At 62.9% G+C, this 458,919-nt stretch carries 439 protein-coding genes, 1 tRNA gene, 2 pseudogenes and 2 riboswitches (2 of these 444 only partly in view); of the genes and pseudogenes, 242 read left to right on the top strand and 200 right to left on the bottom strand.

From position 1 onward, the window contains the following. Positions 1-969, bottom strand: the 5' portion of a protein-coding gene (locus ACSMXN_RS15520; RefSeq protein ID WP_455407599.1) for an ABC transporter substrate-binding protein. The gene continues 270 nt to the left of window position 1, outside the view; the window shows 969 of its 1,239 coding nt (coding positions 1-969); its start codon is at positions 967-969; the stop codon falls past the left edge of the window. A 510-nt stretch (positions 970-1,479) separates the two neighbouring features. Beyond that, positions 1,480-2,391 (bottom strand): LysR family transcriptional regulator, encoded by a 912-nt coding sequence (locus ACSMXN_RS15515; RefSeq protein WP_022912878.1) that lies wholly within the window; start codon positions 2,389-2,391, stop codon positions 1,480-1,482. Positions 2,392-2,499: 108 nt separating this feature from the next. Here ACSMXN_RS15515 and ACSMXN_RS15510 point away from each other — a divergent pair, with 108 nt between their 5' ends. Next, positions 2,500-3,219: an SDR family oxidoreductase gene (locus tag ACSMXN_RS15510; RefSeq protein ID WP_022912879.1), complete on the top strand. Its 720-nt coding sequence runs from the start codon at positions 2,500-2,502 to the stop codon at positions 3,217-3,219. A gap of 39 nt (positions 3,220-3,258) precedes the next feature. Here the strand turns inward: ACSMXN_RS15510 and ACSMXN_RS15505 are convergent, their stop codons facing one another. Then, positions 3,259-3,768, bottom strand: a complete 510-nt coding sequence (locus ACSMXN_RS15505; protein ID WP_022912880.1) for a nuclear transport factor 2 family protein — start codon at positions 3,766-3,768, stop codon at positions 3,259-3,261. 69 nt (positions 3,769-3,837) lie between these two features. On the opposite strand from ACSMXN_RS15505, the gene ACSMXN_RS15500 reads away from it, so the two are divergent. Further along, complete coding sequence (locus ACSMXN_RS15500; RefSeq protein WP_027139343.1) at positions 3,838-4,413, top strand: TetR/AcrR family transcriptional regulator; 576 nt, start codon at positions 3,838-3,840, stop codon at positions 4,411-4,413. A gap of 62 nt (positions 4,414-4,475) precedes the next feature. After that, positions 4,476-5,273, top strand: a complete 798-nt coding sequence (locus ACSMXN_RS15495) for an SDR family NAD(P)-dependent oxidoreductase (RefSeq protein WP_022912882.1) — start codon at positions 4,476-4,478, stop codon at positions 5,271-5,273. A gap of 12 nt (positions 5,274-5,285) precedes the next feature. On the opposite strand, the gene ACSMXN_RS15490 is transcribed toward ACSMXN_RS15495, so the two are convergent. Further along, a complete protein-coding gene (locus tag ACSMXN_RS15490) occupies positions 5,286-5,948 on the bottom strand; it encodes a hypothetical protein (protein ID WP_027139344.1) in 663 nt (220 codons plus the stop codon). Between the two features lie 130 nt (positions 5,949-6,078). On the opposite strand from ACSMXN_RS15490, the gene ACSMXN_RS15485 reads away from it, so the two are divergent. Further along, a complete protein-coding gene (locus ACSMXN_RS15485) occupies positions 6,079-6,288 on the top strand; it encodes a hypothetical protein (RefSeq protein ID WP_155958326.1) in 210 nt (69 codons plus the stop codon). Positions 6,289-6,333: 45 nt separating this feature from the next. Here the strand turns inward: ACSMXN_RS15485 and ACSMXN_RS15480 are convergent, their stop codons facing one another. From ACSMXN_RS15480 to ACSMXN_RS15460, 5 genes are all read right to left on the bottom strand, one after another. After that, complete coding sequence (locus ACSMXN_RS15480) at positions 6,334-6,957, bottom strand: PaaI family thioesterase (RefSeq protein ID WP_455407598.1); 624 nt, start codon at positions 6,955-6,957, stop codon at positions 6,334-6,336. A 277-nt stretch (positions 6,958-7,234) separates the two neighbouring features. Then, positions 7,235-8,056: an SRPBCC family protein gene (locus tag ACSMXN_RS15475; protein WP_196811237.1), complete on the bottom strand. Its 822-nt coding sequence runs from the start codon at positions 8,054-8,056 to the stop codon at positions 7,235-7,237. Beyond that, entirely contained in the window at positions 8,053-8,367 is a 315-nt protein-coding gene (locus tag ACSMXN_RS15470) for a metalloregulator ArsR/SmtB family transcription factor (RefSeq protein ID WP_035943516.1), read from the bottom strand. The genes ACSMXN_RS15475 and ACSMXN_RS15470 overlap by 4 nt, the downstream gene beginning before the upstream one ends. Before the next feature lie 69 nt (positions 8,368-8,436). Next, the gene (locus tag ACSMXN_RS15465) at positions 8,437-9,180 is read right to left on the bottom strand and encodes an ABC transporter permease (protein ID WP_035943670.1); all 744 of its coding nucleotides are present in this window, start codon (positions 9,178-9,180) and stop codon (positions 8,437-8,439) included. An 87-nt stretch (positions 9,181-9,267) separates the two neighbouring features. Continuing rightward, positions 9,268-10,206: a daunorubicin resistance protein DrrA family ABC transporter ATP-binding protein gene (locus ACSMXN_RS15460; RefSeq protein ID WP_022912888.1), complete on the bottom strand. Its 939-nt coding sequence runs from the start codon at positions 10,204-10,206 to the stop codon at positions 9,268-9,270. Positions 10,207-10,245: 39 nt separating this feature from the next. On the opposite strand from ACSMXN_RS15460, the gene ACSMXN_RS15455 reads away from it, so the two are divergent. From ACSMXN_RS15455 to ACSMXN_RS15440, 4 genes are all read left to right on the top strand, one after another. Beyond that, positions 10,246-11,070 carry a TetR/AcrR family transcriptional regulator C-terminal domain-containing protein gene (locus tag ACSMXN_RS15455; RefSeq protein ID WP_022912889.1) on the top strand — a complete coding sequence of 275 codons (825 nt, stop codon included), beginning with the start codon at positions 10,246-10,248 and terminating at the stop codon, positions 11,068-11,070. A 160-nt stretch (positions 11,071-11,230) separates the two neighbouring features. After that, entirely contained in the window at positions 11,231-11,875 is a 645-nt protein-coding gene (locus ACSMXN_RS15450) for a glyoxalase (RefSeq protein ID WP_022912890.1), read from the top strand. Positions 11,876-11,974: 99 nt separating this feature from the next. Beyond that, positions 11,975-12,754 (top strand): SDR family NAD(P)-dependent oxidoreductase, encoded by a 780-nt coding sequence (locus tag ACSMXN_RS15445; RefSeq protein ID WP_022912891.1) that lies wholly within the window; start codon positions 11,975-11,977, stop codon positions 12,752-12,754. Between the two features lie 227 nt (positions 12,755-12,981). Further along, the gene (locus tag ACSMXN_RS15440; protein ID WP_022912892.1) at positions 12,982-14,574 is read left to right on the top strand and encodes an MFS transporter; all 1,593 of its coding nucleotides are present in this window, start codon (positions 12,982-12,984) and stop codon (positions 14,572-14,574) included. A 28-nt stretch (positions 14,575-14,602) separates the two neighbouring features. On the opposite strand, the gene ACSMXN_RS15435 is transcribed toward ACSMXN_RS15440, so the two are convergent. Beyond that, entirely contained in the window at positions 14,603-16,123 is a 1,521-nt protein-coding gene (locus tag ACSMXN_RS15435; RefSeq protein ID WP_022912893.1) for a DHA2 family efflux MFS transporter permease subunit, read from the bottom strand. Positions 16,124-16,354: 231 nt separating this feature from the next. On the opposite strand from ACSMXN_RS15435, the gene ACSMXN_RS15430 reads away from it, so the two are divergent. Continuing rightward, positions 16,355-16,951: a hypothetical protein gene (locus tag ACSMXN_RS15430; protein WP_027139347.1), complete on the top strand. Its 597-nt coding sequence runs from the start codon at positions 16,355-16,357 to the stop codon at positions 16,949-16,951. A gap of 53 nt (positions 16,952-17,004) precedes the next feature. On the opposite strand, the gene ACSMXN_RS15425 is transcribed toward ACSMXN_RS15430, so the two are convergent. The 8 genes from ACSMXN_RS15425 to ACSMXN_RS15390 all read right to left on the bottom strand — a co-directional run bounded on the left by ACSMXN_RS15425 (position 17,005) and on the right by ACSMXN_RS15390 (position 24,633). Then, positions 17,005-19,743 carry a helix-turn-helix transcriptional regulator gene (locus tag ACSMXN_RS15425; protein ID WP_022912895.1) on the bottom strand — a complete coding sequence of 913 codons (2,739 nt, stop codon included), beginning with the start codon at positions 19,741-19,743 and terminating at the stop codon, positions 17,005-17,007. 91 nt (positions 19,744-19,834) lie between these two features. After that, entirely contained in the window at positions 19,835-20,260 is a 426-nt protein-coding gene (locus tag ACSMXN_RS15420) for a PPOX class F420-dependent oxidoreductase (protein WP_022912896.1), read from the bottom strand. Next, positions 20,253-21,161 carry an SDR family oxidoreductase gene (locus ACSMXN_RS15415; protein WP_022912897.1) on the bottom strand — a complete coding sequence of 303 codons (909 nt, stop codon included), beginning with the start codon at positions 21,159-21,161 and terminating at the stop codon, positions 20,253-20,255. The genes ACSMXN_RS15420 and ACSMXN_RS15415 overlap by 8 nt, the downstream gene beginning before the upstream one ends. Then, the gene (locus ACSMXN_RS15410; protein WP_022912898.1) at positions 21,161-21,904 is read right to left on the bottom strand and encodes an SDR family oxidoreductase; all 744 of its coding nucleotides are present in this window, start codon (positions 21,902-21,904) and stop codon (positions 21,161-21,163) included. The genes ACSMXN_RS15415 and ACSMXN_RS15410 overlap by 1 nt, the downstream gene beginning before the upstream one ends. Before the next feature lie 78 nt (positions 21,905-21,982). Continuing rightward, entirely contained in the window at positions 21,983-22,993 is a 1,011-nt protein-coding gene (locus ACSMXN_RS15405; protein WP_022912899.1) for an aldo/keto reductase, read from the bottom strand. Positions 22,994-23,025: 32 nt separating this feature from the next. Then, the gene (locus ACSMXN_RS15400) at positions 23,026-23,502 is read right to left on the bottom strand and encodes an organic hydroperoxide resistance protein (RefSeq protein ID WP_022912900.1); all 477 of its coding nucleotides are present in this window, start codon (positions 23,500-23,502) and stop codon (positions 23,026-23,028) included. A gap of 40 nt (positions 23,503-23,542) precedes the next feature. Further along, the gene (locus ACSMXN_RS15395; RefSeq protein ID WP_022912901.1) at positions 23,543-24,019 is read right to left on the bottom strand and encodes a hypothetical protein; all 477 of its coding nucleotides are present in this window, start codon (positions 24,017-24,019) and stop codon (positions 23,543-23,545) included. 161 nt (positions 24,020-24,180) lie between these two features. Continuing rightward, positions 24,181-24,633 (bottom strand): hypothetical protein, encoded by a 453-nt coding sequence (locus ACSMXN_RS15390; protein WP_022912902.1) that lies wholly within the window; start codon positions 24,631-24,633, stop codon positions 24,181-24,183. A gap of 230 nt (positions 24,634-24,863) precedes the next feature. On the opposite strand from ACSMXN_RS15390, the gene ACSMXN_RS15385 reads away from it, so the two are divergent. After that, positions 24,864-25,964: a CaiB/BaiF CoA transferase family protein gene (locus tag ACSMXN_RS15385; RefSeq protein WP_022912903.1), complete on the top strand. Its 1,101-nt coding sequence runs from the start codon at positions 24,864-24,866 to the stop codon at positions 25,962-25,964. Between the two features lie 157 nt (positions 25,965-26,121). Here ACSMXN_RS15385 and ACSMXN_RS15380 read toward each other — a convergent pair whose 3' ends face one another. Together ACSMXN_RS15380 and ACSMXN_RS15375 are read right to left on the bottom strand one after the other, a co-directional pair. Continuing rightward, positions 26,122-26,442 (bottom strand): nuclear transport factor 2 family protein, encoded by a 321-nt coding sequence (locus tag ACSMXN_RS15380; RefSeq protein WP_081649055.1) that lies wholly within the window; start codon positions 26,440-26,442, stop codon positions 26,122-26,124. Between the two features lie 104 nt (positions 26,443-26,546). Beyond that, on the bottom strand, positions 26,547-27,533 hold the full coding sequence (locus ACSMXN_RS15375) for a redoxin domain-containing protein (RefSeq protein ID WP_022912905.1): 987 nt from the start codon (positions 27,531-27,533) through the stop codon (positions 26,547-26,549). A 223-nt stretch (positions 27,534-27,756) separates the two neighbouring features. On the opposite strand from ACSMXN_RS15375, the gene ACSMXN_RS15370 reads away from it, so the two are divergent. Further along, the gene (locus tag ACSMXN_RS15370) at positions 27,757-28,308 is read left to right on the top strand and encodes a hypothetical protein (RefSeq protein ID WP_022912906.1); all 552 of its coding nucleotides are present in this window, start codon (positions 27,757-27,759) and stop codon (positions 28,306-28,308) included. Positions 28,309-28,374: 66 nt separating this feature from the next. Here ACSMXN_RS15370 and ACSMXN_RS15365 read toward each other — a convergent pair whose 3' ends face one another. The 3 genes from ACSMXN_RS15365 to ACSMXN_RS15355 all read right to left on the bottom strand — a co-directional run bounded on the left by ACSMXN_RS15365 (position 28,375) and on the right by ACSMXN_RS15355 (position 34,793). Further along, on the bottom strand, positions 28,375-29,886 hold the full coding sequence (locus tag ACSMXN_RS15365) for a glycosyltransferase family 39 protein (RefSeq protein WP_155958327.1): 1,512 nt from the start codon (positions 29,884-29,886) through the stop codon (positions 28,375-28,377). A 100-nt stretch (positions 29,887-29,986) separates the two neighbouring features. Beyond that, positions 29,987-31,618: a hypothetical protein gene (locus ACSMXN_RS15360; protein WP_022912908.1), complete on the bottom strand. Its 1,632-nt coding sequence runs from the start codon at positions 31,616-31,618 to the stop codon at positions 29,987-29,989. Positions 31,619-31,805: 187 nt separating this feature from the next. Next, complete coding sequence (locus ACSMXN_RS15355; protein WP_022912910.1) at positions 31,806-34,793, bottom strand: S8 family serine peptidase; 2,988 nt, start codon at positions 34,791-34,793, stop codon at positions 31,806-31,808. Positions 34,794-35,069: 276 nt separating this feature from the next. Here ACSMXN_RS15355 and ACSMXN_RS15350 point away from each other — a divergent pair, with 276 nt between their 5' ends. The 6 genes from ACSMXN_RS15350 (at position 35,070) to ACSMXN_RS15325 (ending at position 40,655) form a co-directional block, all read left to right on the top strand. Then, positions 35,070-36,185, top strand: coding sequence for a glycosyltransferase family protein (locus ACSMXN_RS15350; RefSeq protein WP_022912911.1), 1,116 nt, complete (start codon positions 35,070-35,072; stop codon positions 36,183-36,185). Further along, on the top strand, positions 36,182-36,943 hold the full coding sequence (locus ACSMXN_RS15345; RefSeq protein ID WP_022912912.1) for a class I SAM-dependent methyltransferase: 762 nt from the start codon (positions 36,182-36,184) through the stop codon (positions 36,941-36,943). Before ACSMXN_RS15350 ends, ACSMXN_RS15345 begins: the two co-directional genes overlap by 4 nt. 76 nt (positions 36,944-37,019) lie before the next feature. Beyond that, complete coding sequence (locus ACSMXN_RS15340) at positions 37,020-37,736, top strand: glycosyltransferase family 2 protein (RefSeq protein WP_027139349.1); 717 nt, start codon at positions 37,020-37,022, stop codon at positions 37,734-37,736. Positions 37,737-37,804: 68 nt separating this feature from the next. Continuing rightward, positions 37,805-38,548, top strand: coding sequence for a class I SAM-dependent methyltransferase (locus ACSMXN_RS15335; protein ID WP_022912914.1), 744 nt, complete (start codon positions 37,805-37,807; stop codon positions 38,546-38,548). 25 nt (positions 38,549-38,573) lie between these two features. Further along, on the top strand, positions 38,574-39,563 hold the full coding sequence (locus ACSMXN_RS15330; protein WP_022912915.1) for a UDP-glucuronic acid decarboxylase family protein: 990 nt from the start codon (positions 38,574-38,576) through the stop codon (positions 39,561-39,563). An 87-nt stretch (positions 39,564-39,650) separates the two neighbouring features. After that, a complete protein-coding gene (locus tag ACSMXN_RS15325) occupies positions 39,651-40,655 on the top strand; it encodes an aldo/keto reductase (protein ID WP_022912916.1) in 1,005 nt (334 codons plus the stop codon). 86 nt (positions 40,656-40,741) lie between these two features. Here ACSMXN_RS15325 and ACSMXN_RS15320 read toward each other — a convergent pair whose 3' ends face one another. The 4 genes from ACSMXN_RS15320 to ACSMXN_RS15305 form a co-directional block, all read right to left on the bottom strand. Beyond that, positions 40,742-40,996 (bottom strand): cupin domain-containing protein, encoded by a 255-nt coding sequence (locus tag ACSMXN_RS15320; RefSeq protein WP_196811239.1) that lies wholly within the window; start codon positions 40,994-40,996, stop codon positions 40,742-40,744. A gap of 106 nt (positions 40,997-41,102) precedes the next feature. Continuing rightward, positions 41,103-41,834 (bottom strand): alpha/beta fold hydrolase, encoded by a 732-nt coding sequence (locus tag ACSMXN_RS15315; RefSeq protein ID WP_022912918.1) that lies wholly within the window; start codon positions 41,832-41,834, stop codon positions 41,103-41,105. A 26-nt stretch (positions 41,835-41,860) separates the two neighbouring features. Continuing rightward, a complete protein-coding gene (locus tag ACSMXN_RS15310; protein ID WP_022912919.1) occupies positions 41,861-42,682 on the bottom strand; it encodes an alpha/beta fold hydrolase in 822 nt (273 codons plus the stop codon). A 166-nt stretch (positions 42,683-42,848) separates the two neighbouring features. Further along, positions 42,849-43,307 (bottom strand): SRPBCC domain-containing protein, encoded by a 459-nt coding sequence (locus tag ACSMXN_RS15305; RefSeq protein ID WP_022912920.1) that lies wholly within the window; start codon positions 43,305-43,307, stop codon positions 42,849-42,851. A gap of 107 nt (positions 43,308-43,414) precedes the next feature. Here ACSMXN_RS15305 and ACSMXN_RS15300 point away from each other — a divergent pair, with 107 nt between their 5' ends. Continuing rightward, a complete protein-coding gene (locus tag ACSMXN_RS15300; RefSeq protein ID WP_022912921.1) occupies positions 43,415-44,452 on the top strand; it encodes a nitronate monooxygenase in 1,038 nt (345 codons plus the stop codon). A gap of 16 nt (positions 44,453-44,468) precedes the next feature. Here the strand turns inward: ACSMXN_RS15300 and ACSMXN_RS15295 are convergent, their stop codons facing one another. Beyond that, complete coding sequence (locus tag ACSMXN_RS15295) at positions 44,469-45,677, bottom strand: TDT family transporter (protein ID WP_022912922.1); 1,209 nt, start codon at positions 45,675-45,677, stop codon at positions 44,469-44,471. Between the two features lie 72 nt (positions 45,678-45,749). Here ACSMXN_RS15295 and ACSMXN_RS15290 point away from each other — a divergent pair, with 72 nt between their 5' ends. The 5 genes from ACSMXN_RS15290 to ACSMXN_RS15270 are packed head-to-tail and all read left to right on the top strand — an operon-like array spanning position 45,750 to position 49,511. After that, entirely contained in the window at positions 45,750-46,724 is a 975-nt protein-coding gene (locus ACSMXN_RS15290) for a LysR family transcriptional regulator (protein ID WP_022912923.1), read from the top strand. A 53-nt stretch (positions 46,725-46,777) separates the two neighbouring features. Then, positions 46,778-47,479, top strand: coding sequence for a hypothetical protein (locus tag ACSMXN_RS15285; RefSeq protein WP_022912924.1), 702 nt, complete (start codon positions 46,778-46,780; stop codon positions 47,477-47,479). A 5-nt stretch (positions 47,480-47,484) separates the two neighbouring features. Next, positions 47,485-48,456: a hypothetical protein gene (locus tag ACSMXN_RS15280; protein WP_022912925.1), complete on the top strand. Its 972-nt coding sequence runs from the start codon at positions 47,485-47,487 to the stop codon at positions 48,454-48,456. A 57-nt stretch (positions 48,457-48,513) separates the two neighbouring features. Then, on the top strand, positions 48,514-48,819 hold the full coding sequence (locus ACSMXN_RS15275; protein WP_022912926.1) for a hypothetical protein: 306 nt from the start codon (positions 48,514-48,516) through the stop codon (positions 48,817-48,819). A 41-nt stretch (positions 48,820-48,860) separates the two neighbouring features. Then, entirely contained in the window at positions 48,861-49,511 is a 651-nt protein-coding gene (locus ACSMXN_RS15270; protein WP_051148834.1) for a class I SAM-dependent methyltransferase, read from the top strand. 34 nt (positions 49,512-49,545) lie between these two features. On the opposite strand, the gene ACSMXN_RS15265 is transcribed toward ACSMXN_RS15270, so the two are convergent. The 5 genes from ACSMXN_RS15265 to ACSMXN_RS15245 form a co-directional block, all read right to left on the bottom strand. Beyond that, the gene (locus tag ACSMXN_RS15265) at positions 49,546-50,808 is read right to left on the bottom strand and encodes a cytochrome P450 (RefSeq protein ID WP_196811240.1); all 1,263 of its coding nucleotides are present in this window, start codon (positions 50,806-50,808) and stop codon (positions 49,546-49,548) included. 279 nt (positions 50,809-51,087) lie between these two features. Continuing rightward, a complete protein-coding gene (locus ACSMXN_RS15260; protein ID WP_022912929.1) occupies positions 51,088-52,137 on the bottom strand; it encodes a TIGR03118 family protein in 1,050 nt (349 codons plus the stop codon). 112 nt (positions 52,138-52,249) lie between these two features. Next, a complete protein-coding gene (locus ACSMXN_RS15255) occupies positions 52,250-53,101 on the bottom strand; it encodes an alpha/beta fold hydrolase (RefSeq protein ID WP_022912930.1) in 852 nt (283 codons plus the stop codon). A gap of 53 nt (positions 53,102-53,154) precedes the next feature. Continuing rightward, positions 53,155-53,658, bottom strand: coding sequence for a GNAT family N-acetyltransferase (locus ACSMXN_RS15250; protein ID WP_022912931.1), 504 nt, complete (start codon positions 53,656-53,658; stop codon positions 53,155-53,157). A 15-nt stretch (positions 53,659-53,673) separates the two neighbouring features. Beyond that, positions 53,674-54,138, bottom strand: a complete 465-nt coding sequence (locus tag ACSMXN_RS15245) for a polyketide cyclase (protein ID WP_022912932.1) — start codon at positions 54,136-54,138, stop codon at positions 53,674-53,676. A gap of 160 nt (positions 54,139-54,298) precedes the next feature. Here ACSMXN_RS15245 and ACSMXN_RS15240 point away from each other — a divergent pair, with 160 nt between their 5' ends. After that, the gene (locus ACSMXN_RS15240) at positions 54,299-54,454 is read left to right on the top strand and encodes a DUF1059 domain-containing protein (RefSeq protein WP_155958328.1); all 156 of its coding nucleotides are present in this window, start codon (positions 54,299-54,301) and stop codon (positions 54,452-54,454) included. 21 nt (positions 54,455-54,475) lie between these two features. Here ACSMXN_RS15240 and ACSMXN_RS15235 read toward each other — a convergent pair whose 3' ends face one another. Then, positions 54,476-54,850 (bottom strand): hypothetical protein, encoded by a 375-nt coding sequence (locus tag ACSMXN_RS15235; RefSeq protein ID WP_035943521.1) that lies wholly within the window; start codon positions 54,848-54,850, stop codon positions 54,476-54,478. A gap of 143 nt (positions 54,851-54,993) precedes the next feature. On the opposite strand from ACSMXN_RS15235, the gene ACSMXN_RS15230 reads away from it, so the two are divergent. The 3 genes from ACSMXN_RS15230 (at position 54,994) to ACSMXN_RS15220 (ending at position 57,728) form a co-directional block, all read left to right on the top strand. Beyond that, positions 54,994-55,842 carry a phosphatase PAP2 family protein gene (locus ACSMXN_RS15230; RefSeq protein WP_022912933.1) on the top strand — a complete coding sequence of 283 codons (849 nt, stop codon included), beginning with the start codon at positions 54,994-54,996 and terminating at the stop codon, positions 55,840-55,842. 203 nt (positions 55,843-56,045) lie between these two features. Next, positions 56,046-56,867: an SDR family oxidoreductase gene (locus ACSMXN_RS15225; protein ID WP_022912934.1), complete on the top strand. Its 822-nt coding sequence runs from the start codon at positions 56,046-56,048 to the stop codon at positions 56,865-56,867. 48 nt (positions 56,868-56,915) lie between these two features. Beyond that, positions 56,916-57,728, top strand: coding sequence for an SDR family NAD(P)-dependent oxidoreductase (locus ACSMXN_RS15220; RefSeq protein ID WP_022912935.1), 813 nt, complete (start codon positions 56,916-56,918; stop codon positions 57,726-57,728). A gap of 37 nt (positions 57,729-57,765) precedes the next feature. On the opposite strand, the gene ACSMXN_RS15215 is transcribed toward ACSMXN_RS15220, so the two are convergent. Both ACSMXN_RS15215 and ACSMXN_RS15210 read right to left on the bottom strand, forming a co-directional pair. After that, positions 57,766-57,948 (bottom strand): hypothetical protein, encoded by a 183-nt coding sequence (locus tag ACSMXN_RS15215; RefSeq protein WP_022912936.1) that lies wholly within the window; start codon positions 57,946-57,948, stop codon positions 57,766-57,768. 41 nt (positions 57,949-57,989) lie between these two features. After that, a complete protein-coding gene (locus ACSMXN_RS15210; RefSeq protein ID WP_022912937.1) occupies positions 57,990-58,187 on the bottom strand; it encodes a hypothetical protein in 198 nt (65 codons plus the stop codon). A gap of 129 nt (positions 58,188-58,316) precedes the next feature. Here ACSMXN_RS15210 and ACSMXN_RS15205 point away from each other — a divergent pair, with 129 nt between their 5' ends. From ACSMXN_RS15205 to ACSMXN_RS15185, 5 genes are all read left to right on the top strand, one after another. After that, on the top strand, positions 58,317-58,946 hold the full coding sequence (locus ACSMXN_RS15205; protein WP_022912938.1) for an isochorismatase family protein: 630 nt from the start codon (positions 58,317-58,319) through the stop codon (positions 58,944-58,946). A 199-nt stretch (positions 58,947-59,145) separates the two neighbouring features. Continuing rightward, positions 59,146-60,885, top strand: a complete 1,740-nt coding sequence (locus ACSMXN_RS15200; protein ID WP_155958329.1) for an ANL family adenylate-forming protein — start codon at positions 59,146-59,148, stop codon at positions 60,883-60,885. Next, entirely contained in the window at positions 60,864-61,610 is a 747-nt protein-coding gene (locus ACSMXN_RS15195) for a (Fe-S)-binding protein (RefSeq protein WP_022912940.1), read from the top strand. Before ACSMXN_RS15200 ends, ACSMXN_RS15195 begins: the two co-directional genes overlap by 22 nt. Next, on the top strand, positions 61,607-63,049 hold the full coding sequence (locus ACSMXN_RS15190) for a LutB/LldF family L-lactate oxidation iron-sulfur protein (protein WP_022912941.1): 1,443 nt from the start codon (positions 61,607-61,609) through the stop codon (positions 63,047-63,049). The genes ACSMXN_RS15195 and ACSMXN_RS15190 overlap by 4 nt, the downstream gene beginning before the upstream one ends. Continuing rightward, positions 63,046-63,753: an LUD domain-containing protein gene (locus ACSMXN_RS15185; RefSeq protein ID WP_022912942.1), complete on the top strand. Its 708-nt coding sequence runs from the start codon at positions 63,046-63,048 to the stop codon at positions 63,751-63,753. The genes ACSMXN_RS15190 and ACSMXN_RS15185 overlap by 4 nt, the downstream gene beginning before the upstream one ends. On the opposite strand, the gene ACSMXN_RS15180 is transcribed toward ACSMXN_RS15185, so the two are convergent. Genes ACSMXN_RS15180 through ACSMXN_RS15170 form a run of 3 tightly spaced genes read right to left on the bottom strand, consistent with a single transcriptional unit; the run spans position 63,739 to position 66,125 of the window. After that, a complete protein-coding gene (locus ACSMXN_RS15180; RefSeq protein ID WP_035943524.1) occupies positions 63,739-64,566 on the bottom strand; it encodes an SDR family oxidoreductase in 828 nt (275 codons plus the stop codon). The two genes, ACSMXN_RS15185 and ACSMXN_RS15180, sit on opposite strands and share 15 nt — an antisense overlap. Beyond that, complete coding sequence (locus ACSMXN_RS15175) at positions 64,566-65,120, bottom strand: hypothetical protein (RefSeq protein ID WP_022912945.1); 555 nt, start codon at positions 65,118-65,120, stop codon at positions 64,566-64,568. The genes ACSMXN_RS15180 and ACSMXN_RS15175 overlap by 1 nt, the downstream gene beginning before the upstream one ends. Before the next feature lie 24 nt (positions 65,121-65,144). After that, on the bottom strand, positions 65,145-66,125 hold the full coding sequence (locus ACSMXN_RS15170; protein ID WP_022912946.1) for an NAD(P)H-dependent flavin oxidoreductase: 981 nt from the start codon (positions 66,123-66,125) through the stop codon (positions 65,145-65,147). A 254-nt stretch (positions 66,126-66,379) separates the two neighbouring features. Here ACSMXN_RS15170 and ACSMXN_RS15165 point away from each other — a divergent pair, with 254 nt between their 5' ends. Further along, positions 66,380-67,153, top strand: a complete 774-nt coding sequence (locus tag ACSMXN_RS15165; protein WP_022912947.1) for an enoyl-CoA hydratase/isomerase family protein — start codon at positions 66,380-66,382, stop codon at positions 67,151-67,153. An 8-nt stretch (positions 67,154-67,161) separates the two neighbouring features. Here the strand turns inward: ACSMXN_RS15165 and ACSMXN_RS15160 are convergent, their stop codons facing one another. The 3 genes from ACSMXN_RS15160 to ACSMXN_RS15150 all read right to left on the bottom strand — a co-directional run bounded on the left by ACSMXN_RS15160 (position 67,162) and on the right by ACSMXN_RS15150 (position 71,387). Then, positions 67,162-67,968 carry an SDR family oxidoreductase gene (locus tag ACSMXN_RS15160; protein WP_022912948.1) on the bottom strand — a complete coding sequence of 269 codons (807 nt, stop codon included), beginning with the start codon at positions 67,966-67,968 and terminating at the stop codon, positions 67,162-67,164. Between the two features lie 33 nt (positions 67,969-68,001). Beyond that, entirely contained in the window at positions 68,002-70,368 is a 2,367-nt protein-coding gene (locus ACSMXN_RS15155) for a molybdopterin cofactor-binding domain-containing protein (RefSeq protein ID WP_022912949.1), read from the bottom strand. Between the two features lie 89 nt (positions 70,369-70,457). Beyond that, entirely contained in the window at positions 70,458-71,387 is a 930-nt protein-coding gene (locus tag ACSMXN_RS15150; RefSeq protein WP_022912950.1) for a DMT family transporter, read from the bottom strand. 65 nt (positions 71,388-71,452) lie between these two features. Between ACSMXN_RS15150 and pdxR the strand changes: the two genes are divergently transcribed. After that, positions 71,453-72,883, top strand: coding sequence for a MocR-like pyridoxine biosynthesis transcription factor PdxR (gene pdxR, locus ACSMXN_RS15145; protein ID WP_022912951.1), 1,431 nt, complete (start codon positions 71,453-71,455; stop codon positions 72,881-72,883). 18 nt (positions 72,884-72,901) lie between these two features. Here pdxR and ACSMXN_RS15140 read toward each other — a convergent pair whose 3' ends face one another. Then, positions 72,902-73,612, bottom strand: coding sequence for an anti-sigma factor (locus tag ACSMXN_RS15140; RefSeq protein WP_022912952.1), 711 nt, complete (start codon positions 73,610-73,612; stop codon positions 72,902-72,904). Then, on the bottom strand, positions 73,605-74,249 hold the full coding sequence (locus ACSMXN_RS15135; RefSeq protein WP_155958338.1) for a sigma-70 family RNA polymerase sigma factor: 645 nt from the start codon (positions 74,247-74,249) through the stop codon (positions 73,605-73,607). Before ACSMXN_RS15135 ends, ACSMXN_RS15140 begins: the two co-directional genes overlap by 8 nt. Positions 74,250-74,495: 246 nt before the next feature. Between ACSMXN_RS15135 and ACSMXN_RS15130 the strand changes: the two genes are divergently transcribed. The 5 genes from ACSMXN_RS15130 to ACSMXN_RS15110 all read left to right on the top strand — a co-directional run bounded on the left by ACSMXN_RS15130 (position 74,496) and on the right by ACSMXN_RS15110 (position 79,682). Continuing rightward, positions 74,496-76,070, top strand: a complete 1,575-nt coding sequence (locus tag ACSMXN_RS15130) for an aminotransferase class I/II-fold pyridoxal phosphate-dependent enzyme (protein WP_022912955.1) — start codon at positions 74,496-74,498, stop codon at positions 76,068-76,070. A gap of 90 nt (positions 76,071-76,160) precedes the next feature. Next, positions 76,161-77,258: a Gfo/Idh/MocA family protein gene (locus tag ACSMXN_RS15125; RefSeq protein ID WP_027139359.1), complete on the top strand. Its 1,098-nt coding sequence runs from the start codon at positions 76,161-76,163 to the stop codon at positions 77,256-77,258. Between the two features lie 39 nt (positions 77,259-77,297). Then, positions 77,298-78,389: an alpha/beta fold hydrolase gene (locus ACSMXN_RS15120; RefSeq protein WP_022912957.1), complete on the top strand. Its 1,092-nt coding sequence runs from the start codon at positions 77,298-77,300 to the stop codon at positions 78,387-78,389. Next, entirely contained in the window at positions 78,386-79,006 is a 621-nt protein-coding gene (locus ACSMXN_RS15115) for a flavin reductase family protein (RefSeq protein WP_022912958.1), read from the top strand. The genes ACSMXN_RS15120 and ACSMXN_RS15115 overlap by 4 nt, the downstream gene beginning before the upstream one ends. Then, entirely contained in the window at positions 78,948-79,682 is a 735-nt protein-coding gene (locus tag ACSMXN_RS15110) for an NAD(P)-binding domain-containing protein (protein ID WP_081649058.1), read from the top strand. Before ACSMXN_RS15115 ends, ACSMXN_RS15110 begins: the two co-directional genes overlap by 59 nt. A 6-nt stretch (positions 79,683-79,688) precedes the next feature. Here the strand turns inward: ACSMXN_RS15110 and ACSMXN_RS15105 are convergent, their stop codons facing one another. The 6 genes from ACSMXN_RS15105 to sigE all read right to left on the bottom strand — a co-directional run bounded on the left by ACSMXN_RS15105 (position 79,689) and on the right by sigE (position 84,712). Continuing rightward, positions 79,689-80,297: a hypothetical protein gene (locus ACSMXN_RS15105; RefSeq protein ID WP_022912960.1), complete on the bottom strand. Its 609-nt coding sequence runs from the start codon at positions 80,295-80,297 to the stop codon at positions 79,689-79,691. A gap of 95 nt (positions 80,298-80,392) precedes the next feature. After that, positions 80,393-80,812, bottom strand: a complete 420-nt coding sequence (locus ACSMXN_RS15100; protein WP_155958330.1) for a hypothetical protein — start codon at positions 80,810-80,812, stop codon at positions 80,393-80,395. A gap of 112 nt (positions 80,813-80,924) precedes the next feature. Next, the gene (locus ACSMXN_RS15095; RefSeq protein WP_022912962.1) at positions 80,925-81,899 is read right to left on the bottom strand and encodes a sterol desaturase family protein; all 975 of its coding nucleotides are present in this window, start codon (positions 81,897-81,899) and stop codon (positions 80,925-80,927) included. A gap of 36 nt (positions 81,900-81,935) precedes the next feature. Continuing rightward, a complete protein-coding gene (locus ACSMXN_RS15090) occupies positions 81,936-83,234 on the bottom strand; it encodes a YncE family protein (protein ID WP_022912963.1) in 1,299 nt (432 codons plus the stop codon). Beyond that, positions 83,231-84,058, bottom strand: coding sequence for a polysaccharide deacetylase family protein (locus ACSMXN_RS15085; protein ID WP_196811242.1), 828 nt, complete (start codon positions 84,056-84,058; stop codon positions 83,231-83,233). Before ACSMXN_RS15085 ends, ACSMXN_RS15090 begins: the two co-directional genes overlap by 4 nt. A gap of 63 nt (positions 84,059-84,121) precedes the next feature. Next, positions 84,122-84,712, bottom strand: a complete 591-nt coding sequence (sigE, locus tag ACSMXN_RS15080) for an RNA polymerase sigma factor SigE (protein WP_022912965.1) — start codon at positions 84,710-84,712, stop codon at positions 84,122-84,124. Positions 84,713-84,951: 239 nt separating this feature from the next. Here sigE and mftR point away from each other — a divergent pair, with 239 nt between their 5' ends. From mftR to mftE, 4 genes are read left to right on the top strand one after another with little or no spacing between them, the layout of a single operon-like run. Then, positions 84,952-85,569: a mycofactocin system transcriptional regulator gene (gene mftR, locus ACSMXN_RS15075; RefSeq protein ID WP_027139360.1), complete on the top strand. Its 618-nt coding sequence runs from the start codon at positions 84,952-84,954 to the stop codon at positions 85,567-85,569. Continuing rightward, a complete protein-coding gene (locus tag ACSMXN_RS15070) occupies positions 85,566-86,363 on the top strand; it encodes an SDR family oxidoreductase (RefSeq protein ID WP_022912967.1) in 798 nt (265 codons plus the stop codon). Before mftR ends, ACSMXN_RS15070 begins: the two co-directional genes overlap by 4 nt. Then, positions 86,360-87,709, top strand: a complete 1,350-nt coding sequence (locus tag ACSMXN_RS15065; protein WP_022912968.1) for a glycosyltransferase — start codon at positions 86,360-86,362, stop codon at positions 87,707-87,709. The genes ACSMXN_RS15070 and ACSMXN_RS15065 overlap by 4 nt, the downstream gene beginning before the upstream one ends. After that, positions 87,673-88,398 carry a mycofactocin biosynthesis peptidyl-dipeptidase MftE gene (gene mftE / locus ACSMXN_RS15060; RefSeq protein WP_022912969.1) on the top strand — a complete coding sequence of 242 codons (726 nt, stop codon included), beginning with the start codon at positions 87,673-87,675 and terminating at the stop codon, positions 88,396-88,398. The genes ACSMXN_RS15065 and mftE overlap by 37 nt, the downstream gene beginning before the upstream one ends. A gap of 20 nt (positions 88,399-88,418) precedes the next feature. Here the strand turns inward: mftE and ACSMXN_RS15055 are convergent, their stop codons facing one another. Both ACSMXN_RS15055 and ACSMXN_RS15050 read right to left on the bottom strand, forming a co-directional pair. Further along, entirely contained in the window at positions 88,419-89,264 is an 846-nt protein-coding gene (locus ACSMXN_RS15055; RefSeq protein WP_022912970.1) for an alpha/beta fold hydrolase, read from the bottom strand. A gap of 28 nt (positions 89,265-89,292) precedes the next feature. Then, on the bottom strand, positions 89,293-90,198 hold the full coding sequence (locus ACSMXN_RS15050) for a carbamate kinase (RefSeq protein ID WP_022912971.1): 906 nt from the start codon (positions 90,196-90,198) through the stop codon (positions 89,293-89,295). 206 nt (positions 90,199-90,404) lie between these two features. Here ACSMXN_RS15050 and ACSMXN_RS15045 point away from each other — a divergent pair, with 206 nt between their 5' ends. After that, positions 90,405-91,223 carry a hypothetical protein gene (locus ACSMXN_RS15045; RefSeq protein WP_022912972.1) on the top strand — a complete coding sequence of 273 codons (819 nt, stop codon included), beginning with the start codon at positions 90,405-90,407 and terminating at the stop codon, positions 91,221-91,223. 77 nt (positions 91,224-91,300) lie between these two features. Continuing rightward, a complete protein-coding gene (locus ACSMXN_RS15040) occupies positions 91,301-91,609 on the top strand; it encodes an EthD family reductase (RefSeq protein WP_022912973.1) in 309 nt (102 codons plus the stop codon). A gap of 50 nt (positions 91,610-91,659) precedes the next feature. Here the strand turns inward: ACSMXN_RS15040 and ACSMXN_RS15035 are convergent, their stop codons facing one another. The 4 genes from ACSMXN_RS15035 to ACSMXN_RS15020 all read right to left on the bottom strand — a co-directional run bounded on the left by ACSMXN_RS15035 (position 91,660) and on the right by ACSMXN_RS15020 (position 95,865). After that, positions 91,660-92,649: an NADPH:quinone oxidoreductase family protein gene (locus ACSMXN_RS15035; RefSeq protein ID WP_022912974.1), complete on the bottom strand. Its 990-nt coding sequence runs from the start codon at positions 92,647-92,649 to the stop codon at positions 91,660-91,662. After that, the gene (locus ACSMXN_RS15030) at positions 92,649-93,713 is read right to left on the bottom strand and encodes a phosphotransferase family protein (RefSeq protein ID WP_022912975.1); all 1,065 of its coding nucleotides are present in this window, start codon (positions 93,711-93,713) and stop codon (positions 92,649-92,651) included. The genes ACSMXN_RS15035 and ACSMXN_RS15030 overlap by 1 nt, the downstream gene beginning before the upstream one ends. Continuing rightward, a complete protein-coding gene (locus ACSMXN_RS15025; RefSeq protein WP_022912976.1) occupies positions 93,710-95,008 on the bottom strand; it encodes an acyl-CoA dehydrogenase family protein in 1,299 nt (432 codons plus the stop codon). The genes ACSMXN_RS15030 and ACSMXN_RS15025 overlap by 4 nt, the downstream gene beginning before the upstream one ends. A gap of 95 nt (positions 95,009-95,103) precedes the next feature. Further along, a complete protein-coding gene (locus tag ACSMXN_RS15020; protein ID WP_022912977.1) occupies positions 95,104-95,865 on the bottom strand; it encodes a glucose 1-dehydrogenase in 762 nt (253 codons plus the stop codon). Positions 95,866-96,008: 143 nt separating this feature from the next. Between ACSMXN_RS15020 and ACSMXN_RS15015 the strand changes: the two genes are divergently transcribed. Next, the gene (locus tag ACSMXN_RS15015; protein WP_035943702.1) at positions 96,009-96,626 is read left to right on the top strand and encodes a TetR/AcrR family transcriptional regulator; all 618 of its coding nucleotides are present in this window, start codon (positions 96,009-96,011) and stop codon (positions 96,624-96,626) included. Between the two features lie 30 nt (positions 96,627-96,656). After that, complete coding sequence (locus tag ACSMXN_RS15010; RefSeq protein ID WP_022912979.1) at positions 96,657-97,511, top strand: tyrosine-protein phosphatase; 855 nt, start codon at positions 96,657-96,659, stop codon at positions 97,509-97,511. On the opposite strand, the gene ACSMXN_RS15005 is transcribed toward ACSMXN_RS15010, so the two are convergent. Together ACSMXN_RS15005 and ACSMXN_RS15000 are read right to left on the bottom strand one after the other, a co-directional pair. Then, entirely contained in the window at positions 97,504-97,986 is a 483-nt protein-coding gene (locus ACSMXN_RS15005) for a polyketide cyclase (RefSeq protein ID WP_022912980.1), read from the bottom strand. The two genes, ACSMXN_RS15010 and ACSMXN_RS15005, sit on opposite strands and share 8 nt — an antisense overlap. 125 nt (positions 97,987-98,111) lie before the next feature. Further along, a complete protein-coding gene (locus ACSMXN_RS15000; protein ID WP_022912981.1) occupies positions 98,112-99,251 on the bottom strand; it encodes an amidohydrolase family protein in 1,140 nt (379 codons plus the stop codon). 181 nt (positions 99,252-99,432) lie between these two features. Between ACSMXN_RS15000 and ACSMXN_RS14995 the strand changes: the two genes are divergently transcribed. From ACSMXN_RS14995 to ACSMXN_RS14965, 7 genes are all read left to right on the top strand, one after another. Next, positions 99,433-100,650 carry a thiolase C-terminal domain-containing protein gene (locus ACSMXN_RS14995; RefSeq protein WP_022912982.1) on the top strand — a complete coding sequence of 406 codons (1,218 nt, stop codon included), beginning with the start codon at positions 99,433-99,435 and terminating at the stop codon, positions 100,648-100,650. 2 nt (positions 100,651-100,652) lie between these two features. Then, complete coding sequence (locus ACSMXN_RS14990; protein WP_155958332.1) at positions 100,653-101,138, top strand: OB-fold domain-containing protein; 486 nt, start codon at positions 100,653-100,655, stop codon at positions 101,136-101,138. 110 nt (positions 101,139-101,248) lie between these two features. Beyond that, positions 101,249-102,142, top strand: a complete 894-nt coding sequence (locus tag ACSMXN_RS14985) for an alpha/beta fold hydrolase (protein ID WP_027139364.1) — start codon at positions 101,249-101,251, stop codon at positions 102,140-102,142. 238 nt (positions 102,143-102,380) lie between these two features. Further along, positions 102,381-103,520 carry an amidohydrolase family protein gene (locus tag ACSMXN_RS14980; protein ID WP_022912985.1) on the top strand — a complete coding sequence of 380 codons (1,140 nt, stop codon included), beginning with the start codon at positions 102,381-102,383 and terminating at the stop codon, positions 103,518-103,520. A gap of 158 nt (positions 103,521-103,678) precedes the next feature. After that, a complete protein-coding gene (locus ACSMXN_RS14975; RefSeq protein ID WP_022912986.1) occupies positions 103,679-104,665 on the top strand; it encodes an aldo/keto reductase in 987 nt (328 codons plus the stop codon). Between the two features lie 29 nt (positions 104,666-104,694). Then, on the top strand, positions 104,695-105,672 hold the full coding sequence (locus ACSMXN_RS14970) for an aldo/keto reductase (RefSeq protein WP_022912987.1): 978 nt from the start codon (positions 104,695-104,697) through the stop codon (positions 105,670-105,672). A gap of 79 nt (positions 105,673-105,751) precedes the next feature. Beyond that, positions 105,752-106,546 (top strand): SDR family oxidoreductase, encoded by a 795-nt coding sequence (locus tag ACSMXN_RS14965; protein ID WP_022912988.1) that lies wholly within the window; start codon positions 105,752-105,754, stop codon positions 106,544-106,546. A 33-nt stretch (positions 106,547-106,579) separates the two neighbouring features. Here the strand turns inward: ACSMXN_RS14965 and ACSMXN_RS14960 are convergent, their stop codons facing one another. Further along, a complete protein-coding gene (locus ACSMXN_RS14960) occupies positions 106,580-107,617 on the bottom strand; it encodes a DUF2889 domain-containing protein (protein ID WP_022912989.1) in 1,038 nt (345 codons plus the stop codon). A 204-nt stretch (positions 107,618-107,821) separates the two neighbouring features. Between ACSMXN_RS14960 and ACSMXN_RS14955 the strand changes: the two genes are divergently transcribed. Further along, entirely contained in the window at positions 107,822-110,011 is a 2,190-nt protein-coding gene (locus tag ACSMXN_RS14955) for an acyl-CoA dehydrogenase (protein WP_022912990.1), read from the top strand. Positions 110,012-110,025: 14 nt separating this feature from the next. Here the strand turns inward: ACSMXN_RS14955 and ACSMXN_RS14950 are convergent, their stop codons facing one another. After that, positions 110,026-110,820, bottom strand: a complete 795-nt coding sequence (locus tag ACSMXN_RS14950) for an enoyl-CoA hydratase-related protein (RefSeq protein WP_022912991.1) — start codon at positions 110,818-110,820, stop codon at positions 110,026-110,028. A gap of 168 nt (positions 110,821-110,988) precedes the next feature. Between ACSMXN_RS14950 and ACSMXN_RS14945 the strand changes: the two genes are divergently transcribed. The 6 genes from ACSMXN_RS14945 to ACSMXN_RS14920 all read left to right on the top strand — a co-directional run bounded on the left by ACSMXN_RS14945 (position 110,989) and on the right by ACSMXN_RS14920 (position 115,568). Next, positions 110,989-112,161: a thiolase C-terminal domain-containing protein gene (locus tag ACSMXN_RS14945; protein ID WP_022912992.1), complete on the top strand. Its 1,173-nt coding sequence runs from the start codon at positions 110,989-110,991 to the stop codon at positions 112,159-112,161. A gap of 1 nt (position 112,162) precedes the next feature. Then, positions 112,163-112,639 carry an OB-fold domain-containing protein gene (locus tag ACSMXN_RS14940; RefSeq protein WP_022912993.1) on the top strand — a complete coding sequence of 159 codons (477 nt, stop codon included), beginning with the start codon at positions 112,163-112,165 and terminating at the stop codon, positions 112,637-112,639. Between the two features lie 16 nt (positions 112,640-112,655). After that, positions 112,656-113,387 (top strand): SDR family oxidoreductase, encoded by a 732-nt coding sequence (locus ACSMXN_RS14935; protein WP_022912994.1) that lies wholly within the window; start codon positions 112,656-112,658, stop codon positions 113,385-113,387. Positions 113,388-113,459: 72 nt separating this feature from the next. Beyond that, complete coding sequence (locus ACSMXN_RS14930; protein WP_022912995.1) at positions 113,460-113,951, top strand: pyridoxamine 5'-phosphate oxidase family protein; 492 nt, start codon at positions 113,460-113,462, stop codon at positions 113,949-113,951. Continuing rightward, complete coding sequence (locus ACSMXN_RS14925) at positions 113,948-114,697, top strand: enoyl-CoA hydratase-related protein (RefSeq protein WP_022912996.1); 750 nt, start codon at positions 113,948-113,950, stop codon at positions 114,695-114,697. The genes ACSMXN_RS14930 and ACSMXN_RS14925 overlap by 4 nt, the downstream gene beginning before the upstream one ends. A 13-nt stretch (positions 114,698-114,710) precedes the next feature. Beyond that, a complete protein-coding gene (locus ACSMXN_RS14920; RefSeq protein WP_022912997.1) occupies positions 114,711-115,568 on the top strand; it encodes a VOC family protein in 858 nt (285 codons plus the stop codon). Here ACSMXN_RS14920 and ACSMXN_RS14915 read toward each other — a convergent pair. Further along, on the bottom strand, positions 115,528-116,514 hold the full coding sequence (locus ACSMXN_RS14915) for a VOC family protein (protein WP_022912998.1): 987 nt from the start codon (positions 116,512-116,514) through the stop codon (positions 115,528-115,530). The genes ACSMXN_RS14920 and ACSMXN_RS14915 overlap by 41 nt on opposite strands. 388 nt (positions 116,515-116,902) lie before the next feature. Between ACSMXN_RS14915 and ACSMXN_RS14910 the strand changes: the two genes are divergently transcribed. The 7 genes from ACSMXN_RS14910 (at position 116,903) to ACSMXN_RS14880 (ending at position 125,318) form a co-directional block, all read left to right on the top strand. Continuing rightward, the gene (locus tag ACSMXN_RS14910; RefSeq protein ID WP_022912999.1) at positions 116,903-118,018 is read left to right on the top strand and encodes an acyl-CoA dehydrogenase family protein; all 1,116 of its coding nucleotides are present in this window, start codon (positions 116,903-116,905) and stop codon (positions 118,016-118,018) included. Between the two features lie 114 nt (positions 118,019-118,132). Beyond that, positions 118,133-119,254 carry an acyl-CoA dehydrogenase family protein gene (locus ACSMXN_RS14905; RefSeq protein WP_022913000.1) on the top strand — a complete coding sequence of 374 codons (1,122 nt, stop codon included), beginning with the start codon at positions 118,133-118,135 and terminating at the stop codon, positions 119,252-119,254. A gap of 65 nt (positions 119,255-119,319) precedes the next feature. Then, complete coding sequence (locus ACSMXN_RS14900; RefSeq protein ID WP_022913001.1) at positions 119,320-120,252, top strand: SDR family oxidoreductase; 933 nt, start codon at positions 119,320-119,322, stop codon at positions 120,250-120,252. A 4-nt stretch (positions 120,253-120,256) separates the two neighbouring features. Beyond that, positions 120,257-121,105, top strand: a complete 849-nt coding sequence (locus tag ACSMXN_RS14895; RefSeq protein WP_022913002.1) for a MaoC family dehydratase — start codon at positions 120,257-120,259, stop codon at positions 121,103-121,105. Continuing rightward, positions 121,105-121,545 carry an OB-fold domain-containing protein gene (locus ACSMXN_RS14890; RefSeq protein ID WP_022913003.1) on the top strand — a complete coding sequence of 147 codons (441 nt, stop codon included), beginning with the start codon at positions 121,105-121,107 and terminating at the stop codon, positions 121,543-121,545. Before ACSMXN_RS14895 ends, ACSMXN_RS14890 begins: the two co-directional genes overlap by 1 nt. After that, the gene (locus ACSMXN_RS14885) at positions 121,542-122,678 is read left to right on the top strand and encodes a thiolase C-terminal domain-containing protein (RefSeq protein ID WP_022913004.1); all 1,137 of its coding nucleotides are present in this window, start codon (positions 121,542-121,544) and stop codon (positions 122,676-122,678) included. Before ACSMXN_RS14890 ends, ACSMXN_RS14885 begins: the two co-directional genes overlap by 4 nt. A 213-nt stretch (positions 122,679-122,891) precedes the next feature. Continuing rightward, entirely contained in the window at positions 122,892-125,318 is a 2,427-nt protein-coding gene (locus tag ACSMXN_RS14880) for a CoA transferase (RefSeq protein WP_022913005.1), read from the top strand. A gap of 59 nt (positions 125,319-125,377) precedes the next feature. Here the strand turns inward: ACSMXN_RS14880 and ACSMXN_RS14875 are convergent, their stop codons facing one another. From ACSMXN_RS14875 to ACSMXN_RS14865, 3 genes are all read right to left on the bottom strand, one after another. Next, complete coding sequence (locus ACSMXN_RS14875) at positions 125,378-127,843, bottom strand: CoA transferase (RefSeq protein WP_022913006.1); 2,466 nt, start codon at positions 127,841-127,843, stop codon at positions 125,378-125,380. Between the two features lie 112 nt (positions 127,844-127,955). After that, positions 127,956-128,393, bottom strand: a complete 438-nt coding sequence (locus tag ACSMXN_RS14870) for an OB-fold domain-containing protein (RefSeq protein ID WP_022913007.1) — start codon at positions 128,391-128,393, stop codon at positions 127,956-127,958. Between the two features lie 2 nt (positions 128,394-128,395). Continuing rightward, complete coding sequence (locus ACSMXN_RS14865) at positions 128,396-129,586, bottom strand: thiolase C-terminal domain-containing protein (protein WP_027139368.1); 1,191 nt, start codon at positions 129,584-129,586, stop codon at positions 128,396-128,398. A 333-nt stretch (positions 129,587-129,919) separates the two neighbouring features. On the opposite strand from ACSMXN_RS14865, the gene ACSMXN_RS14860 reads away from it, so the two are divergent. From ACSMXN_RS14860 to ACSMXN_RS14850, 3 genes are read left to right on the top strand one after another with little or no spacing between them, the layout of a single operon-like run. Next, positions 129,920-130,822 carry an alpha/beta fold hydrolase gene (locus ACSMXN_RS14860; protein WP_022913009.1) on the top strand — a complete coding sequence of 301 codons (903 nt, stop codon included), beginning with the start codon at positions 129,920-129,922 and terminating at the stop codon, positions 130,820-130,822. 57 nt (positions 130,823-130,879) lie between these two features. After that, the gene (locus ACSMXN_RS14855) at positions 130,880-131,671 is read left to right on the top strand and encodes a TetR family transcriptional regulator (protein WP_455407597.1); all 792 of its coding nucleotides are present in this window, start codon (positions 130,880-130,882) and stop codon (positions 131,669-131,671) included. After that, positions 131,668-132,267 carry a YfcE family phosphodiesterase gene (locus ACSMXN_RS14850; protein WP_022913011.1) on the top strand — a complete coding sequence of 200 codons (600 nt, stop codon included), beginning with the start codon at positions 131,668-131,670 and terminating at the stop codon, positions 132,265-132,267. Before ACSMXN_RS14855 ends, ACSMXN_RS14850 begins: the two co-directional genes overlap by 4 nt. 99 nt (positions 132,268-132,366) lie before the next feature. On the opposite strand, the gene ACSMXN_RS14845 is transcribed toward ACSMXN_RS14850, so the two are convergent. The 4 genes from ACSMXN_RS14845 to ACSMXN_RS14830 form a co-directional block, all read right to left on the bottom strand. Further along, entirely contained in the window at positions 132,367-133,134 is a 768-nt protein-coding gene (locus ACSMXN_RS14845; RefSeq protein ID WP_022913012.1) for an SDR family NAD(P)-dependent oxidoreductase, read from the bottom strand. Between the two features lie 224 nt (positions 133,135-133,358). Continuing rightward, entirely contained in the window at positions 133,359-133,949 is a 591-nt protein-coding gene (locus ACSMXN_RS14840; RefSeq protein WP_022913013.1) for a PaaI family thioesterase, read from the bottom strand. A gap of 118 nt (positions 133,950-134,067) precedes the next feature. Continuing rightward, a complete protein-coding gene (locus ACSMXN_RS14835; RefSeq protein ID WP_022913014.1) occupies positions 134,068-134,313 on the bottom strand; it encodes a hypothetical protein in 246 nt (81 codons plus the stop codon). Positions 134,314-134,383: 70 nt separating this feature from the next. After that, the gene (locus tag ACSMXN_RS14830; RefSeq protein WP_022913015.1) at positions 134,384-135,235 is read right to left on the bottom strand and encodes a 3-hydroxyacyl-CoA dehydrogenase family protein; all 852 of its coding nucleotides are present in this window, start codon (positions 135,233-135,235) and stop codon (positions 134,384-134,386) included. Between the two features lie 225 nt (positions 135,236-135,460). Between ACSMXN_RS14830 and ACSMXN_RS14825 the strand changes: the two genes are divergently transcribed. Together ACSMXN_RS14825 and ACSMXN_RS14820 are read left to right on the top strand one after the other, a co-directional pair. Then, entirely contained in the window at positions 135,461-136,117 is a 657-nt protein-coding gene (locus tag ACSMXN_RS14825) for a TetR/AcrR family transcriptional regulator (RefSeq protein WP_155958334.1), read from the top strand. Positions 136,118-136,322: 205 nt separating this feature from the next. After that, entirely contained in the window at positions 136,323-137,498 is a 1,176-nt protein-coding gene (locus ACSMXN_RS14820; RefSeq protein ID WP_022913017.1) for a thiolase family protein, read from the top strand. 82 nt (positions 137,499-137,580) lie between these two features. On the opposite strand, the gene ACSMXN_RS14815 is transcribed toward ACSMXN_RS14820, so the two are convergent. The 4 genes from ACSMXN_RS14815 to ACSMXN_RS14800 all read right to left on the bottom strand — a co-directional run bounded on the left by ACSMXN_RS14815 (position 137,581) and on the right by ACSMXN_RS14800 (position 142,360). Further along, positions 137,581-139,083, bottom strand: coding sequence for a class I adenylate-forming enzyme family protein (locus tag ACSMXN_RS14815; RefSeq protein WP_022913018.1), 1,503 nt, complete (start codon positions 139,081-139,083; stop codon positions 137,581-137,583). A 15-nt stretch (positions 139,084-139,098) separates the two neighbouring features. Further along, on the bottom strand, positions 139,099-139,398 hold the full coding sequence (locus tag ACSMXN_RS14810) for a hypothetical protein (protein WP_022913019.1): 300 nt from the start codon (positions 139,396-139,398) through the stop codon (positions 139,099-139,101). A 186-nt stretch (positions 139,399-139,584) separates the two neighbouring features. Continuing rightward, on the bottom strand, positions 139,585-140,865 hold the full coding sequence (locus ACSMXN_RS14805) for an MBL fold metallo-hydrolase (RefSeq protein ID WP_022913020.1): 1,281 nt from the start codon (positions 140,863-140,865) through the stop codon (positions 139,585-139,587). 31 nt (positions 140,866-140,896) lie between these two features. After that, a complete protein-coding gene (locus ACSMXN_RS14800; RefSeq protein WP_022913021.1) occupies positions 140,897-142,360 on the bottom strand; it encodes an NAD-dependent succinate-semialdehyde dehydrogenase in 1,464 nt (487 codons plus the stop codon). Positions 142,361-142,879: 519 nt separating this feature from the next. Between ACSMXN_RS14800 and ACSMXN_RS14795 the strand changes: the two genes are divergently transcribed. The 4 genes from ACSMXN_RS14795 (at position 142,880) to ACSMXN_RS14780 (ending at position 147,772) form a co-directional block, all read left to right on the top strand. Beyond that, positions 142,880-144,316, top strand: coding sequence for a carboxyl transferase domain-containing protein (locus ACSMXN_RS14795; protein ID WP_022913023.1), 1,437 nt, complete (start codon positions 142,880-142,882; stop codon positions 144,314-144,316). Between the two features lie 12 nt (positions 144,317-144,328). After that, positions 144,329-144,655, top strand: a complete 327-nt coding sequence (locus tag ACSMXN_RS14790; RefSeq protein WP_022913024.1) for a hypothetical protein — start codon at positions 144,329-144,331, stop codon at positions 144,653-144,655. 98 nt (positions 144,656-144,753) lie between these two features. Further along, positions 144,754-146,940, top strand: a complete 2,187-nt coding sequence (locus ACSMXN_RS14785; protein WP_455407596.1) for a heterodisulfide reductase-related iron-sulfur binding cluster — start codon at positions 144,754-144,756, stop codon at positions 146,938-146,940. A 31-nt stretch (positions 146,941-146,971) separates the two neighbouring features. Then, entirely contained in the window at positions 146,972-147,772 is an 801-nt protein-coding gene (locus tag ACSMXN_RS14780; RefSeq protein ID WP_022912240.1) for an enoyl-CoA hydratase-related protein, read from the top strand. On the opposite strand, the gene ACSMXN_RS14775 is transcribed toward ACSMXN_RS14780, so the two are convergent. The 10 genes from ACSMXN_RS14775 to ACSMXN_RS14730 all read right to left on the bottom strand — a co-directional run bounded on the left by ACSMXN_RS14775 (position 147,773) and on the right by ACSMXN_RS14730 (position 158,358). Continuing rightward, on the bottom strand, positions 147,773-148,657 hold the full coding sequence (locus tag ACSMXN_RS14775; RefSeq protein WP_196811161.1) for an acyl-CoA thioesterase domain-containing protein: 885 nt from the start codon (positions 148,655-148,657) through the stop codon (positions 147,773-147,775). Positions 148,658-148,759: 102 nt separating this feature from the next. Then, on the bottom strand, positions 148,760-149,695 hold the full coding sequence (locus ACSMXN_RS14770; protein WP_196811160.1) for a VOC family protein: 936 nt from the start codon (positions 149,693-149,695) through the stop codon (positions 148,760-148,762). A 34-nt stretch (positions 149,696-149,729) separates the two neighbouring features. Next, entirely contained in the window at positions 149,730-150,887 is a 1,158-nt protein-coding gene (locus tag ACSMXN_RS14765; RefSeq protein ID WP_022912237.1) for an acyl-CoA dehydrogenase family protein, read from the bottom strand. Between the two features lie 11 nt (positions 150,888-150,898). After that, positions 150,899-152,077, bottom strand: a complete 1,179-nt coding sequence (locus ACSMXN_RS14760; protein WP_022912236.1) for an acyl-CoA dehydrogenase family protein — start codon at positions 152,075-152,077, stop codon at positions 150,899-150,901. A gap of 9 nt (positions 152,078-152,086) precedes the next feature. Further along, the gene (locus ACSMXN_RS14755; protein ID WP_022912235.1) at positions 152,087-153,154 is read right to left on the bottom strand and encodes a D-2-hydroxyacid dehydrogenase; all 1,068 of its coding nucleotides are present in this window, start codon (positions 153,152-153,154) and stop codon (positions 152,087-152,089) included. Between the two features lie 13 nt (positions 153,155-153,167). After that, positions 153,168-153,593, bottom strand: a complete 426-nt coding sequence (locus ACSMXN_RS14750) for a MaoC/PaaZ C-terminal domain-containing protein (protein ID WP_022912234.1) — start codon at positions 153,591-153,593, stop codon at positions 153,168-153,170. A gap of 28 nt (positions 153,594-153,621) precedes the next feature. Continuing rightward, complete coding sequence (locus tag ACSMXN_RS14745) at positions 153,622-154,140, bottom strand: FAS1-like dehydratase domain-containing protein (protein WP_022912233.1); 519 nt, start codon at positions 154,138-154,140, stop codon at positions 153,622-153,624. Positions 154,141-154,271: 131 nt separating this feature from the next. Beyond that, positions 154,272-155,522, bottom strand: coding sequence for an acyl-CoA dehydrogenase family protein (locus ACSMXN_RS14740; RefSeq protein ID WP_022912232.1), 1,251 nt, complete (start codon positions 155,520-155,522; stop codon positions 154,272-154,274). Between the two features lie 66 nt (positions 155,523-155,588). Continuing rightward, positions 155,589-156,665 (bottom strand): acyl-CoA dehydrogenase family protein, encoded by a 1,077-nt coding sequence (locus ACSMXN_RS14735; protein WP_035943171.1) that lies wholly within the window; start codon positions 156,663-156,665, stop codon positions 155,589-155,591. 235 nt (positions 156,666-156,900) lie between these two features. Further along, on the bottom strand, positions 156,901-158,358 hold the full coding sequence (locus ACSMXN_RS14730; protein WP_022912230.1) for a VWA domain-containing protein: 1,458 nt from the start codon (positions 158,356-158,358) through the stop codon (positions 156,901-156,903). A gap of 68 nt (positions 158,359-158,426) precedes the next feature. Here ACSMXN_RS14730 and ACSMXN_RS14725 point away from each other — a divergent pair, with 68 nt between their 5' ends. Beyond that, positions 158,427-159,134, top strand: a complete 708-nt coding sequence (locus ACSMXN_RS14725; protein WP_022912229.1) for an alpha/beta fold hydrolase — start codon at positions 158,427-158,429, stop codon at positions 159,132-159,134. 10 nt (positions 159,135-159,144) lie between these two features. Here the strand turns inward: ACSMXN_RS14725 and ACSMXN_RS14720 are convergent, their stop codons facing one another. After that, positions 159,145-160,023 (bottom strand): AAA family ATPase, encoded by an 879-nt coding sequence (locus ACSMXN_RS14720; protein WP_027139168.1) that lies wholly within the window; start codon positions 160,021-160,023, stop codon positions 159,145-159,147. A 409-nt stretch (positions 160,024-160,432) separates the two neighbouring features. On the opposite strand from ACSMXN_RS14720, the gene ACSMXN_RS14715 reads away from it, so the two are divergent. The 5 genes from ACSMXN_RS14715 to ACSMXN_RS14695 all read left to right on the top strand — a co-directional run bounded on the left by ACSMXN_RS14715 (position 160,433) and on the right by ACSMXN_RS14695 (position 165,750). Continuing rightward, complete coding sequence (locus tag ACSMXN_RS14715; RefSeq protein ID WP_022912227.1) at positions 160,433-161,368, top strand: enoyl-CoA hydratase; 936 nt, start codon at positions 160,433-160,435, stop codon at positions 161,366-161,368. 106 nt (positions 161,369-161,474) lie between these two features. After that, the gene (locus ACSMXN_RS14710) at positions 161,475-162,236 is read left to right on the top strand and encodes an electron transfer flavoprotein subunit beta/FixA family protein (RefSeq protein WP_027139167.1); all 762 of its coding nucleotides are present in this window, start codon (positions 161,475-161,477) and stop codon (positions 162,234-162,236) included. A gap of 13 nt (positions 162,237-162,249) precedes the next feature. Continuing rightward, positions 162,250-163,227, top strand: coding sequence for an electron transfer flavoprotein subunit alpha/FixB family protein (locus ACSMXN_RS14705; protein ID WP_027139166.1), 978 nt, complete (start codon positions 162,250-162,252; stop codon positions 163,225-163,227). A 101-nt stretch (positions 163,228-163,328) separates the two neighbouring features. Further along, positions 163,329-164,456, top strand: a complete 1,128-nt coding sequence (locus tag ACSMXN_RS14700; protein WP_022912224.1) for an acyl-CoA dehydrogenase family protein — start codon at positions 163,329-163,331, stop codon at positions 164,454-164,456. A 10-nt stretch (positions 164,457-164,466) separates the two neighbouring features. Next, on the top strand, positions 164,467-165,750 hold the full coding sequence (locus ACSMXN_RS14695; RefSeq protein ID WP_022912223.1) for an acyl-CoA dehydrogenase family protein: 1,284 nt from the start codon (positions 164,467-164,469) through the stop codon (positions 165,748-165,750). Positions 165,751-165,856: 106 nt separating this feature from the next. Here ACSMXN_RS14695 and ACSMXN_RS14690 read toward each other — a convergent pair whose 3' ends face one another. Beyond that, a complete protein-coding gene (locus ACSMXN_RS14690; protein ID WP_022912222.1) occupies positions 165,857-166,369 on the bottom strand; it encodes a VOC family protein in 513 nt (170 codons plus the stop codon). Positions 166,370-166,670: 301 nt separating this feature from the next. On the opposite strand from ACSMXN_RS14690, the gene ACSMXN_RS14685 reads away from it, so the two are divergent. From ACSMXN_RS14685 to ACSMXN_RS14665, 5 genes are all read left to right on the top strand, one after another. After that, positions 166,671-167,114, top strand: a complete 444-nt coding sequence (locus ACSMXN_RS14685; protein ID WP_455407595.1) for a hypothetical protein — start codon at positions 166,671-166,673, stop codon at positions 167,112-167,114. Further along, positions 167,114-167,614 carry a hypothetical protein gene (locus tag ACSMXN_RS14680; RefSeq protein WP_455407594.1) on the top strand — a complete coding sequence of 167 codons (501 nt, stop codon included), beginning with the start codon at positions 167,114-167,116 and terminating at the stop codon, positions 167,612-167,614. Before ACSMXN_RS14685 ends, ACSMXN_RS14680 begins: the two co-directional genes overlap by 1 nt. 217 nt (positions 167,615-167,831) lie before the next feature. Beyond that, positions 167,832-168,446, top strand: coding sequence for an NUDIX hydrolase (locus ACSMXN_RS14675; protein WP_027139165.1), 615 nt, complete (start codon positions 167,832-167,834; stop codon positions 168,444-168,446). A gap of 77 nt (positions 168,447-168,523) precedes the next feature. Continuing rightward, complete coding sequence (locus tag ACSMXN_RS14670; protein WP_022912219.1) at positions 168,524-169,321, top strand: enoyl-CoA hydratase/isomerase family protein; 798 nt, start codon at positions 168,524-168,526, stop codon at positions 169,319-169,321. 88 nt (positions 169,322-169,409) lie between these two features. After that, positions 169,410-169,892, top strand: coding sequence for a metalloregulator ArsR/SmtB family transcription factor (locus tag ACSMXN_RS14665; RefSeq protein ID WP_081648950.1), 483 nt, complete (start codon positions 169,410-169,412; stop codon positions 169,890-169,892). A 34-nt stretch (positions 169,893-169,926) separates the two neighbouring features. Here ACSMXN_RS14665 and ACSMXN_RS14660 read toward each other — a convergent pair whose 3' ends face one another. From ACSMXN_RS14660 to ACSMXN_RS14640, 5 genes are all read right to left on the bottom strand, one after another. Next, on the bottom strand, positions 169,927-170,397 hold the full coding sequence (locus tag ACSMXN_RS14660; protein WP_022912217.1) for an NAD(P)H-dependent oxidoreductase: 471 nt from the start codon (positions 170,395-170,397) through the stop codon (positions 169,927-169,929). Between the two features lie 27 nt (positions 170,398-170,424). Then, complete coding sequence (locus ACSMXN_RS14655; protein ID WP_022912216.1) at positions 170,425-172,782, bottom strand: xanthine dehydrogenase family protein molybdopterin-binding subunit; 2,358 nt, start codon at positions 172,780-172,782, stop codon at positions 170,425-170,427. Continuing rightward, entirely contained in the window at positions 172,779-173,303 is a 525-nt protein-coding gene (locus ACSMXN_RS14650) for a (2Fe-2S)-binding protein (RefSeq protein ID WP_022912215.1), read from the bottom strand. Before ACSMXN_RS14650 ends, ACSMXN_RS14655 begins: the two co-directional genes overlap by 4 nt. Beyond that, a complete protein-coding gene (locus ACSMXN_RS14645; protein ID WP_027139163.1) occupies positions 173,300-174,199 on the bottom strand; it encodes an FAD binding domain-containing protein in 900 nt (299 codons plus the stop codon). The genes ACSMXN_RS14650 and ACSMXN_RS14645 overlap by 4 nt, the downstream gene beginning before the upstream one ends. A gap of 236 nt (positions 174,200-174,435) precedes the next feature. After that, positions 174,436-175,938 (bottom strand): MFS transporter, encoded by a 1,503-nt coding sequence (locus ACSMXN_RS14640; RefSeq protein ID WP_051148791.1) that lies wholly within the window; start codon positions 175,936-175,938, stop codon positions 174,436-174,438. 202 nt (positions 175,939-176,140) lie between these two features. On the opposite strand from ACSMXN_RS14640, the gene ACSMXN_RS14635 reads away from it, so the two are divergent. From ACSMXN_RS14635 to ACSMXN_RS14625, 3 genes are read left to right on the top strand one after another with little or no spacing between them, the layout of a single operon-like run. Next, positions 176,141-177,205: an NAD(P)-dependent alcohol dehydrogenase gene (locus ACSMXN_RS14635; RefSeq protein WP_022912212.1), complete on the top strand. Its 1,065-nt coding sequence runs from the start codon at positions 176,141-176,143 to the stop codon at positions 177,203-177,205. A gap of 33 nt (positions 177,206-177,238) precedes the next feature. After that, on the top strand, positions 177,239-178,264 hold the full coding sequence (locus ACSMXN_RS14630) for an enoyl-CoA hydratase/isomerase family protein (RefSeq protein ID WP_196811158.1): 1,026 nt from the start codon (positions 177,239-177,241) through the stop codon (positions 178,262-178,264). Beyond that, positions 178,251-179,627, top strand: coding sequence for an amidohydrolase family protein (locus ACSMXN_RS14625; RefSeq protein ID WP_022912210.1), 1,377 nt, complete (start codon positions 178,251-178,253; stop codon positions 179,625-179,627). The genes ACSMXN_RS14630 and ACSMXN_RS14625 overlap by 14 nt, the downstream gene beginning before the upstream one ends. 17 nt (positions 179,628-179,644) lie before the next feature. On the opposite strand, the gene ACSMXN_RS14620 is transcribed toward ACSMXN_RS14625, so the two are convergent. From ACSMXN_RS14620 to ACSMXN_RS14560, 13 genes are all read right to left on the bottom strand, one after another. Then, positions 179,645-180,154, bottom strand: a complete 510-nt coding sequence (locus ACSMXN_RS14620; protein ID WP_022912209.1) for a DoxX family protein — start codon at positions 180,152-180,154, stop codon at positions 179,645-179,647. Between the two features lie 9 nt (positions 180,155-180,163). Next, the gene (locus tag ACSMXN_RS14615) at positions 180,164-182,506 is read right to left on the bottom strand and encodes an FdhF/YdeP family oxidoreductase (protein WP_051148790.1); all 2,343 of its coding nucleotides are present in this window, start codon (positions 182,504-182,506) and stop codon (positions 180,164-180,166) included. A gap of 171 nt (positions 182,507-182,677) precedes the next feature. Next, entirely contained in the window at positions 182,678-183,880 is a 1,203-nt protein-coding gene (locus tag ACSMXN_RS14610) for an MFS transporter (RefSeq protein WP_022912207.1), read from the bottom strand. 176 nt (positions 183,881-184,056) lie between these two features. Then, positions 184,057-184,569 (bottom strand): HU family DNA-binding protein, encoded by a 513-nt coding sequence (locus ACSMXN_RS14605; RefSeq protein WP_022912206.1) that lies wholly within the window; start codon positions 184,567-184,569, stop codon positions 184,057-184,059. A gap of 437 nt (positions 184,570-185,006) precedes the next feature. Further along, entirely contained in the window at positions 185,007-185,405 is a 399-nt protein-coding gene (locus ACSMXN_RS14600; protein ID WP_155958275.1) for a hypothetical protein, read from the bottom strand. A 46-nt stretch (positions 185,406-185,451) separates the two neighbouring features. Beyond that, entirely contained in the window at positions 185,452-186,273 is an 822-nt protein-coding gene (locus ACSMXN_RS14595; protein WP_455407593.1) for a (2Fe-2S)-binding protein, read from the bottom strand. 55 nt (positions 186,274-186,328) lie between these two features. Beyond that, on the bottom strand, positions 186,329-187,144 hold the full coding sequence (gene cobS / locus ACSMXN_RS14590; RefSeq protein ID WP_022912203.1) for an adenosylcobinamide-GDP ribazoletransferase: 816 nt from the start codon (positions 187,142-187,144) through the stop codon (positions 186,329-186,331). Then, a complete protein-coding gene (cobA, locus tag ACSMXN_RS14585) occupies positions 187,141-188,442 on the bottom strand; it encodes a uroporphyrinogen-III C-methyltransferase (RefSeq protein ID WP_022912202.1) in 1,302 nt (433 codons plus the stop codon). Before cobA ends, cobS begins: the two co-directional genes overlap by 4 nt. After that, positions 188,439-189,539 (bottom strand): nicotinate-nucleotide--dimethylbenzimidazole phosphoribosyltransferase, encoded by a 1,101-nt coding sequence (gene cobT / locus ACSMXN_RS14580; RefSeq protein WP_022912201.1) that lies wholly within the window; start codon positions 189,537-189,539, stop codon positions 188,439-188,441. The genes cobA and cobT overlap by 4 nt, the downstream gene beginning before the upstream one ends. After that, the gene (gene cobC / locus ACSMXN_RS14575; protein ID WP_022912200.1) at positions 189,536-190,579 is read right to left on the bottom strand and encodes an Rv2231c family pyridoxal phosphate-dependent protein CobC; all 1,044 of its coding nucleotides are present in this window, start codon (positions 190,577-190,579) and stop codon (positions 189,536-189,538) included. The genes cobT and cobC overlap by 4 nt, the downstream gene beginning before the upstream one ends. Further along, positions 190,576-191,997 (bottom strand): cobyrinate a,c-diamide synthase, encoded by a 1,422-nt coding sequence (locus ACSMXN_RS14570; RefSeq protein ID WP_081648989.1) that lies wholly within the window; start codon positions 191,995-191,997, stop codon positions 190,576-190,578. The genes cobC and ACSMXN_RS14570 overlap by 4 nt, the downstream gene beginning before the upstream one ends. Positions 191,998-192,019: 22 nt before the next feature. Further along, positions 192,020-192,631, bottom strand: a complete 612-nt coding sequence (gene cobO / locus ACSMXN_RS14565; RefSeq protein WP_022912198.1) for a cob(I)yrinic acid a,c-diamide adenosyltransferase — start codon at positions 192,629-192,631, stop codon at positions 192,020-192,022. A gap of 31 nt (positions 192,632-192,662) precedes the next feature. Then, entirely contained in the window at positions 192,663-194,603 is a 1,941-nt protein-coding gene (locus tag ACSMXN_RS14560; RefSeq protein WP_051148789.1) for a putative cobaltochelatase, read from the bottom strand. 202 nt (positions 194,604-194,805) lie between these two features. Beyond that, positions 194,806-194,931: riboswitch (cobalamin riboswitch) on the bottom strand. Between the two features lie 63 nt (positions 194,932-194,994). On the opposite strand from ACSMXN_RS14560, the gene cbiE reads away from it, so the two are divergent. Genes cbiE through ACSMXN_RS14545 form a run of 3 tightly spaced genes read left to right on the top strand, consistent with a single transcriptional unit; the run spans position 194,995 to position 197,814 of the window. Continuing rightward, positions 194,995-196,278, top strand: coding sequence for a precorrin-6y C5,15-methyltransferase (decarboxylating) subunit CbiE (gene cbiE / locus ACSMXN_RS14555; RefSeq protein WP_455407592.1), 1,284 nt, complete (start codon positions 194,995-194,997; stop codon positions 196,276-196,278). Then, the gene (gene cobM, locus ACSMXN_RS14550) at positions 196,275-197,024 is read left to right on the top strand and encodes a precorrin-4 C(11)-methyltransferase (RefSeq protein ID WP_027139156.1); all 750 of its coding nucleotides are present in this window, start codon (positions 196,275-196,277) and stop codon (positions 197,022-197,024) included. Before cbiE ends, cobM begins: the two co-directional genes overlap by 4 nt. 1 nt (position 197,025) lies before the next feature. Further along, positions 197,026-197,814 (top strand): cobalt-precorrin-6A reductase, encoded by a 789-nt coding sequence (locus ACSMXN_RS14545; RefSeq protein ID WP_022912193.1) that lies wholly within the window; start codon positions 197,026-197,028, stop codon positions 197,812-197,814. Here ACSMXN_RS14545 and cobJ read toward each other — a convergent pair. From cobJ to ACSMXN_RS14530, 3 genes are read right to left on the bottom strand one after another with little or no spacing between them, the layout of a single operon-like run. After that, positions 197,800-199,434: a precorrin-3B C(17)-methyltransferase gene (gene cobJ / locus ACSMXN_RS14540; RefSeq protein WP_022912192.1), complete on the bottom strand. Its 1,635-nt coding sequence runs from the start codon at positions 199,432-199,434 to the stop codon at positions 197,800-197,802. The two genes, ACSMXN_RS14545 and cobJ, sit on opposite strands and share 15 nt — an antisense overlap. A gap of 43 nt (positions 199,435-199,477) precedes the next feature. After that, positions 199,478-200,104, bottom strand: coding sequence for a precorrin-8X methylmutase (locus ACSMXN_RS14535; protein WP_022912191.1), 627 nt, complete (start codon positions 200,102-200,104; stop codon positions 199,478-199,480). Further along, positions 200,101-201,306 (bottom strand): nitrite/sulfite reductase, encoded by a 1,206-nt coding sequence (locus tag ACSMXN_RS14530; protein WP_022912190.1) that lies wholly within the window; start codon positions 201,304-201,306, stop codon positions 200,101-200,103. Before ACSMXN_RS14530 ends, ACSMXN_RS14535 begins: the two co-directional genes overlap by 4 nt. Before the next feature lie 45 nt (positions 201,307-201,351). Further along, positions 201,352-201,517: riboswitch (cobalamin riboswitch) on the top strand. Positions 201,518-201,555: 38 nt separating this feature from the next. Here ACSMXN_RS14530 and cobN point away from each other — a divergent pair. Continuing rightward, a complete protein-coding gene (cobN, locus tag ACSMXN_RS14525) occupies positions 201,556-205,167 on the top strand; it encodes a cobaltochelatase subunit CobN (protein WP_022912189.1) in 3,612 nt (1,203 codons plus the stop codon). After that, positions 205,167-205,925 carry a precorrin-6A synthase (deacetylating) gene (gene cobF / locus ACSMXN_RS14520; protein ID WP_022912188.1) on the top strand — a complete coding sequence of 253 codons (759 nt, stop codon included), beginning with the start codon at positions 205,167-205,169 and terminating at the stop codon, positions 205,923-205,925. Before cobN ends, cobF begins: the two co-directional genes overlap by 1 nt. Positions 205,926-205,962: 37 nt before the next feature. Here cobF and ACSMXN_RS14515 read toward each other — a convergent pair whose 3' ends face one another. After that, positions 205,963-207,459 (bottom strand): cobyric acid synthase, encoded by a 1,497-nt coding sequence (locus ACSMXN_RS14515; RefSeq protein ID WP_022912187.1) that lies wholly within the window; start codon positions 207,457-207,459, stop codon positions 205,963-205,965. Then, the gene (locus tag ACSMXN_RS14510) at positions 207,456-208,439 is read right to left on the bottom strand and encodes a cobalamin biosynthesis protein (protein ID WP_022912186.1); all 984 of its coding nucleotides are present in this window, start codon (positions 208,437-208,439) and stop codon (positions 207,456-207,458) included. Before ACSMXN_RS14510 ends, ACSMXN_RS14515 begins: the two co-directional genes overlap by 4 nt. A gap of 229 nt (positions 208,440-208,668) precedes the next feature. On the opposite strand from ACSMXN_RS14510, the gene ACSMXN_RS14505 reads away from it, so the two are divergent. The 5 genes from ACSMXN_RS14505 to ACSMXN_RS14485 all read left to right on the top strand — a co-directional run bounded on the left by ACSMXN_RS14505 (position 208,669) and on the right by ACSMXN_RS14485 (position 211,654). Beyond that, positions 208,669-210,267 (top strand): NlpC/P60 family protein, encoded by a 1,599-nt coding sequence (locus ACSMXN_RS14505; RefSeq protein ID WP_022912185.1) that lies wholly within the window; start codon positions 208,669-208,671, stop codon positions 210,265-210,267. Between the two features lie 114 nt (positions 210,268-210,381). After that, positions 210,382-210,786 carry a TIGR02611 family protein gene (locus ACSMXN_RS14500; RefSeq protein ID WP_022912184.1) on the top strand — a complete coding sequence of 135 codons (405 nt, stop codon included), beginning with the start codon at positions 210,382-210,384 and terminating at the stop codon, positions 210,784-210,786. 55 nt (positions 210,787-210,841) lie between these two features. Further along, positions 210,842-210,913 (top strand) — tRNA-Val (locus tag ACSMXN_RS14495). Positions 210,914-211,055: 142 nt separating this feature from the next. Next, positions 211,056-211,250: a helix-turn-helix domain-containing protein gene (locus tag ACSMXN_RS14490; protein ID WP_022912183.1), complete on the top strand. Its 195-nt coding sequence runs from the start codon at positions 211,056-211,058 to the stop codon at positions 211,248-211,250. Next, positions 211,247-211,654 (top strand): N-terminal phage integrase SAM-like domain-containing protein, encoded by a 408-nt coding sequence (locus ACSMXN_RS14485; protein ID WP_022912182.1) that lies wholly within the window; start codon positions 211,247-211,249, stop codon positions 211,652-211,654. Before ACSMXN_RS14490 ends, ACSMXN_RS14485 begins: the two co-directional genes overlap by 4 nt. 68 nt (positions 211,655-211,722) lie before the next feature. Here ACSMXN_RS14485 and ACSMXN_RS14480 read toward each other — a convergent pair whose 3' ends face one another. Both ACSMXN_RS14480 and ACSMXN_RS14475 read right to left on the bottom strand, forming a co-directional pair. Continuing rightward, positions 211,723-212,055: a hypothetical protein gene (locus tag ACSMXN_RS14480; protein ID WP_155958274.1), complete on the bottom strand. Its 333-nt coding sequence runs from the start codon at positions 212,053-212,055 to the stop codon at positions 211,723-211,725. A 33-nt stretch (positions 212,056-212,088) separates the two neighbouring features. Then, complete coding sequence (locus ACSMXN_RS14475) at positions 212,089-212,256, bottom strand: hypothetical protein (RefSeq protein ID WP_022912180.1); 168 nt, start codon at positions 212,254-212,256, stop codon at positions 212,089-212,091. Between the two features lie 9 nt (positions 212,257-212,265). On the opposite strand from ACSMXN_RS14475, the gene ACSMXN_RS14470 reads away from it, so the two are divergent. Continuing rightward, complete coding sequence (locus ACSMXN_RS14470; RefSeq protein ID WP_022912179.1) at positions 212,266-212,793, top strand: hypothetical protein; 528 nt, start codon at positions 212,266-212,268, stop codon at positions 212,791-212,793. 754 nt (positions 212,794-213,547) lie between these two features. Continuing rightward, positions 213,548-214,234 (top strand): L,D-transpeptidase, encoded by a 687-nt coding sequence (locus tag ACSMXN_RS14465; RefSeq protein ID WP_051148740.1) that lies wholly within the window; start codon positions 213,548-213,550, stop codon positions 214,232-214,234. Between the two features lie 252 nt (positions 214,235-214,486). Here ACSMXN_RS14465 and ACSMXN_RS14460 read toward each other — a convergent pair whose 3' ends face one another. Together ACSMXN_RS14460 and ACSMXN_RS14455 are read right to left on the bottom strand one after the other, a co-directional pair. Continuing rightward, positions 214,487-215,176: a GAF and ANTAR domain-containing protein gene (locus tag ACSMXN_RS14460; protein ID WP_035942565.1), complete on the bottom strand. Its 690-nt coding sequence runs from the start codon at positions 215,174-215,176 to the stop codon at positions 214,487-214,489. A 162-nt stretch (positions 215,177-215,338) separates the two neighbouring features. Beyond that, complete coding sequence (locus ACSMXN_RS14455) at positions 215,339-215,758, bottom strand: VOC family protein (protein ID WP_022912176.1); 420 nt, start codon at positions 215,756-215,758, stop codon at positions 215,339-215,341. 168 nt (positions 215,759-215,926) lie between these two features. Here ACSMXN_RS14455 and ACSMXN_RS14450 point away from each other — a divergent pair, with 168 nt between their 5' ends. The 4 genes from ACSMXN_RS14450 to ACSMXN_RS14435 all read left to right on the top strand — a co-directional run bounded on the left by ACSMXN_RS14450 (position 215,927) and on the right by ACSMXN_RS14435 (position 220,860). After that, entirely contained in the window at positions 215,927-217,345 is a 1,419-nt protein-coding gene (locus ACSMXN_RS14450; protein WP_022912175.1) for a 3' terminal RNA ribose 2'-O-methyltransferase Hen1, read from the top strand. Beyond that, positions 217,342-219,906, top strand: a complete 2,565-nt coding sequence (locus tag ACSMXN_RS14445; protein ID WP_022912174.1) for a polynucleotide kinase-phosphatase — start codon at positions 217,342-217,344, stop codon at positions 219,904-219,906. Before ACSMXN_RS14450 ends, ACSMXN_RS14445 begins: the two co-directional genes overlap by 4 nt. A gap of 167 nt (positions 219,907-220,073) precedes the next feature. Further along, on the top strand, positions 220,074-220,448 hold the full coding sequence (locus tag ACSMXN_RS14440) for a helix-turn-helix transcriptional regulator (protein ID WP_051148785.1): 375 nt from the start codon (positions 220,074-220,076) through the stop codon (positions 220,446-220,448). 10 nt (positions 220,449-220,458) lie between these two features. Beyond that, the gene (locus tag ACSMXN_RS14435) at positions 220,459-220,860 is read left to right on the top strand and encodes a VOC family protein (RefSeq protein ID WP_022912172.1); all 402 of its coding nucleotides are present in this window, start codon (positions 220,459-220,461) and stop codon (positions 220,858-220,860) included. 244 nt (positions 220,861-221,104) lie between these two features. Here the strand turns inward: ACSMXN_RS14435 and ACSMXN_RS14430 are convergent, their stop codons facing one another. The 3 genes from ACSMXN_RS14430 to ACSMXN_RS14420 all read right to left on the bottom strand — a co-directional run bounded on the left by ACSMXN_RS14430 (position 221,105) and on the right by ACSMXN_RS14420 (position 222,251). Further along, positions 221,105-221,314 carry a hypothetical protein gene (locus ACSMXN_RS14430; protein WP_022912171.1) on the bottom strand — a complete coding sequence of 70 codons (210 nt, stop codon included), beginning with the start codon at positions 221,312-221,314 and terminating at the stop codon, positions 221,105-221,107. 39 nt (positions 221,315-221,353) lie between these two features. Continuing rightward, a complete protein-coding gene (locus tag ACSMXN_RS14425) occupies positions 221,354-222,004 on the bottom strand; it encodes a TMEM175 family protein (RefSeq protein ID WP_022912170.1) in 651 nt (216 codons plus the stop codon). 91 nt (positions 222,005-222,095) lie between these two features. Beyond that, complete coding sequence (locus ACSMXN_RS14420; protein WP_022912169.1) at positions 222,096-222,251, bottom strand: hypothetical protein; 156 nt, start codon at positions 222,249-222,251, stop codon at positions 222,096-222,098. Positions 222,252-222,387: 136 nt separating this feature from the next. Here ACSMXN_RS14420 and ACSMXN_RS14415 point away from each other — a divergent pair, with 136 nt between their 5' ends. Continuing rightward, positions 222,388-222,714, top strand: a complete 327-nt coding sequence (locus ACSMXN_RS14415) for a hypothetical protein (RefSeq protein WP_022912168.1) — start codon at positions 222,388-222,390, stop codon at positions 222,712-222,714. A gap of 146 nt (positions 222,715-222,860) precedes the next feature. Here ACSMXN_RS14415 and ACSMXN_RS14410 read toward each other — a convergent pair whose 3' ends face one another. The 3 genes from ACSMXN_RS14410 to ACSMXN_RS14400 form a co-directional block, all read right to left on the bottom strand. Further along, positions 222,861-223,130: a hypothetical protein gene (locus ACSMXN_RS14410; protein WP_022912167.1), complete on the bottom strand. Its 270-nt coding sequence runs from the start codon at positions 223,128-223,130 to the stop codon at positions 222,861-222,863. A 166-nt stretch (positions 223,131-223,296) separates the two neighbouring features. Further along, positions 223,297-223,461 carry a hypothetical protein gene (locus ACSMXN_RS14405; RefSeq protein WP_022912166.1) on the bottom strand — a complete coding sequence of 55 codons (165 nt, stop codon included), beginning with the start codon at positions 223,459-223,461 and terminating at the stop codon, positions 223,297-223,299. A gap of 201 nt (positions 223,462-223,662) precedes the next feature. Then, positions 223,663-223,809, bottom strand: a complete 147-nt coding sequence (locus tag ACSMXN_RS14400; protein ID WP_022912165.1) for a hypothetical protein — start codon at positions 223,807-223,809, stop codon at positions 223,663-223,665. 145 nt (positions 223,810-223,954) lie between these two features. Here ACSMXN_RS14400 and ACSMXN_RS14395 point away from each other — a divergent pair, with 145 nt between their 5' ends. The 3 genes from ACSMXN_RS14395 (at position 223,955) to ACSMXN_RS14385 (ending at position 226,277) form a co-directional block, all read left to right on the top strand. Then, positions 223,955-224,986, top strand: coding sequence for a glycosyltransferase (locus ACSMXN_RS14395; RefSeq protein ID WP_022912164.1), 1,032 nt, complete (start codon positions 223,955-223,957; stop codon positions 224,984-224,986). Between the two features lie 89 nt (positions 224,987-225,075). Then, positions 225,076-225,327 (top strand): hypothetical protein, encoded by a 252-nt coding sequence (locus ACSMXN_RS14390; protein WP_022912163.1) that lies wholly within the window; start codon positions 225,076-225,078, stop codon positions 225,325-225,327. Positions 225,328-225,506: 179 nt separating this feature from the next. Continuing rightward, a complete protein-coding gene (locus ACSMXN_RS14385; RefSeq protein WP_022912162.1) occupies positions 225,507-226,277 on the top strand; it encodes an SDR family oxidoreductase in 771 nt (256 codons plus the stop codon). Between the two features lie 341 nt (positions 226,278-226,618). Here ACSMXN_RS14385 and ACSMXN_RS14380 read toward each other — a convergent pair whose 3' ends face one another. Beyond that, positions 226,619-228,016 carry an FAD-dependent oxidoreductase gene (locus ACSMXN_RS14380; protein ID WP_022912160.1) on the bottom strand — a complete coding sequence of 466 codons (1,398 nt, stop codon included), beginning with the start codon at positions 228,014-228,016 and terminating at the stop codon, positions 226,619-226,621. Positions 228,017-228,130: 114 nt separating this feature from the next. On the opposite strand from ACSMXN_RS14380, the gene ACSMXN_RS14375 reads away from it, so the two are divergent. Continuing rightward, on the top strand, positions 228,131-228,559 hold the full coding sequence (locus ACSMXN_RS14375) for a PPOX class F420-dependent oxidoreductase (protein ID WP_022912159.1): 429 nt from the start codon (positions 228,131-228,133) through the stop codon (positions 228,557-228,559). A gap of 11 nt (positions 228,560-228,570) precedes the next feature. Here ACSMXN_RS14375 and ACSMXN_RS14370 read toward each other — a convergent pair whose 3' ends face one another. The 4 genes from ACSMXN_RS14370 to ACSMXN_RS14355 form a co-directional block, all read right to left on the bottom strand. Continuing rightward, positions 228,571-230,676, bottom strand: a complete 2,106-nt coding sequence (locus ACSMXN_RS14370; RefSeq protein WP_022912158.1) for a bifunctional diguanylate cyclase/phosphodiesterase — start codon at positions 230,674-230,676, stop codon at positions 228,571-228,573. Between the two features lie 137 nt (positions 230,677-230,813). Then, positions 230,814-232,097 carry a hemolysin family protein gene (locus ACSMXN_RS14365; protein WP_022912157.1) on the bottom strand — a complete coding sequence of 428 codons (1,284 nt, stop codon included), beginning with the start codon at positions 232,095-232,097 and terminating at the stop codon, positions 230,814-230,816. 135 nt (positions 232,098-232,232) lie between these two features. Further along, positions 232,233-233,573 carry a hypothetical protein gene (locus ACSMXN_RS14360; protein WP_022912156.1) on the bottom strand — a complete coding sequence of 447 codons (1,341 nt, stop codon included), beginning with the start codon at positions 233,571-233,573 and terminating at the stop codon, positions 232,233-232,235. Between the two features lie 97 nt (positions 233,574-233,670). Next, positions 233,671-235,398 (bottom strand): LCP family protein, encoded by a 1,728-nt coding sequence (locus tag ACSMXN_RS14355; protein ID WP_022912155.1) that lies wholly within the window; start codon positions 235,396-235,398, stop codon positions 233,671-233,673. A gap of 240 nt (positions 235,399-235,638) precedes the next feature. Between ACSMXN_RS14355 and ACSMXN_RS14350 the strand changes: the two genes are divergently transcribed. Next, positions 235,639-237,045 (top strand): pyridoxal-dependent decarboxylase, encoded by a 1,407-nt coding sequence (locus ACSMXN_RS14350; protein ID WP_022912154.1) that lies wholly within the window; start codon positions 235,639-235,641, stop codon positions 237,043-237,045. Positions 237,046-237,073: 28 nt separating this feature from the next. Here ACSMXN_RS14350 and ACSMXN_RS14345 read toward each other — a convergent pair whose 3' ends face one another. Together ACSMXN_RS14345 and ACSMXN_RS14340 are read right to left on the bottom strand one after the other, a co-directional pair. Then, positions 237,074-237,289, bottom strand: a complete 216-nt coding sequence (locus tag ACSMXN_RS14345) for a DUF6582 domain-containing protein (RefSeq protein ID WP_022912153.1) — start codon at positions 237,287-237,289, stop codon at positions 237,074-237,076. Between the two features lie 84 nt (positions 237,290-237,373). After that, entirely contained in the window at positions 237,374-237,742 is a 369-nt protein-coding gene (locus tag ACSMXN_RS14340; protein ID WP_022912152.1) for a VOC family protein, read from the bottom strand. Between the two features lie 328 nt (positions 237,743-238,070). Between ACSMXN_RS14340 and ACSMXN_RS14335 the strand changes: the two genes are divergently transcribed. Continuing rightward, positions 238,071-239,951: a S53 family peptidase gene (locus tag ACSMXN_RS14335; RefSeq protein ID WP_196811156.1), complete on the top strand. Its 1,881-nt coding sequence runs from the start codon at positions 238,071-238,073 to the stop codon at positions 239,949-239,951. 115 nt (positions 239,952-240,066) lie between these two features. On the opposite strand, the gene ACSMXN_RS14330 is transcribed toward ACSMXN_RS14335, so the two are convergent. Together ACSMXN_RS14330 and ACSMXN_RS14325 are read right to left on the bottom strand one after the other, a co-directional pair. Continuing rightward, the gene (locus ACSMXN_RS14330; protein ID WP_022912150.1) at positions 240,067-241,347 is read right to left on the bottom strand and encodes a competence/damage-inducible protein A; all 1,281 of its coding nucleotides are present in this window, start codon (positions 241,345-241,347) and stop codon (positions 240,067-240,069) included. A gap of 56 nt (positions 241,348-241,403) precedes the next feature. Further along, on the bottom strand, positions 241,404-242,255 hold the full coding sequence (locus ACSMXN_RS14325) for an AraC family transcriptional regulator (RefSeq protein ID WP_035942560.1): 852 nt from the start codon (positions 242,253-242,255) through the stop codon (positions 241,404-241,406). Between the two features lie 118 nt (positions 242,256-242,373). Between ACSMXN_RS14325 and ACSMXN_RS14320 the strand changes: the two genes are divergently transcribed. Beyond that, complete coding sequence (locus ACSMXN_RS14320; protein ID WP_022912148.1) at positions 242,374-243,498, top strand: amidohydrolase family protein; 1,125 nt, start codon at positions 242,374-242,376, stop codon at positions 243,496-243,498. A 63-nt stretch (positions 243,499-243,561) separates the two neighbouring features. Here ACSMXN_RS14320 and ACSMXN_RS14315 read toward each other — a convergent pair whose 3' ends face one another. Together ACSMXN_RS14315 and ACSMXN_RS14310 are read right to left on the bottom strand one after the other, a co-directional pair. Further along, entirely contained in the window at positions 243,562-244,641 is a 1,080-nt protein-coding gene (locus ACSMXN_RS14315; protein ID WP_022912147.1) for a hypothetical protein, read from the bottom strand. Between the two features lie 34 nt (positions 244,642-244,675). Next, positions 244,676-245,773: a hypothetical protein gene (locus ACSMXN_RS14310; RefSeq protein WP_022912146.1), complete on the bottom strand. Its 1,098-nt coding sequence runs from the start codon at positions 245,771-245,773 to the stop codon at positions 244,676-244,678. 240 nt (positions 245,774-246,013) lie between these two features. Between ACSMXN_RS14310 and ACSMXN_RS14305 the strand changes: the two genes are divergently transcribed. From ACSMXN_RS14305 to ACSMXN_RS14245, 13 genes are all read left to right on the top strand, one after another. Beyond that, on the top strand, positions 246,014-247,258 hold the full coding sequence (locus ACSMXN_RS14305; protein ID WP_027139150.1) for a cytochrome P450: 1,245 nt from the start codon (positions 246,014-246,016) through the stop codon (positions 247,256-247,258). Between the two features lie 147 nt (positions 247,259-247,405). After that, entirely contained in the window at positions 247,406-248,614 is a 1,209-nt protein-coding gene (locus ACSMXN_RS14300; protein WP_027139149.1) for an amidohydrolase family protein, read from the top strand. A gap of 2 nt (positions 248,615-248,616) precedes the next feature. Then, a complete protein-coding gene (locus ACSMXN_RS14295; RefSeq protein WP_022912143.1) occupies positions 248,617-248,886 on the top strand; it encodes a hypothetical protein in 270 nt (89 codons plus the stop codon). A 177-nt stretch (positions 248,887-249,063) separates the two neighbouring features. Next, the gene (locus tag ACSMXN_RS14290; RefSeq protein WP_022912142.1) at positions 249,064-249,900 is read left to right on the top strand and encodes an SDR family oxidoreductase; all 837 of its coding nucleotides are present in this window, start codon (positions 249,064-249,066) and stop codon (positions 249,898-249,900) included. A gap of 293 nt (positions 249,901-250,193) precedes the next feature. Next, entirely contained in the window at positions 250,194-251,276 is a 1,083-nt protein-coding gene (locus tag ACSMXN_RS14285) for an ABC transporter substrate-binding protein (RefSeq protein ID WP_022912141.1), read from the top strand. Between the two features lie 135 nt (positions 251,277-251,411). After that, positions 251,412-252,554 (top strand): amidohydrolase family protein, encoded by a 1,143-nt coding sequence (locus tag ACSMXN_RS14280; RefSeq protein ID WP_022912140.1) that lies wholly within the window; start codon positions 251,412-251,414, stop codon positions 252,552-252,554. A gap of 250 nt (positions 252,555-252,804) precedes the next feature. Then, positions 252,805-252,951 (top strand): mycofactocin precursor MftA, encoded by a 147-nt coding sequence (gene mftA, locus ACSMXN_RS14275; protein ID WP_022912139.1) that lies wholly within the window; start codon positions 252,805-252,807, stop codon positions 252,949-252,951. 28 nt (positions 252,952-252,979) lie between these two features. Continuing rightward, positions 252,980-253,306: a mycofactocin biosynthesis chaperone MftB gene (gene mftB / locus ACSMXN_RS14270; protein WP_022912138.1), complete on the top strand. Its 327-nt coding sequence runs from the start codon at positions 252,980-252,982 to the stop codon at positions 253,304-253,306. Next, positions 253,303-254,541 carry a mycofactocin radical SAM maturase gene (mftC, locus tag ACSMXN_RS14265; protein ID WP_022912137.1) on the top strand — a complete coding sequence of 413 codons (1,239 nt, stop codon included), beginning with the start codon at positions 253,303-253,305 and terminating at the stop codon, positions 254,539-254,541. The genes mftB and mftC overlap by 4 nt, the downstream gene beginning before the upstream one ends. Before the next feature lie 66 nt (positions 254,542-254,607). After that, positions 254,608-256,209, top strand: a complete 1,602-nt coding sequence (gene mftF / locus ACSMXN_RS14260) for a mycofactocin biosynthesis glycosyltransferase MftF (protein WP_196811155.1) — start codon at positions 254,608-254,610, stop codon at positions 256,207-256,209. A gap of 487 nt (positions 256,210-256,696) precedes the next feature. Beyond that, the gene (locus tag ACSMXN_RS14255) at positions 256,697-258,724 is read left to right on the top strand and encodes an ABC transporter permease (RefSeq protein WP_022912135.1); all 2,028 of its coding nucleotides are present in this window, start codon (positions 256,697-256,699) and stop codon (positions 258,722-258,724) included. Further along, on the top strand, positions 258,721-259,593 hold the full coding sequence (locus ACSMXN_RS14250) for an ABC transporter ATP-binding protein (RefSeq protein ID WP_027139147.1): 873 nt from the start codon (positions 258,721-258,723) through the stop codon (positions 259,591-259,593). The genes ACSMXN_RS14255 and ACSMXN_RS14250 overlap by 4 nt, the downstream gene beginning before the upstream one ends. Next, entirely contained in the window at positions 259,590-260,321 is a 732-nt protein-coding gene (locus ACSMXN_RS14245) for a branched-chain amino acid ABC transporter ATP-binding protein (protein WP_027139146.1), read from the top strand. The genes ACSMXN_RS14250 and ACSMXN_RS14245 overlap by 4 nt, the downstream gene beginning before the upstream one ends. 143 nt (positions 260,322-260,464) lie before the next feature. On the opposite strand, the gene ACSMXN_RS14240 is transcribed toward ACSMXN_RS14245, so the two are convergent. Next, positions 260,465-260,638 carry a hypothetical protein gene (locus ACSMXN_RS14240; protein ID WP_196811154.1) on the bottom strand — a complete coding sequence of 58 codons (174 nt, stop codon included), beginning with the start codon at positions 260,636-260,638 and terminating at the stop codon, positions 260,465-260,467. On the opposite strand from ACSMXN_RS14240, the gene ACSMXN_RS14235 reads away from it, so the two are divergent. Then, a complete protein-coding gene (locus ACSMXN_RS14235; RefSeq protein WP_196811153.1) occupies positions 260,637-261,737 on the top strand; it encodes an ABC transporter substrate-binding protein in 1,101 nt (366 codons plus the stop codon). The genes ACSMXN_RS14240 and ACSMXN_RS14235 overlap by 2 nt on opposite strands. 77 nt (positions 261,738-261,814) lie before the next feature. Here ACSMXN_RS14235 and ACSMXN_RS14230 read toward each other — a convergent pair whose 3' ends face one another. From ACSMXN_RS14230 to ACSMXN_RS14220, 3 genes are all read right to left on the bottom strand, one after another. After that, positions 261,815-262,651, bottom strand: a complete 837-nt coding sequence (locus ACSMXN_RS14230) for a mycofactocin-coupled SDR family oxidoreductase (RefSeq protein WP_022912134.1) — start codon at positions 262,649-262,651, stop codon at positions 261,815-261,817. A 117-nt stretch (positions 262,652-262,768) separates the two neighbouring features. After that, positions 262,769-263,977 carry a cytochrome P450 gene (locus tag ACSMXN_RS14225; protein ID WP_022912133.1) on the bottom strand — a complete coding sequence of 403 codons (1,209 nt, stop codon included), beginning with the start codon at positions 263,975-263,977 and terminating at the stop codon, positions 262,769-262,771. A 141-nt stretch (positions 263,978-264,118) separates the two neighbouring features. Next, on the bottom strand, positions 264,119-265,087 hold the full coding sequence (locus ACSMXN_RS14220) for a DUF2889 domain-containing protein (RefSeq protein ID WP_022912132.1): 969 nt from the start codon (positions 265,085-265,087) through the stop codon (positions 264,119-264,121). 145 nt (positions 265,088-265,232) lie between these two features. Between ACSMXN_RS14220 and ACSMXN_RS14215 the strand changes: the two genes are divergently transcribed. Then, complete coding sequence (locus ACSMXN_RS14215) at positions 265,233-266,054, top strand: NAD(P)-dependent oxidoreductase (RefSeq protein WP_022912131.1); 822 nt, start codon at positions 265,233-265,235, stop codon at positions 266,052-266,054. 84 nt (positions 266,055-266,138) lie between these two features. Here ACSMXN_RS14215 and ACSMXN_RS14210 read toward each other — a convergent pair whose 3' ends face one another. Both ACSMXN_RS14210 and ACSMXN_RS14205 read right to left on the bottom strand, forming a co-directional pair. Beyond that, a complete protein-coding gene (locus ACSMXN_RS14210) occupies positions 266,139-267,482 on the bottom strand; it encodes an FAD-dependent oxidoreductase (RefSeq protein WP_022912130.1) in 1,344 nt (447 codons plus the stop codon). A 144-nt stretch (positions 267,483-267,626) separates the two neighbouring features. Further along, positions 267,627-267,752, bottom strand: a complete 126-nt coding sequence (locus tag ACSMXN_RS14205; RefSeq protein ID WP_022912129.1) for a hypothetical protein — start codon at positions 267,750-267,752, stop codon at positions 267,627-267,629. Here ACSMXN_RS14205 and ACSMXN_RS14200 point away from each other — a divergent pair. From ACSMXN_RS14200 to ACSMXN_RS14165, 8 genes are all read left to right on the top strand, one after another. Beyond that, positions 267,751-268,566, top strand: coding sequence for a mycofactocin-coupled SDR family oxidoreductase (locus ACSMXN_RS14200; protein WP_022912128.1), 816 nt, complete (start codon positions 267,751-267,753; stop codon positions 268,564-268,566). The two genes, ACSMXN_RS14205 and ACSMXN_RS14200, sit on opposite strands and share 2 nt — an antisense overlap. An 82-nt stretch (positions 268,567-268,648) precedes the next feature. Then, the gene (locus ACSMXN_RS14195) at positions 268,649-269,506 is read left to right on the top strand and encodes an AAA family ATPase (protein ID WP_081648987.1); all 858 of its coding nucleotides are present in this window, start codon (positions 268,649-268,651) and stop codon (positions 269,504-269,506) included. 69 nt (positions 269,507-269,575) lie between these two features. Next, entirely contained in the window at positions 269,576-270,493 is a 918-nt protein-coding gene (locus ACSMXN_RS14190) for a vWA domain-containing protein (protein WP_022912126.1), read from the top strand. Positions 270,494-270,597: 104 nt separating this feature from the next. Next, positions 270,598-271,770: a pre-mycofactocin synthase MftD gene (gene mftD, locus ACSMXN_RS14185; RefSeq protein ID WP_022912125.1), complete on the top strand. Its 1,173-nt coding sequence runs from the start codon at positions 270,598-270,600 to the stop codon at positions 271,768-271,770. Between the two features lie 291 nt (positions 271,771-272,061). Then, positions 272,062-273,294, top strand: a complete 1,233-nt coding sequence (locus ACSMXN_RS14180; protein WP_027139141.1) for a CoA transferase — start codon at positions 272,062-272,064, stop codon at positions 273,292-273,294. 182 nt (positions 273,295-273,476) lie between these two features. Beyond that, positions 273,477-275,135: a thiolase C-terminal domain-containing protein gene (locus ACSMXN_RS14175; RefSeq protein ID WP_022912123.1), complete on the top strand. Its 1,659-nt coding sequence runs from the start codon at positions 273,477-273,479 to the stop codon at positions 275,133-275,135. 37 nt (positions 275,136-275,172) lie between these two features. Beyond that, positions 275,173-275,547, top strand: a complete 375-nt coding sequence (locus tag ACSMXN_RS14170) for an NAD(P)-binding domain-containing protein (protein ID WP_022912122.1) — start codon at positions 275,173-275,175, stop codon at positions 275,545-275,547. Positions 275,548-275,685: 138 nt separating this feature from the next. Next, positions 275,686-275,877, top strand: coding sequence for a ferredoxin (locus ACSMXN_RS14165; protein WP_022912121.1), 192 nt, complete (start codon positions 275,686-275,688; stop codon positions 275,875-275,877). A gap of 149 nt (positions 275,878-276,026) precedes the next feature. Here the strand turns inward: ACSMXN_RS14165 and ACSMXN_RS14160 are convergent, their stop codons facing one another. After that, the gene (locus tag ACSMXN_RS14160) at positions 276,027-277,277 is read right to left on the bottom strand and encodes a cytochrome P450 (protein ID WP_022912120.1); all 1,251 of its coding nucleotides are present in this window, start codon (positions 277,275-277,277) and stop codon (positions 276,027-276,029) included. Between the two features lie 481 nt (positions 277,278-277,758). On the opposite strand from ACSMXN_RS14160, the gene ACSMXN_RS14155 reads away from it, so the two are divergent. Beyond that, complete coding sequence (locus ACSMXN_RS14155; protein WP_022912119.1) at positions 277,759-277,950, top strand: ferredoxin; 192 nt, start codon at positions 277,759-277,761, stop codon at positions 277,948-277,950. 69 nt (positions 277,951-278,019) lie between these two features. Here the strand turns inward: ACSMXN_RS14155 and ACSMXN_RS14150 are convergent, their stop codons facing one another. The 3 genes from ACSMXN_RS14150 to ACSMXN_RS14140 are packed head-to-tail and all read right to left on the bottom strand — an operon-like array spanning position 278,020 to position 280,940. Continuing rightward, the gene (locus tag ACSMXN_RS14150; RefSeq protein WP_027139139.1) at positions 278,020-278,211 is read right to left on the bottom strand and encodes a ferredoxin; all 192 of its coding nucleotides are present in this window, start codon (positions 278,209-278,211) and stop codon (positions 278,020-278,022) included. Beyond that, the gene (locus tag ACSMXN_RS14145) at positions 278,208-279,446 is read right to left on the bottom strand and encodes a cytochrome P450 (protein WP_022912117.1); all 1,239 of its coding nucleotides are present in this window, start codon (positions 279,444-279,446) and stop codon (positions 278,208-278,210) included. Before ACSMXN_RS14145 ends, ACSMXN_RS14150 begins: the two co-directional genes overlap by 4 nt. A gap of 12 nt (positions 279,447-279,458) precedes the next feature. Continuing rightward, a complete protein-coding gene (locus ACSMXN_RS14140) occupies positions 279,459-280,940 on the bottom strand; it encodes an aldehyde dehydrogenase family protein (protein WP_455407591.1) in 1,482 nt (493 codons plus the stop codon). A 466-nt stretch (positions 280,941-281,406) separates the two neighbouring features. Between ACSMXN_RS14140 and fdxA the strand changes: the two genes are divergently transcribed. Both fdxA and ACSMXN_RS14130 read left to right on the top strand, forming a co-directional pair. After that, positions 281,407-281,760, top strand: a complete 354-nt coding sequence (gene fdxA / locus ACSMXN_RS14135; RefSeq protein ID WP_022912115.1) for a ferredoxin — start codon at positions 281,407-281,409, stop codon at positions 281,758-281,760. Between the two features lie 237 nt (positions 281,761-281,997). Beyond that, positions 281,998-283,239 (top strand): FAD-dependent oxidoreductase, encoded by a 1,242-nt coding sequence (locus tag ACSMXN_RS14130; protein WP_022912114.1) that lies wholly within the window; start codon positions 281,998-282,000, stop codon positions 283,237-283,239. Positions 283,240-283,364: 125 nt separating this feature from the next. Here ACSMXN_RS14130 and ACSMXN_RS14125 read toward each other — a convergent pair whose 3' ends face one another. After that, the gene (locus ACSMXN_RS14125) at positions 283,365-284,777 is read right to left on the bottom strand and encodes an MFS transporter (RefSeq protein ID WP_455407590.1); all 1,413 of its coding nucleotides are present in this window, start codon (positions 284,775-284,777) and stop codon (positions 283,365-283,367) included. Between the two features lie 414 nt (positions 284,778-285,191). Here ACSMXN_RS14125 and ACSMXN_RS14120 point away from each other — a divergent pair, with 414 nt between their 5' ends. Then, a complete protein-coding gene (locus ACSMXN_RS14120) occupies positions 285,192-285,869 on the top strand; it encodes a TetR family transcriptional regulator (protein ID WP_022912112.1) in 678 nt (225 codons plus the stop codon). Beyond that, the gene (locus tag ACSMXN_RS14115) at positions 285,866-286,537 is read left to right on the top strand and encodes a TetR/AcrR family transcriptional regulator (protein ID WP_022912111.1); all 672 of its coding nucleotides are present in this window, start codon (positions 285,866-285,868) and stop codon (positions 286,535-286,537) included. The genes ACSMXN_RS14120 and ACSMXN_RS14115 overlap by 4 nt, the downstream gene beginning before the upstream one ends. A 15-nt stretch (positions 286,538-286,552) precedes the next feature. On the opposite strand, the gene ACSMXN_RS14110 is transcribed toward ACSMXN_RS14115, so the two are convergent. After that, the gene (locus tag ACSMXN_RS14110; protein WP_022912110.1) at positions 286,553-287,713 is read right to left on the bottom strand and encodes a thiolase family protein; all 1,161 of its coding nucleotides are present in this window, start codon (positions 287,711-287,713) and stop codon (positions 286,553-286,555) included. Between the two features lie 24 nt (positions 287,714-287,737). Beyond that, the gene (locus ACSMXN_RS14105; protein ID WP_027139136.1) at positions 287,738-288,169 is read right to left on the bottom strand and encodes an OB-fold domain-containing protein; all 432 of its coding nucleotides are present in this window, start codon (positions 288,167-288,169) and stop codon (positions 287,738-287,740) included. A 424-nt stretch (positions 288,170-288,593) separates the two neighbouring features. Between ACSMXN_RS14105 and ACSMXN_RS14100 the strand changes: the two genes are divergently transcribed. Then, a complete protein-coding gene (locus ACSMXN_RS14100; RefSeq protein WP_022912107.1) occupies positions 288,594-288,842 on the top strand; it encodes a hypothetical protein in 249 nt (82 codons plus the stop codon). A 208-nt stretch (positions 288,843-289,050) separates the two neighbouring features. Here the strand turns inward: ACSMXN_RS14100 and ACSMXN_RS14095 are convergent, their stop codons facing one another. Together ACSMXN_RS14095 and ACSMXN_RS14090 are read right to left on the bottom strand one after the other, a co-directional pair. Beyond that, entirely contained in the window at positions 289,051-289,839 is a 789-nt protein-coding gene (locus ACSMXN_RS14095; protein ID WP_022912106.1) for an acyl-CoA thioesterase domain-containing protein, read from the bottom strand. 178 nt (positions 289,840-290,017) lie between these two features. After that, positions 290,018-290,464 (bottom strand): hypothetical protein, encoded by a 447-nt coding sequence (locus tag ACSMXN_RS14090; RefSeq protein ID WP_022912105.1) that lies wholly within the window; start codon positions 290,462-290,464, stop codon positions 290,018-290,020. Between the two features lie 206 nt (positions 290,465-290,670). On the opposite strand from ACSMXN_RS14090, the gene ACSMXN_RS14085 reads away from it, so the two are divergent. Continuing rightward, positions 290,671-290,913 (top strand): hypothetical protein, encoded by a 243-nt coding sequence (locus tag ACSMXN_RS14085; RefSeq protein WP_022912104.1) that lies wholly within the window; start codon positions 290,671-290,673, stop codon positions 290,911-290,913. Between the two features lie 4 nt (positions 290,914-290,917). Here the strand turns inward: ACSMXN_RS14085 and ACSMXN_RS14080 are convergent, their stop codons facing one another. The 3 genes from ACSMXN_RS14080 to ACSMXN_RS14070 all read right to left on the bottom strand — a co-directional run bounded on the left by ACSMXN_RS14080 (position 290,918) and on the right by ACSMXN_RS14070 (position 293,758). Continuing rightward, positions 290,918-291,706 carry a class I SAM-dependent methyltransferase gene (locus ACSMXN_RS14080; RefSeq protein WP_027139135.1) on the bottom strand — a complete coding sequence of 263 codons (789 nt, stop codon included), beginning with the start codon at positions 291,704-291,706 and terminating at the stop codon, positions 290,918-290,920. Then, positions 291,703-292,746: a methylenetetrahydrofolate reductase gene (locus tag ACSMXN_RS14075; RefSeq protein WP_022912102.1), complete on the bottom strand. Its 1,044-nt coding sequence runs from the start codon at positions 292,744-292,746 to the stop codon at positions 291,703-291,705. The genes ACSMXN_RS14080 and ACSMXN_RS14075 overlap by 4 nt, the downstream gene beginning before the upstream one ends. 151 nt (positions 292,747-292,897) lie before the next feature. Further along, the gene (locus ACSMXN_RS14070; protein ID WP_051148738.1) at positions 292,898-293,758 is read right to left on the bottom strand and encodes an acyl-CoA thioesterase domain-containing protein; all 861 of its coding nucleotides are present in this window, start codon (positions 293,756-293,758) and stop codon (positions 292,898-292,900) included. Positions 293,759-294,704: 946 nt separating this feature from the next. Here ACSMXN_RS14070 and ACSMXN_RS14065 point away from each other — a divergent pair. Together ACSMXN_RS14065 and ligD are read left to right on the top strand one after the other, a co-directional pair. Further along, on the top strand, positions 294,705-295,538 hold the full coding sequence (locus ACSMXN_RS14065) for a DUF72 domain-containing protein (protein ID WP_022912100.1): 834 nt from the start codon (positions 294,705-294,707) through the stop codon (positions 295,536-295,538). Then, entirely contained in the window at positions 295,522-297,051 is a 1,530-nt protein-coding gene (ligD, locus tag ACSMXN_RS14060; protein ID WP_022912099.1) for a non-homologous end-joining DNA ligase, read from the top strand. Before ACSMXN_RS14065 ends, ligD begins: the two co-directional genes overlap by 17 nt. A gap of 61 nt (positions 297,052-297,112) precedes the next feature. Here the strand turns inward: ligD and ACSMXN_RS14055 are convergent, their stop codons facing one another. Beyond that, positions 297,113-297,631: a mycothiol transferase gene (locus ACSMXN_RS14055; RefSeq protein WP_022912098.1), complete on the bottom strand. Its 519-nt coding sequence runs from the start codon at positions 297,629-297,631 to the stop codon at positions 297,113-297,115. Positions 297,632-297,712: 81 nt separating this feature from the next. On the opposite strand from ACSMXN_RS14055, the gene ACSMXN_RS14050 reads away from it, so the two are divergent. Further along, complete coding sequence (locus tag ACSMXN_RS14050; RefSeq protein ID WP_022912097.1) at positions 297,713-298,279, top strand: thioredoxin domain-containing protein; 567 nt, start codon at positions 297,713-297,715, stop codon at positions 298,277-298,279. Here ACSMXN_RS14050 and nhaA read toward each other — a convergent pair. The 5 genes from nhaA to ACSMXN_RS14025 all read right to left on the bottom strand — a co-directional run bounded on the left by nhaA (position 298,223) and on the right by ACSMXN_RS14025 (position 303,068). Continuing rightward, positions 298,223-299,620 carry a Na+/H+ antiporter NhaA gene (gene nhaA, locus ACSMXN_RS14045; RefSeq protein WP_027139131.1) on the bottom strand — a complete coding sequence of 466 codons (1,398 nt, stop codon included), beginning with the start codon at positions 299,618-299,620 and terminating at the stop codon, positions 298,223-298,225. The two genes, ACSMXN_RS14050 and nhaA, sit on opposite strands and share 57 nt — an antisense overlap. Next, entirely contained in the window at positions 299,617-300,642 is a 1,026-nt protein-coding gene (locus ACSMXN_RS14040) for an NAD(+)/NADH kinase (protein ID WP_022912095.1), read from the bottom strand. The genes nhaA and ACSMXN_RS14040 overlap by 4 nt, the downstream gene beginning before the upstream one ends. Positions 300,643-300,727: 85 nt before the next feature. Then, entirely contained in the window at positions 300,728-301,627 is a 900-nt protein-coding gene (locus tag ACSMXN_RS14035) for an SIP domain-containing protein (RefSeq protein WP_022912094.1), read from the bottom strand. Positions 301,628-301,804: 177 nt separating this feature from the next. Then, positions 301,805-302,221, bottom strand: a complete 417-nt coding sequence (locus ACSMXN_RS14030) for a helix-turn-helix transcriptional regulator (protein ID WP_022912093.1) — start codon at positions 302,219-302,221, stop codon at positions 301,805-301,807. 52 nt (positions 302,222-302,273) lie between these two features. Beyond that, positions 302,274-303,068, bottom strand: coding sequence for an IclR family transcriptional regulator (locus ACSMXN_RS14025; RefSeq protein ID WP_022912092.1), 795 nt, complete (start codon positions 303,066-303,068; stop codon positions 302,274-302,276). A 93-nt stretch (positions 303,069-303,161) separates the two neighbouring features. Here ACSMXN_RS14025 and hutH point away from each other — a divergent pair, with 93 nt between their 5' ends. From hutH to ACSMXN_RS13995, 6 genes are read left to right on the top strand one after another with little or no spacing between them, the layout of a single operon-like run. After that, the gene (gene hutH, locus ACSMXN_RS14020) at positions 303,162-304,721 is read left to right on the top strand and encodes a histidine ammonia-lyase (RefSeq protein ID WP_022912091.1); all 1,560 of its coding nucleotides are present in this window, start codon (positions 303,162-303,164) and stop codon (positions 304,719-304,721) included. 58 nt (positions 304,722-304,779) lie between these two features. Then, complete coding sequence (hutU, locus tag ACSMXN_RS14015; RefSeq protein WP_022912090.1) at positions 304,780-306,453, top strand: urocanate hydratase; 1,674 nt, start codon at positions 304,780-304,782, stop codon at positions 306,451-306,453. 4 nt (positions 306,454-306,457) lie between these two features. Beyond that, positions 306,458-307,690, top strand: a complete 1,233-nt coding sequence (locus tag ACSMXN_RS14010) for an allantoate amidohydrolase (RefSeq protein WP_022912089.1) — start codon at positions 306,458-306,460, stop codon at positions 307,688-307,690. Then, positions 307,687-309,063, top strand: coding sequence for a formimidoylglutamate deiminase (locus ACSMXN_RS14005; RefSeq protein ID WP_022912088.1), 1,377 nt, complete (start codon positions 307,687-307,689; stop codon positions 309,061-309,063). Before ACSMXN_RS14010 ends, ACSMXN_RS14005 begins: the two co-directional genes overlap by 4 nt. Then, complete coding sequence (gene hutI, locus ACSMXN_RS14000) at positions 309,060-310,229, top strand: imidazolonepropionase (protein WP_022912087.1); 1,170 nt, start codon at positions 309,060-309,062, stop codon at positions 310,227-310,229. The genes ACSMXN_RS14005 and hutI overlap by 4 nt, the downstream gene beginning before the upstream one ends. Continuing rightward, entirely contained in the window at positions 310,210-311,340 is a 1,131-nt protein-coding gene (locus ACSMXN_RS13995; RefSeq protein ID WP_022912086.1) for a serine hydrolase domain-containing protein, read from the top strand. Before hutI ends, ACSMXN_RS13995 begins: the two co-directional genes overlap by 20 nt. On the opposite strand, the gene ACSMXN_RS13990 is transcribed toward ACSMXN_RS13995, so the two are convergent. Together ACSMXN_RS13990 and ACSMXN_RS13985 are read right to left on the bottom strand one after the other, a co-directional pair. Further along, positions 311,337-312,845 (bottom strand): SDR family oxidoreductase, encoded by a 1,509-nt coding sequence (locus tag ACSMXN_RS13990; RefSeq protein ID WP_022912085.1) that lies wholly within the window; start codon positions 312,843-312,845, stop codon positions 311,337-311,339. The genes ACSMXN_RS13995 and ACSMXN_RS13990 overlap by 4 nt on opposite strands. Positions 312,846-312,883: 38 nt before the next feature. Further along, positions 312,884-314,077, bottom strand: a complete 1,194-nt coding sequence (locus ACSMXN_RS13985; RefSeq protein WP_022912084.1) for a CapA family protein — start codon at positions 314,075-314,077, stop codon at positions 312,884-312,886. A 114-nt stretch (positions 314,078-314,191) separates the two neighbouring features. On the opposite strand from ACSMXN_RS13985, the gene thrS reads away from it, so the two are divergent. Both thrS and ACSMXN_RS13975 read left to right on the top strand, forming a co-directional pair. Then, complete coding sequence (thrS, locus tag ACSMXN_RS13980) at positions 314,192-316,252, top strand: threonine--tRNA ligase (RefSeq protein ID WP_027139129.1); 2,061 nt, start codon at positions 314,192-314,194, stop codon at positions 316,250-316,252. Next, positions 316,249-316,800, top strand: coding sequence for an HIT family protein (locus tag ACSMXN_RS13975; protein ID WP_022912082.1), 552 nt, complete (start codon positions 316,249-316,251; stop codon positions 316,798-316,800). Before thrS ends, ACSMXN_RS13975 begins: the two co-directional genes overlap by 4 nt. A gap of 26 nt (positions 316,801-316,826) precedes the next feature. Here ACSMXN_RS13975 and ACSMXN_RS13970 read toward each other — a convergent pair whose 3' ends face one another. Then, positions 316,827-317,273 carry a peroxiredoxin gene (locus ACSMXN_RS13970; protein ID WP_027139128.1) on the bottom strand — a complete coding sequence of 149 codons (447 nt, stop codon included), beginning with the start codon at positions 317,271-317,273 and terminating at the stop codon, positions 316,827-316,829. A gap of 119 nt (positions 317,274-317,392) precedes the next feature. Here ACSMXN_RS13970 and ACSMXN_RS13965 point away from each other — a divergent pair, with 119 nt between their 5' ends. Beyond that, positions 317,393-318,244 carry a helix-turn-helix domain-containing protein gene (locus tag ACSMXN_RS13965; protein WP_022912080.1) on the top strand — a complete coding sequence of 284 codons (852 nt, stop codon included), beginning with the start codon at positions 317,393-317,395 and terminating at the stop codon, positions 318,242-318,244. A 19-nt stretch (positions 318,245-318,263) separates the two neighbouring features. Continuing rightward, the gene (locus tag ACSMXN_RS13960) at positions 318,264-318,719 is read left to right on the top strand and encodes a VOC family protein (protein ID WP_022912079.1); all 456 of its coding nucleotides are present in this window, start codon (positions 318,264-318,266) and stop codon (positions 318,717-318,719) included. Positions 318,720-318,726: 7 nt separating this feature from the next. Here ACSMXN_RS13960 and ACSMXN_RS13955 read toward each other — a convergent pair whose 3' ends face one another. Next, complete coding sequence (locus ACSMXN_RS13955) at positions 318,727-320,820, bottom strand: elongation factor G-like protein EF-G2 (protein ID WP_027139125.1); 2,094 nt, start codon at positions 320,818-320,820, stop codon at positions 318,727-318,729. A 181-nt stretch (positions 320,821-321,001) separates the two neighbouring features. Between ACSMXN_RS13955 and pgsA (ACSMXN_RS13950) the strand changes: the two genes are divergently transcribed. The 8 genes from pgsA (ACSMXN_RS13950) to ACSMXN_RS13915 all read left to right on the top strand — a co-directional run bounded on the left by pgsA (ACSMXN_RS13950) (position 321,002) and on the right by ACSMXN_RS13915 (position 328,241). Beyond that, entirely contained in the window at positions 321,002-321,646 is a 645-nt protein-coding gene (gene pgsA / locus ACSMXN_RS13950; protein ID WP_022912077.1) for a phosphatidylinositol phosphate synthase, read from the top strand. A 14-nt stretch (positions 321,647-321,660) separates the two neighbouring features. Beyond that, a complete protein-coding gene (locus ACSMXN_RS13945; RefSeq protein WP_027139124.1) occupies positions 321,661-322,608 on the top strand; it encodes a phosphatidylinositol mannoside acyltransferase in 948 nt (315 codons plus the stop codon). Positions 322,609-322,610: 2 nt separating this feature from the next. Further along, the gene (locus ACSMXN_RS13940; protein ID WP_022912075.1) at positions 322,611-323,735 is read left to right on the top strand and encodes a glycosyltransferase family 4 protein; all 1,125 of its coding nucleotides are present in this window, start codon (positions 322,611-322,613) and stop codon (positions 323,733-323,735) included. Between the two features lie 94 nt (positions 323,736-323,829). Next, positions 323,830-324,462, top strand: a complete 633-nt coding sequence (locus tag ACSMXN_RS13935) for a hypothetical protein (RefSeq protein ID WP_022912074.1) — start codon at positions 323,830-323,832, stop codon at positions 324,460-324,462. After that, complete coding sequence (locus ACSMXN_RS13930; RefSeq protein ID WP_022912073.1) at positions 324,459-325,532, top strand: DUF3048 domain-containing protein; 1,074 nt, start codon at positions 324,459-324,461, stop codon at positions 325,530-325,532. The genes ACSMXN_RS13935 and ACSMXN_RS13930 overlap by 4 nt, the downstream gene beginning before the upstream one ends. A gap of 54 nt (positions 325,533-325,586) precedes the next feature. Further along, positions 325,587-326,537, top strand: a complete 951-nt coding sequence (pdxS, locus tag ACSMXN_RS13925; RefSeq protein WP_022912072.1) for a pyridoxal 5'-phosphate synthase lyase subunit PdxS — start codon at positions 325,587-325,589, stop codon at positions 326,535-326,537. 185 nt (positions 326,538-326,722) lie between these two features. After that, positions 326,723-327,457, top strand: a complete 735-nt coding sequence (pdxT, locus tag ACSMXN_RS13920; protein WP_027139123.1) for a pyridoxal 5'-phosphate synthase glutaminase subunit PdxT — start codon at positions 326,723-326,725, stop codon at positions 327,455-327,457. A gap of 34 nt (positions 327,458-327,491) precedes the next feature. Further along, the gene (locus ACSMXN_RS13915) at positions 327,492-328,241 is read left to right on the top strand and encodes a YebC/PmpR family DNA-binding transcriptional regulator (protein ID WP_022912070.1); all 750 of its coding nucleotides are present in this window, start codon (positions 327,492-327,494) and stop codon (positions 328,239-328,241) included. Positions 328,242-328,247: 6 nt separating this feature from the next. On the opposite strand, the gene ACSMXN_RS13910 is transcribed toward ACSMXN_RS13915, so the two are convergent. Then, on the bottom strand, positions 328,248-329,033 hold the full coding sequence (locus ACSMXN_RS13910; protein ID WP_022912069.1) for a site-2 protease family protein: 786 nt from the start codon (positions 329,031-329,033) through the stop codon (positions 328,248-328,250). 267 nt (positions 329,034-329,300) lie between these two features. Here ACSMXN_RS13910 and ACSMXN_RS13905 point away from each other — a divergent pair, with 267 nt between their 5' ends. The 9 genes from ACSMXN_RS13905 (at position 329,301) to ACSMXN_RS13865 (ending at position 339,996) form a co-directional block, all read left to right on the top strand. After that, positions 329,301-330,623 carry an MFS transporter gene (locus ACSMXN_RS13905; protein ID WP_196811150.1) on the top strand — a complete coding sequence of 441 codons (1,323 nt, stop codon included), beginning with the start codon at positions 329,301-329,303 and terminating at the stop codon, positions 330,621-330,623. A 67-nt stretch (positions 330,624-330,690) separates the two neighbouring features. After that, the gene (gene ruvC / locus ACSMXN_RS13900) at positions 330,691-331,245 is read left to right on the top strand and encodes a crossover junction endodeoxyribonuclease RuvC (RefSeq protein ID WP_022912067.1); all 555 of its coding nucleotides are present in this window, start codon (positions 330,691-330,693) and stop codon (positions 331,243-331,245) included. Further along, a complete protein-coding gene (gene ruvA / locus ACSMXN_RS13895) occupies positions 331,242-331,856 on the top strand; it encodes a Holliday junction branch migration protein RuvA (RefSeq protein WP_022912066.1) in 615 nt (204 codons plus the stop codon). The genes ruvC and ruvA overlap by 4 nt, the downstream gene beginning before the upstream one ends. After that, positions 331,856-332,932 carry a Holliday junction branch migration DNA helicase RuvB gene (gene ruvB / locus ACSMXN_RS13890; protein ID WP_022912065.1) on the top strand — a complete coding sequence of 359 codons (1,077 nt, stop codon included), beginning with the start codon at positions 331,856-331,858 and terminating at the stop codon, positions 332,930-332,932. The genes ruvA and ruvB overlap by 1 nt, the downstream gene beginning before the upstream one ends. Before the next feature lie 77 nt (positions 332,933-333,009). Beyond that, complete coding sequence (locus ACSMXN_RS13885) at positions 333,010-333,408, top strand: preprotein translocase subunit YajC (protein WP_022912064.1); 399 nt, start codon at positions 333,010-333,012, stop codon at positions 333,406-333,408. A gap of 147 nt (positions 333,409-333,555) precedes the next feature. Further along, the gene (gene secD / locus ACSMXN_RS13880) at positions 333,556-335,700 is read left to right on the top strand and encodes a protein translocase subunit SecD (RefSeq protein WP_022912063.1); all 2,145 of its coding nucleotides are present in this window, start codon (positions 333,556-333,558) and stop codon (positions 335,698-335,700) included. Next, positions 335,700-336,797, top strand: a complete 1,098-nt coding sequence (secF, locus tag ACSMXN_RS13875) for a protein translocase subunit SecF (protein WP_027139122.1) — start codon at positions 335,700-335,702, stop codon at positions 336,795-336,797. Before secD ends, secF begins: the two co-directional genes overlap by 1 nt. Next, the gene (locus ACSMXN_RS13870) at positions 336,794-337,357 is read left to right on the top strand and encodes an adenine phosphoribosyltransferase (RefSeq protein ID WP_051148736.1); all 564 of its coding nucleotides are present in this window, start codon (positions 336,794-336,796) and stop codon (positions 337,355-337,357) included. The genes secF and ACSMXN_RS13870 overlap by 4 nt, the downstream gene beginning before the upstream one ends. A 326-nt stretch (positions 337,358-337,683) precedes the next feature. Continuing rightward, positions 337,684-339,996, top strand: a complete 2,313-nt coding sequence (locus ACSMXN_RS13865; protein WP_022912061.1) for a RelA/SpoT family protein — start codon at positions 337,684-337,686, stop codon at positions 339,994-339,996. A gap of 5 nt (positions 339,997-340,001) precedes the next feature. On the opposite strand, the gene ACSMXN_RS13860 is transcribed toward ACSMXN_RS13865, so the two are convergent. Further along, positions 340,002-340,892, bottom strand: a complete 891-nt coding sequence (locus ACSMXN_RS13860) for a peptidylprolyl isomerase (RefSeq protein WP_022912060.1) — start codon at positions 340,890-340,892, stop codon at positions 340,002-340,004. 313 nt (positions 340,893-341,205) lie between these two features. On the opposite strand from ACSMXN_RS13860, the gene ACSMXN_RS13855 reads away from it, so the two are divergent. The 8 genes from ACSMXN_RS13855 (at position 341,206) to bsaP (ending at position 349,818) form a co-directional block, all read left to right on the top strand. Continuing rightward, a complete protein-coding gene (locus ACSMXN_RS13855) occupies positions 341,206-341,892 on the top strand; it encodes an MBL fold metallo-hydrolase (RefSeq protein WP_022912059.1) in 687 nt (228 codons plus the stop codon). Then, positions 341,889-343,400 carry a histidine--tRNA ligase gene (gene hisS, locus ACSMXN_RS13850; RefSeq protein WP_022912058.1) on the top strand — a complete coding sequence of 504 codons (1,512 nt, stop codon included), beginning with the start codon at positions 341,889-341,891 and terminating at the stop codon, positions 343,398-343,400. The genes ACSMXN_RS13855 and hisS overlap by 4 nt, the downstream gene beginning before the upstream one ends. 75 nt (positions 343,401-343,475) lie before the next feature. Next, entirely contained in the window at positions 343,476-345,281 is a 1,806-nt protein-coding gene (gene aspS / locus ACSMXN_RS13845; protein WP_022912057.1) for an aspartate--tRNA ligase, read from the top strand. Beyond that, entirely contained in the window at positions 345,278-346,606 is a 1,329-nt protein-coding gene (locus ACSMXN_RS13840) for an adenosylmethionine--8-amino-7-oxononanoate transaminase (protein WP_022912056.1), read from the top strand. The genes aspS and ACSMXN_RS13840 overlap by 4 nt, the downstream gene beginning before the upstream one ends. 96 nt (positions 346,607-346,702) lie before the next feature. Continuing rightward, on the top strand, positions 346,703-347,812 hold the full coding sequence (locus tag ACSMXN_RS13835) for an 8-amino-7-oxononanoate synthase (protein ID WP_027139120.1): 1,110 nt from the start codon (positions 346,703-346,705) through the stop codon (positions 347,810-347,812). Further along, entirely contained in the window at positions 347,809-348,561 is a 753-nt protein-coding gene (gene bioD / locus ACSMXN_RS13830; RefSeq protein WP_022912054.1) for a dethiobiotin synthase, read from the top strand. Before ACSMXN_RS13835 ends, bioD begins: the two co-directional genes overlap by 4 nt. Beyond that, positions 348,558-349,604 (top strand): biotin synthase BioB, encoded by a 1,047-nt coding sequence (bioB, locus tag ACSMXN_RS13825; RefSeq protein ID WP_022912053.1) that lies wholly within the window; start codon positions 348,558-348,560, stop codon positions 349,602-349,604. The genes bioD and bioB overlap by 4 nt, the downstream gene beginning before the upstream one ends. 10 nt (positions 349,605-349,614) lie before the next feature. Beyond that, positions 349,615-349,818 (top strand): biotin synthase auxiliary protein BsaP, encoded by a 204-nt coding sequence (bsaP, locus tag ACSMXN_RS13820; protein WP_081648939.1) that lies wholly within the window; start codon positions 349,615-349,617, stop codon positions 349,816-349,818. A 9-nt stretch (positions 349,819-349,827) separates the two neighbouring features. Here the strand turns inward: bsaP and ACSMXN_RS13815 are convergent, their stop codons facing one another. Beyond that, a complete protein-coding gene (locus ACSMXN_RS13815; RefSeq protein WP_081648985.1) occupies positions 349,828-350,709 on the bottom strand; it encodes a formate dehydrogenase accessory sulfurtransferase FdhD in 882 nt (293 codons plus the stop codon). A 181-nt stretch (positions 350,710-350,890) separates the two neighbouring features. On the opposite strand from ACSMXN_RS13815, the gene ACSMXN_RS13810 reads away from it, so the two are divergent. The 7 genes from ACSMXN_RS13810 to ACSMXN_RS13780 all read left to right on the top strand — a co-directional run bounded on the left by ACSMXN_RS13810 (position 350,891) and on the right by ACSMXN_RS13780 (position 358,510). Continuing rightward, positions 350,891-352,315, top strand: a complete 1,425-nt coding sequence (locus ACSMXN_RS13810; protein ID WP_022912051.1) for a replication-associated recombination protein A — start codon at positions 350,891-350,893, stop codon at positions 352,313-352,315. Between the two features lie 60 nt (positions 352,316-352,375). Next, entirely contained in the window at positions 352,376-352,780 is a 405-nt protein-coding gene (locus ACSMXN_RS13805) for a DUF948 domain-containing protein (protein WP_022912050.1), read from the top strand. Position 352,781: 1 nt separating this feature from the next. Then, the gene (locus ACSMXN_RS13800; protein WP_022912049.1) at positions 352,782-353,027 is read left to right on the top strand and encodes a hypothetical protein; all 246 of its coding nucleotides are present in this window, start codon (positions 352,782-352,784) and stop codon (positions 353,025-353,027) included. A 127-nt stretch (positions 353,028-353,154) separates the two neighbouring features. Further along, positions 353,155-355,857, top strand: coding sequence for an alanine--tRNA ligase (gene alaS / locus ACSMXN_RS13795; protein WP_022912048.1), 2,703 nt, complete (start codon positions 353,155-353,157; stop codon positions 355,855-355,857). Positions 355,858-355,870: 13 nt separating this feature from the next. Next, on the top strand, positions 355,871-356,314 hold the full coding sequence (gene ruvX / locus ACSMXN_RS13790) for a Holliday junction resolvase RuvX (protein ID WP_022912047.1): 444 nt from the start codon (positions 355,871-355,873) through the stop codon (positions 356,312-356,314). Between the two features lie 85 nt (positions 356,315-356,399). After that, positions 356,400-357,581, top strand: a complete 1,182-nt coding sequence (gene mltG, locus ACSMXN_RS13785; RefSeq protein WP_022912046.1) for an endolytic transglycosylase MltG — start codon at positions 356,400-356,402, stop codon at positions 357,579-357,581. Further along, complete coding sequence (locus ACSMXN_RS13780; protein ID WP_022912045.1) at positions 357,581-358,510, top strand: shikimate dehydrogenase; 930 nt, start codon at positions 357,581-357,583, stop codon at positions 358,508-358,510. The genes mltG and ACSMXN_RS13780 overlap by 1 nt, the downstream gene beginning before the upstream one ends. Positions 358,511-358,697: 187 nt before the next feature. Here ACSMXN_RS13780 and mobA read toward each other — a convergent pair. Next, positions 358,698-359,192: pseudogene (gene mobA, locus ACSMXN_RS13775) on the bottom strand (molybdenum cofactor guanylyltransferase); the annotation flags it as partial. Positions 359,193-359,557: 365 nt separating this feature from the next. On the opposite strand from mobA, the gene aroC reads away from it, so the two are divergent. The 16 genes from aroC to ACSMXN_RS13695 all read left to right on the top strand — a co-directional run bounded on the left by aroC (position 359,558) and on the right by ACSMXN_RS13695 (position 375,096). After that, the gene (gene aroC / locus ACSMXN_RS13770; RefSeq protein WP_022912043.1) at positions 359,558-360,748 is read left to right on the top strand and encodes a chorismate synthase; all 1,191 of its coding nucleotides are present in this window, start codon (positions 359,558-359,560) and stop codon (positions 360,746-360,748) included. 16 nt (positions 360,749-360,764) lie between these two features. Then, positions 360,765-361,283, top strand: coding sequence for a shikimate kinase (locus tag ACSMXN_RS13765; protein ID WP_022912042.1), 519 nt, complete (start codon positions 360,765-360,767; stop codon positions 361,281-361,283). Beyond that, positions 361,280-362,365: a 3-dehydroquinate synthase gene (gene aroB, locus ACSMXN_RS13760; protein ID WP_022912041.1), complete on the top strand. Its 1,086-nt coding sequence runs from the start codon at positions 361,280-361,282 to the stop codon at positions 362,363-362,365. Before ACSMXN_RS13765 ends, aroB begins: the two co-directional genes overlap by 4 nt. Before the next feature lie 16 nt (positions 362,366-362,381). Then, on the top strand, positions 362,382-362,861 hold the full coding sequence (gene aroQ / locus ACSMXN_RS13755; RefSeq protein ID WP_022912040.1) for a type II 3-dehydroquinate dehydratase: 480 nt from the start codon (positions 362,382-362,384) through the stop codon (positions 362,859-362,861). A gap of 2 nt (positions 362,862-362,863) precedes the next feature. Continuing rightward, positions 362,864-363,817 (top strand): bifunctional riboflavin kinase/FAD synthetase, encoded by a 954-nt coding sequence (locus tag ACSMXN_RS13750; RefSeq protein ID WP_022912039.1) that lies wholly within the window; start codon positions 362,864-362,866, stop codon positions 363,815-363,817. A 171-nt stretch (positions 363,818-363,988) separates the two neighbouring features. Beyond that, positions 363,989-364,258 (top strand): 30S ribosomal protein S15, encoded by a 270-nt coding sequence (gene rpsO, locus ACSMXN_RS13745; protein ID WP_027139114.1) that lies wholly within the window; start codon positions 363,989-363,991, stop codon positions 364,256-364,258. Between the two features lie 450 nt (positions 364,259-364,708). After that, positions 364,709-366,943 carry a polyribonucleotide nucleotidyltransferase gene (locus tag ACSMXN_RS13740; protein ID WP_022912037.1) on the top strand — a complete coding sequence of 745 codons (2,235 nt, stop codon included), beginning with the start codon at positions 364,709-364,711 and terminating at the stop codon, positions 366,941-366,943. A gap of 98 nt (positions 366,944-367,041) precedes the next feature. Continuing rightward, complete coding sequence (locus tag ACSMXN_RS13735) at positions 367,042-367,896, top strand: MOSC N-terminal beta barrel domain-containing protein (protein ID WP_022912036.1); 855 nt, start codon at positions 367,042-367,044, stop codon at positions 367,894-367,896. 191 nt (positions 367,897-368,087) lie between these two features. Continuing rightward, complete coding sequence (locus tag ACSMXN_RS13730) at positions 368,088-369,164, top strand: extracellular solute-binding protein (RefSeq protein WP_022912035.1); 1,077 nt, start codon at positions 368,088-368,090, stop codon at positions 369,162-369,164. Then, positions 369,161-370,009, top strand: a complete 849-nt coding sequence (gene cysT, locus ACSMXN_RS13725; protein WP_027139112.1) for a sulfate ABC transporter permease subunit CysT — start codon at positions 369,161-369,163, stop codon at positions 370,007-370,009. Before ACSMXN_RS13730 ends, cysT begins: the two co-directional genes overlap by 4 nt. Further along, positions 370,002-370,817: a sulfate ABC transporter permease subunit gene (locus tag ACSMXN_RS13720; protein ID WP_022912033.1), complete on the top strand. Its 816-nt coding sequence runs from the start codon at positions 370,002-370,004 to the stop codon at positions 370,815-370,817. Before cysT ends, ACSMXN_RS13720 begins: the two co-directional genes overlap by 8 nt. A 1-nt stretch (position 370,818) precedes the next feature. Further along, positions 370,819-371,784 carry a sulfate ABC transporter ATP-binding protein gene (locus ACSMXN_RS13715; RefSeq protein WP_022912032.1) on the top strand — a complete coding sequence of 322 codons (966 nt, stop codon included), beginning with the start codon at positions 370,819-370,821 and terminating at the stop codon, positions 371,782-371,784. Positions 371,785-371,890: 106 nt separating this feature from the next. Then, a complete protein-coding gene (locus tag ACSMXN_RS13710; protein ID WP_022912031.1) occupies positions 371,891-372,352 on the top strand; it encodes an Rrf2 family transcriptional regulator in 462 nt (153 codons plus the stop codon). 62 nt (positions 372,353-372,414) lie between these two features. Beyond that, on the top strand, positions 372,415-373,767 hold the full coding sequence (locus ACSMXN_RS13705) for a M16 family metallopeptidase (protein ID WP_455407589.1): 1,353 nt from the start codon (positions 372,415-372,417) through the stop codon (positions 373,765-373,767). Between the two features lie 35 nt (positions 373,768-373,802). Beyond that, positions 373,803-374,564, top strand: coding sequence for a 4-hydroxy-tetrahydrodipicolinate reductase (gene dapB, locus ACSMXN_RS13700; RefSeq protein ID WP_081648984.1), 762 nt, complete (start codon positions 373,803-373,805; stop codon positions 374,562-374,564). 109 nt (positions 374,565-374,673) lie between these two features. Next, entirely contained in the window at positions 374,674-375,096 is a 423-nt protein-coding gene (locus ACSMXN_RS13695; protein WP_455407588.1) for a hypothetical protein, read from the top strand. A gap of 67 nt (positions 375,097-375,163) precedes the next feature. On the opposite strand, the gene ACSMXN_RS13690 is transcribed toward ACSMXN_RS13695, so the two are convergent. The 8 genes from ACSMXN_RS13690 to ACSMXN_RS13655 form a co-directional block, all read right to left on the bottom strand. Continuing rightward, positions 375,164-375,970 carry a dienelactone hydrolase family protein gene (locus ACSMXN_RS13690; protein ID WP_022912027.1) on the bottom strand — a complete coding sequence of 269 codons (807 nt, stop codon included), beginning with the start codon at positions 375,968-375,970 and terminating at the stop codon, positions 375,164-375,166. Positions 375,971-376,034: 64 nt separating this feature from the next. Beyond that, entirely contained in the window at positions 376,035-376,667 is a 633-nt protein-coding gene (locus ACSMXN_RS13685; RefSeq protein WP_081648983.1) for a maleylpyruvate isomerase family mycothiol-dependent enzyme, read from the bottom strand. 42 nt (positions 376,668-376,709) lie between these two features. Further along, entirely contained in the window at positions 376,710-378,173 is a 1,464-nt protein-coding gene (locus tag ACSMXN_RS13680) for a DHA2 family efflux MFS transporter permease subunit (protein WP_022912025.1), read from the bottom strand. A 90-nt stretch (positions 378,174-378,263) separates the two neighbouring features. Next, a complete protein-coding gene (locus ACSMXN_RS13675) occupies positions 378,264-380,579 on the bottom strand; it encodes a CoA transferase (RefSeq protein WP_022912024.1) in 2,316 nt (771 codons plus the stop codon). Positions 380,580-380,832: 253 nt separating this feature from the next. After that, complete coding sequence (locus ACSMXN_RS13670; RefSeq protein WP_022912023.1) at positions 380,833-381,483, bottom strand: DUF2461 domain-containing protein; 651 nt, start codon at positions 381,481-381,483, stop codon at positions 380,833-380,835. 56 nt (positions 381,484-381,539) lie between these two features. Beyond that, positions 381,540-382,079 carry a GNAT family N-acetyltransferase gene (locus ACSMXN_RS13665; protein WP_027139108.1) on the bottom strand — a complete coding sequence of 180 codons (540 nt, stop codon included), beginning with the start codon at positions 382,077-382,079 and terminating at the stop codon, positions 381,540-381,542. Positions 382,080-382,140: 61 nt separating this feature from the next. Further along, positions 382,141-382,962 carry a DNA-formamidopyrimidine glycosylase family protein gene (locus ACSMXN_RS13660; protein ID WP_027139107.1) on the bottom strand — a complete coding sequence of 274 codons (822 nt, stop codon included), beginning with the start codon at positions 382,960-382,962 and terminating at the stop codon, positions 382,141-382,143. Between the two features lie 80 nt (positions 382,963-383,042). After that, positions 383,043-383,657, bottom strand: coding sequence for a DedA family protein (locus tag ACSMXN_RS13655; protein ID WP_022912020.1), 615 nt, complete (start codon positions 383,655-383,657; stop codon positions 383,043-383,045). Between the two features lie 114 nt (positions 383,658-383,771). Between ACSMXN_RS13655 and ACSMXN_RS13650 the strand changes: the two genes are divergently transcribed. Beyond that, the gene (locus tag ACSMXN_RS13650) at positions 383,772-384,977 is read left to right on the top strand and encodes a winged helix-turn-helix domain-containing protein (protein ID WP_035943093.1); all 1,206 of its coding nucleotides are present in this window, start codon (positions 383,772-383,774) and stop codon (positions 384,975-384,977) included. Here the strand turns inward: ACSMXN_RS13650 and ACSMXN_RS13645 are convergent. Both ACSMXN_RS13645 and ACSMXN_RS13640 read right to left on the bottom strand, forming a co-directional pair. Continuing rightward, positions 384,970-385,824 carry a hypothetical protein gene (locus tag ACSMXN_RS13645; RefSeq protein WP_022912018.1) on the bottom strand — a complete coding sequence of 285 codons (855 nt, stop codon included), beginning with the start codon at positions 385,822-385,824 and terminating at the stop codon, positions 384,970-384,972. The two genes, ACSMXN_RS13650 and ACSMXN_RS13645, sit on opposite strands and share 8 nt — an antisense overlap. Positions 385,825-385,882: 58 nt before the next feature. Beyond that, entirely contained in the window at positions 385,883-386,446 is a 564-nt protein-coding gene (locus ACSMXN_RS13640) for a hypothetical protein (protein ID WP_022912017.1), read from the bottom strand. A gap of 239 nt (positions 386,447-386,685) precedes the next feature. Between ACSMXN_RS13640 and thyX the strand changes: the two genes are divergently transcribed. Next, positions 386,686-387,438 carry an FAD-dependent thymidylate synthase gene (gene thyX / locus ACSMXN_RS13635; protein ID WP_022912016.1) on the top strand — a complete coding sequence of 251 codons (753 nt, stop codon included), beginning with the start codon at positions 386,686-386,688 and terminating at the stop codon, positions 387,436-387,438. A gap of 63 nt (positions 387,439-387,501) precedes the next feature. Here the strand turns inward: thyX and ACSMXN_RS13630 are convergent, their stop codons facing one another. Then, on the bottom strand, positions 387,502-388,029 hold the full coding sequence (locus ACSMXN_RS13630) for a GNAT family N-acetyltransferase (protein ID WP_155958271.1): 528 nt from the start codon (positions 388,027-388,029) through the stop codon (positions 387,502-387,504). 140 nt (positions 388,030-388,169) lie between these two features. Here ACSMXN_RS13630 and dapA point away from each other — a divergent pair, with 140 nt between their 5' ends. Together dapA and ACSMXN_RS13620 are read left to right on the top strand one after the other, a co-directional pair. After that, positions 388,170-389,066 (top strand): 4-hydroxy-tetrahydrodipicolinate synthase, encoded by an 897-nt coding sequence (gene dapA, locus ACSMXN_RS13625; RefSeq protein WP_022912014.1) that lies wholly within the window; start codon positions 388,170-388,172, stop codon positions 389,064-389,066. A gap of 102 nt (positions 389,067-389,168) precedes the next feature. Next, entirely contained in the window at positions 389,169-391,763 is a 2,595-nt protein-coding gene (locus tag ACSMXN_RS13620) for a DNA translocase FtsK (protein WP_081648982.1), read from the top strand. A 339-nt stretch (positions 391,764-392,102) separates the two neighbouring features. Here ACSMXN_RS13620 and ACSMXN_RS13615 read toward each other — a convergent pair whose 3' ends face one another. Next, positions 392,103-392,630: an amino-acid N-acetyltransferase gene (locus tag ACSMXN_RS13615; protein ID WP_022912011.1), complete on the bottom strand. Its 528-nt coding sequence runs from the start codon at positions 392,628-392,630 to the stop codon at positions 392,103-392,105. A gap of 190 nt (positions 392,631-392,820) precedes the next feature. Between ACSMXN_RS13615 and rimO the strand changes: the two genes are divergently transcribed. From rimO to ACSMXN_RS13590, 5 genes are all read left to right on the top strand, one after another. Continuing rightward, complete coding sequence (gene rimO, locus ACSMXN_RS13610) at positions 392,821-394,245, top strand: 30S ribosomal protein S12 methylthiotransferase RimO (protein ID WP_027139104.1); 1,425 nt, start codon at positions 392,821-392,823, stop codon at positions 394,243-394,245. After that, entirely contained in the window at positions 394,242-394,847 is a 606-nt protein-coding gene (gene pgsA / locus ACSMXN_RS13605) for a CDP-diacylglycerol--glycerol-3-phosphate 3-phosphatidyltransferase (RefSeq protein WP_022912009.1), read from the top strand. The genes rimO and pgsA (ACSMXN_RS13605) overlap by 4 nt, the downstream gene beginning before the upstream one ends. Positions 394,848-395,168: 321 nt before the next feature. Then, a complete protein-coding gene (locus ACSMXN_RS13600) occupies positions 395,169-395,522 on the top strand; it encodes a helix-turn-helix domain-containing protein (protein ID WP_027139102.1) in 354 nt (117 codons plus the stop codon). A gap of 119 nt (positions 395,523-395,641) precedes the next feature. Then, the gene (locus tag ACSMXN_RS13595) at positions 395,642-396,301 is read left to right on the top strand and encodes a TetR/AcrR family transcriptional regulator (protein ID WP_022912007.1); all 660 of its coding nucleotides are present in this window, start codon (positions 395,642-395,644) and stop codon (positions 396,299-396,301) included. A 227-nt stretch (positions 396,302-396,528) separates the two neighbouring features. Then, positions 396,529-397,374 (top strand): PspA/IM30 family protein, encoded by an 846-nt coding sequence (locus ACSMXN_RS13590; protein ID WP_022912006.1) that lies wholly within the window; start codon positions 396,529-396,531, stop codon positions 397,372-397,374. Positions 397,375-397,407: 33 nt separating this feature from the next. Here the strand turns inward: ACSMXN_RS13590 and ACSMXN_RS13585 are convergent, their stop codons facing one another. The 3 genes from ACSMXN_RS13585 to ACSMXN_RS13575 all read right to left on the bottom strand — a co-directional run bounded on the left by ACSMXN_RS13585 (position 397,408) and on the right by ACSMXN_RS13575 (position 403,588). Beyond that, positions 397,408-398,208: a DNA-formamidopyrimidine glycosylase family protein gene (locus ACSMXN_RS13585; protein ID WP_022912005.1), complete on the bottom strand. Its 801-nt coding sequence runs from the start codon at positions 398,206-398,208 to the stop codon at positions 397,408-397,410. A 4-nt stretch (positions 398,209-398,212) separates the two neighbouring features. Next, a complete protein-coding gene (locus tag ACSMXN_RS13580; protein WP_022912004.1) occupies positions 398,213-402,709 on the bottom strand; it encodes a DNA glycosylase AlkZ-like family protein in 4,497 nt (1,498 codons plus the stop codon). Positions 402,710-402,835: 126 nt separating this feature from the next. Continuing rightward, positions 402,836-403,588: a GNAT family N-acetyltransferase gene (locus ACSMXN_RS13575; RefSeq protein ID WP_022912003.1), complete on the bottom strand. Its 753-nt coding sequence runs from the start codon at positions 403,586-403,588 to the stop codon at positions 402,836-402,838. A 79-nt stretch (positions 403,589-403,667) separates the two neighbouring features. Between ACSMXN_RS13575 and ACSMXN_RS13570 the strand changes: the two genes are divergently transcribed. The 7 genes from ACSMXN_RS13570 to miaB all read left to right on the top strand — a co-directional run bounded on the left by ACSMXN_RS13570 (position 403,668) and on the right by miaB (position 411,743). Then, positions 403,668-403,859, top strand: coding sequence for a DUF3046 domain-containing protein (locus ACSMXN_RS13570; protein WP_022912002.1), 192 nt, complete (start codon positions 403,668-403,670; stop codon positions 403,857-403,859). A gap of 419 nt (positions 403,860-404,278) precedes the next feature. After that, positions 404,279-405,319: a recombinase RecA gene (gene recA, locus ACSMXN_RS13565; RefSeq protein ID WP_022912001.1), complete on the top strand. Its 1,041-nt coding sequence runs from the start codon at positions 404,279-404,281 to the stop codon at positions 405,317-405,319. 12 nt (positions 405,320-405,331) lie between these two features. Further along, the gene (locus ACSMXN_RS13560) at positions 405,332-405,937 is read left to right on the top strand and encodes a regulatory protein RecX (protein WP_022912000.1); all 606 of its coding nucleotides are present in this window, start codon (positions 405,332-405,334) and stop codon (positions 405,935-405,937) included. Between the two features lie 270 nt (positions 405,938-406,207). Continuing rightward, on the top strand, positions 406,208-407,968 hold the full coding sequence (gene rny, locus ACSMXN_RS13555) for a ribonuclease Y (RefSeq protein WP_022911999.1): 1,761 nt from the start codon (positions 406,208-406,210) through the stop codon (positions 407,966-407,968). Positions 407,969-408,105: 137 nt separating this feature from the next. Then, on the top strand, positions 408,106-408,795 hold the full coding sequence (locus tag ACSMXN_RS13550) for a response regulator transcription factor (protein ID WP_022911998.1): 690 nt from the start codon (positions 408,106-408,108) through the stop codon (positions 408,793-408,795). 6 nt (positions 408,796-408,801) lie between these two features. After that, the gene (locus ACSMXN_RS13545) at positions 408,802-410,214 is read left to right on the top strand and encodes a sensor histidine kinase (protein ID WP_022911997.1); all 1,413 of its coding nucleotides are present in this window, start codon (positions 408,802-408,804) and stop codon (positions 410,212-410,214) included. Between the two features lie 56 nt (positions 410,215-410,270). Beyond that, a complete protein-coding gene (miaB, locus tag ACSMXN_RS13540) occupies positions 410,271-411,743 on the top strand; it encodes a tRNA (N6-isopentenyl adenosine(37)-C2)-methylthiotransferase MiaB (RefSeq protein ID WP_022911996.1) in 1,473 nt (490 codons plus the stop codon). Between the two features lie 50 nt (positions 411,744-411,793). Here the strand turns inward: miaB and ACSMXN_RS13535 are convergent, their stop codons facing one another. Then, positions 411,794-412,978 carry a DUF349 domain-containing protein gene (locus tag ACSMXN_RS13535; protein WP_022911995.1) on the bottom strand — a complete coding sequence of 395 codons (1,185 nt, stop codon included), beginning with the start codon at positions 412,976-412,978 and terminating at the stop codon, positions 411,794-411,796. Positions 412,979-413,034: 56 nt separating this feature from the next. On the opposite strand from ACSMXN_RS13535, the gene miaA reads away from it, so the two are divergent. The 4 genes from miaA (at position 413,035) to tatA (ending at position 416,987) form a co-directional block, all read left to right on the top strand. Further along, positions 413,035-413,979, top strand: a complete 945-nt coding sequence (miaA, locus tag ACSMXN_RS13530) for a tRNA (adenosine(37)-N6)-dimethylallyltransferase MiaA (protein WP_022911994.1) — start codon at positions 413,035-413,037, stop codon at positions 413,977-413,979. Further along, on the top strand, positions 413,976-414,881 hold the full coding sequence (dapF, locus tag ACSMXN_RS13525) for a diaminopimelate epimerase (RefSeq protein ID WP_022911993.1): 906 nt from the start codon (positions 413,976-413,978) through the stop codon (positions 414,879-414,881). The genes miaA and dapF overlap by 4 nt, the downstream gene beginning before the upstream one ends. Positions 414,882-414,938: 57 nt before the next feature. After that, entirely contained in the window at positions 414,939-416,453 is a 1,515-nt protein-coding gene (gene hflX, locus ACSMXN_RS13520) for a GTPase HflX (RefSeq protein ID WP_022911992.1), read from the top strand. Between the two features lie 180 nt (positions 416,454-416,633). Continuing rightward, positions 416,634-416,987 (top strand): Sec-independent protein translocase subunit TatA, encoded by a 354-nt coding sequence (tatA, locus tag ACSMXN_RS13515; RefSeq protein ID WP_455407587.1) that lies wholly within the window; start codon positions 416,634-416,636, stop codon positions 416,985-416,987. A 127-nt stretch (positions 416,988-417,114) separates the two neighbouring features. Here tatA and lexA read toward each other — a convergent pair whose 3' ends face one another. After that, a complete protein-coding gene (lexA, locus tag ACSMXN_RS13510) occupies positions 417,115-417,900 on the bottom strand; it encodes a transcriptional repressor LexA (RefSeq protein ID WP_022911990.1) in 786 nt (261 codons plus the stop codon). 312 nt (positions 417,901-418,212) lie between these two features. On the opposite strand from lexA, the gene ACSMXN_RS13505 reads away from it, so the two are divergent. From ACSMXN_RS13505 to ACSMXN_RS13485, 5 genes are all read left to right on the top strand, one after another. Further along, a complete protein-coding gene (locus ACSMXN_RS13505; protein ID WP_081648980.1) occupies positions 418,213-418,713 on the top strand; it encodes a LysM peptidoglycan-binding domain-containing protein in 501 nt (166 codons plus the stop codon). 303 nt (positions 418,714-419,016) lie between these two features. After that, a complete protein-coding gene (gene nrdR / locus ACSMXN_RS13500; protein ID WP_027139099.1) occupies positions 419,017-419,508 on the top strand; it encodes a transcriptional regulator NrdR in 492 nt (163 codons plus the stop codon). A gap of 85 nt (positions 419,509-419,593) precedes the next feature. Next, the gene (locus tag ACSMXN_RS13495; protein WP_022911987.1) at positions 419,594-422,527 is read left to right on the top strand and encodes a vitamin B12-dependent ribonucleotide reductase; all 2,934 of its coding nucleotides are present in this window, start codon (positions 419,594-419,596) and stop codon (positions 422,525-422,527) included. A 328-nt stretch (positions 422,528-422,855) separates the two neighbouring features. Further along, positions 422,856-424,337: a DUF4157 domain-containing protein gene (locus ACSMXN_RS13490; protein WP_196811148.1), complete on the top strand. Its 1,482-nt coding sequence runs from the start codon at positions 422,856-422,858 to the stop codon at positions 424,335-424,337. A gap of 133 nt (positions 424,338-424,470) precedes the next feature. Then, the gene (locus ACSMXN_RS13485) at positions 424,471-424,749 is read left to right on the top strand and encodes a GlsB/YeaQ/YmgE family stress response membrane protein (protein ID WP_027139098.1); all 279 of its coding nucleotides are present in this window, start codon (positions 424,471-424,473) and stop codon (positions 424,747-424,749) included. 22 nt (positions 424,750-424,771) lie between these two features. Here ACSMXN_RS13485 and ACSMXN_RS13480 read toward each other — a convergent pair whose 3' ends face one another. Beyond that, positions 424,772-425,488: a YoaK family protein gene (locus tag ACSMXN_RS13480; RefSeq protein WP_022911984.1), complete on the bottom strand. Its 717-nt coding sequence runs from the start codon at positions 425,486-425,488 to the stop codon at positions 424,772-424,774. 50 nt (positions 425,489-425,538) lie between these two features. Then, positions 425,539-426,084 (bottom strand): cysteine hydrolase family protein, encoded by a 546-nt coding sequence (locus tag ACSMXN_RS13475; protein WP_022911983.1) that lies wholly within the window; start codon positions 426,082-426,084, stop codon positions 425,539-425,541. Between the two features lie 142 nt (positions 426,085-426,226). Between ACSMXN_RS13475 and ACSMXN_RS13470 the strand changes: the two genes are divergently transcribed. Then, positions 426,227-427,276: an alcohol dehydrogenase catalytic domain-containing protein gene (locus ACSMXN_RS13470; protein ID WP_081648936.1), complete on the top strand. Its 1,050-nt coding sequence runs from the start codon at positions 426,227-426,229 to the stop codon at positions 427,274-427,276. A gap of 33 nt (positions 427,277-427,309) precedes the next feature. Here ACSMXN_RS13470 and ACSMXN_RS13465 read toward each other — a convergent pair. Together ACSMXN_RS13465 and ACSMXN_RS13460 are read right to left on the bottom strand one after the other, a co-directional pair. Continuing rightward, positions 427,310-428,041: pseudogene (locus tag ACSMXN_RS13465) on the bottom strand (phosphatase PAP2 family protein); the annotation flags it as partial. 91 nt (positions 428,042-428,132) lie between these two features. Then, positions 428,133-430,031 carry a glycoside hydrolase family 15 protein gene (locus tag ACSMXN_RS13460; RefSeq protein WP_022911980.1) on the bottom strand — a complete coding sequence of 633 codons (1,899 nt, stop codon included), beginning with the start codon at positions 430,029-430,031 and terminating at the stop codon, positions 428,133-428,135. Between the two features lie 223 nt (positions 430,032-430,254). Here ACSMXN_RS13460 and ACSMXN_RS13455 point away from each other — a divergent pair, with 223 nt between their 5' ends. Next, positions 430,255-431,160, top strand: coding sequence for a DMT family transporter (locus ACSMXN_RS13455; RefSeq protein ID WP_022911979.1), 906 nt, complete (start codon positions 430,255-430,257; stop codon positions 431,158-431,160). Here ACSMXN_RS13455 and ACSMXN_RS13450 read toward each other — a convergent pair. The 8 genes from ACSMXN_RS13450 to ACSMXN_RS13415 all read right to left on the bottom strand — a co-directional run bounded on the left by ACSMXN_RS13450 (position 431,147) and on the right by ACSMXN_RS13415 (position 438,507). Then, the gene (locus ACSMXN_RS13450; RefSeq protein ID WP_022911978.1) at positions 431,147-431,794 is read right to left on the bottom strand and encodes a VOC family protein; all 648 of its coding nucleotides are present in this window, start codon (positions 431,792-431,794) and stop codon (positions 431,147-431,149) included. The genes ACSMXN_RS13455 and ACSMXN_RS13450 overlap by 14 nt on opposite strands. A 96-nt stretch (positions 431,795-431,890) precedes the next feature. Next, on the bottom strand, positions 431,891-432,709 hold the full coding sequence (gene yaaA / locus ACSMXN_RS13445) for a peroxide stress protein YaaA (RefSeq protein WP_022911977.1): 819 nt from the start codon (positions 432,707-432,709) through the stop codon (positions 431,891-431,893). 87 nt (positions 432,710-432,796) lie between these two features. Beyond that, complete coding sequence (locus ACSMXN_RS13440; protein ID WP_022911976.1) at positions 432,797-433,285, bottom strand: hypothetical protein; 489 nt, start codon at positions 433,283-433,285, stop codon at positions 432,797-432,799. Between the two features lie 79 nt (positions 433,286-433,364). After that, the gene (locus ACSMXN_RS13435) at positions 433,365-434,090 is read right to left on the bottom strand and encodes a DUF5666 domain-containing protein (RefSeq protein ID WP_022911975.1); all 726 of its coding nucleotides are present in this window, start codon (positions 434,088-434,090) and stop codon (positions 433,365-433,367) included. Positions 434,091-434,096: 6 nt separating this feature from the next. Beyond that, complete coding sequence (locus tag ACSMXN_RS13430) at positions 434,097-435,398, bottom strand: ABC transporter permease (protein WP_051148778.1); 1,302 nt, start codon at positions 435,396-435,398, stop codon at positions 434,097-434,099. A 50-nt stretch (positions 435,399-435,448) separates the two neighbouring features. Continuing rightward, positions 435,449-436,207, bottom strand: coding sequence for an ABC transporter ATP-binding protein (locus ACSMXN_RS13425; RefSeq protein WP_022911973.1), 759 nt, complete (start codon positions 436,205-436,207; stop codon positions 435,449-435,451). After that, positions 436,204-437,736 (bottom strand): HlyD family efflux transporter periplasmic adaptor subunit, encoded by a 1,533-nt coding sequence (locus tag ACSMXN_RS13420; RefSeq protein WP_196811147.1) that lies wholly within the window; start codon positions 437,734-437,736, stop codon positions 436,204-436,206. The genes ACSMXN_RS13425 and ACSMXN_RS13420 overlap by 4 nt, the downstream gene beginning before the upstream one ends. Positions 437,737-437,823: 87 nt before the next feature. After that, a complete protein-coding gene (locus tag ACSMXN_RS13415) occupies positions 437,824-438,507 on the bottom strand; it encodes an NUDIX hydrolase (RefSeq protein ID WP_081648934.1) in 684 nt (227 codons plus the stop codon). A 266-nt stretch (positions 438,508-438,773) separates the two neighbouring features. Here ACSMXN_RS13415 and ACSMXN_RS13410 point away from each other — a divergent pair, with 266 nt between their 5' ends. Together ACSMXN_RS13410 and ACSMXN_RS13405 are read left to right on the top strand one after the other, a co-directional pair. Beyond that, positions 438,774-439,379, top strand: a complete 606-nt coding sequence (locus ACSMXN_RS13410) for a hypothetical protein (RefSeq protein WP_155958270.1) — start codon at positions 438,774-438,776, stop codon at positions 439,377-439,379. A 198-nt stretch (positions 439,380-439,577) separates the two neighbouring features. Beyond that, positions 439,578-440,624: a DUF4192 domain-containing protein gene (locus ACSMXN_RS13405; protein WP_081648933.1), complete on the top strand. Its 1,047-nt coding sequence runs from the start codon at positions 439,578-439,580 to the stop codon at positions 440,622-440,624. Here the strand turns inward: ACSMXN_RS13405 and ACSMXN_RS13400 are convergent, their stop codons facing one another. Next, entirely contained in the window at positions 440,625-441,356 is a 732-nt protein-coding gene (locus ACSMXN_RS13400) for a metal-dependent transcriptional regulator (RefSeq protein ID WP_022911967.1), read from the bottom strand. A gap of 70 nt (positions 441,357-441,426) precedes the next feature. Here ACSMXN_RS13400 and ACSMXN_RS13395 point away from each other — a divergent pair, with 70 nt between their 5' ends. Beyond that, positions 441,427-442,281: a rhodanese-like domain-containing protein gene (locus ACSMXN_RS13395; protein WP_035943050.1), complete on the top strand. Its 855-nt coding sequence runs from the start codon at positions 441,427-441,429 to the stop codon at positions 442,279-442,281. Between the two features lie 18 nt (positions 442,282-442,299). Here ACSMXN_RS13395 and ACSMXN_RS13390 read toward each other — a convergent pair whose 3' ends face one another. Both ACSMXN_RS13390 and sigB read right to left on the bottom strand, forming a co-directional pair. Then, positions 442,300-443,322 carry a PHP domain-containing protein gene (locus ACSMXN_RS13390; protein WP_022911965.1) on the bottom strand — a complete coding sequence of 341 codons (1,023 nt, stop codon included), beginning with the start codon at positions 443,320-443,322 and terminating at the stop codon, positions 442,300-442,302. Positions 443,323-443,398: 76 nt separating this feature from the next. Next, positions 443,399-444,361, bottom strand: a complete 963-nt coding sequence (sigB, locus tag ACSMXN_RS13385) for an RNA polymerase sigma factor SigB (RefSeq protein WP_027139095.1) — start codon at positions 444,359-444,361, stop codon at positions 443,399-443,401. A gap of 73 nt (positions 444,362-444,434) precedes the next feature. On the opposite strand from sigB, the gene ACSMXN_RS13380 reads away from it, so the two are divergent. Further along, a complete protein-coding gene (locus tag ACSMXN_RS13380) occupies positions 444,435-444,590 on the top strand; it encodes a hypothetical protein (protein WP_022911963.1) in 156 nt (51 codons plus the stop codon). 207 nt (positions 444,591-444,797) lie between these two features. Here ACSMXN_RS13380 and ACSMXN_RS13375 read toward each other — a convergent pair whose 3' ends face one another. After that, entirely contained in the window at positions 444,798-446,363 is a 1,566-nt protein-coding gene (locus ACSMXN_RS13375) for a DUF7782 domain-containing protein (protein WP_196811146.1), read from the bottom strand. A 17-nt stretch (positions 446,364-446,380) separates the two neighbouring features. Next, positions 446,381-447,160: an alpha/beta fold hydrolase gene (locus ACSMXN_RS13370; protein ID WP_196811145.1), complete on the bottom strand. Its 780-nt coding sequence runs from the start codon at positions 447,158-447,160 to the stop codon at positions 446,381-446,383. An 89-nt stretch (positions 447,161-447,249) separates the two neighbouring features. On the opposite strand from ACSMXN_RS13370, the gene ACSMXN_RS13365 reads away from it, so the two are divergent. Together ACSMXN_RS13365 and ACSMXN_RS13360 are read left to right on the top strand one after the other, a co-directional pair. After that, positions 447,250-447,681, top strand: coding sequence for a DUF3099 domain-containing protein (locus tag ACSMXN_RS13365; RefSeq protein ID WP_022911960.1), 432 nt, complete (start codon positions 447,250-447,252; stop codon positions 447,679-447,681). A 65-nt stretch (positions 447,682-447,746) separates the two neighbouring features. Continuing rightward, positions 447,747-447,971 (top strand): DUF3039 domain-containing protein, encoded by a 225-nt coding sequence (locus ACSMXN_RS13360; protein WP_196811144.1) that lies wholly within the window; start codon positions 447,747-447,749, stop codon positions 447,969-447,971. On the opposite strand, the gene ACSMXN_RS13355 is transcribed toward ACSMXN_RS13360, so the two are convergent. Next, complete coding sequence (locus tag ACSMXN_RS13355) at positions 447,968-448,894, bottom strand: YihY/virulence factor BrkB family protein (RefSeq protein ID WP_196811143.1); 927 nt, start codon at positions 448,892-448,894, stop codon at positions 447,968-447,970. The genes ACSMXN_RS13360 and ACSMXN_RS13355 overlap by 4 nt on opposite strands. A 108-nt stretch (positions 448,895-449,002) precedes the next feature. Here ACSMXN_RS13355 and ACSMXN_RS13350 point away from each other — a divergent pair, with 108 nt between their 5' ends. The 3 genes from ACSMXN_RS13350 (at position 449,003) to ACSMXN_RS13340 (ending at position 452,090) form a co-directional block, all read left to right on the top strand. Beyond that, entirely contained in the window at positions 449,003-449,638 is a 636-nt protein-coding gene (locus ACSMXN_RS13350; RefSeq protein ID WP_022911957.1) for a trimeric intracellular cation channel family protein, read from the top strand. 211 nt (positions 449,639-449,849) lie between these two features. Continuing rightward, positions 449,850-451,616, top strand: coding sequence for a DEAD/DEAH box helicase family protein (locus ACSMXN_RS13345; RefSeq protein ID WP_027139092.1), 1,767 nt, complete (start codon positions 449,850-449,852; stop codon positions 451,614-451,616). Positions 451,617-451,850: 234 nt separating this feature from the next. After that, on the top strand, positions 451,851-452,090 hold the full coding sequence (locus ACSMXN_RS13340; RefSeq protein WP_022911955.1) for a DUF7455 domain-containing protein: 240 nt from the start codon (positions 451,851-451,853) through the stop codon (positions 452,088-452,090). A gap of 121 nt (positions 452,091-452,211) precedes the next feature. On the opposite strand, the gene efeB is transcribed toward ACSMXN_RS13340, so the two are convergent. The 5 genes from efeB to ACSMXN_RS13315 all read right to left on the bottom strand — a co-directional run. Beyond that, on the bottom strand, positions 452,212-453,495 hold the full coding sequence (gene efeB / locus ACSMXN_RS13335) for an iron uptake transporter deferrochelatase/peroxidase subunit (protein WP_022911954.1): 1,284 nt from the start codon (positions 453,493-453,495) through the stop codon (positions 452,212-452,214). Beyond that, positions 453,492-454,661 carry an iron uptake system protein EfeO gene (gene efeO / locus ACSMXN_RS13330; protein ID WP_022911953.1) on the bottom strand — a complete coding sequence of 390 codons (1,170 nt, stop codon included), beginning with the start codon at positions 454,659-454,661 and terminating at the stop codon, positions 453,492-453,494. The genes efeB and efeO overlap by 4 nt, the downstream gene beginning before the upstream one ends. A gap of 43 nt (positions 454,662-454,704) precedes the next feature. Further along, on the bottom strand, positions 454,705-456,282 hold the full coding sequence (gene efeU / locus ACSMXN_RS13325) for an iron uptake transporter permease EfeU (RefSeq protein WP_022911952.1): 1,578 nt from the start codon (positions 456,280-456,282) through the stop codon (positions 454,705-454,707). A gap of 136 nt (positions 456,283-456,418) precedes the next feature. Beyond that, positions 456,419-458,056 carry an alpha/beta hydrolase gene (locus ACSMXN_RS13320; protein WP_022911951.1) on the bottom strand — a complete coding sequence of 546 codons (1,638 nt, stop codon included), beginning with the start codon at positions 458,054-458,056 and terminating at the stop codon, positions 456,419-456,421. Positions 458,057-458,279: 223 nt separating this feature from the next. Further along, positions 458,280-458,919, bottom strand: partial view of an RNA polymerase sigma factor gene (locus tag ACSMXN_RS13315; protein ID WP_081648930.1) — the final stretch only. Its footprint extends 704 nt past the window's final position; only the last 640 of its 1,344 coding nucleotides appear in the window; its start codon lies off the right edge, out of view — the gene reads right to left on this strand; its stop codon occupies positions 458,280-458,282.

Genomic DNA, 458,919 nt, shown 5'->3' with positions numbered 1-458,919 from the left:
GGTCGGCGGTCCCGTTACCCCGACCGCGGCGAAGTCGGCGGCCCGCTTCTGGGTGGCCGGCGTGTTCGCCTCGGCGGGTAGGCCGACGGTGCTGAAGAAGTCACCCTGGGCGGCCTGCACTGCCGGCGCTGAGGACAACAGGTCACCTCCGTAGCCGGTGGGCAACGATGCGACTTTCAGGTTCACACCAAGCTGGCGCAACGATGCGTTCAACGCGAAGGCAGTGTTCGGCACCGTCGAGTAGAACAGCCCGTCCGCTCCCGAATCCTTGACCTTGATCGCCACAGCACCCATATCGGTGCTGCCGAACGGCACGCCCTGGGTAAAGGGCACCGTCAGACCGGCCACCTCGCAGGACTTGTTGAACGCCTTGACGCTGTCAGATGAGCTCTTCGAATCGGCGTAACCCAGCGACGCACACTTGGTCACCCCTTGTGACTTGAAGAACTGCCCTTCAGCGACCGGGTAATCGAGGTAGTTCGTGATCGGAACGCTATCGAAGAGATTGGTGTTCTTCGGGTCGGTCCACATCGGACCGTCGAACCCGCCGCCGACCATCGGAATGCCCTGCTTCAGCAGGAATGTCTCGGCCCCGAAGGAGAACGCTGACACCTCCACGATGGCGAACACCTTGTCCGTCTGGACCATCTTCTGCGCCGCAGTCAACGCACCGGCAGCGGTCGATGTCGTATCGCCCATGACGTATTGGATTTGCTGGCCGTTGATCCCGCCGGCTTTGTTCACCGCGTCGGTGTAGGCCTTGATGCCTTTTTCCGTGGTGATGAAACCGGACGCACTCGCACCGGTCAGATCAGAAAGCACGCCGATCTTGAGCGCTCCGGTGGCCTGAGACGTCGAGCCACCGGCCGCGTTCGACCCGCTCGAAGAGTTCTTTGACGAGCTACAGGCCACGAGAGCGATCGTTGATGCCGCGAGCGCGGCACACGCAATCAGCTTTTTCGCACGCATACACAAGGCCTTCCTGTTTGGGAGTTCGCCGACGGAAAACGCCGGACGTCCTACACACCAGTTCACGGGCGCGCTTCAGCGAAGGAAGAGGCCCGGATCGATGCTTCGAAACTTCACTAACCATTGCCGAACCGGACGCTATGGGTAGGTCCGCTCGGTGTCAATGTCGTGTAGCGAAGTCGCAATCATCTTGAGACACAACGGCCTCCTGCCGTAGGTGATCGTGCCTTCGACGTCACCGTTACGGATAACCACTGCAAATGTCAATCGTTTCGACGACTCAGCGGTGCTCAACCATCAGATTTACCGCATGCTCTACCGTATTGCTGATTCGGATAGCTACCAAGATCCGTCCAAATCTGGGTGTCAAGCCGCCTCCGGCTGCGTGCCGTAGCACAAGCCGACCGCAGCTGTCTAGGTTCGAACCTGCTGATCAGCGAATGACACGCGTTGATTGTGTACGCAAGCAAGAGAACCGAGAGGAACGGGATCGGGCAAGAAGGTGGCGCGTCAGGCCGACGCCGAAGGCGACAGGTCGTTGTCGCGTGGTGGCCCCGTGACCGCGGCCTGGGCGATCTGCACGAAGTCCCCGATGTCCTCGCGGTCGCGGCCCTTGACCCAGACGAGCACGACCCGGCTCGGAGCAATGTCGGGCACGGGTACGTAGGCCACGTCCGCGCGGACGTAATAATGCGCGGTCGAGCGCGGGATGATCGCGATGCCTTGCTCCGCTGCGACGTGTTCGAGTTTCTCCTCCATACTTCGTATCGGTCGTCGCTGACTGGAGGTACCGGTGCGGAATTCGGTCGCGATCGCCCGCCACTCCGGTACGAGGTCCGGTGATTCCAGCAGATAGAGGTCGGCCAGGTCGGCGACGGGAATCGAATCCCGTTTCGCCAGCGGATGATTGGCGGGCAGTGCGACGACACGGCCCTCGGTGAACAACGGCAACTGTTTGAGGTTGCGCTCGTCGAACGGTGCGCGTACGAAGCTCACGTCGACGCGGCCGTCGTGCACGACCTCGGTCTGATCGGCCCACGAGGTGCGCAGGACGTCAACGTCCAGGCCGGGGTGCCGCGCGCGGAACTGCCTGGCCGCCGCGGTCACGACCAGCCCCGGCATGAAGCCGATGGTGAACCGGGATGACCCGCGCTCTGCAGTGCGTACCCGTCGCTGCAGGGCCACGGACGACTGCAGAAGCGGGCGGGCGTCCTCCAACAGTTGGCGGCCGGCAGGCGTTAGGTCCGTGCCTCGGGCCGACCGGCTGAACAGGGTGGCATGCAGTTCGGCCTCGAGCGCCCGAATCTGCCGGGTGAGCACCGGCTGGGCGATATGTAGCTGCTCGGCGGCGCGTGTGAGATTACCTGTCTCGGCAACAGCAGCGAAGTACCGCAACTTGCGCAGGTCGAGGTCCATCGGCATCGGTCAACCATACCTTCCAGGTATCGGATCCGACGGTTCAGGTCTTGGACGCAGCTCGCCGGCACACCGAGAGTGGTTAGTGACAATCTCGATCGAAAGGGCTGCACTATGACCATTTCCGGATCCCGCGTCCTCATCGTTGGCGGCACTTCCGGCATCGGGCTCGCCGTCGCTGGAGCGGTCGCCGAGCGAGGTGCCACCCCGATCGTCGCATCGCGCCGCCGGACCAGCGTCGACACTGCACTCGCGGCGCTGCCCGCTGGCGCCGAAGGAGCGACGGTCGACCTCGCCGATGACGCGTCCATTGCAACACTGCTACAACAGCACGGCCCGTTCGATCATCTCGCCTATACCGCTGGCGAAGCGCTCGAAATGGTGCCGCTCGCCAACCTGACCTCTGACACCGCCCGTTCCTTCTTCGAGACCAGGTTGCTCGGCGCGATCGCCGTCGTGCGGGCGGCAGCACCGCTACTGCCAGCTCTCGGTTCAGTTACGTTGACCAGCGGCACCGCTGCGGTTCGCCCCGGAGCCGGCTGGGCCCTCGCCGCAAGCGTGTGCGGGGCGATGAACGCCCTGACTCGCGCTCTCGCCATCGAGCTGGCTCCGCTGCGCGTGAACGCGGTCGCACCCGGAGTGGTGCGCAGCCCGTTGTGGTCCAGCATGTCAGACCAGGACCGGAACGCGATGTATGACAGTGTCGCTGATGCCGTGCCGCTGGGACGCGTAGCCGAGGTCGAGGATGTCGCGCTCGCCTATGTCTACGCGATGGAGCAGCTACACGGCACTGGTGTAGTGATCACCGTCGACGGCGGGACGGTTCTGGCCTAAGCATCGCCGCCCGCCCACATTGAGTAGGAAAACCCTTAGTCAGTAATCCAATTCAGCGCTGCCGCGAAAGGTGCCGCGCGCCTCGTCGGATCCTTCCATGTTGCGGTTGACGCGCTCAACGACCCGCCAGGTGTCGTCAACCCGGCGGAAGGTCCACTCGTTCGCCGAGAGACGGCGGACGTGGAACTGGTCCGCCTCGGCGTCCCAGCGGATGTTCATGGCGTAGTTCCATCCACGGGCGGTGTCACCGTCCACGACGATGCGAGGGTAGGTCAGGACGTGGGCCATGCCGGCTCTGATGCCTTGCTGGTGACCGCCGTTGATCATGTCCGCGATTTCGCTCCTGCCGGCCCATCGGCCGTGCGGCGGTGCGTCGTAGACGCCGTCCTCGACCCATAGATCGGCGACTGCGTCCGCATCGCCGTAGTCTGCGGCTGGACCGTAACGGGCTGCGAGCTGGCCGAGCGCGACCTGATCTTCCAACGCTTGCACCCGCTCGAGTACACGATCGAGCTGAACCCGTAGTTCGTGTACCTCTTCGTCACTCATGTCTATTCCTCCAGGTGGTCTAGTTAAGTTACAGTGCAGCGTGATTCGTATGTGGTCAAGGACGTGAACATGGGCGAGTCAACGATCGGACGGCCACGCGATCCCCGAATCGACGAGGCGGTCCTCAAGGCCACTCGCGAACTCCTGGCCGACGAGGGCTTTGCCGCGACAACGGTGCAGGCCGTGGCTCGTCGTGCCGGCGTCGGGGCTTCGGCGATTTATCGACGGTGGCCTTCGCGCCTGGAGCTGATCCTCACTGCGACGAATCCCAGCTTGGACGAGCTTGAACTCGAACCGACCGGCGATCTGAAAACCGACCTTCGTCGATTCGTCGATACCTACCTCGAGCTGTTCGACACGCCGATGTCGCGAGCCGCCTTCCCGGGCATCCTGGCGGTGCGCGGCACTGAAAACCCTGAATACCGTCGCCTGATGCAGGACATGGGCCAGGGCGTGCGGCCGGCATTCCGAGCCGTCCTGGCGGCCGCACCGCACGATTCAGTTGATCCTTCGGTCGACCCCGACACGGTCCTCGACGTCATCATCGGCGCCGCCCTCTACCGGGTGTTCATCCATCCATTCACCGAACGGCGACACCCGACTGATGACGTTGCGGACCTGTTGGTGCGAGCGCTGCGGCCCTGACCAGCGACGGCGTAACCACGTTCCAGGCGAGCGCGCCGAACCCAACCGCATTGGAGACCGCAATGACATTCAGCGAAAAATACGGGCCGTGGGCGCTGGTATCGGGCGCGTCGGAGGGCACCGGTCGAGAGCTCGCACGCCAGATCGCGGCCAGAGGGCTGCCGTGTGTCTTGATTGCGCGCAGGCAAGGCCCGCTGCGAGAAGTCGCCGACCAGATCCGGACCGAAACCGGCCTTGAGTGTGTCATCGCGACGGCCGACCTGTCTGCCGCCGATGCCGATCAACAGGTGCTGGCGGCGGTTGATGATCGGGAGATCGGACTGTACGTCGCCAACGCCGGTGCCGATCCGCATGGCGCCCGATTCCTCGACCTTGACCTGACAGCTTGGGAACGTCTGGTCCAGCGAAATGTGGTTACGACGATGCGGATGTGTCACCACCTCGGCCGGGCTATGCGCGACCGGGGGAGGGGCGGCATCCTCCTGGTCAACTCAGGAGCCTGCTACGGCGGCGGCAGTCACCTTGCGATCTATACCGCAACGAAGGCCTTCGAACTGAACTTCGGCGAGTCACTCTGGGCGGAACTACGCCCCTACGGGGTCGACGTCCTCGATTTGGTGCTAGGCATGACCGACACGCCCGCCTTCCGTGAGCTGCTCACCAAGAAGGGCATCAACGACGTTCCGCCGGGTACCGCATCTCCCGCTAACGTCGCGAGGGTTGCCCTGGACTGCTTGGGTGAAGTCCCGCTGCACAACTGGGGACTGGCGGACGACGACGCCGGATATCTGCCAATGTCGGCCGCGGCCCGCCAGCAACGGATTGCACTCGGTGCCTGGTGGGAGGGCGCTTCGCTGTAACGAGGGTGCGAATCACGATGTGCTGGATCGTTTGAGCAACGACCGTGGCAGCAGCACGGCTTTATGCTCGGGAAACTGTCGGGTGGTCCACACGACGCTGTGCTCGGCATGGAACTCAGTCCCCGCTGCCCAGCGAGCCAGTCCGCAATAAAGCTGGCTTTGCCGCAACCAAGCCGAGTACTCAGCGTCCCGATCGAATCCGTAACCGGTCATGACGTGTCCGACGATGTCATGGACGGCTCGTAATCGGTCGTAAGCACCGCCGATTCCACAATCCAGCGCTGGGTGAAGGCGGTTGCGCTCGACGCGTGCTGCTGTCACTTCAAGGACGCCGGTCGCGCGTACCGCGCCGATCAACTCGGTCGCTGTCGAGTAGGGCGTCGGATGTTTCGTCCACGAGACGGTGTAGCCGAAGGGCCCATCCGGGTCGGTGAGTTGTGCGAACTGGCGATCTGTCTGTAGCTGGAGATCTCGGTATGCCGCGCTCACCAAGCTGTCGTTGCCCAGTGCTGGCGCCGCGAGGAACCACTGCGCGATATCACGGGCCACGTCGGGCTTTACCCGCCGCATCGATAAGGCCAGGTGAGCGCCGGCCCCCGGACCGCGCGCTCGCTGGCCGTGCCGCCCGGTGGTCAGCGGCTGCGCGGCTGGGATGCCGTTCAAGGCCGTACTCATCGCTCCTTACGGTATGAGCAGGGCGGGAACCGCCGCAACCGGCGACGACCTCATTCTGTTTTAGCTTGCGCCCGTGGTGCGCAGACGCAGCAAGCACCCGTGACGTGTTTTGGGGCGTAGCGTCATGGTCATGAGTCAGTACATGGCCTGGCCGACTGCGGACGGCGCCTGGCACATCGGGACCTGGTTGACGCTGCCGTCTGGCGCCAGCCTCGCAGACCTGGACGAGTTACTCACGCTTCGCCATATCGATCGGGCACAAATCGGCTTCCACAGGCCCAACGATGAAGTTCGGTTCGAGGAGCAGTTTGCTGTTGCGATCGGTTCGGCCGAGCACTGACCGCTCAAGCGAACCTAGCTGAGGCACACACGTCGCGCAGGTGGTTCAGGCAGCACCCGGTCGAAGAGCGACGAAGAGCGATGTGGCCTCGGCGGTGACGTCGTCGCCGTGGTAGAGGGCGCCATTGACGAACCGCTTGCGGCCCTCGACCCGATCCAGCCACGCCTCGACTCGCAACTCCTTGCCGATCGGGGTGACCTTGCGGTAGTCGACCTTGAGGAATGCGGTACGCGTAAGGCCGCCGATGTTTGCCAGTTGGGCAAGCGCCTCATCGAAGAACATCGGCAACGCGCCTCCGTGCACAGCTCCATTCGCGCCGGCGTAGAACTGGGTGAACGTCACCCGGCCGTGTAGGCGCCCGTTCTCCACCGAGTCCTTGATCAACACGGGATTCAGGATGCGGGTGTTCGCTGTGCGGGCGAGGTCGTCCCAGCTCGGTTCCCGATCCGGGTCAACGCGGTACGGCTCGATCTCGACCGCCAGGCGCTCAAGTGCGCTGGCCGTGTCGACGACAACATCCGTGGGCGCCTCCAAGCCGACTACCCGATCTTGTATCGCACGAACAGCCCGGGTCAAACGCCGCAGGGCTAGTTGGTTCGAGTCGAGCTGGCCGGGTTCGGGCACCACCGGAAGGCTGGCGTCACCCGAAAGTGTGTTGTCGGGCAACACTGTTCCTCCTCGATCGAGAAGCGGCCCACCTCGATCGGTAGACGCCGACACACCACCGCGGCGCGCCACTCGCTCTTTGAATGAAACGACAGCGGTGGCCTGAACCGAAGGGTTTGTGACCGGTTCCCTAAACCTGAGATGCGCCAGCCCGACGAGCAATACACCAAGGTTCGGCAGGTGCTATTGGGTCGATCGGGGACCTCTAGGCAGGGTCGTCCGGGGGCAGGGTCGTCCGGGGCAGGGTCGTCCGGGGCAGGGTCGTCTAGGGCGGGGCGGTCTAGGGTAGGGACGCTCCAGGAAATCCACGAACCGGATGGACTTCGTAGCTGAAGATGCCCGCGCGTACGCCGGGGTCGTCGTCCATGATCACGCGCATTTCCTCAATGGTTGCAGCAAAGACGCCGATGCCGGCGAGGTCGCTGTCATCGGTGACCGGGAGGACGACCGGTAGCAGACCTGCCTCGGCGAGCGACATGTTCCGTCGGCCGTGCTCCCACACGATCGAGTCAACGGCCGGACGGATGAACGCGTCGGTCGCGCGCAAAAGTACCGCCGTGTAAGTCGACGTCCGCCCCAGACGGGCCTGCATCGTGTCATCGCTGATGATCGGTAGTCGCCTTCCGGCGACGCGGCTTGCCGAGACGATCCGATCGGCGAAGGGTGTCAGGCGCCAGCCACTGCCAACGGCATCGCGCATACCCTCCCAACCCTCACCGTGCCGATCCAGGTATCGGTGAGTCAGGACGACCCTGGTGCGCTCGGGCGTCAGTTCGGTAAACGTGATCTCAACCTCGCTGGCTCGTTCGGGATCGGTCTCGATTTGCCATTGGATGTTGATGTCCCAGCTGAAAGAGACCCGGCTGGGTGGTTCGTATGCCAGTACGCGGGCCCAACGGCATTCGCTGCCATCGGTGCCGCGGTCGATGATGTTGCCGCCGACGAAGGGCTCGAACACCATCTCGGCCAAGGGTGCCTCGAGAATGTGCTTGTCCTTGTCCCACCAGGTGTCGATCTCGGCGGTGAAGACGTGGAACGCGCGTGCGATCGGGGCGTCGACCTCGACCGACGTGCTGACGGTGGTGGCATCGGTTGTCGTCATGTCGTTCCTTCGGATCGTTGAGCGGCGTGTTGGAAGGACATGAGTGATCTCTTCCAGAACGCCTCGAAATAGGAGTGGATGATCGCAAGGGCGTCCGGTTCGACCCGGTAGACGCGTCGCGTGCCTTCGGCGTGATCGGTGACCAGACCAACGGACTTCAGGATCTGCAAGTGCTGCGACACCGCAGATCGTGAGATCGGCATCTCGCGAGCGATGTCGGTCACCGCAGACGGTTGTGCGACGAGGCGCTCGAGGATGGCGCGCCGGGTCGGTTCGGCCAGAGCGTCGAGCAAGACAGATGCGTTAGTCATGACTAACGCAAGTTACGGCTAACGGTCAGTGGCTGTCAACGTCGCGGACTCGCGATCGCCGCGGCAGGATCAGGTTGCAGTCCGATGCCGGAACAACCAGGAAGAACCAACGGTCGACACGAGGAGGATGGCCAGGCAATATGCGATCGCGATCCAGGCCTCGTGCCCGACGCTTGCACCGGTCGAGGTGCGTCCCATCCACAGGCCGCGCATGGTCTCGACGATCGGGGTGAACGGCTGGTGATCGGCGAAGCCGCGCAGCACCGCGGGCATCGTGTGAGCGGGCACGAATGCTGTGCTGACGTAGGGAATGAACATCAACACGATCGTGAATGAGTTCGCGGCCTCGGGACTGCGAGCCAGCAACCCCACCGCGGCCGCAAGCCAAGACAGCGCGAGCACGAAGAGCACGATCATGCCGACCGCTCCGAGCCAAGCCAGAGGCGTCCCAGAGGGTCTCCAGCCGACGGCTAGACCGACTCCGATGACGAGCGCGGTTGCGATCAGGTTACGGGCCAGGCTGGCCACGACGTGACCAAGCAGAATCGAGGAGCCGTAGATCGGCATCGATCGGAAGCGATCAATGATGCCGTTGGTCATGTCGGTCGCCACCGCCACCGCAGTCGTGCCGGCGCCGAACCCGGCACACAACACGATCAGTCCGGGCACCACGTAGTCGACGTAGGAGCCGCCCGTGTTCAGCGCGCCGCCAAACACATAGACGAACAGCAGCATCAGGACGATCGGCAGCATGAGGGCAGTGAAGAATGCTTCCGGATCCCGCGATGAACGGCGTATCGAACGCCGAACCATCACGCGGGCGTCTGCCAGGTGGTGAGAGAGCTTCAAGGTCTCAATGGTTGTCACGATGGTAAAGCTCCTTCGTTTCGAACGAGAAAGTCAGCTTGCTTCGCCGGTGCCAGCACCGCCGGTGAGAGACAGAAACACGTCATCGAGACTCGGACGGTGCGTCGACACCTTGAGCGCCGGCGCTCCCTCGGCTTGGAGCCGTTCGAGTAGGGCGAGTACTTCGGCCGCCGAGCCGCCGGTGGCAACATCGATGATGTGTAGCCGATCGTCAGCATCGGCTGCTTCCAGACCGGCCAAAGCCTTTTCGTAACCGACGGCATCGCCAAAGTGAAGCCGGACAAGTTCCGATCCAAGACTTGCTTTCAATGCGTCGGCACTACCTTGTGCCACAACTCGCCCGCCGTCGAGCATGACGATCGTGTCGGCGAGCTGGTCAGCCTCTTCGAGATATTGGGTGGTCAGTACAACGGTGACTCCCTCATCCACGAAGCGCCGAACCGTGCCCCAAAGCTGTTCGCGACTACGTGGGTCCAGGCCGGTCGTCGGCTCATCGAGGAACACCAACCGTGGTCGCTCGATCATGCTGATGGCGAGGTCCAGGCGGCGGCGCATACCCCCCGAATACGTGCCGACCCGTCGATCTCGCGCATCGAGCAGGCCAAACTCGACCAGCAGTTCATCAGTGCGGGCGCGAACGGTGCGACGCGGAAGGTGCAGTAGCTGCGCCATCATCTCCAGGTTCTCTCGCCCAGTCAGCACGTCATCCACCGCAGCGCTCTGGCCGGTGAGGCTGATCGAGCGCTTGACGCCGATTGGGTCGGCGAGGATGTCATGGCCAGCAATCGTGGCCGAGCCGGCGTCAGGTCGCACGAGAGTGGCCAGGATGCGCACCATCGTGGTCTTCCCGGCGCCGTTCGGCCCGAGCAGTGCTAGGACGGATCCGGTCTCGACACTTAGGTCCACCTGGTCGAGGACGACTCTTGAGCCAAACGATTTGCAGATTCCATGGGCAAGAACTGTGTACAGCATATACAGACGGTATATCCGGTACACAGTTATAGTCAACCCATGCCGAAACGCAGTGATAAGCCGTTGCTTCACGAGCAGGAGCCACCGCTTCCGCCCGGGCTTGACCTGCTCTGGGGCCGACGCGGACGAGGCCTGCGTGGACCAAAGCCTGGACTTTCGATCGATGCCATCGTCGAGGTAGCGATCAGACTCGCCGATGCTGAGGGCCTGGATGGGGTCTCGATGGCCCGGGTGGCCAGAGAACTCAACTTCACGACGATGTCGCTCTACCGCTACGTCACGAGCAAGGACGAGCTACTGCAGCTGATGTGGAATGCGAGTGCGCAGGGTGCCGAGACGCTCGTACTGAGGGGGGATGGCTGGCGGGCGAGACTGCGCGATTGGGCTTTGGTGCAACGCGAAATGATCGATCAGCACCCATGGATCACCCAGATGCCGATGGCCGCTCCACCGCTCGCCCCGAACTCTCTGACCTTTGTCGAGCGTGGCTTGGAGACGCTCGACGGGACAGGGCTTACTGACGCGGACAAGTTGCGGGTGATCGGGTTGCTCAGCTCGTACACCCTTAGCGAGGCCCGGATGGCTCACGACGCGGCTCGCGCGGCGGCGCGTGCGAACGAAGCCGGAGCTCCAACGAGCGGTGCGCAAAGTTTCGAGGCACTGCTTCGACAACTGGTCGATCAAGAGACTTATCCCTTATTGTATAAGCTCGCCTGGTCGAAGGAGCTCGGTGACGATCCATCCGGCTTCAACGAGCAGGAGGAATTTCTCTTCGGCGTCGATCGCATTCTCGACGGAGCCGAGGCCCTTATCAATGCGAGCGGACCCAAACCGGTTCGTCGGCGGGGAGCAACGAAGACTTGACCGCACGAGGGGCGGCGCCGCGGTGGCTGGATCGCCGCCATACCGAGCAGGAATCGAGAAGCGTCCTACGACGCATCCCGCATAGCGTGAGCGCCATGGACATAACCACTTACTCGAGCGCTCTTCCGCAGGCCGACCACGATCCGATCCAGGAGGGGTCATGAACTCCATCGATTCCGTCACCCTCGAAGTACCTGACCCAGTGGCCGCAGAGGCCTTTTACAGCGCAGCGTTCGGCCTCGGTGACAAGGTCCGCGTCCGCGCCTCGGTAGCACCGACCAGCGGCTTCCGTGCGTTTACGCTGTCGCTCGTCGTGTCGCAGCCGAGCATCGTCGACAGTCTCATCGGCACCGCGATCGAGGCGGGAGCGACCGCGCTCAAGCCTGCTACGAAGGGTTTTTGGGGTTACGGCGGTGTGGTTCGAGCGCCGGACGGGTCGATCTGGAAGGTCGCAACGTCGGCGAAGAAGAACTCGGGCCCGGCGACCCGGCAGGTCGATGACGTCGTGCTATTGCTCGGAGTCGAAGACGTGAAAGCGAGCAAGCGGTTCTACCTCGATCGCGGGCTGGCCGTGGCGAAGAGCTTCGGAAGCAAGTACGTCGAGTTCGACCTTCCGTCTACTCAGATCAAGCTGGCGCTGTATGGGCGACGTGCCCTGGCGAAGGACGCGGGTGTCCACGCGGAGGGCACCGGGTCCCACCGCCTCGTCATCGGCAGCGAATCTGGCTCGTTCACTGATCCAGACGGGTTCCTTTGGGGTGGCGTGCCGGTTAGCAACCGGTCCGATGGGCTGCTTCGTGAGTGAATTGTTCGGCTCGCGTCGATAGTGTGGTCGCTACGCTCGAACGATGACGTCGACGCCGACCACGGCGACCGACGACTTCCCTGCTGAGGAACCGAAATCATGTCCGCACTCGCGCTCGTTACAGGTGCTTCCTCCGGTATCGGCAAAGCTTTCGCTCAGCGACTTGCCGCCGACGGCTATGACCTGATCGTCGTCGCACGCCGGGGGGACCGGCTCGAGGAGCTCGCCGCATCGCTGCCCGATGTTCACATTCAGGTCGTCGTTGCTGACTTGTCCGACGACGATGGCATCGACACCGTGGCTGACCTGTGCGCAGGCCAACCCCTCACGATGCTCGTCAACAACGCCGGGCTCGCGCATTACATGCCGCTCGCGGATCTATCTGCCGAACAGGCCCGCGAGCTCGTGCACGTCAAGGTCGTCGCGCCGACCATGCTCAGTCGCGCGGCGGTACCTGGGATGCTCGCCCGCGGCAGCGGAACGATCGTGAGCGTGGCCGGAATGATCGCATTTTCCGGACCGGCCGCGGCCTCCCAGATGCCCCGCAGGGCCATCTATGCGGGAACGCTGGCCCACGCGGTGGCAATGTCTCAAACGCTCAGTGCGGAACTGGAAGGCACCGGCGTGAGGGTGCAGGTGCTCTGCCCGGGTGTCGTGGCCACTGAATTCCACAGCGTGCAGGGCTTTGACCTCTCGGCAGTGCCCCGGATGAGCGCCGACGATGTTGTCACCGCTTCGTTCCGCGGCCTGGAGCTAGGCGAAGTTGTCTGTGCTCCCGGCGTCGAGGATTACCGCCTTCTGCAGACGGTGTTCGACGCCGATTTGGCTGCGTTCGGTGGCCAGAGTCCGCAGGTTGCCACGCGCTACCGAACCACCTGATTCGCGAGCCGGACCCGCGCGAAAGGACCCGGCCGCTCGGCTGTTCACGCCGGTGATCGGGCCGTCACAGTCTCGACTGCCCGACGCGAACCTGCGAGAGCGAACTGACCGTGAGGAACACGAAGTCGGTCCAAAAGTCGCGACGGTGGAGTTGAAGCGGTTTTGGAGGACCTTCTCGGAGGATCTGGGACGTCAACTGGTCATCCCTCCGTCACGAAGGAACTCCGATGAACACCACGCTCGCCCCGGCCACCCCGGCCACCCGGGCCGCTCGACCCGCGGTCCGTCACGGCGCCGTCACCGCTGTCGTCTGCATCGCTCTAGCCGCCGTCACGGCCGCGATGTCCTCACTCAATGTTGCGCTGCCCGACATCGCACGCTCGACGCACGCGTCGCAGACCCAGCTGTCCTGGATTATCGACGCCTACTCCTTGGTCTTCGCCGCCTTGCTGCTTCCCGGAGGAGCCCTCGGCGACCGCTACGGTCGCCGCCGCTGGCTGCTCATCGGGCTCGGCATCTTCGGGATCGGCTCGGCTGTGGCCATGACGGCGTCTGATGCAAACGTTCTGATCGTCCTGCGAGGGGTGATAGGCCTCGGCGCCGCGCTCGTCATGCCGGCAACCTTGTCGACCATCACCGGCACCTTCCCGCCAGCGCAACGGGTGAAAGCGGTCAGCATCTGGGCCGGTGTCGCCGGTGGCGCAGCGGTTCTCGGCGTCGTGGTCTCCGGAGCGCTACTGGAGGCTTTCTCATGGCGCTCGGTATTCGCGGTCAACATCGTCCTCGCCGCGCTCGCCCTCATCGGGACGTTCATCGTCGTGCCCGAGTCGGCTGACAAGAACGCCCCTCGGTTGGACGTTGGTGGTGCACTTCTGTCAGTGGTTGGTCTGGTCGCCCTCGTGTACTCGATCATCGAAGCTCCTACCGCCGGGTGGTTGTCGGCCAGCACGCTCGTCGGAATTGGACTCGGCCTGTTCGTCGTCGTCGGATTCGTCCGCTACGAGCTCAGGCAGACCAACCCGATGCTCAACCCGCGGATCTTCAAGCGCCACGGCTTGAGCGCGGGCAGCCTGTCTATTTTCATCCAGTTCTTCGCCTTCTACGGATTCATCTTCTTGGTACTGCAGTATCTGCAGATCGTTCGTCATGATTCCGCGCTGATTGCTGCTGTCAGCATGCTGCCGATGGCCGCGACGATGATGCCAGTCTCCCGCTTGGCTCCCAAGCTCGCCGCCAAGTTCGGTTCACGTCAAGTCTGCGTGACCGGCCTGATTGGAATCGCGGGCGGTTTGGTGATCATCGCCCAGATGAGCGCTACCACCTCGCACTGGGTGATGGCTGTCGGCCTGCTAGTCCTCGGCGCCGGAATGGGCGCGGCCATGACGCCCGCCACCAGCGCCATCACCTCCGCTTTGCCCAGGCGTCAGCAGGGTGTGGCGTCAGCGATGAACGACCTGTCTCGTGAGGTCGGCGGCGCACTCGGCATCGCGGTCCTCGGCAGCATCATGACCGCCGTCTACCGCAACAGCCTGACCCTGCCGGGGGCCCCTGCTACCGTCCTGGACAAGGCCCGTGACTCACTCGCAGTCGCTGCCCACATCGGCGGACCGGTTGCGGCCAAGGCCAACTCGGCGTTCATTGACGGATTCCATCTGGCCTTCTTCGTCGCGGCCGGCGCCGCGGTCGTCGCCGCGATAGCGGTCGCGATTCTGCTCCCGCGCCGGGACGCCGTCGTTAGCGCAGACGCAGACGACCAGGCAGTGGCCGGCGACGAGGTAGAGGTCGAAGATCGAGCCGCTGTTGCGTCGGCCGGGGTCTGAGCGCAGCTAGCCGTGTATCCGTCAGGTTTCAGGTCGTCGGTCCTCCACCTCGCTGCCGTGCCGGGCGAACACGTGGCATCAACAACCACCCAGCTACCAGAGCGAGCAGGAACGCGATTGACGCAACTCCGAAGCCGAGCTGAATTGCGTCTGCAGCGTGCTGCTGCGCCGCATGCCCAGCCAACCGAGGACCACTGTGCGCCGCGGCTAGCACCACGCTACCTATCACCGCGATCCCCAGCGTTGCGCCGAGCTGCCGAACCGTCTGAATGAGGCCGGATGCCTGGCCCCGATCCTCAGCGGCGACGCTGCCCAAACCATCGGTGTTCGTGGGGCTGATCGTGAGCCCCAGACCGATCCCGGTCAGGATCATGCCCGGAATCATCGGCGGGTAGGCAAGCTGGCGTAACGACAAAGTCCACAACATAATCCCGACCACGCAGAAGGCGAGGCCAGTCAGGACCGGACCGCGCACGCCAACCTTGTCGTACCAACGCCCACCGAGTTGTGCTGCCACCGTCAAGGGAACGATCAGCGCGAAGGCGTTGACACCAGCCCGCGTGGGGCTGAAACCGAGCAGATTCTGCCCGTACAGCGAGCTGTACAGCACCACACCGAGCAGCCCGAATTGCAGCAAGCCCATCACGACCACGTTCGCCACGAAGGCGCGATGCTGGAAGAGTCGGATTTTGAGCAGGGGGTTCGCTTCGCGGAGCTGCATAACCACGAAGGCAGCGGTGAGCGCAATCCCCAGCGCCAACAGCGACAGCGTCGAAACGGCGGTCCAACCCCAATTGCCTGCCTGCTGCACGGCAAACACCGAGGTCCCGATACCGGCCGCGACCAGAACCAGATCACGTACCCGAAACGGCGAGGAGTCCTCGGCAACATTCGGCGGTTGCGCGATCCGCACTAGTACCAGCGCCGCCATCCCCACTGGGACGTTCAGCCAGAACACTGCCCGCCACGACACGTACTCAGTCAGGTAGCCACCCAGCAACGGACCGAGGGCCAAAAAGATCTGGCTGATGCCGGCGTACATGGCCATCGCCCGGCCGCGTTCGCGCAGCGGAAAGGCCGCCATCACGATCGAGGCTGAAACCGGCATCATCAGCGCCGCGCCCACACCCTGCATAGCTCGCGCGGCAATCAAGCAACCCTGGCCACTCGAACCTTCTGGCACCAGCCCGCACGCCGCCGATGCCACGAAGAACAGGAAGACCCCCCATCGGAAAGTGCTTACCCGCCCCAGCATGTCTCCGAGCTTGCCGCCGAACGCGACCAGAGCTGCGATTGCCAGAACGTAGGCGCTGATCACCCACTGCTGGCCGGACGCGGTGAGCGGCAAATCGCGGGTCATCGACGGCAATGCCACCGAGACCACCGTCTGGTCGAGCATCACCATCGACAGCGAACCAGTCATGGCGATCAGGATCAGCCACTTGTTCGGCGTCCGGGCGGGCTTCGCGAGTTCGTCCGCGGATATCGCAGCGGATTTGGACGCACCCCCAACCAGCGGTGCCAACGCGGTACGTAGTCCAGACATCATCTTCCCTCGCTGTCGTCACAGTTGGTTCTGTGTAGGCGAGTTGGCGATCAACCCGCACTCCCTTTCTATGCGGCACCGCGCCGCATCCGACTGGGCACAATTCCTAGTCCTGGTCGAGACGCAGACGCCCAAAGAACTAGGAGTTTCACCCAGGTGACTCGGGTCCGAACCTCCGTAGAAATGAATCAACAGCCGCAGCCAAGCGGCGAGCCAATCGAAACGGAGACAGAGATGAACGCCAAGAAGATGTTGACCAGCATGATCCCTTGGGTTGTTTTCAGCGTCATCGTCGAGCATGGAGGTACTGGTACCGCGGGCATCGCGGCGCTGCTCGCCGCGGCAATCGCGATCGTCTTGATCATCAAAGACAGCCGACACGGCGTGAAGATCATCGACGCAGCGGGCGTGATCACCTTCGTCGGACTGGCGATCCTGGCCCTCGGTGGCAACGACGCCATGAAGGCCCACATCGCCGACTACGGACGCGGCAGCTCCACTCTCATCCTCGCAGTTGTCATGCTCGGCTCAGTGCTGATCGTCCCGTTCACCGAGCAGTACGCCCGCGAAAGCGTCCCGCAGCAATACTGGGGCTCGCCGGTATTTCGTGCCGTGAACCGTCGGATCAGCCTCGTCTGGGGAACCGCAGTGCTGGTCATGGCCGGAAGCCACCTCCTGTCCGGTCTGATCGAGGCCAACGGCAACGGAACCCGAGGATCGAACCTGCTGCTCAACTGGGCCGTCCCGGCCGCCCTCGCCCTGGCCGCGATCAAATACACGAACCGGGTCACCAGCGTGGACGCTCCCGCTCGTCCAGCCGTCACCCGATGACCGCCGACGGCAACCCGCCACATTGCGATCCCGCCTCGCGGCCCCAGACCGAATCAGGTCTGGGGCCGCAGTGCGAACGCCGTCGGATCGCGGCGGACGAGCTCGATCAACTCGTGCCGGGAACTGACATTGGCCTTCGCATAAATATTGCCCAGGTGGTAGCCCACCGTCTTCTGCGTGATGAAGAGATCACGGGCGATCTGGGCGTAACTCATACCTTCGCTGACCAGGGTCAGCACGTCACGTTCACGGTTCGACAAGCCCAGCTGCGTTGTAGCGTCGCGCGCTTGGACGGTCTGCCGCAAGACGGCGACGCGCGCGAGGTAGCCGGCCGCGCCCACCGCACTGTAGGCCTCGGCGGCGAGCTCCAGAGAATGCGCGGCGACCTCACGCTCACCCAGAATGCGGGCCAACCGGCTGTGGTCAACCAGCATGTGCGCGCGGTACAGCGGGAGCTCGTTGGTGGCGTTCGCGACGGCGGCGCGGAGATGCGTGATGGCGACCTTGCCCTTGCCGCGCGCCTCACCGATCAAGCCGAGCAGCCATTCGGCGACGGGTTCCGCCCAGCTGAGACGGTCCGCTACCGCCTTGATCGCATTGACACAAGCCTCAGCGTCACCCAGCTCAGTTGCCCAGATAGCGGCTAGCGATGCGTGGACCAACCAGATCGCATTCTTTCGGCCCGAGCCAGTTCGTATGGCGCTGATAGCCCCCTGCATGCCTAGATAGGGTTTGGGAGAGGTTTCGCCCGCCGCGTGCAGCCTGATCACCTCGGTCACGCAGCACTGGTCGATCGCCTCGACCCAGGGCATTCGTTCCAGAAGGTCACGTTCGGCGTACAGCGCAGCATCCGCGGCGCTGAAGTCCTCGTCCATGATCGGCAGTAGCGGCGTGATGGCGGCGACCAGCGGATGCGGATAGTCCGGCGCGAACTCACTCGCGATCCGCAGGTTCACGCGCGCCAATCCGGGCTGGCCATTGAACCAATACGCTCGGCCGAGTAGCGCGTGGAAGGTGCCGGCTCCGAAGTCGGCTTGCCCCTTCTGCATCCGGTCAGTGAGCTCGGTGAGATCCGAGATGGCCTGTGGGAATCGTCCGCTGCTGGCGTAGAGAGCACCGCGCCACGCAAGCATGGTGCTGGCATCGGTCGCCACGCTGGCGGGATTCTTCGGTAGGTCGGCAACGCTCGCCAGGATCTCTTCCGGGGACAGCACACGGGCCGCGAGCTGCCCACGACACCACACCGCAAACCCTTGTACCGCCGGGTCTTTCGGCTCGAGCAGTGACGCACGGTCAAGGCCGCTCTGGATCTGCTCAGTTGACAGGCCCGATTGCAAGCCAGCCCAGGCTCGAATGATCTCGATGCGATAGCAGGTCCCGGGATCCATCGGTGGGGGGTCGTCCGTGGTGGGCCGCCCCCTGTCGTGCGCGGCTTTGTCGAGAGCAGAGTTGAAGATCTCGATCCCCACGAGAGGGTGACGTTCCCAGACGGCCAGGGTCCCCTCGATCAGGGCCCGTCGGCCACGATCTGATGCCTGGCTGATTTCAGCCAACTCCGCGCGAACGCTGGCCCGATCGCCGCTGAACAAGGTATCGAAGAGGCTTTCCAACCATCGGAGTTCGCGTTCGTCCCGCGATTCGCTGAGTGCGCTGGCCGCACGGCGGTAGTGCGCAGCGAGTCGGTATGACCGCTCGTTGTGCAAAGACGCAGCGTAATCCTCAAGGTCGGCGGCGAGCGCGTCGTCGTACCGCTCTGCGGCCGCTACCCGATGATCGAGGACTGGCGCACGCCCAGTGACGATCTTCGCTGCGCGGGCATGCAAGCCGCGCCGAACTGCGGTGGGGATCGATTGATAGATCGCCGCGCGGATCAGCCCCTGCTCTACGCGAACCATGTCGGTGGGGGCAGATCGCCGTACCTGCACGATCTGCTCCGCCATGAGCCTTTGGATTGCCTCGGAAACGTCGGGCAATTCAGCGACAGCGGCGACGTCGAAGACCGACAGCCAGCCAGCGCCCAGTGTCGAAATGGCCTGCGCGACTGTACGTGTCTGCTCTGGCTGCCGGGCCAGTTTCATCGACAGCGTCTGGGTAAACGCAGCCGGTGCTGGCAGCACTTGCATCCTGCTGAGCTGCTCCGCCTCGTACTCAGTCACCATCGACGTCAGATACAGCGGGTTGCCCCCGGTGTGTTCCCAGAGCGTCTTTGCCGTCGGCTTGTCGGTACCGGGTTTGATGTCATCAATAAGTTTCGTCGCGTCGTCCAGATTCAAGCCCGTGAGCGTGATGGTCGTTGTTCGTCCGGGCCGAGTTGTCCAGCGCTGCCAGGCCGGATGTGCTGTTGGTACCAGCGGACGGCTGGCGGTCGCGAGTAGCAGAGGGTCGCCGGTTGCCCTGGTGATGAGCTCGATGGCCACCTCAATCGATTCAGGATCAGCCCACTGTAGGTCATCCAGGATCAGAAGCAATGGCCTGTGCTGGGTGGCCTCGTCGGCCATCGCCCTTAGCCGCTGGGTCGCCAGGGTTGGCGTGAGGGGATCCGTCGCCGACGCGACCTCGACCCCCCAGCGGGCCAGCACACTGTAGGGGACCACGGCGCCTACAGTCTCGTACCCCTCGGATCGTTTGATTTCGAAACCGGTTGCCCGAGCCGCCAGCTCGTCCAGCACTGAGGTTTTGCCGATACCTGGATCCCCGGTGATGACCAGCACCGTCGGTGTGCCGCCACGAGCTTGATCGATGACGGTTTCGAGCTGCGCGAGAGTATCGACGTCGAGGTAGGTCGCGCTCACGCGATCAGCGTAGCCAGCCTTTACCGTCGTAGACAGATCAGTGCTCCGTCGGTCTCCCTAGACCGCGGCGCCGCTCAGCCGGTTGCGGACATCACGCAATGTCTGCATAGGCGGTCACGTGCTCAATCCGCAGTCTCACCAGCAGCATGCCAGGAACGCTATTACGTTTCCCGAACTCCTGAGCGCGCTGTTCGCCCATGTACCGGGCGGCAATGCTGGTAGCCCAAGTGAGCAACAGGCTGGGGTCTTCCGAAATCTCGGCGTGTCCCCGTAGCACCGCAAAGGAATAGGGCGCTCGCTCGTCGTCGACGCACAAGGCCGCTCGTTCGTCCCGTAGCAGGTTCTGGCTCTTCACGGTGACGTTCTCCGTGGTGAAGACCAGATCGCCGCCGTCCAGGAGAAACCAGACCGGCACGACGTGCGGGCTGCCGTCCGCCCGCACCGTGGACAGCTTGCCGGTACGGGTTCCTTCAGTGATGAAGGCTCTCCAGACGTCGGCAGTCATCTGTTCAGCCACGCTGTTCAGCCCCAATAGCGGGCGCAAGCAGGTCAGCGAGCCCGACGCGCTGGTAGAAGGCAGCGCGGATTCGGTCGCCGACGGCGTTGACTTCTTCGGCGCCGTCGTTGGCCGGATCGATATGGACCCGGAAGGGACGTTGCCCCTTCGGAGTGTCTACGACTCGTACGACCGCACGGGCCACCTCGTCCGGGTCGGCGTCCGGCGGTGACAGTTCAGCCAGTTTGGCGCTGACTTGATCGAGCAGGCCGGCATAGCGTGTCTCGTACGCCTCGGCGACCGCCGTGTCGGCGGCATGGCCGGCATGAGCGAAATGGTTGGTGCCCTTTGTGAACGAACCCGGCACGATGATCGTGGTATCGACGCCGAAACGGGCCAGCTCTGCGGCATAGCTGACCGCGAGCGAATCCTCAGCGGCCTTCGCGGCAAAGTACGGCCCCAGATAGGGCGGCGTGCCGCCACGGGTGCTGCTAGACCCGATCCATACCAACAGACCGTCGTTCTGGGCACGAAGGTGCGGCAGCGCAGCCCGGTTCAGGCGTTGGGTGGACAGCACGTTGACGTCGAAGATCTCGTCGATCTGCTCAGGCGTGAAGGCCTCGGTCGGGCCAAGAACCATATGCCCCGCGTTATGGATTATGACGTCGAGCTTTCCGGTGTCGGCGAGGATCTTCGCAACAGCGGCGTCGACAGAATTCTGATCATTGACGTCCAGTTCGATAGTGCGCAATGCAACGTGGTGGTCGCCGGCGTAGTCAGCGGCATCGCTGACAGCCTGCTTGTTTCGGCCGTCGGTGTCACGAATACCTGCGTAAACGGTGTGGCCTGCGTCGGCAAGTCCGCGCGCAATCAGGGCACCAAAGCCACTTGACGCTCCGGTGACGACAATGTTCTTCGACATCAGATAACGCCTCCATTCACATAGATGATCTGCCCGTTGACCCAGCGGGCCGGCCCGGCGAGGAAGGCGACCGCCTCGGCGATATCGGCGGGCGTACCCAACCTCTCCAGCGGTGACATCGAAGAAAGTTGGTCGATCGTCTCTTGGCTCTTACCGTCGAGGAACAACGGGGTCGCCGTCGGCCCCGGCGCTACCGCGTTGACGGTGATGTCGCGACCTCGAAGCTCCTTGGCAAGAATCAGCGTCATCGCATCGACCGCGCCCTTCGTTGCGGCATATGCGGTGTAGTGCGGCAACGCGATCTTCACCACCGAGCTGGAAAAATTGATAATCGCCCCGCCAGTTCGTATCCGCCGCGCGGCCTGCTGGTCGACGACGAAGGTGCCGCGGATATTGATGCGGTGCATCCGGTCGAGATCGGCGAGGTCGAGGTCTACCAGCCCAGAAAGGAGCATGATGCCGGCGGTATGGACCAGCACATCTACTCCGCCATAGGCCTGGTCCACGTAGTCGAACAGTTCGGCAACCGCGGTCTCGTCGGCGACGTCGGCTTGGAAGGAGGAGGCGATGCCGCCGGCATCGACGATCGAGCTGACGGCTTCTTTGGCCGGCGCCGGGGCCCCTGCATAGTTGATGACGACGGTCATGCCGTTGCTCGCGAGCCGTTCGGCTGTGACTCTGCCGATGCCACCTGACCCACCGGTGACAACCGCCACCCGGGCACCTGGCTGAGGATTGCTCATCGTCGAACCTCGTTTCTTCAATGGGTGTTCGGAAAAGATCGTCCGACTCTTCGGTGCAGACTGAGATTTGCCGAAGCATCAACGTCGTCGGAGCTTTTTGTCCGTCAGGGCGGACGGCACGTTGTAGATGTCGTTGTCATTCACGTTCATGCCCGGTGGCACGATTTCGTCGATCCGATCGAGTACATCAGCGCTTAGTTCGACGTCGGCGCCAGCTAGCAGGTCCCGCAGATGCTCTGGCTTTCGCGGGCCAATCAGGACTGCTGTGACGGCGGGATGTGACCTGACGAAGGCGGTCGCCAAGTGGGTCATAGGCATCCCAGCCTCCGAGGCGAGCGCTTTGAGCTGTTCGACGGCTTTCAGTTTGGTTTGGTTCGCCGGATCGGCCAGGTCGAACTCGCCGGGGCCCAGCTTGGAGCGGTTGCCTACGGCCGGGTTTTCCCGTCCGGATAACCACCCCGAGCTGAGCGGTCCGAACGTCAGCACGCCCATGCCGTAACGCCGGGCCGCTGGCAGCACCTCCGATTCGATCCCGCGAAGCAGAATTGAATACGGCGATTGTTCACTGCGAAAACGTTCATGCCCTCGGCGCTCAGCCGTCCACTGCGTCTCGACGATCTGCTCGGCGGAAAACAGCGAGGAGCCGACGGCGCGGACCTTGCCGGAGCGGATCAAGTCAGACAGAGCCGAGAGCGTTTCGTCGACGTCAGTGTCCGGGTCGAAGCGATGCATGAAGTAGAGGTCGATGTAGTCGGTGTCGAGACGCCGGAGGCTGTCATCGACGGCGCGCATGATCCACCGCCGCGAGCCGCCTCGTTGGTTGGCGTCCGCGCCCATCGGCAACGCAAACTTCGTCGTGAGGACTACGTCCTCGCGGTGGTCCTTCAAAGCCTTACCAACAATCTCCTCAGATTCACCGTTGGAGTAGACGTCGGCAGTGTCAACGAAGTTGATTCCGGCATCCAACGCGGTGTGAATGATGCGGATTGCTTCTTCGTGGTCGGTGTTTGCCATCGCTCCGAACATCATGGTGCCCAGAGCCACGTCGCTCACCGACATGCCCGTCCCGCCTAGGATCCGTCGTTTCATCTGCTGTTTCCTCGCTCTTCACGCCGTCTGTTTCACGCCGCCGTCCGTGCGACAGGCGTGCCGTCGATGCTTAGGCTCACCTCGATGTTGTTTCGGGTCGCATTCGAATATGGGCACCGCTGGTCCGCACGAGCCATCAGCTCGGTCGCCTCAGCGAATGCGATGTTGGGGGCGTGCAGATCTAGAGCGGCTTCGATACCGAACCCGCCGTGCCCAGTGGGACCGATGCCGATCCGGGCGGTGATCCTGGAGTCGCTCGCGTCGAGTCCGTGACCCTCGGCGACTGCGATCAGCGCGGACTGGAAGCAGGCTGCATAGCCGAGGGCGAACAATTGTTCGGGATTTGTGCCGTTACCGCCTTGGCCGCCCATGACCTCGGGCACCGACAGCTCGACGGACAGGTGCCCGTCCGACGTTCGCCCGTGACCGGCGCGACCGCCTTCGGTGAAGGCCTCAGCCGTGTACAGCACTCTGCTCAACGCAGCGCTGGTCAGTCCATTGCTCGTCATGTCGTTTCCTTTCGGGTTGCGAACTCAGGCGTTGGGCCAGTCACCCGCTGAGGTCAGGCACGAGATCGACCGCCGAGTTCCAGGCCAGATCAAAGAGTGCATCCGGCGCGAGATCGAGAACCCGTGCCGCCATGGCAGTCGCATCGGCAAGCACAACCGACCACGGGCAACCGCGGTCCTGGCTCTGTTGTGCCGCGTGTAGTACGGCGAGTGCGCCGAGGGTCAGCGCGATCGGCAACCTGCCCGCCCGGTAAAGATCTTCGATTCCGTCGTCACGCATGGCCTCGAGCTCCCAAGGGCGGACGCCCGCATCGGCCAGTACGTGGCCGACGATGCAGTCAGGAGCGCCGTCGTGGGCGTACAGACAGGTCAGATATCTGTAGTCGTCGGCCCAAACGGGTTGGTACACGAAGTCTGGGCCACGCCGCTTGACTGCTGAAGCAAGAAGGCTCAGGGCTGTGCCGATGTCCATCCTCGGCAGCGAGTCATGGGTGTCGCTCGCTTCGTGATCTCTCATCGTAGGTACCAACCTTGGATCGACGGACTCCGAGCCCCCGAATCGGGAGCCGCTAGGTTTCACTGTCGCTTGCGACGGACGGGACTCGCGCCCGGGAAATCCCTGGGTGGACCCCCGGTCGGCAGGCCCGGGGGCGCACGGCCTGGACAGCCGTCTGCCGGTCACCGTGCGTTCCTGCGGAGGCGAAGCGAGACGATCAATCCGATCACGGCGATTACGAATGCCGCGATCTCTGCGATCGCGGACAGCCGCTTTCCCGGTAGCGCCCAGGTCGGCTCGTACATGTTCGGCAACGGTCCGATACTGCCGACGTCGATGTTTGTGTAGACGAACACCGCGGCCGCAGCGCTGCCGGCGACGAGCGCCGCGATCAGCCAGGCGATCCAGTGCCGGGAGATCAGCAGGACTATCGCGACAACAATCGCCACGCCTGCCTCGGCGCGGAACAAGGAGGCCTGAGTGATGCTCCCACCCGCAGGTGTGTCGTACAGGTGGGCGTCGTGGAGATGCACGTACGCGTCGATCGCCAGCAGCGCTACGGTTGCGACTGCTAGAGCCGCCAAGAGCGCGTCTGCCTTGTTGAGATGACGCGAAGTGCCAGCGCGAACACTCATCGGGATGCCGCCCCGCAAGATGTCTTAGAAGCAGCCGGAGGAAGCCAGTTCACTGTGATTAGCATGATCGTCTTCTCCTTGTGGCGTCGCTGGATTCACCCTCGTCCACAATTGCGTTGGTCGCCCCCGAGTGAACCCGTGGGCTGTCCCTGGTCTGTACGACCAGGGGTCGCCGACCTCCAGCAGTTACGGCCTATCCTGACATCGGCCAATACGAAAGGGCGTGACACTTGACCGGTCCGCTGAGTGGTTTACGGGTCATCGAGCTGGGCGGCATCGGGCCGGGCCCGCACGCTGCGATGATGATGGCGGATCTCGGCGCCGATGTCGTGCGGGTCGACCGCCCAGGGCGGGATGACTTTCCGATCCCACCAGGCAAGGTCGACGCGATGCTGCGAGGCAGGCGTTCGGTTTCTTTGAACCTGAACGACCGAGCCGAACGCAAGGCGCTGCTGAGCCTGATCTCGGTGGCAGACGTGCTCATCGAGGGCTATCGTCCCGGCGTCGCCGAGCGTTTGGGTATCGGCCCCACGGAGTGTATGAACCTCAATCCCCGCTTGGTGTTCGCCCGGATCACGGGTTGGGGTCAGGACGGGCCACTGGCACAACTTGCCGGGCATGACATCAATTTTATTTCCCTCACCGGAGCCCTCCACGCGATCGGTCGAGACGGCGAGCGGCCGGTACCGCCGCTGAATCTGGTCGCTGATTTCGGCGGCGGATCCATGTTGGTACTGGTCGGAATACTCTCAGCGCTGTTCGAACGCAGTACCTCCGGCCTCGGGCAGGTGGTCGACGCCGCCATGGTCGACGGCGCGACCCTCATCTCGCAGCTCATCTGGTCGTGGCGGGGCGCCGGAGTATGGAGCGACGAGCGCGGCGTCAACCTGCTCGACGGTGCAGCACCCTTCTACGACACGTACAGATGCGCTGATGGCCGGTGGATTGCCGTCGGCGCCCTCGAACCGGAATTCTTCTTGTTGCTTGCAAGTGAGTTGGGTCTTGAGTTCGGCCCTGGCTATGTTCATACCGATCAAGCGAATTGGCCGGATCAGCGACAGCGATTCACCGAAGCGTTTGGCCGAAAGACGCGAGACGAGTGGGCAGCGATCTTCGCCGGAACGGATGCGTGCGTGTCACCGGTGCTCACCTTTGAAGAGGCGCGAGCAAACTCCCATATCGTCGCTCGAGAAACGTTGATCGACCTTGACGGGGTGGTTCAGCCTGCACCCGCACCCCGCTTCTCCCGTACACCTGCAGGTGTGCCGCAGCCACCGCCAATCCCGGGTGAACACACGGCTGAGGTCATACGCGAGTGGACGAATCTCTAGCGGGCCCTCATCACGGCACGAACGCCGGCGCTGGGAAGCCCGGTGTCTACCTTGATTCTCCGCCTTCGACGGTCGAGCGGATCGTATGCATGGCGACTGTGCCGCTGGTATCGCTGTCGCCGACTTGGGTTGACGTCACCGTGCCCGCTCGTTCTAGTCAGGCCCGAATGGTCATCCTCGCGATCGCATCTCCGGCGACGCGGAACGAGAAATGGCTCGGCCCGACGAAGCCGTTTCCGCCGACCTCAGCAGTAACGACATACTCGCCGCCGCGTTCCTCGACCTTGCCAACTTCGAGACTGACCTGGCTGCCGATGAACTCGGCGTCGCTCCATTTCTCGATCGCGCGCGGTCCATGAAACTCACGGCCCCAGTCGTCAACTACGCCGTCCGCCGTGAAACTGGTCAGGAAGGCGCGTTGGTCGCCGGCATTTGCGGCGTCGAGCAGCCGCTGGATGGGATCTGGCAGTTCGGTCATGAATTGCGCTCCCTCCGGACTCGTCCGGTTCTCTCTGAGATCGTAGTCCTGCCCGCGGAACCACCAAACCTTGGTTTCTGGCTGAAGACCGCAGGCGGTGAAGGCTATCCGAAGGTGAACACGTAGGCCTGAACCCCTGGATCAGCAAACGTAATCTCAAACAGGTGTTCGACGACGGCGCCTGCTTGACGGATGAGTTGGTACAGCCGCTGATCGGTGACTACGCCGTTGCCTTGCTGGTCGATGTCGACTCCGTGAGCAGTGCCGGGCGGCTCACCATCGATGAGCACCCGAAAGCGGACCGACGTGTTCGCTGTGGCAGGGCCCATGACCAGATGAAGGTCGCGTGCGTGGAAGCGGTAGGCGATCTGACCGCCGGCCTCGTTCAGCAAAGCACTCTGTTGCTGAATGGTCCAATCACCAGCGAGGGCCCAATGGTTGAGGTTCAAGTAGCTGGGTGGTGCGTAGACGTGACGTTGATCGACTATCGCGCCGCCAACAGCTGCGAAGTCGTCAGCGCGCTCATAGCCGACGTAACTCTCGCTAGATCTCAAGTTGCCCCAATCGGCGGCGGCCTCGACGCCGCGAGCATCGACCGAAACCAGTTCGCCACCGATTTCAGCACGGCCTGTTTCGGCAAGCAATTGTTGAATAATCGCCTCTGACTGCTGGTATTCGCCCTCCCCGAACTGCTGCGCCCTTACCTGACCGCTTGAGTCAACGAAGTACAGGGCCGGCCAATAGTGGTTGCTGAACGCCCGCCAAATCTCGTATTCGTTGTCGATCACAAGGGGATAGTTGATCTGCATGACCTGCACCGCGCGGCGAACGTTGCCCAGGTCGTGCTCGAACGGGAATTCAGGTGTGTGGACGCCTATAACGACTAGTCCGTTTTCTTTGTATTTGTCGGCCCAAGCGCGGACGTAGGGGAGCGAACGCAACCAATTGATGCAGGTGTATGTCCAGAAGTCGATGAGTACTACCTTTCCTCGCAACACCGACTCGGTCAGGGGCTCTGAATTCAGCCACTCGGTCGCATTGTCAAGCGAGGCCAGATCAGCTCCGGCCAACGGCTCCTCGTTCTGTTCCATTGGTCTCTCCAATTGCACTATCGGCCTGCGCCGTCTGGGTTGCACCGTCGGCGGAGCACGGAACATAGGTGGCGGGAGACGTCGTGCTGGCGTGCGCACCGTCAGATCTGTCCTACCGCAGTGTTCGATCCGAGCGCAAGGCAGGGCGCGAGCTCACCGGGACTAGTCCGTCAGCCGGTCGCAAGTCATGCTTAGAGGCGCACACGAGTAGAAGGGGTTAGCCATGCACAAGCACATGTCGTTGCGCGAACGCCTGAGCGCGTTTCGAGATGGCGGCGCTGCTGAGCCGGTATTCGAGAAAACTGAGGATCCGACCCTGGCCGCCTTTGCCCAACTGTTTGCCGACTCGGGGCTGTTCGCCTTCGATGCAAACAAGCAGCTTCGGACCGGGGCGTTGACACCGCTGTACGACTGTTCGACCGAGTCGCGTGCCCAACCTGATTCCGAGCCGGAAACCTTCATTGCGATCTGGACACCGGTCTGGCAGAGCGACGACCCGGTAAGCGGCTTTCGTACTGGTCACGACTCGGCTTACCTCGGCAGCACACCGACGATCCCCATGCCCCCCGACGAGCGGACGGCGGCCCTGCTTCTGTTGGTCACCAGTACATTCGTCCACCTGTCCGGGAGTCAGGAGGACTCGGGTCCGCTGGTTCGAGGCGCGGTCGAAGGTGAGGACAACACCTACCGTTTCTTCACGTTCGAGCCGACGGCACTTGTCGAACCCGAAGCTGCCGCAGCTGATCGACAGCGTGACTCCGCAGGAACCTTGTAGTCGCCGCCTTCGGTGTGGGCTAGAACGTTGTCCTTTGACCTGCCGGGCGATCGCCGCCGTACGGTGCTACGGGGTGAGACCCAGTTCATGAGGATTGCCTCCGCCACTGATCTGATCGATGACCTCGAATTGGCCGAAGATGGTGCTGCGATAGGCGACGTGGTGAGCGGCCAGCTTCTTCACGATTACTTGATCAAATGACGTGGCCTGCCGGTTGATGACGTAGCTGACTTTTGGCGCGGCTCGAAGAACGGTTTTCACCTGATTGAATCGATCGGGTCCGATGAGGACTCCGACGGTCAATCTGTCGCCCGCCAGGTACTGCAGGGGCATGCCCGTCCAATAACCGGACCCGACAACTCGTTCGTCGTTGGCCATCAGAAAATCGGTCACCTGCTCCAGCTCGGCATTGCGCGCGTGAGCCCCGAGAGCTCTTCCCTCAAGGCCGTCGCTCTGCCAAGACGGATGCGCGAAATACCGAGCGCAAGGCACCGCGAACAGTGCCACGGCTACGATTCCGGCAAGCAAGGAGCCAATTGGCGGAGTGCGCGGCAACATCGCCGCCACGCCGACGGCGAGCAACGGATAGAGCGAGACAAGATACCGAGGATCGAGGCTCAATGCGGCGGCGCCGGACGAAATGTAGATTGCCACCGTGATTGGCGGGGCGATCAGGAGCACGTCTTTGGCGTCTCGATCGAGCACTCGAAAACGGATAAGTTGTGCCAGGCCATGTCGGCGGGTCCAGAACAACCGGAGATAGCCCGCAGCCAACACGGCAACGCTGCCGATGAGCAGTAGCTCCAAACCGGGCTGCGTTCTGCCGCCCTGGATTCCGAAGCCCAGGAACTCCCGCGTAACCGGCCCGAACAGGGTGTGGAATCGATGCGCAACGGTGGATTGCGATCCGAATCTGGTGGGCCCGGCAATGAGGTGATGGCTGTGCAATATCCACGGGATCATGGGAATTGCGCCGACCACGGCGCTAACGCAGAAACCTGTCGCGGCGCGCCAGGACCGCAACAGCACTGGCGCTAACCACAATACGGTCGGCAGCAGGAGATAGGCCGAGATCAGTGAGTTCCAGTACGCCAGGCCGCAGGCAAGACCGAGTCCGAGTGTCCACTGCCAGTGCCGGCGATCATGCGACAGCCGGATTGCGCAGTAAAGCCCGGCGGCACCGAGAAACTGACTCATTGTGTAGAACGCCATCGACATCGCGCCGCTCTGCACGTTGAAGTAGGGACCGACGGCAAAGCAGGCTGCAGCGACCAGTGCCTGCCAGCGCAGTTGAAGCATGCGACTGGCAATGCCGTACACGAGGGCGCAGGTCAAGCCGCTCAGCGCTAATTGCGTGAATCGCAGCGTGAGAGGGTCCTGGGGTAAACGCAGAATGCGATAACTGAGCGATTGCAGGTAAATCTCCAGCGTTCCGCCGTAGTTCTGGCCGGCGAAAAACGCATAATTCTTGCCGTGCAGAATGTTGTCGACCATGATTCCGGTGACGGCTTCGTCGCCGTTGAATCGATCGTTGCTGCTCAGTAGATAGCCCAGTCTGACGACGACCGTGAGCGTCACAACGGCTGCCAAACCAAACGTCGGAGCTATCGATCGGCCCGATTTGACGCGACCACGCTTGCTCGGCCGCGCCGGTGGCGCGGTGGTCGAGACCACTGGTTCAGCAACCCACCGTGACTGGCGCGTTGACGACGTCGGCGCCTTGGGGGAGTGGTGTCAACAGTAGTAGTGAGCACCGAATCACAGATTCAACTTTGACGTGCTGGCGATTGATCGCCGCCTGCCAGGCAGCGTTTTCAGCTGCAGTAACGTGCGATCGCACTATCCATATCCGTGCACCCGGCCTGCTGGCTGCCTCTGTCACCGCGCGCGCGACGGCAGAATCAACCGCGGGCTTTGTGCGGTCGGCTGCAAAGATCACGCGACTGTCGTCAGGTAGGCCAGCGAGAAAATCGGTGGCCACGACTTTCGACGGCTGCCACCCGACGTTGTCGTCTGGCCAGTAATACGCGAACCCCCAGTTACCTGAAAGGTTGACGAGAACCACATCGGAAGGCTGAACGTGGTTCGCGGCGTACTGCGTCGGAGTGCGGACGTCCTCTCGCGGAATGCTGTGCACACGAATGTCGCCGCGGACGTTGATTGCGAACAACGCCATCGCGGCGACGGCAATCAAGGCGGCAATCGGTGCAGCTCGCCGTGCGACGAGGACGCAGATTCCTGCGACGCCGATCGCGGCGTACACGGCAAAGACCATCGTCAGGAAATGGGAGGTTCGTTCATCGAAGAGCGGGTATTTCTTGGCCGCCCCGAGCACGATCATTTCGAGGGTCAGGAGCGGGCCGGCGATCGCCAACGCGGGCTGGCCGATCAGGACCAGCGTTGCGACACCCGCCAGCACCAGGAGCACACACAACAGGAGCGGGCCCATGCCCAGATAGGTCGCCATCTGGTGACCGCGCACGTTCAGGTAGTGCAGCGCACCGTGCGCCGTGTGCGGGAGGTAGTAGGCGTTCCAGTACGAGGTGAGGCTCGTACCCTGATGGGATTTGTAGATCGCCAGATAGATCACGCCAAGCGCAATCATCGATCCGCCTGCCACGATCGCAAGCTCAGCTAATTGATGCCAGTTGCGACGCAGAACGGAAGCTATGAGGAGTGCCCCGAACGCCGCGACGGCGACGAACAGGACCGGCACGCTGATCGTGAACAGCACCAGCGAGCTGATCGCCAACACCAACAGGCGCCGGCGGCTCCAGGACCGTTCTGTTCGGGCCATCAGGAACAAGATCAGCAGCGTGGCGAAGGCGTCCGCCGTGTACTGCTTGAGGTCGTTGCGGACCAGCGTCGACGGTGCGAGCAGCACCGCGACCCCGCCCAACACACCGGCCACCCGGCTCCACATCGTCGAGCCCCACGGTAATGAACGCAACAGGACGAACGCAACGACGACGGTCAACGCAGAGAACAACAGCGGCAACGCACGCAGCCGTTGGTCGCCGCCAAAGACAATGAACCGCTGCAGAAGCGACCAGCCGAGCGGTACCACCGAGGTCACGTGTGGGACTTGACGGACCGACATCTTCGTGGAGACGGCGACCCATGCCTCGTCTGTCCAAAAAGGCGCAGTAAAGACGTAGTGCATGCTGTGCACGACAAAGGTCGCCAGCGCCAGCAGCGCGGCCAGCGCGACGTCGATGAAGTGGGGACGCCACCCGAACCGGGAGCGTCGTTCACCCTCTGGTGTTTCAGTCAGGTGCTGCTCGGCGGCGCTCTCTTCGGCTGTAACCATCAGCGAACGCGGCCGAACGTTTCGTAGACATGCGTGATTTTCATGAGCAGCAGCTTCTTGCCTCGACGATCTTGGGGCAGCAAGCCGTACATCTCGACGTCTTCGGCACGTGCGTAGGCTACCTCAGCCGACGGGCCTAGGACGGCTGGCCAGCCGTGTCACCGCAGATGGCTAACGGAGCTCACAGCTAGTTGAAATAGCCGAAGATATCGACCGCAATGTGGTCAGGTCCGGCAGAGTTGTACACCCGGAGATTGCCGGAGGAGGCTCCTGAGGTCGGGAGCATCGTCACGGCGGCGTTCGGTGCTACCCGTCCCTTGGTGAAGTCCACAGTCGACACGGACGGAGGGACCGCACCTCCACCGGGCAGTAACGAAACATAGCCAGTGACCTGCGGGATCGGGATCACCCCGGTCCAGACGCTCGTCGACCCGATCGGCACCGACTGACGACCTGCCGTCTTGTAGTCGACCTTGGTGTTGGTGGCGCGCGCACCGGTGACGCCGCCGGTCCCGTTGCGGGTGTCAGCCATCCGGACCGGGTCGATCAGGGCGGTGTAGGTACTTGTTGCCGATGAGCCCCCGAAGTAGCCGACCACGTCGACGATGACGTCGACCGGAGCGCCGGCAACGCGCAACGTGAAGGTCCTGGGTCCAGTGGCGCTCGACAATCCGACCACAGCCAGATTCGCTCGGGTGTAGGTCGTGTAGTCGAGCGTCGAGATAACCGGTGGTGTCGCGGGGGGCGTCGTTACCGCTGGCGTGGGATAGGCGCTGATGTAACCATTTGCCCTTTGTACCCCGGTGGCGGTCAGGTTGATGACTACATCGGTTGCGGTGTCAGGGACGCCCGCCGCGGCGACGGCCAAGTCAAACGTCTCATTGTTCGCGAACTGACGTTGATGGCCGCCGTTGGCCGTCCGAGTGTCCAGGATCCTCTTGGGCGGCAGGGCGCCAAAACCATTCACGGCGTCGGGCGCTGGCGCGAAGAAACCGACCAGATCGACGGCAACGTTCACCGAGAACGCGGAGTTGAGCACCGTGAAGTACCGATCATGGCTGATCGGGTCGGTCGCAATGGGCACGGTCGCAGCGACTGCAGCGGTCGTGTCGACCTTACTGAGATCCAGGTTTGATGTGCCGGTGAAGGCCGAACCATACGCGGACAGATAGGTATTGCCCGTCGCACCGATCCCGGTCAGGTTGATGACGACCGAGGTCGCGGTTGCCGGCACCAGCGTCGGCGATAGTGAGACACGACGCGTCACGTTCGTCCCGACGAGCGGCCCACCGCCACCGGAGATGCGCGTATCGAGGATGCGTACGGGCGTGCCGACCGATTGGTACTGGGCGGGTGCGAACGTGCCGACGACTCTCAGCAGGCCCCACCCGAGGTTGTTGTTCTGGGCGGCCTGAGTCGTCGACTGCTCGAGATAGCTCTCCAGCTCGTCGGCTGTCCAGGTCGGATGCGCGGCGTACACCAACGCCGCCGCACCGGCCACGTTGGGTGCAGCCGCCGACGTGCCGTAGAACCCTCCACCGCTGCTTCGCGAGCCGAATTCCGGCAAGTTGGAACTCACGCCGTCGTATGCCGTGATATCGGGCTTCAGGCTGCCGTCCAGGTTCGGGCCGCGCGAACTGAAGGGCTCCAAACTTGAGGTGCCGACGTCGGCCGCGCCGACCGCCATCGCGTCGGGAGAGCTCGCCGGCTGGGTGATGCTGTGCAGATACGCTCGCGAGTCATAGGCACCGCAACTGCCATTGCCGTTCACGGAAAGGCAAGACAACGCGTTCGGCGAAACATCGCCCCAGTACGTGAGGTCGTAGCGAACGGCGGGCAGGGCGCCTGTGTAGGTGAGGTAGACGATGTACATCAGGTATCGTCCGGCGGTCATGGGCGAGCTGTCGACTATGCCGGAGTCGCGGACCGGCGTGCTGCCCGACGGCGAGGTAGAAATGGTCGACGTGCCCATGTAGCTCGCGTTCCCCGCGTTCGGGCACGGATTACTCGCGGTGGCAGCAGGGCACTGATACTTGTCGTAGTTCAGGCTGACGTCCGTCGTGGTATCGGTTGGCCATTTGTTCCACTGCAGGACGAACTCGGCTTGTTGGCTCGGGGGAACGAGCACGATGTCCTCTGCGCTCTGGATGGTGCTCCCGCCGTCGAGATTGACGAAGTTGAACCCATTTTGGCTGAACGGCCGGTAGGTCGTGAACGAGCTGTTGCCCCAATGGTCCACGCCACTGTTGCCGGCCGATTCGATCCAGAGGACGCCGGCCTGCCGTGCTGTGTGCACGGTGTCGACGGCGGAGCCGGCCGGGCCGGTGTCGTTGCCGCCGCGGCTGTCCGCGGGAAAGCCCAACGAACTATTGACGATTTTGATATCACCGGCGCTGACGATGTCTTGCCCGGCCTGGGCGAACCCGGTGTCGAACTGCACGCAGTACAGATACAACTGCGCCTGCGGCGCCATCTGATGAATTATCTCGGCAACCGCCGTCCCGTGCTGGGCGGTGTCGACGCTCGGTTGGTTGTTGGCGTTGGTGCAGTCTTCGTTCTTCAGGACGAGGTTGCCTCCGGTTGGCAGGTTGCCTGCCGTCTGCTCGCTGGCAAGATTGCTGAAGCCAGCATCGACGATCGCGACTTTGACGCCTGCCCCGGCCTGGCCGGCAGCCTGCAAGAGTGAGGCATTCGATTTGGCGACACTCTCCGCTGTCACGGGAGCGGCATCGCTATACGCACGCTTGGCCGGCGCTACCTGGCTTACGCCGCTTGCCTTGGCAAGATCAGCCAGCCGGTGTCGCGGAACGTAAGCGGTCACCCGGCCATGAGTCGACGAGAGAGCGTGGCTGCCAACCGACTTGAGCGCGGCGGGAATTCGCGCAGCGGTGCCTGTGACCGTTACCGCGACCTGCGCGTCGGGGCCGCCGGCCGAAGGCTGCTGCAGGGTGGGATCAAGGTGCGCGACCCGCGGAATCTTGGTCGTGGCCCCGGTTTTTGGCGGGATCATCCCTCGGGTTGGAACGACGGAAGAGGCGGGCTGTGGCGGCAACTGGTTCGCCGAGGGTGTGGGTACCGTCGCCCCGACTGCGGGAGACCCGGTCGCCGTCACGGAGAAGACCGAAACGAACAAGGCGCTGGCGACAACGGATGAGACAAGCAGGCGAGGCACCATGTAGGCGAGGATCCGATCAGTAATTAATGGGTGCAGACGTATCTAACCGGAACAGTCGACCCAACTCAAATAAACTAAAGTGAACTTTACCTAGGACTTTGCGGCTATATAGATGCTCCCAGATGACAACTGTGCGACCGCTGTGTCCAGCGCAGGCAGTCAGCGAGGGCCCGTAGCCGCAGCGCTGGCGCGACAGGTTCGGAGTCTTCCGGCGCGGCGTTCGGGTACCGGGGCGTTAGAGTGCGGTGTGCGGTGTCATCGGAACGGACCGACCCGATGAGGGTTCTCGGTTTCGGCACCTACGACAAAACGAAGCACCCCCGCCCCGGCATTTTGCTCGACGGTCTCCGCGAACTCGGCGACGACGTTTCGGAATTGAACGCCCCCCTGGGTTTCAGCACCGCCGAACGGGTCGCCATGTTGGCCAAGCCATGGCTCGCTTACCGGCTTGTCGTTCGCCTCTGCAGGCGTTGGCTCACACTCACCGCTGGCAGCCTGCGACCGTCCGGCTCCCGACCGGATGCCGTTCTGGTCGGTTATCTAGGTCACTTCGACGTCGTGTTGGCCAGATTGCTTTTCCCGCGCACCCCTATCGCTCTTGACATGTTGATCTTTGCCGCCGACACGGCCCGTGATCGTGGTCACGCCGGGGCGGGAAAGCGTCGAATCCTCACAATGTTGGATCGGCTGGCAATTCGGTGCGCCTCGCTCGTGATCGTGGACACAGAAGAGAACGCGCGACTCATCTCCGGGTCTCAACGCCACAAGGCCGTCGTGGTGCCGGTCGGAGCGCCCGCCGATTGGTTCGTCACCGAAATTGGCGCGGCCGTGCCCGGTCCGCTGCGGGTCGTCTTCTTCGGTCTGTTCACTCCACTGCAGGGAGCGCCGGTGATCGGAGAGGCGATCTCGGCCCTCCCGCCAGACGCGCCGATCGAGATCACGCTCGTGGGCACTGGCCAAGATCTCGCCGAGACCAAGGGACGAGCCGGTGATACGAACCTTGCGATCTGGAAGGACTGGCTGGAGCCGGACGAACTCCAAGAATTGGTGAAGAGTCAGGACGTCTGCCTCGGTATCTTCGCCGACTCACCGAAGGCTGTGCGGGTAGTGCCGAACAAGGTCTTTCAAGGTGCCGCGGCAGGATGTCTTGTGCTGACATCGGACACCCCACCACAGCGGCGCTCGTTCGGGGATTTCGCACAATACGTTCAACCCAATAGCGGGGCGGAACTAGCGAAAGCTCTTACAAACCTGGCGAGCGAGCGCGGGGGCCTTGATCGACTTCGAAAAGGATCTCTCGAGCATGCCCAGCACAATTTCCGTCCGGGCGCGATAGCTCGTACTCTGCACGACGCCCTTGTCACCCGAACACAGAAACGAGACATCCGATGACTGTCGCTTCACGCAGCGGGCAGACTCAGCTGCCGCCTCTTGCTCTTCGGGCCTGGCTGCGTTTCGACCTGGTCTCGCGGCTCCTGGGAAAATTGCAGCCCGCCAGCATTCTCGAAATCGGTTGTGGGCAGGGCGCGGCCGGAGCTCGATTGGCGAGCCGCTACTCCTACCTTGGCGTCGAGCCCGACGCAACGTCCTTCGCGGTAGCGCAGCGACGGATTACGCCGCAGGGCGGGACTGTCCTGCAGGGAACGGATGCGGTCGTGCCAACCGGTACCACCTACGACCTCGTCTGCGCCTTCGAGGTGCTGGAACACATCGAACATGACCGTGAAGCGTTGGCAGACTGGATTGAATACGTCAAGCCAGGCGGCCACATTCTGCTGTCGGTGCCCGCTTTTCAAGAACGTTTCGGTGCTATGGACGAGCACGCCGGCCATTTTCGTCGCTACGCACCGGCAGAGATCGCCGAGCGGCTCGTGCAGGCTGGGTTCGTGACTCCGCAGGTAACCGTCTACGGATGGCCACTCGGTTATGCGTTAGAAGCAGTACGCAACCGCATCGACGCCAAGAAACTCGCCAAGGTCGCATCGAGCTCGGCTGCGGAACTGACATCGGCAAGCGGCCGTACCTTCCAGCCGACCAAACCGTTGACCGGCTATGCGATCAAGGTCGCGGTGCTCCCATTTCGCTACCTTCAGCGCGCTCGGCCCCGTCAAGGAACGGGTCTCGTCGTCCTCGCGCAAAAGCCTGTATAGGACGGGCTGCGTGGACACGACCTCGTCTTATGCCAGCAAGGCCCGACGCTGCAGGTCGGTGGGTTAGCCTGTGGCGGTGAAGCTTTCTATCTTGATGCCGGCCTACAACGAGGAACGCACTTTGGCGTCTGCGATCAAGCAGGTGCTTGGCGTGGAGTATCCCTGTGAGGTAGAGCTGGTGATCGTCGACGACGGCAGTAAGGACTCAACGCCCGAGATTCTCGGTGCTGAGACCGACCCCCGGGTCCGGACCTTCCGTCAGGAGCCCAATCAGGGCAAGGGCGCCGCGATCCGGCGGGCTGCCGCGGAATCGACGGGTGACTACCTGATCATCTGCGACGCGGACCTCGAATACGCGCCTGAGGAGATCCCTTCCTTGCTGACGCCGGTGCTTCGCGGCGAAGCTACTGTCGTCTATGGCACGCGCTCGTTCGGTAGCCACAACGCGTACAGCTTCTGGTACGTAATGGGGAACAAGGCAGTCACCCTCTTCGCCAATCTTGCGTTCAACTCGTACATCTCCGATCTGGAGACGTGCTTCAAGCTGATGCCAGTCGCCCTATACCGATCCCTCGATGTGCGTTCGGCGGGCTTTGGTATGGAGGCCGAGATAACCGGCAAGCTGCTGCGTCGAGGTTTCCGTCCCTACGAAGTACCAATCAGCTACAAGGCCCGCTCGCGAGCCGAGGGTAAGAAGCTCACCTGGAAAGACGGCGTCGAAGCCCTGGTGATCTTGACGCGCCAGCGGGCCGCGCGGGTGCGTGCCGGCCAGTCGAACGTGGCCAAAGCCTGAGTATCACCACGCCACCGCGTCAGTGCGGCTGGGCCGCGGTGCGAGAGTGATGGGTTAGGTTCACGGTCATGCGAAAGCGATTCACCTCTTCAACGTCAGACGACGGCGTGGTTCTCGGCGATGCATCGCTGCAGACCCAGGTGCTGGAAGACCTCAGCGACGCGGTCAACTACCGCGCCTGGCAGGCAGATCTTGCCCTGCCTCACCTCGGCGACAACGCCTTGGAGATCGGATCGGGGAGCGGCGATTTCGCCGCTACCGTCGCCGAGAAGGGCACCCGCATAACTGCGAGCGAAGCCGAACACGGCAGGCTCAGCGGGTTGCGTGCGCGGTTCGCCAACGAACCGCTGGTAGGCGTGCGCGAGCTCGTGGTACCGATCACCGAGACTGCGGACTACTCCGCTGTCGTGGCGTTCAACGTGCTCGAACACATCCCCGACGACGTCGAGGCGCTGCGCGCCTTCGGCGGCTTGCTCGAACCGGGCGGACGGGTCGTGATCTTCGTGCCGGCCTTCGAAGTCGCGATGAGCCGATTCGATCGAGCGATCGGCCACCAGCGGCGTTACACCCGGCAAAGCTTGACGGAGGCGATGACGGCGGCTGGCCTAGAGGTTCGCACCGCCCACTACGTCAACGCGATCGGGCTGCCTTCCTGGATCGTCGGAATGCGCCTGTTGGGCATGGCCCCGAAGAGCGGCGCGCTGCTCACCGTGTGGGACCGTTGGGTAATCCCCGCAATGCGCCGCGTTGAAGCTTGGCGACGACCGCCTTTCGGTCAATCCGTGTTCGCCGTCGCCGTAAAGCGTCCCTAGCCCGGAGATCGAGGAGACAGCGCGCATGACAGTCCCAACCACCCCCGCGACAGCTGCGGCCGCCAGTCGACCCAAACGAATCCTCGTCACGGGCGGCACCGGCTTCATCGGTTCGCATCTCACCCGGCGCCTGCTAGGGCTCGGGCACGAAGTCCTCGTCGTCGACAACTACTACTCAAGCAGTCGTGCCAATATCGGCGATCTGCTCGATCTGCCGTCACTTGAGGTGATGCGTCACGATGTGACCTTTCCGCTGTACGTCGAAGTCGATGAGATCTATCACCTTGCCTGCCCGGCATCGCCAATCTATTACCAGCGCGACCCGGTCCAGACGACGAAGACGTGCGTCCACGGATCCATCAACATGCTGGGCCTGGCCAAACGCACCGGCGCGAAGGTCTTGCTGTCTTCAACGTCTGAGGTGTACGGCGACCCGGCGGTGCATCCGCAGGACGAAAGCTACTGGGGCAACGTAAATCCGATCGGCATCCGTTCTTGCTATGACGAAGGAAAGCGCTGCGCGGAAACGCTCTTCTTCGACTACCGGCGACAGCACGACCTGCCGATCAAGGTGGCGCGGATCTTCAACACCTACGGGCCGAACATGCAGCCCGACGACGGCCGGGTCATCTCGAATTTCATCGTGCAGGCGTTGCGCAATGAGCCGCTGACGATTTTTGGGGACGGCTCGCAGACGCGTTCGTTCTGCTACGTCGACGATCTGGTAGATGGCCTCATCAGGCTCATGAACTCCCCGCACGATGTCACCGGTCCGATCAATATCGGAAACCCTGGCGAATTCACGATGATCGAGCTTGCCGAGAAGATCATCAAGCTCGTCGGCCTGGGGACTCAGATCGAGTTTCGTCCACTTCCGTCGGATGATCCTGGCCGCCGTCGACCCGTGATCGACAAGGCCCGTGACAGTTTGGGCTGGGCTCCCAGGGTGCAGCTCGACGAAGGCCTGGCAAGGACTGTCGAGTACTTCCGCAACCAACTGACGCTCACCAGCTGATCCAACCTGACCGAGTTCGACCGTCTGTGACGCCCAGCAGCGAAGGCCGCAAAGAAGTCGCGGCGACGACAGGTAGAGAATGTCACCATGAATCGAATCGAAGCTCCAGAGCGGCGGCTGGGTCGCTCCGGTCTGACCGTATCAGCCGAGGGCCTTGGTTGTATGGGCATGTCGCAGTCCTACGGACAGGGCGATGAAACCGAATCGATCGCCACGATTCAACGTGCGCTTGATGTCGGGGTGAATTTTCTGGACACTGCCGACGTGTACGGCAGTGGTGCGAACGAAGAATTGGTCGGACGCGCCGTCGCCGGGCGCCGCGACGAAGTCGTGCTGGCCACCAAGTTCACGTTCTCCCGCGTCGGCGGCAAAATGGTTATCAACGGCCGGCCTGAGTACGTTCACGCGAGCTGCGACGCGAGTTTGCGGCGGCTCGGGACGGATCGCATCGATCTGTACTACCAGCATCGGGTCGATCCGACCGTTCCGATCGAGGACACTGTCGGCGCGATGGCGGAATTGGTCGCCGCCGGCAAGGTGCGCTACCTCGGATTGTCGGAGGCCAGCGCCAGCAGCATTCGCCGCGCGGTGGCGGTTCATCCGATTGCCGCCCTGCAGAGCGAATGGTCGCTGTGGACGAGGGATATCGAGAACGATGTGCTCGACGTGGCACGGCAGATGGGTGTCGGGATAGTTCCGTTCAGCCCGCTTGGACGAGGATTTCTGACTGGCAAACTGACGGACCCTGATGAGTTCGGCGAGGGCGATCTGCGCCTTACCCAACCGCGCTTTCAAGGAGAGAACTTCCACACGAACCTCCGCCTGGTGGACAGAGTGCGTGAGGTGGCACAAGAAAAGGGATGCAGCGCGGGCCAGCTCGCGCTCGCCTGGGTGATGGCGCAAGGCACTGATGTGGTCCCGATTCCTGGAACCAAGCGCCGTGCCTATCTCGAGGAGAATGTTGGCGCGGCGGCCGTCGACCTGACGCAGGACGATCTCGACCGACTGAACTCGATTACCCCGCCCGGAGTCGCGGCGGGTGCTCGATATCAGCAGGCGCACGCGTACGGAGACAGCCCAACCCGCGCGTAGTCAATCGGGTCCCGTAGTCAATCGGCTCCCGTAGTCAATCGGCTCGCGTAGTCAATCGGCTCGCGTAGTCAATCGGCTGTCGGTGATTACGAAGTGAACGTTGCCAGGGGCTGACCAATCTCGACGATGTAGGTGGACAGCATCTGGCCGGTGTCGGGGCCGATGTCGAGCGCGTTGTGGGGGGTCCGGGGCGGAATGAGAAAACCGTCGCCCGTCGTCAGGTGCAGGGTCGGCTGATCCCTGATCATCATCTCGACGGTCCCGGCCAGGATGAAGCCCACTTCTTCGCCTGGGTGGATGTGCCAGCCCGACTCCACTCCGCACGGGATCTCGGTCAGCACTTGCACAATTTCGCGCCCAGGAATCGACGAAGGTTTGTGTTGAACCTCGGTGCGCTTAAGTTTGCCGGCCAGCGCGTCGGCTGGTTGATCAGGAGTCGACACCAGATCAGCCCACCGACTGCAGTGCTTTGAGGATCACGTCGGTGACCTCCTGGGGATGGGAGATCATGATCACGTGCGACCCGTCGATCTCCAAGATCTCGGCGCCTGCCCGTTGCGCCATCGAAAGGATGACGTCGGCGCCGGCCGCTTTGTCGCCGGTTGCCACCACAGCCCAGGATGGCAAGGTCTTCCACGCCGGCACGCCCGTCTTCTCGTCGAACGCCGCGGCGGCAACCGGTCGTTGGGAGGCCCCGAGAACGCCGGCCTGCGCCGTGGGAAGGTCGCTGGCGAAGACATCGAAGAAGGCCGTCGGGTTTACGTAGAGCTCGACGGCCGTCTCGCTGCCTGAGCCGGTGGGGTACTGCGCCGGCATCAGCGCCGGTGCGAGCGCGCTATCTCGCGAAGTGCCTTCGACTTCGCCGAGCGTTTCGTTTTCATCCGGAGCGAAAGCCGCGATGTAGACCAGCCCGACGACGTTGTCGGTGTTGGTTGCGGCATTCGTGATCACGGCGCCGCCATAGGAGTGCCCAACAGCCAGAACCCGTCCCGGGATCTGCGAGATTGCGCTGGCGACATAGGCAGAATCGATGGCCAGACCGCGAAGTGGATTGACGAGCGCCTGGACCTTGACGCCGGCGGCAAGCAGCAGCTCCGTCACCGCAGCAAAACTGCCGGCATCGGCGAACGCACCGTGCACGAGAGCGACGGTGGCAGACTGAGAGTTGACTTCGGTCATCGCAGTTCCCTCGTTTCTCAGAATCGCTAGGTGGTGATGAAGGCGAGGAGATCGGCATTGAACTCCTGCTCGTGCGCACCCGTCAGGCCGTGTGGCGCGCCAGGGTAGATCTTGAGCGTTGCGTTCGGCACGATCTTCGACGACTTGAGCGCCGACGCCTGGATCGGGACGATCTGGTCGTCATCACCGTGCAAGATGAGCGTTGGTACATCGATCTTCTTCAGGTCCTCGGTCAGGTCGGTTTCTGAGAATGCCTTTACGCAGTCGTAGGCACCTTTGATCCCAACAGTCATCGACATCAGCCAGAACGCGTCGCGCGCGCCCTGCGAGACGTTGGAACCGTCCCTGTTGGCGCCATAGAACGGAAAGGCGAGATCGCGATAGAACTGTGACCGGTCGGCCAATACGCCGTTTCGGATGTCATTGAATGGCTCGATCGGCAGCCCTTCGGGATTGGCATCGGTTTTGAGCATCAGCGGTGGGATCGCACCCAGCAGGACCGCTTTCGATACTCGGGAGGTTCCATGTCGACCGATGTAACGGGTGACCTCACCGCCGCCCGTTGAATGGCCGACGAGCACGATGTCGGTCAGATCAAGCGCCTCGATCACGGCTGCCAGATCGTCGGCGTAGTGGTCCAGGTCGTTGCCGTCCCACGGCTGACTCGACCGGCCACCACCGCGCCGATCATGGGCGACTGCCCGGAAGCCACGCGATGCGACGAAGTTGGCCGAGCCGTCCCAGACATCAGCAGTCAAGGGCCAGCCATGACTGAAGACGACGGGCTGGCCCGCGCCCCAGTCCTTGTAGAAGATCTCGACGCCGTCCGAAGTAGTGACTGTGGGCATGGGGCGCGCCTCCGACTATGACAGGTATGTGTTGACGCCGACCGGCCAGGCTGGCCGACCTGTCATTTCATGGTGACCCGCTCTGCCCCGATTAAGCCATTGCGCTGGCCGTTAAGTTTTTGCGCGCACCGTGCTCCCCGGAGAGGCCTAGATGCAGAGCGTGGGGCTAATTCGATTCGACGAGGCTTGCCAGGTTGTCGAGTGACATCCGGGTTCCCAGTTCGTTGTCGGCAGCGGCCACAGCATCAGGAATCCCCTCGTGTACAACGACAATGTCTGTGCCGCCGGCGGCGTCGCTCAGCGTGGTAGTCATCGTCATAGTCCCCCGAAGCGCAGGGTCGGCCGTCTCGAACTCGACTACCTCGACGACCTGCTCGTTCGGAACGAGTTTCGCGTAGTACCCGTGATAGGTGTCGGTATGAGCTGTGGACTTTCCGGCCCGATCCGGTGCGTCATAGGTCAGCGAGATGCGAAAGCGGCCACCCTCCCGGGCGTCGAACTCATGAACGCAACTACTCATGCCGTTCGGCGCCCGCCACTTCGAGATCGCGTCCGCATCGAGTAGAGCCTCATACACCGTCGATCGGGGTGCGCGCACATGGCCCGAGACTCGCGTCGAATGCATGCCGCCAACCTATCGCGACGAGTCCAGTCCTAGTGTTTCTGATTGAGGACGGATCGCGCAGGTCCTGACAGGAGGCGCTCGGCAATGGATATGGCAGGCGTGACGCAGTGACGGCACCGTTGGCGAATTTGAAGCTTGCCAACCCGGTTCTCGCCGCGCCGATGGCGGGAGGCCCCACGACGCCGGCGCTGGTCACGGCCGCGGCGCGGGCGGGCAGCGTCGGCTTTCTGGCCGGTGGCTACAAGACACCTGAGCTGTTGGCCGAGCAGATCCAGGCTGTCCGCAAAGACACCGAGACCTTCGGAGTGAACCTCTTTGCCCCGAACCCTGTTCCGGTGGACCCGATCGAGTTCCGGCGTTACGCTGCGGCCATTCAAGAGGATGCGCAGAATTACGGAATCGATCTGCGCGAGGTCGAACCGATCGAGGACGACGACTATTGGAACGCCAAGCTTGAACTGCTGCTCGAAGCGCCCGTACCCATTGTGAGTTTCACCTTCGGCGTTCCCGATCCGGCGATCGTCAGCGCATTTCGGAAGGCAGGGACGGTCACGATCCAGACCGTGACCTCCGTCGCCGAAGCAAGACTGGCTGAGCGGGCCGGCATCGAGGTGTTGGCCGTTCAGGCGGCCGCAGCGGGCGGTCACTCGGGCACCATGACACCGCATCGACCAGTCGCCGCAATGCCGTTGTCAGTGCTGGTCGCGACGATTCATGAAGAAAGCAGGCTGCCGCTGGTCGCCGCGGGCGGCCTGTCGACCGCGACCGACGTGGCGGCCGCCCTACGATCAGGTGCCGATTTCGTGATGGTGGGAACGGTCTTGCTACTCACGGACGAGAGCGGCGCCTCGGCTGTATACAAGGCCGCCCTAGCCGACCCGACTCGCGGCGAGACCGTCGTCACCCGCGCGTTCACCGGGCGTCCGGCCCGAGCCCTGCCAAACCGCTTCGTCGACAAATACGATGCCCAAGCTCCGGCCGGCTACCCCGCAGTGCACTACCTGACAAGCGGGCTACGCCGAGCGGCGGCCGCTGCGGGCGATCCCGAGCTTGTCAACTTGTGGGCCGGGACCGGCTACCGCAATGCGACAGCCGAACCGGTCGGCGTCGTTCTCGCCCGCTTGTCGCAAGCGATCCTTGCCTGAATCAAGCGGGCAGGTGTCAGTGGGTGACCGGGCCGGTGCCACCGAGGAACAGGCGTCCGCTGATGCTGCCGTGTGCCGTTCGGGCGGCTACGAGGGCCCACGCCAAGATCAGGGCGGCGTAGAACAGCCCCGCGCCAAAGCGGAACAGCTCCGATCCGGTGTGCAGGGCGAGCGCGCTGGTGCCAGTGACGCAGGTCCCGACAGGAAAGGTAAATGACCACCAGGTCAGGGAGAAGGGCAGCCCCTCTCGTGCGGCGTGCACGGTTATCGCGCCCGCGATAACCGCCCACAGCAGTGCGAATCCCCATACTGGCACTCCGTATACAACACCGAATGCTTGCAGCGAGGTTGAGTACGGCGCGGGAAGTGCTTCATGCGCCACGCCACCCAGCAGGTTGGCCGCCGTGACGGACTGGCCCAGCGGGCCAAGGACGATCCAGAGGGTCGGCACCATGCGCGCCTCACCGATCTTGTGGAAGACAAGACGATTCCAGATCATCATGATGACAAAGACTGACGCGAGCAGGCTCACGCCGAACATTGCATAGCAAGTCATCAGCATCGTGAGCCTGATCTGGCCTGCGGCGGCGTGGGGGATCAAAAGCGCCCCGGTGGAGGCCGACACCATCGGCGGCACTACGGGCATGAGCCAGCCGCCGAAGGCATCGCTCACGTCGAGGCGATGTCGGGTGAACATCAGATAAGGCACGATCGTCGCCGCAGCCAGACCGGTGATGGTACCCACTGTCCACATCATCCAGTCGAGATCGACCGCCGCATGCACACCGATGATGTCCTTGCCAAGCAGGATTGTTCCAGCACCGATGGTCATCATGGCCATCGGTGGCGCGCCGTAGAAATGCGCCATCACCGGGTGCACCGCATAGCTTCGCGCCGTCTGAGGGTGCCGGATCCAGTGGACGGCTGTGGCTGCGCTCAGCGCGATGAACAACACCGAGGCCGCAGCCCACATCGCTACCCCGAAGGCATGCAGTCCTGGCCACTGTTCGGGCAAACTCGCCGCTGCTACCGCGACAATCCCTGTTCCCATGATCGAGGCGAACCAGTTCGGCGTCAGGTTTGCGAACACTTCGCTCGGACGCTGTAACTCGGCGAGCAGTCCGAAGCGGGCCAGCCGGTGACTGCCACCGCGGCCATATTGGGTCTGCACCGCTGCCCGGCCGTCGATACCTCGTGTCGGCGGCGCTGACGTCCTGAGGCTCATGGCTTCACAGTGCCCGCAGACTCGGTTCGCGAGTAGGGGTGTCATGGTTGTATGGTTACAACCCTGGTTTGTATGAGGGGAATCAATGTGCTCAGCAGTCACGTCCCTGATCTCGCCGCGCTGGAATTACTGCTTGTGGTGGCGCGAACAGCTAGCCTGAACACCGCCGCCGCCGAGGTGGGGGTGAGCCAACAGGCTGTGTCTTCACGTATCACCTCGATCGAGGCTCAAACCGGCGTCGTACTGATGACGCGGACGGCCCGCGGCTCGACCCTCACCCCTGCTGGAGTTGTCGTTGCCGAGTGGGCGGCGAGGTTGCTCGATGTCGCCGCCGAACTCGATGCGGGGCTGGCGTCGCTGCGCAACGACAGAGTCACGCGGCTACGAGTCAGCGCGAGCCTCACGATTGCCGAGCAATTGCTGCCGGCGTGGTTGGTCGCCCTCAACGCAGCGGCTACCAGCCGAGGCGCCGTCCCGGTGAACGTCGTCCTGCGGGCGACCAACAGCGACGCGGTAGCAGCCGATGTGCGCGAAGGAGCGGCGGATGTGGGCTTCGTCGAAGGCCCGTCAGCGCCACGTGGGCTCCGTAGCCGCAGCGTTGGACGCGACCGGCTAGTGGTGGTCGTACGCCCTGATCATCCATGGGTCCGTCGCCGCGAGCCGCTGAGCCCACGGGACCTGGCCAGCACTCCACTGGTGACACGCGAGGAAGGATCGGGCACTCGCAACGCCCTCGAGTCAGCCCTGCATGCCGCTTTGGGTCCCAGCGCAACGCCGAGCGCGCCCGCGCTTGCCCTGTCGACGAGCGCCGCGGTACGGGCGGCGGTAATAGCCGGCGCCGGACCCGCGGTGCTCAGCGAACTGGCGGTAGCCGATGACTTGACTGCAGGCAGGCTCCGAACCGTTCGGGTAGCCGGGCTCCGGCTCGAGCGAACCCTGCGAGCGGTCTGGGTCGGCTCCAGTACACCTCCAGCCGGCGCGGCGCGAGATCTGATCAGCCTGGCGGCCGGCCGAGCTCGGGCAGGTGCCTCCGAGGCCGGTATCTGACGCCCGCGTCACGCCTCCTTGATGCAGAGGTTCCCACTCGGAGGTGGCTCGCCATGAACGCAGCCCGAAGGATCCGCGGTGGCGCGGTGCTCGCTGTGCTGATAATTCTCCTAGCGGGTTGCGGCACGAAAGCCACCGATTCAACGACCTCGGCCGGCTCGGCCGTGGACGCGAACGTAACCGCCGACGACACGACGCCGGCGACGGAGGGCGCCGGCCCGGAGGTTCCACAGCAGAGCCAGCAAAGCGGCCCCTCGATCTCGCTCGCGTCGCTCCCGGTCGGCGGTGGCGCCGTCGGTGACGACAGCGGCGCGCAGCAATGCGTCGAGGTCAATTGGGTTGGCAGCAAACCGATTCCCCCTGGCATCAACATCGCTCTCGACGGTTTTCGAACGCTGCCGTCGGGAATCTTCCAGATCGGCGGCAACGCCTGCCCGCCGGACAAGCCGTCCTGCAACTCATGGCACTGGGCACAGGACACCCAAGACATTGCTTGCGTGGCCGCTGGTACTCAGATCGCTGATGCAGTAGGCGACGTGACTCTGATCGTCTCGGCTACGGTCGAATGCGCAGACCAGAACAGCTGCGCCAGTTTCGGCAAGGCGGTCAATGACGGCCCTGGATCCTCGGTGGCTTTCGTGGCCCGACACGAGAATGTAGGCGGGGCCAGCGAATCATCCTCGGTAACCGAGGGATCACCTTCAGAAGGCGGGGATTCCTGGTCGCACCCGCGCCCGCACGTCTTTGGCGGTTGACTGCGATGGCAGCCGAGAGCTCAGCTGGGCAACTCGAGCGTTGGGTGAATTTTGCGGCGACGATCGTCGCGCCCGCGACGGTACTGAGTGGACTGCTGTTCTACTTCGGTTACGTCTCCTCACGAGCTCAGTTCGACTACTTCGGCGTCGACGTCGACACCATTGGCCTGAGTACTCGTGACTACGTGATGCGCAGCCCTCAGCCATTGCTCGTGCCGCTGCTGGCCTTGACTTTGCTCGGCATCGGCTTGCTTCGGCTGCACGCCGGAATAAGCCGGCGTATCGGAGTGGTCGCGTCGCGCACGCAAGAGGCGCCCAGACTGGCGCGATATCGCGCGCGGGCCCGTCAGGCAGTCTGGGCCGGGCTGGGCATGCTGTTCACCGGGATTGTGTTGCTGCTCAGCTATCCGTACCTACGTGAGTGGGGCTTCTTCAACCTCGTCACTCCGCTGGTGCTCGCTGCCGGTGCGGCCTTGGTTGCCTATACCTCGCGTATTCAAACGGTGCTGCGTCCGAGACCACCGACGGCCTCGGCCGAGGATGCAGCCGACGATGCAATCGGCGAGGCAGCGCGTGCACATGCAGATCGTTCGATGGTCGCACTCCGGCGCTCGGGCAGTGTGCTCATCTTCGTGGTGATCGTGGCGAACATCTTCTGGGCGACCGCGACCATCGCACAATGGTCGGGGCGGGGCCTGGCGCACTACCAAGCCAATCACCTCGATCGACTTCCCAGCGTCATCCTGGACACCCACGAGCGGCTGTTCCTGCGCGACCCTGGAGTCGAGGAGACGGTACTGCCCGCCTCGCAGGGACAGACGTTTCACTACCGGTACCGGCATCTGCGACTGCTTATCGAAGGCGACAACCGGATGTTTCTGGTGCCCGATCGGTGGTCAGCAAGCGATTCGACGCTCGTCGTGCCGCTGTCCGACTCGGTGCGGGTGCAATACCAATTCAAGAACGAGGCTCCCTGAATGTGAGGTTTTCGTCCGTTCCTTGCACCTGGGTCGCACTGCTGGTGAGATGAACCGATGGTCTCCGACCGCGATCTTTTGAATTTTGACCACTCATCCCTTCCTGACGGCGACAACTTGAACGTTGCGGCGCTGCTCGAAGTGCACGGCGACCTCTATCGCAACCATCTCGCGATAGCCCTTTTTCTGTCCGAGCGGCGATATCACCTTGCTCGGCAGCACGTTGTCCGTCCCGTTGCCGAGGATGGCCGCTTCATCGGTGAGGACCACACCCTCAGCGACATGATTACCGGTTTACGACGCGGGGATTTTCTCCCGACCGGGGAGTGCCTGAAGGAACTCGAGCGCGCCTTTCCTGTCTGAAACCATTGGTCAACCGTCCGCGTTCAGGTTAGTTTGTGAGCGTGTCCGAGCTGTCGAATACGCGCCGGAGCTACGACTTGGTCGCTGACCAGTACGCGAGCGAGATCGCAGACGAACTGAGCACGAAGCCCTTGGATCGCGCATTACTGAATGGGTTCTGCGAGCTGGTCGGCGGTTCGGCTGTCCTCGATGTTGGCTGCGGACCTGGCCATGTCGGTCGGTATCTTCGCGAGCGGGGCGTCCAGGTCACGGGTATCGATCTATCCCAGGCCATGTGCACGGTTGCGGCGGGTGCCGATAGCTCGCTGCCAGTCTGCGTTGCGGACATGGCTGCGCTTCCGATCCGGTCAGGTGCGGTGGCCGGTGCGGTCTGCATGTACGCCGTTATTCATCTCGACGCCAAGCATCGCGCCCTGGCGTACGCAGAACTGGCTCGCGTCCTGTGCCCGGGCGGGCACGCCTTGGTGGCGTTTCACATTCGGGATGCCGAAAACCCGGCCGGAGACTCCCGGACGATGACGCGCTGGTGGGATGAGGACGTTGACCTGACATTTCGATTTCTCGACCCTGCCGCGGAGGCAAAAACGTTGGCCGACGTCGGGTTCGAGTTGGTGGCTCGGCTAGACCGCGCGCCTCACGATGGTCACGAACACGCCAGCGACCGGTCTTACCTGCTCCTTCGGCGAGCTTGACCCCCAACCGTTGGCTTTACCGGGGAGCGTCGAGTCAGGCGCGCGGGTGGGTCGTGTCGGTGTTCCAGATCAAAGGCAAGCTATTGAGCCCCAACAGGCCGCCCTGAGACTCGTCGTAGCTTTGCCTCTCGTCGAGCTGGTATTCGGGAATGCGCTTGTGCCATTCCTCGTACGCCACCATCAATTCCATCCGGGCAAGGTGCGAGCCCAGGCAGCGGTGCGGACCGACGCCGAAGGTGATGTGTGAGAGGTCGCGACGGTCGAAGTCCACCTGATCGGCATGTTCGAACTGTTCATCGTCGCGGCCCGCCGAAGACAGGGCCAATGTGAACCGCTGACCGGCCTTGACCGGGCAGCCGTCGATTTCGGTGTCGGCCATGGCGGTGCGGCTGATGTTCACGATCGGATAGAAGCGGAGCAACTCTTCGAGAGCATTGGGAATGATCTTGGGATCGCGCACCAGCCGATCGCGATCTGCGGGGTGAGTAGCCAGATGATGGAAGCCGTAACCCAGCTCAGCCGTGACGGTATCGAGTCCAGCCATGAACATCAAAAGATAGAAGGACAACAAGTCCTGATCGCTGACGTCCTCGCCGTCGATCTTCCAGCTCATGGCCAGCGATGTCAGATCGGTTCCGCGGTCTTCCGGTGACAGGGCGCGCCGTTGAGCGATAATGTCCGAAAAGTACTTCGTCACTTCGATCTGTGCTGCGACCTGCCGTTGGTAAGCGGCGCCCGGGTCATCGTCCTTAGCGTGAATGATGTCCATTTCCCAGCTCAGGAACTTCTCCAGCAGGTCGACGGGAAGGCCCATCACGTGCTTTAGAAACATCGAGGTCGGAAAGCGCAGCGAGAATTGCTTGATGAAGTCGCAACGACCGTCGTCGATGAAGTCGTCGATCAAATCATTCGCCAGCACACGTGCTGACGCTTCCCATTGCGCCACGTGACCGGGAGCGAAGAATGGGCCCACCAAACGGCGCCAGATACCGTGCAGGGGCCCGTCGATCGCTTGCGGCACCAAGGTGAACGCAGCAGGCTCACCGGTCACGGGATCATAGGCCTTGCTGTGAAAGATCTCTGGCTGCTGTGCGATGTCGCGGATATCGTCTGCACGGGTATAGATCAGATCGCCGGTGCCGAGCGTGAAACGGCGGCCTGCTTGCCTGATTCGGTCGTACTCGTCAAATGATGTGAGTGGTGGCCGATCATTGCGGCCATCGGTGATGACGTCGCTGAACGGACAAAGTTCGGAAATAACCGCATCTCGCGGATCTGCCTGAAGTTCTTGAGTCATTTTGTCTCCGATCGTACGATCAGCCGGTTTCTCGGAACAGACACTGTCTCTATTCAGGAATTTATCACGGACGCGCTTTGACTCACCGATCTTCATTTCGCGATGGAAACTGGAGATCAGATCGGCACGAATGTCAGCACCGAATGTAAGCACCGACTCTCAGCGCTGAATGCCACGTAGTAATGACTCCGCAAGTGAAGATACGGCGCGGCCAGTCAGTGCTGGGCCGGGCTGTCGGCGACAGACCCGACCCAGCGTCTGAACTCGGCCTATCACTGATCAGCTGTGATGAGCCTTCTTGGGTGTCGGGTGGACCAGCGCGACGATGCCGTGCTGGTATTCGTCGGTGCCGATAGCGATCACCAGGTCATTCGGCGTGCCGATGACACCGTTACCGAACGCCATTCCCCACAATCCGTCCGCTCCGATCGGCTGGTTGTGAGCGTCGCGCACCGTGCCCAGGAAGCGTCCGGTGTGCTGGTTGAAGGCGTTGATCTGGCCGCCGTCCTCATTTCCGACCAGTAGAGCATCGGCGAATCGACCCCACGTGTGCGGCGCAATGACCATGCCCCACGGCCCATCCAGCACGCCGCCGGTTATCAAGCGACGCTGCAGGCTGCCGTCGAGGTTGTAGACGTCGATCGCGCCGTGTACCGCCGACTGCACGCCGGGTGGCGGCGCGTAACTCACGTAGATGTTCTTGCCGATCACCGCGACGTTGTAGGTCGTGAGGCCAGCAGGCAGCTTGCGGTCCTTGAGGATGCTGTCGAGCTGCCATTTGCCGTTGTACACGAGCACATTCGTCGTTGCAGCATCAGCGGCGTAGAGGCGCGCACCATCCTTTGTGTGGGCGAGAGCCAGACCGGTGAAGACCGTGCCCGACACGCTTGCCGTTGTCGTCGTCTGGGTGCCTCCTCCCCAGGCCGACAGCTGGCCGGACAGACTGTCGAAGAGGAACTTGCTCGGAGTGCCGTCCGGAAGGGTGAATTCGGTCGTGTCGTTGAACACGACGCCGGTCGGCCCTGGTTGGGTAGTCACCACCAGCGGCACCTGGGTCGGGCCGGTGTTCGTGCTGTACAACGTGCTTGTCGACGTGCCGTTGTTGGAGACCCAGAGCGGAGTCGTCGGGCCGAACGCGATACCCCAGGGGTTCACGAGGTGAGTATCGGTGACGGGCGCGATGCCGGCCTGGTCGGAGACGATCACGGTCTCGACGTAGGACCCCCGATCGCTTTGGTCAGCGGCGGCGGGTATGGACCACGCCAAGAATCCCGATGCCGCGACTGTAGTGAGTAACGCCGTTCCCCGCCGCAGTGTGCTTGAACGCATCGCACACTCCTTCCCTAGAAAATGAGCGGACAGACTTAACACGCTCACAGGATCGGGACGGTTCAACCTCGCGCAGATCTGCGCCGTAAATAAACGACCAGCCCACAAGTCACTAATCGGAAATGTGCTGGGCAGAGATCCACTCGAGCGCTGCGGGGCCGGAATCGAGCACCGAGACGTGGCCGTCGGACGCTCGCAACCAGAGCTCAGACGAAGGGGTATGACGATCGAGCCACACGGCATGTGAGCTCGGCACGATCCGATCCTGGCCACCGTGCAGAAAGAGCACGGGTGCGGCGACCTCTGCCGGGCTGAACCCCCAAGGGGCGGCGTAGGCCAGATTGTCGTCCACCATCCCGTCCGTCCCAGCTCCGAATGCTTCGCGCGCCACACCAGCGAGCCAGGACCAGTTTCCCTCCAACGCGGCATGATCTGCCGGGGTGAACTGCTCTGGATCGAAGTCCGTGGATGCGAGGTAGTTCTCCAGCGCAGTACGACCCGAGATGGCTGCCCGCAGTTCCGCCACACCGGCCGCGGCCATACCTGCGAACCAGTCCAGACCGTCGGCGCCGAGTGGAGCCAACCCGGACGCAGAAACGACGGACAGCACACGTCCGGGCAGGAGAGCGCCGCAGGCCAGCGCGTGCGGGCCGCCGCCAGAATGTCCCATTACCGCGAACCGTTGGATGCTCAGCGCATCTGCAACGCCGGCAACGTCGCCAGCCGCTGCCGCCACCGCTCGGCCAGGTTGCACCGTTGACGGACCGTACCCCGGTCGGTCATAGGAAACCCAACGGATGCCATACCTGGCGGCGGCCGGAAACAACGGCTCCGGGGGTGCTCCGGTGTTCGGAGTGCCGTGCAGCCAGAAGACCGCCAAGTGCGTGTTCGCGCTCTCGGGATCGGTGTCATAGACGTGCAGCGTCCGACCATCGCTCAGCTCGACATCCGACTCGGTAACCACGGATATGGATCCTAATCCGCACGCGAGATGCAGCCTGCCGGGTCGTGAATTGTTCAGCGGCCCGGCGCCGGTTCGAGGTATCTGAGGACAGTTGGCCGCCGACCCTCAGCTGTCGTCCAGGAGGCCGGCGCCGACTCGATCAATCTCCAGCCCCGCCCTTGGTAGAAGCTGACAGCGGCCAAGGAGTCCTCGGCGACCTCAAGCCAGGTAGTCAGACCCTGGGAGTGTGCGAACTGCGTGGCGACGTCAACCAGCTCGGCCGCTGCGCCAACCCCGCGCGCGGCTGGGGAAACAAACAGTCGAGCAATTTCTGCCTCCGCGAAAGCTTTGGCGTCACCTCGAGGCGCGCCTCGTACCAAGGCAATGTGGCCGGTGACGACGCCCGCCTGCACAGCGATCCAGGCCGCTATCTGGCCGGTCGGCGTCAGCCATGCCGCCGGATTACTCGGCCACGTAAGGGGATAGCCATCGGCACCGTGGACTTGGCGGAGTATGTCCACGCACGTTGGCACGTCCTGCGCTGTGCGCTTTCGTACCACGATGGGCTGGGCCGACATCCTTCTCCTTCATCGCTAAACCGATACGCCGATTAGGCGGGCTATCGTTTGTTCCAGATCTGCTGCGGGCACAAGCGGGAATGACACGCGTTCAAGCATCTTCGGATTGGTGACGCGCGACCAATCGTAAACGTGAACGACTGCGCATCCTCCGCCTGGCAGCGGCTCGAGCTGCCAGCTCCAGTGTTGGCCAGAGGGTGGCCGTCCGACGCCTGCAGTCATCCAAGCGATGCGACGGTCTTTGACGAACTCGACGACGTGATTCTCGGTGCGGTAGTCACCGATGCCGTCGATGTGCATCTGCATCGTGAACATCTCGCCGACACCGGTGATCACCGTGCTGCCCACGGCTGCCACCAGCATCGCCGAGCCATCGATCTCGGCGTGGCGGCGCGGGTCGGCCAAGATGGCGAAGATGGCGCTCGCATCCGCCTCAGTCTTCTGGGTGACCTTCAGTTGCGTCGCTGACTGCTCGTACATGTGATCATCCTGCGCTGCCGCAGGTACAGATCTGGCTCGACGAACTATAGATGTGACGACATCGTCAACGACGACGTTGCTTGCCAGAACTCCTGCTGCGGCTTGCGCGGAAGATCGGTAGTGTCGAACCGTCCTCAGATCTCTGCGAAAGGAACGTCACGTGAAAGCCATGACCTGCCCATGCGGCGAAGCACTGACCGGCGAGACTGACGAAGAATTTGTAGAAAGCGTCAACGCACATTTCGCGGCTGCGCACCCCGAGATGTCTGGCAAATACACCCCTGAGCAGATTCTGTCCCGCGCGCAGGAGGTCTGAGTTCGCACACCCTGCAGGCCGCTACTCCCGAGGGACTCCCAGCTTCGGTACGCCCCCGAGGCCGAGGTTGTAACGGACGTTCTCTGAGTATTCCGCCAGCTTTTTCCACAACGCATCATGCGCTGGCCAGGGGATCGGGTTGTCACCGTCCTGCCAGCTGTCCCCGAAGGTGATCCAGACGACGGTCCAGTCCGCTGCGATCTGCCATCTCCCGTTGCTCCAGTCAATGAGCGCACGACGGATCTGCATCGCCGCTTGTTGCCCGTCTGCGAATGTCGACGTGGCGTGCACCGCCCACACCCGGAAGTCATGCGACATCAGGTCGAGCTCGAAATCATCGAGCACGGCTGGATTGACCAGCACCGTTGCCATGTTCTCAAAGCCAGGCCCTCTCATGAGTTAATTATTCAGCAGGCGCTCGGCCATAGTCTGGCGGGGTGAACAACCACCAGCAGCTCGGTGCCTCGGTGCGCGTCCGGTTGGGGCAGTGAAGACGGCCCGCTTTAGCGCGCAGCCGGCAGTACCGGCATAGTCATAGCGTGCAGACCGTAGGGCTGACCTGGCAGCATTCCGGCGAGGTGGCGGCGGTGCTGACGGTGGTCGGTGGTGGTATGGCCTTGTCGACCAGTCGCGCAGTGCGAGCCGTCGGAGCGTTTGCCCGAGAGACCGCGGTCATCGGTGTGCTGTACGGATTGTGGCAGCTCGCAGGCCGAATTTCGGTCACCGGCACCGACGGCGCCTTTCAACGGTCGCGCTGGATCGAGCGCTTCGAACGAAACCTGCCTTTGCCGTCCGAGTCGGATCTGCAGCAACTCATCCTCGGGCACCGGCTGCTCGTTGAAGGCGCGAACCTGTACTACGCCGCGATGCACATCTCGGTGATGCTGGTCTTTCTCATCTGGCTGTTCATCCGGCATCGAGACCGCTACCGACCGGTGCGGATGGTGATGGCGTGGACCACCCTCTGCTGCCTGCTCGTCCAACTGTTACCCGTTGCGCCGCCGCGGATGCTCCCGGGCATTGTCGACACCGGCCTTCTCTACGGGCAGTCGGTCTACAGCAATGGCCTGCCCATCGATCAGTTGTCTGCGATGCCCTCGGTGCACGTCGCCTGGGCGGTATTGGTCGGGTATTACACCTGGCGAATCAGCACCAGTCAGTGGCGTTATATCGGCCCGGCGCACTCGGCCATCATGGTGTTCGTGGTTATCGCCACGGGCAACCATTGGTGGCTCGACGGGATCGTCGCGGTGCTGATCCTGTCGATCTGTGCGTGGAGCACTTACGGAATACGAACGGCCTGGCGATCGACCTTGTTGCATCGACAGATCTTTCGCCAACGGCTGCGGTCGGTGGTCGCGGCCCCGGCACTGCGGGCCGAGCGGTAAATCAACTGACCAGGGGCGACGCCTGCGTCGTTGTGATGAAACAACACAGCTGGGTCTCGCGCGACCGTCAGATCAATGGCACCATCAGGCAAAAGCAGTTCATGATCGGCGAGTAGGCGCGCGCGGCGGGCGCACGCGAGACAGAGCGCTAGCGGGCGAGCTTCGCGGCTGGACCCTCTCGCCCTAACCGAAAGGTTCTGCGCATGGGCATCGACGCATTTCGATTCGACGGTAAGCGCGCGCTCGTTGTCGGAGGCGCCAGCGGTATGGGCGCCGCCGCGGCCGCGATCATCCGCGACCTTGGAGCCGAAGTGATCGTCTTCGACCTCCAGGACATCGACATTGCCGGCGTGAAGGCGGTACATGTGGATCTGCGGGAAAGCGCCAGTATTGACGAAGCGCTGACCCAGGTCGGCGGGCCCGTCGATGCATTGTTGTCGTGCGCTGGCGTCGCCGACGGCACCGCCGGCATCGAGAAGGCCAACTTCATCGGCCATCGGCACCTTATCGACCGTCTGTTCGAGAGCGACAACCTGCCCAAAGGCTCTGCCATCGCGATGATCTCGTCGGTAGCTGGTCTCGGCTGGGAGGCGAACCTGCCCCGCCTCATCGAATTCCTCGACACTCCTGACTTCGATGCTGCCTCGGCTTGGATCGAGGCCAATCCTGATACCGCGACCTACGGATGGTCCAAGCAGGCGATCTGCGCCTACGTAGCCCGGCAGGCCTATCCGTTCCTACGACGCGGCGTGCGGATCAACAGCATCATGCCCGGCCCGACCGACACGCCGTTGGCACGCGCGCACGCCGAGACGTGGCTCGGATTCGCAAAGGATTACCGCGACGACACCGGCATCGAGGCGTCCACGCCTGAGCAGCAGGGTTACCCACTGGTCTTTCTCTGTAGCCAGGCCGCGAGCAACCTCAGCGGCATGAACATCATCAACGACGCCGGTTACGTCAGCTCGGGGCTCACCGGGTCCTACGACGCGCCGGCCATCAGGATGATGCTTGGCCTGCAGTGACGCTGGTGGCAGAACACCACGTCGCGCCGAGCGTGTAGAACTGCGGACATGACGACTTCATCCTCATCCCCGTCCTCGCCAAGCCAGGACTCGGCGCCGCGAAGCACTGCACTCCTCGACACGGCAGCGCTGATCACGGGTGCGAGCAGCGGAATCGGTGCGGCTACAGCAACGGCACTGGCAGCTCACGGTGCGGCGGTCGCGCTGGTCGCCCGACGCCGGGACCGACTCGAACATCTCGCTGCCTCGATCATCCGCAGCGGCGGGCGCGCCCTCGTCATCGAGGCGGACGTGACCTCACGCGAAGAGGTCGAAACCGCGGTGACGGCCACGGTGGGGGAGTTCGGTCGCCTCGACACGGTCATCGCCAATGCCGGCGTCATGTTGCTCGGTCCGGTCGTCGATGCGCCGGTCGAGGAGTGGGACCGAATGGTCAACATCAACGTTTCCGGGCTGCTGTACACAGCTCATGCATCCCTTCCGCACCTGCTTTCGGCCGCGCAACAGGCGCCGAGGAACGTCGCGGACCTGGTGTTGATCAGCAGCGTGGCGGGTCGAGTCCCGCGAAGCGGCAGCGGTGTCTACAACCTCACCAAGCACGGCGTCGGTGCGCTCGGCGAGGCCTTGCGTCAGGAGGTGACTCAGCGTCACGTTCGAGTGAGCCTGGTCGAACCTGGCGCAGTAGAGACCGAGCTGAGCGGGCACAATCGGCCTGAGATCCTGGACGGTATCCGTGCTCGATTCGGCGACATCGAAAGGATGCAGGCAGAAGATATCGCTGATCTGATTGCCTACATCGTCACGCGCCGCCGTCATATTGCCATCAACGAAGTCCTGATCAGGCCTACCGAACAGCCGTGATCTGGCCAGCGTTACATCGCCGATCCCGAGAGTTAGCCTAGCGGCCCTGTAACGGCCCCGCCCAGCGCCAATCCCCTTGCGGCCCAAGGAATTCCACCCGCTGAATCTCGTCGTCGAGTTCGTCCTCCTCCTGCGCCCAGGCCAAGGCGGCGGCGTGGTCGGCGAAATCACGCTCAGCCACGACATCACCCATGCCGTCGAGGAACCGGTAGCTCACCACGACTCAGAAACTAGCAAGCCAATTTGGCCAGCGCCTAGCGGCTAGTCGGTGGCTGGTGGGACCTCGTCCGGGTCATAGTCGTCGATGCCGGCCTGCACCCGCTCTTCTTCGGTGCGATGGGCAAGCTCGTCGTCGTTCGGACGACTCGGGGCCTTTCCGTGCTCGTGGTGGTCACGTGGCGCGAATTCAGTCGGTTCGAAGACGTCATCGAGATTCGGCTCGTCGTGCGGACTGGTCATGGTCGCCCTCCTTTGCACGTGCTGCTTGCAGGCTCTCTTTGGATAGTAGGAGCCTTCGAGAACTCTTGCCGGTTTCGATTAACACTGATACAACCGGCCCCAGACGCCAACTACCCCACGGAGCCGCACGTGCCAATCGACATAAGCGATCTCGTCAAGCCGGAACACACGGCAGTCGTAATCAACGAGTGTCAGGTCGGGGTGATGGGCGATCAGTCAGTGCTGCCGGCCATCGCGGACGAAACGCGATGGATCATTCCCAACGTAGCCCGACTGGTTCAGGCTGCCCGGACGTATGACGCAGCGGTCATGCACACCGTCGCTCGCCCTCGCGCTGACGGTAGGGGCGGCCGAACCGGAGGTGTCGTTTCTCGTCATACCCGACCTAAGGGCCCTGCCCTCGACCCGGATCAGTTCAGCGCGATCATGCCGGAAATCGGAGTCGCCGAAAGCGATTTCATCGTTCCCCGCTTCGGCGGTATGGGCGGATTGAGCAGCTCTGGCGCCGTGTCGATTCTGCGGGCACTCGGTGTACGAACCCTCGTCCTCGGCGGCATTACGCTCAATGCCGGGGTGTTTTCCATGATGATCTACGCGATCGACGAAGGTTTTGACGCGATCGTCGTCAGCGATGCCTCTGGTGGATTTCCGCGAAGCTACGGGGACGAAGTCCTTCAGAAGAGCATCAGGCCCTTCGCACCGGTCGTGACCGTTGATGAGATCGTAGCGAGCTGGCAGCGGGCTGCTGAGACTCGGTAACCCTCGTTCGGTGCTTAGTGATGGGCCGCGTTTGATGCGCCCTGCGTGAGGACGTCCACCAATCGGTGGACCTGACGATCCCCTTCGTCATCAGCCAACCGGTCGATTCCAGCGAGTATCGGCCGACGGCAGTATCGATCTCAGTCGGGTGCCCTTGCGGGCGGAACCGAGACCGGTACACAGTCACGAGGAGATCATCATGAACCGCACGTTGGCGTCCACCCTTTGCTACGAAGATCCAGAGGTGGTAGCCGGCGGTGACCGCCCGAGCGATTTTCGTTCCTACGTCGAGCGGATCCTCGATCGGTGTTCGAGCACACCGGACGCGATCATGCTCAGCGATCCAGACCGTGATATCAGCGCCAAGCAGTTTGGCGCGCTCGTCCTACGGCTGGCGCAGACGTTGGCTGCCCGGGGCCTCGACCGCGGCGATCGGATAGCCATCCTGGCCGACATCTCCGCCGAGGCGCTAGCGCTTCGTTACGCAGCACACCTCATCGGCTGTGCGACCGTGTACTGCCCGAACACCGGCTCCGTCTCCCGCCTCTCCGGGTTCATAGCCAAGATCGCACCCTCGGTACTCGTGGTGTTTCCACGGACCGCTACGGCGGCTTGTCTCGCGGCCGCCGAGAACCTGGTGCCGGTCGTTTACTCGATCGGTCCGGTGTCAGGAGCCGACGTCGACCTCTTAGCCTTGAGCACGACGCCGTCGCAGGCGGCGGTTCCCGCTCGCGTCGGGCCCCAGGACCTCGCGGTGCTCATCGCCTCTGGGGGTACGACCGGCGAGTCGAAGGCGAGCCGCCGGAGCTTCGGGGCTTACGCGCGTGCAGTCGCGGGCCCCCCGGCGGCCGACCACAAGCTTCTGATCTGCACGCCGTTCGCCTATATCGCGCAAGTCCTGACGGACCAAACGCTGCTAGGCGGAGGCCGCGTCATCCTGCGCGACGGCTTCGATCCCGCTGCGGTGCTTCAGACGATCGAGGCGGAGCGGATAACGCATCTCTGTCTGGTGGAGCCGTTGCTCGTCGAGCTGATCGATCATCCCGATCTGCTCGTGCGCGATCATTCCTCGCTGGTTGCGCTAAGCCATATCGGCGCTACGGCGCCCGCGAGTCTGCGACGACGACTGTTGGAACGGATCGGCCCGGTTCTGGTCCATCCGTACGGTGCGAGCGAGGCCGGCCTCATCAGCGTGCTCGCCAGCCCGGAATATGACTTGTCGCGGCCTGGGCACCTCGCGACTACGGGTCGAGTGCTGCCCGGCGTCGACCTGCGCGTTGTCGGGCCGGACGGCACCTACGCCAAGCCCGGCGTCGAGGGCGCCATCGTGGTCCGTACTCCGGGACTCGCCGATGGCTACTGGGGCCGCCGGTCCCAACCGGCCTTCTCCAACGGCTGGTACTGCACCGGCGATCTCGGCAGGCTCGATGCGCAAGGCTATTTGCAGGTACGGGGCCGCCTGGCCGATGCCCGGCACCTGAACGGACGGACGGTAATGCCGGTCGATATCGAAGACGCAGTGTGCAGCCATCCCGATGTTCGGTACGCCGTCGCGCTACCTCTCGATCTGCACGGTGCCGATGCGTTCGCGATGATGGTGGTGTGCGCGCCTGGAACCCAGGTAAGCGTGGACGATCTTCGCGGTTACATCGCGCGGCAAAGCCCCGATCTGGTGCCGGCAACCTTGCTCATCGTCGACAAGATCCCGATTACCGAGCAGGGAAAACCGGATCGTTCGAGCATCGGCACGGTATTGAAGAACGCCGCCCGCGATGCTGGAGCGATGTTGGTAGGTAGGGGCTCAGGTTGGAGGGCCAGGTCACGAGATCGCCGCGGCCCGTCGGCGCCGCGGCCGGCCCGGCTACTATCGGGTCATAGATCAAGCGTTCTCGCGGTTGGTGTGATCCAGGAGGCGCAGTGCGTATCGCTCTGTTCGTGACGTGCCTCGTTGATGGTCTGTTTCCAGATGTCGGCAAAGCGACGGTAGCGCTCCTGCAACGACTCGGCCACGACGTCGAGGTTCCCTTGCAACAAACGTGTTGTGGGCAGATGCACATCAATACCGGTTATCCCGATCAGGCGTTGCCCTTGGTTCGAAATCATGTGGCAGCATTCGGCGGGTTCGACGCAGTGGTTGCCCCAAGCGGCTCGTGTGTTGGTTCGGTTCGTCATCAGCACGAGGGCATCGCCCGTCGCGGTGGCGACGAGGCTCTGGCCGAGGCAGCAGTCAACCTCGCCGAACGTACTTATGAACTATCGGAATTGTTGATCGACGTTCTCGGCGTGACCGATGTCGGCGCCTACTTCCCGCATCGGGTCACCTACCATCCGACTTGTCACTCGTTGCGGCTGCTACACGTCGGGGACAAACCCCTGCGGTTACTTCGAAACGTGCGGGGGATCGACCTGGTCGAGCTTCCAGACGCCGACGCCTGCTGCGGATTCGGCGGCACGTTCGCGATCAAGAACCATGATGTTTCGACAGCCATCCTTGCTGACAAACTCGCCGCCGTCAGGGCCACGAGAGCCGAAGTGTGCTCGGCCGGCGACTCGTCGTGCCTGATGCACATCGGCGGTGGTCTGAGTCGGCTGCGCACCGGCGTGCGCACTCTGCACCTCGCCGAGATCCTGGCCAGCGTCGATGCTGGGTCGGTACGGCGATGACCTTTCTTGGTATGCCACATGCGTCACCCGGCGTCGGCGATCTGCGCGGGGAGCTCTCATTTCCTGAGGCCGCCAAGGCCGCGTTGGCCGATTCGCAGCTTCGCCGCAATCTGGGCTCGGCGACTGCGACCATTCGTGCCAAGCGTGCTCAAGTGGTCTCTGAATTGCCTGACTGGGCGCAGCTGCGCTCAGCAGGTGCGGCGATCAAGGATGAAGTGCTGACCAATCTCGATCGGTACCTGCTTCAGCTGGAGGAGCAAGTGACCGCGCGCGGCGGTGTCGTACATTGGGCACGCGATGCGGTCGAAGCCAATCGCATTGTCACCGAGCTGGTTCTGGCAACTGGAACCGACGAGGTAGTGAAGGTCAAGTCGATGGTCACCCAAGAAATCGGCCTGAACGACGCGTTGGGTGCAGCGGGCATCACCGCGCACGAGACGGACCTAGCTGAATTGATCGTCCAGCTTGCCGAAGATCGTCCGAGCCATATTCTGGTACCCGCGATTCACCGCAACCGCGCTGAGATCCGTGAAATCTTTCTGCGCGAGATGGTCGGCGTCGATCCCGACCTGACCGATGACCCGGCTCAATTGGCTGAAGCGGCGCGGCGCTACCTGCGGCAAAAGTTCCTGAATGCGCAAGTCGCAATCAGCGGCGCGAACTTTGCCATTGCCGATACCGGCACGCTGGTCGTCGTCGAGAGCGAGGGCAACGGCCGGATGTGCCTGACGTTGCCCAAGACGTTGATTACGGTGATGGGAATCGAGAAGGTGCTGCCGACCTGGCAGGACCTGGAGGTTTTCCTGCAATTGCTGCCTCGATCATCGACGGGCGAACGGATGAACCCGTATACCTCGATGTGGACAGGTGTTCACAGCGGTGACGGGCCGGAGGAGTTTCATCTGGTGCTGCTCGACAACGGCCGTACCGCGACGCTGGCTGACCCTGATGGCCGTGCGGCGTTGCGGTGTATTCGCTGCTCGGCGTGCCTGAATGTCTGCCCGGTGTACGAACGAACCGGCGGTCACGCTTATGGTTCGGTTTACCCTGGCCCGATCGGCGCGGTGCTATCCCCACAGCTCACCGGAGTAGCCGAGAACGCTTCGCTACCGTTTGCCTCAACGTTGTGTGGCGCGTGCTTCGATGCGTGCCCGGTCGCGATCGATATTCCGACGATGCTCGTTCACCTGCGGGCTGAAGTGAATGCGGACAAAGCTACCCGTCATCGGCTGCCTGACCCGGAACGGACGCTGATGGCCGCCGGGGCGTGGGCGATGGGTGACCCGGCTCGGTGGAGGAGGGCACTTCGCGCGGCTCGGTTGGGTCGGCTGCTGCGTGGGCGACGATTGCTGCCGCCACCGTTGTCAGCCTGGGTGCGGGCTCGTGACATCCCCCAGCCCCCGGCTCAATCGTTTCGCGACTGGTGGATCGACCGATGATGCAAGCAACCTCGGGAGGTGCGCGCGAGGAGGTTCTCGCAAGAATAGGGAACGCGCTAGGCCAGACTCGCGCTGAAGTCAGTGTCGTGCGCGGGTATCGCGCTGCTGGTCGCGGCGATGCCAATCGCCGCGATGCGGGCGACGCTGATGCCGACGGCGGCCAAGACCTGGCGGGACAGTTAGCCGACCGACTCAGCGACTATCGCGCGGTCGTCCATCGGTCCTCCGTTGTGAATATCGGGCAAGCTATCGCCGATGTGCTGGCCGCTCGCCGAGTACGAACGGTCATCGTTCCGCCCGGGTTTCCGTCCGAGCTCCTCAGCCGGGCCGCTATCGAACCGATCAGCGACAACGAGCTGACTACCGAAGCAATGGACGCCTGCGATGGCACCATCAGCACCTGCGCGGTTGCCATTGCAGAAACGGGCACGATAGTGCTCGATGCCGGGCCCGGCCAGGGACGTCGGGCGCTCAGCCTCCTCACCGACTACCTGCTCGTCATCATCTGGCCGGAACAGATTGTCGCGATCGTGCCGGACGCGGTTGCCCTGCTGCAGCCGGAACGTCCGCTGACCTGGATCAGCGGGCCCAGTGCCACGAGCGATATCGAACTCAAACGAGTCGAGGGTGTCCATGGTCCACGCGTGCTGGACGTCCTCCTCATCACAGCTGAAAGCGGTGACGCACGCTCAGAGGTGGGCTGAACCGCCACCCACGACGGGAATCGACTGTCCGGTTACCCGGCCGGCTCGGTTCGAGCACAGGAATGCCACGAGGGCGGCCATTTCTTCTGGCTCGCCCATCCGTCCCAAGGGAATTCGCTCGGTCATCTCCCTTGAGACCTCCGCAACAGTCTCACCGCGCTCCTTGGCCAGCCAGATCCAGTAGGAACGGTTTCGCTCAGTGAGAATCGAGCCGGTGAGGATGTTGTTGACAGTGATTCCATCGGTCGCCAACCTGGCGGCGAGCAGCCGGTACATGCCAGCTACCGCCGGCCTGACGACGTTTGGAAGCAGGTGCGGCAGATGCGTTGCCGGCTCGCGGGCCACACCGGAACCGATATTGCAGATCCGCCCCCAACCGGCCGCCTTCATGTCCGGCACGCAAGCCCTGGCCAGGGCCCAGGACGAGATCAGCAGCTGTTTGAACTCATCGCGGTAGGCCGGTGTCGGCATCGATTCGAAGGTGCCGGCCCCGGGCCCTTCGCCTTCCTTATCGGCGTCGATGACGTGGCCGATCACATTGCTGACGGCGATCCCCACAGGTCCGAAACGCTGATGCGCCAGGTCCAGCACCCGGTCGACCTCGGCCGGTTCTGTCATATCGGCGCTGATCCCGGCCACCTTGCCGGGCGCGATCTGCTCGAGGTCGGCTATCGCCTCATCCAGATTGCTCTGCGTTCTGGCTGCAATGACGACCGCAGCTCCCTCCGAAGCCAGGGCGCGCGCGATGGAACGGCCAATACCACGGCTGCCGCCAGAGACGATCGCAACCTTGCCGTCGATGCCGTAATCCATCAGTAGACCGCCGATCCGGCGCCACCATCGACGCTGATGGTCACGCCACTGAGGTAGCCGGCACCGACCGAGCACAAGAACGCTACGGTGTCCGCGACGTCCTGGTCCGTCGCCTGCCCGCCTCGCAGGACGGCGTTGGCGGTGATGTTGTTGCGGCCGACCTCGCCGGTCACGACCTTATGCAGCCCGAGCATTCCGAGTGAGACGATTGCCGAAAGCTCGTCCTGCTCGGCGTCGACGGATTTCGCCTGCGCGGTACCGATCCAGACGAATCGACCCCACTGGTTCTCCAGCATGCGCGGTAGCGCGGCGCGATAGCTCTTTACCGCATTCAAGACATCGTCCCAGGCGTGATAAAGGTCGTCGACTCCGTCGAGCGCAAGGAGGTCGCTGCCTGGCTGGCGGCGGCCAGCCGCAACGACGATGTCGGCGGGGGCCTCGCTTGCGTCGGCAATGACAGCGCCTTCGCGGACGAGCAGGTCTGCACAGGCGTCCAGCGCGCTCGTGCCAGAACCGCAGATCGATACCACCCGGCCTTGCAGACCAAGCTCCATGGCGTTGCTATTCCGTCCGAGACATCATCGGCTCAGCATGCCGGGCAACGTGGTGCCGACGAGTGCGGTCGCTTCGTCCATGATCGATTGCACGAGTTCGGCGCAGGTCGGGATGTCATGGATGAGCCCCTGAGCCTGGCCCGCCCACCACATGCCGCCGTCCATATCGCCGTTGGCGAGAACCTCGAGTCTGCCGCGGGCGCCGGAGGCCAGGTGGGCTATGTCGGCGAAGGTGCTGCCCTCGCGGGCCTCGATCTCCGCGATTTCCGCGGAGACGGCGTTGCGGGCCACGCGGGCGGTGTTGTTGAACTTGCGGAACACGATCTGGGTGTCGCGTTCAGTGTTGGCCACGATTTGAGCCTTGACGTTGTAGTGCACCGGTGCCTCTTGGGTGGCCACGAATCGGGTTCCCATGTTGATTGCAGAGGCGCCGAGAGCAAGCGCGGCCACTAGTCCCTTGCCGTCGGCGAATCCGCCACTGGCGATGATGGGGATGTCGAGGGCACGGGCGGCGGCCGGAATCAGCACGAGCCCGGGCACGTCGTCCGGGCCCGGGTGGCCGGCACACTCGAAGCCGTCGATGCTGATTGCGTCCACGCCGAGCGATTGGGCCTTGAGGGCGTGGCGTACCGCGACGGCCTTGTGGATGACCTTGACACCGGCCGCCTTGAACGACGGCAGGTGCGGGGCCGGGTTTGAACCGGCGGTCTCCACGATCTTGATACCGCCGGCGATGATCGCGTCGCGGTACTCGTCATAGGGCACCGGCTCGACCGTGGGCAAGATGGTCAGGTTCACGCCGAACGGACGGTCTGTCATCTCCTGGCACCGCGCGATCTCCTTCGCCAGCGCCTCTGGAGTGGGCTGGGTCAGCGCGGTGAGAAAGGCTAGGGCGCCAGCCTGGGCGATCGGCGCGATGAGCTCAGCGGTACCGATGCCGGTCATGCCGCCACAGATAATGGGGTGCTCGATCCCGAAGGTTTCTGTGAACGCGGTCTTGAACATGACGGCTCCTAGGTAGTGTCCGAGCCGCCGCCTGCGTGGCGAACTCGCTTCTGACAGTAGAACGAATAGATAGCCCAATAGACCTTACGAATGGTTGCGATGCGCTGCAGTAGATTGTGACCAACAGCGGGCGCAAATCGCGGTCGAGATCACTATGCACCCCGCACTGCTGCACCCGCACTGCTGCAACCGCACTGCTGCAACCGCACTGCTGCAACCGCACTATGCGCCCGACCGAGGGCAGATGGAGTGTCATGGCTATCACGGTCTCGGTCGAGGCTGACGTCGCGCACGTCGTATTGGACGCACCCGGGCGCCTCAACGCCTCAGATCTGGCCGATTGGCGGGCGCTGCACGCAGCGATCGTCGAACTCAGCGAGGCAGCCGGACTGCGCGGCCTCGTGGTCCGAGGTGCCGGGGAGGCTTTCTGCGCGGGTGCTGACCTCGGCCTGCTCGATGACCTGCGTGCAATGGATGAGCCCGCCCGACGCGACGTGCTCGCGCTCGCCGCTGACATGGTGTTGAGGCTGACTCGTTTCCCGCTGCCGACAGTGGCCGTGGTCGATGGGGCGTGCTTCGGTGGTGGGACGAGTATCGCGATGGCATGCGATCGCATTGTGAGCACTTCGCGAGCCAAGTTCGGCTTCGTGTTCACCGGGCTCGGTCTACCTGCGGGTGACATGTTGTGCAGCTGGTTGTTGTGCCGTCGGATCGGCACCCGAAAGGCGTGGCCGATTCTCGAGACGGCCGGCGTCGTGACCGCTGAGCAAGCTCTTTCCCTTGGCCTCGTCGATGAGATATCGACCGGGTCCGCAGCGGAGATCAGTTCAGGATTGCGCTGGTCGACAAGTGCGCCGGGCGCCGTCCGGACTACGAAACAGCAAATACTCAGGATTGAACGAGCATTCGGCGAGCTGGACGACCTGGTCCGGACGCAGGTGGACGAACTTACGCGTGCGGTAGGCGGCCCTGAGTTTGCCGAGGGTCTGGCGTCGCTGCAGCAGCGGCGCAAACCCAACTACGGCTAGCCGCGGTCTTACTGATCGCTAGGCCATAGCACGTCGTCGGTCAGGCCGCCCATACCGCTCGGGCCGCCGTCGATGGAGATGGTCTGACCGGATACCCAACTGCTGAGCGGACTGACGAAGAACAGCACGCCGTTCGCGATGTCATCCGGATAGCCGACCCGACGCAACGGGACTCGTTGGCCCATCGTTTCAGCGGACTCGCCGAACCGCGCCCAGGAGCGCAGCGCCCCCTCAGAGGCGACGCCGCCCACAGCGATCGCGTTGCAGCGCACGCCTTTGGGCCCCCATTCGGCCGCGATCACCCGGGTGAGCATCTGCAGGCCGGCCTTGGCGGCTGAATATGCGGCGCCGCCCTTGACTCCGTTGACGCCGGCGGCCGAGGAGATATTCACGATGGCCGGCGAACGAGATTTGACCAGATGTGGAAGCGCCGCCTGAGCGCACAGATAGGCAGAGGTCATGTTCAGCTCGACCGCGTTGCGCCAACGATCGGGCGGAGTGTCCTTCAACGGGAACATGTAGGCGCCGCCGGCGTTGTTGATCAGAATATCCAGCTGGCCATAGTGATCTGCGGTCGTGCTGATCAGGTTGGCGACGCTGTCGTCCTCGCGGACATCGGTGGGAACGACCAGGGCCGCGCGACCGGTTGCCTCGCGCACGCTGGTGGCGGTCTCTTCTAGCCTGTCAGCCTTGCGCCCGGCCAGCGACACATCGGCGCCGTGCTCAGCGAGCAGGTGCGCGGTGCGCGCCCCGATTCCGGTACCGGCGCCGGTGACAACGGCCACCAGGCCGCTCAGGTCGAGAAGAGCATCCATCGACTATTCCCCTTATTTTTCTGAGACATTCTTTCAGTGGGCAGGAAATTGCGCGTCGTCCTGGCGCATGTAATCGACGACCTGCTGTGGACCGAGTGGCTGCGTCGTCACCCGAGCGCCGAACGGACTGAGAGCGTCCCGCACCGCATTGACCAGCGCTGCTGGGGAGTTGATCGCACCGCCCTCGCCGATCGGCTTGAAGCCGCCGGGCGTCGGAGAGGGCGTGATGATGTGTCCGTACTCGATCGTCGGGACCTCAGCCGCCGTCGGCAACAGGTAGTCGAGAAAGGTGGTCGTGAGCGGGTTTCCCTCGGTGTCATAGACGAAGTTCTCGTAGAACACGCCCCCGATGCCCTGGATCACGCCACCCGCGATCTGCCCCTCGACGACCATCGGGTTGATCATGTTTCCGCAGTCCTCGCTGACGACGTATCGCAGGATTTCTACTGCTCCGGTAACGGGGTCGACCTCGACGATGGTCGCATGCGTGGCGTTGGAGAACATGAAGTTCGGCGCCCGGATCCGAAACACCACGTCCAGGCCGGGTTCCATCTCCGGTGGCAACGCAGCATGACCCGCGTACGCCATGGCCGCGATATCAGCCAGGGCCATGGTTGCCCCGGGGTTGCCGCGGACCGACACCACCCCGAGCTCCAAATCGAGATCGTCCGCCGAGGCCTCCATCGCTTCGGCAGCGACCGCCAGCACTTTCCTGCGCAGCAGGAGTGCAGCTTCGCGCGCGGCTCCACCGTAAACCGCGGCGGTGCGGCTGCCGCCAGTCCCGGAACCGAATGGAGCAACGTCGGTATCGCCTTGAGTGAGAACGACATTGGCGATGTCGACGCCAAGGCTGTCGGCGATCACTTGGGCCAGGGTCGTCTCGACACTCTGGCCGTGGCTGCCCGATCCCGTGGTGGCGACGACGGTTCCGCCATAGTCGATACGGATGTTCACCTGTTCGGCACCCATCACACCGAAACCGACGGAGGGCTCGATGTAGGAACTCAAACCGATACCGAGCAGCCGCCCACGGTCGCGCGCCTGCTGTTGTTCGGCGCGAAATTGCGGGTAGCCGATCATCTCGGCCGCCTGCTCCAACGTGGCCTGCGGAGTCACGGTCTCGTAGACCAGCCCGCCCACGGTGGTGAACGGCAACTGCTCGGGCTTGATGACGTTGACTCGGCGAAACTCCAGCGGATCCATCCCAATGGCGGCGGCGGTTACGTCCATCATCTGTTCGCGCGCCACCGACTCCATCATCCACGGACCGCGGTAGGCAACCCGTCCACAGGTATTGGTAAAAACGGTCTCGGCGCTGAAGAAGAAGTTACCGAAGTCGTATGGCCCGGAGAGGTACATCCCGACACCCGAAGCGCTGCTGCCCACCGAATACGCCGGGAAGGCACCGACATCCTCACGATGATGTGCCTTGACGCCGAGGATCTTTCCATTCTCATCTGTCGCCACGGTCATCGTCAGGTCATCGTTGCGTGCGTGGCCGCCGGCGATGAGGTTCTCGTTGCGATCCTCGATCCAGCGAACGGCGGCCTTGAGGCGATACGCCGCCATGATCACGGCGAGCTCCTCGGTGGCCGGAAACATCTTCTGCCCGAAGCCGCCGCCGACGTCCTCGGCCAGTACGTGCACCTGACTCTCCTTCAAGCCAGTCAGGCGCGCGGCGCAGCTGCGGACTTCGTGCGGGCTCTGGGTGGCAGACACGATCTCCAGGCTCTGTCGATACGGATCCCAGCGCGCGTTGATCCCTTGACCTTCCATCGGCACGCAGAGATAGCGATGCTGGGTGAATGTCTCGGTGACGACATGAGCGGCGTTCGCGAGGATCGACTCCAGGACCGGATTCTCCATCGGCATCCCCGGTCCCATCGGACCGGGGAGCAGCTGTGCGACGTTGCTGCCCCACTCCGGATGGACGAGATTCTCCGAGTCGGCCGCGACGCCGTCGAAGCCGGACTTTTCTACCAGGACGGGCGGCAGTTGCTCCAGGTCGAGGTCGATCAGATCGACGCCGTCCTCGGCCAGGTAACGCGATGATGCGAGCACCATCGCGATCGCCTCGCCGACGAAGCGGACATCGTGTTCGGCCAGGAGTCGTTTCGGTGGCTGTGGAGCATCCTTGCCGATCATGTTCTGCCACCACTCGCGCGCGTGCGAGTTCAGGTCAGCCGCGGTCAGAACGGCGTGGATTCCAGGCAAACCCTGTGCCGCCGAAACGTCCAACTTGGTGATGCGCCCTCGTGCGAGCGGGCTGCGCAGAAACGCGACGTGCAAGACGCCGGGCCAGGCTACGTCCTCGACATAGTGGCCGTTACCCGTGACCAGGCGTAGATCCTCACGGCGCCGTACTGACTGGCCGACATACCTGGCCGCGGGTGCATTCACAGTCGATCCGCCTTCCCGAGCATTGGCAGGGTTCTCGGTGATGATGCACCGATGTCAGGTGCTGCGACAGTGGTTGTGGCGAACTGGCGTCACGCCGTTCCGGACGCCGTGCTCTCGAGTGGCGACGTTGCTTCAAGATTTCGGTCGACCGGTCGGATGCGGTCGCGCCAGATCCCGACGCTGAGACCGGCAAGGACCACGAGCATGCCCAGCCAGACTGGCAGCGCCGGTATGCCCGCGCCCAGCCCGATACCGGCAACGGCCGCCGAGATCGGCGCGATGCCCGTGAGCAGTCCGGCAGTTCCAGCACCCAGCGCCCGGACGGCCGAGTACCACAAGACGAATGCAGCGGCCGTGACCACGACCGCCAAGTGAAGCATCGCCAGCCACTGTCCCGGCGTCAGAGCGGCAGCTGCTGCCGGACCCTCGATCGGCAGGGCGAACGCGGCGAGAATGGCGGCCGCGATCCACACCGCGTGCAATGAAACGCCCATCGCTCCCAGCCGGGGGAGCACGGGGACCGCCAACAACGTGAAGCCGGCCTCGCAGGCCAGGGCCAAGGCCGCCCACCAGATTCCGCTGGCATCGGTCCGCCCGGTGCCGACCACCAGGACGCCGCCGCCGGTGACGACCGCCGCCGCGATGATCGCCGTGGGCGTCGGGGTTCGCCGTTCCGCGATCGGGCCGATTACCGCGAGCAATACGGGTACGCAGGCAACGGCAACGGCGATCACTGCCGGTTCGGCGTGCGCAACGCCTCTGACGATGGCGACGTTGAAGACGACCAGCCCGCTTACCGCAACGCCCACCAACCAGAGCCAGTCAGATCCGCGTGGGCGCGGCACGACAACGCCGCTCATGCTGATCATGGCCAAGAGAAGTCCGAAGGCCACCGCATAGCGAATGGCCTGAGCCGTCAACAGCGGCGCGCCGACCAACCTCGAGGACACCGACACGCTCGTACCCACGAAGACCATGCCGAGCGCGCCAGAGCAAACGCTGCGCAGTTGGGAAGCCATACCCTAACGATCACCGCGCATTGGCACTATCGACAGATCCAAGGTGATCCTGTTTCATAGGGCCAATGACTGGCGCCGACTTTCTGCAACTCGATGCTGAGTCGGCTCCTCCCGGCCAGCTCGCACGCTGGCTGGCCGATGAACTCCGAGCTGCGATTGCCGACGGCCGTCTCGCCGTCGGTGCTCGGCTGCCCTCGACCCGCGACCTCGCCAGCGACCTCAGAGTGTCTCGCGGCGTCGTCACCGAGGCCTATCAGCGGCTGGTGGACGACGGAAGAGTGGTCGGGCGCCGAGGCGCCGGCACCGTTGTGGTGTCCACGCCGACGACGCCAGCTTCGCCGCAACGAACAGTCGGGCCGCTCCCGGGGCCGAGCAAGGGCCGCGAAATTGCGGAGCGTCTGCATCCCGTTGGACCGACTGTCGAGATCGACCTGTCTCCTGGCGTCCCCGATTTGGCGGCGTTTCCTCGGATGGCCTGGTTGAAGGCGGAACGAAGCGTGCTCGATCACGCAACCAATCGGCATTTCGGCTACCCGAGCCCGCAAGGTGCCGTGGAGCTGCGAGAAGCGCTGGCCAGGTGGCTTGGCCGAGTCCGTGGGATTGCGGTCCCGGCTGAATCCATCATCATCGTCGCCGGCGTCGCCCAAGCCCTCGCTCTCGTGACGAGCACCTTAGCCGCAGGTGGGGTCAGATCGGTGGCGGTGGAAGATCCGGGATCGCTGGGCGCGCGACACGAATTGCAGTTCTGGGGCATGCGCACGCCACCGGTACGGGTGGACGAGGAGGGTTTGGTGGTATCGGACCTACTGGCAGCCGACGCGCAGGCTGTTCTGGCGACGCCTGCTCACGAATTCCCCACGGGCGTCGTGCTGTCGCCTAACCGCCGCCGCGAGTTACTGGCCTGGAGCGTGGCCGGTGGCTTGATAATCGAAGACGATTACGACTCCGAACACCGCTACGACCGTCCGCCGGTTCAGGCGCTGGCGGGATTGGCGCCAGAGCAGGTGATCTACCTGGGCAGCATCTCGAAGATCTTGGCTCCGGCGATGCGGATCGGCTGGATCGTCGCGCCACCCAGATACTTCGAGAACATCGTGGAATGGAAACGCAATACGGATCTGGGCAATCCCGTCCTGCCTCAGCTGGCCTTGGCGGCCATGATGCGATCGGGGGCTCTTGAAGCACATCTGCGCGCCGTCCGGCGTCGCCACCGTCAGCGTCGGGATGCGATGGCCTCCGCGCTGGCCGAGCACCTGCCGCAGGCTCGCGTGCACGGTATCGCCGCCGGATTGCACCTCATGGTTACCTTTGCCGAGGGCATTGACGATGCTGCCATTGCCGAAGCGGCCCTGGCACGTGGGGTGCGGGTGCAGCCGCTGTCGTGGCACAGACAGCTTCCCGGCCCGCCAGGGCTCGTCCTCGGCTACGCTGCCTCGGCGCCAGACGCGATTCGGACCGGGATCAAGCGGTTGGCCCGACTTCTCGGTCGATGGTGACCGGGTAGCGGTTGGTCGCTAGTGGGTGCGACTGGTTGTGCCTGCGAGAACAACCTGTTTGGACGAGGTCGGGTTGCCGTCGGCCTGCTGTCGCGTGACGGTAAAGGTGGGATAGCTGCTGGGCGGCACACCGGCCCACAAAGTCACGTCATTGGCCTGGTTGAACGTGCCGACCGGCACCAACGCACCTTCGCCGTTCTTGAGCCAAGCCTCATAGTAGCGACCGTTGTCCAACCGAGGAAGGCCTGTTGCTTGCAGATGAATCTGCCAACCGCTCGTGGTCTGGGTGAGGTTGACCGTTCCCGAGGCGTTCGGTGCAAGCTCGGTGCCGGTCAGCGCTGCCGCGAATTGCATCGGCTTCGAATCGTGTCCCGTCGTGCCGATCGCAATGCCTGCGGCGAGCACAAGGGCCGCTGCGACGCCGAGAACCGTATAGAGAATCCGGCGTGATCGTCGCCGACCGCTGAGCTCATCCGCCACGAGCACGGTCGATGGCAACGGTTCTGAAACTGAGATAACCGGTGAAGTCTCTGCCGAATCAGCTTCGGCAGCTGCACGTTCTGCCGTGATCGCCGAGACGATGTGCTCTTGTAGACCGGCTGGCGGTTCGGCCCAGCTAGCAGGGTCGGCGAGCAATCCGCCTAGTTCATCGAGCTCGGCTCGCTCGTCAGCAGGCAGCGAGACGGTGTCATCGCCGGCAAGGTAGGCGCCGCGCTCCTCGTTACCCATCGGACTGCCCCTTCCTGCGTGCCGCTGCCCTTGCGCCGTCTCCAGTATCCATATCCCGACCGTGGTGCTCAGCGGCGATGGCGGGATCGTCGTCGCCGGCCCGGAGGTGGCCCAACAGACCGACCAATCGGCGATGGGCACGGAAGGTCCGGGACTTGACGGTTCCGACTGGTATCGACAGACGCTCAGCAATCTCGCTGTGTGTGAGTTCTTGATAATGCTGCATCCGGATCAGTTCGCGGTCTTGATCGGGAAGCTTCTCGAGCGCCTTCCTTACTTCCCAGACGTCCGAGATCTGTTCCGCCGAGGGTGGTGGGCTGACCAAGGCGTTCTCGACCGACTCGATGCCGTCAAGGTTTCGATGGCGACGCTCATGACGGAAGACGTCTATCGCTGCTCGGCGAGCGATGGTCGCCAACCACGGTCCCAGTTCTCGGCTGGGATCGTAACTGCTTGCCGCCCGCCACGCCTGGATGAACGTCTGCTGGGTCGCGTCCTCGGCAAGGGCGACGTCGCCCAGCACTTTATAGGCGACTGAATAAACCAGCCGTCCATAAGTCTGGTAGACAACGCGGATTGTGTCCGGGTCGCCGTCGGCGAACCGGGACGCCAGTTCGGCATCGTCCATCACCACCATCAGCACGCTAGCCCCCTTTGACTCCGAGAGCACCGGTCGATGTCGCGGTGGATGTCATAGCGGTCGATGTCGTACCGGTCGATGTCATACCGGTCGATGTCGTACCGGCCGCCGGGTGTGGCCCGCTGCATGGTCCCCATGCTGTGGATACGGATCTGCACCCCGTATCGGTTCCCTACCAAGAAATTTCACCTGGCTGGGAACCGTCGACGAAGGGGGATGCGTATCACTCCCGACAGTTGAGTCATGCCACGCAGCGACGCCCAGCGTCACCGAACGGCCGCACAGGAGGGTATTCCATTGTCGAGCAACCCGGATCGGAAATTGCGCACCCCGTTCGCAGACGCGGTACTAGGTCTGCGAGCAGCAGCGGCCAGTGCTGAGGAGATCGTTTCCTTTCATGCGCTGCCGTGGTCGCAGGGCCGCAGCCTGGCCGATGCGGGTGAGCTCGGTGACAAGTACCGGCGGCTGTTCGGTGAGGCGTACCTGCAGACAGATGTGACGTATGCGGGCGGCGCGTTGGACTCCTACTTCTGGCCGAGCGCAAGCCTTGATCTCGCACAACAGCTGGCCGCGGACGCCTTCGGCGCGAACCAAACGTTCTTCGTCACCGCGGGCACCACACTGGCCAACCAGGTCGCCTTCGACGCATTGGCCGGACGCGGTCGGCGGATCTTGGTCGATCGCACCGCCCATCAGTCAATTCACGTGGCGGTCGCTCAGTCCCCGGCGACGATCGACTACGCGCCAGCGTCGGAAAGGCCGCAGTCTCCGGGACAACAACCGCTGCTCGATGTGCCGCGGTTGCTGCGGATGGTCACGGACGCGGCCGAAATCGGTCAGCCTTACGACACGATCGTGCTCGCCGGCTCGTCCTACGATGGCGTGCTGTACAACCTATACCGCATCATGACCGAGTGCCTGGCCACTTCACCGGGAACCTCCTTCATCGTCGACGAGGCCTGGTCGGCGATAAACAGGTTCCACCCGGTACTGCGGTCGCTGACCGCCCTCGACGCCGCGGCCCGAATCTCGGCGGCGGGTGGCGCGCCCGCCGTCCTGGTCACGCAGTCAGCCCACAAGTCGATGAGCGCTGCGCGACAGGGTTCCTATTTACACGTCTTCGGCGATTCTGAGCTCATCGGGCGAGTGGCGGCGACGCTCTACGGACGACACACGACCTCGCCGAGTGTGCCGATCCTGGCCTCGCTCGACCTGGCCCGGGCTCACGCCCAAGCAGACGGTGAGCGGCTGATCCAGCGCGCCTTCGATCTCGCCGCACAAGTACACGAAGCGATCGACACCGACGGCGAATTATCGGGGTACCGCACCTCGCGCAATCCGATAACAGACCTCGCGCACCGCAGGTATTTTTCCGCTGATCCCACGAAAGTTCTGATCGACGTGTCTGGCCTCGGCTTGACCGGTGAGCAAGTGCGGCTGCGGCTGTTTCACGACTACGGCGTGTATGTATCCCGAACTCTGCCGCACGGCTTTCTGCTGAACCTGCACATTGGGATTACCGCTAGCGACGTACAACGTCTACTCGACGCACTGCGTTCACTGGCTCGGCGCGCGCTCGGGCACGTCGTCGGTCGTGAGCTGGCCGGCGGTCTGGGTGCCGGGCCAGGCTCGGACGGAATCGTCAATCAGCTGCTCATCGCGTATCCGCCAGGTGTTCCGCTGGCGGTGCCGGGCGACCGATGGACCGACCGGCTTCGTCAACAGGTAGCGGCGAGCCGCAGGAGCGGGGCCGATGTCTACGTTCTGTCCGTCGGTGCCTCTCGCCTTGCGCTGGAGGCCCGCGAAGAAGTCTCGTGACCACAAGCGGTATGCGATCACAACGCCTCGACCGCAGATTCCAGCTGGCGTAGCGTGCAGCCGGGAACAGCGGAGCTGAGGGGAAACTTCATGGCCTTGCGAGTCGGCGTCATAGGTGTCGGTTGGGGATCGTTGGTGCACGTTCCAGCTTTTCGGGCGGTTCCGGAGTTCGAAGTGGTCGCCCTCTGCGGACGACGGCAGTCCTCGGTCGAGGCGGCCGCGGGCCGTCTCGGAATCGCGGATTTCGGCACGGACTGGGAGTCCTTCGTCAAGCGATCGGACCTGGACGTGATCTCGATCAGCGCGCCGGTGGGTATGCACCGGACGATGCTGCTCGCTTCCCTCGCCGCAGGCAAACACACCTTGTGCGAGAAGCCGCTCGCGCTGGATGGCAAGCAAGGCTGGGAGATGGTCCAAGCCGCTGAGGGCTCGGGTCTGGTGACCGGAGTGTGCTTCGAGAACCGATTCAGCCCACAACGGCTGGCGTTGTGGGATTTCGTCTCCGGTGGCGGTCTCGGCCAACCCTATTTCGCGTCGGTCTTGCGTACAGCGCCGTACTGGCACCCGAGTCGTGGCGAACAGTCTGAGTGGATGTACCGCATCGATGAGGGCGGCGGCTACCTCAATGGGATGGCCTCGCATGAGCTGGACTACCTGCAAACCCTGCTCGGTCGCGCGATAGCCGTCGCCGCCGACGTTCGCACCGTCGTCAAGGAGCGTCCGCGCGAGGAGGGTCAACCGCTGCAGGTCGATGCTGATGACACCTCGGCACTGCTGCTGCGGATGGAATCCGGCGCGCTGGCGACGGTCTCGACCTCGGTTGTCGGGATTCACGCCAACAGCTCGGCATTCGAGCTCCTCGGCAGTGACGACACCGTGCGCGCCGAACGGGATGCCAGCGGTGACTCGGTGTTCGTTCACGGCGGCCCCGCCGACGAGGGTGTCCGGCCGCTGGAAATTCCGGATCGTCCGCTTCGTAGCGGAACTCAGTGGCCGGCCGGAAGGATGTCTTCGGGGTCCAGGCACGCCATGGCAGTCATGCTCGAGGAATGGCTACCCGCCTTCGACGGAAAGCCCTCCAGAGTTCCGACCGTTCGCGACGGCTGGTCCGTGCAGCGGCTCATCGATGCCGCTCGGGACTCCTCAGCCGGCGCAGGGTGGGTCGATCTCCCAGAAAGTGGATCCTGAGCCCCACAACTAGCCCGTCTGCGAAAGGAAGATTCACTGATGATCGATCCAATTGAGCTCAGCATCGACGTGACGGAGCAGGCCGGCCTCGGAATGCCCGCGCACACGACGGCGACGGTGTTTCTGCCCGATGAGGAATTGCTCAGTGAGCCTCCGATCGTGTGCTTTGCGTTTCCGGGTGGGGGCTACAGCCGCCGGTACTACTCCTTCGATATGCCCGACAGCGAAGGCGGCGGCGAGGCCGGTTGGCACCGAGACCGCGGCTGGATCGTGGTGACGTGCGACCATCTGGGCTTCGGCGATGCAACTGCCCCAGAGGGCAATGTCCTTGACTTCGACAACGTCGCTCTTGGGAACAAGGCGACTGTCGAGGCAGTGCTGGAAAAGCTCGAACAGGGCACCCTGCACCCGGGCTATCCCGCGATCCGCAATCCAACCAAGCTCGCGCTCGGCCAGTCGATGGGCGGCTGTTTCACCATCGTCCTGCAGGGTCAACACCAGACCTTCGACGGTATAGCCGCATTGGGTTTCAGTGGCATCCACACGGTGGTTCCGACCCGTCCCGGTGCGCCGGCCGCGGTATGGCCCTGGATGCTCCGCAGCGCTGGCCTCGACAATCCGAAGATCTTGAACGAGGCTGCCCTTGCGGCGGCGGCAGGCCCCACGCTTGGTGGTCAGGAATCTCTCGGTGACGCTGCCTCGGTCGGCGAGCATCCGTTCGCCTGGTCATTTCACTACGACGACGAACCAGCCGACATCGTCGCGCTCGACATGGCCGCAAGCGCCGGAACGCACGAGGGACCGTTGCCGAGCTGGCGATCGCCGGGCACACCGACCTGCGGAATTCTGATGGTCGCGCCTGGCGCGGTCGCGACGGAAGCGGCAGCGATCTCCGTTCCCGTCCTCGTCGCGGTCGGCGAGCGCGATGTCGTGCCCAACCCCTGGATGGAGCCGTTCGCCTTCAAGAGCTCGACCGACATCTCGGTTTTCGTCTGCCCGCGAATGGGTCACATGCACAACTTCGCGCACACCCGACACCTCTTCTGGGAGCGAATTCATTCGTGGGGGACAGGAGTCGCGCAGCTTCGCACGGCTCGCCAGCTGGCCGCCGCAGCGGAGCAGACCTCATGACGGCCGATCTGAGCGACGCCGAACAGAGCGCGGCCGAAGCGGTGCTCGCGGGGCTGCGCCCCTTTCCCGTGGCAATCACGACTGTTTCACAAGGTCGCGCGAATGGACTGATCTCGCTGTCAGCCGGTTCGGCGAGCGTGCTGCGCGAGGCGCCACGTGTTCAGATAAGCCTCGCCAAGCGAAACTTCACTCATGACCTGGTGAAGGATTCAGGTGTGTTCGTCATGCACCTACTTGCCGACGGCGACCCGGGCAGCGAGGTTTTGGCGAAGTCGCTTGCCATCATCATGGGCCTGGGCGGAAGCTCCGGACGCGACGGCGACAAGATCGCGCAGTTCGGCACCAAACCAGGTGTTACCGATTCGCCGGTCTTGCTGGACGCACTCAGCTACGTCGAGGCTCGGGTCATCGCTCAGCTCGACCTGGAGGAGAGCACGCTCTTCATCGGCGATATCGTCGCCGCGGAGCGGCTGCAACGAGCGCCGAGACTGAACATCGGAAACGCCTGGAAGGCCTTGCCGGTCGAATGGACGCAGAACTACGACCGTAATCTGATTCATGAGTACAACGCCGCCCGGCAGCGGCGTGGACTGCCTGAGCAACCGGAACCGGAATAAGTCGAGGAGTGGCCACGTGAAGGTCGGAATTATTGGCGCAGGCCAGATCGGCGGAACGCTCACGCGTCGATTGACCGCGCTAGGTCATACCGTTCGAGTTTCGAATTCACGCGACCCACAGACCCTGGCTGAACTGGCCGCTGAAACTGGCGCCACAGCAGTCTGGGCGGCTGACGCGGCCGAAGATGCTGACTTGGTAATCGTCAGCATCCCGCAGAAGAACGTTCCTGATCTTGCGCCGGGCATCGTCAGCGGCGCGAAGTCTGGCGCACCGGTCATCGAGACCAACAATTACTACCCCAAACAGCGCGACGGGCTCATTGCAGGTATCGAGAATGGCAGCCCGGAAAGTGTCTGGGTCGCCGAGCAACTGGGTGTGCCGGTACTGAAAGTGTTCAACGGAATCTGGTGGAAACGACTTCTCGAGGGCGGCAGACCGCGAGGTGCGGACGGCCGAATCGCCCTGCCCATCGCGGGTGCGGACGGTGCGGGCAAAAAGTTGGTCTTCGACCTCATCGATGAGTTGGGCTTCGACCCGGTTGACGGCGGCAGTCTTGAAGAATCCTGGCGCCAGCAACCGGGTACGCCCGTGTATGGCAAGGACTTCGGAATCCAGGACACGATCCAAGCGTTGGCAGAAGCATCGCCTGTCCGCACCGAAGAATTCCGCGCCTGAGATCGGTCAGTAACCGTAGCCGCCACCCGATGACGCCGAGGACGACGCCGGGGCTGCGGGTGCGGGTGCGGAAGCCGGCGGTGCGATCGCGGCGGCGGTGATGGCGGCTCCGCTGCTGTTTACCTCCCACCACTTCGCTCCGAAGGCGCTGCTGCCTTGGCCGTTGGCGTCTCCGGCGGCCTTGTCGCCGACGAAGTAATACAAGGGGTGTCCGGCGTAAGCGAGCTGGCTGCTTCCGTCGGTGCGCTTGATAACCGTCAGATCGGTGGCGGTGACGCCACTACCCGCGGTGGGGGTACCGGAAGCGGGCACCGGCGGCCATCCCATGGCACACGCACCGGAACAAGTCGACGCGGCACCGGTATCGGCTACCCAGAGGTACAGCGTCCGTCCACTGGCATCGGTGAGATGACCGTTGGTCACCATGATCGATCCGGCCTGAGCCGCGGCTGCGGGGGCGCTGGCCGCGGTTGACCCCGCTGCGGCAGGGGTCGTGACCGTCGGGTTGTCGCCGCCCCCGCTGCTACTGCAGGCCGTTGCGAGAATCCCTAGAGCTGCCAGGGGTAAACCGTACTTAGCAAGTCGAGTTCCGCGGGCTGCGGATGAGACCTTCATGGGTTGCTCCGTTTCAAGTTCGGGCCGGATGTTCGCGATTTCGCGTCGGCCCCTTCCTTGATTACTACGCACCTAACGCCCGGTCGGTTCACCCATCAGCTGGTATCGGGCGGCGGGAGCCCCAGTTGCGTGCGGATCGTTCGCACCTGCTGTTCGACCTGTGTGTCGGCTGTTGAGAGCTTCGGCTTGTACCCATGAAGGACCTGCAAGCTGGTTGAAGTGGCCGCCCGCATGCTCAGCTCGGCGCGCGCTTCGTTCACCTGAACCAGCGCGCGCGCCGTTGTAGCGATCTGATCTGGTAGCGATATTTCCAGCAACTGGCGATCGAAGTCGCGTTCTATGCTTGCCACACTGCGGAGATCGGCCTGCGCCGCCTGCAGATCGCCGTCGTCGCGGTCGGAAAGGGCATCGAAAGCGGTATCCAGTTTGGCGTTCGCCGGCGTGGCAATCGCCAGATACTGTTTGCCGAGATCATGTTGCGAACCTTCGGCCCCGGTCGATGGACTTGCGGGCATCGATGAGCTGCCGACCATCGCGCGCTGCGGCGACCCCGTGCATCCAATCAACAGCAGCGCGCTGCCGACGAGAAGGCTCCGACAGCCAATCCGGCGAGTGCGAACGATTCGACTAGGCATCCTCAGCCCCGCTACGAAGGCTCGGCTGGGTGAATGGCTCAGCCCACTGCCGGACAAAGGTCCGCGTGAGCCCACGTTTGCCGTCGTTTTGCTCGATGGGAACCGGGCGCCCGGCCAACCCGGTCTCGCTGATCAACCGGTCACCTTCGGGGTAGATGGCCCGACCGGTCAACGAATCCCAGATCGTGAAAACCACTCCGAGGTTGATGTCTAGGCGACCGCACGCGCGGTGGTGGATGCGATGGTAGGCCGGACTGACCAGAATTCGACCGGCCAGACCGTAGCTCCAGTCGACGTTGGCGTGCGGCAGCGTGCCCAGGCAGGCATACACCGTGGTGAGCGTTGTCGGAGTAGCAGCGTTCGATGTAAGCACGAAGCCTGGTACCACGCTCAGCACGAAGCTCAGGTGCACCAGCGGATGCGCGCGGAATGTCGTCAGCACGCCGAGCTCTTCCTGCGAGTGGTGGACTGCGTGCATGCGCCAGAACGGATTGATCTTGTGGTTGATCAGGTGCACCAGCCAATCCGTCCCGTCGATGGCAAGCAATCCGATCACGATCATTCCCGCGCGCGGCATCAGGGAAAGCCTGGGCAGCACTAGCCATTCCGCGTGGCGCTGAAGAAGGGTGGCGAAACCGGCCCCCAGCAATGTGACCAAGGGCATGACTACCAGCGCGTAGGCAACGAAATAACCGAAGTCCAGCTGGGGCCCACGCGCGCGGAAAGCTCGTCGCTGAGCGGGCCGCAGGTGCTCTATCGCCAGAACGACCGTGACGAAGCCAAGCACGATCGGTCCGGCATTGCGCAGTTGCCCGGCACGGATGACCGCGATCGAGTCGTAGGCGCTCAGCGCGGACCAGCCGTACCACGCCAGCCACGCTGTCAGTGCAGCCAGGGCGAGGGACGGCAGGTAGACCGAACGCACGGCGGCAGCGCGAAGCTCGGCAGGTGCATCCGTGTCCACCATGCCTACTGGTACGTGTGGCTGCGCAATCTGGTTCAGTCAGCGGAGGATGCCGGTATGGCCAAGGGAGTACCGTCCCGGCTGCGGCCAGACGCAGAGCCCGTGCGGCCCCGCTCCGACCGGGATCTGCTTGATGACATGGCCATCGTCGGTGCTGATCGCGTAAACGACGCCGTTGTAGCGGCCGGACACCCAGAAGATCTTGCCGTCGGCCGAGATGTTGCCCATGTCCGGGCTACCGCCACCGGGTATCGACCATTTCGCTACCACGCTCCGCGAAGCGAGGTCCAGCACGCTGATCGTGCCTTCACCCCGATTGGTGATGAACATTCGCGTTGCAGTGCGATCGATGTACAACCCGTGGGTGCCCTGACCGGTCGGAATGAAACCGAGGACACCGAGGCCCGCGCCATCAATCTCATAGACTCCGTTGGCCATCATGTCCGCAACGTAAAAGATCTTGCCGTCCGGGGACAGCTTCACGTCCTGTGGCATTCCGTCAGAGCGTTGTGGCAGGGCGATGAAACGGATCAACGCATGGCTTGCGACATCGATCACGGCGACGCGGTCAGCAAATTCGCAACTTGCCAGCATGGTACGGCCGTCTGCGGAGAAGTCGATGTGGTCGATGCCGTCACAGGTGGGTAGCAACTGCGAATCGAGCAATTGCCAGGTGTGGGGATCGTAATAGTCGAGACGCTTGAAGTATTCGGCGACGACGATGCCGTACTTTCCATCAGGTGTGAAGTAGAGGTTGTACGGGTCTATGACCGGATAGTGGCCGACCGGTTTGCCGGTCTTCGGATCGACAGCGGTCAGTCCGTTGCCCGGCGAGATGTCCGCGGTCACGTAGAGGGTCTTCAAGTCATAGGAAGGCACTACGTGCTGCGGCTCGTTACCCGCCGGAAAGCTGTCGATCACGGCCATGGTCTGCTGATCGATCACACTAACGGTGCCGCTGTTCGAGTTTGGCACGTAGACCAAAGCGCGATCTTGTATCACGGTTGCGCTCAGATCGTTCGCCGCGTCGGCTGCGTAGACATTGTTGGCGACGAGTGGCGCCGGCATCCCCGGCAACAAATTCGGCATTGAACCTGTCAGTGCCGGCGACGATGACAATACAGGCGATGACAACAGAGGCGATGACAACAAAGGCGATGACTGCGCGACCGGGCTTATGTCGGGGGTGGCTGAGGTCTGGACCTTGACCGAGTTCGTGACGCGAGATGAAGCAGTGTCGCTGCACGCCGACACTGCGAGAACGGCGGCGAGAGCAATTGCCACGATCGCGACTGTCGATGACAACCGGGCGTGACCGCGCAGGTGCTGAGGAATCATGGACGCAACAATCTGCTCGCTGTGACGGTGGTGAGCTTGCGGCGCGCTAGGTCTTGCAGGATTGCCGGCAACGCTTCGACCGTGCCTTGGTGGCCGAGATGCAGGCTGACGATCGAACCCGCCGTGGCCGAATTCAGATTGTCGCGGATCGCGGCAGCGCCGGGATCAGTCCAGTCCAGGGAATCGACGTCGTAGGACAGGCACACCGGATAACCGGCTTCGCCCGCCAGTTGACGAATGAGCGGAGTGGAAAACTGCGTGGCTGACGGGCGGAAGTAAGCCCCTATCCGGCCCGTCACTTGCCTCAACGTCTCGCGACAGCGAATTATCTCGGCACGGGCCGCATCCGTCCCGAGCTCGGTGAGATTCTGGTGGCTCCAAGTGTGATTGCCGAGCTCGTGGCCACCGTCGACGATGGCGCGCGCGACTGTCGGATTTTGCGCCAACCAATTTCCCACCGCCATCACGGTGAATTGAGCCTCGTGGGCTTTGGCAATCTGCAGGATCTCAGTAGCCAAACCCGGATCGCCTGCGCCATGAAACGTCAGTGCGATCTCAGGACGGGTGCGGTCGCCATGACTGATCTCGTTTGCCGGACCGGGGGGAGCCGTACTGCGTGCTCGCGCCGAGCTCGCTGGTTTCTTCGCGCCGCTGGGGGCGTTGCTGGTCGTCGTTTCGCCAGCGGTCGTCGCACTTGTCGAGGATGGGACGGAAGGTGTTGCACTGCCTTGCAGGGCCACGCGGTGGGCAGCTCTCGCGCAGCCTGTCAGGACTCCTGCCACGGCGGCGATGAGCATCGTCCGGCGGTTGACGATGGCTGGCACGGCGCGAACCATACCGCGTAGCGGGCGGTGTTCACAGCTGTATCTAAGGCTGGGCTCCCCGCCTTAGATCGTTGCGGGAATCCGCGGGGCCAGGTGGGCTAGCCGATTCCGCAGCAGTACCCGTCCCCGATAGATACGTGACTGAACCGTCCCGAGCTTTATCCCCAAGGTCGCCGCGATCTCTGCGTATGTCAGCTGCTCGAGGTCGCAGAGCACGACTGCGGTACGAAAGTCGATGGGGAGTTCGGCAAGGGCTTGGGAAATCTCTGAGTCCAGGTTGCTTCGAAAGAACTCGTGCTCTGGGTCGCTGATCGGCCTCGTTTCGCCAGCATCGGATCTCAACTCATCGAATCGAATTCGCTGGCGCCGTCGCACCATGTCCAGAAATAGATTCGTCGTGATTCGATGCAGCCACCCTTCGAATGAGCCCGGTTCGTAACGGTCGAGCGACCGGAAGACTCGCACGAAGGTGTCCTGAGTCAGATCCTCAGCATCCACTCGGTTTCCCGACAGCCGAAGGGCGAGGCGATACACCCGGTCTGCATGGGTACGCACGATCTCGTCCCAGCTCAGCGCGGGACCGATCACGACCTCCGGTGGCGCAAACGACCCAGCGGCGCCCGGCACGTCCGGCTGGGCAGTATTGGCGCTCACGAGCCTCTCCTACGATGACTGACAATCGGGTCTCGGTTGAGACCTATCTTGTGTTGTCATACTGAAAATTCGACCCAATGGTTCATCCAAAGCCAATTCCAGCGTGGCGCACGTCCCACTTGTCGGATTTACGGCCCCCCATCCTCCGAATCGTGTAACAGTCGGCACCGTATGAATGCCGGGTGTTACACAATTCGGGCTCTATAATGACACCCGGTGCCTAAGGGGATGAGGTGGCGATGGCGCGCGTCAGAGCAGCGCTCGATGTGCCGATGAAGCCAGGGCGTCCCCGATCGACGTCTCACGCCGACCTCGAAAGCGTTGCATTCGAGTTGTTCGCCGAGCGCGGGTTCGACCAAGTGAGCGTTGATGACATCACCGCGGCCGCCGGCATCGGGCGGCGAACCTTTTTCCGCTACTACGCTTCCAAGAACGACGTCGTGTGGGGTGAATTCACCCGCGAACTCGATCGGATGCGGGACTGGTTTGCCGGCGCATCGACCGAGTTGCCGCTGATGGAGGCAGTGCGCCAGGCCGTCGTCGAGTTCAACCGGGTGCCTGAGCAACACGTCGCTCGGCACCGGGAACGGATGTCGCTGATCCTGGGCGTACCCACATTGCTCGCGCACTCGACGCTACGTTTCGTGCAATGGCGCGACGTCATCGCCGAGTTTTCCGCGCGCCGGATGGGCTGTTCGCCGGCTGATCTGATACCGGTCGCGATCGGTCAATGCGCGCTCGGCTCCGCCCTCGCAGCGTATGAGATCTGGCTTCGCGACGAGGGCTCAGACCTGCTGGCGTTGCTGGATCGCGCCGTATTCGAGCTTTCGACCGGCTTCGCAGGCAGCGCCCCGTGACGGAGGGGCGAAGGGTCGCCGTTCTCACCGGGGCTGCCCGGGGTATCGGCGCTGCGACAGCGGAACTGTTCGCACGTGACGGGTGGGATCTGGTGCTCGGCGACGTCGGCAAGGCTGATGCAGTTGCCGGCCTGACCTATCCGCTCGCCGACGCCGATGACCTGGCACGGGTTGCCGAGCGTTGTCGAGCTCTCGGCGCTCAGGTACAGCATCAGACATGCGATGTTCGCGATGAAGTCGATGTCGCGGGCCTGGTTGCCTTGGCCGGTGACAGGCTGCGCGCGGCGGTGGCCGTGGCGGGCATCATCGGGGCGGATGGCCCGGCCTGGACGCAGACGGCTGCTGATTTCGATCGCGACCTGTCGGTGAATCTCTTCGGTGTGGTCAACCTGGCGCGCGCCGCCGTGCCGGCCCTGCTCAAAGCCGAGGGTCCGGGTGACGGCCGCTTCGTTGCCGTGGTCTCGTCGGCGGCTACCCGTGGCCTGCCCTTGCTGGCGTCCTACGTCACCGCCAAACACGCCGCACTCGGGTTCATCCGGTCGCTCGCCGCGGACTTGGCGCCGACCGGAGTCACTGCCAACGCCGTCCTGCCAGGGAGTACCCGTACTGCTCTGCTGGATCGCACGGCCAAAGCGTATGCACTGGACTCCGCTGAAGCCTTTGTCGCCAATCAGCGCATCGGTCGGTTGATCGAGCCAGCAGAAGTCGCGGCGGCCGTGCTCTGGCTCTGCTCGGACGCTGCCTCGGCCGTAACCGGTACCGCACTTGGTGTCGATGGGAATTTCACGGGATGACCGGCCCACGGCTGCTTGGTGGCGGCCGGCTAGCAACCCCGCAAGAGACGTCCGATCTCACTGTGGTGATCCCGGCCCGCAGCCGAGTGGAGCCGCTACTCGATTTGTTCGAGGCGATTCCCGAGGACGTCGCCGTGATTGTGGTCGACGACGGCTCGGCGGTAGCGCTCGAGGGCCAGCTACCGCATCGGGCAAAGCTGACTGTCGTCCGCCACGACGTACCGCGGGGGCCGGCGCGGGCTCGCAACGTGGGGGCAGCGCTGGCGCGCACCAGCTGGGTCGCCTTTGTAGACGCAGACATCTCGGCTGCGGGGCCTTGGCTCGCCGCCCTCCAGTCTCACCTCGAGCCGGGCATCATCGCGATCGCACCTCGAGTGCGTAGTGCAGCGGCGTTCGGACCGGCCGGTTCGCTCGGTATGGCAGCTTTGCTGCAACGCCACGCCAGCGGCTTCGACCTTGGTCGAGTCGGTGGTGACGTACAGGCCGCCGGCCAGCTGACCTTCTTACCGAGCGCAGCTTTCATCGTGCAAAGGCAGGCTTTCGAGGTGGTCGGTGGCTTCTGCGAAGACCTGAACGTCGGCGAGGACGTCGACCTCGTGTGGCGTCTGCTGGCGTTCGGACGGGTGCGGTACGAACCGAGTGTCGTCGTATGTCATGCGAGTGTGCCGTCGCTGGCCGCCGTGCTGCGTCGACGCTACGACTACGGCACCGGCGCTGCCCTTCTGGACCAACGTCATCGCGGTTTGCTGCGGCACGCTGACGTATCGATCTTCTCGCTGGTGCCATGGCTGCTGGGAATCAGTGGCCACGTCCGGCTCGCTGCAGCAACTGTTCTCGCCACCCTGCTGGCTGCTGCCGTGCCCGCGGCGCCGGAGCGCACCGCACCACCCGCGGCGGTGGCGTTTCGGTATGCTGCACATGGTCAATTGACCGCAGGCAGGGCTCTCGGCAGCTGGCTGGTCAGGCCGATGTGGCCGCTTACGCTGGTGGTCTGCCTGTTGCTGCGCAAACAGCGCCCCTTCATCGCCGGAGCCGTCGCGATCGGCCTCGCTGAACGAATTCGCCGGGCGCAACCCGAGGACGATGGCGTCTCAGCCTCCACGGTCGGTCGGTTCGTCGCTGTTGGTGAAGGCGCTGGGGCGCTGCTTGCGACTGTTGTCGATGATCTGGCTTACTCGCTGGGCGTATGGCATGGCTGCCTTCGGTCTGGGCGGTGGGCACCGCTGCTACCACGCGTGCGCGACTTGCCCTATCAACGCACGAGACGACAACGAACGAGACGGCAACGAACGAGTCGGCAAGGAACGAGATGGCAACGAAAGACGGGGCAACCGTGTCCTCAGTAGCCTTGAGCCCGTTGGCTGATGCGACCTGGCCTGCGGTCGAACGAAGTGAGCGACGGGTACTGGTCCTTTCGGTAGGTTCGCTCGAACAGCACGGCCCGCATCTGCCACTGGACACCGATGCCTTTCTGGCGCGGACGGTTGCCGAACGCGTGCACCGGAGCAGGCCGTCTGCCGGCCTTGCCCCGACCATCCCTTTCGGCGCCAGCGGCGAGCATGCTGATTTTCCAGGAACCTTGTCGATCGGCACCTCGGTACTGAGTGACACGATCGTCGAACTGGTCAGAGATGCATCCAGATTCTGGGCTGCCACCCTGCTCATCAACGGGCACGGTGGCAATCTCGCGGCGATCGACCGGGCGCGATCGATCTGTCAGTACGAGGGTCGGACGTTCGCCGCCTACCATTTGGGGTTGCGCTCCATGGATGGACACGCTGGACGCGCCGAAACGTCAATGATGCTGCATCTGGCGCCGGAACGGGTCAACTTGAGTGCGCTCGAGGTCGGCAATGACACGCCCGTCGCCAAGTTGATGCCAGAGCTACGAGTGCAAGGCGTGCGGCCGGTGAGCCCCAACGGCATTCTCGGCGACCCGACGGATGCCCACCCCGCAGAGGGCCAACAGCTGATCGCGGCGCTGACCGCCGCTGCGCTGGCGGAATTCGATCAACTCGCCGACCGCGCCAACTGAGATCGCTGGCCGAGGAGCAGTCAGGCCGTGGCGTGGGCGGCGGTTTCGATGATCCTATCGACGGCCTTCGGCTGAGAAATCATCGCAAGATGCGAGGTCTTCACTTCGACGATGTGTGAATGCGCGCGGTGAGCCATGCTCAGCTGTGCCGCAGCGGGGATCACCCGATCGATCGTGCCGACCTCATACCACGAAGGAATGGTCTTCCAGGCAGGCTCGGTTGATCCCTCGGTGAGCGCGCCGAACGTGATCGGCCGTTGCGTGGCGGCAAGGATGGCTCCCTCTTTGGCCGGCAAGTCGTTGGCGAACGCGGACGGGAAGAGACTCGGTAACACGTACAAATCCGTCGTGGGTGTGGGCGGCAACGCGCTTGGGACGAAGCTGAAAACCTTCGTCGGGTCTGGATTCGCGAGCGCCGAGTTCGCGCTCGCGAGGGTGAGGACATTTTCGTTCACGTCGGGGGCGAACGCGTCGATGTAGACCAATGCCTTCACGTTCGGATTGCCGGTCGCCGCATCCGTCACGACAGCTCCACCGTAGGAATGGCCGACGAGCACGATCGGTCCGGTAATGGCCGCGAGGTAGGACCGAAGGTAGGCCGTGTCCGTTGCCAGGCCGCGTAGCGGGGTCGGGAAGGCATCGACGGTGTAACCATTGTGCTGCAGTTTGCCTACGACGTCGGACCAACTGGAACTGTCAGCCCATGCGCCGTGAACCAGTACCACCGTCGGCTTTGGTGACCGCGGTTTGTGCTTCGTCGAGGCGGCCGCCGTGGTGGCGTTCACGGTAACGAGAATCAGCGCGCCGGCTAGCAGCGCCAGTGCGATGCGCTGCCAGCTGCCGGTGTTCGATCTGCGATGCAACATTGCTGGTTTCCTTCCGTTGGTAACGGTTTCACCTTGCGAGGATGGTTGTTCCGGCACGGCCAGCGACGACGTCGCGGGCTCCGGCAAGTGCCCCGATGTTTGCCGGACGGCCAGTTCGATTGACGAATCTGATGCAAGCTTCGACCTTGGGCCCCATCGACCCGGCCGGAAAAGTCAGTTCTCGCAGTTCGGCGACGGTCGCCGCCTCGATCGGAGACTGCCTCGGCGTGCCGAAGTCGCGGCTGACGGCTTCAACATCGGTGAGGACGACCAGCCGGTCGGCGTCGCATTCGATGGCGAGCATTGCCGCAGCGAAGTCCTTGTCGACGACTGCTTCCACCCCGTGTAGGCCAGCGGCGTCGCGAATCACCGGGACGCCACCGCCGCCCGCACAGATGACCAGGACCCCATGCTCGATCAGCTTGGCAATCGTGGACATCTCGATGAATGAGCGCGGTTCCGGAGACGCGACCAGCCGACGCCAGCCGAGCTCGTCGACGCCCATGAGCCATCCGCGTTCGGCTTTAAGCTGCTCTGCGAGATCCTGAGAATATCCGGGCCCAATCAGTTCCGTCGGCACCTGAAAGGTTGCGTCGTACGGGTCGACGACAGCCTGGGTCAATACGACGGCGATGGGCGCGGTAACACCGGCGTTTGCGAGCTCCTGAGCCAGCCAGTAGCCGATCATGCCCTGAGTCTGGGCGCCGAGCGTGTCAAGCGGGAACGGGTACGCCAGGTCGGTGTCTGCCGCACTCTCGGCAGCCAACATTCCGACCTGAGGTCCATTTCCGTAGCACAACACCAGGTGGTGCTCACGCGCCAGCGGTGCGATTGCAAGTGCTGCGGCCCGCACATGGTGTTGTTGTATCGAGGCTTCTCCTCGATCGCTGTGGTGAAGCAGTGCGTTGCCACCTAGCGCTATGACAATCCGCATGGCTGCCCTGCCCGGCTATGCTGGCTGTACGGCGGGGCCATCGGTGAGGACACGCTGGCGAAGCACGTTCGGCCAACAAATATCGAGGTAAAACAACGTTCGTCCTGCAAGGTGCGGGTAGCTGCTCACCGTGACTCCTCGTCAGATAGTCAGATGTTCGCCCTCCTGACAGAAACTATAGAGATGAAAAGCAAAGGGGGACAGGTATGCCGGCCTGGATCTGTGTTACCTGCGGTGTACAGCAAGCTGATACCGACGACCCGCCGGCCCAGTGCCCGATCTGCGAGGACGAGCGGCAATACGTCGGCTGGCAGGGACAGCGGTGGACGACCATGGCCGAGCTCGCAACTGAACATGCCACGACGCTCCGTGAAGAGGAGCCGGACCTGATCGGTATCGGCGTCGAGCCGGCGGTCGCGATCGGGCAGCGCGCGTTACTCATTCGTACCGCGCAAGGCAATGTCCTGTGGGACTGCGTCCCCCTTTTGGACGACACGGCCCGCATCGAGATCGCCGAACTCGGAGGCGTCGATGCGATTTGCATGTCTCACCCGCACTTCTACGCGGCGCACGTCGAGTTCGCCGACGCCTTTGATGCGCGCATCCTCATACCCCGTGCCGACCGGAGTTGGATTCAGCGCCCATCGGAGCGGATCGAACTCTTTGACGAGGAGGTGCAACCGGTTCCCGGAGTCACCCTCGCTCGCATCGGCGGACACTTCGACGGGGCGGCGGTTCTGCATTGGCCGGGCGGTGCTGGGGGCCGCGGCGTCCTGCTGACGGGCGACACCATCACCGTCGTGCAAGATCGTGCCTGGGTGAGTTTCATGTGGAGCTACCCGAACCTCATTCCGCTGGACGAGACAACGATTCTCGATATTGCGGGGCGGGTGGAGCGGTTTAGCTTTGAACGCATCTACGGAGGTTGGTGGGGTCGGGTCGTAGTGAGCGACGGCGCGGCCGCGATTCGGCGATCGGCTGAGCGCTACGTGGCTCGCCTGCACGGTGAACGTCCTGCCGGATAGCGGTCGCCGGGCCGGCAGGGGCCTTCACGTAGATTCAATGTCTATCCAGCTGGTGGACTTCGGACTAGCCTTTCAGTATGCCAACGAAGATCACGGTCATCTACGACAACCCGACCGATCCGGCGGCGTTCGAGACGGGCTATGCAGGACAGGTCGAGCTCGCCAAGAAGCTCCCCGGATTGCAGCGCATCGAGACCTCGAAGGTCTGGCCGAAGGAAGATGGCACGCCAACTCCGGCCTACCGTCTGATTGACCTGTATTTTGCCGACTACGATGCTGCGAGCACCGCCGTGACGACGCCGGAAGCGGGCGCACTCTTTCCCAGCATCTTCGGGCTCGCCACCGGCGGCGTCCGAATCGTCTTTGCAGATATTGAGGAATCCTGACCCACGCACACCGAATCGTGTAACACCGGGCACCGTAGCGATGCCGAGCGTTACACGATCCGGGGTTTGGTCATGTCGATGACGATCTTGCCGATGACCTCTCGATTCTGAACGGCTTGCATCGCGGCGACGACGTCATCGAGTGCGAATCGCTGGTGAATATGCGGCCGGAGGCGACCCGCCACGAAGTGTTCATAAAGTTCGTCCTGGTCGCGACGAGCGTTCTCCGAATCGTGTTCGGCGAAGGTTCGCATTTCAAAGCCCTTGATCGTGACGCCTTTGAGCAGCACGAGGTTCATCGGAATGCGAGGGATCTCGGCCGAAGCGAATCCGATGCACACGTAGCGGCTGCCCCATCGCGACGCACGGATTGCCTCTTCGGCGTATGGACCGCCGACTGGATCGATCACGACGTCGGCACCCCCTGCGGTTATCTCCTTGATCCGCTCCTTGAGGTTCTCCTTGGAATAGTTGATCACGGCATCTGCGCCTCGCGCAGTGCAAACTGCCAGCTTTGCCTCGCTGGAGGCGGCGGCGACAACCCGCGCGCCAAGCAGTTTCGCAATGTCGACGGCCGCGACGCCGACACCGCCGCCAGCGCCGAGTACGACCACCCAGTCACCTGGTTTGACCTGGGCGACTGTGCGTAACGAGTCGTAGGCCGTCAGATAGGTCACTTTGAAGGCAGCGGCTTCCGCCAGGTCGGTGCCCTCGGGCAGCTTCCACAGACCCCCGGCCGGAACGACGACTTGTTCGGCGAAGGCGCCGACTGCCACCGATCCGTAGACGAGGTCACCGACCTCGACCTTGGTCACGCCCTCGCCGACCTCACGAACTCGGCCGGCGAATTCCGAGCCGGGCACCATTGGCATCGGCCACGAGACCTGATAACCGCCGCTCATGATGAGCAGATCCGGAAAGTTCACCGCCGCAGATACCACGTCAACGACGACTTCGCCCTTGCCGCTCTGGAGATCTGCCACCTCTTCGACCACAAGGTCCTCTGGCGGGCCATACTTTCTGGCGATGGCGGCGCGCATCAAGAACCAGCCGGCCCGACGTCGTACTTCGTCGAGGCCGCGAGATCTGCGGCGTTTCGCATGAGTTCGAGAATGAGTGGTCCGAAACCTTCGAGAGTCGGATTTCCGTTCGCCCGCTGGTATCCCTGCTCCAGCACGATGGCGAGCTTCCACCGAGCAAGCACCATGTAGTAGTCGAAGTCATCGACCTGGCGACCCGAGGATTTGGCGAAGTACTCGAGAAGCTCGGACCGTCCAGGCATCCCCTTCGGGTCTACGTAACCGACCGAACCCGAATCGACACTGGTGTCTTCCGGCCAGCCTTGCAGGGCCCACGCGAGGTCCAGCTTCGGATCACCGATGGTGCCCATCTCCCAATCGACGATGGCGGCAAGTTTGGCCGGGGCGCCGTGCTGAAACATCACGTTGGCGTACTGGTAATCGCCGTGCATGATGCCGGGGACGAAGTCGATGGGCCGGTGACTGGCAAGCCAGCTGGTGGCCTCTTCGAGTCCGGGAATCTCGCGAGCCTTGATCCGGTCATAGAATCGCATCCACCGCTCGACCTGACGGTCGTGAAAGCCTTCCGGGCGTCCAAGATCCTGCAGTCCCTTGCCCTGCCAGTCGACGGCGCCCATCCGGGCCACACCCTCAACCAACTCGAACGCTAGACCGGGACGCACCGACAGGTCGGTGTCGAACGGAGCCGGCCAGCCCTTGCGGCCTGTGGGAGACCAGCCATCGACGAATCCCATTATGTAAAAGGGGCGTCCGAGTACGCTGGCGTCGGGGCAGACCGCGATCGCTTGAGTATGCGGCACGTTCGTGCCGTCGAGGGCCTCGATGATCCGCCATTCGCGCAGGATCCCGTCATCACGAGGCGCGGGTGCCTCCTGCGGTGGCTTGCGGATCGCGCCGTGCAGTTCGCCCCGGCGAATTTCGAAGATGTCGTTCTGGCTGCCACCGGAAACGTAGCGCTGCTCGATCGGCTCGCCCTTGCCGGGCAGGTCTTGGGTATCAAGCCAGCGGCCCAAGGATTCGGCGTCGACAGTGGGGTCTGCCGATGCGGTGCTCTGTTCGCTCATGATTGACCTCCCGCAATGGTCCCGTTCTTGAGCGCCTTCTCGGCTGCCGCCCTGCGAGTCGGGATATGTTCGGTGGGCCACATTCCCGGCGCCGGGCGGTATTCACGAAGTAGTTGGCGCGCCACGGTCGTCACGTGGACCTCGGTCGGACCGTCAGCCAAGGCAAGCATCATGCCGCCCGCATACATCCGGGTCAGCGGGAGGTCATACGTCGTTCCGAGGGCGCCATGGATCTGAATGGCGCGGCGCGCGATGCCTTCCAGAACCTTTGGAGTCTGAACCTTGATTGCGGCGATGTCTTTGCGTACCCGGTTGTAGTCCTGGTATTTGTCGATCTGCCAAGCGACGTACATGACGAACAGCCTAAACTGCGTCAGCTCGATGTAGGACTCGGCGATCATGGCCTGCACCGCTTGCTTGTTGCCCAGCACTTCGCCTTTTGTGGTCCGCGAGAGGGCCCGCTCGGCCATCATGTCCAAAGCGCGCTGGGCGTTGCCGACCGACCGCATCGCGTGATGCACCCGACCGCCGCCCAGGCGGGTCTGGGCGACGCCAAAGGCATTGCCCTCGGCGCCGAGCATCGCTGTCAGCGGTACCCGCACATCGTGGTAACTGATCAGTGCCTCCGAGCCGTCATTCTCCGGCTCACCCAGGTGGGCGAGGTTGCGGTCGATGACGATGCCGGGCGTATCGGCTGGGACAAGGAACATCGACATGCGCTGCGTCAGAGAGGCGTCTGGATTAGTAACAGCCATGACGATGAAGAAGGTCGCCCAGCGGGCATTGGAGGAAAAGAACTTCTGCCCATTGATGACCCACTCGTCGCCATCGCGCTCGGCGCGGGTGACGAACACGGCAGGGTCGGCACCGCCCTGTGGCTCGGTCATCGAGAAACAGGAGACGATGTTGCCTTCCAGCAGCGGTTCGAGGTATGCGGCCTTCTGCTCGGGCGTCCCGTAATGAGCGATGATCTCGGCGTTACCAGTGTCTGGCGCCTGAGTGCCGAAGATCCGCGGTGCCCAAGCCGACTTGCCCAGGATCTCGTTCAGCATTGCGAGTTTGAGCTGACCGTAACCCTGCCCACCCAGCTCCGGGCCGAGGTGACACGCCCAAAGGCCTTTGTCCCGAACCTGTTGTTTGAGGGGGTCGACGACAGCGCGCTGTTCATCGGTCTGAGGCCGGTAGGTATCGTGCGGCCAGAGCAGATCGAGTTGGTATACCTTCTCCGTCACGAATGCGTTGGCCCAGTCGAGAAGTTCCTGAAATTCGGGCTCAACGGTGAAGTCCCACGACATGATGACTGCTTTCTGCAGAATATGGATGGATGGACGAGCTCGTGGCTGGTCGGACTGAAGCGGAAAACGGCAGTACGAACCAAAGGTGCAATGAACTAGGGGATTCCGCCGTCGACCCGAATGGTTGCGCCCGTCGTGTAACTCGAGGCATCGGACGCGAGGTAGAGCGCGGCGCCCACGATCTCCGGTGGGTTTCCGATCCGTTGGGAGGCGATTCGCTTGATGCTGACGCTCATTGCGTCGAGGTCCCAGGCCTTGGAGATGTCGGTCATCATCGTTCCCGACATCAACGTATTGACCCTTACGTTCGGCCCAAAGCCCTGGGCCAGCCCCTCGCTCATAGAATTCAGTGCGGCCTTGGCGCCGGCGTAGGCGATGATCGACTTACCCGAGCGGATCGAACCTGACGAACTGACGTTGATGATGGAGCCCTTACCGGCTGCGACCATTCGCTCTCCGATCAACGCGCAAAGGCGAAACGGGCCTTTGAAGTTGAGGTTGAGCACACTGTCGAAGAGTTGCTCGGAGACCTCGGAAAGCTCGCCGTACAGGGGAGACATGCCGGCATTGTTGATGAGCACGTCGACTTTGCCGAACCGGTCATAAACGGTATCAACGAAAGGGTCGATCTGATCCCAACGCCCGACGTGTAAGCCGTACGGCATCGCCGTCCGCCCGGTTGCCGCTTCGATCTCCTTCGCGACGGCCTCGCAATTCTCCAGTTTGCGGCTTGCGATCACCACATCGGCACCCGCATAAGCGCAGCCGAAGGCCATCTCCTTGCCGAGGCCACGGCTGCCGCCAGTGATGACGACGACCTTGCCGGTCAGATCGAAGAGCTCATCGAGATAACTCATCCAAACGCCTCCGGAAACAGTGCAGTTCGCGGTCGCGGGCTCAGCCATTACGCCCGGTCGCACTGTGAGAATATGATTCTGGCTCGCCAGAGTCAAGGTTCTCTGTGTTGGATTAGAGATTCTTAACAGGGCATACTGTGTGGGTGACAGTAGATGAGGTCTCCGGCACCGTACAGGCCGCTGTCGACCGTGCGCTCAGCAAACAACGCGACGACGCGACGCGTGAGGTCGAGGCGATCCTCGATGCCGCACTCAGGGTTGCCGAACGGGTCGCGCCGGCGACTCCGAGAGTGGCTGACATCGTCGCGGAGGCGGGAACCTCGAACCAGGCCTTCTACCGGTATTTCGCCGGTAAGGATGATCTGATGAAAGCGGTGTTCGAGCGTGGTCTGGTACGCCTGCACACCTACCTCGAGCATCAGATCGCGAAAGAAACTGATCCGCCTAGCCAGATCGCGGCGTGGATTCGCGGTGTCCTCAACCAGGCAATCGATCGGCGGGCCGCTCGCCAGAGTGCTGCGATCAACCTGCAACTTGGGCCCCGTGACTCCGACGACACCGGACCGCCCGGCGCCTTGCGCGCATTGCTGCTGCAGCCGGTGATCGAGGCTGGCAGCAGCGATCCAGAGCGTGATGCTAACGCGATCGTCGATATCGTGTTCGCGACGATGCGCAGGCATATTCGAAAATTCACTGCGCCGTCAGCCGCTGATTGTGACCACCTGATTCATTTCTGCTTGCGTGGGTTGACCCGTGACTGATGAGCCGATGATCGATGAAGGGCCTTGCTCGTGACCGAAGTCGCTCCAGGCTGGCTACACCTCGAAGGCGGCGCGAATGCCCGTGATCTAGGCGGCCTGCCGACCGAGGACGGACGCACGACGCGACCGGGCGTGCTGATTCGGTCGGCGAATCTGCAGCACCTGACCGACGAGGATCTCAAGCGTTTGGTCCTTCAACGTCGAGTTCGCAGAGTTATCGACCTGCGCAGTGACGTTGAGGTGAGCACCGAAGGTCCTGGTCCGATGACGACCCAACCCGATGTGGTGATTCATCATCTGTCGTTGCTGCCGAACTCGACCGACGTCGCCGACCGAGTCGACCCTGTCGCGACAGCGCGGAGTGCGGACGCGAATGACGCGATGGCGACCGCGGAATCGTCTCCACCAGCAGAGAATTTGCTCTTTCCCGGTAGCACCGATCCCGCACCCGCGGTCACGGCAAGTCCGGTGGCCAACAGCTACCTGCGTTTCCTCAGCCAGCGTCCGGAGTCCCTGGTCGCAGCGCTGCGCGCGATCAGCGAACCGGACGGGGCCACCCTCATTCACTGTGCGGCCGGCAAGGACCGCACCGGGATGGTGGTTGCCATTGCGCTGAGTCTGGTCGGCGTCAACCGCGAGGCGATCGTCGCTGACTACGCGGCCTCCGAGGAAAGCATCGACGACATTCGGCACCTCCTGGCACGCAATGCGACTTACGCCAAACAACTTTCTGACCCGGGCGGGGTCAAGGCGCCGCGGGCCGAGGTCATCGAACTGGTGCTCGAGGAGCTACAGTCCTGGCCCGGCGGTATCCAAGCGTGGCTGGGACAACACGGTTGGTCCGTCCAGGACACCGAGCGGTTGCAAGCCAGACTTCTCAGCTGACAACCCGAGTCGTCTTTCCGACGATCGACTGGAGATTGGCCAAGGTGTCGTCCAGCCTCTCCACCGATGTCCGGGGAAAGAAGTTCACGTCGTGCCACTTCTGCGAGACGTTGCGCCAGTCGTGGTACGACGTGACATCGGTGGTGTCGGCATCGATGGGCTCGAGCCGATAGCCGTAGACGTAGCCGATCGAACTGCGGCCGACCTTGGTCGGCTTCCATTCCAGCGCGGAGTTCACCGCAAACACCGTCACGATGTTTACCATCTGATAATCGCCGATCGAATCATGGTGCATCTCGATCTCGAAGGTGTCGCCGACGGCAGCGATCGGGTCCGATCCGACCGGAGCCCGCAAAGTGCCTGACGCGTCGATGTCCACATGAGACTGCGGACTGATCAGCACCGAGAAGATGTCGGCGGCCGGAGCCTGAATCCGCCGCTTGGCCGAAATCACGTGGTTTGTCGACTCCGTCACTGACAGTCCTCCTTACCGGAAACCTTTTGGTATCGGACCCTACAAGGTGGTGGAGGCTGCAGATAGCCCCAGCTTTGATACGAATCGAAGCTGGGGCTATTCACAGGCAAACTCAGGCAGTCAGGTCAGGCAGGCGGCGCGGGTACGTGCGGGAACAGATCCTGGAACGCGCCTTGGGTGATCCGCTTGCGGACCTCGGGCGCGGCGTCGTCGAACAACTCATGCAGCGTCTTCTGGCTGTGGCCGAACGTGCCTTCGTAGTGTGGGTAATCGCTGCCCCACATGACGTTTTGCCAGCCCATAGCCGAGCAAGCGGCTACCGCCGAGCGATCGTGTTGGAAAGATGCGTACACCTGTTCGTACAGGTACTGGCTCGGCAGCTTGCTCAGTACCGGACGTACGCCAGCGCTGTGCTGCCGGTAACCCTCATCCATCCGATCGGCGATGAACGGCCCCCAGGTCGCTCCGCCTTCAGAGACGAGCACCTTCAACTCAGGGTGCCGATCGAGGGCCCCGGAAGCGATCAACTGCGTCACGCATCGTTGGCCGCCGTAGGTCGTCTCAACGTAGTTGAGCACCGCACCGCCGCGGCCGCGGTGATAGACACCGGTGCGCTGATCGGGCGTATGGGGCTCGGTGCCGATGTGAAATCCGATGACCATTCCGGTCTCGGCGAAGGCAGCCCACAACGGATCCCATTCCTCGTCCTGCCAGGCGGGACGTTCCAGCGGAGGTCGGGTTGGCAGGAAGCCACAGTGGAAGCCGAGATTTGCCGCGCGCTTGACCTCAGCCACCGCATCGTCGATGCCGAGCAACGGGATGGAGGCGGTGCACACGTAGCGGGGCGACTTCTGTTGAAAGTCCAGGGCCCAGTCGTTGAGCACCCGTACGGCCTCCTTGACGACCAGGGGAGTCCGGATGTTGAAGGCCCAGATCCCCAATGAGGGGTAGATCACCTCAGCCCAGATGCCTTCTTCGTCGAGATCCTTCAGGCGCAGGACCGGATCGTTTGCGCCTGGGGCACGGTTGGCTTCGTCCAGGGCCTCGGCCGGTCGGGCCGTGTGCTTGAGAACCTTGCCGGGCTTGGGCATCGGTCGCTCGAAGGCTTGTCCGTCGATGTAGACCGTCTCGAAAGCACCACTCGGGTCCTTGACACTACGGGGCATCCGTTCGGCAAGCTCAGGCGGAAGGTTGTCCCGGAACAGATTGGGCGGCTCGACCAAATGCGAGTCACCCGAGTTCGCCCAGATCTTCGTCTCGTCCATCGGCGTATGAAGCCCTTCGTATGTGGGATGCGAACTACCTGGCTAGGTGTTCGATCGGTCACTTGTGCGCGATATTGCAAGCGACTCTTTCAATGTAGCAAGGTGCGCTGCTAGGGTCGAGAGCGCTCAAGAATCTCTACCTCATCGCAATCGTGTGCCCCTTTGAACAGGAGACGCAAGTGTGAGTATTCGTGACGAGACGGCCGTAGTTGGCGTTGGTGCTACGCCGTATTACAAGCGGGGCCAGTCGTTGCCTGAGACGCAGCTGTCGATGGCATGCACCGCGATCTTGGCAGCGTTGGACGATGCGGGCCTGACGGTGAAGGACCTCGATGGGTTTGCGATCTACGCCGGATCATGCGACCCGGCCCAGATCGCCTCGGTACTCGGCGTGCCCGAAGTCCGGTTCGCAGCAACGTTGACCTCCGGTGGCGGTGGCTCGGCGGGTTCGTTGGGTCTCGCGGCCGCCGCGATTCACGGCGGCATGGCCGAGGTCGTGGTGTCGTTGATGACCCTGCAGCAGGTGAATCGCCGCCTGGGCGGCACTCAGGTCGGCGATGGCGGTGGCGGCGGTGGCGGTGGCGGCGGTGGCGGTGCGTATGGCACTGGCGGTGTATCGCCCACGCAGGCATTCACCTCTGGTAGCGGCCTGATCTCACCTGGACACAGCTTCTCCTTGCTGACAAAGCGACACATGGAGCTGTACGGCACGACCCGAGAGCATCTCGCGGCGATCGCGATTTCGCAGCGGAACAACGCAATCCGGCGTCCGACGTCTATTCGGCGGGATGCGTTGACGATGGAGGACTACTTCAACGCCCGGATGATCAGCGATCCGCTGTGCCTGTTCGACTACACGATGGAGACAGATGGCGCGGTCGCAGTGATCACGACCTCGGCGGCTCGGGCTCAGGATCTGCGCCAGCCACCGGTGTACATCATGGCTTCGGCCAACGGGGGCACCGGTCGATGGGGGCCAGCCCTGTTCACCTACTTCCAGATCCCTGAGGAGGAGTTCGCGTCCTCCGGGCATCGTCCGGTGGCCAAGCGGCTGTACGAGATGGCCGGTATCGGCCCAGAGGAGGTTGACGTGGCGCTGCTGTACGACCACTTCTCGCCTCTGGTACTGATGCAGCTGGAGGACTACGGTTTCTGCGGTATTGGCGAAGGTGGGGCCTTCGTGGCCGAGGGCAATCACACCTGGCCGAACGGGTCGATACCGGTCAATACCCATGGTGGGCATCTGTCCGAGGCCTACATCATCGGCATGACCCATGTCCGTGAGGCCGTCGAGCAGCTGCGCGGGGTAGCGATCAACCAGGTGCCGGGAGCTGAGATCGCGCTGGTCACCGGCGGTCCGGCGTCCTTGCCCGTCAGCGGCACTCTTTTGCGGAGGTAATTGTGAGCGACACCGAGACAACCCAAAGCCAGCTCACTCCTGCTCAGTCGATCCCGCCGGGCGTCGGGGTATATCCCTCGCCGATGAGTGACCCATATGCAGATGAGCTGACTCAGCCTTTCTGGGATGCGGCTTTACGGGGTCAACTGGTCGCACCGAAATGCACCAACTGCGGGACCTTCATCCTGCCGCCTCAGCCGCGCTGTTTCGTCTGCCAGAACGACCGATTCGACTACGTCGATCTGCCAGGCACTGGTGTGGTGTACAGCTTCACGATCGTGCGGCACCCGCTCGCTCCGCACCTTCGCGAGGTCGTGCCCTACGTTTCAGCGGTGATCCAGGTCGATGGCACCCAGGGTGCTGGCGCCCGGCTACTGCTCAATGTCATCAACGTCGAGCCCGAGACAGTCAAAGTGGGTGACAAGGTTCGCATCATCTTCGACAAGATCAGCGATACCTTGGCCATCCCACGGGCGGTACCCGCCTAAGCCCCTCAATACCGCCCTTCAGTACCGCCCTTCAGTACCGCTAGTGCCGCCCCTGTGCGGGGCAACTGTGCGTGGCACGGCATCCTTGACCTGTGACTAAGACATCGCCAATCAAGGATGCCGTGCCGTCGTGGTTTCCGGCCGCGCTCGCGGCCGAGGCCGAGGTCGGGGAGACCGAGGTTGCTGGTACGACGATTCGCTTCCGTAGCTGGGGTGATCGCGATCATCAGGGGGTCGTCCTGGTGCACGGCGGCGCGGCGCACAGCCGGTGGTGGGACCACGTCGCCCCGATCCTCGCCCGCGAATACCGCGTCACCGCCTTGGACCTGTCCGGCCACGGCGACAGCGGTCGTCGAGACGCCTACAGCATCGAAAGCTGGTCCGATGAAGTAATCGCGGTAGCGGGGGCGGCCGCAATCAGTGGCCCGCCGGTGATCGTCGGACACAGCATGGGGGGCTTCGTCACCCTTGCCACGGCTGGTAGGTACGGCCCCCAACTCGACGGCGTGGTCATCATCGACTCACCAGTTCACGAACTGACGCCCGAACAGAAGGCCGCCCGGGAAAGGCAGGCCTTCGGTCCGCTGCGGGTGTACCAAACCCGGGAACTTGCCTTGAGCCGATTCCGGCCGGTCCCCGACAGCGGTACCGCTTTGCCTTACGTCGTCGACCATGTGGCTGCCCAGTCCATTCGCGAGGTCCCCGGTGGCTGGTCGTGGAAATTCGATCCGAGGATCTTCGGACGGATCGACGACACGCCAAAGCTGTATACCCGGCTGAACTGCCGAGTGGCCCTCTTCCGCCCGGAGCGGGGACTGGTGTCGCCGCAGATGTCCGACGATGTCTATGACCGGTTAGGACGCGCTGCGCCCGTCGTGGAGATTCCCGATGCCGGCCATCACGTGATGCTCGATCAGCCTCTTGCCCTGGTCACTGGCCTGCGGGCAATTCTCGCTGACTGGGAGCATTCCACGCCGGCCGTCCCGACGGACTCGCGGAGCTAGCGCTAAGTCCGCTGAGGCGCAGTCGCGGGCATAGGCGGAACCATGGGCGCAACCATGGGCGGAGGGCAACCATGGCCGGGTGCTTCCTCATCGGCCAAGCACCCGCTATGATCGATCTGTACACCGTAAAGCACCGGCGCTGTAGCGCTCCGGCGCACAACGGCCCCGATCTGCTGATCAGTCGCGGCGCTGCCACCAACAGCCCGTGGTTTCGCGCAACGCGTAGGAAGGTACGAAAATGACCCAAGTAGTTCAGAGCGAAAAGATCTGGGCCAACTCCGGCGACTCCCACTTCATGGAGCCCGACGATCTGTGGCGCTCGACACTGCCGAAGCGGCTGGCTGAGCTCGTCCCGCGCGCAGTGAAGGACCCTGACGGTTTATGGGAGACAGTCCACGTGGACGGCCAGGCATTTCGCCGTCGGCTGCCCTCGATCAAGGCGAAGGAGTTCGCCGCCGCAGCGACCCGCGCACCAGGCACGTTCGACCTCGAAGTGCGCCTTGACGACTTGAACAAAGAGGGCATCTGGGCCGAGGTCGTCTTTCCCTCGCTAGGCATGTGGGCGTCCTCGTTCCGCACTCCCGAGGTCCTGCGGGAAGCGATGCGGGTCAGCAATGACTGGGCCAAGTCAGAAATCATGGACAAGTCCAAGCGCTACGTCCCGACCGCGCAGGTCTCCACACTCGACATGGATGATGCTGTCGCCGAGCTCAAGCGTATTGGCGAGATGGGCTTCAAGGCCGTGTTCCTTCCGGTCCAGCCGCACCCGTTGCAGAAGGACTACAACGACGATTCATGGGAGCCGTTCTGGTCCACCGCCGAAGAGGCCGGCATCGTCGTCGCCTTCCACATCGGCACCGAGCCGGTCGACTTTGCGACTGGGGGCGCGATGGGCAAGTACTACAGCGGTCCTGGTGGGGCGGTGATGAACTACACCGAGACCACCTTCGGGGGCCAGCGTTCGGTGATGAAGGTTGTCGCATCTGGCGCGCTGGATCGGCACCCGGATTTGAAGGTTCTGGTTTCAGAGGGTGGGGCCACCTGGGTACCGTTCCTGGCCGACCGGATGGAAGAGGGCTACCGCCAGCACTCGATGGCAGTCAGGCCGATGCTCAAGCGCAGCCCGAAGGAGATCATCTACTCCCAGGTCTACGCCTCGTTCCAGCATGATGAGTCCGCTGTCGGCGCGGTGACGAGCATGGGCTTCAACAACGTCATGTGGGGCAGCGACTACCCACACATCGAAGGCACTTACGGTCACACCCAGCTGACCCTGCATCACCTGTTCGATGACGTCGACCCCAAGGTCAAGCACCGCATTCTGATCGGCGCATTCAACGAGTTGTTCCCCGACGCGGGAGTACCGCCGACCAGCTAGTCCTGCTTGTGCACCTGCACCGACAGCCCTACCGTGCGCACCGAATTGCCATCTGCCTCAGCAGAATCGGCGATTCGGTGCGCACAACTGGTTTCGGGGCTGAGCTTTGCGCCTCAATGGATTCCCTCGAGCACTGATCTCGGCGTAGTTTTCCCTTTATGGAATTACGAACGCTCGGTCGCAGCGGTGTTCGGGTCACCTCCCTCTGTCTGGGAACGATGACCTTCGGCAACGAAGCAGACGAAGCAACAAGTAAACAGATCATCGATCGTTACCTGGCCGCCGGTGGAAACTTCGTCGACACCGCCGACGTTTACTCGCGGGGCGCCTCAGAAGAGATCGTCGGGCGTGCCCTGAAGTCACGCCGCGACGGCATCGTCCTGGCGACGAAGGGCCGGATGCCGATGAGCGATGACCCGAACGATCGAGGTGCCTCGCGCCGCCACCTGACCAGGGCCGTGGAGGCGTCGCTGCGACGCCTGCAGACCGACCGGATCGATCTTTACCAGATTCACTGGCCGGACACGACGGTCGCGCCAGAGGAAACCCTGTCTGCTCTGGACGATCTCGTTCGCTCAGGCAAGGTTCTCTCCGTTGGCGTGAGCAACTACCTCGGCTCTCAGCTGGCAACCGCGATTGCCCTCTGCGACCGTTATGGCTGGTCACCAGTCGTTTCGCTGCAACCGCAGTTCTCGTTGATCAGCCGCGAGATCGAGCTCGAAATCTTGCCCCTCTGCCGACGCGAGGGACTGGCCGTCCTGCCCTGGAGCCCGCTGGGCGGCGGGGTGCTTACCGGAAAGTATCGAGCGGGCAATGCTCCTGATGCGCAAACGCGTCTCGGGGACTCAGAAGCGCAGGCCCGACGCCGGCTCACCGAACGGAATATGGCGATAGCCGATGAGGTCGCCCGCATCGGTGCCAGCACAAATCACAGCTCCGCGCAGGTGGCGCTGAACTGGGTACTGCACCACCCCGGCGTCACCTCGCCGATTCTCGGGGCGCGCACTATCGATCAGCTCGAAGACAACCTCGGCGCCGAGGGTTGGCAACTCGACATCGCCGATATCGAAGCGCTCGAAAAGGTGAGTCGCGTCCCTAGGTCGTACCCGCACGACATGTACCGGGTATTGGGCATCGAGATCTGACCTCAGATCTTACAATTCAAGGAGCAGGTATGCGCTACCGCAAACTCGGTACGACCGGTCTCGATGTCTCGCGGATCGCCCTGGGTTGTATGAGCTACGGCGACCCAGGTCGTGGTACGCATGAGTGGAGTCTGGACGAAGCGGCAAGCAGGCCGTTCATCCGTCAGGCCCTGGACACCGGGATCAACTTCTTCGACACGGCGAACGTCTATTCCGACGGTACGAGCGAGGAGATCCTCGGGCGGGCGCTGGCGGATTTCGCCTCCCGCGATGAGGTCGTCATCGCGACCAAGGTGCACGGGCCTATGCATAGCGGCCCGAACGGCCGCGGCCTCTCACGCAAGGCGATTCTGACCGAGATCGATGCAAGTTTGCGGCGGCTCGGCGTCGACTATGTCGACCTTTACCAGATCCATCGGTGGGATTCGCATACACCCATCGAAGAGACGCTAGAGGCCCTGCATGACGTCGTGAAGGCGGGTAAGGCCCGATATCTCGGTGCATCCTCCATGTGGGCGTGGCAGTTCAGCAAGGCCCAGTACCTCGCTGATCAGCACGGTTGGACGAGATTCGTGAGTATGCAGAATCACTACAACCTGCTCCAACGCGAGGAGGAGCGAGAAATGATGCCGCTGTGTGTCGATCAAGGAATCGGCGCGATTCCCTGGAGCCCGCTCGCGCGAGGCAAGCTGACCAGACCGTGGGACACCACCACAAAGCGTTCAGAGACCGATGCCTTCGGAAAGACGTTGTACGACACGAGTGCTTCCGATCGGATCATCGTGGAGAGGGTGGCAGAGCTTGCTGAAGCCCGCGGCGTTTCCCCGGCTCAGATCGCTCTCGCCTGGATGTTGAGCAAGCCGGTGGTCACCGCACCTATCGTCGGCGCGACCAAGCCCGTCCACATCGACGACGCGGTTGCCGCCGTAGAACTGACGCTGGACGCCGCCGAGATCGTGCGGCTGGAGGAGCCGTACACACCGCACGCCGTTGCCGGCTTCGCCTGATCGGCGTAGCTCAGCCGGGGCGGCGGCACGTCCGCGTTGACGAAAAGTCATTTCCGTTGCTGTCCTTAGGGGATCTCAGATGAGCTCAAAAACTGCAATTGTTACTGGGGCCAGCCGGGGGATCGGTAAGCAAATCGCGATCGAACTTGGTCGGCTCGGCTTCAACGTCGTTGTCGCCGCGCGCACGGTCACCCCGCACGCCAAACTCAGCGGCAGCGTCGCGGAGACGGTCGCTGCGGTAGAGGCTGCCGGCGGCAAGGCACTCGCTGTTCAGATGGACGTCCGGGTACCTGAGGACATCGAAAAATTGGTGTCGGCCACGGTGGCAGAGTTTGGCGGCCTGGACGTCCTGATCAACAATGCCGCGGACACCTCCGGTGGCGTCCCAACACTTGGCGAGCTCGATGTCGATGAATGGCGACGGCAGTTCGAGACGAACCTGCACGGTCCGTTGCAATTGATGAAAGCCGCGCTGCCTGTCCTGCAGAAGACCGCTCTGGAAAGCGACGGGGGAGGGCTGATCATCAACATGACCTCTGGCGCTGGTGATCTGGTGCCCCTTGCCGAAGTCAGTGGCGAGGGTGGCGTGCTGGGCGGGGAGCGCCTTGCCTATGCGGCGAGCAAGGCGGCGTTGAACAGGCTGTCCAATGCACTGGCCCCGGAACTCCGCGCGCAGCACATCGCCATCGTCAACGTCGACCCGGGATTCACCCGTACCGAGTTGGTTGATCGGATGGCCGCGCGTGGGGTTGTCGACCCGTCGACCGCGGTGCCGATGAGCGTCCCGGTGAACACGGTGCTTTACCTGGTGAAGTCCGGCGACGCGATGAGTCATTCAGGGCAGATCCTTCGGGCTCAAGACCGTAACGACTAGAGCCGAAAAAGCGCCCACCTCGAACGGGACGCGTTAAGCGACATTCGCCTCGAGGTGGGCGGCGAGCACGGGTACTTCGGCCAGCGCTCGGAGCATATCGTTGAGATGCGTGCAACAGGACGTGCCCGTGATGATCTCGAGGACGCTGTCGCGCAACTTTGACATCGGCTGGCCGATCAGTCGTGTGACGTTCGCCGCGGCCGCCGGACACTCAGCGAACGGCAGCACCCTGGCGGTCGCCTCGATGTCAGTGAGGATCATGCTCGCTGCGTCGACCGTCGCGGCCAAGGCATATTCATGAACAACCGTCTCGACGCCCTCAGGGCTCCACATCGCATCGCGGAACATGGCGTCGATTCGGTACTCGGCCCCGTGTGCTTGGACATCGACGCGTCTACGCCTGCGCATGCAAGGAGTCTGAGGTGCCGGCGGCGGAACATCGTGCCAGCTCAGTGGGTCTTGGCGGTCGACGACGTCCACCGCCGCGGCAATGTTGTGCCCCATGACGACCCCAGCGCGCTGCCGGGCGATCGGACCGCCGTCGGAGCGGAAACCCGAGCAGATATCGGCCATGTCGCGAATTGCCAGATTCTTGCGGTCGGCGCCTTGGTCGGATGGCGGAAGTGGCCAGAGATGCCAGGCGAAACCACCGATCAGCGTCATGGCTGCCACGTCATCGAGTAGGAAATACAGCGGCGCCCCGGCAGCGAACTCTTCGGCGAGCTCGGCTCTGAGCCGGGCCCGAAAGCCGCCGCCACCCTTGGCTCCGACAAGCACCTCGGCGTGTGCGTGGGCCGGCGTCGCGCTCATCGAGACGACCATCCGGTTCTCGATTGCCGCAGTCATCGTTGCGGCTGCCGCGATCGATGTGCCGCTGGCGGTGGTCACCAGATCCCGAGCGCCACCTTGCAGCATCATCGGCCCGCCCCGTCCTTCGGGCCAGCTGGCATTGAGGTGGCTCGTACGCCTGACAGACTCGCTGACGCGAGCTGGCGTAGCCGTGGCGGGATTGCTCGGCGGCGGCGGCAATTGCTGGCCCGCCGAGTCGATCCCGATAGTTAGCGGACTCATAAACCTGAAAGTTACGCTGCTGGCCCGTTGACCGACCAGTGATGCTTCCCACTGCGGACGCTCGCCCGTCCTGCGACGCTAGACGGTGTATAAATGAGCGTTCAAAACTTCGCGGGCTCATACAGTACGGGTTCCAGTAAGCTCGATTAACTATCGCGAAAGCGGGGCGCCGATCGTGTGCGAACCCGACAAGGAGGCTATTTCATGGCACTTGCCATAACCGAAGACCACCAGGCACTGGCAGACGTGGTGCGGGAGTTCGCCGCGGATCACGAACTGCGATCCCAGTCCCGGGAGCTGCTGAACGAAACAGCCCCGGACCCAAAGTCGTCAGGCCATAGCGCATCAAGCAGTGCGGTTCCGGGCGCCTGGAAGCAGATGGCCGACCTGGGCTGGCTCGGTCTGCACCTGCCAGAAGAATATGGGGGAGCCGGCTATGGCCTCTCCGAACTTGCGGTGGTTCTCGATGAGCTCGGCTACGCCGCGGCACCCGGCCCGCTGCTGCCCACGGTCGTTGCAGCCGCAGTCATCTCAGAACGCGGCGATGATGCCTTACGAGCTCGCGTCCTTCCGGGGCTTGCCGACGGGTCGACGGTTGCCGCCTTTGGAATCACCGGTTCGCTGGCGCGGGATGCGCAAGGCAAGCTGAGCGGTGACGCAGGCCTGGTTCTTGGCGCTCGCTGGGGGCAACTCCTCACGCTGCGCGTTGGTGACGATGTTGTCGTTATCGGGGCGGCGGACGATGGCGTGACCCTGACTCCCATCGCGGGCATCGATCCATCACTCGGCCTGGCCAAGGTCAGCCTCGATGGTGTCGACGCGCCCGCAGCCGTCACGCTGACCGGCGCCGCCTCATTTGCCACGACACTTTTCCGCAGTGCTGTCAGTGCTTACGCTGCCGGTGGCAGCAGGGGATCGCTGGACATGGCGTTGGAATATGCGAAGGTTCGTGAGCAGTTCGGCAGGATCATCGGCAGCTTCCAAGCCATCAAGCACCATCTGGCCAACATGCTTGTCAATGTCGAGTTGGCTACGGCACTGAGCTGGGATGCCGCGCGAGCCGCTACCGATGGTGGTCAAGGCGAACTGGCCGCCGCCGCAGCGGCAACTCTGGTGCCGCGGTTCTATCAGGAGAATGCCCAGAAATGCATTCAGTTGCTTGGCGGCATCGGCTTCACCTGGGAACATGATGCGCACCTTTACCTACGCCGAGCCAGCGCACTGCGTGGACTCCTCGACTCGTCAGGGAATGCAGCCGATGACCTGTTCGGTCTGACCAGCCAGCAGGTCCGCCGCGAGTACGGTGTAGAGCTTCCGCCAGAGGCGGAATCCTATCGTGCAGAGGCGCTTGCGTTTCTGGAGAAGTACCGCCAGACCCCGGCCGAGGAACGCCGCGCGCTGCTCGTCGCAACCGGTTACCTCGTACCACACTGGGCGAAGCCGTACGGCCGTGGGGCGAGAGCGGTCGAGCAGCTCGTGATCGAAGAGGAGCTCGGTGAGGTCGAACTGCCGTCGTTGGGTATCGGCGGTTGGGTGCTTCTCACGCTCACCCAGACGGCCAACCCCGAGCAGATCGAGCGTTGGATAGCTCGCAGCCTGGCCGGCGAACTGATGTGGTGCCAGCTCTTCAGTGAGCCGAACGCAGGTTCGGACGCGGCTGCCGTGCAGACAAAAGGCGTTCGGGTCGAAGGCGGTTGGCAGGTCTCAGGCCAGAAGGTTTGGACGAGCGGTGCCCAGCATTGCAATCGGGGACTGGCCACGATCCGCACCGATCCGACTGCGGCCAAGCACAAAGGCATCACGGCCATGGTCATCGACCTGCAGGCCAAGGGTGTCGAAGTCCGCCCGCTTCGCGAGATCACCGGCAACGCGATGTTCAACGAGGTTTTCTTCGACGACGTCTTCGTGCCGGATGCCGACGTCGTGGGCGAGGTCAACGACGGCTGGCGGGTGGCGCGCGCGACGCTGGGCAACGAGCGCGTCACCATCGGCGGCGGGTCCCGAGAGGGTGTCTCTGCTGAGGAGCTGGTGGCGCTGAGCGAGCGTTACGCCGCCGGTGACGATGAGCTCCGTCGCGAGGTGGCCAGGCTCGTGGCCGAGGAACAGGCAATGCGACTGATCAACCTGCGTCAGGTTTCGCGCGCTGTTGCCGGCTCCGGCCCGGGCCCAGAGGGCAACGTGACCAAGTTACTGTCCGCCGAGCATGCCCAGCGGGTCACCGAGCTCGGCATGCGGATCGCGGGCGCGGCCGGTATCACCGGTGAAGAGGAGGCGATCAGCTATGAGTACTTGTTCGATCGCTGCCTCAGCATCGCAGGTGGAACTTCTGAGATCACCCGCAACGTGATCGCCGAGCGGATCCTCGGCCTGCCTCGCGATTCCCTCAACAGGTAAGCCGAACCGGCGGGTTATTCACCCGTGTAGCGCGCGGGGCGCTTGCTGCGAGAAGCGGCGAGCGCCTCCGCGTGGTCGGCCGTCGTCATGACAACCCCCATGTGGGAGGCGGCCAGGCTGAGTGCGGTGCGCAGATCGGTGTCCATCGACTGGTACATGGTTCGCTTGATCAGCTTGACCGCAACGGGGGGCTGCGCAGCAAGTGACTCGGCGAATTCCTGAGTGCGATCAAGCAATTCCGCATCTGGGTAGACACGGTTTGCCAAGCCGATCCGATGGGCCTCCCTGGCCGCGACCGGCTCAGCCGACAGCAGGATTTCCAGCGCCTTGGCCGGGCCGACGATTCGCGGTAGGTAGTAGCACCCACCGTCACCCGGGACCACTCCGATGCGGACATATTGTTCGGTGAAATAGGCTGATTCCCCGACGAATCTCATATCGCACATCAACGCCATATCCATTCCGGCGCCGACCGCGGCGCCGTGCACAGCGGCGATGACCGGTTTGTCGAGTTGATCCAGCGTCAAGGCCACCCGGTGGATATGCTCGGTGAGCATCGTGCGGCGAGCCAGCGCGGTCGGCTCTATCGCGCCGAGGGCCTCGAGGTCTATGCCCGAGCAGAACGCGCCCCCGGCACCCGTGGTGATGACGGCGCCCACGGCAGGATCAGCACCCGCGTCGTGCAGGTATTGCGCCCACTGGTCGACCATGTCGAGCGTGAAAGCATTTCTGCGCTTCGGGCGGTTGAGCGTGATCGTCGCCACGCCCCGCAAAACGCTGTATGTGATGTCGCCCTGCGGCTCCGGCATCCGATTCTCTCCTCTGGTCGACGATTTCGAAAGTGACGCTTGCAAGATCGCACGCTCCGTCGGTACGGTCCTATACGGCGTCCTGAGCCCACGACGACCCGGTTCGGTCGACGTTTACAGCATTTGCGGCTCGAGAATCCTGTTGATCAACCCATCGAAGGGACCAGCATGTCAGAGGGAAGTTGGCTGCGCGACAAGGCGGCCATCGCGGGCTTCGGTCACACGAAATTCGGTCGGCGCGGTGAGTTTGCCGCGGGTGGCACCTTCGCATTGGTCGTCGAGGCGATCAAGAACGCCTGCGTTGATGCAGGTATCTCACCCGCCGACATCGACGGCTATGCGACTTACTCCCAAGACGAGGCAGACGCCGGACAGCTGGCATTCGCTCTCGGGGCGCCGGACTTCCGGTTCGCCGCGATGGGTCCGATGCGTGCCGGCGGCGGCGGTATGGGCTCTGCGTACCTCTGCGCGGCGATGGCGGTAGCAACCGGACAGGCAAACTACGTTGCCGTGACCCGGGGGATCACCCAGCCTCCGACGGCACGCTTCGGCGGTAGCGGCCGGACGACGGTCATCCCACAGTTTCCGGCAATAGCCACGCCTGCTCAGGCCTTCGCGCTGCAGGCCCGCCGACACATGGCCGAATTCGGTACGACCACGGATCACTTCGCCGAGGTCGCCATCAACGCTCGGCTCAACGCCGCGAACAATCCGCTCGCCAGGTTCCGGACGCCAATCACCGTGGATGATCATCACAATTCCCGGTTGATAGCCGACCCGATCCACCTGCTCGATTGCTGCCTTGAATCCGACGGCGGAGCGTGCGTCATCATCACCTCGGCCGAGCGCGCCCGAGATCTCAAGCAACCACCGGTCTACCTTTCCGCGGTAGCCATGGGTGCGCCTCGGCGGTGGGGTGGCGGCACCTTCGGCGGCTACAACATGTCCGCCCAGGATTTCACCTCGGCCGGTCAGAACACCATCGCAAGACAGCTGTACGCCAACGCCGGTATCGGTCCGAAAGACGTCGACGTCGCCGAAATCTATGACCATTTCACCCCGATGGTGCTGATGGGATTGGAAGACTTTCAACTCGCGCCCAAGGGCGAGTCGGGTCCATTTGTGGCCGAGGGCAACATTCGTTCGAACGGCTCGATGCCGGTCAACACCCACGGCGGCAACCTCGCCGAGGTGTACCTGCACGGCATGACCCATGTGATCGAGGGGACGCGGCAGATGCGCGGAACCTCGACCACCCAGATAGCGGGCGCCGAGGTTGCTCTCGTTGTCTGCGGTGCCTCTCCCGCCCCCAGCGGGGCGATGTTGCTCAGGAAGGGCTGACGTGACCGCGTTGAATACTCAGGACGAACTGGCCGACGCAATCGCCCGGCTGCCAGGGTTTGGATGGGGAATTGGACAGTCCGACTCGTGGAGTCCGATGACCGAGGGTTACTGGCGAGCGGCGGGCGAGGGCGTTCTGACCGTCCAACGATGTGACGCCTGCGGCGTCTTCAGGTGGCCGCCGAACGAGGTCTGTTTCGCCTGCCACTCGATGGAGTGGACCTGGACACCGGTGTCCGGGCAGGGCCGGGTCTACACCTACATGTGGGCCGACAACGTACCGATCCCGGGCCAGGAGGTCTACAACATGAGCGTCATCGAGCTCGACGGGCTCGACGGCGATCCTGTTCGAATCCTGAGCCAGGTCGTCGAAGCGACTCGGGAGAGTCTCCAAGTCGGCAAGGCAGTCTCGGTCGAGTTCGTGGCCCTCGGCGGCGGCCTCGCCGTGCCACAGTGGCGCTTGACCGACGCCGAATAGAAACCGACCGGCATCCATGGGTCTCTTCGACGGCCGGGTGGCGATTGTCACTGGTTCGGCTCGCGGTCTCGGCCGCGACTATGCGAGCTACTTTGCTCAGGACGGCGCGAACGTCGTCCTCGCCGACCTCAACGAGCCGGTGCGCGCCGTTGACGCGATAGCCGCCACGGGAGCAACCTGCGTCGGGGCGCAGGTCGACGTGACGGACGCGGCTAGCGTTGCCGCACTGATGGCCCGAACGAAACAGGAGTTCGGAAGGCTAGACATCCTGATCAACAACGCCGGGCTCTGGCGCCTCGATCGTGGTTTGCTGGACCTCAACCCAGAGGTGTGGCGCGCAGGCTGGGCGGTCAACGTCGACGGCACCCTTCGGTGCTATCAAGCTGCGGTGCCGCTGATGCGCGAAAACGGCTACGGCCGCATCGTGAACATCTCCTCAATGGCCTCGCGTGATGGCGGCAGCGTCTACGGGTTGTCCAAGAAGGCGGTGAACGACATGACCCGAGGTATGGCCGGCGAAGTTGGCGAATACGGCATCACCGTCAATTGCGTGGCACCGGGCATCTCGGCGTTCGAAGGCGCCAAGACGACCGTCGACAACGCCGACCAGGTCGTCGCGGGCAATGCAATCAAGCGGTTCGGAACCAGTCGTGACCTGTACGGTGCCATTCGATATTTCTGCAGTGAAGAGGCGGAATGGGTCACAGGGCAGACACTATTCGTTGACGGTGGTGCGACGATTCGATGAGCCCGCCGCATCTTCGCCGATAGGCGTCGATAGATATCGGGGGCATGACCCAACCTGCGGAGGTAGATCTGAATGAGCCAGACCCAAAGGCGTGGCCGCAGCATCGCCATGGATGAGAACGAACTGAATGACTTCCTTGGCCAAGAACGCGTCTGCCGGGTAGCCAGTGTGACCATCGACGGTCCGCATGTGTCGCCGTTGTGGTTCGTCTGGGATGGAACCTCATTGTGGCTGCACTCGGTGGTCAAGAGCCAGCGCTGGCGCGATCTCGAACGCGATCCGCGTATCGCGGCGGTCATCGACGGTGGCGAGGCGTACGGCGAGCTACGCGGAGTCGAGCTTCGCGGCAGCGTCGTGGTGGTTGGCGATGTGCCGAGAGTCGGTGGTGATTCTGCCGAGTTGGAGCCCGTTGAAGCGCTGTGGTCGGCGAAATATTCTGGCGGCGCGGCGATGACCTACGACGCAAACCATGCCTGGCTTCGTCTCACGCCGGCCAAGGTCACGAGTTGGGACTTCCGTAAGTTCGCGGCCGCAGCTGCTGCGCGCGCTGCCAGAACGACGTGAGCGTCCGGCAAGAGCGCCGCGAACACGTCCTGCTCATCACGCTGGATCGACCGGCCAAGCGTAATGCCATCGACGCCGAACTGACCCGCGGTATCGATGACGCGCTGAATCTGCTCGATGACGATCAGGACCTATGGGTGGGCATCATCACCGGCGGGACGAGCTACTTCTCCGCTGGGACGGACATCAAAGTCGGGCCAGGAGAACCGACCGCGCGTGGCGGTTCGTACGGAATCATCAGCCGCCAGCGGCGTAAACCTCTGATCGCCGCGGTCGAAGGTCCGGCGTTGGGCGGCGGGATGGAGATCGCCCTGGCCTGTGACCTCGTGGTAGCAGCCGAAACGGCAACGTTCGGGCTGCCTGAGGTGACGATCGGTGTGATCCCGACCTGTGGCGGCCTGTTCCGTGGCCCCAGAGCCCTGCCGCTCAACGTTGCCAAGCAGCTGGTACTGACCGGTCAACCGTTGACCGCCGAGCGAGCCTTCTCACTGGGTTTCGTCAATGACGTGACGCCGCCGGGAGGGAGCCTGCAAGCCGCCCTCGTGCTGGCCGAGCGAATCTGTCTGAACGCGCCGGTATCGGTGCAGCAGAGCCTGCACGCCGTTGCCCAGATGTACGTCAGCGCCGATGAGCTCGGCTGGGTCGCCACTTCGGCGGCGTTGGACACGATCATGGCGAGCGAGGACCGGATCGAGGGCAACACCGCTTTTTTCGAGCGTCGCCCGCCACGATGGACCGGCCGGTAAGGAGCACCACGAAATGCCTTTGTCAATTGAACGAACCAATCACATCAACCAGTTGCTGCGCCCATTCCACGAGGCGAATGCCTTTTACCGAGAAGTCTTCTCGGCTGTGCAGTACATGGACAGCTACGACGAAGGCGAGCGTCGCGACGCCTCGCTGCTCGTCATCGGGCAGACCCCGATCGAGATCTTCGCCCCGCGCGACGATCTGAGCTTGCTCGGCAGCTCACTTGCCAAGTACGGGCCGTCCTTTCATTCCTTCGAATTTCAAGTCGATGACCTCGAGCGTTCGAGGGCGATCTTCGAAGAGCTTGGTGTTCGTATTACTACATATCGCGAAAATTCGTTCTTCATGACGCATCCGAAGGACGGCCACGGCATCCTGTTCGAGATCTGCCCCTTCGAGATGAACAACGATCCTAGGCTGATCCCGGGCTGGTCCGATGCCCCGTGGCGTGACGGCCCCCTCGGACTGGATCGGCTGAACGCCATGGGTATCGCCGTGCGTGATGTAGACGCGGTGAGCAGTTTCGTTCGCACCCTAACCGGCAGCGAGGAGGTGTACCGCCGCAAGCTTTCCGGTGTCGGCACTGCTGTCGGAATTTGGGCGCAGGACTTGATGATCGAGCTCGTCGAACCCGACGGCGATGCCAGCCCCGTCGCTGCATTCATCGACAGGTATGGCCCGCGAATCCGCTCGCTGAACTTTCGGGTCAACGATGTTTCAGCGGTCCGGGATCATTTCACCGAGCACGGATTGGCTACCGCGGCGGGCGATACCTCGGACATGCTCGCCCTCGATCCGCAGGACAACTTCGGTGCGCTCTACCAGTTCAGCGAAGCGCGCCTACCGGATGATCCGAGGGATGGCTGATCGGCGCGTAGGTGTCGGTCCATTCGAAGGTGAGGCCTAGAGTCGAGGCCGGGTCGGTCCAGGCACGGTGCCCATCACGGTCGGCTATCGCGATTCCAGCCGCGGCCAGCGACTCAATGGTTTGGTCTAAATCGCTGACGCCCAGGCAGAACGAGTTAAAGCGCGGCCCGTTGGCCGCCAATGCTGCGGCGTAGCGACTGCGGTCTGATCGGGGCGAAACCAGCCTGACCACCATGTCTCCGATACCGAGATCGATCGTCTCTTCATCATCGGACGGTCCGCAGGGATTTCCGTCCACCCGGCGCACCGTCATCATCGAGCCGAGCACCTCGGCACTCTTGCTGGCGTCCTTCACGACCGCCGTCAGCCACGTGACGGCCTCGACCTTGATGAGGGGGTCAGCTACCGGTTGGGTCGAGTGGCCGTCTCGCGGATCGCGGGTAAACGCGGTGTCGGTCCATTCGATGAGGACGCCCGCCGAATCTCGTGGGTGCATGAAGAAATGCCGGCCAGGTATATCGGTCCCGGTGATCCCGACGCCTCGTTGCCGCAGTACATTCTCGATTTTCCAGATGTCATCGATCGTCCAGGCGACCGAATGTAGTCCCGGACCGTATCTGTTCACGTAGTGTGTCAAAGGCCCTTCTTCGCCCTGATCGGTGAAGATCGCAATCGGTGCGTTCGCCAGCCAGAACAAACTGGATTCGGCCGCAGAATCGCCATCGCTTTGATCGGCGGACGGGCGTTGCTGTTGATCATCTTCGTGATGCTGATCCTCGTGCATCGGTAGTCCGTGTAACTGGAAGGACCCGCCGCGGAGCGGCCTGGCGCCGAGCACAGAGACCAGCCACGGACCCAAGGTGTTTCCGGCGGCGGCGGCGATGCCGATTCGGTGAAAATAGCCTGGCTCGATGAAGCTCTGGAGTGCGGGGCTCGGGTCGGTCATGATGCGCGCCTCTGGTCTCTCGAATCTTTCCGAATTTTTGGATCGAACGGCTAGCTCAGATCATCTGTAGGTGTCCTGAGGGCACTCGCGAACTGGCAGCTGGCGCTCACCCGGAGGGGTAGTCAGCACCCGCCCCTCACGATAACGGCAACCAGCTTCGCTAAGAAGCCCCCTTGGGACGGCCGCAGTCCTCGGCTACAGCGCAGTGACAGCTACGACATCACCATTCCTTGTGCCCGATTTGAAGTAGACGTAGCATCCCGTATGGCTTTCAGTAGGAGCATTCGCTTGCCAGAAACGGTGCCGCGCGGTCAGTAGCCATATCGGGTGCCTCCCGATACAAGTGCTTGGCGCATACCGCAGCCGGCGTTCAAGGAGACGAGACCCGATGGATCAGCTTCTGAAGGAGCTTCAGACTTATCTTGATGTCGAAATGCCGGCGTTCAGGAAGAAATGGGCCGAGGACTTCGACAGCTGGGAAGCTCGCCTCGACTGGCAACGGACCTTGGACAAGGAACGCTGGGCTGCACCTGCCTGGGCGGTCGAGAACGGCGGTCGGGGATTGGGCATTGCCGAATTGCTGGCAGTTGAGGCCGTGCTGTATGAGAATGGGTCGCCGCAATTGCCGGGCACCCTCGGGCTCAAGAACGTCGGGCCGACCCTGGCCCGGTGGGGTACCGAAGACCAGAAGAAGCACCTGCCACGGATCCTTTCCACCGATGAGATCTGGTGCCAGGGTTTCAGCGAACCTGGCGCGGGTTCGGATCTGGCCGGGCTACGCACGCGCGCCGTGCGCGATGGCGACGAGTTCGTGGTAAACGGGCAGAAGATCTGGACGTCGAATGGCACCCGCGCCACGAATATGGAACTTCTCGTCCGCACCGACCCAGATGCCCCCAAACACAAAGGCATCTCGGTACTGCTGGTGGACTTGAAGACCCCTGGTGTCGAGGTCCGCGCGATCCGCCAGATCAGCGGCGGCGCCGAATTTGCAGAGGTCTTCTTCACCGATGTGCGCGTTCCGGCGCAGAACTTGCTCGGCCCGCTCAACGACGGCTGGACGGTCACCCGCACGACGCTGGGACATGAGCGCTCGGGCGTCGCGGTTTTTGCGGCCCGCTTCGAAAAGAGCGTCCGCCAGCTGATCGACGAGAACGCCGCCGCCAAACGCAGCAAACCGCTGACACCGGATCAGGTCGACAAGCTCGTCCGCCACTATGTCGAGAGCCGCGTGGTCGGCATGTTGAGTCAGGAGATGCTGGCGCGACTGGTTGCCGGTGAACAACCTGGCGCAGAGCAGTCCGTCATCAAGCTGGCGTGGAGCGAGGCGGCACAACGGTTGTCATCGACCGTGCTGGATCTCGACGGAATCGATGGCGTCTCGAATAGCTCCGAGGCCGCGGTGGCCTACCTTGGTGCTCGAGCCCAGACGATCGCCGCCGGGACGTCGCAGATTGTTCGCAACATCCTGGCCGAACGAGTCCTGGGCTTGCCTCGAGACTGATCGATCCCGTCAGGGAATCACCCGCAGCCCGTTGGCAGGTGTGAATTCCCGGGCGCCTTTCCACTCAGCCGGTCGCGGCTCAACGCGGCTTGCCAGTACTCGGAGGAAACAGACATGCAGGCGACATCGCAGAGTGAGCGCGAAGAGTTCCGACGCAGTGTTCGGGCATTTCTCGAGCTGCGCTCATCAGAGGCTGAGGTCAGACGGTTGATCCCGGATGACCTTGGCTATGACCCCGAGGTCTGGAAGCAGCTGTCGGACCAACTCGAATTGCCGGGCCTGCTGGTACCGGAGGAATACGGCGGGCAGGGTTTTTCTCCGATCGAGGCGGCTGTCGTACTCGAGGAGTCCGGACGCACGCTCCTTTCCTCGCCGTTCTTCGCGAGTTCAGTCCTGGCTACCTGGGCGTTGCTGAACGCGCGGCCGGAATCGGGCCAGCAGCGCAGTGCCCTGGTCGCATCGACGCTCTCGGCTCTGGCTGACGGCAGCACGATCGCCACGCTGGCGCTGGACGAGCAGTCCGATGAAAGGGCTGCGGCGACCAAGGCCGTACAGCGCGACTCGAGCTGGCGGATCAGCGGCGTGAAGACGCGCGTGTTCGACGGTCACGCGGCCGACCTCCTGTTGGTGACGGCGGAGTTGGAGGACGGCCGCGTCGGTCTCTTCCTCGTCGAACGAGGTGCGCCCGGTGTGAGCGTGAGCGCATTGACACCGCTGGACTTGACGCGGCGCCAATCGAAGATCGAGTTCAGCGACACCCCTGCCGAATGCATTGACGATGATTTCCGCGGCGGGCTGGCCGCGACGCTCGATTTCGGCGCCATCGCCGCATCGGCGGAGCTGCTGGGAGTCGCGAGCCGGGCACTGGAGATCGCGGTGGACTATGCCCTGACCCGCGAACAATTCGGCCGGCCGATCGGCTCATTCCAGGCGATCAAGCATCTGCTGGCCGAGAGCCTCGCGACCGTGGAGCAGATGCGGGCGGCGGTGTATACCGCGGCAGGACAATCACCGGAGACCTTTGGTGAAGTGTCCTCGGTGGTCAAGGCTTACGCCTCAGATTCCGGGCCGAGAGTTGCCGAAACGCTTATCCAGGTGCTCGGCGGTATCGGGTACACCTGGGAGCATGTCGCGCACCTTTACCTGCGCCGTGCCAAGAGCTTGGAGTATCTGTTCGGGACTGCGGCTGAGCATCGTGCGCGACTTGCGATCGAACTCGGCTTGGTCAGTGCCTGACTGACAGACTGCTTACGAATGACCGGCTGACGACCTGACAGCGCCACCGAGAGGACTACGAGTAGATGTCGAATTCAACGGGGCCGCTGGCTGGTCGGGTGGTCGCCATCACCGGGGCCGGTCGGGGGATCGGCCGGGAGCACGCGCTGGCGTTTGCGCGAGCGGGCGCGGCCGTCGTAGTGAACGATCTCGGCACGGCCGGCGATGGCAGCGGATCCTCGATCGGGCCAGCTGAAGAGGTGGTCGAATTAATCCGTTCCGAGGGCGGCGACGCAGTAGCAAATGGCAATGACATCTCCGACGGTGACGGAGCTGAGGCTGTGGTTCGCCAAGCTATCGACACCTTCGGGACTATCGATGTTCTTGTCAACAATGCTGGCAATCTACGCGACAAGACGCTTCTGAACATGAGCTTGGACGATTTCGACAACGTACTCAAGGTCCACCTCCGTGGGACGTTCGCGACTACCCAAGCTGCTGGGCGATATTGGCGAGACGAGTCGAAGGTGGGTCACCCGGTCGCCGGCCGGGTCATCAACACCACCTCGGGCAGCGGCCTTTTCGGCAACTTCGGTCAAGCCAACTATGGTGCGGCCAAAGCTGGTATCGCGACCTTCACGCTGGTGGCAGCGATGGAACTCGCTCGTTACGGTGTAACGGCAAATGCGATCGCACCGGTGGCCAAGACCAGGCTGCTCGGTACGACCGGAACCTCGATCGAGGTCGCGGAAGGTTTCGATCCATTGGCGTCACAACATGTTTCGCCGTTCGTGGTCTGGCTCGGGAGCGTGAATTCAAAGGATGTGACAGGTCGGGTCTTCAGCGTGGCCGGCGGCTATGTCGGGGTAGCCGAGGGATGGCGGATCGGCCCGTCGTTCGAACATGACGGGCCGCTGTCCTTCGATCTCATCGACGCGGAATTGCCTGCGGTCATTGCCCAGGCGAAGCCTAACTTTACCGCCGGCAAGTCCCACCCTTACGGTCCCGGACGGGACTGACTCCATGCCAGTGGATCTCGATGCCGTCGGTTCGGCAACTGATCCCTTTCCAGTGTCGTGGGATTCAACTCGGACGCTCCTCTATGCGATCGGTGTGGGCGCAGGCGCTGAGGACGTGCGGGACGAACTGCAGTTCACGACCGAAAATTCCGATGGCGTCGAACAGGCCGTGCTACCGACTTTTCCGGTGGTGCTCGGTGCAGGTGGGCCACGCTTGCCCTTCGGTACGGTCGATTTCAGTAGGCTGGTGCAGGCCCAGCAATCCATTCGGCTAACCGGTCCCTTTCCGGTTGCAGGCACCGGATTCGTAACCACCCGCATCGACGGGATCTACGACAAGGGCAGCGGGGCGTTGGTCACGCGAAGTTCGCAGATCACCGACGCCGACGGTAAGTTGCTCGCCGAGACCACTGGTGGATCATTCATCAGGGGCGAGGGCGGCTTCGGCGGTGATCGCGGTCCGGCTACCGACTGGGCGCTGCCGGCGCGCGAACCAGACATCGTGAAAGACCAGTTGACGGTGCCCTGGCAGGCGTTGCTCTACCGACTCTCCGGCGACCGGAATCCGTTGCATTCCGACCCTACGTTTGCAGCGCGTGGTGGATTTGAACGACCCATCCTGCACGGCCTGTGCACGTTCGGCTTCGCCGGCCGGGCTTTGCTGCACGGAGTGGCCGAGTCTGACCCGGCCCGGCTGCGCTCGGTCAGCGCGCGATTCTCCGCTCCGGTATATCCCGGCGAGACTCTTCGAACGTCAATCTGGAAGGACGGGGACCAAGCCCTGTTCACGACCGAGTCGAGTTCCGGTGTCACAGTTCTCACGCATGGTCGAGCCGAGCTGGGGCCGGCTTAGTGGCCGATCAGCGCACGTCACAGAAGTTGCTGCCCGTACCGACGCCCGAAACCGCCTTCTACTGGGAAAAGGCCAAGGCGCATGAGTTGTGGCTACCGCACTGCGACGATACCGATCAGGTGTTCTGGTATCCACGTTCGATCAGTCCGTTCACCGGGTCGACGAACATCTCCTGGATCAGGGCAAGCGGACGGGCGAGCTTGGAGTCATACATCATCAACTACACGCCCGCCCCAGGGTATGAGGACGAGACGCCGTACGTGATCGCCTTCGTGAAGCTCGAAGAGGGGCCAAGGCTGACCTCGAATCTGGTCGGGGTTGCGGCCGAACCAGCGGGCCTCACACTCGGCATGCCGCTGGAGGTCACGTTCGAAGACCGCGGCGATCTGAGCCTTCCCCAGTTTCGTCCAGCCGGCGTCGCGCCCGGGATCCGATCATGAGTGGCGACGTGGTGATCGTCGGAGCCGCCGAATCGGAGAAGATCGGCATCGTGCCGGAGGAATCGGCGCTGAGCCTGGCGGCCAAACCGGCCATCGCAGCACTCGCTCAGGCGGGCTTGGCGGTTGCCGACGTGGACGGGATCGCCGGCACGCTGCCCATTCCCGAGTTGCAGCACTATCTCGGGATAAACGCTCGATGGCTGGATGGGACGGTCGTCGGAGGTTGCTCCTACATGCTGCACGTGCGCCATGCCGTTGCGGCAATTCGTTCCGGCGCAGCCAACGTAGTCGTGATCACGCACGGCCAGTCCGGTCGCTCACGCGTCGGCACCGCACCGATGGTCCGCAACCCCTCGAGTGCGGTTGGCCAGTTCGAACAACCGTATGGCTTGTCAGGGACGTTCTCCTCCTTCACCTTGCCGGTGCTGGCCTATCTGCGGCGCTACGGCCTGGGCGAAGAAGCGCTTGCTGTCGTACCGGCTGCCCAGTCGGCATGGGCGTCGCAGAATGCGCGTTCCTTCCGAGACAAGTTGCTCACCGTCGATGACGTGCTGGCCTCCCGTTTGATCGCGTGGCCTTTTCACGTGTTGGAGTGCTGTCCGCTCACCGACGGCGGGGGCGCCCTCGTCCTTACCTCGGCGGAGCGAGCGGCCGATCTTGACCTCGAGTTTCCGCCCGTGCGCATTCTGGGCTCTGGTGAGGCCGCTGAAGGTCCCGGGCCGTCGATGATGGAGGACTTGACGAGCTTTCGGGCATTTCGGCAGGCTTCGGCGGAGGCGTTGGCAGAGGCAGAATTGAGCACCGCCGATATCGACCATCTGATGGTGTATGACGCCTACGCCCACTTGCCTCTTTACGGGCTCGAAGACCTGGGCTTCGTAGGCAAGGGGGAGGCCGCGGCATTCATCGCCGCCGGGCATACCCTTCCCGGCGGTTCGCTGCCGATGAATACCAACGGTGGTGGGCTGCTCTATACCCACACCGGCATGTACGGGATGTTTGCGATCCAGGAGGCCGTGCGGCAGCTGCGCGGGGACGCTGCCGTCCAGGTCGAGGGCGTGCGGACGAGTCTGGTTCAGGGTGTGGGGGGCATGTTCAGCACGGCAGGCACCCTCGTCCTCGGCGCTGCCTGACCAGGGCCGACCCGCAAGCTGATTCGATTCATCGCCGCCCTGCCTGTACGTCTGTCGCAACCTCTTGTACGGTGTCTAGCAGCGCGGCGGCTCAGCTGGTCTTCGAGGATTCGACAACTGCTCGAGACCTACTGGAGAGGGAGCCTGCACCTTCCGGGTGAGCGGAGTGACCTACGCCTTTCGCCTATGTTCACGATGTAGTTGGAGGACGATATGAGCGCGGCCCTTGAGGGAATTCGGGTTGTTGAACTGTGCAACGGGCTGGCCAACGCGCAGGCCGGCCAGATGCTTGCCGACTTCGGCGCCGAGGTGGTGCAGATCGAGCCGCCAGGGGGCACGTCGCTGCGCGCGCAGTCGTCCTACCCCCTGTGGGGTCGGGGCAAGCGCAGTGTCGAACTCGATCTGAAGGATCCCACCGATCTCGCCTTTGCCCGCAAGATCATCTCCGAAGCAGACATTCTGCTCGAAGCGTTTCGTCCGGACGTCGCCGAACGACTAGGTCTGGACTACGAATCGCTGGCGGCTGAGAACCCGCGCCTGGTCTATTCATCGATAACAGGGTGGGGTCGACAGAGCCCATACGCAAACTGCAAAGGCTACGAAGGCCTGATCATGGCCAAGCTCGGCGCGATGACCTCATACAGTCGGATGACCGCCCGGCCCGGGCCTGCGTATTTCTCGGTGCCGTATGCCTCCTGGAGCGCGACTCAGCTCGCACTGCAGGGCATTCTGGCTGCACTGTACGAGCGGGAAAAGAGTGGACGCGGCCAGCGCGTCGAGACGAACCTCGCGCTCGCGGTCTCGGGTATCGATCCATGGACGCAGATGGTCCACTACATCACGTCCCAGTTCCCCGACGCCTTCCACTCGGCGCCGCCTTTCGACGAGAACGACCTGCCGACCTCGGGATTTTCGCTGAAGCTTCTCATTGCTCTGTCCGAGGACGGGCATTGGCTGCAATTCTCGCAGGTGCAGCCACGCCTCTTTACTGCATTCATCAAGGCTCTTGGGCTCGGCTGGATGTTCGATGACCCGGAGTGGGCCGGTCTCCCCGATTTCGAGGACTCGGCAAAAATTGTCCGTGCCAACGAGATGATGCTCGAGGCGGCTCGTCAGAAGACGCTGGCCGAATGGCAGCGGATCTTCGACGAGGACCCGAACGTATTTGCCGAGGTATACCGGAAGGGCACCGAGCTGCTGCACCACCCGCAGCTGGTTCACGACGGGCTGGCGATCGAAGTGGTCGATAGCCAAGTGGGTAAGACGTTGCAGCCGGCGCCGATGGTGCGGCTCAGCAAGACTCCTACCGAGGTGCGGGGGTCGGCACCGCTTCTCGACGCTGATCGCGAGGAGCTAGCCGCTCGCCCACCGCGTGAGCTGCCCGCGGCACCGGACGACGCGTCGTCCGGATTGCCGTTGGCCGGGCTGACCATCATGGAACTCGGGACGTTCTACGCGGCACCTTACGGTGCGACCATGCTCACCGATCTCGGCGCCAGGGTCATCAAGGTCGAGGAACTGACCGGCGACCCGATGCGCATCATGCAACCCTTTCCCGAGACCGGCGCAGCGAAGGTGCTGCAAGGTAAGGAAAGTCTGGCCGTCGACGTCTCGACGGAGGAGGGACGCGAGATAGTTCTGAAGCTCGCGCGCGAATGCGATCTGGTGCTGCGTTCTTTCCGCGCTGGTGTGGCCGAACGGCTGGGTATCGATGCCGAGGCACTATTGGCCGTCAACCCGAACCTCATGTACCTGGACGCGCCAGGCTTTGGGATCGACGGCCCGTATGGTCACCGGCCGGCGTTCGCTCCGACCATCTCGGCGGGTTCGGGGATCGCGATGCGAAACATCGGTTCGATGGCCTCGGCGCTTGATCTGACGATTCCCGAAGTACGAATAGCCTCTGTCCGTCTGGGCGCGGCATCCAACAGTGGCGGCACCCAGCCAGATGGCATCGCGGCGATGGGAGTGGCGACCGGGCTCGCTCTGGCCGCCTACGTCCAAGCGCGTGGTCACGGCGGCCAGCAATTGCTCACCACGATGTTGTTGAGCGGCGCACACGCCTTGTCGGACAGCATGATCGAGTACGAGGGCGTCGCTGGTCCGCTGCGCGCCGATGTCGAGGCATACGGCGTGGGGGCTCGTTATCGGTTGTACAAAGCCTCTGACGGCTGGGTTTTTCTTGCCGCTCCACAGGAAAGCGAGTGGCCGAGTCTCGTTGCCGCGCTTGCGCCCTACCTTGATCTGCGCGACGAATCGGCGTGGGCCGATGAAGCCAGTCGGCAAGCAAACGACGCCGAATTGGCGGTGCTGCTGGCAAAGATGTTCGAGCAGCGGACCGCAATCGAGTGGGAGACCGACCTCATCGCGGCGAACGTCGGCTGCGTCGTGTCCGAACAGCGCACCATGGAGGCATCGTTCATCGGCGAGTTCGGCCGCGAGTCCGGTTATCTCGCTGACGTGGTCAGCCCGATCTTCGACGAGTACCCCAGGGTCGGCCCGATGGTCAGCTTCTCCCGATCGCAGACCCAAGCACTCGCCGGCTGCACGCTCGGACAACACACCGACGCCGTGCTGGCCGAATTGGGTTATGGCGCAGACGAGATCGCCGCTCTGCGGGAGAAAGGCGTCATCGTATAAGGGATCGATCGTCCAAGGGATCGATCGCCTAAGGCCGTTGGCTGGCGTGCGCTACTGGCTCACGCCGGCCATTCGACCAAGCCGCTCGCGCGTAGTTCGACGATCGCTTGGTCGGAATAGCCAGCACTGCGGAGGATCTCGCGGGTGTGTTCGCCGATCAGCGAACCGGGCCCAACCACGCCCGGCGTATCGGAGAGGTCGACGATCGGTCCATGGCGCAGGTGAGGCCCGAACCTCGGATGGGTGACCTGCGCTGTGAAGTTGTTCTCGTGGACGGTGTCACTTGACATGGTGAAGTCGGACAGGGAAATCGAGCTCACCTCGACGCAGGTAACGTCATAAGCAGCAAGGTTTTTCTCCCACTGATCGGCCCGTCGCGGACGGAGAAACTCGCTCAGTTCGGCTCTCAGCTCAGCGTCGTTGCGGTCACGGTCACTCGCCGTTGCGAACCGGGTATCAGTGGCAAGTGATTGACCTGCAGAAGTCGTGGCCTCGAAGGCGCCGAAGGCGTCGCACAGCTTTGCCCAGTCCGACGCCCTGGGAGCGGCGAGAAAGACCCACCCCTCCTCGACCTCGTAGAGGCCATATAGAGCACTCAGTCCGTCTTCGTCGTGTGCGGGCGCTGGGTGGCCCTGTTCGGCATCGTCGAAGAACTGCTCGGACACCAGGTACGTATTGCTGCAGAGCATGGTGGATTCCGAATATTGGCCAAGGCCGTGGCGCTGTCGTGCGACCAGGCCGAGCAGCATGGCCGTACCGACGACGACCGCTGCGGTCGCGTCGGCGTTGTAAGTGGGACCGCCGGTCATGAGCGCCATGTCGGCCAGTCGCTGCATACCCTCGTCAAAGGTTATGGAGCCACCCGCCGCGGCAGGCTCCCAACCGAGTTGATGAACGCGTTGACCAGAGGCAACACCCATCGAGGGTGCGAATGCCGGTCGCGCGCTGTACGGCCCGCTCGAACCGTAGGCGCCAGCGTACAGGTAGACAAGCTCCGGATTGGCTTCTGCCAGCTTGCGATAGCCGATCGCTGAACCTGCTCCGTTCGCGCCGCGGTAGTTGGACATGACGGCGTCGGCACCCGCCACGATTGTGCGAAGCACCTCCAGACCTTCGGGCGTTCGGTAGTCCAGCGCGATGCTTTCCTTACCCTGAAGGCCTTTTACTCCGGCGTACTCACTCAGCGGATTCTGCCGGCGGTGCGGGTCCCCCTCGGGTCCTTCGACCTTGATGACCCGGGCGCCGAGGTCGGCCAGAAGCGCGGTGCCGAAGGGTGCCGCGTAGAACCAGGCGAGTTCAACGATCGTCACGCCGGCGAGCGGGCCTCCACCGCCCATGCCCGCCGTTTGGCTGTGCACCGTTTGAGCGCCAGCTGGTTGGGTGCCTGCCGCCGCTGCCGCTTCGACATCTCCGGTAGCGCGAGACAGCCAATTCAGGTCGCGATCGGATCGGCTGTTTTCGTCCAGCGCAGGTGCGTGGCTCTGCGGCGCTGCAGGTGTTTCGGTCAACGTCACCAGCGGACCGATCTGGCGCATTGTTCCTGCAGCGGCGTCCGACACCTCGATAACGTCATGGTTGTGCAGCACCTGCGGGTGGTCCATCGCCTCACGAGGCGTTCGGAAAATCTCGACACCGATGTCGTCACTCGCTAGGAACAGCGGCATCCATTCATCGAGGGTCTTCTCGTGCAGCCGCCTGAGGACCGTCTCCATGATCACCGAGTGCGCTTCGCCGCGGGCCATGGCGGCGGTGTGCCAGTCCTCGAGATCGATCGCCTTGAGAAACGCACTCAGCAGATGCGGTCGGTAGTTGGCGAACTGTAACCAGCGGTCGTCCTTGGTGAAACCGGTGAAGCCAGCGACGGGGGAGTACACCGAGGCAGCCGAGTTCGCCACTGCCGCTTGATCGGCCTGCAGCTGGGGGCCGAGCCAGCCGTACAGGTCGTAGCTGGTCAGGCCTTGAACCAGGCTCGTTTGCACGCGCTGTCCGCGGCCGGTCGTATGCCGAACGTAGAGCGCAGCCAAAATGCCCTGCAAGGCACCTTGCGATGCTCCGAAGCTTGCACCGGCCATAGCTGAATAGCGGGGACGATCGGGGCCAGCAAGTCCACCAGTCTTGGCCGCAACAACAGCCTCATAGCCACGCAGATCGCGGTACGGGCCGTTGGGCCCGAAGCCGGTTATCGAGCAGTAGATCAGCCCAGGCAAGTCAGGCAAAAGCGCATCGCTACCCAGGCCTAGCCGGTCAGCCACCCCAGGTCGCCAACTCTCGATCAGCACGTCTGCGTCCCCGGCCAACTCCCGAGCACGGTCACGGCCCGCGGCGGATTTGAGGTCCAGGACGATGCTCTGCTTGCCCCGAAACCACTGCGCCGCCGCTGGCAGGACGCGTAGCGAATCGCCTTCGGGAGGCTCCACCTTGAGGACTGTTGCCCCATTGTCACAGAGGACCATGGTGGTCAGCGCACCGGCGAGCGAGTTGCTGAAATCGAGTATCTGCAGTCCTGATAGGGCAGTTGACATCATTTACCTTCATCCGAGTAACGATGTTCAGGACCGATCGGGCACCGTGGCCGCAAGGCCTTGCGGTGCCCGATCGGCAACTAGCAGCTCGGCCGAATACTTAGCCGAGTGTTTCTCAGGCGCTGAGCGTGAACCGAGGGATCGTTGTCTCTTCGTCGACATCGTCCCAAACGAGGCTGACCTTCGAGCCGATCTCGACAGCCTCGGGATCGGATTCGACAATGTTGACGATCATCCGGACGCCCGGCGCATCGTCGAGTTCGACGACCGCTACCACGTAGGGAACGTACGGGGCCAGCATTGGGACCACTGCATGCCTGGCGACGGTGAACGTGTACACGCTGCCGGCACCGCTGACCTGCACCATCTCGACTTCCTGATGCGTGCAGTTGAAGCAGAACGGAGATGGCGGAAACCGGAACAGACCGCATTTGACGCAGCGCGGGATCTCCAGCCGGTGTTCCCGGGTTGCCAACCAGAATGGCTCGGTCCAAGCGTCCGGGTTCAACTCGGCGAACTCGGCCGGAAGTGAATTCTTTGGGCGCGCAGCCATGGTCAGTCCTTCCTAAGGATCAGGGCGCTGGTCGGAAGCGGTGCCGGGCCGCCGGTCGCGAGGGCGAACTGAGCTCCCTCGACCTGGTTCACGGCTTCGCCTCGAACCTGTTCGACGGCTTCGATGACGTGGGTCATTCCGATGATGTAAGCCTCGGACAGGTTGCCGCCGTGGGTGTTGACGGGTATTTTGCCGGTCTGCCAGCGGATGTTGCCTGATTCGACGAACGCACCACCCTCACCGATCTCGCAGAATCCGTAGTCCTCTAACTGCATCAGGACCATCGGAGTGAAGTGGTCATACAGCAGGGCGACGTCGATGTCCTGCGGGCCGATTCCAGCGCGTTCGTACACCGACTTTGCGACCGGACGGTGACCGGATGAAGCGAAGTACTCATCGGGCATACCCATCCAGGTGATCGACTGACCCCAACGCCCGGCGCCGCCGTTGGCGGATGCCACGACGTGAGCTGGGGGTTTGCGCAGATCGCGAGCCCGCTCCACGGAGGTTGTGATGACTGCGGAGGCGCCGTCATTCTCCTGGGTGTAGTCGAAAAGGCACAGTGGATCGGCGATCATCCGTGCGTTGAAGTAGTCCTCGAGAGTGATCGAGTCGCGAAACCGTGCGGTAGGTCGCCGAATGGCATTCTCGCGGGTCGAGATGGCGATCTCGGCAAATGCCTCACGCCGAGTCCCATACAGGTGCATGTGACGCTTGGCGAGCAGCGCAAACATCTGACCGGGCGCGAACAGGCCAGCTGGTGCCACGAAGTCGACTTCGGCCGTGGTCGGTGCGCTGTAGGTGCCCTTGCCCTTGGTGGCAAACGCTGCGCCGAAACGGTTCGTCGGTACCTGTTGCAGCGCCATCAGGCTGACCACGGTTTCGGCCAAGCCGGCGGTGATCGCGGCTGATGCCAGGCCGACGCTTCCGGCAGCACCGCCACCACCGCCGGTCAAGGTTGCGGTGAACTTGATCTCGGGAATACCCAATGTCTGAGCAATGAGCGCGGTGTCGAAGCCGCCCGAATAATATGCAAATCCATCAACATCTTTTACTGAAAGTCCGGCATCGTCGCATGCTGCGATAATCGCCTTACAGATCAGTTCGGTTTTAGATTGAGGCAGGGACTGGCCGCGTTTGTAAAACGGTGTTGATCCAACCCCCACAATCGCTGTCTTATCTTTAATCGACATGACCCTCCTATATTTCGGCCCTAGTGGCCTGCTAAGACGCCCGCCGGTCATTGTGGGGTCGACCAGCCGCATGGCAGCGAGGACGTACCCGTCGCCGCTTTTCCTAGGTATACACTGTCAACATACGGCGGTCCAGAGGCCCCTGTCGCCCGGCGCGGTGGCTCCGGTCCAACCTCGGGTGCTTTCGTCCCCCGTGAGTGATCTCTCGCGAGTGATAGAGCACATCTCGCCAGCAGATCCCACTTCTTCGAGACATGCCGGGCAGTAAGCGGGTAGAAGTAATACAACGCGCAACTGGTCGAGTCGCCGGCTGCGGCAGCAGATGGGAGCGCCATGGAGACCGCCGGCACAGTGCAGAAGCGGACGTTCGATGTTGGCGGGTTGCAGCTTGCCGCCGACGTCTACGCCGCTGAGAGCCCGCACGGCGTTGCGCTGATGCTGCACGGTGGCGGCCAAACCCGTCATTCGTGGGGCGCTGCTGCTCGCCGGCTGGCCGCCGCAGGGTGGACTGCGATCACGTTGGATTCCAGAGGCCACGGAGACAGCGGCTGGGCCGAGGACGGCGACTACACCCAAGACGCGATGATCGGCGATCTAGAAGGGGTGCTGGCGACCCTCGACGAGCCACCCGTTCTGGTCGGCGCCTCAATGGGTGGACTCACTTCACTACTGGGTGTCGGTGAGGGTCGGCTGAGGGCTAGGGCGCTGGTGCTGGTCGATATTGCGCCCCGCATCGAACCGGAAGGCGCGGGACGGATCATCGACTTCATGCGTGCTGCTCCAGACGGCTTCGCCACTCTGGAGGAGGTTGCCGATGCGATCGGCGCCTACAACCCCCATCGCAAGCGCCCTAACAGCCTCGAGGGACTTAAGAAGAATGTGCGTCAGGGCACGGACGGTCGGTGGCGGTGGCACTGGGATCCGGCCTTCCTGACGAATGGCGATGAGCCGCAGCGTGGCGTCAACCAGCCCCGGCTACAGCAAGCGGCAGCTGCCGTACGCATACCGACGCTTCTGGTTCGGGGCAAGCAGTCAGACGTGGTGAGTGTTGAGGGCGCGGAGGAGCTCGTAAGACTCATTCCGGGATCGCGCTATGTCGACGTCAGTGGAGCAGGTCACATGGTCGCCGGCGATGACAATGACATTTTTAGTCGCGAGGTGCTGTTGTTGTTGAGCGAGCTCGATGACGTGCACGATAAGGAAGTGCACCCTAAGGATGTCGATCAACAACGGTAAAATTTCGCAAGACGTACGGATACTGTCAGTCGCACCAATTGAAAGCGGGTAAGGGCTTTGCCACGGTGGAACAGCGCTACCGATAGCGCACCAGCGAAGAGCAGAGCTACGTCTGCTACGCCCCAACCCCGCGCGCTCGATGTCGAAGAAATCGTCGAGGCCGGCCTTAGGTTGGGCACCTCGCAAGGCTTTGAGTCCCTGAGTATGCGACCTCTCGCGCGCGAGCTAGGCGTTTCTGCGATGGCTATCTACCACCATGTCGGGAACAAGAACGATCTGCTGGCGCTTCTGGTCGACGCCGTGCTGTCCCGTATCGAGATACCTGCAGCGGACAGCGGCAGCTGGCAAGATCGACTGCGTTCGCTGAACGGTCGCAGCAGCGTGGTGGTGGCGTCCTATCCGGGCATCGACACCGTCATATTCGGGATGAGGCCGACCGAGGAGGGTTGGCGTTTGATCAATGCTTACATCGAGATCCTGCTTGATGCCGGGTTCAACGAGCGTGATGCCGCTCTCGGGTTCAGTGTCATACATTCACACGGTCTCGGCCGCTCCGGTATGGAACGTGGCCTGAGCCGGGCCCGCCACGAGCGTGAAATGCCGCCCCAGAACTGGCCGGCCCTGGCCCGACTGCAACCCTACTGGGCAGATCTTCACAAGCCGGACTACCGCGATTTCGCGATGGACGCCGTCATTGCTGGTCTCGAATCGGTGCTGGAGTCGGCCGAATACCACTCGGGTGACAAAGACAAAACTAAATCGGCTGACAGCGCAGCGCTGACGAAAGCTTGCCGTAATGGCCCGCAGAAGGCCGCTCGTCCAACCAGGGTCGGACGAGGAACGTCATGAAAATCGGCATCGTTTCCGACGTCCATTGCCAGCACGAGATTCTTGCCGAGACCGTGGCGGCGATGGATCGCGAAGGCGTGGACGAAATCCTGCTGGCGGGCGACGCGCACTACGAGTACCGATTCAGCAATGAAGTGGTAGAGCTGACGCGGGAGCACAAGATGCGGTACGTGCTCGGCAATCACGAGATGATGCTGATGGGCCCGCGAGGCGAGCGAGCCGCCACCGCGCCGCATGTTCGGCAGGCTAACGCCGATTTCGTTCGCGAGACACCAGATCGGATTCGTACCCAGGTCGGCGGCAAGATACTGACCATGGTCCACGCGAGCCCCTGGCAGCCGTTCGACCAGTACTTGTATCGCGGAAATCCGCAGTTCGAACGCTGTGACGAGCTCGACACCGACTACCTCATCTTGGGGCACACCCATGTACCGATGTCTGAACGCTTCGGTCGCACCTTGGTGATCAATCCCGGTTCGTTGGCGTTCTCCCGCGACGAAGGCGCATTTGATCTGATCACCTACGCGATACTCGATACGACTACCGACGAAGTACGTCTGATCCGTGAACCTAAGACCAAGCCGCTTCCGACCTGAATCATGACAACGCCAGGCAAACAACGTCAGACAAACAACGTCAGGCAAAACAAAGGGCCGGCGGGACGGTGAGCAACACCGTCCCGCCGACCCGATTCGTCAGATATTGAACCGCTGCGCGGCGTCGATACGGATCACTTCGCCGTTCAGGTAGTCATTCTCTGCGATGTGCAAAGCAAGTCGCGCGTATTCGTCGGCGTGGCCCATCCGCTTCGGGTTCGGCACGCCTGGGCCCCACTTGGCCTGGGCTTCCTCTTCGGCCATCCGGTACGCAGGGGTGAAGAAGGTCCCGGGAGCTATGCACATAACGCGTACGCCGATTGGCGCCAGGTCGCGCGCTGCGGTCAGGTTGAGACCGATGACGCCACCCTTGGCCGCGGAGTAATCGCTCTGGCCAACTTGTCCTTCGTAGCCGGCGATACTTGCCGTGGTGATGACGACGCCGCGCTGATTGGACTCGAGCGGCTCGTTCTTGGACATAGCGGCGGCGGCCTTGCTCAGCACGTGGTACGTCCCGACAAGGAAAATCTCCACCGTGCGACGGAAGGTCTCGACAGGGTAAGGAGTTCCATCGCGGCCCACGATGCGCTTGCCGGCGGCAGGGCCACCGTGAACGATCACGGTCGTTCGAAGTGGGCCGAGCGAGACCGCGCCGGCGATGGCCGCGTCGACGGACTCTTCGGAGGTGATGTCGGTTGACAGAAACTCAGCCTTGTCGCCGAGCTCGGCTGCAAGAGCCTTGCCCTTGTCGTCCGCGAGGTCGGCAATGAGAACGCGGGCACCGGCCGCAGCCAAGCGCCGGGTGGTTGCTTCGCCGAAGCCGCCCGCTCCGCCGATGACGAGAGCTGACGATCCTTCTAGCTGCATGAATCCTCCTGATGATGTGGTTGTCGCGTGGGTGCCTAGAGATCCCGCTGGTCTTCGGCGCTCAGCCGAGCTCAGGACTCACGCCGTGCGCGCCTGCGATCTACGCGGGTGCGAAAACCAACAATTCCCAATGTGGGTTGAGTATTACATTGTTGCCTTGGCGGTACTAGCGGCCAGGGGCGCCATTTGCAGTGACAAGAGTTACCACTCGACGCCACCGCCGACTACGGCTGGCCGGGCTTCAGCGCGACGAATAGTCCCTCGGCGTCGGCAAGCAAGGTGCGGCCCTCCTGCAAAGTCCCGGCGATGAACAGCTTTCGGCCCTCGTGACGGGTCACCGTTATCGCAACATGAAGGTCAACGTCGATCGGCGTGATGGCTCGATAGTTCACGTGCAGGTACGCCGTGCGCGCGCGTGGTCGCCCACCGAGCCCGGACAACCGACCCATCATCTGGTCGAATAGCAGCGGAATCGCGCCGCCGTGAACCGCGCCGTTACCGCCGAGGTAATAACGACCGAAGCGGACCGTGCCGCTAGCGCGACTTGGCTCGCTCAGGTCATAGGCGACAGGTGGCACGAGCGCCTGACCGCCGCCATAGGCATCGGACCGTTTGCCGGCGATCTGCCGAGCCTCCGCTACCTCGAACTGCCGTAACGACGCCGTGGCGTCCTTGATGAGTCCGGCTGCGGCGATCGAAGCTTGGGCCGGAGGCCTGGCCGCGACCAGTGCGTCGTGCATATCTCGCACGGCTGCGACCAGCTCGAGATATGCCGCTTCTGATTCGGGGTCGACCAGGTCAGCGCTTGGTTGCACCCAGGTGGTAGCGACATCAGCGGTCGAAGAGACAACCGGGCCCAGATCGGTTATCGCCGATCACCCCTATTGCTCGACACGGGTGAGGTCGTCTCCTTATCGGATATCACAACCATGTTCAGCGAGTGGCGAGCTTAGCCAGCTCACGCTCGGTCAGCTCCCGAGTGTGCTCGCGAGCCATCTCGAGTCCACTTTCTCGATCCGGAGCGGTGACGTCCCACTGGCCACAGGTGCAGTGACAGAGGTAGGTCCCGTTCTCACCGATCGGCAGAATCGACTGAGCGTCGCAGTAGCCGACTTTGGTGAAGTGCTCCTGAAAGAACTCCTGAGGTGACTCGCTGAAGATGCTTTCTTCGTCTGACATGGTTGTGATACCGGGCCTTTCTCCAGGTCTGCGAGTTGGCGCTTGGCCGCGTCGCAGACCTGATCAGCTCTTAGTCGTAGGTGTAGAAACCACGCTTGGTTTTGCGACCCAGCCAGCCCATGCGGACGTACTGCTTGAGCAGCGGCGGCGGCCAGTACTTCGGGTCGCGGTATTCCTCATACATCCGGGCGGCCATGTCATGAACGATGTCCAAGCCGATCAGGTCGCTGAGCGCGAACGGGCCCATCGGATGGTTGAAACCCAGCTTGATCGTGTCGTCGATGTCCTCTTTCTCGGCAACGCCCCGCTCGTAGGCACGGATCGCGTCGAGGAGAAATGGAACGACAAGCAGGTTCCCAACGAAACCCGGTCCGTCTTTGATCACGACCGGACTCTTGCCGAGCGACTTGGCGAAGTCGACGGCGGACTGGATCACTTCGGGGCTCGTCGAGGGCGTCTTGATGACTTCGACGAGTGCCATCAGCGGAACCGGGTTGAAGAAGTGCAGGCCGATCACCCGCTCGGGCGTGCTTGTCTCAGCGGCCATGATGACCAGTGGAATGGTGGAGGTGTTCGACGCCAGGACGGCGGTAGGCGACGCCAAGCGCTCGAAGTCGCGGAACAGCTCCTTCTTCAGGTCAACGTCTTCGAAGGCGGCGTCCACGACGAGGTCGGCTCCGGCAATGTCGGCTCGATCGGTCGAAAGGGTCAGCAAGGTGCGCGCGTGCTCAGCTTGCTCTGCCGTCAACTTGCCGCGCTTTACGAATTTGTCCATGCCATCGAAGATTCGCTGCCGGGCGGCTTCGCCTGCCGCGGCGTCGCGTTCGATGCCCACGACCGGTAGACCGTGCTGGATGGCCGTTTGAGCGATGCCAGCGCCCATGGTCCCTAATCCGACGATGGCGAGACTCTTGAACTCCATAGAATGCCTTCCTGCTTCCTTTGGGCGGTAGCACCCGGCGGGCTGATCCGCTGGGCGCACATAGCGTATTGAGTTCGAACGACCCACCGCACGCGGGGACTAACTGGCGAGCTGGCTGACACGCTTAGCTAACTTTACACCGTACGGTAGGTTCAGCTGGTCGAGATGTCAGAAAATTCCCGGTGTTCGCCGTTGCATGTTGGACATCCCTCGTAAACTTGCGTGGTGACTACGGCCGGCAGAGGACGACCTCGCCACTACGACTTGGCGACCGAGTTGCAGATGCTGCTGGACGCTGCGGTGTCGGTTATGAAGCGCAACGACTTTCACGACGCAACCCTCAACGACATCTTAGACGAAGCGGGCCTGTCCACACGCGCTTTCTACCGCCATTTCACCTCCAAGAGCGAGCTGATCATGGCGATTCACCGTCGTGACGCCGAGCGTGCCACGGTCCGCATCCGAAACCGAATGGCGGCGGCCGATACGCCTTGGGAAGCCGTCCGGGTCTGGGTCGAGGAGATGCTCAGTACCGTCTTCGATTCCCGCCGAGCCCAGCGCCTTGCCATGCTCGATGCCGCGATCGCCTCTTCTGATCGTGTGGTCGCTGACCATGACTATTTCGTCCAGATCATGAGTGCGCCCTTGCTCGAAGCACTCGAACAGGGCCTTGCGGACGGAAGCCTTCCGGCGACCGACCCGGCGGCCGACGCGGTCACGATCTACGCGATCTGCACCGAGACCATTCGGCGCTGCCGGGACGGCCGATTCGGGTTCTCACGAGAAGAAGCTGTCGAGCACGTCATGCGATTCTGTCGCGCGGCCGCCCTGTCCGTGGCACCGTCAGCGACCCCGCGCGCGGTTCATCGCCTCAGGAGCTGACGGCATCCGCCCAGATCAGCCCCGTCGGCATACCTTCGTGGCCTCTTGCAATCCCGCAACGCTCCGAATCCCGATTCAGATAAACGCCGCAGCCGGGATGAACCGACGTATCGTTGAGCGTTAGCAAGGTGTGCAGCCTTTAACAGCACACGGCGCCGCAGCACTGTAAGGCTTTGGCGCCGTCCTCAAACTCTGAGAGGTCAACGTGTCAGACGCCATCATCGTGAGTGCCGCACGAACCGCGGTGGGTACCGCCCGCAAAGGAACGCTCGCCAATACCAGTGGTGAGGAACTGGCCACCCTCATCCTGCATGAGACGGTGCGCCGTTCAGGTCTGGATCCAACGCGCTTCGACGACGTGATCTTCGCCGAATCAGGCTACGGTGGCGGTGATCTGGCTCGGTACGCCGCTGTCGTGAACGGCATGCTCAGCGTCCCCGGGCAGGCCGTCAACCGGCACTGCGCGGGCAGCCTGACCGCGATCGGGAATGCCTCTGCCGGCATCCGTGCCGGAATGGAGCAGGCTGTCATCGCAGGCGGCGTCCAGGCGAGCTCCGCCTCGCCACAGATGCGCAGCCGCGTTCTCGGTACGACCGATCAGTTCATCGAGAATTGGATGCCCCCCACACATCCTGACTCGGCCGAGGCGCCGAACCGGGACATGTCGATCTCGGTCGGCTGGAACACCGCGAAAGCGGCCGGAATCACCCGCGAAGAGATGGATCATTGGGCTTGGCGCTCGCACATGCGTGCCATCGCAGCCATTGACGCGGGCAAGTTCGTGGACGAGATCGTACCGATCAAGGTTCAGGACGCCAGCGGTGCAATTGTCGAGTTCGCCGTTGACGAGCACCCCCGTCGCGACAGCACGTTGGAGAAGCTCGCGTCGTTGAAGGTCCTGCACCCCGAGATCCCGGGTTTCTCCATCACGGCAGGCAACGCCAGCGGCGTCAACGATGCCGCTGCCGCAGTCGCGATAACGAGCTCCGAGCTCGCCGCGGCCGAAGGGCTGAACTCGATGGCCAAGGTGCTGGCCTGGTCGGCCGCCGGCATAGACCCGGCACTTATGGGTCTTGGCGCCCTTCGCGCCATCACCAAGGTGCTCGAGCGTGGCGGCAAGTCGGTCCAAGACATCGCGTTGTGGGAGATCAACGAGGCGTTTGCGTCCGTTCCCGTCGCTGCCTGTAAGGAATTCGGCCTGGACGAGGAGCTGGTGAACTTCAGCGGCAGTGGTTGCAGCATCGGTCATCCGGTCGCTGCCTCAGGTGCCCGGATGATCAACACGCTGATCTATGAACTGCAACGACGCGGTGGCGGCCTCGGCGTAGCGGCGATGTGCGCTGGCGGCGGCCAGGGTGGCGCGGTCCTCATCGAGGTCTGAGAGACAGACTTCGGTCTAGGGCCAATACGCAAAGATCCCGGTCAGACCTAGCAAGGTCTGACCGGGATCTTTGATGTGGCAGCTATTCCGGCGGGGCAGGGAGCCCCTCGACCACCATGCGCACCAAATTACGGCGGAGTACTTTTCCGGTCTGGGTGGTAGGCAATTCGTCGAGGAAAATTATCTCATCGGGCGTCTTGGCGCTACGCAGCTTGGCGCGCACCCACTCTCTGAGGGTGCCTGCATCGAGCTCGAAACCAGGTACGGGTACGACGAATGCGGCGATCCGCTGGCCCCACTCCTCGTCAGGGATCCCCACGATGGCGCAGTCGGCAACCCATTCGTGTGCGGACAGGACGTCTTCGATTTCCGAGGGTGCGATGTTCTCGCCACCCCGGATGATGGTGTCATCTGAGCGTCCCTGCACGAAAATGAAGCCACCCTCATCGATCCAGCCTCGGTCCCGGGTCGGGAACCAGCCATTGGCGTCGATACGGCTGCCCGCCTCGAGGTATTCCCCAGCAACCTGCGGCCCTCGAACCATGATGTCGCCGACTTCTCCGGGCGGAGCACTGTTGCCGTCGAGGTCGTGGACCTCGATCTCGACACTGGGCAGCGCCCTTCCGACTGAGCCGAGCCTGGCCTTGATTGCCGGGTCGGTACTTGCGACCGAGTCGCGGTGGTCGTCGGGCCCGAGCACCGCGATCGAGGATGCGGTCTCGGTCAGGCCGTAGGCGTTGACGAAACCCGTGTTCGGGAACAACCTGAGGGCCTCGCTCAAGACATTGGGCGAGATCTTCGCGCCGCCGTAGGACATCGCGCGCAGACTTGGCGGACCCTCCTGACCGGTGCGCTTCAATTCATCCACAATGCGCACGAGCATCGTCGGCACGACCATCGCATTGGTGATGCCTTGGTCCTGAACCGTTGCGATCCAATCGGCAGCCGTGAACTGGTCCAGATAGAAGATCCGTCGACCCGCGTACAGATTTGAGAGCAGGTTTGCGACGGCCGCGATGTGGTAGGGCGGCACGCTGACGATCGTGGCGTCCGTCTCTTCCGCGGACATGAATTCCACCGAGCCGAGGATGTACGACGTCAGGTGCGTGTGGCGCAGCACAGCGCTCTTCGGAGCGGCCGTCGTACCGCTGGTCATCAGCAGCACCGCGATCGAGTCCGGGTCGAAGTCGATGAATACCGGTTCGGCCACAGTCTGGTTTGCGTGGCCGATGAAATCGACATCGGTGACCGCGTTACGGTCCCCGGCGCGGTCGGGACTGTCGGTGATGATCAGAGGGTTGGACTGCCGAGAAAGTATTTCTTCCAGCTGCTCATTGCTGAGGCGGTAGTTCAACGGAAGGAATGGCAGCCCCGCATACGCCGCCGCAAAGAGTGCCACGGGGAACACCGGGCCATTACCACCGAGGAATACGACGGTGTCGACTTCCTGAGCGGTGATGAACGCACTCGCCGCCACCGCCTGGTCCTTCAGCTGGGCCGCGGTAAGACCGGTTTTGGCATCACCGATCAGCACCCGGTCAGGCATCCCTTCGGACACCATGTCCAAAAGCATGGTCAGATTCATCTGGTGGCCCGCTTATCAGTCGGAGGCAGGCAGCGGCTTGGCGGACTTCTGACCCAGCTCGCGACCTTCGAAACTCAATGGACCGAGACCTGATTTGGTGCACAGAATCTCGATGCCGGATTCGTCGTCGCTGTAGCGCTTGCCCAGCTCTACGCTCGGACCCTCCGTCACCTGACTTGTACCCTCCGGAGCAGCGGTGAGGGCCATCTCCACACCGGCGCACAGCAGGACCGCATCCGAATCCGAACCCTTGACAACGATGACCTCGCACGACGAATTCTGTGCGCGCAGCCGGCTACCGACCTTCAATCCCACGATGACTCCTTCGATATCTACAGCTTCTTGTGATCTGACGGGTTTTGTAAGCAATTTGTGGCTGAATACTGCTGTCCAGTTTGCCGACTTTGGCTACGGAGAATCTCTTGTATTCGACTTACGATTGCGGCTTGCGAACGACAGGACTGGACTACGGAAAGCGGCGCACAGAACGATCAACCGGCATCACCCGGGTCTACCCTTAGAGCGGGGGCTATCGTACATCGTAAGTGGCGCGGTGCCGTCAACCAGCGGCACCCCAATATCCGGTAAGCCAGCATCCGGTAAGCCACTATTCGGTAAGCCACCATCCGGCGATCCAGCAGCTCGCTCGGCATAAGCCCAGACGTCGTGTTGAGCCGGGTCATAGGGCGTGTCGGTGCTGAACCAGGAATCGACACCGGATTCGGCCGTCGAGTCCGGGGAGAGCACGCCGCCTTTGTCGACGACGCAACCTTCATTGGCCAGGTACACCAGGTGAGCGAGCGTCTCGCCCACAGCCGACCACCGCAGACCGCCGGTCGTTTCTGCCCAGCTTCGCGACCAGGTGAGTCGCTCGGCGATGGCCCAGGTGGTTGCGCCGGGCATCGCCTCGACTGCCGCCTGAATCTCTTCGAAACGGTGGTGATGGTGCTCGATCAGCTGATGAGCCCGTGACCACAGTCCGCTGAAGCGATATTCATGTGCCGGAAGCACCTCGCTCGGTTCCCAGTGCGAGATCGCCTTCAAGGAGGCCAGGTACTGCCGCAGGGGATCGCCCTCGGCGCGGGCATGCAATGAGATATTCGGGCTGATTCGGGGCAACACATGGTCGCCGGTGAGCATCAGATCGCGAGACCGGTCGAAGAAACAGAGGTGTCCGGGCGTGTGGCCCGGTGTCCAGATTGCCTGGACGCCTATGGATTCACCCAATGGAAAGGCGCCATCCTCGATCAGCACATCGGGTTGGGCCAGCGGCGGCAGCTCCGGGCGTTGCGTCCGGAGCGCATCGAACTGACGGACCTCGGCTTCAGGGGCACCCCGCCGGACTGACCAGGCCTGCATCATTTCCGACCAGGGCGCAGCGGGCGGCGCCTCGACCGCATCGCGTTGCAGGGTCGCAGCTTCTGCCGGGTGCATCCCGATCCAGGCGCCGCTGGCCTCCCGCACCCGCCCCGCTAGGCCGTGGTGATCGTGATGGGCGTGCGAGATGAGCACGGCACGCACGTCTTCGATGCCGAAACCGATGCCGGCTAACCCGCTCACCAATGCCTGCCAGGCCGTATCAGTCGGCCAACCCGCATCGACGATCGCCAGGCCGGTGGGCAATTCCATCGCGTAGACAAGGACGTATCGCAGCGGACTGTCGGGTATCGGCACCGGTATCGACCAAAGACCGGGACGTACAAGCTCGACAGGCGGAGCGATTCTCGCTTGCCAGGCTTGGTGTTGCGCGTGTCCGGTGATGCGGAGTTCGGGGGAATTCATCAAGACCGATTCGATCAAAATCCGCTGGCGATCAGAGTCCGATTCCGATGAGCTTGGTGTCGAGGTACTCGTCGATGCCTTGCGGGCCGCCTTCGCGCCCGAGTCCGGAGTGTTTGGTACCACCGAACGGCGCCGCCGCGCTGGTGGGGTTGATGTCGTTGATGCCGATAATGCCGAAGTTCAGCTGTTCGGCCGTCCGCAACGCCCGGCTGAGGTTGTTTGTGTAGACGTAAGCGGCCAGGCCGTACGTGGTGTCGTTGGCCAGCTTCACCGCATCGTCATCGTCGTCGAACGGAATGACCGCAGCGATCGGGCCGAACGTCTCCTCGTAGTAGATGTCCATGTCAGGCGTGACGTTGGTGATGACGGTGGGTGCATAGAACTGGCCACCGGCGTAATCGCCTTCGCTCAGTTGCTCGCCGCCAGTCAGAACCTTTGCGCCCTTGTCGGTGGCGTCGGTCACCTGCCGGTGCATCTTGGCCATGGCGTGTTCGTCGATCAAGGGTCCGACGCTGCTCTTGGGATCGAGCCCGTTGCCAAGACTGAGATTGTTGACGCGGCTGACCATGGTCGCCGTGAAATCGTCAACCAGTGAGCGATGGACGTAGATGCGGTTGGGGCAGATGCAGGCCTGACCGGTGTTCAAGAACTTGACGAGAGTCGCGCCCTTGGCCGCGTGTACCGGGTCGGCGTCGGAGAAGACGATGAACGGGGCGTGACCGCCGAGCTCGAGAGATACCCGCTTTACGCTGGCGGCCGCCTTGGTGTTGAGCAGCGTGCCCGTTTCGGTAGAGCCGGTGAAGGTGAGCTTGCGCACCGCCGGGTGTTCCAGAATGACATCGACCACCGGTTCGGGCGTGCTGGTGGGAACCAGATTGGCAACGCCGGCCGGTAGGCCGAGCTCGTGGAACAGATCGATGACGGCCGCGGCGCACAGCGGGGTCTGCTCAGCCGGTTTGAGCACGATGGTGCAACCGGCGGCCAGCGCGGGCGCGAGTTTGCGGGTGATCATCGAAACGGGGTAGTTCCAGGGGGTGACCGCGGCGACGACGCCAAGCGGCGCGCGAGCCACGATGAAGCGTTGATCAGCCTTGTTCGACGGGATCGTCGTGCCGTAAATGCGCTTGGCTTCCTCGGCGTACCAGAGCAGGAAGTCCGCCGCATACCGAACCTCGTTACGAGCCATCTTCAGTGGCTTGCCTTGCTCGCGGGTCATGAGCTGGGCGAAGTCCTCCGCGCGTTCGGTCATGAGGCGGTAGGCGTCGGAGAGGTAGGCGGCCCGCTCGTAGGCGGTGGTTTGAGACCAGGTGAGGAAAGCGGTGGCGGCTGCCTCGACGGCCTGAGCGGCATCCGCCGGAGCCGCGTCCGAAACTCGTCCGAGGAGACTGCCGTCGGCGGGATTTCGGACTTCGAAGCTGGCCGCGCTGGCTGCTGGTACCCAGGCACCGTTGATGTAGAGCGAGGCGGGCGCGCCGTTGAGACCGTTGTCGATCATGCACTCTCCGAGAAGTCACAAGGCGTCGCGGGCACCGCTTCGCCGCTGGGCTGCACGTAACGGCAGCAGTTAGATTGATATTTCTACAACCAACTTAGTATTTTTCCAACAGCCCCGCTATGCCTTGTGGGCAGAATCCGTCTGTGCGGCCGTCCATTTGTGTGCCGACCGGAGGGCCTAACCGGGCGGCCGTCGTGCTCAATCTCACGAGCGTTGACCCTCGCCAGACCGCCCGCTATTCTCCTGACGGATCGAGATCTATCAAACCGTCGAATCTTGGCGGCTCTTGTGAGGCATAGTTGTCGTTAGCAACGGCTGCGGTGATCGTCGATCCGGCCACCTAGTTGTCGAATGGCACCACAGGTCATCGAATGGCACCACAGCTATCTGCTACCAGAGAAGAGAACTTCGTGGACGTCAAGCAGCGCTCGGGGCGATGCGTCATAAAGGCATGCGTGGCAGCGGCTTGCGCGGCAGCGGCATGCGCGCCCAACGTTAACGCCGAGCCTGTTTTCGGCCATGACTGCTGAGCTCGGAACCGGCAGCCCCGTGTCTGACCTGAACCTGATCGAGGAGTGGGACACCGACCTCAGTTCGGCTGACCCTCTCGGATTCCCCGGATATCAACCGCCGAAGCCGGACGACGAGTCCGTACGCACCGGCGTCGCCAAACTCGGCGACACTCAGATCGCGGTGATCGAGTGCCGATTCGACCGGCACGGCGGCACCATGGGCGCGGTGACCGGCGAGCGAATCGTCCGAGCCTTCGGCCGAGCGGCTGACCAGCGGCTACCGCTGGCTGCGGTTGTGGCCAGCGGCGGTGCGCGGCTGCAGGAAGGCATGGTCTCGCTCATCCAGATGGCTCGCACGACGACCGCGGTCAGCGAGTTTGCGCGAGCCGGTCTGCTGTGGGCTGCCGTCTACACGCCGCACACCACCGGTGGCGTCTACTCCTCCTGGGCTTCACTGGCCGACATCCGGGGCGCGCAGCCGGGTTCCACGATCGGCTTCGGGGGCCCTCGGGTGGTCGCCGAAGTGACCGGCAGTTTCCCGCCCGCCGACTCCCACACGGCCGAATCCGCTTATACCCATGGCTTGGTGGATGCGCTCGTCACTCCCGAGCAGCAGCTCGGTTGGTTCGCTGCGGCGCTGACACCGGGAGCCGCCGAACCGCTTGCCCTGCCAGGCGGACGGCCGCGCCGGCCCGGTCCGGCCATCGCCTCCACCAACGCGTGGGAGGTCCTGCAAACTGTGCGGTCCCAATTCCGCCCGTCCGGGTTGGAGTGGGCGGCCTGGCTGACCGACGGCTGGGTCGAACTGCGCGGCAGCGACCCGACGATCCGTGCGGGTCTCAGCACGATCGGCGGCCTGCGGGTCATGGTCGTGGCGATGGATCGTCACGCGTACGGTGACGCGGCGGCGCGGCAGAGCCCAGCGGCGTTCAGGTTGGCCCAGCGCGCTATCCGGCTGGCTAGTCGGCTTTCCATTCCGGTACTGACGCTCATCGACACACCTGGTGCCGAGCCGGGACCTGCCGCTGAAGCTGACGGCATCGCGGGCGAAATTGCCCGTACTCTGCTGAGCATGGCCGAGCTCGAAGCTCCCTCCGTCGCCCTGTGCGTCGGCGAGGGCGGTAGCGGTGGCGCAATGGCGTTGGCCCACGCGGACCGCTTCATGCTTCTGAGTGGATCGGTGTTCTCAGTGATCGGTCCGCAGGCGGGTGCGGCTATTCTCTACCGCGATTCGGGCCGTGCCGCCGAGCTTGCAGAAGCCTTGCGCATCCTGCCGATCGACCTTGTGAACCTGCGCGTCGCGGATTCGATCATCGACGAGGACCACACGGACGCCATTCGCCAAGTTCGCGAAGCCGTGGTGGCCGCCCTCACCACGGCCGAAATCGGCTATCGAAACACCCGAGCGTCTGCGGCGACCCGCCGTGCGCTTAACACCCCCTGATCGGAGGATCCAATGGCAAAGGCCGTCTTGATCGCCTACTCGAGCCCCACCAGCCCGGAAGAAGAGCCTGCGTTCCACGACTGGTATGAAAACACTCACATCGGCCAAGTCCGCGCTGCCGTTCCCTCGATCACGGATGTGACCCGCTACCGCGTCGTCGATCCGACCGGCGCGAGCCAGGACGTCCGATTCGTCGCCATTTACGAGATGGACAGTAGCGATGTCGCGGCTGATGCTGCGGCTTTGGGGGCGGCAGGCAAGGGCGGCAAGCTGGATCCCACGAACACCATGGACGTTACGTCCAACCCGCCCGCGCTCGTTTGGGCTCAAGGGCTGTAGCTCTGTACCTGTCCTGTGATCTCTCGTTGCACCGCTCTGTCCCTAGGGTGCGGTACAACTAGAGGTCACATCGTCATGCCCCGACCCCTGGAGTTTTCATGCAGTACGTCGCGATCGTTGTGGCTCTCGGCATCACCGCCGTTGCCATAGCTCTGGTCGCGCGGGCGATCCGGAGTTTCATTCGAGTGCTCAAGCTGGGCCAGCCCAGCGCGACTCGGCAGAACAACTACCCCGCGCGAACCCGCACCATGCTCACTGAGTCACTCGGTCACACCCGGATGCTCAAGTGGTCGCATATCGGCGTGGCGCACTGGTTCGTCTTCACCGGGTTCGGCTTCCTTTTCCTGACGTTGGTCACCGCCTTCGGGCAGTTGTTCGATGCGACGTTCGCGCTACCGTGGATCGGCCACTGGATCGTCTTCGACGTCCTTACCGAGCTGCTTTCGGCCTTGACCTTTCTCGGAATCCTCTTCCTGATCATCGTCCGGCAGAAGAATCATCCGCGGCGTCTCGGGCGTAAGTCGCGGTTCATGGGTTCGACGTTCTGGCAGGCCTACTTCGTCGAGGCGGTCATCCTGGGCGTATCGATCTGCATCACGTTGCTTCGCGGCCTCGAGGGCGCCGAAGACCGAGTGTCCAGCTACTCGGCGCACTACCTCGTGACGTACCCGTTGGTTGCCGCCTTCCGCGGTGCGTCGGAATCGACCCTGCATAACTGGATCTACGCGATCGCGGCGATCAAGATCGTGATCTCGTTCACTTGGGTCATCGTCATCGCCTCGAACCTGACGATGGGGGTTGCGTGGCACCGGTTCGCCGCCTTCCCCAACATCTTCTTCAAGCGCAACCCGGGCGTGACCACCTTGACCCGCAAGGCTGCCGAGGGCAGCAGCGCTACCAGCCTGGGCCCGCTGCAACCGATGTACAGCCGCGGCGCGCTGGTGAATTTCGAAGACCCGGGCGAGGACGATCTGTTCGGCGTCGGCCAGGTCGAGCATTTCACCTGGAAGGGCCTGCTCGATTTCACCACCTGCACCGAATGCGGACGCTGCCAGTCTCAGTGCCCTGCTTGGAACACCGGAAAGCCCCTTTCTCCCAAGCTCGTCATCATGGATCTGCGCCAGCATCTCTACAACAAGGCGCCGTATCTGCTCGCCGGGGGAGAGACGGCCGATGAGACGGCGTTGGCGGCAGTTGGCGACGACGCCCGTAAGGAGGCCGAGCGCTCGCTGGTCGGAGTCGCGGAGTTCAACGAGGGCGGTCACTCGATCTCGGGTGGTGTTATCGACCCCGATGTTCTCTGGTCGTGTACGACGTGCGGCGCCTGCGTCGAGCAATGCCCTGTTGACATCGAACATGTCGATCACATCGTTGACATGCGGCGTTATCAGGTCCTGATCGAATCCCAGTTCCCGTCCGAGCTCAACGGCCTGTTCCGAAACCTTGAAGGTCCGGGCAACCCGTGGGGTATGGCGCAATCCGGCCGGATGGACTGGGCGAAGGGCCTTGATTTCGAGGTGCCCGTGGTCGGCGTCCAGGCTGAGAACCTTGCCGAGTTCGACTACCTGTTCTGGGTCGGTTGTGCCGGTGCGTTCGAGGATCGGGCCAAGAAGACGACCCAAGCTGTCGCCGAGCTACTGCATCACGCCGGTGTGAGTTTCGCCGTTCTGGGCGAAGGCGAAACGTGTACGGGCGACTCCGCCCGCCGCTCGGGTAACGAGTTCGTGTTCCAGATGCTCGCCCAGCAGAACGTCGAGGTCCTCAACGAGGCCGGCGCGAAGCGGATCGTTGTCACCTGCCCGCACTGCTTCAACACCTTGAGCCGCGAATATCCACAGCTGGGCGGCGAGTACGAGGTCGTGCATCACACCCAGTTGCTGAATCGCCTGGTGCGCGACAAGCGACTGGTGCCGGTCGAGCGCATCGAGCAGAAGATCACCTATCACGACCCGTGTTATCTCGGTCGCCACAACCAGGTGTACGAACCGCCCCGTGAGCTGATCGAGTCCGTGCCAGGGATGACGCTCACCGAGGCGCCACGCTCGAAGGAACGATCGTTCTGCTGCGGGGCCGGCGGTGCCCGTATGTGGATGGAAGAGAAGATCGGTACCCGGATCAACGCCAACCGTGCCGAGGAATTGGTCGCGACGAAGGCCGAAACCGTTGCCGTGGCCTGCCCGTTCTGCCGCGTGATGGTTACCGACGGTGTCAATGCCATCGATCCTGACAATGTCGAAGTCCGCGACGTGGCTCAACTGCTCCTGCGATCCGTCAAGGGCAGTTAGGTCGCTCAACCTGAATCGGAGCGTGCGCTAGATGACGTTCGAGCCACCCGACAGCTTGCTGTACGAGGCGCGCAACGGAGTTTGCTACATCACGTTGAATCGTCCGCAGGCGATGAACGCGCTCAACCTCGAGCTGCAACGTGCCGTGCCGCGCGCCTTCCAGGAGTTCGACAGCGACGACTCCCTGTATGTCGCGATCCTCAGCGGTGCGGGTGGGCGGGCATTCTCCGCCGGTGCCGATCTCAAGGAGATGACCGAGTTCGTCGGCACGGACGACGATCCGCGCCGAACGGGAGCCCGCACGGACGGGCCGTCGGTGATGTCACTGGACCAATGCAGCAAACCCGTCATCGCAGCAGTTGACGGCTACGCTTTTGCGGGCGGCTGCGAGCTCACGTTGATGTGCGATATTCGGTTGGCCACCAAGAAGTCCTCGTTTGCCATCCCGGAGGTCAAACGTAGTTTGATCGCAGGTCCCGGCACCACCCACCTGCCGAGGATGATTCCGATTGGCGAAGCGCTGCGGATGACACTCACCGGCGAGCCGATAACCGCGGAGCGGGCCTATCAGATCGGCCTCGTCCAGGGCTTGGCTGAAGATCGCGAGGACCTGTTCAGGCAGGCGGACGAGATGGCGGCGGTCATCGCGGCCAACCCGCCACTCGCCGTCGCGGATGTCAAACACGTAGTTCGGGTGGGCGCAAACATGCCGCTGGAACATGCGATGCTGTTCCGGGAAAAGTACTTCGACATGATCCTGCAGACCGAAGACGCCAAGGAAGGCGCCGCGGCGTTCGCCGAGAAGCGGCCACCAATATGGAAGCGTCGCTGATCAGTCGACCCGCATCAACGCTTCCTGCACGACGGTGGCCAAGTGCAGGCCGCCTTCGGAGTGAATGGTGATGGAGACCAAGCCGCGCGAGCCGGCGGCGGTGAGCGGTCGCATGTCGATCAGGATCCATTCCCCAGCCGGCATCGGGCGATGCCACCACAGGCTGTGATTGAGACTGAAGAACAGGCCTGGCGTGGTGAACGACGCCCCGACGATGACTCTGGCGCCGATGGTGGCACCGAAATCTGACATGTAGGCCACGATGCACGGCAACAGCTGCTCGTCCGCGATCGGCTCGGTGAGCCGCACCCACAACATTCGGCTCGTATCGTGCGGGCTGCCGGTTTTGAAAGCCGCGACGTCGACCTCGCGCACCTCGAAGGGGGCTGTGATGACCGCACCTTCCAAAACCGGATTCCGCTTGAAATCACTCTCCGGGCTCGGGGCATCCGAGCGAATCGGCATGTTGACGTCCTGACCGGCCTCCGGCCGGTGAAAGGAGAAATTCGCCGAGCAGCGAAGCTTCCCGTCCTGAACCACGGTCACGGTACGGCTTGAGAACGACCCACCGTCGGCAGTGCGCTGCACGATGAGTTCGGCCGGTCTAGTCGAATCGCCTGCTTTGATGAAGATGTTCTGCATCGCGTGCGGCACACGATCGGAGTCCACCGTGAGCATGGCAGCGCGAGTCGTCAGGGCGAGCAGCGCGCCGCCGAAGAAGCGCGGGTTGCCCGACAACGGTTCGGGTAACCGCGCCCGGAAATGATCCGCAGAGAGGGCTTCGAGATCGAGAAGTTCCTTGAAAATCTTGGCTACCTGCTTCGCTCGTGATGACGTGTCGGTGACCTTGCAACGCGGTGATCTTGCAACGCGGTGATCTTGCAACGCGGTGATCTTGCAACGCGGTGATCTTGCAACGCGGTGATCTTGCAACGGTGCCGGGCCTACCGCCAGAGCAGCGGTAGGCCCGGACTACGGAACTGCGATCTAGACGAACGGATCGTTCGGAATCGAGGCCGTCGAGAAGAAGTACGGTGCTCCGAAAGTGTCTTCCGGATTTGCCGCGACCACTTGATCGCTCAATCGGGTCGTCCTGATGTTCTTTTTTGCCAACCAGTTCTCAACCGAATCCAGGTCGTTGACCTGGAATGTCAGGCTGTAGATGAAGTTGCCCCACTTGGCGACATGCTCGCCCAGCGGTGTCGTCGGATCGAGCGGCTCGATCAGCCTGAGCAGACAGTCGCCCATCTGCACAATCTGGTAGCGGCCCTTTTCGGCGTCGTCGATGCCCTCGTCGATCTTGACGGCCTCGAAGAGGTCGACGTAGCGATCCACCGCGGCGGCCAGGTCCTTGACGCCCAGACTCTGGTACGCGAGGCGCTTGATGCCGAGCGGATGGCTGAGCTCCCAGAACTTGACCTGCGAACTCCAGGTGTCGAGCAACCTGGGGTCGTTGCGCATTTCCGTTTTGCAGAGTTCCACCATGAGGCCATTGGTGTCGCGCGGGCTCGGATAGAAGTAGACCGTCTCAGGGTCCATCTCCTCGATCTTGCCGCCGCCGGGTGCGCCGATGTAGACACCCTTTTTGATCAGTTCAGTACCGAGACCAACGAGATCGTCCACTTTGTAGCCGACTGAATGCAGGTGCTGACCGAATTTGGTGTAGAACTTGCCGACCGGCTTGAGCGGGTCTGCCGGCATGTTGGGTGCCATCGTTTCGATGCACAGGTCACTGACGATGATCAGGCCCGCCCAACGATCTTCCGGCGGCAGGTAGTTGGGTTCGTCGATACCCATGTACATGAGTCCGCCGAAAACCTCTTCGTAGAACTTGTTGAGCGCCGGTACATCGTCGGTCATATGCACCGTGTGGATCATCGATCCCAAGCCGTAAGGCGAGGTCTTCAGTTGCTGGCGTCTCATGCTGTACTCCTTTTTATCGGGGTTGTGCGATGCGTTATGCGGCGAGTGCGGTCGCGATGCGCTCGCGGTGGTAGCGGTCGTCACCGAGATCCAATTCCCAGTGTCGGCACCGTCGGGTGAACAGTTGCACGTCGAAATCGAGCATGAAGGCGATGCCGGCATGCACGGCGTGGGCCCGCTCGGGAGCCAACCGCGCGGTGCGGTTGGCCTGCGCCTTAGCCTGCGAAACCGCTTTGCCGGCAGGCAATCCGGCATCGAGCAGTCCGGCGGCATACCGCGCGTACAACGAGGTCAGGTGGCTGTTGATGGCGATGTCCGAGCAAAGGTATTGAACTGCTTGGTATTGACCGATCGGCTTTCCGAATTGTGACCGCTGAGTCGAGTATTCGACCGCATACTCCAGCAGTCGCTCGGCCGCTCCCTGAATTTGCGCGGCCCGCAGCACAGTGGCTCGCTCCAGCGCCGGGTTCAGCAATTCCCAGCCGCGGTTCAGCGGCCCGATGACGGCTTCGGCTGGCACGGTGACCGCATCGAAGCGCACCGCGTAAAGGGGAACGCTGGCTACGTTCGTCAGACTCGTCAGGGCCAGCCCGGGGGAGTCGGTCCGAACAACGACCAGCGATACCCCCGAGGCCTCGTCCGTGGCCTGAGCTGTGCGCACCGCCACGATCAGGTGCGTTGCCGAGTTGGCATAGGCCACCAACAGCTTGTCACCGGTGAGGCTCAGCGCGCCGGGTTCGCCGGCATTCCCGTCGGCGGTGGCAGCGGGAATGGCGGCCAACGTCACCGCCTCGGGGCCGAATGATCCATCCGCCTCGACGATCGCAGGCGTGATGAGGGCGTCCGCCGCCCAGACCTGCTCCAGCAGATCGCGCGCGAACGGCGTGCCAGCAGCATGTAGGGCGCCGCCTGCGATGACCGAAGATTCCAGGTGCGGTACGGGTGCGAGTGAACGCCCCATCTCCTGGTAAAGCACCGTCAGGTCCAGCGCGCTGCCGCCCGCGCCACCGTCGGACTCGGGGTAGCCGAGCCGGAGCCAGTCGAGTGAGGCCATCTCTTGCCACACCTCCGGCGCAAAGCCGACCTCGGACTGCTCGAGCTCTCGAATCGTGCTGATCGGGAAGCGCGCTTGGAAGAAGCTTCGGGCCATCTTGGCCAGCTCGAGTTGATCCTCATCGAGATTGGTATCCATTTGGCTGACTCCTATCGGGGCAGGCCGAGGCCGCGAGTGGCTAGAACCATTCGCTTGACCTGCGACGTGCCGCCTGCGTGATTACGGAAGGAGTGGCGGAACCATGCTTCGGGGCCGCCGTTCGGGTCGTCGCCCATCGGCGTCCACTTCGAGCCGATGGCAAGTTGTCCCAGCGGTCCGACAATCAGGTTCGTCAATTCCGCGAAACGCGGCATGGCCTCCTTCTGCACGACGGTGCCTATCGATCCGGCGTATACCGGCGGACGTCCGGACTGCAGGTTGGACAGTGATTCGAAGGTGAGTAGCCGCTCGGACTGGACCAGCAGATCCATCTCGGCCAGCTGATCCCGAACTATCGGGTCGTCGATCAGCAGGCGTCCACCGCGCTTGGTCACTTTGCAGTATTCGACAACTTTGTCCAGTCTGCGTTGGGCATCCATGTACGCGGCTCCGATGTTGCCACCGTAGAAACCGCCCATGATCAGATCCCAACCGCGGCCTTCGCGACCGATCAGGTTTTCATGCGGTACGCGCGCGTTGTCAATGTAGGTGTGGTTCTGCCGTCCACCTCCGAGGTTGTGCAACGGGCCGAAGGAGACACCTGGCTGGTCGAGGGGAAAACAGAAGATCGAGATTCCGCGGTGTCGGGGCGCGTCCGGATCGGTACGAACGGCCAGGTACAAGACGTCGGCGTGACTACCCCACGTTGTAAAGGTCTTCTGGCCGTTGATTACCCACTCGTCTCCGTCGCGGACGGCCCGTGTCGACAAAGACGCGAGGTCCGAGCCTGCCGCCGGCTCGGTGTAGCCCTCCGCCCAGCGGACTTCGGTTCGGGCGATGGGCGGCAGGAATTTCTCTTTTTGCTCGTGAGTGCCGCCGTAGAGCAGTGCACCGGCGGCCAGACCCCAGCCGATGGAGTTCATGATCGGTGCTTCGCGGTAGGTCATCTCCTCGGAGAAGATCAGCTGGTCGATGGCAGGTCGGCCCTGGCCGCCGTACTCCTTGGGCCAGGTCAGTCCAATCCAGCCTTTGCTCGAGACCTTGCGCGTGAACGACTCGGCGAACTCCCAGAAGTCCTCGGCTTCGTTGAACTCCGTCGACTTCTCCCATTTCGTCGGAAGTTCAGCATCAAGGAAGTCGCGCACTTCCTCGCGCCAATCGAGTTGTGCTGTGGTGAGCGTGACGTCCATGGCTGACTCCTAGTAGCCGAAAGCGGGGTCAACGGCATTCAGCAGCGGTTCACCGTTGGCATAGCGGGAAAGGTTGTCGATGAAGATGTCCAGCAACCGAGGCAGATAGCCGTCCATCGAGGTCGCCGTGTGCGGGGACAGATACACGTTCTCGAGTCCCCAGAACTCGTGTTCGGGCGGGAGCGGTTCCTGCGTTGTCACGTCCAGCACGGCTGCTCTGAGCCGACCTTCATGCAGCGCACGGATCAATGCCGGTTCGTCGATGAGCGCGCCGCGCGCGACATTCACCAATACGGCGTTGGGCTTCATGCTTGCCAGCTGCCGCTCGCCGATCATCCCGTCAGTGCTGCGAGTACCCGGTGCGCAGAGCACAACGACGTCGGCGCGGGGGAGTAGTTCCAACAACGCTGAGGGTGGGTGAACCTCGTCGACGAGACGATCGCCCGCCGACAGCTCTGGGCGGCGTCGCACCGCCAGCAGCTTCATGCCGAAGGCTCGGGCCAAGCGCGCAGTGTCCGAGCCGATCGCACCGAGGCCGATGAGCAACATGGTCTTGCCGGCGAGTTCCTCGCCTCGGATGTTCGACCAGTCGCGCTCGCGCTGGCGCTCGTCAAGGTCGCGCAGCCGACGGTTGACTTGGAGCAGGCGCGCGATGACGAACTCAGCAATTGCCGCCGAGCCGACGCCCGCCGCGCTGGTCAGCGTCACTCCGGACAAACACGTCAGTAGCTGCCCGATACCGGCACCGTAGGCCTGCACCCACTGCAGTTGAGGTGCGAGATCAGGTGTGCTCAGCGGAAGATCGAGCGCGAGTACGACCTCAGCCTCGGCTAGCGCGGTGCGCGTCCGGTCATCCAGCGGAGATTCACTCGCCCGGATGACCGACTCCGGCGCGCCCGCGGCCTTTATGTTGCGGGCGGCGGCGGTGTCGAGGTAACGCCCGCTCCGGACTTGCACCGGCCGGTCGGCAATCGTCGCCGGCAGCGATTCAGGCGGGAATTTGAAAGGAAACAGCGTAGCAATCGTCAAGGGCTTGTCTTGGCCCTTGACCGACTGCGAACCCCGCTGTTTCGACAAGGAAAGCGCTCGATCAGGGATTCAGGGTGACGGTGGCGGTTCCCGGCGCGAGTTTCTTGCCTTCGTCGCTTTCGGTCCATACCTCGAGGTCGATGACCTTGGCGCCGGCTTCCTCTCTGATCCCGGAGATGACGCCGTGTGCTGTGACCGTCATGTTCTTGGTGTTAGGGGCCCGGAACTGAACGCCCAGTTTCGAGATCTGGCCATCGTTGCCTAGCCAGCCACGCAACATGTTGTGCAGATATGACCATTGGAGATTGCCCATGCCGAACGCCGTGGGATACCCGGCGGCGCGGCCGGCCTCATCGTCCATGTGGATAGGCACAAACTCGTCATTGACCGCTGCGTATCGGTTCCAGTTGTGAAACGCTGTGGTGCGCTGGAAAGTCGGCAGAGTGTCGCCGACCTCAGCCGTGCGGGCGTTCTCTGTCTGTGTCATCAAGTGCCCTTCGATTCGATTCGGTCGGCTAGTAGCGGATCAGCGTGCCGCGGGTGCGCTTGACGACCTCGTCCTTCTGATTTGTCCAGGCGTCCTCGGTCACCGTGAACAGCATCAGGCCGAGTCGTCCTTCGGCTTCGCGATAGTCGGCCAACCGGCTGACCGAGGTGATCACGTCGCCGGGACGCATCGGTACGCCGTACTCGACCTCGAGCCCGCCGTTGAGCATGAATTTGAGCCCAGGGCCAGGGATGCCGAGCACCTTCTCGCTGCGGTCCGGGTCGTTGCCGGTGACTTCGACCTTGGCCTTGCGCTCTTCGGCTGCCAGCCACGCGAACGGATTGAACTCCTGCGGGGCCACGATTCCGCCGTACTGGCTCTTCTCGGCGGCTACCGGGTCGATGTATTCCTCCGGTGGCGCCTCCGGGTAGTAAACGGCGATCGCCCAGCGCCGGATGTCTGACTCAGAGATCGGGTACGAGACCCGACGCCCAACTTCAGTGCCAATGGCGTTGCGCATTGCTTCAGAAATGTTGCTTTCAGGCATGAACTACCGGCCTCTCGAGGGGCGGTTGAAGGCATACGTCGGCTCCCGACGAAACCTTTTCGTCATCTATAGAAGTATCGAAGTGGGAACAGTACGTCAAGCCGCCGCCCGCCCACATACTGACTGACATCTCACATCGATGAGCCCGCGCGCGCGGGGTTGGATCGGCCCGCTTCATTGCGCTTGCCGGGCAGATAGACCTTGCGGCCGGGAAAGTCCATCTGCGGCAGTCCGAGGACGTGCTGGGCGATGATGTTGCGGAACACCTCGACGGTGCCGCCGTAGGTCGCGGTGCCCTGAGCGAAGCGGTGGGCGTGGTCGATACTGCCCGATCCGGTGGCGCCGTCGGCACCCGGATTCAGTAGCGCCGACGGCCCGACGAGATCGATCAGTTCGGCCGAACCACGTACCAATGCCTCAGACCCCAGCACCCGTCCCATCGGGCCGGGCGTGCTGATTCCCGCTTCGACCTCGGTCGCGACTTTGCCCAGTCGTAGCCGAACGGAACTGTCCTGAGCGGCCAGGCTTCCGTCTGGACGCTTCGCAGTGGTTGCCCATTCGGCTGCCGAATCGAGAGCGAGCTCGAGATGGCGCAGAAAGCTTCGCCCGATCGAGATGTCGTCCAGACCGGACGTTTCCTCGCCGATGCTGTGCTCGGCATCCAGAGGTCCGTGCAGCACCGCCCAGCCTGCGTTCACGCCGCCCATCCGGTAGCGGTCAGAGATTCGGACGTCGCCGTAGTACACGACGTTCGTACGCTCGTCGCCGAACGTATGAATACCTTGGATCTCGACGCCCGGGGTGGAGAGATCGACCAGAAACATGGTCAGTCCCTTGTGCTTGGGCAGATCTGGATCGGTGCGTGTGATCAAGAAGGTGTACTGCGTCTGGTGAGCGCCGGTGGTGAAGATCTTCGATCCGTTCAGCACCCATTCGTCGCCGTCCTGGACGGCGCGAAGCTTGGAGTTCGCGATATCGGAACCGCCGTCAGGATCGGTGTAGCCGAGGCAGAACCGCACGTGACCCGAGGCAACCTGCGGACGAAGCTCGGCCATCAGCTCCGGATCGAGGTATTTCTCGACGGCGCTCCACACCAGGCGGGTCGTGCCGATTGGAATGTCCACGTAGCGCGAGCGGGCCATCTCCAGCTCCAGGATCCGCACACAGACGGCGTCCAGACCCGCGCCACCGTGTTCGACCGGCCACGCCGGCATGAGCCAGCCCCTGGCTCCGAGCGCGAGGTGCACGCTCTCGGTGAAGCCGTCTCCGCTGCGATGGGATTCGGCCCGGATCTCGTCTGTGACGTACTCCTCGAAGAACGCACGCGCCTCCTTCGCGAACTGTTGCTGCTCCGCGGTGAGTTCCAAGCGGCTGAAGTCCACGTCGATCGCCTCTTTCGAGTAGGAGTCCCCAGTGTGGACCCCGATGGTTGAAACGGATTGAACCTGCTAGCTGACTACGTTCGCCAGGAGGCTGTCGCCGACGCTGATCAGGTCGAGATTGGGATCGCCTCCGAGCACGCTCCAACCCTTCGCACGCAAGAAGTAAAGGCTCGCGTCTGCCTCCGAGGTGAACCCGAGACCACCCTGAAGGTGAGCGGCGGTCGTCGTGCCGTGGGTGGCTATCCGCGCGGCGTAGGCAAAGGCCATCGCAACCAGCTCGGGGCGCTCGTCAGGCTCGTGTTCGGCCAGCCAGGCAGCCCGCCAGATGAGGTTACGAGCACCAGACGTGCCCATGGCGATGTCGGCGAGCGGGAACGAGACCCCCTGAAGCGAGCCGATCGGCACGCCCATCGTCTGACGAGTCTTGGCGAAGTCGACCGCAAGTTGCAGTGCGGCGTCGGTCATGCCGACCAGCGCGGCCGCTGTCAGTAATTTCCACTCGGCGACGGCCCGGTCGTGCAACTTCCGAGCGGTGGCGCCTTCGGCCAACACGATTCGGTCGCCAGCGGTGCCGGCATCCCACCAAGCCAAGGGAGTACTGCCCTGGTTGGCAACCTGGGGGCGAGGCTGGCCCGCTCGGTTCAGCACGAGCAGTTCGGGCGAACCGCCGTCATCGGGAGCACGCTCGAAACTGATGACGTCACCGGCAATGGCGGCATCGGGAACGAGTTGGCGCGCGGCAGCGTCAGTCACCTGGTCGAAGGCGAGCGCGACCAGGGTTTGTCCCTCGACCGCAGACTGAAGTATCTCTGTGTCGGCACCCGCGGCGGCCAGCAGACGCGTGCAGACGACGTGCGAGATGAACGGTACGGGGGCGACCGTACGGCCGAGTTCTTCGGTGATCAGGACCAGATCAACCAGCGTTGCATCATCGCCGCCCTGGGCTGCAGGCAAGCTCATCGACGTGACGCCCATGCCGAGCAGCTTCGACCACAGCGCCTGGTCGAAACCCAGCGGTTCAGCGGCACGCACGACAGAACTCGGGCACTCTTTGGCGAAGAACTCGCCGAACGCATCGCGAACCGAATCTTGGTCCTCACTGAGTGAGTAATCCTGTAGCCGCAGCTCAAAGCGATCGGTCACGCTATTCACCAATATCCCTACGGAGGTCGGTTACCGACGATCATCGATATTTCGACGATTACTGAAGTTTGTACAGTCCGGTCTGGCCCCGGTCAAGCTGGCGCGGTGTCGCCTGGGGCTGTTAGCGACAGGTTTCCGGTATGTCACCCCTATACAGCGTCTAAGACCGCGTGTGGGGCAATTCTGCTTGAACTCGGCTCGATCGCTCTCGAGATGCCGACGGGCTTGCCAGAGCTCAGCCGAGCTGCTCGATGAAGTGCTTCAGCTGGCGGACGTTGCGGCATTCAAAGACGCCGTCGCAGTATTTGGCGTACTCCTTCATCACTGAATCGCCGCTGTCCCAAGCGGGTCTCGGTTCAGGGTTCAGCCAGAAGACGTTGCCTGCCTGCTGCGCTATTTCCTTGATCACCGAAGCCCGTGTCGCGTGATAGTTCGTGCGGGCGTCGCCGAGTAGCAGAACTGTCGTTCGATGCTTGAGCGTCGAGCCGAAGCGTTCCCAGAAGGTGTCCAAGGCATTGCCGTAGTCAGATCTACCGTCCAGCCACACCCCGCGGCCTTCGGCATTGATCCGCTTGGTTACCTCCGCGATGTTGTCGGACTGGGCCAGCAACTCGGTGACCTCGTCGATACCGTCGACGAAGACAAAGCTGCGCACCTTGCTGAACTCTGACCGCAGGGCATACGTCAGTTGCAGGGTAAATGCGGCAAATGTCGAGACGGAGCCGGAGATGTCGGCCAGGATGAACAGCTCGGGTTTGGAAGGGCGCGGTTTGCGGAACACCGGTACCAGCGGAATGCCACCGGTTGACATGGACCGGCGCACAGTCTTGCGGAAGTCGAGCGAGCCCTTACGGTGATGCCGTCGTTTCTCGGCCAGCTTCGCCGCCAGTTTTCGCGTCATCGGTGCCAGAATCTCGCGCACCTCTTCCAACTGCTTCGTCGAGGCAGTGAGAAAGTCAACATCTTCTGGCAGCGGCTTGCGTAGCGTCTTGGCGACGGCGTCAGAGCCGCGATCGGCTACCAGCCGGCGCCGGATCGCGGCCTCGATCTCCTGCTGGAATTGCGCCAGCCGACGCTCGTATTCCTCCACCATGAGTCGCCTGCTCAACCCGGTCGCTTCGCCTTCTCGCTGCTCGCGCCCCGACACCAGAGTCGTCAGGATGCGGTCGGGATCAACAGCTCGCATAGTGCGGTACAGGTAATAGGTACCGGCGACCGCCCGTCCCGGCTGAATGCCTGCGTGGCGCGTCACCATGGTGTTGGCGATCATCTTGATGAGCATGGACTGTTCGTTCTCCAGCGCGCCGATCAGTAGCTGCCTGATCGCCGCGTCATCGAGCGAATCCAACGCGCCGCCGCCGCCACCACCGCCAGCACCGCCTGCTCCTTGGGAGCCCAGGCCGTCCTCACCCTCGGCATCGTGGTCCTCGCCTTCGGAACCACCGTCCTGGCCGAGTGAGCCAAGCTCATCTTCGGGACGCCGCAGCGCGAAGTAGATATCAAAAATCGCCTCGTAGGCCGATTCGTGCTCGCTGTCCTTGACGAGCACGGAGCCGAGAGCTGTTTTCACCGACTCGCGATCGTCGAGTGCGACGTAACGCAACGCCTGCACAGCGTCGATGTTCTCGGACACCGAAATCGGAAAGCCGACCTTACGCAGCTCCGCGATGAGCCCTTCGACAACCGTGATCATGTGCGGGCTCCTGAGCTCATTGGACGTGCAGACGCCAGGCCGGCGGCACGAACCGCTATCCTCGGTCCGTGCCCAATCCGCCGGTGTTGCTCATCCATGGTGTTGGTTCTTCTTTCGAGCACAACTGGAAGGCGACCGGCTGGGCCGACCTCCTCGAATCCGAGGGCCGCGAGGTAGTAGCTGTGCACCTGCCCGGGCACGGTCCCGACCCCGCCTTCGAGCCGGGCGACACGGCGCCGCAGCGCATCCTTGCTGCCGCCGGCGATGGCCCGATCGATGCGGTCGGATTCTCCGCCGGGGGACACGCGCTTCTGGTGGCAGCCTCGCAGAACCCGGCCGCGTTCCGACGGATTGCCGTTCTCGGCGTGGGAAACCCGGCACCGGCGATCGACGGCGCGAGTGCTGAAGCCGCTGAGGGCAACGCCACAGAAGGCGGCGGCGGCTCCGACATCCTGGACGGTTTGGAAGCTGACGATGAGCCCACCGCCGACGTTCCGAGGATCATCCGTCGCCTGGTGGCCAGCGCGGGCAACGATCGTTTCGCCGTGGCCGCGTTCCTGCGCTCCGGCTCGACCAGACTCCAGCTCGCCGACGTCGGACAGATCACGATGCCGACCCTGGTGGTTCTGGGTGACCGCGACTTTGCCGGCCCGGCCGATCAGCTCGTCGCGGCGCTGCCGCAGGGTCGGCTTGTCACACTGTCCGGCGTCGATCACTTCGCGACCCCCAGCAATTTTGGCTGCATCGACGCAGTGCTGAAGTTTCTGGACGAATAGGGCCGCAACCTCATGAGGTCTGGTTGCCCAGCTCCCTCACCGCGAGATCGATGTCGGTCTGGTGCTTGAGCAACACCGGCAGGGTCTCGATGAGCAGGTCGTTGTCGATGTGCTCGGCTCCGAGCACCATCAGGGTCCGCGCCCAGTCAAGAGTCTCTGACACCGATGGCTTCTTCTTGATGTCGAGGGTTCGTAGCGAGCGAATCACCTGCGCGAGCTGATTGGCCAGCTCCTCCGAAATACCGGGGACCCGTGCCAGCACGATTTCGCGCTCGCGTTCGATCGTCGGGTAGTCGATGTGCAGGTAGAGGCAACGGCGCTTCAGAGCCTCGGACAGATCGCGGCTGTTGTTCGACGTCAGGAAAACCGGCGGAATCTGGCGCGCGCTGACCGTACCCAACTCGGGAATTGAGACTTGGTAGTCGGACAGGATCTCCAGCAGTAGAGCCTCGGTCTCGATGTCGAGGCGGTCCACCTCGTCGATGAGAAGCACTACCGGGTCTTCGGAGCGAATCGCCTCGAGCAGTGGTCGCGTCAACAGGAAGCGCTCACCGAACAGGTCATGTTCGAAATCCTCGGCGGCAGTCCGGGTCGCGTCGCTACCTTCGGAGTTGCGCATCTGGATATGCAACAGCTGCTTGCGGTAATCCCACTCGTACAGGGCCTTCGCCTCGTCCAAACCTTCGTAGCACTGGAGCCGAATCAGTCGGGATCCCGTGATCGCAGCGACGCTTTTGGCGAGTTCGGTCTTGCCGGTGCCCGCGGGCCCTTCGACGAGAACCGGCTTCTGCAAGCGGGAGCTGAGATGTACGACGCTCGCAATCTTGCGGTCCGGAAGGTAGTTGACCCCGCGCAGGAGCTGCTCGACCTCGTCGGCGGAGGAGAACACAGTGGTCGCCGCCGTCCCGCTATCGGCGGTTGGTTCACTGCCGGTGGCAGACAACACGGCTACATTTGCCTCGACCTGCGTCACGTTTAGCCTTTCCGAGAGCGGGGCTGGATCTCCGCGATGGTTCAGTAATTGACGAACTATCAAATTAGCTAGCTATCGTCGCGAAGGTCAACCTACGTGACGTGTGACTCTCTTGACCGTCCGAGACACAGCGCATACGTTGACTGCCACTGGCAGACTCCTCGAGGCTGCCTGTTTGTGACTGCCGTTTTCCAGCGCCTCGCTGACCGTTTCGCTGTGAGTATGTAGGAACCACAGCTCAACCCAGCGTGCCGACTGGCCAAATCAGGGAATTCGCCCGCCCTGCAGCCCGGTTCGACTACCGCTCCGACGAAAGCTGACTGCTGTGACTGCCTATCGCTATATCAGCTATGAAACGCTCGATGAGGGAACGATCGCGCGCATCTTGCTGAACCGCCCGAGGACCCGCAACGCCCAGAACCGCGGCCTGCTGGTGGAACTGAACGACGCCTTCCTTGCCGCAGAAGCCGACGATCAGGTCAGGGTCGTCATTCTCGGTGGCGTCGGTCCGATCTTCTCCTCCGGGCACGACCTGGGTTCGAAGGAGTCGATCGCTGAGCGCACGCCCGGGCCCGATCAGCACCCCACAATGCAGGGCTACGGCGGTACCCGGCTCGGCGGCGAGTCACGCTGGACGCAGGAATGGCACTTTTTCTTCCAGAACACCATGCGTTGGCGCAATCTGCGCAAGATCACCGTGGCGCAGGTGCAAGGCACGGTCTACGCGGCAGGTCTGATGCTCATGTGGGCCTGCGACCTGATCGTGGCCGCCGATGACGCCAGTTTCGCAGACGTGGTCGGCACTCGGCTGGGCATGTGCGGCGTCGAGTATTTCGCCCACCCGTGGGAGTTCGGCCCGCGCCGGACGAAAGAGATGATGCTCACCGGCGACTCGCTCGATGTCGACGAGGCTTACCGGCTAGGCATGGTCAGCAAGGTGTTCCCACGAGCAGAGCTCGAGGACAAGACGCTGCAGTACGCGCGGCGGCTGGCCAAGACGACGACCAGCGCAGCCTTGATGATCAAGGAATCGGTCAACCAGACGATGGACAACATGGGCTTCTACAACGCGATGAATGCCTGTTTCTCGATCCATCAGATGAACCACTCGCATTGGGCCGAGATCAACGAAGACAAGCGCCCGGCTGGCACACCGGAATTTGGGGTGCCACCCTGGAACGAGGCACCACCCGTGGTGCCGATCAGCAAAACCATCGCTGATCCGCACGCCGAGGGTATCCCGGCCAAGTCCGGCGGCTGACCTCATTGTAGAAATGGTTGGACTAACCCAGCCACGATGACGCTGATCCTGGACGGATTCGGCGTCAGAGGGAGATATACGTAACGTGCTCAGAATTGTCGCACTCATCAAGTACACCCCTGAACTGACGGGGGATCGGCGGTTTGCTGCCGACATGACCATCGATCGGGATGCTGCGCCCGGCCGGATCTCGGAGTTGGACGAGTACACCGCTGAGCAAGCGCTCAAGGTAGCCGAGTCCGGAGGCGAGGCCGAGATCACCTACGTGACGATGGGCCCGGCCGCGGCGACGGACGCGCTGCGCAAGGCGCTGTCGATGGGCGGCGACAAGGCTGTCCATATCCTGGACGACTCCTTGCACGGCTCCGACGCCATCGCCACCTCCCTCGTCCTGGCCAAGGCCATCGAAAAGGTCGGCTTTGATCTCGTCCTCTGCGGGATGGCATCGACGGACGCTGGTATGGGCGTGGTGCCCGCCATGCTTGCCGAGCGGCTGAGCATCCCCCAGGTCAGCTTCGCCGGCAAACTCAGTGTTTCCGGTGACACGGTCACGATCGAACGTGAAACGGATGCCGCGACCGAGACGGTGGAGGGCTCGCTGCCTGCGCTCGTCAGCGTTACCGACCGCACGGGTGAGGCTCGTTATCCGTCATTCAAGGGCATCATGGCTGCCAAGAAGAAGCCAGTCGAAACCTGGAGCTTGTCCGACCTCGGCGTCGATGCGGCAGCCGCTGGTCTCGGTTCGGCGTATTCGAAGGTGCTCTCCGCCACTGCCCGGCCGCCCCGTCAGGGTGGCGAAGCCGTCAAGGATGAGGGCGACGGTGGCGTGAAGCTCGCCGAATTCCTCAGTGCCCAGAGATTCATCTAACCGGAGGCTTGTGTTGTCCAGCGTCATTGTCATTGTCGAAGCGACCGACGGTTCGGTCCCCAAGCCCACCCAAGAACTGCTGACCCTCGCACGCCGGTTCGGCGACCCGGTCGCCGTGGTGTTCGGCGGTAACGGCCAATCCGCCGTAGAAACCCTGAGCAACTTTGGGGCCACGAAGATCTATCTGGTAGACGAACCCGCGATCGACGAGTATCTCGTCGTCCCCAAGGTCGAAGCCATCGCCGAGATCGCAAAAACGCTCAGCGAGGGTGACGGACTGGCCGCTATTCTGGCTACCGCAGGCCCGGACGGGCGTGAGATCGCCGGCCGGCTCGCGGTGAAGCTCGACTCGGGGCTGTTGACCGACGCCGTCGATGTCAAGGTCGGTGAGTCAGGTGAGCTCGTTGCGGTCCAGTCGGTCTTTGCTGCGTCCTATGTCGTCGAGTCGACCGTGACGCGAGGTACCCCGATCGTGGTCGTCAAGCCGAACGCAGTGGCACCCGAGGCGGCACCGGCCACACCCCAGGTGGAGAAGCTCACGCCGAGCTTCTCTGAGTTGGCACGTACTGCCAAGATCACCAACCGCTCCGAGCGCGCTGCCTCAGGCCGACCGGAACTCACCGACGCGGCGATTGTGGTCTCCGGCGGTCGTGGCCTCGGCGCAGCCGAAGGCTTCAAACTCATCGAGACCTTGGCCGACCAGCTCGGCGCGGCAGTAGGCGCGTCTCGGGCAGCCGTCGACGCGGGTTGGTATCCGCACAGCAACCAGGTCGGACAGACCGGCAAGTCGGTTTCGCCTCAGCTCTACGTCGCGGTCGGCATCTCCGGGGCCATCCAGCACCGGGCGGGTATGCAGACTTCCAAGACCATCGTGGCTGTCAACAAAGATGCCGAAGCGCCTATTTTTGAGCTTGCCGATTTCGGCATCATCGGTGACCTGAACAATGTCGTTCCGCAGCTGTCGGAAGAGGTTTCGCGCCGCCGAAGCTAAGGGCTGGACTGAGCCGGTCCCGGCCGGCTCAGTCGGCCGGGGCTCAGTCGGTCGCGGTTCGGTCGGTCGCGGTTCAGTCGCGGATTGCAGAAGGGAACCTGGTGGACTTCGAACTCACCTCTGACCAGCGGCTCTTTCGAGGGACCACCAAGGAATTCCTGGAGAAAGAAGCTCCGCTCACGAAGGTGCGCGAACTTGGTGAGGCCTCGGTCGGATTCGAGCGTGACTGGTGGCAGCAGGGTGCCGAGTTGGGCTGGGTCTCGATGCTCGTGACCAGCGAATCAGGTGGCGACAGCATCTCGGGTAACAGCCTGCAGGACATGGCAATCGTGGCCGAAGAAATGGGCCGACTAGTTTCGCCTGGCCCGCTGGTCGTGACGAACGTGGTCGCTGCGGCGCTGTCCGAAGCGAGCAATGCGGCCGAACACCTGCCCATCATCGAAGAGCTGATGAGCGGCGAGTCCGTTGCCACCTGGGCCATCTACGAACCCGACCATGGCTGGGATCCCACTGCCATCGCCTTGCAGGCGAGTGCTACCGGCGACGGCTTCACGCTGTCCGGTGTCAAGGACCGGGTCGAAAGTGGTGACCAGGCCGACTACTTGTTGGTGACCGCCCGGACCACGGACGGGTTGACACAGTTCATCGTCAGGTCGGACGCGCCAGGCATCACCATCACCCCGATGGAAAGTCTCGACCTCGTGCGCAGGTTCGTCCGGGTGCAGTTCGACAACGTGAGCGTGCCCGCTGCGGGCCTGGTCGGTACCTCGGGCGGCGCAGAAGCAGCGGTCGAACGGCAGCTTCAGATCGCCGTTGTTCTGCAATGCGCCGAGTTGGGTGGCGTGGTCGAGCGCACCCTGGAGTTCACCATCCAATGGGCTTTTGACCGCTATTCATTTGGACGCCCGCTGGCGTCTTATCAGGCGCTCAAGCATCGGTTCGCCGACATGAAGCTGTGGCTCGAAGCGTCCCACGGCATCACTGAGGCCGCGACCAAGGCCGTCCAGGCGCGCACGGAAGACGCGGCGGAGTTGGTCAGCGTCGCCAAGTCCTATGTCGGCCAGCGGGCCACGGACATCATTCAGGACTGCGTGCAGCTGCATGGCGGCCTCGGCGTGACCTGGGAGCACGACATTCATCTTTACCTCCGTCGGGCTTCGGTCGACCGCGTGACCTGGGGGTCGCCGTCAGAACATCGTCGTCGCCTCGCCGACATACTGGCAATCTGAGAGGGCCGCAATGACCGAGCAGGCAGTTTCGCTGGCTGAGCCGACCGAGGATGTCGAGGCATTCCGCCTGCGGGCTCGCGAGTGGATCCGTGCGAACCTGACGCCCGTCAAACAGGCCGGCAGCGGCGAAGAGGGCGAAGACATGATGGGCGGCGGCTTCGACGACGACGTCTGGGTACGCGCGCGCGAACTGCAGAAGCTCTTGTACGGCGGCGGATTCGCTGGACTGTGCTATCCGAAGGAATACGGTGGTCAGGGTCTCACTCCGGCGCACCAGAAGGCGTTCAACCAGGAAACAGAAGGCTATGAGATGCCGATGATCCTGAATACGCCGACTTTCACCATCTGTGGACCGACGATTCTCGATATGGCCAGCGATGAGCAGAAGAAGGAACACCTTTCGGCGGCAATTCGAGGCGAGCGGGTATTCGTCCAGTTCCTGTCCGAGCCGAGCGGAGGCTCGGATCTGGCTGGTGCGATAACTCGAGCCACCCGCGACGGGGACGTGTTCGTCCTCAACGGGTCGAAGATCTGGAGCTCCGGCGCGTACGCCGGCGACTACGCGCTGTGTCTCGTCCGTACCGATTGGGACGCCCCCAAGCACAGCGGCCTGACGATGCTGATTGTCAAGATCCATCAGCCGGGCATCGAGATTCGCCGCATCAAGCAGGTCAACGGAAACCAGGAATTTTGCCAGGAGTTCTTCGACGACGTCGAGGTTCCGGTTGCGAACGTAGTCGGCGAGGTCAATGGTGGTTGGGCCGTCGCCTCGCGGCAGCTTTTCCACGAACGCAACGCCGTTGGCGGCGGTTCACCGTACGAAAGTGGCTTCCGGGGTGCCCAGCGTCGCACCTCGCCAGGCAGCACGCTCATCGACTTCGCCCGCCGGACTGGCCAGGCTCAGGACAGCCGGGTTCGCGAACTGATCGCGGAGTCGCACGTCGTCACAAAGGTCCAGTCGGCTTTGATCGATCGGGTTGCGGCCGGCATGCGCACCGAATCCCTGCCGAACACTGCTGGATCGATCATTCGCCTCTACAGCGGCGAAAGCGCCACCCGGAAGGCCGAGATCGCCTTCGAGGTCACCGGCTCCTTCGGCGTGGTTTCACCTGAAGGCACAGTCGGGGACCGCGAGTCCGGAGAGGGGTTCATCTTCCGCCAGGCCGGTTCGCTCGGTGGTGGTTCTACCGAGATGGCACGAAACATCATCAGCGAACGCGTGCTCGGCATGCCTCGCGAATTCGCAGCCGACCGTGGAGTTGCGTTCAACGAAGTCAAACGTGGACCGAGATAGCTCTTCGCCGCAGGGGTGAACGCGGTAGCTGGGCAGGTTCAGGGGCTGGGCTGGTTCAGGGGCTGGGCTGGTTCAGGGGCTGAGCTGGTTCAGGGGCTGAGTTGGTTCAGGGGCTGAGCAGGCCTGTTCCCCGGGCACCCCGGCCTGCGTAGACATCCTCGAGGGTCATCTCTACCGAGTCGTAGGACCTACGGACCATCAGCTGCACCAGCACCCCGTGTGCCTGTCTGGGATGTACGAAGAGTTGAAACCAATTTTCGTCCGCGCCGAACGGGGCAAAGCCGTCCCGTTCCAGGCGCTGGAAGGCATCCTGGACGTCATCGACCATGAAGGTCACATGGTGTAGCCCGCCGTTCGGGTGGCTTTGAAAGAACTTGTCGAAGAACGTAGATCCCTGCAGCGGTTCAATCAGTTCGACTGGAACTTGCTCGCCGAATTCCAATCGCACCGTGCGCCAACCGGTCACAGCGTCGTCCGCTCCCATCGCGAAACGACCACCCAGGCAGTCCCGCCACAACGGGATCAGATCCCGTATGCGGCGGGTCGCAATCGCGAAATGATCAAAGGTCGCCCCTAATTCAGTAGCGAAATCCGCAGTTTCAGGCAGGGACTGAGTCATCGGTGGGTGCTCCAGGAGGGCGCGTTGGCCACCACGTCTGGTCTGTGGTGGTATCGGATTTGGATCGTATAACGGCATTTGGAACGAAGGCACCCGGCGCAAGGCGCGCAAGATGCGTTATTTCCGAACGTATGGTCAGGTGGAATGCGCAGCTATGCGAAACACGATTCTTGATCGGCCGACTTCGGCTCGTCGACCGTCTTGAGTGCAATCAACCCCAGTGCTAGGTTCGCAGTAATCCTTCGTTAAGTATCGAACGATCCACCATCCAACTGCTGCTCCAATATCTAGGGAACGCATCTTGAAACAGGAACCTAAGAAGACCGGCGATTACGGTATCGGCCAGATGATCCACTCGGTGCACATGACCGACGACGTCCCGGCGTTGAATAAGTTCTACGAAGAGGTCTTCGGAGGGCTGCTCTATCTCGGGGTCGACGAGCCGAACTTCCTTCCGGTTGAAGATCGCTGGGCGGGTCTACTGCAGATATCGGACTTCTGTGTGGAAACGATGGCCCCCAACTTCCCGGTCGATGTTCTCAAGCCGGTCGGCAAGTTCTACAACAAGTTCGGTCAGCATCTGCACTCTGTGGGCTACCGCGTCGATGACCTCAACGGTCTGGGCGATCACATGATCGCTGAGGGCGTCTACATCGGTCGGCCGGGTGGCGGCAAGGTCGAGCGCATGTCCGAGATCGGGACAACCCATACTTTTATCCGAGCCCGCGCGACACCGCCGGGTTGATGGTGGAGCTTTGCGCGACCGATATGCCCGCCGACCCGCGTCTGCTGGACACCTGGAGCTCGCAGCGCAAGATGTGGGAGTTCGGTCACCCGTTGACGATCCGGCGACTGGCTTACGTCACGTTGGGCTGCAAGGACTTGGACGAGGCCACTTCGGTCTACATCAAGCGTATGCAGGCCATTCCCGTTCACGAAGGCATTGACGACGAAGAACGGTGCCGCTTCCAGGTTCTGCAGCTCGGTGATTGCCTGCTCCGACTGGCGCAGCCGCTCGACGATGACTCGCCGCTGGGCAAGCATGTCACCCAGTGGGGTAACTGCATCTACGGCATCACGCTGCGGGTGCGCGACGTGGATTCGGCCGAGGCTTGGCTGCAGAAGAAGAACGTTCGAACCGAGCGACTTCGGCCGGGACTGCTGGCTGCGAATCCCGAAGACTGCTTCGGCGCGCCGTACTTCTTCACCGATGAGTCGGTCCCGGGCGATCCGTTCGAGGTCTGAGCCGATCAGGTTGGTATCCCGATAGGTCGGTATTCCGATAGGTCGTCATGACCACTTGCCGGTGTACCAACCTGTCTGACCTTGGCACGTCCGTTAGGTCGGTCTACCCAGCGGTCGCCCTAGCGACCGAGCGGTAGACCGACCTGCGGACGCAGTGGATCAAGCGAGGAGCATGCCAGTGCTGGACAGCCGGGGTCAGCTCGAGGAGCTGATGAGCATGTTCGTTCGTGTTGATCCCGATTCAGCCGCTGAACACCGCCGATCCGGTGTCGACCCCAACGTCGACACGCGGGCGAGCGCGAAGCACGCGGCCGTAGCCATCACGCTGGTTCGTGACGATGACCAACGCTTGTGCTTCCTACTCACCCGCCGTGCAGCGGGTATGCGCGCGCATCCCGGTCAGTTTGCGCTGCCTGGCGGTCGGATCGACGGTGCCGAGTCGCCCGCCGAGACGGCACTGCGGGAACTGCACGAAGAGCTAGGCGTGTTGCTGGAGGCGTCAGCCGTCCTTGGCTCGCTAGATGATTACGTCACGAGATCGGGCTATCGAATAACGCCCATCGTTGCCTGGGCGGCCGACCAGCCGACCGAACTGCTTCCCAACTCGGACGAAGTCGCCATCGTCTACCGCGTGCCGGTCACTGAACTGGCGAGCGCGCCGAACTTTCTGAGCATTCCCGAATCAAGCGATCCGGTCATCCAGCTCCCGATGCTCGACACGATGGTGCATGCGCCGACTGCTGCAGTGCTGTTCCAATTCGCTGAGTTGGCCCTGCGCCACCGGGTGACCAGGGTTTTGCACCTCGAACAGCCTGTCTTCGCGTGGCGTTGAGGTGCTGAGCCGGTCGGCGATACACCACCGTTACGCTAGCGCAACGAATCCCTGCATCGCGTGAAGAAGGAGGGCGTATGAGACGAGCAGTTGAGCCGGCCGTTCGAGTATCCGAGCCGGCGCCGAGCGTACGGCTCCTGACGCTCAATCAACCGGATCTGAGAAACGCGATGACCGAGGAGATGACGGCTGCCTGGAGCGAGGCAATCGCTACTCTCGCCGTCGATCGTGACGTTCGGGCTTTGGTGATCACCGGTGAAGGGACTTCGTTCTGCTCGGGCGCGGACCTCTCCTGGTTGGACCGCGCACCGGAAGGCGAGCGCACGCCTGATCGGCTGCGGGACAAGATGGCGCCGTTCTACCGCGCGTGGCTGGCGCCTCGGGAACTGCCCTTTCCAGTGATCGCAGCAATCAATGGCCCGACGGTTGGTGCTGGTGTCTGCCTCGCGCTTGCCTGTGATCTGCGTTACGGCAGCCACACCGCAATGTTCAAGACGCCCTTCATATACCTGGGAACGCACGGCGGCATGGGCATCACATCGTTGCTGCCAGAGGTGATCGGCGGCCCGCGGGCGCGGGAGATGCTTTTCACCGGCCGCGATGTCGTTTCCGACCAGGCCCTCGAATGGGGCCTGGTGAGCAGCTTGCATGACGATGTGGTTTCCTACAGCATCGAAACCGCAACCATGATCGCAAGCGCAGCTCCGATACCAACCCGCCTCACCAAGGTGGGATTGGAACAGGCGCGCAACGGCCTGGCTGCCGCACTCAACTGGGAGTCTCTGGCGCAGCCGATAACGATGGCGACCTCTGACCTGCACGAGGGCATCGCGGCCAGCCGTGGGCGGCGCAAGCCCTCGTTCACCGGCGATTGACCCGTCCTGCAGATTCAGGCTGGTAAATACGGGGTAAATACCTTTGGCGGCCCGCTAAACGCGTTGAAGTGTCTGTATAGTTTTTTCCATGTCTCACGCAGAGGGCCCTACGCGGGCGCGGTCGCTGTCGGGCTCACCTGCTAGTCGCGTTAGAGCGGCCGCAGCTCCTCCTGAGGTGGGTCCAACCGAGATCTTCCGGGCCCTCGGCGACCCGGTACGTTGGAGCATCGTCTCGCAAATGGCCGAGGTGGACGAGCTCGCGTGCAGCACTCTCGAAGACACGCTGAACGTCTCCAAGCCGACGATTTCCTACCACACCAAGATCTTGGTGCAAGCGGGTCTCGTTTCGGTCCGCAAGGACGGACGCCACTTCTTCTACACGCTTCGACGTGATGTGCTTCGAGCGCTCAAGGACGACATCTGGGCTCTCGCTCCCGAACCGGTCCCGGTCCGCGATGGCAAGGTGACGTTCAAGCCGGCGTCGTCTCGTCGCCGCAAGCCGCGTGCCGAACTGCTCCACGAGCCGACGGCGGTCGGCTCCGAGCATGATGCCGTCCTGCTGACCTGGTAGGTCCGGCTCTACCCGTCGTTCTCCGCTGTCTGGTTCAGCTCGGCATCAGCGATGCCGCGAGCGCGGCCCCGAGCTCCCAGCACCGGTTGAGATCGTCCTTGCTCGGCGAGTCACGTACGACCACCGCTTCTTGAGCTACCACCCATCCAAGGCCCGTTGTGATCGCCTGGATGCCGCGCAGGCCGCCGGTGGCGTCACTGTTGCTGTGGACGAACGCGGCGTACGGTGCGCCGACCTTGGCGGTGAGACAAGGATAGTAAATCTGGTCGAAGAAGTGCTTCAGCGCTCCGGACATGTATCCGATGTTGATAGGCGTCCCAAGCAGGTAACCGTCCGCGTTGAGCACGTCAATCGCGTTCGCATGCAACGCGGCCACCGACGCGACCTCGACATCGACGATGCCCTCGGCACGCGTGCCGGCAAGTACCGACTCGAGCATCGCCTGAGTCGAGGGTGAGGTCGTGTGGTGCACGACCAGCAACTGTCGCCTGGTAGCTCCCGTCATCGTGAGATACCGTCCCGTGGCCGCGTTCTAATCAGCAGACTTCGCAGCTGCGCGCTCGATTGCGTCGACGATCTGCTGCGGCCCGAGCGGCTGGGAATTGATCTCCACGCCGAGCGGTGCGAGGGCATCCCGAACGGCGTTGATGAGCGCTGCGGGGGAGTTGATCGCACCGCCTTCTCCCATCGGTTTGAAGCCACCGCTGGTCGGCGACGGTGTTATGACGTGGCCGTACTCGATGATCGGAACCTCGGTCGCGGTCGGGAGCAGGTAATCGAGAAACGTCGTGGTGAGCGGATTTCCTTCGTCGTCATAGACGAAGTTCTCGTAGAAGACCCCGCCAATCCCTTGGACGACCCCGCCGGCAATCTGGCCTTCGACGACCATCGGATTGATCATGTTTCCACAGTCTTCGGACACGATGTAACGCAATATCTTCACCGCACCCGAGACCGGATCGACCTCGACCACGGCCGCGTGGGTGGCATTGGAGAACATGAAGTTTGGCGCCCTAATTCGGAAGGCCACCTCCAGGCCGGGCTCGATGTCGGGGGGCAGCATTCCGTGGCCGGCATACGCCATACCCGCGATCTGTTCGAACGAGAGTTTGGCGTCCGGGTTGCCTTTGACCGACACCACGCCGAGCTCGACATCGAGGTCTGCGGGATCAGCTTCGAGCATTTCGGACGCGACTCTCAGTACCTTTTCGCGTAGCAGTAGGGAGGCCTCGCGTGCCGCGCCTCCGAAGACCGCGGCGGTGCGGCTGCCGCCGGTACCGGAGCCGAACGGAGAGGTTGCGGTATCGCCCTGCACGAGCTTGACATCGTTGTAGTCGACTCCGAGGTTGTCGGCGATGACCTGGGCGATGGTTGTCTCGACGCTCTGGCCGTGACTGCCGCTCCCGGTAGAGGCCAGTACCTTTCCGCCGAAATTGATCCTGATATTGACTTGTTCGGCGCCGAGGATGCCGAAGCCCGGCGAGCCTTCGATGTAGATGCTGAAGCCGACACCGAGGTATCGACCGTTCTCACGAGCCTCGGCCTGCTCACGTCGAAAGGCCTCGTAGTCGATCATCTCGACCGCTTGTTCGAGGGTCTCGTGGGGAGTGACCGTCTCATAAACCATGCCGGTCGCCGTCGTGTACGGGAGTTGACCAGACTTGATGACGTTGATCCGCCGAAACTCCACCGGATCCATGCCGATGGAAGCCGCTACCACGTCGACCATCTGTTCGCGAGCAACGGACTCGAGCATCCAAGGCCCGCGGTATGCGCAGCGACCACAGGTGTTGGTGAACACTGCCTGCCAGCTGGAGAAGTAGGGCCCGAAGTCGTAAGGCCCGGGGATCAACGCGCTGGCAAATCCTGCGTTGGCGCCGACGCTCGGCAAGGGGAATGCCCCGACGTCTTCGAGGTGATGTGCCTTGAGGCCCAGGATCCTTCCGGCCTCGTCCGTCGCCATCGTCAAGGTCATTGCTTCGAGGCGGGCGTGGCCGCCGGCCATCAGGTTCTCGTTGCGGTCTTCGATCCACCGTACGGGCTTACCCAGCTTGTAGGTCGCGACGATAACGGCGAGTTCTTCTGGGGTCGGGTACATCTTCTGTCCGAAACCCCCGCCGACGTCATGGGCGACGGCGTGCACGTTTGTCTCGTTGATACCGAGCATTCGCGAGGTCGCACTGCGCAGTTCATGCACGCTCTGGGTCGCCCCGACGATCTCCATCGTCTCCTTGTGTGCTTCCCAGTGAGCGACGATGCCACGGCTCTCCATTGGTACGCAGACGTAGCGATGCTGGCTGAAGGTCTCGGTGACCACATGCGCCGCCGTCGCGAAGATCTCTTCGAGCGCCGGATTCTCTGTCGGCATCGTGGCCGGATCTGGCGACATCGACGCGATGTTGCTGCCCCATTCGGGGTGCACGAGGTTTTGCCCGTCGGCCGCAACCCCGGCGTATCCCTTGGTCTCGGTGAGGATCGGCTCTTCGATGTCGATGTCCAGATCGATGAGCTCTACGCCGTCCTCAGCCAGATAGCGCGATGTCGCGAGCACCATGGCGATGGCCTCACCTACGTAGCGCACATCCTCGCTGGCGAGCAGGCGGCGTGGCGGCTGAGGTGCGTCCGGGCCGATCATCGTCTGCCACCAGGACAAAACCTCGCCGTTGAGATCCGCGCCGGTCAGCACTGTGTGGACACCCGGCAGTTGAAGGGCCTGCGAGACATCGAGGTTCGTGATACGCCCACGAGCGACGGGGCTCCGCAGGAATGCGACGTGCAACATGTTGGGCCACGCGACGTCTTCTACGTAACTGCCGTTGCCGGTGATCAGGCGAAGATCCTCGCGCCGCTTGACAGACTGTCCGACGAACCGCCCCGCTGCCTCACTCACGTGGTGACCTCGGCGAGCGCCACGGCTGCCGGATCTTCGGTGGCCTCCTGGCTGCGTAATTCTGAGGCCAGCTGGACTGCCTTGATGATGCCCTGGTAGCCCGTGCACCGGCACAGATTGCCAGATATCCCTTCGCGGATCTCATCGTCTGACGGCGTCGGGTTTTGGTCGAGGAAGGCCTCGACGCTGACGATGAAGCCGGGTGTGCAGAACCCGCACTGCAGTCCGTGACACTCGCGAAACGCAGTCTGAACCGCGCTGAGTTCGCCGTCGTCGGAAGCAATTCCCTCGATCGTGGTGACTTCGCAATCGCGCGCCTGCACAGCGAACATCAGGCAGGACCGCACAGCCGCGCCATCGACCATGACGGTGCACGCCCCGCAAACACCGTGCTCGCACCCCAGGTGTGTACCGGTGAGATGAAAGTCCTCGCGCAGCATGTCCGCGAGCGTCTTGCGGCCTTCGACGAGGGCCCGTTGCGGGACGCCGTTGACGGTCAAACTCACTACGTGTTCGGTCATGACTGCGGCTCCAAACAGTTCACCAAGGTTTGCCGGACAAGGTCTGCACCGACGCGTAATCGGAAGGCGCTGCTGGCGTGGATGTCGCTGGGTGGTTCGAGGTCCTCAACTGCCTGCCTGCCTATCTCGGCAAGGTCGAGTTCGCTCACACGCCGGCCGATCAGCGACGTCTCGAGTTCGCGCGGCCTGGTCGGTACCGATCCCATCCCAAAGAATGCGATCGCAACCTTCTCGATCACCGCAATGTCGGGGTCGCCGGCGCTGAGTTGAACGCCGGTTGCGACGCCGGCGGTCGCGAAATCCCCGGCACGACGGGCAAATTCGCGGATAGACCACCGGCTGTCATCGCCCCAGACCGGAAAATTCACCGACTCAAGCAGCTCGTCTTCTTCGAGGGAGTTCATCATCGGGCCGAAGAAGAAGTCCGCCGCCGGTACCGTTCTCGTTCCTCCGGGACCCGTGATGTTCATCGAAGCATCCAGCGCGAGCGCTACGGCCGGATATTCGGCCGCCGGGTCAGCGTGCGCGATCGAGCCACCGAGCGTCCCGCGGTTGCGGATCTGAAAGTGGCCGATGAGCTTGGTCGCTTCGTGAAGCAGGGGCACGGCTCGGGCGATTGTTGGGTCCGAACCCACCCGGGCTTCTCTAGTCATCGCGCCGATGACCACGTTGTCCGCGGTACCTCCGTCCGTCCCCGCTGCGACTTCAATGAAGTCAAGTCCGGCTGTTCGGTTCAGGTCGATGAGATAGTCGAAGCGAGACAGCCGCATGGCCATCACCGGTACTAGGCTCTGGCCACCGGCGAGCAGCTTGGCGTCGAATCCATATTCGCTGAGAGCGGCGACAGCTTCGGCAACGCTCTCAGGCGCGAGGTACTCAAACGGTGCTGGTTTCACATTCACTCCAAGTCAATCGCGCGGTGGGCCGCATCCGAGCACGGCACGCGGACGCGAGCCTAACCCGAGGGAGCTGAACACGAGCGTGCCGAACAGACCGAGCGAGGTCGATCGTGGTCCGGCTCGTTCGACTTTAGCTACTTTGGAGTAACAGGCATAGACCCATGATTCGGCTCGGTTCAGGTCAACCTAGTTCGGCGAGTCGAGGTTCGTCTCGCGCAGTGCGGGTTCGTGCGTTACTCCGAATCAGCACCGGTGAGGGTGCCGCCAGCGATCACCCCGAGTTCGGCGTGCGGCATCGCCTGCGCGGATCGGGCACGCTCCTCGGCCTGCGCACTCATCCGGGGAATCATGATCGCTGCCAGCACGGCGCCGCCGGTCAGCACGGCGAGCAACATGAAGCCGTGAGTGTAACCAGATTCTGTGGGTAGTCCACTCGCGGTCAAATGCGCGGTAATCAGGCTGGAGATGACCGCCGATCCGATAGCGCCACCGATGGTTCGGATGTTGGCGTTCATGCCACTCGCAACACCGGTCTGCTCCATCGGGACGGCGCCGACGATCAGGGCGGACATACCCGAGAACGCCGCCCCGAACCCCGCACCCAAGAGTGTCAGTGCAACAACGACCTGCCACGCATGCGCGTGCGCCAGCGTGAGCATGACGAAAGCGGCCACTGCGACGAGCAGGGCTGTAATCAGGACTCGTCGGGCCCCGAAAGTGCGAGTAAGCCAGCCGGCGGCGATACCGAAAATGAAGCCGGTTATAGCCTGCGGCAGCAGTAGCAATCCGCATTCGGTGACGCTCGCGCCGAATCCGTAGCCCTCGCTGCTCGAGGTCTGAATGAATTCAGGCGTGAACGCAAACGCGGCGTACATACCCGCGCCCATTAGCAATGCAACGACGTTCACGGTCCAGACCGTCGGAATCCGCATCATCTTCATATCGATGAGAGGGTAGGTGGATCGCATCTCTGTCCAGACCCAGAGGACGAACAGGATCGCAGCAATCGGGAGCAGGATCAGCACGCGGGCCGACAGCCAACCCCAGGTCGGCGCTTCGCTGACCGCGATCAACAAGGCAACTAGCCAGCCCGCCATCAGGAGAACGGCCACCGGTCTTATCCGTCCGGGAGCCCGGTTCGGAGACTCGGGGACCACGAAGTACGCGGCAAGGGCGGCCGCTGTCACCATGATCCCCGGTATCCAGAACAGCCAGTGGTAGTTCAGGACCGAGACAATCGGGCCGGCAACCGCGATGCCCACGCCCGAGCCGACGGAGGCCAGCGCGGCGAGCGTGCCGATGGCACCGGAAACGCGATCTTCCGGAAATTCGTCCCGCACGATTCCGAAGCTCAGCGGCAGGGTTCCACCGCCGATGCCTTGGATGATCCGTGCGATCAGCATTACCCAGATCGATGTCGCGAGCGCGGCCAACACGGAGCCGATGGCCAAGGTGATGAGGGTGAAGACGAGCATTTTCCGCTTGCCGATCATGTCTCCGACCCGGCCCACGATGGGTGTGAAGATCGAGGCCGACAGGAGATAACCGGTAAGTACCCAGGTCACGGCATTCTGGGTCGTGTGCAGCCCATTTTGGACGGTTGTCAGTACCGGGATGATCAGCGACTGCAACAGTGCGAACGCCGCAACGCCCGCACAAAGGACGACGAAGGTCAGCCGGTAGTCCGTGCGTGTCTCGGCGCCGGGCGACCCGGCGGTCCGGAGGGGCCCGGACATCATCGACACATCAATCCGGCACGTGACACCTACGGAACTTAACTCACGCGCTGGCCCGCTGGCGATGCGTTCACCGCTTTTGTGCTCAACTGGCAGCGTGTGAGCTTCGGCACCAGGCGCCGATGAGATCACAGCGCGCTGACGGCACCATTTCGTGTCGCATACTCTTTGAGCAAAGCCCTTTTATATAGGAGATTCGCTCGTGCGCTCTGTTACCGCCTATGCCGCCCCCTCCAGCAAAGCTCCCTTCGAGAAGTCAATTATCGAGCGGCGGGACGTTGGCCCGCACGACATCCTGATCGCTATCGAATACGCCGGCATTTGCCATTCCGACATTCACACTGCTCGGGAGGAGTGGGGAACGGCCATGTTCCCGCTGGTGGCCGGGCATGAGATCGCCGGCGTCGTCGAGGCTGTGGGCTCGCAGGTCACCAAACATGCGGTTGGTGACCGAGTCGGCGTGGGCTGCATGGTCGACTCCTGCCGCGAGTGCGAGCACTGCCTGAACGGCGAGGAGCAGTTCTGCCTGCAGGGCAGCGTCGGCACCTACAACGCCATGGGCCGCGACGGCCGCCCGACCGCTGGTGGTTACAGCACCCACATCGTGGTGGCCGAGCACTTTGTCGTCTCGATTCCCGCATCCCTTCCGCTGGACGTAGCGGCGCCGCTGCTGTGCGCCGGCATCACCGTGTACTCGCCTCTGAAGTACTGGGGTGCTGGCCCCGGCAAGCGGGTCGCGGTGGTAGGTCTCGGCGGGCTCGGCCATATGGGCGTCAAGATCGCGCACGCTCTCGGTGCAGAGGTGACCGTGCTGAGCCAAACCTTGAACAAAGAGGCCGATGGCAGAAAATTCGGGGCGGATGCCTTTCACGCCACCAGTGACCGCGCCACGTTCAAGGAGCTTGCCGGCTATTTCGACTTGATCCTCAACACTGTTTCGAGCTCCTTCAACGTCGACAAGTATCTCTCCCTGCTCCGGTTGGACGGTGCACTCGTCAACGTAGGTGCACCCGAGGATCCGGTGTCGCTGAGCGTTTTCTCATTGCTGCAGAATCGGCGTCGGTTTGCCGGCTCGGCCATCGGTGGCATTCGCGAGACGCAAGAAATGCTCGACTTCTGCGCCGAGCACGGTCTCGGCGCAGAAGTCGAGGTAATTTCCGGCGAACAGATCAATGATGCCTATGACCGGGTCGTTGCCAGCGACGTGCGCTACCGGTTCGTCATTGACACCAAGACATTCGATGCCCAAACGGTCGACACCAATTGATCGAGACAAAGTTCCGGGACGGAGACAATGCCGGTGTCCGCGCACGAACTATTTGTTACTGACCCGGATCAGCTGGCTCAGCTGGAACTGGCGATCGATGACGCAGGTGTGCCTCAGCAACCGGTGGTGATAGTCGATGGCGACCGCTTCATCGGCGCGCAATCCGAGCCGATCGCCGATCTGCTACGGCGGACGTTACCGGTAACCGTGCTGGTTGGGACGGACTCTGCGTTGCCCGATGCGCTGGTCCGAGCAGCGGATTTGGTCATCGCCCGTCCTGGCGTCTGCAAGGCGGCCATCGACGCTGAAGATCCTCGGGCGCAGGCAATGTATTTCGCGGGTAAGGTATCGGCCTCGCCACGTGCCTCCCTCACCCTCAGCTGGTTGCTCAGGGGCAGTGAACGACTCGACGTCTCGTCAGCGCTCGCGGCTGAATCGGCTGCGTACTCGATGTTGCTGAGCAGCGCCGACTTCTTGAGCTGGTTAGCGGCACGACCGCAGCGCCGGCCCCCAGATGGCGGTGAGCGCGTTCGGGTCGGGCGTGCGGGCGACGTCCTGACGATCACTCTCGCGCGCTCCCGACGGCGCAACGCGGTCGATACCTATATGCGACATGCGTTGTTGGAAGCGTTGCGGATCGCCGAACTCGACGACCAGCTGTCGATCGAGATCGATGCTGAAGGTCCGTCCTTTTCAGCCGGGGGTGATCTAGATGAGTTCGGGACGGCATCTGACCCCGCGGTCGCGCATCTCATTCGGGTTTCTGCCAGTGTCGGGCAGCTGATCCATGACCTTCGCGAGCGGGTGCAGGTACGTGTGCACGGGGCTTGTATCGGCGCCGGAATTGAGCTGCCGGCCTTCGCAGGTCGGGTGGTCGCCGCGCCCGACGCGGTCTTCGGACTGCCCGAGGTCGAGATGGGTCTGATACCCGGCGCAGGGGGAACGGTGAGTATTCCTCGACGGATCGGACGTGGCCGCACACTGTGGATGGCAGTCACCGGCGAACATGTAGACGCGGTAACGGCATTACGGTGGGGGCTGATCGATGCCCTCAGCTGAGGCCAGTTCGTGGCTGTTGCGCAACGTCGAGATCGACGGCGCCCGCCAGGACTGCCGCCTGAGCTCAGGCACGATCACTGAACTCGGTCATCTTCAGCCCGCCAACCAAGCAGAAACGGTACTCGACGGGCGCGGAGGCGCCCTCCTTCCAGGGCTGGCAGACCACCACGTACACCTGTTCGCGACCGCCGCAACGTCGAACTCCCTGGACCTGCAAGGGCGGCTGTCGATGGACGCTGTGATGGTTCCAGAAGGTAGCGGTTGGCTGCGCATTACCGGGGTAGGGACCGAACTCAATCGGACGGATCTCGACGCTTGGCTGGGTACACGGCCCGTGCGCGCGCAGCACCGCAGCGGGGCGCTGTGGACTTTGAACACTGCTGCTGTCGAACTGGTCGGCGGTGAGCTCACCGAGGCCGAGCGGCGGTCAGGCCAGCTCTGGCGCGCAGACACCCGGCTTCGGAGGGTGCTGGCTGAGGCCGGCCAATCCGACACTCCGCAATTGGCAGACCTCGGCCGCGAGCTTGCGAGCCTGGGGATAACCCACGTGACGGACGCAACCGCCGATCTTGACCGCGCTGGCCTGCAATTGCTCGATGCAGAGCTTCCGCAGCGACTGCTGTCGCTGGCAGAAGTGGGCTCGGGTCCGCGCAAGATAATCATCGCCGACAGCGGCCTACCAGACCTGACCAGCCTCAGCGAGACGATCCGAGTCAGTCACGAGCGTGGTCGACCGGTCGCAATCCATGCGGTTAGCGCTGTTGGATTGGCGATAACGATTGCTGCGCTGTCGTCAGCGGGAACCATCGTTGGTGACCGAGTCGAGCACGCGGCGGTATGCGATGACTCCGCGGCAGACGCACTTGCATCGCTAGGTGTGACAGTCGTGACTCAGCCGACGATCTTCGCCCGTCATGGCGTCCGATTCACCCAAGAGAGCCCAGCGTACGAGCGGCCATTCCTCTGGCGTTATCGCAGCTTGCTGCGAGCCGGTGTACCAGTGGCTGTGAGCAGCGATGCGCCGTACGGCGACGTGAACCCGTGGCGAACGATCTCGGCCGCCGCGACCCGTCCTGACGAGGCCGTCGAGGCGCGCATCGCGTTGTCGAGCATGCTGAGCGCACCGAGGGACCCTGCGGGCCCCGCCCGTCGGGTAGCGCCCGGCGAGGCCGCGGATTTGTGCTTGCTGAAGCTACCGCTGGCGGTCACGCTAAATGCTGTCGATCGCCTGGCCAATAGCGCGGTACGTGCGACGTTTGTTGCCGGCAGGTTGGTCTTCCTGAGCCCCGACAGCGATAGCCCAGACAGCGACAGCCCAGACAGCGACAGCCCAGACAGCGACAGCCCAGACAGCTCGCCGTAGCCTGTCTTCGACGGTTACTAACTTGCCTTGGGCGCCGGACGTTCCCAGAATGTCTTGAGCTGAACCGCGGCCCCAGCGAGGCCTAGACCTGCGGCGATGGCGGCACCACGGCCGCCGGACAGCTTCTTCTCGAGACCCAAGAGACCGTCCAGGCTGTACTTGCCGCCGCCCAGGGCGCCGACGGCAACGGAGGCAGCGCTGAGGGCGGCCACGTACTCGACGCCCTCGCTCGTGATGAAGAAACCGTTCGGGCGGTGGACCGTGTGGGCCGCCACGGCCATCGTGCCGACGATCGCGGCCGCGGCCAGCGGGGTTGCCGCTCCGACGATCAACGCGCTACCGGCAGCGACTTCAACACCGGCGCTCATCTTGGCCTGCAAGTCCGGCTGTTTGAACCCGATCGACTCGAACCAGCGACCGGTGCCCTCGAGCGAGCGGCCATGTTTGACACCGTGCGCGATCAGCGTGCCGCCGATGGACAGCCGAAGCAGAAGTCGTGCGATCTCGGATCCTGATATAGAAGCCATTCTCGGAGATTACCTCTCATGGTTCGGGCGCTCACCTTCGCGTTCGGCATTTGGTCGCGAGGCCGCAGCTTCGATGCGCAGCACGATCGCCTTCGAGGTCGGCGTGCCGCTGCGGTCGGCCTGACTGTCCAGGGGCACCAAGCCGTTGGCTTCTGGGAAGTAGGCCGCGGCACACCCACGCGCGATCGGAAACGAAACGATCCGAAAGTCGTCGACATGACGGTCGACGCCGTCTGACCATTCCGAATGCAGATCGACCTGCTCGCCATCGGCGAATCCGAGTTCGGCCAGATCAGCGCTGTTGACGAACACGACGCGACGCCCACGGTGGATGCCGCGGTAGCGGTCGTCGAGGCCGTAAATTGTCGTGTTGTACTGATCGTGGGACCGCACGGTCTGTAGCAGCAGCCGTCCCGCCGCGACCTTTGGCCACTCGAGTTCGTTGACTGTCAGCTCGCAAAGGCCGCTCTGAGTGGGAAACGTTCGCGAATCCCGTGGTCCGTGCGGCAGGACGAAGCCGCCCTTCTGGCGCACCCGTACGTTGTAGTCGTCGCATCCCGGTACCGTCCGCGAGATGTGGTCTCGGATCACGTCATAGTCATCGATCATCGCCAGCCAGTCGATCGGTTTGGACGAGCCAAGGGTCCGGTGTGCGACCTCGCAGACGATGGCGACCTCGCTGAGCAGCGAATCTGATGCCGGCGGCAGCGGCCCGTGCGAAGCATGGACGGCGCACACGGTGTCTTCCACGCTGACAAACTGTGCGCCGCTGGCCTGGACATCGACCTCGGTCCGGCCCAATGTCGGCAGAATCAGGGCCTGTTCACCACACACCGCGTGTGAGTGATTCAGCTTCGTAGAAACCTGAACAGTCAGTCTGGTTCGGCGCAATGCTGCGTCTGTGACCTCACTGTCGGAGGCGGCAGCAGCGAAGTTGCCGCCGACGGCGAAGAACACTTTCGCCCGCCCGTCGCGCATGGCGCGAATCGAATCGACCACATCATGACCGTCCTCGCGTGGCATCGGAAAGCCGAATTCACGCTCGAGGGCATCGAGAAAGTCTGGTCGGGGCCTTTCCCAAATGCCCATCGTCCGATCGCCTTGCACGTTCGAGTGGCCTCGGATCGGTGCCACTCCCGCGCCGGGACGCCCGAAGTTCCCCTTCAGAGCTTGAAGATTCACGATCTCCCGGATGGTGGCGACCGCGCCCTTGTGCTGAGTGAGTCCCATCGCCCAGCAGATGATGGTCCGCGTCGAGGCGATGTAACGGGCTGCGAGCTCATCGATCTCAGTCGCGTCCAGGCCGGTTGCTTCGGCGACAGCTTCGTCATCGAGGGCGTTCAGATGGGCAACGAGCTCGGTAAAGCCGTTTGTCTTGGTATCGATGAAATGTTGGTCGAGCACCTTTCCCGGGTTGGCTGATTCGGCGGCCAGCACGCGTCGCGAGAGCGCCTGTAGCAACGCCATGTCTCCGCCGAGGCGGACATGCAGGAATTGGTCCGCGAGCTGTGTACCTCGGCCGGCAAGCCCACGCACGTCCTGCGGATTCTTGAATCTCATCAGCCCAGCCTCAGGGAGCGGATTCACTGCGACAATGCTCGCGCCGTTCTTCTTTGCTTCCTCGAGGGCGGTAAGCATTCGAGGATGATTGGTCCCGGGATTCTGTCCCATGATGATGATGAGGTCAGACTTCTCGAAGTCCGAGTAGCTGACGCTGGCCTTTCCGATGCCGATCGTCTCTGCCAGAGCCACGCTCGTCGACTCGTGACACATGTTCGAGCAATCCGGGAGGTTGTTGGTCCCGAAGGAGCGCGCGAACAGCTGGTAGGCATACGCGGCCTCGTTGCTGGTTCTGCCGGAGGTATAGAACAAGGCCTCATTGGGATCGGCCAGAGCCTTGAGTTCGGCGGCAACGATGTCGAAGGCTCGAGCCCATTCGATCGGCTCGTAATGGTCGCTGCCAGCCGCTTTGTACACCGGCTCGACGAGTCGACCTTGCTGACCGAGCCAATATTCTGAGCGCTGGGCTAGATCAGTCACTGAGTGCTGAGCCCAGAACCCCGGCTCAACGCGCTTGCGGTCCGCTTCCCAGGCAACAGCCTTCGCTCCGTTCTCGCAGAATTCGGCGACCTTGCGCTTGGGCGGGTCAGGCCAGGCGCACGACATACAGTCGAAGCCGTTGAGTTGATTCAGCTTTGCAAGCGTGCGCGCGGTGCGGACTGGCCCCGCTTCGGTCAATGCGTGTTGTAGCGAGTGGTAAACCCCCGGCAGCCCGGCCGCCCATTGCTTCGGAGCGGTGACTTCAAGTTCGTGATCGTCGAAGTCCTCATCCGGGGCGGATCGTTCTGGCACTGTTCTGCTCCCAAGCTCGGCGACGGCCGCGGTCGGCAGACAGGCACTGATCGTGCACGGCAAGGCCGCCGATTTCGCGCGTACACCTACCAATATGCACGAAAATTGCGACCCTGGTGGCAGTGCTCAGGAGTGTGGCAGTGCTCAGGAGTGTCGCAGCGCTCAGGAGTGTCATCGCCATCGCCGCCGAACGTCTGCGGCCATCCAGCGCAGGAATCCCAGCAGAGCCAGGCAGGCACCGAATAGAGCAGCGCCGTCCCAGCCGAATCGCTGGTAGAGCAACCCCGAGATTGCCGAGGCGATCGCGCCGCCGAAAAACACCGTACCCATGAAGACCGTGTTGATCCGCGCCCGAGCGTCGGGACGAAGCTGGTAGATCTCACGTTGGCTCAAGACCTGATGCGACTGCACCGCAAGGTCGAGCAGCACGGCGCCGATGGCCAGCACGATGATGCTGCGGGCTCCCACCGCCGTCACGACGAGAGCCAGTGCTGCCAGCAGCAAGACCGAACCGGTGCCTATCTGGCCATGTCCGCGATCGCCGATCTTGCCGGCGATCGGTGCGGCCACCGCGCCCGCCGCTCCGACTAGGGCAAAGACGGCAATCCCAGTCTGTGAAAATCCGTGTTCGGAGATCAGCTCGTAGGTGATGGAAGTCCAGAAGCTGGAAAACGCTCCGAACATCAGAGCCTGGCCGAGAGCTCGTCGACGCAGGATCGGTTCGGCTTTTGCGATGTGGATGACTGAGGTCAGCAGAGCCCGATAGCCAGCGGTATGTTCCGGGCGCCGAGTTGGGAGCAAGAGCCACAGCGCCAAGGCGGTGCACAACATCAGCCCGGCGGAGATGAAGTACACGCTCCGCCAGCCCCAGGCCTCGGCAAGCAGGCTGGACACCGTGCGGGCCAGCAGGATCCCGATCAGCAGGCCACTCATGACGCGGCCGACGAAGTGCCCGCGCTCGGCCTCGGGCGCCAGGTGCGCTGCCAGCGGGATGAGGATCTGGGCGACTACCGAGGTCACGCCTATGAGGACGGACAGGACAAGAAAGGTGCTGAGATTGGGGGCAAACGCTGCCAGGGCAAGCACGGCTGCCGTAACGACCAGCGTTCGAGAGGTGAGCGCTCGATTCTCGATAAGGTCGCCGAGTGGCAGGACGAACACTAGGCCGACGGCATAGCCGAGCTGGGTCGCCGTAACCACAATCGCCGCACTCGCTCGGCTGGTGTGAAATGAGTTGGCGAGCAGATCGAGCAACGGTTGCGAATAGTAGATGTTCGCGACCGTGAGTCCACACGCAATCGCGAGCACGATCGTGAGCACGCCCAAGCTACGGGTCGGGCGGGGGTCCGTTGCCATCACTGCCGGTTGCTGCACGCCACACTTCCGAAGAGTCGTTTTAGTCACTGTTTCAACAAGGATGGCGGAGGCTGACTTCCGGCCTGCAGAGTGTGGCGTGCGCTACTCGATCAACCACAGGGCGACGCAGGCAAGACTCAGCCCGGTGCCTGTCTTAGCGCACCGGGCTGAATGTGGTTTCTGGCGTGCTGGATTCAGCGAGCAGCCTTCTTGGCCGGAGCCTTCTTGGCCGGGGCCTTCTTGGCGGGAGCCTTGGCGGCTGCCTTCTTGGCAGGAGCCTTGGCGACAACCTTCTTGGCAGGAGCCTTGGCGGCAACCTTCTTGGCGGCAACCTTCTTGGCAGGAGCCTTCTTGGCCGGAGCCTTCGCTGCTGCGGTCTTGGCGGGGGCCTTGGCGGCTGCCTTCTTGGCCGGAGCCTTGGTGATCTTGCGCGCGCCACTGATGATGTCCTTGAACTCAGCACCGGCCCTGAAGGCGGGGACTGAGGTCTTCTTGACCCGAACGCGCTCGCCGGTGGCGGGGTTTCTGCCGATCCGGGCTGCTCGATCGCGCTTCTCGAACGCGCCGAAACCGGTGATCGTCAACTTCTCGCCCTTGACGACGGTTGCGTAGATCTCGTCGGTGATCGCGTCCAGGATGGCCGCGGTGGACTTGTGGTCAGCGTTCAGGCGCGCCGCTACGGCGTCGATGAACTGGGTCTTGTTCAAGCCAATCTCCTTCTATGGGCAGTGTTACTAACTGAAAGTGTGGCATTGATTGGTGTGAAAATCGAAATCGAACCATCAATCACGAGTGATTCGGTGAAAAGTCGACTCATCGGAGGCGGCCTCTGGGCCGTTCGGGCATGGCATTTTAGTGCCCCGGAAAGCAGCAAATGATTAACAATTGCAACGGAAACGCGTACGTAAGCCATCTGACGCCTAGCCTTGATTGGGCCCCCTGCAGGTCGTGCGAGCAAAATTGGTTCGACACGCCGAGCCGGCGGCAATCCGGTGCCTCGAAGCCACTTTGGGCACCCAGCGAAGGGTCCCTGGCGCTCGGAACGAGATTCTCGTTGGCCGCCATAACGTTCTGGAGTTTGGCTTGATCGGGGTCGACGGCACACGTGAGACGTTCGACCGACGCCGAAGCGTTTTTGGATGTCTCAGCCGCTCGAATCCAGCAGACCGGACTCGACAATCCGGTAGGCATCCCTCGGCGATGCTGCGATTTCGAGTGGGTTTCCGCTGGTTAACTCGATCGCACTCCAGACTAGAAAGTCACCTCGAACAGGCCATAACGGGTCGATCGGCACCGACGATACGAGCCGCACCACCAACCTGATCGGCTTTCTCCGTCCCACACCAAAGGTCAGGGTGCCGCCCTGGACTGTGCTCGTCGCATACTTCCAGCGGTCTGTGATTGCACCGTTCGCGTTCTCGGCGCGTAGGCCGCACACGAAGCCGTCTGATGGAATCTTCGAGCGACGGTTACCCGCAAGGACTTTGTCCAGCCAGGATCCCTCCGACGGCACGAACCATCGAGGTACGTTTCCCATGCTCATCGGATGGCACCCTTCTGCGTTGGCTGATCCGCTGCCCTGTCCGCGTTCACCGCGATCGCTTGCCATCCAACACGCAGTCACCGCAGGTGCCGGCACCAGGAACGCGATAGAACAGACAGCAACTTCGTCGCCTGGGCTGCCAGTTCTCGTCATCGATGTCAGGCACATCGGCTGCGTTCGCCAGCGGCTCAGTCTCGAGCAGACCCGCGGCGAGGGCGGCAGCGGCGCGGCGATCTTCTGGCCCCGGCTTGGGATCGATGAGCATGCTCGCACGAGCTGCGCCGCTGACGCCCGAGGCGACGTTTCCCCAGAGGATGATTTTGGAAAGCCGAAATTCGCGGCTGAACGTCGTCAGGATGGGCTCGATGAGATTCGAGATGGTGTGCGCCAGCAAATGATCGCGAACGGTTTTCGATGGCTGCTGCGGCGCAGAACGGTCGTCCCGAATGCCGCTAGAACTGCTGACCAGCAACGGCATGGCACCGCCATCGACGGCTTGCCACGACACATCATCGATGGTGAGAGACGGCGAGACGCCCGTCAGGAGCAGGCAACCGTAGCTTGGCGCGAAAAGCCTTGCCGAGAGGCCGAGAAAGACGATCGATGCGATGACACGATCTGGCAGCGCGGACTCGGGGAGGTCGAGGCGACTCATCATCAAGGTCTTCGCGCGGCGTACACGGTCGCGAGCGTGGGCGGGCTCAGATGCTAGCTCTCGCAGTGGAATCCACGGTGGTGCGACAGGACCCGCTGAAGGGACCGGGTTGCCCCGTTGACGGCTTGCCAGGTCGACCTCGAAGAACGGCCCGAGACGCGCCGCCACGGCGATGGCGGCCTCGACCTCGCTGCGATCGACCTGGACTGTCACGCCTTCATCGTCGTTCAGTCGCGCCCAGGGGGCAAACCTCGTGCATCGTCAGTGCTCACGAGAGGCTGAGCCCGATGAGTACGAGCACCGTGGTGAGTTCGATCAGCGCGCCGAAGACATCGCCGGTGATACCGCCAAGGTGATGGGTGACCTGTCGCCGGAACAGCCAACCGAGAACTAATGCCCCGATCTGGCTGACTATCCACGCCCACGGATTCGCGCCGATCGCCAGAGCTAGGAGCGCGCCGAGCGCGAGCACCGCGGCAGTGACCAGTCCTGCCGTGAGCCGGCTGACGGTTCCGGCCACAAGGGTCGCGAACCCGCTGCCGCGAGCGGCGGGAACGTTGCCAAGCGCGCCATGTACAGCTGCGAGGCGGCCGGTAGCGGCGGCAACCACCAGGGCAGTACAGATCCGCCACGGAGTCTCTCCGGTGGACACAGCGCTCAAGGCAGCGATGTCCAAGAGCAATACGAGGATCAGTGCGACAACTCCGAACGGGCCGATGTCGCTCTTCCGCATGATCTCCAGGGCCCGATCGCGAGGCGTCCGACTTGCCAAGCCATCGGCAGTGTCGGCCAACCCATCCAGGTGTAGCCCGCCACTGAGTATCGCCAACAGCGACACCGCCACGGTCGCGGCCAACAGCGAGGCTGCAGATGACCGATACAGCACCGCCGTGCCGGTCGCACCCGCCATGGCGGCAAGCAATGCGCCGACGAAGGGTAGCCAGCGCAACGTGGAGCCGGTTCTTGCCCTTTCGAGAACGGACGCATCGTCGGAATCGGTGGGAACAGGGACGATCGAAAACATCGAAATCGCCAGCAGGAGGCCGCCGAGCGGTGCCGAGCTTCGTTCGTCCCTCGCGATCATCTGAGCCTGCTGGGGATACCCGCGGTTACCTGCCACACTTCGTCCGCGGCTGCGGCCAAGCGCTGGTTGAGGTTGCCCAACTCGTCGCGAAACATTCGTCCCGCTGCCGATTCCGGGACGACTCCGCTGCCAACCTCGTCGCTAACAGCGACCACGTGACGCTCAGAACCTGCCCAGCTCGTAACGAATCGATCGACATCGGCCGCGACCATGGAGCGCCAGCCTGAGGAACCATCCCACGCAAGATGGGTATCCAACGATGCGGTCAGCCACGCGGTGACGCTGTCGATCAGCGCCGGAGGCGCTTTCTTGGCCTCGCAGATCCTCGCCACATCCTGGGACTCCGATGTCGTCCAGGTGGGAGGGCGACGGCGCTTATGTGCAGCGATGCGAGCTTGCCATTCGGTGTCATCTGGCATGAGCACGGCGGTGGCGACATATTCGACCAGAGGCTCGCCGCCGAGCAAGGTCTCAGCAAAGCTGGATTTGCCGGACCTGGAGCCGCCGAGGACGAGTATGCGCTTTGCCGACCGGACGGTTCGAGCAGTCGAGTCGCCGGTGAGGTCGCCCGCGACCGCGCCGACGACGATCACCGCAGGGTTATGCACACCTTGCGCGCTGGCATCGTGTGCCAGTTGGCTGAGGGTCGTACGTACCACTTTTTGGGACGGCGTACTGCCCTCTGAAATGCAGGCGACCGGGGTATCGTCGGCCAGCCCGCCGGCGCGTAACTCGCGACTGATCGGAGCGAGATTCGCGACTGCCATGAGCAGCACGAGCGTTGTGCCCGATCTCGCCAGCGCCCGCCAGTCGAGTCCACTTGCCGGGTCCAGCGGAGCCGCGTGACCGGAGACCACTGTGAAGCCGGGTGCGCCGCCGATGTGCGTCAGCGGGATGCCGGCAAGTGCTGGCACCGCGGTCGCACTCGTGACGCCGGGGACCACCTCGACCGGGATTCCAGCGGCCTGACAGGCTTGAACTTCCTCGATACCGCGCCCGAAGACATACGGGTCCCCGCCCTTGAGGCGCACGACGCTGCGGCCCGCGAGCGCATGGTCGATGAGGTACCTGTTGATTTGGTCCTGAGATACTGATGCCGCACCGGGCGATTTGGTCGCGTCGAGCACCAGGACCTCGGGTCGGAGTTCGGCGAGCAGCTCGCGAGGAGCGAGCCGGTCGACCACCACGACATCTGCTGCGAGCAGCAGTTCTCGGCCTCGAACGGTGATGAGGCCCGGATCACCCGGGCCGCCGCCGACGATGCTTACCCGACCGCTGCCCCCAGGACGGGAATTCACTGATGCTGTTCCTTGTCCACTACCCCGGCGCTGTCGAACGATGCCACCTCGCGAAGGACCCGCACCGCACTACGTACCAGAGGCAGAGCCAATGCCGCGCCACTGCCCTCACCGAGGCGAAGGTCCAGATCCACCAATGGGCGCAGCTTCAAGTGTCGCAAGGCGATCTCTGATCCCGGTTCGACCGATCGATGCCCGGCGATCATGGCGCAGACGGCCTGACCCGCGAGGGCCTGGGCACAGACCGCGGCAGCAGCAGCTATCACTCCGTCGAGAATGACCGGCACCCGCAATGCGGCGGCGCCGAGTATGAAGCCGGCAAGTGCGGCATGTTCGAGTCCGCCGACGGCACTGAGGACTCCGACCGGATCCGTGGCGTCCGGTTGGTGCAGGTCGAGTGCCCGGCGGATGACATCGATCTTCGTCAGCAGCGTCGCTTCATCGATACCGGTGCCGCGACCGGTTACGAGCGCCGCGTCGGAATCGGTGAACACCGCGATGAGCGCGGCAGAAGCGGTGGTGTTGGCGATGCCCATGTCACCGGTGATCAGGCATTGGGCACCGTCGGCAACGAGTCTCCGTGCCACCGAAATGCCGGTCACCAAGGCCTGCGTTGCCTCGCTGCGGGACATGGCCAATCCCTCGGTCATATCTCCGGTGCCGGATCGAATTTTCCGTGCCAGCAGCATCGGATGTGCATCCAGTTCGGCGGCCACCCCGATGTCGATGACAACCACTCTCGCGCGGACCTCAGCCGCGATCGCGTTGATTACGGCTCCACCGGCGAGGAAGTTGGCAACCATCTGACCAGTGACTTCTTGCGGCCACGGCGTCACGCCTTGCGCGTGAACGCCGTGATCTGCGGCGAAAACGGCGATGGCGGCAGACTCGGGCAATGGCGGCGGGCACACACCGGCCAGGCCGCTCAACTGGATAGACACCTCTTCAAGAACCCCGAGGGATCCCCGCGGCTTGGTCAGCGAATCCTGTCGCTGCCGCGCCGCGGCGCTGGCAACCGGGTCCGCACCGACGATTTCGGCAATTGTGTCCGATAACAACCTGGCAGCTGTTGATCGCAGGGACTCTTCATCGGTCATGACAACACCTCTCTGAGCGATTTTATGAATTTCGACGATGTGGCGAGGTCGCGGACCGCAATGCGCAGCCAGGTCCCGTCCAAGCCGGGGAAGGTGTCGCCGCGTCGGACCGCAAAGCCCTGTGTTCTCAGCTGTTCGCGTATGCCTGGTCGGCCCGCGACCTGGATGAGTACGAACGACGCGGTCTGCTCACCGTGGAGCCGCACTCCCGGTAACCGGCTGAGTTCGGTACAGAGGTAGTCCCGTTGGCTGGCAAGTTCGCCCGCCCACGCGACAGATTCTGCGACCGCGGTGGGCTCGCTGCAGGCCATGCATGCCTCGAGTGCCAGGCTGGAGACGGCCCAGAGCGGTTGTGCGTCCGCCAATCGCCTTAAGACCCACGGCTCGGCCAGTAGGTAGCCGGCGCGCAGGCCGGCGAGTCCCCAGGTCTTGGTCAAACTCCGGACGACAACCAGCCCGGGCAGATCACTTCGGTGCGCGAGGGATTCCGGCTCGCCAGGTATGCAATCAGCGAAGGCTTCATCGACCAGGACGATGCGCCCGGGACGGGTGAGCCCGGCAATCAACTGCGCTGGGTGTAGCACGGACGTCGGATTTGTGGGATTGCCGATCACAACCAGATCGGCGTCATCTGGAATCCGTGCGGGGTCGAGGGCAAACGGTGGCGCCAGAACACATCGTTCGACATCGTGTCCAGCTGCCCGCAGCGCGGCCTCCGGTTCGGTGAACTGCGGATGCACGACTATTGCACGGCTGGGCGAGAACGCTCGAGCCACCAGCACGAACGCTTCGGCCGCGCCCGCCGTCAACAGCACCTCGTCAGGGCTGCGCCGGTGCCGGTCGGCGACGGCTATCCGCGCTCGTGTCGGATCGGGGTACGCAGCAAGATCCACCTGCTGCAGTCGATCGCGCAGCCATGACGGCGGCATGTTCGCCCGGACATTCACGGCGAGGTCGACTAATCCGGCTCCGAGTTCGCGGTCACCGTGATGGCGCAGGTCGATACAGCCGGGCTCGGTCCGTTCTGATCCGGTGCTCATCGCGCGGTACGTTCCCCAGCCGGCAGTGCGGCTGCTGTGCCGATCGGAGCAGGCCCTGTGCGGATCGCTGCCGCCACGAAGCGATTCGCGATACCCGGCACTCCCGACCAATGCAGATGGAGGTACGAGGCATGCATGTTTCCGGCTACGAAGCCTTCAGGTTCCGCGTCGGGCCAACGCCAAGCGGGCCGCGCACCCGAGCGGGGGGTGCAGGTTGTCCGGTGAAACTCGTGGCCTCGGACGCGAGCGCCGGCAGGGGTAAGCACGGAATCGTTCAACGCAACCGCATCTCGGTAACCGAGGATGAGGCGCGGTCCCATCTCGCTCTCCGCGTCGAGCACACCGACCATCGGGTATTGATCGAGGGACCTGGTCAGGTAGAGCAAGCCGGCGCACTCAGCGGAAATGGGAACGTCACGCGCGATCAGCTCACGTACCTCGGCGCGCAGCGCAGTGTTCGCGGATAGGGCTTCGGCGTAGACCTCCGGGAACCCGCCGCCGATGATCAGGCCAGCGGTGCCTGGCGGCAGACGATCATGGTGGATCGGATCAAACGTTCTCACCTCAGCGCCCGCGGCCGTCAAGAGCTCGATCGTCTCCGTGTAACCGAATGTGAATGCGGGACCACCGGCAACCGCGATGACTGGGCGCACCTCAGGCTCAGCTGCTCGCGCTACGGAGTCTTCGGCCGAAGCTCCGACCGCTGGAAGCTCTGGTGCGCTCGAGGCGATTCGGATGACCGCTTCGAGGTCCACACCGCTTGCAACGACTGCGCCGAGGGCGGCGACCGTCTCGGTGGCCTCGACGGTCCGCTCGGCGACCGGAACCAGACCGAGATGCCTCGCGGGCGTGGCCAGCCGCTCCTGCCTATGCACGACCCCGACGACTGGAACGCCCACTTCATCCATTGCCGATCGCATGATTTGTTCATGACGTTCTGATCCGACCCGGTTAAGAATCACACCTGCAAGGCGGACGGTGGGGTCGAACGTCGCGAAGCCATGAACCAGAGCGGCGGCGGAACGCCCAACCGCGCTCGCGTCGACCACGAGCACAACTGGCGCCTGCAACAGGGTTGCAACGTGGGCTGTCGAGGCGAACGAGCCGTGCCCGACAGCGCCATCGAACAATCCCATGACACCTTCGATCACGGCAAGATCAGCCAGCTCCGGAGTGCTCGCGCCATGTACGAACATGGGGCGGATATTTTCTTCCCCAACGAGCCAAGGATCCAGATTCCGTCCGGGCCGGCCGGCCGCCAGTGCGTGATAACCGGGGTCGATGTAGTCCGGACCGACCTTGTGTCCGGACACGTTCAAGCCACGAAGGCGCAGTGCGGCCAAAAGGCCGGTGGCCACAGATGTCTTGCCCTGGCCACTACCCGCAGCTGCGATCACGACCCGGGGAATTCGGATCATCTCGGTCATCCGAGAGCGCCCGCTACCATTCGATGCCTCGCTGGCCCTTCTGGCCGGCATCCATCGGATGCTTGATCTTCGTCATCTCCACCACGAGATCCGCTGCATCCACGAGCGCGGGGGCGGCATCTCGCCCGGTGATGATGACGTGTTGCTGACCTGGACGAGCGGCCAACGTCTTCACTACCTCATCGACGTCTACCCAGCCCCATTTCATGGGATAGGTGAATTCATCCAGGACGTAACACCGATAGGTCTCGGCTGCGAGGTCGCGTTTGATCTGCTCCCAACCCTGGACGGCTGCCGCTGCGTGGTCCTCCTCGGGCCCGCGCTGGATCCACGACCAGCCCTCGCCCATCTTGTGCCAACTGACGGAACCACCCTCGCCGGTCTCGTCGTGAAGGCGTCCGAGAGCCCGAAACGCGGCTTCTTCTCCGACTTTCCACTTGGCGCTCTTGACGAACTGGAAGACACCGATGGACCAACCCTGGTTCCAGCAGCGGAGGGCGAGGCCGAAGGCTGCCGTGGACTTGCCCTTCATCGTGCCCGTGTGGACGATGGTGAGCGCGCGATTACGGCGCTGCCGAGTCGTAAGGCCGTCTTCGGGTACTGCTTCGGGGATTCCCTTTGGCATCAGGCTCTTCCTCCGAAGCGTTTCTGAGGCTTCATGCCGCGTTCTTCAGAACCCGGACAGCGTCGGCCAGCGTGCCTGCGGCGAGATCTGAGAGCTGTAGGCAATCACCCGCCAGGGATTCTGCAAGCGCTGCGGCCATGTTCAGTCGTACGGGACCGGATTCGCAGTCGATGACCACACTCGCAATCTGCTGCTCGGCCAGTAGCCGTGCTGCGGGCGCTGGATCCTGACCGGCCGTGTGGCGACCATCGGTGACGACAACCAGCAATGGACGGCGTAACGGATCGCGCATGCGCTCGACTCTCAACGTCTCGTGTGCCCGCAGTAGGCCCGCGGTCAGGGGAGTGCGACCGCCGGTTGGCAGGACCTCGAGCCGGGTTGCCGCCGCATCGACCGACGATGTGGGGGGCAGCAACAAGTCGGCGTCCTGGCCGCGAAAGGAGATGAGCCCGACCTTGTCGCGGCGCTGGTAGGCATCGAGCAACAGCGACAGCACTGCGCCTTTTACCGCGCTCATCCGTGATCTGGCTGCCATCGATCCGCTGGCGTCGACCACGAACAAGATCAGATTTCCCTCTCGGCCTTCCCGGACGGCCTCGCGAAGATCGTCTTTGCGGATCAGCAAGCCCGGTCCAGTACGTCCACGACGGCGCTGATGGGGTGCGGCCGCGATTATCGTGGCATTCAGGTGAATGTGCTTGACCGCCGCAATCGGCGGCTGGGCGCGCGTCGTGCGGCCGTGATCGGTCTCGGCGCGAGACCGGCGTCCCGCCGCACCGGCTCCCAGGCCCGGAACCTCTAATCTGCGTGCGCGAAACGGCGCTGACGGGGCGGCGACGCGCTCGCCCGATCCTGACGAGTTGTTCGGGCCGCGTTCGGTCGAGTCGGTGTCTGGGGTGTCCGGCCCCCCGCTGGGCGGAGCGTCGCTGTCGCTATCGGCCCGGTCGGTGGGCGCCGAGGTGGGATCGGGATCGGGATCAGGATCAGGTTCCGGAGGACGGGAATCGGCCAGCGCTTGCTCCAACTGATCTTGATCGAGACCTGGCGCATCGAAAGGGTTCCGTCTGCGGCGATGCGGCAAAGTCAACTGGGCGGCGATTCGTACGTCCTCTTCGGTGACCTCGCGCCTGCCCTGCCAGGCTGCATGCGCCGATGCGGCCCGCGCGGTGACGATGTCCGCTCGTAGCCCGTCGACGTTGAAGGATGCGCACACTGCGGTGATCTGCTGCAGCGCCTCGTCGGAGAGCTCTACCTCGGGTAACAGCCTTCTGGCCTCGACTATGCGGTCGCTGAGCTCGCGCTCGCTGTCGGCGAAGCGCTCGAGGAAGAGTGCTTGGTCTGCATCGAAGGCGAGCCGGCGCCGCACCACCTCGGCCCGCAGCGCGGGCTCTCGAGGCGCAGATACCTCGACGGTCAAACCGAAGCGGTCGAGCAGCTGCGGACGGAGTTCTCCCTCTTCGGGGTTCATCGTGCCCACCAGCAGAAAGCGGGAGGCGTGCCTTACCGAGACGCCTTCTCTTTCGACGTAGGACGTACCCAGAGCTGCCGCGTCCAACAACAGATCTACCAGATGATCGTGCAGCAGATTGACCTCATCGACGTAAAGGACGCCGCGGTGCGCGCCGGCCAGCAGGCCCGGCTCGAAAGACTTGACCCCGTCGGTTAGTGCCCGTTCGATATCGAGTGAGCCGACCAGGCGGTCCTCACTGGCACCTACGGGCAGCTCCACAAGCCGGGCCGGTCGGATCGCAACAGGTTGGTCTGGCGAATGCGGACCATCTGGGCAGGCAGGGTCGGGTTCGCCGGGATCGCATTGGAATCTGCAGCCCTCGACGATCGCGAGTCTGGGTAGCACGGTCGCCAGCGCGCGAACCGCGGTTGACTTCGCCGTTCCTTTTTCGCCCCGGACCAGGACACCCCCGATGGCGGGCGAAACTGCGTTGAGGATCAGCGACAGGCGCAGATCGTCCATGCCGACCACTGCTGTGAAGGGGAACTGCGACACGCGGTGAAACTCCTGACGAATGGAACGGCTCGGCTGGCTGATTGCGATCAGGACCGCTCAGCCGCGGGCAAACGTGAGCTGCGAGGCTGGTGCGGGCTTCACGCTACCCCTCGGAGGGTACGTGAATGCTCTTCATGAGGAGCCTCCTTCAGGGATTCTGCGTCCCTACTCGTCGGGCGTCGTCAAGGCGCAGTGTCTGACTCGGATGCCGACCGTGTCGACCGGATCCATTCACAGTGGCGCGACCGTGCTGGATTCTCACCAGCTTCCTATCGCCTTGACGCGGTCTTCACCCTAATGATCGCCAGCATCGTGAGTCAACGTGAGGTACCCGTCGCATGTGCGGCAGACTGCACCTGTGCCAGATCCCGTGGTCCCAGAGCCGCCACTCGAGCCGCCGCTCGAGCCGCCAGTCGAGCCGCCACTCGACGCTTCGCTCGAGCCGATCATCGTCGTCGGCATCGGCGCGGACGGTTGGAATGGCCTGGATGTCAGCGCGCGGTCTGCTTTGGCCAGCGCAAACGTCGTAGTCGGCGCCGCACGGCAGCTGGAGCTGCTACCGCCCGAAATCGTGGCCGAGCGGCGCGCCTGGCCCGCTCCGCTGCTTCCCGCCCTGCCAGCCTTGGTCGCTGAACGTGCAGCGAAGCGTTTGGTCGTGTTGGCGAGCGGCGACCCCCTTCTCTTTGGCATTGGTGGCACGCTCGTCCGTCATTTCGGCGCTGATGTGGTTCGGGTTTTGCCTCATGTGTCTTCGGTCTCATTGGCCTGCGCCCGACTTGGTTGGCCGGTCGAGGAGGCTGACGTATTCAGCGTCGTCGGGCGACCAACTGCCGCCCTCCAGGCAGCGTTCTACCCGAATCGTCGGGTGCTCGTCTTGTTGGAATCATCAGTGCAATGCACGGCAATCGCCGCCATGCTCGTCGGGCTGGGCTTTGGCTCGAGCACCCTCACGATGCTTGCCCAGCTAGGTGCTCCGGGTGAGGCGTCCTGCCGGACGACGGCGGCCGACTGGTCGCCCCAGGCCGACCATTCGCTGGCGATATTGGCGATCGAGCTCCGATTGGACAGTGGTGTCGTGCCGATCCCGCGAGGCCCGGGACTGCCGGACTCGACATTTGAGCATGACGGTCAGATCACCAAATCAGAGATCAGGGCTGTCACGTTGGCGGCGCTGGCACCCTTACCCGCGCAGCTCTTGTGGGACGTCGGTGCCGGCTCGGGCAGTGTTGGTATCGAATGGCTGCGTAGCTATCCCGACTGCCGTGCAATCTCAATCGAGCCTCGTCCGGACCGCGCCGCACGCGTGCGCAGGAATGCCGACGCACTCGGTGTTCCAGGCATTCAGATTGTCACTGGTAAGGCGCCGGGGGCGTTGGCAGGTCTAGCCGCGCCGGACGCCATCTTCGTTGGCGGGGCGGTCTCGGTGCCCGGTGTTCTCGAGGCATGCGTAGCCGCCCTGAGCCCAGGTGGACGGCTCGTCGCAAACGGTGTGACTCTGGAGACCGAAAGTGTTCTTGCTCGCTGGCACGCTGAACGAGGCGGCTCACTCGTCCGCATCGCTGTTCAGCGTGCTGAGCCGGTAGGGGACTTCAGGGGTTGGCGTCCAGCTATGCCGGTTACGCAATGGACGTGGCGCGCGTGACGGTCCATTTCATCGGTGCGGGTCCCGGAGCTCCGGATCTGATTACGCTGAGAGCTCAGGCGATTCTTTCTTCGGCCACGGTTTGTCTTTATGCGGGGAGCCTCGTTCCGCAAGCGGTTCTGGCCCACTGTCCGCCCGGTGCGGAGCTCATCGACACAGCAGGCATGACATTGGATGAGATCACTGCTGCGCTGGTGCAGTCGCACCGGCAAGGTCATGACGTCGCCAGGTTGTGCAGCGGTGACCCGTCAATTTTCAGCGCGATGGCTGAACAGATGCGACGCCTGGACGCTGAGGGCGTGCCGTACGACGTGGTACCGGGCGTGCCCGCATTCGCGGCTGCCGCGGCTGCTCTCAAGCGCGAGCTGACGGTGCCGGGGGTAAGCCAGACTGTCATCCTGACTCGAACCGCAGAGCGCGCGACGCCGATGCCTAGTGGTGAGCAGCTGCCCGCCCTCGGCGCGGCTCGGGCCACGTTGATTCTTCATCTTGCCGTACAGCGGATCGGCGTAGTCGTGTCCGAACTGATTCCGCACTACGGAACTGACTGCCCGGTTGCTGTCGTTGCCTACGCCAGCCGCGCCGACGAGGTCATCTTGCGCGGCACCCTGGCCGATATCGAGAGTCAGGTCAGAGCGAGTGGTGTCAAGCGAACCGCTGTCATCGTGGTGGGCAAGGTTCTCGCGGCCGCAGGCTTCCCAGACAGCTACCTCTATTCCGCTGGCCGGGAACGATCCGGTTCCTGAAATGCGAATTCTCCTGCTGGGTGGCACTGGCGAGGCCCGTCAGTTGGCGGTCGAGCTGGCTGACGGGTCCGCTTCGACCGGAATCCAATGGGTTTCCTCGCTGGCGGGCAGGGTCAGCAATCCTGCATTGCCTGTGGGCGATGTGCGAATCGGCGGTTTCGGGGGCAGTTCAGGACTGGTCCGCTACCTCATCGAGGGTGGATTCTCCGCGGTCATCGATGCGACTCATCCCTATGCCGTCGGCATAACCGGCAATGCCATCGCGGCGTGTGCCGACGCCGACCTACCGTTGCTGATCTTGCGCCGTCCTGGTTGGACAGCGTCGGCGGAGGATCACTGGCATCGGGTGGCGGACATCACCGCGGCGGCGGCAACGGTGGCAGCGATGGGGCAGGGCAGCGTCCTGCTCACCACAGGACGGCGGGATCTGGCCGCGTTCGCAGATGATGAGCGCCACCGCTTCGTCATAAGGTCAGTTGACCCGCCGGTCGCACCGCTGCCCCGGCACTCAACCCTCATCCTTGACCGTGGCCCCTACACCGTCGTGGGCGAACGCGAGTTGATGACCGAGCACCGCGTCGAGGTCCTCGTTACCAAGGACAGCGGCGGCACCATGACCTTCGCAAAGCTGGTAGCTGCGCGGCAACTGGGCGTCGTGGTTGTGATGGTAGATCGGCCGGCACTGCCACCGACCGTGGAGGGCAACGGAGGCATCGATCAGGTGGACTCCGTCCGGGCAGCCGTCGGTTGGGCTGAGCGTCTCGCCGGACGGCCCTCAGCCGCTGGTTGATTGTGCGCCGGATGGGTCTTCGGCTGGATCCGCGGTCGGATAGCGGCGCGGGGTGAACACTCTGAGCTGCCCGTGCGGTCCGGGGGTCGTCCTGGTCTGTGACGAGCCGATGATCAGTAGGCAGCGCATGTCGATTTGACTCGGATCAAGCTCTTCCAGGGTGAGCACGTGAATCTCCTGCTCGGCCGATCCGACGGCGCGTCCAACTATCACTGGAGTCTGCGGGTCGCGATGTTTCAGCAGTAGGTTCTTGGTCTCGACGATCTGTTCCCGCCGTGACTTCGAAGCCGGGTTGTACAGCGCGATGACGAGATCAGCGCCTGCGGCCGCTTCGAGCCGCTTGGCGACGATCGACCATGGTTTGAGCCGATCGGAAAGCGAGATAATGCAGAAGTCGTGGCCCAGCGGTGCACCGACCTGACTCGCTACCGCTTGGGCGGCGGTCAGCCCTGGGACGACGGTCACGTCGATCCCGGCGTATTCCGGCTGGGCCGCCGCTTCGATGACAGCGCTGGCCATCGCGAAGACGCCGGGATCACCAGATGAAACCACTGCGACGCGCGATCCGCGGCGGGCGAGATCCAGGGCGAACTCGGCGCGCTCGGATTCCACCTTGTTGTCGCTGGAGTGCCGATGCTGTCGAGGATTTACCGCAACCCGATCGACATATGGCCCGTAGCCGACGATATGTTCTGCCGACGCCAGCGCGAGTTGGGCTTGCGGAGTGAGCCAATCTCGGCCGGCAGGCCCGAGCCCCACGACATCGACTCGTCCGATGGGATGCTGATCCGTTTCAGTAGCGGCGGTTTCTGGCTGGGTGGTGTTCGAGACCGCCGCCGACAGATCGACACTGCTGGCAGTGGAATGCACTGTCGGTCCCGACGCGGCGATTGGTCCGGGAACGATGACGATGCCCATGTACGGCACCGAGTCCGGATCTACATCGGCCGCGGGGCCGCTTCGTTCGGCGACAGTCGAGGCTCGTTCGACGTAGATCGCATCGTCAAGTCGTCCGGCTTCGCGCAGTGCAGCCTGGATTCCGGCGAAACCCCGGCTGACCTTCATGATTGCTGCGGCATCAGTCGTTCGGAGCCGCTCGGCAAGAATCTCCGGGGGCAAGGTGCCAGGCAAGACGGTCAGCACCTCGTCGGCTTCGACAAGTGGTGTGCCAGCTGCTGCACTGGCTGCGCTCACTGAGGTGATTCCCGGAACGATGTATGTCTCGAATCGACCTGCCAGTCGTTTGTGCATGTGCATGTATGAGGAAAAGAACAGCGGGTCGCCCTCGGCCAGCAACACCACATCGCGACCGGCTTCGAGATGAGTCGCCAATCGCTGGGCAGCGTCGGTGTAGAAGTCGGCCATCGCGCCGGTGTAGCCGCCAGGATGATCGGTGGTCTCGGTGGTGACGGGGTATGTCAGCTGTTCCTCGATCTGGCCGGCGCGCAGGTACGGTTCGGCTATGCCGCGGGCAATGGATCGGCCGTGTCGTGCTGAATGAAACGCCACGACATCAGCCTGGCCAATCAGGCGAGCGGCCTTGATCGTTACCAGTTCAGGGTCACCGGGCCCCAATCCCACTCCGTAGAGCTTGCCGAATTCGATCATCGGGCTGCCCATTCGCTCCGCTCCGCTTCTCGCTCGCTGGCGCTCGCTACGTCGCTCACTCAGTCTCGCTTGCGATTGCGTTGACGGCGGCGACGGTGATGGCGCTACCACCTCGGCGTCCGTGAACCACGAGATATTCCAGACCGAGCACGTTGCGCTCGAGTGCCTGCTTGGATTCGGCGGCTCCGATGAACCCCACTGGTATGCCGATTACCGCGGCCGGTCTCGGGGCACCGGCCTCGACAAGCTCCAGTAGATGGAACAGGGCAGTCGGTGCGTTGCCGATTGCCACGACCGCGCCGGCCATCCGCTGGCCCCACAGATCCATCGCGGCCGCCGAACGAGTGGTACCAGTGCGCTTGGCCAGTTCGGGGACGGATTGCTCGTCGAGAGTGCAGATGATCTCGTTGTCGGCGGGTAATCGTGATCTCGTTATGCCGCTGGCGACCATTTTCGCATCGCACAGGATGGGTGCTCCGGAGCGCAAGGCCGATCGGGCCGCGCTAACAACACCGGGGGAGTACCCAACGTCGGCGGGCAGATCGACCATTCCACAGGCGTGAATCATCCGTACGACGATGGGTGACAGGTCGGCGGCCACGCCGCTCAAATCAGCTTCCCGGCGAATGGTGGCGAAGGATTGGCGATAGATCTCTGATCCATCGCGGATGTACTCGATCACGAAATTCCGTTTTCCATTCGTCGGTAACCGTTGCCGGTCGCAATTAGATGAACTGCGGTATGTCGGGGGCGACCGCATTGTCGTTCGCAACCGCTCCACCTCACGGTGTATTGCGGTGTGCCCGATCGTTCCAGCTCGGCGATGGCATCCGCGCGCACGTCGGCCAATGCCTTTGCACAACCAGGACGCCCGGCGCAGGTGCTGATGTGATACCAGGGCGAGTCCGTGTCGACGCCAAGTCCGAACTCAGCCGCCGCTTGGGCAACCGAGCCCACGTCGACCAGATCAGGCACGACGACGCTGCGCCACGGGGTGATGCGTAGTCCTCGGCTGCCTGCCTTGCTCGCGAGAAAATGGACCTGCTGGCCGGAGAGCCGACCCAGCGGTGCCAGAACCACCAGGGCCGAACGTCCATCCGGCTGTTCGACAATGCCTGCTGGTTCGGCTGTGCCTGCCGGTACGCCGGCGAACAGCGGTCCGCGCGTGCCGGCCGCGGGCGACGCACCGAACTCAGCGATGAGCCGGTCAGTCACGTGCCGCGCTGAGTCCGGGAGCTCACTGATGCGCCAAGCCTTCGAGTTTGTTGCCTTGCGTTCCTGCAGAAACATCAGTGCGCCGGCCACCAGCGTGTCGGTGACGCCTTCGACCGGCACCTCGCAGCCTCGATCTGCGTGCGGCTGCCAGATTTGAAACCGGCCTGGGGTACTCGCAAACGCAGTGAGGTCCGGCTCGAGGGCGAGGATGTCGCCGCGGCCATCATCGAGGCCGAACAGGAACCGACCCGGCAGTTCGGCCAGCATCGGTTCGGCGCACAGCTTGCGGTCCAGCTCCTGCGCCAGCTCCGCGAGCTCGGTCGTTTGACCAGTGCTCGGGATGTCTGGCCGGTCGATTCCAGCCAACGGCGAAGCGACGATGTTGCGTACGCGCTCATGCGATGGCGACGGGAGCAGCCCCACTGCCGCAATACGCTCACCGAGGTCGAATTCCGCACCTGGAGCGAGGCCACGGAGCTGGATATTGCCCCGGGAGGTCAGTTCGAGTTCGCCATCGCCCAAGTCGGAGGCGGCCGTTGCCAGCACCCGTAGCGCCGCTGCCGTGATCAGCCCACCGGGCAATCGAACCCGGGCCAACCCGCCGTCTGCAGCCACGTGCACAGTGAGCGCGCCTGGGCAGGCATCGCTGCGCAGTCGGGTCTCGGCCATGAGGGGGATCGTACGGCGCGGCCCAATGTGGATGTTTCAGAGCGGCGCGGTGCTGCCCGAGACGGTGTGGGACGCTTGTGGACGAAAGATGCAGCGTCATGTGCAGGAAACCGGTGTGAATCCGGTGCGGTCCCGCCACTGTCACGGAGAGTGAAATAGCCCGAAATCGGGTGCTCCGAAGCCAGGAACTCTCTGTCGCAGCAAAAACTCACCGGGGCGCGGACCTCGCCAGAGCTTGGAGTACTGCCCGTGATTCTGCTGTTGTCGACATCCGATACCGATCTGCTGAGCGCCCGGGAAAGCGGGGCCGACTACCGGCTGGCCAATCCGGCACGAGTCCTGCCGGGCGCACTCGATGAGTTGTTGCAGGGTGCCGAGGTCGTAGTAGTTCGGATTCTCGGTGGTCGGCGAGCCTGGGAGGACGGCCTGGACAGGGTGCTCGCGTCCGGTCTGCCCGTTGTGGTGCTCGGTGGCGAGCAGGCACCTGATGCGGAGCTGATGGAGCTGTCCACGGTTGCCGGTGGTTTGGTGGCCGAGACGCACGTCTACCTCGCCCAGGGCGGCAGCCAGAATCTGGGCCAGCTTTACAACTTTCTGTCGGATGCAGTCTTGCTTACCGGGTTCGGCTTCGAACCTCCCGCGCAGACGCCGACCTGGGGCGCGTTGGAGCGTCCGAATTCTTCGGTCGACGACATCGCCGTCGACCGTCCCGTCGTCGCGGTGCTGTTCTACCGCGCTCACCAGCTGGCTGGAAACACCGGCTTCGTGCATACGCTGTGCGACGCGATCGAGGACGCAGGCGGCCTACCAATGCCGATCTACTGCTCTTCGCTTCGGGTTTCCGAACCAGAGCTCATGCACACACTGGGCAGGGCTGACGCGCTGGTGGTAACGGTCCTCGCCGCGGGCGGTAGCAAGCCCGCCGACGTAGGCGCGGGCGGCTCAGATGAGGACTGGGACGTCGGCGCGCTGGCGGCGCTGGACGTTCCGATCCTGCAAGGGCTTTGTCTGACCTCCTCGCGAGCGGTATGGGAGGACAGCGGCGAGGGGTTGTCTCCCCTCGATGCCGCGACGCAGATCGCCATTCCGGAATTCGACGGCCGGCTGATCACCGTCCCGTTCTCGTTCAAGGAGGTTGGGCCGGACGGGCTGACGTCCTATGTTGCCGATCACGAACGTGCCGCGCGGGTGGCCGGTATCGCCGTGAAGCATGCTCGCCTGCGGCACTTGCCGCCGGCTGAGCGACGAATTGTGCTGATGCTGTCGGCCTATCCCACCAAACATGCGCGCATCGGTAACGCGGTGGGTTTGGATACGCCCGCTTCGGCGGTGGCCTTGCTGGCGGCGATGCGTTCAGCGGGTTATGACATCGGGCCCGAGACCGGCGAGGCGGCGTTGCCGGGCGTCACGGCTGGCGACGGTGATGCCCTGATCCACGCGCTCATCGCTGCTGGCGGCCAGGACGAGAATTGGCTGACTGAAGATCAGCTATCGGGCAACCCGGTTCGGTTGTCCGCGGCGAAGTATCAGGCCTTCTTCAGTACGCTTCCAGCCGATCTGCGGGCGCGGATCGAAGAACACTGGGGTCCGGCCCCGGGTGATCTGTTCGTCGATCGAAGTCAACAGCCCGAGGGTGAGATCGTGCTCGCGGCGCTGCGGGCGGGCAACGTCGTGATCATGGTGCAGCCGCCGCGAGGTTTCGGCGCCAATCCCATCGCGATCTATCACGATCCAGACCTGCCGCCGAGCCATCATTACCTGGCCGCCTATCACTGGCTTGCCAGTGAGTTTGGTGCGGACGCGATGGTGCATGTCGGCAAGCACGGCAATCTTGAGTGGCTACCGGGTAAGAATGCGGGCATGTCGGCGTCCTGCGGACCCGACGCCGCGATCGGGAACCTGCCGTTGGTCTATCCGTTTCTGGTCAACGACCCCGGCGAGGGCACCCAGGCAAAACGTCGGGTGCACGCCACGCTGGTTGACCACCTCGTGCCTCCGATGGCCAGAGCCGAGAGTTATGGCGACATGGCCCGGCTGGAACAACTGCTTGACGAGCACGCCCAGATCGCGGCGATGGATCCTGCGAAGTTGCCGGCGATCCGAGCGCAGATCTGGACCTTGCTTCAGGCGGCTAAACTTGATCACGATCTCGGGCTGACCGACCGGCCGCACGATGCCGAGTTCGACGATCTGTTGCTGCACGTTGATGGTTGGCTCTGCGAGATCAAGGACGCACAGATCCGCGACGGCTTGCATATCCTCGGCGTTGCGCCACAGGGTGAAGCACGGGTCAACCTGGTTCTGGCAATGCTTCGCGCCCGGCAGATGTGGGCAGGTGAGGCGCAAGCGCTGCCGGGCCTGCGAGAGGCCCTCGGCCACACCGAAGGTGCTGAAAGCAGCGAGATCACCGATGCGTTCGAAGCGCAGGCGCGTTCATTGATCCAAGCTATGGACGATCGCGATTGGGCTGTGAGTGGAGAAGAGATCGTCGCGTCGCTGCTGACTGCTCCCAATCCGCAGGTGGCACGCATTCTCGATTTTGCAGCTACCGAGATCATTCCCAGGCTGGCAGCCACGACCGACGAGATCACGAACACGTTGCACGCTCTGGACGGTGGCTACATTCCGGCCGGACCCAGCGGGTCACCGTTGCGCGGCCTGATCAACGTGCTGCCCACCGGTCGCAACTTCTACTCCGTCGACCCGCGAGCTGTTCCGTCGCGGCTGGCGTGGGAGACCGGTCAGGCCCTCGCGGAATCGGTAGTCGCGAGATATCTCGCAGAGACCGGGGAGTACCCGCGATCGGTCGGCCTGTCGGTGTGGGGCACGTCCGCGATGCGGACCTCCGGCGACGATATTGCCGAGGTCTTGGCTTTGCTCGGCGTCCGACCGGTCTGGGACGAAGCCTCTCGGCGCGTGAGTTCGCTCGAGCCGATCAGCTTGACCGAGTTGGGCCGCCCGAGGGTCGATGTCACCGTCAGGATAAGTGGATTCTTCAGGGACGCGTTTCCGCACGTGGTGGCGATGCTCGACGACGCGGTCTGCCTCGTTGCCGGACTGGACGAACCTGACGACCAGAACTATGTCAAGGCACACGTCGCCGAGGATCAGGCCGAGCACGGCGATCTACGTCGTGCCACCACTCGAATCTTTGGCTCCAAGCCAGGTTCGTACGGTGCGGGATTGTTGCCTTTGATCGATGCTCGCAACTGGCGTGACGATGCCGATCTGGCCGAGGTTTACGCGGCCTGGGGCGGATTCGCCTACGGCCGTGGGCTTGACGGTCGTGGCGCGCGTCCGGATATGGAAACCGCCTATCAGCGAATCAATGTCGCGGCCAAGAACACAGACACGCTCGAGCACGACATCATCGACTCAGACGATTACTTCCAGTATCACGGTGGAATGGTCGCCACTGTGCGGGCGCTGACCGGTAAGGCACCGCGCGCCTATGTGGGTGACTCCACCCGTCCTGACACGGTGAAGACGCGCTCGCTCAGCGAGGAGACCGCGCGGATCTTTCGAGCCAGAGTGGTCAACCCGCGGTGGATCAGTGCGATGCAGCGACATGGATACAAAGGGGCATTCGAGCTCGCGGCGACTGTCGACTACCTTTTCGGGTACGACGCCACGGCCGGTGTCGTCGAGGACTGGATGTATGAGAAGTTGACCGAGCAGTACGTGCTGGATCCGCAGAATCGGAAGTTCATGGAGCAGTCGAATCCGTGGGCATTGCACGGTATTGCCGAGCGCCTACTGGAGGCGGTTGATCGCAAGCTCTGGAGTGAACCTAATCCGGAGACTTTGCAAGCTTTGCGTCAGGTTTACCTTGAAACAGAAGGCGATCTAGAGGCCCGCTGATGCGCACAGTCATTCTGATCGGTGTCGGTGCCGGCGATCCGGACTTCATAACGCAGCAGGCCGTCAAGGCGCTGAACCGGGTGGATGTGTTCTTCCTCGTCGACAAAGGTGAGTCCAAGGACGAGCTGATCAGTATCCGTCGCGAGATTTGCCAACGTTTCATCGTCGGCAACGACTACCGCTTCGTCTCGATCGATGAGCCGCCGCGCGACCGTGGCGCGGCGGCCTATGAAGGCGCCGTCGCGGACTGGCTCGACTTGCGCGCCGGGTTGTTCGAGCGCGCCATCATCGAGGAGTTGGACGAGGATGGCACCGGTGCTTTCTTGGTCTGGGGCGATCCAACTCTGTACGACGGCACGATCCGCATCATCGATAAGCTGATCGCTCGGGGCGAAGTGACTTTCGAGTACGAGGTGATCCCTGGTATCAGCGCGATCCAAGTTCTGGTCGCCAGGCATCGGTTGCCGCTCAACAGGATCGGTGAGCCCATTCACATCACGACAGGTCGCCGCCTGGCCGAGGGAATCCCGGCTGGTTTCGACAATATCGTCGTCATGCTCGACGCGGGGTTTGCCGCCGCCGAACTGGCTGACGCGGACCGGATCGATGTCTACTGGGGCGCCTACCTCGGAACCGACAGCGAGGTCTTGATCTCGGGCAGGCTCAGTGCGGTCGCTGCCGAGATAGCCGAGCGAAAGTCGGCGCTCCGAGCGGCAAAGGGCTGGATCATGGACACCTATTTGCTGCGCCGGGTGTAAAGGCTGGTCGTCGTCAGCTCGTCAGCTCGTCAGCTCGTCAGCTCGACAGGCCGATCGTGACGGTCGGCTGGTTGCTCGGCGAACCGCGTTCTATCAGGTTCAGTAAGGCGTTGGTGTCCAGGTGCTGCTCCACAGCGTCGCCAAGACTGTCCAGCCGGGCTTGCCGCAGGCCTGCGAACGAGGTCGACGTCGAGACCACGAAGCGGCGGCCCGTAGCCGCGGCCACGTCGGTCAGAAACGCCCTGCGAAAGGCGTCATTCTCGAAGATTCCGTGCCAAGTCGTGCCTCTGACGTTGCCCACCTGGCACCCGTCCAGAAATGGGGCACCGCCTTCGACGCGGACGATCCCGTGGTGAATCTCGTAACCAATGACGGTCTCGTCCAGTGCCTTTCCTACTGGCCTGCCGAGGGTTTTCTTCGAAGCAAACTCGACCCTGGCTGGTAACAAGCCGAGCCCGCCGACAGCGCCGGACTTGCTCTCGACCTCATCGATGATCGTGGTGGCAAGCATCTGGTAACCGCCGCAGATCCCGAGCAGGGGGCGACCTGCTGCCGCATGGCTTTCGATAGCGGTGGCGAGGCCTGACTCGCGAAGCCACGCCAGGTCCGACACAGTGGCACGGCTACCAGGCAGCAGCACCAGATCAGCGTCGATGAGTTCTTCAGGGCGGGTCACGAGCCGCACCTGCACGCCAGGTTCTGCCGCCAGGGCATCGATATCGGTGACGTTGGACAACCGAGGCAGGCGCACCACCGCGATTCGAAGCGTATCGAGGCCGAGCGCCGCTTCGCTGCTGTGCGGGCGGCTCTGCAGGTCGAGCGAGTCCTCGACATCGAGCCACAGACCGTCGAGCCACGGGATCGTTCCCAGCACTGGCCGCCCGGTCATCGAGTGCAGCATCTGCAAGCCTGGTTCCAGCAGCCGTGAATCCCCGCGGAACTTGTTGATCACGAAGGCAGCAACCAGTGCTTGATCGGCCGCCGACAGCACCGCCAAGGTCCCGAACATCGAGGCGAAAACTCCGCCACGATCAATATCACCCACGATCAGCACGGGTAGGTCGAAGGCGCGCGCCAGGCCCATGTTGGCCAGATCGCGGCTGCGCAGGTTGATCTCGGCGGGGCTTCCGGCACCTTCGCAGACGACCACGTCGAATCGCGATCGCAGGTCCGCATAGGCCGCATGCACGGTCTGTTCCAATCGCGGCTTCAGGTCGCGGTAAGACAGGGCGTCCGCATCACCGATCGGCTTTCCCATCAGCACGACCTGAGATGAACGGTCGCTACCCGGCTTCAGCAGCACCGGGTTCATCGCTGCTTCCGGCTCGACTTCGCAGGCCGCCGCCTGCATAGCCTGGGCGCGACCGATCTCGCTGCCGTCGGCAGTCACCATCGAGTTCAACGACATGTTTTGAGCCTTGAACGGGGCGACCCGAATACCTTGCCTCGCCAACCACCGGCAAATGCCGGCGGTGAGCACGCTCTTGCCGGCGTCAGAGGTTGTCCCCGCGACCAGCAGGGAACCGCGCGTCACCGCCTCACCTGCTTTCGCCGCAAGCCAGATCCGACCGCGAGGCCGAGAGCGAGGACGGACGCGGCGACGCCTGCAGCGGCGCACACCGCGAGGTTCAACAGGTTTGCGCGTGTCAGATCACTGCTGCGAACCGGACGTGCCGACGTCGAGCTACCGAGCAACGGCCTTGATTCGATGCGGCCACCGTAGCTGTTGGTACCGCCCAACGTGACGCCGAGTGCGCCGGCGAACGCGGCTTCGCACCAGCCCGCGTTGGGGCTGGGATGCTTGCGCCCATCTCGGCGAGTTATCTGAACAACGTCGCGCGGGCTACCGCCGACCAGCGGGGCGGCGAGAGCGGTGAGCGCCGCACTGAATCGGGCTGGCGCGAGATTGGCCAGATCATCGAGCCGGGCGGCCGTCCACCCGAAATTCTCGTAGCGCTGGGAGTGATGCCCGACCATGGCGTCCAGGGTATTGACGGCGCGATACCCGAGCAGGCCGGGCACCCCGGCAATCGCGCCCCAGAACAAGGGAGCCACCACCGCGTCCGAGGTGTTCTCGGCGACGGATTCCACTGTGGCTCGGGCAATCTCGCCGGCGTCCAGGTCGGAAGGATCGCGTCCGACCAAGTGGGTCAACCTCGTTCTTGCCGCGGGCAGGTCGTTCTTTCGGAGGTGGCCGTCGATGTAGGCGGCTTCGCGTCGCAGGCTGGTGCCACCGAGTACCGCCCACGTTGCGAGTGCGACAGCAAACGTCTCGGCGGCCGGGCGATGACGCACGCCGCGCTCGATTGCGATGCCAACCGCGGTTGTGGCGCAGATGCAGGCACTAGAGAAGATCAGTCCCCGCTTGCGGGTATCGGCCCAGATCCGCGTTTCGAGCGCCGACGCCGCCGTGCCGAATGCGGCAACCGGATGGCCGCGGGACGGGTCGCCGAAGATGGCGTCGAGACCCATGCCGACGAGCAGACCGAGTGATCGGGCGTGGCCGGACTTCACAGGCGACCGGCCATCCCGAGCGGGCCTGTTAGGAGCGTTAGGTCACAGTGAGTAACCGAAGCGGAGCAGAACCGGCGGAATTCTCGGCGTGTCACGTGCGCAAATCCGAGAAATTTCCCATGAGGTCTGTACTCTCCCTTAACTTTTGTTTATCTTCTGTGAAGTAGCGTGCGTAGTGGGGGACTGCGGGCAGCTCGACCATCCGACGTCTCCATGAAAGTTGTACCGCATGTCTCGTCGCCTCCGCGCCCTGCTCGCCGTCTTGTGCGCCTTCGGTATCGCTTCCGCCGTCACGGTCACCGTGCTAGGCACAACCGGGACCGCCGCAGGTGCAGCGACCGCAAATCCCGTGGGCTACCTCGATTCAGCGACGATCAAGGGTGCGGTGGTCTCTTACTCGGGGTGGGCCGTCGACCCGAGCGTGACCGGCGTCGTGCGGGTCGTCGTCACCCTGGACAGGGTTCCGGTGGCGTCAGCGCTCGCTAATGGGGCTCGACCCGATGTGGCCAAATCACACCCTGCCTACGGGCCGAATCGTGGTTTCAAGGGTTCGCTCACTCTGCCTGCGGGCCGGCACGGACTCTGCTTCATAGCGGGAAACCTCGCCGCGGGTGCTGACTTCAACATCACCTGCAAGGGCTTCGTCGTTCCACGCATTGTCGGGCCGACGACGACCACCGCGGCAACCTGGAAGCCGACCGGCAACTTGGACGCAATCGGCTACACGGCAAAGACTCGACTGCTGTCCGTCCAAGGTTGGACTCTGGACCCAGGGACCTGGGCCGCGACTGATGTCGACCTGATGATCAACGGACGCTCCTACGGCTCCGCGCTCGCCAACAAATCACGACCCGATCTGGCCGCACGTTATCGCGGGTACGGGCCGTACCACGGGTTTGCGTACACAATGCAAGCCCCATTGCCGCCAGGCAATTACCTGATCTGTGCGGTCGCGATCAACACGGCAGCAGGCGGAAACACCATCTTGCCGTGCCGAATGCTCAGCGTTGCCCCAGTGGGGGATCCGGAATCGTTGAACGTGGCCCTCACGGCCACGGCTGCGGCCGCGATCCAGGCTCAGGCCATCAAGACCGGTGCTGCGAGGGCGGCGAGCTTCCCGGCGACTGCCAACTCGGCTACCCGAATCTCGATTGCGACCCGGGCTTTGCTAGATCAGGCGGCCGGCCGCATTGCGAAACCGCCTGCTGTCAAAGGCATTCCGGCGTTCGTCGCGGCCACTCCGGCGAAAGCCGTCGATGAGCAAGCCGTGATGGGGGCAACGCAATCGCTGGGTACCTACCCGGCTTCGAAGACGGGTGGCCGAGCCGGCGCTTCGCGCTCCCTGCAGGTCTACGCCAACGATTCCGTGGGAGCTCCGGGGGGAGCGGGCGTTGGATTGATCGGGGCCGCCCCGGTGCTGGCGGCGAACGGCAAAACGGTTCATCCAGCGCTGCCTGGGTACCCGGCGGGGTACAGACCGCTGCGGGCACAGGTTGCGATTGACGCGGCATTGGCCCATATCGGTGACCCCTATGTCTGGGCCGCGGCCGGCCCAACGACCTTTGACTGCTCAGGGCTTACCCAATGGGCGTGGGCGAAAGCAGGCGTCAGCCTCACGCACTACACGGGAAGCCAGGCAGTGCAGGGCGTCCGGGTTGGGGTGAATCAGCTGCTGCCCGGTGATCTGGTGCTGTTTGGCAGCGACCTCCACCACGTCGGGATGTACCTCGGAGCCGGCTACATGCTGGATGCCCCTGACACCGGCGCCTACGTACGGGTGGACAAGATTTCGTGGTTCGGTGACTTCAGCCTGGCGGTGCGTCCGTAACCTGTCGGGAACTTAAGCGAGGACCTCCGACGTTGCCCTGTATGACAGGGCGATCTATAACGGGCAACCGCGGAGCTGCCATAGGTACTGCATCCGCGCCCGTGGAGCGGAGCGATGGTGGCAGAGGCGAACGGCGCCGAGTTTGCTGCCGTCGGCGCGGACCGGCAACCGTCGCCGCCGCGCTGGTTACTCCCGCTACGGAACAAGGTAGTTCGACTGCCGGGTGGCCGGATGATCTGGCGCATCGGTGTCGGGGTCGTCGGCGGGGCCATCGTCGCGCTCGGATTGTTACTGGTTCCGCTTCCAGGCCCGGGTTGGGCGATCGTTTTTCTGGGTCTCGCGGTCTGGGCGACAGAGTTCGTCTGGGCCCAGCGCCTGCTGAATTTTGCTCGCCGAACACTGCGGCGCTGGACTGACTGGGCTTTGACGCAACCACGGTATGTCCAGGGTCTAATCGGACTCGCTGGGTTGGCGTTCCTCGCCGCGCTGGCTTACGCCGGGTGGCGGTTTGTGCTGTGAATCGAGCGATCGAGTGACCATGTAAGCTACCTCAGGTTTGCCGCAGCACGTTTGCGGGCGATTAGCTCAGCGGGAGAGCACTGCCTTCACACGGCAGGGGTCACTGGTTCGATCCCAGTATCGCCCACAGTAAATACGGTTCAGATAACGCTTTCAGACATCCACTTAGAGAACCTCACTCCGGCGAAACTCCGTGGAAACTCCGTCCGAGCGAGCAGGCCTGCCACCGTCGGCTGCACACTATTTGGCCGATCCTCGTAGCCTCATACATGAAGACAAAAAATGAAGAACGACTAATGACGATCAGCGATGTGGCCGAGCACTTGCAGGTGCCGATAGCGACCCTGTGCAGCTGGCGCTCACGAGGTGACGGGCCGCGAGGCTTTCGAATCGGAAGGCACGTGCGGTACCGCCGCGCCGATCTGGACGCTTGGATCGATTCGCTTCAGGATCGCGAGCGATGAGCGGCCACATTCGCAAGACACCGAACTCCACGTATCAGGTGCGGTGGATTGATCCGAGCGGACGCGAGAGGTCCAAGGTCTTCCGCAAGGAGTCCGACGCCGAGAATCACGTGACATCGGTTCAGCACAACATACTGAGCGGCACTTACGTTGACCCAAAAGCGGGCAAGACCACCGTCGGACAAATGGCCGAGGTGTGGCTGGCGAGCAAGATCAATCTGAAGCCGTCTACCCGCGTTCGCTACGAGGCCGCGCTAAAGAATCACGTGCTGCCCCGGTGGGAGAACCCTCCGCTGAATCGGTTGAATTACGGCGAGATTCAGCGTGGCTCGCGGGTCTGTCCGCCGAGGGTCACGCGGGCGATAGGGTGCGAAAGATTCACGGAGGCCTGCTCTGCATTCTGAGTTTTGCCGTCAAGGACAGGCGCTTATCTCACAGTGCGATGTCCGTCGCGGGCGCGGTCAACAGCGAGTCATCTGAACTTCGAGACGTATTTGTCCAAGACACCTCGGGAGCGTGGGCAAAACGCGTCCGTGGCGGTGCGGGTTGCTTGGATAACGATCTGACGCTGCGCTTCGTCGCCAGGGGGTTGACCCAGCGGGTTCTCTTTTGCATCCAGGTCGACACACACTTGCTGGCCCCATAGGTCATCCTGGTAGTCGGTCCAGATCGGCGTGAAGTCATGCATGAGATTCAGGAAAACCTGGTGGGATGAGGGGGCCTCAGACGCGAGCAGGCCACCCGTGTTCTTGCCTGAGCATGAAGACAACAGCAACACGATCGTGACCGCCCCCAGTGTCTTCACGCACGCGAATTTAGCAGGCACGTATCTTCAGGGTCAGCCGATGCTCATTCCGGCATATTCGGCAGCCAATTCGACATCGAACATGCGTTCGACCGACAGCGGTACGAGGAAATGGCCGGCCTTATCAAATGTCCGAGCGATGTCGACGCCGCGAGCGACCTGGTCGACGAAGTGGAGCCGGACGCCGACCTTGAGTGACATGATCTCGCCGTGGATACACAAACTTGGATAGCGATCGGCTCGTTGGCATTGACCGCTATCGCGTTGTTTTACGGGGCGAGAGCGGGGAATGCGAGTAAGGCTCAGACGGCTTTGCAAGCCCAGCTTCGCCGTGACGCAGCGCAGCCGTATGTGTGGGTCGATGTCCGTCCGGATGATGAAGAGGGCGGACTAATCCTGCTGATCGTCGGCAATTCGGGTCCGACTGTGGCAACGAACATCAAAGTAGTTCTCGACCCACCGCTGCCGACCGGTGATCGTAGCCTTGAGGCCTCGGAGGCGCAGGCTCAGCTTGCGCAAGGTATTCAATCGTTGCCGCCCGGACGCATCCTCAATTGGGCCGTTGGAGTTGGTTTCGATCTCGCGCCAGCTTCGGTCGGGGTAGTCCACAAGGCCACGGTGACGGCAGAGGGTCCGTTCGGCCCCTTGGTCCCGTTGGAGTACCCCATCTCGCTCGCCGATCTGTTGAACACGAGGATGGCCAGGCCGGGAACGCTGAATAGATCGCGAGGCAGCTAGAGAGACCAACCTCACCACGTATGTCGCGGTTGCGTGGCTCCAATCGGGCGGGATTGGAGCCACCGGACCCGGACTGACTTCTCCACTTGGCATTGCCCCTTTGAACCATTTTCGCGGTTCCGGGTAAATGCTGTTACCCCTCAGTCGTCGTTGAAATCGAGTTCTGAACTGGACCGAGGAGCGCTCCAGCACTCGGTACCCCAACGCTCGTCAAGCTGCGAGGACTTAAGCGCGAGGCCAAGCCGGCAGCCCCAGTCGCCGTACGGGGATAAGTGCCAGTTGCCTTCGTGGCGGTACACCGCCGGTATGCGATCAAGCAGCGAGTCGAGAGCCTCCAGGCCATCGACGATCCAACATCGAACCGTTCGTAACATCGTGCGCTCCCGGCAGACCCCTCGACACATCGGCGGCCATAGTGGCCGGCGTGACTATGCGCCGAGGCAGGTCATGTTGGAGCGGTCGCTGGGGTTCATGGCTCAAGTGTGCACGAGCCCGACGACAGAACGCGCAAGGAGCGGTTGAATCCCGTATCTGCAATTGCAGACACGCGCAGCTGCGACCCATAGGTGACAGCTGTCCACCAATGGTGGACGTCTTGTCCCTGTTCCCGTGCAAAGGCGATCTCCAGTTCGGCTCCGCGCTCAGCGGCATCACGGCCTAATCGCTCGGAGAGTTTGTCGGAGTGTTTCAGTCGCTGATGCCAACTCGCGTCGGCTTATGCGTGGGGGATAGTTCGATCTGCGATGATGGCTTGGTGACATCGCGTAGTGCGCGGTCGACGCGAGGCGGCCACCGTGCCACCGAGCGCGACCCGCGGCCATCGAGTCGGCTGCGCGCCTTCACCGCGAGGTACGGATGGCGCGCATACGCCTTGCCTGTGCTGATCGTAGCCACGGTGTTCGCCGCGCTGAACCTGAGAACGGATTCCCCTGACGTAGCTAACTTGCGCTCCCTTGAACCGACACCGCTCGCGCGATCCGTGCCCACGTCCCTTGGACCGAACGAGCATCTCGCAGCACCGATGCTCAAGCTTGCTGCCGATGCCACCCCCTGTGCGACAAACCAGCAACCCAGATTGGTCCTGGTCAGCGTTTCGGAGCAACGCGCGTGGATGTGTCAGGCGACGACGCAGGTGTACTCGACCCTGGTCACCACAGGAGCCGAAAACGTCGGGGACGGTACCCCGCTTGGCACCTGGCATGTTCAAGACAAACAAACGAACCGCTACCTCGTCGGCCCCGGATACAGCGACTTCGTCCGGTACTGGGTGCCATTTAATGGCGACTTCGGCTTCCACGACGCCTCATGGCAGACCTTCCCCTACGGCGGCCCGCAGTACCAGGCCAACGGATCCCACGGCTGCGTCCACCTCCCGCTTGCCGCCATGACCTGGCTCTACCAATGGGCCACCACCGACACCACCGTCACCATAAGAACCTGACACAAGTCAACGCCCGAGCGATTTCAACCCCATAACATGAGGGGTGCATAGCACGAGATTACGAGCCCAGATCGAGCACTGTCGACGGATCCGGGAGCGAGAAATGTCGCACCGGGTGCAGTTCTGTCGTTGTTCACATGGCCGAACTTCTGGCGTCAACGACGTCTCTGCAATGCATCACGGTCGAGATTAATGTTTATATGCATAGGGATTCCTCGCAAGACCTGCGCAAGAATTGATCCCGGCACCCGGCTATGGCCGCAGGTCGAGGGTGCCGGTATCGACCACGCCCAGTGCGACATCGCGCAGTTTTCGGTGACTATTCTGGCTGGCCATCCGGAGGATGTCGAAGCACTGCTGCTCGGTCATTTTGTAGGTCGCCATCAGGATTCCGATTGCCACGCCGATCGTGCGGTTGGTGGCGAGTGCGACCTGCAAATGCACGCTGCGGTGCTCGGCGTTTGCTTTAGCGATGGCGATTGCGCTGTGGGTAGCGAGAGTATTGAGTACCTGCACGCTGGTCGTGGTGAACGCCGCCGGCTTGGTCGAATACAGGTTCAGGGCGCCTAGCGTTTCCTCGTCTTCGAGGTAAAGCGGATGAGACAGCATGCTCATGACAGGAGTCGCTCGGGTTGCGAGGCGACCGAAAACCGGCCAGCGGCCATCGGCTGCCAGATCGTCGGTATGAAAAACCCGGTGTGCGCGAAGGCTGTCGACGCAGGGACCTTCCTCAGTCTCGTACTGAATTGTGTCAACGGCGATAGGTAGGTCTCCCGTCGCTGCCACGGTTTGGTATTTGCCCCGACCTTGCTTGACCGTGATTGCGGCTTCCTCAGCGGCCGGGATCGTATGTGCCGCGTGCGCGACGATCGCGTTTAGGGTGGCTGGCAGGTTCGGCTGCCGTGCGATGGTTCGGGCGATTTCAGCAAAGTCGTCAGCCATACCGCGATACGGCATCAGACACCAACCAGCTTGTACACGAAGAGCACCTCTGCTTCGCTCATGGCGAATCGAGGCCCACTCTGCTGAAGGCTGCGATACCGAGTGGAGAGACTGTACCTCGCTCGGTGAAGGCAGCCTGCCGACGGCGCGGAGCTGATCAGATCATGTGCAGAACTCGTTACCCTCCGGGTCTTGCATGACGGCCCACACGATGCCAAGTTCCTGCCGGGTCTGGAGATGGCTGGCGCCCAACGCGACCAAGCGCTCGATGTCGGCATCGACCCGTCGGCGTTGCTCATCCAGGTCGACCGTGGGGCCGCCGCCGCTTTGCAGGTCGATATGCACCCGATTTTTGACGGTCTTTGGTTCGGGAACGCGCTGGATGAAGACGCGTGGCGCCAATCCGGCCGGGTCGCGAACGGCTGAGGCCGAGTTCCATTCCGACTCCGGGACGTTTTGAGCCCGAAGGAAGTCGGGCCAGGTTTCGAAACCGGGCGGCGGGGCGTCGAGTTCGTAGCCCAGGGCACCGGCCCAGAACGCCGCCAAGAGGGAAGGGTCGTGAGCGTCAATGACGATCTGCATAGCTCGACGTTAGCGTCAACAACCGACAGTCGCCAAGGCAGATTATCCTTAATTTCGAAGGTTCTTTGTTCGTCGAGGATCTGTTGGGTGACAGCTTGTCGACAACACGTTGTCCGCAATCTGGAATCCGGGCGACGATCCGGTCGCCGTAAGGCAGACTGGCACACTGTGCTCCTAACGATCTCCACGACTCATGAACCTGCGACCGACTTGGGCTACCTGCTTCACAAGCACCCAGGCCGGGTCCAGTCGTTCGAGGAGTCGGTGGGGACTGCGCATGTCTTCTACCCGGAGAGCACCGAGGCTCGCTGTACCGTCGCGCTGCTGGTCGAGGTAGATCCGATCGCGCTTGTCCGCGGGCGAAAGGGCCCCTCAGGCGACGGATTCGCCCTCGGGCAGTACGTCAATGACCGCCCGTACGCGGCGTCGAGCATGCTGGCGATGGCGCTGAAGGATGTCTTCCGGACGGCGCTGACGGGCCGCTGCAATGCCCGTCCGGAGCTTGCTCAGACACCCATCCCGCTCGAAATTCACGTTCCGGCGGTCCCGTGTCGCGGTGGCGTCGAGCTCCTGCGTCGGCTCTTCGAGCCGATCGGCTGGGAGGTCGCTGCGACGACGAACGATCTGGATCCGACGATCCCTGAGTGGGGAGATTCGCGTTACCTGGACGTCCGATTGACCGGCTGTGTGCGGCTGGCGGATGCCCTCAACCATCTATATGTTCTGCTGCCTGTTCTCGACGATGGCAAGCACTACTGGGTCAGCGATGATGAGGTTGACAAGCTGATCCGAGCTGGTGGTGGCTGGCTGGCCACCCATCCAGAAAAAGCCCTTATCAGCCGTCGATATCTGGCCCACCGCCGCGAGCTTGAACAGTCCGCGATGGCAAGGTTGGCAGAGGTCGATGATGCCGAGCCCGAGGAGTTCGACAACGCGGTCGAGGGCGCGCTCGACCTAGACAACTCCGAACGTCCCGTGCCTCTAGCCGAGCAAAGGCGCGGTGCGGTACTTGCCGCCGTTCGGGCATCCGGGGCGCGGACCGTGGCGGATTTGGGCTGCGGTGAAGGCGTGCTCGTCCGCGACCTGCTCGCTGAGCGCGGTATCGATCAGATCGTCGCTGTAGACGTGTCGGCGCGGGCGCTGCAGATTGCTGGTCGCAAGCTTCGCCTGGACAAGATGACCGAGCCTCAGCGCCAACGATTACAGATCTTTCAGTCCGCCCTGACCTATCGGGATGACCGGCTCGCCGGCCTGGAGGCTGCGGTGCTGATGGAGGTTATCGAACACGTTGACCTGCCGCGCCTGAACGCGCTTGAACGAACTGTGTTCGGCTATGCCGCGCCTGCGACGGTAATTGTGACGACCCCGAATGTTGAGTACAACGTGCGATTCGAGGCGTTGCAGGCTGGGACGATGCGTCACCGCGATCATAGATTCGAGTGGACCCGATCGGAGTTCCAGAATTGGGGGAACACGGTCGCCGTGGAGTACGACTACACCGTCCGCTACGTTCCGGTCGGAGCGGATGACCCAGAAGTTGGCGCGCCTACGCAAATGGCGATCTTCAGCAAGGTCGTGGCCGCATGACACGTGAGTTAACGGTTCCCGAGCTGAGCCTGGTGGTGCTGATCGGCGTTACAGGTTCGGGAAAGTCGACCTTCGGTCGGAGGAACTTCAGACCGACTGAGGTGATCTCGTCGGACTTCTGCCGCGGGCTGGTTGCCGATGACGAGAACGATCAGGCAGCGACGCCTGAGGCCTTCGAATTGCTGCACTACATTGTCGGCAAGCGGCTGAAGGCCGGCCGACTGACCGTCGTAGACGCAACGAATGTCCAGCCCGAGGCGCGCAAGCAGCTCGTTGCCGTCGCGCGCGAACACGACGTCTTGCCGGTGGCGATAGTGCTCGACGTTGCGGAGAGCGTCTGCATGTCACGGAACGCCGCCCGTGCTGACCGTGACTTCGGTGCAGACGTCATCCGCCGCCAGCGCGATCAACTGCGTCGCGGCCTGAAAGGGCTGCAGCGCGAAGGCTTTCGTACCGTCCACACACTCCGCGGCCCAGAAGACGTCGCCGACGTCTCAGTATCTCGGACGAAGCTCTACAACGATCTGCGGCACGAGACCGGACCGTTCGACGTCATCGGCGACATCCACGGTTGCCGGGCCGAACTCGAAGTATTGCTGACCGATCTCGGCTACGCCATTAGCCGCGACGGCGAGGGGCGTGCGGTCGGTGCGCATCGCGACGACCGACGTGCAGTCTTTGTCGGCGATCTCGTCGATCGGGGTCCTGACACCCCTGGGGTGCTACGACTCGTGATGGGTATGGTCGCGGCCGGTGACGCATTCTGCGTGCCAGGAAATCATGAGAGCAAGTTGCTGCGCTCCCTTCGCGGGCGCAATGTCCAGGTCACCCATGGCCTCGCCGAGTCGCTTGCCCAGCTCGCCGGCGAACCGGAACAGTTCCGTGCCGATATCGAACAGTTCATGGATGGCCTGATCAGCCACTACGTTCTGGACGACGGTCGGCTCGTGGTCTCGCATGCCGGGCTCACGGAGCGCTACCAGGGTCGCGCGTCTGGCCGGGTGCGGGAGTTCTGCCTCTACGGTCAGACCACGGGGGAGACCGACGAGTACGGCCTACCGGTGCGCTATCCATGGGCACAGGAGTACCGCGGCAAGGCGATGGTGCTCTACGGTCACACTCCGGTTCCGGCACCGGAGTGGATCAACAACACGCTTTGCCTCGACACCGGCTGTGTGTTCGGCGGCCGCCTGACCGCATTGCGTTACCCCGAACGGGAACTCGTATCGGTTCCGGCGGCGGAGGTCTACTACAAGCCAGCTAAGCCGTTTCCGACCAGCCCTGATGCTCTCGTCAGCGATACCGCGGGGCGTCGCGACCCCGAGGTACTCGACATCACCGACGTGACCGGCAGCCGCGTCGTCGAGACCCAGTACGTCAATCGCATTGGGATAAGAGAAGAGAACGCAGCAGCCGCGCTGGAGGTGATGAGCCGCTTCGCGATCGACCCGCGATTCCTGCTCTACCTGCCTCCGACGATGAGCCCCGTCGCCACTTCGACGCTGCCGGACCTGCTCGAACACCCTGAGCAGGCATTCGAGGCGTTCCGAACCGACGGCGTAGATCACCTTGTGTGCGAGGAGAAGCACATGGGTTCGCGAGCCATCGCTCTCGTATGCCGGTCCGAGGAGGCCGCCCGGGCCAGGTTTGGCGCGTCAGGTGATCAGCTGGGCGCCATCTGGACTCGTACGGGGCGCGCCTTTTTATCCGACGAGCTCACTCGCCAACTCCTAGATCGATTGCGAGTGGCAGCCGAGACGGCTGGCCTGTTCGATGAACTCGACACGCACTGGCTACTGCTCGATATGGAGCTGATGCCATGGAGTGCCAAGGCACTGCAGCTTTTGCGAGATCAGTACGCAGCAGTCGGAGCAGCGGCGCGGGCCTCCCTACCGGTCGCGGTCGAAGTGCTACGCAAGGCCGCCGCAGCCGGACTCGACGTCGATGAACTCCTCGAACGGACTCGTTCCAGGAGCGTCAACGCCGCAGCGTTTGCTGACGCCTACCGACGCTATTGCTGGCCGACCAAAGGATTGACAGGACTGCGGCTCGCGCCGTTTCAAGTGCTAGCAACTGAGGGAAGTGTCTATCAGGACCAACCCCACGCATGGCACCTTGATGTCGTGGATCGACTTGTCGCCGCGGACAGCGAACTCCTCACGCCAACTCGGCGGATATTCGTTGACACCACCGACGCGAACTCAATTGCCACCGCAACCGAGTGGTGGTCGGAGCTGACGGCGCTTGGGGGCGAGGGGATGGTCGTCAAGCCGGCCGCGAATCTGACACGCGGACGCAAGGGGCTCGTCCAGCCAGGCTTGAAGGTTCGAGGTCGCGAGTATCTGCGGATAATCTACGGGCCGGACTATACCGAGCCGGCGAACCTGGGACGGCTGCGTTCGCGCGGCCTTGGCCATAAGCGCTCCCTCGCCCTGCGCGAGTATGCCCTCGGCCTCGAGGCACTTGATCGGGTCGCGCGCGGCGAGCCGCTGTGGCGCGTGCATCAGTGCGTGTTCGGCGTGCTGGCTCTTGAATCCGAACCGGTGGATCCACGGCTGTAACCCCCGAGTCACCGAATGGGTGACCTCCCGGGTCACCGATCGGGGGTGCGGGCCGCCGACTCCGAATCGGTCCAATTCACGTGCTGATTCTTCATCGCGGTTACGCTTGGTGCGTGACTGCCGACGAGCTGGCCAACCTGGCGCACCTGCGCCGGGCGCGCGACCTCATGGACCGCGAGTACGCGCGGCCGCTGGACGTTCCGACCCTCGCGAGGGCGGCGCTCATGTCGCCGGCCCACTTCTCCCGACAGTTTCGTGCCGCCTACGGCGAGACGCCGTACAGCTACCTCATGACGCGACGGATCGAGCGAGCGAAGGCGCTGCTCCGGCCTGGCGACCTTTCGGTGACCGAGGTGTGCATGGCTGTGGGCTGTACTTCGCTCGGCTCGTTCAGCTCTCGGTTCACCGAGCTGGTCGGGGTGAGCCCGATTGCCTACCGCGATCGCGACCACAGCGGCACCGAGAACATCCCGGCATGCGTCACGAAGATCCGCGCCAGGCCGAGCAGAAACGGAGAAGCGACGAGGTCGGTGACTGCCTAGAGTCGTCGCCATGGATATCTCGCTCAAACACTGTTTTATTCAGGTCCTAGACCCAGACCTATCGCTCGCCTTCTACCGCGACGCTCTCGGGCTGGAGTTGCGTTACGACGTCGCGAAAGACGGCTTCCGCTGGCTGACCGTCGCCTCGCCGTCCCAACCGGATGTCGAAATCGTTCTGTCGGACTACACGTCGCCGACCGACCGCGATGCGATCCAAGCGCTGGTGGCTAAGGGCGCGCTCAATGGAGCAGCATTTGCCACCACCGATCTCGATGCCATGTTCGAAAAGGTGCGTGCCACCGGGGCAGAGGTGCTCCAGGAGCCGATGGATCAGGGGTGGGGCGTGCGGGACTGTGCGTTCCGCGACCCATCCGGCAACATGATCCGAATATCGCAGATACCCGCCTCCTGATCGAGCCGCTCAGATACCAAGATCCGCATCGCCTGTCGCGCGGGCCCAGGTTGCAGAGATTTCGCGACGGATTGGCTGCATGGGCGCGCGGGCAAGCTCGACGAAAGGGCTCGGCAGTCAGTTGGTTCGGCCCGGGCAATCGAATTGGTTCGGCCCGGGCAATCGTCGATGACTGCCCGGGCCGACTCAGGTGTTGGGCAGAGAGTAACCGACAGCGACCGACTTGTCACCCTCAGCGATGGCGCTATGTCGGCTTGAAAGTGTCAACCCAGGGCACATCGTCAGGATCACCGAGTGAGCCCGGGCCAATATCGCCGAGATGCACCTCCACGTTCTCGTCCCACACAGTTACGCGGAAGTCGGCGCCTCGGACGACGTGAAACCCGGCGAGATGTCCTGACTGAAGCTGGCATTGGCCCTCGGGCCCGATGACCTGACAACGTTCGACGTCCACGATGAGCTATTCGTAGTCGAGCGCCGTCTTGGATGCGCATCATTCCGAGGCTGCTACGACAGTGCTCTTGCGGCGCCGATACCGCCGAATCTGGACGGTCAGCAGCGGTATGACGATCCACAAGAGCCAGCCGTGAGTCGTCACGAAAAAGACCGGAATGGACAGCCCGAACCCGAGGATCAGGCTGAAGGCATGCCAGTTGGCGTTGGTTATCAGCGAAGGAGGAGCGTCTGCGCTTTGCAGATGCTTCGAAATCATGTGATGCACCATGAGGAGGAACGTGGCGCTCGCCAGGACCTGTAGCAGCGAATAAAACCCGTACCGCAAGGCGTGCGCCTCGAGCGTGTCGTGGCTCTCTGACGTTAGCAACTTCATCGCGAAGGGGTTGAGAACGATCGTGAGCAACCAGATCATGTTGAGCGTCCGCAACCGCGGATCGCTGCGTTCGGCGTAGCGAAACGCATGATGATGTTGGCTCCAGGCGGCCGCGATGACCGTGAAGCTGAGCAAGAAGGCCAGGTATTCGTCGTCGTTTTCTCGAAATGAGGACCACAGCGCGTGTGCGGTGGCTCCAGTCGGTATCGGCAGTTCGAGCGCGAGCAACGTAATCGCGATCGCAACCACCGCGTCCGAGAAGAAGATCAGACGTTCGGCGGCACCCGACTCGACAGTGGAGCTCTCCTCAGACACTCGAGAATCATCTCGCGAATGCCCGCGTTGCGCGCACAGGCGCGCTAGCCGGGAACCGTCGCGGCCCCCGGCTGACGCCCTGCCGAGTGAATTAGTACCAGTATTTGCGGCCGGCCACTTCGCGACCCATGGTGCCGAGGATCCAGAGAACCGCCCCGATGAGGATCAGCAAGATCCCGAGGCTCCACAGAATGCCAATGCCCGCAACGAACCCGATGATTAGTAAGATGACGCCCAAAGCGATCATGGTGTGCTCCCTCAGCTAACTGCTCAGGGTGCTTTTTACCCAGTTGCGTCACCGTAGCGCACCTTGGACGTGTTTGCCCGGCTCTGACGTCTATCTTCGAGATGCGAATCCGTTCGGCCTGGTGCAAAGTTAGTGTGTGCTGAAGGACGAAACTCTGTTGAACTTCGCGTCATCGCGGCGCGGCGAACGGGATCCGGTGGATGCGCGAGTTCTTCTCGAGCGACACGGCGACCTGTACCGCAATCATCTAGCAATTGCGATCTGGCTGAGCAGCGAACGCCAGGTGGTTCGAGACAGGCGATTCAACCCCGAGTACCAGAGCGACGTCCTAGAGGGTCAGATAGAAACCCTGGCCGAGCTGGCTGATCATCTGCGGCGCGGGGAGTTCTTACCAAGTGGCGAGCTCTTCAAAGGACTGCACGCCCGACTCGAGGGCACCGCGCAGGACAGCAGCCACTTCTGAGCCGCTGCGCCGCAACTGCGCACGGAGTCAGTTGCACTGCCCGCTCCCGGGGAAGGAGCGGGCAGCTTGCGACTCTCGCCGGGGGGACGAGCAATGGTCAAGATAGTGATACCGATGCAAATTCCGCGTCAAGATTGCTACCCGAGTTAAGGTCTCTGCTGCTCGGCAAGAACGGACAGACGACAGCGAGCCAACCGCTCGAGAAGCTCGGGCATCGCCGTAGCCGGACTGCCGGCGAGGTCGCGGCGGCATTGATTCACGAGTTCGACGATTCCACACAGGGACAGCACTGGCTCGTACTCGCGGAACAGCTGCTCCACGAGATCGGCGTAGTAGTTCCGCGCCTCAGGACTGAGGTCATTGGCATATTCGGCTGCGGGCGATTTGTGATCAGGCCGTTCAGAAACAGTCGTCATGGAGCACTCCAGGTGGTTCGGAGCGAGCTTGCCTGCCGCTTACTGGTGACTGAGAGGCTACCTCTTGGCCGCGAGTTTCCCGTTGCATTTTGGTAACTAACGCAGCCAGCCGCCCGAACCAGGAATGGGACGAAAGTTGCGCGCCGTTGCTGCGGAAGCCAGCAACCTATGCAGGGACGCTGTCGGGATCGTCCGGTCCAGGCAGTGGTTCGACGGGCGCCGGTGGCAGGGTCTCGGGCGTATCCGGCGACAGTTCGCCAGGATCGTCGGGAATCGGCTCGCTCGGATCAATCGGCGGGTAGCTGTCTGGGTCCGGACCGGGCTGCACCATGCCAACTAGTAGACATCACAGCCCGACCAACTGGTAGACATCACAGCCCGACCAACTAGTGGACATCACAGCCGTGCCAACGTCGTCGACGGCGAATGACGCGAATTACTAGTTGCGTGCGCTTCATTCGCCATCGACCACGTTTCGTGTGGCGATGTTGCCTTGTGGAGATGGAGAAGGATGACCCGGGCGCCTGGCGTCCTACCTTCGTGCAGTGCTGCGTCCGAGCAGGGCCGCCGCAACAAGGAAAACGACCGTCAGGATGAAGAGCCAGAAGAGACCGTGAATGACCGCGCCGGCCACGCCGGTCACTATCGCCAGAATGATGAGCAAAACAACGAGAATCATGAGCGTATGACCTCTCAGGGGCAGTGCGGGCGACCCGGTTGGTTTCACCGTTCGCCTAGACCGCAGCTAGACATTACCGCGAAGACCTGTGAAACGTCGCGCGCCAAGAACTTGGTTTGTTGCCGAGGTTGCCGATCGAAACAATATGGGCGCCTCAGCGAGCCGGGACTCACCCGGTATTACGGCCTGTCTTATCGTTCGTGACGAACACGATTCGTTGCCACACTGCTTGAGTTCGGTAGCCGCGTTCGTGGACGAGATCGTCGTCTGTGACACAGGTTCCTCCGACGACACGCCCGACATTGCCAGGCAGGCAGGCGCACGTGTGATAACCGCCGCGTGGTCGGATGACTTTGCGGCTGCTCGCAATACTGCCCTCGCGGCCTGCAGGACGGACTGGGTGTTGAGCGTCGACGCAGATGAAACTGTGCAAGGAACCGCACACTCGTTCCCTCTCATGCTTGCCCTCGCGGCTCGCGAGGTCGACGCCCTTTCGATACAGATATCCAACGCGAGTGGTCCGGACCGGCGGGGATTGGCGACGCATCGAGAGCTCAAAGTGTTTCGTCGGGACCGGGTTCGCTGGACGGGCCGAGTCCACGAGCGACTCACAAAGCGGATCGGTGGCGACGTGTCGATGGCACGTGTTGAGGCTGAGACGCTCAATCTTGTTCACTACGGTTACGACGAGCAGGTCCGCACCGCTTCGAAGGCGGCCCGAAACGCCCGCCTGGCGAGGCTCGAGGTAGACGACCTACGCGCCGCCGGTGCTCCGAACTACGATCTGTCAGTTGCTGAGTTGGCCGCGGGGCGCAGTTATTTCGGCTGTGGCCATCCCGAGCTCGCAAGCGCTGCCCTGCAACGGGCTCGCGCCCTTGCTCCCGAGGGCGACTCGTGGTGTTGGGCCACCGATTTCTTGGTTCGGATCGCGCTGGCGGCCGATCGACTGGATGACGCCGAGAAACTGGTCAACCAACTTATCGAGGCGCAGGCACCATCGTCTTATTGTCACTGGCTTCTCAGCCACGTCCGCGCCCAACGGGGGGATCTGGCCGGCGCGTATCTGCTGCTCAGCGACATCGAGCGATTGACCGATCTCGGCGGCAACGAGCTCGATGTTGGGCAGGTCCGGCGCGCACAGCGCGAATGCGAGGTCCGGATGGCTACCGGCACCTAGCTCACTCCTAACTTCTCACCACCGTCTGCCCACGTCGGGGTCCTAGGGTGGAGGGTTGTGATCAAAGCTGGAGAGCCGTTGATGTCTTTATGAGCCGCAGGGCGCGCAGCTGGGCTGCTGTCATTGCCGTCGTCGCGATCATCGATCTGGTCGCGACTCTGCACGCTCATCGAGACGGCTCGGTCAGTTCGCTGCGGATCGTTCTCGGTGTTGCTGTCTTGATAGTTGCGGTATTGGTTTTGACCATCCTCCTATCGATATCGGCAAAGACCATGCTGCATGAGCGACGTGTCAAGCGTGCCTACGACAGGCTGTTGCGCGACGAAGGACATCGCTTGTAGCAGAGATACGCTGCCAACTGGTCCGACGGTGATATGTTGCTGCCCTGCCACAATCTCGCATTCGCGCGGGGGTCGCGTCTTCGCCTCGCAAGCGGGTTATGTTGCGGCCCGCGGATTCTCGAAATACCAAGCACCTCACGTCAGCGCGCACTGCGAACTCATCGGCGAAAGGAACCCGTATGTCGGGACAACTGAGTGGACGGCGGATTCTGGTAACGGGCGCGGCAACCGGAATTGGCGCTGCGGCGGTCGAAGTGTTTGCCGCCGAGGGTGCAACCGTCACGGCGACCTATCGCCAGAGTGCACCACCAGCGCGCCTTGCCGATACGGCGCAATGGCTTCAGTGCGACTTTCGGCGACAAGAGGAAGCTGATCGTACCGTCACCGAGGCGGCATCATCGATGGGCGGCCTCGACGTGCTCTTGCACGCGGCGGGGACTTGGGCCCCCGGCTCTGCCGGCGAGCTGACCGAAGCGGACCTGGACTTTATGTTGGCCACGAATATCAAGGGCACGGTATTCGCCAATCAGGCGGCTTTTCGCGCGATGCGCGAAAAGGGTGGGAGCATCATCAACCTCGGATCGAGCGAGGGTGTCACCGGCGTGCCGTATGCCGCGAGCTATTCGCTGAGCAAAGGTGCGGTCCACAGTTGGACGAGATCGGCGGCGCGGGCCTGGGGGCCTTCTGGCGTCACCGTAAACGCCCTTGCGCCTGCCGTGGAGACACCAGGGGCAGATCGCTTCCGTGCCTTCATCGGGCCCGAAGGTGCTGCCGCGATGAACGACCGGCTCAGTGAGGCGATGCCGATCGCCAGCTCGGCGGGGCAGGGGCTGGGCGATCCCGTCCGGGACCTCGGACCCATGATGGTCTTTCTCGCAAGCACCGGATCACGCTTCATCACCGGCCAACTGTTGGCCGTCAGCGGTGGCAGCATGATGCTGGGCGCCTGACAACCTTCCGGTTTCAGGTCACCGACTTTGCCGAACGACGGTCTGTTCAAGCTCTTGCAATTGTGCCCGTTGGCGTTGCCTGTAGAACACAAATCGTTTGAGATTCCACGAAATCGTGGCCACGAGTGGCCACACGCCGAACACAAGAACGATCGTCCAATCATCTGAATCCATACCCCCGTCCGGTATGAAATCCACGCCCTTACTGCTTTCTGTCGTTGGATCAGATGCAAAACGATACGGCCCCGAACATATCGTCGAGGCCGTATCGTCAGATGTTCATCTCGTATTGTCGCGTGCGTTTATCGTATTGGCGGGACGCCGCGCGGGTTTCGTTTCGGCTAGGCCGGCGGAATGTTCGCGTTGAACCGAAACGTGTTCTCGGCGTCCCATCGGCGCTTGAGCGTCCTGAGCCGGGCGAAATCATTTTCATCGAATGCCGCCTGCACATCTGCGGAAGTCACATGGGGGCCTGAAAGAAAATTGAACGTGGCCCCGCCGTCACTCCACTCGCCGAGATCGCTGAGAAGAGCCCGCTGGGCGGCGTCGGCCGTATCGAATCCACTCGGTAGGGGATAGGCGGAGGTGAACACATTCAGCGTGCCGCCACGGTGCCCGACGGCGTTCGACAACTCCGGTTGGTGGCCGAGCGTACCGCCCAGGTGCCTGAGTTCGATCATGAACGGCGCGCTCGGGTCGACGTGTCCCAGCACGGCGGCCAGAGTCCGTTCGTCAAAGGTCCGCAGTACGAGGCTTCGAGCGTGTGTCGGCATCGGCTTTGTCGGGTCGCCATGGATGGAGCCGATCTCTGTCGGCGGCATCGTGCGCAATGTATCGAGTAGCGGACTGCCGATGAGACGGAGCGGACGAATGATTCGCTCGCATTCAGCGGGTGACGCGGTATCGGTGACTCGAACGTGTGCGCAGAACTGGCCTCGAAGGGCGGCAGGCAACACCCGCAGATCCGGAAACCTCAGGAACGCGACCGAAAGGCTGAGGCTGTCTGGGGCGGCGGTAGTGCACTCGTGCAGCGCCGCCAGCACGTCGCTCGCCCGCTGTCCAGCGAAATAGAGTCCGCCTGCGTAGAGCTCGCTGACCGGCATCAGCTCGATCTCAAGCCCGGTGACAACGCCGAAGTTTCCGCCGCCACCGCGCAGGCCCCAGAACAAGTCCGGATGTTCGTCCGCCGACACCCGTCGGAGCTCGCCGTCCGCCGTTATCAACTCGATTCGACTGACGTGATCGGCGGCATAGCCGTAACGTCGTCCTAGGGGTCCGAGCCCACCGCCCAGCGTGTACGACACTGCGCCGACGGCCGGTGCCGCGCCGCAGAGCGGAACCAGCCCGTACCCAGCCGCGGCCTCGACAACCTGGCCCCAAGTCACGCCGGCCTGCAGCGATGCCCTGCGTTTCGAAGCGTCAATGTGTACCTCGTTTGCGCGACTGGTGTTGATCAGTAACGCGCCATCGGCCGCGGCTGTGGCGCCATGACCGGTCGCCTGTACCGCGACGCCCATGCCGCGAGACCTCGCGAAGCGCACGGCTGCTTGCACGTCAGCCGCGTTGGTAGCGCCGACCGTCAGCGCCGGATGATGCGTCACCGACAGGTCGAATCCGTTGAGTTCGGCAGCGTAAGCGTCTGAACCGGGCCAGCTCACCGGGCCGGTAACCTGCGATCCCAACCCGGCAAATTCGTTCTCTTCACCTATCGATGTAATCGTCATGGAGTCCTCTGCCATGGGTGCGCCCGCGGTTGCGTGGCCGTCGCGTTCAGTCTTTGTCCAGGCGCTTCACATCCACTCCAACACTGTGCCAACGTCGTCGTCAAGGTTTGCGCAAGGCATAGTGCTCGTATGGCGTACAAGATGACTGACGAGCAGGTTCGCGCATTCCTGTCACACGGAACGCGTACCGCTAAGCTCGCCACCCTGCGTGCAGACGGAAGCCCCCACGTTGCACCGGTCTGGTTTGTTCTCGACGGCGAGGATCTGGTCTTCATGACCGGCGCTGGCACAGCAAAAGGTAAGGCTCTGCTGCGTGATCCTCGGGTCGCGCTCGTTGTCGACCTCGAAGAGCCGCCGTATGCGTTCGTCCTGGTCGAGGGTTCAGTGTCGCTGTCGGCTGACCCTGTCGAGATGTTGCCGATGTCCATTCGGATTGCTCGGCGCTACGTAGCCGAAGATGCCGCTGAGCAATTCGGCGCGCGAAACGCAGTCGAGGGCGAATTGCTGGTCCGGCTGCACCCGAGCAAGGTCACCGCACTTGCCGACATCATGGGCTGATCGACCGTCGGTCAGCTGAGTATGGCAGTCAAGCGCGCGGCCGTCTTGGGATCGACGAACGCCTGTGGCAAGTGGTGGGCGGTGACCATGCGCACTGCTGCGGCTAGCCCCTCGGCCAAGTCAATCGCGGCTGAGGGTCGAGCGAGAAGGTAGCCCTGCACGGTGTCACAACGCAGGGCCGCAAGGTTGTCGAGGGCATCGATCGTCTCGACGCCTTCGGCGGTGACTGTGAAGCCAAGAGCATGACCGAGCTCAATGACAGAACGAACGATGGCGAAGTTGCGGTCGTCGGTGAGCATTGACAGGACGAACGTCTTGTCAATCTTGAGTTCGCTGATCGGTAGCGTCGCGAGATAGCCGAGGCTGGTTTGACCAGCGCCGAAATCGTCAATCGAGATGCGGATGCCCGCCGCGTGAAGTTCCGCCAGAAGCCGAGCAGCCAGCGGTGGATCGACCATCAAGGCCGTCTCGGTGATTTCGAGAATGATCCGAGACGGGTCGGTGCGCGTTTCGGCGAGGATGTCAAGCACATCCTGGGCAAATCCGGATCGCGCGAGGCTGTGGGCGGAGATGTTCACCGCCACGGCAAGGTTGCCGCCTGGGTCGATCGCCTGCAGGGCCGACGTCGCGGTACGCAATACCCAATGAGTGAGCTGCTCGATCAGTTCGGTTTGCTCTGCAGCTGGCAGGAACGCATCCGGGTACAGCAATCCCCGGGTCGGGTGCTGCCATCGAACCAGGGTCTCGACTGCAGTTACCTGCTTGCCTCGCAGATCGACTTTGGGTTGGTAGTGCAGTACAAGCTCGTCATGCGCTATCGCGGCGCCGAGCTCGGCAGCCAGGGTCAACGCGGAGGATTCGTACTGATCGTGCTCCGGACGGAAGTGTGCGATACCGACGCGTTGCCGTTTCGCCACGTACATCGCGAGATCGGCCCGCTGGATGAGTGCTCCGAACTCGTCGCCGTCGTCCGGTGCAAGGGCAAAGCCGATGCTGGCTTCTACAGCGAGGGGGAGGCCGTTTATCTCCAGCGGTTCATTGACGATGCCGCGCAGCCGCGCAAGTACCTCGACGGCTTCGCCAGCGTTGCGGACACCCGACAGGACCACCCCGAACTCGTCGCCGCCGAGGCGGGCAATGATGTCGCCCTCCCGGACGTAGAGTTTGAGCCGGTCCGCCAGCATGACCAGTAGGCGGTCGCCGACCCCGTGCCCCAACGTGTCGTTGACCTCCTTGAACCGGTCGAGGTCGATGATCGCGATCGCCGCGGGACGTTCGCTGGTCGCGTTGGCTACCGCTCGGGCCGCGCGGTCGATGAATTCGGCCCGGTTCGGCATGCTGGTGAGTGCGTCATGCGTGGCCAGAAACTGATTGGCCGCCATCTGGCGTCTGAGCCTTCTGGTGACCGAGATAGATACGCCGATCAGACAAAGCCACATGAGCGTGAGCCCGGCGCTGATTGCATAGACGACGGCGATCCTGTTGTGTGCGAGATCTGTTGCGATCGGGGCATACGGCAATGCCATTTCCACGACGCCGATGCGAGTGTTCGATTGTGCGGCCTGCAGCGGCTGGTAGACCTCCAGTACTCGCGGGCCACGAGATGTATCGGCGTTCGCCTCATGCGAGCCGACACCTAGCCAGTCGAGCTTCGACAGAGTCGAGCCCGAAGCGGCCTTGACCGTCCGCCGGTCTTGCGCGAGCAACGGCGCGCCGGTGGAGGAGACCCCGTTCGAGAAGGCCCCGTTCGAGAAGGCCCCGTTGGAGTAGACCCCGTTGGAGTAGATAAGGCGTCCGTCGAGGTCCCTTAGTTGAAGGCCCAGGATCTGCTTGTTCTGTACGGCCAGGTTTGCGGTTCGTTCCAGGGCGGCGGTCTCGTCCGGCGCCAGCCCCTGCCTTAGATCGTGACCGTCGAGCAGTGGCGCGATGCCGATGCGGGCCATCTGCTGAGCCCGTGACCGACCTTCGATGGCGCCCAGCGTGTCTGAGCGGACATGAAACAGAACGAGCAGCGTCGCACCAAGCACCAACACAGGTATGAGGCTCACCAGGGCATACACGGCGAAGAGCCGGCGAACCGGGTTAGCGGTCCGGTCGCTTCTGGCAGAGAGGGTCACACCATCTCAAGTCGGCCAAATGCACAGTTATCTGAGGGCCAGGGCCGCCCTGGTTGTGTCTGTTGGTTCACCTTTTGTTGGGGGGCGCCTTCGGCGTGCGTCGGCCTCTGCGCTCTCGTCGCGACGATGGAATCGGGTCAACCTGGCTCGATGCTCGTCACGAGCACACTCTGGATCCGCCAGCCTTTCATCGCAACCACTGTCAGCCGGCACCCGGCGACATCGATGGCGTCACCTGCGATCGGTAGTCGGCCGAGCACCTGGAAGATCATGCCGCCGACGGTTTCGTATGGACCCGAGGGCAATGAGATCCCGGTTCGATCCCTGAATTCACTGAGGCTGAGCAGGCCGTCAACCTCGCCGAGACCGCGATCGGAAGGGGTAGGACGAGCGGCGGCCGCATCGTATTCGTCGCGAATGTCGCCGACAAGTTCCTCGACCAGATCCTCCACCGTCACGATGCCGGCCACGCCGCCGTATTCGTCGATTACCAGTGCGAGTTGGTCAGCGGTCCGTTGAAGTTCAGTGAGCGTCGCCAGAATGGGCTTTGATTCGGGAAAGGCAGGTATCGTTCGCACGATTTCACCCACCGAGATTTCCTTTCCGACGTATGCAGGATCGCGCAGGTCGCGGACATGAACGAATCCGATGACGTCGTCAGGGGATGCATTGATCACCGGATAGCGGGTGTGGGCGTGTTCCCAGGCAAGGCGCGCGGCTTCGGCCACGCTGAGGGTCGCCTCGAGAAAATCAACTTCCGTCCTAGGCAGCATGGCCTCACTGAGCTGACGGTCACCGGCTCCGAACACGTCGCGCACGATTCTGCGTTCCTCCTCGGAAAGTCCTTCGTGGGACGCGACGAGGGCGCGCAGTTCCTCGCTTGTGATCTGGTCCGCCGAAGCCGCCGGGTTAGCGCGTAACAGTCTGAGGACAACGTTCGTCGACTTCGAGAGAAACCAGATCAGCGGACGGAACGCCGTCGCAAGACGGTCGAGCATGGGTCCGAGCAGGAGGGCGACCGGTTCGGCGCGCTGCATGGCATATCGGCGGGGTGTCAGCTCGCTTACGACCAACGCAACGTAGGTGATCGTCAGAGTGATGATGACCACTGCCAATCCGTCTGCCGGATATTTCGCGACCCCCCAACGCTCCAAGAGCCTGGCGAGCGGATCGGCCAGCGTCGCAGTACCGAACGCGGCCGAGAAGAAGCCGGCCACGATCGAACCGATCTGTACCGCAGCGAGGTAGCGAGTGGGTTCGGCGGCGAGCTTCTGTACCCGAGCACCTCGCCGACCACGCTCGGCGATTGCTTTCAGTTGCCCATCGCGCAGCGAGACCAGGGCGAGCTCGGTGGCCGTGAAGAGGCCACCGAAGATCAGCAACACAAGTACTACGCCGAGATCGATCCACACTTCACTCACGGTGCCTCCGGAATCCGCCGAGATGGCTAGGTGCCGAAGTTACGCTGAGCCAGAGATCGCCGGGCTGGCAAGGTGGTGGCAGGTAGCTGCTGATGGCGTCCGGGGTGATCTTCAGAGCGGGCCCCGAGGCCTAGCTCACCAGCCGATCATCCGAACTTGCCCGAGCCGTCCGGCGAGATCGCGCATGACAGCCCAGGTCTCGTCATCGGCCCGGATCGCTGTGCCGGGTGGGTTCAGTAGGATTGGTGCACCCGTGCCGAGCAAATCCCGCAACCGGTCGGCCTCGATCGGATTGCTAGTCGCGAAGGCGAACGCCGTGGACAGTAGCGCGCCGATACCGCCGATCCGCGTGAGGACGTCCGCACTCTCTGCAGAAAGTCCGATAGCGGCATTGTGTTCTTGAGCCGTCCGGACGATCCGGCCAAGCCCCGAAGCCAGGCCAGCAGGAAGGGCCATCTCGGCCGGCAGATCGACGTGCAGCATTCGTGGGAAGTCGGCGGGGGAGGCGAGCTGCGCCAAGGTCTGCGCTGCCGATAGCGCCGCCGCGAGCTGGCCATCACCAGCGAGGCCTAAGACCGTCACGTAGCCAGGTTCGATGAGCTTCTCGCTCGAGCCGCCAAGTAGGCCACCTAGGCCGCTACCACGCGACAGGCTGCTAAACGTTTCCCACAGACCACCAAGCCCGACCGATCCCTCCATGAGCTGATCGAGTCGTGGCAACGAGCCTTCGGCGCGCCGGATGACCCTGACGTTTCTGCCCAGCCCAGCAGCTCGCGATATGAGTTGCCCGGACAGATCGACTAGCAGCACGCCGGTCCCGCGCGACGCTGCGTCCTGGGCGACGCTCAACACCAAGCGGGTGCGTAGATCGGCCTCGCCGAGAATCGCGAACAGCGGACTCTTGCCGTCACGGACGGCGGTATGAGGATCAAAGGAGACGGGATCGCCGTCAAGCGTCACGCCTATCTGGCAGTCTGAATCGTCACCGAGTTCTGCCGAGGCATTTGATCGCGATCCCTCTTGCGCCGTGTTCGCGCCTGGCGGATCGCCGGCGACCGAGTTCGGGGTGGCGTCTGTCGGATTCGCTGCGTCGAACTCTGGCGAGGCGGTACTGGCCGCGGGCATTCGGACTGTGGCGCGAGCGGCCGACATGAATCCGGCTTCCCACGCCAACGCCTGTTCTCTGGTGAGGGCGTACAGGTCTTGCGGCAGCGTCTCCGCGGGGATTTCTCCGAGGCGCTGGTCGCGCAGCAACGTCAGCAAGAGTTCGTTCGGAGCCGTCTGGGTCCAGGATGCACCTGCCTTCCAGCCCCGTTGAAACTGTGGCTCGATCACGTCGTCAAAGGGCCCTGGACCAGCCTCGGCCGCCTCGACAGCCGCCAGCAGCGCGCGCTGGCAGACCTCGGAGATCGGAATCTGAGCGTCCTTGACTCGCTTTTCCAGTTCATCGGGCAGGTAGACATTCGCGCGACCCATGAGGCCACCTCGATCCTATGCGCAGCTATGCGCACATCATACGCACGTATGCGCAGATTAGGCAGCCAGCTTGCGGGCAGCCTGGGATCGCCTGCAGCTAGTTGATGCAGCCCGCGTCTGCCGCGGTGGTGACCGTCGTGTTTCCCGGTGCCGTAGATACCGGCGCGGCTGCGATCGCGGTTGTCTTCGCGGGAGCCGCTGGCGTTGTCGGGGTTGCAGGCATCAACGATTTGACCTGTATTCCATTGTTTCCAAGCAACAGAGTCACGCCAGTGACATCAGCCGAACGCTCGAGTACGGCGCCGGGCACCTGCGCTTGAACGGCCTTGGCTGCCGCTTCCTGGCCGGTCGCATAGCGAATCGTCGTCTTGGCCAGGACATCAGACGATGCAGGTGGAATCACAGTCTTGAAACCCGCCTGGCGGAGCGCCGCAGCGTTCGTGTTCTCCAAGCCGTTGGCGTTGGCGTCGTTGACGACGGTGACCGTCACAGATGCCGGACTGGCCGGCTTTGCGTTCTTCAGGGCCGTGGCCGCGCTGTTGCCGATCAACGTGTCGATGAAGTCTGGCATGGCTTCGGTGTTCACTACGACGACGCTGCCGACGTCCTCGTTGGCGAATCCGCTGGTGGGGATAGTAGTGAACGTGACGTTGCCGGCCTGGAGGTTCTGCATCTGCTGGGCGAGCTTCAGCGGGTTCAGGCTGGAATCCATAGTTAGTGAAGAGCTAATCGCCTTCAGCAGGTTCTGCAGCTTCAAGGGATTCAGCAGCGTGCCAGCCGAGGCAACCTTGCGGAAGACGGCGGACAGAAAGTACTGCTGGCGCTTGATGCGGTCGAGGTCACTGTTGGGCAAGCCGTGACGCTGACGGACGAAAGCCAACGCTTGCGTCCCCTTGATGACGTTGTCGCCCTTCTTGAGGTTGATTCCGGAGTAGCTGTAGACGAATTGACCGTTCGGCTCGAAACCAGAATCGAAACCATCGCCCACCTGACCAAAGCTCTTGGCCGGCCCCATCGCGTTGTTCAGGCATACGGTCACGCCACCGATGGCGTTGGAGATCCGATAGAACCCGATGAGGTCGACCTGCACGAAGTGATCGATCTTGAGTTGGGTCAGGTTCTCGATCGTGCTGATGAGCAACGAGGCGCCAGCGGCCTTGTCGCCGTTGCTGTCCTGCAACCCGTCGGTGTAGGCGGAATTGAGTTTGGCCTTTCCGTGCCCGGGAATGTCGACGTAGGAATCTCGTGGGAACGAAATGACCGTCGCCTTGCTCCCATCCGCGGGAACGTGCATGAGCATCATGGTGTCGGTATTGAGGCTTCCGCCGTCCTCGGTAGTACCCAACTGGGCAAGCTCCGCCGGCGTCGCGGTACTACGGTCATCGTTGCCTACGATGAGAATGTTTTGATCGCTGCCGTCGATGTTCTTGCTCGCGGCGTTGCTGCCATCGTGGGCGATCGATATGCGCTTGATATTGCCGCTGAAACTTCGGTACTGCGCCCAGGCCCAGCCGCTTCCAACCAGAATGACCAGCGAGAGGATGGCCGCTACGATCTGTATACCCAGTGTGGCGCCGCGAAAGATATCTTTCTTGCCGTTACCCGCTTTGGCTTGCTTGCCGGCGGCCGGATTCTGCGATCGCCGAACAGCTGGCGGTACTCGGCCGGGCTCGGCGCGCCTTGCGCGACGTCGCCCGCGGGGGTCCAGTTCAGGGGGCAACTGAGCGGGGTGGACGGGTTCGCGAGCGCGGCCTCGCCGCGGATCGAGTTCCGGCGGTAGGCCCGCGTCACCCGGGTTTCCGGGTCCTTCACTGTTCGAGGGCACATCTGCACGCTACCTGCGAAGACTGAGAATCTCGCGAAGGTCGCACACCTATGCCATTCGGTGCCGCCGAGTGCCATTCGGTGCCGCCGAGTGCCATTCGGTGCCGCCAAGTGCCATTCGGCGCCGTCAAGTCATAGCGGTGCAATGAATTGCTCGACAAATCGGCTGTCAATCGGGTTGACCACCCGCTGAACGCTATTACGGTGTGGACATCGTCTGATTTCCGAAGCGGAGCCGGTCATGACCGTTCATGGAGATTCGTACAGTCCGTCGCTGGGCAGAGCCGCTGAGCACGCCCAGTCATGGCTGGATTCGGTTGGTGATCGATCGGTGCCGCCGCGCAAGTCAGCAGATCAGATCCTTGTCGAATTCGGTGGGCCGCTACCCGAAAAACCCACGGCGCCGGAAGAGGTTGTTGATCTGCTCGCCGCCGTAGCAGAACCAGGTCTGATGGCGATGCCTTCGGGTCGATTCTTCGGTTGGGTAATCGGCGGCACCCTACCCGCTGCCCTGGCCGCCGACTGGCTGGTGAGCGCCTGGGATCAGAACACCGGCCTGCGGTACGCCAGCCCGGCGACTGCGGCTCTCGAAGAATTGGCCGCCGGCTGGCTGCTCGAGATCCTGGGCCTGCCCCGAGGTGCCGACCTGGGATTCGTCACCGGCGCTACCATGGCCAATTTTGCATCGCTTGCCGCTGCACGCTCGGCTGTGTTGTTACGGGCTGGTTGGGACGTAACGCACGACGGTCTCGCCGGGGGACCAGCTGTGCGGGTTTTGGTCGGTGCTGAGCGCCACGAGACGATCGATCTTGCGTTGCGATATTTAGGGCTGGGTGCTCCTACCGTAGTGGCAGCCGACGAGCAGGGGCGGCTCCGGATCGATGCGCTAGCTGCCGCGTTGGCCGATATCGATCGCGGCGCTACCTCTGGTCGTCCGCTGATCGTCTGCCTGCAGGCCGGAAATCTCCATTCTGGGGCGTTCGACCCGCTCGCCGAGGCGATTGACCTTGCGCACCAGCATGGTGCGTGGGTGCACGTCGATGGGGCGTTTGGTCTTTGGGCTGCAGCGTCTCCGGCGTTGCGCCATCACGTCGACGGGGTCGATCGGGCAGACTCCTGGGCCACCGATGCGCACAAGACGCTCAACGTTCCCTATGACTGCGGGATTGCTATTGTTGCCGATCCTGTCGCCATGCGCAGTGCGCTCGGCGTTCACACGAGCTACCTGATCGCCGACGAATCCGGTCCGGGCGATCCACACGAGAAAGTGCCGGAGCTGTCGCGGCGCGCTCGCGGCGTTCCGGTGTGGGCGGCACTTCGTTCGCTCGGCCGCAGCGGCGTCGTCGATCTGGTCGACGGCCTCGCCCGACATGCACACAGCATCGCGGTCGGACTTTCCGAGATTGAGGACGCACAAGTGCTCAACACCGTGGACTACACCCAGGTCTGTGTCGCCTTCGGCAATGACGAGCGCACGCGGTTGGTCACCGAACGACTGATCGCCGATGGCACTGCGTGGATGTCCGGGTCTCGCTGGCGCGGACGCGACGTTCTGCGCGTGTCGGTTAGCAATTGGTCAACAGACGAGGACGATGTTCAGCGGTCCATCGCGGCGGTCCGACGCGCAGCCTCCTTCGACCCAGCCTAGCGATTGCACAGCCGCGCTGCGGCGGTCGCTACTTTGATTTCTTTTTCTTACCGAGGCTGGGAAACCGCTTTGCGACGGCAGCTCGAACCTTCTTCTGCTCTGCGGGTGTGCCGTTCTGGGCCACCCTGGCAAGGGCGTTTCGGGCGTGGGACTTGTCGGGGATCGGGTACTTGCGCTTACCTGGCAGAGCGAACGAACTCTTGCTGAGCTTTTTTCGATCCTTGGTGGTCAGATCTTTGGCCATATTCAGCTCCTGGGGGCCTGAATGTGGCGCACTCTGCTCGGCGCTGTCTGTCTTGATGTTACCCAACCGTGCGTGGGTTCTCGGCTATTCGGGCAGATGGCAAACTGCTTCAACGTTGTTACCGTCTGGATCACGTACGAAGGCGGCGTAGTAATCCGGGTGATATTCCGGCCAGACTCGCGGCTCATACAGGACTTCAGCGCCATCAGACACTGCAGCATCGAAGAATGCGCGCACGGCGGCCCGAGTCGCGGCCGTGAAGGCAATGTGCGTCTCGCGGAAGCCTTCACCGGTTCGGTGTTCACCGATCCAGAACGTCGGGCGGCCTACGCCGTAGCCGAGGGTGGTGTCGAAGTCGACCAACAGCTTGGTGCCCAAGGGCTGAAGCACCGCGCTGTAGAACGTCGCGCTGGCCTCCAGGTCGGTACATTGCAACGCGATGTGATCAAGCATTCCGCTATTCCACCAGATCCACCGCAAACCCGCGAATGCGGTCGGCGTTGCGGATCATGATGCCGCGTGCCGACATGGCCGCGACACAAAATCGACATGGCGACGATACAAACTCGCGGCCTCAAGCTGTTGACAACGGGCCCTGCGAGGTCGATAAATAACCCGTCCGCGGAATTCAGGGCATATCGGCCTGATCGGTCGATATTGTCCTGGGCGGGTGTGTGACCAGCGTCCGGAGCGGGCGCTGTAACCCAACACCAAATTGGGGATGCTCGTGCGCAGAACACTCGTCCTACTCAGCTCCGCCAGCCTCGTCTTGGGAGTCGCCGTGGCGATCCCTGACCTAGCTGCTGCGGCCACTCCGACCGTGATTCCAAACTCTCACCCGAGCTGGGCAACTCCCGGCACCGAGGTGGCTGCGACCGCTGGGAGCAGCCGGATCACGTTCGATGTTTATCTCCGGACTCGCGATGAGGCGGCGGCTGAAGCCCAAGCCGCATCGGTGTCCAACCCCGCTAGTGCCTCTTATGGCCGGTACCTCACCGCCGCCCAGGTACGCGCGCAGTATGCAGCCAGCGATGCCACGGTGCGTTCGGTACAGCACTGGCTTGCCTCCTCGGGCTTCGTCGTCGGATCGACGGCCGCGAACAATGCCTATGTCGAGGCGACCGGGACGGCCGCGCAGATCCAAAGCGCGTTTGCCGTGCATTTGAACACCTATGCGGTTAAGGGGAAACGGCTCCGTGCGGCTAGTGCGGATCTGAAGATTCCACAGTCCGTTGCTTCAGCAATCCTCGCGGTCTCTGGGCTCAACCAGTCCGTCTCGACCCCGCTGAACTCGAATGCAAACCCGTCTCCGGCAGTCGTCGCACCGCCGGCAGGTTTCCGGAACGCCAAACCGTGCGGCGCCTATTACGGTCAACAGATCGATACCACCGACCCCGCATATAACGGCAAACACCTACCGTACGCACCGTGCGGCTACAAGCCGGGCCAGCTTCGGTCGGCATACGGTCTCGACACTGTCAATCGAAGCGGGATCAACGGTCGCGGCCAGACCGTCGCCATCGTGGATGCGTTCGCCTCGCCGACGCTTTTCGCCGATGCCGCGACCTACGCCAAGCGGAATGACCCGAGCAACCCGCTGAGTGCCTCGCAATTCTCTCAGCTGGTGTACCCGCCGACCCCTGGACAGGAAGCGCCGGACCAGTGCGATGCTGCCGGTTGGTACGGCGAACAGACCCTGGATGTCGAGGCTGTCCACGCGATGGCGCCGGGCGCACACATCTTGTATGTCGGAGGTGCCGACTGTCAGGACAACTCGCTTGACGCCGCGCTAAACGCCATCGTCGCCGGTCACCTGGCCGACATCGTGACCAACTCCTACGGCGACGAAGGTGAGGACCTGCCCGCCGACGAGATCGCTGCGTTCAACCAGATTGCGGTGCAAGCTGCATTGGAAGGCATCACCCTGACGTTCTCGTCGGGAGACAGTGGCGATGAAGCCGCCGCCATCGGCCATCCCGAGGCCGACTTCTCTGCCTCTGACCCGTGGGTGACCGCGGTCGGTGGTACCAGCACCGGGATCGGAGCAAACGGCAAGCGCGTCGTGGAAACCGGTTGGCAGACCGAGCGCAGCACTCTCACCGAAGGCGTGTGGGGCCCGGCCTCGTACCTGTACGGCTCGGGCGGCGGAACCAGCAAGCTCTTTGCGGAGCCGTTCTACCAAAAGGGGATTGTCCCCACCGCGTTGGCTCGTGAGAACCAGGTCGGGGGCAAGACCGGCCGGGTCGTGCCAGATATCTCGATGGATGCCGATCCGAACACCGGGATGCTCATCGGTCAGACACAGACCTTCCCGGACGGCGTCTATTACGACCAGTTCCGTATCGGTGGCACCAGTCTTGCCAGCCCGCTCTTCGCTGGCTTGATCGCGGTTTCGAATCAGCTTGATCACTTCAAGCACGGATTCCTGAATCCGCTGATGTATCAGGTCACCTCGCGCGTCGGCGCTGTCGATGACGTCCGCCACGTCTCAGGCGGCGTGGTGCGTGTTGACTTCGTCAACGGCACGGATGCCTCCGATGGTCTGGCGACGTCGGTGCGAACCTTCGACTCCACCAGCCTGACCATCCACACCACCGCCGGCTATGACAACGTGACCGGACTCGGCACGCCGAACGGGCTGCGGTTTCTCGCGTTGAGCTAAGTCGCAGTGCCAAGTCGTTGAGGTAGGAACAGACTCCTCCGGCCCGTTACCTGAGCGGTAACGGGCCGGAGGAGTCGATCCTGATCAGAATAGAAAGCAGCGAACGACGAAACCGTCAGGAATGGTTCTCCAGCAGTTCCCGCAGCATGTGCATGGCGATCACGACGGACCGCGCGCGGACGTCGGCCCGTGATCCCGGCACGTTGATACGACGTGCGACGGTGGCTCCGAGCCCGGCGACACACAGATGCACGAGTCCTACCGGCTTGTCCGCGCTGCCTCCGCCGGGCCCGGCTATACCCGTGATCCCGACACCGATTGTCGCCCCCAGCCGCTCTCGGGCGCCCATCGCCAGCGCGCCCGCGACCTCAGCGCTGACGGCGCCCACGCTTTCGATCAGTTCTGCGGGCACCTCGGCGAGTTGCTCTTTCGCACTGTTGGCATAGACCACTAGACCACCGAGGACGTACGCCGAAGAGCCCGGACGTTCGGTCAATCGCGCCGCAAGCAGGCCCGCGGTGCAGGATTCCGCAGTCGCGACCGTCAGACCACCGGCCACCAGCCGATCAGCGACGATCTCATCAATTGACCTGCCGTCCAAGGAAAAAACAGTGTCCGGGTATGCGGCGCCGATGATGGCGACGAGATTTTCATAGCCCGTCTGGGCAGCCGCGCCGTACCGAGTCACGATCTCGAGTTCGCCGTCGCGCAGACAGGTCGTGATCTCCAGGCCGGACAGCGACGCCTCATTCTCACGTAGGGTTGCAGCCAGCTCTGATTCCGGCGTGCCCCATAGCCGCATCGTCTGTTGACGCAGCTCCTGGCGGCCGGAGAGCGCTTGCTGTACCGCCGCGTCGGCCAGCACTGCCGGCCACATACCTTGCAGCTCCCTCGGCGGCCCCGGCAGCACGACAACGGGCGGCCCGCTACGACCTTCGGCGGCCGGAACCACCAAGCCAGGCGCGGTGCCGATCGGGTCAAGCACCTTTGCTCCCGCCGGAACGAGCGCCTGCTTGCGGGTACCAGCTGCGGTCGCGTCCGGGTGCAGTCGCCAACCTCGATTCGCGCTCAACCTTGCCACAATCTCGGCGATCTGAGCTTCGAGTGCGGTGTCGAGCTGTGGGGCTCGACCCTGAAACTCGGCGACCACCTCCGCGGTCAGGTCATCAGCGGTCGGGCCCAGACCGCCAGATGTGATGATCAGATCCACGTTTGCGCTGGCCAAGAAACGCAGCGAGGCAGTCAAGTCCTCCCTGCGGTCACCGACGACGATGACCTGACCGATGTCGACGCCGAGCACGCGGAGCTGCTCGGCCAGCCAGGGACCGTTTCGATCACTTACTCGACCGGTCAGGACCTCAGTACCAGTGACGACGATTCCCGCGCGGCTGCTCACCCGCGCAATCCTATGCAACGCCCGCTACTGAAGTGGCTCGGTGGTCAGGACGCCGATCATGCGTCGCTTGACGATTCTCGGCCTGCACTGGCGACCGCGCGATGGCGATAGGTCGACGGTGTCTCACCGGTGTACCGGGTGAACGCCCGGGTGAACGCGCTCGCGCTGTCAAAGCCCACAGTTGTTGCGACATCTACGACGCTGCGGCCTTGTTCGGTCAACAGCGCCATCGCACTCAGCAAGCGCATCTGGAGCAGGTATTGCCGCCAGGTCATTCCAGTGTCGGCTTGAAAGCGGCGTCGTAGTGTCCGTTCCGACACGCCGACCGCGAGGCACAGATCTCTGATCGGCACGTGGTCGAGATGACTCGTGGTGTAACTCATGATCGAGGCGATGAGCGGATCTGTGCTCGTAGGCACCGAGAAAGGTGTTTCGTAATCAAGCCATTCGAAGATGAGGTTTGCCAGAGCGGTGAAATACGAGTCGGCGACCCGGTCACTCAGAGCGCGGGTGATGGGCCAGCGAGCCGCGTACACGATCATCTCCCGAAAGACCGGCGAGACTGCCAGCACTCGAGCTCGATCATCAGCGGACGGGACCATCCGTGGATCGAAGAACACCGACATCGTCCGCACGCGTCGCAAAGTCGTCTGATGCGCGAGCCCAGCGGGTATCCAGACCGCTTTCTGAGGCGGCAGGAAATAGTGAGCGGTGCGAGTCTCCACTTCTACCACGCCCTGAAAGGCGTACTCGATCTGATGGAGGTCGTGGGTATGCCAGCCGGTGATGAGGTCATCGGCCTCGTAGGCGTACGTGCCCGCATGTACCGCCGAAGTCTCGCGCATGTGCACGCTTTCGACGATGGCCGCGAAGGGCGAAAAATTGGCCGGGCCTGCAGAGACGGTCATGCTTGCCCACAGTACTAATGAGGAGAGCGGTTTGTGGAACGGGGCCAGCCCGGATATTGGCGGCCCCCGCCGCCCGGAACCATTCAATGATCAGTCACATTCGTACAGGAGGCTTTTGATGTTGCCCGACGACGCCAAGATTGTTTCGGTCGATGATCATGTGATCGAACATCCCACCGTGTGGACCGATCGGATGCCGGCAAAATACGCCGACCGAGCACCCCACATCGAACGAATCGACGGCAACGATTCTTGGATCTACGAGGGAAAGGTTGCCGGCAACTTCGCGCTCAATGCGGTCGCCGGCAAACACCCTCGGGAATTCGGACTGGACCCGCGCAGCTATGACGACATGCTGCCCGGCTGCTATGGCATCGCGGACCGGATCAAGGACATGGACATCGAAGGCATCTGGGCCCAGTTGTGCTTTCCCAACTTCGGAGGCTTCGCTGGAAGCACCTTTGCCAAACAAGGCGATCTCGCGTTCGCTGCGAAGTGCATCAGCGTGTACAACGACTTCATCCTGGACGAGTGGTGTGCCTATGCACCGGACCGCCAAATCCCGCTGATGATGCTGCCTTATTGGGACGTCGAGGCCAGCGTAAAGGAGGTGGAACGCACCGTGCCGCTAGGCGCGAAGTCGATCACCTTCCTCGAGGCACCGCACAATCTGGGGCTGCCGAGCTATCACACCGACCACTGGGACCCGCTGCTGGCGGTGTGCGAAGAAGCGAAGCTGCCGCTGTCGGTCCATTTCGGATCGGGTGGTAGCCCGCAGGGTCTCGCCCCGGATGGCGATTTCTTCATCACGATCGCCCTGTTCGGTTTGAACTCGATGATGGCAACCGTCGATATGCTGATGTCGCCGATGTTCTACAAGTTCCCGGGCCTCAAGGTCGCGTTGTCCGAAGGCGGTATCGGCTGGATGCCGTACCTGTTGGAACGCACGGACTATTCCTGGGGCAGGCACAAGTACTGGTGCGACGTAAACGCCGAGAAGGTGCCCTCAGAGCTGTTCCGCGAGCACATCTACGGTTGTTTCATCTCCGACCAAGCCGGCATCGACAACCGCCACCTCATCGGCATCGACAACATCATGTTTGAAAGCGATTACCCGCACTCGGACTCGAATTGGCCACATACGCGCAAGATGCTGGCCGAGGCACTCATCGACGTACCAGATGATGAGGCGCGCAAGATTGTCGAGCTCAATGCCCGGCGGTTGTACAACTTTCCCGCGTGATGCTCCGTCTTTCCCGCGTGATGCTCAGTCGATTCGCTGTCTGACCCGTACTGGGGGCCGGCGCTAGCGGCACCAGAACTGGACGGCGACCGCGTCGTTGGGTCGCGGATCATCCTGAACCTGGGAAAGATCGCGGTCGAATACTCGAGCCACCGAGTTGCCCGCGAGGTCCTCTAGCCGGCTTTCGACCCGGAGGAGGTACGAACCGGCACGCCAGGCCAGCATCGGTGTGAAGCTGGCCTGGCCTTCGCCCGCCGCCACGGCGATGCCGCCAGCGACCGGTTCGCCGCTGGTTTCGATGACCGTCAGGCATCGACTGAGCAGCGCATGATCGAGAGGGCGGTCGAATTCGACGATCAACGGCTGGGTCGAACCGGCCGCTGGCAGCTGTAGTCGCCAGTCATCGGGGTTGACGTGACGCCGCTCATCGGGACCCACTGAATACTCGCGCCTGGCTACCGCGGCAAGCGGCTGCCCGTACGCGTCGCGAAACGTCCCATCGACGGTCAACGCGATGCTCGAGCCTGCCTCGATGGGATAGCCGACTTCGGCGTTGGGAACGAGTCCTCGCTTGATCCGGCCAGGGTCGAGCAGCACGGTCAGCCGTCGGCGTTCGCGATCCCACAATTCGTGGTAGCTGAGCAAGACTGCTCCCGGGATTAGTTCATCAGTCTCTGACCTGCGGAGGTGCACTGCCTCGCTGGCAAATCCTTCGCTCATGGGTGCTGTGAATTGCACATAGAACCGCAGGTGATTGCGTGGCAGTTCGGGGGACGTGGGATAGATTTCGGCAACCAGGGCAAGAGATTCGCTGGCATCAGGCGGGCTGCGGATTATCGCCTGGTCTTGTGAGGCATCCGCGCTGCCTCCTTCAGATGGTGTCGGTGTCTGGAGGATGAATGCGTACTCTTTGCCTGGCACGAAGGGAAATCGCGGCGTGAACAGGACGCCGTCGCCGTCTGCAGTGAAGGCGCCGGCAGTGCCAGGTAGACCACGCGAGCGATGAGCCAGCTGTTCGGCGGGCAGCACGACCAGTCGTGCGCCGAATGCAGACCTGGAAAACTCAAGCAGCTTCGAGATGGAAGGGCCGCTCGCCCGCAGGCAGATTCGTCCGTGTTTGTGCCGCCATTCCAGGTGGATCACCTGTGTTCGGCGCCTACCCGCTCGCTATCTCGCCTCAGAGGGAAGCGGTGCTGTACGAGCGAAGGTGCAGCTCGCCGGCTTCGTCGCGCTGCATCATCACGACGTAGCTTCCATTCAAGTTCGCCATCCAACTCACGCCCTGATGGGGAAGCTCCTCGCGCGGTACGCCGACTGGCTCGGTGGGTTGGGTCAGCGCTTCCTGACCTTCGATGGAACCGGCCGGGATCTTGAGCAGCGGATGCCGAGTGTTCGAGACGAGCAGGAATTCTTCGCCGTCTCGCTGGTAAGACACCATGTCGAGCGGCTGATTCATTGCCCCGAGCTCAGCGACCGTACGGCCGGCCGCTTTATTGCCCGACTGTAAATCGGTAAGGGAGAAATACACGATCGGTGTACAGGTATAGCTGGCGAGGACGCTCGTGTTCCCGTCAAAAGGAATGAAGGTTCGGATTGGTGACGATGTTTCGTATTTGCCGTGCGACACGTGAAAGATCTCGAGGGCATTGGTTTGCGCATCCCCGCTGAAGGGGAATGGAATTCGGCGCAAGGCAGAGGAGAACTCCTCGTTCGATGCGCCGGCAACGATCAGCGTGCCGTCAATCCAGGCCATGTCGGTGATCGTCGAAGTCCGAAGCGCGGTCCGCGCGATGTTGAGTCGAACGCCGTTGAACTCAACCTCTTGGCTCTCGTCGCTGCTGCCATCGAGCTGAACGTCCTGACGGGAGTCTTCTTCGGTTGGTGCATCACCTATTGCGTACTCGGCGAAAGGAACGTCGACCGTGGAGACTTCGGTCAGTTCTCCGGCGCTGTCGACCCTCAATAGGACTGGGACGCCCGTCACCCCGCGACCGCGCATCACCGACAGGTACACGGCTTGGGACGTGGGATGAACAGCCATACCGCGCACGGTCACATCGCTCGTGTCGGTGCCCAGATAAGAGGCGAGCCGCGAATCGAGGTGCTCTACGTCGAGTGATTTCGTCGGCCCAACCGCTCCTTTGTCATCGACATCGATCGCGAAGACCGCAGCCGTCATGTTGTCGGCGACGAAAAGGATTCCGGCTGGGCCGAAGGTGATCGCACCAACAGATTTGAGGTCAGGGCTGCCGATTGAAAGTCCATATTTGTTCATGGCTACACCTTCTCGATTAACCGACTTTAAGTTGTTTGGGAGTCTAGGCGCCGATGCAGAGTATGTAGAGAACTCACAGCCGGCATCTTCTCCAACGTCATTACAAACGGGAAATCGCGATTTCTCGGGCGGTCCCCTTCTCTTGAGTGTTAGCCAGATCACTGATACCGTCCTCGTGAAGCATCTCACTCGCGAGATTAGCGATCCTGTTTATCTGCGCACGCTACGAGGGAGTTCAACGTGACTCAGACCGACGCCCCAGCGGTCCAACCCGCGAACGACGCCGCAGGCCGGTGTCCAGTTATGAACATTCAGTGGGAGGGGCCACCGCGCGAGGCGCTCAGCGGCCACCAGATGCTCGACGGGGTCCGCCACACGAACCCGATCGTGAAGGTCCCGGATGGGATGGGCTTCTTTCTCGTCTCGAGCCATGAAGAGGCCTTACAGGTTGCGCAGGATGCAGAGACCTTCCCGCAGCCATCGAGGTCACTGACGACGGGCGAGGAATCACAGTTTGAATTGGTACCGGAGACCCTGAATGGTCCGATCCACACCAAGTGGCGCAGGCTGCTCGGCTCTTACTTCTCGCCGGGCCGGGTGAATGTCTGGGATGACCAGATACGCGCCCGCGCGAATTTGCTCATCGACGGCTTTGTCGACCGGGGAGAGTGCGACTTTACGGCCGAGTTCGCATTGCGGTACCCGACCGGCATCTTCCTGGAGTTCATGGGATTGCCAGTGGACGAGCTCGAGGACCTGCTCAAATGGGAGACCGCCATTCTGCATCCGGACTACGTCGAAGGTGAGTCCTCGGATGCGACGAGGTACGCGGCCCAAGCTGAAGTGACCAATTACTTTATCGAAGTGGTGGCGAAGCGTCGGGCGATGCCACGAGCGGAGCGGCCCGCAGGATTGGTGACTGAAGCCCTCGACTGGACGATCGACGGTGAGCCGGTCACAGATGGCGACCTGCTGAGTTTCTATCTCTTGATGTTCATGGCTGGCCTCGACACCGTCACCGCGGAGCTCGGGTACGGCTTCTTGCACCTCGCGACCCACCCCGACGATCGCCGCCAGCTCGTCGAACGTCCCGAGTTGATACCTAACGCGACAGAAGAGTTGCTTCGGCTTTATCCGATTGTGAACGTGCCTCGTGAGGCATCGCGAGATACCGAGATCGCGGGTTGCCCGGTCAAGAAGGGGGAGTTTGTCATAGTCAGCTACCCCAGTGCCGGCCGCGACGAAAGCGCCTACCCTGACTCGCTCACTGCTGATTTCGAGCGAGTAGAGATATCGCATCTCACCTTTGGTGCAGGTCCGCACCGCTGCCTGGGGTCACACCTGGCTCGCCACGAGCTCATGATCGCCTACCAGGAGTGGCACAAGCGGATACCGGAGTACTGGCTCAACGAGTCGCTTCCGTCGACGGAGGCCACCGGTGGCATGATGACGCTGAACAGCCTGCCGTTGCAGTGGAAACGCTGAGTCACCTCCTTTCCACCTGACCGAATATGTGACGACAAATTCGCTGTGCGGCTAGCACTGAGACCTTGTAGGACGATTATCTCGGCGTTAACCTAAGGCAATCAGTTGGTCTCGGGCGGCAGCGGTCGCCACACCGTTGGAGGCACCATGCCGTTACAACCCTGGATGAAGCTCCTTTCCACCGATGATCACGTCATCGAACACCCGAAGGTCTGGTCCGATCGGCTACCGGCCAAGTACCAGGACGCCGGCCCTCGGATCATCGAGAAGATGCACGACGCAAACACACCTGGTATCTCCATCGGTGGCTTGGCTGTAGAACAGCACTTCAATGACAAGCCGATGCAGCTGTGGCAGTACGAGGGTCGGCAGTACCCGAACATTGCCCTCAATGCCGTCGCCGGCCGCGCCAAGTCCGACTACGGCGTCGACCCCGTCCGGTACGACGAGATGCTGCCAGGTTGCTACGACCCGGTTGCCCGCCTCGCCGACATGGACGTCGACGGCGTGTGGGGTGCATTGTGCTTCCCCAGCTTCGCCCGTTTCGCGTGCACGGTCTTCTTGGACGGCGAGGACAAGGAACTCGCGCTGCTGGGCGTGCAGGCGTACAACGATTTCATTCTCGACGAGTGGTGCCCAACCGCACCCGATCGCTACATCCCCCTCGTGGGTCTGCCGCTGTGGGACGCGGACCTGGCAATCAAAGAGGTGCAGCGAACTGCCGCAAAGGGCGCGAAGGCCATCATGTTCCCGGAGGCACCGCACAACCTCGGCCTACCGTCCTTCTTCACTGACCACTGGGACAACTTCTTCTCGGCAGTCGAAGAAACCGACATGCCGTTGGCGATGCACTTCGGCAGCGGCGGCAGTGCCCCCCAGGTGACGCCAGGCGCTCCGCTGGCAACAATGATCACGATGTTCTCTACCAACTCGATGGCCACGCTCACCGATCTCATGTTCGCTCCGGTCTTCCACCGTCACCCGAAGTTGAAGGTCGGGCTCTCGGAGGGCGGTATCGGCTGGATTCCTTACATGCTGGAGCGTGCCGATTACGTCTGGGAGCGCCACCGCTTCTACCAGAACGTCGATCAGACCACCCGCCCGTCCGACCTGTTCCGCCGTCACATTCACGGTTGCTTCATCAGCGACGAGCATGGTGTCCGGAACCGGGACACGATCGGCATCGACAACATCACCTGGGAGTCTGACTACCCGCACTCGGACTCCAACTGGCCGCACAGCCGGAAGATGGCCGAAGAGGTCTTCATGGATGTCCCCGATGATGAGGTGCACAAGATCGCCGAGCTGAATGTGCGCCGCTTGTACAACTTCCCTGACACCAGCGCGGCCAAGTAAGCGTGACCGAAGCTTCGGCAACGAACTCCGGAAGCAGTTCTGACGGGCTGTTTCCGGAGTCTCGCCCGGATATTCCGACAGATGACTGGGACGATCAAGATCTTCTGACCAAGGACGAAGCGCGGCTCCGCCTCGAACAGAGCGCTGCGGTTCTGCGTTCGGACCTGGCCAAGGCCGAGCAGTCCAACCCGTCAGCGGTGGCGGATCTGGAACTCCAGATCAAGCGCATCGAGATCGCCCTGAGCAACATCAGCCAACGCTCCAAGTTCTGAGCCCAAACCTCGTTGAGCAGTTCGGTATGCCCCTGGGTAGCAATCGGCGACCCAGGGGCATACCGACTTCGAAGGACCGCTAACTGAACACATCTGTGGCCAAGCCATATCGAGACGATCGCCGAAGTGGCATCGTCGGAGCCGTCCTTGATAACTCAAGACTCAATAGGAGCAGGCATGGCACGGCAGGCATTGGTAACTGGTGGCAGCAGAGGTATCGGTAAAGCTATCGCGCTCGCACTCGCCGAGAACGGCTACGACGTCGCCATCGCGGCGCGAACCCTGCGTGCGTCCGACCCCACCCCTGAACACAGTCAGAGCATTCACAAGACCGACAACCGCCCGCTCCCAGGCAGTGTGGAGGAGACAGCCGAGGCTGTCGAAAAACTCGGTCAGAAGGCGTTGCCACTGAAGCTCGACCTCACGGACCTCGCAACTGTGGATGCGGCGATGAAGCAGTTGCTCGACGCGTGGGGCGGCGTGGACGTCGTCGTCAACAACGGCCGCCATATCGGTCCTGGTCTGATGGACACGATTACCGACACGCCGATCGAACAGTATCCGCTCTTCCTGATGGCCCACGGTGTCGCACCGATTCGAATCAGCCAGTTGCTGTTGCCCGCGATGATCGAGCGTGGCGGCGGAACGTTCGTCACGATCTCGTCGGGCGCCGGCTACGAGTTCTACCCGGAAAGCCCACGGCCCGGACTTGGCTACCGAATCGGAAAGGCAGCAGGCCACACGCTCGTCGGTAGCCTGCAGGCCGAATTCGGCGACAAGGGGATCAGAGCATTCAATGTGAACCCGGGCTTCGTCCTCACCGAGCGGAACTCGCTCGACGTCGAGGAATTCGGATTCGATCCGGCATGGGCCGGTCCGCCCGCGGCAGTAGGTGCTTCTGTCGCCTGGTTGGTCACCTCGCCCGAGGCGGACTCACTTCAGCGGTCCAACGTCGATGCCCAGCCACTCGCGCTCGAGCGCAACCTCTACCCGGACTGGCGTCCGTCCTCCTGATCGGCCACGGCTGAGTAGTCAGCCAACTCAGATTCCCCTTAATCCGCAGCGTAAAGGCCCGGCCCCGCCGTGACATCGGGGCCGGGCACTTCGTGCTGACTGCGCAACGCCTGGGTGGGCCAAAGTCTTCCTGTCCTTTTCTGCCACGTCATGCCACGATCGAACGGGCCCGGTGAGGCTTTCAATTGCAGAGCGCGACATCGGAAGACTCGTCGATATCGCGACGCTCATCGGGTTTCGGTCCACCAGCCCATCCGTGCCCGAGTCGGCTCGGGCCAGAACCGGAGGTCGCGATGAGCAGCAGCGAAGTGCAGCCATTCAAGGTCGGATTTCTCGACGAGGGTCTAAGCGCCGATCAGGACGCGTTCGACGCATCGACCGGAAGAATACTTCGAATGCGCTTTGACGAGGCTGTGGAATCCGGTGAGCTGGACAGACCCGTCGAACTAGTCGTCCGCACTGGCAAGGGCTTGCCTCAGGGCACCGCGAAGGCCGTGCAGGATGCCTGGATCGAACTCGCAGATGAGGGGTGCCTGCTCATACTCGGTCCCGGTATTACCGACAACTGCATCGCCGTGACGCCACTGTTCGAGGCACGCGGGGTCGCGACCATAAACTTCCCCGGCACCACGCACTCTCGTGGCCGCTATGGCTTCCACTACCAAATTGGCGCTCTCTATTGGGACGGACCACTTGTGGCGCGTGCGATTGCTGCGGCCGGGCTGAGCGAAGTGGCCGTGATCCGAGATCGTTCGCCGATAGGCGATGAGTATTTCGATTACTTCAGCGTCGAATGCGAGCGCGTCGGCATCGCTATCACCTCCGACACCAAGTGCTCTCCTATCGCTGAAGATCTGAGCGCGCCCGTCGCACGCGCTCAAGCGGCGAATCCGGACGCGCTCGTATATCTCGGCTTCGGGGGAGTGCTTCTCGACCTCTCCCGCGCACTGACCGCGGCTGGGTGGTTGCCGCCGAGATTCACGACGACCGCCGGAATGCATATCTACAGCAAGTCACCAACCGAGAAGGACGAGATGTCCGGTTGGGTCTATGTCGATCAGGTTGATGAGGACAACGAGGTGTACGTCGCAATGCAGGACAGGTACGAGAAGCGCTTCGGGACGCGTCCGTTCAGTCCGATCAGCGCCGGGATCTACGACATGGCGACCTTGGCGGTGCTCGGCCTGCGGAATGCGACCGTGCACACCACCGAGGGCGTGGTTGAAGGCCTCGAGCGAATTCACCAGGAACCTGCTGCGCTGGGCGGCCGTGGGACGGTCCAGGGTTTCGGACCCTGGGAACGCACCGCTTTGAAGGGCCAGGACTACCTCGTGCTGCGTGAAATGACGGGCCAGACCACGACTCGCTATCGGTAAGCCGACTCGCGCGCCGGGCCGAATGTCTCGAACCGGTTTCGGGTTCGTGACTTCCGTTGCCGTGAGCGCTACCGTAAGACTTGCCGCGAGCGGCGCTATACCGCGCTGCCCGCTACATCACCATGGAGGTTGTGAATGCTCCCTAAGGACACGCAGATCGTCTCGGTAGACGATCATGTGATTGAGCACCCGCGAGTTTGGCTCGACCGCCTGCCCGCCAAGTATGCCGACGTCGCGCCTCGAATCGAGAAGACCGAGGACGGCAACGACTGGTGGATCTACGAGGGCCAGAAGGCTGGAAACTTCGCGCTGAACGCCGTAGCGGGTAAGGATCCGAAGGATTTCGGCATGGATCCACGGTCCTACGACGACATGCTGCCCGGCTGCCACGACTCGGCTGACCGCGTAAAAGACATGGATATCGAGGGCATCCACGCTCAGCTGTGCTTCCCGAACATGGGTGGGTTTGCTGGAAGCGGCTTCTCCAAGTCCAAGGACCTCGTGCTCGCCGAAGAGTGCGTGAAGGCCTACAACGACTTCATCCTGGACGAATGGTGCGCCTACGCACCCGATCGCCAGATCCCGCTGATGATGGTGCCCTACTGGGACGTCGCAGCGTCGGTCAAGGAGATCGAGCGCACCGCCGAAAAGGGCGGTCGTAGTATCACCTTCCCGGAGCTGCCTGATCGAATCGGGTTGCCGTCGTGGCACACCGACCACTGGGACCCGGTTCTGGCAGCCGCGCAGGCGGCCAACATGCCGTTGTCGCTGCACTTCGGTTCGGGCGGTGCCCCGCAGGCCTCGCCGGAGGCGATGACGACCAACTTCACCGTGGGCATCTCGCTCTTCGGTCTGAACTCCATGACCACGACCGCCGAGCTGATCCTTTCGCCCGTCTTCCACAAGTTCCCGAATCTCAAAGTGGCCTTGTCCGAAGGTGGCATCGGGTGGATGCCGTACATGATCGAGCGCATCGACTACGTGTGGGAGCGGCATCGCTGGTACAACGATGTCAACCGTGAGATTCGCCCGTCCGACATCTTCCGTGACCACATCTTCGGCTGCTTCATCTCCGACAACGCGGGGATCTTCTCCCGCGAGCTGATCGGTGTTGACAACCTGATGTTCGAGAGCGACTACCCGCACTCGGACTCGCAGTGGCCGCACACCCGCAAGGTGCTCGAAGAGTGCTTTGTCGACGTTCCGGACGAGGACGCCCAGAAGATGTGCGAATGGAACGCTCGCAAGCTGTACAACTTCCCCCGCGCGGCAGTCTGATCCAGCACGGAAGTTGATTCAGCACGCAGGTTGATTCAGCACGGAAGTAGTGCTCTGACCGTAGACATCGGTTGGACGACAACATCGGCGCCAGGCTCTCAGAGCCTGGCGCCGATGTTTCTGGTGGTGACTTTCATTCAGCCAATTCGGCCCCTCCAGAATTGGCTGGCAGCAAACGCTTGACTCTAAAGGCACACAGTGCCATAAACTCAGGCTTGCATCCATCACCTTGATCTGAGAGGCCCATCAAATGAGCCAAGCGCTGAATGTTGACACCATCGCCGTCCCGGCAGCGGCCATCGTGGACGGAACTGACCAGCTCGACGAGGCTTCGCCCGAGGTCGAGGAACTGCTGGTCGAAGAGGTTTCCATTGACGGAATGTGCGGCGTCTACTAGAAACGCGTCGATCGTGACCGCGAGCCGGATGTCGGTGCCGCCGGCCAGTGCCACAGTTTCGGCAGCGTTTGACTTGGACACCGCTTGGACGCTTCACCCGAGCGTTTCCGTTCGTCCCGAGCCCTTCGGCGCGCTGCTGTACCACTTCGGCAATCGAAGATTGTCTTTTCTCAAGACGCGCCAACTGCTCGATGTGGTCCAACGTCTTGCCGACAGCCCAGATGCGCGCACTGCGTGCCACGAATCTGGCGTCGAGGAATCCCAACTGCCCGCTATGGCGCGAGCGCTCGCGGCTCTTGCCGCAGGCGACACGATCTGTCGTCGACCGGAACCATCCTCTGAGGAACTCCTATGACTGCACTACTCAACCCAGGGCCGGTCAAGCTCGTCGATCAATTCGCTCTCGGCCTGGACGCACCGATCTGCCTTACCTGGGAACTCACCTACGCGTGCAATCTTGCCTGCGTTCATTGCCTGTCAAGCTCAGGGCGACGTGACCCGCGCGAGTTGAGTACGGCCGAGTGCGAAGCCGTAATCGACGAGCTCGAGCGCATGCAGGTTTTCTACGTGAACATCGGAGGTGGCGAGCCCACCGTTCGGCCCGACTTCTGGCACTTGGTCGACTACGCCACCGCACACCACGTAGGCGTGAAATTCTCGACGAATGGCGTCCGGATCTCCAAAGAGGTCGCCGCCCGGTTAGCCACCTCCGACTACGTGGACGTGCAGATCTCGTTGGACGGCGCCACGGCAGCGGTCAACGACAACGTCCGCGGCACGGGGAGTTTCGATACCGCTGTGACTGCCATGCAGAATCTGTTCGATGCCGGCTTCGCCGGTTTCAAGATCTCTGTTGTGGTGACCCGGGAGAATGTCGATCAGCTCGACGAGTTCAAAGCGATTGCCGACCGCTACCAGGCACAGCTCAGGCTGACCAGACTGCGGCCTTCTGGTCGCGGGGCCGACGTGTGGGACGAACTGCACCTGCTTGCACCGCAACAGAAGCAGCTTTATGACTGGCTGGTTGCCAACGGTGAAAACGTGCTGACCGGCGACTCGTTCTTTCACCTCGCGGCGTTCGGCGAGGCCCTACCGGGATTGAACCTGTGCGGTGCGGGCCGCGTCGTATGTCTGATCGACCCGGTAGGTGATGTTTATGCCTGCCCATTTGCGATCCACGAGTCCTTCAAAGCCGGCAGCGTGCGCGAGGCCCGCGGGTTCCAGGGAGTCTGGCGTGACTCCGAGCTGTTCGCAGAGCTGCGCGAGCCTCAGAACGGTGGGGCGTGCAAGTCCTGTCACTTTTTTGATTCCTGCCGCGGCGGATGCATGGCGGCCAAATTCTTCACAGGTTTGCCTCTCGACGGCCCCGATCCCGAGTGCGTTCGGGGCTTTGGGGAGCAGGCGTTGGCGAACGTCCAGACACCGACACCGAAGCCGTCTGAGGATCATTCACACAAGAATCCGCTGCGCGGGCAGGCGAGCCGACCCGTCCCGATCAGCTTGACGCGCGGACCACAGACGCCGCCGGGTCGATCGTGCGACGAGAATCCATTGACCGGACTCACGCTCCCGGCGAGCAAACCTAGCTGATTTGTGGGGCTTAGGCGTTCGAGGTTGGTGATGGCGCCAGCCTCGAACGCGGGCTTCACTTCAATAGTGACGAACCTCAGTGAGCTGCCCGGCTTGCCTATCGGCATGCCCGTGGAGCTCGACGCCGCGACGCTGGTCGATATGGCCGGTCTGGTTGCCGGCGGCTCGCCGCGCCGCGTCCTCAGATTGAATCCCGCGGCTCTAAAGGCCTTTGCTGAACTGCAGGCTGGCTACGTGCGGACGACTTCTGGCGCCAAACTCGGTCGCCGCTTGAGCGATGCGGGTTTGTTGCATCCGCGACCGGAGCGGTTCTCGCCATCAGAGATCGCCGAGTTGGTCACTGTTGTGATCCCCGTGCGCGACAGGGCGGACGATCTCCGGCGATGCCTCGCCGCGCTCGTCGGTGTGACCGAAGCCGATGCTGATGCTCGTTCCAGGTTTGCTGATGAGCATTTCGCAGCCGAGGTCCCGCATTCAGTGCGACTGATAGTTGTCGACGACGCTTCCCGAGCCCCAGATGCAATCGCCGACATAGCTGCTCGTTACGGAGCGACGCTCGTCCGGCGTGACGTCAACGGCGGCCCGGGGGCGGCTCGTAATTCTGGCCTGGCGCAGGCAACTACTCCGTTTGTAGCGTTCTGCGACAGCGATTGCGTACCCCCGATCGACTGGATCGAATCACTGTTCGGCCACTTTGCTGACCCCCTGGTCGCGGCGGTCGCGCCGCGGATCGTGGCATCAGCGCCCGATTCCGGCGACGCTGAGGTGGCCACGTCAGGCGCCACCGGTGCCTCGGGAGTCGACCGGATCTCACTTGCTCGGCGATTCGCCGCCGCGCGCTCACCGTTGGACCTTGGCAGGCACCCCGCGCGAGTTCAGGCGATGAGCCGGGTTTCCTATGTGCCCACGGCGGCACTGATCGTTCGACGGACGGCGTTGGACCAGCTGGCAGGCCAGCCAGCCTTCGATGAATTGCTCCGCTACGGCGAGGACGTCGACCTCATCTGGCGGTTGATCGAGGCCGACTGGCGGGTGAGGTATGACCCGACCGTCCAAGTCGCTCACCGTGAGCCACAGCGTTGGCGTTCGCTGCTCTCGAGGCGCTTTGCCTATGGTGGCTCCGCACCGGCGCTCGAGGACCGTCATCCGGACCAGGTGTCGCCACTCATACTGGTCGCTTCCCCAGCCGTCACGGTTGCCGCATTGCTGGCGCGAAGGCCGGCGTGGGCCGCAGTCGCGTGTGCTGTTGGCTATCTGGAGCTGGCGATCGAGCTCAAGCGGTCTGCGATGCCGCTACGCGGCGCAGCGACACCTGTGGCCCGCAGCGTCGAAGAGACTTTCTTTGGTGTTGGACGATGGACCTCGCAATTCATCGCCCCGGCCGCGATCGCAGCTATGGCGATACCCATCGGGTCCTGGCGAAGTCGAGCGTGGCGAGCGGGCGTCATCGTTGCGCTGCTCGCAGCCAGTCCAATTCGTGAATGGTCCAGGCAGCGTCCACCGATCGATGTCGCCAGCTGGACGGCTGCCGTTCTGTGTGACGACCTCGCCTACGGCGCCGGAGTGTGGGCAGCAAGCATACGACAAGGCCACTTGCGGGCGGTCCGCCCTCGAGTGCGGCTTCGGCTGCTCAGCAGCCGGAACAACCCGCGGCGCGGGCACCGCTGAGCCTGTCGGTACACAGTTCGATCAATGCTCGATGAACGCTTCGATCAATCGTTCAATGAACGCTCTCAAGTGCAACGCCCCGTCGCGTGCTCGCGACTCAAACCTCCCTGCAGGTACTAGTGATTGCTCTACCGTATTGATTGCGGTAGAAACGTCCATGTCCGTTACTGAACCTGTCTCGAAACCGTTACCGAATCGTAGGCGGATGCCGCAGTTTTGCCTAGAAAGAAGACGCAAGCTTCATCGTTACCTGAGAGTCATTGACACGCACGTGTAACTGGTTTAACTTTTCTGCAACCTTCGAACTAAGCAAATCTCACGGGTCGAGCGAGCGCTCGAAGTTTTCCGCTGCGCACCGAGGTGTGGCGGGCTCTGTGCAAGATCCATGCGTTGCCGCTTCACGCTCGAGTCCACACATCGCTGCGATTGAATCTTGCTGCCGACACCCGTCGCCGGCACGATCCGTATCCAAGAAGGAGTTTTCTGAGTGCTCGAATATATTTTTGCCGGAATCGCACTCGGGTCGATCTACGCCATCGCCGCATCCGGACTTGTGATCACCTACGTATCGGCTGGCGTCCTCAACTTCGCCTTCGGCTCTATGGCGTTCTTCTTGGCCCGGTTTTACTACTACCTGAACACTCAACAGCACTGGGGCGCGCCGCAGTCGTTGCTGGTCTCGGTCGTACTCTCCGGGCCAGCCTTGGGTGCAGTCTTGTACTTCATGCTGTTTCAACATCTACGGCTGTCGTCTTCGCTGATCAAGATCGTCTCGACCATCGGCCTTTCCGTGGCGTTGCCGCCGGCAGCGACCTTGTTGTTCGGTAACCAAACGATCACGACGGCACCGGGTTTGGCGCACGCGCCGGTACGGATCTACAAGATCTTCAACACCTCGGTCACTTTGGACCAACTCATCGCTTTCGGATGTGTCGTCGCTGTTGTCGTGATCGGTACCGCGATCCTTCAGTTGACCGACGTCGGTCTGCGAGTTCGCGCAATGGTCGACACCGAGGCATTGACCTCGCTGTCCGGCGTGAACCCCTCGACCATCGCGGTCGGCGTTTGGATGGTCAGCTGCACCCTCGCCGGCCTCGCGGGCGTACTCGCAGCGCCAGCAAGCGGACTGACAGTCGGCGGTATGACCGCTTTGATGTCGTCCGCGTTCGCTGCCGTGGTCGCAGCCCGGCTGCGGAGCTTGCCGATTGCGGTCGGCGTCGCGATGGGCATGGGTATTGTCACCGAGGTCATTCAGAAGTACCTGCCGGTGAACAACTCGCTCTCCTCGGCAGCGATCTCGAGCATCCCGTTCGCCGTCATCGTGATCTTCCTGGTTGCCTACATCGCATTCAGTGGTCAGGTCAACGAGTCTTCCTCGACAGGTGGCGCGCTCGACGCGGCGATTCGACCGCAGGGTGGCAGCGACACCGCTAAGGTATCGAGCTCCACGGCGGTCGTCACCTCGCGTTCCGGCTGGTCGATCTACATGCTCGGCCCGGTGATCATCGTGGGGATCGCGGCAATACTGCCGCTGGTCTTCAACGGATTCTGGCTGACGCTTGTCGGTTCGGGCTTCGCCTTTGCCATCATCTTCCTGTCCTTCACGATGGTCGTCGGCGAAGGCGGCATGATCTGGCTATGTCAGGCCGGGTTCGCCGGTGTCGGCGCCATCGGTTCGGCGCAGCTGGCAACGAACCATGGCTGGAATCCGATCTTGGCCGTCTTTGCTGCTGGATTGATCGCTGTCCCGATCGGGCTGGCCATCGGTATGCTCACCATTCGCCTGGGTAACCTCTATGTTGCACTCGCAACCTTGAGCTTTGGCCTCTTGGCTGAAACGTTGATCTTCACCCGCAACGTCTTCTACCAGGACGGAATCGGCGTCGCGATTTCGCGACCGGCCTTCCTCTCCGGCGACCGTGCGTTCTCCTACTTCGGTCTGACCGTGTTTGTCATCCTGGCCATCATCCTGGTCAACCTTCGCCGATCGACGACAGGGCTGGCGATGGCTGCCGTGCGATTCAGCGAGCCCGCGTCCAAGACCCTCGGTTTGAGCGTCTTGAAGATGAAGCTGATCGCGGCCGGGTTCAGCACCTTCATCGCTGCCGTCGGTGGTGGCCTGGTGGCCTTGGACACCGAGTCAGCACTACCGACCTCGTACGCAACGTTCGCGGGCCTGGTGTGGCTGGCAGTCCTCGTCACCAACGGCATCCGGTCAGTGACGGCCGCATTGCTCGCTGGGCTCAGCTTCACCCTGCTGCCGGCCGTCTTCCAGATCTATCTGCCGAGTGGTTGGGGCGACGTACCTACCCTGCTGTTCGGCCTGGGTGCGATCGGCGTCGCCGTGAACCCCGATGGTGTGATCGCGATGCAGGCTCGGCAGATCCAGGGCCTGATCACCAAGCTTGCTCGCTCGAGGTCGGCGAAACATACGGACCCGCCGGGTGGCAGCGAGACGGCGCCGAGGCCTACTGAACCCGGCCTCGCCGGTGCTGCTGGGACGGCGAGCCGATGACCGCCGCGGCCGAGGTTCCAGAAGCCGTCGCAGTTGACGCCGGACCGCGCATGATGTGTTCCGATGTGACCGTTCGTTTCGGTGGCGTTGTCGCTCTGAACTCTGTGTCGATCGACATCGCGCCGGCCACGATCACCGGTCTGGTCGGACCAAATGGCGCAGGTAAGAGCACCTTGTTCTCGGTTCTGTCCGGTCTGCGCCGCCCCAACCATGGGCATGTCTCGCTCGAGGGTCATGACATTACGACCGCAAGTGCTCAACGGCGCGCGCGACTTGGGCTGGCACGGACCTTTCAGCACCCTGAGATGTTCAGTGGCCTGACGGTGCGCGAGCACGTCATGCTGTCTCACCGGATCAGTACGGTTCCTAAGCGAATCTGGACCGACATGGTGACCGCCCGCGGTTTCCGCCGCGCTGACAAGGAGGAGATCGAGCGTGTCGATGGCTTGCTCGACGTTCTCGGGCTCACCTCCATCGCGGATCGGCCGGTAGCCGGGCTGTCCCTCGGCATGACTCGCTTGGTCGAACTTGCCCGCGGGCTTGCCGCCAACCCGACCGTGCTGCTGCTCGATGAGCCGTCTTCCGGGTTGGATGCGCGAGAGACGGACCAGGTCATCGAGGTGTTCAACCTCGTCGTCGAGCGACGCGGTGTCTCGTTGCTGCTGGTCGAACACGATGTGTCCATGGTGCTTGGTCTGTGCAGCAAGGTCTATGTGCTCGACTTTGGTGTGATGATTGCAGCTGGCACCCCGGATGAGATTCGCGCAGACGCCGCTGTGCGCGCGGCGTACCTCGGCGAAGAAGAGGTACCGACGACCGAAGCTCACGCGGAAATCCCGACGGCAGTTCAAGAGGAGCCCACAGCATGACGAGTACTGAACCTCTGCTTTCGATCCGTGATCTCGAGGTCCGGTACGGTCCTGCCCTCGCCCTCGATGGGGTGTCGGTCGACGTCAAGCAGGGCGACGTGCTCGCCGTCCTGGGATCGAACGGCGCTGGAAAGAGCACCCTGGCGAGGACGATCAGCGGCTTGGTGCCAGCTGTCAAGGGCGAGGTCTTGTTCGAAGGCAAGAACATCGCCAGCGGCGCCGCATACCGAACGCGCCGTGCGGGTGTCATCTATCTACCCGAAGGCCGCGGCATCTTCCCAGCCCTGACGGTGACGGAGAACCTGCGCATCGCTGCCTGCATGCTTGGCCGTGGGCAGCGACGTGGGGCTATGGACAATGCGCTGTCGGTGTTCCCGCCATTGGCGGCGCGCCGTCGCACCAAGGCTGGAATGCTCTCAGGTGGCGAGCAGCAGATGCTTTCGCTCGCCCGCGCCTTGGTGATGTCGCCGAAGATGATCATCGCTGATGAGATGTCCTTGGGGCTTGCGCCAAAACTTGTCGATACGGTGTTCGAAGCGCTCGCCGGGCTCAAGGAGACCGGCGTGACGATCATCTTGATCGAGCAGTTCATTCACCGCGCTCTCGAGTTCTCCGACCATTGCCTGATGCTGTCTCGTGGACGAGCAGCGTGGCAGGGCCCGGCCGCTGATGCCAAGCAAGAGGTGTTGACCAGGTTCCTCGGCGAGGCAGCCGCAGTACCCGTCTGATCAGGCGGTACCACCGCTTTCGCGCAATCCCGCGCACCCGTGTGACGATCCGGCCGTCGGCAGCGAACCGACGGCCGGGATTGGCATGTCACCGTAAGAATCAACCGATCACCTTGCAAGGCTCGAGCGCCGATCGAGAACCATCACCCATCACCCATGTTCGGAGTTGTATCAATGCGCGCGAAAGTATTGACGATCGCCGTCGCGGCGTTAGCCGTGGCCACGACGATCACTGCATGTAGTTCCTCCAAGAGTGCCTCGACCGGATCAGGCGGCGGTTCCACGCCATCGGGCGGCACCATCAAGCTGGGCGTCATGAGCGACCTGAGCGGCCCAGCAGCTTCCGGCTTCCTTACCGCAGAAAAGGGCGTCAAAGCCTATGTCGACTCGGTGAATGCCGCGGGCGGCGTGAACGGTCAGAAGCTCAGTTACGTCATGGCGGACACGAACTCGACGCCGGCCGGGGCACTGACGGCCGCACAGAAGCTCGTTCAGCAGGAGAAGGTCTTCGCAATCATCGACGTGTCGTCGGACTTCTTCGGCGCAGAGGCCTACTTGCTCAAGCAGGGTATTCCGGTTGTTGGCGGCGCCTTCGATGGACCTGAATGGACCGTCAAGTCCAACACCAACCTCTTTGCCTCCGTTGGTGTCACCGACTACAGCAAAGTGTCATCTGCGACGGGCGAATACATGAAGGCGCGGGGCGTCACGTCCTGCGGCAGCATCGGCTATGCCAGCTCGCAAAGCGCGCAGGCTTCAGCGACCGCGGTTGTCAAGTCCTGCGAGGCTGCGGGCCTGAAAAACGGCTACCTGAACAACCAGGTGCCGTTTGGCTCGACTGACATGGGCGCCGTTGCCATCGCGATCAAGAACTCTGGCGTGGATGGTGTCGAACTTCCCACCGTTCCCAACACGGCATTCGCGCTCCTGGGTGCGCTTCAGCAGCTTGGGGTCAAGTTGAAGTCGGCGCTGCTGTCCACTGGGTATGGAGGCGACCTGCTCGCATCGTCGGCCGCGGTTGCTGCTGCGCAGGGTTACGAGTTCTCGTCGGTAGGTAACCCAGTCGAGGCGAATACGCCTGCGACCCAGAAGCAGGTCGCCAACCTCGCCGCAGTCGGCGTGACCGGTCCGCCCACGTTTGCCGAGCAAGAGGCATACATCGCTACCAGTGCATTCGTGGCGGGTCTCAAGGCCGCGGGAAACAACCCCAGCCAGAAGTCGTTCTCGACCGCGATGCGTGCGGTCAAGGGCTTCGATGCTGATGGATTGCTGGCACCGGGCAAGGTCGACTTCGACAGCTACGACCAGATCGGTGGCGGATCCGGTGCTGCAGGCTGTATCTTCGCCGCGCAGCTCAAGGGCAGCAAGTTCGTCGTTGTTCCCGGCACGCCGCTCTGTGGCAAGATCATCGGCTAACAAGCAGTAACCACCCCCAGAATCGCGTAACGCTCGGCACCCATGAGGTGCCGAGCGTTACGCGATTTCAGAGAATGTCAGATCTTGAGGTGCCCGCCGGCGTCAACCGCAATGAATTGTCCGGTGACGTAACGTGATTCGTCAGAAGCAAGGAACACCATGGCCTGGCTGATATCAGCCGGCTCGACCCAGGGAACCGGAATCGCCTGCAGGGACGGGAAGGCCAGGATGGCATCTTCCTTGGTGGGGTGTTCTAGATCGGGCCGGAACGACTTGTACATTTCCTCGTGCTGCAGCATGTTGGTGTTGCAGTTGGTCGGGTGCACGCCGTTGAGCCTGATGAAGTCCGGGGCGAGAACCAGCGCGAGGTCATGGACCAAACTGATCAGTGTGCGCTTGGCCCAGCTGTAAGCCACACCGCCGGGCGCTTGGCCTGGACCGCCCGGCAGCAGCGCTGCAAGCGAACCCGTGACCACCATGGAGGCCCCCGCCTTGAGGTGCGGGATCGCAGCATTGAGCGTGTTCATGACGCCTACGAAGTTGACGTTGCTGACATCAACCCAGGACTGCAGAGGTTGTTCCTTTGCCATGGCACAGATTCCGGCATTGGCCAATACGACATCGAGCTTGCCGAATTCGGCAATCCCCTGCGCCACCGCGTTCTGCATCGCGTTGGGATCGCGCACATCTGCCTGGATGGTAAGCACCCGGCGGTCAAAGGACTCGACCTCCTTGGCGGTCTGAGCGAGGTCCTCCGTGGTGGCCATCGGGTAATCGATGGTGTCGAATGAGGTGCAGAAGTCCACCGCGATGATGTCGGCACCTTCGCGGGCCAAGTGAATCGCGTGGCTGCGCCCTTGTCCGCGGGCGGCACCCGTAATGAGAGCAACCTTTCCGGCTACACGATCTGTCATGAACTCGCTCCTCCAGTGGATATAAGACGGTTACGGTTGTTGGTCAGCTGACGCTGTCGTGCTTCTTGCGATAATTCCTGCGCGTGCTTCCTGTTTCGTTTGCAGGGCTGTTGCCGGTCATACATCCCAGACGAGGGACAGGTTGTTGAGGCCGATCTGGCCAGAACCGTGTTCGCCGATCTCGACACCTGGGGCGAGACGGTAGTTCGGGATCCGCTTGTGCCATTCGGTCAAGGCGATGTTCAATTCCTGGCGGGCTAGGTGAGCGCCCAGGCAACGGTGCGGGCCGGCTCCGAAACCGATGTGCCGGTTGTCCTGGCGGTCGATGATCACCTTGTCTGCATCGTGGAATTCTGCTGGGTCACGGTTCGCGGCCACCAATGGCAACCAGATCATCTGACCGGCTTTGACCGGACATCCGGCTACCTCGGTGTCTGACATGATCTTGCGGCCGGGAGTAACGAAGGAGTAGTAGCGGACGAATTCTTCGATTGCGCCGGGGATCAAGGAAGGATCCTCGACGATCCGTCGCCGATCTTCGTCATGGGTCGCGAGGTGCATGAACGAGTACGACAGCTGCATTGCGACCGTGTCCAGGCCAGCCATGAACAGCAGTAGGCACAGCGACTGAAGATCTTCATCGCTGACCGGTTTGCCATCGATCTTCCAACCCGACGCTATCGTCACGATGTCGTTCTTCGGATCGATCCGACGCGAAGCAATGAGGTCGGCAAAGTAAGCATTGACCTGGCCCATCGCGGCGAGCGAGCGATCCGCTTCGGTCGGGGGCAGGTGGAGGATCTCGGTTTCCCAAATCTGGAACTGGCTTGCGTCCTCGACGGGAAGTCCCATCAATTCCATGAAGATCACGTTCGGATAGAGCAGGGCCACGTCCTGCACGAACTCGCATTCACCCCGCCCGGCGATGCTGTCGAGAACTTCGAGGAACCTGCCGCGCACCCGGCCTTCAAGCTTGGCAATCGAGCCCGGCGAGAACATGCCACCCAGCAGTTGCCGCCACTTGTTGTGAATCGGCGGGTCGAGCATCTCTGGAATCCACATGTACGGCGGGTCTGGGTCGTACATGGAAATAGCACTGTTGGAGAAGATCTCCGGTTGTTGGAAGGCTTCTCGGATGTCCTCCATCCGAGTCGCCAGCCAGAACTCATGTCCCAGTGCGTCACCAAAATGCAGGGGGGCCTCTTCGCGCAAGCCGTCGAACTTGTTGAAGTGCCATAGCGGAGGCGTGTCGGCGACCGCGATATCGGTGTAATTGATGAACGGACAGGTCTCTGCGCTCTTCGGCTCGCGGTCAACGGCAGTCATGAACGAGTCCTCCAGCAGGGTGAATTACTTCATACTGTCGATATCAGCGCTGAGACGCAAGGCCTAATTTTTCACACGATCGACATGCGGCCGACACTTGCGGGCTCAGACGTGCGAGTCCATCTCCGATACCTAGCTCTACTACTTACTTCCCTCGAGATTCCCTCGAGACAGCAGGGCGATATCGCCCAGTGTGCGCAATGTGTCGGTGAGATGCGTGCAGGTGCCTAGGCCGACGAGAGTGGTTCTGGCGGTGTTGTCGACGGTTGCCAACGAGACGCCCGCCAGCGCCGTGGCGCTGCCAGCGGCCTGCCAGCATTCCGGCCAGGGCAGGATCACCCCGATGGCGTCGATATCCTCGATCACGCCGTCGGCCGTGACGTCAGTCTGCAGGTGATAGCTGTGCAGGCCCCGTTCGACCCCGTCCGGATCTGCATAGCTGTCACGGAAATAGGTACGGGCGTGCTTGTGTCCGTCAGCGTGGCGATCGACCTCGACCCGTCGGCGCCGGCGAGTCGCCATCGCTGGCAGAGCTGGCTGATCCGACCAATGCGCAGCGTCAGGCTGCACGGCTTCGCCCAACGCCATTGTCAAGTTGCCGCCACGGTTGATGATGCGCTGAACCATCGTTCCGTCGGCGCGCCATCCCTCACACTGGTCTGCTCCGGGCACCTCAGTGCCGCGCACAGTGAGCGGGGCCAGCGGTGCGAGCGCCGGCAGCGCCGGATGCTCGACGAGCCTTGCCTGACCGGAAACTCGCAACAGGATCGGAACATCGTCGAGCAGGCGATGCGCGAGTAGTGAGCCCGCGACGCCTTCGTGCACCTGCGTCATTCGGCGGCGAAAACCCGATGTCGCAGACGATGCTTCGAGGGTCTTGAAGGCGGCAAGATCTAACTGATTCGACATGAGGTTGAGCTCGGCGAGAAGTCCGCCCTCGTCCACGCGTGCGCTCAGTTCGACGAACTCCGTAGGGCCGACTTCACCCCGCTGCCAACGTGCCCACCCTGTCACTGTCGCGGCTTGGTTCGATGACGGAAGCACATCTAGTAGCGTCTCGAGGACGACAGGGTCTCCGGCGGTGGCCTCGATGGGAACCGGATTCGACATGGTCGGATCGTAACGCCCCGTGGGCCCCGATGCGCTGCTCGGTCAGCAAGGTGACTCCAGCTCTTCCCTTTTGCCAGAGTTAACTGCGACGATGCGCCGCAATGAGGGGCCGTTGTAGCAAACGACACGAGACGAGGAATGGCACATGCGCGTTGGGTTCATTGGATTGGGAAATCAGGGCGGCCCGATGGCACGACGAGTCGCGCTCTCGGAAACAAACAGCCTCACGCTATGGGCTCGGCGGGATGCGGCGCTCGATCCTTATCGCGATACAGCAGCCGAATTCGCCAAGACGCCAGCCGAGCTTGCCGCCAAGAGTGAGGTCATCAGCGTCTGCGTCTTCAGCGATCAAGACGTCGAGCAGGTAGTGCTCGGTACCGATGGGGTGCTCGAAGGTGCGGCGCCTGACTCGGTCATCGCCATTCACAGCACGGTATCGCCACGATTGATACTCGAACTGGCCGAAAAGGCAGCAGAGAAGGACGTACACCTCCTAGACGCTCCCGTGAGCGGTGGTGGCGCTGCGGCCGAGGCGGGCGCGCTGTTGGTCATGGTCGGTTCGTCGCCGGAGCTCTTCGAGCGTTGCTCGCCAGCATTCGCACCGTACGGCAAGCCACTGGTACATGTGGGTCCGCTGGGCAGCGGACAGTTAGCGAAGCTCTTGAACAACACCTTGTTGACCGCTCACCTTGGTCTAGCAGATGACACAGTCGCCCTTGCTGAGAATCTCGGGCTGAATGCGGCGGCGCTGATCGAGGTCATTACGCATGGAAGCGGCAACAGCTTCGGATTCGGAATGCTTCAGCGCTCGGGCACGGTCGCGGCGATGGGCCAGGGCGCCGGGCCATACCTATTCAAGGACGTCAATTTGCTCGAGGAGGCCGCAACAACACGCGGCGTCGATGCGCATTCGTTGATCGGTCCGGCAGATCGTGGCCTCGTTGCACTTCAGGTCCCGCGCACCTGAGCCACCGACTGAATGGTCGAGCGAGTCGTGTCGGTGCGCGGATGGGCTTGGGTGTGACCCCAGGGCCTGCGCAAGGAGGCTGAATCAGGTCTGGCGCTGAGCCAGGCGGAGCAGCGTCTCCCAGTCGGCAATCTTCACTCGCGCTCCACCGCGGATCCGTCCTGCCTCACGCTCAGCCCCGTCAATTCTTAACCAGCCGTCGAACTCGGTGTAGGGGATCTCGTTACGCTGCAGGAATTCATCGATCGGCTCCTTGGCGTCTGATTGCGTGAGGTTGCCCTCGGTGACGAGGTCCTCGACGATGGAGTTCACGGTTTCTTCGGAGTCTGACTTGTTCGTCCCGATCACCCCGGTCGGACCGCGTTTCAGCCAGCCGGTCACGTACTCGCGTCGTCGCACGGCGCCGGACTCGTCGAGCATCCGTCCGCGATCGTTCGGAACGACACCGGCGTCCTGGTCAAACGGCAATCCGGCCAAGGGGACGGATCGATAACCGATCGCGCGGATAACGAGTTCGGCAGGGATCTCTTCGAGCGCGTCGTCGGATCCGTTCGCTCGAGCCTGATCTGACATATCTCGTAACCGAAGCCCGGTGACCGACTCGTCGCCGAGGATTTCGGCTGGGCTCCGCCAAAAGCGCAGCTGGATTCGCCGCGGCGCTGCTGGTCGCTCAGCGTTGGCCCATTTGCTCAGCACGGTCACATTGGCACGTTCGGCGCGGCTGAAGCTGCTCAGGTCCGCGTCCTCCGGTGGCAGTTCTGACGGCTGCACGGTAACAGTCGCGTGCTCGAGCTCACCGAGCTCGCGGAGTTCCTTCGTAGAGAATTTGGCGTGTACCGGCCCGCGTCTGGCGATGATGTAGATGTTCTGGACGCTGCTTGCCGACAACGCTGCGAGGACATCGTCCGGGACATCGGTGTGGCGAAGCTCGTCCGGATGTTTGGCGATCAATCGTGCGACATCCAGAGCCACGTTGCCTGCTCCGATCACGGCGACGGACTGGACGTTGGACAGGTCGAATCGGCCTTCGGACAACGGATGGCCGCTGTACCAGGATACGAAATCGGTCGCCGAGTGGCTGCCGGGCAAGTTCTCGCCCGGCACGTTGAGGTGGCGGTCGGTCTGGGCGCCGGTTGCGTAGACGACCGCGTCGTAGTGACGCAGCAATTCCTCAGGACTCAGCACTTCGCCGACGTTCAACCGGCCCAGGAACCGCACGTTAGGGCGATCGAACACCGCGTGCAGGGTGTCCAGAATGGATTTGATCTTTAGGTGGTCCGGGGCGACTCCGTACCGGACGAGACCAAATGGTGTCGGTAGCCGATCGATCACGTCAACCTGAATGTCGACGTTTTCACGGTGGGCCAGCGATTCGGCGGCGTACAAGCCCGAGGGCCCCGAGCCGATAATCGCAACGTTCAATTTCACGGCTGGGCACCCTTCATCGACGCGGCAGCGGACAGTTGGCTATTGACTGGTTGAAGAATGGCACGAGCCACGGTTCCGCGCGAACGCGGCCGGGCTCGACTGCGAAATGACTCAGCCAACCCTTGACTTTAACGGCATCGAGTGTCATAAAATCGCAAGTGTGGTGTCTACCATCGCGTCCGGACCGCCGGGCACCGTCTGCAGCAGGTAATGCGTCGACAGGGCGTTCGTCTGGCCCGACGTCGTCGTCACCACAGAATGGAATCCCATGGCAGGAAGAGTTGCTGGCAAGGTCGCGCTGATCACCGGCGCAGCCCGTGGTCAAGGGCGCGCGCACGCGATCAGACTCGCGCAGGAGGGCGCCGACATCATCGCTCTGGACATCTGCGCACCGATCGCAAACGTGCCGTATCCGGCCGCTACCGAAGAAGACCTTGCTGAAACGGTGCGATTGGTCGAGGCGCTCGATCGCAGGATCGTGGCCCAGGTGGTCGACACCCGCGACGCCGCCGCCTTGCAGGCCGCGGTCGAAAATGGCGTCACAACCTTGGGCAAGCTTGACGTCGTTGTCGGCAATGCGGGGATCTGCATCATGGCGCCGTGGGACCAGGTCACTCCCGAGATCTTCCGCGAGACGATCGAGGTGAACGTCTTCGGCACCTGGAACACCGTGATGGCGACGGCTCCGCACCTGATACGCAATGGCGGCGGGTCGATCATCTTGACCAGTTCGGCGGCCGGTCTCAAGGGACTGCCGTTCCTCGTACCGTACGTGAGCAGTAAGCATGCCGTGACTGGCATGACCAAGGCCTTCGCGCACGAGCTCGCCAAAGACAACATCAGGGTCAACAGCCTGCACCCGACGGGCGTGCGCACGGCGATGGGGGAGGGCGAGGGAATGGCCGCGATCGGTCCGGCGATGGAGAACAACCCGCGGATAGCGGCGATGTTCACGAACAGCCTTCCGATCGAGACCACGGATCCTGAGGATCAGGCGAACGCGGTTCTCTTCCTCGCATCTGACGAGTCGCGTTACGTCACGGCCCTGGCCATGACAGTCGACGCGGGAAATACCCAATACTGACGTGAGCGCCGAGATCATCGACATAGTGGGTGTCCAGAGTCGAGTTGCCAAACAATTGGTCGGCCGCGAGTACGAGCTCGAGATGATTTTGTCGGCCATCGCGGCCGGACGCGACATCGTCCTGGAAGGGCCCCCAGGCACCGGAAAGACGACGCTGCTGCGGGCAATAGCCCAGGAGTGGGGAATTCCGCTGCTCTACGTCGAGGGCAATGCCGACCTGACGCCGGCCAAGTTGGTGGGGCATCACAACCCGGCGCGCGTCCTCAAAGAGGATTATCAACCGGACAACTTCGTTCCAGGCCCCTTGCTGGAAGCGATGCGCACTGGCGGGTTTCTCTATATGGAGGAGTTGAATCGGGCTCCGGACGACACACTGAACACCCTGCTCGCGGCGCTTGCCGAGCGACGCATCGCGGTGCCCCGGGTTGGCCTCATCGAGGCCGCGCCGACATTCCGGGTGATCGCCTCGATGAATCCCTTCGACAACGTCGGCACCACCAGGCTCTCGACATCGATTCACGACCGACTGTGCAGGCTGTCGATCGACTACCAGGACGAGCAGGCGGAGGTCGGCATCGCCGAGCTTCGCACGACAGGCGCGCACCTGGGTGACCTGCTGGTTACCGACGCGGTAGCGGTGACGAGGGCAACTCGTACGCATCCCGATATCCGGCAAGGCAGCAGCGTACGAGGCGCGATTGACACTGTGTTGGTTGCCAATCAACTCGCCTTACTCCGCGGAGTGAGCGAGGCAGCTGATTCGCGCGACAGGCTTGACCCGAAGTCGCCGTATCCGAGGCTGGTATTCGATGCGATGGTAGTTGCATTGTCGGGTCGCATTCATCTTGACGAGGCCGCAGATACGACGCCGGAGCTGGTACTACGGGAGATCTGGGAGGACCGGTTCGTCCTGCAGCCGGCAGCAGCGGTCCCTGGTTGAAGAGAGATCGAAGCAGACTCCCCGATATCCCGCCGCGGCGAGCCACGGTCCTCACGCACCAGCCGTCCGTTGCGACGCAAGCCGAAACAGCTCGCCGAGGAACCGATGGTGTTTCAGATAACGTCGTCGGGTTCCGGGCCGGTCCTGCAGTCGACCGGCCGCGGGCCGCGCGCCGGTGCAGCTCCGAAGGTTGCGGGTTCGGCGTTGCCGGGCCAGACCGATGAGGCTGGCGAGATCCTGCCGATGGACGCTGAGGAACGGCCGACCGATGAGGCCGTGCGAGCGCGTGCGCGTCAGATCGCCGCGCGACTGTCGCTGAAACGCCCCGCGCGAGGTAGCGGCTCGCGACGCGGTACCGGCGAGCTGATGAGCGTCCGTTATCGCGGTGGGGCCGACGACATCGATCTTGACCAGACGTTGGAAGTGCTTGCTGAGAAACCATTTCCCGAGGACGAGGACATTGTGGTTCGCGAGCGGGTCCGCACGCGTCGTGCAGTGGTCCTGGCGGTGGACATATCGGGTTCGATGAAGGGGGAGCGGGTGCACACCGCGGCCGCCACGGTTGGGGCGCTGGCGGGCGAGCTGCATTCCGACGATCTGTCGGTGATCGCGTTCTGGTCCGACGCTGCCGTCCTGCTCCATCTCGGCGCTACCTTCGTTCCGTTGCAGCTCCTGGACGCGCTTTTGCGGATACCTGCTCAGGGATTGACCAATGTCGGGTTTCCGTTGCAGATCGCTGCAGCGGAACTCAGTCGACGCCCGAGCCTGGACGCTCGGGTATTGCTGCTATCGGACTGCGTGCACAACGCCGGACCCGACCCGCGCGGGCCGGTGGATCGGCTGCCCCGACTGGACGTGCTACTTGACACGTCGGGAGAAAAGGATCTCGAGCTGGGACGCGAACTCGCCCATGCCGGCCGCGGCCGCATGTTCGCAGTCGGCAACCACCGAGAGGTCGCACCGGCGCTGAACCAGTTGTTCGCCTAGTCGTTCGGCATCATCGCAAGCAATAATCGTATGAAACTATATCGGCACAGGGTGTCGTAATGGTAATGTCCTGATAATTCTGGGGATTGTCGAGGAGGTTTTCGGTGGCTAACGGTTGGTTCGAAACTGTGGCTGAGGCGCAGCGGCGTGCGAAGAAGCGCTTGCCGAAGTCTGTCTACAGCGCGCTGTTGGCTGGTTCGGAGCGCGGCGTGACCCTCGACGACAACCTGGCCGCGTTCGGCGAGTTGGGCTTCGCGCCGCACGTAGCCGGCTTGTCGGGCAATCGCGACCTCACGACCACGGTGATGGGCCAGTCGATATCGCTGCCGGTGATCATCTCGCCGACCGGTGTGCAGGCTGTGCACCCGGACGGCGAGGTAGCAGTAGCACGGGCGGCGGCGGCGCGCGGGACGATAATGGGCCTCAGTTCATTTGCGAGCAAGACGATCGAAGAGGTCGCCGCAGTCAACTCCCAAACGTTCTTCCAGATGTACTGGTTGGGCACTCGTGAAGTTCTCGTTCAGCGGATGGAGCGGGCCCGGGCCGCGGGTGCGGTCGGGCTCATCATGACCCTGGACTGGTCCTTCTCCAATGGTCGAGACTGGGGTAGCCCGAGCATTCCGGAGCAGATGGATCTCAAGGCGATGTTGCGTTTCGCCCCGGAAGGGATCACTCGCCCGAAATGGCTCTATCAATTCGCGAAGACTGGCCACGTACCCGATCTCAGCACGCCGAACCTGACGCCGCCCGGCGGAGTCGCGCCAACGTTCTTCGGCGCGTACGGCGAATGGATGCAGACCCCGCTCCCGAGCTGGGAGGACGTTGCCTGGCTACGTGAGCAGTGGGGCGGCCCCTTCATGCTCAAGGGCGTCACTCGCGTCGATGACGCGAAGCGAGCCGTCGACGCGGGCGTAACCGCCATTTCGGTTTCGAATCATGGTGGCAACAATCTCGACGGGACTCCCGCCACCATTCGTGCCCTGCCTGCAGTGTCCAAAGCCGTCGGTGACCAGATCGAGGTCGTGCTGGACGGCGGCATTCGCCGTGGCAGTGATGTCGTCAAGGCGTTAGCCCTTGGAGCTCGAGCGGTGATGATCGGCCGGGCCTACCTTTGGGGGCTCGCCGCAAATGGCCAGGCAGGCGTCGAGAACGTGCTGGACATTCTGCGCGGCGGCATCGATTCAGCCATTCTGGGCCTCGGTCACACGTCGATTCATGATCTGAGCCCGGACGACGTGTACATGCCCCCTGGCTTCACCCGCGAACTCGGCGTCTGATGCACACGTGCGGTGCCCGCCGCGGCCACCGCAGGGTGATCAAAACGCGCTGTCGATGTGGCCATGAATCGTTGCCAATCCGTCGTGGGTGACTTACAGTCCCGTGAAGCTGACTCCTTGCGGAGTGAGCCGGATTTCCATGATGCCCAGAGCCGATATGGTCACGCGAGTGGATCGCCGAGAGCCGCACTCGCTTTCGGTCGGCTCTTCAACAGCAAGATCTTGTAAGGACTTTGATGTAATCCAGGTGACGTCGATTCAGTGGGTCACCGATGAGCGAGGAGTTTGGCTATGCAGCGTCCTATGGAAGGTGTACGCGTCCTTGAGGTTGCTCAATTCACGTTTGTACCTGCGTCTGGCGCGGTGCTGACGGAGTGGGGTGCTGACGTCATCAAGGTCGAGCATGCAGTCACCGGAGATGCCCAGCGCGGGTTGGTGCGTCTGCTCGGTCTCGATCTGGCAAGTGACTCGAAGTCGTTCTTTCCGATCATGGAAGGTCCTAACCGCGGCAAGCGGAGCATCGGGCTTGCTCTGGAGACTCCCGAGGGCAAAGAAATCCTGGCGGAGCTGGTCCGTCGTTCGGATGTCTTCGTCACCAACTTCCTGCCGGGCGCAAAGGCCAAGCTGGGGATTGAGGTCGCCGATATCCGGGCGATCAATCCGGACATCATTTATGTAAGAGGTACCGCCTTCGGTTCGCGCGGTCCGGATGGCGCGAAAGGTGGCTATGACAGCACCGCCTTCTGGGCTCGTGCAGGTAGCGGTGGCGCGATCACGCCGCCGGATTCGGATCGCCTGATCGGCATGCCCACCGGTGCCTACGGAGACTCCATGGGCGGTATGACGATCGCCGGCGGCATTGCGGCTGCGCTCTACGCGCGCAAGGCGACAGGTGAGACCTCGATCGTCGATGTTTCGCTCCTGAGTGTCGGAGCATGGGCAACGCAGTTCTCCACAAATCTGGCTTTGATGGCTGGCGGCCCGTTGCCGCCGACGGTGTCTCCCAAGTACGGTGCGCCGACCAATCCGCTGGCTGGTGCCTACAAGACGTCGGATGGCCGCTGGCTGATGCTGACAATGCTGCAGCCGGGTGTGTACTGGCCCGAATTCTGCGAGCTCATGGGTCGCCCGGATCTCGCAAGCGACGACCGTTTCAACACCCCGGACAAGATCATGGCGAACGCTCAGGTTGCTGCTCCAATGGTTGCTGAGATCATTGGCGCGCTCACGTACGAGCAATGGGTGGAGAAGATGACTGGCGCCAAAGGCCAGTGGGCGTTGGTCCAGAACACCTACGAGGTCGGTATGGATCCATCGCTGCGTGCCAACGGGTTCGTCGCGAAGGTCATCGACTTCGATGGCATCGAGCGGGAGCTCGTGACCAATCCGGTCCAGTTCGACGAGACCCCGGTGGACACCAAGCGGGCACCACAGTTCGCCGAGCACACCGATGAAATCCTTCGCGAGATCGGTAAGACCGATGAGGAACTCATCGAACTGAAGATCGCGGGCGCTGTCACCTGAGGACTGCGCGGTGTGCGGCTCGATTGCCGTGCGACCAATCCGTTTCACAGGCGCTTTGCTGCGTAGCCCAACCGGACAGTCCACCTGCGCGACTCCGTCGGCAGTAGGGCTGTTTCGGTGGGGTCCGTTGCGGTAATTCTGCGCGCGACAATCACCGCACTCACACAGCGAGGAGTCAGCGAATGTCCCCGTCCGGCCGCATCCTGCCCGAAGTTACTGATCAGAACGAGTTCTATTGGACGTCGGGCAAGGATGGGGTCCTTAGGTTTCAGCAGTGCACCGCCTGCCAAGGTTTGATTCATCCACCGCAACCCATCTGCAACCACTGCCGCAGCCGCGACATCAGCATTACCGAGGTGTCAGGGGTTGGCCGCCTGATCGGCTTCACGGTCAACCACCGAATGAGCCTGCCGGGCCTCGATGCGCCTTACACGATCGGTCATGTTGCCATCAACGAAGACGATCGGGTGAGGCTCACAACCCGAATCGTGGACACCGACCCCGAGAGTCTGGCGATCGGGCAAGAGGTCAAGGTCGTTTTCGAGCATGTCGATGACGTGTGGTTCCCGCTGTTCACGGCGACGGAGGCGACAGACCTGACCGAGCTGCCGGCGGACGAAGTTGCGCCCGAAAAGATGGCTAGCCTCGTCCGGCCGAGGATCTCGGAGAAGAAGTTCGAAGAGGATTCGGCGATCACCGGTATCGGATATTCGAAAATCGGTCGGCGACAGATGGTGGATCCGCTGTCCTTGGCTATGGATGCGTGCCTGGCCGCGATCGAGGACGCTGGGTTGAAGGTGGAGGACATCGACGGCCTCGCCACCTACCCGGGCAGTAGAACGGCGGGAATGGGCGAGGGCGGCGTCACCGCGTTGGAGAGCGCTCTACGGATCCGGCCGAGTTGGTACAACGGTGGTGGAGAGACCTTCGGGCCGGGCGGCTCTGTCATCGCCGCGATGATGGCAGTCTCTACCGGACAGGCCAAACACGTGCTGTGTTTTCGCACGCTGTGGCAGTCCACGCACGAAACCCTCATGCGTAGTGGGCGCATCAGCGCGGATCGCGGCAGAATCGGCGCGCCGATGGAGCACATTCTGCCGTACGGTGCCAGCAGCGCGGGCCACACGCTCGCCATGACTGCACAGCGTCACATGCACAAATACGGCACGACCCGCGAGACGCTGGGGTGGATCGCCCTGAACCAGCGACGCAACGCTGGGCTTAATCCGACTGCCATCTATCGCGAGCCGATGACAATGGACGATTACCTCGGCGCCCGGATGATCATGACGCCCTTTGGTCTGTACGACTGCGATGTCCCTTGCGATGCATCGATAGCGGTGATCGTCTCCGCGGTGGATGTCGCCCGCGATATGCCGCACAAGCCAATTCTGATCGAGGCTGTCGGGACGCAGCTGATCGAGCGAACCGAGTGGGATCAGTCGACGCTCACGCATGAACCGCAGGTTCTCGGTCCGGCGGCGCACCTGTGGTCGCGGTCCTCGCTTCGTCCGAGCGACGTCGACGTCGCTCTGCTCTACGACGGGTTCACGTTCAACTGCCTCTCATGGCTGGAGGCGCTGGGGTTCTGTGGCATTGGCGAGGCAAAGGATTTCCTTGACGGCGGCAAGAACATCGCGCTGGACGGGATAATCCCCCTCAACCCGCACGGTGGCCAGTTGTCGCATGGTCGCACGCACGGGATGGGCCTGATGCACGAAGCGATCGTGCAACTCAGAGGGGACGGCGGCGCTCGTCAGGTCGCCAACTGCGAGGTCGCGGTCGTGAGTAGCGGCGGCCTCACGCCCGCTGGAGCGTTGTTACTGACCGTTGATTCCTGATCGAGCCATACAGCCGGGCGCCACTGTCACGCTGTGAATGCGAGATTCGATGAAGGTCGGATGCATTGGAGCCGGCCGAATGGGTTGGCCGCCGATGGTCATCAGAATTCGCGACGCTGGCCACGACGTCTGCGTACTCGCTCGCAACGATGATGCGATCACCGGGGCTGAATCGGCCGGAGTACGTCAGGCGGGCTCTATCAGCGAGGTAACAGCCCATGCCGAGGCTGTGATTGTGTTCGCCACTTCCGTCGGTGAATTCGTCGGCAAGGATGTAGCGGTAGTCCGCGCCGTCAGGGCCGAGCTCGACGCGGACCTTGCGTCCTCGGCGGAGTCCTGTGCTCACCTTTCGTACGTGACGAGGTTCTCTGCAGCTAAAGGAGCCGACCCTCCTATTGTGTCTCAGCGCTGATATTGACAGTATGAACTAACTCATCAAGCCTTTCCGAGGACGCATGAGGGCAGTCGATCGGAACCCGAAGACCGCCGAGGGCTGTCCTTGATCCAGCGGGATTTGGATGCCTGAGGCCGTTCAGACGAAGGAGACACAGTGCTCGTCAAAGTAGATAAGGCAAAGTGCAGCGGACATGCCCGGTGCAATGCGGTCGCTCCGCAGGTTTATGAGCTCGACGATGATGGATACTGCGCGATCGATGAGCTGACGGTGCCGGCGGGCCTCGAGCAGGCGGCTCGGGACGGTGCGGCGAACTGCCCCGAGCGGGCGATCAGCATCCAGGAGTAACGATCACCGGCTTAGAGTAAATCGCTGTAAATCGGAGTAAATCAGGTAGTTGGCGATGTCGCTTGAGCAAAAGGTCGGGCCGGGTGCCTCCGCACCCGGCCCGACCTTCAGGTATTGAAAGCGTTGCTGGCATCAAACACAGTGAACCGCTACTTACCCTCCACGTCCCACACCAGCGGCAGGCTCGTCAGCCCGAAAAGACCACTGTGGGTTTCGGTGAACTCGGCACCATCGGCGAGACGGTAGTTCGGGATTCTCTTGTGAAACTCCGCATATGCGGTCGCCAGCTCGTGACGCGCAAGATGGGAACCGAGGCAACGATGTGGTCCAGCACCGAATGTGAGGTGCTGGATGGTTCCTCGATCGAAGTTCACGGTCGTCGAGTTCTCGTACACGTTTTCGTCGCGGCCCGCCGATGGCAGGCTGAGCATCACACGCTCACCAGCTTTCAATGGGCAACCGCCAATCTCGTTGTCTTCAGTTACAAACCGAGAAATGGTGACCATCGGGTAGACGCGCAGAAGCTCCTCGACCGCGGCTGGGATAACCGCCGGATCAGACACGATGCGGTCGCGATCGACTGGATGGGTTGCGAGGTGATGAAAGCCCCATGAGATCTCAGCGGTCACAGTGTCCAAGCCGGCCTCGAACATCAAAAGGTAGAACGAGAGCAAGTCGTTCTCATCGATCGGTTCGCCATCGATCTTCCAGGTCAGCGCCTCCGAAACGAGGTCCTTACCGCGCTGCTCTGCAGGTATCGCACGTCGCTGGACGAGCATCTCGACGAAGTAGTCGGTGACTTCTTGCTGAGCCGTTTGGGAGATTCTGATTGCCTCATCCATATCGGACGCTGCAGGATGCAGGATGTCTTTCTCCCATGCCATGAACTTGGAGAGCTGATCGGCTGGCAAACCCATGATGTCGAGAAAGATTGCTGTGGGGTACAGCTGCGCGAATTCTTTGACGAAGTCACAATGCCCGCGGTCTGCGAACGACTCGATCAGTTCTATTGCGCGGCCTCTGATGCTGGGCAACAGTTTCTCGATCCGACCGGGGGAGAAGTACGAGCCCAGAACTCGGCGCCACTTTGCGTGCTTGGCCCCGTCGCTGCTCTGCGGGACGAGTTCGTAGCCGCCAGGCTTGTTGGTGCGCGGGTCAATGGTCTGGTTGGAGAAATACTCAGGGTGCTGCGCAATCTCGAGAATCTGTTCGTACCGCGTATAGAATGTGAAGCCGGCTCCCTCATTCACTTTCAAGACATCTGCTTCGCTTCGCAGCCGGTCCATCTCGGCGTAATAGCTCATCGGCGCGCGCGGTGGACCTTGGCTGCTCCAGTCGGCGACTGGGCACCCGCTCGCGACAGCTTCGATGGCGATATCAACTTCCGGGGCTTGGGTCACGGCTCATCCTCTTTGATCGGGTCAATGCTCGGCTGACGCCCGCATGGTCTATTCGCGGCTGCAACGGCGGGTATTCGACTTCGCCAGCAGGAGTAAGGCGTCTGCTTGGGCGATCGTCTGTTGATTCGATCCTGTGTCGAACAGATCGCCTGCTGAATCGATGCGGTCTGATCAGACGGCACTATTTACAAATCATGTGTCTCGTCTCAGAGATGAGACGGCAAAAAGCTATCATGATCGCGAGGCTCGTTCAATAGATCTCGGCAGATGGAGACTATCTGCACAGTCAATCGTCACTCGGATTTATTTCATCTGCTTAATGGCGCGGCTTAGGTGGCAGTGCTCGATGTTTTTTGGGACACTCGCTCAACAATCCCGCTACATATCAACGGGGCTATCTCGCAGGTAGCCGCCGACTTCTGTACAAACGGTGGTCCTGACTAGCAGGATCACTGGCAGCAACCAATAAGGGAGACAAAACGTGATTGTGACTCTGGATCAGTCGAAATGCAGCGGACATGCGCGGTGCAATGCGGTCGCCCCGCAGGTTTATCAATTGGACGATGACGGCTACTGCAACATCACCGAACTGACCGTGCCGGCGGGTCTCGAGCAAGCTGCTCGCGATGGTGCTGCAAACTGTCCTGAGCGCGCCATCAGCGTGCAGGAATAGCCACCCGAAAGCGTGATTGGGCGCCCCGGAGGGGGCGCCCAATCACGTTGTCGTCGCCGTGTTCTGGCATTACTCGGTAAGTGAGATAGCCCTTTCCGGGCAAGCGTTCACTGCGGCTCGGGCCATCTCTGCGAGCTCTGGCGGAACGTCAGGTGTGGTCACCGAGCCGCGCCCGCGTTCGTCATCGGTGAAGATGTCCGGCGCGAGCTCGTAGCAGCGACCGTGTCCCTGACAAAGGTCGGCATCGATCGAGATCTTCAACGTGCTTCCTCCGTTGTCACGTCCCACTCCAGCGGCAAATAGTCGATACCCCGTAGTGACGAGCCGTTCCACTCGACGGTGACACCCGGTTTGAGACGATACTCAGGAATTCGCTTGTGCCACTCGCGGATTACCGTGCGCAGTTCCATCCGCGCGAGGTGCGAGCCTAGACAACGGTGCGGTCCACCCCCGAATGAGAGGTGGCGCTTGTCGCCGCGGCGCACGTCAACGGTCGTGGCTCCGGGTATCGCCGGGTCGATGTTCGCCGCTGAGATCATCGGCAGCACCAGGGTGCCGGCCGGGATCGGGCAGCCCGACAGTTCGGTGTCGCGAGTGGCCCGGCGCGCGGCACCGCCCTGCACTGGAGACTCCCAACGCAGCACCTCTTCGATGAGACCATCCATCGTTTCCGGTTCGTTGACAAGCATCTCGCGCGCTCCTGGATTCTCCAGCAGGTAGTTGAAGATGCACTGAAGCGAAATCGTTACCGTGTCCAGACCCGCCGCCAACAGCAGGAAAAGCGTGCGGAGAATCTCGCTGTCATCGAGGCGTCGACCACCCTCGACTTCGGCGGTCAGCAGGAAACTGATCAGGTCATCGCGAGGATCGTCGCGGCGTTCGGCCATTGCCCGCCCGAAACGTTGGTAGATCAGACCCGCGGTCTCGGTTTGCAGTTTCTGGCCCGCTTCGATGCTGCCTGCCACCACGGCAGGCCTGATCATGATGTCCTTCCAGCGCACCAGATCCAGCAGTTCCTCCTGCGGCAGACCGAGCAAACTCAGAAATGTCGAGCAGGGCAGTGGAACGGCCAGGGACTCGGAGAAGTCACATTCACCCTTGTCGATAAAGCTATCGATCAAGCTGTTCACGTGGGCGGCAACCGTCGGCTCGAGCGCTGCCATCCGGCGTGGAGAGAACAGCGGGTCTAGCAACCGGCGGTATTCGGAGTGCTGCGGCGGGTCGACGCCGAGTGGAATGACAGGCTCGGCGCTTCCCATGATGCCCATGACGTTTGAATACAGCTCCGTGTCCCGCAGGACGAGCTCGACATCGTCGCGGTTGAGCACCTGCACGTTGCCGTCAGTGCCTTCGTTGAAATCAACGGGACATTGTGCTCGAAGCCGGCTGAAGTACCCGCGTGGATCGGCAGCGCGCTGACGGGCAAATTCCGTCAGCTCGGCCTGGCGCACCGGATCGGTCGGAATGTTGTCGAACGCAGTACCGGTCTCTGCCATGGCTGCCTCTCCTCAGTTGTCGATTACGGCGATGGCTTTGGTTTCGAGATATGTCTCGAAACCTTCGAGACCGTTCTGGCGACCGATGCCGCTCGTCTTGTAGCCACCGTAGGGTGAATCTGCGCCATACCACGAGCCACCGTTTACGCTCATCGAGCCAGTGCGAATGCGCCGAGCCATCGCCATCGCACGGTCGTTGCTGCCGAAGATGCCACCTGACAGGCCGAAGTCGCTGTCGTTGGCGATCCGGACGGCGTCCTCATCGTCGTCGTAGGGGATGACAGCCAACACCGGACCGAAGATCTCTTCGCGCGCGATCGTCATCGTGTTGTCGACATCGACAAATAGTGTCGGTTCTACGTACCAACCCTTGGGGAGATGGGCGGGACGCTTGCCGCCGACGACCAGCTTCGCGCCCTCGTCGATACCCTTCTGGATATAACCCTCGACGCGGCCGCGCTGCTTGGCGCTGATCAGCGGGCCCATCATGTTGTTCGGGTCGGTCGGATCGCCATAGGGAACCATGCCCATAGCGGCCGTGATGAGCTCGACACCTTCTTCATAGCGGGAGCGGGGGAGCAGCATTCTGGTCTGCATTGCACACCCCTGCCCTGCGTGGGCACAAACCGACATACCGCTTGGAACGACAGTTGCGAAGTCGGCATCGTCGAGGACGATCATGGCCGACTTGCCACCGAGCTCGAGGAACACCCGCTTGAGCGTCGCTGCGCCCTTCTCCATGATCCGCTTGCCGGTAACGGTCGATCCCGTGAACGAGATCATGTCGACGCGCGGGTCGAGCGTCAGTTCTTCGCCGACAAGGTGATCGGCCGAAGTCACGATGTTGACGACACCAGCCGGAATGTCCGTGTGCTCGGCGATCAGGCGACCGAGTCGCGTCGCATTCCAGGGCGTGTCCGGTGCGGGCTTGAGTACGGTCGTGTTTCCCGTCGCAAGTACCTGAGCCAGCTTGTTGCTGGTGACCTCGAACGGATAGTTCCAAGGGACGATGCTGCCCACCACGCCCATTGCCTCTTTCCAGACATACCGCTTGCTGCGCATGCCGAAGGGTGCCGCGTCCGCGAGCTGGCGATCCCACTGGAATTCCTCGATGTGCTTGGCGGGCCAGCTGAATGCGTCTTCCAGCGGCGCGTCGAGCTGGGCTGAGTAGGTCACCGCGACCGGGGTGCCGACCTCAGCGATCAGCTCCGCCCGCATTTCCTCTCGTTCACCTTCAATGGCCTCCTTCAGCTGAAGCAGACAGCGGGCGCGAAACGCATGATCAGTCGACCAGGACGTCTCGTCGAACGCGCGGCGAGCCGCGCCGATGGCGCGCTGCATGTCCGACGCGTCGGCGTCGGCTACCTGGCCGAGCACCTCCTCCGTCGCAGGGTTGATGTTCTCGAAGGTTCGGCCAGATGCCGCTTCGACGAGCTTGCCGTCGATCAGCATTCGGGATTCCCCGGTAAACGAACTCAGACCGCCTTCGGGCATCTGTCTCTCCTCATCTGTGAAACCAACGGATCCGGCAGTGGACAATGCCAGATTCCGGACAGTTAGGGCCTTGGTATACAGGCATGACTTTCTCTCGCAGGTGAGACCCTGCCCATGGACCGTATCAGTGTGACCCGGGGCATACAAGGGTTTGTCGGGTTCAAAATGCCCGTACGGGGTGGCTCTCAGGTCTATCTTCGCTGGCTATCCGGGTTTGCACAGCTAGTAGGAACGACCGGTCCGGCGGTCGCGAGAGGTCGTGCATTGCAACCGTTTCGACGTTGACTTCCGGTCGGACGCTGATACGATCTCACGAATCCGTCTCGGATGCGAGATGAATAAATAACAGGCTCAAAGATATAAAGTGAACGCCAGTGCGACAGAGTCGTCTGTCGGCGCTGGCAGGTCGCTGGTGAGCTTCGCAATTGATCTTCGATCTGATCTACCTGAAAGGACACCGGGCAAGATGGCCTACGTCATCACTTTGGGATGCATCGACGTCATGGACAAAACCTGTGTCAAGGAGTGTCCGGTCGACTGTATATATGAAGGTGAACGCGCGCTCTACATCAATCCCGAAGAGTGCATTGACTGCGGCGCATGCGAGCCGGTCTGCCCGAGCGAGGCAATCTTCTACGAAGACGATCTTCCTGAGGACCTTACCCAATACACCGCTGACAATGCGTTGTTCTTCACCCAGATTCTCGAGGGCCGGACTGAGCCCGTCGGTTCGCCGCGCGGCTCGCGCAAGATTGGTCCGATCGGTCAGGACACCGAACTGGTTCGCAGTCACCCCAAGGCGACCCCGCCCGAAGAGTGAAGCTCGTGCCGCCACCCGCCCTCCCTGTCGGCTTGGGCTGTCGGTGTCAGTGTCGGCTTCGGCGTCGGCGGTCAGAACGCAGTGACTTTGTCCACTGATTGACCTGCAAAGTCGATGTATATTCCTGGCTTGTCTGCTGGGTCCAAAGACACGTCCTTACGTCCGGCGTTGCCGCACGCCCGGGACTACAAGCCCCATCCTGCAGCGTGACTTTGCAGCCCGATCCGGAGGATCTTGATGTCTGATACCCGTTCGGTCGTTGTCGTTGGCACCGGCGTCGGAGGTCTGAAGGTGGCTGAAGCGCTGCGCCAACTCGGCTTCGATGGTTCATTGACACTCATCGGTGATGAGCCCGGTGCGCCGTATGACCGGCCGCCGCTTTCGAAGGACGTCCTCAAGGGCACCAAACCTAATCCGCCCTACTTGCTGAACGATGATGAGTTCACCGCGCTCAACGTGACACTGCTGTCAGGCTCGGCGGCGACAGCGTTGGATTCCATCAAGCAGCAGATAGAACTTGCAGATGGTTCGCAGGTCCCCTACGACGTTCTGGTGGTCGCGACGGGGGCGAGGGCACGCCCATGGGGACTCGGCGACGGCCTTAGCAACGTGTTCTCCCTCCGTACCGCAGCTGATGCAGCGCTTATCGCACCGCTCATCGCCCAACGCGGCCACCTCGCCTTGCTCGGTGCAGGTTTCATCGGTTGCGAGGTTGCCGCAAGCGCTCGCGAGATGGGTTGCTCGGTCACGCTTATCGAGATGCTCCCGACCCCGTTGGCTCACATCGTCGGCCCCGAAGCAGGCCAGCAGATCGCGCGCATGCATCTCCAGGCGGGGGTGGATCTTCGCTGCGAGACAACCATCGAGGACCTTGAGTCCGATGGTGACCGGATGGTCGCGATGACGTTGTCCGATGGCACCCGGATCGAGGCGGATGCGCTCGTCGTCGGGGTTGGCGTAAATCCAAATACGGAATGGCTCGAATCGGGCGGGCTGATCGTCGACAACGGAATCGTATGTGACGCCGTCGGCGCGACGTCGCACGCGAATATCTACGCCATCGGTGACGTTGCCCGGTGGGTGAACGTCCAGACCGGACGGCACAATCGGGTCGAGCACTGGACGAACGCCAGCGACCACGCAGCGATTGTGGCCAGACACATCGCCGAGGGCACACATGAGCGCAAACCACTCGAGGAGATCCCGTACTTCTGGAGCGACCAGTACGGTACGAAGATCCAGTCGATCGGCGAGCCGAGCGCCTCGGCGGATCTGACAATGTTGCTGAGTGGAGCCGCGGGGGACCGTCCACTATTCCTCTACAGCCGGGGCAAGCGGCTGACCGGAGTACTTGGATTCGGCTTGGCTCGGGCCGTCATGCGCTTGCGGGCGTTGATTGCCGAAGGCGCGCCGATCGGTCAGGCGGTAGACGTGATTCGGGAGTTGCACCCGCAATCGCAGCTGACAACTATCGACTGATCGCGATCGGCCAAGGTGCCAGCGCTTACTGCTGCAACGCCTTCTGCCACGACTGCTGCCGCGTCTGTCGCGGCGGCAAACTGCCGCGGTTCCTGCGACCCCTAATCCGCCTCGGGCTGTCGCGACTACATGAAGCTCGCGTGTCCCGAGTCGGGCAGATCGCCCCCCTTGGGCACTCGGATCAGCACGAGCGCCGTGAGCGCGGCAACCAGCATGGCTGCGGTCGCCCACCAGAAAGCCACGACATACCCGTGGATCTGAGCGAGGGCCTGCAAATCCGAAGACGGCGAATGGTGGGCCAGAAATGACGCGACCGCGGAGGCGTAGATCGTGCTGAAAATAGCGGTGCCGACCGCACTGCCGACTTGCTGGGTCGCGTTGAGCATTCCACTCGCCGCACCCGCATCGTGATCGTCGACGTCGATAAGGGCCGCACTCGACAGCGGGATGAACAGTGCGCAGAGCCCCACGCCGAGCACAATCTGGCCCGGCAAGACATACATGGCAAAGGGCGTGTGCAGTCCGATTCGGGTAAGGATGACCATTCCGAAGGAGGCTATGGTGGCGCCGGCGACCATCATTGGCTGCGCGCCGAACCTGTTCGTCAAGCGTTCGGTGAAGCGAGTGCCCACGATGAACACCGCTGTCATCGGCAGCGAACCCAGTCCTGCCTTCAGGGGGCTATAGCCGAGGGTTATCTGCATGTAGAACGTGAGAAACAGCAGAGCACCGAGCAGCGCGGCGCCGGCGAGGAATGCGGTTAGATAAGCACCCCCGCGTGTCGGGTGCAGCACGATGTGCAACGGCAGTAAGGGATGGCTCGATTTCCGTTCGATCAGAACGAACGTGGTCAGTGCCAACGCGCCGACGGTTAGGCAGATGACGGTCGTGGACGATCCCCACCCATCCGTCGCCGCTTTCGTACAGCCGAACACGACCGCGGCCAGACCAAGCGTTACTGCGATCGCACCAGGTATGTCGTAGCGGGTGTCGCCGTGTGCCTTGCTCTCGTCGACGAAGAAGATAGCTGCGATGACGGCGATGACGACCACTGGAACGTTGACCAACAAGCACCAGCGCCAGTTGGCATATTCGGTGAGCAGGCCACCGACCACCGAGCCGACAGCTGCCCCGCCGCCGGCAACCGCGCCAAAGACCGCGAATGCGCGGGTGCGTTCTTCTCCCGTCGGGAACGCCACCTGCAAGAGCGATAGTGCCGCGGGCGCAAGAAGGGCGCCAAAGACGCCCTGGAGCGCCCGAGAGGTGAACAGCTGAACGCTGCTCTGGGCAAGTCCTCCGATTGCCGACGCGAGCGCGAAGCCGAGCATTCCCACGATGAACGCCCGCTTGCGGCCCCAGTAGTCGGCTATCCGACCGCCGAGCAGCAAGAGGCTCCCAAATGCCAAGGCATATGAGGTGACGACCCACTGGCGGTCCGCGTCGGAGATACCGAGCGCGCGTTGGGCGTCCGGAAGGGCGACATTGACGATCGTCAGATCCAGGACGACAGTCAGCTGGGCGACTGCGATGGTCGCCATGGCGTACCACCGTCGCCGATCAGTTGGCGCACCGACTGTCACTTCGGTCGAGGATCGATTGGGCAAAGTGTCCATCTGATCCCCCTACGGCTTCGATGAGACGCGCGCCGTGGCGAGTGCGCCATGGCGAGTTAGCTGTACCACAAGGCATCGCCTGGCGGCTGGAGCTGTGACTGGGTTGACGGAGCTCACAGCCCTCGGTGCACCTCGCACCCGAGGCTGTCGGACCCAAGCTGTCGGACGTCAGACCCAAAGCTGTCGGACTCAAAGCTAGAGGACGCGGAAAGATTTGTTAACAACATGCGTCTCGAATCTTGAGACGAAGACCGCTACGGTATCATTGCGGTTTCACATGCTCGACGATGTGCACGGGTATGGGTTGGCCGTTGTGATGCTCTTCGGAGGGAGACAGGCGTGGTCGAGTTTGCTGTCGCGCAACTCTCAGTACGGGAACGACTCGACCGTTCGCTGATCGATTACCTGACGGCCCTGACACCAGCTGATATCGGCGATGTCAACATCGAAGCAGTGGCGCAAGCTGCGGGTGTATCGCGTGCCACGGCGTACCGGCATTTCGGCGACCGCGATGGCCTGCTGTTTCACGCAGCTATCTTGCTCACTCGACGACATGGCGAGCTCGCAGCCGAGCTGATAAATGCCGAGGCGACCGTTGCGGGCAAGGTCGAAGTGGGCTTTGCATATACAGCCCGCGAGATCCGAGCAGACGACATGCTCAGACTGTTGCTCACTTCGCGCCGGACGCAGGCCATCGACGGGGTGGTTCGAAGCCTGGCGATGGAGATCACCGGTCCTGGACTCCGCGAGGGTCAGCTCGACGGCCAGGTCCGCGACGATCTCACCCTCGATGAACTGATCGACTGGCTGACCGAACAACAACACGTCGTTATCCGCTTGGGCCTCGACGAGGATGGCGCGCGTGCTTGGGTGCGCCACTACATGCTTCCGATCCTGAGGCCGGAGCATGGTTGTGCGCCTGACCAAGTTGGCGTGAAGGCTGCGCTGGCAGAGATTGCTGAGCGAGCAGCCTCCCTCAACCAGGCTGTTAGTGGATTCCGGGCGTCCCTGCTGTGACCGGAACAACGAGCTCAAAGGTTCGCGAGCGTCTGAACGAGGCACTCGTTCTTTACCTCAACGAGTTGACGATCGAGGACATCAGCGATCTGAACATCGATGCGGTGGCTCAGACCGCCGGCGTATCGCGCGCGACGGCCTACCGGCATTTCGGCGACCGCGACGGCCTGCTGTTCGAGGCTGCCATCGAGCTCACCCGACGGCACGCCGAAATTCTGGCGGCAAACGTCGCGAAGTTGACTACGGTCGCCGCGAAGGTCGAAGAGGCCTTTGGCTACGCCGCACGCGAAATCAAGGTCGACAAGATCCTTCGCATGCTCTTGACGTCGCGACCTTCGGCCGCCATCGATGCCGCGATCCGTGCGATGTCCTTGGACATCATGGGACAGGCGTACCGAAATGGTCAGCTCGACGGGCAGGTCCGTGACGATCTTTCCATCGACGAGTTGATCGATTGGCTGGCCGAACAGCGACAGATCGTGACTCGCCTCGAGCTGGACGAAGCGCAGGCGCGGACGTGGGTCCGCAGGTTCGTGCTACCTGCGCTTCGTCCCTCTGGCGGCGAGGACGCGATCGTGCCTGAAATCAAAGCGGTACTCCTCGACATCGAGAACAAGATGGACGCCCTCAACGCTGTGGTGGCCAGAGCCTGCACGTCGATGAACTAGCGAGACGGGCCGGCATCACTCCGCGGTGAGCAAAGCGCACGCCGCGAATCCGCCTACCGCGTTGCTCACAACACCCACCTGTGGGTTGTTGGGCAATGCCCGATCACCGGCTGTACCCCGGAGCTGGCGGGTCACTTCGATGAAGAAGTTCGCACCGTGGCGCCTGCCGACGTTGCAGGCACCGCCATCGGTGTTGGTTGGAATGATGCCGTCCGCTCGGGTGCTGCCGGCAGTCACGAACGGTCCACTTTCGCCTTCGCCGCAGAAGCCAAGCGCTTCGAGCCACTGCATTGCGATGAAGGTGAATCCGTCGTAGAGGCCGGCGACGCCCACGTCGGATGGTTTGAGATCCGTCTTTGACCACATTCGGCGAGAAGCCATCCACGGTGACGAGTGGGTCATGTCCTCGACGAGGCTGAAGTCTGCCTCCCTGGTCGTACCCATTGCCCACGCGTCGAAGAACACGGCCTTTTGCTTGAGGTCGCGGGCTCGTTCCTCGGTCGTGAAGATGAGCGCCGAGCTCGAGTCGACGGGGTAGTCGCAATCAAGCAGGTGCAAGGGCTTGGCGATGTACCGGGAATTCATGTAGTCATCAAGGGTCAAGGGGTCTCTGAAGAAGGATTCGCTCGGGTTTCGGACGGCGTACTCGCGCTGTGCTACCGCGAAGGCTCCGAAGTCCTCTTCCTTGGTGCCGTACATCGCCATGTGGCGCTGCATGTACAGCCCGGCCCAATGAGACCCGGTGAACGAGCCGTAGGGCATGGAGAACTGCATGTTGCCCGGCACTCCGGCATTCGCGCCACCTGCAAGCATTGCTGCTCCGCCGGCCGCGCCTGCACGATGAACCGTGCGGATCGTCAAGCACATGTCCGAGGAACCCGATGCGACCGCGGCGATACCGTGCAGCGCTGCGACGCTGTAGGCCGCGCCGTCGATGGAGCCTGAGTAATAGGCCAAGTCGGGTATGCCGAGCATCGCGGCGGTGTGGGTTGCTGAGACGTATTGGTGCGGAAAACTGTGTACGCATACGCCGTCAATGTCTTTTGCCGTCACACCCGCATCTGCCATCGCCGCGATCGAAGACTGCGCAGTCAGGGTGTCGAGTGAAAGCCCGGTGTCTCGGCCGATCGTTGAATAACCCACGCCGACGATTGCCACGCGCTGCTTTTTTGCCACGTCTGTTGTTCCTCTCTTGGGCGCTCAGCCGGCTGCCGGGCGAAAGACCGGCAGGTTGAAGTTCTCGTCGAGGGGACGGAACGTGACCTCTACGGGTGCGCCAACTTCGATGCCGTCCAGTGGAAAATCGATCAGGTTGGTGATGAGCTTCAAGTTCGGCTGTTCGACCAGCTCGACTACCGCGATGACGAACGGCAACTTGTCGGCAAAGTACGGGTGAAAAGCTTGGGTGGCTATTTCATAGCTGTACACGGTGCCGCGACCTGACACCTCACCGTGGCCCAGATCGAACGACAGGCAGTTATTGCAGACCGGCTCTGGCCAATGCTGAAAGCGCCCGCAATTGTTGCACTTCTGGATCATCAGCTTGTGTTCACGTGCACCGTCCCAGAAGAAGGACGTGAGACTGTTCGGTGCCGGTAGAACCGGCGCGACCGCTGTGGTTTCCTGCGTCACCGCTGCTCCCTTCTGAACTGGCCCGATTCGTGCAGCCAATATGTCGCCAGTGTCATCCTTCGCGAAGGACACCATATGACCGTCATTGGTCTGACAGTGCGATTGGGAAAGAAACTGTGAGCTGATCGCGGTTTCGGACGCAAGGGGAGGAGGGACCGACTCGAGGCGGTAGGCAAACGGCGGCTGGTTCGACTTTTCCGTTTCAGCTAAACGGCAAGATCCGAACTCTCGCCCAAACCGGGCGCTGCTGCGTTCGAGGCGATGGTGCGGGTGCTGACCTGGACGACCAGACAGCGTACGAAGTGGGCGCGCAGATTGGCACGCGGAGTGGGCCTGCAGCGGCCCGCGGACCGCTTTATTGATTCTGACGTGCCGTTCGAGTTCGACTCAGCAGAGCCGAAAATGCCGAAGTCCACGGGCCGTCGTGGCGTTCACCGAGCTTGCGCTCGTATCGAGCTGCTACTCGAACAACCTGCACTCGACACGGACGGCGGTCATTGGCAGGCCCGACGAGAAGGAGTTCAGGCGATACCAGTCGGCCCGTGGACTACCCGCGCTACGTCAGCTTGATCCGGCCGGTCGATTCGGTGCTGTGACCTGGGCGGTCACGTTCGAGCCGAGACTCGAATTGGAACCCGTGCTGGCCGAGGGCGCTCGGTGTTTGGCCGTGTAGACGTTCTCCGGCTGCTCAGGTTGGGCTGTCTTGGCAAGTCCCCTGACCTTCGTGATACCTCTCATGACTCACATACCCCCGTATGTTGTGCGGCTGATAGCAACAACTATGGCATATAAAAACCGTTCCCGCTTTACGCTATCTTTACGCAATCAGCCGCTTACTCTCGGTACGCAGCCCCGCATTCAGTCCTGGGGCAAGCTCGCTACTACGACTGGCGCGGTGCGCGAAGCAGCCCGGTCGTCGAGAACGTCGCAAGCAGCCGACCCGACTCCGTGACGACCTGGCCGGACCCGTGCGCCCGCCCGTGACCTGCGTAGGTCGGAGTGAGCGTCAGACCAAACCCAGTGCTGAGATCTATCGGCTCGACGAAGGTGACGGTCTGGGTCAGGACGTTGGCAGGCATCCGCCCGGCCGGAGCGCTCGGCACGTCGCTCTGCAGCAGAAGAGCCGAGAGCACCTCGGGTTCGGTGCTTAGCGCCACCAGGGCGCGGCCGACCGTGGCGTCGGTGACTGGCTCGTCCAGGTCGAACCGCAGCGCAACAGAGTGCTCGTCCGATGCCGGCGATCGACGGACCTGGCCCGGCCAGAGGCCGGGCGCGCGAGTCGGCCACTCATGTCCGCCAAATGGTTGCGGTTCCGGGCTTTGATGGCGCAGGTAGTCGTCTTCATCGACGGTCAGTAGTACTTCCGCGCGCGTGACGATGACATTGCCCTGCCGGAAGGTCAGGCTGAGGCAGGAGAAGGACCGGCCCTGCTGCATGGTCTCCACTGAAATCTGGACGGGCTCACCGCTCTGCCCGCCGTTGGCGAAGATCGTCTGCAAAGACAGCACTCGCTTGTCGGGAACCGTGCGTTCAGCTGCTATGACCTGTTGGAGCAGGAGGTAGGCGCCGAAGATCGATCCGTGTGCGGTGGCGAAGGTGTCGGCCTCGAAACCGTCCTTGGTCGGCCGCAGGGCCATCAGTGGCGAAAGACTGTCCAGAGTGTGGGTCACGGCCGAAAGATCCCCTCGATATGGCGGTGGTAGTCCGCGCAGCCTCGCAGCAGGCGTTCAAGACGGGAAGTGGTGGCCCCTCAAATGTGTTCGACACCGCACCTATAAGTTGGCGGCGCGAGCCCCGCCGTTGCCCCTCGATGGTTGTGTCGCGTCGCCGGCTGGTGGATCGTGCCCGTCAGGCCGAGGTCTGAAGGCGATACCGTACCGAATCAGCCAGCCCGCGCATCTGACGCCCTTCGGCCCCGCCCCGGATTGAGGCGGCGCCGGAGACGAGTTCGGCGAAGTCGCGGCATAGTTCGAGGGTGCCGATCACCTCCGCGGCGAGGTATGGGTTGAGGTATCCACGTCGAAGTGCTTGCGAACACCGTTCTATGAGGCCCGGATCCGGGCCACCGATGTCTGCCTCTTCGCCCCGGGTCTGCTCATCCATCTCGTCCAGGATCGCTCTTACCGCCGCGCGACTCTCTGATGTGGCGATCGCGGTGATGTCCAGGCCGTGTTGAGCGATCCCGGATGCAACTTGCCCGAGGTAATTGCCCTGCCCAGCGATCAGCATCAAGTAGTTGTAGACGTCCTGCCGAACACGCTCAGGCGTCGGCGGCACCGCGGCTAGGTCGGCCATATTCCGAGGCTACCGATTACAGCGGGTCATGTCGCGGTTATCCGTGAGTGTTTCGGTCAGTTACTTTTACGGACAAATCTCGCCGACGACCTCGGAAGTGGTCACCAGCCGTAGCTGCGCCGATGGTGAGACTTGTCATCTCCCGTGAAGCAGCGGATAAACCTACCCTGGTATCCAGCAACGATCGGGCCGGGATGAGGGCAGCTATGACAGACGGCGAGGCGGCTCGAACAGTGATCGCGATACTCGAGGCCGATCTGGACGGCGAGCTGAACGCTGAACGATTCGCCAACATCCTTGAAGCGCCGGTGACGTTGGAGACCATGGCGATCATGTTCGGTCACGCGGTCGCAATCTTCACCGCACTCGGCGAAAGATTCCCGCACGCTGCCCGCGAAATCCTGGATCGGCATCGAGAAGCCAGCTTCGGGGTGGAGCGATCGGGCTAGCTGGTCACAATGCCTCGGCGGCGATCAGGCGCCCGCGCAGGTACTTATTTTCAAGCAGCCAACCGATGCTGCTTTGCTGCTGCTGCGCGGTGATCCAACGGCTGTCGTGCTTGTGACGCTGATCGATGACCTGCACCACGCGGTCGGCCCGCCGCTGCCAATCTGCTCCAGCGGCTGGGAAATCATCCAGATCAGCCTCGTTGGCGATGGCGAAGCCAGCTCGGTGCAGCAAAGGTTCAATCGAGTCTGCCGAGGGAAACTCGTTTCCTTCGGGCTTCGTCGGAACCTCGGAGGTCGTTTGTACGAAGACGAGCAGGCCAAGGCGAGAACCCGAGCGCACGACACGATGAATCTCGGCCAGAGTGTCGAGCTTATCCGTCGTCGTACACAACACCCCGAGACTCCACGCCGCAGCGAAGGATCCGGTGGCAAAAGGCAATTGTTGGCCAATGCCTGCGACGACGGGCAACGCGAAGAGGCGGCGGGCTGCATGGCATGCACCCAACATGGGGTCGGCAAGAATTGGTCGAATGCCGAATTCTTCGGCCGCGAATGCCGCAGGTCCGCCGACACCGGCACCCACGTCGAGAAGGTCGGAACCCTTGTCGAAGTTGAGCTCGTGACCGAGCCATTTCAGCGCGGCTGGGCTACCGCTGCCCCGGCAGGCAGCCGGGATGGCGTACTCGGGACCGAGCGCAGACACCGCGTCGGCCGTCCAAGTCGCGACCGTGTCGAATTCCACGTCCATTGCTGCGGACCCATCGCCATGGTGCCTGCTCCCGTGGTTGGTCACGAGATCGCCTGCAGGATTTCGCGTCCGACCATTGCCTTGACTTCTGCGGCGAAGGTCTCACTACGCGAGGAGGCGAGTCCGGAAATGTTCACGCCTCCGACGCCGTCCACCTCGAGTAGTTCGGCCGCCTCAGCGACTGCCGCGCGGACTCCGGCACCAACCGGGTCGGCAGAGCCCAGTACCTCGGCGACTCGGCGGTCATCGATGTGCAGGCCCGGAAAGCGCTGGAGGGTCAATGCAGAGCGGTCGTCGGTGTAAACCGCAACGGAGGCGATGAAGGGCACGGTGACACCGGCAGAACGAGCTCTCGAGATGAAGGAGCGAACGCCTTCTACCGACCGAACGTGGTTAAGCACGCAGATGCTTGCTCCGGCCCGCTGCTTCTGCCGCAAGCGCTCAGGCCGCAACCCGACCGGCTCGGCCTGCGGCGACTCCGCGACGGCTGCAGTCAGCCCAGCGTGCGCGACCAGCGCTGCTAACCTCGTGCCGTCCAGATCGAAGACCTGGGTCACGCCGGGCCGAATTCCCGGAGCCCTACCATCGCCTGTCACGCACAATATTGCGTCGACACCAACCTGTTGCAGTCCCGCGATTTCCTGTTCCAAAACCAGGCGATTGCGGTCCCTGCAGGTGAGCGTGACCCAGGCTCGAGCACCCGCGAGAGCGATGAGCTGTGCCATCACCGTCGGAGGGAAGTCCGGTCGATTCTGATGCTCGCCGACGAGGACGGCATCAGTCGCGTCCACGAGGATTGAGACAACATCTTGCAGGTTCTGCACATCGAAGGGCCGCAAAGTCAGATCCGTCAGAACGAGCTGTCGGGTTGCGGCGGGCGGAAGAAGTGCGCTCTGGCTGGAACCTTCGATTGGTCGAGGACCAGAAACTCCATGCAAAGTTGGATCAAACGCTACGGCCGCGTGCAGGTCGGCAAATGGGCAGCGCCTGGTCTGCATTTCGCAAGTGAGGTCGTCGCGCACGCCGCCGCAGGGCCCGTAGATCATGTGCTTCGGGCAATCGGGTGCCTTCGCGGACTCAGACAATGTGACGCTCCGATTTCACGCCAGGTGCTCGGAATCTGTCGCCTGTTTCGACGATCGCTACCGTAACAGTCATCGGCGCGGAGACCACCTCGATAGCTGACGGCCACCGAATGGATCGTCGGGCACCGACTGGTCGGGAATCGTCTCGCGCTTAAATCTCCCGGACGAGCAGTTCCTGGGCGAATGAGGCGGCGTGCAGGCCAGTGCCGTCATGGACTGTCCCTACGATCAGGCCTCGAGAGCCGTTTGTCGACATCGGGGTGGCATCGATCAGCAGCCAGTCGTCGGTTCGAACCGGACGGTGGAACCACATCGAATGGTCCAGACTTGCCATCATCAGGCCGGAAACGGCGTGCGAACCTACCGTATGACCTACCGCCGTAGCAGCAACTCCTCCGGTGCCCAAATCTGACAGATAGGCCAGCACACAGGCGTTCAGCACTCGATCTTCCGGTATCTGGCCACGGGTGCGCGCCCAGGCGAGGTATGCCGGCTTGTCTGATTCCACTGCTCCGGACTTAGCGCCGGCTCCGTCGACAAGGTCAATTCCGATGCTCGAACCTCGCGATGGAACCGGGCCCATCTCGGCAGTTGGCGGGTGTACCTCTCGGGCAGGCGTGGCGAAATCTCGCCCAGCCTCGTCTCGGTGAAAAGATGCCGACAGGGTAAAAATCGCGCGCCCGTCCGCTTGCGTCGCAGTGACCTGGCGCGTCGAGAAAGACTTACCGTCCCGGGTGCGCTCGACCTGCAGGTGCACGTCCTCAGCAAATTTGCCTTCCCGAAGAAAGTAAGCGTGCAGAGAGTGCGGGTACCGGTCCTCCTCGACGGTGGCGCCGGCCGCCCGTAGCGCCTGCGCCATGACCTGGCCGCCGAAGATGTTGCGGCGGCCACGAAGGACGGGGCTTGCGGCGCGAAACAGATCGGCGCCGATGGGCTCGACGTTAAGGAGTGCGATCAGATGCTCGACATCGTCGTCTGACTCGTTTAATAGGTTTTCGACTGCCTTGGTCACACACGCAGCTTGGCTTAACGAGGGCCCTGGGTCCATGAGATGGGATATAGATCGCCCCAGCGAACCGTCACCAGCGGACCGTCACCCATGGTCGGCCTGCACCATGGCCTCTGATACCGCAGGCCACAGGCCGGGCTGGCACGGTGTACTGCGACCGATCGGTCACTGGTCGGGCGATATCGTGGGGCCATGAAGTTTTTGATCCTCATCGTCCTGATTGTCGTTGTCGTGCTGGCCGTCCGATATTCGCGCGGTCGCAGGCGGTAGCTCTCCGGGGGCTTAACTCGGTCCGCATGTCTCGCGCGTAATCGGAGCTGGATTGATTCGACAATTGCGCGAGGCCAAATAGTCAATAGCGTCCGGACACGGACGAATTGGCGCGATTGATCAACTTGACGCTGCGTTTATCGGTGACTCGGCCTCCGAATGCGGGGCTCGACGGTGTGCAATGGTGGCATACGCCAGCGCACGGCCCGCGGTCAAGAGCTGGGCAATAGTTCGATATTTCGAATTTCGTCGAGCGGTGTGGCTTGCGGCCAGCGCGATGGTCGCGTCGTCGACGACGACGACCATGCAACTTCGTGGGGTTCTTGATTGTCGCCCCCCTCAAGATTGCTATGTAGGCGCTCAGGACCAGTTCATCGTGGCAGGCGAACCCGGTAGCGCCGACACGTCCAGAGAATTATAAAAAATAATCCGATCATTTAGATCTTGACGTCTTCGACGGGCGGGTGCACTCTCTAAACCGGGACCGGCATTCGCGCAACGGGCGCCGGTCAAAGGCCTCGGTTCGGCGTGGGTGATGTCGAACCGAGGCCGTTCTAATTCCACCTGTAATTGGCAATCACAGTTCGCGCCGTCCGTCAAGATGCGTTTATGGTTCGTAGCAGTTCCGTCTCCGTCGCAACCGACAGGTGCAAGCGCGCGCTTCTCGTACGATTCGGTGATGACGATCCGCGTGGGCATCTCCGGCTGGACGTACCCACCGTGGCGCGGCGATTTCTACCCACCGCGCCTTCCCCATCACGATGAGTTGCGATACGCCGCAGAACGAATGTCCTCCATCGAGATCAACGGCTCGTTCTACTCGTTGCAGCGCCCGACCAGCTTCTGGAACTGGGCCCATCAGACGCCGCAGGGATTCGAGTTCGCGGTCAAGGGCGGCCGTTTCATAACGCACATGAAGAGACTGCGCGACACCGACCAGGTGCTGCCGAACTTCCTGGCTTCGGGGTTGCTTGCTCTCGGCGAGCAGCTCGGTCCCATCCTGTGGCAGCTACCGCCGACGTTGAAATTCGACCCCGTGCTCGTGCGTGACTTCGTCCAGCGCCTGCCTCGATCTACGGCAGAAGCGGCCTACCTTGCAAGGCGGCACGACAGTAGGCTCAAGGTCGGCGGGTGGACCGGTACGCTCTCGGATCGTCCGCTTCGGCATGCGGTCGAGGTGCGCCACGACAGCTTCAAGACGGCGGAGTTTCTCGATCTGCTCGATCAGGAATGCATAGCAGTCGTGGTTGCAGATACCGCCGGCAAATGGCCGCAATTCCTACGGGTCACCGCGGACTTCGTCTACGTACGACTGCACGGCGCCGATGAGCTTTACACCAGTGGGTATGACCACGCAGGCTTGACGTTGTGGGCCGACCGAATTCGCTCGTGGGCCGCGCGTGGGCTCGATGTTTACGTGTACTTCGACAACGATGTCAAGGTACGTGCGCCCTACGATGCGATGGCGCTACAGGCACTGCTTGGATTGGCGGCCCATGAGCAATCGGCATAGCGGTGGCTCGCGCCGTGACGAGCAGATCGGCGACGACCAAGGCGGCGACGGCCTGGCTGAATATCGGCGAAAGCGAGATTCGTCGAAGACGCCGGAGCCAGTGCCCGAACACGGGACTCGCCCTAGTGGTGCTGACAACACCTTCGTCGTACAGGAACATCACGCGCGGGCTTTACACTGGGATTTTCGGCTCGAGCGCAATGGAGTGCTCGTCTCCTGGGCGGTCCCCAAGGGATTGCCAATGGATCCGAATGACAATCATCTGGCGGTCCAGACCGAGGACCATCCACTGGACTACGCCACGTTCGAGGGCGGCATCCCGGCGGGAGAATACGGCGGTGGGCAGGTACGAATCTGGGACCGCGGGCACTACGAGATAGAGAAGTGGACCGATCGCGAGGTCAAGTTCGTCCTCTCCGGTGAACGCGTGCAGGGTCGCTACGTACTCATCAACACGAAGGGCAAGAACTGGATCATGCACCGGATGGATCCGTCACCGGTGGAGAATTGGCAGGCCCTACCGGACGTCATTCGTCCGATGCTGGCCGTAGCCGGTCAACTTCCCTCCGAGCGCGCCGATCAGGACTGGGCCTATGAAACCAAATGGGACGGGGCCCGCGCTGTCGTCTTCGTCGACGGCGGCAGGGTCCGAGCGCTGTCGCGAAACGATATCGACGTGACCGCGAGCTACCCTGAATTGAGGCTGCTCGGTGAAGCGCTTGGCACGACTCAGGTCGTACTTGACGGCGAGATCGTAGCCTTCGGGCCCGATGGTCGGCCGAGCTTCGCTCGATTGCAGAAGCGGATGCACATAACGCGTGCTGCCGAGGTGCGGCGATTGGCAGCCAGTGACCCGGTCGTGTACTTGATCTTCGACGTCCTGCATCTGGACGGTCGGCCCACCATCGGATTGCCGTACCAGGAGCGTCGGGCCTTGCTCGAGGAGCTCGGCTTGGCTGGGCAGTCTTGGCAAACGCCGGCGTACTTCATTGGTGGAGGTGCAGACGTGCTGCGGGCCAGCCAGGAAAACGGTCTCGAGGGGATCGTAGCCAAGCGACTGATGAGCAGCTATCGACCCGGACGCCGCTCCTCGGACTGGCTCAAGATCAAGAATGTCTCGACCCAAGAGGTCATCATTGCTGGTTGGAGGCCTGGCAAGGGACGTCGAAGCGGGACGATCGGCTCGCTGTTGCTTGCCATACCGGCCAGCACAGATCGCGACGTCGTCGCAGGCGGCCGCGAGCTGCTCTACGCCGGTCACGTCGGCACCGGGTTCTCCGAGGCGGCGCTGAAAGCGTTGCAGGCGCGGCTGGCGCCCCTGGTGAGAAGTACGTCGCCGTTGGCCGACGAGATCCCTCGTGCGGACAGTCGCGACGCCAACTGGGTGACGCCTCGGCTCGTGGGCGAGGTCGCCTTTTCCGAGTGGACGCCCGACGGGCGGTTGCGCCACCCGGTGTGGCGCGGATTGCGCCCTGACAAAGAGCCCGACGAAGTAGTTCGAGAAAGTCAGTAGTTCGAGAAAGTCAGTAGTTCGAGAAAGTCAGTAGTTCGAGAAAGTCAGTAGTTCGGGAAAGTCAGTGACCGTCTCTGACAGCGACGCCCGCCACGAAGGCAGCTTGTCCGGCGTGTTGAAGATCATCTGAGATCACGCTAATCAGTCGTACGGCAAGCGTGACGGGAGGACTAAACGATCTGTCCACCACGCGGTCCAGGTCATCATCTGTCAGCCCGCCGACGAAGGTGATAGAGGCTTGCTGGACCGCGTCGAGATAGCCGGTGAGGAGCTCGGGTCCATCGACCTGAACCGCAGCTACCTCATCGGAGCTCTGGCCGTAGCCGGTTGCCGAATCGTCGAACGGCAGGCCAAACCGTTCGGCCCAGCCTTCACCGGTCCACACCTGCTCGCTAGCGGCGACGTCCGCGATCTGAGCGTCCTGAATTCTTGCCAAATGCCAGACGAGCCATGCGACGGTGTTTGCTTCGTCGTCGATCCGGTAGGTCAGGGCGGCGGTGCTCAGCCCATCCAGGGTCGCATGTACGACTCTGCCGATCCGGCTGAATGCGTCGATGAGCAAGTCGGTGGACGAGGTCATGCTTCACTCTCCCGGGATGGTGCCGATACCTTGCCGAGCCTAAACTTGGTCCGACTGTACGAGGTAGAAGGGTGGGTTCGCATGCCGACCGTCGAGCGCATTGAGCACATCTTGGGCAACCCGGAAGCACCGATAACGGTTGTTGAATACGGCGATTTCGAGTGTCCCTACTGCGCGGGTGCAGCGCCGGTTCTACGACAGTTGGTCGAACAATCTGCTGGCCAGATCAGGCTGGTGTTTCGTAATTTTCCGCTCTTCGAAGTTCATCCGCACGCACTGGTAGCCGCACTCGCAGCGGAGTCGGTGGCTGCCTCGGCTGGGCCAGAGGCGTTCTGGGCGATGCACGACAAGCTTTTCGCCCATCAGAATCGACTGAACGATATTGATCTGAGCCTCTACGCCAAGGGGGTTGGGGCCGATCCACAGCTGGCCGTTGGTGCGGCCGCTCAAGCGTTTGCCCCGATAGTACAAGCTGATTATGCATCCGGCATCGACGCCGGCGTGGCTGGTACCCCCACGTTGTTCATCGACGGCAATCGGTACGAGGGCCGTGTCGAGCTGAACTCCTTGCAGCGGGCGACCGGCAGCTCGCTACTGGTGCAGTCCGCCGAGGGCAACCGTCGGGGAAGACCATGGCAGCGGCGGTAATGCAAGCGGAGCGTTATCACCCAGCGGTGAACAGAGCGATGTCCGTTCGCCCATGACCCGCAATATCCAAGCGCCTAGCAGTGCAGCAACCAACGACCCGGCCAAGATGCCGATCTTGGCTTGATCGCGCATGGACGGATCGTCGAAGGCCAGATCGGTGATGAACAGCGAAATCGTGAAGCCCATACCCGCCAGGACGGCACCGCCAACCAGATGGCTGTAACGCACTCTCCCGGGGAGGATGCCTATCCCGGTCTTGAGTGCGAGCGCCGCCGCCCCGGTAATTCCGATGGCGTTACCCAGTACGAGAGCAAGCGCCACTCCCAATGTAATCCGCGAGCTGAACGCGACCCGCAGGGTGCCTCCATCAGCCTTCACACCGGCATTGGCCAGGCCGAACGCCGGGATGACCAGGTACGCCGACCACGGATGCAACCAGCGCTGCAATCGCTCGTTGGCTGACACTGAAGCCGAAGCGGCGAGTGAGGCGAGTCGAGCTCCCGATGCAGTCGGGCCCTCGATGAGCGCCCGTCCGAAAATGGTCAGCTCCTTCGCGTTCTCAGCAGGCACGGATCGTGCCGGAATTATTAAGCCGAGCAGCACCCCGGCGAGCGTGGGGTGAACGCCGGATTCGTATGCTGCGCACCACAGGGCGATACCGAGCAACACGTAGGGCGTTAGTCTCCACACCCCGAGCCAACGCAGACCGAAGATGGCGATGATGATGCCGACCGCCACCATGAGCGCAACCATCTTGACGTGGTCGGTGTAGAAGACGGCCATCACGGTGATCGCGCCGATATCGTCGACGACAGCCAGAGCGAGCAGGAACAGCCTGAGTTGATCAGGGCATCGAGGTCCGAACAGCGCCAGAACGCCAAGGACGAAGGCGGTATCGCTTGACATCACGATGCCCCACCCGTGTCCGGCCGTCGTTCCGTGATTGATGAGCAGATATATCGCGATGGGCAACAGCATGCCGCCGATCGCGGCACAGGTCGGCACGGTCAGGGACCTGCGATCGCGCAACTCGCCGGCGGTTGTCTCGCGCCTGATTTCCAAGCCCAGGACAAGAAAGAACAGTGCCATGGCGGCGTCGTTCACCACATGCCGCAGGTCCAGTTCGAGGCCGACAGGGCCGATCCGGAACGTGCAAGGCGTGCTCCAGAAGTCGAAGTAACTTGCCGACCAAGGCGAATTCGCCCATACCAGCGCAACCAAGGTCGCGACGAGTAGCACTGCGGCGCTGCCGGCCTCGTTGGCGATGAAGCGGCGAACCGCGGGGGTCATCTGTGGCGCTGATATCCGTAAGGCTGGCCCTGGCTGCAGGGTCGAAGTCACGAAGTCTCCCCGGCGAGCAGTGAATCAGCGGGCAGGGAGTTCTGGTTGACGGTGGCCGGAGCGTCAGTCAGCGAGAATCGACTTCGCAACCTGGAGTAGAAGTTCGACGGGCGGATGCGGACAAGCTTTGCCAACGTCGATGCCGGGTACACGCTGATCCAGTCGCCAGGGTCGAGGACGCCCCGCAACTGCCCGTCGACGCTCACCGCGACCTGGCCAGACTGCTCGAGGACCCGGACGGCGACCCGTTCCTCAGCCGCCATGACCAGGCTCCGGTCGAAAACCATGTGCGGGGCAACGGGAGTGAACACCAGAGCTCGTAGTCGGGGCGACATGACAGGACCACCGGCAGCAAAGCTGTAGGCAGTCGATCCGGTAGGGCTCGCGACGATCAGCGCATCGGCGGAATACGAGGCGAACAGAACGTCGTCAATGTACAAGCCAAGGCTGGCCTGGCGATCACGGGCCAGTTTCTCGAACACGATGTCGTTCATTGCGGTGACATCGAGGCAAACCCCGGCCTGTCCCGGATCCACGGGCGGCCGCATTGGCGGCGGCGGTAAAAGCGGCCCCCGTCCGAAGTGCAGTAGCGCTTGCATGTTCTGCGGTATCTCTAGCGGCCGAGATGCGCTCATTGTCAACATCAGCCGCTCGTCGATGTAGGCGGCGCCGGACCGAAAGGCGTCAAGGGCCAACTCGATTTCAGCCGGTTCGATCTCGGTCAGAAAACCAACCCGGCCCACGTTGACCCCAAGGACCGGAACGCCATCCTGGGCGGCCAACCTCGCGCCCCGCAGGAATGTTCCGTCGCCGCCGATCGTGACCATCAAGTCCGGGTGGCCGGTTGCCTGCACCTCGTCGCGAGCATTACGTCGCTGCCCAGCAGGGTCTTCCTGGGCCCACACATCTACCTCCGTGACGGCCAGCCCGTAGCGCGCCGCCCAAGAGCGGACCAGACCCGCGGCGGCGACAGCTACGGGTCGGCCATGATGGACGACGAGGCCGATCCGGGTACACAGCATCCTGGCCCTCGCTAGTTCTCATCGATGCGATGTTGTCGAGACAACTCTGCTGCGTTCGAGGTTAGTGGAGGTCGCTGCCTGCCGTTTACGCTCGCAGTTCGGCGGGGCCTAGCTCGGCGGCTTCGTCCTGTTCGACGCTGCGATTCCACTCCGACTTGGTGGCCCGCCAACCCTCGTCGTCTGCGCCAACGCGCCAGTACCCCGATATAGAAAGCCGGTCGGACGGCACCTTCTGCTCGACCTTGAGCAGACGACGCAGCTGCCTGACCATTCCGGCTTCGCCGTGCACGAATGCCTGGACGTCGCCAGTCGGAAGCGCCTGACCCGAGGCGTCATCGAAGGCGGTTGTCACAGCCGCGACAAGGCGTTGCCCAACCGGCTGCTCGCCGCGGTGTATCCACGTCACGGAGCTCGATGATGGCAGCACCAGGGGCACTTCGTCCTGTGGCCCGTGAACTTCGACGAACACGTGGGCGACCGCATCGTCCGGCAGTCTCTCAAGCGCGACCGCGATCGCTGGTAGCGCGCTCTCATCGCCGACCAGTAGATGCCAATCGGCATCGAGCGTCGGCGAGTAACCGCCGCCTGGGCCGAGTAAGAAGACTTCGTCGCCCGGCGCGACGGCGGCAGCCCAGGGCCCGGCCAATCCGGAGTCACCGTGCACGACGATATCGAGTGTCAGTTCGTGTTCGCGAGCATTCCAGTTTCGGACCGTGTACGTCCGCAGTCGCGGCCAATGCTCGGCGGGATGCGTCGACCGGATGGCTTCCACATCGATCGGCCGTTCATACGTTGTCTCGTCGCTCAAGAACATCAGCTTGACGTAGGAGTCGGCGTACGGCGAAGGCTCGAAGCGAGTCAGATCGCCGCCACCCACCACGACGCGTACGAGTGATGCACTCAACCGTGTCACCGAACGAACCGAGGTTGCGAGCGGGTTGCGAGCCTTGCGGGCGCGAGGTCTGTCGATGTCGGACTTGGTCACTTAGGTGCTCCGTTACTGAAGATCGTTACTGAAGATCGTTACTGAAGATCGGTGCGGATGATAGCTCGAAGTAAGGCTACCCTTACTTCGCTTCACGTGCTCCTTGGGGCGCCTGGCCTCGCCCGAATCGGTCATGGGCTGGATTCTCGAGCACCTGCTCTGCTGTTGACGGCGTTATCAATTGTCAGGTGGTTGCATCGGTACCTCGACGACGACGTTCGTGGCCTTTACTGACGCGATCGCCAGGACGCCCGGTTCCAGACCTAGCTCATCGGCTGCTTCACGACTCATCAGCGAGACCACCCGGTGCGGACCGGACTGGATGTCGACCTTCGCCATGACGGTGTCTCGCACGACCTCGGTCACCAGGCCGACAAAGCGATTTCGCGCCGATTCGCTCACCACCGGTCGCGGCGCGGGACGCTCGCTCTCGGCCGCGAGTTCCTGTGCGAAATGAGCGAGATCCGCACCGTCCACAGTGCGCCGACCAGTGCTGTGTTCGGAAGGAATCCGACCGGCGTCCGCCCAGCGACGCATGGTGTCATCACTTACTCCGAGCAGTTCGGCAGCTTCCCGAATGCGGAACCTTGGCATAGCTGGGACTGTATCAGCCGCGGTCTCGACCGAAGCATGACGAGATTCCGTTTTACAGTTTTACTTCAAGGCCATTACGGATCGGAGATCGCTCTCCGCCGATGCGTCGGCTGATTGCATTTGCGGTCCGCGAGACGTGACTGGCCACGTACTCTCGACGTGCCGGGCTAACCGCCGCATCGGGGAAAGTGGCCGCCACACTTGCCACCGGATGCCCGGAGTGATCAAGTACGGCTGCAGCGACGGATGAGAAATTCGGGGTGACCTCACCGTCTTCGGTCGCGTATCCGCGTCGGCGCACCTCGACGAGCAGTGTCCGAAGCGCTGACCGCGAACGCGGGCCGCGCTCATTGCGGGCGATGAAGGAGTCTGAGTCCGGAAAGAGAGCACTGACCTGTACTGCAGGCAGGGCCGCGAGCATCGAACGCCCACTCGCGGTGAGGGCTGCAGGCAGCCGTACGCCGACGTCGGTCACCAGCGAGGGCTGGCCGGGAGCCCGCTCTTCAATTACATAGATGACCTCTCTGCCGTGCAGGACGGCCAGATGAGCGTTCTGACCGATCCGATCGACGAGCGTCGCAAGCGGCACCCGCGCCAGGCGCTGTAGTGGCACTTGTCGGGCGTATCCGGTGCCTAATTCGTAGGAGCCGACGCCGAGTCCATAACGGCGTTCCTCCGGCAGATGAACGACGAAGCCCTCGTCGATCAGCGCGCCAAGGAGGTGATAGGTGGTCGATCGCGGCAACGAAAGGTCGCGAGCGATCGATGCAGCCGCAACTGGGCCAGGCTGCCGGGCCAAATAGCGCAGCACCGACAGCACTTGAGTGGCTGCGGGTACCTGGGCCATGAGGATCACTCTAGCGGCGGAGTCTCAGATACCAGACACGAAGTGGCTGTCAGCGGTAGCGCCACTGACCGTTGTGGGTGTCCGATTGATGGCATGGTTGAAACAGGCACAATCGCCGCACCGGTCACGGTCGGAATCGGACCCTTGTCGGCCGCCGAGGTCGTCGCTGTTGCCCGCGGCGGCGCAGCCGTACGGCTATCGGACGAGGCTGAGACGGAGATTGCGATCAGCCGCAAGATCATCGAGGCGCTGGCCGATGACACCGAACCTCACTACGGAGTCTCAACCGGCTTCGGTGCGCTTGCGAACCGCCACATACCGACGGACTTGCGTGCGCAGCTTCAGCGCAGCCTGATTCGTTCGCACGCTGCTGGCTCCGGGCCCGAAGTGGAGCGCGAGGTCGTTCGAGCACTTATGCTGCTCCGTCTCTCGACCCTGGCGACGGGGCGCACCGGTGTCCGCCTGCAGACGGCCCGAACATATGCCGCCCTGCTCAGTGCCGGTATTACGCCCATCGTGCGTGAGTACGGCTCGCTCGGATGTTCCGGGGATCTCGCCCCACTGGCCCATTGTGCGTTGGCAGCCATGGGGGAGGGGGAGGTGCGCGACGCTGATGCGAGATTGCGTCCCGCCGCCGAGGCGCTTGCCGATGCAGCTATCGAACCGATCGTGCTGGAGGAGAAAGAGGGCCTGGCACTGATCAACGGCACCGACGGCATGCTCGGCATGCTGCTGCTCGCCTGCCACGACCTGCACTTGCTGTTGCGCACTGCCGACATCACCGCAGCGATGAGCGTTGAAGCGCAGCTCGGGACCGACGCGGTATTCGCCGCGGACCTGCAGGCCCTTCGGCCGCACCCAGGGCAGGCCGACAGCGCATCGAACCTCCGCGCGATCCTCGCGGCCTCGCCGCTGATGGCCAGTCATCGAGGTCCGGATTGCACCAGGGTGCAGGACGCCTACTCGCTGCGCTGCTCACCTCAGGTGCACGGCGCGGTACGCGACACCGTCGCCCATGCCGAACTGGTGGCTGCTCGTGAGCTGGCCAGCGCGGTGGACAACCCCGTCGTCACCCGCGACGGAAGGGTCGAGAGCAACGGCAATTTTCATGGCGCGCCGGTTGCCTACGTACTTGATTTTCTTGCTATTACCGTGGCCGATCTGGCTTCCATCTCTGAGCGCCGGACCGATCGGTTCCTCGATGTCTCCCGCAATCACGGGCTGCCGGCCTTTCTTGCCGGTGATCCGGGCGTCGACTCAGGGCACATGATCGCCCAGTACACCCAGGCAGCGATCGTCTCCGAGCTGAAACGGCTAGCATCTCCTGCCTCGGTGGACTCAATTCCTTCGAGCGCGATGCAGGAAGACCATGTATCGATGGGGTGGTCAGCAGCACGAAAGCTGCGGCGCTCGATCGACGGCCTGACTCGAGTTCTGGCGATCGAGCTGCTGACTGCTGCCCGTGCCCTGGACCTGCGAGCGCCACTGCAACCGGCTGCAGCGACCGGCGCAGTCGTAGCGGGCCTCCGCGAGGACGTGGCGGGTCCGGGTACTGACCGATACCTCGCCCCGGAGATCGAAGCCGCGTTTCAGTACGTCGCCTCAGGTCGTGCCCTGGCGGCGGTCGAAGCGGTAACAGGCCCCCTGACCTGACAGAGCGGCTCGCGTTCACCAAATCGATACACCTGACCCATCTGCGAAGGGAAACACCATGGAAGGCGCCCGCCCGGTACGTGCGGCTCGCGGAACCCAGCTGTCTGCTCGATCATGGCAAACCGAGGCTCCGATGCGGATGCTGATGAACAACCTCGATCCCGAGGTCGCCGAGCGCCCGGACGACCTGGTGGTTTACGGCGGTACCGGCCGCGCCGCTCGGAGTTGGGCAGCCTTCGACGCGATGGTGCGCACGCTGACCGCTCTGAAGGATGACGAGACAATGCTCGTTCAATCGGGCAAGCCTGTCGGCGTGATGCGCACCCATGAATGGGCACCGCGCGTCCTCATCGCGAACTCGAATCTGGTTCCCGATTGGGCGACCTGGCCGGAGTTCCGGCGGCTGGAAAACCTTGGTCTGACGATGTATGGCCAGATGACTGCCGGTTCATGGATCTACATCGGAACACAGGGCATTCTGCAGGGCACCTACGAAACATTCGCAGCGGTGGCAGCCAAGCGGTTCAGCGGAACCCTTGCCGGCACCCTCACCGTGACCGGTGGCTGCGGTGGTATGGGGGGTGCACAACCGCTCGCAGTCACGCTCAACGACGGCGTCTGCCTGGTCGTCGACGTCGACCCGAGTCGTTTGAAGCGCCGGGTCGAGCACCGTTACCTCGACGAGCTTGCCGACGATCTTGACGATGCTATTTCCCGCTGCGAGAAGGCAAAACGTGAGCGTCGCGGCGTATCGATCGGTCTGGTCGGCAACTGCGCCACGGTATTACCCGAGCTCTTACGGCGTGGGGTAGCCGTCGATATCGTCACTGACCAGACCTCCGCGCATGATCCGCTCGCTTACCTTCCGGAAGGTGTCGACCTTTCTGACTGGCATGACTACGCCGCAGCAAAGCCCGAGGAATTCACCGACCGCGCCCGGGTTTCGATGGCCAAACATGTGGAGGCGATGGTCGGCTTCATGGACGTCGGCGCCGAGGTCTTCGACTACGGAAACTCGATTCGGGACGAGGCCCGGCAGGGCGGGTACTCGAGGGCATTCGACTTTCCCGGGTTCGTGCCCGCCTATATTCGGCCGCTGTTCACAGCAGGCAAGGGGCCGTTCCGATGGGCTGCACTTTCGGGCGATCCAAAAGACATCCGCGCCACCGACGAGGCCGTTCTCGAACTGTTCCCCGACAACGATCACCTGCATCGCTGGATCAGGGCGGCTCAGGACCGGGTCGCGTTCCAGGGGTTGCCGGCACGGATCTGCTGGCTGGGATACGGCGAGCGGGACAAGGCCGGCGTTCGATTCAACGACATGGTTGCGAGCGGAGAATTGTCGGCACCTGTCGTGATCGGGCGAGATCACCTGGACTGTGGCTCAGTCGCTTCACCCTATCGTGAAACCGAATCGATGGCCGACGGCTCGGACGCGATCGCGGATTGGCCACTGCTGAACGCTCTGGTCAACACCGCGTCGGGCGCAACCTGGGTTTCGATCCACCATGGCGGTGGCGTCGGCATCGGCCGGTCGCTGCACGCCGGGCAGGTCACGGTCGCCGATGGCACCGATCTCGCGCGTCAGAAGATCGAGCGTGTGCTGACGAACGATCCGGGAATGGGTGTGATCAGGCATATCGATTCTGGTGATTCGGCCGACGACAGCGTGCTTGCCGGGTACGCCGAGGGCAACGTGTCGGTACCGATGGCTGAGTCTTCGAAGGCCTGAGCCCGTGTCCACGCCGACCGAACCGTCTGTTGCCGCGTCGTCGTTCGACCGGCTCTGGTCCGCGATTGAGCCGATCGGGCGCAGCGCACAGACCGGGGGTTATCGGCGCTTTGCCTGGACGGCTGAAGACGCGGCTCTTCGGGAGTGGTTCGCGGCGGAGTCCGCGTCTCGAAGCCTTGATCTGACCACCGATCGCGCCGGCAATCAGTGGGCATGGTGGGGTGATCCCGATGAGGGAGTTGACCTGGGACGTCCCGGAGTAGTCGTCGGATCGCATCTGGATTCAGTACCCGACGGTGGTCCCTTCGATGGCCCGCTAGGCGTGATCTCCGCCTTTGCGGCGTTGGACGACTTGCGGGCGCGGGGCTTCACGCCTGCCCATCCGATTGGCGTGGTGAACTTCATCGATGAAGAAGGTGCACGGTTCGGAATCGCTTGTGCCGGCTCGAGAATCATCACGGGCGCGTTGGATGCCGACCGTGCGCGCGCTCTGACCGACAACGAAGGCGTGTCGATGGCTGAGGCGATGACCCGTGTCGGAGCTACGCCGTCCGCACTGGGGCGCGACGAGGAGACCTTGCGTAGGGTGGGCGCCTTTGTCGAGCTGCATGTGGAACAAGGCCGCGGACTGATCGACCTTCAGAGCCCGGTTGGAGTCGGGACCGCGATCTGGCCGCATGGCAGATGGCGTTTCGACCTACCCGGCACGGCTAATCATGCCGGGACGACGGCGTTGACCGATCGCAACGACCCGATGCTCGCGCTCGCTGACGTCCTCGTTCAGACTAGAACGATGGCCGAACGGTTCGACGTGCTCGGCACGTGCGGCAAACTCCACGTGGAACCCAACGGAGTCAACGCCATTCCATCAAGTGTCACCGGCTGGCTCGATGCCCGCGGTGCGGATCCGGGCTATGTGCAGGCCTTCGTGGAGAGTCTCGACGATGTTGTGACAAGGTTCGGCGGCTCGATGCGGCAGGAGTCGTGGACGGATGAGACGATGCTCGACCTTGCCCTGGCCGAGCGGCTATCGGTTCTGCTGGGCAACAGCCCGATGATGCCTACCGGAGCGGGCCACGATGCCGGCATCCTCGCCAATGCCGGGGTGCCGACGGCCATGCTGTTCGTCCGTAATCCGACCGGAGTCTCGCACTCGCCCCTGGAACATGCAGAACGGTCGGATTGCCTCGCCGGAGTGGACGCACTCGCCGCAGCAATCGCCGAACTCAGCCAGTGACGACGACATCAAGACTGTTCGCCGAGTACGCGATACTGCCAGAGGGACTCGTGCGCGACGTCCATTTCGAGATCGCCGATGGCCGATTTCTGTCGGTGCACGGTGCCGGGACGCCGCCCAATGAGGGGCTGCCGGCCGCAGTGTCGTTCGATCCGGCGACTGAGACTCGTCTGTCGGGCGTCGTACTTCCAGGGTTTGCCAATACGCACAGCCACGCGTTTCACCGGGCGCTACGCGGCCGGACACACGACGACGGCGGCACGTTCTGGACGTGGCGGGAGCGGATGTACGCCGTCGCGGCCAAGCTCGATCCGGACGCCTACTACGCACTCGCACGCGCAACCTATGCCGAGATGGCCTTAGCCGGTATAGCGTCTGTCGGCGAGTTCCACTACCTACACCATGGCCCGGGAGGCGTTCGGTACGGCGACCCCAACCTGATGGCGGAGGCGCTGCGGTCGGCGGCTTCGGAGGCTGGTATCCGACTGACTCTGCTGGACACCGCTTACCTCACCGGCGGCCTCGGCCCGACTGGTCACCTGAAGCTCAACGAAGTCCAGCAACGGTTTTCCGACGGCGACGTCGCGGCCTGGGTGAATCGGGTCGACAGCCTGAAGCCCTCGGAATCGATGCGGATTGGCGCGGCCATTCATTCGGTCCGCGCTGTGCCGCGGGCGGCCGTGGGGGATATTGCCCGGCGTGCACAGCGCAGCGGCGCATCCATGCCGCTACACGTACATCTATCCGAACAACCAGCCGAGAACGAAGCGTGCCTGGCGTTCTACGGCTGTACGCCGACCCAGCTTCTGGATTCCGAGCAGGCGCTCGGTGACTACACGACAGTGGTACACGCAACTCACCTCACCGATTCCGACATCCGAACGCTCGGGACGAGTCGGACGACAGCATGCTTCTGCCCGACAACCGAACGTGATCTAGCCGATGGCATCGGCCCGGCACGGGCACTGCGCGACGCTGGTACGCCGGTGAGTCTCGGCAGCGATCAGCACGTTGTCATCGACTCGTTCGAGGAGGCTCGGGGGTTGGAGTCACACGAGCGCCTTGCCAGCCTTGAACGTGGCCGGTTCAGCCTGTCAGAGTTGATGATCGCTCTCACGGCGCACGCCTCGATCGGGTGGCCGGATGCAGGACGTCTGCAGGCCGGTTACCGAGCGGACCTCGTCTCCGTCCGCTTGGATTCGCCTCGGACGGCAGGCAGCCGTCCGGAACAAGTGCTGATGTCAGCGACGGCAGCGGACATCGATAGCGTCATCGTCGACGGGCGACTCGTTGTTTCCGCCGGCACCCATCTCCTCGTTGACGTCGGAGCACGCCTACAGGAAGCAATTACGCCTATCTGGGGGGCGCTGTGACGGCAACCGTTGTCACCGGAATCGGCGAGTTGGTTACCAATGACCCCAACGTTGGTGACGGCTCACAGCTGGGAATCCTCTACAACGCCGCAGTCGTTGTCGACGATGGCCTGGTGAGCTGGGTTGGTCCGGCGATTGCAGCACCGCAGGCCGATCAGCAAATCGACCTTGCTGGGAGGGCTGTGGTTCCCGGTTTCGTGGATTCGCATTCGCACCTCGTCTTCGCCGGTGACCGCGGCGCGGAGTTCGCTGCCCGGATGGCGGGAACGTCCTATGACGGTGGCGGAATCGCAACTACCGTAACCGCGACGCGGTCGGCCGACGACGAGACGTTGCAGCGCTTGCTTGCCGGACGCATCGCCGAGATGCGTTCGCAAGGCACCACGACGGTTGAGGTGAAGAGCGGCTACGGCCTGACCGTGATTGATGAGCTACGCGCGCTGAAGCTGGCGGCGCAGGTGACGTCGGAGACCACGTTTCTCGGCGCACACGTAGTTCCTCAGGGCGCAGATCGGGAGGCCTACGTCCGGCTTGTCTGCGGGGAGATGTTGAAGGCGGCCGCGCCCTTTGCCCGGTGGATCGATGTGTTCTGCGAGCCAGGGAGTCCGCATGCCTTTGACGGCGACGAGACCAGGGCAATCCTCGTCGCAGGGCGCGAAGCAGGTCTTGGGTTACGGTTGCATGCCAACCAGTTGACGGCTGGGCCTGGCGTCCGGCTTGCGGTCGAGCTCGATGCCGCCAGCGTGGACCACTGCACCTACCTCAATGATCGAGATATCGAAGCACTCGCTGGTGGAAACACCGTCGCGACGTTGCTGCCTGGGGTCGAGTTCGCCACCCGATCGCCATACCCCGACGGCAGGAAGCTCATCGAGGCCGGGGTACCGATCGCATTGGCCACGGACTGCAATCCCGGCACGTGCTACACGACTTCGATGCCCTTGATCATTGCGTTGGCCGTCCGCGAGATGCACCTGACACCTGCGCAAGCGCTGTACGCGGCTACCGTGGGTAGCGCTCGTTCGCTGCGGCGAGACGATATTGGCGTTATCGCGCAAGGTAAAGCGGCGCACTTGACGGTGTTGCAAGCCCCGAGCTATCTACATCTGGCCTACCGGCCAGGCGTGCCCATCGCGCGAGCTCTCGATGTGCCCACAGGTCGCTGACGTGCGATCGGCCGCCGAGAAGCCACCAACCTCGGGCTTTGTCGCCCCGGGGTTCGAACCTGTCCGTACCGCGTTCGAAGGTGTGGTCGCCGAGCAGGTCGGGACTGGCGCGGCACTGGCCATCTGGCGAGACGGGTCCTGGCTCGTGGACGTGTGGGGTGGTTACGCCGACCAAGCGCGAACGAGTAGCTGGCAGCGCGACAGCATCGTGCAGGCATATTCGGTGTGCAAGCCCTTCGCCGCACTCTGCGCGTTACTCCTCGTCGATCGGGGCACGCTCGAGTTGGACGCCCCGGTGCAGCTGTACTGGCCGGAGTTCGGCGCGCGGACAACCATCCGGCACCTGCTGTCGCATCAGGCAGGCATAGTTGTCCTCGACTCGGCTCAACCGACTGAGGTTCTCTACAACTGGTCGGCGCTGTGCGATCTCCTGGCGGCACAACCGCCCATCTGGGTTCCCGGCAGCGCACACGGTGAGTCAGCATTGTTCTATGGGCATCTCGTGGGCGAGGTCGTCCGACGCATCGACGGGCGGCTACCAGGGCAATTTCTGGCAGAGGAGGTTTGTCGCCCGCTAAGCCTGGACTTTCAGTTCGGCCTTTCGCCGGCCGATCAACTTCGAGCGGTCGATCTCACCAACTTCAACGAGTACAACGCCGATCTCGCTGATGACGACCGCAAGACGTCGTTGTATTGGCAGGCAGTCAACAATCCGCCGGGAGCCCGGGATCCGAAGGTGGTGAACAGCGCGGTCTGGCGTTCTGCTCAGATCCCCGCCGTAAACGGGCACGGGACCGCACGCGCGATGGCCGGCCTGTATGCGCAGTTGCTGGATGGCGGGATTCTCTCAACGGGCTTGATCGCCGAGGCGACCGCACCGCAATCGGTCGGGGTTGATCGCGTATTCAATCAGCCCAACGCGTGGGGTCTGGGTTTCGCCGTGGACGAGGACGGATTCGGCATGGCTGGACTGGGTGGTAGCTACGCCGGAGCCAGTCGTCGTGGCCGGTACGCGATTGCCTTCGTGACCGCAACGATGGGTGACCATCGCAGGGTAGACCGGTTGGAGAACGTCTTTCGCGCGGTCATCGGTCTGCCCGACCTCGATTAGCGCGGGCTAGTCGGGTCGCCGGCCGCTGCTTCGGTCTCGGCGGCCGCGGATATATTGCGAATCATTCCTCCGAACACGATGCCGTGAAACGGCGCGATCGACTTCCAGTAGACGTGCCCGGCGAGTCCGTGCGGCTGGAACGTTGCCTTCTGGACCAGGTTGAGTCCGGAGATATCCCCCGGCTCAGCGGTGGATGCGGCCTCGATTCGAAATTCCAGCCAGGCAAGTCCAGGTAAGCGCATTTCGGCCCGTAGACGCAGCAATTCCCCGCGGATGATCTCTTCGACACGCCAGAAGTCCAACGCGTCTCCGACCCGCAACGTGTTCGGATCGCGACGGCCTCGCCGCAGCCCGACGCCCCCGACGAGTCGATCCAGCCAGCCCCGAACAGCCCATGCCAGTGGGAATGAGTACCAGCCCACTTCGCCGCCGATCGACTCGAGGACCTTCCAGGTGGCAGGCGCCGACGCCTGAACCTGCTGCTGCCTCAAATCGGTGTAGAGAGACCCGCCCGCCCAATCGGGGTCCGTCGGCAGCGGATCGCTCGGGGCTCCGGGCCATTCTCCTTCGGACCAGCGGGTTTCTACGTTCGCTTCTCTGATTCGGGCCAATGCAAGCTCGACGGCACGTTCAAAACCGAGCAGGCCGTCGGCTGGGTCGGGGATGTATTCAGCGATGTCATGCTCACGAGCGATTACCTCAGTCCGCAGTGATTCGACGAGCGGTTTCGCCAACGCTCCTGGTACCGGCGTGACCAGACCAACCCAGTGGCTTGACAGCCTCGGCGTGAGGACCGGAACCCCGACGATGATTCGCTTACGCAGCCCGGCGACTGCAGCGTAACGCTGCATCATCTCCTGGTAGGTGAGGACATCTGGCCCGGCAATATCGAAGGTCCGGTTCAGATCATCACCGATTGTCGCCGCGTCTGCCAGGTAGCGCAGCACGTCTCGGACAGCAATCGGCTGGATCCGGGTGCTCAGCCATCGAGGGGTGATCATGACCGGGAGTCGCTCGGTGAGGTAGCGAAGCATCTCGAAGGACGCCGATCCGCTTCCGAGAATCACCGCCGCACGCAGCACTATCGCGGGAACCTCTGAATCCAGCAGGATGCGTCCTACCTCGGCGCGAGACGCCAGGTGCTCCGATAGATCGTCTGCGTTCTCGTCGGCCAGACCGCCGAGGTAGACAATTCTGCTGACGCCGGCTCGTGAGCAGGCAGCTGCGAAGTTCTGTGCCGCTTCGCGATCCCGAGCCGCAAATCTCGAGCCGGAACCGATCGAGTGGATGAGAAAGTAGGCGACGTCGACGTCGGCGACCGCCTCGTCGAGGGTTTCGGGTTTAAACGCATCGGCAGTAGCTATCTCGACCTGATCGGCCCACGGGACATCACGTAACCATCCGACGGTCCGGGTCATCGCTCGCACGGTGTGCCCGGCATCGAGCAGCTGGGGCACCAACCGACCGCCGATGTAACCCGTGGCACCACTTACCAGTACTCGCATGAATTCACGTTACTCAGCTGTGCAGCGAAGCCTTGTCGTCAGCTGGGTGGGTTGGCCCTCAGCCCGCTGCACTGGCGAACTTGGTCCCACTCACTGAGAATGCGTTGCTTCTCGGATCCGGTGGCCGGTAAGCCGATTCCGCGCGAGTCCAAATGGGACGGGTCGAACGCTGCCGCCTTCACCCGATCCTTGTTGACCGTGAGGGTTAGCACCCCGTTGTCGTCCTGGTTGTTGCCGAACGACATCCACCAGAAGTAGTTACCGAGTCCGTATGCGACGTACGTGCCGTCCGGACGCCACCCTGCGCCTTGTAGGACATGCGCGTGCGTGCCAACGACGGCTGTCGCGCCGGCGGCGGCGAGCGTGTCAGCGAGGCTTCGCTGATCGCCGTTCGGACATGACGAATACTCAGTTCCCCAATGCACGTAGACAATAACGACGTCGGCCTTGGACTTGGCGCCCCGGACGGCGGCGACCAGTCGATCCGAGTAGGCGCTCGCAATACCGGCGCTCGTGTCCGTGGCCGAGAAGTTCGCAAGAGTCTCGTCCTGCACTTGGCTCGCGGCCAGAATCGCCAGTCGAACGCCATTGTGAGTGATGTAGTACGGAGCGAATGCCTGTGCGGCGTTCTTCCCGATACCGACAACCGGGAAGTGGCTTGTCGAGATGGCGGCCAAGGTCTGGTCAAGCCCGGTGGCGCCGAAGTCGGCGGCGTGGTTGTTCGCCATGGTTGCGATGTCGATGCCAGCGTCTCGCAGAGCAGTGAATGCGGTCGGCGGTGCCTGAAACGTAAAGCTCTTCGGCTGTGGCCGGCCACCGACGGATACCGAGGTCTCCAGATTGACCATGGTGAGATCAGCACGGGAGAGTACGGCTGCCGACTCACCGAAGGCGGTTGCCGGGTCTTCTGCTAGCCGGGTTGCCGTCCGATCAGCGAAGTGCACGTCTCCGGCGAAGGCGATCGTCATCTGGCCAGGCGGCTCGGTCGGCGTCGTGTCGCCGTACGGTGCGGCGAGCTCGCCCGTCGCCGGCGGACTCGACGAGCTCGACGGTGACTTGAGCAGCGGTGCTGCCGAGGCTGGGTGGCCCTGAGATCCGGTTGTCCGAGCCGGAAGATCGCTCGACTTGCCGGCGGTACATGCTGCCAGAAGCATTGCGCAGGTCGCGATGCCGGCGATGGCGATCGCTCGGTTGTCGGACGTGGCGATAACCCTTCGGAACAATCTCGGCACAGCACTAGCATGCAGGGTGACGTTATCAATCTGCGTGCAGTCCCGAGATCGAGGAGCAATTTCGTGTCCAGTGCCCCGTCGCAGTCCCTTGCCGAGCCGACTTCGCGGCCCGAGCTGACGGTGGCTGCCGGCACGACGCCACGCGCCGCGCTCGAGGCCGCGGGCATCGATGTGAACGGGCCCGCCGGGATTGTGGTCGTCCGTGATTCGACCGGCGTACTCCGCGATCTAGATATCGCCTTCGACTCAGCCGACGTGACTGAGCCAGTGGCGATCGACTCGCCGGACGGTTTGGCCGTATTGCGACACTCGACCGCCCACGTGATGGCTCAGGCCGTCCAGGATCTGTTCCCGGACACCCCGCTCGGCATAGGCCCGCCGATCGAGAACGGCTTCTATTACGACTTCAAGCCGTCACGGCCCTTCACTCCTGAAGACCTCGTCGCCATCGAGAAGAAGATGAACGAGATCATCAAGGCTTCTCAGCGATTCTCCCGGCGACGGATCGCAGACGATGAGGCGCGGGTAGAACTCAAGGGTGAGAAGTTCAAGCTTGAACTGATCGGGCTCAAGGGCGCAGCCGCTGACCCGACCAGTGAGCAGAACAACCGCACTCCAACGGAACTGAGCGCTGAAGAAGCCTCCCAGGTCGGCGGCGGCGCTTTGACGATGTATGACAACCTGAACCGCGACGGAGAACTGGTCTGGACGGACCTCTGCCGCGGGCCACACCTGCCGACAACACGGCGGATTCCGGCCTTCAAGTTGATGCGTACTGCTGCCGCCTATTGGCGTGGCGATCAGAACAATGAACAACTGCAACGTATCTACGGGACGGCATGGCCGACCAAAGACGCCCTGAAGGCCTATCTCGCCCGGCTCGAAGAGGCTGCCAAACGTGACCATCGCAAGCTCGGAGCGGAGCTTGACCTGTTCAGTTTTCCCGATGAGATCGGCTCCGGCCTTGCCGTGTTTCATCCCAAGGGCGGCATCATCCGTCAAGAGCTCGAGAACTACTCCCGCCAGCGTCACTCCGAGGCCGGGTATGAGTTCGTCTACTCACCGCACATCACCAAGGGTTCGCTGTTCGAGACGTCAGGGCACCTGGACTGGTATTCCGACGGCATGTTCCCCGCCATGCATCTGGACGAAGAACTCAACGACGACGGCAGCGTTCGCAAACCGGGCCAGGACTACTACCTGAAGCCGATGAATTGTCCGTTCCACAATTTGATCTACCGATCCCGCGGGCGGTCCTATCGAGAGCTCCCGCTGCGGCTCTTCGAGTTCGGAACCGTGTACCGCTACGAGAAGTCGGGGGTGGTTCACGGCTTGACTCGGGTACGCGGCATGACTCAGGACGACGCCCACATCTACTGCACGCCGGAGCAGTTGCAGGATGAGATCAAATCGCTGCTGAAGTTCGTGATCGACCTATTGCGCGATTACGGCCTGGACGACTTCTATCTCGAATTGTCCACTCGCAACGAGGAAAAGTACGTCGGTACCGACGAGCAGTGGGAGCATGCGACCGAGGCGCTGCGGGTCGCGGCGCAGGACTCGGGCCTCGAACTCGTGCTCGATCCGGGCGGGGCTGCCTTTTACGCGCCGAAAATCTCTGTCCAGGCGCGCGATGCGATTGGCCGAACCTGGCAGATGTCGACGATTCAGGTCGATTTCCAGCTGCCGGACCGGTTCAACTTGGAATATCAAGGCGCCGATGGCGAGCGGCACCAGCCGCGGATGATCCACCGGGCGCTGTTCGGCTCGATCGAGCGGTTCTTCGGCATCCTCACCGAGCATTACGCCGGTGCTTTCCCAGCGTGGCTCTCGCCGGTACAAGTGGTCGCTATTCCTGTTTCGGACGAGCAGGCCGATTACCTCTTCGAGATAGCGAAGTCGCTGCGAAGTAGGGGTATCCGCGTCGAGGTGGACGCTGGCTCGGATCGGATGCAGAAAAAAATCCGGACCGCCCAGCAGTCGAAGGTTCCGTTCATGCTGATCGCAGGAGCGCAGGACGCAGACAACAACGCGGTCTCCTTCCGATATCGAGATGGCGAACAGCGCAACGGAGTTCCGGTGGCCCAGGCCATCGAGGAACTCGCGGCTTTCATTGCTGCCCGAAAGAACCATTCGCCCTCGGTGGCCGACTTCATGGCGGAATCGTCGCAGTGACCGAAGAAGCGGTTGAACTCGTCGACAAGTTTGATCTAGCGGGGGTGCCCGACGCCTTTCAGCGGCTGTGGACACCACATCGGATGGTGTACATCGGCGGCGAGGGCAAACCGGAATCCGAGGCCGAGCATCACTGCCCGTTCTGCGACCTTCCGTCCAGGAGCGACGAGGACGCTCTCATAGTGGCGCGTGGCGAACTGGTCTATGCCGTGCTCAACCTGTATCCATACAACCCCGGTCATCTGATGGTGGTGCCCTATCGCCATATCGCGGACTACACCGAGTTGACTCTCCCCGAGGGCGCGGAGCTGACCGAATTCCTCAAGCGGGCGATGACTGCGCTACGCGCTGCAGCTGCCCCGCACGGCTTCAACTTGGGCGTTAACCAGGGCAGCGCAGGCGGTGCTGGTATTGCAGCGCACCTGCACCAGCACGTGGTGCCCAGATGGGGCGGCGACATGAATTTCATGCCGATTGTCGGTCAGACCAAAGTGCTGCCCCAGTTGCTGGCCGACACCCGGAACCTGGTCGCCGAAGCCTGGAAGTGACGACGCATTGCCAAAGCGGCGCCGGACTAATGACCGAGCGCTTTCAACGCCTCGTCGGCATGCAGCTGCATGTTCAGCTCACTCGATATCTCGGTGATCAGCGTCGAGTCCTGGCCAATGACGAAAGTGTGCCGCTTGACTGGCAGCGGCCCGAATCGACGCTTGACCCCGAACTGCGCTGCCACCGTTCCCGACTCGTCTGAGAGCAGCGGGTAATCGAAGCTATGCAGATCGGCGAACTGCTTCTGCTTGGCAACCGAATCCCGGCTGATGCCGACCCGCTGCGCCCCCGCCTCCTTGAATTCCGCTGCGAGATCACGGAAGTGGCAGCTTTCCTTGGTGCAGCCACTGGTCATCGCGGCTGGATAGAAGAACAGCACGACTGGGCCGTCCTGGAGGAGCGTGCTCAGCCTGCGTGGCTGGCCGTCCTGGTCGAGGAGTTCGAAGTCTGCAACCTTGCTGCCGGTTTCCATTTTGTCAGCGTAGAGCGTCCGCTGAGCCGGGCACAGATCGATCATGGTGAGCTATGGCCCGGACCTCTGGCGAACCGTCCTATCTGGCGCGGTGCGAGCGGGCAGCGCATGATGGCTGAGTGTCCGTCCAGTCGGTCGCGCCGTCATCGGTGGAGTCCTTTCGACAAGTCCTGCCCGCTCCCGGCCTTCGCGATTGCATAGCTTTCTACAGCGGGTACCAGCAGCGCGGTGTCCCGCCGCGAACGCATCGAGGGCTGCCATCGCCCTACCTGACCCTGATCGTCACCTTCGACGAGCCGCTAGTCATCGCTCGGCACGTCGATCCGCGCCGGACGCCTGGTGCGTACGACACGCTCATTGGGGGACTGCACACCACGCCCGCGATCATTACCCACGGCGGTAGCCAGTCGGGGGTTCAACTCGCGGTGCATCCGCACGGAGCGCGCTCGTTGTTCGGCCTGCCAGCAGGAGAACTCAGTGGTATCGACTTCGAACTCGGAGAACTGTGCGCACCGCTGGCGCGCGAACTTCAGCAACGGGTCCAAGCGGCTTCTTCGTGGTCGCAACGATTCGACGCGATCGACCAGGTGTTGCTCCGGGCCATGGATCCAGCGCGAGCACCCAGCCCGGAGGTACTGCAAGCGTGGCGGATCCTGAGGTCCGATGCCGGCACTTCGACGGCCGCGCTCGCACGGCGGGTGGGATGGAGTGAGCGTCATCTGCGAAGCCGTTTTGTCACCGAGATCGGCTTGACGCCAAAGGCTGCGTCACGGGTGTTCCGCTTCGACCTGGCCCGACGCGATCTACAGCGCCGGGGTGCATCCGGCACGTTCTCCCTTGCCGATCTCGCGCCGGCTCACGGTTACTACGATCAGGCCCACCTTGCTCGTGAATTTCGGGCCCTGGCCGGATGCTCGCCCACGCGTTGGCTGGCCGAAGAGTTCCGAAACGTCCAAGCGAGCCGGCCGTGACCGGTGCACGATTGGGGACATGACCGAGACCCAACGAAACGAATCCGCAGCTGACTCGACATCGTCGTCCGCCCCGCCACCCAATGTGTGGCCGAGTCTGCGAGCCACGGATGCGCGCGCGCTGATCCGTTTTCTCGTAGACGTCGTCGGCTTCGAAGAAACGGTCGTTTATGGCGAGGGCGATCGAGTGGATCATGCGCAACTGTCCTGGCCGCTCGGCGGTGGTGTCATGCTCGGGTCGACGAGAGACGCCGAGGAGGGCGACCGGTGGCCGCTGCAACCCGGTACGTTCGGTTGCTACGTGGTCGTGACTGACCCAGACGCCTTGTACGCAAAGGTAAAAGATGCCGGTGCGCAGATCACGATGGAGCTGACCAACACCGACTACGGTTCGCGTGATTTCGCGATTCGTGACCGAGAGGGCAACCGCTGGTCGTTCGGTACGTATCGTGGCGAGCCGCGTCAGACGGGCTGAGCTTGCGTCATCCGAGCAGGGCAGCCGCCACCGCCGCGGGCGCTGGGTCGTGCCGCAGGTAGGTCCGCTCGAACGTGCCCACGCCGCCGGTTATCGAACGTAGCGTGACGGCGTAACGCAACAGCTCCACGGAGGGCACTTCAGCGTGGATGGCGCTGCGTGCACCAGGGCGGTTCGACGTCACTGGCTCGGTGCCGGTCACGCGCGCCCGGCGACCGGAAAGGTCTGCTAGGACCGCGCCGATATGGTCGTCGGTTACCACGATCTCGACGGAGTCGACCGGTTCCAGTACCTGCACTCCTGACTTGGTGGCAGCGTCTTTCACGGCCAGCGCGCCGGCGACCTGAAAGGCCGCATCTGATGAGTCGACGCTGTGTGCCTTGCCATCGCGCAATGTCACTCGGACGTCGACCACCGGCGTGGAAGCGACGACACCCTGGGCAAGCTGGGCACGCACCCCCTTCTCGACCGACGAAATGAACTGATTCGGAACGGCGCCGCCGACGACCTTGTCCACGAACTCGATTCCCGAACCTCGCGGAAGCGGCTCGACTTCGATGTCGCACACCGCATATTGGCCGTGGCCGCCAGATTGCTTGACTTGGCGACCGTGACCGCTGGCTGGGGCGGTGAAACTGGCGAGCAGTGGTACTCGAACGGGTTCGGTCTCGATCGCCGCGCCGCCTGCTCGAAGTCTGGAAAGTACGACATCAGCATGTGCCTCGCCGAGGCACCAGAGGACCAGTTGAGAAGTGCTGGCGTTTCGCTCGATTCGCAATGCTGGATCTGCCGCGCTGAGTCTGGTCAGTCCTTTTGCCAATGCGTCTTCGTCGTTGCGCGTCGTTGCTCGCACTGCGATAGGCAGCAGCGGTTCAGGCATCGCCCAGGGCAGAATCACAAGCGGTTGGGCCTGCGCCGAGATCGTGTCGCCGGTCTCGGCGCTCGATAACCTGGCAATAACGCATAGGTCACCTGCGGAGGCGTGTTCGAGAAGATCGAGCGAGGTGTTGAGCAGGGTGGCTGTCTTCTCATCCGCATCATGATCGGGATGGCCGCGCGCCTCACCGCCGTGACCGGAGACGTGTAAGGCGGTGTCTGGGCGGATTGTGCCGGAGAACACCCTGACCGAGCAGGCACGTCCAAGATAAGGATCGACCCAGGTGCGAACGACCTCAGCCGCCAATGGGCCGTTGGGATCGCAATTGAGCACCGGGCCAGGCGCACCGATCGGCGTCCACGCGGTGGGCTGCGGACGCTCTTCCGGGGTGGGAAAGCCGGCCTCCAGCAGCTCGAGGAGCTCGGTCAGGCCAAGTTCGGTGCCCGCGCACACCGGGATGATCGGGTGAAAGTGGCCGCGTCCGACAGCCGTATGCAGATCGTGCAGTAGGACGTCCGCCTCGAGGTCCTCGCCGGCGAGGTAGCGATCGAGCAGGGTCTCGTCTTCGCTTTCGGCGATGATCGCCTCGATGAGAGCTGCCCGGTCCGCGGCGAAGGCGTCCGAGGACGTCACCGATGATGTCGAACTCTCCAGCAGCAGCGGGACCAGCGCCGTGTTGTCCTCATTCGGTAGGTAGAGCGGAAGCACGGCGTTACCGTCGACGCCACCGAACGCCTCTCGACAGGCGAGCAAGGCATGTTCGAGATCGGCGCGGGGAGCGTCCAGGCGATTGATGACGACTGCTCGCGGAATGCTCAGCGCCGCGCACTCCTCCCAGAGGGCCAGGGTGGTCTCGTCAAGGGTGTCGGCCGCTGACACAACGAACAGCGCTGCATCCGCTGCGCGCAGGCCGGCCCGCAACTCGCCGATGAAATCGGTGAAGCCCGGTGTGTCGAGCAAGTTGATCACGGTATTCCCGTGCCGAACGCGTAGTGCCGAAAGGAAGACCGACCGTTGTTGGGTGACTTCTACCGGGTCGGCATCCGACACGGTTGTCCCCTCGGCGATGCCGCCGGCCCGCGAGATCGCGCCGGTCGCAACGAGCAGATGCTCGGCCAGCGTCGTCTTACCGACGCCGCAATGACCGACCAGCGCGACGTTGCGAATCTGTGCAGGTTCGGCAGCCGCATCGGCCTCCGGTCGCGGTTGGGACGCTCTGGTCATGGTTTTCGCCGACATCGCGATCCACCCCTCTTCTGGCCGCTTCCCTTGGAAAGCATTCGACACCCGTCTCGACTCCAGTACAAGCGTTCAGCGCGACGGTCGAACGGAATCATCCTGAAATGACCACTCTCGGGCGTCCGGGTTGCCGCGAACCGTCGTCCGCGCTCGGTATCTTTGACCGGTGTTGAACCTGCTGCGAGTGCCCCTGTCAAAAGTGATCAACCCGTTAGGACGTTCGCTTGCCAACGCCGGGGTCACGCCCGACGCCGTCACCGTCGTGGGTACGGTCGGAGCCACTGCCTCGGCGCTGATCTTTTTCACGCAGGGTCGGTTCTTCACCGGCACGCTGCTGGTATGGGCTTTCGTCATGCTCGATATGGTCGATGGGGCGGTGGCGCGCGCCGGGGGCCTGACGACGAAATTCGGGGCGGTGCTCGATTCCTGCTGCGACCGGATTGCCGACTCGGCCGTCTTCGCCAGCCTGGCGTGGTGGTTCGCCCGCAACGACCATCCGCAGCTTCTGGCGGCTTCGCTGCTGTGTCTGGCTCTTGGTTCGCTGACGTCCTATATCAAGGCGCGCGCCGAGGGTATGGGAATGACTGCGAACGTCGGCATTGCTGAGCGTGCGGAGCGGTTGATCATCGTGCTCGTCGGTACCGGCCTTACTGGTTGGCCTTTCTGGGTGCCCTACGCCCAGGCCGTCGCATTGTGGTTGTTGGTGGGTGCCTCCACGATCACCGTCGCGCAACGGTTCACCACGGTGTGGAGGCAGGCCCGCGAGAGCCCTTCCGCGAGCGGCACCGCGCCGTCGAGCGCACCCGCGTGACCTCGACCTCGGCGATGTTGAGTGCTGGCTCGTTGGCTGGACGTAGTACCGACTTCGCCTACAGCACGGCTTGGCGGTTGGTGCGCACGCTCCCTGAATCGATGGCCGTTCGGCTCTTCCGGCAGGCTGCGGACCTGACAACTCGGCGAAACGGTCCTTCGATCAGGCAGTTTCGGCTCAACCTGAGTCGGGTCAGCGGCCTCGACCCGCGGGCACATCCGGCTGAACTCGATGACCTCGTGCGTCGGGGGATGCGCTCATATGCGCGCTATTGGCTGGAGACCTTCCGGTTGCCCTCGATGAACGTGGCTGAGACTGTGGGGCGTATTCATACCGATGGGGCCAACCATCTGGACGAGGCCCTAGCCAAGGGTCGCGGCGCGATTTTGGCTCTGCCTCATAGCGGTAACTGGGACGTCGCGGGCCTTTGGCTCGTCGAGCGAGGCAACCCCTTCGCGACGGTAGCCGAGCGGTTGAAGCCAGAATCCTTGTTCGACAAATTTGTTGCCTACCGGGAGTCCCTCGGTATGGAGGTGCTCGCGCTGACCGGCGGCCCCCAACCCCCAATGAGTGTTCTCCGGCAACGGCTCGCCGCCGGGCGGGTGGTCTGCCTGGTCGCTGATCGCGATCTGTCCCGCAGCGGCGTCGAGGTCGAGTTCTTCGGTGAGACCGCGCGCATGCCGGCGGGGCCAGCGATGCTTGCTGCGACCACCGGCGCTGCATTGCTACCGGTGCATCTCTACTTCACTACGGACGGCTGGGGCCAATGGATAGCGCCGCCCGTAGACCTGGGCGAGGGAAATCTGCGAGCCAAGCTCCGGATCGGCACCCAGGCACTGGCGACGGCGTTTGCGGAGCGGATCGCGCTGCACCCCGAGGATTGGCACATGCTGCATCGACTGTGGCTCGCCGACTTGGTCCAACTGCCCGAAAATAGCGCCGACGGACTCCAGGGCGGCTGAGCGTGCGCATCGGCATCGTGTGTCCCTACTCCTGGGACATCCCGGGCGGCGTCCAGGCGCACGTCCGCGACCTGGCCGAAACGCTCCTGCGGTTGGGTCACTACGTCTCGGTACTCGCGCCGGGGGAGGAGGACTCACCTGGGCTACCCGGCTACGTGGTCGCTGCCGGCAAGGCAGTGCCGATCCCGTACAACGGCTCGGTGGCCAGGCTCCAGTTCGGCCTGGTATCGGCGACCCGGGTTCGCAGGTGGCTGCGAGACGGCGCGTTCGATGTCGTACACGTCCACGAGCCAGCGCCGCCGAGTCTCTCGTTGCTGACGGTCCTGTTGGCAGATGTGCCTCTCGTTGCGACGTTCCACTCTTCGTCGACGAGGTCGCGGTTCCTGCAGATTTTCGACAGTGCCGTTCAAGCAATTTTGGAACGGCTTTCCGGTCGCATCGCTGTTTCGCAAGCTGCCCGCAAGATGATCATGGTGCACCTTGGTGCGGACGCCGTGGTGATCCCAAACGGCGTGGCGGTTTCTGCCTACAGCTCGGCGGCGCCCCTGCCTGGCTACCCGCGCGACAGCAGTCACGGAGGCACGATCGGCTTCATCGGTCGCTACGACGAGTCGCGTAAGGGCATGTCGGTACTGCTCAGCGCTCTCGAAACCCTCATCGTCAAGCGGCCGGGGCTTCAACTGCTGGTCGCCGGTCGAGGTGATGAAGTCGAATTCCTGAAGACTGCTCCGAGCGACTTGCTGCCGGCCATCGTCATGCTCGGCATGGTCAGCGAGGCGGAGAAAGCAAGCATGCTGCGCAGCGTTGACGTTTACGTTGCGCCGAACACTGGGGGCGAGAGCTTCGGGATCATCCTGCTCGAAGCAATGGCGGCAAGAACCCCGATCGTGGCCAGCGATATCGACGCGTTCCGCAGAGTGCTCGACGATGGTCGCGCGGGAGTCCTTTTCAGCAACCGCGACGCGGCCGGATTGGCTCAGGCGCTCGATACCGTCTTGGGCGACCCCGCACTGCGCGGTGTCCTCGCCGCAGCCAGCGCCGAGGTTGTCCGTCCGTACGACTGGACGGTAGTAGCCACCCAGATCCTGCGGGTTTACGACATTGCCATCGCGGGGGCGGTCCTTTAGGGCGGCGTCAGACGGGTCAGCATGTCACCGAGAGTGACTGTGAATAGTCGCGGCGATTTAGTGTCTGGGCGTTGCTGACCTAGTCTCTGTACTCATGTTGTCGATCGGCTGGCTTATCGCCGCCGTCGTGGCCGCGATCGTGCTGACCACCTGGGTGAGCATGACGTTGACTCGACTGGATCGGCTACATGCGCGGGTCGACGCCGCCCAGGCGGCGCTCGATGCTCAACTGGTCCGCCGCGCCGCGGCATTGCTCCATCTCGCCGAGATGCCTCGATCGGGTATTTCGGCCGAACAGTCCGAGGAGTTGGGGGCCATCGCGCGGCAGGCGTTGGCGCTCGATCCGCTCGACCGGCGCGCCACCGAAAATCGAGTTGGCCGCGCCATCGCCGACCTCAACGCAACCCGGGCCGTTCTTCCCGCCGAGGCGGCCACGGAACTCTCCGAAGCTGCGGCAAGAGTGCTCATCGCCCGGCGATTCTTCAACGATGCCGTGCGTGACACTCGTACTCTTCGGTCGCGGCGGATGCCCAGGTTGCTGCATCTGGCCGGTCGACGGGAGCTGCCTCAATACTTCGACATTGACGACACCGGGCTTCTGCTGGGTCCTGAAGCGGCCTCACAGCCAGCTACCGCGACAACTGCCACCGAACCCGTCGAAACCGGTACAACTGGCACAAATGGTCCGACATCGACTGATAACGCACCAAGAAGGAGTCACATATGATCGCGCGTCCGTCCAAGCGCACAGCCCTCATCGGTGGAGGAGTTGTTGCGGTCCTTGCGATTGGCGCAGTCAGCGCGTTCACGCTCACCGGCAATGACAGCAAGGCGCCGGTTGTCGCTGCTCCGGCGACGTCGTCTGTGGTCGCGACCTCCAGCCCAGCGCCGACCCCTAAGCCGAAGCCCAAGCCGAAACCGCCGGCCGCCGTCAACTACCTGACGGGCGTCGGCGCACCATCGTCGAGTCCGGTGGTCGCGGTCAAGATCGATGACACGGAGAGCGGCCGTCCGTCAGTAGGGCTCGAGCAGGCCGATATCGTCTATATCGAGCAGGCAGAAGGCGGTTTGACCCGACTTCTGGCGGTGTTCGGCACGCACAAGCCGACAGTCGAACCCGTCCGTAGCACCCGAGCCAGCGACCCCGAGTTGCTCAGCCAATACGGCAAGATCACCCTGGTCGCCTCGGGCGGGGGCGGCCAATCGTTGCCGACGCTGGACCGTTCGGTGGTTCACGGCGTGATCAACGATCGGGGTGGCCCGGGTTTCTCGCGGGACGGCAGCCGGCCCGCTCCGTACAACCTCGCGTCCAACCTTGCTCAGGTTGCCGCGGCGGCCAAGACTGCCCCCGCAAAAAATGTCGGTTTCACGTGGGGCCTCGTGGATCCACGGCTGCTTCGGGCGCCGAGCGGCATCGCGGTCAACACCGTGGTCGGTGGCACCCCCGTGACGTTCCAGTGGGTTCCGGCAAGCAAGCGATACGTCCGCACGATCAACGGCAGCCCGCTCCTGCTTGCCAACGGCACCCCGGCGTCCACAACGAACGTCCTCGTCCAGTTCTGCACAGTGGAGACCGATCCCAGCGATGTCGACGTTGCCGGAAACCCATCTCAGTTCACCCATTCCGTCGGCTCCGGCCGCGTGGTCCTGTTCCGCAACGGCAAACGACTCGAGGGCAAGTGGTCGCGACCGACCGAGGCATCGCCGACGACATTCACCGATGCCGCGGGCAAGCCGCTGCTGTTTGCACCTGGCGGTGCCTACGTCGTGCTGGCGACGAACGGAGCGCCCGTCTAGCCCGAGCTTGCGGCTTCGGTCTTGGCGAACTCGAAGCAGAAGTAGAATCCCGGTATGACTTCTGCATCTGACCACGCCACGCACGACACCTCCGACGGCGCGCCCCACGCCACCGCTGACGCGCACAGCGTCGGCACCGCCAGGGTCAAGCGCGGCATGGCTGAAATGCTCAAGGGTGGCGTGATCATGGACGTGGTCACCGCCGAGCAAGCCAAGATCGCCGAGGACGCGGGCGCCGTCGCGGTGATGGCGCTCGAGCGCGTGCCTGCTGACATCCGTGCTCAGGGGGGCGTCTCGCGGATGAGCGATCCGGACATGATCGACAAGATCATCGCGTCCGTTTCGATCCCCGTGATGGCCAAGGCGCGGATCGGCCACTTCGTCGAGGCCCAGATTCTGCAGTCACTCGGCGTCGACTACATCGATGAGTCCGAGGTTCTGACGCCGGCTGACTACGCCAATCACATCGACAAGTGGAACTTCACGGTGCCGTTCGTCTGCGGTGCCACGAATCTCGGCGAGGCCTTGCGCCGGATCACCGAGGGCGCGGCGATGATCCGATCAAAGGGCGAGGCTGGGACGGGTGACGTTTCGAACGCCACCACCCACATGCGCAAGATTGGCGGCGAAATCAGGCGGTTGACCTCGATGTCTCCAGACGAACTCTTCGTCGCGGCGAAAGAACTGCAGGCGCCGTACGAGCTCGTGACGGAGATCGCCCGTGCGGGCAAGTTGCCGGTGGTCCTGTTCACCGCTGGCGGTATCGCGACCCCCGCGGACGCAGCCATGATGATGCAGCTCGGCGCTGAAGGCGTCTTCGTCGGGTCCGGCATCTTCAAATCGGGCAATCCTGAGCAGCGCGCCGAAGCGATCGTCAAGGCCACGACGTTCTACGACGACCCTGACGTCCTGGCGAAGGTGTCTCGAGGGCTCGGCGAAGCCATGGTCGGCATCAACGTCGAAGACATCCCGCAACCACACCGGTTGGCTGAGCGAGGCTGGTAGGCGACCGCCTTCACGCTAGAGGCTGAGTTGCTGCTTTGCCTTGAAATCGGAGCTGCCGGTGCGATGACGCCTCCTGAACGAGCGACGTCATCGGCTACTCGTTAGGCTGCTTCCCTGTGTCAAGCGGACTGTCAAGCAGCGCGTCGAATGAAACCTCAGCGCGAGCTTTGGGCTCGGCAATAGGCGTGCCAGACGATCCAGCATCCCTCGGTGCGCTGACGGTGGGCGTGCTCGCACTGCAGGGTGATGTAGCTGAACACCTATCGAGCCTGGCGCGCTGTGGTGTGCGCGGTGTTGCCATCCGTCGGCAGAGCGAGCTGGCCGCGGTGGACGGCCTGGTGATCCCGGGCGGTGAGTCGACCACCATTGTGAAACTCGCGCGGATCTTCGATCTGCTGGAGCCGTTGCGACAGCGCATCGCCGACGGCATGCCAACCTACGGCTCGTGCGCCGGCATGATTCTGCTCGCGGATCGCATCCTCGACGGAACTGCGGACCAGATGACCTTTGGCGGAATCGATATGACGGTCCGGCGTAACGCCTTCGGTCGGCAGGTCGAGTCCTTCGAAGAGGAGATCACGCTGACGGGGATCGACGCGTCGACCGATCCCGACAGGCGGCCGCTGACGGCGGTGTTCATCCGGGCGCCGTGGGTCGAGGAGGTTGGCACCTCAGCGCAGGTTCTCGGTCGGGTCGAATACCGTTCCAACCGCGAGGCGGGCATCAGTGAGCCCGGTGCCGGTCGCGGCGTCGCGGGTAGAATCGTGGCGGTTCGCCAGCAACACCTGCTGGCCACGTCGTTCCACCCGGAACTTACGGGTGACGTACGCGTACACGAGTACTTCGTCAAAATGGTGCGCGAGAGCGTCGGCCAGGCCAATGGTCGCGATGACGCAGCGCAGGATTCGGCGACGAGATGAAGCAGCATGTTGAGGCAGAGGGCGGGAGAGTTCGATGAGCGGCCATTCCAAGTGGGCTACCACCAAGCACAAGAAGGCGGGCATCGACGCCAAACGCGGCAAGCTATTCGCCAAGCTCATCAAGAACATTGAGGTCGCCGCCCGTACCGGCGGCGGCGATCCGGACGGCAATCCGACACTGTTCGATGCCATCCAGAAGGCTCGGAAGTCCTCGGTTCCCTTGGACAACATCGAGCGTGCCGTCAAACGAGGTTCGGGTGCCGAAGCTGGCGGCGCGGACTGGGAAACGATCATGTACGAGGGCTACGGTCCGTCCGGTGTAGCTGTGCTGATCGAATGCCTGACTGACAACCGCAACCGCGCGGCCGGCGAGGTGCGCATCGCGATGACCCGCAACGGCGGCAACATGGCCGACCCGGGCTCCGTTTCCTATCTGTTCGCCCGCAAGGGTGTCGTCATTGTGCCGAAGAACGACCTCGGCGAAGATGACGTCCTGCTCGCCGTACTCGATGCCGGAGCCGAAGAGGTCAACGACCTAGGCGACTCGTTCGAGGTGATCAGCGAAGCGACCGACCTGGTCGCCGTTCGTTCCGCCCTACAGTCAGCGGGAATCGATTACGACTCCGCTGATTCCTCGTTTCTCCCCAGCGTCCAGGTCCCTCTTGACGAAGAAGGCGCGCGCAAGGTGTTCAAGTTGATCGACGCGCTTGAAGACTCTGACGATGTACAAAACGTCTATGCGAACTTCGATGTTTCCGATGAGGTCATGGAAGCCGTCGGCTGACGCGGCTCACGATTGCCAGAATTTGATGAGTTCGTAGCCCGTGCTGGCAAAGGCGCGCTCGACTCCTGATAGGTCGAAGAACCAGTACACGACGTTGAAGAAGGCGACGTTGATGGTGTTGACCTGTAACAGGGCGAATAGAGCGAGCATCCCGAAGGGCTTGAATTGCTCGGCCTGCCGCTGAAACTCTGGATCCAGATAGGGCTCGATCGCTCCGTACCCGTCCAATCCGGGGAACGGAATCAGATTCAGTAGCGCCGCAGAAATCTGCAACAAGCCCAGAAACGACAGGGCGGACCAGAAAGCCACATGGGCGGTGGGTGTGGCCTGCTGTCCGGCGATGACAAGTAATACGACCGCAAACACCACGTTGACCGCGGGTCCCGAAAGCGACACGAGTGCCCGTTGGGACCTGGTGCGGAAGCGTTGCGGATGAAGGTAGACAGCACCGCCAGGCAGGCCGATGCCGCCGAGCGCGATGAAGACCACCGGCAGCACGATCGACAGCACCGGATGGCTGTACTTCAACGGGTTCAGGGTCAGATAACCGCGGGCTTCGACCTCGTTATCGCCGAATCGCCACGCCAGAAACGCGTGTGCGAATTCGTGGAAGCACAAGGTGACGACCCAACCCGCTATCACGAAGAGGAACACTCCGAAACGAGCGGTGTGGGTGTCCTGCGTGGCCTGCCAAGCGATGTAGCCACCAAGCGCAGCGGCGGCCAGGACGAGCAAGAAGATCGGACTCGGACGGACGGAGGACCTGCGCGGGCTTCGAAAGGGAATCGTCATCGGCCGTGGGAGCCAGGCGGGGTGCGTCGGGTCATCACGGAAGTGTATGGGCGCCGACTGTGCAGCTGAACTGAGCAGCTGGCTGCTGCAACGGTGCACCGGTCCGGCCGCATCGGGTGGTTCACGACACGATGAGAAGCCAGGGAGACGGGACTAATCTGGACAATGCGAACGGACCTCGCTCACAACGTCAATCAAACATCGAAGTCAATCAAACATCGGGTCAATCAAACATCGAAGTCAATCGAACATCGAAAGCTGAGGATTGTGGCACTACCGTCTGCCCCCGCGACGGCCGACGAGGCGTTCAGCCTTCGTCCGATCCTGGTCTCGGCATTCGGGCCGGCCCTGATGTTCGGTGTCGCGGAGGGCGCGGTGCTGCCGGTTGTCGCCCTGACCGCGAGGAGCCTCGGCGCCAGCCTTGCCGTCGCCTCGCTCATCGTCGCGTTGATCGGCGTGGGTTCGCTGGTCACAAACATTCCTTCGGCGATGATTACCGCGAAGTTCGGCGAGCGGGTCGCGATCATCGGCGCCGGCGGCACCAGCGCTGCGGCGATGGTGCTCGCGATGGTGGCACCGGATCTGTTCCTGCTTGCTGTTGCGATGCTGTTGGTGGGCTTCGCCAATTCCGTGTTCACACTCGCGCGGCAGTCCTACCTCACCGAGGTCGTTCCCATAGCGATGCGTGCGCGAGCGCTGTCCACGCTGGGCGGTTCGGGCCGGATCGGGATCTTTGTCGGCCCGTTCGTCGGTGCGGGCGCGATTCACATCTTCGGCATCAGAGGCGCGTACGGAGTTGCCGCCATCGCTGCCTTGATAGCCGGTGGTATCGCGATCTTCTCGCGCGATCTCATCGACGCCCAGCACGGCACGAGGCGTCACGCCGCGGTCGGCGTCCGAGTGGTCCTGAAGTCCCACCTGCGCGTCTTTGTGACCCTGGGGTTGGGGATCATCCTCATCAGCGCGGTTCGGGCATCGCGGCAGGTCGTGATCCCGCTCTGGGCGGAGCATCTGGGCTTGGGCGCGTCCGCTACTTCCTTGATCTACGGGTTGGCGGGCGCTATCGACATGCTGGTCTTCTACCCGGCCGGCAAGGTTATGGATCGACGAGGTCGTGCCTGGGTTGCCATCCCGTCGATGATCATGATGGGCGTCTCGTTGATGCTGGTGCCGTTGACCAACGGCTTCGCTACCTTGCTGATTACTTCGATGATGTTGGGTTTCGCCAACGGCATCGGCGCCGGCATGGTGATGACGCTCGGCGCTGACGTCTCGCCGTCCATCGGTCGACCAGCATTTCTTGGAATATGGCGGCTCTTGTCGGATACCGGCAGCTGCGGGGGACCAGTAATTCTCTCCGCGATTACCGGTGTTGCGACCCTGGCTGCGGGCGTTGAAACCAACGGTGGGCTGGGATTCCTCGCGGCCGCGATCCTCTGGTATTGGATTCCCCGCACCAAGCGACCGCCGCTGGCTGCAGACACCTCGAGAGACACCTCGAGCGCCAGCGCGGCCGCACTTCCGGCTATCCCCGCGAGTCGGGCTGAACCGAGCACGCCCACGTTGCCCGAGCGTGTCGGCAACGTCTGAGACTGTCGCACCAGTACCCTGTCGAACGTTCATTCGATTAGCAGCTGACCGGTGGAGGTTCGTGCCGATGCGGGTACTGGGGGTCGACCCGGGCCTGACCCGTTGCGGTGTGGGCATCGTCGACGGGGCTCCCGGCAAGCCACTGTCGCTCGTTCACGTTGAAGTGCTCCGTACGCCGGCCTCAGAGGATCTTGGCCTGCGACTGCTTGCAATCGCCCAAGGTATCGAAGCCGCGATTGCCAGCTTCCGTCCAGATGCGGTGGTTGTCGAACGGGTCTTCGCCCAACAGAATCTTCGAACCGTCACGGGGACGGCGCAGGCTTCGGGATTGGCGCTGGTGGCCGCGAGCAGGCAAGGTATCCGCGTGGCGCTGCACACGCCTTCGGAGGTGAAGGCCTCCATCACCGGCTCGGGCACCGCAGACAAGGCTCAGGTCACGGCGATGGTCATGCGGATACTGCGGCTGACGACCAAGCCCACGCCCGCTGATGCCGCCGACGCGCTAGCCCTGGCAATCTGCCAAATCTGGCGTGGCTCGGCCGTCAACCGGCGTGAGGATGCTGTAGCGAGGGCATTGGCCGGTGTCACGACAGCGAAGACGAGCCGTGGGGGGCAACCATGATCGCGAGTGTTCACGGCCGGGTGACCGCGCTCGGGCCTGACGGTGCTGTCGTCGAGATTGGCGGCATCGGCCTGGCGGTGTCATGCTCGCCGGGCACTCTGGCCCGTCTCCGGGTTGGCGACGAGGCGAGGCTGGCGACCAGCCTTGTTGTCCGCGAAGACTCGCTCACCTTGTACGGATTCTCCGGCGATGACGAGCGCGGCCTGTTCGAATTGCTACAAACTGCAAACGGTGTCGGTCCGAAGCTCGCGCAGACGATTCTCGGAGTCTTCCCGCCGCGCGAGGTGCGGCGGGCGATCGCGACCAGCGACTACGCCACGTTGGTCAAGGTCCCTGGCATCGGTCGTAAGGGCGCCGAGAAGATCGTCATCGAACTTCGCGACCGTATCGGCCCCATCGATGCAGACGCGGGCTCAGCGTCCTTCGACCTTGCAGGCGTGACCGCGATCGCGCCATGGAAGGACCAGGTTCTGCATGCGTTGGCCGGGCTCGGATTCAGCGGTAAGGAGGCGGCCGAGGCCATCGATACCGTTGCCTCCGATTCCGGCGACAATCCAGAGGTTGCGGTGATTCTGCGCCGTACGATCCAACTTCTTGGCCGCACCCGATGATGAACGCCGACGATCTCGAACACGGGCCTCGCGAAGCTGACGGGCTCGAACGTGACGTCGTGTCGCCGCTGGCCGCGGTGGACGAAACCGAGGTCGAAGCCAGCCTGCGACCGAAACGGCTCGAAGAGTTCGTCGGCCAGCCGAAGGTGCGTGAGCAGTTGCAGGTGGTGCTTGAGAGCGCCATGCGCCGGAACCGGCCACCTGATCACGTGCTGTTGTCCGGTCCTCCAGGGCTCGGTAAGACCAGCCTGGCCATGATCATCGCTGCCGAACTGGGAGCGCCATTCCGGCTGACATCCGGCCCGGCGATCGAACGGGCAGGCGACCTAGCCGCTCTGCTGACCAGTCTCAGCGAGGGCGAGGTCCTGTTCATCGACGAGATCCACCGGATTGCGCGTCCGGCCGAGGAGCTCCTGTACATGGCGATGGAGGACTTCCGGGTCGACGTCATCGTCGGCAAAGGGCCAGGCGCGACAGCGATCCCGCTGGAGCTTGCCCCGTTCACCCTGGTGGGCGCGACGACGCGAGCGGGCCTGCTCACAGGTCCGCTCCGCGACCGGTTCGGGTTTACCGCGCACATGGACTTCTACGACGTCCCTGAACTAGAGCGCGTGCTCAACCGATCGGCCCAGCTATTGGGCGTCGACCTCACCACCGAGGGTGGGGCAGAAATCGCGAGCCGCTCGCGCGGAACACCGCGGATTGCGAATCGACTGCTGCGCCGGGTGCGTGACTTCGCCGAGGTCCGCGCCGATGGAGTCGTCACGGCGCCGGTCGCACACGCCGCGCTTGCGGTGTACGACGTGGACGAAATGGGTCTCGATCGTCTCGATAAGGCCGTACTCGATGCACTCGTGCGACGGTTCGGCGGCGGCCCGGTCGGCGTCAGCACCCTCGCCGTCGCGGTCGGTGAGGAGATCGAGACCGTCGAAGAGGTTGCTGAGCCTTTCTTGGTACGCGCTGGGCTGCTTGCCCGCACGCCCCGCGGTCGGGTGGCAACCCCGGCGGCCTGGCATCACCTCGGCCTGACCCCGCCAAAAGTCGGCTTCGGCTCACAGACCCTGTTCGACGCCTAAACTGGCTGGATTACCGCCCGCGAACCCACCCTGCGGGTATCTCAATCAGATCGGTTCCCCGCTATGAAAGAAATGTCGTGAAAGAGCTCTTACCGCTGGTCATCTTGGCGTTGATCTTCGTCGGTCTGATTTCTTTCAACCGCCGCAGTCGAGACCGGGCAGCCCGTGTCGACCTGAGCCGACGGGAGAAGATGCGCCCAGGCCTGGAGGTGATGACGACCTCCGGCCTCTACGGAACCGTCGTGTCGGTAAATCAGAACGACAACAGTGTCTTGTTGTCCATTGCGCCCGGAGTGGAGGTCAAGTGGACAATTGCTGCTCTACGTGACATTCCGGAGCTTCCGTCGCAATATCGCGAAGCCGCACTAAACCCGGGAGAAAGCCCCGTGCATCCCACGGACGGGCAAGATTTTCGCTCGGACAACGGCCCGGACAATCAACCGCCGCCTGCCTCCGGTGACGTCGATCCAAGGTGAGGACCGTCGGCCGCGCTGAAATGTTTCAAGGTTTCGTCCGTCATACTGTGCCGCGAGCCTTAACCTGATTTAGCCCCGGTGGGCTGAGCACCAGCGCCCTGCTCTGCGGGCTGTGCGTGCTGGTCGAATATGAGGAGAAAACTTTCCGTGCCACCATCTGCCGGAACGCTGCGCGTCGGGCGTTACTTTGCTGCGCTCTTCGCGCTGCTCGCTGTCCTCTACATCATCGTCTTTTGGCCCGGTCAACGACACACGCCCAAGCTGGGGTTGGACCTGGAGGGCGGCACCCAGGTCATCCTGAAGGCCGACGCCAACGGCAAGACCCCGAGCAAATCAGCAATGAACACGGCACGTCAGATCATCGACGACCGGGTGAATGGTCTCGGCGTCGCATCGGCGACGGTGGCCATCCAGGGCAGCGACCGAATCGTCGTTTCGGTTCCCGGTAAGGACGGCGACGCGGTCAAGAACATCGGCAACGCGTTCTTGCTGCAGTTCCGTCCTCAGATCATCGCCCCCGTTTCATCCGCTCCGGCTTCGACCGCACCGGCTTCGACCGCTCCGGCTTCGACCGCTCCGGCCACGTCGGCTGGGTCAACGCCCACTCCGACTCAGACGACAGGCGCCTCCCTCAAACCGACCGGGTCGGCAGCGACCTCGCCTTCGCCGCAGGGCCGGGTCGTGCCGCAGGCAGCGGGCAGCGCGACGCCCTCGGCTACCCCGAGTAAGAGCCCGAGTCCCGCGGCTTCCGCATCAGCCAGCCCTAGCGGCTCGGCCGCGGGTCAAAGCGTGCAGGTTGTCGATCAATGGAAGTCGCTCGGGTTTGCCCCACCCAAGGATGCCGCGGCGTACAACGCTCTGACCGCGACACAGCAGACGGCCGTTCAGAACACCGTGGCCGCGTGGGATTGCAACAACCCGAACATCAAACCGCTCGATCAGGTCGACAAGCCGCTGATCGCGTGTGGCGATAAGACCAACCCTCAGATGGCTGGGCAGAAATTCTTGCTGGGCAACGTGATCGTCGAGGGCAAGCAGATCAAATCGGCGACAGCCGTTGCGCCAGGCAGCAACGGCTCGACCTTTGAATGGACGATCAGCCTGAGTCTGAAGCCAGCCGGGCAGAAGCAATGGGCCGCCTACACCAGCCAGCACAACGAACAGTCGAATCCGGGCGATGTCGCCAACGTCGTCGCGTACACACTGGACAGCCAGGTAATCCAGGCCGCCACCATTCAAAGCACGATTACCGGCGACACTCAGATCACTGGTTCGTTCACGCAACAGTCGGCGACCCAGTTCGCCAACTCGCTCAAGTACGGCGCCCTGCCACTCAACTTCACAACGTTGACGAACACCAGCGTCTCGGCGACCCTCGGAACCAGCCAGCTCCAGGCCGGGCTGCTTGCCGGCGGTATCGGATTGATCCTGGTCGTACTGTATTCGCTGCTGTATTACCGCGCCCTTGGCCTGGTCACTATTGCCTCCCTACTCGTGTCGGGCGCCTTGACCTACGCGATGCTGGTAATTCTCGGCGTGCACATCGGGTTGACGCTGACCTTGGCGGGGATTGCCGGCTTCATCGTCGCTATCGGCATCACCGCGGACTCGTTCGTGGTGTTCTTCGAACGAATAAAGGATGAAGTTCACGAGGGCCGAACCGCCAGGGTGGCCATACCCCGAGCGTGGGACCGGGCTCGAAGAACGATCCTGTCCGCCGACTTTGTCTCGTTCCTCGCGGCGGTTATCCTGTACTACTTCGCCGCTGGCGACGTGAAGGGTTTCGCGTTCACGCTTGGCCTTTCGACTGTGCTCGACCTTGTCGTGGTCTTCCTCTTCACGCACCCGATCGTCTCGCTGTTCTCCAGAAGCGCGGCCTTCGGCTCAGCTCGGTTCACCGGCCTTGATCATGTCCGCGTCGGCGGAATGGCCTCCTACCGCAGCACTACAAAGGGTCGAGCTGGCCGCTCGAGCGCGCCGGCATCGGCTACGGACGGTCTGTCCGACGCCGAACCGGCAGTCGAGGACTCCGACGCGCCGGGCTATGTCGATGCCAATGTCGATGCCAATGTCGATACTGATGTCGAACCCGTGCTCGGTAGCGATCCCGGCTCCACTCCGACTCCACCGGTCGCTCAACCAGTAGCCCAAACTGGTTCGGCCTCGGCAGGTGGAGGCACCAAGGCGAAGACGACACGGGTCGCGCCGGGCAGTACTGCGGCAGAACGCGCAGCTGCGCGTCGGGCCGCGCAGCGAAATAATGGCAACTCCGGTGCGAAGGGCGACAGCTGATGAGTATCTTCACCAAGCTCTATCGCGGTGAGAGTCGCTTCGACTTCATCGGCACTCGCAAGCGCTGGTACGCAGCCTCACTGATCCTGATCCTGATCTGCATACTCAGTTTCGCGTTCCGTGGCTTCAACGTGGGGATTGACTTCAAGGGCGGCACGCAGTTTCAGCTGCCCGCGGGCACGACGGTTTCGGCCCAAGAGGCACAGAAAGCGATGACCGCCGCGGGCCAGACTCCGGAGAACGCTGCACAGGTAGTCGGTGTCGGCAAGAACAGGTCGGTCATCATCCAGACGAAGGAGCTGACGCAGACCGAGCAGACCGTCGTCGCGAGCAAACTGGCCTCGGCGCTGAAGATAGACCAGAGCCAGATTTCGATCGATTCGGTGTCCTCGACCTGGGGCAGCGAGATCACTCGCAAAGCGGTTCAAGGTCTGATCGTCTTTTTGATTGCTGTCTTTCTCTACATATCCATCCGCTACGAATGGAAGATGGCAGTGGGCGCACTCACTGCCCTACTCCACGATCTGATCATCGCGGCGGGCATCTACTCGATCGTCGGTTTTGAACTGACTCCATCCACCATCGTGGGTTTGCTGACGATCCTTGGTTTCTCGCTCTACGACACCGTCGTGGTGTTCGACAAGGTGAACGAGAACGTGAAGGATCTCGGTGCCACCGCCCGGATGACTTATTCAGAAGCAGCGAACCTCGCCGTCAACCAGACGCTGATGCGATCGATCAATACCTCGCTCATCTCGCTGTTGCCGGTAGCGGGCCTGCTATTCGTCGGTGCGGGTCTGCTCGGCGTCGGAACGATCAAGGACCTCGCGCTGATTCTCTTCATCGGTCTGGCAGTCGGTGCGTACTCGTCACTGTTCCTGGCGACCCCGATCACGGTGGACCTCAAGGAACGCGAGCCGGCCAACAAGGCCTTGACCAAACGCGTGATGGCAAAGCGGGCAGCAGCGGCGCGCGCGGGTGAGGCCGCTCTCGTCGGCGGTCCCGATATCACGGTCAAGCCCAGGCCCGTCGGCAAACCTGCGCCCGCTCCACGTCCGGGCGCCAGGCCGGCGAACCGGCCTAGGAAACGGCCGTGACCGTCCCGGCACCTTCGGACTCTGCGGCGTCGGCTGAGCCATCCCTGGCAGAGGTGATCTCGACGAGGCTTCGAGATGTGCCAGACTTTCCGCAGGCCGGCGTTGTTTTCAAAGACATCGCTCCGCTTCTTGCCGACCCGGCAGTTTTCAACGCTTGCATCGACGCACTCGCCGAGTTGCCAGCGGCCTACGAAGCCGACTTGATCGCCGGGGTTGAAGCCCGGGGATTCGTAGTAGCCGCAGCGCTCGCTCGAGCGGTCGATGCTGGCGTGGTTCTGGTGCGCAAGGCGGGCAAGCTGCCGCCACCGACTGTCAGTGCCCGATATGAACTCGAGTACGGAAGCGCCGAGATCGAAGTGCCGCTCGGTTTGTTGGAGGGCAAGAACGTCTATCTGGTCGACGACGTGCTGGCAACCGGGGGCACCCTCCGCGCGACTATCGCGCTCCTCAATGAGGCGGGCGCCCACGTGACCGGCATCGGCGTCCTGGTCGAGCTGTCGTTCCTGGCCGGACGAGATCGACTGACCGGCCCCGATTTGACCGCCCTGCTCACTCTCTAGGGCGTTCTCGAAGCGCTACCTGGACGGCATGCATAGACTGAAAGCAGTGAAAACGCATCCGGGACGCGTCTGAGCTAGCTCATCGGGAGGATTCGCTGACGACAAGGGCCACCGATCAAGGCACGGCCGAGCAAGACAACCGTGCCAGTGCGGCGCGCGCGGGTACGGTCGCGGAGACCACCGCCGCGCAATCAGCAGCTCAGTCGCCGAACCAATCAGCTACCCAATCGCCCACGCCGCAGCAGCCCGCCTCGGCGCCGATCGCGGCGTCTACCGCCTCGCCTGCATCACCGGCGCTACGATCTCCGGCGCCCGCATCTTCAGCGGTGAAGGCGCCCGCACAAGGGTTGAACCCGTCCAACCCGGGGGGCAACGGCGGCGCGAACGGCGCACACCGCCGTCGAATGCGGGACAGGGTCGCCCGCCGTATCGTGACGCCTCAGCGGCAGACGACGATCAAGCCGGTCCTCGAGCCATTGCTCGCCGTCCATCGAGCGGCGCATCCGAAGGTCGACGCAAAGCTACTGCAACGCGGCTACGACCTCGCAGAGGAACGTCACCGCGGGCAACTGCGTAAGTCCGGCGATCCCTACATCACGCACCCGCTGGCAGTCGCCACAATCCTGGCTGAGCTGGGTATGGACACGACGACCCTCGTCTCCGCTCTGCTCCATGACACTGTCGAAGACACCGGTTTGACGACCGAGGAACTCGGCGCTGAATTCGGCGCAGAGGTCGCGCACCTGGTTGAAGGCGTGACGAAGCTGGACAAGGTCAAGTTCGGTGAGGCAGCTGAGGCTGAGACGATCCGCAAGATGATCGTGGCGATGGCGCGCGATCCGCGAGTGCTTGTCATCAAGTTGGCTGATCGATTGCACAACATGCGCACGCTGAGGTTCCTACCGCCGGCCAAGCAGGAACGGAAGGCCCGCGAGACCTTAGAGGTGTTAGCACCGCTGGCACATCGCCTCGGCATGAACACCATCAAATGGGAACTCGAGGACCTGGCCTTCGCGACGCTTTACCCGAAGCGGTACGACGAGATCGTGCGTCTGGTAGCTGAACGCGCGCCACAGCGCGACGTGTACCTCAACGAGGTCATCGAACGGGTGAAAGCCGATCTCAAGACCGGGGGCATCAAGGCCGACGTCTACGGCCGACCAAAGCACTATTACTCGATCTACCAGAAGATGATCGTCCGCGGGCGCGAGTTCACCGACATCTACGACTTGGTCGGCATCCGCGTCCTGGTTGATTCCGAGCGGGACTGTTACGGCACGCTCGGTGTCATCCATGCGAACTGGCAGCCAGTTCCTGGTCGCTTCAAAGACTTCATCGCGATGCCGAAGTTCAACATGTACCAATCGCTGCACACCACGGTCATCGGGCCCGGTGGTAAGCCCGTCGAGTTGCAGATCCGCACCCAGGGCATGCACCGAACGGCCGAGTACGGCATCGCAGCGCACTGGAAGTACAAAGAAGTCGGGGGTGCGCCAGCCAGGCCGGCGGCGGTGAGCGACGAGATGGGTTGGCTGCGTCAACTGCTCGACTGGCAACGCGAAGCGCAGGAACCCGGCGAGTTCCTCGACACGCTTCGGTTCGATCTCGGTGCTCGCGAGGTCTATGTCTTCACGCCCAAAGGCGATGTCATCGGATTGCCCGCTGGTTCAACACCTGTTGACTTCGCCTACGCCGTGCACACCGACGTGGGTCATCGCTGCATCGGTGCACGGGTCAATGGCAAGTTGGTGGCACTGGAAACCGAACTCGATCATGGCGACACCGTCGAGGTCTTCACGTCCAAAGCCGAAGGGGCCGGCCCGTCCCGCGACTGGCTGACGTTCGTCACCTCACCGCGAGCGAAAACGAAGATTCGCCAGTGGTTTGCAAAGGAACGTCGCGAGGACGCGGTCGAGGCCGGTAAGACCGCACTGACTCGTGCAATGCGCAAGTCGTCGTTGCCCATGCAGCGGTTGCTCGGTGGCGATCAGCTGATGACGATCGCGCGCGAGATGCACCTCACCGACATCACGGCCTTGTACGTGTCGGTCGGCGAAGGACATGTGTCGGCACAGTCCGTCGTCCAGAAGCTGGTGACCTCGCTCGGCGGCGTCGAGGGAGCTACCGAAGACCTGGCCGAGACCGAAATTCCGACCCGGCCGCAGACGAGTCGCCGAACCGGTGGCAACGCCGGTGTGATGGTCTCGGGCATGTCGGATGTCTGGGTCAAGTTGGCGCGCTGCTGCACCCCGGTGCCCGGCGACGAGATTCTTGGCTTCATCACTCGCGGCGGCGGTGTGTCCGTCCACCGGCGTTCCTGTACGAACGCAGATTCCCTTCTGCTGCAAACTGATCGACTCGTCGAGGTTGAATGGGCGCCGTCGTCGGACTCCGTCTTCGTGGTGTCCATCCAGGTCGAGGCGCTCGACCGGCACCGCCTGCTTTCCGATGTCTCCAGAGTGCTGTCAGACGAGCGGGTCAACATCCTGTCGGCGTCGGTAACCACCAATCGAGACCGGGTTGCTGTCTCGCGTTTCACCTTCGAGCTCGCCGAATCGAAGCATCTCGGTCATCTGCTGCGCACCGTGCGAAACGTCGAAGGCGTCTACGACGTCTACCGGGTGCACGCAGCGAACTAGTTTGCTCAGCTCTTCAACGTCACGGTCTTGAAGATGAGGTCGACGTTCGGACGCCCACCGCCGGCTGAGTTGGATCCGTCATCGCCGCCGGTCGCTACCTTTTGCAGCAGGTCCAAACCACCGGTGACGTGACCGATCACGGTGTAATTCTTGCCAAGTGTCGTGCTGCTGTCCTTGGTTATGAAGAAGAACTGGCTGCCGTTGGTGTTGGCGCCGCTGTTGGCCATGGCGAGGGCGCCCTCGGTGTACTTGGCAGCCGACAGGTTCTCGTCCTTGGTCGTGTAGGACGGCCCGCCCGAGGTCGTCCCGGACGGATCACCGCATTGGACGACGAAGATCCCGGAGTTGACCGATCGCGGACAGCCCGTGTTGTCGTAGAACTTCTTGGAAATCAGGTACTCGATGCTCTGGACATTGCAGGGAGCGCCGGCTCCGTCCAATTCGACCGTGATCGTGCCGAGGTTGGTGTTGAAGAGCGCGGTTCGTTTTGCGGTCGGGGTCGGCTTGGGGTCCGGGGGCAAGCCGGTGTCAAAGAGGGCACCTGATTTCAAGTTGGCTGCCGTCTCGGTGTAGCCGCACGGGCCGGTGCTCTTTTTTGCTGCCCGGTTGATTACGGCTGGCTTCCGACTGGGCAACGGAGCCTTCGTGCTGCTGGCCGACGGCGCAGGTGACGTTGCGGCGCTCGATGGTGTCGCGCCAGTAGCGGCGGGAGTCTTCTTGTCGTCGTGGGTGAGCATGACGACCGAGGTGATGACGATCGCGAAGATCACGATCACCCCGATAACCGTGCCGATCACGGTGAACTGACGGCGGCGAGCATCTCGTTGCTGGCGGCGCTCGAGCTGGCGCTCGAGGTGGCGGCGGGCAGCATCACGGCGCTGCTTGCTGGTCGACACTGGTAATCCTCCTTGCAGGCCCGCTGTTGCGGGGGGTTGCCTACGATCGAACGGCACAAGCTCGCCGAAGTGTACGAAAGAAGTCTTAGCCATGTGCCAAGGGCGGTTGTGAGTGCTTCCTGTGAGTCGGCACAGCCCTCAGAGTCGGGTGGAATTCCCCCTTCCAGTCTCAGCTCAGATGACGGTTGGCCGACGACCTGTGACGCGGGCGCAGCGGTCGGGCGGTAACCCGAGCCACGGACGCTCTCGGTATCGTGATCAATCGGTCCTTGGCACACCGCCCGGGCCGTACACCGGACGGCGGGAGTCACCAGTGCTGATTCAGGGCTTTCCGGCTCAGGTCGCCGGGACAAACTGCTTCGTTGTAGCTCGCGGCCCCGGCGAACAATGCATAGTAATCGACCCCGGCGTCGGGGTGACTGCGCAACTGGACGAGATCGTCTCGGAGAATCGACTTCATCCGGTAGCAGTCGTCATCACCCACGGCCACCTCGACCACACGTTCTCGGTTCTGCCGGTGTGCCAGGCACGCGATGTGCCGGCGCTCATCCACTCCGCTGACCGCTCGACCCTCGGTGATCCGTGGTCAAGTCTCGGCCTGCCGATTGGAGCCCCGATCTTCGGGGTTTCCGGGCTCACCTTTGCCGAGCCCGACGACGTCCGGGAATTGGCCGACAACGACGTGCTGGAGCTTGCGGGCATGACGTTTGCGGTCCGGCATGCCCCGGGGCATACGCCGGGTTCGGTCGTTTTCACCTTGCCGGCTGCGACCGCTGCGGATGAGTTGCCAGGCGATGTGCTGTTCTCCGGTGACGTCCTGTTCGCCGGATCGATCGGTCGGACGGACCTGCCCGGCGGTTCGATGACGGCGATGACAGCCTCGCTCAGAGACGTCATCCTGCCGATGGCCGACGATGTAAAGGTTTTGCCCGGACACGGCGGGCAGACCACGATTGGGGCCGAACGGCTGACCAATCCCTACTTGAGAGACTTGTTGTGACTACACCGAAGCCCACACCGTTGAGCGGTTTTCCTGAGCTGCTTCCGCAGGAACGTTTCGTTGAACTCCAGGTGCTCGACCAGCTTCGGGCGACGTTCGAGTTGCACGGTTTCGCGCCCATCGAGACGCGCGCTGCCGAGCCGCTGGATCAGTTGCTTCGTAAGGGCGAGATCGACAAAGAGGTGTACATCCTGCGCCGCCTGCAGGCTGAGGACGATCCTCCAGTCCAAGCAACGCCTGGCGACGACGCTGTGGCGGGCAGTGCCGAGACGACAAGTTCAGGTAACGCGGCGAACCCGGGTAATACCTTGGGGCTGCACTTCGATCTAACCGTGCCGTTCGCGCGATACGTGCTCGAGAACGCAGGCAAGTTGGAGTTCCCGTTCAGGCGTTATCAGATCCAGAAGGTGTGGCGGGGAGAGCGACCCCAAGAGGGCCGTTATCGCGAGTTCACCCAGGCCGACATCGATGTCGTGGCCAGGGACACGTTGCCGTTCCATCATGATGTCGAGGTTGCCAGGGTGATGGCCGAGGCGCTTTCGTCACTGCCGCTGCCGAAACTTCGCCTCCAGGTCAACAACCGCAAGCTGATCGAGGGTTTCTATCAGGGCGTCGGTGCTGCAGATGTCGCTGCCGTCATGCGGGTCATCGACAAGATCGACAAGCTGCCTGCCGAGGTCATCGCCACGATGCTTGCCGACGAAGCCGGTCTCACCCCGGTTCAGGCGGAACGCTGCTTGGCGCTCGCCGCCATCCGCACAACCGATTCCTCCTTCGTCAGCCAGGTTCGCGATCTCGGAATCACCCAACCACTGTTGGACGAAGGCCTTTCCGAGCTCGCGGCGGTCATCGATGGGTGCGCGTCCTTCAATACCGCCCGGTTCGCGGTCGAGGCCGACCTGAGTATCGCCCGCGGACTCGACTACTACACCGGAACGGTGTTCGAGACCCGGATGGCCGGCTTCGAGAACCTCGGCTCGATCTGTTCCGGTGGCCGCTACGACTCGTTGGCCAGCGACGGACGAACGACCTACCCGGGCGTCGGAATATCTCTCGGCGTCACTCGGCTGCTGATGCCGTTGTTCGCGCGGAAGAAACTGACGGCAAGCCGGTCGGTTCCTTCTGCCGTACTTGTGGCCTTGCCAGACGAGCAGTCGCGGCTGCGCTGCGATGAGATTGCGCAGGCCTTGCGCCGACGTGGCATCTCGACCGAAGTCGCACCCAGTCCGCAGAAGTACGGCAAGCAGATACGTTTCGCGGAGCGCCGGGGGATTCCGTTCGTTTGGTTCCCGGCAGTGCCCATCTCCGATGAGGTAGCGGCCGATGGGGCAGCAGCCGCAGACGCCGGGGCAGATGCTGGGGGAGACGCTGGGGGAGACGCTGGGGGCGATGCTGGCCGAGATCAGGTGAAGGACATCCGCAGCGGCGATCAGGTAGCCGCCGACCCGCACAGCTGGACGCCGCCGAGTGACGATCTCCGGCCGCAGGTACTCGAGCCCGGGCCCTGAGCTCGCAGGGTGGGATAATTCTTCTCGATCCGAGAATCCGATAACGACGCTTGATATTTTCCGAAGGGAACTTCTGTGCTCCGCACCCATGAGGCTGGTTCGCTACGAGCGAGCCATGCAGGTGACACCGTAACGCTCGCCGGCTGGGTAGCCAGCCGGCGCGACCACGGCGGGGTGGCTTTCATCGATCTACGCGATGCCTCCGGTGTCGTCCAGGTCGTCATTCGAGACGATGAAGCAGGCGACGGCGTCGCGTCCGCGTTGCGGAACGAGTGGGTCATCAGGGTTACCGGTCAGGTGCGTGATCGGCTTGAAGGCAAGACCAATCCGAACATCGCCTCCGGTGACATCGAGGTTGTCGCCGACGAGGTGGAAGTCCTCAACGCCGCCGCGGTCCTGCCGTTTCAGATCGACGAGCACACCGATGTCGGCGAAGAAGCTCGGTTGAAGTACCGCTACCTCGACCTGCGCCGGCCCGGGCCGGCCGCGGCACTGCGCCTGCGTAGCAAGGTGAATCAGGCCGCGCGAAACGTCCTGCTGGATCGTGATTTCGTCGAGATCGAAACGCCGACACTGACGCGGTCCACTCCGGAGGGCGCTCGCGACTTTCTCGTCCCAGCCCGATTGCAACCCGGCTCGTGGTATGCCTTGCCGCAGTCCCCGCAACTGTTCAAGCAGCTGCTGATGGTGGCAGGCATGGAGCGCTACTTTCAAATCGCCCGCTGTTATCGCGACGAGGACTTCCGCGCCGATCGTCAACCCGAGTTCACCCAACTCGATATTGAAATGAGCTTCGTCGAAGAGGACGACGTGATCGCGCTGGCGGAGCAGGTTCTCCGATCGATCTGGGCTCTTATCGGCTATGAGATCGAACCTGAGATACCGCGCCTGACCTACAAAGACGCGATGAACCGGTACGGCTCTGACAAACCCGATCTCCGCTTCGATCTCGAACTCCGCGACGTCACGGACTTTTTCGCGAATACCCCATTCCGGGTTTTTCAGGCACCCTACGTCGGTGCCGTAGTCATGGCCGGAGGTGCTTCGCAGCCCCGCAAGCAGTTGGACGCCTGGCAGGAGTGGGCCAAGCAGCGCGGTGCGAGGGGTCTGGCGTACGTGTTGATCGGTGAAGACGGCGAGCTCGGCGGTCCGGTTGCGAAGAACCTGTCGGACGACGAGCGGGCCGGTCTGGCCGCTCGGGTCGGTGCCAAGCCCGGTGACTGCGTGTTCTTTGGTGCCGGCGAAAGAAAGAGTTCACAGTCGTTGCTGGGGGCCGCACGACTGGAGATCGGCAAGCGGTTGGGGCTCATCGACGAATCGGCGTGGTCCTTCCTCTGGGTTGTCGACGCGCCCTTGTTCGAGCCAAGCTCTGATGCCACGGCGAGCGGCGATGTCGCAGTCGGATCTGGTGCCTGGACCGCTGTCCACCACGCTTTCACCAGCCCAAAGGCAGAGTTCTTGGACACCTTCGACACTGATCCCGGTAGCGCGCTCGCCTATGCGTACGACATCGTCTGCAATGGCAATGAGATTGGCGGCGGGTCTATCCGTATCCATCGGCGTGACATCCAGGAACGGGTCTTCGCGGTGATGGGTCTGTCGGCCGAGCAGGCCCAGGAGAAGTTCGGCTTCCTCCTGGATGCCTTCGCTTTCGGCGCCCCGCCGCATGGTGGCATTGCCTTTGGTTGGGACCGAATCAACGCGCTTCTCTCCAAGACTGATTCGATTCGCGACGTGATCGCGTTTCCGAAGACCGGCAACGGCTTCGATCCGCTCACCGAGGCTCCGGCGCCCATTACCGCCGACCAGCGTAAGGAAGCGGGCATCGACGTCAAGCCGAAAGTCGGTCCCGTCAGCAGCGCCGCCGCCTCGACAGCGTGAGAGAGAGCATCGCTGCGGAACTGATCGCTGCCGATGCGGCCCGTGTGTGGCATCCCTACGGTCCGATGGCTGGTGAGTCGGTCTCTGCGGTGGGTCACCAGTTGCCGTTGCTCGTCGAGTCGGCGTCGGGGGTCCGGCTTCGCCTCGCAGACGGCCGCGAGCTGATCGACGGTATGTCGTCCTGGTGGGCGGCAATCCACGGCTATCGGCACCCGATCTTGGACGCAGCCGCTCACGCCCAGATCGACACCATGAGCCACGTGATGTTCGGCGGCCTCACCCACGAACCGGCGGTTCGCCTTGCGCAACGGTTGGTGGAGATCACTCCGGACCCCCTCGAACACGTCTTCTTCAGCGATTCAGGTTCGGTAGCTGTCGAGGTCGCGGCGAAGATGGCGCTCCAATACTGGGTTTCCGCCGGCCACATGGGTAAGCAGAAGCTGCTGACCTGGCGAGGCGGTTATCACGGCGACACCCTGCATCCGATGAGCGTGTGTGACCCGGACGGCGGGATGCACGCGCTGTGGAAAGGCATGCTTCCCGAACAGGTGTTCGTGGACGCGCCGCCCGCCGGAGTGAACACGGCGGTCGATGAGAAGTATTGCGATGAGTGGGAGGCTGTTCTCGCCGCTCGCCACGATCAGATCGCGGCGATCATCGTAGAACCTGTCGTCCAGGGCGCGGGCGGAATGTCGTTCCACAATCCGGCGTACCTGACTCGGCTGCGCGAGCTTGCCGATCGCTACAACGTCTTGTTGATCTTCGACGAGATCGCTACGGGCTTCGGCCGTACCGGCTCCTTGTTCGCCGCCGAGCACGCGCGAGTCAGCCCCGACATCATGTGTCTGGGGAAGGCCATGACCGGCGGATATCTCTCGATGGCGGCGACCCTGTGCACTTCCGCCGTGGCGAGGCAGATCTCCTCCGGCGCGGTGCCCGTACTCGCTCACGGGCCGACCTTCATGGGCAATCCACTGGCATCGGCGATCTCGCTCGCCGCCATCGATGTGTTGCTGTCCTACGATCTGCCGGCCGAGATCTCGCGAATTGAGGCCGGTTTGCTGAAGGGGTTAGGTCCGATCGCGCAACTGGACGGCGTACGTGACGTTCGCGTGTTCGGTGCCATCGGCGTCATACAGCTGGCCGCCGACGTAGATGTGGGCGCAGCAACCGCCGCCGCCGTTGACCGTGGTGTCTGGCTTCGGCCCTTTCGCGACCTGATTTACACGATGCCGCCGTACATCATCTCTGACGCGGATCTGTCGACGGTAAGTGTGGCAATCCACGCCGCCGTGGAGGCCGGCGTACGAGACTCGACAGCCTGACGTAGCCTCTGCGCCGTGAGCGAATTGGTGGCAGATCCGTCCACGACCAGGCCGTCCAGCCGCTCCGCTGCCGGGCTCGAGGCTACCGATGACGGTCTGGGCTGGCTGGCGGACGCAGCCGCAGCGCGGCTGGCTGCGGGCCTGCATCGGGAGTTGAAGCCGCGAGACGAACACGCGACCTTGCTGGATCTGGCTTCGAACGATTATTTAGGCCTGTCGCGAGACGCACGCGTTGTCGAAGCCGCAGCAAAGGCCATCCGGATCTGGGGGACTGGGTCGACGGGCTCGCGCCTGGTTACCGGCAGCACAGCCTTGCACGCCGATCTGGAAAGCGCGCTGGCAGCCTTTGTCGGAGCACCCGCCGCGCTCGTTTACTCCTCGGGCTACCTCGCAAACGTGGGCGCGATCACGGCGCTGGCCGGCCCCGATTGCCTCATCGTCTCCGACGCCGGAAACCATGCCTCACTCGTCGATGGATGTCGGCTTGCGAAATCCGAGGTTGTGGTGACTCCAGCCGGTGTCCTGCATGCGGCCGAGGCCGCCCTGGAAAATCGATCCCAACCACGCGCGCTGCTGGTCATCGACGCCATCAATTCGGTGGACGGCCTTTTGTTACCGCTGGCTCAATGGCATCAGCTCGCACGTCGCCAGGGGGCGATGCTGGTCATCGACGACGCGCACGGGGTCGGTGTCCGTGGCGGCGGTCGCGGTTCGGTCGCCGAAGCGCGGATCGCCGCCGAGCCGGACGTGGTCACGACGGTGACACTTTCCAAATCCCTTGGTGCGCAAGGGGGAGCGGTACTTGGCGCCGCTGCGGTGATCGAGCAGCTGATCGACACCTCAAGGACATTCATCTTCGATACCGGTCTTAATCCGGCCGCCGCGGGGGCTGCCCTTGCCGCGCTCGGCATCATCGAGGACGAGCCCGAGCTGGCCGCAGACGTTCTGCGACGAGCCTCCGATCTTGCCAACTCGGCCGGCGTACGCCCGACTGATTCCGCTGTGATTCCGGTGCTGATAGGCGATGCCCACCGGGCCTTGCGGATGGCGAGCGCCATGCGCGAGAAAGGTGTTCTCGTCGGCTGCTTCAGGCCGCCGTCGGTCCCGATAGGGACGGCACGGCTGCGGCTCACCGCCCGGGCGAACCTGACCGATGGCCAGCTCGAACTCTTTCGTCAGACATTGCGGGCCGTGTCGTCAGAGTGAAGGTCATCATCGTCACCGGGACCGGCACCGGCATCGGCAAGACCATCACCACAGCGGCTCTGGCCGCCTGCGCCTCTCGCTCAGGTCAGCGGGTCGCGGTCGTAAAACCAGTGCAGACCGGCGTACGACCCGGAGAGGCAGGTGACCTCACGGACGTCGAGAGGCTCACCGGCCTGGCTGATCTACACGAGTACGTGCGTTACGCCGAACCGTTGGCACCCGCGACCGCGGCTCGACGCTTGGGTCAAGAAGGTCCGTCGACGCGCGAGTTGGTCGAGTGGATCGGGCGCCTCGAAGGCCGCGATCTGATCATCGTCGAGGGTGCCGGCGGCGCCTTTGTCCGTTACAACACCTCGAACGAAACGATCGTCGACCTGGCACTCGGACTTCGCGCCATCGCCGCGACGCTGGGAGTGGTTGTGACCACCGGCGCAGGGCTGGGGGCCTTGCATGACGCCGCGGCGGCCGCTGCCGCACTGGCACCGCTGTCGGTCGACAACCAGCTGGTAGTCGGGCGCTGGCCCGCGGTTGTGGGCTTGGCAGAGCGGTGCAACCTGATCGACTTGCCGGGCTATGGTTCGGGAACTGTGCAGGGCGTGCTACCCGATGGTGCTGGCGAGCTTTCGAGGTCGGAGTTCGGCGACGTCGCGGTGCGATCACTAACCCGAACGCTGGGCGGAACCTTCGATGCATCAGAATTCATTCGAGCACACGCAGCGCCAGCCGCAACGAAGGTGAGTTATCGATGACCCTGATCGACCCCGAGACCGCAAGCGGCCGCAGTGCTGCGCAGCCGGTACCCGCCGTATTGGCCCTCGCGCGTGAGCGAGTCCTGGTCAACGGCGTCGGTTTGTCAGAGGCGGAGTTGCTCGAGGTGTTGCGGCTATCCGACGAACATCTCGACGCGTTGCTGGAACTTGCCCACGAAGTGCGGATGCGCTGGTGCGGTCCTGAGGTCGAAGTGGAAGGCATCATCAGCCTCAAGACTGGGGGCTGCCCGGAGGATTGTCATTTCTGCTCTCAGTCCGGCCAGTTCACTTCTCCGGTGCGTTCGGCTTGGCTTGACGTTCCGAGCTTGGTCGAGGCCGCCAAGCAAACCGCAAAGACGGGCGCTACTGAATTCTGCATCGTGGCTGCCGTCCGCGGCCCCGACAAGCGGCTGATGGCCCAGGTCGCCGAAGGTGTGAAAGCCATCCAGGACGCAGTGGACATCAATGTGGCTTGTTCGCTCGGCATGTTGACCCAGGAGCAGGTAGATCAGCTCGTGGCCATCGGTGTGCACCGTTACAACCACAATCTGGAAACTGCCCGGTCGCATTTCGATCAGGTTGTGACGACGCACTCGTGGGAAGAGCGCTGGGAGACCCTGCGGATGGTGGCCGAGGCGGGCATGGAGGTCTGCTGCGGTGGAATCATCGGCATGGGTGAATCCGTCGAGCAGCGCGCCGAGTTCGCCGCGCAACTGGCCGAGCTCGACCCGGACGAAGTGCCGATGAACTTTCTCAATCCACGGCCCGGTACGCCGTTCGGAGATCTTCCGATCATGGAGGGCAAGGACGCTCTGCGGACCATCGCAGCCTTCAGGCTGGCGATGCCGCGGACGATTCTGCGATTTGCCGGCGGTCGTGAGTTGACGCTCGGCGATCTCGGTGCCCGGCAGGGCATGCTCGGCGGAATCAACGCAGTTATTGTCGGCAACTACCTGACGACACTGGGTCGACCTGCGGAGTCGGACATCGATTTGCTCCAGGAGCTCAAGATGCCGATCAAGGCGCTGTCGGCAACGCTGTAGGAAAGGCGACATGACGAGGCCGGACACTCACCGATATTGCGGTCAGTGTGGCGAGGTCGAGGACGCGACACACCCTCGTTGCCAACAGCGCGCGGTGCTGGAGCCGCCACGATATTGCCCACAATGTGCCCGCCGGATGGTCGTTCAAGTAGACCCGCTGGGCTGGCGGGCTCGCTGCTCAGTGCACGGTGTCCTGGCATCCGTCCCCCGCTAGTATCGCGCGCTAGCCGATTCCGGTGACTCGATCTTCCCCGGCATAGATGTTCATCCGTCCGGGCCGGATCATGCCCGCGAGTACCAGGCCGTGCTCGCGAGCAAGGTCGACCGCGAGATCCGACGGCGCCGACACGGCGGCGATGGCGGCCACTGACGAAGCAACTGCCTTTTGAACGATCTCGAAGGAGACCCTGCCACTGACGACCAACGTCAGGTCGGTGGCCGGCAACCGCTGATCGAGCAGAGCCCAACCAGTCACCTTGTCAACGGCGTTATGGCGGCCCACGTCCTCACGGACTACAAGCAGTTCTCCCGACGCATCGGCCAGTCCTGCGGCGTGCAGCGAACCGGTGCGTTCAAATACGCGCTGTTGCTGGCGAAGCGCGTCCGGCAGCTGGTGGAGCACCGAGGCGTCTATATGCCAGTCCGCGGTGTTGGGCGCTGCCCAGTGCAGCGGTGACAGGTCGATGATGTCGGCGCTACATACCCCACATGACGTCCCGGTGATCCACGCTCGTGGTTGCGGCGGACTTACGCCTTCGGCGAGCACTACGTGTACCTGATCGACACCGCGCCCGGTGCCGGCGTCGACAGCCCGGGTCGCGAGATCGTCCTCAGTTCGGCATTGGCGGAGACCGACCAGATCTTCGGCCGACCGAACACCCGATTCGACGACGAGCCAGCCGGCAGCCAGTTCGACGTCGTGGCCAGGCGTTCGCATCAGGGTGGCGATGACCTCGTCGCCAACGACCAGATTCAGCGGTGCCTCGACTGTGAGGTCATCTGCGCGCCCTTGGCCAGTCGGCGTCGTCGAGCCGATGGCGAGACCGGGGCCGTCCGAGTCTCGATTGCCAAAATCGACTCGCATGACCCGTCGACGTGCCGTCATGACCGACATTGGTTCGTCCCGCCTTCAGAGTTCGCCCGCCGCCGCTCGTCGCTTGCAGGTGCCTTGTGAAGTCTAGGCAGACTTGACGATTGCCGCTCTGAGCCGACCCTGCCGCGCGGCAGGGTCGTCGAGACGGACGGGATCTCGGTGCCCGGTGCCCACCGGCTATAGGTTGGGGCGCATGACGTTGTTCGAGGGTCCACTCGGTTCAGACGACGAGGGTGAGCACGCCGCTGCCGAAGACGACGATGAGGCTCGCCGGACGGTGTCCGCCAGCCGCCTAGCTGTCGATGGCCCCCTGGCAGTTCGGATGCGTCCACGAACGCTAGACGAGGTGATTGGACAGCAACATTTGCTGGGTCCGGGATCTCCGCTGCGGCGCCTGGTCGATGGGGACGCGCCGATGTCGCTCATTCTTTTCGGGCCGCCTGGGACAGGCAAGACAACGCTGGCGATGATTGTTTCCACTGCGACCAACCGACGCTTCGTGCAGCTCTCGGCGTTGAACGCCGGTGTCAAGGACGTGCGCGCGGTCATCGATACGGCACGCCGGACGCTGGAGCACGGCGGGCGCCCGACGGTGCTCTTCATAGATGAGATCCACCGGTTCTCCAAGACCCAGCAGGATTCCTTGTTGGCCGCGGTGGAGGCTCGGACGATCACCCTCGTAGCAGCCACGACTGAGAATCCGTACTTCTCGATGGTGTCGCCGTTGCTGTCCCGAAGTCTGCTGCTTACCCTGCAACCGCTGACCGATTCCGACATTTCGACGCTCATCGATCGCGCTTTGGTCGAGCCTCGCGGACTCGATGGCGCGGTGACGCTCAGCGGTGATGCACGCGAGCATCTGCTGCGGGTTTCCGGGGGTGACGCTAGGCGTGCCCTCACCGCACTCGAAGCCGCAGCGGGCAGTGTCCTAGCCGAGACCCGGACTGCAGGGAGCCAGTCGAGTGGTCCGGCCGAGATCTCCTTGGCTGCGCTGGAAGCGGCCGTCGATACGGCGGCAGTCCGGTATGACCGAGACGGAGACCAGCACTACGACGTGACGAGCGCGTTCATCAAGTCGATCCGCGGATCTGATGTCGATGCCGCCCTGCACTACCTGGCCCGGATGATCGTTGCCGGTGAAGACCCCCGGTTCATCGCCAGGCGGTTGGTTGTCCACGCCAGCGAGGACATCGGCTTGGCCGATCCGACCGCGCTGCTCGCGGCAACCGCGGCGGCCGATGCGGTCGCCTTCATCGGTATGCCCGAGGCGCGGATCAACCTGGCCCAGGCCACCATTCACCTGGCGATGGCGCCGAAATCGAACGCCGTCATCACAGCTATCGACGCTGCGATCGCCGACGTCCGTGGCGGCTTGGCCGGATCAGTACCGCCACCTTTGCGAGATGGTCACTATCCGGGAGCGAAGAAGCTCGGGCACGCTCAGCGCTATGTCTATCCACACGGCCTGGCTGAGGGTGTCGCTACCCAGCAGTATCCGCCCGACGAACTAGTCGGGCGGGATTATTACGAACCCAGCCAGCGCGGGCTGGAGCGTCAGATCGGTGAGCGGTTGGCCAAACTTCGCTCAGTGATCCGCGGTATTTCGGGTACCCGGTAGGGTCAGGCAACCACATGACGCGTCAGAACGCCGCGTCGGGAAGTTGAAGGAGGCAATCGGTTGTCTGCTGGCGCCATTGCAGGATTGATCGCCGCCGGTGCGTTCGTCCTGCTTGTTTTGTTGCTTGCCATTCCGCTGTTGAAGCTGGGTAAGACGCTCGACGAGGCGACGTTGGCGATCCGCAAGACACATGAAGGAGCCGCGCCATTGCTGCTCGAGGCCCAGACCACCGTGGCCAACATGAACAGCCAGCTCGATCAGGTTGAGGGCATCACACGTGGCGTCACTTCCATCACAACGAACGCAGCTGCGTTGACATCGATCGTGTCCTCGACGGTTGGCAGTCCGCTCATCAAGGCGGCGGCCTTTTCCTACGGCGTGCGGTCGACGTTGCGGCGGCGACAGGATGTCGAGGCCGCAGTTGTCGCCCGGCGGGTTCGCCGGTCTGTGCGCCGGAGCCGCTGACATGCATCGCTTGTTCTGGCTCGCCCTCGGCGGCTCGCTAGGTGTGTTGATCTTCCGCAAGCTGTCCCGCGCCGCGGACAAGCTGACCCCGCGCGGTATCGCCGGTGAAATCGGCGCTGGCCTGACCGATCTCTCCTATGCGATGCGAGATTTCGCCTCCGACGTCAGAGAAGCGATGTCCAACCGGGAATCAGAACTTCGCGAAGCGGCCGGGTTGGACACTGGTGAGTCTGAACCGCCTCGCTAGTCGGAATACGCTTGTGTCGACAACCTGTGTGCACGACTCGTCGTGAGACCCCGCCAGCGCCGCTTTGACCGCAAGGTGCGCCGTGCCACGACGACGAAGTGCGGAGCTGAGCTGAAGGAGTAATACCATGCGCTCTGCCGAAATCCGTCGGCGGTTCCTCGCGCATTTCGAGGCGAACGGGCACACGGTTGTGCCCAGTGCTCCGTTGCCGTTCGACGACCCGAACCTTCTGTTCGTCAATGCTGGCATGGTGCAGTTCGTTCCTTATTTCATCGGGCAGCAAGCGGCGCCGTGGCCGCGGGCCACGAGCGTTCAGAAATGCATCCGAACGCAGGACATCGAAGAGGTCGGCAAGACAACCCGCCATGGCACGTTTTTCCAGATGAACGGCAACTTCTCTTTCGGCGACTACTTCAAAGAGGACGCCATCAAACTGGCGTGGGAGCTATCGACCAAGTCACAGGGCGAGGGCGGATTCGGACTCGACGGCGATCGAATTTGGGCGACGGTGTATCTCGACGATGAGGAGGCCATCGACATCTGGCACCGCGTCATCGGGCTACCGATGGAACGAATCGTGCGCCGGGGCAAGGCGGACAACTTCTGGTCGATGGGCATCCCTGGGCCGTGCGGACCGTGCAGCGAGCTCTTTTACGATCGCGGACCGGATTACGGGCTCGAGGGCGGTCCCGAGGTCGACGAAGACCGTTACATGGAGTTCTGGAACCTCGTGTTCATGCAGAACGAACGCGGCGCGGGCAGCACCAAGGACGACTACCCGATACTCGGTGAGCTGCCGGCCAAGAACATCGACACTGGCATGGGCATGGAGCGAATGGCGGCCCTGCTTCAGGGCGTCGACAACCTCTACGAGATCGATGAGACGCGTCCGATTCTGGAACGTGCCGCTCAGCTCACCGGCAAGCGATACGGTGAGCATTCCGGACATGCCGCGAACCAGTCGCACCCCGATGACGTCCGGTTGCGCGTGGTTGCCGATCACGTGCGGACTGCACTGATGTTGATCGGAGACGGGGTCACCCCGTCGAACGAAGGGCGCGGCTACGTCCTGCGCCGAATTTTGCGCCGTGCGATCCGATCAATGAGATTGCTGGGCTGGGACGACCACGCGCTTCCTGAGTTGCTCCCGGTCGCTCGGGACTGCATGTCGGCGTCCTATCCCGAATTGGCGGCAAACTTCGAGCGCATTGCGATGATCGCGTACTCCGAAGAGGAGACCTTTCGGCGAACCCTCGCCTCCGGCACAACGATCTTTGACAGCGCGGTCGCGGCGGTCAAGGGCAGTGGGTCGAGCGTCTTGCCAGGCGATCAGGCGTTCAAGCTGCACGACACCTACGGTTTTCCAGTCGACCTGACGTTGGAGATGGCAAGCGAGCAAGGGCTCACGGTTGACACCGAAGCCTTTCACAGGCTGATGACCGAGCAGCGGGAGCGTGCGAAGGCAGATTCGAAGGCCAACAAGAGCGCCCACGGTAATTCTCCGGCCTATCGCGAGCTGCGCGATCTCGGTGAGACGACCTTCATCGGCTATACAGACCTGAGCAACTCCAGCGCAGTCCGTGGACTGGTGCGTGACGGCGAGTTGATCCGTTCGGCCGGTGAAGGCGACATCGTGGAGGTGGTGCTCGACGAGACGCCGTTCTATGCCGAATCCGGTGGCCAGATCGCCGACGAAGGGACCATCACCTCGGACGGCGCCTTGCTTCGGGTGCTCGATGTGCAGAAGCCGATAAAGGGGCTGATCGTGCATCGGGTTGAGGTGGCCGAGGGCGAGATCGGTACCGGTGCGATCGTGCATGCCCAGGTCGACCCGGAGTGGCGTCGCTCCGCGCGCCAGGCGCATTCCGGCACCCACGTCGTGCATGCGGCGCTGCGCGAGGTGCTCGGCCCGACCGCGCTACAGAGCGGTTCTTATAACAAGCCCGGCTACCTGCGCCTCGACTTCGCCTGGGGTTCGGCCTTGAACGAGGTGTCGAAACGGGATGTCGAAGAGGTATCGAATCGCGCGCTGCGTGCCGACCTGGCCGTGACCGTCCAGCACATGCCGCTCTCGCGAGCTCGTGAGATAGGGGCGCTCGCCCTGTTCGGTGAGACCTACGACGCCGACGTCCGGGTCGTCGAGATCGGTGGCGCATGGTCGCGCGAGCTCTGCGGTGGTACCCATGTCGACCATTCGTCGCAAGTTGGCGCCCTGACGATCGTGGGGGAGTCTTCAGTCGGAGCCGGTGTGCGCCGGATCGAGGCTTTTGTCGGCCTGGAGGCGCTGAGGTTTCTCGCGAACGAGCGTGCGCTCGTAAACGCTGTGTCCGAGACTTTGAAGGTCCCGACAGCTGAGGTTCCGGATCGGGTAGCTGCCCTCGTCGACCGTCTTCGGACGGTGGAGAAGGAACTCGAACGCAATCGCGTCGCGGCTGTCCTGGCCGGGGCAGGGGCGCTGGCAGCCCAGGCCAAGGATGTCAACGGAATTCAGTTGGTCGCCGTCGAGGCGCCACCTGGCGTGTCAGGTAACGATCTGCGGACCCTGGCCATGGACATCCGCGGTCGCCTCGATTCGGCCCGTCCGGGTGTGGTTGTTCTCACCTCCGACGTCGACGGCAAGGCGCATTTTGTGGCCACCGTCAACTCCGCCGGTCAACAGATTGGCTTGTCGGCTGGCGACTTCGTCAAGGAGTTCGCGCCTATTCTGGGTGCGCGCGGAGGCGGCAAGGCTGATTTGGCCCAAGGTGCCGGCGGTGACGCGTCCAAGACGGGCGATGCGCTGGCTGCGGTGGTTCAGTTAGTGATCCGGGCGCCGGCTCACTCGGCCTGAGACGCCTGCACCGATGATTGCGAGCGGTGTCTGGTTTGGCGTTGACGTCGGCTCGGTCCGGGTAGGCGTTGCCCGTAGTGATCCGCGGGGGGTATTGGCTGTGCCGGTGAAAACCCTTTCACGAGATGCCAAGCGCGGCAGCGATATTGATGAGTTCGTCGCGCTGATCGAAGAGTTCGAGGCCGTCGGTGTCGTGGTCGGACTGCCGAGGACGCTGGCTGGACGGGACGGCCCAGCGGTTGCTGCGGCCCGAGCGTACGGCGAGCTCCTAGCGACTCGACTAGTCGATATTCCGATCATTTTCGCCGACGAGCGAATGACCACGGTGGTCGCGCAGCGTAATCTCTCTACGAGCGGTGTCCGCGGTCGCGCCATGCGGTCGCGCGTAGATCAGGCCGCGGCTGTCGAGATCCTTCAGTCGTTCCTTGACAGCAATAGCGCGCGAGACAAAGCATGATGTACAGATCGTGAAGTAGATGATGTACAGATCGTGAAATAGCTGGGTGGTGACGAGAACGCAGAGAGCGAAGGGGCAACAGCCTGTGGTGCACACGATCGAGGAGCTGCCGGAGGACGATCACCCGTTATTCGGGTCCGATGATCGGCACAATCTCCCCGGCGCCGATCAGTACGTACCCGGTGCTCGCCGTCGCTCAGACCGCCACCGTCGCAAGCGCCGCAAAGGTCGCAGGCTCGCTCCACTGCTCGCCATTCTCGTCATCGTGGTCGTGGTCGGGGCTGGCTATGTACTTGTCCGGCAGGTCGGCAACAGCTTCGCGGCTGCCGACTACGCAGGATCAGGGCAGGGATTCGTACAAATTCAAATTCAAAAGGGCGACACCGCCGACGACATCGCGACAACCATGCAGAAGGCCTCGGTCGTAAAGTCCACTCGGGCTTTTGTCAACGCGGCGAAGAAATCTGGCCAAGCTGACGACATTCAGCCCGGTATCTATCAAGTCCGGCTCCACAGCTCCGGCGCTGCTGCGATGAACGCAATTCTCGACCCCGCGAACCGACTTGTTTCAAAGGTAACGATCCCCGAGGGATACACCTACCTCCAGGTTTTGCAGCAGATTTCGGACAAGACGAAGATTCCATTGGCGGATCTGAAGGCCGCTGCCGCGCAGTTACCGAACCTGGGCATACCCAGCGCAATCAAGGCCACATCGGTCGAGGGCATGCTGTTTCCAGCGACTTATGACTTCGATCCGACGACAACAGCGAGTTCGGCACTTCAGTCCATGGTCGCGAAGTTCAGCGCCGAATATGCTTCGCTTAACATCGCGGCGAAGGCAAAAGGACTCGGCCTCACGCCGTATCAGGTGCTGATCATCGCGTCGATAATTGAGGGTGAAGCCAAGTTCGACGCCGACCGCGCAAAGGTCGCCCGGGTGATCATGAACCGGATCGCCATCAACAGACCGCTACAGATTGATGCGACGAGCGTTTACGCAGCCAAGCTCCAGGGCAAGGATCCGAAGTCAGTGGTCTACTCCGAGATCGCCAGCCCGTACAACAGCTACAAGAACGCGGGCTTGCCGCCAACCCCGATTGGCAACCCGGGCGAGGCGGCGATCGACGCCGCGATGACACCGCAGGCGGGGGGCTGGCTTTACTACGTGAACATCGACGCGGCTGGCCACCTCGGATTCTTCACTGACGAGGCCGCATTCCTGAGAGCTGCAGAGGCGTGCAAGGCTAACAACTGGGGCTGCGGCTGATGCGTGCCGCGGTGCTTGGCATGCCGGTCCGGCACTCGTTGTCACCGGTGCTGCATCGCGCCGCCTACTCCGAACTCGGTCTCGCCGATTGGACCTACGACGCGATCGAATGCGCGGAGTCCGCGCTGAGCGACCTGCTCGCTGCTTCGACGCCGGATGTGGTCGGCTATTCATGCACCATGCCGCTCAAGCGTGAGGTGTTGCGGGTCGCATCCTCCGTGAGCGTGGACGCCGCCGCTATCGGAGCGGGGAACACTCTGCTGTGGATCGACGGCGACTGGTTCGCCGACAACACCGATTGGATCGGCATTCGCGATGCACTGCGCGACAGCTCGGTCGGCATGGGTGGGGACGCCGCGATCATCGGCGCCGGCGGAACAGCCCAGGCTGCGCTAGCGGCGCTGGTCGACGCCGAATCGGTCACGGTCATCGTTCGTGATGCCGCTCGCACGAGCGAGCTGTCGGCTGCTTCCGAGAAGCTCGAGCGCCCGATCAAGGTCGTGAGGTTGGATGACGAGCGGGCTGAGGTGGCACTGACTCGCGCCGACCTGGTTGTCTCGACGGTTCCTGCGGGTGCTTCAGACCAGCTGGCGCGGTTGCCGTGGCGAGCGGACCAAGCCCTGTTGGACGCCGTTTACCATCCTTGGCCGACCGCGTTGGCGAGCTCGATTGCGGACGCGGGCGGAATCGTTGTGAGTGGAGCCGCGATGTTGCTGTTCCAGGCTGCCCGTCAGGTCGAGCTCATGACGGGGCGTGCAGCTCCAGTCCAGGCCATGCGAGCGGCGTTAGCGGCAGCGAGCCCTGAAAGTGGCCTTGAGAGTGGCCTTGAGGCCCGACTCGGATCTCATCCGGCGCCGACCGCTTCCGCTGAGCCCGCTCCTGCTGGGTCCAGTCCTCCAGCAACCAAGGGGTCTGCGGGACCTGCGTAGCTCGGAGCTCAGCCGCGGCGAGATCGTTTGGTGTGTCGACGTCGGCCGCCTCGGCCTCGAAGTCCGGAATCCACGTGGTGCTGACGCTTTCGAACAAGGCTCTGACCGGGATGTTCTCAACGTTGCCGATCCGTCTCAGCGCCGCCTGGAGGGCAGGGAGCCGCCACATCGACGCGAGGTAGTTGACGCGTCCAGCGGTATCCACGAACGCTGCTGCGTCGAAGGCGGCCGGGTCGGATGTCGTTGGATCGTCGGCTCTCCCGCTGAGTGCGTCGCGCAGGCGCCGCAGCCCCGTTCGGATGAAGGGCAGGTCAGCCGCGAGAACGGCGACCAACGGCTGGCGGAGATGATCGAGGGCAGCGGCGATGCCGGCCACAGGCCCTCCGCCGGGCGGTTGTTCCCGGCAGAACGTGGGTTCGGCCAGGCCGCGGCGCTCCGGGCCGACGACCAATCGACTCGTCGCCCCGCTGACGGCGAGTAGCACATGATCAGCCAACGGCCACCCGGCGAGGCGTTGTTCGGGTTTCGGCAGATAGCCGAACCGCCGACCCGCACCGCCGGACAGCACGACCGCGTCGTACCCAAGTTCGGCGCGCGTTCGGGTCAATGCCAGCTGCGAGCTGGCCAGGAGTTCCGGCCGAGCGAAACCGCGTCGAAGCACACGTGCGAGTTCGAAGCTCATCGCTGCGGCGTCATGATCTTCGGACAGCCACCACCGCCGCCCGATCTGCTGCATGGTCGCCGCCTGGGTTTGTCTGTCGTACGCGGCGTGCCATGCCAGCTCGTGAAGCCGATCGGCGGAGTCGATATCGCGCTGAGCGAGGCAATCATGGGCTGCCCGGAGCAGGGCGGACCAACCCACGCTCCTAGCCGCTGTCCCCGGTTCGACCAGGCGGGCCTCAGCCTCTGAATCACCTGGGTCCTCGACCCGTTCGGTTCTACCGTCCACGGGCCCATCATCACCCGCAGGACGATGAGTTGGCAGCTGCGGCGCGTCTTTGTAGCTTCCGGGGCTGAGCAGGATTTGCCGTCTGAAAGAATGATGTCGTGCTGCGCTGGATGACCGCTGGTGAATCGCACGGCCCTGCCCTCGTCGCCATGATCGACGGCCTACCGTCCGGTGTGCAGATCACGACCACCGACGTTGCCGAGGAGCTCGCGCGCAGGCGGCTCGGCTACGGCCGAGGCGCCCGGATGAAGTTCGAGCAGGACATCGTAGAGCTCACCGGTGGAGTGCGCCACGGCCTGACGATGGGGGGCCCGGTGGCGATCCGGGTGGCCAACAGCGAATGGCCCAAGTGGGAGACCGTGATGTCGGCCGATCCGGTTGACGCGGGGTTACTCGCCGCTCAAGCGCGCAACGCGCCCCTGACTCGCCCTCGTCCCGGCCATGCAGATCTCGTCGGCATGCAGAAGTACGACCTCGACGACGCTCGTCCGATTCTCGAGCGCGCAAGCGCCCGGGAGACGGCCGCACGGGTCGCGTTGGGTGCGGTCGCAAAGAAGTTCCTCGCGCAGACAATCGGTTCTGAAGTGCTCAGCCATGTCACCGCAATCGGTGCGGTCAGTGCACCGGCCGACAGCATCCCGTTGCCGGGGGACCTGCACCGGATTGATTCATCCGAGGTGCGCTGTCTGGATGCCGAGGCGGCGCAGGCGATGATCGAGCACATCGACGAAACCAAGCGGGCCGGCGACACGCTCGGGGGCATCGTCGAGGTGGTCGTCTACAACTTGCCGCCTGGGCTCGGAAGTCACACCCAATGGGACCGCCGCTTGGATTCGAGACTCGCGGGCGCACTGATGGGTATACAGGCGATCAAGGGCGTCGAGGTCGGAGACGGCTTCGAGACCGCCCGCACTCCCGGTTCCAAGGCTCACGACGAGATCGAGCGGTCCGACGACGGTTCGATCCGGCGACGATCACACCGTTCCGGGGGCACCGAAGGGGGCATGTCGACCGGTGAGGTCCTACGGGTGCGAGCGGCTATGAAGCCGATCTCGACGGTGCCCAAGGCGCTGGCGACGATAGATGTTGCGACCGGCGAGAAGGCTGTCGCGATAAATCAACGCTCGGACGTCTGCGCGGTGCCGGCAGCTGGCGTCGTCGCCGAGGCGATGGTTGCGCTGGTCCTCGCGGAGGCGGTTCTGGAGAAGTTCGGCGGCGACTCGGTCGCAGAAACCAGCCGGAATGTTGTGTCCTACCGGGCCAGATTGGCCGAGCGCGACCTGACCTGATGGAGAGCTTGATCTGATGGCTGTGCAACTCGTTATCGTGGGCCTGCCGGGTGCCGGAAAGTCCTCTGTCGGCGCTGCCGTTGCGAATCGCCTCGGGCTGCCGTTCTTGGATTCCGATGACCTTGTGCATGAGATGACTGGTCGTCCCGTTGGCGAGATCATCGCCGATGACGGCGAGGCCGCGTTCCGGGAGATCGAGGCGGCGGCGATCCTGGACACGCTTATCGATTTCGGCGGCGTGCTGGCTCTTGGCGGCGGTGCGGTAACCACAGCGGCCGTTCGGCAAGAATTGCGCGACTCGGCCGTTCCCGTCGCGCTGTTGACCGCTGATCAGCCGACGCTGGTTGCCAGAATCGGCAATACCCAGCACCGTCCGCTGTTGGCCGGCGATACTGCTGCCCGCCTGTTGGAGCTGGAAAGTCAGCGCGCTGAGCTGTATCGCGAAGTCGCAACAATCAGCATCGACACCTCGGCCTTGAGCATTGACGAGGTTGCCGCTCAACTCGCTAACCAACTGAAGCCGACACAGCCGTGAGCAAGACCACCCGGATCGCCGTTACCAATGCCCAACTGCAGAGCGCCTACGACGTCGTCATCGGCACCGGATTGCTTGGTGAGCTTCCGCCGTTGCTGACCGGAGCGCAGCGCGTTGCGATCATCCATCCGCCCACCCTTCGGGTCACTGCAGAGGTCGTGCGAGACGACTTGACGGCAGTCGGCTTTGAGGCACATGCCGTCGAGGTTCCTGACGGCGAGGACCAGAAGACCCTTGCTGTGGCTGGCTTCTGCTTCGATGTCCTGGGCCAGATCGGTTTCACCCGCAGCGACGCTATCGTCGGGCTCGGTGGTGGCGCGACGACTGATCTGGCCGGCTGGGTCGCAGCATCCTGGCTCAGGGGAGTGCGAATTGTGCAGATCCCGACGACGCTTGCGGGCATGGTCGACGCAGCTGTGGGCGGCAAGACGGGCATCAACATCGATCGCGGCAAGAACCTGGTCGGTGCCTTTCATCCACCAGTCGGTGTGCTTTGCGACTTGAGCACCCTCGCCACCCTTGGCGTAAACGACTACATCGCTGGCCTGGCCGAGGTCGTGAAGTGTGGCTTCATCGCCGATCCGGCGATTCTGGACCTCATCGAGGCGGATCCGGCTGAAGTGAGCCGTCCCGGCAATGTTCACGAGGCCGAGCTGATCGAACGTTCCGTGGCGATCAAGGCTCGGGTGGTTTCCGAAGACCTGACCGAACAGGGCCTGAGGGAGATATTGAACTATGGGCACACCCTCGGCCACGCCATCGAGAAGGCCGAACGTTACACCTGGCGCCACGGCGCGGCCGTGTCGATCGGGCTCGTCTATGCCGCTGAGTTGAGTCGTGCGCTTGGACGCCTTGACGACGAGACGGCCAATCGCCATAAGGCGATTCTGACGTCGCTCCGGCTGCCGGTCAGTTACCGTCCGGGTGCCTTCAACGAGCTGCTGGACACGATGAGGCTCGACAAAAAGTCGCGGGGCAACCGGCTGAGATTCGTAGTCCTGGACGGGCTGGCCAAGCCGACCACGATCGACAACCCTGACCCGGCGATATTGGTCGCCGCCTATTCCGAGGTTGCCCTATGAGTTCCGAGGGATCCCTATGAGCGAGCATCGCAGCGATCAAATCCGCCAGCGCTGCTTCGTCCTCAACGGTCCGAATCTGGGGCGATTGGGTACGCGTGAACCGCGCATCTACGGAAGCACGACGTATGACGAGCTGGCGGCGATGTGCGTGACTGCGGGTGACGAACTCGGCCTCACCGTTGAAGTCCGCCAATCTGATTCTGAGGCTGAGCTGATCAGCTGGGTCCACGAAGCCACCGACGCAGCAATTCCGGTGGTGTTGAACGCTGGTGCGTTGACGCACACGTCAATTGCCCTTCGTGATGCCGTGGCGGCGAGGACTGCCGCCGTGGTGGAGCTGCATATCTCCAACGTTTACTCCCGCGAGGAGTTTCGGCATCAGTCCTACCTTTCCGCGGTGTCGTCGGGTGTGATCGTCGGCCTCGGTGTGGCGGGCTACGTCCTGGCCCTGAGCTGGATCTCGTCCTCGGGCATCTCGATTCCGGACGGGCGGTAAGCGTGCAGCGATGGCGCGGGCTGGAGGCTATTCCGACCGGTTGGGGTCGCTGCGTGGCGACGATCGGCGTGTTCGACGGTGTGCACCGCGGGCATCAACAGATCATCGCCCGAGCCAAGGACGTCGCCCGCCCACGTGATCTACCGGTCGTCTTGATCACCTTCACGCCGCACCCGTCCGAGGTGGTGCGACCGGGCAGCCATCCGCCACTTCTGACCACCAACACGCGTAAGGCCGAGCTGGCTGCGCAGTTCGGCGTTGACGTGGTGGTCTTTATCCCCTTCACCGTCGAGTTCTCCCACCTCAGCCCGGCAGAATTCGTGCATCAGGCGTTGGTGGCAGACCTGCATGCCGACGCTGTGGTCGTTGGAGAGAATTTTCGATTCGGGCACAAGGCATCTGGCGATGTCTCGATGCTCGTGGAACTGGGCCAGCGTTTTGGCTTCGACGCCGAGGGCGTGCCGCTGCTTTCCGAGGTGAGCCGTCCAATCTCCTCCACCTACATTCGGTCCTGCGTCGAGGCCGGCGATCTGGACGCGGCAAGTCACGCGTTGGGCCGCCCGCACCGTTTGGACGGCGTTGTCGTTCGCGGCGATCAGCGCGGCCGAGATCTCGGTTTCCCGACCGCAAACGTGCGCGCTGAGACCTTCGCTGCTGTTCCCGCCGACGGCGTTTATGCCGGACGGGTCGTCCGGCTCGACGAGTGGGGAAACACCCGGACCGACACCGAGTCCAGGATCGCGGCGATCTCGGTCGGGACGAATCCGACGTTTGATGGTCGACATCGTTCGGTCGAGGCCTACATTCTCGATTTCGATGGCGACCTGTATGGCCAGAACCTTGGCGTTGAGTTCGTCAGCCGTCTACGGGGGATGGTCAAGTTCGACTCGATCGCCGACCTCGTCGTGCAGATGGCCGACGACGTCGAGCGCACCCGTTCGCTGTTGCTTGCCTGAAAGCAGCCACCTGCTTGCGATGGGGGAGTTCTGTGAGCTCGGTGCCTGCCGAGGCTGGTAGAGTTACCCAGAGTGCACGGTTTATTTGGCGTGCATACGTAGCGTGCGTTTATCACCCGTCGTGACTCAAACCGATGGGGCGCGCCTGCATCGAGAATGAAGGAGACTCCCGTGCCGTTGGCCCAGGACGTAAAGAAGCAGATTGTCATCGAGTACGGTGCCTCCGAAGCCGACACCGGTTCGGCTGAGGTCCAGATCGCGATGCTCAGCCGTCGGATCTCCGATCTGACCGAGCACCTCAAGATTCACAAGCATGACCACCACAGTCGTCGTGGTCTGCTCCTGCTTGTCGGCCAGCGCCGGCGTCTGCTGAACTACCTGACAAAAACCGACATCAACCGTTACCGCTCGATCATCGAGCGACTCGGTTTGCGTCGATAACGCAATTTGCGGCCTGCCTTCGTCACCCTGGGTAGGCCGCCGCACCGTGCATTCAGGTCCTGAATTGCTCGGCTCGGGCTCGCAAGCGCTTACTGGGCTACTGGGCTTACTGGGCTTACTGGGCTTACTGGGACGCAGAACCTGAGGCGCCCGCCGCGGCACGTCCGGCGGCAACGACGTAGCTAGACAATTTCATTGATATTGCTGGAGCTGGACACGGCGGGCACGAGGTAGTGCCGAAGCAGTGCGGCTCAACGAGGTCGGTCCTCGGTAGTGGCGTCCGCGATCGGTTCAGCGCCCGCGCTGAACGGATTCGTACGCTTCGATCGAAGACCGGCACCGCACCCCGCCGAGAATGATCGGCAATCGACGTGCGAGTGCAGTGTTCCGCTCCGGCTCCCGTAACAGTGTGCGCAACGGCGCACGCTGCCTACAGAGAGGCGGACACACATGTCCGAAGCCGTCGTCCACGAATCCGTGGCCGTCATCGACAACGGTTCATTCCCGAGCCGTACCATTCGATTCGAAACCGGTCGGCTGGCCAAGCAGGCCGCCGGCGCTGTCGTCGCATATCTCGACGACGACACCGTGCTTCTGTCAGCCACCACGGCAGGCAAGTCGCCCAGGGAGCAATTCGACTTCTTCCCGCTCACCGTCGACGTCGAAGAGCGTATGTACGCGGCCGGACGAATTCCCGGCTCATTCTTCCGCCGCGAAGGCCGGCCGTCCGAAGACGCCATTCTGACCTGCCGCCTCATCGACCGTCCGTTGCGGCCCACCTTCATCAAGGGCTTGCGCAACGAAGTTCAGGTCGTCATCACGGTCATGGCGCTGAACCCCGAGCACGCCTACGACGTACTTGCGATCAATGCCGCGTCAGCCTCTACGCAGATCTCTGGATTGCCGTTCAACGGTCCGGTCGGCGGCACTCGTGTCGGCCTGATCGACGGTCAATGGGTCGGGTTCCCGACTCAGTCCGAGCTCGAGCGGGCGACTTTCGACATGGTGGTCGCCGGGCGCCTACTCGAGTCCGGCGATGTCGCCATCATGATGGTCGAAGCTGAAGCTACCGAGAAGACCATCGAGCTCGTCGCCGGTGGCGCCACGCGGCCGACGGAGGAGGTCGTGGCCCAAGGCCTGGAAGCTGCCAAGCCGTTCATCGCCGCATTGTGTCGCGCGCAGTCCGAGCTCGCCGCGGCTGCCGCCAAGGAGACCCGGCAGTTCCCGGTGTTCCTCGACTACCAGGACGATGTCTACGCAGCGGTCAAGGATGGCTACAGCGCACTGGCGGCTGCCGCGCTGACCATTGCTGACAAGCAAGAGCGCGAGCTGGAACTTGACCGCATCAAGGACCTCGCCAAGTCAGAACTTGCAAACCAGTTCGAGGGCCGCGAGAAGGAGATCAGCGAGGCATACCGGTCGTTGAACAAGGCGCTGGTCCGTCAGCGCGTGCTTCGCGACAAGGTACGTATCGATGGCCGTGGTTTGACTGACATCAGGACACTCTCGGCCGAGGTAGAGGTCTTGCCGAGAGTGCACGGTTCGGCGCTGTTCGAGCGTGGCGAGACTCAGATCCTGGGTGTCACGACGCTCAACATGCTGGGTCTGGAGCAGAAGCTCGACACGCTCAGCCCTAATCGCACCAAGCGGTACATGCACAACTACAACTTCCCGCCCTATTCGACGGGCGAGACCGGACGAGTGGGCTCACCGAAGCGCCGCGAGATCGGTCACGGTGCACTCGCTGAGCGTGCCTTGATCCCCGTGTTGCCGAGCCGTGACGAATTCCCGTACGCGATTCGCCAGGTATCTGAGGCGCTCGGGTCAAATGGCTCGACCTCGATGGGTTCGGTCTGCGCCTCAACCCTCGGCCTACTCAACGCCGGCGTTCCGCTCAAGGCTCCGGTTGCGGGTATTGCCATGGGTCTCATCTCCGACACCGTGGATGGCAAGACCGAGTACGTCGCGCTCACCGACATTCTCGGTGCTGAGGACGCTTTCGGTGACATGGACTTCAAGGTGGCCGGCACGAAAGAGTTCGTGACGGCGCTGCAACTGGACACCAAGCTGGACGGAATTCCGTCAGAGGTACTCGCAGCAGCCCTGTCGCAGGCGCGGGATGCGCGCCTCCACATCCTCGACGTGATGGCCGAGGCCATCGATCGTCCGGACGAGATGAGCCCGTACGCACCGCGCGTGACGGTCGTAAAGATTCCGGTCGACAAGATCGGCGCAGTGATCGGCCCGAAGGGGCAGATGATCAACGCGATTCAGGACGAGACCGGCGCTCAGATCACCATCGAAGACGACGGCACGATCTACGTGGGTGCCTCCGACGGGCCGTCAGCGGCGGCCGCGGTCGATCGAATCAACGCGATCGCGAACCCGCAGATGCCCAAGGTGGGCGAACGATTCCTCGGCACGGTCGTCAAGACCGCGGCTTTCGGCGCGTTCGTGTCCCTGCTTCCCGGCAAGGACGGGTTGGTACACATCTCCAAGCTCGGCAACGGCAAGCGCATCGGCAAGGTCGAAGATGTGGTCAACGTCGGAGACAAGCTGCAGGTCGAGATCGTCGAGATCGATCAGCGGGGCAAGATCAGCCTCGTGCCGGTTACCGAAGACTCCGCCGGCGCAGCAGCGGCCCCTGCCGACGCTCCAGTGGCAGAGACGGTCGGGGCTGAGTAAGGCCCGTTAGTCGTAGTTGAAGAACTCGCTGAGGCGGGGGCATCGGAGAAACACCGAGCTCCCGCCTCAGCTTTGTTTCAGCAGCTAGCGTTGGGGCTATGAGGCTCAGCTCATTGCACATCTATCCGGTCAAGTCGACTCGCTCGATCGACCTTGAGCTCGCGACTGTCGAGCCGTGGGGGTTGAGATACGACCGACGCTGGATGGTGATCGACGAACACGGCGCGAACATTACGGCCAGGACCAACGCGAAGCTGTTTTCAGTCACGGCGACGCCACAGCCCGAGAACGCGCTGCTTCTGGACGCACCCGAGAGTGAGCCACTGTATGTCAGCGCACCGACGCGTGCGGGCCGCCTTCCAGTCCAGTTCTCCCGACTCGAGTACGCTCTGGCCGCTGGCACCGCCGCGGACGATTGGATCAGCCAAGCGATCTCGCAGTCGGCTCATCTGGTCTGGCTCGATGATCCGAAGCGCAGAGCGGTCAGCGAACGGCATGGTGGGCGCGACAACGACGTGATGAGCCTTGCAGACGCTGGACCGTTGTTGCTCACCCACGAAGCTTCGCTGGCGAGACTGAACGCGTGGATAGCCGAGGAATCCGCCCGCACCGATGATCCGGACACCGGGGCCCGCGAAGCGCCCCAGCCGCTTTCAATGATGCGTTTCCGACCGAATGTAGTGATAAGCAGCGACACCGCAGACCAGGTGGCCCCCTTTGCCGAGGACGGCTGGTCTGCCCTGAGAATTGGAAATGTGACCTTTCGGACGAGCGAATTGTGTGATCGTTGCGTAATGACGACTGTCGATCCGATCACACTCGAGAGGGGCAAGGAGCCGATCAGGACGATTGCTCGCCACCGCAACTGGTCGGGCGCGACGTGGTTCGGAACCCGTCTCATTCCGGTAACAACCGGCACACTTCGGGTGGGCGATCCAGTCAGCATTTCCTAGATACTCTGCCTGCTCGATATGCAAGCATCCGTAGTCTGCGACGGCGATGGGTGCGGAATCCCACATTTCGAAACGTGGTTCCCGGCCTGCGGGAGGGAATGCGATTCCCGTCATGTTGGTTAGAAGCGAAACCTGTCGTAATCTCTTCTAGTTCGATGGGAAACACAGACTCAATAGGAGGCAACGGTCTTATGGCAACGTTCCGTTCATTTGGCTCGCGGGGAGCGCGCATCCCGCTGGCCGCGCTGACCGTGGCAGTCGTCGCCGCGATCGGGCTGACGGGGTGTTCGTCGTCCTCGAATGCCTCTGACAAGACCGGCAGCAGCAGTGCCGCCGCAGGTGGTAGCAACAGCGGATCCAAGGTTGCCATCGTGGCCTACTCCGTTCCAAAGCCCGCCTACGATGCGCTCAGCGCGGGCTTCAACACGACCGATCAGGGTAAGGGCGTCACGTTCTCAGCCAGTTACGGCGCGAGCGGCGATCAAAGTCGGGCCGTGTCGAATGGCCAGGCGGCCGACTACGTAGCATTCTCGATCGAGCCCGACATGACGAAGTTGGTACCTGATCTGGTCAGTGAGGACTGGAACACTGGTCCGACCAAGGGCCTGGTGTCCGACTCGATCGTGGTCATCGCAGTTCGTAAAGGCAATCCGCTGGGAATCAAGGGCTGGGACGACATCGTCAAGCCCGGGGTCAAGATCGTCTCACCGGATCCGGGTTCGTCCGGCTCTGCCAAGTGGAATCTGCTGGCCGCCTTCGCGCACGGCTACATCAACGGCGGGGGAGAGGCCGGCGGTGAGGCTTACCTCAAGAAGTTCGCCGCCAACCTGGTCAGCAAGCCGGCGAGTGGGGCGGTAGCCACCCAGACGTTCTTGAGCGGTACCGGCGACGTGCTCATTTCGTACGAGAACGAAGCGATTGGAGCCAAGCAGAAGGAGCAGGCACTCGATTACGTCGTACCCGATGACAGTTTCCTGATCGAGAACCCGGCGGCGGTGACCAAGAGTGCGAACCAGGCAGCGAAAGACTTTCTTGCCTATGTCGAGAGCAATGCTGGTCAAACCATCTTTGCCAGCAAGGGCTACCGTCCCGTGCTGCCCGGCGTGACGGTGGGACAGGTTCAGGGTGCCAACGATCCGGCCAACCCTTTCCCGACGCCGAAGACGCTGACGAAGATAACTGATCTCGGGGGTTGGAGCAGCGTGAACACGAAGTACTTCGACAAGTCCAAGGGCATCATCACGAATATCTTGAAAAGCTCGGGATGACCTCGACGTTAACTGAGCAAGCTGTCAGCAGGGCGCCCCGACGTGAGCGCCCTGCTGACCAGTTCCGGATGGGACCGCTGTCGACCGCAGGGCTAGGCCTCGCGGTCCTGTGGTTGAGCATCCTTGTCCTACTGCCACTCGCGGCGGTGATCGCCAAGGGCACCGGCAGCGGCTGGAGCGGCTTTGCCAACGCATTCACCGACCCCGAGGCCTTCGCCGCCATTCGGTTGACGGTGCTGGCATCCCTGGCCGTTGGCGTGATCAATGCCGTGATGGGCACGATCATCGCGTGGGTGCTGGTGCGGGATCGGTTTCCTGGTAAGCGAATTCTCGAGATCGTCATCGACCTACCGTTCGCACTGCCGACCATCGTCGCGGGCCTCGTGCTACTGACCTTGTACAGCGCGCACAGCCCGATCGGCGTGCACCTGTACGCCACCAAGCCCGCAATCATCATTGCGTTGTTGTTCGTGACCCTGCCCTTCGTGGTGCGCTCGGTGGAGCCCGTGCTACTCGCGCTCGAGAGAGACGTTGAGGAGGCGGCCGCTTCGCTTGGCGCCGGTCCTTGGACGACGTTTCGGCGGATCGTGCTGCCTGCGATTGCTCCCGCGGTTCTCTCGGGGTCAGCGCTAGCGTTCGGCCGCGCCATGGGGGAGTTCGGATCGGTCGTGCTGATCTCCGGTCAGCTGCAACGAACGCAGATCGCCTCGCTGTACATCTACAACCAGATTCAAGACGATGCGCTGTCGGAAGCGGCCGCGACCGCGACCGTGTTGTTGATCATCAGCTTGCTAGTGATGGCGGCCGTCGCCGCGGTCGGATATTGGTCGGCCCGCCGTGCCTGATCAACTCGTCAAATCCCGTCCGGCGCGTTGGACCCTGCGCTATGTAGCGTTGGTCTACGTGACGCTACTTGTCGCACTGCCGGTGGGTACCGTGTTCTGGCGAACCTTCGAACAGGGCTGGAGCGCGTTCGCGGATGCTCTGACCGCTCCGGAGTCCGTACACGCGTTCAAACTCACTGCGATCGTGGCCGGATCTGCGGTGTTGATCAATACCGTCTTTGGCATCGGTGCCGCGATCTTGATGGCGAGATATTCCTTTCCTGGAAAGCGTATCTTCGGTCTCGTCATCGACTTACCCGTCTCCGTATCACCAATCGTTGTTGGGTTCGCCCTGATCCTCGTCTTCGGATTTCGGACCGGGTGGTTCGGTCCAGCACTACGCGACGCTGGAATTCAGATCATTTTCGCGACTCCCGGAATGATCCTGGCAACCTGTTTCGTGTCCCTGCCGCTCGTTGTCCGCGAAGTGCTACCAGTCCTGCAGGAAACCGGCATCGATCAGGAACAGGCCGCCAGGTCGCTCGGCGCAAACTCGGGTCAGCGCTTTCTCCGGATCACGCTGCCAACAATCAAATGGGCGCTGGCGTACGGCATCGTCCTCAGTATTGCTCGCTGCATCGGAGAATTCGGCGCGGTCAAGGTCGTCTCCGGAAATGTCACCGGGCAGACCCAGACAGTTACGCTCCTTGTCGATCAGCATGCCGAGCAATTCGAGACTGGCGCATACCAGCTGTCGGTCGTGTTGATCATCGTCGCGGCCGTGTGCATCATTGGAATTTCGTTCATCCGCCCTCAGGAAGGTGCCTGAAATGGGTATCGCCGCAACCCACATTCACAAGAGGTTCGGTGACTTCGTGGCGCTCGACGACGTCAATCTCAATGTCGAGACTGGTCAACTCACCGCGCTTCTCGGCCCGAGCGGGGGCGGCAAATCGACCTTGCTTCGTATCATCGGCGGCCTGGAAGACGCGGACAGTGGTTCGGTAGTGATCGACGGCGTCGAGGCGACCGGAGTTCCCGCCCAAAGGCGCAATGTCGGCTTCGTGTTTCAGCACTACGCGGCGTTCAAGCACCTTTCGGTATACCGCAACGTCGCGTTCGGACTGGAGATACGCAAGCGACCCAAGGCAGAGATTCGGGCTCGCGTGCACGAGTTACTCGAGCTCGTGCACCTCGACCAATTCGCCGAACGGCTGCCGTCCCAGCTGTCCGGCGGCCAGCGTCAGCGAATGGCGTTGGCTCGCGCTCTGGCGGTCGAACCGAAGGTGCTACTACTGGACGAGCCATTCGGTGCACTCGACGCCAAAGTCCGCAAAGAACTGCGGGATTGGCTGCGACGCCTGCACGACGAGGTGCATGTGACCACCGTATTCGTCACCCACGATCAGGAAGAAGCTCTAGAGGTGTCGGATTCCCTGGTCGTGATCAACCAGGGACGAATAGAGCAGGTCGGCAGCCCGAACGAGCTTTACGATCATCCCGCGAACGACTTCGTGATGAGTTTTCTCGGTCCGGTGACCGAGCTCAATGGACAGCTGGTACGACCGCATGACATCGAGGTTCTCACGAGCGACGTAGTCGGGGCGGTTCAGGCGAAGGTGTCGCGGCTCGTCCGGATCGGTTTTGAGGTCCGCGCCGAACTGGATGCCGGTGAGAGCCAGCCGTGGGTTCAACTGACCAGGGGACAGTCTGACGCGCTGGATTTGCAGGCCGGCAGCATCGTCTGGCTAAGACCAGCCCATGACGCGTCCACGCTCATCCCGCGGGCCGGCTGAGCCGAGACCCGCACGATTGGCCGGGCGGCTGTGCAGTCGCTACGACCGCCGCGCGCGGTCTCGACGATATTCTCCCAATTTCTGCAGGATTTGAGAGAATGACCCGGTGGAGATCTCAGCGAAGAGTGACTACGCGGTCCGAGCCCTGCTCGAGCTTGCGGCCAAGGCACCCGCACTGGTCAAGATCGATGTCATTGTCGGCGATCAGCAACTACCCAAGAAGTTCGTCGAAGCGATCCTGGGTGACCTTCGCCGGGCTGGCATCGTTCGATCCATGCGTGGCGCCGATGGCGGGTACGCCCTGGCTCGACCGGCCACTGAGATCTCGATCGGCGCCGTCATTCGAGCAGTCGATGGGCCGCTTGCTGAGGTTCGCGGTCTCCGGCCGGACGAGATGAACTACATCGGGCTGGCCGAGCACCTTCCCGGGCTATGGGTTGCGGTTCGCGCGAGCCTGAGACGGGTGCTCGATGAGACGTCTCTCCAGCAGTTGCTGACGGGCAAGATGCCGGCCCACGTGCGGCGCATGATCGAAGACCCCAATGCTTGGGCGCGCCGGACGCCCTGACATTTAGCGCATCCAGGGTGGTTGAGGGCACACCAAGGCTAGCTGGCAACTAGGCTGTGTCGGTGACCCGACGCACCTCGACCAGGACCTTGCCCGCCAGTGGCGGCGGCGTCATCAAACGAACGGTGCTACCTGGCGGACTTCGCATCATTACCGAGGCAATGCCTGGCGTGCGCTCAGCGAGTGTCGGCGTGTGGGTCGGAGTCGGTTCGAGAGACGAGACCCCGTCGGTCGCCGGCGCCAGCCACTTTCTCGAACATCTGCTGTTCAAGGGGACCCGGACACGTTCTGCTCTCGATATTGCAGCCGCGATGGATTCAGTAGGTGGCGAGTTCAACGCGTTCACCGAGAAGGAGCACACGTGCTTCTACGCCACGGTGCTCGATCGTGAGCTTGCGCTCGCAGTTGATGTCATTTCCGATGTGGTCCTGAACGCCACGATTACCGGCGCTGATGTCGATGTCGAGCGAACCGTCGTGCTTGAAGAGATCTCGATGCGCGATGACGACCCCTCCGATCTCGTCCATGACGAATTCTGTGGCGCGCTGTTCGGCGACAGCCCGCTCGGGCGCCCCATCCTCGGTACTGAGGAGTCGATTCAACGGCTCACGCGGACGCAGATCTACGGGTACTACGCCCGTCGCTACAAGCCATCAGAAATGGTCGTTGCCGTCGCGGGCAATATAGATCACGCCGAGGTTGTCAAACTTGTCCGTCGGTCTTTCGAAGGCAGACTGGATCCGGCTGATCAAGGAGAAAAAGGCCGACTCGGTCGGACTGGGGACGCGACCAGAACCGCGACCACTCGCTCGACGCGGCCGACCGTACACCCGCCGGTGGAAAGCATCCGGATTGTCGGAGATGAGACTGAGCAAGCCAACATAATCCTGGGTAGCTCTGGGTTGTCACGTATGGACGACCGCCGCTTCGTCCTTGGCGTTCTATCAACTGCAATCGGCGGTGGTATGTCGTCAAGGCTGTTTCAGCAGGTCCGGGAACAGCGCGGTCTGGCCTACTCGACGTATTCGTTCACCTCCGGTTATGCCGGCGACGGGTTGTTCGCGATGTATGCAGGCTGTCAACCAGCGAAGGCGGACGAGGTCGTGGCGATCATGCGTTCGGTAATGGACACGGTCGCAGCAGAGGGTCTCACTGCAGAAGAGGTAGAACGCGGCAAGGGCCAGATGCGTGGCGGTCTGGTACTTGGCCTGGAAGACTCAGGCTCACGAATGACCAGGATTGGTAAGGCGGAACTGAGCTACGGCGACGTCCTCGGCGTTGACGAGTTGCTGGCCGGGGTGGACGCGGTCGATGTCGAACAGGTCAACGACTTGGCGGCCGAGTTATTGCAGCGGCCGCGGTGCCTCACGGTCGTCGGGCCCTTTGACACGCACGATTTCGATACCGCGGTCTGATGGGCCCCCATGGCTGGCTGGAAGAGAAAGAGGAGATGACGGACGTGACGGAGCCGATTCGCGTTGGCGTGCTTGGAGCTCGAGGCCGCATGGGTCAGGAGACCTGTAAGGCAACGGTCGCTGCGCCCGACCTCGATCTCGTAGCGATGGTTGACATCGGTGACTGGTTGTTCTCGGTTGCCGATGCCGACGCTCAGGTCATCGTTGACTTCACCCACCCCGACGTGGTGATGGAAAATCTGCGATTTGCCATCGACAACGATATTCACGCTGTAGTCGGCACGACCGGATTCACCGATGAGAAGCTCGACACCCTGCGGACGTGGCTGGCGGACAAGCCCGGGCTCGGCATCATCATCGCGCCGAATTTCGGGATCGGCGCTGTTCTTTCGATGCGGTTCGCCGAGTTGGCCGCGCCGTATTTTGCTTCGGCAGAGGTGATCGAATTGCATCATCCTGACAAGGCTGATGCGCCATCAGGTACGGCCACGCGCACGGCAATGCTGATCGCCGAGGCGCGAAAGCAAGCGGGCCTAGGTGCAATGCCCGACGCGACCTCGAGCGAAGTCGCCGGAGCACGGGGTGCTGACCTCGATGGGGTGCGAGTGCATTCGATTCGGGCTACCGGCCTTGTTGCACATCAGGAGGTGCTGTTTGGCACGGATGGTGAAACGCTCATCATCCGCCATGACTCCTTCGACCGGGCATCGTTCATGCCTGGTGTTTTGCTGGCCATCCGTGAGGTAGCGAAGCGTCCCGGGCTTACCGTCGGGTTGGATCCGCTTCTCGGCCTATGACGCGCCCTCCGACAGCGGATTCGCTGGAATGCCAGCCCGATCAGCAGTTGCCGACCGATGCGCGAGCACTGAAAACCGGCCGCCGATGAGACGCGCGAATCCTCTCATCGTGGTAGCGATCCTGCTGTTCGCGATGGCGACTTATTTCATCCTGATCGGTATTCGCGGCGTCTATCTCCTCGAACAGGAACGCTGGGTTCTCAAGTTGCTGGGCATTGCCGTCTTGATTCTGCCGCTGGTTGGTCTCTGGGTGGTCGTCGCTGAGCTGCGCTTCGGTGCTGCGAGCCAGCGCTTGGCCGAGCGGATGCACGCAGAAGGGCTATCAACGGCGCTGCCTGAATTGCCGCGCCGGGCGTCCGGCCGTCTCGATCGCGCGGCGGCCGATTCCTGGTTTGAAACACGACGCCGACAGGTGGAAGCTTCGCCCGAGGACTGGACCGGGTGGTTTCGCCTTGCCCAGGCCTACGATCTCGCGGGCGATCGGAAACGGGCGCGCGAAGCGCTGCGGACCGCGATTGGCAAGGCCGGCTGACACCTGATCCCGTCGGGCGGTCGAGGCTGGCGGCAGCTGCAGGCCGTCCGGTCCCTGCGGACGGACGCTATCGGGCTGCCGCTGTGTGCTCGTCCAGAAAGGTCACTGCGTCCGGCCACGCCGCCCGATCCGCGGCGTCGTTGCGTAGCGGGGGTTCTGGAGCTGAGAAGGCGTGCCCTGCTCCCGGGTAAATATTGATCTGGTGATCGACGTCCCAGCGCGACAGTCGTTCTCGAAGATCATCAGCGCTCGCCGCCGGCATCACATCGTCCTGGTCGCCGTAGATGAACAGCGTCGGGCACCGGAGCGCCCACAGCAGGTCGATTGCGTGCACTGGCCTTGATCGGGTCAGCTCCGGGAAGGTCGGTTGGCTGGGAAAGAACAGGATCGCAGCGGCGACGCGATCAGACAGCTCAGCAGCCAGGAGGGAGAGCGTGGCGCCGGTGCAGTAGCCCCACACCGCGATTCGTGTCGAATCGACATAGTCCAGCGACGCCGCATAATCCACCGCGGTCAGCTGATCATGAGCACCGGCGGTGAAATCCAGCGCCTCGATGAAGCTCATGACCTCGGTGAAGTCGGAGTAGTTCTCAGGGTCCTTCAGGCCGGCGCCGCGGTAGTAATCCGGAACGACGACGACGTAGCCGAGGTGAGCCAGGGTGGCAGCGACCCTGCGACCGAAGTCGTTGATCCCGAACGCTTCAACTCCCAGCACCACGGCTGGATGGGGCCCGTCACCGACCGGCCGAAAGACCAGCGTCGGCACTGTTCCGCCGTACCGCGAGGTCAATTCCAATGAGGATTCCACCACGTCGGCGTACCGGTCTTCGGTTGGCAACTCAAGAGCTTCTGCGGATCTCTGGGTGCGTGTCATTGCACGATCAGATCACTAGCGCATCCGCGCGACAACGTTCAGTGACGCACTGACAGCACGACCCCTAGAACGGCCACGGCGGCAGCTGGGGTAGGTCAGGACGGGTGGGCCTGCCCACCAGCCACGCCAGCAGTTCCGTTGCGGGCAGTTCGGGTACCACGGCATTGGCTGACGAACGCGCCAGAGCCTGCAGCTGAGCGTGCAATGTCGAGACGACGAAGTTCTCCGGCCAGTCCGCGACGGTGTACCCGACGTTCAAGTCCAGATGATGTATCTCGAGTTCAGACCAGCGCATGCTGACCAGGTCCCGAGCCGTGATCGGGAGTCGCCAGTTCACCGGCGTGCCCAACAATTCAGTCGAGATGGCGCTAAGCGAATCCAGAACCCGCCTGCTCGCGAAGGAGAAATCGGCCGAGATGAGTTCGGTGGGCCGACCAGCGCCCTCGGCGATCGCAGCGTCACGTGCGGGCGGACCGCCCGGGTACATCTCTGGCGTGTCGCCAGCGAGAACCCCTTCAGCGAGCCTGTTCAGGGCGTCGGCATTGCGGGCGAGGTGGGTTGCTACGTGCCCGCGGCTCCAGCCTGGCAATGCGGAGTCCTCCCGCATCTGCTGAGTAGTCAATGTAGAGATCGCGTGGCGGACCCGCTCGTGCGATTGGTCGACCGCGACCAGCAGCCCGGGATAGTCCATCGTCATGGCTTGGACCTTAATCCAGCGTGGGCGCGCGGTCATGTGATGTCAGCGAACCGGTTGAGCCTGCTCCGTACGCGGCGTCACCTTGGCGACCTTCGGTTTGCGGGGCACGATGGTTGCTGCCGCGTCGACGTCTTTGATCGTCAGCGCCGCGAGAGCGCCGAGAAGAGTAATTGCGGCCGCAGCTAAGAACCCCGCGCGGTAGGCGACCAGATGCGGCACGACCTGACCGTCAACCACGTGGGTTGGGTTCAGGGCGACCGCAATGGTGGCGATAAGCGCCACCCCCACCGCACTGCCCAACCGCGACTGGGTGTTGAACAGGGTCGTCGCTCGTCCGAGCTTTTCCGGCGCGACTGTGGCGAAGCCTGCTGCCTGCGCGGGGATGAAGATTCCGGAAAGGCCCATTCCGAGAACGAACATGATCAGTCGGATCAGCCACAGGTTCGTACCGGTACCGACCAGACTCAGTAAGGCCATCATCGCCGCGACCAGGATGCACGCGGCGCACATGATCCTGCGGGGCCCGAGCGCAGGGTAGAGCCGACGGGTCACAACCTGTGACATCACCATCACCCCGATCGCTTCGGGAAAGGTGTTCAGCCCCGACTCCAACGCCGACAGCCCAAGCCCATCCTGGAAGAACAGCGCGACGAGATAGAGGACGCCGAAGAATCCGACAGACATGAGGGTCAGGACGAGCAGAGTCGAATTGAACAGCCGGTTCGCATACAGACGCAGATCGAGCATGGGCTCTTTGGTCCGCAATTCGAACCAAACGAGCACCGCCAGCAATATCGCGCCGACGATTGATGTGGTGATGACAGCGACGCTGCTCCAACCCTTCGACGGACCTTCGGAGATTCCGTACATGAACAGGCCCAACCCGGCGCCCGCGAGCAGAAATCCGGGTAAGTCGAAGCGGCCCGGATTCTCATGCCTTGGATCGGCGAGGAAGATCAGACCGAAGACGAGAGCGATAACGCCGATCGGCACATTCACGTAGAAGACCCATCGCCAAGACAGATAGTCGACGAACAAACCACCGAGCACCGGCCCGAGGGCGGGGGCTAATGCAGTGGGAATGATCAGGATGGCGGACGCCCGAACTCGTTCTGCGGGTGGAAATACGCTGAACAGCATCGCCATTCCGACGGGCGCCATCAAGCCGCCTCCCACGCCCTGGAACACCCGGAACAGGACCAGTTCGTTGAGGCTCGTCGCCGCGCCGCACAGCGCCGAAGCCGCCGTGAAGATCACGATGGCGCCGAGCAACACCCGCTTGGTACCCAATCGGTCGCCAAGCCATCCGGATGCCGGGATGAATACGGCGAGACTGACCAGGAAACCAATCACGACGGTGTCTACCTGGGCGGGGTCGGTGTTGAATTCCCGCCCAATCGTGGGTACCGCAACGTTGATGATCGTCGTGTCGATGATGGTCATGAACATCGCCGCGACGAAGACCGCGCTGACCGCTACCTTTTGGCTGAGCTGAAGTTTTGCCATAGTCCTTTAACCGTAAGCGAAGGTCTCTTCCGTTGGATCGCCAGCCTCACTCGTTGCCGCTGCGGGATTCCCCACGACTCAGGCGCGGTCCTAGCTGACGACGGCGGATCCCTCGGCCACCAACCGCTGGACTTCTGTGTCGTCGATGCCCATTTCGGCAAGTACCGCAGCTGTATGTTCTCCCAGCCCCGGTGGAGCGAGTTCGAGGCGGACCCCGAGGTCGCCGAAGAACCACATGGCTCCTGGCTGCAGCATCATGCCCCAGTCTGCCTGGCGGTACTCGGCGACTAGCCCAGCCGCTCGGTTGGCCGGACTGTCGAAGAACGCGTCCTTCTGGTTCTCGCGAACTTCCTCGACCGGTACTCCGCCGCCCTCGAGGGCGGCGATGACATCCGATACCGAGCGCGTCGCCAGAGCTGCCGCGATAGCACTCTGATCGCTCACTCCGGCGATCTGGCACGTGGCGTCGAGATCGGCTGTAGTCGCCGGGGCGATCGCTACCCACCCGTCGCTGACCTGCACGATTCGCGCTCCGTTGGAGCGGGTCGTCTGGTCGTGGTCGAGGGTGTCGAAGGGCGCAAGGCTGCCGTCTGATCGACGATAGGTCTCGCTGGTGGTCAAGACACCTGCGCCAAGGAGTGAGCCCGCGACAGCTTGTGCTCTTCCGGTACGCCGCTGTTCGTACAAGGCCAGAAGCGTAGCCACGACCGAGGACAGCGCGCACTGATGATCCATGAAGCCGAAGCGATGCCACATCGGTGGGTTTCCGGCACCGGCGCCCAGCGCCTCCCAACCACACTGTGCCTGGAACAGCTGGTCGTAGCCAGGCCAATCGGCGCGGGCTCCGATCGGGCCGTAGGAACTGGTATGGCAGTAAACGAGGTTCGGGTTGATCTCCCGGAGTGTGTCGTAATCCAATCCGAGCTTTCGAGCCGCGGGCATGCGGAGGTTGTGATGGACGACGTCCGCCCAACGAACCAGCGCCTCGAGCGCCGGTCGGGTGTCGGGTGACTTCAAGTTGAGGGCGATGCTGCGCTTGCCCCGCTGGCATCCAGCGAATGCCCAGCCGGTCGGACGCATTGAATCTCCGGCGGTGGACTCGAGCTTGATGACGTCGGCGCCGAGGTCTGCGAGCAGCATCGGCGCATAGGGCCCAGCGAGATAGTTACCGAGATCGAGCACCTTCAGACCGTCCAGCGGCCAGCGGCGATCTGGTCCGGCCGTTCCTGATGATCGCGCTGACGATGCGGTTGCTGCCGGAAGTGCTGTTGTGGCCTGCGACTTGGGGCTGACCGCCCACTCGGCCAAGATCTCGGCCGTGTGTTGGCCCGGGTCCGGTGCGGGCCGCTGCACCTGCTGTGGTGGATCGATCGTCAGCGGAAGGCCGGGAACGGTGATCTTGCCCTCCCGCGGATCGTCGACCTCGATCACATAGCTGTTGGCTCGTGACTGCTCATCGTCGAGTACGTCGCCAAAATTCATCGCGGGCTGGGCCGCGATGTCATTGGCCCAGAAATCAGCGAGCCATTCCTGGCTTGGCCGCGTGCGCATGGCGACGATATTGGCGCCCATGTTCGGGTAGCCGAAGTTCGACGCGCCGGCTGCTTCGTTGGCGGCAGCGACATTCGCCTCGCCCATCTCTGCGAACGCCTTCTGCATCAGGGGAGCGCCGTCCGGACATTTCATCAGATGCACCCACACGCCGTCCGAGCATTCGACCAAGGTCGCCTGGGAGCCACGTCCGTGCTTGGGCATCCCGACGGCCATCGGCACCGACGGAGTCTCCGAGCGAGCCCAGTGCATGCCCATCGGCACCAACGCTCCCTGGACGAGACTCGTATGCGCCGGTCCGCCACGACCGGTGTCCAGACGCACCATCAAGCGGGCGATGACGCCGGCAGCCGCGAGGTAGACCGCACCCCAACTGCCGAGCGGGAACCGGATGAAGACCGGGCCCTCGCGGTCCATCGGCAACTGTTCGTCGCAGATACCCAGCCGCGCCATGGCGAGCAGCTCGTCGACGGGCCGATCGGCGTCCGGGTGGTTTGCCGGCCACGCGAGAACTGAGCAGGCCACCAGTGTCGGGTGTCGTTCGGCGAGAGCGGCATCGTCGAGTCCGAGGTCGCGCGCCTTGGTTGGCCCGTATTCGTGAATCACGACGTCCGCGGCAGAAAGCAGCGCCTCCAGCTGCTCGCGGCCATCGGCGGTCTCGACATCTAGGCCCACGCTGCGCTTGCTGCGATCCCAGGTCAGCCGACCAGGTGATTGCGTATTCTGGGCGGCCTCTGAAGACTCCACCTTGACAACGTCGGCACCAGATTCGGCTAGCAGCAGCGCAGCTACCCGGCCCGCGATACCCGAGGCCAGGTCGAGAACCCTGATGCCCTGCAAGATGCCGTCAGTCATGTGCGTTCCTCCACTGATAGGTGCCGCGAACGAGGAGCGGCGTCCAGGTGCAGCCTGCAGATGCGACAGCGAACAACATCAGCTGCAGGCGTCCACGTGCCGCGCGACCAACGAGTCCGACGCGCCGATCCCGCGGATCGGTCGAGACCTTGTGACTGCTGTTGATCGAGTAGTACGGACTGGAGCGTATAGCGGTGGCGATTATTAGCCCAGAGTTATGTGTCGCGACGACAGCGGGCTCTTCAGACGATCCCTACCGACGCTGGTCGAGGCGGGTCTCTGCTGGGCCGACGTGCTTGTCCAACCAATCGATCAGCGGTTGCATGATCCGCCATACCTTGACTATCTCGCTCTTGGCGCGGGCGGTTTTGAGCCACTCCGGAGAGCCGAACTCGTAGCTGGCGGTTACCGACTTTCGGCGGAGTTCGGCCTCACGTGGGTGGTCGCGGGCAAAACCGGCCGGAATCCTTGTCAGTTGTTCACCGCCGATCTGCAGCTTGCCGCGTTCGGCAGCCTTGAGGGCCTTGACCAGTGCTTCGCCAACCAAAGGCTCGTCCACCGATCGGCGGTAACGCTGTACCTGGTCGGATTCCAGGTGAAACATTCCGCCGCTCACGTAGAGCCCGGCCGCGGAGATGTGCAGGTACCGCCTGGACTCTGCGAAATAGAGTCCCTGGTGGTCCTTGTACGGGGTCTTGTCCCGAGCGAAGCGCACATCCCGGTATGGCCGAAAGAACTTCGCTGGGCCGAATTCCGGTGTCAGCTCGGACGCCAAAGCCTCGAGCGGGACTTTCACCTGTTCGTCGTAAATGTGCTTGTGCGCCAGCCAGAATGGTTTGGAATTATCGGCCTCGAGATCTTCGTAGAAATCGAGGGCTGCGAACGGGATACCGGAGAACGTCACGTTGGCGATTCTGCACCGCTGCGGTCACCGCCTCATACCTCGGTCGGCTGATCAGACTATTCCGGCAGCGCAGCATGCAACCTGAGTTCGACCACCGTGCCTGCGCCAGTGTCGAGAGTGCGTTGTAACCCGTCCGCTTCCCAACCCGCACCCCGGTAGAACTCGAGCGAGGCCGTATCCGCGGCAGGAACCCACGCGATGAGGCGGCTGGTGCCGCCGCCGCCGGCCAGATCGGCGACAGCTGCCAGCAACCGAGAGCCGTGGCCTCGGCGTCCCCAGCGCGGCTCGACAAGCAGCACACCGATGGCGCTGGTCCGCTCGGGATCTGGATCGTTGGGCTGTGCATCCGAATCCGGGCCGAACGCGGCGAAGCCGACCCGCGCGTCACCCTCCATGGCGAGAAGTACGTGGTGCTGCAGGCTTGGCGGCTTCTCGATCGCCAACTGCCAGGCGCTGCTGCTGGCAACGGGGTCAAGAGACTGCAGCACCGCCTCCGGAAGGACTTTGGTGTAGGCCTGACGCCAGGTCTCGATCTGGATTCGGGCTATGTCGCCGGCATCGGCGGGGGCTGCAGGTCGCACGCTCACATCTGCCACGCCGTTCAGCCTACGGATCGGTGCCCGTGCCTCCCGACACCGTGCCTCCCGACACCGTGCCTCAGAGCGACTGCTCCGCAGAACACCACCAGGTCGACCGACCGCCAACGGTGCCGTGTCTCATCTCCGCATGGCAGCGGGGGCAATGGCCGCCTGGGTGTCGCTCTGAGATCATCCGCCCGGTATGAGCGCCTCCGTTGGCCACTGCGGCATTCACCGCTCGTCGGACGGCCCTGTGTAATCGATCAACTTCAGCGGGCTGAAGTTGATCGACCCGCTTAGCTGGAGACAGACGAGCCTGCCAGAGGGCCTCGTCAGCCAGCAGGTTTCCGACTCCTGCCAGAGCAGTCTGATCGAGAAGGCGCGCCTTGACCTGAGCGGTACCAGACCTCATCAGCGATCGAAACTGGGCCGCAGAAATTTCTAAGGCGTCCGGGCCGAGGCGCTCGATCGGTGGATTCAACCTGACTCGACCTAGGCGTCGCTTGTCGAACAGGCGCAACGAGCCGCCGTCAGCAAAGAACAACGTGAATCGATCCCACTCGGGCTTGAGCTCACCGTGGCTGCCGACGATGGGATCCCCGCCCTCGACGATGGTGCTGTCAGCTCGCACGACGAAGATGCGCCCGGCCATGCCGAGATGTAGTCCGAGGATAGGCCCGGGCGCCGCCGCGTGGTCAGTGCCGGAGGTGGCGCACCACATCGACTTGCCCCGGCGGTTCGCACTGGTCAGAGTGCGACCGACGAGTGCCCGCCGGATCTCGCCAGGCAGGTGCGGCCGGCATTCGTAACTGTCGTGATCATCGACATCAACGATCCGGCGATTCAGCGCGGCAGCGGCGATGGCTGACCTGGCGGTCTCGACTTCGGGAAGTTCGGGCACTCTGGCAGTGTCCACCACCCCGGCTTTTCGCAGCGGCACTGGCTGGTTCGGTCCCAAGGGTTCAGCTTCGGTACGGCGGGCTAGTCGAGAACTCGCTCCCGCCGCCGCCTTCTGCGGTGCAGTACGACCGCCGCGACGATGATGACCACCAGAACGCCGATGGGTGCCCAGGTCAGATACTTCTCTACGCGGTCCAGGGCTGACGCGAACGCCCACCCGAGCAGGATGCAGCCAGTAGCCCAGATCGTGCCGCCGATCGCATTCCAGATGAAAAACGTGCGATAGCGCATGCCGCTCATGCCAGCCATGGAAGGCATTAAGGCGCGAAGAACGGCGGTCAACCTCGCGAAAAACACCGATTTGCCGCCGTGCCTGTGCAGGAATTGATCGACCATCTGCCAACGAGGCTCGCCGACCCAGTAGCCCAGTCGAGAGGTGCGCAGTCGTGGGCCGAACTTTCGACCGAACTCAAAACCCACAGAGTCGCCCGCGATAGCCGCGACGATGGCGACCGGAATCATGATCCGCAGGTCCAGGACCTTCTCGTGACAGAAATAGCCGGCGACCAGCAGGGCAGTTTCGCCCGGAAGCACCATGCCGATCAGAATGGCTGCCTCTGCAAACGCGAAGAACGCCGCGATGAGGTACAGCCAAGCACCGACGTGATCGCCGATGCTCTTCAGGATTTCCGTCATGGGCCTTCCACCCAATTCGGGATGCCGGTTTGTTGGGTCACAGTGCCGATCCTGTCAGATGGTCATGATCGAATGGGTGGCGTGGCTAAAACCGTGCGCTCAGCTCGACTGGCAATGCTTAGCGCGGCGGCCGCCCGTCGGATCGCCCTCGCTGCCCAGGGCTTTGGTTCGGCACGGCCAGACGGGCCTGTCTCCGCGCGCCAGATCCGTAAGGCCGTAGACACGATGGGCATCCTGCAGCTGGACTCGGTCAATGTCCTGTCGCGTTCGCACTATCTGCCGGTGTATTCACGGATTGGTCCGTATCCGCGGGCCATTCTTGATCGACTGACCGGCCATACGCCCGGCAAAATCACTCGAGAATACGTGGAGTACTGGGCTCACGAAGCGTCGCTCATACCGCTCGCAACGCACCCCTTACTTCGCTGGCGGATGGCCGGTGCGGCTGATGAAGCCTGGGGCGGAATGCAACGTATCGCTCGCGAAAAGCCTTATCTGCTCGACGATGTGCGAAAGATGGTCGCGCTGCAGGGCCCCATCCGCAGTGGCCAAACCGGAATGGAGCGGGCCGCGAAGAAGCCGGGCGAGATGTGGAGTTGGCACGACGGCAAGGTCGCGCTGGAATATCTGTTCTGGGCAGGCGAGGTCGGAGCCGCGCGGCGGGTTAACTTTGAGCGGTACTACGACGTGATCGAGAGGGTCCTGCCCGCCGATATCTATGCCCTGCCGACGCCGAGCCGAGCCGATGCGCAGCGCGAACTAATCAGAATTGCGGCCAAGGCCTACGGAGTGGCCACCGAGCCAGACCTGGGGGACTACTTCCGCCTTCCCCGGGCGGAGTCCAAATTACGGGTCGCCGAGTTGGTCGAGTCAGGAGAACTCGAAGCGATCGCGGTGGCCGGGTGGACTGCCCCGGCGTTCCTGTGGAAGGCAGCGAGGCGGCCTCGTAGCATCGACGTGAGGTCCTTGCTCAGCCCGTTCGACCCGCTGATCTGGTTTCGGCCGCGAGCGTTGCGACTATTCGGCTTCCATTATCGAATCGAGATTTACACGCCTGCTGCACAGCGAAGGCACGGGTACTACGTGATGCCCTTCCTGCTCGGCGACACTCTGGTCGCACGTGTCGACCTCAAGGCTGACCGGCTGAACGGCAAACTTCTGGTTCAGGCGGCGTGGACGGAGCCAGATGTTGATGACGGCTATGTCGCCGAGCATCTGGCCTCCGAACTCGAGGAGCTTGCGTCGTGGTTGGAGCTATCAGGTGTGACACTGGTCGGACGAGGCGATCTCAGTCCTGCTCTCGCCCGGTTCATCAACTAGCGGCCGACTGACTTGCCGCTGGTTCGGCACGTCTGACGGTGACGTCGCCGTTGCCCGTGCGGGCCCGGATCGTCAGCGGTGCGCGGTCGGACGCCGGGTCGGCCAAACGACGCTGCTCGACTGGCATGTCGGTGTGCAACTGGCCTCGCCCCGTGACGATGTCAAGGCGCGCTTGCTGACCAGCCGGCAACCCAATGCTGAAGGCACCTGAGCCGGTGGTGAGTTCGACGTCGCCGTATGCTGCCGCAATCGTGGCGCCTCCGGAGCCGCTTCGCATCTTGACGGCATCAGCCGCGGTACCGACATCGAGGCTGCCGCTACCGAAAGCGATCTCGACCGGACCGCCCGCGTAGCCGATCTGGATATCGGCAGAGCCGGAGCGAACCACTGTTGATCCGGAGACCCGCTCGATGCGGATCGGGCCGGTACCTGCACGCAACCTCAAATCGCCGTCGACATGACCAAACTGAGAGGTGCTCGCGCCGCCGGCTATATCCGCGCCGCCGACTCGGCCGTGAACCGTGATGTCAGCGGCGAAACTCGCGATCTTCATCGCCGTACCTGATGGCACTGTGACCGCGATGTCGACCGCGTCGCGCTCGCTGTGTTTACGGCCGAACAACGGAAGGTCGAGCAATCCGCCGTTCGGTCGTGGACCAGCGACGGCAAGGGTCGGACCGTGCATTGCGACTGTCGTGCTGTCGAGAATCCGCGACTCGGGATCTCGAGCCGTCAACTCAACGCTTGCCTCGGACAGACCGTCCTCGGCTCGTACGGTCAGCGATCCGAAACCGAATCGGCATTGCAGATTGATGGGGCCGGTGATGGGGAACGTCTGGACTGTCATCAAAACTCCTGCGGTTTGATTCCTGCGAGCGAGAGGGAGGTGTCAGGCGCGGTCACTGCTATCCGGTGACCCAGCCCGTGACGCGACCTGAGCTGCGTCCTGAGGCTCCGGTCCACGGTCCGGAGCCCCACTGGCCTGGGACCCAAGACCCAGGACCAGGTGGCCAGCCGCTACCTGGGCCCGAGCGGGCGGCACCATTGACCGCGGAGATCGCCGCCCGAACCAGCCAGTTGTTGACCGATGTGTCGGCTGCAGCCGCGGCTTGCTCGATCTCCGTCTTGAGCGCCTCGGTCAACCGCAAGGAGATCCGTGCAGTCGCCTCACCGTCGTCTGTACGAGGTGTGTCTTCGGGTTCGTATTGGGGGTGGGTCACCGTGACGCGAACGTCCTCGCCGTCCAGATGTACGGACGCGGCCGGAAACGGCTGACCGCCGGCGGCCTCGAACAGCGCCGCGTTGATCTCTGTCGTCGCCGCCGAGACGGCTTCGAGAATCGCGAGCCGTACTGCGGCCTCAGTCGTCGCAGCGAGTGCCGTCGCGACTTGCTGGGTCCGCTCGTCGCCCAACGCAGCTGCTGCTTCGATCTGGTCTCGAACTCGAGCGGTGAAGTCTGCCGTATTCATGACATCACTATGACATCACGATTGCGTCATGGCAACTGTCAAAATGCATCACCAGTTGTTGCGCACTTTTGTGCGGCGGGATGTCAAGCCCGTTGACGTCGTGAAAGTGCCTTAAGCTGTGCCCAGCGAGCAGTGCCGGAAACGGCTACGTCCCAAGCACCCTGGCCACACGCGCAGGGCCTCATGCTTGCGGTGCTTGCCGCCGGTGTCTCGAACGTCATGAGCGAGTGGAGTTATCAGTGCCCGAAATCGTCCAGCCGAAGGTCCAGGTCATCGCGTGGACGCACTTCGAGAAGCCACCTGAGATCCCGTGGGACACCGATGCTGATGGGGGTCAGGCACTGGCGGAGTTCGCCGGTCGGGCCTGCTACCAGTCCTGGAAAAAACCGAATCCGGCTACGGCGACGAACGCGGGCTACCTCAGTCACATCCTGGAGGTCGGCCATCTATCCGTACTCGAGCACGGCACGGTGACCTTCTACTTTTCCGGCATCTCGCGTTCGCTTACCCACGAACTCATCCGGCATCGACACTTCAGCTATTCCCAGCTCTCACAGCGATACGTCCCCGAGCGCGACGCTGCCATGGTCGAGCCAGATGTCATCGCCGAGGACCCTGAGCTGCATGCCAAGTTCGTCGCGGCTTCGGAGGCCGCGGTAGCGGCTTACACCGACCTGCTGGAAGGTCTCGAGAAGAGATTCGCCGATGTAGAACACGCGACGCTGCGCCGCAAGCAGGCGCGCCAAGCCGCCCGAGCTGTGCTGCCCAACGCCACGGAGACCAGGATCGTCGTCACCGGTAATTACCGCGCGTGGCGGCACTTCATCGCGATGCGTGCTTCGGAGCACGCCGACGTCGAGATTCGCAACCTCGCCGTCGCCTGCTTGAGGGAACTGAAGCGGGTCGCAGCGAACGTGTTCGCGGACTTTGAGATCACGACCTTGCCGGACGGCACGGAGGTTGCCTCATCACCGATGGTTGCCGAGGGCTGATCTCGCGCCAACCCTGATCCGAACGGACCGGGGGTTGCCCGGTCTCGAGTTGGAGACGATGCGTCAGCTCGGCAGAGCAACGTCCTTGGCTGGCAGCTGATAGTACGTTTGCTTCGCGCCTCCGACATCGTCCTGGATGCCGCAGAAGATCATGCCAAGCTTCTCGGCGACACGACGAGATGGTCCGTTCTGTGGTCGGATTGTGGCCTGCAGTACGGCGCCCACTTCGACTGCTGCTGCACAGGGCGCGGCGAGCCGCAAGATCTCGACTGCGTACCCATGACCCCAATCCGCGAGATGCAGGCGGTAGTAGACATTCCAATTGACTTCGTTTCGCCGGACGCCGCCGCAGCCCAGGTAGCGGCCGGTCGCGGCATCGCGAACCGACCAGTACCCCAGACCCCAGACTGACCAGTCCTCGATGAGACCGTCAAGAACCGAACGCGAGTGGCATAGGTCAGGATGTCGCATTTCCGGCTCGTTGGCGTATAGCGCTGGATCGCTATGCAGCCGATGGAAGTCAGCCAGATCAGCGACCGCGACCGCGGTGAGCCGTAGCCGCGCCGTGGAAAGATCGGCGAAACGGTTCATGACAGCATCCTCGCACCGACGCTTCAGACGAGGCGTCGCGCGACGGATGAGTCCGACAGAATTGGGCGGTCCGTCCAATCGTCGATCGCTGTTGGCAACTGACTGCAATTCACGGGGTCGGCGGCGGTAGCGTTAGGAGCATGTCGATGCAGGACCGCAACCGCCCGTTCGGCCGGTTGATAACCGCCATGGTCACTCCGTTCACCGTTGCCGGTGAGCTTGATCTGGACGCAGCTGCAAAGCTAGCGAGCTATTTGGTCGACGAGCAGCGAAATGATGCCCTCGTCATCAACGGCACGACGGGGGAGTCGCCAGCCACCTCGGACGGTGAGAAGGCCGAATTGATCGCGGCCGTGGTGGACGCGGTCGGTGATCGTGCCCAGGTCATCGCCGGCGTCGGAACCTTCGACACCATCCACACGATCCAGCTCGCCGACAGCGCGACGCGGGCTGGCGCGCATGGTTTGCTCGTCGTCGTCCCTTATTACTCGAAGCCGCCTCAGGCCGGAATACTCGCGCACTTCAGGGCAGTCGCTGATTCCGCCGAGCTGCCGATACTCATCTATGACATCCCAGGCCGTTCGGCAGTAGCAGCGCAGTCCGAGACGCTCATCGCGCTCGCCGAACACGACAACATCGTTGGTGTGAAGGATGCCAAGGGGGATCTCGCTGCCTCGGCCAGGGTCCTCGCGGAAACCAATCTGGCTTATTACTCCGGCGATGATGCGATGACACTGCCGCTGCTTGCGGTTGGTGCAGTCGGGGTCGTCGGCACCTCCACTCACTTCAGTGGAGCGGCCACGAAGCAGCTGATCGAGGCCTTCGAACGTGGTGACACGGCCGAAGCCCTGCGGTTGCATCGCCAGCTGCTGCCGATCTACACCGGGATCTTTCGGACTCAGGGCGTGATACTGGTCAAGGCTGGGCTTGCGCTACAAGGGCGGTCCGCGGGGCCGGTTCGGTTGCCCATGGTCGATGCGACGGATCACGAAATCGGCCATCTGCGCCAGGACCTTTCGGCCGCAAAGCTTTTGTAGCGAGCCTATGCGGCATCGACTGCTTACGAACGCCACGCGTCTGGCGTAGCCCGATAGGTGTCGCTGCGACCTCAAGTTGCACTTGAGCGTTACGGTGATCGGGTGGCAGGAGCAAGCGGGACCAAACCTCGTCCGACGGCGACACGCAAGGCGGCAGCCGGGGGCCGACAGCGTCCTACCGGAGGTAGGACGACAGGCGGGAGAGCCGGTAGGCCGCCAAGCCGCGGCCCGGGATTTCCCGCCGTCGTTATCCGTACGATCGTCCAGCTTTGGCGTGCGCTGGGCCGGGTAGTAGGCACCCTCGCACGAGCGGTGGGCAGAAACGCGGCCAGCGCACGCGATCTTGACCCCGCGCATCGCCGCGACGGCGCCGGTCTTGTGCTCCTGGCACTGGCCGTCATCTCTGCCATCGCGGTGTGGCTCAACGCAGCCGGGTCGCTCGGCGACGCGATCGCTGCGTTACTGCGGCTCGGAATCGGCAATTTCGCCGTAGTGGTACCGCCATTGTTGCTTCTGGCGTCGGTGCACGTGCTTCGCCAGCAACCGGAGCCTGAACATCGAGGGCGGTTGCTGGTTGGCGGCGTCGCGGTACTTCTGGCCACCACTGGCCTGCTGCACCTATGGGCCGACTCGCCGGATAACAGATCAGCTTGGTCGCACGCCGGCGGCGCGATTGGCGCTTTCAGCGGGCTGACCGAACGGGTGCTGCCCGCCGGACTGGTCGTTCTGGTGTTCTTCCTGCTCGGCGCCTTCGGGGTGCTCGTGGTCACGGCGACGCCGATGAACCAGCTACCCGAACTGATTCGTGAGCTGTTCACTCACCACACCGATCTTGAAGGCCAGGAAGAAGCCCAACTGCCCGACCACGAGAGCCTGGCACAGCGACTGCATCTCAAACGACACCAGCCCGGAAAGAACGGGTCAGACATTGATGCCTACCTTGACGATCCGTTTCCGCTGAGCAACACAGTGGCTGAGGCAGTCGGTCTCGACCCGAACACCGGCGTGCCAGACGCCGTCGAGCCTGATGCCGAGGCGCCCCGCAAACCGCGAAAACCGCGAATTGTCAAGGCACCAGTCGAGGACGACCTACCGCCGGTGACCCGACCGACGCAGTTGGAGCTGAACGGCGGAGCAGGTTTCTACACCCTGCCCCCCACCGATGTGCTCGAAGCTGGATCGCAGCATCTCGCACACACGAAGGCCAACGATGAGGTCATTGCCGCGCTTTCGCAGGTCTTTGACGAGTTCAATGTCGATTGCGCTGTCACCGGCTTCAGCCGAGGCCCGACGGTCACCCGGTATGAAGTGGAACTTGGACCAGGCGTCAAGGTCGAAAGGATTACTCAGCTCACCCGCAACATCGCCTACGCCGTCAAGAGCCCCGACGTGCGCATCATCAGCCCGATTCCCGGGAAGTCAGCGGTTGGTGTTGAGATCCCGAATACTGATCCAGAAATCGTCATGCTTGGCGACGTACTGCGCTCGTCCGTCGCAGTGCGTGACCAACACCCGATGCTGGCAGCCCTGGGCAAGGATGTCGAAGGCGGATTCGTCGTCGCGAACCTGACGAAGATGCCTCACCTTCTGGTTGCCGGTGCAACCGGTGCCGGAAAGTCCTCGTGCATCAACTCGCTGATTCTGTCGATTCTGACGCGGGCAACGCCTGATCAGGTGCGGATGGTCCTGATCGATCCCAAACGCGTCGAGTTTGCCGCATACCAAGGAATCCCGCATCTCGTGACGCCCGTGATCACCAACCCGAAGAAGGCAGCGGAAGCCTTGGCGTGGGTGGTTCGTGAGATGGATATGCGCTATGAGGACATGGAGGCTTCGGCCGTCCGGCACATCGACGACTTCAATCGCAAGGTAGTGAGTGGCGAACTCGTGCCGCCACCTGGGAGCCAGCGGGTCTACACCCCGTACCCATACCTGCTCGTCATCGTCGATGAGCTCGCCGACCTGATGATGGTGGCTCCGCGTGACGTCGAGGATGCGGTCGTCCGGATCACCCAGTTGGCGCGAGCGGCTGGAATCCATCTTGTCATCGCGACGCAGCGCCCGTCCGTCGATGTAGTCACCGGGCTCATCAAGGCCAACGTTCCGTCCAGGCTGGGGTTCAAGACTTCATCGGTCACAGATTCACGAGTGATTCTGGACCAGCCAGGTGCCGAGAAGTTGCTGGGCAAGGGTGATGGTCTGTTCCTTCCGATGGGTGCCTCGAAGCCCGCCCGGATTCAAGGCGCATACGTCACCGACCACGAGATCAAAGCCATCGTTGACCACTGCAAGGGGCAGCTCCAGGCAAGCTACCGAGATGATGTGACCGCCCCGGTGACAGCTACGAAGGAGATCGATGCTGACATCGGAGACGACCTTGATCTTTTCCTTCAAGCTGTCGAACTCGTCGTGTCGACCCAGTTCGGCTCGACATCGATGTTGCAGCGAAAGCTCAGAGTAGGTTTCGCGAAGGCCGGCCGACTCATGGACCTGATGGAATCTCGTTCGATCGTCGGGCCGAGCGAGGGGTCAAAGGCACGCGATGTGCTGGTCAAACCAGACGAACTCGCCGGGTTGATCTATACGCTCCGCAACGGCGGGACGGCCGACGATCTGGTTGAAGACGATGACGTCGATGACATCGATGGCGGCGGAGAACCGGTGGGGCAAGCGACTGCCGGCGAACCTCCGTTCTGACCGACGCCCGGCTTAGCGATCCGGCTCGAACGCGCTAAAAGGGTCTGACCGCAATGGTCAGACCCTTTTAGCGTTTGTTTTTAAGTCCGACTAGTGAAAAGCGTGCCTGGCGGAGTAGAACATCCGCCGCAACGTCAGCCTTGCGCGCAGCTCGGTAGCGTGGCGTCCCGGTCGATCGACGAGCGCAACTGGCAACGTGGCGGTCGACGCTAGGGTCGTGGTTTGGGGACGATTGAGCTGGAACACGGTCATTGGCAACACCTCCTGAACAAAACGGTACGAGGTAATCCTGTGTTACTGGTGAGGCGCGCGGGATTACGTGAATGTAGTTTTAAATCCTCACAGGGTGAGCAGCATCCGGGAGTTGCCGAGGGTGTTGGGCTTGACGTATTCGAGGTCGAGGAATTCTGCGATACCTGCGTCATACGAACGTCGTAGCTGGGAGTAGACCTCCGGCTCCACCGGAGTGCCCTCGATCTCCACGAACCCGTGTCTAGCAAAGAACCGAGTCTGGAATGTGAGTGCGAACAGTCGCTGGAGCCCCAACTCGCGTGCTTGGAGGACGAGTTCAGCCAGTAGCCCATCACCGATCCGATTGCCTCGATGGTCCGGTGACACGGCCAGAGTGCGAATCTCGCCCAGGTCTTCCCATAACACGTGCAGGGCACCGCAGCCGATGATGACGCCGTCAAGTTCGACGACGCGGAATTCCTGAATGGTCTCGTAGATTGTGACCGTGTCTTTCGCGAGCAACAGGCGCTGGCCGGTGTAGGTGTCGATAAGGCGTTTGATCGAGGGGACGTCAGAGGTCCGAGCGCGCCGCACGAGGGCCAGTCCGCGAACGGGTTCTGAGGCGGAGGCGGTCACCTCAGGAGCGTAACGAGTTCGCGTTCCTTGCTGGATACGCGGGTTGCCGGGCAGATTGCTTGAGGCGCTCGACCGGCATCCGGAATCTGAGGGCCTGAGGTAAAGGTAATCTCAGCTTGTGTCCTTTCCGCGATCGCACAGCCCCGTCAGTGCGTCCCCGCGCAGTCCGGTGGTCGAAGAGGGGGCATCCGTGCGCCCAGCGGCCGCTGATGATGAACCTCGAAGCGTTGCTCTGATCACGCTCGGGTGCGCCCGAAACGAGGTGGACTCTGAGGAGTTGGCAGGCACGTTGTCCGCCCGCGGGTGGCGGCTGACCGACACCGAGGCCGCCGACGTCGTCCTGGTCAACACGTGCGGGTTCATCGATTCCGCAAAAAAGGACTCGATCGACACGCTTCTGGCTGCGGGTGAGGGCGGCAAGCGGGTCGTTGCCGTTGGATGCTTGGCCGAACGCTACGGAGATCAACTCGCGGAGGCATTACCCGAAGCGAACGCCATCCTAGGGTTTGACTCCTACGCCACGATCGATGAGCGGCTCGACGATGTGCTTGCGGGCAAGATCATCTCTGCGCATCGTCCGACGGATCGACGAACGCTGTTGCCGATCAGCCCGACCCAACGCCCGAAGGCCGTGACCGAGATCGCGGTACCGGGTCATCAGTGGGGGCCTACCGCCGCCCGTAAGCGCCTTGATGATGCACCAGTCGCCTACCTAAAACTCGCTTCGGGGTGCGATCGCCGCTGCACGTTTTGCGCGATTCCCTCGTTTCGCGGGGCCTTCGTTTCCCGGGCACCGAACGACGTGCTTGCGGAGGCGGGTTGGCTAGCCGATGCTGGCGTGCGCGAGTTGGTGCTCGTGAGCGAGAACTCGACGTCCTACGGCAAGGACCTCGGAGACCTTCGCGCACTGGAGGCGCTGCTCCCGCAGCTTGCCGACATCCCCGGGGTTGAGCGTGTGCGCGTCTCGTATTTGCAGCCGGCCGAGCTTCGGCCGTCGCTGCTCGAGGTCATCGCAAATACCCCAGGGGTCGCGCCGTACTTCGATCTGTCGTTCCAGCATGCGAGCACGCCGGTGCTCCGTCGGATGAAACGCTTCGGATCAACTGAGGCCTTCGTCGAGTTGCTGGACCAAGCGCGCGCGATAGCGCCGAATGCCGGAGCCCGTAGCAACGTCATCGTGGGTTTCCCGGGCGAGACGGAAGCCGATGTTGCCGAGCTCGAGCGGTTCCTTACCCTGGCGCGGCTTGACGTAGTCGGTGTGTTTGGCTACTCGGACGAGGACGGTACCGAAGCTGAGGGCTTTGGCGGCAAAATCGATCCCATCGAGATCGCGCGTCGTGTCGAAAGGGTGACCGCGCTTGCAGATGAGTTGGTGAATCAGCGAGCCGAGGACCGGATCGGCGAGCGGGTTGACGTGCTGGTCGAGGAATTCATCGAGGACGAGGTTGTCGGCCGTGCCGCACATCAGGCTCCTGAGACAGATGGGTCGGTCACCCTGCGCGGCGCGATTGCCGACCTTCGGCGAGGCAGCGTCGTCACCGCGGAGGTCACTGACAACGATGGGGCCGACCTCATCGCTGAAGTTAGTTTGGACGCTGCCGGATCGAGCCGATGACTCATCTCGAACCACGCTCGGATCCGATTGCCGACCCGGTTACCACCGTCTCGGTATGGAATATTGCCAACGGACTGACGGTGGCACGGCTGGTACTGGTGCCGTTCTTCGCCGCGGCCCTGTTTCACTCGAACGGGGACTCGCAAGGCTGGCGGATCACAGCGTGCGTGATCTTCGCGGTTGCCAGCTTGACGGATTTGATCGACGGTGACATCGCCCGCAAGCGCGGCCTGATCACCGAGTTCGGCAAACTTGCCGACCCGATTGCCGACAAACTGCTCATCGGAACCGCGCTTGTCGGCCTCTCGATGTTGGACGAACTCGCCTGGTGGGTGACGATCGTCATCCTTATCCGCGAGATAGGTGTGACCTTGCTGCGCTTCTGGGTCATCCGGCACGGCGTTATTGCGGCAAGTCGCGGTGGCAAGTTGAAGACCATGGTTCAGGCGTGGGCGATCGGGTTATTGGTACTGCCGCTGTCGGGCGGCTGGCACACTCTCGCAACCGCGGTCATGATGGTTGCGGTTGTTCTGACTGTCGTTACCGGACTCGACTATGTCGCGCGCGCATTCTCGCTCAGGCGAGAGCCCCGAACGGCCTGAACGAGGCACACGCACGAGCCGCGAGCTCGTCACCGGAGCCGAGCGCATCTGCATTAGATGCCAGCGGAACATCAGCCAACGGAAAACCGTTGTGAAGATAGTTGGCCTGTTGTGTCCGGCGATTGGACTCGCCAGATGTCTCCAGGTAGCTGCAGTGTCGGGTGTTGATGATTCACTTGATCTCCGCGTTGAGCCCACGTTCGCTACCAGCGAACCGGCCGCCTCGGGTGATGTGGTCGGCGGCACGACTACGCTGATAAGTGCAAGCGGTGATGTGGCATTCCGGTGCTGACAGCACCGGTCTACGAAGGGGGTATCGCGATGGCAGTTTTGCGCCATGTAGTGGGCGAGACCCTGCGCGCAGTGCGATTGCGACAACGCCGCACACTGCGGGAGGTCTCCGCCGCGGCTCGCGTGAGTCTCGGCTACTTGTCTGAGGTCGAACGAGGTCACAAGGAGCCGTCATCGGAGCTGCTCGCCTCGATTTGTGATGCTCTGGACGTACCTTTGTCCGAGGTCTTCATGTCGGTATCGGACACGCTTCGACGGCAAGAGCGGATGGCTGACCGGGCGATGATGATCGGCTCACGTAACGGTGGCCCGGTGCTCGCCCCGGCACCGCCGCTCGATGTGGATGGTCCCCAGGTGCGGGCCTATCCCACCGTTGCCGCCTGAGCCGCCAGGCAGCGCACTCGCTCGCCGGCCGCGAACAAGTCTCAACCATAGGTTGAGACTGTTGGCGTGTCCACAGTCCAGGTACCAGCGTTGCTCTTTCTGCGGCATAACGTGACGTCATGAGCGCTTTGCCTGACCGCACCCACGACCCGCTTTCGGATGTGCTTTTCCGGCCAACCAGCGCAGGCGTTGTCTCCTCGGCTGTGCGGGCCAAGGCACAGGAGCTGACGCGCCACGCCGGCGCACCCCCACGGCCGGGCAACGTCATGGCGCGTAGCCATGATGCGATCCTTCGCGGAGCGGCGCGCGCGGTCGAAACCAGCGGCAGCCGAATTTCCATGTCTCAGGTGGCCGCTGAGGCCGGTGTCGCCAAGGCCACGCTTTACAACCACTTCCGCACTCGAGACGACGTCCTGCGCGCGCTCCTACTCGACGAGCTCGATCGCATCATTGCTGAGATCAGCCATCTACAACTCGCCCGAGCCCTTGCCCGCGCTGCAGCAACGATCTCGGGACATCCGTTGCTGGAGGCCCTCGGTGCCCGAGACTCTGAGATGCTGGCTCAACTCGCTCGAGTAGACGTCCGGTCAGCTGGTTGGCTGCGAGTGGCCGAAGCCACCGACGTACTACTTGCCCGGCATGGCCGGCGCGGCGGTCCGACCGTCCTTCGATGGCTGTCCTCGTTCATCGTCGTGCCGGCTGACGATGAGGACATCTATGCCGACGTGGAGGTTCTCATTGACGGGCTTCCGCCACTGTCACCTCGTTCCCAAGGCTAGGTCGACGACATTGCAAGGCCGGTAACCGAGCCGAACACGCCAGGCGGTCCACCACACCGAAAAATCGACATCGGGCATTCTTGGACCCAGGTCACTGGCATAGGGCAGACTGGTCAGATAGACAAGACCGAGGCTCTGCTCGGCTCTACATCGGGCTCAAGCGGAACTTGAATGTGAGCGGTCGAGTTGAGCAGATAGTGATGATCACCGAAAGGTCGTAGAAACGCATGGCAAACGGCTTCGTCAAGGCGTGGAAGTACGTGTCTGCCTGGTTCGGCGCGAAGGTCGATGAGAAGGCTGACCCGAAGATTCAAATTCAGCAGGCCATCGAAGATGCCCAGCGTCAGCATGAGGGCCTGACCCGTCAGGCTGCCAGCGTCATTGGTAACCAGCACCAGTTGGAGCTGAAGCTAGATCGCCAGCTCAGCCAGATCGAGCAACTCCAGGCTCAAGCTCGTCAGGCGCTTGTCCTCGCGGACAAGGCTCGAGCAGATGGTGACGAGGCCAAGGCGGGTGAGTTCGAGCAGACCGCAGGCGTGCTGGCGAACCAGTTGGTGACGTCAGAGGCGTCGGTCGCCGACCTCAAGCAACTACACGATCAGTCGATCGGTGCCGCGCAGCAGGCACGGCAGGCCGTGCAGGACAACGCGATGTTGTTGCAGGAGAAGCTAGCTGAGCGTACGAAGCTACTGAGCCAGCTCGAGCAGGCGAAAATGCAGGAGCAGGTTTCGGCTTCGCTCAACCAGATGAGTGAACTCGCCGCCCCGCGGAACACGCCTTCGCTGGAGGAGGTCCGCGACAAGATCGAAAAGCGCTACACCAACGCGCTCGGGCAGGCCGAGCTTGCTTCGAACTCTGTTCAAGGCCGCATGCTCGAGGTGAAGAAGGCGACGACAAATATGGCCGCGCAGTCCCGGCTTGATGAGATTCGCGCCTCGATGGGCGGCGGCCCGGCTGCGACACCAGCCCCGGCCGTCGGAACCAACCAACAACCCGCGATCAGCGATAGCCCGGCATCGCAAGCGCTCCCGGTCGAGCAGTCCGCATCGGAGCACGCCGAGCCGCAAAACTGACAGTCGACGTTCGCCGGAGCAGACAAAACGTCGTCAGTGGCGGTCCGCGACAGGCTGGCATGACGGGCAGTAGTACAACACTCGCTCCGTCGCCGCGCTGCCTTGCTCGGCCTGGCGAATTCGAGTGCCGCATCTGCGGCAGGCCAGTCCTTTCCTGCCGTAGACGAAATATTGCTGTCCCGGCTGGGTCCAACCAGTCGTGGACCGATTGAAGCGACCTATGTTGGCTCTGAGAAGCCGGACTGCGTCGGTGAGGATTACCTCCAGCCCCGTCGTCTCAGCGACGGTTTGCCACGGGTCGAGCTGGTGCAAGAACATCAGCTCGGATTTATAGACATTTCCGAGGCCAGCTGTGAGCCGTTGGTCGAGCAAAGCATCCCCGATGCTCAGGTCGGCATTCGCGCTGAATCGTCGTAGCGCTTCGCCGAGATCGAATCGGGGATCCAAGAGATCGGGCCCCAGGTGACCCACGAGTTCAGCCTCGTTTTGGGTGTCCACCAATGCCAAGTCATGTACGCGATAGCCGATTGCGGTCGCTTGCGCGTTGCCCACAATGGCTCGGATCGTATGTTCGGGCCCGGCGGACGCGCGCCGCTTTCCGACGCCAGCGACCCGCCACGCGCCATCCATGCGCAGATGGCTATGCAAGGTACGACCATCGGAAAACCTCATCAATAGGTGCTTTCCGATAGGTTGCACCTCGTCGAGGGTGGTGCCGCCCTGATCGGCGAGTGCCAGCGCGGGCACGCGGAGCTCGAACTGTGTGACGAGGCGCCCTGCTAGGGCTACGCGCAAACGCTGCGCGGTGATGAAGACTGTGTCGCCTTCCGGCATTGAATCAGCTCCGTAATTGCAGGCCACGAGGCGAGGGGCGGAAGCCAGCTTCGGCAAGTGCCGCGCCCAGGGAGGATGTTGCAACCCGCGCTCCGTCGGCGGTCTCGACGTGGAGCTTGCCCAACGACCCTTCTCGGACACTGAGTGCAAGCGCTGTCGCCGCGCGACGCAGCACGGAATCATCGTCTTCGAAGGAGAGCAACGTCCGACCGCCGCGCTCGACGTACAGGACGCACAGGCCGTCAACGAGGACGACCACGGCGCCGGCCTTGCGCGCCGGTTGGTGGCCCCGCTTGGAGCCTTGATCCTCACTCTGGTTCTGGCGGGCTGGCCAACTCAACGCCGCGCCGTACGGGTTGGCTGGGTCGGTCGCAGCCAACACGATTGCTTCGCCGGGATCACCCACGGTCCTCGCTGCCTCCGCGCTTGCAATGTTGCGAAGGCGATCGACCGCACCGGGCACCGCGAACTGAGCCCCACCGAGGCCTTCGACGAAGTACCCGCGCCGATACCGACCGGTTTCTTCGGCTTGCCGCAGTACTGGGTAGACCGCCGAAAAGCCGCCGACGACACCTTCGGCCGCGACCGAGCCTCGGGTCAGAACGCCGTAGCGGTCGAGTAGCACCTCGGTGTGGACGAGCGCATTTTGCGTGTTACCGCTCGCCGGTGGCGGAGGCCGTGACCACCGCCCAGGTAGTGCAGGCAGGTTGGCGCTGTGAGTTGCATGCGCGGCGGCGGTGAGAGCACCCCGCGTTGGTCGCCCGTATCGTGCTCGCGGCGGCGAGGGTCGACGGCTATGGGTGCCTCGCCCGGCGCCCAACCGCATTCGAATAGGCGCGAATGTGTCATTGGTCAGGGCCCCGGCCCAGACCAAATCCCAGATCGCAGAGCCCAAATCGGATTGATTGATCGGCTCGGCGCCCGACGCCGTAACCCTGTCGAAGATGCTGCGAGCGAACAAGGCTTGATCGCCGTCCAGGCATTCGAGGATGGCTTTGTGCAACGGGCTGAACTCTGCGTCCGATATCGGCGCGATCAGTTCTGCGGCCGCTTCGGCGGGTAGCAGCGTGACCCATCCGTCGTTTCGTGCGAGTGCGCCAGAACCCACCCACACAACTTCGCCGGCACTGGTTAGTTCATCGAGCATCGCGGGCACGTAGTCGGCGATCCGAGCGGGCAGCACCAAGGTCTCGAGGGCGCTTGACGGTACCGACACTCCGGCGAGCTGATCGATGACTCGGGCGAGACCGTCCACGCCGACCAATCGCCGAGTGCCTCCGACCCGCTGCCACTCTGGTAGGAAACACCCCAGCGTTGACTGTGGAACTGGCTCCACTTCGCGGCGGAGCGCGGCGAGTGAACGTCGCCGTATCGTTCGCAGCATCGCGGCGCCGCAGAATTGCCGACCGGCGCCACCTGGTGTGAATTCGCCCGAGACCACTTGCCCGGTTGCCACGAGGCGCGCCAAGCCGGCTGAAACGACAGCTACCCCGAGCCCGAGGCGGGTCGCTGGTTCGTCGACGGTGAACGGTCCGTGCGTACGTGCATATCTCGACAACAGGTCGCCCAGCGGATCGGCGACCAGCTCTGTGAACACTTCAGGCACGCCTACCGGAAGAGCCACGCCGAGAGCGTCACGTACCCGCCCTGCGTCCTCGATCGCGATCCAGCGTTCAACTCCAGCTATCCGAACCTCCAACGCTCTACGATTCGCCTGCAGTGTCAGAAGATCGTGTCGTGAGGCTCCCCGCATCGCGGCTTCGTCGAAGGTCAGATCACCGACCTCGCGCAGCAGGTCAGCAGCGGCGTCGAGTCCGTTCACTTGTCGACTCGAACTCAACCGCTGTGCATCCGCGATCGACTCAGCGATAGCGCCGTCATCAAGCAGGTCACGCAGGTCTGGCGAGCCCATAAGTTCGGCGAGTAACGAGGTATCCAGCGTAAGGGCCTGGGCGCGGCGTTCTGCGAGGGGGACATCAGCGTCGTAGATGAACATGCCGACGTAGCCGAAGAGCAGTGATTGGGCGAAAGGTGAGGGCGTTGGCGTCTCGACATCAACCAGCCGCACCTGCCGAGACTGCAGGTTGCGCATCAGCTCGACCAGACCAGGTAGGTCGTAAACGTCCTGCAGGCATTCGCGCATCGCTTCTAGGACGACCGGGAACTGGCCGTAGTCCCTCGCAACCTGCATGAGTGCATTGGCACGTTGCCGCTGTTGCCATAGAGGCGAACGCCGGCGCGGATCACGTTTGGGGAGGAGTAGTGCACGCGCGGCGCACTCCCGAAATCGGGATGCGAACAACGCCGAACCACCGACTTCAGCCGTTACGAGCGACTCGATATCGGCAGGGTCAAAAAGGGCGAGCTCGGACCCGGGCGGATCGGCTGTGGTGTCAGGCAGCCTCAGCACGATGCCGTCGTCGGAATGCATCGACTGAACTTCCATCCCGTGCTGCTCGCGGAGTTTTGCGGCGATAGCCAACGCCCATGGCGCGTTTACCGGGGCACCGAATGGGGAATGGATCACCAGGCGCCAATCGCCCAGCTCGTCCCGGAACCGCTCGGCGACGATCGTGCGGTCAGTCGGAAGCTGACCAGTCGCCTGCCGCTGCTCGGTCAGGTAGCTGATCAGATTTTGCGCCGCCCAGGGATCGAGGCCAGCGCGCTCGGCTCGCACGAGCGCTGCCGACTCCGTAGCACCATGAATTTCGCGCACGAACGCGCCAAGCGCTCGGCCCAACTCCGCTGGTCGGCCAATCGAATCGCCTTTCCAGAACGGCATCTTTCCGATCTGACCGGGGGCTGGTGTAACGAGCACCCGATCGTGGCTGATGTCCTCGATTCGCCAGGACGAGGACCCGAGCAAGAACACCTCGCCAACCCGGGACTCGTAAACCATCTCCTCGTCCAACTCGCCGACGCGTTTGCCAGGCCCTTCGCCTCCCGCTAGGAACACGCCGAACATTCCGCGGTCGGGGATGGTCCCTCCCGAGGTCACCGCGAGCCGCTGAGCACCACCGCGCCCGGTGAGCTCCCCGGTGACACGGTCCCAGTTCAGTCGGGGGCGGAGCTCAGCGAAGGCATCTGAGGGGTATCGGCCCGCGAGCATGTCGAGTACTGCGTCCAATGCCGACTGCGGCAAAGTGGCAAATGGTGCACTGCGCCGGACTAGAGCACCCACGTCCGCCGTGGTCACGGTGTCCATGGCCACCATCGCGACTATCTGCTGTGCCAATACATCGAGCGGATTTCTCGGATACCGCAAGGATTCGATCTGACCAGATTGGATTCGCTCAGCGACAACCGCCGACTCGACCAAGTCACCGCGGTATTTGGGAAAGATGACTCCGCGTGATTCGGCGCCAACCTGATGACCTGCTCGCCCAAGCCGTTGAGTGCCGGCGGCGACCGAAGGTGGCGATTCGATTTGGATAACCAGGTCAACGGCGCCCATATCGATTCCGAGTTCGAGCGAGGACGTCGCCACGACCGCCGGGATCTTCCCGGCCTTGAGCTCCTCCTCGACTATCTGGCGTTGTTCCCGAGACACCGACCCGTGGTGCGCACGCGCAACGATGCCCCGCTCTGGGTCGCGTCCGGCAGCGAGATCGTTCAACTGTGAGGTGAGCCGTTCGGCCAAGCGACGCGAGTTCGCGAACACGATCGTCGACGAATGTTCATCGATCAGATCGAGTACGCGCGCTTCGACGTGAGGCCAGATGGACGATCGCGGTGTCGGATCCGTGCTGTCGCTTATTGTTCCGTCGCCGAGCGCCGTGAGATCTTCAACGGGGACGACAACGGAGAGGTTGAGCAGTTTGGTGGTCGCCGGCGCCACGACGCTAACTGCGCGACCACCGGCAAGGAAGGTTGCCACTTCGTCGATCGGGCGAACCGTGGCGGACAAGCCGATGCGTTGAGCTGGCTCGGCGAGAAGGGCATCGAGGCGTTCGAGACTGAGAGCGAGGTGCGCACCTCGCTTGGTCGCAGCCACCGAGTGAACCTCGTCGATGATCACCGTCTCGATACCGACCAGGGCCTCCCGCGCGGCCGAGGTCAACAGCAGGAACAGGGACTCGGGGGTGGTGATGAGAATGTCGGCTCCATGGCGGGCGAAGGCCCGCCGGTCTTCAGGCGTCGTATCGCCGGATCGAGTCGCCACCTGGACGTCGGGCTCAGCGAGCCCGAGCCGTCGTGCCGCCTGGGCAATACCGACGAGCGGCGACCTTAGATTGCGCTCCACATCCGCAGCGAGAGCCTTGAGCGGACTTATGTAGAGGACGCGGCAGCGCTGCTTTGGATTCTCCGGCGGCGGCAGCGCAGCCAATCGGTCGATCGCCGAAAGAAACGCCGCGAGGGTCTTGCCCGATCCAGTTGGGGCGACCACCAGGGTGTGGTCCCCGCGGGCTATTGCTTCCCAGGCACCCAGCTGGGCGTCCGTCGGGGTCTCGAACGCACCTTCGAACCAAGCGCGGGTCGCGGGTGAGAAGGGGATGTCCACCTGTCCAGTCTGCCTCGCGCGTACGACAACTCTGCGTGTACGACAACTCTGCGTGTACGACAACTCTGTGTGTACGACAACTCTGCGTGTACGACAACTCCAGCTTTCGTCTGCTGCGTCAGTCAGTCACTGCGCTCTGTTGCGAAGCCGATCCCGGACGGTCAGCCAGTCGTCATCGGTCATGCAGTACTGGACCGTGTCCCGCCACGTACCGTCCATGCGGATTCGATGCTTGCGCAAGACACCTTCCTTGACCGCGCCGAGCCGCTCAATCGCTTGCTGCGAGCGATGGTTGTTGATATCGGTGTGCCAGACGACCCTGGCGGCGCCCAGCGTGTCGAAAGCGTGGCTCAGCAGGAGCCATTTCGAGTCCGCATTATGACCTGACCGCCACCAGTGCTTCCCTAGCCAGGTATGACCAATCGCGAGGGTGCGCAATTGCGGAGACACCTCGTACAGACTCGTCGTCCCGATGAACGTGCCGGTGCGTGCATCGAATTGGGCGTAGGGAAATCGCTCCCCCCGCGCGCGGGCGGCCAGCGCGGCCGAGATTTGGTCGCGTGCGTCTTGCGAGGTCATCGGCACCTTCAGCGACAAGTGCTGAAATACGAGCTCCGCGCCTTCGTCGGAGTGGGCCGCGGCCAGGTAGCCGTCAGCGTGCTCGACGGCGAGTGGCCGCAGTTCGACACGATGACCCCGCAGACTCTCCAGAGCCGTCCAACGATTGGGATCGGCAGCGGCCGAAGCCGGGTCCGAAGCCGGGGCCGGGGCCGACGGAGACGCCGACGGAGAGGCCGAGGAAGCGGCCGGGGGAGCGGCTATCGTCTCGCGCGCAAGGGGCGAGTCGGACGGATGTGCTCGAGCGTCAAAGGTAGCCACAGCTCGATCTTTCCTGACGACGGGCGGGTGGCGCCAACCGATAACGGCAACCGATAACGCCAACCGATAAGCTGGCCAAGTGCGGTTGAGTGAATTCTGGCAGCGTATGGAGCTGCGCTTCGGTAGTGCGTATGCCTACTCGATGGCCGCCGACTATCGCATCACCTTGCTCGGGGCGACGGTGAACGAAGCGTTGTCGCGAGGTGATTCGCCCAAATCGATCTGGCGCGCAATCTGCCAGGAATTTGAAGTGCCTGCGAGACTGCAGTAACTCGCGGGCGGGTCAGGCGGTCCCGAAAGCGACTTTGTATCCGGCTGTGGGGACGATCGTTTCGGGGAACATTCCAACGACGCCGATTCCGACCGACCCCGATTTCCGACCGACCCCGATCCCGATCCCTACCCCGACCCGATCCCTACCCCGACCCGATCCCTACCCCGACCCGATCCCGACCGACCGACCACCGACCGACCCCGAGCTTGTGGATGGGACGGGTTGCGCGCGACGGCCACACGAAGTAAATCGAACCCCGGCGTGTCTAGCACAATCGAACAGACGTTCGTCTAGAATTCTGGACGAGAGATCGTTCGTCCACAGATCTGGTTGTACCCGAGAAAGTTGTCGGAGGTCAGATCTAACGTCGCAGCCAACTCCAGGAACTCCCCAAGACTTGAAAGAGGTACCAGAAGATGGCAGCTGCATTCGACCGTGACAAGGCGCTTGAAGTCGCACTCGGCCAGATCGACAAGCAGTTCGGTAAAGGCTCAGTCATGCGTCTCGGTGAGCGTCCATACGTGCCGATAGAGGTCATCCCGACGGGGTCAATCGCTCTGGACATTGCCTTGGGTATCGGTGGGCTTCCTCGTGGTCGTGTCGTCGAGATCTACGGGCCTGAAAGCTCCGGAAAGACAACCGTCGCGTTGCACGCCGTCGCAAACGCCCAGGCGGCAGGCGGCGTAGCTGCTTTCATCGACGCGGAACACGCTTTGGATCCGGAATATGCCCGGGCACTCGGTGTCGATACAGACGCGCTGTTGGTAAGCCAGCCGGACACGGGTGAGCAAGCGCTCGAGATCATGGACATGTTGGTTCGGTCGGGTGCGCTGGACGTCATCGTGGTCGATTCGGTCGCCGCGCTGGTACCGCGAGCCGAGATCGAGGGCGAAATGGGCGACAGCCACGTGGGTCTTCAAGCTCGACTGATGAGCCAGGCGCTACGCAAGATCACTGGTGCGCTGAGTAACTCCAACACCACTGCGATCTTCATTAACCAGTTGCGAGAGAAGATCGGCGTCATGTTTGGGTCTCCTGAGACCACCACCGGAGGCAAGGCGCTGAAGTTCTACTCATCCGTCCGATTAGATGTTCGTCGTATCGAGACGCTCAAAGACGGCGCCGACGCGGTCGGTAACCGCACCCGGGTGAAGGTCGTCAAGAACAAGGTTGCGCCGCCGTTCAAGCAGGCTGAATTCGACATCGTGTACGGGCAGGGCATCAGCCGTGAGGGCTCACTCATCGATGTCGGAGTAGATCAGGGCATCGTGCGTAAATCGGGCGCTTGGTATACCTATGACGGCGATCAGCTGGGGCAAGGCAAAGAGAATGTCCGTAACTTTCTTCGCGATAACCCTGACCTTGCTGACGAGATCGAGAAGAAGATCAAAGAGAAGCTTGGCGTCGGCGCTCAGGTAACAGAAGAAGCACCTCTACCTGCGCCCGTCGATTTCTGACGTTCGACCGAGATGGCGCGATTGTCGACGGCCGCCGGCGCAGATTCTGCGCCGCCGGGCCGAGGCACGCACGACTTGCCTCCAGATATAGCTGCAGATCCCGATGCAAATCCCGAGTCTGTTGCTCACAACATCTGTCTGCGCTTACTGACATTCCGCGACCGTACGCGTTCGGAACTCGCCGACGCTCTGGCAGCGAAACAAGTTCCGACCGAGGTAGCAGTTCGTGTGCTTGACCGGTTGGCAGCGGTTGGCCTGCTCGACGACAGAGCTTTCGCGGCAACGTTTGCACAGGTCAAGCAGCGTGAGCGTGGCTTGTCCGCTCGTGAGATTGTCCGTCAACTTCGTAGCAAAGGCGTCGACGCGGAGGTCGCCGAAGCGGCGGTGTCTGCCCTCGGCGTTGAATCTGAGATCGAAGTTGCGCGTGATCTGGTCGAGCGCAAGCTGAAGACGATGGGTCGCCTCGACGCCGAGACCAAAACGCGCAGATTGGTGGCGATGCTCGCGCGCAAAGGCTACTCGTCGGGCGTTGCATACTCGCTGGTGCGAGCAGCTCTCGGTGCGGAGGCCGCCACGGCCGAGAGCGACTTCGAAAACGAAACGGCCTGGCTAGCTTGACCCCCCGCCATATCGATATAGCCTCACAAGATCAGGAGAATGGATGCGTGGCTCGTGTCACGCATTGACATACAGATTCATATGTTCGTTCGATAGACCGCGACAACGACGAGGATGAGGAGATCACGACCCCCACTCCGAACTCGTGGGGACCGGACATTTCCGGGCGTAAGGCCCGCACATTCTTTTCGGCGTCCGCTCTATGGACCCGGCCTCCTGGCTGTGCGACGGAGTTTAGCGATCCCGTTGCCTTGGTGAGAGGAGGAGGGTATGAGCCACTGGGTTGGTTTAGCGGCGATTATCGCCGGTTTCGCGCTGGTTTTGGTTCTCGGTCTCCGTTTTCTTTCGATCTATTCAGCCAGCCGTTTGCATCCACAGTCCGAGAGCGTCGACGGCACTGCGTCAGCCAATTCTACGAATCAGCTTGATCTTGCTGAGGCCGAAGCGGCCTCGATACGCCAACGGGCCGAGCGCGAAGCGGACGCGCTTCGGCGCTCAGTCGGAGTTGAAGCGGAGGCACTGCGTCGAGCGGCGCAAACCGAAGCGGAAGCAGCGCGTGCCAATGCCGAGGCTGCGGCGGCGAACGCAGACGCATTGCGCCTTCGGGCAGAGTCGACCGTGGCGGATCTGCTTGCCGAGGCGCGCCGTGGCGCTGATGCCGAACTCCTATCGCGTACCCGTGCATTGGAGAGCGGCAACGAGATCTTATTGAAACGTACGGCGACGCTTGACGCACGCGAAGTGGACATCGAGAGCGCGCTTGCAAGCCTGGATCAACGCAGGCGAGCACAAGAGGAGGATCGAGCGGCCATCGAGGGTCTACGTAGCGAGCTCGAACAGATCCGAAGCGAGCTGGCTCGCTCCGAAGAGGCGATGGCCGCCGAGCATCTAGCTGCCCTCGAACGCATCGCCGGCCTGACGGCCGAAGCTGCGAAGGTTGAGCTGCTCAGCGCAGTGGAGGCCGGAGCACGCCGAGACGCCGCGAGCCTGGTGCGGTCGATAGAGGCCGAGGCTCGGACCGAAGGAACCGATAGGGCGAGAGCGATCGTGGTCGAGGCAGTCCAGCGGGTAGCCAGTGAGCAGACTTCGGAGACTGTAGTAAGTGTCCTGCACCTTCCGAGCGACGAGATGAAGGGTCGCATCATCGGTCGCGAGGGACGAAACATCCGAGCGTTCGAGTCCGTAACGGGTGTGAACGTCATCATCGACGACACACCTGAAGCCGTCTTGCTGTCCTGCTTCGATCCGGTCCGTAGAGAGATCGGCCGTATCACGTTGGAAAAGCTCGTGCTCGACGGCCGGATTCATCCCCATCGCATCGAGGAGGTCTACGAGACCGCGCGTACGGACGTCGACGAGCTCTGTCTACGCGCAGCAAGAGATGCACTTGCCGATGTCGGGATCACTGATCTCGACGACCGGCTCATTCCCACTCTGGGGCGATTGAAGTATCGAACTAGCTACGGCCAGAACGTGCTTGGGCATCTGATCGAAACAGCGCATATCGCAGGTGTCATGGCCAGCGAGTTGGGACTCGAGCCGACTCTCATCAAACGGTCTGCGTTTCTCCACGACATAGGTAAAGCCTTGACCCACGAGGTAGAAGGTTCGCATGCGATTGTCGGCGCAGAGTTGCTCCGTAAGTACGGCGAGAGTGAGGCCGTCGCTCACGCCGTCGAAGCTCATCACAATGAAGTCCAACCCAGAACGATTGAGGCGGTTCTGACCCAGGCAGCGGACACCTGTTCAGCCGCTCGCCCGGGCGCCAGGCGCGAGTCGCTGGAGACGTATGTGAAGCGGTTGGAGCGCATCGAGGAAATCGCTGGAGCGAAAGCTGGTGTAGAGCGTGTTTTTGCGATGCAATCAGGCCGCGAGGTCCGGGTGATGGTATTGCCAAATGAGGTGGACGATCTCGCAGCTGGAGTGATAGCTCGTGAAGTTGCGAAGCAGATCGAGGACGAGCTCACCTACCCCGGCCAGATCCGTGTGACGGTCGTCAGAGAATCCCGGGCAACGGAGGTCGCGCATTGAGGTCGTTCAGCTGAGCGGCATGGCGTGCGATCTGTGTTGCCGCGAGCGATGTGCGTCTTGAACTTGACCGATTCCGCCTGCTGTTACAGCGTCGAATCCGCACAACAACTGCGGCACGCCTGCTACCGTGCGGTTGCATGCGGTTACTGCTGGTGGAGGACGACGACCGCGTAGCCGAAGCGTTGCGCGACGTCCTTGTTCGCCATGGGTTCCAGGTGAGCCATGCAACGGGCGTAGACCGTGCGCTCAGCTCGTTGGACGACTCCATCGATGTCGTCCTGCTTGATCTCGGCCTACCCGACGGTGATGGCTTTGATCTGTGTGCCTCCATCCGAAATATTCGGGATGTCCCGATTATCATCACGACCGCACGCTCTGACCTGCGATCACGTGTTCATGGCCTGCACATAGGCGCTGACGACTACATGATCAAGCCGTACCCGATTGCCGAACTCTTGGCTCGGATTCATGCGGTGAGCAGACGCAGCAGAGTCTCTGCGCAGAATGCCGAAGCTACGGTTATGACCGTCATCGCGCGTGGCGTCACGATAGATCTCGCTCGCCGCGTCGTTTTTCGATCGCGACCGGGAGGTGATCGCGAAGAGGTCCCTCTCACTCGAAAGGAATTCGGAATCCTCGAGGCGCTCTCGACCCCACCGGGCCTTGTGGTGCGGCGCGAGCGGCTTCTCAGCCAGGTGTGGGAATCGAACTGGGTCGGCGACCAGCACACCCTTGATGTGCATGTTGCCGCAATACGTTCGAAGTGCAGGGACGCCGGCATCATCGAGACGGTTCGGGGCATAGGCTACCGACTCGGCGAGGATTGACTCGTCGTGCGACTTCGTCTCGGATTGCTGATTCTGGGCCTGCTGGTAATCGTATTGGTGGCCACGGGCGTTCCGTTGGCCCTGGGCATACGAAATACCCTTGCGCGCGACGCGTTTCTCGATCAGCTGAACGATACTGCGCGGTTCGCTTCGGCCGCCGAACAAGCCGAGACGCCCGACCAGATGGCGAAGATCGAGACTCAACTGCGTCGGTACGAGGTTGTTCACCACGCCGATTGTTTCGTCTTGGCGGCCGACCGAACGGTCCTGCTCGCCGCCAGTGACAGCGACCTGCCTCGGGATCCGCCTTCTGACGAGCGCATTTCTGAGGCGATTCGTGGTCGCCGGGGCGTGCTGCCGCCCACCATCTGGCCATGGACGAGCCAGCCGTTGTTGGTCGTTGAGCCAATGATGCGCGGCGGTGAGGTTGTTGGAGCGATGGTGATCGTGTCCTCGACTGATGGGCTGCGTCGACAGATCTTCCTCGCATGGGCCGGGCTGCTGATCTGCGGGCTTGCAGCATTGCTTGCCTGCGCCTACATGGCGAATCGGCTCACGCGGTGGGTACTACGCCCGGTCCACGAGTTAGATGTGGCTACGCACGAGGTCGCTACCGGTCGCCTCGACGCCAGGGTGCCGGAGGCTACTGGACCTCCGGAGCTGCGCCGACTCGCTACCTCGTTCAACGAAATGGCTACGCAGGTACAGATCTCCGTCGCGCAGCAACAGAATCTGGTCGCCGACGTATCACATCAGATGCGCAATCCGCTCGCGGCACTGCTCCTGCGCTTGGATGATTTGGCCACGCGCGCACCTGATGAGCTACGTTCGGATGCAGAACGGGCGTTGCTGGAAGGTCGAGGACTGGCAGAGATCGCCGAGCAGCTCTTGGCGCTCGCGCGCGCTGAGCATGCCGGTAACACAGCCGCTGACTGCGACATGACAGCCATGGTCGGTCAGCGTATGCAGACGTGGGAGCCAATCGCGCGAGCGCGCGGCGTCTCTCTCGCCCTTACCGGCTCACCCCGCCTCCACGGTTGGTTCGACAAAGCGGACGCGGCCGGCGCATTTGACGCAGTCATCGACAATGCCATCAAGTACTCACCCGTTGGGAGCACCGTCACGATCTTCATTGGGATCGATGGCGACTTCGCGACAATCGTCGTGCGGGATTTTGGACCAGGTCTGAGCCCGGATGAACTAGCTCGCATCGGAAGCAGATTTTGGCGTAGCCCATCAGCTCGAGGCATCGGAGGCTTCGGCCTGGGTCTCAGTATCGCGAAAGCGCTGTTGGACCGTACCGACGGGTCATGTGAATTCAGCTTGCCCGAAGGCGGCGGCCTGCAGGCTCGCATTCTGCTTCCGCTGACCGAACACTCACCATCGGCCACGCGGTCAGCCGCGGCTCCCGCCAGCTGAGATGTCTGGGCGTCAACTGCCATCAAGCCTGGGACGGGCCGTACCCTGGAACCGATATGGATACAGCACTTGATTCGACGCAACGCTCCAGTGGCCGCACCTACGCCATCCGGACGTACGGCTGTCAGATGAACGTCCACGATTCGGAGCGCCTCTCCGGCCTGCTGGAGGCCGCTGGCTATGTTCGCGCTGCTGATCAGTCGGGCAAGGACGCAGACCTAGTCGTTTTCAACACGTGCGCGGTCAGGGAGAATGCGGACAACCGTCTCTACGGAAATTTGAGCCAACTCGTTCCGATCAAGAATTCGCGGCCAGGAATGCAAATCGCCGTCGGCGGATGCCTGGCCCAGAAAGATCAGGCACGCGTTCTGGAAAAGGCACCAAACGTAGACGTGGTCTTCGGAACTCACAACCTGGCTAGCCTGCCGGTCTTGCTTGAGCGGGCCCGACACAATGCGCAAGCTCAGGTGGAGATCCTTGAGACACTCCAGAGCTTTCCGTCCGATCTTCCCAGTAGACGTGATTCGGCATTCTCCGCCTGGGTATCAGTGTCGGTCGGGTGCGACAACAGTTGCACCTTCTGCATCGTTCCAAGCCTGCGCGGCAAGGAAACTGATCGCAGACCGGGTGACATCCTTGCTGAGATAGAAGTCCTCGTCGCCGACGGCGTCTCGGAAGTCACGCTTCTCGGCCAGAACGTCAATTCCTACGGCCGGTCGTTCGGCGATAGGTACGCCTTTGGCAAGCTGTTGCGCGCTTGCGGTGCCATTGATGGACTCGAAAGGGTGCGCTTTACCAGTCCGCACCCACGTGACTTCACTCCAGATGTCATCGCCGCGATGGCTGAGACACCAAACGTCTGTCCGCAGCTGCACATGCCAATGCAGTCGGGCTCAGATGCGGTGTTGAGGGCTATGAAACGCTCTTACCGCCAGCAGCGATACCTGTCGATCATCGATTCCGTACGGGCCACATTGCCTGATGCTGCGATTACGACGGACATCATCGTTGGATTCCCGGGTGAGACCGAGCAAGACTTCGTCCAAACTTTGCAGGCCGTCGAGCGTGCACGTTTTGCTAGTGCGTTCACCTTCCAGTATTCGAAGCGCCCTGGGACGCCCGCCTCGACCATGCCAGACCAGGTGCCGAAAGAGGTCGTCCAAGAGCGGTATGAGCGCCTCATCGAATTGCAGGATGGCATCAGCTGGGACGAGAACAAGCGGCTCGTCGGAGCCGAGGTCGAAGTGCTGGTCAGCACAGCAATCGGCAAGAAAGATGGTGCAACCGGCCGGGTCACCGGTCGCGCGCGAGATGGCCGACTCGTACACGTCGCGGTCGGTGACGAACTCGTGAGCGCCGGCGACACCGTCACCACTCGAGTGAGCTACGCAGCGCCGCATCATCTCGTCGCGGACGGTGCACCGAGCTCGCGCCGGGCCTGGCGGGGGGCAAGCGCAACGCCTTCGCACCTCGCGTCGAAAGTCTCAAAGGGCCTGCCGTTGCTGACGATCGGTCGTCGGGCCGGCTGAATTCGACGTAGCGCGGCGTTCTGACGTATTCGGGAAGTAGCGAGCGAGCTTTATTCGGGAAGTAGCGACCGACGCTGCGCGACATCTGCCTCTGCCTTGGCAATTCGCGCGGCGTCACCCGAGGCGATGGCACGAGCCAGCTTGGCCTCGGCCTCCGACAGCCGTTCTCTGAGCTGGGCGAGGAACGGATTCGATTCAACGGAGCTACGTTTCCAGTCCGCGTCCAACGCCTCGCGCACGCGCTGTTCGGCTGCCCGCATGCGATCTTCGGTACGTCGCATCGCGTCGCGTGGTACATGCCCAATCGCTTCGAGGCGTTCCTGTAGATCGCGTAGGGCGACCTGGGCCTGGCGCGGGTTCGACACGTCGAGGGCGGCAGCCTCGGCGATGATCGCTTCTTTCTCTTTGAGATTCTGGGATTGCTCGGCGTCGCGCTCAGCAAATACACCGGAACGACGCTCGAAGAAACTGTCCTGCGCGGCTCGGAACCGCTTCCACAGGGCGTCCTCGGTGCCTCGGTTGGCACGGGGAGCGACCTTCCATTTGTTCATGAGTTCCTTCAGCGCCGCCGAAGTCTCACGCCAGTCCTCCGATGTCGCGAGCTCTTCTGCCTGACGGACCAGATCCTCCTTGACGGCCTTTGCTTCTTCGCGCTCGGTGTCAAGCTGCGCGAAGTGACTTCCCCGCCGTTTGCCGAACGCGTCGCGCGCCGCGGCGAACCGCTTCCAAAGCCCGTCATCGGTCTTGCGGTCGATGCCCTTGATGAGTTTCCACTCGTCGACAATCGTGCGTAGCCGATCGCCGGCAACTTTCCACTGGGTTGACGACGCTGCCAGGGACTCGGCTTCGGCCACCAGCGCCTCTTTCTGCGCGATGGCGGCCGCCCGCGCGGCATCTCGTGCCTCGGCCTGTTCGCCGATCTTGGCGTCCGCGGCTGTCACCAGAGCGACGAGGCTTGCGTCCAGAGATGCGAGGTCTCCAATAGCGGCAACCGACGGCAACGACGCGTGGAGCATCATGGCCTGCGATTTCGTGGCTTTGGCGTCTCCGGCGCCCGACTCGAGACGCTTGGTCAACAACTCGACCTCGGTCTTCAAATCCGAATACCGGCGGGTATAGAACGCAAGTCCAGCTTCGGCGTCACCTGCCTGCCAGGAGCCAATTTCACGCTCGCCGTCGGCTGTCTTTACGAACACGGTCCCGACTTCGTCTATTCGTCCCCACTCCGAACTCATGAAAGCATTAGACACGACCGAGAGTCGCGCGTCTCATCCGGTTAGCCTGTTGCAACGTGACCGTCACAACGCATGACCTCCCGCCGCGTCCCGTTGTTGCGATCGTGGGTCCTACTGCCACCGGTAAGTCCGACCTGGCAGTTGCGTTGGCCCAGCGTTTGAACGCTGAGATCATCAATGCGGACTCGATGCAGCTTTACCGGGGAATGGATATTGGCACGGCGAAATTGCCACTGCACGATCGCGGCGGGATCAACCATCACCTGCTTGACGTCTGGCCGGTGACCAAGTCTGCGGCGGTGGCGCAGTATCAAACGCTCGCCCGGGGCAAGATCGCCGAGATACATGCCAAGGGGAAGCTTCCGGTGATTGTCGGCGGGTCGGGCCTCTATGTGCGCGGGACCCTCGATCGGTTGGATTTTCCGGGTGAATCTCCCGTTGTGCGCGCGCGGCTCGTCGCTGAGCTGACAGAACATGGGGCGGCCTCGCTACATGCGCGCTTGCGGTCGCTCGATCCAGCAGCCGCGGATGGGATTCTGCCCTCCAACGGCCGCCGCATCGTTCGCGCGCTCGAGGTCATCGAAATAACCGGCCGACCGTTCACGGCGACGATGCCCGCGTTCGAGTCGATTTATGACACCGTCCAGATCGGTCTCGACCGCACAGACCTTGATGACCGGGTACGTCTGCGGGTCGAGCGCATGATCTCTGAAGGACTGCTCGATGAAGTTCGCGGCCTGTTGCCTTCGGGACTGGCCAACAGCCCTACCGCTGCGAAGGCACTCGGCTATCAGCAAATCTTGGACATCCTCGATGCTGACGGCAACCTGGTCGGCAATCTTGATGACGCAGCCCAAGCCACGACCAGGGGCACTTTGAGATTCGTTCGGAGGCAGAGATCGTGGTTTCGACGGGATCCGCGAGCGCAATGGCTGGACGCGGCCTCCTCTAGCCTGATCGACGACGCGATGGCGCTGATACCGCCTACGCTGGGTGGGTGAGTTCCACGCTGCACGCCATCAAGGGTCATGGGACCGAGAATGACTTCGTCATCCTGCCCGATCTGGACGCGGTCGTCTCGCTGTCGCCAGCCCTGGTGCGGGCACTCTGCGACCGACGGGCGGGTATCGGAGGCGACGGTGTGCTGCGGGTGGTGCGGACCGCGAACGCAACGGAGCCCGATGTGCGAGCACAGGCCGAGAAGGCTGAGTTCTTCATGGACTACCACAATGCCGACGGCTCGATTGCGGAAATGTGCGGCAACGGCGTTCGGGTGTTTGCCCGCTATCTGCAGTTGGCAGGGCTGATCAGTGGCGATACCGAGATTGCCACGCGAGGCGGCGTCAAGACTGTCCATTTCGCGGCCCGCGTGGATGACGCAGCGGCGGAGGGGACTGAAGTCGGCAGGCCGGACGGTGACTCTGACATCAGCGTCGCGATCGGGTTCGCCAAGTTTCGTGTCGAGCGACCCCGGGTCGAGGCGGACGGCCTGCGCGGGCAGTATCCGAGTGTGGCGATAGATATGCCCAACCCGCACGTGGTGGTTGAACTACCCGATCAGCAGACCCTCGCGGACCTGCAGCTGTTCCGACCACCACTAGTCCAGCCGGCACTACCTGAGGGCCAGAACGTGGAGTTCGTGGTCCGTACTGGACGACGCCAGCTGGCGATGAGGGTGCATGAACGAGGTGTCGGCGAGACTCGTTCCTGCGGGACTGGAATCTGCGCGGCCGTGGTCGCCATCGCGGGCGAGACCGCGGGTGAAGGCGAGTGGTTTGTCGATACGCCGGGTGGCCGATGCCGTGTGTCCTGGACCGTGGCCGGCGAGATTGTGCTGTCCGGGCCCGCTGTTCTGGTTGCAGACATCGAGGTCGAAGAGCAGTGGCTGAGCGCGCACCGCTGATGCTTACAGCGAAATTGTGTCGCAATCACCTGTCTGGAGCTGTCACCATGGACATATATGAGCGCTGAAGACAGATTTGAGCACCTACCAGTCGTAGACGATGCCGCCCTTCGTGGGGCTGAGACAGGTCCCGGCAGCCTTCGAAACTCCGCCACGGGCCACAACTCCGCCACGGGCCATGCAGATGAGGTCGTCGAGGACGATTTCACCTTGGGCGAGTACGACCTGTCCGAGCGCGCGGCGCTGCGTCGGGTGGCAGGCTTGTCGACGGAGCTTACCGATGTCACCGAAGTCGAATATCGGCAATTACGGCTTGAGCGCGTCGTTCTGGTCGGCGTGTGGACAACCGGCACTCTCATCGAGGCCGAGAACTCCTTGCGGGAGCTCGCGAGGCTCGCCGAGACGGCTGGATCTGAGGTGCTGGACGCGATCGTTCAGCGACGCGACAAGCCGGATGCGGCCACCTACATCGGCTCGGGTAAGGCGAAGGAACTTCGCGATATCGTTCAAGCGACGGGTGCTGACACGGTGATCTGCGACGGTGAGTTGACGCCTGGCCAGCTGGGTCAACTAGAGCAGGTCGTCAAGGTCAAGGTTGTGGACCGGACGGCGCTGATCTTGGACATATTCGCTCAGCACGCTCGATCTCGCGAGGGCAAGGCGCAAGTCGAATTGGCCCAATTGCAATATCTTGTGCCACGGCTACGCGGCTGGGGCGAGTCGTTGTCGAGACAGGTCGGTGGCCGGGCGGCGGGTGGCGTCGGTATCGGTGGTCGTGGCCCCGGTGAAACGAAACTGGAGATTGACCGTCGGCGGATTACTGCTCGAATGGCGAAGCTCCGACGCGAGATCAAGGGCATGAAGACTTCTCGGGATGTGAAGCGATCGCGCCGAGGTTCTCACGAAATCCCCTCGGTCGTACTTGCTGGCTATACCAACGCTGGAAAGTCATCGCTGTTGAACTGTTTGACGGGTGCAGGTGTACTCGTCGAGAACGCGCTCTTCGCAACGCTCGACCCCACAGTTCGGCGGGCCCAGACCAGTGACGGAAGGGTCTTTACCCTGACTGACACCGTCGGGTTCGTTCGCCATCTGCCGCACCAGTTGGTCGAGGCGTTCCGTTCCACGCTCGAAGAGGTCGCCGAGGCGGACCTGATCGTGCACGTCGTTGACGCCGCTGACGAAGATCCCGAAGCACAGATCCGGGCGGTACGCGCGGTCCTCGCGGATATAGACGCCCTCGGGGTTCCAGAGCAGATCGTCTTCAACAAAGTGGACGCTGCCGATATTGAGACCCAGATGCGGCTTCGCAGCCTCGTGCCCGATGCTCTGTTCGTCTCGGCACGGACTGGTTCCGGCGTGACGGCCCTCGCTGAACTGATAGACGCGAGACTCCCGAGGCCGGAGCGCGCCGTCACCGCGCTGATTCCGTATACCCGCGGCGATCTGGTTGCCAGGATTCATTCCGATGGGGAAGTGTTGTCGGAGGATCACACCGGTGATGGCACCCTGATCAGCGCGCGAGTTCGTTCCGATCTGGCCGCAGCTCTAGACGGTTTCGCAGCGGTCTGAGTTTCGGGCGGCCGACCATTTCGTCGGCTCTGCGTGAATCCCCGGCCACCGTCAGGTAACGCTTGGGTGGCTGTCCGATATATGGGTCAATGCGACGACTTTGTGCTTGTCCTGACAGTCACGAATTAACCTCTGCGGCGTACGCTTCACCTGTACACGCTTCCCATTCGAGGAGATCAGATGTTTGGCGCAGGTATGGAACGTCCAACGACCTGGGCGATCATTGCCATCGCAGCACTTGTGCTGTTCGGGTACAAGAAGTTGCCTGATATGTCTCGATCCGTCGGACGCTCGCTGCGGATCTTCAAGACCGAGATGAAGGGCCTCACCGACGACGACGCGGCGCGCGATTCTGCTGCTACGCCCGCAGCCAGCCAAGCGGCTGCGCCGGTCGTGCCAGCGGCACCCGAGGCCGCCCCTCAACCTCCGGCGGCCGCTCAACCACCGGTCGTCATTCCGCCCGTTGTGACGCCTGTTGTAGCTGCAGAGCCCGTGGCGGAAGTGAACCCGCAGACCAACACGAAGGCGTCTTAGTACCCTGTACTTCGTAGGTCTCTCCGCTTAGCCGCGCCCCGATACGGTTGCGATGTTCATGGGTCATTGATTCGGGGTGCCTCGCGCAGTCGTGAGGCACCCCGAATCAAAATGTTTACGTCTTGCGTCAGAGCTTCCGAAGGACGGCCACCACACGGCCCAAAATCGTTGCCTCGTCAGCTGGAATAGGCGAATACGCCGGATTCTGGGGCAACAGCCACGCATGGCCGTCTCGGCGCCGGAAGGTCTTGACGGTCGCCTCTCCGTCGATCAATGCCGCTACTATCTCGCCGTTGTCGGCATCGGGTTGTTGGCGCACCACTACCCAGTCGCCGTCAGTGATCGCGGCATCGACCATCGAATCACCCTGGACCTTGAGCATGTAGAGGGTTCCGTCGCCGACGACCGTCCGCGGCAGCGGGAACACGTCTTCGACGACCTGTTCTGCCAGGATCGGTCCGCCGGCCGCGATGCGACCCACGACTGGGACGAGAACTGGAGCTGGCGAGCCTGCGTTCAACGCGTCGTCGTGTGCAGGGTGAAGCCGGGTCACGCTGGCTCTCACGTTATCTTCTGGTGCGCGAACCTCGAGGGCCCTCGGCCTATTCGGGTCTCGCCGGATGAAGCCTTTCTGCTCGAGAACCGACAGTTGGTGGCTCACGCTCGAGGTCGACGCTAAGCCGGCCTCATCGCAAATCTCGCGCATGCTCGGCGGATAGCCGCGGCGCTCGACCGCTTCGCGGATGATATTCAGGATGACACGTTGACGCGTTGTCAGGCCATCGCCGGAATCACTCGCGCTGTCCGAGAGCTCGGCGATGTCACTGTTCTTCGGCCGCCCCAGCGCCCGGGGAGCCTTACCTGCGCTGCTGTCTTCGGTGCCGTTACCTCGACTGGGCGTCTTTGCCACCATGTCTCCTCTTGTCTGTTGCTTCTCCGGTGCTGCTCGTGACCAGCGACTCCTACGGTGCGGGGCTGTCGCGCCCGGCTGTCGCGCCATGCTGTGGGCCATGCTGTGGGCCCTGCTGTGGGCCCTGCGGCCCCGTTGCCATGCTGTCTCTGCCTTCACGCTGCTGGTGAGGTTAGCCCGAACAGCGTAACGATTCAAACATTTGTTCGATTGGCGTGTCGAAGACGTGGATTCTGTCGGACCCTTGTAGTAGACATTCGTACAGACGTTCGATCGAACGCATGTTCGAGTGAAGTGATGAGAAAAGAGGACGACATGTCGGTAGCGACTGAATTTCCGCCCGTCGTGACAATCCCGGAGCGCGCTCGCACTGCTACCGCGCCTCGCCTTCCAGGTAGTCGTGGCCACCTGAGCCTGGTGCCTAGCTCACGACCCGAGAGCGCACCCTTGACCAAGCGCGAGGCAGTCCGGGTGTCGACTGTGCTCAACCCGACGACTCACCGTTCAGCCCAAACGTCCGTGGCTTCTAGCCCGCTACGGCTGACGCGTTTGGGCACTATCGCTCTCGCGCTCGCTGTCGCGGCCGTCGGCGCCAGCCTGCTAATTGTTGCTCATCTATCCATCGGCAGTGCTGCGACGCCGCGCGGCGACATTCACTCTGCAACCGTGACGGTTCAAGCGGGCGACACTCTCTGGTCCATAGCGCGCGAGATCAGCCCAGATCGCGATCCTCGTGTCGTCGTCGATCAACTCGTGTCGCGTAACCATCTTGCGAGTGTGGACCTGACGCCCGGTCAGATGTTGAGGGTCGCGTAGCAGCAGGCTGCATCGCGTACGAGCTACATCAATCTGACATCGGGGCAAATTTGTCGGTGTCAGATTGCGTTTTCGGAGTGTCGCGGCTTGCGGAAGTATCTGTGACGCTCTAGCGTTCACCCCTACATGTAGTAGTTACATGCGTGTTGTTCGTCCACAAGTTGGGTTTTCTTATCCACAAGCTGTCAACAGCTTGAGGTCGGTCATCCACTGATCGTCCCCAGGTTATGGACAGTTGGGTGTTGATAACTCGGTTTCGCAGCGGTGAGCGCACTGAGCCATACGAAGGGTGGTGTCAGCTCCGTGAGGTGTCCTTATTGTCGGCATCCGGACTCCCGGGTAATCGACTCGCGCGAACAAGACGAGGGTCAGGTTATTCGGCGACGCAGAAGCTGCCCGGAATGTTCGCGTCGGTTCACCACCATCGAAGAAGCGACCCTGGCGGTCATCAAGCGGAGCGGGGTCACCGAGCCGTTCAGCCGAACGAAGGTCGTCAACGGCGTGCGTCGAGCATGCCAGGGGCGCCCAGTCGATGAGGATGCGTTGGCGCAGTTGGCTCAGACGGTTGAAGACACGATTCGCGCAACCGGGTGTGCGGAGGTCGCGGCGCCCGAAGTCGGCTTGGCGATACTGGGTCCGCTACGGGATCTTGATGAGGTCGCCTACCTGCGCTTCGCGAGTGTCTACAAAGCCTTCAGTTCGATAGATGACTTCGAAAAGGCCATCGGCGACCTCCGCAGCGAACGGCGGGTCGTTCAGAGCCACGCTTCCGAGCCTGAGGGCCCAAGCACCTAGACATCGCACCACCAGCGAGACATTTGGCGAACCTTCGCCTGACACGAGCCGAACAGCAGATCGAACGAGAAGGGAACTGCGGGATATGACCGAGGTTGTCGAGGGCGGATCAACCGGCAAGACATCTGGCGCCGGCAAAACGCCAGCCGGAACGAAGCATTCGAGCGAGACTGACGCGGGCCGACACAAGGCTGCTGCGAAGGCTGCTCCCGTGTATTCGGCGAACGGGCTGGTCGTCGAGCGGATCTATACAACCGATGGCACGCACCCGTATGACGAGGTTGATTGGGAACGTCGCGACGTCGTAATGACGAACTGGCGAGACGGATCGATCAACTTCGAACAACGAGGTGTTGAATTCCCGACGTTCTGGTCCGTCAACGCTGCCAATATCGTGACGACAAAGTACTTCCGAGGAGCCGTCGGTACGTCGCAGCGAGAGTTTTCCCTGCGCCAGCTGATCAACCGCGTCGTCTCAACCTATCGCGCCGCCGGCGAACAGTACGGTTATTTCGCCTCAGCGACCGATGCGGAGATCTTCGATCACGAGCTCACCTGGATGCTCATGCATCAAGTATTCAGCTTCAACTCCCCGGTTTGGTTCAACGTCGGAACAACTTCGCCTCAGCAGGTCTCGGCCTGTTTCATCCTTGCTGTCGATGACACGATGGACTCGATTCTCAACTGGTACCGAGAGGAGGGTTTGATCTTCAAGGGCGGCTCAGGTGCCGGATTGAACCTTTCGCGGATCCGGTCCTCAAAGGAGCTACTCCATTCCGGTGGCACCGCGTCTGGTCCGGTGAGCTTCATGCGGGGCGCCGATGCGTCAGCAGGCACCATCAAGTCCGGGGGTGCGACCCGTCGCGCAGCCAAGATGGTCGTGCTTGACGTCGATCACCCCGACATCGTGGAGTTCGTCGAAACGAAGGCTCGTGAAGAAGACAAGATTCGCGTGCTTCGTGACGCGGGCTTCGATATGGACCTCGGTGGATCCGACATAACCTCGGTCCAGTATCAGAATGCGAACAATTCGGTGCGTGTTTCCGACGCGTTCATGCACGCCGTCGAGGAAGGCTCCGAGTTCGGACTTCGAGCGCGATCGACCGGCGAGATCATTGACACCGTTGACGCCAAGGATCTGTTCGGCAAGATCGCGAAGGCCGCTTGGGAGTGTGCAGACCCGGGTATTCAGTACGACGACACCATCAACGATTGGCATACGAACCCAGAGTCCGGCCGCATCACGGCATCCAATCCGTGTTCGGAATACATGAGCCTCGACAACACGTCGTGCAACCTCGCATCGCTCAACCTGATGAAATTCCTGCGCGATGACGACACCTTCGATTCGGAGAACTTCGTCAAGGCAGTCGAGCTGATCATCACGGCGATGGACATCTCGATCTGCTTCGCCGACTTTCCGACCGAGGCGATCGGTGTCAACACCCGCGCTTATCGCCAGCTCGGTATTGGCTACGCCAACCTTGGCGCGCTGCTCATGGCAACCGGTCGCGGCTACGACTCCGAGGGCGGCCGAACGCTCGCTGCCGCAATAACATCATTGATGACTGGCACGGCGTACCGTCGGTCGGCAGAACTAGCCGGCATTGTCGGACCCTACGATGGTTTTGCCCGTAACGCAGAAGGACATACGCGGGTGATGCGGAAGCACGCCGCGGCAAATGACCAGGTCCGGTCAGTCCACTCGGCCGACAAGTCGGTGCTGGCTGCCGCGACCGCCGAGTGGGCTAAAGGGCTCAAGATCGGCGCCGCGAACGGCTGGCGGAACGCACAAGCGTCCGTCCTCGCGCCCACCGGCACCATCGGTCTGATGATGGACTGCGACACGACTGGCATCGAGCCGGATCTCGCCCTGGTCAAGTTCAAGAAACTTGTCGGTGGCGGGTCCATGCAGATCGTGAACCAAACCGTGCCGAGGGCACTGAAGGTTCTTGGCTACCAGCAGGAGCAGGTGGAGGCGATCGTCGAATACATCGGCGAGCATGGGCATGTCCAGGACGCGCCCGGTCTCAAGAGCGAACACTACGAAGTGTTCGACTGCGCGATGGGTGCCCGCGCGATCAAGGCGATGGGTCACGTTCGGATGATGGCGGCCACTCAGCCATTCATCTCTGGTGCTATTTCCAAGACCGTCAACCTGCCCGAGACAGCGACGGTTGAAGACATCGCCGACGTGTACTTCCAGGGTTGGAAGCTCGGTATCAAGGCGCTGGCCGTGTATCGCGACAACTGCAAGGTTGGCCAACCGCTCTCGGCTGGCAAAGAGGCCAAGAAGACAGAGCAACCAGACTCATCCGGAACCGCACCGGCGATCGAATACCGCCCTATCCGTCGGCGACTGCCAAAGTCCCGGCCATCTCAGACGGTTTCATTTACAGTCGGCGGTGCAGAGGGTTACCTGACTGCAGGCTCCTACCCAGACGACGGCGGCCTCGGCGAGGTCTTCCTCAAGTTGGGCAAGCAGGGTTCCACTCTGGCTGGCGTAATGGACGCGTTCTCGATTGCCATTTCGGTCGCGCTTCAACATGGTGTCCCGCTCGAGACCTACGTCTCGAAGTTCACCAACATGCGTTTCGAGCCGGCCGGCATGACCGATGACCCGGACATCCGGATGGCACAGTCGATCGTCGACTACATCTTCCGGCGGCTGGCGCTGGACTATCTGCCGTTCGAAACCCGTTCGGCGATGGGCATTCACACGGCTGAAGAGCGCGCTCGAGAACTCGAAACGGGAAGCTATACCCGAGTCGAAGAGGTCACCGAAGATGAGCTGGAGACGCTGGCTCAATCGGCGGCGGTCACCTCGCCTGCCGAAGTCCTACCGGCATCGGTCGCGAAAGCCCCTCTCCAGACTGCCCATAGCTCCACGGAGTTGCTTGAGTCGCTACTCGGCTCCTCGGCTGATGCCCCCTTGTGCATGAGTTGCGGAACGAAGATGCAACGAGCTGGTTCCTGCTTCGTATGTGAAGGCTGCGGTTCCACGAGCGGATGCAGCTAGTGGTGGGCTGACGCCCAACGGCGGACTTGTAGTCGCGTTCCTGACCGTTCCTGACCCTTCAGGAACGGTCAGGACGCCCATGTCAGGAGGGTCACGTTGCCCTTCGCCTGATGTCGGGCGATCCGCTGACCGCTTGTGCCGCGCTTACCAATCGTGGAGATGCTACGACGCACAGGTCGATAAGGGTTCGACCGTATGGACACACTCCGTAACAATTGAATAGAGTGCCGTTACACAGAGTGAGATCGGTTGGCCGATGGGAGCCCCGATGTATGAGTCCAGGATGGTCAAAGGACCGGCTGCGAAGCATCCTGTTGCATCGCATAGTTTGACCCCACAGGAACCACAGGGACTCCAAGAAGTAGAAGGATCGAGTCGTCGGCCTGCCAGCTCTGGACTTCGGCGCACATTGCAGGTTGGTGCCTCCGATGACCCGGCCGAACTTGCGGCGGATCGGGTCGCGCGTGATGTCGTCGCCAAATTGCGCGAACCAGAAGTGAGTAACGAGGGCGGCCAAGCGACCACAGTCGGCGGCTCCGACGTTGCTGACGCGCACGAATACCGTTCGGTCCCAGCTACCGCGCAACGAAGCGGCTCAGGCGACCCGGGTGGCCGGGCTCCGGCGCAGGTCGAAAAATTGGTGTCTGATTCGCGGGCATCAGGTCGCCCGCTACCCGCAGACGTCCGTACTCAGTTCGAGACAGCGATGGCAACGGACTTGTCAGCGGTGCGCGTACACACCGGCGCCGGACCCTCAGCCGCGGGCAGGAGCATTAGTGCGAAGGCATTCACCGTCGCTGACGACATATTCTTTACCGCCGGGATGCCTGACACCAGCCGTCCCGATGGCCAGGCGCTCCTGGCCCACGAATTGGCTCACACAGTCCAGCAGCGCAGCGGGTCCCTTGGCTCAGGCACGATCGCCCGAGTATGGGAACTAAATGACGACACGGACGGCCTGGTCAACAAGGAGCGAGTGGAAAGCCCGGCCACGACGGTAGAGCAGCTTCGGCGGTGGGCCGCGCGACTGGAGTGGGACGACGACGATCTTGGGCCGCTTATTGCCAGCCGCATTGAAGTGCTCGAGGCTGCAGCGTCCGCGGATGCCGACCGGTCAGCGATAGAGAAGTCCGCCAAGGCAAAGGACGAAGCCGAAGCCGCAGCGCTTGCGGAGAAGGCAGAACTACGCCGCGAGGTCGAAGCGGCGGCAGGGGGACCGCTCGCAAACTATGACGAGGCGGTAGATCGGTTGTTGCGGCAAACTCTGAAGGACGTCAGCTTCAAGGCTCCTCAGCTGTGTGCACAGTTCTTTCTCGCTGCTGCGCTGATGGAGTCCGGCAGTACGGCCCAGCAAGTCCTGAGCACGCTGATTGTCGATGAGGTGGCCTTGGAGGCGTTCATCTACGGGAACGGGGGGCTGGGTTGTACAGCCGTAGGCACGACAGTGGCCCAGGCCACGAAGGTGTCCAAGGTGTGGGACGCGCTAGCAGACTCTGGCACGTTACTGGGCGAGTTGGACGAACTCTGCGCTCAGATTGTTGCTGGCCGTATCAATCCCCTTCCGAACGAATATCGCAAGGCGAAGATCACGTCGAACTCAGGTTTGGTGTACCGCTTCGGCAGACTTGAAAAGAAGCGTCCAATGGCAGAGGCCGAACTTCATCTGCATGTCGGCAAGAAAGGCGCGCTCAACAATTCAGGAATAAAGAATCACAAGCAACGCATGTCTTCAGACCGCGTGCTGCTCAGCGGGAGCGCGTACTCCAGCTTGTACCGCGCTATCGATGCTCGAGGCCTTTGGAAGGGCTGAATCGTGCGCCGCTACGGGCGCCACGTTGAGCGATGCGAACCTGCGCGCACCGTTCAGGGTAACGTGAACAGACTCGCGTCCGCGGTGAAGGCACACCGGTCCGATGCAGAGTTTGTTCGTAAAGGATCCCAACATGCTTGGTCTTATCGTCAGTCTCATCGTGATCGGCCTGATAGCAGGAGCCGTCGCCCGTCTTTTGGTGCCCGGCAAGCAAGACCTCTCCATTCCAGCCACGATCGTGATCGGAATAGTGGGGTCATTCGTCGGTGGATTCCTCGGATATCTGATCTTTCACAAAGACGGTCACGACGGCTTCTTTCAACCGTCCGGGATTGTCGGCTCCATCATCGGCGCCGTGATTGTGCTCTTGCTCTGGCTCAAATTCGGTGATCGCAGCGCAGTCCGTACCTGACAGACGCAACCGCAGCGACCGTTCACGGCGCTTCATCAGGGCCTGAACGCTCGCCTTTACGCGGCGGTTCAGAGGGCGCGAGCCAGAAGGTAATGCTGACGGCGGCGATCACAGCGGCAGCCAACACGATCACCAGACTCGGCGATGTGTGGAGCAATGCCGCGCCGATCGCCGCCCCGGCAAGCATGGCAGCGATCGAGCCCAGCCTTCTGTGCGGCTTTGAGCCGGGACCCCCGACCAGTCCGCTGTCAGCACTCAATCCAGTGAGCGTCAGCGTCAAAACCGTCGTGGTCAGGTCTGGCACACCCAGCCGGCGCACGGTGCTGTTCTGTAATCCCATCGCGACTGCTAGCAAGCAGATCGGGACGAGATTCGCTCTGGGGTCGAGTGACAAGGCGCCAACACCGGTAAGCACGCCCGTTACCGCCACGATCAGCGCCTGCCCGAAGAAGGCTCCAGCGAGCCAGCGGCGTGGCCGGCTATCGAACCGCGCCCCTACCGCGCCCCCACCGAGCGCTCCTATGACGAAACCGGCGATCGCCACGGCGGAGGCAAGGGCAGAAAGGCCCGAGTCCGGGTACAGGCTGAAACCGATGAACACCACGTTTCCGGTCATGTTCGCTACAAAGACTCGCCCGAGGCGCAGATAGCTCACCGCGTCGATTAGCCCAGTCACTCCGGTAAGCGCGAGCAACGCCGCGACAGTCCAGCGGCGGGCTATCGGCGACGCGACAGCCACGGCTCACCTGTCGTCACTGGTCCGAGGTTGCCGAAAAACCCGGTCATGGCTCAGCCGGCCAGGAACTGATCGCTGGCCACGACTTTCGCGTAGCTGTCGGCCAGTGCCGCCATGAAGGCAGCATGTACTTGGGCCCCGGGGATGGCAACTCCGTCGAACTGTAGGTCGGGCGCAGCGCAACCGTCGTGGACCACGGTGACGTCGTAGCCGAGGTCAGCCGCAGCTCGAACCGTCGCATCAACGCACATACTGCTCATCATCCCCACGACGACCAGGGAATCGACACCGAGCGAAATGAGCCGCATCTGTAGATCGGTCTGTCTGAAGGCATTGGGGAACGTCTTGGTCACCAGCGGCTCGCCGGCGCGCGGGCGCACCAGCGAATGGATCTCGACGCCCGGGGTACCTGGCCGCATGAATGTCGCATCAGGCTCATCCCAGATGTGCTGTATATGGACGATCGGCAGAGCTGAAGCTCGTTGCCGTTCGAGCACCCGTGCTGCCACCTCGACTGCAGCCTCGGGTTCAACAAGCGGAGACGCCCCTGCTGGGAAGTAATCGAGCTGAAGATCGATCAACAGCAATGCGGTCGTCACGGTGAACGCTCCATGGCAAGACGGTATCGGATTGTCGGGTTCGGGCACGAGCAGTTGTCGGGGTGTCCGGAAGAGGTGAGCCCCTTGCCGGATACGGTGCAAGTATGAGACCGATGCTGTCCTATGAAGTCTGGCCGCGAAGGTGAAGGCAGTGCTGGTCGAGCGGTTCGCGACCGCTCCGCGAGTCCTCGAGGTCGAGCCGCCGACGGTAACCGCAGACGGCGTGATCATCCGGGTCGAAGCGACCGGGCTGTGCCGCAGCGACTGGCACGGCTGGCAGGGGCACGATCGCGATATCGTGCTGCCGCACGTTCCCGGACATGAATTCGCCGGCACCGTGATCGAAGCCGGCCCCGATGTCGTTCGCTTCGCCGTGGGAGACAGGGTCACCGCCCCATTCGTGTGCGCGTGCGGGTCGTGCGCCGAATGCAGCTCGGGCAATCAGCAGACCTGCCTCCGCCAGCAGCAGCCAGGCTTCACTTATTGGGGATCGTTCGCGGAATTCGTTGCGGTTCCTTGGGCAGACGTGAACCTCGTGCGCCTTCCTGATTCAGTGAGCTTCGTCGCGGCCGCCGGTCTCGGCTGCCGGTTTGCGACCGCGTATCGAGGAGTGCGTCAGGTCGGGCAGGTCCAAGCGGGGGAGTGGGTGGCCGTGTTCGGCTGTGGCGGGGTTGGCCTTGCGGCGATTACGCTTGCCGCCTCAGCCGGGGCACGAGTCATTGCAGTTGATGTGAACCCGGCGGCATTGTCGCTCGCGTCGACGCACGGCGCCGCTCACCTGGTGCAAGCTGGGTCGGGACGTGGAACGGGTAGTCCTGATGTTGCCACGCAAGTAAGGATGATCTCTGACGGTGGAGCGGTCGTAGCAATCGAGGCAATCGGCGCTGCCGACGCCGTTCAATCCGCGCTCGACAGTCTTCGCCCGCGAGGGCGCCTCGTTCAGATCGGACTACTCGCCGGGAAGGTAGCTGTCGATATGGGTGCCTTGATCTCGCGGGAGCTGAGGTGGCTCGGCAGCCACGGCATGGCCGCTCGTAGCTACCCTGAGCTGCTTGTCGAGATCGCCCGTGGAGACTTCGATCCCGCCAGCTTCGTCGTCGCCGAAATCAGCCTCGGCGAGGTGCCGAACGCATTGCTGGCCATCGCCGACAACCTGAGCTCGGGAGTCACCGTTATCGTGCCTTCGCGGTGAACGTCGTGAGACGAGTTGAACGATCCAGATGGATAGGGCGAGCAGAACTGCGGCCACGATTCCGTCGAGCCAGAAATGGTTTCCTGTGGCAGCGACGACAAAGACGGTGACTACCGGATGGGCGACGATCCACCAGCGATAGCGACTCGTTCCAAATCTGATCACCGCCCAAGCGACCAAGAGTGCCCAGCCGACGTGGACCGAAGGCATCGCCCCGAGCTCGTCGACCGTGATGCCCGACAGGTTGTAAACGGATTGCCCATATTGCGCAGCCACATCCACGAATCCCAGGTCGGGCAGCAGCCTCGGGGGAGCCACCGGGATCAGCTGGATCAATAAGCAGGACGCGGTGAGCAGCACGAGGACATTGCGCACGTAGCCGTAATGGTCCCTGTGTCGCACGAACAGCCACAAGAGAAACACGCCGAGTACGCCGAAATGCATCGACGCGTAATAGAGATTGCAAAACTGTGCGAACCAGGGGTGTCCGTCGAGGAGCCCTTGAAGCGACCGTTCACTGGGCAGTCTCAGGGTCCGCTGAAAGTGTTCGATCCAGCGACCTCGCGAAAACGCACCCGCGGTCCCGAAGACGGAGACCGACGCGGCCAGTTGCCACAACGCGTAAAGCGCAGCGACGATAGCTGATTCTTGCAGGTAAGGTGCGGCGCGTCGGGTGCGACTCGATCGTGAAACAGCTACCCGTACGGCAACGAGCGCAGCAGCAAGCGCACTGCCCTGTTGCCAGTTCAATTGCAGGTTCACCATGCGGAAATCGATTCCTTCGCCGCACCGAGCTCGTTGTCTGCAGGCGGGTAGCCCCATCGCCCCGACGTCTGATGCCTGGTCCGACGATCGATCACGGTGAAGATTGCGCGTCCTCGGCCGCAATGACGTGAATCACGGCATTGATCAACGCCAGATGAGTAAAGGCCTGTGGAAAGTTACCCAAGTGCCGGCCGGTGTGCGGATCGATCTCCTCGGCGTACAGCTCCAGCGGGCCGGCGAGCGAGAGCAGTTTCGCGCAGAGCTCGTGCGCGCGCACGTCCTCGCCGATCTCACTCAACGCCGACACCAGCCAGAACGAGCAGATTGTGAAACTGCCTTCCTCACCGGTAAAGCCGTCGTCCGTTTCCGCCACCTTGTAGCGCATAACCAAACCGTCGACGGTCAACTCGTCGGCAATGGCAAGCACCGTGGCCCGGATCCGCGGGTCATCTGCTGGCAAAAACCGCACCAGCGGGGCGAGCAACAGAGATGCGTCCAAAGCCGTGCTGCCGTAATACTGGGTCAGCACACCGCGTTCGTCCACGCCGTTGGTGAGGATGTCTTCTTTGATCTCGTCAGCCGCAAGTTGCCACTGGGCTGACTCGGCCTCCTGACCGATCATCGACGCGAGCCTGGCGCCACGGTCGACCGCGACCCAGCACATGATCTTCGACGAGGTGAAATGCTTGAGTTCCCCGCGCACCTCCCAGATGCCGGCGTCTGGTTCGCGCCAGTGTTTGAGAGCTGCGTTGACCTGCTTGCCGAGGATCGGCCAGATCCGACCATCGAGATGATCAGCCGCCTTTGAATGCAGGTAGACAGAGTCCAGCAATGCGCCCCAGACATCGTGCTGCTTTTGGGTACTCGCTGCGTTGCCGATCCGCACTGGTCGGGAGTTCGCGTACCCCGGTAGGTGATCCAGCGTTGACTCAGTCAGATCGCGTTCGCCTCCGATGCCGTACATAATCTGGAGATCGTCGTCGGCCTCAGCGAGATCGGCAATGAATGAGAAGAAGTCGACAGCTTCCCAATCGAAGCCGAGGGAATACATACCCCACAAGGCGAAAGTGGCATCGCGAATCCAGGTGTATCGATAGTCGTAGTTGCGCCCACCGCCCATGGTTTCCGGCAACGAGGTAGTGGCCGCCGCGGCGATCGCACCGGTTGGTGCGTAGGTCAGTCCCTTCAGCGTGAGCGCGCTGCGCTGCAGATAACTGCGCCACGGATGGTCTGGGAACTTGCCGCGCGCAAGCCAATGTTGCCAGTGGTGGGCAGTCCAAACCAGTCTTGAGTACGCGTCGGCCATGTCCATCGGGGGCTCCTTGCTACCCCAGGACAGCGCAACGTAGCGCACGTCCCCCTGCCTCAGCAGGGTCCGAGCCGCAGCCTGTCCGCCTTCCAGGCCGAGCCGCATATCGGTCGTCAACGTGAGTCTTAGATCGCTACCTTTGGCGGTGGCCACTGCCTGGTGATAGACGTGGTCGGTATAAGACCAGCGCACGAATTTCTGGCCGTAATCGAGGGCCGGTTCGCACTCGACGATGGTCTGGACCTCGCCCGACACACAGCGAATCGTCCTGAGCAGGATGTGTTCGGAGTCGTAGTCCGTCGGCGTGCGGCGATGAGTATGCGAGAACTCCTCCTCGTGTCGCCAGGGCCCGATAAGCAACACGTCGCGGACGATGATCCAGCCCGTCGCTGTTCCCCAACTCGTTTCGAGGATCATCGTCCCGGGTAGGTACCGTCGCGCGGCAGGTACCGAAACGTCGGTCGGCGCCACCCTGAACGTCCCCGCGTGCCGACCCAGAACCGCACCGAACACGCTCGGTGAGTCGAGTCTCGGTAGACACATCCAGTCCACGGAACCGCCGGGCGAGACCAGGGCGGTTGTCTCGCCGTCGGACAGGAACCCATAGTCGGCGATCGGCACGGATCGAATGACCGTAGTTGGTCCATCGTTTCCCGGCCACGGAGAGATTTCGTCGTCCATACTGCAAAAGGATGCTCCATCCCGGTGGTACGCCGCCAAGGCGGGGGTATCTCGTGGTTGCAGTCCGGCAACGATTTCGGCAGCGACTCGGCGAAGGTTGGCTGAAAACGGCTAGCCGCGAAGGTTACGTACTCGTAGCGTTATCGCTCGGCTCGCCGATGCGGCGCGTCGGCCGAGCGTTACCCGCACGGCTTACGAGAAGCGACGAAGGGAACGTGTTCGGGTGTCTCAGCGAGGCTGGGCGTTGTTCGCGGCGATGTGCGTAATCTGGGGCCTGCCGTACCTGTTCATCAGGATCGCCGTGGAACACATCTCGCCCGGCTCGTTGGTGTTCCTTCGCACCGGCATAGCCGCGCTGGTGTTGCTGCCCCTCGCGCTTTGGCGTGCCGAGGTACGTCCCGTGCTTGTGCGATGGAGATGGCTGATCGTGTTCGCCGCGATCGAGATCATCGGGCCGTGGCTGCTTCTGTCCGATGCCGAGCGCCACCTCAACTCTTCGTTGGCGGGATTGCTGGTCGCCGCGGTGCCACTGATTGGTGCCGTTATCGCCTGGTTGAGTCCGAGTGGCGACCGCGTAAATCGCCTGCAGTTGATCGGCCTGTTGACGGGGCTGGCGGGCGTTGCGGCGCTCGTCGGCTTGGATTTCGGTGACCTTGATATGTCGGCTGTTGCCGAGATGGCGATCGTCTCCGTTTGTTACGCGGTTGGGCCAATCGTGCTTGCGCGTCGACTCTCTGACCTGCCAGGCCTCGGCGTGATAGCTTGCGCGCTGACAGTCAGCGCTGGCGCCACGCTGCCGTTCGTCATTCTGACGCCACCGAATCTAGGCCGGCCGTCGGTCGTGCTCAGTGTGATCGTGCTTGCGCTGGTCTGCACCGCGCTCGCCTTCGTCCTGTTCTTTGAGCTGATCGCGACCATCGGCCCAACGCGATCGACGGTGATCACCTATGTCAATCCTGCTGTGGCCCTGCTGCTGGGCGTCATTGTGCTGAATGAGGACGTCACGAGCGGGATGCTCGTCGGCTTCCCGTTGATCTTGGTCGGGTCGATCCTCGGCGCCCGAAAGGCGCCGACCAGCAGTGGTCAGGAGAGCACGCTGATGCCTGCAGGCTCCGTCAGTCGATCGTGACGACGCCATGCGGAGTGGTGAAGTGTGCCGAGACAATGCCGGTCTCGCCGTCATTTTCCGAAACGGGCAGCCATTTCACCTTCAGGCTAGCCAAGGCGTGGGACGCTTGCTCGCCTAAGAACGAGGAGACGGTCTCGCGCTCGCCGGCGATGTCAAGACGTTCCAAATTGACGACGCCACCGGCGGCGGCGGGATGCTCGGATCGATCGGATTCCCAGTGAATGAACCACGGTAACTGTGCGTCATTTGCGGTCTCGTTGATACCGATTTGTCGCCAACGCAAGTCGTAGCCGTCCGGTCGAACGCGATGCCCGGGTACCGACAGCCGACCGAGCTGCTTCTCGATAGCTGGTAGGTCAGAGACGCCGACTACCCAGTTCAACCAACCACCGCCGTTTTCACTGCGAGCCTTCACCAGGCGGCCAAAGGGTGCCATCTCCGCCGCGGGATGGTCGAGCGCCTCAACGATTTCGAGGTACACGCCCCCTCTGAGTGGAAGCACGAAGTTGCGGGTGCCAAAGCGTGGGTGTAGCCCGCCGTCGGTGAATCCGGCGCCAAGCTGTGCACCTAGACGTTGCACACATGAGGCAAGGCCCTCTTCACCAGCCGCGTAAGAAAGATGGTCCAGTCGCATGGTTCGATAGTGACCCAGAGCCAAAAGTAAGAAGCAGCCGGGGTCACATCACCCGGCCGCCAAAAGTCCCCGGGTGGGTGATATAAGGCGGCGTAATCAGACGATCTTTGACGTGAGGGTTATCAGCTCGAGCGTCGCCGAAAGCCCGGATTTGGTGGCTGACCCAAGCCGGGCGTCCTTGCCGCCGACGGACAGCCAGACGTCGGCAACGTCACTCGCCGTCCGGATCGGATTGCCCGCAGCTACGTGCTCGAGCAACGCGGCCGCGAGCCTTCCCTTGTGGTATTTGGACGGGTAGGAGATCACGGCAAGCGCACCACTTGGCTTCGGCGAGAGAATCCGGACACTCAGGATTCGCTCGTACAGCGGATCCTGTCGCGACGGCTGCCACATGGACAGATAGTCCGACGAGCGGAGGTCCACGATCAGGCCGTCGCCCAGCAGGGGCGGCAGCAAGGCAGACAGCTTCGGCCTCCAGTAGGTACCGGCCACTCCGACACCTGGCAGCGTCGCCTTTGCCGGGACGCGGTAGTTCGGGACAGGGTCAGCGCCCCGGACCGCTCCAAGTAGACCCGAGAATACGAGCACCGCCTTCGCAGCCGTGGTCCGCGCGCCGCGGCTCAGCTGGTGGGCGGCCAGGCCGTCGTAAACGACTCCGGAATAACGATCCAGGGCGGGACGCGTACCGCTGATCCGGACGCGGGCGTTGACCTGCATCGCCTCGCCGGCGATGGATTCGGGCAGGATGAGCGCCCGCGCCGCGGCAGCCGGATCAGCCGCGCGAAGCAGCGCTGCCAGAGCGTGGAAGACGGGAGCTCGAGCGGCGTCCAAGCTACCTGTGGCCTTACGAGCCTGTAGGGACTTGCCGGTCCCTCCGGGCGTTTTCGCCTCGCTCGGTGGCAGCAGGATTCGCACCCGGTGAACGTTAGCCTGCGTTCAGGTTGCGGTGCTCGCAGCAGGCAGCAGTAACGTACACAGCGTCTTTCGTGGCGGCAGCCGACTTCAGGCGTTTGACCCACTGGGTGTTGCGGACGGTGTAGCGCCGCCTGCCGGTCGGCTTGGCAACGCGATTCCGCACGCCTTCAGCGCGGCCTGAATCTTGGTGCCCTCCGCGCCACCGAACGCACCGAATCCGCCACCCGATGGGCGAACTCCAGATGGCCGGGCGCCACTGCGGAAACCGCCGGGCGGTCGCGAGAAAGTACCCGTCGGGCGTCCAGAGGGTCTGTTGAAGCTACCCGATGGGCGCGCGCCCGCGCTCGGTATCGAGATGCCCGCCGCCTTCAGACACGCCTGCACTTGTGCGTTCGCGAAAAACCCAGCCCCGCCGCGGCCTTGGCCCGCGCCTCGGCTCGTACTCGCCGCTGAGCTGGCGGCGGCTGGCGACTTCGAGCTGGACGAGCTGCAGGCTGCGAGAACCCCGCTGCCGAGCAAAGAGGTCAGAAGAACGGCCGGGACCGCAATCTTGTTGCGCAATTGCAGTTTTGTCATCGATCAAGCCTTTCGATGGTGGGTTTTAGGCGCTGCGGTAGGGGATAGCGGTGGCTGCCAGCCACAGTTTGAAATGTCGCTACTGCACGGCGACCGACGTTGCCGAGATCAGGCCGTTCGCTGCAGCACTTCCGCTCACCGCGACACTTGCGCCGACCTTCAAGATCGATCCGTACTTCGCCGTGACGACCGTACTTGCGGCGAGCAGTACGGGCACTTTCTTGCCGCCGAGGTTCTGGACGATCATGTTGCGGCCCGTCAGGCTTGACACGGTTCCGATTACGGCAGGTATTGCCGTGCCTGCGCCAGGCTGGCCACCAGAGCCGGTGCCCGTCGTTCCGAAGCCTCCGCTCCCGCCGAAACCTCCCGTCGCGCCCTCAGCGCCGCCGCGCTGACCGCCGAAACCTCCGGCGCCAGCACCCCCGGCTGCGGCGCGTGTGCCGCCGAAGGTCGCCCCCGCGCCGCCCCGACCTGCTGTTGCCGAACTTCCCTTGTCGTGATGTTTCTGTACCAACACCCCGCCCAGAAAACCAACTCCGACGATGATCAAGCCGACTAGTGCAATGCTCAATGTCCCGAGCCTGAAAGGTGGTTTCGGGATGAAGTCGGCGTCGGAATTGGCGTCGTCCCAGTCAATGTCCGGTGCTACCGAAGTCTGCTCCGGTTCAGTTGTCGCTTCCGGTGTAGGCCCATTTACCAATGCGTTGGCAACATCGTTGCGTTGCGAATGTGGGCGCGCACCCGACTCCACTAGGGAACGATGCACCGGGACCTGATTGGGCTCGTCGTCGAAGAATGAACTCATGGTTTCCTACTCGTAGCGAAGAGCATCGATGGGACGAAGACGTGAGGCGCGGTTGGCGGGATAAATTCCGAAGAACAGGCCGGTGAGCACAGCGACGCCAAACGCCAGCAGAACCGTCCAGGTTTCAACAACTGGTTGTATGCCGACAATCGTGAATCTGCTTCCGATCAGGCCGATCGCGACACCGACCAAGCCGCCAAGCACTGAGAGCACGACAGCTTCGGCGAGGAACTGCGTGACGATATTGAGGCGTCCGGCACCGATCGCCTTCCGGATGCCGATTTCGCGGGTACGTTCGGTGACGGTCACGAGCATGATGTTCATGACGCCGATACCGCCGACCAACAGGCTGATCGCCGCGACCGCCCCGAGCAGAACCGTGAGCGTCTTTGACGAACTCGTTGCCGTCTCGAGGATCGCGGCTTGATTCTGCACCGTGTAGTCCCGGGTAGTCGCGGTGACCTTGTGGCGCGAGTCCAGCACGGTTTCGATCTCGGCTTGCGCTGCGTCGAGTGCCTTCTGAGACCCTGCCTGCACCGAAATTGATTCGAGCGTGTTGACCGGGCCGGTTAGGTTGTTGGCTACTGACGTGAGAGGTGCGATGACCACAGCGTCGCTGTTGCTGTTGGCTGATGCTCCTTTGGCCTTCAGAACACCGACGACGACGAAGTCCTTGTCGTTGAATTGAACCGTTTTGCCAACGGCTGAAGTGACGTTACCGAAGAGGTTTTCAGCCATCGTGTAACCGAGAACGGCGACATCGGCATGGGAGGTGTACTGGGCGTCGGTGAAATAGCCGCCGGCGACGAGGGAGTAGTTGTTGATGCCGAAGTATGTTCCTGCCGTGCCGATGAACTGGCTGACCGACTGCGTGACGCCTTCGTATGTGGCAGTCACACTGGTTGCCGTCAACACCGGTGCTACGGCAATCACATCGGGGACCTGATTGGGATCGGTGAGCGCGAGCGCATCATCGAGGGTCAGGTAGGTGTTGCGAATCCTGCTTCCGGTATTCGAGGAGCCTGCCGCACCGCCGCCGCGCGCTCCGGCGAATCCACCGCCACCGAAGCCCCCACCGAGGCCGGCGCCGGCGAGTCCGCCACCGCCGCGTGCGCCAGCGAATCCTCCCGCGCCAACCGCCCCCGCGCGGCCGTTGCCATTCGCCGATCGCGACACAGTCAAGGTGTTTGTGCCCAACTGACTGATCGATTTCTTGACGGCTGCCGATGACCCGGTTCCCACCGAGAGCAGGATGATGACAGCCGAAACCCCGATCAGGATGCCGAGGGTCGTGAGCGCGGAGCGCATCTTGTTTGCGCTCACACCTCGAAGTGCGAACACCAGCGCCTCGCCCAGGATCACGGCGCTACCCCCGGTACTGCGACTGTCTGATGTTCGGCGCGTGCGCGCGGTGGGGCACCGGCCAGTGCTGACACCCGCATGTCGGAGATGATGTCGCCGTCCCGCATTTCGACGATCCGCTTTGCGTGCGCGGCAACTTCGGCCTCGTGGGTAATGATCACGATCGTCCGGCCGCGAGCGTTCAAGTCGTCGAACAGGCGCATGATCTCGAGGGTGGAATGACTGTCCAGCGCACCTGTCGGTTCATCTGCAAGCAACAGGATCGGCTCGGTGACGATCGCGCGCGCGATCGCGACGCGTTGCTGCTGACCCCCGGAGAGCTCATTCGGCCGATGGTCCATACGGTCGGTCAAGCCAACGAGTTCCAGCGCCCGCAGCGCGCGTAGCCGTCGGTCGCTCGCTCGGACCTTGGCGTAAGCGAGGGGAAGTGACACGTTCTCGATCGCTCGGGTACGCGGAATCAGGTTGAAGCTCTGAAAGACGAACCCGATCTTGCGATTTCGGATCTTGGCGAGCTGCGACTCTGCCAGTCGAGCGACATCGATACCGTCCAGCGCGTATCGGCCTCCTGTGGGAGCGTCCAAGCAGCCGATCAGGTTCATCATGGTGGACTTGCCAGAACCCGATGCACCCATGATCGCCACGTAGTCGCCACGATCTACGCGCAGGCTCACCCCTGCCAGCGCTCGTACTTCGGCCTCACCGCTGCCATAGACCTTGCTGACACGGTCGAGTTGCACTACCGGCCGGATCACCGGCCGCCAACCGTTCCACCGATTCCACTGCGTCCGCCGAAGTTCCCTGTAGTGCCCGTCGTACCTGTCGTGCTCGTCGAGGTCAGGGCGAGTTGATCACCGGCGCTGAGTCCCGCCACGATCTCGGTGAATCCGCCTCCGCTGACCCCGGTCTGTACGACAACTGTGGAGGTCTGTCCGTTCTTCACCGATCGGACTGTGCTAATACCGCCGGTAGTGGTGATGGCGGTCGTCGGAACCCGCAGCACATTCGCCTTACTGGCCGTGGTTATCACGACAGTCGCGGTCTGGCCCAGTCGGATCGTGCTGGGTGGGTTGGCGAGGGTAATTGTCGTTGGGTAGGTGACAACGCTCGACGTAACCGTTGAGGTGGGCGCGATCGCGGTCACCTTTCCGGTGAGGGTGATCCCATCTGGATGGGTCGCATCGGTCACCGCTGGAAAGGTGAGCGCCGCACTCTGGCCGACCTTGACCGATGCTATGTCGGCTTCGGCAATCGAGGCACTGAGAACCATCGAGGACACGTTCGAGATCGTCGCGATGCTCGAGCCCGTGCTTGCCGACGAAGTCGAAGACGTCGAAGACGTCGCCGAACTGTTGGTGCCGTTCGAATTGCTGCTTGAGCCGATCGATGAACTGCCCGAACCCGATGATCCCGAACCGGAGGACGTCGAGCCCGAAGTCGAACCAGCGGTACTGCCTAACACGGCGTTCAGAGCTGTCACCCGTCCCGCTGTCGGGGCCTTGACCGTACAACTGGCTACCCCATTCGAGGCAGCGGTCACGGCTTGCTGCGCGTTGGTTACGGCCGACGCCTGCTGGCTGGTGGGTGAGGTGGCTTCAGAGAGTTGCGTCTGAGCCTGGGTGGTTGATTGACCGTCCTTGAGCTCAGTGGAGGCCTGGGAGAACTGGGCCTGGCTGACGGCATTCTGGTCCTGGGCCAGTTGGGCGAGGGCGCTGTCGTACTTTGTCTGGGCTTGGCTCACTGCTTGGGTGTTCAGTGGCCGCGCGGCCTGCGCCGTGGCCAGCGCCTGTTTGGCCGAGACGATGCTTGCTGCGTCGTCGGAAACGGCAGCAGCCGCCCTGCTGAGCGAAGCTGCGGACTGGCTGGCATCCAGGGCCGCAGACTGTTGCGCTGCATTGAGGGATTGCTGAGCGCTTGCAATCGTTGTAGACAGCTGCGTCTGTGCCGCGGCGAGATCGGTTTTCGCTGTTGCCAGACTCTCAAGAGCGTCCGTGTTGTCGATTGTGACAAGAGGCTGACCCGCCGTGACGTCGGTTCCGAGCTGAACTGAAACGCTGGTCACCTTGCCGGAACACGTGGTTACCGTGACGTCTGTATCACCGCCGCTCGCCAGATTTCCGCTCGCGGACACCGTTGCGGTGACATCGCCCGATGAAACCGCAGTCGTCCGAGCTGCCGCCGTCGTAGCCTTGCTTGGGTCCCCTACGGCGACGTAGGCACCGACTGCGACGAGGACGACCACGCCGCCGAGAATGCCGTTGATGATCAGGGTCTGCTTCTTCACGAGGCGCATCATGAAGCCACTGCATGGGCGAAACCTATGCCGAGCCTGTGCTGAGTCTGTCAGTCCAATGATTCAAACCCAGAGACATCAGCGCAGTGATATGAGCACTTCGGGGTCGAGCACCACCAGGATCTGTAAGCCTTCCGGGGTGTCAGCGGCCAGCGCACTAGCTTGTTCGGAGTCGTTGACCCGTTCGGCTTGAACCAGGAGGCGGTGCAGCGAGCCTGCGGTGAGACCAGGCGGAAGCTGGCTTGCGGCCAGGCCGTGCTCATCGAGGTAGGCCATTGCCTCGTCGTCGGCGGTGTCGGGTCCCAGCAGTAGCCGTACTGGATCGGGTACCTGTTGGAGCTGCGGCCAAGCAGAGGCAAAGCCGCCGTGCAGCAGAAGAGTATCGACCTCGGCCGTCGGGACCCATTCGACCGACACGCTCTCGGCATTAACTGCCATCGGGTAGATCGGTCGACGTGGCCTCGCTACGACGGTCGTGTAGCTCCACGTGCCGTGATCGGCGATGTACAGCCCGATAGGTTCGATGTCGTCAGGATCGAGCCCGGCCTCTTCGTTGGCCTCACGTAGGGCCGCCTGAACGGGCGTCTCGCCGGCGTCCCGGGCACCGCCCGGAATGCCCCAGCTACCGCCCTCGTGCGTCCACGGCGCTCGGTGTTGCAGGACCACCCGATCGCCGTCGACGATAAGCAGCCCCGCGGCACCATAGAGGCCCCAATGCCGGTGACCGAACAAGCAGACGGTCCACCCATCGCCCGAACCCATTCGCACCCGCCTTGTCAGTTGTCGTACCCACTCCGGGAACCAGGCCGTGGCACGAACCGGGCGCTCATGAGATTGACGTCGGCCCGCCAGGTCGCCTCACGGCGGAAGGCCGCTCTGGGCGGCAAATGTGGGACCGGGGGCCATGGATCGGGCCGACGCCACCATCAGTTTACCGGTTCGGAAGGCGATGCTCATCCTGACGGACGGCGGTTCGCAGAAGGAGTTTCAATACGTCGGCTCGGTAAACGAACCTTTAGGCTGGTGGCGTGTCCGAGTCACAACGTCCGCATCGACCGGTGAGGCGTGCTGACATGGCTGCCCTGGCAGACGCCGTGGCGGCGGTCGAGCCGTTCGCCCGATCTGAGCTCGCCGACGCTACGGCTGCGGCTGTCATTACCCAAGGTCGAGAGAACGCTGACGGCTCGTTGGTCGACCTCGCCGATCGCGTCGGACTGGAGACACTCGCCGAGCTCTGGCGTGGCGAGCATCCCTCTAGCCTTCCGGGCGCGTTATGGGCGCTGTACCTGCTACGCCGCTGGTGCCGTTCAAACGGGGACGAGGTAACCCGGCTCTGGCGCGCTGGTCGCGGATTTGCGCCGGCCGACGAGGTAGTCGCTGGGGTGTCTGATGACGCTGATCCGGCCGCGATCAGCGCGCTGGCTGATGCGGTACTGACCGGGGCGTATTCGGGTGACTTCGACGTCGCGCTTGAACGTGCGGCGGCCTTTTTTCGGGTGGTAGCAGCAGGGCGCCGCGAATGTGCGGCGATCGGACCGGAAGGCGAACGCGAAAGGCAGCTCGCCGATCGCAATTCCGACGTGGCGGATGGCCTTGCGGTGGCAGCCGCGCGGTGGCGTGCCCAGCCGCTGTAGATACCGCGAGCGAGGCTGTGCGAACCGCGCTGCGAGGGGCCGGCGCTGACACGCGCAAGCGCCGCAACGTACCCGGAACCGATGACGCTCGCCCGCGCCTGTGGACGGTTCGTCGGTCGTCCACAGGCGCGTGGATAACACACTTCTACCGCGCAGGAGCGACGACTCTCGCTACATGACGTCAACGGAGTTCCTTCAATCCGAATCAGCGACCCGGGCGAGCTGGTCGAGACAATCCCATACCTGCTCGGGTTTCACCCGCGAGACAGCCTTGTCTTGATGGGTTTGGACGGCGGAGAGAACACGAAACACAGGAGTTCGACGGTGCAGGTCGCGGTGCGGGTCGATCTTCCGCCGAGTCCCGCGACACCCGGGGACTTCGAGCCATTGACGAGCGCCCTTCGCAATTCTCACGCCTCGGCGGTCGCCGCCGTCGTTTACGCTGAGCTGCCGCCGTCTGCGGCGGTGCAGAGATCCGAGTGGTTGCCGCTGACCAGTGCGGTCGAAGCGGCGGTCCGTGCCGCTGACCTGAAACTGATCGACATCTTGATCGTCTCGAAGTCGACGTGGTGGTCCTTGCTCTGCACAGAGCCGAGTTGCTGTCCGCGCGAGGGTACCGCTCGGGCGATCGGATGCTCGGCAGCCGCGGCCGCGGCAACGGTGGCTGGTCTCGTCGCGCTCGATGATCGGGCCGCAGTAGAAGCGCAACTCGCTGGAGACGCCGAGCTCAAGCGCCGCGAGTTGGAGCCACACCTCGAAATGGCCGAACACCGGGTAACCCGAGCGGTGCTGAACAACGGGGTGGCTCGGCTTGTCCAGTCAGATCTAGACGCGTTGGCCGAAGCGGCGCGCGTGCGTGCTGGCGGGCAGAGTCTGTCTGCCCAAACCGTGCCGAGCACGCACCAGGCGCTGACACCACACGAGCTCGCTCGGTTCGGGGTGGCCCTCGCCGACACCGCGATCCGCGACGAGATGTGGGTGGCGATTGACGAAGGCTCGATGGACGCCGAGCAGCTGCTACGAGAGCTGTTGCACCGGCTGCCCGCGCCGTACGACGCCGCACCGCTCTTCCTGCTCGGGTGGCACCAGTGGCGGGCCGGGAATGGCACCGTTGCGGGCATGGCCGCCGAGCGGGCCCTGGAGTCAGATCGAGGCTATTCCGCTGCTCGGTTGTTATTGCAGGCTGTGCGATCCGGCCTTGATCCTCGCAATACTCCTAGGCTGCGAAACCCGGACACGCCATGATCAGCGCTCGACGAGGTCGACCAACTCGGGAACCGTAACGAAGACCCCTTCGGCCACAGACGAATCGACCACTGTTGTCTGGGCGCCGCCGCTGATCTGAATTCCGCCGGACATACGGGCAATTGACACCGTTTTGCCCGGTGTCAGGCCGGACAGCGAGAATAGTCGCATCAGCTCGGCGTCGGGCTGCAGATTCTCACTGATGCGTTCGACCCGGACGTCGATCGTGCCCTCAGTAACGGACGCTGCGAGCGTCGACAGCAGAAACTCCTGGGACGGTCCGCCGAACGGAAGGCCCAGCTCTTCCAGGCCGGGAATGGGGTTGCCGTGCGGGCAAACCAAGGGCTTGTCCAGTAGCGCGAGAATCCTGCGTTCGACCGCGTCGCTCATCACGTGTTCCCAGCGACAGGCTTCGATATGCAGCTGATCCCATTCCAAACCGATCACGTCCTGTAGCAGGCGCTCGGCGAGACGGTGCTTGCGCATTACTGCCGTCGCCAGATGTCGTCCCTCATCCGTCAGTCGAAGGTGTCGGTCGCTCTCGACCTGCACGAGACCATCCCGCTCCATCCGGGCAACGGTCTGGCTTACGGTGGGGCCTGACTGGCTCAGTCGCTCGGCGATACGCGCCCGAAGCGGGGTAACGCCTTCTTCTTCGAGTTCGTAGATGGTGCGCAGATACATTTCCGTCGTATCGATCAAATCACTGTGATGGTGTTGATGACTATTCATGCCAGACCTCTTTCAACCGCTCGCGCCGCGGCGGCGCGCGGTGCTGAGTACCTATGTTAGAACCGTCACCGTGAATAAAGGTGCCGACGCGAGCCTCGTACGCATTTCGGAGCTAGCAGAGTCGTTAGCAGACACTGCCCAGGCCGCACCACCCGTGCTCATCGACGTCCGCTGGGTGGTTGGCTCACCACCTCAGCACAGCGCCTATCTCGCCGGGCATATTCCCACTGCGCACTTCTGCGACCTTGATGCCGATCTCGCTGACCCTCCGGGCGCCAAAGGTCGGCATCCGTTGCCTGACCCGATGCGCCTACAACAACGGATGCGGAGCTGGGGGATAGACGCCGATTCGACGGTGGTGGCCTACGACGGCGGTTCCTCGATTGCGGCAGCTCGAGCGTGGTGGGTCCTGAGATGGGCCGGACTCGAGCGTGTACGAGTTCTTGACGGCGGCTTGGCAGCGTGGACTCGGGCTGGGCTACGAATGGAAGTTGGCGCCGCGACGCCGGCAGCCGGCACTTTCCAGGTCCGGCCCGGTTCGTTACCGAGCCTCGACGCGACAACAGCGGGCAGCTGGGCCGCGCAGGGGAGGCTAGTCGACGTGCGGGCACCGGAACGATTTCGCGGTGAAAGCGAGCCCATCGATCCGGTGGCCGGCCACATCCCCGGAGCTCGGAATCTGCCGATCGCGGCAAACCTGGCACCAAACGGAACGTTCAAGTCCGCTGCAGAGCTTGCAATCGAGTTCGCCGGGGTTGCACGCAGTTCCGGCCACCCTGAGCCCCTCGGGGTCTACTGCGGATCGGGAGTCACGGCAGCACAGACGATGCTCGCCATGCACGAGGCCGGCATCGACGCAGTGCTGTACCCCGGATCTTGGAGCGAGTGGATCACCGATCCCAGTCGTCCGATTGCCACTGGGTGAAACCCCGCGCTCGGTAACTCAAGCCGGCGACCGACGGGTCCAATCGAGCAAGCGATCGACCGGCCAGGTGTTGATGATGCGGTCTGCGGGGATCCGGCTGGCGCTGGCAATTGCACAACCATAGGGCTTCCAATCGAGCTGCCCAGGCGCATGCGCGTCAGTGTCGATACTGAACAAGCAGCCGGCCGCGGTTGCTATCGAGAGCAGGTCGCCGGGAGGGTCGAGCCGCTCGGGACGGCTGTTGATCTCTACCGCAACGCCGGCGGCCGCGCACGCCTCGAAGACCGCGACCGGGTCGAACGAACTTTGCGGGCGTTTCTTGGCGCCGACCAGCCTGCCCGTGCAGTGGCCCAGGATGTTGGTGTGCTCATTGTTCACCGCGGCGATCATTCGTCTCGTCATTGCCGCGGCGTCCATCGCGAGCTTCGAGTGGACGGAGGCCACCACGACATCGAGCTCAACAAGCATCTCCGGCGATTGATCCAGCCGCCCGTCCTCGAGGATGTCGACCTCGATGCCGCTGAGGAGTCTGAATTCGCCCAGACGTGGCCGCAGGCTGTTGACGACCTTCAACTGCTCGCCGAGCCGCTCCGCCGTCAATCCACGTGCGACGGTGAGGCGAGGGGAGTGGTCGGTCAGGGCTTGATACTCGTTTCCGAGTTCGATTGCCGAGACGACCATCTCCTCGATCGGGCTGCCGCCGTCACTCCAATCCGAATGGGAGTGCAAATCGCCACGAAGTGCACGCAACAAGGTCTCGGCCTCAGCGTCAAGGTCGACCAGCGGCCCAGACTCGGCTTCGAGCTTCGCGAGATAGGTGGGAACCTGTCCGTCGAGGGCCTCGCTGATAACCGCAGCAGTCGCGTCACCGATCCCGGTGAGCTCCTTCAGCGACCCTGCCTGCGCTCTGGCGGCTATCTCCGCTTCGCCCCGAGTGGCGACAACCGACGCAGCCGTCCGGAAAGCCTTGACCCGGTAATCGCGGGCAAGTTCGCGCTCGAGCAGAAAGGCGATCCTTCGCAAGGCAGCAAGCGGCTCCACTCGTTCACCGTAGCGAGCGATCGATTCGCGAACGGGAACACACCCACGGCCGATGGACGAGCAGAGCTTGGACAGCTCAGGATTCGAGATAGTCCCGCAACGACTGCGCTCGCGATGGGTGGCGCAACTTGGCCATCGTCTCTCGCTCGATCTGACGAATCCGCTCCCTCGAGAGGTTGAACTTCTTGGCGATGTCATCGAGCGTGTGCGGATTGCCGTCGGCCAAGCCATAGCGAAGCCTGACAACCGCTGCTTCGCGCGGCTCGAGCGAATTCAGAACGTCGGCCAACTGCCGCCGCATGAGGTCGAACTCGACAGCCTCGGTCGGCTTCGTGGCTTCAGCGTCGGCAATAAAATCGCCCAACGACGAGTCCTCTTCGGTGCCAACCGTCTGATCGAGGCTAACGAGGTCACGTGCGTGGTCAACGAGTTCATGTAGGCGATCGATCGTGATATCGAGCTCGTGGCTGAGTTCCTCGTCGGTGGCGTCGCGTCCGAGACTCTGACCGAGTTCGCGGCGCATTCGCTGCATTTTGTTGATCTGCTCGACGAGGTGAACTGGGAGCCTGATAGTGCGTGACTGGTCCGCCATCGCACGGCTAATTGCCTGGCGAATCCACCACGTTGCGTACGTCGAAAACTTGAAGCCCTTGGTGTAGTCGAACTTCTCGACTGCGCGGATGAGACCAAGATTGCCCTCTTGGATCAGATCCAGAAAGGGCATCCCGCGTCCGGTGTATCGCTTCGCCAGCGACACGACCAACCGGAGGTTCGCACGCAGCAACAGGTCCTTCGCACGTTCGCCATCGGCGGCCAGTGCCTGGAGTTCCCGGCGTCGCGGAGCCGTCAGCCGTTTGCTGGTGGTGAGCAGGTGTGAGGCGTAGAGGCCTGCCTCGATGCGCTTGGAAAGTTCAACCTCTTCTACGGCTGACAGCAGCGAGACCTTGCCGATCTCGTTGAGGTAGGACCGAACCAGATCTGCGGCCTGCACGACCTCGTCGAGGTCCGCAGTCGCCAACGTCGGATTCACGTCGGTCAGGTCAGCCGAGAAGTCTTCGGCTACGGCAGTTGTAACGGTGGTGTCCACTTCGATGGGGTTTGAGGGAGTAGTCGTGCGGGACGAGCGATGCCCGGGCAACGTCCGCGAGGCCGGGGTCCGTCGCTTCTGGGGCGCGTTACTTGTGGTTTTCGACCCCGTTGTTTCGGCGCTGCTCGTCGTCTTGGTCGTCTTTGTTGCTGGCTGCGTCACGTCGGTGTCCGTCCGCTAAATTGGGGTTTTGTTTGTCCCACCTTGTACAACGATTCGCGGCGGAGCTTGTTCCCGGATTGGCTGTGAGCCCGCTTTGCAGGCGACATTTGAGACTCTGCCGAGGCAGACATTGTGCTGACCTGACACCGTCCTGAGCCTGACACCGTGTTGAGCCGACACCGTGCTTAGCCTGACACCGTGCTGACGGGAGTCGGAGGCGAGCGGGCTATGCGCGGTGTTGCGGAATCGAGCCATCGGGCGGCAGCAGGAATCCTCGCTGAACCAAGTCGGCCACCACGGGTGTAAGCGCGGTGACCACCTCGACTGCTTCCAGCCCCAACAGGTCTGCAATCAACACCATTCCCGAACCAAGGGGGATTTCGCCGGTGCACGTCGAAACCAGGCCCAAGACCGCGCTATCGATTTCGACTTCCCAGCGCATGCTGCGTAACTGGCGGAGTTGTTTCAGGGACCCATCATCGGTTGCGGCCTCACCCTGGGCTGGTCCGTCCTGAGTCAGCATCGACTTGGCCAGCATCGACCGCTGTTCGTACACCACATCCTCGGCAGTCCTCAGACAGGCGTCAAGAAGGCCTGTTTGTCCCTCGCGCCTCAGCCAGCTCTGACGGTCGAACCACTGCGCGATCGCTGCCCCGATTGGCTGCTCAATTGGCTGAACCACGTCCTCAGCGAGGACCACACGCGGCGTGGCGCCGGTTCGATGCAGGTTAACCAGCCCCATGCCAACGGCGAGCACGCCATTGGTGACGAACCAATCGGCCCAACGGTCATAGCGAGACCGCCATGCTTGCGAACCGGGCTGCAGGCCCGCGTCGCGCAGCCACATGCTGACGTATTCTCCGGGGTCGGCGACCTCACGCTGCCAGATCCAGGCATCACAGTCTGCATGCGCAAGCCACGCATCCAGGCGGTCCTGCCACCGCTCGTCGGCCGTGATCACCCAGTTGGCCAGCATTTGGGCGCTGCCACCCGGTCGCAACCTGTCCGGTAATCCCTCGACCAGCTCGCGGCAGACTTCGTCGCCAGCCATGCCACTGTCGCGATAGGTGTACCCCTCGTCCGCCGCGCTGAAGCCTGGCCCGACGATGAAAGGCGGATTGCACACAATCAGATCGAAGCTCTGTTCTCCCACTGGAGCGAGCAGCGATCCGGTACGCAAGTCCCAGGTCAACCCGTTCAGGGCGGCGGTGGTCGCCGCCATCCGTAACGCCCGAGGATTTATGTCCGTCGCCACGATCGACTTTGCGTGGCGTGACAGGTGTAGTGCCTGGACACCGCATCCGGTGCCGATATCCAATGCGCGCTCGACCGGCCTGCGCATGGTCGACTGGGCAAGAGTGGTTGCCGCAGAACCGATGCCCAGGACATGCTCACCGGCCACGACACCGGGACGGACGTCGCTGCCGAGGTCGGATACGACCCACCAGTTTGGACCGCCCGACTCGGAATAGGGCCGAACATCCAACCCAGCTCGGACGGTCCCTGCACGCGCGATCAACAGGCCAGACTCAACTGCCTCGCCCAGGTCGACGGGTGACAGCGCTTTGGCTGCGACCGTGCTTTCGACGTCCAGTCCGAGCAAGAAGAGCCTTATCCAGATTTCTGACGCTGAACCGCCGCGGGTCAGACGCTCCGCACCGCTCAGATCGCCACGTGCCATCGCTGCCTGGCCGGCTAAACCGAGGGCATCGGACACCGCTTGATCGGTGTATGCCTCGCCCATCGCCTGGCGCATGGCGTCGACGAAGCGCGGACCGAATAGCGGCTGCACGATGTCACCTTGCTCCATCAACGGTCTGCCAGCAACGTGGCCGCGAAGGTTCCTACCAGCTCGCCTACGGTCTCTGGCTGTCGCAATTGCAAGTCGTGACCTCCGGCCACTCGCATCAGCCGGGATTGGGCGATCGCGGCGTGCAGTGCGGTGGCCGTGCGCGGCGGGATCACCTGGTCGGCTGTGCCGCTGATGATGATCGTCGGACTCACGATTCTCGGCAGGGCGTCGGTGATGGCCGGCAGATCACGCATCAAGGCCCGCTGCTCGACCAGAAAGCTTCGCCACAACGGTCGATACCGCATTGCCGCTCCGCTTGCCTTCGCGTATGGGATGTCATCGGGCGCGAGATTATTTCCGATGACGTTGGTCGCACGCGCAACGATAGGTCCGCGTCCCAGTCGCAAAGTCGCGAACGCAAGCACTTCGCCAACGACGGGTGCGGCGAGGATCGGATCGATCGGTACCAGAGACTCTGGCCCGATCGAGGCCAGTAGCACGAGGCCGTCAATGCGCTCAGGTACCTGGGCGGCCGTCAGGGCCGCGAGACCGCCCGCCCAGCTGTGGCCGAGAAGGATCACCGGCCCTGGGCAGAACCGATCCAGCCACCGGCGAAGCCAGTCGACGTTGCCCTGGTAGTCGGTGGCCGTGAGTTGATTTGCGCCATATCCGGGACGATCTGGCGCCACGATTCGAACGTCATCGTCCACTCGGTTACGAAGGGCACGACGCAACGCCCAGAAACTCGCAGAGGAGTCCGGTTGGCCGTGCAGGAGCACGATTGTGGGCGCAGACACGAATCCATCGTGCCGCATGTCTTCGCTGAAGCGAGATGAGACATCAGCGACATCTGATGCTGGCGTCCTCGCGGTGGCACGATAGACCAATGCGCGCCCTCAAGCGTCATTCCGATAAGCCCGTGCTCATCACCGCAGCCTCGACGAGCGGTGACGATTCGTTCGACCAACGGCGGCGTCGGTACTTGATCACGATGACGATCAGGGCGCTGTGCATAGTCGGAGCGGCGACAACCGTGCACCTTTCCGGCTGGCTGGCTGCCGGATTCGTTGGCGGGGCCCTCGTTCTGCCCTGGACGGCGGTGCTCATCGCCAACGACCGGCCGCCCAAGCAGGGCGCCCAGTTCCGGCGGTTTGTTCCTGGCCTGAACCATGACGGGCCGAGGCAGCTAGAAGGTCCCCCGATCAGCACCGCCGAGGCCAACGATCCTGCGGACTCGAAATCGTCGGACGACACCGGGCAGCCTGATACGGGTCCGACCCCAACAGAGGGCAGTAAGGCCACGGTGATCGACATTTGACCGGGGCGAGTATTTCGACCTGACTCATAGATCGACCCTCGATCGTGATGGCACAATTGGTGACTATGACCACTCAGACACTGGAATCGCCCAAGACTTCCGAGGCCGATACCGGGGATCAGCTTTTCCATTACGTCAACAAGGCCAAGATCGCCGAGAGCGCGGTCATGGGATCCATGGTTCAAGCCCTGTGTGGTGAGGTCTTTCCGGTAACACGAACGCCCAAGCCCGGATCGCCAGTGTGCGCGCGATGCAAAGAAATCTACGAGTCCATTCCCGACCGGGGTTAGCCCGCGGTTTCTTCGTTCGGCTCGTTTTCGACTCTTTGCCAGCCACGCTCGGCCCGGGTCTTTCGCGGCGCGGTAGGTGATGCCTGCTCGATTGCCGCATTCAGTTCGGCGCCGAGTAGGACTCCCAGAGCCAGTAGGTAGAAGAACAGAAGCGCGGCGATAGGCGCCGCTAGCGTGCCGTAGGCGTGGTTGTGCGCGACGATGAAGGCGATGTACTGGCGCAGGCCTGCCGAGCCCAGTAAGAAGATCACCAGCGCGAGAATCGCACCCGGCGTTCCCCTGCGCCAGGGGAGACGTCTTGGCGGCGCCAGATGGTAGAGGCTCGTCAGGCCAATCAGAAGCAGGATGATGATCACCGGCCAGTAGGCGTCGTTGATGACCCGATCGGCGTTATGCCGTGCGCTCTCGGGAAAAAGCTTCACCAGCACCGAGGGGCCCAGCACGAGCGCGGGGAGCGCCACCACTCCGATGACGATCGAGCCTAGATATATCCAGAGCGCGAGTAAGCGGCTTCGTACGGCACCGCGCAGATCGCGCATGCCATAGGCAATGGTGATCGTGTTTACGAAGGTGGCGGTGGCCGAAGATCCGGCCCACAACGCCAGAAGGAAGCTGATCGAGACGACGTCGCCGCGGCCCTCGTTGAGAACCTGGTGCACCAGTGGGGCCACCAACTGATCAACTACCTCGGCGCTGAAAGCTCGAGAGAATCCGTTCAACAGATTGTTCTGGATTCGGTTGACCGTATCCGGACCGGCCAGATCCGAAAAATATCCGAGCGCCGCCAACAACGCCAGGAACAACGACGGAAGTGACAAGAGTTGCCAGAACGCGGCCTCGGCGGATAGCCCAAGCACTCGATCGTTCCACGCCTTGGAAATCGTTCGGCCGATCAGCGTTCGGGTTCCTCGTAGGCTGATCACGGAAGTGAAGTCTGCACACTGCCGCTGTGTTTGCACAGCCGTGACACGCCGCCGCCAGGCATACGTGACGACACCGATACGCCGGGTTGGATTCTCTATGGTCACAGGGTGAGCGTCTCGACGACCCAGCTCGGTTTGGATCTGATCGGCGTGTTCGTCTTTGCGCTCTCCGGGGGACTAGCCGCGGTTCGTGCCCGGCTCGACCTGTTCGGAGTCGTTGTGGTCGCTTCGGTGACGGCACTCGGCGGCGGCGTGCTCCGCGACACGTTGCTTGCCCAAGGCCCACCCGAGTCGTTGCGCCACTGGCCCTACCTGGCGATGCCCCTTGTCGCCGCCGGCATCGTGTTTTGGTGGCATCCACAGGTTTCTCGCGCGCGCAAGCTCGTTCTGGTGCTCGATGCAGCTGGTCTAGGCCTGTTCACCGTGACAGCTACGCAGAAGTCGCTCGCAGCTGGATTGAGTGTCGCGGGTGCGTGTGTCGTCGGGATGATCGCCGGCATCGGCGGTGGTGTAGTGCGCGACATCCTGTTGCGACAGATCCCTGTCGTGTTGCAGCGCGAGATCTATGCGATCGCAGCGTTGATTGGTGCGTGCCTGGTCTGCCTGGGCAGCGCCGTGCATCAGTTGCACGGCCCGTGGCTGATCGCGACCGCGGCGATCGTATTCGGAGTACGCATGCTGGCATTGACTCGCCACTGGTCGGCTCCGGTCGCGCGCGACCTCGAGGATCAAGCGGGCGGTTGAGCGTGCTCGGCAGCGTCGCGAACAGACTCACGAACAAACTCACGAACAAACTCACGAACAAACTCACAGTGCCGCGGGTCGAAGTCTCACCCTGACAGTGCCGACCGTTAGCCTTGTGATCAGCGACGATCGTTGCATTGGGTATCGAGTACAGATCGAGAGCCGCGACACGGTATGGGTATCGCGGCATGAGGAAGTGGGGCGGCGTCGGATGTTTCAACGCCGCATCACCGGTACTCGTTTGCGGTCCTGGCAGCGCGAGGCGCTAGCCAAGTACGACACCGAGCCCCGCAAGGACTTTCTCGTCACAGCGACCCCCGGCGCAGGCAAGACCACGTTTGCCTTGACGTTGGCGGTGGGGCTGCTTGCTCGAAGGGTGATCGATCGGATCGTCGTGGTCGCGCCTACCGATCATCTGCGGACGCAGTGGGCCGAGGCCGCGGAGACCTTCGGCATCGCTCTGGATCCAACACTCAGCAACGCCGTCGGCCCCGTAGCTGCGGACTTGCACGGTTACGTAACGACTTATGCGCAGGTCGCCGGCAAGCCGACACTGCATGCGGCCCGGGCAACCGCGAAGCGATCCTTGGTGATCTTCGACGAGATTCACCACACGGGAGACGGATTGTCCTGGGGCGACGCGATCTCCGACGCCTTCGATGACGTGACTCGCCGTCTCTGTCTCACCGGAACGCCGTTTCGGACGAACACCGCTGAGCGCATTCCCTTCGTGCGATACGAACCCGACGATGATGGTGGCCTCGTCTCTACCGCCGACTTCAGTTACGGCTACGCCGACGCGTTGCGCGACCATGTCGTGCGCCCAGTTGTGTTCGCTGCCTACACCGGAGTCAGCCGCTGGCGCAACTCAGCAGGTGAAGTCATCGCGGCTTCGCTCACCGACGCCGGGACCAGATCGACGGAGCAGGCGGCGTGGCGAACGGCCCTGGACCCGAAGGGCGATTGGGTGCCACACGTCATTGCTGCAATGGATGAGCGACTCACGCAGCTACGTGCCTCGGGTATGCCCGACGCCGCCGGACTCGTACTCGCTTCTGATCAGGACGACGCCCGCGAATATGCCGGCATCGTCGAGCGTGTCACGGGCGAACGGCCCTACTTGATCTTGTCCGATGACCCGAAGGCCAGTTCAAAGATCAGCGAGTTCGGAGTCGGCGGAGCCCGCATCGCAGTGTGCGTACGAATGGTGTCTGAGGGCGTGGATGTTCCCCGAGCCGCATGCCTGGCCTGGTTGACGAGTTACCGGACGCCACTCTTCTTCGCACAAGCAGTCGGACGCGTCGTGCGATCCCGGGGACGACACGAATCGGCCACTGTATTCCTACCCGCAGTCCGTCCATTGCTGGCCCTAGCAGCCGAGCTCGAAATCGATCGGAACCACGTACTGCCGCCTCCGTCGACCCAATCGCTGGATTTGGTTGACGAATTCGACGATGAGCGACCTGAGGACGCCGAGTCCGCCCTGCTGGTCCAGTGGGAGGCACTGGAGGCCGAAGCGCAGTTCGCCCACGTTCTGCATGCCGGTCGGGCGGTCACCAGCGATCCCCACTTCGAGGTGTCCGAAGACGACGAGGACTTTTTGGGATTGCCTGGCCTGCTGTCGCCAGAACAGACTGCCGCTCTGCTGTCCCAGCGCGATGGCGAGATGCGCAAGCGTGCGTCGCGCGCCCGGCAGTCGAGCGTCGACAGCCGGGCTGAGATACCGGTCACAGATTCGGTGTCAATGACGGGTGCAAGTCGATCAGACGGGCTGGGGCAGGGCGGGGTCAGCTGGCGTGCCGCTGCGGATCTCCGGCGAGAAGTCAATCGTTTGGTGGCCGTGCTGTCAGCTCGTAGTGGCGCTCCGCACGGAGTCTTGCACGCGCAGTTACGAGCCGCGGTCCCTGGCCCGGCATCTGCGTCGGCTTCTGCGGAGCTCTTGGAAGCTCGTCGCGAACATTTGATGGGCTTGCTCTGACGGCCGCCCGTTAGTGGCGCGGGCTGAAAGCGCGAAGCCCATATTGTTACGGGGGTATTTCCTCGTTCGCTACACGCGAAATAGGTCTCATTCCGCGTTCAGATGGGAACTTCGGCGCGCCTGAGCTGGTTGTATGTATCGGACGGACACCATGAGTCTCTAGATCTAACGAGGCCCGCCGTTCGTCAGAGTTCCAGCAACCGCGAGTAGTCAGCGCAGAAAATGAGGTAACCAGTGACCAGCACTTTGACCGCAGAGCCTCTGACCGCAGTCGATCGCTGTGACCGGTGTGGTGCGCAGGCTTACGTACGGGTCGTCATGCCTGCCGGTGGTGAACTTCTGTTCTGCGCCCACCACGGCCGCGCGTACACGCCGAAGCTGAAAGAGCTCGATGCTCAGATCGTCGATGAATACAACCGCCTCGATGAGGAACAGCAGCCGACACCGGCTGCGTCTGCAGGTATTGAGGCGTAGCGAACGTATAGCGCAGCACGTCCAAAGGCTGGCCGTCCACCAAAGTGGGCGGCCAGCCTTTGTCGTAGTCGCGTTTCCGTGCGTCTTAGGCGAAGCAGGTTGTAGGCCGAGCATGAAGGCGTCAGGTGAAGAGGCCCTTGCCGAACCAGTCGCCAGCTGCGGTGACGCCCGGCGGAACAGCGAACACCGCGCTGCTGGTGTGCTTGATGTATTCGTTCAGCAGGTCGTTAGTACCGAGAGCCCGCTGGATGGGCACGAATTGCTTACGCGGGTCCTTCTGGAAGGCGATGAAAAACAGACCCGCGTCCAGCAAACCGGTCACCGGGTCGATCCCGTCAGTGTAGGAATAACCCCGACGGAGGATCTTCTGTCCGCCGTGATTCAGCGGCGAGGCCAGATTTATGTGCGCGTCCTTGTCGATGACCAGCGCGCCATCCTTGGTCGCTGTGAGATTCACGGTGTCGAATTCAGTTTTGCCGGTCAACGGCGCGCCGGTGTCCTTCCGCCTACCAAACACTTTTTCCTGATCGGCGAGGTAGTCCGCATCCCACGACTCGACGAGCATGCGGATGCGGCGCGACACGAGATAGCTGCCACCCTTCATCCAGGGCTGATCTGTCTCGTCGCCGACCCAGACGTAGTCCTCGAAGTCCGAGGTGTCTTCTTCCTTGATGTTGTTCGTGCCGTCCTTGAATCCCATCAGGTTTCGCGGCGTCGCTTGAGATTTCGAGGTGGTTGAGGTTCGACCGAAACCGAGTTGCGACCACCTGAGCACGGCCGTCCCGCGCGCCATACGAGCGAAGTTGCGGATTACGTGAAAGGCAACTTGGGGGTCATTCGAGCACGCTTGGACGCATAGGTCCCCATTGCTGCGATCAGCTTCGAGTGCATCGCGGGGCAGACTCGGGATATCTGCGAGTGCTGCAGGCCGCTTTCTTGCTAATCCGAATCGCTCATCGAAAAAAGACGGGCCGAATCCGACGGTGATCGTCAGGTTCGCCGGGCTGAGACCTGCGGCCTCTCCGGTGTCGATGGGTGGAGCTTGGGGCATCGTCTCGGTTGCCCCGATCGCTTCGCCAGCCGTGAGGCGGGCGGCCGCCGCCGCCCAGGTTCCAAGCATGGTCTGAACGGCCATTGGATCGACGCTTGTGATGTCGAACGCGGCAAAAGCCAGCCGATCCTGGGCCGGCGTGGCGATGCCGGCTTGATTGGCGCCATAGAAGGCGACGACTTCCTTGGCCGGATCAAGGGACGCCGCATTGGCATCAGTTGCCCGGGCGACGCCGAATCCGGCGCTGCCCGCCGCGACGACACCGGCAGTGCCGAGCGCCGCGGTAAGGAAACCGCGACGGCTCGGACGGCGGTTACCGTCCGAGCCGTCGCGGGTTTGTTCACCTGAAGTCACGCGTTAACCACCTTGCTTGCTACCCGGGACAACGGCTCGGCGACCGCCTGGACAGCCTGAGCCAGCGCGGTCACGTCCGCCTTCGTAAGAGTGCCGTAGAGCACGAAACCGGACGGCTGGGACTTGTCCCGGTATTTGTCCAACAACTTATCGAGACTGGAGAAACCGCTTGTGATGGTGTTCGTAAGTGCGGGATCGATTTTCTCCAGGCCAGGCTGCAGGTTCGCGAATGCCTGTTCAGAGCCCTCAACGTTTGCCTGGAAGTCGAGGAGGTCGATGTGGGAGTATCGCTCCTCTTCGCCGGTGACTTTGCTCTTGGAGACCTCGTCGAGCAGGCCGACCGCGCCGTTCGCCAGTTCAGCGGGCTGATACGTCAGGCCCTTGGCCAGGGTTTGCAGCTTCTGAACGTTCTGTACGAGACCATCGCCGTAAACGGCCAGGCCAGTAAGACTCTTTTGGGTGAATAGACCGTATTCGATCCGATGGAAACCGGTCAGTTTGGTCACCGGAACGTCATCGGCGCGATTGTCGATCGCGGGATCGAGGTCCTGAAATGACTCGGCAACCGGTTCGATTCGCTCGTAGTACGGCCGCGCTTTTGCGTAAGCAACCTGCGCTGCCGTCAAGTCGGTACCCTTCAGCGCCGCGTTGAGTTGATTCGAGGCAGCAAGCAGGAAGCCGATCTGGTTGTCGACGTAGGTGCCGTAATCCTTGGTGCCGGTTGTCAACAGCGCGCCGGTGTCGGTGGCCGCTGTGGTGTTGGCCGTCCCTGTGACCTTCAGCGGGACCCGCGGGGTGGTCGCGCCAGGGCAGTACATCTGATAATCGCCGGGGTTGACGTTGAGGGAGAACGAGCCCGAGAACCCTGGGGGCAAGTTTTCTTTCTCGCCGATGATTCGTTCTCCGTCGAGAAGCTCGAACTCGGTGATGCCGGTGGCGTCCTTGTTGCTGACCTTGAACGTGATCGCGCCGGAGTCGTAGCTGTCTCGATCCGCGACGCACTTGTCGCTGGTGATCGTCACTACAGCGGTATGCGGATCACCGGCTGCAGACGAAACTGCGCCCGCTCCCGCGTTGTCTTTCTTGTCGCTACTGCACCCCGCAGCGGTAAGCAGCAACGCCGCAGCTCCGAGCGCGGTCGCCGCAATCGTCCGGCGAGTGGTCATGGCAAAGTTCCCCTCATCAGCAGTCTGGTGAGGAGAGGCTAACCTAATCTCGGGCATATTCGCGCTCGGGGGGTGCAACAAGTGCCGAAAGTGACTCACGCCGCATTGTCATCTGGAGCCACAAGAGCCAGCCGAGGGCCACGACCACGATGGCGCCCAACAGGGCCGCGGCCGTGAACAGGGCTTGCCTGCGATTCCCGGCGTCAATTGCAGCATGTGCCTGCGCGACGGCGCCAAGGGCAGCGTTTCGGTCCACCTCGGCCGTCGTCCGAGCGGGGGAGCCGATAGGGGTCTTACCGATCGATAAGCCGGCAACAGTTTGTACCGAGGCCACCGCACGTATGTCGATGATTCGGTCCGTCTGCGGCTCGACCCACCAGCTGATCTCGGACTGCTCCAGATAGCTGACCGGAACCTCGGTCGCGGACGTGTCGTTAGCGTTTGCCCCCAGCGGCAACCGGCCACCGTTGCGTTCGGCGATCTCGGCCAAGGTCATTTCCGCGGGCAGACCGCGGCTGGCGCTCCCAGTCGTCTGGGCCGTGAACACCTCCGTATGCAGGCCGTCGCGAAGTTCGGAAGCACTGCGTTTCGCGGAAAACGTTTGGTTGGGCGCGCCATCGGTTACCGACCCAGGTAGTCCCGAGCTGATGGTTGCGGTGGAGGCTGAACGGCCGAGCAGCTGGGCAGAGACTGGACCGAAGCTCGTCACCGGGTGATCGCTCGGACTCGAGGGAGCGATTGCCAGACAAACGACTGCCGTCACGGCAGCGATTGCTGCCACCGAGATTGCGATGCGCCGCTGGAGTGGCCGCCCGACTGCCTTGCCCGGAGGCCAGGCCACATAGAGGCCAACCGGAATCAGATAGGCAAGCCATGCCACGACTTCGATCACCGTGGGGCGTTCCTGGATACCCAACATTCCCGTCAGCAGGCTCGCTTGTACGCTCCCCGGTCGCACTACGGCCGTCAGGTCGAGTACCTGCTGCTGGCCCGAATTTATCCAGCCTGCTTCGTGGGCGGTGTGGAATGCGGTTACCACCAGACCGGCCGCAACCAGGACGAGAACCACGCCTGTGGCACGGAAGAATTTCGACAGGTTGATTCGAACGCCGCCGCGATAAATCGCGTATCCAAGGGCGACCGCCAGGAGCACGCCGAGGAGTGCGCCCAGCCCCGCGCTGGGACCGCTGTCGCTCTCGTTGAAGGCGGCAAGAAGAAAGACCGCGGTCTCGAAGCCTTCTCGGAGTACCGCCAGGAAGGCCATCAGAACCAAGGCAAATCCCGAGCCGGCGGCGAGCGCCACTGACGCCGCCCCTTCGAGTTGACCCTTCAGATCGCGAGAATGCCGCCGCATCCAGACCACCATGTAGGTGACCATCACCACTGCCACGGCGCCGATGATTGTCTCGAGACCTTCTTGTTGGCGCTGCGGCAGATTCTGCGATAGGACTTTTAGTCCGATACCGACTCCGGCGCAAAGTACAACGGCAAGCAATACTCCGGCAAAGACCCACCGCAAGAGATCTGGGCGGCCGTTGCGCCTGAGAAAGGTCGCCACGATGCTGACGATCAGCGCGGCTTCGAGCCCCTCGCGGAGCCCGATGACGAACGTGGGGAGCATCCCGATCCATCCCTGAGGTGAGCCTTACCTATCCATCGCAGACTAGCGGATGGAAGGCGACAAACCCAGGATCGTGTAACAGCGGGCACCCTATGGATGCCCGCTGTTACACAATCGGAATTGGTAGCTCAGTTGATCACGGGTGTGCCAGGACCTCCAAGCCGCTCCGCACGGCCGCAGCCCCTTGAAGCACCCTCTGTGCGCCCTTGGCAGTGGAAGCCGCCGATGCCGTTGCGTCCGGGACCGGTTGTGGGAGTGGGGCACAAACCGCGTCTGCACGATTGCCGTGGACACGAGCGGGCAGAGTGCCGTCCGCCAAGTACGCAGCGATCTGATTGTCCAGGCAGGTGTCACCATTCAAGGAATTTGCATGCGATGTTCCGCCCGGCAGTGCGATCAGGCTCGCATGGGGGAACAACCTACGTACTTCTAGGCTGCCCTCGTACGGTGTCGCCGCATCGAGCGTTTCGTCGATCAACAGCATGCTCGCCACGCCCGTTCCGCTGACGCGAACCGGCCGCTGGGCCGGAGCCGGCCAATTTCGACACGGAGCGTTGAACCACGCATTGCCCCACGTCTCAAATGGAGCCTGCGCGTAGGTGAGCCAGTTATCGCGTTCCCACTTCGCCCAGCTTTGTGGCCATTGGACGTCGGTGCACTGCACGCCAAGGTATATCGCATATCCGTTGTCGTCGCCGAAGCCATTGGCGTCAAGGTAATGCTGCTCGAGATTTGCCACATCGTTGTTATGGATATAACCGGCGAAGGTCTCGGCTAGGTCTGTCCAGGTCGACTGGTAGTAACCGGCGTACAGGAAGGCGTCGGTCCATTCAGACGCCCCGATTTTTCCGTCAGCCGGCGTTTTCGCCAACTTGGCCCGCGTGGCGTACCAGAGATTTCGAACCGCATTTGGAGTCTTTCCCAGGTGATAGACCGAGTCGTATTTGGCCAACCAGCCGAACCAGATGTTCATGTTCTTGTCGAAGGCGATGTCCTGATCGAGGTTCGCTTGATACCAGACATTTCGCGGATCGACATTGCTGTCGAGCACCATTCTGCGCACGCGCTGCGGGTACAGGGTGCCGTAAACCTGTCCCAGGTAGGTCCCGTAGGAGAAGCCGTAGTAGTTGATTTGTTTCGCCCCGAGCGCCGCGCGGATGCTGTCCATGTCGCGGGCCGAATCAACGGTGGTGAGATGGTCGAGGATCGCGCCGTTGTTGGCTGCGCAGTCCTTGGCGTAGCCCTTGGTTTTGGCGAGCCACGCGTTTTCGATCGCTTTGGTCACGGGCACGTAGTTAGGCCGGTCGAATCCGAAATAAGTGGGGTCACAGCTGACCGCCGGGACGCTGGAGCCCACGCCGCGCGGATCGAACCCAATCCAGTCGTAGTAATCCCCAGCCCCGTTCGGCACGAACTCGCCCAGCACCGAAAGGGTCAGCCCGGAACCACCAGGGCCGCCCGGATTGACCAGCATGATCCCTTGGTACTGCGAGTCGGGGACCTTGTGCTTAATGCGAGACACAGCGAGTTGGATCTTCGTGCTGGCCGGATGCCGGTAATCCAGCGGCACCGAGATCATGGCGCATTCGGCGCCACGCCGTTGCAGGCCAGGACTGGCACATTGGCCCCAGTTGACCGAGGATGGGCCGTTCTGGACTGCGGGAGAGTGAGCGGGTGTCGAATCGCGCGGTGCGGCTTGCGCGGCGACGGGCGCCAATCCGACGGTGAGTGCGACGCTGGCGATGGCGACAGCGGTTCTGCGGAGTTTCCTCATGAGACCCCTTTTCATCGGGCGAGCGGCGGGTATGCCGCACGTGCCGAACGAGAGGTTTCCACCGGATACATCCGATTTCAAGCGTTGAACAAATCTATATTCTGGCTAAACACACATTGATTAGCTAGCTCGCTCATACCCTTCAGAAACGAATGAAGGCCTCGTCGTCGTTGACGAGGCCTTCATTCGATGCCCTTGGATGTTGCAGTGAGCAGGGGTTCGGTCAGTCGAGATAATCGCGCAGGACTTGCGATCGCGAAGGGTGCCGCAACTTTGACATCGTCTTCGATTCAATCTGACGAATCCGTTCACGTGTGACGCCATAGACCTGGCCGATTTCGTCCAAGGTCCTCGGCTGACCATCCGTGAGGCCAAATCGCAACTTTACGACTCCCGCTTCGCGTTCAGACAACGTATGCAACACCGACTGCAACTGATCCTGAAGAAGCGTGAATGAGACTGCGTCCACGGCAACGACGGCTTCTGAGTCTTCGATGAAGTCGCCGAGCTGGCTGTCGCCCTCGTCGCCGATCGTTTGATCAAGAGAGATCGGTTCACGAGCGTACTGCTGGATTTCCAAGACCTTGTCGGGCGTGATATCCATTTCTTTCGCGAGCTCTTCCGGTGTGGGCTCTCGTCCCAGATCCTGCAAGAGTTCGCGTTGTATGCGGCCGAGCTTGTTGATCACCTCGACCATGTGCACCGGAATCCGGATGGTGCGAGCTTGGTCAGCCATCGCTCGTGTGATTGCCTGACGGATCCACCAGGTCGCGTAGGTCGAGAACTTGTAGCCCTTGGTGTAGTCGAACTTCTCCACTGCGCGGATCAAGCCGAGGTTGCCCTCTTGGATGAGGTCAAGAAAA

It is taken from the genome of Parajatrophihabitans canadensis (assembly GCF_053764775.1).
This window is presented reverse-complemented; position numbering and strand designations above follow the sequence as displayed.

What these genes read in the sequence shown, in the direction of transcription:
- ACSMXN_RS15035 (WP_022912974.1), bottom strand. Translation starts at nt 92,649, where the DNA reads ATGCGCGCCGCCATCGCCAGAAAGTATGGCCCGCCAGAGGACCTTGTG.
- cobO (WP_022912198.1), bottom strand. Translation starts at nt 192,631, where the DNA reads ATGCCAAAGGGAATCCCCGAAGCAGTACCCGAAGACGGCCTTACGACT.
- ACSMXN_RS15450 (WP_022912890.1), top strand. Translation starts at nt 11,231, where the DNA reads ATGAACTCCATCGATTCCGTCACCCTCGAAGTACCTGACCCAGTGGCC.
- ACSMXN_RS14695 (WP_022912223.1), top strand. Translation starts at nt 164,467, where the DNA reads ATGACCGAGCAGGCAGTTTCGCTGGCTGAGCCGACCGAGGATGTCGAG.
- ACSMXN_RS13675 (WP_022912024.1), bottom strand. Translation starts at nt 380,579, where the DNA reads ATGACTGACGGCATCTTGCAGGGCATCAGGGTTCTCGACCTGGCCTCG.
- ACSMXN_RS13415 (WP_081648934.1), bottom strand. Translation starts at nt 438,507, where the DNA reads ATGGGTTCGGGCGATGGGTGGACCGTCTGCTTGTTCGGTCACCGGCAT.
- ACSMXN_RS15135 (WP_155958338.1), bottom strand. Translation starts at nt 74,249, where the DNA reads ATGGTGGTGATGGACGATGCCGAACTGGCGTCCCGGTTCGCCGACGGC.
- ACSMXN_RS13960 (WP_022912079.1), top strand. Translation starts at nt 318,264, where the DNA reads ATGACCGAGACCCAACGAAACGAATCCGCAGCTGACTCGACATCGTCG.
- cobT (WP_022912201.1), bottom strand. Translation starts at nt 189,539, where the DNA reads ATGACCGATGAAGAGTCCCTGCGATCAACAGCTGCCAGGTTGTTATCG.
- ruvA (WP_022912066.1), top strand. Translation starts at nt 331,242, where the DNA reads ATGATCGCGAGTGTTCACGGCCGGGTGACCGCGCTCGGGCCTGACGGT.
- ACSMXN_RS14785 (WP_455407596.1), top strand. Translation starts at nt 144,754, where the DNA reads ATGCAGTACGTCGCGATCGTTGTGGCTCTCGGCATCACCGCCGTTGCC.
- ACSMXN_RS15265 (WP_196811240.1), bottom strand. Translation starts at nt 50,808, where the DNA reads ATGACTCAAGAACTTCAGGCAGATCCGCGAGATGCGGTTATTTCCGAA.
- ACSMXN_RS15500 (WP_027139343.1), top strand. Translation starts at nt 3,838, where the DNA reads ATGGGCGAGTCAACGATCGGACGGCCACGCGATCCCCGAATCGACGAG.
- ACSMXN_RS15460 (WP_022912888.1), bottom strand. Translation starts at nt 10,206, where the DNA reads ATGCTGTACACAGTTCTTGCCCATGGAATCTGCAAATCGTTTGGCTCA.
- ACSMXN_RS15445 (WP_022912891.1), top strand. Translation starts at nt 11,975, where the DNA reads ATGTCCGCACTCGCGCTCGTTACAGGTGCTTCCTCCGGTATCGGCAAA.
- ACSMXN_RS14195 (WP_081648987.1), top strand. Translation starts at nt 268,649, where the DNA reads ATGATTTTGTCGGCCATCGCGGCCGGACGCGACATCGTCCTGGAAGGG.
- bsaP (WP_081648939.1), top strand. Translation starts at nt 349,615, where the DNA reads ATGACGAGGCCGGACACTCACCGATATTGCGGTCAGTGTGGCGAGGTC.
- ACSMXN_RS13935 (WP_022912074.1), top strand. Translation starts at nt 323,830, where the DNA reads ATGTTGTCGATCGGCTGGCTTATCGCCGCCGTCGTGGCCGCGATCGTG.
- ACSMXN_RS13590 (WP_022912006.1), top strand. Translation starts at nt 396,529, where the DNA reads ATGGCAAACGGCTTCGTCAAGGCGTGGAAGTACGTGTCTGCCTGGTTC.
- ACSMXN_RS13970 (WP_027139128.1), bottom strand. Translation starts at nt 317,273, where the DNA reads ATGGAAACCGGCAGCAAGGTTGCAGACTTCGAACTCCTCGACCAGGAC.
- ACSMXN_RS13810 (WP_022912051.1), top strand. Translation starts at nt 350,891, where the DNA reads ATGACGTTGTTCGAGGGTCCACTCGGTTCAGACGACGAGGGTGAGCAC.
- ACSMXN_RS14250 (WP_027139147.1), top strand. Translation starts at nt 258,721, where the DNA reads ATGACCGCCGCGGCCGAGGTTCCAGAAGCCGTCGCAGTTGACGCCGGA.
- ACSMXN_RS13550 (WP_022911998.1), top strand. Translation starts at nt 408,106, where the DNA reads ATGCGGTTACTGCTGGTGGAGGACGACGACCGCGTAGCCGAAGCGTTG.
- ACSMXN_RS13685 (WP_081648983.1), bottom strand. Translation starts at nt 376,667, where the DNA reads ATGACGATGGACTATCCCGGGCTGCTGGTCGCGGTCGACCAATCGCAC.
- ACSMXN_RS15165 (WP_022912947.1), top strand. Translation starts at nt 66,380, where the DNA reads ATGGCTATCACGGTCTCGGTCGAGGCTGACGTCGCGCACGTCGTATTG.
- ACSMXN_RS14280 (WP_022912140.1), top strand. Translation starts at nt 251,412, where the DNA reads ATGCTCCCTAAGGACACGCAGATCGTCTCGGTAGACGATCATGTGATT.
- ACSMXN_RS14625 (WP_022912210.1), top strand. Translation starts at nt 178,251, where the DNA reads ATGCCCTCAGCTGAGGCCAGTTCGTGGCTGTTGCGCAACGTCGAGATC.
- ACSMXN_RS15430 (WP_027139347.1), top strand. Translation starts at nt 16,355, where the DNA reads ATGAACGCCAAGAAGATGTTGACCAGCATGATCCCTTGGGTTGTTTTC.
- ACSMXN_RS14765 (WP_022912237.1), bottom strand. Translation starts at nt 150,887, where the DNA reads ATGGATACCAATCTCGATGAGGATCAACTCGAGCTGGCCAAGATGGCC.
- ACSMXN_RS13715 (WP_022912032.1), top strand. Translation starts at nt 370,819, where the DNA reads ATGGGTATCGCCGCAACCCACATTCACAAGAGGTTCGGTGACTTCGTG.
- ACSMXN_RS15125 (WP_027139359.1), top strand. Translation starts at nt 76,161, where the DNA reads ATGGCCTTGCGAGTCGGCGTCATAGGTGTCGGTTGGGGATCGTTGGTG.
- ACSMXN_RS15505 (WP_022912880.1), bottom strand. Translation starts at nt 3,768, where the DNA reads ATGAGTGACGAAGAGGTACACGAACTACGGGTTCAGCTCGATCGTGTA.
- ACSMXN_RS15375 (WP_022912905.1), bottom strand. Translation starts at nt 27,533, where the DNA reads ATGGAACAGAACGAGGAGCCGTTGGCCGGAGCTGATCTGGCCTCGCTT.
- ACSMXN_RS14620 (WP_022912209.1), bottom strand. Translation starts at nt 180,154, where the DNA reads ATGGCTTCTATATCAGGATCCGAGATCGCACGACTTCTGCTTCGGCTG.
- ACSMXN_RS14350 (WP_022912154.1), top strand. Translation starts at nt 235,639, where the DNA reads ATGACCGTTCATGGAGATTCGTACAGTCCGTCGCTGGGCAGAGCCGCT.
- ACSMXN_RS15190 (WP_022912941.1), top strand. Translation starts at nt 61,607, where the DNA reads ATGACCTTTCTTGGTATGCCACATGCGTCACCCGGCGTCGGCGATCTG.
- ACSMXN_RS14845 (WP_022913012.1), bottom strand. Translation starts at nt 133,134, where the DNA reads ATGCAGCTAGAAGGATCGTCAGCTCTCGTCATCGGCGGAGCGGGCGGC.
- efeO (WP_022911953.1), bottom strand. Translation starts at nt 454,661, where the DNA reads ATGACCACTCGCCGGACGATTGCGGCGACCGCGCTCGGAGCTGCGGCG.
- ACSMXN_RS13740 (WP_022912037.1), top strand. Translation starts at nt 364,709, where the DNA reads ATGTCCGAAGCCGTCGTCCACGAATCCGTGGCCGTCATCGACAACGGT.
- ACSMXN_RS14870 (WP_022913007.1), bottom strand. Translation starts at nt 128,393, where the DNA reads ATGGCTGCGCGCCCAAAGAATTCACTTCCGGCCGAGTTCGCCGAGTTG.
- ACSMXN_RS15170 (WP_022912946.1), bottom strand. Translation starts at nt 66,125, where the DNA reads ATGTTCAAGACCGCGTTCACAGAAACCTTCGGGATCGAGCACCCCATT.
- ACSMXN_RS13320 (WP_022911951.1), bottom strand. Translation starts at nt 458,056, where the DNA reads ATGAGGAAACTCCGCAGAACCGCTGTCGCCATCGCCAGCGTCGCACTC.
- ACSMXN_RS13990 (WP_022912085.1), bottom strand. Translation starts at nt 312,845, where the DNA reads ATGCGAGTACTGGTAAGTGGTGCCACGGGTTACATCGGCGGTCGGTTG.
- ACSMXN_RS14905 (WP_022913000.1), top strand. Translation starts at nt 118,133, where the DNA reads ATGCAGGCGACATCGCAGAGTGAGCGCGAAGAGTTCCGACGCAGTGTT.
- ligD (WP_022912099.1), top strand. Translation starts at nt 295,522, where the DNA reads ATGAGCAATCGGCATAGCGGTGGCTCGCGCCGTGACGAGCAGATCGGC.
- ACSMXN_RS13815 (WP_081648985.1), bottom strand. Translation starts at nt 350,709, where the DNA reads ATGACGGCACGTCGACGGGTCATGCGAGTCGATTTTGGCAATCGAGAC.
- ACSMXN_RS14745 (WP_022912233.1), bottom strand. Translation starts at nt 154,140, where the DNA reads ATGCCTGAAAGCAACATTTCTGAAGCAATGCGCAACGCCATTGGCACT.
- ACSMXN_RS15055 (WP_022912970.1), bottom strand. Translation starts at nt 89,264, where the DNA reads ATGTTGCATCGCAGATCGAACACCGGCAGCTGGCAGCGCATCGCACTG.
- ACSMXN_RS15360 (WP_022912908.1), bottom strand. Translation starts at nt 31,618, where the DNA reads ATGGTTACAGCCGAAGAGAGCGCCGCCGAGCAGCACCTGACTGAAACA.
- ACSMXN_RS14835 (WP_022913014.1), bottom strand. Translation starts at nt 134,313, where the DNA reads ATGTCAGACGAAGAAAGCATCTTCAGCGAGTCACCTCAGGAGTTCTTT.
- mftB (WP_022912138.1), top strand. Translation starts at nt 252,980, where the DNA reads ATGTCGGTGCCGCCGGCCAGTGCCACAGTTTCGGCAGCGTTTGACTTG.
- ACSMXN_RS14915 (WP_022912998.1), bottom strand. Translation starts at nt 116,514, where the DNA reads ATGACCGACCCGAGCCCCGCACTCCAGAGCTTCATCGAGCCAGGCTAT.
- ACSMXN_RS14500 (WP_022912184.1), top strand. Translation starts at nt 210,382, where the DNA reads ATGGTGGCAGAGGCGAACGGCGCCGAGTTTGCTGCCGTCGGCGCGGAC.
- ACSMXN_RS13910 (WP_022912069.1), bottom strand. Translation starts at nt 329,033, where the DNA reads ATGACGATTCCCTTTCGAAGCCCGCGCAGGTCCTCCGTCCGTCCGAGT.
- ACSMXN_RS14600 (WP_155958275.1), bottom strand. Translation starts at nt 185,405, where the DNA reads ATGAGCATGGGAAACGTACCTCGATGGTTCGTGCCGTCGGAGGGATCC.
- ACSMXN_RS15115 (WP_022912958.1), top strand. Translation starts at nt 78,386, where the DNA reads ATGACGGCCGATCTGAGCGACGCCGAACAGAGCGCGGCCGAAGCGGTG.
- ACSMXN_RS14650 (WP_022912215.1), bottom strand. Translation starts at nt 173,303, where the DNA reads ATGACCGAACACGTAGTGAGTTTGACCGTCAACGGCGTCCCGCAACGG.
- ACSMXN_RS14780 (WP_022912240.1), top strand. Translation starts at nt 146,972, where the DNA reads ATGACGTTCGAGCCACCCGACAGCTTGCTGTACGAGGCGCGCAACGGA.
- ACSMXN_RS14030 (WP_022912093.1), bottom strand. Translation starts at nt 302,221, where the DNA reads ATGCCAAGGTTCCGCATTCGGGAAGCTGCCGAACTGCTCGGAGTAAGT.
- ACSMXN_RS13915 (WP_022912070.1), top strand. Translation starts at nt 327,492, where the DNA reads ATGAGCGGCCATTCCAAGTGGGCTACCACCAAGCACAAGAAGGCGGGC.
- ACSMXN_RS14660 (WP_022912217.1), bottom strand. Translation starts at nt 170,397, where the DNA reads ATGACGGGAGCTACCAGGCGACAGTTGCTGGTCGTGCACCACACGACC.
- mftR (WP_027139360.1), top strand. Translation starts at nt 84,952, where the DNA reads ATGGCGCGCGTCAGAGCAGCGCTCGATGTGCCGATGAAGCCAGGGCGT.
- ACSMXN_RS14960 (WP_022912989.1), bottom strand. Translation starts at nt 107,617, where the DNA reads ATGAGTCCGCTAACTATCGGGATCGACTCGGCGGGCCAGCAATTGCCG.
- ACSMXN_RS14130 (WP_022912114.1), top strand. Translation starts at nt 281,998, where the DNA reads ATGTCTGATACCCGTTCGGTCGTTGTCGTTGGCACCGGCGTCGGAGGT.
- ACSMXN_RS14405 (WP_022912166.1), bottom strand. Translation starts at nt 223,461, where the DNA reads ATGGTGCAGCCCGGTCCGGACCCAGACAGCTACCCGCCGATTGATCCG.
- ACSMXN_RS13535 (WP_022911995.1), bottom strand. Translation starts at nt 412,978, where the DNA reads ATGAGTTCGGAGTGGGGACGAATAGACGAAGTCGGGACCGTGTTCGTA.
- ACSMXN_RS15295 (WP_022912922.1), bottom strand. Translation starts at nt 45,677, where the DNA reads ATGAGCCTCAGGACGTCAGCGCCGCCGACACGAGGTATCGACGGCCGG.
- ACSMXN_RS14300 (WP_027139149.1), top strand. Translation starts at nt 247,406, where the DNA reads ATGCCGTTACAACCCTGGATGAAGCTCCTTTCCACCGATGATCACGTC.
- ACSMXN_RS15310 (WP_022912919.1), bottom strand. Translation starts at nt 42,682, where the DNA reads ATGCCCACAGTCACTACTTCGGACGGCGTCGAGATCTTCTACAAGGAC.
- ACSMXN_RS13630 (WP_155958271.1), bottom strand. Translation starts at nt 388,029, where the DNA reads ATGAACCGTTTCGCCGATCTTTCCACGGCGCGGCTACGGCTCACCGCG.
- ACSMXN_RS14085 (WP_022912104.1), top strand. Translation starts at nt 290,671, where the DNA reads ATGACAGACGGCGAGGCGGCTCGAACAGTGATCGCGATACTCGAGGCC.
- ACSMXN_RS15410 (WP_022912898.1), bottom strand. Translation starts at nt 21,904, where the DNA reads ATGAGCAATCCTCAGCCAGGTGCCCGGGTGGCGGTTGTCACCGGTGGG.
- ACSMXN_RS13400 (WP_022911967.1), bottom strand. Translation starts at nt 441,356, where the DNA reads ATGAATAGTCATCAACACCATCACAGTGATTTGATCGATACGACGGAA.
- ACSMXN_RS14880 (WP_022913005.1), top strand. Translation starts at nt 122,892, where the DNA reads ATGAGCGCGGCCCTTGAGGGAATTCGGGTTGTTGAACTGTGCAACGGG.
- ACSMXN_RS14290 (WP_022912142.1), top strand. Translation starts at nt 249,064, where the DNA reads ATGGCACGGCAGGCATTGGTAACTGGTGGCAGCAGAGGTATCGGTAAA.
- ACSMXN_RS14345 (WP_022912153.1), bottom strand. Translation starts at nt 237,289, where the DNA reads ATGGCCAAAGATCTGACCACCAAGGATCGAAAAAAGCTCAGCAAGAGT.
- ACSMXN_RS15485 (WP_155958326.1), top strand. Translation starts at nt 6,079, where the DNA reads ATGAGTCAGTACATGGCCTGGCCGACTGCGGACGGCGCCTGGCACATC.
- ACSMXN_RS14485 (WP_022912182.1), top strand. Translation starts at nt 211,247, where the DNA reads ATGAGCGGCCACATTCGCAAGACACCGAACTCCACGTATCAGGTGCGG.
- ACSMXN_RS15285 (WP_022912924.1), top strand. Translation starts at nt 46,778, where the DNA reads ATGAACGCAGCCCGAAGGATCCGCGGTGGCGCGGTGCTCGCTGTGCTG.
- ACSMXN_RS13655 (WP_022912020.1), bottom strand. Translation starts at nt 383,657, where the DNA reads ATGACGGAAATCCTGAAGAGCATCGGCGATCACGTCGGTGCTTGGCTG.
- ACSMXN_RS15390 (WP_022912902.1), bottom strand. Translation starts at nt 24,633, where the DNA reads ATGAGTGTTCGCGCTGGCACTTCGCGTCATCTCAACAAGGCAGACGCG.
- ACSMXN_RS13595 (WP_022912007.1), top strand. Translation starts at nt 395,642, where the DNA reads ATGAGCGCTTTGCCTGACCGCACCCACGACCCGCTTTCGGATGTGCTT.
- ACSMXN_RS14955 (WP_022912990.1), top strand. Translation starts at nt 107,822, where the DNA reads ATGGCACTTGCCATAACCGAAGACCACCAGGCACTGGCAGACGTGGTG.
- ACSMXN_RS15515 (WP_022912878.1), bottom strand. Translation starts at nt 2,391, where the DNA reads ATGCCGATGGACCTCGACCTGCGCAAGTTGCGGTACTTCGCTGCTGTT.
- ACSMXN_RS14750 (WP_022912234.1), bottom strand. Translation starts at nt 153,593, where the DNA reads ATGACACAGACAGAGAACGCCCGCACGGCTGAGGTCGGCGACACTCTG.
- cobS (WP_022912203.1), bottom strand. Translation starts at nt 187,144, where the DNA reads ATGATCGCGAGGGACGAACGAAGCTCGGCACCGCTCGGCGGCCTCCTG.
- ACSMXN_RS15440 (WP_022912892.1), top strand. Translation starts at nt 12,982, where the DNA reads ATGAACACCACGCTCGCCCCGGCCACCCCGGCCACCCGGGCCGCTCGA.
- ACSMXN_RS15065 (WP_022912968.1), top strand. Translation starts at nt 86,360, where the DNA reads ATGACCGGCCCACGGCTGCTTGGTGGCGGCCGGCTAGCAACCCCGCAA.
- ACSMXN_RS14235 (WP_196811153.1), top strand. Translation starts at nt 260,637, where the DNA reads ATGAGCGACCTGAGCGGCCCAGCAGCTTCCGGCTTCCTTACCGCAGAA.
- ACSMXN_RS14205 (WP_022912129.1), bottom strand. Translation starts at nt 267,752, where the DNA reads ATGGGATTCCATTCTGTGGTGACGACGACGTCGGGCCAGACGAACGCC.
- hutU (WP_022912090.1), top strand. Translation starts at nt 304,780, where the DNA reads ATGGAAGGCGCCCGCCCGGTACGTGCGGCTCGCGGAACCCAGCTGTCT.
- ACSMXN_RS14505 (WP_022912185.1), top strand. Translation starts at nt 208,669, where the DNA reads ATGTCTCGTCGCCTCCGCGCCCTGCTCGCCGTCTTGTGCGCCTTCGGT.
- ACSMXN_RS14200 (WP_022912128.1), top strand. Translation starts at nt 267,751, where the DNA reads ATGGCAGGAAGAGTTGCTGGCAAGGTCGCGCTGATCACCGGCGCAGCC.
- ACSMXN_RS14830 (WP_022913015.1), bottom strand. Translation starts at nt 135,235, where the DNA reads ATGGAGTTCAAGAGTCTCGCCATCGTCGGATTAGGGACCATGGGCGCT.
- ACSMXN_RS13800 (WP_022912049.1), top strand. Translation starts at nt 352,782, where the DNA reads ATGCATCGCTTGTTCTGGCTCGCCCTCGGCGGCTCGCTAGGTGTGTTG.
- ACSMXN_RS14320 (WP_022912148.1), top strand. Translation starts at nt 242,374, where the DNA reads ATGTTGCCCGACGACGCCAAGATTGTTTCGGTCGATGATCATGTGATC.
- ACSMXN_RS15025 (WP_022912976.1), bottom strand. Translation starts at nt 95,008, where the DNA reads ATGTCGTGGGACTTCACCGTTGAGCCCGAATTTCAGGAACTTCTCGAC.
- alaS (WP_022912048.1), top strand. Translation starts at nt 353,155, where the DNA reads ATGCGCTCTGCCGAAATCCGTCGGCGGTTCCTCGCGCATTTCGAGGCG.
- ACSMXN_RS15350 (WP_022912911.1), top strand. Translation starts at nt 35,070, where the DNA reads ATGAGGGTTCTCGGTTTCGGCACCTACGACAAAACGAAGCACCCCCGC.
- ACSMXN_RS14220 (WP_022912132.1), bottom strand. Translation starts at nt 265,087, where the DNA reads ATGTCGAATCCGGTTCCCATCGAGGCCACCGCCGGAGACCCTGTCGTC.
- ACSMXN_RS15380 (WP_081649055.1), bottom strand. Translation starts at nt 26,442, where the DNA reads ATGACCGAACTGCCAGATCCCATCCAGCGGCTGCTCGACGCCGCAAAT.
- ACSMXN_RS13765 (WP_022912042.1), top strand. Translation starts at nt 360,765, where the DNA reads ATGGCTGTGCAACTCGTTATCGTGGGCCTGCCGGGTGCCGGAAAGTCC.
- ACSMXN_RS14970 (WP_022912987.1), top strand. Translation starts at nt 104,695, where the DNA reads ATGCGCTACCGCAAACTCGGTACGACCGGTCTCGATGTCTCGCGGATC.
- ACSMXN_RS14435 (WP_022912172.1), top strand. Translation starts at nt 220,459, where the DNA reads ATGGATATCTCGCTCAAACACTGTTTTATTCAGGTCCTAGACCCAGAC.
- pdxR (WP_022912951.1), top strand. Translation starts at nt 71,453, where the DNA reads ATGACTGGCGCCGACTTTCTGCAACTCGATGCTGAGTCGGCTCCTCCC.
- ACSMXN_RS14225 (WP_022912133.1), bottom strand. Translation starts at nt 263,977, where the DNA reads ATGACTGCCGTTGACCGCGAGCCGAAGAGCGCAGAGACCTGTCCGTTC.
- ACSMXN_RS14875 (WP_022913006.1), bottom strand. Translation starts at nt 127,843, where the DNA reads ATGATGTCAACTGCCCTATCAGGACTGCAGATACTCGATTTCAGCAAC.
- ACSMXN_RS15475 (WP_196811237.1), bottom strand. Translation starts at nt 8,056, where the DNA reads ATGACGACAACCGATGCCACCACCGTCAGCACGTCGGTCGAGGTCGAC.
- ACSMXN_RS15100 (WP_155958330.1), bottom strand. Translation starts at nt 80,812, where the DNA reads ATGCCCGCAAGTCCATCGACCGGGGCCGAAGGTTCGCAACATGATCTC.
- ACSMXN_RS13995 (WP_022912086.1), top strand. Translation starts at nt 310,210, where the DNA reads ATGTGCCCACAGGTCGCTGACGTGCGATCGGCCGCCGAGAAGCCACCA.
- ACSMXN_RS14800 (WP_022913021.1), bottom strand. Translation starts at nt 142,360, where the DNA reads ATGATCGACAACGGTCTCAACGGCGCGCCCGCCTCGCTCTACATCAAC.
- hutH (WP_022912091.1), top strand. Translation starts at nt 303,162, where the DNA reads ATGGTTGAAACAGGCACAATCGCCGCACCGGTCACGGTCGGAATCGGA.
- ACSMXN_RS15120 (WP_022912957.1), top strand. Translation starts at nt 77,298, where the DNA reads ATGATCGATCCAATTGAGCTCAGCATCGACGTGACGGAGCAGGCCGGC.
- ACSMXN_RS14950 (WP_022912991.1), bottom strand. Translation starts at nt 110,820, where the DNA reads ATGCCGGAGCCGCAGGGCGACATCACATACAGCGTTTTGCGGGGCGTG.
- ACSMXN_RS15415 (WP_022912897.1), bottom strand. Translation starts at nt 21,161, where the DNA reads ATGTCGAAGAACATTGTCGTCACCGGAGCGTCAAGTGGCTTTGGTGCC.
- ACSMXN_RS14680 (WP_455407594.1), top strand. Translation starts at nt 167,114, where the DNA reads ATGGTGGAGCTTTGCGCGACCGATATGCCCGCCGACCCGCGTCTGCTG.
- ACSMXN_RS14945 (WP_022912992.1), top strand. Translation starts at nt 110,989, where the DNA reads ATGTCAGAGGGAAGTTGGCTGCGCGACAAGGCGGCCATCGCGGGCTTC.
- ACSMXN_RS14665 (WP_081648950.1), top strand. Translation starts at nt 169,410, where the DNA reads ATGTCTCACGCAGAGGGCCCTACGCGGGCGCGGTCGCTGTCGGGCTCA.
- ACSMXN_RS15210 (WP_022912937.1), bottom strand. Translation starts at nt 58,187, where the DNA reads ATGACCAGTCCGCACGACGAGCCGAATCTCGATGACGTCTTCGAACCG.
- ACSMXN_RS14145 (WP_022912117.1), bottom strand. Translation starts at nt 279,446, where the DNA reads ATGGCAGAGACCGGTACTGCGTTCGACAACATTCCGACCGATCCGGTG.
- ACSMXN_RS15175 (WP_022912945.1), bottom strand. Translation starts at nt 65,120, where the DNA reads ATGGAGCTTGGTCTGCAAGGCCGGGTGGTATCGATCTGCGGTTCTGGC.
- cobC (WP_022912200.1), bottom strand. Translation starts at nt 190,579, where the DNA reads ATGAGCACCGGATCAGAACGGACCGAGCCCGGCTGTATCGACCTGCGC.
- cysT (WP_027139112.1), top strand. Translation starts at nt 369,161, where the DNA reads ATGACCTCGACGTTAACTGAGCAAGCTGTCAGCAGGGCGCCCCGACGT.
- ACSMXN_RS14805 (WP_022913020.1), bottom strand. Translation starts at nt 140,865, where the DNA reads ATGAATTCCCCCGAACTCCGCATCACCGGACACGCGCAACACCAAGCC.
- ACSMXN_RS14050 (WP_022912097.1), top strand. Translation starts at nt 297,713, where the DNA reads ATGCCGACCGTCGAGCGCATTGAGCACATCTTGGGCAACCCGGAAGCA.
- ACSMXN_RS15345 (WP_022912912.1), top strand. Translation starts at nt 36,182, where the DNA reads ATGACTGTCGCTTCACGCAGCGGGCAGACTCAGCTGCCGCCTCTTGCT.
- ACSMXN_RS14040 (WP_022912095.1), bottom strand. Translation starts at nt 300,642, where the DNA reads ATGCTGTGTACCCGGATCGGCCTCGTCGTCCATCATGGCCGACCCGTA.
- ACSMXN_RS15225 (WP_022912934.1), top strand. Translation starts at nt 56,046, where the DNA reads ATGGGCATCGACGCATTTCGATTCGACGGTAAGCGCGCGCTCGTTGTC.
- ACSMXN_RS14310 (WP_022912146.1), bottom strand. Translation starts at nt 245,773, where the DNA reads ATGAACAAATATGGACTTTCAATCGGCAGCCCTGACCTCAAATCTGTT.
- recA (WP_022912001.1), top strand. Translation starts at nt 404,279, where the DNA reads ATGGCAGCTGCATTCGACCGTGACAAGGCGCTTGAAGTCGCACTCGGC.
- ACSMXN_RS14730 (WP_022912230.1), bottom strand. Translation starts at nt 158,358, where the DNA reads ATGATCACGGTTGTCGAAGGGCTCATCGCGGAGCTGCGTAAGGTCGGC.
- ACSMXN_RS15400 (WP_022912900.1), bottom strand. Translation starts at nt 23,502, where the DNA reads ATGACGAGCAATGGACTGACCAGCGCTGCGTTGAGCAGAGTGCTGTAC.
- ACSMXN_RS14285 (WP_022912141.1), top strand. Translation starts at nt 250,194, where the DNA reads ATGAGCAGCAGCGAAGTGCAGCCATTCAAGGTCGGATTTCTCGACGAG.
- ACSMXN_RS14885 (WP_022913004.1), top strand. Translation starts at nt 121,542, where the DNA reads ATGAGTGGCGACGTGGTGATCGTCGGAGCCGCCGAATCGGAGAAGATC.
- ACSMXN_RS13360 (WP_196811144.1), top strand. Translation starts at nt 447,747, where the DNA reads ATGACCACTCAGACACTGGAATCGCCCAAGACTTCCGAGGCCGATACC.
- ACSMXN_RS14900 (WP_022913001.1), top strand. Translation starts at nt 119,320, where the DNA reads ATGTCGAATTCAACGGGGCCGCTGGCTGGTCGGGTGGTCGCCATCACC.
- ACSMXN_RS15130 (WP_022912955.1), top strand. Translation starts at nt 74,496, where the DNA reads ATGCCACGCAGCGACGCCCAGCGTCACCGAACGGCCGCACAGGAGGGT.
- ACSMXN_RS14065 (WP_022912100.1), top strand. Translation starts at nt 294,705, where the DNA reads ATGACGATCCGCGTGGGCATCTCCGGCTGGACGTACCCACCGTGGCGC.
- ACSMXN_RS13690 (WP_022912027.1), bottom strand. Translation starts at nt 375,970, where the DNA reads ATGACACGCACCCAGAGATCCGCAGAAGCTCTTGAGTTGCCAACCGAA.
- ACSMXN_RS15495 (WP_022912882.1), top strand. Translation starts at nt 4,476, where the DNA reads ATGACATTCAGCGAAAAATACGGGCCGTGGGCGCTGGTATCGGGCGCG.
- ACSMXN_RS15040 (WP_022912973.1), top strand. Translation starts at nt 91,301, where the DNA reads ATGCCAACGAAGATCACGGTCATCTACGACAACCCGACCGATCCGGCG.
- ACSMXN_RS13460 (WP_022911980.1), bottom strand. Translation starts at nt 430,031, where the DNA reads ATGGACGACGAAATCTCTCCGTGGCCGGGAAACGATGGACCAACTACG.
- aroQ (WP_022912040.1), top strand. Translation starts at nt 362,382, where the DNA reads ATGAGCGAGCATCGCAGCGATCAAATCCGCCAGCGCTGCTTCGTCCTC.
- ruvC (WP_022912067.1), top strand. Translation starts at nt 330,691, where the DNA reads ATGCGGGTACTGGGGGTCGACCCGGGCCTGACCCGTTGCGGTGTGGGC.
- ruvX (WP_022912047.1), top strand. Translation starts at nt 355,871, where the DNA reads ATGATTGCGAGCGGTGTCTGGTTTGGCGTTGACGTCGGCTCGGTCCGG.
- ACSMXN_RS15180 (WP_035943524.1), bottom strand. Translation starts at nt 64,566, where the DNA reads ATGGATTACGGCATCGACGGCAAGGTTGCGATCGTCTCTGGCGGCAGC.
- ACSMXN_RS14640 (WP_051148791.1), bottom strand. Translation starts at nt 175,938, where the DNA reads ATGTCCGGGCCCCTCCGGACCGCCGGGTCGCCCGGCGCCGAGACACGC.
- ACSMXN_RS14180 (WP_027139141.1), top strand. Translation starts at nt 272,062, where the DNA reads ATGCAGCGTCCTATGGAAGGTGTACGCGTCCTTGAGGTTGCTCAATTC.
- ACSMXN_RS15370 (WP_022912906.1), top strand. Translation starts at nt 27,757, where the DNA reads ATGCACAAGCACATGTCGTTGCGCGAACGCCTGAGCGCGTTTCGAGAT.
- ACSMXN_RS14490 (WP_022912183.1), top strand. Translation starts at nt 211,056, where the DNA reads ATGAAGACAAAAAATGAAGAACGACTAATGACGATCAGCGATGTGGCC.
- ACSMXN_RS14385 (WP_022912162.1), top strand. Translation starts at nt 225,507, where the DNA reads ATGTCGGGACAACTGAGTGGACGGCGGATTCTGGTAACGGGCGCGGCA.
- ACSMXN_RS15395 (WP_022912901.1), bottom strand. Translation starts at nt 24,019, where the DNA reads ATGAGAGATCACGAAGCGAGCGACACCCATGACTCGCTGCCGAGGATG.
- ACSMXN_RS15105 (WP_022912960.1), bottom strand. Translation starts at nt 80,297, where the DNA reads ATGAAGGTCTCATCCGCAGCCCGCGGAACTCGACTTGCTAAGTACGGT.
- hflX (WP_022911992.1), top strand. Translation starts at nt 414,939, where the DNA reads ATGAGCGCTGAAGACAGATTTGAGCACCTACCAGTCGTAGACGATGCC.
- ACSMXN_RS14760 (WP_022912236.1), bottom strand. Translation starts at nt 152,077, where the DNA reads ATGGACGTCACGCTCACCACAGCACAACTCGATTGGCGCGAGGAAGTG.
- ACSMXN_RS15325 (WP_022912916.1), top strand. Translation starts at nt 39,651, where the DNA reads ATGAATCGAATCGAAGCTCCAGAGCGGCGGCTGGGTCGCTCCGGTCTG.
- ACSMXN_RS14975 (WP_022912986.1), top strand. Translation starts at nt 103,679, where the DNA reads ATGGAATTACGAACGCTCGGTCGCAGCGGTGTTCGGGTCACCTCCCTC.
- ACSMXN_RS14215 (WP_022912131.1), top strand. Translation starts at nt 265,233, where the DNA reads ATGCGCGTTGGGTTCATTGGATTGGGAAATCAGGGCGGCCCGATGGCA.
- ACSMXN_RS15355 (WP_022912910.1), bottom strand. Translation starts at nt 34,793, where the DNA reads ATGGTGCCTCGCCTGCTTGTCTCATCCGTTGTCGCCAGCGCCTTGTTC.
- ACSMXN_RS14055 (WP_022912098.1), bottom strand. Translation starts at nt 297,631, where the DNA reads ATGACCTCGTCCACCGACTTGCTCATCGACGCATTCAGCCGGATCGGC.
- ACSMXN_RS15455 (WP_022912889.1), top strand. Translation starts at nt 10,246, where the DNA reads ATGCCGAAACGCAGTGATAAGCCGTTGCTTCACGAGCAGGAGCCACCG.
- ACSMXN_RS14530 (WP_022912190.1), bottom strand. Translation starts at nt 201,306, where the DNA reads ATGGCCGAGACCCGACTGCGCAGCGATGCCTGCCCAGGCGCGCTCACT.
- ACSMXN_RS14170 (WP_022912122.1), top strand. Translation starts at nt 275,173, where the DNA reads ATGCGAGATTCGATGAAGGTCGGATGCATTGGAGCCGGCCGAATGGGT.
- ACSMXN_RS15150 (WP_022912950.1), bottom strand. Translation starts at nt 71,387, where the DNA reads ATGGCTTCCCAACTGCGCAGCGTTTGCTCTGGCGCGCTCGGCATGGTC.
- ACSMXN_RS14770 (WP_196811160.1), bottom strand. Translation starts at nt 149,695, where the DNA reads ATGAGACGCCAGCAACTGAAGACCTCGCCTTACGGCTTGGGATCGATG.
- ACSMXN_RS14675 (WP_027139165.1), top strand. Translation starts at nt 167,832, where the DNA reads ATGTTCGTTCGTGTTGATCCCGATTCAGCCGCTGAACACCGCCGATCC.
- cobJ (WP_022912192.1), bottom strand. Translation starts at nt 199,434, where the DNA reads ATGGGCAGCCCGATGATCGAATTCGGCAAGCTCTACGGAGTGGGATTG.
- ruvB (WP_022912065.1), top strand. Translation starts at nt 331,856, where the DNA reads ATGAACGCCGACGATCTCGAACACGGGCCTCGCGAAGCTGACGGGCTC.
- ACSMXN_RS13645 (WP_022912018.1), bottom strand. Translation starts at nt 385,824, where the DNA reads ATGACAGTCCAGACGTTCCCCATCACCGGCCCCATCAATCTGCAATGC.
- ACSMXN_RS15030 (WP_022912975.1), bottom strand. Translation starts at nt 93,713, where the DNA reads ATGAGCGAACAGAGCACCGCATCGGCAGACCCCACTGTCGACGCCGAA.
- ACSMXN_RS14125 (WP_455407590.1), bottom strand. Translation starts at nt 284,777, where the DNA reads ATGGCGACCATCGCAGTCGCCCAGCTGACTGTCGTCCTGGATCTGACG.
- ACSMXN_RS13440 (WP_022911976.1), bottom strand. Translation starts at nt 433,285, where the DNA reads ATGACAAAACTGCAATTGCGCAACAAGATTGCGGTCCCGGCCGTTCTT.
- ACSMXN_RS14025 (WP_022912092.1), bottom strand. Translation starts at nt 303,068, where the DNA reads ATGGCCCAGGTACCCGCAGCCACTCAAGTGCTGTCGGTGCTGCGCTAT.
- ACSMXN_RS15220 (WP_022912935.1), top strand. Translation starts at nt 56,916, where the DNA reads ATGACGACTTCATCCTCATCCCCGTCCTCGCCAAGCCAGGACTCGGCG.
- ACSMXN_RS14410 (WP_022912167.1), bottom strand. Translation starts at nt 223,130, where the DNA reads ATGACGACTGTTTCTGAACGGCCTGATCACAAATCGCCCGCAGCCGAA.
- ACSMXN_RS14380 (WP_022912160.1), bottom strand. Translation starts at nt 228,016, where the DNA reads ATGGCAGAGGACTCCATGACGATTACATCGATAGGTGAAGAGAACGAA.
- tatA (WP_455407587.1), top strand. Translation starts at nt 416,634, where the DNA reads ATGTTTGGCGCAGGTATGGAACGTCCAACGACCTGGGCGATCATTGCC.
- ACSMXN_RS15405 (WP_022912899.1), bottom strand. Translation starts at nt 22,993, where the DNA reads ATGAAACGACGGATCCTAGGCGGGACGGGCATGTCGGTGAGCGACGTG.
- ACSMXN_RS13365 (WP_022911960.1), top strand. Translation starts at nt 447,250, where the DNA reads ATGCGCGCCCTCAAGCGTCATTCCGATAAGCCCGTGCTCATCACCGCA.
- ACSMXN_RS14455 (WP_022912176.1), bottom strand. Translation starts at nt 215,758, where the DNA reads ATGCAGATCGTCATTGACGCTCACGACCCTTCCCTCTTGGCGGCGTTC.
- ACSMXN_RS14860 (WP_022913009.1), top strand. Translation starts at nt 129,920, where the DNA reads ATGGAGACCGCCGGCACAGTGCAGAAGCGGACGTTCGATGTTGGCGGG.
- secF (WP_027139122.1), top strand. Translation starts at nt 335,700, where the DNA reads ATGAGTATCTTCACCAAGCTCTATCGCGGTGAGAGTCGCTTCGACTTC.
- ACSMXN_RS15050 (WP_022912971.1), bottom strand. Translation starts at nt 90,198, where the DNA reads ATGCGGATTGTCATAGCGCTAGGTGGCAACGCACTGCTTCACCACAGC.
- ACSMXN_RS13505 (WP_081648980.1), top strand. Translation starts at nt 418,213, where the DNA reads ATGTCGGTAGCGACTGAATTTCCGCCCGTCGTGACAATCCCGGAGCGC.
- pdxS (WP_022912072.1), top strand. Translation starts at nt 325,587, where the DNA reads ATGACTTCTGCATCTGACCACGCCACGCACGACACCTCCGACGGCGCG.
- ACSMXN_RS15275 (WP_022912926.1), top strand. Translation starts at nt 48,514, where the DNA reads ATGGTCTCCGACCGCGATCTTTTGAATTTTGACCACTCATCCCTTCCT.
- ACSMXN_RS14920 (WP_022912997.1), top strand. Translation starts at nt 114,711, where the DNA reads ATGCCTTTGTCAATTGAACGAACCAATCACATCAACCAGTTGCTGCGC.
- ACSMXN_RS15250 (WP_022912931.1), bottom strand. Translation starts at nt 53,658, where the DNA reads ATGTCGGCCCAGCCCATCGTGGTACGAAAGCGCACAGCGCAGGACGTG.
- ACSMXN_RS15435 (WP_022912893.1), bottom strand. Translation starts at nt 16,123, where the DNA reads ATGATGTCTGGACTACGTACCGCGTTGGCACCGCTGGTTGGGGGTGCG.
- ACSMXN_RS15470 (WP_035943516.1), bottom strand. Translation starts at nt 8,367, where the DNA reads ATGACTAACGCATCTGTCTTGCTCGACGCTCTGGCCGAACCGACCCGG.
- ACSMXN_RS13430 (WP_051148778.1), bottom strand. Translation starts at nt 435,398, where the DNA reads ATGCGCTCCGCGCTCACGACCCTCGGCATCCTGATCGGGGTTTCGGCT.
- ACSMXN_RS14460 (WP_035942565.1), bottom strand. Translation starts at nt 215,176, where the DNA reads ATGGCTGACGACTTTGCTGAAATCGCCCGAACCATCGCACGGCAGCCG.
- ACSMXN_RS14375 (WP_022912159.1), top strand. Translation starts at nt 228,131, where the DNA reads ATGGCGTACAAGATGACTGACGAGCAGGTTCGCGCATTCCTGTCACAC.
- ACSMXN_RS14440 (WP_051148785.1), top strand. Translation starts at nt 220,074, where the DNA reads ATGGACCGCGAGTACGCGCGGCCGCTGGACGTTCCGACCCTCGCGAGG.
- mftE (WP_022912969.1), top strand. Translation starts at nt 87,673, where the DNA reads ATGGCAACGAAAGACGGGGCAACCGTGTCCTCAGTAGCCTTGAGCCCG.
- ACSMXN_RS14445 (WP_022912174.1), top strand. Translation starts at nt 217,342, where the DNA reads ATGACACGTGAGTTAACGGTTCCCGAGCTGAGCCTGGTGGTGCTGATC.
- ACSMXN_RS13435 (WP_022911975.1), bottom strand. Translation starts at nt 434,090, where the DNA reads ATGAGTTCATTCTTCGACGACGAGCCCAATCAGGTCCCGGTGCATCGT.
- ACSMXN_RS13955 (WP_027139125.1), bottom strand. Translation starts at nt 320,820, where the DNA reads ATGACCAGAGCGTCCCAACCGCGACCGGAGGCCGATGCGGCTGCCGAA.
- ACSMXN_RS13650 (WP_035943093.1), top strand. Translation starts at nt 383,772, where the DNA reads ATGCTTAGCGCGGCGGCCGCCCGTCGGATCGCCCTCGCTGCCCAGGGC.
- mftC (WP_022912137.1), top strand. Translation starts at nt 253,303, where the DNA reads ATGACTGCACTACTCAACCCAGGGCCGGTCAAGCTCGTCGATCAATTC.
- miaB (WP_022911996.1), top strand. Translation starts at nt 410,271, where the DNA reads ATGGATACAGCACTTGATTCGACGCAACGCTCCAGTGGCCGCACCTAC.
- ACSMXN_RS13600 (WP_027139102.1), top strand. Translation starts at nt 395,169, where the DNA reads ATGGCAGTTTTGCGCCATGTAGTGGGCGAGACCCTGCGCGCAGTGCGA.
- ACSMXN_RS14895 (WP_022913002.1), top strand. Translation starts at nt 120,257, where the DNA reads ATGCCAGTGGATCTCGATGCCGTCGGTTCGGCAACTGATCCCTTTCCA.
- ACSMXN_RS13450 (WP_022911978.1), bottom strand. Translation starts at nt 431,794, where the DNA reads ATGCGACTGGACCATCTTTCTTACGCGGCTGGTGAAGAGGGCCTTGCC.
- ACSMXN_RS13945 (WP_027139124.1), top strand. Translation starts at nt 321,661, where the DNA reads ATGTTGAGTGCTGGCTCGTTGGCTGGACGTAGTACCGACTTCGCCTAC.
- ACSMXN_RS14395 (WP_022912164.1), top strand. Translation starts at nt 223,955, where the DNA reads ATGGGCGCCTCAGCGAGCCGGGACTCACCCGGTATTACGGCCTGTCTT.
- ACSMXN_RS14545 (WP_022912193.1), top strand. Translation starts at nt 197,026, where the DNA reads ATGCGAATTCTCCTGCTGGGTGGCACTGGCGAGGCCCGTCAGTTGGCG.
- dapB (WP_081648984.1), top strand. Translation starts at nt 373,803, where the DNA reads ATGACGGACGTGACGGAGCCGATTCGCGTTGGCGTGCTTGGAGCTCGA.
- ACSMXN_RS15335 (WP_022912914.1), top strand. Translation starts at nt 37,805, where the DNA reads ATGCGAAAGCGATTCACCTCTTCAACGTCAGACGACGGCGTGGTTCTC.
- ACSMXN_RS13495 (WP_022911987.1), top strand. Translation starts at nt 419,594, where the DNA reads ATGACCGAGGTTGTCGAGGGCGGATCAACCGGCAAGACATCTGGCGCC.
- ACSMXN_RS14670 (WP_022912219.1), top strand. Translation starts at nt 168,524, where the DNA reads ATGAGACGAGCAGTTGAGCCGGCCGTTCGAGTATCCGAGCCGGCGCCG.
- ACSMXN_RS15140 (WP_022912952.1), bottom strand. Translation starts at nt 73,612, where the DNA reads ATGGGTAACGAGGAGCGCGGCGCCTACCTTGCCGGCGATGACACCGTC.
- ACSMXN_RS15090 (WP_022912963.1), bottom strand. Translation starts at nt 83,234, where the DNA reads ATGATTCCTCAGCACCTGCGCGGTCACGCCCGGTTGTCATCGACAGTC.
- ACSMXN_RS14690 (WP_022912222.1), bottom strand. Translation starts at nt 166,369, where the DNA reads ATGACTCAGTCCCTGCCTGAAACTGCGGATTTCGCTACTGAATTAGGG.
- lexA (WP_022911990.1), bottom strand. Translation starts at nt 417,900, where the DNA reads ATGGTGGCAAAGACGCCCAGTCGAGGTAACGGCACCGAAGACAGCAGC.
- ACSMXN_RS14360 (WP_022912156.1), bottom strand. Translation starts at nt 233,573, where the DNA reads ATGGGTCGCGCGAATGTCTACCTGCCCGATGAACTGGAAAAGCGAGTC.
- ACSMXN_RS13345 (WP_027139092.1), top strand. Translation starts at nt 449,850, where the DNA reads ATGTTTCAACGCCGCATCACCGGTACTCGTTTGCGGTCCTGGCAGCGC.
- ACSMXN_RS14910 (WP_022912999.1), top strand. Translation starts at nt 116,903, where the DNA reads ATGGATCAGCTTCTGAAGGAGCTTCAGACTTATCTTGATGTCGAAATG.
- ACSMXN_RS15315 (WP_022912918.1), bottom strand. Translation starts at nt 41,834, where the DNA reads ATGACCGAAGTCAACTCTCAGTCTGCCACCGTCGCTCTCGTGCACGGT.
- efeU (WP_022911952.1), bottom strand. Translation starts at nt 456,282, where the DNA reads ATGCTCCCCACGTTCGTCATCGGGCTCCGCGAGGGGCTCGAAGCCGCG.
- ACSMXN_RS14340 (WP_022912152.1), bottom strand. Translation starts at nt 237,742, where the DNA reads ATGCTTGATCACATCGCGTTGCAATGTACCGACCTGGAGGCCAGCGCG.
- ACSMXN_RS15245 (WP_022912932.1), bottom strand. Translation starts at nt 54,138, where the DNA reads ATGTACGAGCAGTCAGCGACGCAACTGAAGGTCACCCAGAAGACTGAG.
- ACSMXN_RS13560 (WP_022912000.1), top strand. Translation starts at nt 405,332, where the DNA reads ATGGCGCGATTGTCGACGGCCGCCGGCGCAGATTCTGCGCCGCCGGGC.
- ACSMXN_RS14175 (WP_022912123.1), top strand. Translation starts at nt 273,477, where the DNA reads ATGTCCCCGTCCGGCCGCATCCTGCCCGAAGTTACTGATCAGAACGAG.
- ACSMXN_RS14230 (WP_022912134.1), bottom strand. Translation starts at nt 262,651, where the DNA reads ATGACAGATCGTGTAGCCGGAAAGGTTGCTCTCATTACGGGTGCCGCC.
- ACSMXN_RS14090 (WP_022912105.1), bottom strand. Translation starts at nt 290,464, where the DNA reads ATGGCCGACCTAGCCGCGGTGCCGCCGACGCCTGAGCGTGTTCGGCAG.
- ACSMXN_RS14935 (WP_022912994.1), top strand. Translation starts at nt 112,656, where the DNA reads ATGGGTCTCTTCGACGGCCGGGTGGCGATTGTCACTGGTTCGGCTCGC.
- ACSMXN_RS14390 (WP_022912163.1), top strand. Translation starts at nt 225,076, where the DNA reads ATGAGCCGCAGGGCGCGCAGCTGGGCTGCTGTCATTGCCGTCGTCGCG.
- ACSMXN_RS15510 (WP_022912879.1), top strand. Translation starts at nt 2,500, where the DNA reads ATGACCATTTCCGGATCCCGCGTCCTCATCGTTGGCGGCACTTCCGGC.
- ACSMXN_RS14475 (WP_022912180.1), bottom strand. Translation starts at nt 212,256, where the DNA reads ATGTCACTCAAGGTCGGCGTCCGGCTCCACTTCGTCGACCAGGTCGCT.
- ACSMXN_RS14240 (WP_196811154.1), bottom strand. Translation starts at nt 260,638, where the DNA reads ATGACGCCCAGCTTGATGGTGCCGCCCGATGGCGTGGAACCGCCGCCT.
- ACSMXN_RS14815 (WP_022913018.1), bottom strand. Translation starts at nt 139,083, where the DNA reads ATGAATCTGACCATGCTTTTGGACATGGTGTCCGAAGGGATGCCTGAC.
- ACSMXN_RS15020 (WP_022912977.1), bottom strand. Translation starts at nt 95,865, where the DNA reads ATGAGTTATCTCGATGAGCTCTTCGATCTGACCGGCAAGGTCGTCGTC.
- ACSMXN_RS15110 (WP_081649058.1), top strand. Translation starts at nt 78,948, where the DNA reads ATGAGTACAACGCCGCCCGGCAGCGGCGTGGACTGCCTGAGCAACCGG.
- ACSMXN_RS15045 (WP_022912972.1), top strand. Translation starts at nt 90,405, where the DNA reads ATGCCGGCCTGGATCTGTGTTACCTGCGGTGTACAGCAAGCTGATACC.
- pgsA (WP_022912009.1), top strand. Translation starts at nt 394,242, where the DNA reads ATGACTCATCTCGAACCACGCTCGGATCCGATTGCCGACCCGGTTACC.
- ACSMXN_RS14850 (WP_022913011.1), top strand. Translation starts at nt 131,668, where the DNA reads ATGAAAATCGGCATCGTTTCCGACGTCCATTGCCAGCACGAGATTCTT.
- cobF (WP_022912188.1), top strand. Translation starts at nt 205,167, where the DNA reads ATGCGCACAGTCATTCTGATCGGTGTCGGTGCCGGCGATCCGGACTTC.
- ACSMXN_RS14245 (WP_027139146.1), top strand. Translation starts at nt 259,590, where the DNA reads ATGACGAGTACTGAACCTCTGCTTTCGATCCGTGATCTCGAGGTCCGG.
- ACSMXN_RS14140 (WP_455407591.1), bottom strand. Translation starts at nt 280,940, where the DNA reads ATGCCCGAAGGCGGTCTGAGTTCGTTTACCGGGGAATCCCGAATGCTG.
- ACSMXN_RS15235 (WP_035943521.1), bottom strand. Translation starts at nt 54,850, where the DNA reads ATGAGAGGGCCTGGCTTTGAGAACATGGCAACGGTGCTGGTCAATCCA.
- ACSMXN_RS14980 (WP_022912985.1), top strand. Translation starts at nt 102,381, where the DNA reads ATGACCCAAGTAGTTCAGAGCGAAAAGATCTGGGCCAACTCCGGCGAC.
- ACSMXN_RS15095 (WP_022912962.1), bottom strand. Translation starts at nt 81,899, where the DNA reads ATGGTGGACACGGATGCACCTGCCGAGCTTCGCGCTGCCGCCGTGCGT.
- ACSMXN_RS14865 (WP_027139368.1), bottom strand. Translation starts at nt 129,586, where the DNA reads ATGTCGATTAAAGATAAGACAGCGATTGTGGGGGTTGGATCAACACCG.
- dapA (WP_022912014.1), top strand. Translation starts at nt 388,170, where the DNA reads ATGTCGATGCAGGACCGCAACCGCCCGTTCGGCCGGTTGATAACCGCC.
- ACSMXN_RS14790 (WP_022913024.1), top strand. Translation starts at nt 144,329, where the DNA reads ATGGCAAAGGCCGTCTTGATCGCCTACTCGAGCCCCACCAGCCCGGAA.
- ACSMXN_RS14560 (WP_051148789.1), bottom strand. Translation starts at nt 194,603, where the DNA reads ATGGACGATCTGCGCCTGTCGCTGATCCTCAACGCAGTTTCGCCCGCC.
- ACSMXN_RS13485 (WP_027139098.1), top strand. Translation starts at nt 424,471, where the DNA reads ATGCTTGGTCTTATCGTCAGTCTCATCGTGATCGGCCTGATAGCAGGA.
- ACSMXN_RS15280 (WP_022912925.1), top strand. Translation starts at nt 47,485, where the DNA reads ATGGCAGCCGAGAGCTCAGCTGGGCAACTCGAGCGTTGGGTGAATTTT.
- ACSMXN_RS15260 (WP_022912929.1), bottom strand. Translation starts at nt 52,137, where the DNA reads ATGCGTTCAAGCACACTGCGGCGGGGAACGGCGTTACTCACTACAGTC.
- ACSMXN_RS14930 (WP_022912995.1), top strand. Translation starts at nt 113,460, where the DNA reads ATGAGCCAGACCCAAAGGCGTGGCCGCAGCATCGCCATGGATGAGAAC.
- ACSMXN_RS14325 (WP_035942560.1), bottom strand. Translation starts at nt 242,255, where the DNA reads ATGACCGTCTCTGCAGGCCCGGCCAATTTTTCGCCCTTCGCGGCCATC.
- ACSMXN_RS15185 (WP_022912942.1), top strand. Translation starts at nt 63,046, where the DNA reads ATGATGCAAGCAACCTCGGGAGGTGCGCGCGAGGAGGTTCTCGCAAGA.
- ACSMXN_RS15200 (WP_155958329.1), top strand. Translation starts at nt 59,146, where the DNA reads ATGAACCGCACGTTGGCGTCCACCCTTTGCTACGAAGATCCAGAGGTG.
- ACSMXN_RS15330 (WP_022912915.1), top strand. Translation starts at nt 38,574, where the DNA reads ATGACAGTCCCAACCACCCCCGCGACAGCTGCGGCCGCCAGTCGACCC.
- ACSMXN_RS15305 (WP_022912920.1), bottom strand. Translation starts at nt 43,307, where the DNA reads ATGCATTCGACGCGAGTCTCGGGCCATGTGCGCGCACCCCGATCGACG.
- ACSMXN_RS13735 (WP_022912036.1), top strand. Translation starts at nt 367,042, where the DNA reads ATGAGGCTCAGCTCATTGCACATCTATCCGGTCAAGTCGACTCGCTCG.
- ACSMXN_RS13930 (WP_022912073.1), top strand. Translation starts at nt 324,459, where the DNA reads ATGATCGCGCGTCCGTCCAAGCGCACAGCCCTCATCGGTGGAGGAGTT.
- ACSMXN_RS13730 (WP_022912035.1), top strand. Translation starts at nt 368,088, where the DNA reads ATGGCAACGTTCCGTTCATTTGGCTCGCGGGGAGCGCGCATCCCGCTG.
- ACSMXN_RS13680 (WP_022912025.1), bottom strand. Translation starts at nt 378,173, where the DNA reads ATGGCAAAACTTCAGCTCAGCCAAAAGGTAGCGGTCAGCGCGGTCTTC.
- ACSMXN_RS14965 (WP_022912988.1), top strand. Translation starts at nt 105,752, where the DNA reads ATGAGCTCAAAAACTGCAATTGTTACTGGGGCCAGCCGGGGGATCGGT.
- rny (WP_022911999.1), top strand. Translation starts at nt 406,208, where the DNA reads ATGAGCCACTGGGTTGGTTTAGCGGCGATTATCGCCGGTTTCGCGCTG.
- mftA (WP_022912139.1), top strand. Translation starts at nt 252,805, where the DNA reads ATGAGCCAAGCGCTGAATGTTGACACCATCGCCGTCCCGGCAGCGGCC.
- ACSMXN_RS15490 (WP_027139344.1), bottom strand. Translation starts at nt 5,948, where the DNA reads ATGAGTACGGCCTTGAACGGCATCCCAGCCGCGCAGCCGCTGACCACC.
- ACSMXN_RS13780 (WP_022912045.1), top strand. Translation starts at nt 357,581, where the DNA reads ATGCGTGCCGCGGTGCTTGGCATGCCGGTCCGGCACTCGTTGTCACCG.
- ACSMXN_RS15465 (WP_035943670.1), bottom strand. Translation starts at nt 9,180, where the DNA reads ATGGTTCGGCGTTCGATACGCCGTTCATCGCGGGATCCGGAAGCATTC.
- ACSMXN_RS13640 (WP_022912017.1), bottom strand. Translation starts at nt 386,446, where the DNA reads ATGAATACGGCAGACTTCACCGCTCGAGTTCGAGACCAGATCGAAGCA.
- ACSMXN_RS14570 (WP_081648989.1), bottom strand. Translation starts at nt 191,997, where the DNA reads ATGATCCGAATTCCCCGGGTCGTGATCGCAGCTGCGGGTAGTGGCCAG.
- ACSMXN_RS15160 (WP_022912948.1), bottom strand. Translation starts at nt 67,968, where the DNA reads ATGGATGCTCTTCTCGACCTGAGCGGCCTGGTGGCCGTTGTCACCGGC.
- ACSMXN_RS14420 (WP_022912169.1), bottom strand. Translation starts at nt 222,251, where the DNA reads ATGATCGCTTTGGGCGTCATCTTACTAATCATCGGGTTCGTTGCGGGC.
- fdxA (WP_022912115.1), top strand. Translation starts at nt 281,407, where the DNA reads ATGGCCTACGTCATCACTTTGGGATGCATCGACGTCATGGACAAAACC.
- ACSMXN_RS15000 (WP_022912981.1), bottom strand. Translation starts at nt 99,251, where the DNA reads ATGGACGAGACGAAGATCTGGGCGAACTCGGGTGACTCGCATTTGGTC.
- bioB (WP_022912053.1), top strand. Translation starts at nt 348,558, where the DNA reads ATGACCCTGATCGACCCCGAGACCGCAAGCGGCCGCAGTGCTGCGCAG.
- ACSMXN_RS15290 (WP_022912923.1), top strand. Translation starts at nt 45,750, where the DNA reads ATGAGGGGAATCAATGTGCTCAGCAGTCACGTCCCTGATCTCGCCGCG.
- ACSMXN_RS14795 (WP_022913023.1), top strand. Translation starts at nt 142,880, where the DNA reads ATGACTGCTGAGCTCGGAACCGGCAGCCCCGTGTCTGACCTGAACCTG.
- ACSMXN_RS13585 (WP_022912005.1), bottom strand. Translation starts at nt 398,208, where the DNA reads ATGCCGGAAGGCGACACAGTCTTCATCACCGCGCAGCGTTTGCGCGTA.
- ACSMXN_RS14400 (WP_022912165.1), bottom strand. Translation starts at nt 223,809, where the DNA reads ATGATTCTCGTTGTTTTGCTCATCATTCTGGCGATAGTGACCGGCGTG.